General features: G+C 37.7%; 437 protein-coding genes, 7 pseudogenes, 1 riboswitch and 2 other annotated features (2 of these 447 cut by a window edge). Of the genes and pseudogenes, 362 read left to right on the forward strand and 82 right to left on the reverse strand.

From position 1 onward, the window contains the following. The 3 genes from JTI58_RS12340 to JTI58_RS12350 all read left to right on the forward strand — a co-directional run. On the forward strand, nt 1-552 hold the 3' portion of the coding sequence (locus JTI58_RS12340) for a metallophosphoesterase (protein ID WP_205441215.1). 6 nt of this gene lie to the left of the window's left edge; 552 of the gene's 558 nt are visible here — the last part of the coding sequence; its start codon lies off the left edge, out of view; it ends in the stop codon at nt 550-552. Nucleotides 553-635: 83 nt separating this feature from the next. After that, entirely contained in the window at nt 636-1,361 is a 726-nt protein-coding gene (locus tag JTI58_RS12345; protein ID WP_205441216.1) for a hypothetical protein, read from the forward strand. Then, nucleotides 1,354-1,908, forward strand: coding sequence for a hypothetical protein (locus JTI58_RS12350; protein WP_205441217.1), 555 nt, complete (start codon nt 1,354-1,356; stop codon nt 1,906-1,908). The genes JTI58_RS12345 and JTI58_RS12350 overlap by 8 nt, the downstream gene beginning before the upstream one ends. Before the next feature lie 138 nt (nt 1,909-2,046). On the opposite strand, the gene JTI58_RS12355 is transcribed toward JTI58_RS12350, so the two are convergent. Both JTI58_RS12355 and JTI58_RS12360 read right to left on the reverse strand, forming a co-directional pair. Beyond that, entirely contained in the window at nt 2,047-3,102 is a 1,056-nt protein-coding gene (locus JTI58_RS12355) for an LCP family protein (RefSeq protein WP_205441218.1), read from the reverse strand. A gap of 147 nt (nt 3,103-3,249) precedes the next feature. Beyond that, nucleotides 3,250-3,885, reverse strand: a complete 636-nt coding sequence (locus JTI58_RS12360) for a YigZ family protein (protein WP_205441220.1) — start codon at nt 3,883-3,885, stop codon at nt 3,250-3,252. Between the two features lie 165 nt (nt 3,886-4,050). On the opposite strand from JTI58_RS12360, the gene JTI58_RS12365 reads away from it, so the two are divergent. The 7 genes from JTI58_RS12365 to JTI58_RS12395 all read left to right on the forward strand — a co-directional run bounded on the left by JTI58_RS12365 (nt 4,051) and on the right by JTI58_RS12395 (nt 10,359). Then, on the forward strand, nt 4,051-5,199 hold the full coding sequence (locus tag JTI58_RS12365; protein WP_205441222.1) for a sensor histidine kinase: 1,149 nt from the start codon (nt 4,051-4,053) through the stop codon (nt 5,197-5,199). Between the two features lie 35 nt (nt 5,200-5,234). Beyond that, nucleotides 5,235-5,909 carry a response regulator transcription factor gene (locus JTI58_RS12370; protein WP_004227590.1) on the forward strand — a complete coding sequence of 225 codons (675 nt, stop codon included), beginning with the start codon at nt 5,235-5,237 and terminating at the stop codon, nt 5,907-5,909. Between the two features lie 285 nt (nt 5,910-6,194). Continuing rightward, nucleotides 6,195-6,740: a DUF3225 domain-containing protein gene (locus tag JTI58_RS12375; protein ID WP_205441224.1), complete on the forward strand. Its 546-nt coding sequence runs from the start codon at nt 6,195-6,197 to the stop codon at nt 6,738-6,740. 260 nt (nt 6,741-7,000) lie between these two features. After that, nucleotides 7,001-7,843 carry a DegV family protein gene (locus JTI58_RS12380; protein WP_205441226.1) on the forward strand — a complete coding sequence of 281 codons (843 nt, stop codon included), beginning with the start codon at nt 7,001-7,003 and terminating at the stop codon, nt 7,841-7,843. A gap of 45 nt (nt 7,844-7,888) precedes the next feature. Beyond that, a complete protein-coding gene (locus JTI58_RS12385) occupies nt 7,889-9,274 on the forward strand; it encodes an ATP-dependent helicase ComFA (protein WP_205441235.1) in 1,386 nt (461 codons plus the stop codon). After that, on the forward strand, nt 9,271-9,861 hold the full coding sequence (locus tag JTI58_RS12390) for a ComF family protein (protein ID WP_205441237.1): 591 nt from the start codon (nt 9,271-9,273) through the stop codon (nt 9,859-9,861). The genes JTI58_RS12385 and JTI58_RS12390 overlap by 4 nt, the downstream gene beginning before the upstream one ends. Nucleotides 9,862-9,939: 78 nt before the next feature. Beyond that, nucleotides 9,940-10,359 carry a TIGR03826 family flagellar region protein gene (locus JTI58_RS12395; RefSeq protein WP_205441239.1) on the forward strand — a complete coding sequence of 140 codons (420 nt, stop codon included), beginning with the start codon at nt 9,940-9,942 and terminating at the stop codon, nt 10,357-10,359. Nucleotides 10,360-10,599: 240 nt separating this feature from the next. Here the strand turns inward: JTI58_RS12395 and JTI58_RS12400 are convergent. Then, nucleotides 10,600-10,980, reverse strand: a pseudogene (locus JTI58_RS12400) (transposase); the annotation flags it as partial. A 189-nt stretch (nt 10,981-11,169) separates the two neighbouring features. On the opposite strand from JTI58_RS12400, the gene flgM reads away from it, so the two are divergent. From flgM to JTI58_RS24875, 18 genes and pseudogenes are all read left to right on the forward strand, one after another. Next, nucleotides 11,170-11,430: a flagellar biosynthesis anti-sigma factor FlgM gene (flgM, locus tag JTI58_RS12405; RefSeq protein ID WP_205441250.1), complete on the forward strand. Its 261-nt coding sequence runs from the start codon at nt 11,170-11,172 to the stop codon at nt 11,428-11,430. 27 nt (nt 11,431-11,457) lie between these two features. Further along, complete coding sequence (locus JTI58_RS12410; protein WP_205441253.1) at nt 11,458-11,958, forward strand: flagellar protein FlgN; 501 nt, start codon at nt 11,458-11,460, stop codon at nt 11,956-11,958. A gap of 65 nt (nt 11,959-12,023) precedes the next feature. After that, a complete protein-coding gene (gene flgK / locus JTI58_RS12415) occupies nt 12,024-13,571 on the forward strand; it encodes a flagellar hook-associated protein FlgK (RefSeq protein WP_205441255.1) in 1,548 nt (515 codons plus the stop codon). Between the two features lie 13 nt (nt 13,572-13,584). Next, a complete protein-coding gene (gene flgL, locus JTI58_RS12420) occupies nt 13,585-14,508 on the forward strand; it encodes a flagellar hook-associated protein FlgL (protein WP_205441257.1) in 924 nt (307 codons plus the stop codon). A 416-nt stretch (nt 14,509-14,924) separates the two neighbouring features. After that, nucleotides 14,925-15,020: pseudogene (locus JTI58_RS25225) on the forward strand (helix-turn-helix domain-containing protein); the annotation flags it as partial. A 63-nt stretch (nt 15,021-15,083) separates the two neighbouring features. Beyond that, nucleotides 15,084-15,239, forward strand: a complete 156-nt coding sequence (locus JTI58_RS12430; protein ID WP_205441259.1) for a hypothetical protein — start codon at nt 15,084-15,086, stop codon at nt 15,237-15,239. Beyond that, nucleotides 15,236-16,078: an IS3 family transposase gene (locus JTI58_RS12435; protein ID WP_243455999.1), complete on the forward strand. Its 843-nt coding sequence runs from the start codon at nt 15,236-15,238 to the stop codon at nt 16,076-16,078. Before JTI58_RS12430 ends, JTI58_RS12435 begins: the two co-directional genes overlap by 4 nt. Before the next feature lie 354 nt (nt 16,079-16,432). Next, nucleotides 16,433-17,770 carry an IS4 family transposase gene (locus tag JTI58_RS12440; RefSeq protein ID WP_205441261.1) on the forward strand — a complete coding sequence of 446 codons (1,338 nt, stop codon included), beginning with the start codon at nt 16,433-16,435 and terminating at the stop codon, nt 17,768-17,770. Between the two features lie 401 nt (nt 17,771-18,171). After that, nucleotides 18,172-18,738, forward strand: a complete 567-nt coding sequence (locus tag JTI58_RS12445; RefSeq protein WP_205441264.1) for a DUF6470 family protein — start codon at nt 18,172-18,174, stop codon at nt 18,736-18,738. An 11-nt stretch (nt 18,739-18,749) separates the two neighbouring features. Next, a complete protein-coding gene (gene fliW, locus JTI58_RS12450) occupies nt 18,750-19,187 on the forward strand; it encodes a flagellar assembly protein FliW (protein WP_205441266.1) in 438 nt (145 codons plus the stop codon). Nucleotides 19,188-19,191: 4 nt separating this feature from the next. Next, entirely contained in the window at nt 19,192-19,401 is a 210-nt protein-coding gene (gene csrA, locus JTI58_RS12455) for a carbon storage regulator CsrA (RefSeq protein WP_205441269.1), read from the forward strand. An 81-nt stretch (nt 19,402-19,482) separates the two neighbouring features. Beyond that, a complete protein-coding gene (locus tag JTI58_RS12460; RefSeq protein ID WP_205441272.1) occupies nt 19,483-19,683 on the forward strand; it encodes a hypothetical protein in 201 nt (66 codons plus the stop codon). A 175-nt stretch (nt 19,684-19,858) separates the two neighbouring features. Then, nucleotides 19,859-19,990, forward strand: a pseudogene (locus tag JTI58_RS25230) (helix-turn-helix domain-containing protein); the annotation flags it as partial. A gap of 115 nt (nt 19,991-20,105) precedes the next feature. Beyond that, the gene (locus tag JTI58_RS12470) at nt 20,106-20,381 is read left to right on the forward strand and encodes a DDE-type integrase/transposase/recombinase (RefSeq protein ID WP_205441278.1); all 276 of its coding nucleotides are present in this window, start codon (nt 20,106-20,108) and stop codon (nt 20,379-20,381) included. Between the two features lie 386 nt (nt 20,382-20,767). Continuing rightward, on the forward strand, nt 20,768-22,492 hold the full coding sequence (locus JTI58_RS25080; RefSeq protein WP_279381273.1) for a flagellin N-terminal helical domain-containing protein: 1,725 nt from the start codon (nt 20,768-20,770) through the stop codon (nt 22,490-22,492). Between the two features lie 174 nt (nt 22,493-22,666). Further along, the gene (gene fliB, locus JTI58_RS12485; RefSeq protein WP_205441281.1) at nt 22,667-23,911 is read left to right on the forward strand and encodes a flagellin lysine-N-methylase; all 1,245 of its coding nucleotides are present in this window, start codon (nt 22,667-22,669) and stop codon (nt 23,909-23,911) included. A gap of 12 nt (nt 23,912-23,923) precedes the next feature. Next, on the forward strand, nt 23,924-24,310 hold the full coding sequence (locus tag JTI58_RS12490; protein WP_205441283.1) for a DUF8042 domain-containing protein: 387 nt from the start codon (nt 23,924-23,926) through the stop codon (nt 24,308-24,310). A 150-nt stretch (nt 24,311-24,460) separates the two neighbouring features. Next, a pseudogene (locus JTI58_RS24875) lies at nt 24,461-24,601 on the forward strand (putative motility protein); the annotation flags it as partial. Between the two features lie 125 nt (nt 24,602-24,726). Here the strand turns inward: JTI58_RS24875 and JTI58_RS12500 are convergent. Together JTI58_RS12500 and JTI58_RS12505 are read right to left on the reverse strand one after the other, a co-directional pair. After that, nucleotides 24,727-26,287: pseudogene (locus JTI58_RS12500) on the reverse strand (IS1182 family transposase); the annotation flags it as partial. A 166-nt stretch (nt 26,288-26,453) separates the two neighbouring features. Next, nucleotides 26,454-27,677 (reverse strand): IS110 family RNA-guided transposase, encoded by a 1,224-nt coding sequence (locus tag JTI58_RS12505; RefSeq protein ID WP_205441285.1) that lies wholly within the window; start codon nt 27,675-27,677, stop codon nt 26,454-26,456. Nucleotides 27,678-28,281: 604 nt separating this feature from the next. Between JTI58_RS12505 and JTI58_RS12510 the strand changes: the two genes are divergently transcribed. From JTI58_RS12510 to prfB, 9 genes are all read left to right on the forward strand, one after another. Next, nucleotides 28,282-28,662 (forward strand): flagellar protein FlaG, encoded by a 381-nt coding sequence (locus JTI58_RS12510; protein WP_243456003.1) that lies wholly within the window; start codon nt 28,282-28,284, stop codon nt 28,660-28,662. 25 nt (nt 28,663-28,687) lie between these two features. Beyond that, nucleotides 28,688-30,718 (forward strand): flagellar filament capping protein FliD, encoded by a 2,031-nt coding sequence (gene fliD / locus JTI58_RS12515; protein WP_205441288.1) that lies wholly within the window; start codon nt 28,688-28,690, stop codon nt 30,716-30,718. A 19-nt stretch (nt 30,719-30,737) separates the two neighbouring features. After that, entirely contained in the window at nt 30,738-31,103 is a 366-nt protein-coding gene (locus tag JTI58_RS12520; RefSeq protein ID WP_243456005.1) for a flagellar protein FliT, read from the forward strand. A gap of 29 nt (nt 31,104-31,132) precedes the next feature. Further along, nucleotides 31,133-31,546 (forward strand): flagellar export chaperone FliS, encoded by a 414-nt coding sequence (gene fliS, locus JTI58_RS12525; protein ID WP_205441290.1) that lies wholly within the window; start codon nt 31,133-31,135, stop codon nt 31,544-31,546. A gap of 195 nt (nt 31,547-31,741) precedes the next feature. Continuing rightward, nucleotides 31,742-32,125 carry a PilZ domain-containing protein gene (locus JTI58_RS12530; protein ID WP_205441292.1) on the forward strand — a complete coding sequence of 128 codons (384 nt, stop codon included), beginning with the start codon at nt 31,742-31,744 and terminating at the stop codon, nt 32,123-32,125. Between the two features lie 100 nt (nt 32,126-32,225). After that, complete coding sequence (gene hpf / locus JTI58_RS12535) at nt 32,226-32,777, forward strand: ribosome hibernation-promoting factor, HPF/YfiA family (RefSeq protein ID WP_004227537.1); 552 nt, start codon at nt 32,226-32,228, stop codon at nt 32,775-32,777. Nucleotides 32,778-32,920: 143 nt separating this feature from the next. After that, the gene (gene secA, locus JTI58_RS12540; RefSeq protein WP_205441303.1) at nt 32,921-35,431 is read left to right on the forward strand and encodes a preprotein translocase subunit SecA; all 2,511 of its coding nucleotides are present in this window, start codon (nt 32,921-32,923) and stop codon (nt 35,429-35,431) included. A gap of 376 nt (nt 35,432-35,807) precedes the next feature. Beyond that, nucleotides 35,808-36,350: a competence protein ComK gene (locus JTI58_RS12545; RefSeq protein ID WP_205441305.1), complete on the forward strand. Its 543-nt coding sequence runs from the start codon at nt 35,808-35,810 to the stop codon at nt 36,348-36,350. Between the two features lie 122 nt (nt 36,351-36,472). Then, nucleotides 36,473-37,577 (forward strand): peptide chain release factor 2 gene (gene prfB, locus JTI58_RS12550; RefSeq protein ID WP_431844386.1). Its coding sequence is split into 2 segments (ribosomal slippage): nt 36,473-36,547 and nt 36,549-37,577, totalling 1,104 coding nucleotides; the frame shifts between segments, so codons are not numbered across the junction. Nucleotides 37,578-37,621: 44 nt separating this feature from the next. On the opposite strand, the gene JTI58_RS12555 is transcribed toward prfB, so the two are convergent. Next, the gene (locus JTI58_RS12555; protein ID WP_205441307.1) at nt 37,622-38,131 is read right to left on the reverse strand and encodes a competence protein ComK; all 510 of its coding nucleotides are present in this window, start codon (nt 38,129-38,131) and stop codon (nt 37,622-37,624) included. 227 nt (nt 38,132-38,358) lie between these two features. Here JTI58_RS12555 and JTI58_RS12560 point away from each other — a divergent pair, with 227 nt between their 5' ends. The 8 genes from JTI58_RS12560 to JTI58_RS12595 all read left to right on the forward strand — a co-directional run bounded on the left by JTI58_RS12560 (nt 38,359) and on the right by JTI58_RS12595 (nt 48,957). Further along, nucleotides 38,359-38,607 carry an IDEAL domain-containing protein gene (locus tag JTI58_RS12560; protein ID WP_205441309.1) on the forward strand — a complete coding sequence of 83 codons (249 nt, stop codon included), beginning with the start codon at nt 38,359-38,361 and terminating at the stop codon, nt 38,605-38,607. Between the two features lie 607 nt (nt 38,608-39,214). Continuing rightward, nucleotides 39,215-41,194, forward strand: a complete 1,980-nt coding sequence (gene uvrB / locus JTI58_RS12565) for an excinuclease ABC subunit UvrB (protein WP_205441311.1) — start codon at nt 39,215-39,217, stop codon at nt 41,192-41,194. A gap of 7 nt (nt 41,195-41,201) precedes the next feature. After that, nucleotides 41,202-44,069 (forward strand): excinuclease ABC subunit UvrA, encoded by a 2,868-nt coding sequence (uvrA, locus tag JTI58_RS12570; RefSeq protein WP_205441313.1) that lies wholly within the window; start codon nt 41,202-41,204, stop codon nt 44,067-44,069. A 53-nt stretch (nt 44,070-44,122) separates the two neighbouring features. Next, nucleotides 44,123-44,455 (forward strand): hypothetical protein, encoded by a 333-nt coding sequence (locus tag JTI58_RS12575; RefSeq protein WP_205441315.1) that lies wholly within the window; start codon nt 44,123-44,125, stop codon nt 44,453-44,455. Nucleotides 44,456-44,596: 141 nt separating this feature from the next. Beyond that, on the forward strand, nt 44,597-45,784 hold the full coding sequence (locus JTI58_RS12580; RefSeq protein ID WP_205441317.1) for a DUF4097 family beta strand repeat-containing protein: 1,188 nt from the start codon (nt 44,597-44,599) through the stop codon (nt 45,782-45,784). Between the two features lie 247 nt (nt 45,785-46,031). Further along, nucleotides 46,032-46,718 carry a cell division ATP-binding protein FtsE gene (gene ftsE, locus JTI58_RS12585; RefSeq protein WP_205441319.1) on the forward strand — a complete coding sequence of 229 codons (687 nt, stop codon included), beginning with the start codon at nt 46,032-46,034 and terminating at the stop codon, nt 46,716-46,718. After that, the gene (ftsX, locus tag JTI58_RS12590) at nt 46,708-47,592 is read left to right on the forward strand and encodes a permease-like cell division protein FtsX (protein WP_205441322.1); all 885 of its coding nucleotides are present in this window, start codon (nt 46,708-46,710) and stop codon (nt 47,590-47,592) included. The genes ftsE and ftsX overlap by 11 nt, the downstream gene beginning before the upstream one ends. 54 nt (nt 47,593-47,646) lie before the next feature. Next, on the forward strand, nt 47,647-48,957 hold the full coding sequence (locus JTI58_RS12595; RefSeq protein ID WP_205441324.1) for a murein hydrolase activator EnvC family protein: 1,311 nt from the start codon (nt 47,647-47,649) through the stop codon (nt 48,955-48,957). Nucleotides 48,958-48,983: 26 nt separating this feature from the next. Here the strand turns inward: JTI58_RS12595 and JTI58_RS12600 are convergent, their stop codons facing one another. After that, nucleotides 48,984-49,409 carry a hypothetical protein gene (locus JTI58_RS12600; RefSeq protein WP_243456007.1) on the reverse strand — a complete coding sequence of 142 codons (426 nt, stop codon included), beginning with the start codon at nt 49,407-49,409 and terminating at the stop codon, nt 48,984-48,986. 204 nt (nt 49,410-49,613) lie between these two features. Here JTI58_RS12600 and JTI58_RS12605 point away from each other — a divergent pair, with 204 nt between their 5' ends. The 6 genes from JTI58_RS12605 to JTI58_RS12630 all read left to right on the forward strand — a co-directional run bounded on the left by JTI58_RS12605 (nt 49,614) and on the right by JTI58_RS12630 (nt 54,208). Continuing rightward, the gene (locus JTI58_RS12605; RefSeq protein ID WP_205441326.1) at nt 49,614-50,246 is read left to right on the forward strand and encodes a hypothetical protein; all 633 of its coding nucleotides are present in this window, start codon (nt 49,614-49,616) and stop codon (nt 50,244-50,246) included. After that, nucleotides 50,243-50,830, forward strand: coding sequence for a redoxin domain-containing protein (locus tag JTI58_RS12610; protein ID WP_205441328.1), 588 nt, complete (start codon nt 50,243-50,245; stop codon nt 50,828-50,830). Before JTI58_RS12605 ends, JTI58_RS12610 begins: the two co-directional genes overlap by 4 nt. Before the next feature lie 67 nt (nt 50,831-50,897). After that, complete coding sequence (locus JTI58_RS12615) at nt 50,898-51,206, forward strand: hypothetical protein (RefSeq protein ID WP_205441329.1); 309 nt, start codon at nt 50,898-50,900, stop codon at nt 51,204-51,206. Between the two features lie 34 nt (nt 51,207-51,240). Then, nucleotides 51,241-52,683, forward strand: a complete 1,443-nt coding sequence (locus JTI58_RS12620; protein WP_205441331.1) for a S41 family peptidase — start codon at nt 51,241-51,243, stop codon at nt 52,681-52,683. Nucleotides 52,684-52,805: 122 nt separating this feature from the next. Beyond that, nucleotides 52,806-53,987 (forward strand): PDZ domain-containing protein, encoded by a 1,182-nt coding sequence (locus JTI58_RS12625; protein WP_205441332.1) that lies wholly within the window; start codon nt 52,806-52,808, stop codon nt 53,985-53,987. Further along, nucleotides 53,987-54,208: a DUF2198 family protein gene (locus JTI58_RS12630; RefSeq protein WP_016991517.1), complete on the forward strand. Its 222-nt coding sequence runs from the start codon at nt 53,987-53,989 to the stop codon at nt 54,206-54,208. Before JTI58_RS12625 ends, JTI58_RS12630 begins: the two co-directional genes overlap by 1 nt. 33 nt (nt 54,209-54,241) lie before the next feature. Here JTI58_RS12630 and JTI58_RS12635 read toward each other — a convergent pair whose 3' ends face one another. Together JTI58_RS12635 and JTI58_RS12640 are read right to left on the reverse strand one after the other, a co-directional pair. Continuing rightward, on the reverse strand, nt 54,242-54,568 hold the full coding sequence (locus tag JTI58_RS12635; RefSeq protein ID WP_205441334.1) for an AzlD domain-containing protein: 327 nt from the start codon (nt 54,566-54,568) through the stop codon (nt 54,242-54,244). Beyond that, complete coding sequence (locus tag JTI58_RS12640) at nt 54,565-55,299, reverse strand: AzlC family ABC transporter permease (RefSeq protein WP_205441336.1); 735 nt, start codon at nt 55,297-55,299, stop codon at nt 54,565-54,567. The genes JTI58_RS12635 and JTI58_RS12640 overlap by 4 nt, the downstream gene beginning before the upstream one ends. Before the next feature lie 124 nt (nt 55,300-55,423). Between JTI58_RS12640 and JTI58_RS12645 the strand changes: the two genes are divergently transcribed. Both JTI58_RS12645 and JTI58_RS12650 read left to right on the forward strand, forming a co-directional pair. Next, nucleotides 55,424-55,975 carry a helix-turn-helix domain-containing protein gene (locus JTI58_RS12645; protein WP_048392043.1) on the forward strand — a complete coding sequence of 184 codons (552 nt, stop codon included), beginning with the start codon at nt 55,424-55,426 and terminating at the stop codon, nt 55,973-55,975. 11 nt (nt 55,976-55,986) lie between these two features. Then, nucleotides 55,987-56,625 (forward strand): TVP38/TMEM64 family protein, encoded by a 639-nt coding sequence (locus tag JTI58_RS12650; RefSeq protein WP_081977475.1) that lies wholly within the window; start codon nt 55,987-55,989, stop codon nt 56,623-56,625. Between the two features lie 92 nt (nt 56,626-56,717). On the opposite strand, the gene JTI58_RS12655 is transcribed toward JTI58_RS12650, so the two are convergent. Further along, the gene (locus tag JTI58_RS12655; protein WP_205441338.1) at nt 56,718-57,710 is read right to left on the reverse strand and encodes a hypothetical protein; all 993 of its coding nucleotides are present in this window, start codon (nt 57,708-57,710) and stop codon (nt 56,718-56,720) included. 156 nt (nt 57,711-57,866) lie between these two features. On the opposite strand from JTI58_RS12655, the gene addB reads away from it, so the two are divergent. The 6 genes from addB (at nt 57,867) to JTI58_RS12685 (ending at nt 69,589) form a co-directional block, all read left to right on the forward strand. Then, complete coding sequence (addB, locus tag JTI58_RS12660) at nt 57,867-61,376, forward strand: helicase-exonuclease AddAB subunit AddB (RefSeq protein WP_205441340.1); 3,510 nt, start codon at nt 57,867-57,869, stop codon at nt 61,374-61,376. A 1-nt stretch (nt 61,377) separates the two neighbouring features. Further along, a complete protein-coding gene (gene addA, locus JTI58_RS12665) occupies nt 61,378-65,094 on the forward strand; it encodes a helicase-exonuclease AddAB subunit AddA (protein ID WP_205441342.1) in 3,717 nt (1,238 codons plus the stop codon). A gap of 75 nt (nt 65,095-65,169) precedes the next feature. Next, a complete protein-coding gene (locus JTI58_RS12670; protein WP_205441344.1) occupies nt 65,170-66,336 on the forward strand; it encodes a DUF418 domain-containing protein in 1,167 nt (388 codons plus the stop codon). A 124-nt stretch (nt 66,337-66,460) separates the two neighbouring features. After that, a complete protein-coding gene (locus JTI58_RS12675; protein WP_205441346.1) occupies nt 66,461-67,363 on the forward strand; it encodes a fumarylacetoacetate hydrolase family protein in 903 nt (300 codons plus the stop codon). A 201-nt stretch (nt 67,364-67,564) separates the two neighbouring features. Next, nucleotides 67,565-67,933, forward strand: a complete 369-nt coding sequence (locus JTI58_RS12680) for a YisL family protein (RefSeq protein WP_205441348.1) — start codon at nt 67,565-67,567, stop codon at nt 67,931-67,933. A gap of 186 nt (nt 67,934-68,119) precedes the next feature. Next, nucleotides 68,120-69,589, forward strand: a complete 1,470-nt coding sequence (locus JTI58_RS12685; RefSeq protein WP_205441350.1) for an alpha-amylase family glycosyl hydrolase — start codon at nt 68,120-68,122, stop codon at nt 69,587-69,589. Nucleotides 69,590-69,637: 48 nt separating this feature from the next. Here the strand turns inward: JTI58_RS12685 and JTI58_RS12690 are convergent, their stop codons facing one another. Further along, nucleotides 69,638-70,495 carry a DegV family protein gene (locus JTI58_RS12690; protein ID WP_205441352.1) on the reverse strand — a complete coding sequence of 286 codons (858 nt, stop codon included), beginning with the start codon at nt 70,493-70,495 and terminating at the stop codon, nt 69,638-69,640. Nucleotides 70,496-70,633: 138 nt separating this feature from the next. Then, a complete protein-coding gene (locus JTI58_RS12695; protein WP_205441354.1) occupies nt 70,634-71,443 on the reverse strand; it encodes a Cof-type HAD-IIB family hydrolase in 810 nt (269 codons plus the stop codon). 121 nt (nt 71,444-71,564) lie between these two features. On the opposite strand from JTI58_RS12695, the gene JTI58_RS12700 reads away from it, so the two are divergent. Together JTI58_RS12700 and JTI58_RS12705 are read left to right on the forward strand one after the other, a co-directional pair. Further along, complete coding sequence (locus JTI58_RS12700) at nt 71,565-72,329, forward strand: prolyl oligopeptidase family serine peptidase (RefSeq protein WP_205441356.1); 765 nt, start codon at nt 71,565-71,567, stop codon at nt 72,327-72,329. A gap of 53 nt (nt 72,330-72,382) precedes the next feature. After that, nucleotides 72,383-72,691 (forward strand): metal-sulfur cluster assembly factor, encoded by a 309-nt coding sequence (locus tag JTI58_RS12705; RefSeq protein WP_036120908.1) that lies wholly within the window; start codon nt 72,383-72,385, stop codon nt 72,689-72,691. Between the two features lie 58 nt (nt 72,692-72,749). On the opposite strand, the gene JTI58_RS12710 is transcribed toward JTI58_RS12705, so the two are convergent. After that, nucleotides 72,750-73,436, reverse strand: coding sequence for a Crp/Fnr family transcriptional regulator (locus JTI58_RS12710; RefSeq protein ID WP_205441358.1), 687 nt, complete (start codon nt 73,434-73,436; stop codon nt 72,750-72,752). Nucleotides 73,437-73,704: 268 nt separating this feature from the next. Here JTI58_RS12710 and JTI58_RS12715 point away from each other — a divergent pair, with 268 nt between their 5' ends. Further along, nucleotides 73,705-75,831, forward strand: coding sequence for an ATP-dependent Clp protease ATP-binding subunit (locus JTI58_RS12715; protein ID WP_205441360.1), 2,127 nt, complete (start codon nt 73,705-73,707; stop codon nt 75,829-75,831). A gap of 49 nt (nt 75,832-75,880) precedes the next feature. Here JTI58_RS12715 and JTI58_RS12720 read toward each other — a convergent pair whose 3' ends face one another. Continuing rightward, entirely contained in the window at nt 75,881-76,075 is a 195-nt protein-coding gene (locus JTI58_RS12720) for a YjzD family protein (RefSeq protein WP_004227469.1), read from the reverse strand. 284 nt (nt 76,076-76,359) lie between these two features. Between JTI58_RS12720 and JTI58_RS12725 the strand changes: the two genes are divergently transcribed. From JTI58_RS12725 to JTI58_RS12740, 4 genes are all read left to right on the forward strand, one after another. Further along, nucleotides 76,360-76,929 carry a hypothetical protein gene (locus JTI58_RS12725; protein ID WP_205441362.1) on the forward strand — a complete coding sequence of 190 codons (570 nt, stop codon included), beginning with the start codon at nt 76,360-76,362 and terminating at the stop codon, nt 76,927-76,929. Nucleotides 76,930-77,086: 157 nt separating this feature from the next. Next, nucleotides 77,087-78,025: a beta-ketoacyl-ACP synthase III gene (locus JTI58_RS12730; RefSeq protein ID WP_205441364.1), complete on the forward strand. Its 939-nt coding sequence runs from the start codon at nt 77,087-77,089 to the stop codon at nt 78,023-78,025. 30 nt (nt 78,026-78,055) lie between these two features. Beyond that, on the forward strand, nt 78,056-79,297 hold the full coding sequence (fabF, locus tag JTI58_RS12735; RefSeq protein WP_205441366.1) for a beta-ketoacyl-ACP synthase II: 1,242 nt from the start codon (nt 78,056-78,058) through the stop codon (nt 79,295-79,297). Nucleotides 79,298-79,402: 105 nt separating this feature from the next. Beyond that, nucleotides 79,403-79,624: a YuzI family membrane protein gene (locus JTI58_RS12740; protein WP_016994330.1), complete on the forward strand. Its 222-nt coding sequence runs from the start codon at nt 79,403-79,405 to the stop codon at nt 79,622-79,624. Nucleotides 79,625-79,626: 2 nt separating this feature from the next. Here the strand turns inward: JTI58_RS12740 and trpS are convergent, their stop codons facing one another. Beyond that, on the reverse strand, nt 79,627-80,616 hold the full coding sequence (gene trpS / locus JTI58_RS12745; RefSeq protein WP_205441368.1) for a tryptophan--tRNA ligase: 990 nt from the start codon (nt 80,614-80,616) through the stop codon (nt 79,627-79,629). Nucleotides 80,617-80,733: 117 nt separating this feature from the next. Beyond that, nucleotides 80,734-80,955: a binding site (T-box leader), on the reverse strand. Between the two features lie 490 nt (nt 80,956-81,445). Here trpS and spxA point away from each other — a divergent pair. From spxA to pepF, 4 genes are all read left to right on the forward strand, one after another. Beyond that, nucleotides 81,446-81,841 carry a transcriptional regulator SpxA gene (spxA, locus tag JTI58_RS12750; RefSeq protein ID WP_025116803.1) on the forward strand — a complete coding sequence of 132 codons (396 nt, stop codon included), beginning with the start codon at nt 81,446-81,448 and terminating at the stop codon, nt 81,839-81,841. Nucleotides 81,842-82,275: 434 nt separating this feature from the next. After that, nucleotides 82,276-82,944: an adaptor protein MecA gene (gene mecA, locus JTI58_RS12755; RefSeq protein WP_004227456.1), complete on the forward strand. Its 669-nt coding sequence runs from the start codon at nt 82,276-82,278 to the stop codon at nt 82,942-82,944. Between the two features lie 195 nt (nt 82,945-83,139). Then, nucleotides 83,140-84,261 (forward strand): competence protein CoiA, encoded by a 1,122-nt coding sequence (locus tag JTI58_RS12760; protein WP_205441370.1) that lies wholly within the window; start codon nt 83,140-83,142, stop codon nt 84,259-84,261. 51 nt (nt 84,262-84,312) lie between these two features. Then, nucleotides 84,313-86,130: an oligoendopeptidase F gene (gene pepF / locus JTI58_RS12765; protein ID WP_205441372.1), complete on the forward strand. Its 1,818-nt coding sequence runs from the start codon at nt 84,313-84,315 to the stop codon at nt 86,128-86,130. 748 nt (nt 86,131-86,878) lie between these two features. On the opposite strand, the gene JTI58_RS12770 is transcribed toward pepF, so the two are convergent. The 4 genes from JTI58_RS12770 to JTI58_RS12785 all read right to left on the reverse strand — a co-directional run bounded on the left by JTI58_RS12770 (nt 86,879) and on the right by JTI58_RS12785 (nt 89,695). Beyond that, the gene (locus tag JTI58_RS12770; protein WP_205441374.1) at nt 86,879-87,688 is read right to left on the reverse strand and encodes a DsbA family protein; all 810 of its coding nucleotides are present in this window, start codon (nt 87,686-87,688) and stop codon (nt 86,879-86,881) included. After that, nucleotides 87,681-88,088 carry a globin domain-containing protein gene (locus tag JTI58_RS12775; RefSeq protein ID WP_004227447.1) on the reverse strand — a complete coding sequence of 136 codons (408 nt, stop codon included), beginning with the start codon at nt 88,086-88,088 and terminating at the stop codon, nt 87,681-87,683. The genes JTI58_RS12770 and JTI58_RS12775 overlap by 8 nt, the downstream gene beginning before the upstream one ends. A 220-nt stretch (nt 88,089-88,308) precedes the next feature. Then, on the reverse strand, nt 88,309-89,079 hold the full coding sequence (locus JTI58_RS12780) for a lytic transglycosylase domain-containing protein (protein ID WP_205441376.1): 771 nt from the start codon (nt 89,077-89,079) through the stop codon (nt 88,309-88,311). 28 nt (nt 89,080-89,107) lie between these two features. Beyond that, nucleotides 89,108-89,695: a CYTH domain-containing protein gene (locus tag JTI58_RS12785; RefSeq protein WP_205441377.1), complete on the reverse strand. Its 588-nt coding sequence runs from the start codon at nt 89,693-89,695 to the stop codon at nt 89,108-89,110. A 126-nt stretch (nt 89,696-89,821) separates the two neighbouring features. On the opposite strand from JTI58_RS12785, the gene JTI58_RS12790 reads away from it, so the two are divergent. The 6 genes from JTI58_RS12790 (at nt 89,822) to JTI58_RS12815 (ending at nt 94,904) form a co-directional block, all read left to right on the forward strand. Beyond that, nucleotides 89,822-90,205, forward strand: coding sequence for a UPF0738 family protein (locus tag JTI58_RS12790; protein ID WP_205441398.1), 384 nt, complete (start codon nt 89,822-89,824; stop codon nt 90,203-90,205). A gap of 56 nt (nt 90,206-90,261) precedes the next feature. After that, a complete protein-coding gene (locus JTI58_RS12795; RefSeq protein ID WP_205441400.1) occupies nt 90,262-90,933 on the forward strand; it encodes a GTP diphosphokinase in 672 nt (223 codons plus the stop codon). Continuing rightward, nucleotides 90,930-91,724, forward strand: a complete 795-nt coding sequence (locus tag JTI58_RS12800) for an NAD kinase (protein WP_205441402.1) — start codon at nt 90,930-90,932, stop codon at nt 91,722-91,724. The genes JTI58_RS12795 and JTI58_RS12800 overlap by 4 nt, the downstream gene beginning before the upstream one ends. Then, a complete protein-coding gene (locus tag JTI58_RS12805) occupies nt 91,699-92,634 on the forward strand; it encodes an RluA family pseudouridine synthase (RefSeq protein ID WP_205441404.1) in 936 nt (311 codons plus the stop codon). Before JTI58_RS12800 ends, JTI58_RS12805 begins: the two co-directional genes overlap by 26 nt. Before the next feature lie 438 nt (nt 92,635-93,072). After that, the gene (mgtE, locus tag JTI58_RS12810) at nt 93,073-94,449 is read left to right on the forward strand and encodes a magnesium transporter (protein ID WP_205441406.1); all 1,377 of its coding nucleotides are present in this window, start codon (nt 93,073-93,075) and stop codon (nt 94,447-94,449) included. A 53-nt stretch (nt 94,450-94,502) separates the two neighbouring features. After that, nucleotides 94,503-94,904 (forward strand): hypothetical protein, encoded by a 402-nt coding sequence (locus JTI58_RS12815; RefSeq protein WP_243456009.1) that lies wholly within the window; start codon nt 94,503-94,505, stop codon nt 94,902-94,904. On the opposite strand, the gene JTI58_RS12820 is transcribed toward JTI58_RS12815, so the two are convergent. Further along, the gene (locus tag JTI58_RS12820; protein ID WP_205447568.1) at nt 94,899-95,153 is read right to left on the reverse strand and encodes a hypothetical protein; all 255 of its coding nucleotides are present in this window, start codon (nt 95,151-95,153) and stop codon (nt 94,899-94,901) included. The two genes, JTI58_RS12815 and JTI58_RS12820, sit on opposite strands and share 6 nt — an antisense overlap. A 130-nt stretch (nt 95,154-95,283) precedes the next feature. Here JTI58_RS12820 and JTI58_RS25235 point away from each other — a divergent pair. After that, nucleotides 95,284-96,587 (forward strand): IS3 family transposase gene (locus JTI58_RS25235; protein WP_431844410.1). Its coding sequence is split into 2 segments (ribosomal slippage): nt 95,284-95,709 and nt 95,712-96,587, totalling 1,302 coding nucleotides; the frame shifts between segments, so codons are not numbered across the junction. Nucleotides 96,588-97,028: 441 nt separating this feature from the next. Here the strand turns inward: JTI58_RS25235 and JTI58_RS12835 are convergent. Further along, complete coding sequence (locus tag JTI58_RS12835) at nt 97,029-97,553, reverse strand: CotY/CotZ family spore coat protein (protein ID WP_004230953.1); 525 nt, start codon at nt 97,551-97,553, stop codon at nt 97,029-97,031. A gap of 133 nt (nt 97,554-97,686) precedes the next feature. On the opposite strand from JTI58_RS12835, the gene JTI58_RS12840 reads away from it, so the two are divergent. From JTI58_RS12840 to JTI58_RS12865, 6 genes are all read left to right on the forward strand, one after another. Further along, nucleotides 97,687-98,091: a YhcN/YlaJ family sporulation lipoprotein gene (locus tag JTI58_RS12840; protein WP_243456013.1), complete on the forward strand. Its 405-nt coding sequence runs from the start codon at nt 97,687-97,689 to the stop codon at nt 98,089-98,091. Then, nucleotides 98,092-98,547, forward strand: a complete 456-nt coding sequence (gene spoVAC, locus JTI58_RS12845; protein ID WP_205441410.1) for a stage V sporulation protein AC — start codon at nt 98,092-98,094, stop codon at nt 98,545-98,547. Further along, a complete protein-coding gene (locus JTI58_RS12850) occupies nt 98,541-99,536 on the forward strand; it encodes a stage V sporulation protein AD (RefSeq protein ID WP_205441412.1) in 996 nt (331 codons plus the stop codon). Before spoVAC ends, JTI58_RS12850 begins: the two co-directional genes overlap by 7 nt. Nucleotides 99,537-99,552: 16 nt before the next feature. Continuing rightward, nucleotides 99,553-99,912, forward strand: coding sequence for a stage V sporulation protein AE (spoVAE, locus tag JTI58_RS12855; RefSeq protein WP_205447265.1), 360 nt, complete (start codon nt 99,553-99,555; stop codon nt 99,910-99,912). Nucleotides 99,913-99,977: 65 nt separating this feature from the next. Further along, nucleotides 99,978-100,151, forward strand: a complete 174-nt coding sequence (locus JTI58_RS12860; protein ID WP_205441421.1) for a YjcZ family sporulation protein — start codon at nt 99,978-99,980, stop codon at nt 100,149-100,151. A 131-nt stretch (nt 100,152-100,282) separates the two neighbouring features. After that, nucleotides 100,283-100,531, forward strand: a complete 249-nt coding sequence (locus tag JTI58_RS12865) for a stage VI sporulation protein F (RefSeq protein WP_141904781.1) — start codon at nt 100,283-100,285, stop codon at nt 100,529-100,531. A gap of 120 nt (nt 100,532-100,651) precedes the next feature. On the opposite strand, the gene JTI58_RS12870 is transcribed toward JTI58_RS12865, so the two are convergent. From JTI58_RS12870 to JTI58_RS12880, 3 genes are all read right to left on the reverse strand, one after another. Beyond that, the gene (locus JTI58_RS12870; RefSeq protein ID WP_205441423.1) at nt 100,652-101,080 is read right to left on the reverse strand and encodes a GNAT family N-acetyltransferase; all 429 of its coding nucleotides are present in this window, start codon (nt 101,078-101,080) and stop codon (nt 100,652-100,654) included. Between the two features lie 3 nt (nt 101,081-101,083). Further along, nucleotides 101,084-101,599 carry a YjcG family protein gene (locus tag JTI58_RS12875; protein WP_205441425.1) on the reverse strand — a complete coding sequence of 172 codons (516 nt, stop codon included), beginning with the start codon at nt 101,597-101,599 and terminating at the stop codon, nt 101,084-101,086. A gap of 83 nt (nt 101,600-101,682) precedes the next feature. Continuing rightward, nucleotides 101,683-102,402: an alpha/beta hydrolase gene (locus JTI58_RS12880; protein WP_205441427.1), complete on the reverse strand. Its 720-nt coding sequence runs from the start codon at nt 102,400-102,402 to the stop codon at nt 101,683-101,685. A 113-nt stretch (nt 102,403-102,515) separates the two neighbouring features. Between JTI58_RS12880 and JTI58_RS12885 the strand changes: the two genes are divergently transcribed. Beyond that, a complete protein-coding gene (locus JTI58_RS12885; RefSeq protein WP_054549790.1) occupies nt 102,516-103,097 on the forward strand; it encodes a phosphatidylglycerophosphatase A family protein in 582 nt (193 codons plus the stop codon). A gap of 650 nt (nt 103,098-103,747) precedes the next feature. On the opposite strand, the gene JTI58_RS12890 is transcribed toward JTI58_RS12885, so the two are convergent. From JTI58_RS12890 to JTI58_RS12900, 3 genes are read right to left on the reverse strand one after another with little or no spacing between them, the layout of a single operon-like run. Then, the gene (locus JTI58_RS12890; protein ID WP_205441429.1) at nt 103,748-105,559 is read right to left on the reverse strand and encodes an ABC transporter substrate-binding protein; all 1,812 of its coding nucleotides are present in this window, start codon (nt 105,557-105,559) and stop codon (nt 103,748-103,750) included. Between the two features lie 12 nt (nt 105,560-105,571). Further along, nucleotides 105,572-107,068: an ABC transporter permease gene (locus JTI58_RS12895; protein ID WP_205441431.1), complete on the reverse strand. Its 1,497-nt coding sequence runs from the start codon at nt 107,066-107,068 to the stop codon at nt 105,572-105,574. A gap of 13 nt (nt 107,069-107,081) precedes the next feature. After that, nucleotides 107,082-108,512: an ABC transporter permease gene (locus JTI58_RS12900; RefSeq protein ID WP_205441433.1), complete on the reverse strand. Its 1,431-nt coding sequence runs from the start codon at nt 108,510-108,512 to the stop codon at nt 107,082-107,084. Between the two features lie 121 nt (nt 108,513-108,633). Here JTI58_RS12900 and JTI58_RS12905 point away from each other — a divergent pair, with 121 nt between their 5' ends. Together JTI58_RS12905 and JTI58_RS12910 are read left to right on the forward strand one after the other, a co-directional pair. Beyond that, nucleotides 108,634-110,373: an ABC transporter ATP-binding protein gene (locus JTI58_RS12905; protein ID WP_205441435.1), complete on the forward strand. Its 1,740-nt coding sequence runs from the start codon at nt 108,634-108,636 to the stop codon at nt 110,371-110,373. A gap of 133 nt (nt 110,374-110,506) precedes the next feature. Then, complete coding sequence (locus JTI58_RS12910) at nt 110,507-111,127, forward strand: thermonuclease family protein (protein WP_205441437.1); 621 nt, start codon at nt 110,507-110,509, stop codon at nt 111,125-111,127. Between the two features lie 39 nt (nt 111,128-111,166). Here JTI58_RS12910 and JTI58_RS12915 read toward each other — a convergent pair whose 3' ends face one another. Then, the gene (locus tag JTI58_RS12915) at nt 111,167-111,322 is read right to left on the reverse strand and encodes a hypothetical protein (RefSeq protein WP_205441439.1); all 156 of its coding nucleotides are present in this window, start codon (nt 111,320-111,322) and stop codon (nt 111,167-111,169) included. 860 nt (nt 111,323-112,182) lie between these two features. Here JTI58_RS12915 and JTI58_RS12920 point away from each other — a divergent pair. The 7 genes and pseudogenes from JTI58_RS12920 to JTI58_RS12950 all read left to right on the forward strand — a co-directional run. Further along, nucleotides 112,183-112,713, forward strand: coding sequence for a hypothetical protein (locus JTI58_RS12920; RefSeq protein ID WP_205441441.1), 531 nt, complete (start codon nt 112,183-112,185; stop codon nt 112,711-112,713). A 22-nt stretch (nt 112,714-112,735) separates the two neighbouring features. Continuing rightward, on the forward strand, nt 112,736-113,224 hold the full coding sequence (locus JTI58_RS12925; protein ID WP_431844387.1) for a hypothetical protein: 489 nt from the start codon (nt 112,736-112,738) through the stop codon (nt 113,222-113,224). A 590-nt stretch (nt 113,225-113,814) separates the two neighbouring features. Continuing rightward, entirely contained in the window at nt 113,815-114,498 is a 684-nt protein-coding gene (locus tag JTI58_RS12930) for a response regulator transcription factor (protein WP_205441445.1), read from the forward strand. A 376-nt stretch (nt 114,499-114,874) separates the two neighbouring features. After that, nucleotides 114,875-115,903, forward strand: a complete 1,029-nt coding sequence (locus tag JTI58_RS12935) for a siderophore ABC transporter substrate-binding protein (protein WP_205441447.1) — start codon at nt 114,875-114,877, stop codon at nt 115,901-115,903. Between the two features lie 18 nt (nt 115,904-115,921). Beyond that, nucleotides 115,922-116,938: an ABC transporter permease gene (locus tag JTI58_RS12940; RefSeq protein WP_205441449.1), complete on the forward strand. Its 1,017-nt coding sequence runs from the start codon at nt 115,922-115,924 to the stop codon at nt 116,936-116,938. Next, entirely contained in the window at nt 116,935-117,999 is a 1,065-nt protein-coding gene (locus JTI58_RS12945; protein ID WP_205441451.1) for an iron chelate uptake ABC transporter family permease subunit, read from the forward strand. Before JTI58_RS12940 ends, JTI58_RS12945 begins: the two co-directional genes overlap by 4 nt. Then, nucleotides 117,996-118,565: pseudogene (locus JTI58_RS12950) on the forward strand (ATP-binding cassette domain-containing protein); the annotation flags it as partial. The gene JTI58_RS12945 and the pseudogene JTI58_RS12950, both read left to right, overlap by 4 nt. 291 nt (nt 118,566-118,856) lie before the next feature. Here JTI58_RS12950 and JTI58_RS12955 read toward each other — a convergent pair. Beyond that, nucleotides 118,857-119,723 carry a glycine betaine ABC transporter substrate-binding protein gene (locus tag JTI58_RS12955; protein ID WP_205441453.1) on the reverse strand — a complete coding sequence of 289 codons (867 nt, stop codon included), beginning with the start codon at nt 119,721-119,723 and terminating at the stop codon, nt 118,857-118,859. Between the two features lie 226 nt (nt 119,724-119,949). Between JTI58_RS12955 and JTI58_RS12960 the strand changes: the two genes are divergently transcribed. The 15 genes from JTI58_RS12960 (at nt 119,950) to ssuE (ending at nt 136,235) form a co-directional block, all read left to right on the forward strand. Further along, complete coding sequence (locus tag JTI58_RS12960; RefSeq protein ID WP_205441455.1) at nt 119,950-120,522, forward strand: manganese efflux pump; 573 nt, start codon at nt 119,950-119,952, stop codon at nt 120,520-120,522. Between the two features lie 369 nt (nt 120,523-120,891). After that, nucleotides 120,892-121,503: a heme uptake protein IsdC gene (isdC, locus tag JTI58_RS12965; RefSeq protein ID WP_243456015.1), complete on the forward strand. Its 612-nt coding sequence runs from the start codon at nt 120,892-120,894 to the stop codon at nt 121,501-121,503. After that, nucleotides 121,504-122,943: an NEAT domain-containing protein gene (locus JTI58_RS12970; protein WP_205441472.1), complete on the forward strand. Its 1,440-nt coding sequence runs from the start codon at nt 121,504-121,506 to the stop codon at nt 122,941-122,943. Between the two features lie 82 nt (nt 122,944-123,025). Next, a complete protein-coding gene (locus JTI58_RS12975) occupies nt 123,026-124,294 on the forward strand; it encodes an NEAT domain-containing protein (RefSeq protein ID WP_243456017.1) in 1,269 nt (422 codons plus the stop codon). 26 nt (nt 124,295-124,320) lie between these two features. Then, nucleotides 124,321-125,229 carry a heme ABC transporter substrate-binding protein IsdE gene (gene isdE / locus JTI58_RS12980; RefSeq protein WP_205441480.1) on the forward strand — a complete coding sequence of 303 codons (909 nt, stop codon included), beginning with the start codon at nt 124,321-124,323 and terminating at the stop codon, nt 125,227-125,229. Between the two features lie 96 nt (nt 125,230-125,325). Then, entirely contained in the window at nt 125,326-126,291 is a 966-nt protein-coding gene (locus JTI58_RS12985) for a FecCD family ABC transporter permease (protein WP_205441482.1), read from the forward strand. 5 nt (nt 126,292-126,296) lie between these two features. Further along, the gene (locus tag JTI58_RS12990) at nt 126,297-127,067 is read left to right on the forward strand and encodes an ABC transporter ATP-binding protein (RefSeq protein ID WP_205441484.1); all 771 of its coding nucleotides are present in this window, start codon (nt 126,297-126,299) and stop codon (nt 127,065-127,067) included. A 12-nt stretch (nt 127,068-127,079) separates the two neighbouring features. Then, nucleotides 127,080-127,862 carry a class B sortase gene (srtB, locus tag JTI58_RS12995; protein ID WP_205441486.1) on the forward strand — a complete coding sequence of 261 codons (783 nt, stop codon included), beginning with the start codon at nt 127,080-127,082 and terminating at the stop codon, nt 127,860-127,862. A 270-nt stretch (nt 127,863-128,132) separates the two neighbouring features. Continuing rightward, the gene (locus JTI58_RS13000; protein WP_205441488.1) at nt 128,133-128,660 is read left to right on the forward strand and encodes a YceI family protein; all 528 of its coding nucleotides are present in this window, start codon (nt 128,133-128,135) and stop codon (nt 128,658-128,660) included. A 186-nt stretch (nt 128,661-128,846) separates the two neighbouring features. Continuing rightward, nucleotides 128,847-129,788 (forward strand): NAD-dependent epimerase/dehydratase family protein, encoded by a 942-nt coding sequence (locus JTI58_RS13005; protein WP_205441490.1) that lies wholly within the window; start codon nt 128,847-128,849, stop codon nt 129,786-129,788. A gap of 103 nt (nt 129,789-129,891) precedes the next feature. Then, nucleotides 129,892-131,169 (forward strand): AAA family ATPase, encoded by a 1,278-nt coding sequence (locus tag JTI58_RS13010; protein ID WP_243456018.1) that lies wholly within the window; start codon nt 129,892-129,894, stop codon nt 131,167-131,169. After that, a complete protein-coding gene (locus JTI58_RS13015; protein ID WP_205441494.1) occupies nt 131,166-131,741 on the forward strand; it encodes an RloB family protein in 576 nt (191 codons plus the stop codon). Before JTI58_RS13010 ends, JTI58_RS13015 begins: the two co-directional genes overlap by 4 nt. A gap of 125 nt (nt 131,742-131,866) precedes the next feature. Beyond that, nucleotides 131,867-133,948, forward strand: coding sequence for a catalase (locus JTI58_RS13020; protein WP_205441496.1), 2,082 nt, complete (start codon nt 131,867-131,869; stop codon nt 133,946-133,948). Nucleotides 133,949-134,197: 249 nt separating this feature from the next. Beyond that, entirely contained in the window at nt 134,198-135,535 is a 1,338-nt protein-coding gene (gene lpdA / locus JTI58_RS13025; protein ID WP_205441498.1) for a dihydrolipoyl dehydrogenase, read from the forward strand. Between the two features lie 166 nt (nt 135,536-135,701). Then, nucleotides 135,702-136,235 carry an NADPH-dependent FMN reductase gene (gene ssuE, locus JTI58_RS13030; protein WP_205441500.1) on the forward strand — a complete coding sequence of 178 codons (534 nt, stop codon included), beginning with the start codon at nt 135,702-135,704 and terminating at the stop codon, nt 136,233-136,235. Nucleotides 136,236-136,280: 45 nt separating this feature from the next. Here ssuE and JTI58_RS13035 read toward each other — a convergent pair whose 3' ends face one another. Then, nucleotides 136,281-136,436: a hypothetical protein gene (locus JTI58_RS13035; protein WP_205441502.1), complete on the reverse strand. Its 156-nt coding sequence runs from the start codon at nt 136,434-136,436 to the stop codon at nt 136,281-136,283. A gap of 209 nt (nt 136,437-136,645) precedes the next feature. On the opposite strand from JTI58_RS13035, the gene JTI58_RS13040 reads away from it, so the two are divergent. The 7 genes from JTI58_RS13040 (at nt 136,646) to JTI58_RS13070 (ending at nt 148,443) form a co-directional block, all read left to right on the forward strand. Then, the gene (locus JTI58_RS13040; RefSeq protein WP_205441504.1) at nt 136,646-138,034 is read left to right on the forward strand and encodes an aldehyde dehydrogenase; all 1,389 of its coding nucleotides are present in this window, start codon (nt 136,646-136,648) and stop codon (nt 138,032-138,034) included. 317 nt (nt 138,035-138,351) lie between these two features. Further along, nucleotides 138,352-139,818 carry a UDP-N-acetylmuramoyl-L-alanyl-D-glutamate--2,6-diaminopimelate ligase gene (locus tag JTI58_RS13045; protein ID WP_205441506.1) on the forward strand — a complete coding sequence of 489 codons (1,467 nt, stop codon included), beginning with the start codon at nt 138,352-138,354 and terminating at the stop codon, nt 139,816-139,818. A 135-nt stretch (nt 139,819-139,953) separates the two neighbouring features. After that, nucleotides 139,954-141,531, forward strand: coding sequence for a peptide chain release factor 3 (locus tag JTI58_RS13050; protein WP_205441508.1), 1,578 nt, complete (start codon nt 139,954-139,956; stop codon nt 141,529-141,531). A 204-nt stretch (nt 141,532-141,735) separates the two neighbouring features. After that, the gene (locus tag JTI58_RS13055) at nt 141,736-144,789 is read left to right on the forward strand and encodes an efflux RND transporter permease subunit (protein WP_205441510.1); all 3,054 of its coding nucleotides are present in this window, start codon (nt 141,736-141,738) and stop codon (nt 144,787-144,789) included. Between the two features lie 19 nt (nt 144,790-144,808). Beyond that, entirely contained in the window at nt 144,809-145,894 is a 1,086-nt protein-coding gene (locus tag JTI58_RS13060) for an SDR family oxidoreductase (protein WP_205441512.1), read from the forward strand. 326 nt (nt 145,895-146,220) lie between these two features. Next, nucleotides 146,221-146,976, forward strand: coding sequence for a TerC family protein (locus JTI58_RS13065; protein ID WP_205441514.1), 756 nt, complete (start codon nt 146,221-146,223; stop codon nt 146,974-146,976). 111 nt (nt 146,977-147,087) lie between these two features. Beyond that, nucleotides 147,088-148,443 carry a TrkH family potassium uptake protein gene (locus JTI58_RS13070; protein WP_205441516.1) on the forward strand — a complete coding sequence of 452 codons (1,356 nt, stop codon included), beginning with the start codon at nt 147,088-147,090 and terminating at the stop codon, nt 148,441-148,443. Nucleotides 148,444-148,783: 340 nt separating this feature from the next. Here JTI58_RS13070 and JTI58_RS13075 read toward each other — a convergent pair whose 3' ends face one another. Beyond that, nucleotides 148,784-150,523 (reverse strand): B12-binding domain-containing radical SAM protein, encoded by a 1,740-nt coding sequence (locus JTI58_RS13075; RefSeq protein ID WP_205441518.1) that lies wholly within the window; start codon nt 150,521-150,523, stop codon nt 148,784-148,786. 310 nt (nt 150,524-150,833) lie between these two features. On the opposite strand from JTI58_RS13075, the gene JTI58_RS13080 reads away from it, so the two are divergent. Both JTI58_RS13080 and JTI58_RS13085 read left to right on the forward strand, forming a co-directional pair. Beyond that, a complete protein-coding gene (locus JTI58_RS13080) occupies nt 150,834-152,201 on the forward strand; it encodes an ATP-binding protein (protein ID WP_243456019.1) in 1,368 nt (455 codons plus the stop codon). A gap of 122 nt (nt 152,202-152,323) precedes the next feature. Next, entirely contained in the window at nt 152,324-152,770 is a 447-nt protein-coding gene (locus JTI58_RS13085; protein ID WP_205441522.1) for a MarR family winged helix-turn-helix transcriptional regulator, read from the forward strand. Between the two features lie 83 nt (nt 152,771-152,853). Here the strand turns inward: JTI58_RS13085 and JTI58_RS13090 are convergent, their stop codons facing one another. The 3 genes from JTI58_RS13090 to JTI58_RS13100 all read right to left on the reverse strand — a co-directional run bounded on the left by JTI58_RS13090 (nt 152,854) and on the right by JTI58_RS13100 (nt 154,493). Next, on the reverse strand, nt 152,854-153,546 hold the full coding sequence (locus JTI58_RS13090; protein WP_205441524.1) for a DUF8580 domain-containing lipoprotein: 693 nt from the start codon (nt 153,544-153,546) through the stop codon (nt 152,854-152,856). Nucleotides 153,547-153,607: 61 nt separating this feature from the next. Then, a complete protein-coding gene (locus JTI58_RS13095; RefSeq protein WP_205441534.1) occupies nt 153,608-154,225 on the reverse strand; it encodes a CPBP family intramembrane glutamic endopeptidase in 618 nt (205 codons plus the stop codon). 79 nt (nt 154,226-154,304) lie between these two features. Next, nucleotides 154,305-154,493 carry a YkvS family protein gene (locus JTI58_RS13100; protein WP_004224583.1) on the reverse strand — a complete coding sequence of 63 codons (189 nt, stop codon included), beginning with the start codon at nt 154,491-154,493 and terminating at the stop codon, nt 154,305-154,307. A 123-nt stretch (nt 154,494-154,616) separates the two neighbouring features. Between JTI58_RS13100 and JTI58_RS13105 the strand changes: the two genes are divergently transcribed. The 3 genes from JTI58_RS13105 (at nt 154,617) to JTI58_RS13115 (ending at nt 156,239) form a co-directional block, all read left to right on the forward strand. Beyond that, nucleotides 154,617-154,805: a hypothetical protein gene (locus tag JTI58_RS13105; protein ID WP_205441536.1), complete on the forward strand. Its 189-nt coding sequence runs from the start codon at nt 154,617-154,619 to the stop codon at nt 154,803-154,805. Between the two features lie 92 nt (nt 154,806-154,897). After that, nucleotides 154,898-155,074, forward strand: coding sequence for an aspartyl-phosphate phosphatase Spo0E family protein (locus JTI58_RS13110; protein WP_004224595.1), 177 nt, complete (start codon nt 154,898-154,900; stop codon nt 155,072-155,074). Nucleotides 155,075-155,372: 298 nt separating this feature from the next. After that, nucleotides 155,373-156,239: an NAD(P)-dependent oxidoreductase gene (locus JTI58_RS13115; protein WP_205441538.1), complete on the forward strand. Its 867-nt coding sequence runs from the start codon at nt 155,373-155,375 to the stop codon at nt 156,237-156,239. A gap of 68 nt (nt 156,240-156,307) precedes the next feature. Here JTI58_RS13115 and JTI58_RS13120 read toward each other — a convergent pair whose 3' ends face one another. Beyond that, a complete protein-coding gene (locus JTI58_RS13120; RefSeq protein WP_205441540.1) occupies nt 156,308-156,700 on the reverse strand; it encodes a DoxX family protein in 393 nt (130 codons plus the stop codon). A 163-nt stretch (nt 156,701-156,863) separates the two neighbouring features. On the opposite strand from JTI58_RS13120, the gene JTI58_RS13125 reads away from it, so the two are divergent. The 6 genes from JTI58_RS13125 to JTI58_RS13150 all read left to right on the forward strand — a co-directional run bounded on the left by JTI58_RS13125 (nt 156,864) and on the right by JTI58_RS13150 (nt 166,005). After that, nucleotides 156,864-157,184: a winged helix-turn-helix transcriptional regulator gene (locus JTI58_RS13125; protein WP_205441542.1), complete on the forward strand. Its 321-nt coding sequence runs from the start codon at nt 156,864-156,866 to the stop codon at nt 157,182-157,184. 628 nt (nt 157,185-157,812) lie between these two features. Continuing rightward, the gene (locus tag JTI58_RS13130; RefSeq protein ID WP_205441544.1) at nt 157,813-159,135 is read left to right on the forward strand and encodes an MFS transporter; all 1,323 of its coding nucleotides are present in this window, start codon (nt 157,813-157,815) and stop codon (nt 159,133-159,135) included. A gap of 65 nt (nt 159,136-159,200) precedes the next feature. Further along, entirely contained in the window at nt 159,201-160,103 is a 903-nt protein-coding gene (locus JTI58_RS13135) for a chemotaxis protein (protein ID WP_205441546.1), read from the forward strand. Nucleotides 160,104-160,268: 165 nt separating this feature from the next. Further along, nucleotides 160,269-161,816, forward strand: coding sequence for a Ppx/GppA phosphatase family protein (locus tag JTI58_RS13140; RefSeq protein ID WP_205441547.1), 1,548 nt, complete (start codon nt 160,269-160,271; stop codon nt 161,814-161,816). Then, nucleotides 161,813-163,969 carry an RNA degradosome polyphosphate kinase gene (locus tag JTI58_RS13145; protein ID WP_205441549.1) on the forward strand — a complete coding sequence of 719 codons (2,157 nt, stop codon included), beginning with the start codon at nt 161,813-161,815 and terminating at the stop codon, nt 163,967-163,969. Before JTI58_RS13140 ends, JTI58_RS13145 begins: the two co-directional genes overlap by 4 nt. 29 nt (nt 163,970-163,998) lie before the next feature. Then, complete coding sequence (locus tag JTI58_RS13150; RefSeq protein WP_205441551.1) at nt 163,999-166,005, forward strand: GGDEF and EAL domain-containing protein; 2,007 nt, start codon at nt 163,999-164,001, stop codon at nt 166,003-166,005. Nucleotides 166,006-166,051: 46 nt separating this feature from the next. On the opposite strand, the gene JTI58_RS13155 is transcribed toward JTI58_RS13150, so the two are convergent. Then, complete coding sequence (locus JTI58_RS13155; RefSeq protein WP_205447273.1) at nt 166,052-166,663, reverse strand: TetR/AcrR family transcriptional regulator; 612 nt, start codon at nt 166,661-166,663, stop codon at nt 166,052-166,054. Between the two features lie 236 nt (nt 166,664-166,899). On the opposite strand from JTI58_RS13155, the gene JTI58_RS13160 reads away from it, so the two are divergent. The 16 genes from JTI58_RS13160 to JTI58_RS13235 all read left to right on the forward strand — a co-directional run bounded on the left by JTI58_RS13160 (nt 166,900) and on the right by JTI58_RS13235 (nt 186,605). Beyond that, nucleotides 166,900-167,793 carry an NAD(P)-dependent oxidoreductase gene (locus JTI58_RS13160; RefSeq protein ID WP_205441553.1) on the forward strand — a complete coding sequence of 298 codons (894 nt, stop codon included), beginning with the start codon at nt 166,900-166,902 and terminating at the stop codon, nt 167,791-167,793. Nucleotides 167,794-167,808: 15 nt separating this feature from the next. Next, on the forward strand, nt 167,809-169,329 hold the full coding sequence (locus JTI58_RS13165; protein WP_205441555.1) for a CoA-acylating methylmalonate-semialdehyde dehydrogenase: 1,521 nt from the start codon (nt 167,809-167,811) through the stop codon (nt 169,327-169,329). Nucleotides 169,330-169,389: 60 nt separating this feature from the next. Continuing rightward, complete coding sequence (locus tag JTI58_RS13170) at nt 169,390-170,151, forward strand: 3-hydroxybutyrate dehydrogenase (RefSeq protein WP_205441557.1); 762 nt, start codon at nt 169,390-169,392, stop codon at nt 170,149-170,151. A gap of 15 nt (nt 170,152-170,166) precedes the next feature. After that, nucleotides 170,167-171,351 carry an iron-containing alcohol dehydrogenase gene (locus tag JTI58_RS13175; protein WP_205441559.1) on the forward strand — a complete coding sequence of 395 codons (1,185 nt, stop codon included), beginning with the start codon at nt 170,167-170,169 and terminating at the stop codon, nt 171,349-171,351. Nucleotides 171,352-172,011: 660 nt separating this feature from the next. Next, on the forward strand, nt 172,012-172,779 hold the full coding sequence (fadH, locus tag JTI58_RS13180; RefSeq protein ID WP_205441561.1) for a 2,4-dienoyl-CoA reductase: 768 nt from the start codon (nt 172,012-172,014) through the stop codon (nt 172,777-172,779). A gap of 63 nt (nt 172,780-172,842) precedes the next feature. Beyond that, nucleotides 172,843-173,082, forward strand: coding sequence for a hypothetical protein (locus JTI58_RS13185; RefSeq protein WP_048391979.1), 240 nt, complete (start codon nt 172,843-172,845; stop codon nt 173,080-173,082). Between the two features lie 197 nt (nt 173,083-173,279). Beyond that, entirely contained in the window at nt 173,280-173,720 is a 441-nt protein-coding gene (cbpB, locus tag JTI58_RS13190) for a cyclic-di-AMP-binding protein CbpB (protein ID WP_205441563.1), read from the forward strand. A 68-nt stretch (nt 173,721-173,788) separates the two neighbouring features. Next, the gene (locus JTI58_RS13195; protein ID WP_205447275.1) at nt 173,789-174,676 is read left to right on the forward strand and encodes a transcriptional regulator CcpC; all 888 of its coding nucleotides are present in this window, start codon (nt 173,789-173,791) and stop codon (nt 174,674-174,676) included. A 161-nt stretch (nt 174,677-174,837) separates the two neighbouring features. Next, on the forward strand, nt 174,838-177,231 hold the full coding sequence (locus JTI58_RS13200) for a DUF8725 domain-containing protein (protein ID WP_205441565.1): 2,394 nt from the start codon (nt 174,838-174,840) through the stop codon (nt 177,229-177,231). Further along, nucleotides 177,231-178,166: an ABC transporter ATP-binding protein gene (locus JTI58_RS13205; RefSeq protein ID WP_205441567.1), complete on the forward strand. Its 936-nt coding sequence runs from the start codon at nt 177,231-177,233 to the stop codon at nt 178,164-178,166. Before JTI58_RS13200 ends, JTI58_RS13205 begins: the two co-directional genes overlap by 1 nt. Then, nucleotides 178,163-179,008: an ABC transporter permease gene (locus JTI58_RS13210; protein ID WP_205441569.1), complete on the forward strand. Its 846-nt coding sequence runs from the start codon at nt 178,163-178,165 to the stop codon at nt 179,006-179,008. The genes JTI58_RS13205 and JTI58_RS13210 overlap by 4 nt, the downstream gene beginning before the upstream one ends. Nucleotides 179,009-179,020: 12 nt before the next feature. Beyond that, nucleotides 179,021-180,388 (forward strand): DUF8809 domain-containing protein, encoded by a 1,368-nt coding sequence (locus JTI58_RS13215; RefSeq protein WP_205441571.1) that lies wholly within the window; start codon nt 179,021-179,023, stop codon nt 180,386-180,388. A gap of 11 nt (nt 180,389-180,399) precedes the next feature. Further along, nucleotides 180,400-181,395: an AAA family ATPase gene (locus tag JTI58_RS13220; protein ID WP_205441573.1), complete on the forward strand. Its 996-nt coding sequence runs from the start codon at nt 180,400-180,402 to the stop codon at nt 181,393-181,395. Continuing rightward, entirely contained in the window at nt 181,392-182,267 is an 876-nt protein-coding gene (locus tag JTI58_RS13225; protein ID WP_205441575.1) for a DUF58 domain-containing protein, read from the forward strand. The genes JTI58_RS13220 and JTI58_RS13225 overlap by 4 nt, the downstream gene beginning before the upstream one ends. A gap of 11 nt (nt 182,268-182,278) precedes the next feature. After that, nucleotides 182,279-184,024 (forward strand): vWA domain-containing protein, encoded by a 1,746-nt coding sequence (locus JTI58_RS13230; RefSeq protein WP_205441577.1) that lies wholly within the window; start codon nt 182,279-182,281, stop codon nt 184,022-184,024. After that, nucleotides 184,008-186,605, forward strand: coding sequence for a VWA domain-containing protein (locus JTI58_RS13235; protein WP_205441579.1), 2,598 nt, complete (start codon nt 184,008-184,010; stop codon nt 186,603-186,605). Before JTI58_RS13230 ends, JTI58_RS13235 begins: the two co-directional genes overlap by 17 nt. A gap of 527 nt (nt 186,606-187,132) precedes the next feature. Here the strand turns inward: JTI58_RS13235 and thiW are convergent. From thiW to JTI58_RS13270, 7 genes are all read right to left on the reverse strand, one after another. Then, nucleotides 187,133-187,633, reverse strand: coding sequence for an energy coupling factor transporter S component ThiW (thiW, locus tag JTI58_RS13240; protein WP_205441587.1), 501 nt, complete (start codon nt 187,631-187,633; stop codon nt 187,133-187,135). Between the two features lie 93 nt (nt 187,634-187,726). After that, a riboswitch (TPP riboswitch) is annotated at nt 187,727-187,834 on the reverse strand. A gap of 66 nt (nt 187,835-187,900) precedes the next feature. Next, entirely contained in the window at nt 187,901-189,097 is a 1,197-nt protein-coding gene (locus JTI58_RS13245; RefSeq protein WP_205441589.1) for an MFS transporter, read from the reverse strand. A gap of 607 nt (nt 189,098-189,704) precedes the next feature. Beyond that, complete coding sequence (locus JTI58_RS13250) at nt 189,705-190,778, reverse strand: ABC transporter substrate-binding protein (protein ID WP_205441591.1); 1,074 nt, start codon at nt 190,776-190,778, stop codon at nt 189,705-189,707. Continuing rightward, on the reverse strand, nt 190,775-191,572 hold the full coding sequence (locus JTI58_RS13255) for an ABC transporter permease (RefSeq protein WP_205441593.1): 798 nt from the start codon (nt 191,570-191,572) through the stop codon (nt 190,775-190,777). Before JTI58_RS13255 ends, JTI58_RS13250 begins: the two co-directional genes overlap by 4 nt. Continuing rightward, entirely contained in the window at nt 191,569-192,378 is an 810-nt protein-coding gene (locus JTI58_RS13260; RefSeq protein ID WP_205441595.1) for an ABC transporter permease, read from the reverse strand. The genes JTI58_RS13255 and JTI58_RS13260 overlap by 4 nt, the downstream gene beginning before the upstream one ends. Next, entirely contained in the window at nt 192,368-193,474 is a 1,107-nt protein-coding gene (locus JTI58_RS13265; RefSeq protein WP_205441597.1) for an ABC transporter ATP-binding protein, read from the reverse strand. Before JTI58_RS13265 ends, JTI58_RS13260 begins: the two co-directional genes overlap by 11 nt. A 17-nt stretch (nt 193,475-193,491) precedes the next feature. Then, nucleotides 193,492-194,034, reverse strand: coding sequence for a helix-turn-helix domain-containing protein (locus JTI58_RS13270; protein ID WP_004224674.1), 543 nt, complete (start codon nt 194,032-194,034; stop codon nt 193,492-193,494). Nucleotides 194,035-194,440: 406 nt separating this feature from the next. Between JTI58_RS13270 and JTI58_RS13275 the strand changes: the two genes are divergently transcribed. The 8 genes from JTI58_RS13275 (at nt 194,441) to JTI58_RS13310 (ending at nt 200,607) form a co-directional block, all read left to right on the forward strand. Continuing rightward, the gene (locus tag JTI58_RS13275) at nt 194,441-194,983 is read left to right on the forward strand and encodes a peroxiredoxin (protein WP_004224676.1); all 543 of its coding nucleotides are present in this window, start codon (nt 194,441-194,443) and stop codon (nt 194,981-194,983) included. A 149-nt stretch (nt 194,984-195,132) separates the two neighbouring features. Next, the gene (locus tag JTI58_RS13280) at nt 195,133-195,588 is read left to right on the forward strand and encodes a TlpA family protein disulfide reductase (RefSeq protein WP_205441599.1); all 456 of its coding nucleotides are present in this window, start codon (nt 195,133-195,135) and stop codon (nt 195,586-195,588) included. A 141-nt stretch (nt 195,589-195,729) separates the two neighbouring features. Next, nucleotides 195,730-196,392 (forward strand): potassium channel family protein, encoded by a 663-nt coding sequence (locus JTI58_RS13285; protein ID WP_004224679.1) that lies wholly within the window; start codon nt 195,730-195,732, stop codon nt 196,390-196,392. 6 nt (nt 196,393-196,398) lie between these two features. Next, on the forward strand, nt 196,399-196,878 hold the full coding sequence (locus tag JTI58_RS13290; protein ID WP_205441601.1) for a hypothetical protein: 480 nt from the start codon (nt 196,399-196,401) through the stop codon (nt 196,876-196,878). Between the two features lie 132 nt (nt 196,879-197,010). Continuing rightward, a complete protein-coding gene (locus JTI58_RS13295) occupies nt 197,011-198,114 on the forward strand; it encodes a GNAT family N-acetyltransferase (RefSeq protein ID WP_205441603.1) in 1,104 nt (367 codons plus the stop codon). A 16-nt stretch (nt 198,115-198,130) separates the two neighbouring features. Next, nucleotides 198,131-199,096: a S66 family peptidase gene (locus tag JTI58_RS13300; RefSeq protein ID WP_205441604.1), complete on the forward strand. Its 966-nt coding sequence runs from the start codon at nt 198,131-198,133 to the stop codon at nt 199,094-199,096. Nucleotides 199,097-199,114: 18 nt separating this feature from the next. Further along, the gene (locus JTI58_RS13305; RefSeq protein ID WP_205441605.1) at nt 199,115-199,627 is read left to right on the forward strand and encodes a GNAT family N-acetyltransferase; all 513 of its coding nucleotides are present in this window, start codon (nt 199,115-199,117) and stop codon (nt 199,625-199,627) included. Further along, on the forward strand, nt 199,624-200,607 hold the full coding sequence (locus JTI58_RS13310; protein WP_205441607.1) for a S66 family peptidase: 984 nt from the start codon (nt 199,624-199,626) through the stop codon (nt 200,605-200,607). Before JTI58_RS13305 ends, JTI58_RS13310 begins: the two co-directional genes overlap by 4 nt. A 33-nt stretch (nt 200,608-200,640) precedes the next feature. Here the strand turns inward: JTI58_RS13310 and JTI58_RS13315 are convergent, their stop codons facing one another. The 3 genes from JTI58_RS13315 to JTI58_RS13325 all read right to left on the reverse strand — a co-directional run bounded on the left by JTI58_RS13315 (nt 200,641) and on the right by JTI58_RS13325 (nt 202,868). Then, on the reverse strand, nt 200,641-201,183 hold the full coding sequence (locus JTI58_RS13315; RefSeq protein ID WP_205441610.1) for a GNAT family N-acetyltransferase: 543 nt from the start codon (nt 201,181-201,183) through the stop codon (nt 200,641-200,643). A gap of 118 nt (nt 201,184-201,301) precedes the next feature. Continuing rightward, nucleotides 201,302-201,505 (reverse strand): hypothetical protein, encoded by a 204-nt coding sequence (locus JTI58_RS13320; RefSeq protein WP_205441612.1) that lies wholly within the window; start codon nt 201,503-201,505, stop codon nt 201,302-201,304. Between the two features lie 100 nt (nt 201,506-201,605). Next, entirely contained in the window at nt 201,606-202,868 is a 1,263-nt protein-coding gene (locus JTI58_RS13325; RefSeq protein ID WP_205441614.1) for a dicarboxylate/amino acid:cation symporter, read from the reverse strand. Nucleotides 202,869-203,270: 402 nt separating this feature from the next. Here JTI58_RS13325 and JTI58_RS13330 point away from each other — a divergent pair, with 402 nt between their 5' ends. Together JTI58_RS13330 and JTI58_RS13335 are read left to right on the forward strand one after the other, a co-directional pair. After that, nucleotides 203,271-204,872 (forward strand): ATP-binding protein, encoded by a 1,602-nt coding sequence (locus tag JTI58_RS13330; protein WP_205441616.1) that lies wholly within the window; start codon nt 203,271-203,273, stop codon nt 204,870-204,872. After that, complete coding sequence (locus JTI58_RS13335; RefSeq protein WP_205441618.1) at nt 204,873-205,580, forward strand: response regulator; 708 nt, start codon at nt 204,873-204,875, stop codon at nt 205,578-205,580. A gap of 584 nt (nt 205,581-206,164) precedes the next feature. Here JTI58_RS13335 and JTI58_RS25240 read toward each other — a convergent pair. Together JTI58_RS25240 and JTI58_RS13350 are read right to left on the reverse strand one after the other, a co-directional pair. Further along, nucleotides 206,165-207,468 (reverse strand): IS3 family transposase gene (locus tag JTI58_RS25240; protein WP_431844410.1). Its coding sequence is split into 2 segments (ribosomal slippage): nt 206,165-207,040 and nt 207,043-207,468, totalling 1,302 coding nucleotides; the frame shifts between segments, so codons are not numbered across the junction. 419 nt (nt 207,469-207,887) lie between these two features. Further along, nucleotides 207,888-209,141, reverse strand: coding sequence for an MFS transporter (locus JTI58_RS13350; protein ID WP_205441620.1), 1,254 nt, complete (start codon nt 209,139-209,141; stop codon nt 207,888-207,890). A 433-nt stretch (nt 209,142-209,574) separates the two neighbouring features. On the opposite strand from JTI58_RS13350, the gene JTI58_RS13355 reads away from it, so the two are divergent. Continuing rightward, nucleotides 209,575-211,143 (forward strand): glycoside hydrolase family 10-like protein, encoded by a 1,569-nt coding sequence (locus JTI58_RS13355; protein WP_205441628.1) that lies wholly within the window; start codon nt 209,575-209,577, stop codon nt 211,141-211,143. Between the two features lie 45 nt (nt 211,144-211,188). Here the strand turns inward: JTI58_RS13355 and JTI58_RS13360 are convergent, their stop codons facing one another. Next, nucleotides 211,189-214,278, reverse strand: coding sequence for an efflux RND transporter permease subunit (locus JTI58_RS13360; protein ID WP_205441632.1), 3,090 nt, complete (start codon nt 214,276-214,278; stop codon nt 211,189-211,191). Between the two features lie 99 nt (nt 214,279-214,377). Here JTI58_RS13360 and JTI58_RS13365 point away from each other — a divergent pair, with 99 nt between their 5' ends. Continuing rightward, the gene (locus JTI58_RS13365; RefSeq protein WP_205441634.1) at nt 214,378-215,211 is read left to right on the forward strand and encodes a TetR/AcrR family transcriptional regulator; all 834 of its coding nucleotides are present in this window, start codon (nt 214,378-214,380) and stop codon (nt 215,209-215,211) included. 47 nt (nt 215,212-215,258) lie between these two features. Here the strand turns inward: JTI58_RS13365 and JTI58_RS13370 are convergent, their stop codons facing one another. From JTI58_RS13370 to JTI58_RS13380, 3 genes are all read right to left on the reverse strand, one after another. Further along, nucleotides 215,259-216,047: a protein kinase domain-containing protein gene (locus tag JTI58_RS13370; RefSeq protein ID WP_205441640.1), complete on the reverse strand. Its 789-nt coding sequence runs from the start codon at nt 216,045-216,047 to the stop codon at nt 215,259-215,261. Nucleotides 216,048-216,335: 288 nt separating this feature from the next. Then, a complete protein-coding gene (rnjA, locus tag JTI58_RS13375; protein WP_205441642.1) occupies nt 216,336-218,003 on the reverse strand; it encodes a ribonuclease J1 in 1,668 nt (555 codons plus the stop codon). Between the two features lie 5 nt (nt 218,004-218,008). After that, nucleotides 218,009-218,218: a DNA-dependent RNA polymerase subunit epsilon gene (locus tag JTI58_RS13380; RefSeq protein WP_205441644.1), complete on the reverse strand. Its 210-nt coding sequence runs from the start codon at nt 218,216-218,218 to the stop codon at nt 218,009-218,011. A 436-nt stretch (nt 218,219-218,654) separates the two neighbouring features. On the opposite strand from JTI58_RS13380, the gene JTI58_RS13385 reads away from it, so the two are divergent. Then, nucleotides 218,655-219,425, forward strand: a complete 771-nt coding sequence (locus JTI58_RS13385) for a Cof-type HAD-IIB family hydrolase (RefSeq protein ID WP_205441646.1) — start codon at nt 218,655-218,657, stop codon at nt 219,423-219,425. 320 nt (nt 219,426-219,745) lie between these two features. On the opposite strand, the gene JTI58_RS13390 is transcribed toward JTI58_RS13385, so the two are convergent. Further along, complete coding sequence (locus JTI58_RS13390; RefSeq protein WP_243456020.1) at nt 219,746-220,513, reverse strand: DeoR/GlpR family DNA-binding transcription regulator; 768 nt, start codon at nt 220,511-220,513, stop codon at nt 219,746-219,748. A gap of 145 nt (nt 220,514-220,658) precedes the next feature. Between JTI58_RS13390 and JTI58_RS13395 the strand changes: the two genes are divergently transcribed. Genes JTI58_RS13395 through phnX form a run of 5 tightly spaced genes read left to right on the forward strand, consistent with a single transcriptional unit; the run spans nt 220,659 to nt 225,934 of the window. Next, nucleotides 220,659-221,411 carry an ABC transporter ATP-binding protein gene (locus tag JTI58_RS13395; protein WP_205441648.1) on the forward strand — a complete coding sequence of 251 codons (753 nt, stop codon included), beginning with the start codon at nt 220,659-220,661 and terminating at the stop codon, nt 221,409-221,411. Continuing rightward, nucleotides 221,404-223,035 (forward strand): ABC transporter permease family protein, encoded by a 1,632-nt coding sequence (locus tag JTI58_RS13400; protein ID WP_205441650.1) that lies wholly within the window; start codon nt 221,404-221,406, stop codon nt 223,033-223,035. The genes JTI58_RS13395 and JTI58_RS13400 overlap by 8 nt, the downstream gene beginning before the upstream one ends. Then, nucleotides 223,032-224,018: an extracellular solute-binding protein gene (locus tag JTI58_RS13405; protein WP_205441652.1), complete on the forward strand. Its 987-nt coding sequence runs from the start codon at nt 223,032-223,034 to the stop codon at nt 224,016-224,018. The genes JTI58_RS13400 and JTI58_RS13405 overlap by 4 nt, the downstream gene beginning before the upstream one ends. 13 nt (nt 224,019-224,031) lie before the next feature. Next, nucleotides 224,032-225,132 carry a 2-aminoethylphosphonate--pyruvate transaminase gene (gene phnW, locus JTI58_RS13410; protein WP_205441654.1) on the forward strand — a complete coding sequence of 367 codons (1,101 nt, stop codon included), beginning with the start codon at nt 224,032-224,034 and terminating at the stop codon, nt 225,130-225,132. After that, a complete protein-coding gene (phnX, locus tag JTI58_RS13415) occupies nt 225,122-225,934 on the forward strand; it encodes a phosphonoacetaldehyde hydrolase (RefSeq protein WP_205441656.1) in 813 nt (270 codons plus the stop codon). The genes phnW and phnX overlap by 11 nt, the downstream gene beginning before the upstream one ends. Nucleotides 225,935-225,975: 41 nt before the next feature. Here phnX and def (JTI58_RS13420) read toward each other — a convergent pair whose 3' ends face one another. Next, nucleotides 225,976-226,533, reverse strand: coding sequence for a peptide deformylase (gene def, locus JTI58_RS13420; RefSeq protein WP_205441657.1), 558 nt, complete (start codon nt 226,531-226,533; stop codon nt 225,976-225,978). A gap of 393 nt (nt 226,534-226,926) precedes the next feature. Between def (JTI58_RS13420) and pdhA the strand changes: the two genes are divergently transcribed. From pdhA to JTI58_RS13495, 15 genes are all read left to right on the forward strand, one after another. Then, a complete protein-coding gene (pdhA, locus tag JTI58_RS13425; RefSeq protein ID WP_205441659.1) occupies nt 226,927-228,042 on the forward strand; it encodes a pyruvate dehydrogenase (acetyl-transferring) E1 component subunit alpha in 1,116 nt (371 codons plus the stop codon). Nucleotides 228,043-228,045: 3 nt separating this feature from the next. After that, a complete protein-coding gene (locus JTI58_RS13430) occupies nt 228,046-229,023 on the forward strand; it encodes an alpha-ketoacid dehydrogenase subunit beta (RefSeq protein ID WP_205441661.1) in 978 nt (325 codons plus the stop codon). 47 nt (nt 229,024-229,070) lie between these two features. Next, on the forward strand, nt 229,071-230,408 hold the full coding sequence (locus JTI58_RS13435; RefSeq protein WP_205441663.1) for a dihydrolipoamide acetyltransferase family protein: 1,338 nt from the start codon (nt 229,071-229,073) through the stop codon (nt 230,406-230,408). Between the two features lie 5 nt (nt 230,409-230,413). Beyond that, nucleotides 230,414-231,829, forward strand: a complete 1,416-nt coding sequence (lpdA, locus tag JTI58_RS13440; protein WP_004224738.1) for a dihydrolipoyl dehydrogenase — start codon at nt 230,414-230,416, stop codon at nt 231,827-231,829. A gap of 214 nt (nt 231,830-232,043) precedes the next feature. After that, nucleotides 232,044-232,931 (forward strand): LysR family transcriptional regulator, encoded by an 888-nt coding sequence (locus JTI58_RS13445; RefSeq protein ID WP_205441665.1) that lies wholly within the window; start codon nt 232,044-232,046, stop codon nt 232,929-232,931. Nucleotides 232,932-233,358: 427 nt separating this feature from the next. Beyond that, nucleotides 233,359-233,985, forward strand: coding sequence for a phosphate starvation-inducible protein PhoH (locus JTI58_RS13450; RefSeq protein ID WP_205441667.1), 627 nt, complete (start codon nt 233,359-233,361; stop codon nt 233,983-233,985). Then, nucleotides 233,985-234,593, forward strand: a complete 609-nt coding sequence (locus JTI58_RS13455) for a hypothetical protein (RefSeq protein WP_205441669.1) — start codon at nt 233,985-233,987, stop codon at nt 234,591-234,593. The genes JTI58_RS13450 and JTI58_RS13455 overlap by 1 nt, the downstream gene beginning before the upstream one ends. 190 nt (nt 234,594-234,783) lie before the next feature. Next, nucleotides 234,784-235,416, forward strand: coding sequence for a hypothetical protein (locus JTI58_RS13460; protein WP_205441671.1), 633 nt, complete (start codon nt 234,784-234,786; stop codon nt 235,414-235,416). Then, a complete protein-coding gene (locus JTI58_RS13465; RefSeq protein ID WP_205441673.1) occupies nt 235,413-236,015 on the forward strand; it encodes a hypothetical protein in 603 nt (200 codons plus the stop codon). Before JTI58_RS13460 ends, JTI58_RS13465 begins: the two co-directional genes overlap by 4 nt. Further along, entirely contained in the window at nt 235,988-237,160 is a 1,173-nt protein-coding gene (locus tag JTI58_RS13470) for an ABC transporter substrate-binding protein (RefSeq protein WP_205441675.1), read from the forward strand. Before JTI58_RS13465 ends, JTI58_RS13470 begins: the two co-directional genes overlap by 28 nt. Nucleotides 237,161-237,174: 14 nt before the next feature. Beyond that, complete coding sequence (locus JTI58_RS13475; protein ID WP_205441677.1) at nt 237,175-238,176, forward strand: FecCD family ABC transporter permease; 1,002 nt, start codon at nt 237,175-237,177, stop codon at nt 238,174-238,176. After that, nucleotides 238,173-238,985 (forward strand): ABC transporter ATP-binding protein, encoded by an 813-nt coding sequence (locus JTI58_RS13480; protein ID WP_205441679.1) that lies wholly within the window; start codon nt 238,173-238,175, stop codon nt 238,983-238,985. Before JTI58_RS13475 ends, JTI58_RS13480 begins: the two co-directional genes overlap by 4 nt. Before the next feature lie 758 nt (nt 238,986-239,743). Beyond that, nucleotides 239,744-240,526 carry an SDR family NAD(P)-dependent oxidoreductase gene (locus JTI58_RS13485; protein WP_205441681.1) on the forward strand — a complete coding sequence of 261 codons (783 nt, stop codon included), beginning with the start codon at nt 239,744-239,746 and terminating at the stop codon, nt 240,524-240,526. Between the two features lie 196 nt (nt 240,527-240,722). Then, entirely contained in the window at nt 240,723-241,169 is a 447-nt protein-coding gene (locus JTI58_RS13490) for a CidA/LrgA family protein (protein ID WP_243456025.1), read from the forward strand. After that, nucleotides 241,162-241,839: an LrgB family protein gene (locus tag JTI58_RS13495; protein WP_205441691.1), complete on the forward strand. Its 678-nt coding sequence runs from the start codon at nt 241,162-241,164 to the stop codon at nt 241,837-241,839. Before JTI58_RS13490 ends, JTI58_RS13495 begins: the two co-directional genes overlap by 8 nt. Before the next feature lie 602 nt (nt 241,840-242,441). On the opposite strand, the gene JTI58_RS13500 is transcribed toward JTI58_RS13495, so the two are convergent. Together JTI58_RS13500 and JTI58_RS13505 are read right to left on the reverse strand one after the other, a co-directional pair. Beyond that, nucleotides 242,442-243,038, reverse strand: coding sequence for a class I SAM-dependent methyltransferase (locus JTI58_RS13500; protein WP_205441693.1), 597 nt, complete (start codon nt 243,036-243,038; stop codon nt 242,442-242,444). Nucleotides 243,039-243,289: 251 nt separating this feature from the next. Next, nucleotides 243,290-244,759 carry an aminotransferase class I/II-fold pyridoxal phosphate-dependent enzyme gene (locus tag JTI58_RS13505; RefSeq protein WP_205441695.1) on the reverse strand — a complete coding sequence of 490 codons (1,470 nt, stop codon included), beginning with the start codon at nt 244,757-244,759 and terminating at the stop codon, nt 243,290-243,292. 145 nt (nt 244,760-244,904) lie between these two features. On the opposite strand from JTI58_RS13505, the gene JTI58_RS13510 reads away from it, so the two are divergent. Continuing rightward, on the forward strand, nt 244,905-245,864 hold the full coding sequence (locus JTI58_RS13510; protein WP_205441697.1) for an NAD(P)H-dependent flavin oxidoreductase: 960 nt from the start codon (nt 244,905-244,907) through the stop codon (nt 245,862-245,864). Nucleotides 245,865-245,884: 20 nt separating this feature from the next. Beyond that, complete coding sequence (locus JTI58_RS13515) at nt 245,885-246,172, forward strand: UPF0223 family protein (RefSeq protein ID WP_205441699.1); 288 nt, start codon at nt 245,885-245,887, stop codon at nt 246,170-246,172. A 124-nt stretch (nt 246,173-246,296) separates the two neighbouring features. Here JTI58_RS13515 and JTI58_RS13520 read toward each other — a convergent pair whose 3' ends face one another. Beyond that, complete coding sequence (locus JTI58_RS13520) at nt 246,297-246,923, reverse strand: YktB family protein (RefSeq protein ID WP_205441701.1); 627 nt, start codon at nt 246,921-246,923, stop codon at nt 246,297-246,299. Nucleotides 246,924-247,048: 125 nt separating this feature from the next. On the opposite strand from JTI58_RS13520, the gene JTI58_RS13525 reads away from it, so the two are divergent. Both JTI58_RS13525 and JTI58_RS13530 read left to right on the forward strand, forming a co-directional pair. After that, nucleotides 247,049-247,246, forward strand: a complete 198-nt coding sequence (locus JTI58_RS13525) for a hypothetical protein (protein WP_205441703.1) — start codon at nt 247,049-247,051, stop codon at nt 247,244-247,246. Between the two features lie 214 nt (nt 247,247-247,460). Beyond that, the gene (locus tag JTI58_RS13530) at nt 247,461-248,255 is read left to right on the forward strand and encodes an inositol monophosphatase family protein (protein WP_205441705.1); all 795 of its coding nucleotides are present in this window, start codon (nt 247,461-247,463) and stop codon (nt 248,253-248,255) included. Nucleotides 248,256-248,297: 42 nt separating this feature from the next. On the opposite strand, the gene JTI58_RS13535 is transcribed toward JTI58_RS13530, so the two are convergent. Further along, on the reverse strand, nt 248,298-248,483 hold the full coding sequence (locus JTI58_RS13535; RefSeq protein ID WP_205441707.1) for a DUF5325 family protein: 186 nt from the start codon (nt 248,481-248,483) through the stop codon (nt 248,298-248,300). Between the two features lie 138 nt (nt 248,484-248,621). Here JTI58_RS13535 and typA point away from each other — a divergent pair, with 138 nt between their 5' ends. The 5 genes from typA (at nt 248,622) to JTI58_RS13560 (ending at nt 253,727) form a co-directional block, all read left to right on the forward strand. Further along, nucleotides 248,622-250,466: a translational GTPase TypA gene (typA, locus tag JTI58_RS13540; RefSeq protein ID WP_205441715.1), complete on the forward strand. Its 1,845-nt coding sequence runs from the start codon at nt 248,622-248,624 to the stop codon at nt 250,464-250,466. A 30-nt stretch (nt 250,467-250,496) separates the two neighbouring features. Beyond that, on the forward strand, nt 250,497-250,895 hold the full coding sequence (locus tag JTI58_RS13545; protein ID WP_036125369.1) for a YlaH-like family protein: 399 nt from the start codon (nt 250,497-250,499) through the stop codon (nt 250,893-250,895). 283 nt (nt 250,896-251,178) lie between these two features. Beyond that, nucleotides 251,179-252,171, forward strand: a complete 993-nt coding sequence (locus JTI58_RS13550; RefSeq protein ID WP_205441717.1) for an ABC transporter substrate-binding protein — start codon at nt 251,179-251,181, stop codon at nt 252,169-252,171. A gap of 1 nt (nt 252,172) precedes the next feature. After that, on the forward strand, nt 252,173-252,940 hold the full coding sequence (locus JTI58_RS13555; protein ID WP_205441719.1) for an ABC transporter ATP-binding protein: 768 nt from the start codon (nt 252,173-252,175) through the stop codon (nt 252,938-252,940). Continuing rightward, nucleotides 252,933-253,727: an ABC transporter permease gene (locus tag JTI58_RS13560; protein WP_205441721.1), complete on the forward strand. Its 795-nt coding sequence runs from the start codon at nt 252,933-252,935 to the stop codon at nt 253,725-253,727. Before JTI58_RS13555 ends, JTI58_RS13560 begins: the two co-directional genes overlap by 8 nt. An 87-nt stretch (nt 253,728-253,814) precedes the next feature. Here the strand turns inward: JTI58_RS13560 and JTI58_RS13565 are convergent, their stop codons facing one another. Genes JTI58_RS13565 through JTI58_RS13575 form a run of 3 tightly spaced genes read right to left on the reverse strand, consistent with a single transcriptional unit; the run spans nt 253,815 to nt 256,597 of the window. Continuing rightward, nucleotides 253,815-255,335 carry an ABC transporter ATP-binding protein gene (locus JTI58_RS13565; protein ID WP_243456027.1) on the reverse strand — a complete coding sequence of 507 codons (1,521 nt, stop codon included), beginning with the start codon at nt 255,333-255,335 and terminating at the stop codon, nt 253,815-253,817. Further along, on the reverse strand, nt 255,308-255,976 hold the full coding sequence (locus JTI58_RS13570; protein WP_205441723.1) for an energy-coupling factor transporter transmembrane component T: 669 nt from the start codon (nt 255,974-255,976) through the stop codon (nt 255,308-255,310). Before JTI58_RS13570 ends, JTI58_RS13565 begins: the two co-directional genes overlap by 28 nt. A gap of 12 nt (nt 255,977-255,988) precedes the next feature. Next, a complete protein-coding gene (locus JTI58_RS13575) occupies nt 255,989-256,597 on the reverse strand; it encodes an MptD family putative ECF transporter S component (RefSeq protein WP_205441725.1) in 609 nt (202 codons plus the stop codon). Between the two features lie 178 nt (nt 256,598-256,775). On the opposite strand from JTI58_RS13575, the gene JTI58_RS13580 reads away from it, so the two are divergent. From JTI58_RS13580 to JTI58_RS13590, 3 genes are all read left to right on the forward strand, one after another. Continuing rightward, nucleotides 256,776-257,753 (forward strand): helix-turn-helix domain-containing protein, encoded by a 978-nt coding sequence (locus tag JTI58_RS13580; protein ID WP_205441732.1) that lies wholly within the window; start codon nt 256,776-256,778, stop codon nt 257,751-257,753. 153 nt (nt 257,754-257,906) lie between these two features. Further along, nucleotides 257,907-259,652: an ABC transporter ATP-binding protein gene (locus JTI58_RS13585; RefSeq protein ID WP_205441734.1), complete on the forward strand. Its 1,746-nt coding sequence runs from the start codon at nt 257,907-257,909 to the stop codon at nt 259,650-259,652. After that, nucleotides 259,645-261,372 (forward strand): ABC transporter ATP-binding protein, encoded by a 1,728-nt coding sequence (locus JTI58_RS13590; protein ID WP_205441736.1) that lies wholly within the window; start codon nt 259,645-259,647, stop codon nt 261,370-261,372. Before JTI58_RS13585 ends, JTI58_RS13590 begins: the two co-directional genes overlap by 8 nt. Nucleotides 261,373-261,493: 121 nt before the next feature. Here the strand turns inward: JTI58_RS13590 and JTI58_RS13595 are convergent, their stop codons facing one another. From JTI58_RS13595 to JTI58_RS13605, 3 genes are all read right to left on the reverse strand, one after another. Beyond that, nucleotides 261,494-261,784 carry a hypothetical protein gene (locus JTI58_RS13595; RefSeq protein ID WP_243456029.1) on the reverse strand — a complete coding sequence of 97 codons (291 nt, stop codon included), beginning with the start codon at nt 261,782-261,784 and terminating at the stop codon, nt 261,494-261,496. A 342-nt stretch (nt 261,785-262,126) separates the two neighbouring features. Continuing rightward, nucleotides 262,127-262,330: a YlaI family protein gene (locus JTI58_RS13600; RefSeq protein WP_048394712.1), complete on the reverse strand. Its 204-nt coding sequence runs from the start codon at nt 262,328-262,330 to the stop codon at nt 262,127-262,129. Nucleotides 262,331-262,341: 11 nt separating this feature from the next. After that, a complete protein-coding gene (locus tag JTI58_RS13605) occupies nt 262,342-262,842 on the reverse strand; it encodes a peptidyl-prolyl cis-trans isomerase (RefSeq protein ID WP_205441738.1) in 501 nt (166 codons plus the stop codon). Between the two features lie 182 nt (nt 262,843-263,024). Between JTI58_RS13605 and JTI58_RS13610 the strand changes: the two genes are divergently transcribed. The 5 genes from JTI58_RS13610 to JTI58_RS13630 all read left to right on the forward strand — a co-directional run bounded on the left by JTI58_RS13610 (nt 263,025) and on the right by JTI58_RS13630 (nt 268,931). Further along, nucleotides 263,025-263,306, forward strand: coding sequence for an Fpa/YlaN family protein (locus tag JTI58_RS13610; RefSeq protein WP_036125355.1), 282 nt, complete (start codon nt 263,025-263,027; stop codon nt 263,304-263,306). Nucleotides 263,307-263,366: 60 nt separating this feature from the next. Next, nucleotides 263,367-264,548, forward strand: a complete 1,182-nt coding sequence (locus JTI58_RS13615) for an FtsW/RodA/SpoVE family cell cycle protein (RefSeq protein WP_205441740.1) — start codon at nt 263,367-263,369, stop codon at nt 264,546-264,548. A 12-nt stretch (nt 264,549-264,560) separates the two neighbouring features. Beyond that, nucleotides 264,561-267,995, forward strand: coding sequence for a pyruvate carboxylase (gene pyc, locus JTI58_RS13620; protein ID WP_205441742.1), 3,435 nt, complete (start codon nt 264,561-264,563; stop codon nt 267,993-267,995). 134 nt (nt 267,996-268,129) lie between these two features. Continuing rightward, on the forward strand, nt 268,130-268,750 hold the full coding sequence (locus JTI58_RS13625; protein WP_205441744.1) for a TetR family transcriptional regulator: 621 nt from the start codon (nt 268,130-268,132) through the stop codon (nt 268,748-268,750). Beyond that, the gene (locus JTI58_RS13630) at nt 268,743-268,931 is read left to right on the forward strand and encodes a hypothetical protein (protein WP_205441746.1); all 189 of its coding nucleotides are present in this window, start codon (nt 268,743-268,745) and stop codon (nt 268,929-268,931) included. Before JTI58_RS13625 ends, JTI58_RS13630 begins: the two co-directional genes overlap by 8 nt. 51 nt (nt 268,932-268,982) lie before the next feature. Here the strand turns inward: JTI58_RS13630 and JTI58_RS13635 are convergent, their stop codons facing one another. Beyond that, the gene (locus tag JTI58_RS13635; protein ID WP_205441748.1) at nt 268,983-269,906 is read right to left on the reverse strand and encodes a COX15/CtaA family protein; all 924 of its coding nucleotides are present in this window, start codon (nt 269,904-269,906) and stop codon (nt 268,983-268,985) included. Nucleotides 269,907-270,242: 336 nt separating this feature from the next. On the opposite strand from JTI58_RS13635, the gene cyoE reads away from it, so the two are divergent. The 7 genes from cyoE to JTI58_RS13670 all read left to right on the forward strand — a co-directional run bounded on the left by cyoE (nt 270,243) and on the right by JTI58_RS13670 (nt 276,848). After that, a complete protein-coding gene (gene cyoE / locus JTI58_RS13640; protein WP_205441750.1) occupies nt 270,243-271,160 on the forward strand; it encodes a heme o synthase in 918 nt (305 codons plus the stop codon). A 99-nt stretch (nt 271,161-271,259) separates the two neighbouring features. Then, on the forward strand, nt 271,260-272,348 hold the full coding sequence (coxB, locus tag JTI58_RS13645; protein ID WP_131521646.1) for a cytochrome c oxidase subunit II: 1,089 nt from the start codon (nt 271,260-271,262) through the stop codon (nt 272,346-272,348). A gap of 40 nt (nt 272,349-272,388) precedes the next feature. Then, entirely contained in the window at nt 272,389-274,272 is a 1,884-nt protein-coding gene (gene ctaD / locus JTI58_RS13650) for a cytochrome c oxidase subunit I (protein ID WP_205441752.1), read from the forward strand. After that, complete coding sequence (locus JTI58_RS13655) at nt 274,272-274,898, forward strand: cytochrome c oxidase subunit 3 (protein WP_004224788.1); 627 nt, start codon at nt 274,272-274,274, stop codon at nt 274,896-274,898. Before ctaD ends, JTI58_RS13655 begins: the two co-directional genes overlap by 1 nt. Next, on the forward strand, nt 274,898-275,242 hold the full coding sequence (locus tag JTI58_RS13660; protein WP_205441754.1) for a cytochrome C oxidase subunit IV family protein: 345 nt from the start codon (nt 274,898-274,900) through the stop codon (nt 275,240-275,242). Before JTI58_RS13655 ends, JTI58_RS13660 begins: the two co-directional genes overlap by 1 nt. A 180-nt stretch (nt 275,243-275,422) precedes the next feature. Further along, the gene (ctaG, locus tag JTI58_RS13665; RefSeq protein WP_205441756.1) at nt 275,423-276,346 is read left to right on the forward strand and encodes a cytochrome c oxidase assembly factor CtaG; all 924 of its coding nucleotides are present in this window, start codon (nt 275,423-275,425) and stop codon (nt 276,344-276,346) included. Between the two features lie 40 nt (nt 276,347-276,386). After that, a complete protein-coding gene (locus JTI58_RS13670; RefSeq protein ID WP_205441758.1) occupies nt 276,387-276,848 on the forward strand; it encodes a DUF420 domain-containing protein in 462 nt (153 codons plus the stop codon). Between the two features lie 14 nt (nt 276,849-276,862). On the opposite strand, the gene ytvI is transcribed toward JTI58_RS13670, so the two are convergent. After that, nucleotides 276,863-277,924: a sporulation integral membrane protein YtvI gene (gene ytvI / locus JTI58_RS13675; RefSeq protein ID WP_205441760.1), complete on the reverse strand. Its 1,062-nt coding sequence runs from the start codon at nt 277,922-277,924 to the stop codon at nt 276,863-276,865. Nucleotides 277,925-278,070: 146 nt separating this feature from the next. After that, nucleotides 278,071-278,472, reverse strand: coding sequence for a YugN family protein (locus tag JTI58_RS13680; RefSeq protein WP_205441762.1), 402 nt, complete (start codon nt 278,470-278,472; stop codon nt 278,071-278,073). Nucleotides 278,473-278,619: 147 nt separating this feature from the next. Here JTI58_RS13680 and JTI58_RS13685 point away from each other — a divergent pair, with 147 nt between their 5' ends. Both JTI58_RS13685 and JTI58_RS13690 read left to right on the forward strand, forming a co-directional pair. Continuing rightward, a complete protein-coding gene (locus tag JTI58_RS13685) occupies nt 278,620-279,804 on the forward strand; it encodes a CAP domain-containing protein (RefSeq protein ID WP_205441764.1) in 1,185 nt (394 codons plus the stop codon). Between the two features lie 151 nt (nt 279,805-279,955). Next, the gene (locus tag JTI58_RS13690; protein ID WP_205441766.1) at nt 279,956-281,428 is read left to right on the forward strand and encodes a UDP-N-acetylmuramoyl-L-alanyl-D-glutamate--2,6-diaminopimelate ligase; all 1,473 of its coding nucleotides are present in this window, start codon (nt 279,956-279,958) and stop codon (nt 281,426-281,428) included. On the opposite strand, the gene JTI58_RS13695 is transcribed toward JTI58_RS13690, so the two are convergent. Beyond that, nucleotides 281,409-281,909 carry a PaaI family thioesterase gene (locus JTI58_RS13695; RefSeq protein WP_205441768.1) on the reverse strand — a complete coding sequence of 167 codons (501 nt, stop codon included), beginning with the start codon at nt 281,907-281,909 and terminating at the stop codon, nt 281,409-281,411. The two genes, JTI58_RS13690 and JTI58_RS13695, sit on opposite strands and share 20 nt — an antisense overlap. Nucleotides 281,910-281,996: 87 nt before the next feature. Here JTI58_RS13695 and JTI58_RS13700 point away from each other — a divergent pair, with 87 nt between their 5' ends. Then, nucleotides 281,997-282,443, forward strand: coding sequence for a YlbF/YmcA family competence regulator (locus JTI58_RS13700; protein WP_205441776.1), 447 nt, complete (start codon nt 281,997-281,999; stop codon nt 282,441-282,443). A 107-nt stretch (nt 282,444-282,550) separates the two neighbouring features. After that, nucleotides 282,551-283,603 (forward strand): tartrate dehydrogenase, encoded by a 1,053-nt coding sequence (locus JTI58_RS13705; RefSeq protein ID WP_205441778.1) that lies wholly within the window; start codon nt 282,551-282,553, stop codon nt 283,601-283,603. Between the two features lie 659 nt (nt 283,604-284,262). On the opposite strand, the gene JTI58_RS13710 is transcribed toward JTI58_RS13705, so the two are convergent. Then, on the reverse strand, nt 284,263-285,174 hold the full coding sequence (locus JTI58_RS13710) for a glycerophosphodiester phosphodiesterase family protein (RefSeq protein ID WP_205441780.1): 912 nt from the start codon (nt 285,172-285,174) through the stop codon (nt 284,263-284,265). Between the two features lie 404 nt (nt 285,175-285,578). On the opposite strand from JTI58_RS13710, the gene JTI58_RS13715 reads away from it, so the two are divergent. Then, entirely contained in the window at nt 285,579-285,851 is a 273-nt protein-coding gene (locus JTI58_RS13715) for a YlbG family protein (RefSeq protein ID WP_004224806.1), read from the forward strand. A 2-nt stretch (nt 285,852-285,853) separates the two neighbouring features. On the opposite strand, the gene JTI58_RS13720 is transcribed toward JTI58_RS13715, so the two are convergent. Beyond that, complete coding sequence (locus tag JTI58_RS13720; RefSeq protein WP_036077099.1) at nt 285,854-286,243, reverse strand: DUF7147 family protein; 390 nt, start codon at nt 286,241-286,243, stop codon at nt 285,854-285,856. 56 nt (nt 286,244-286,299) lie between these two features. Between JTI58_RS13720 and JTI58_RS13725 the strand changes: the two genes are divergently transcribed. From JTI58_RS13725 to coaD, 3 genes are all read left to right on the forward strand, one after another. Next, entirely contained in the window at nt 286,300-287,721 is a 1,422-nt protein-coding gene (locus JTI58_RS13725) for an RNA polymerase II (RefSeq protein ID WP_205441782.1), read from the forward strand. Nucleotides 287,722-287,792: 71 nt separating this feature from the next. After that, complete coding sequence (gene rsmD, locus JTI58_RS13730; protein ID WP_205441790.1) at nt 287,793-288,359, forward strand: 16S rRNA (guanine(966)-N(2))-methyltransferase RsmD; 567 nt, start codon at nt 287,793-287,795, stop codon at nt 288,357-288,359. Nucleotide 288,360: 1 nt separating this feature from the next. Then, nucleotides 288,361-288,852 carry a pantetheine-phosphate adenylyltransferase gene (gene coaD, locus JTI58_RS13735; protein WP_004224812.1) on the forward strand — a complete coding sequence of 164 codons (492 nt, stop codon included), beginning with the start codon at nt 288,361-288,363 and terminating at the stop codon, nt 288,850-288,852. A 58-nt stretch (nt 288,853-288,910) separates the two neighbouring features. On the opposite strand, the gene JTI58_RS13740 is transcribed toward coaD, so the two are convergent. Continuing rightward, complete coding sequence (locus tag JTI58_RS13740; protein ID WP_243456032.1) at nt 288,911-289,810, reverse strand: hypothetical protein; 900 nt, start codon at nt 289,808-289,810, stop codon at nt 288,911-288,913. Between the two features lie 118 nt (nt 289,811-289,928). Here JTI58_RS13740 and JTI58_RS13745 point away from each other — a divergent pair, with 118 nt between their 5' ends. Further along, nucleotides 289,929-290,975, forward strand: coding sequence for a SepM family pheromone-processing serine protease (locus JTI58_RS13745; protein ID WP_205441792.1), 1,047 nt, complete (start codon nt 289,929-289,931; stop codon nt 290,973-290,975). A gap of 44 nt (nt 290,976-291,019) precedes the next feature. Here the strand turns inward: JTI58_RS13745 and JTI58_RS13750 are convergent, their stop codons facing one another. Further along, entirely contained in the window at nt 291,020-292,231 is a 1,212-nt protein-coding gene (locus JTI58_RS13750; RefSeq protein ID WP_205441794.1) for a nucleotidyltransferase, read from the reverse strand. A gap of 166 nt (nt 292,232-292,397) precedes the next feature. Here JTI58_RS13750 and JTI58_RS13755 point away from each other — a divergent pair, with 166 nt between their 5' ends. From JTI58_RS13755 to ileS, 31 genes are all read left to right on the forward strand, one after another. Continuing rightward, a complete protein-coding gene (locus tag JTI58_RS13755; protein ID WP_205441796.1) occupies nt 292,398-292,931 on the forward strand; it encodes a YceD family protein in 534 nt (177 codons plus the stop codon). Between the two features lie 24 nt (nt 292,932-292,955). Continuing rightward, the gene (gene rpmF / locus JTI58_RS13760; protein WP_004224819.1) at nt 292,956-293,129 is read left to right on the forward strand and encodes a 50S ribosomal protein L32; all 174 of its coding nucleotides are present in this window, start codon (nt 292,956-292,958) and stop codon (nt 293,127-293,129) included. A 163-nt stretch (nt 293,130-293,292) separates the two neighbouring features. Beyond that, complete coding sequence (locus JTI58_RS13765; RefSeq protein WP_205441798.1) at nt 293,293-294,060, forward strand: enoyl-CoA hydratase/isomerase family protein; 768 nt, start codon at nt 293,293-293,295, stop codon at nt 294,058-294,060. Nucleotides 294,061-294,170: 110 nt separating this feature from the next. Next, nucleotides 294,171-294,548 (forward strand): transcriptional regulator, encoded by a 378-nt coding sequence (locus JTI58_RS13770; protein WP_016992546.1) that lies wholly within the window; start codon nt 294,171-294,173, stop codon nt 294,546-294,548. Nucleotides 294,549-294,947: 399 nt separating this feature from the next. After that, nucleotides 294,948-295,844, forward strand: coding sequence for a ketopantoate reductase family protein (locus tag JTI58_RS13775; protein ID WP_205441800.1), 897 nt, complete (start codon nt 294,948-294,950; stop codon nt 295,842-295,844). A 2-nt stretch (nt 295,845-295,846) separates the two neighbouring features. Next, entirely contained in the window at nt 295,847-296,242 is a 396-nt protein-coding gene (locus JTI58_RS13780) for a DUF3397 domain-containing protein (protein ID WP_205441803.1), read from the forward strand. A gap of 444 nt (nt 296,243-296,686) precedes the next feature. After that, nucleotides 296,687-298,303: a bacillithiol biosynthesis cysteine-adding enzyme BshC gene (gene bshC, locus JTI58_RS13785; protein WP_205441805.1), complete on the forward strand. Its 1,617-nt coding sequence runs from the start codon at nt 296,687-296,689 to the stop codon at nt 298,301-298,303. Nucleotides 298,304-298,557: 254 nt separating this feature from the next. Further along, a complete protein-coding gene (mraZ, locus tag JTI58_RS13790) occupies nt 298,558-298,989 on the forward strand; it encodes a division/cell wall cluster transcriptional repressor MraZ (RefSeq protein WP_004224832.1) in 432 nt (143 codons plus the stop codon). A 61-nt stretch (nt 298,990-299,050) separates the two neighbouring features. Further along, the gene (gene rsmH, locus JTI58_RS13795) at nt 299,051-300,001 is read left to right on the forward strand and encodes a 16S rRNA (cytosine(1402)-N(4))-methyltransferase RsmH (protein ID WP_205441813.1); all 951 of its coding nucleotides are present in this window, start codon (nt 299,051-299,053) and stop codon (nt 299,999-300,001) included. Further along, nucleotides 300,002-300,373: a cell division protein FtsL gene (ftsL, locus tag JTI58_RS13800; protein WP_205441822.1), complete on the forward strand. Its 372-nt coding sequence runs from the start codon at nt 300,002-300,004 to the stop codon at nt 300,371-300,373. It begins immediately after the preceding gene. After that, nucleotides 300,370-302,598: a penicillin-binding protein gene (locus JTI58_RS13805; protein WP_205441824.1), complete on the forward strand. Its 2,229-nt coding sequence runs from the start codon at nt 300,370-300,372 to the stop codon at nt 302,596-302,598. Before ftsL ends, JTI58_RS13805 begins: the two co-directional genes overlap by 4 nt. A gap of 57 nt (nt 302,599-302,655) precedes the next feature. Next, the gene (locus tag JTI58_RS13810) at nt 302,656-304,572 is read left to right on the forward strand and encodes a stage V sporulation protein D (protein WP_205441826.1); all 1,917 of its coding nucleotides are present in this window, start codon (nt 302,656-302,658) and stop codon (nt 304,570-304,572) included. A 125-nt stretch (nt 304,573-304,697) separates the two neighbouring features. Then, entirely contained in the window at nt 304,698-305,669 is a 972-nt protein-coding gene (gene mraY, locus JTI58_RS13815) for a phospho-N-acetylmuramoyl-pentapeptide-transferase (protein ID WP_205441828.1), read from the forward strand. Further along, nucleotides 305,669-307,018 (forward strand): UDP-N-acetylmuramoyl-L-alanine--D-glutamate ligase, encoded by a 1,350-nt coding sequence (gene murD, locus JTI58_RS13820; protein ID WP_205441830.1) that lies wholly within the window; start codon nt 305,669-305,671, stop codon nt 307,016-307,018. Before mraY ends, murD begins: the two co-directional genes overlap by 1 nt. Before the next feature lie 40 nt (nt 307,019-307,058). Beyond that, complete coding sequence (gene ftsW / locus JTI58_RS13825) at nt 307,059-308,138, forward strand: putative lipid II flippase FtsW (protein ID WP_205441832.1); 1,080 nt, start codon at nt 307,059-307,061, stop codon at nt 308,136-308,138. A gap of 21 nt (nt 308,139-308,159) precedes the next feature. Then, entirely contained in the window at nt 308,160-308,993 is an 834-nt protein-coding gene (locus tag JTI58_RS13830) for a cell division protein FtsQ/DivIB (protein WP_205441834.1), read from the forward strand. Continuing rightward, a complete protein-coding gene (locus JTI58_RS13835) occupies nt 308,971-309,699 on the forward strand; it encodes a DUF881 domain-containing protein (protein WP_205441836.1) in 729 nt (242 codons plus the stop codon). The genes JTI58_RS13830 and JTI58_RS13835 overlap by 23 nt, the downstream gene beginning before the upstream one ends. A 125-nt stretch (nt 309,700-309,824) precedes the next feature. After that, nucleotides 309,825-310,544: a DUF881 domain-containing protein gene (locus JTI58_RS13840; RefSeq protein WP_243456034.1), complete on the forward strand. Its 720-nt coding sequence runs from the start codon at nt 309,825-309,827 to the stop codon at nt 310,542-310,544. Between the two features lie 3 nt (nt 310,545-310,547). Next, nucleotides 310,548-310,919, forward strand: a complete 372-nt coding sequence (locus JTI58_RS13845; protein WP_004224852.1) for a small basic family protein — start codon at nt 310,548-310,550, stop codon at nt 310,917-310,919. Between the two features lie 95 nt (nt 310,920-311,014). Next, nucleotides 311,015-312,298, forward strand: coding sequence for a cell division protein FtsA (gene ftsA, locus JTI58_RS13850; protein WP_205441838.1), 1,284 nt, complete (start codon nt 311,015-311,017; stop codon nt 312,296-312,298). Nucleotides 312,299-312,351: 53 nt separating this feature from the next. Continuing rightward, complete coding sequence (ftsZ, locus tag JTI58_RS13855; protein WP_205441840.1) at nt 312,352-313,509, forward strand: cell division protein FtsZ; 1,158 nt, start codon at nt 312,352-312,354, stop codon at nt 313,507-313,509. 182 nt (nt 313,510-313,691) lie between these two features. Then, nucleotides 313,692-314,525: a sigma-E processing peptidase SpoIIGA gene (locus JTI58_RS13860; RefSeq protein ID WP_205441842.1), complete on the forward strand. Its 834-nt coding sequence runs from the start codon at nt 313,692-313,694 to the stop codon at nt 314,523-314,525. A gap of 13 nt (nt 314,526-314,538) precedes the next feature. Next, the gene (gene sigE, locus JTI58_RS13865) at nt 314,539-315,246 is read left to right on the forward strand and encodes an RNA polymerase sporulation sigma factor SigE (RefSeq protein ID WP_009373518.1); all 708 of its coding nucleotides are present in this window, start codon (nt 314,539-314,541) and stop codon (nt 315,244-315,246) included. Nucleotides 315,247-315,360: 114 nt separating this feature from the next. Next, nucleotides 315,361-316,134 (forward strand): RNA polymerase sporulation sigma factor SigG, encoded by a 774-nt coding sequence (gene sigG / locus JTI58_RS13870; protein ID WP_004227313.1) that lies wholly within the window; start codon nt 315,361-315,363, stop codon nt 316,132-316,134. Between the two features lie 128 nt (nt 316,135-316,262). Continuing rightward, complete coding sequence (locus JTI58_RS13875; RefSeq protein WP_225340754.1) at nt 316,263-316,505, forward strand: PRC-barrel domain-containing protein; 243 nt, start codon at nt 316,263-316,265, stop codon at nt 316,503-316,505. Nucleotides 316,506-316,624: 119 nt separating this feature from the next. Further along, nucleotides 316,625-317,329: a YggS family pyridoxal phosphate-dependent enzyme gene (locus tag JTI58_RS13880; protein ID WP_342442654.1), complete on the forward strand. Its 705-nt coding sequence runs from the start codon at nt 316,625-316,627 to the stop codon at nt 317,327-317,329. Continuing rightward, nucleotides 317,313-317,810, forward strand: coding sequence for a cell division protein SepF (locus JTI58_RS13885; protein ID WP_205441846.1), 498 nt, complete (start codon nt 317,313-317,315; stop codon nt 317,808-317,810). Before JTI58_RS13880 ends, JTI58_RS13885 begins: the two co-directional genes overlap by 17 nt. Nucleotides 317,811-317,830: 20 nt before the next feature. After that, nucleotides 317,831-318,112 carry a YggT family protein gene (locus JTI58_RS13890; RefSeq protein ID WP_205441848.1) on the forward strand — a complete coding sequence of 94 codons (282 nt, stop codon included), beginning with the start codon at nt 317,831-317,833 and terminating at the stop codon, nt 318,110-318,112. 199 nt (nt 318,113-318,311) lie between these two features. After that, entirely contained in the window at nt 318,312-319,100 is a 789-nt protein-coding gene (locus tag JTI58_RS13895; protein WP_205441850.1) for a YlmH family RNA-binding protein, read from the forward strand. A 95-nt stretch (nt 319,101-319,195) separates the two neighbouring features. Next, complete coding sequence (locus JTI58_RS13900; protein WP_131521621.1) at nt 319,196-319,720, forward strand: DivIVA domain-containing protein; 525 nt, start codon at nt 319,196-319,198, stop codon at nt 319,718-319,720. Between the two features lie 96 nt (nt 319,721-319,816). Further along, nucleotides 319,817-320,041: a binding site (T-box leader), on the forward strand. Between the two features lie 112 nt (nt 320,042-320,153). Continuing rightward, the gene (gene ileS / locus JTI58_RS13905) at nt 320,154-322,922 is read left to right on the forward strand and encodes an isoleucine--tRNA ligase (protein ID WP_205441859.1); all 2,769 of its coding nucleotides are present in this window, start codon (nt 320,154-320,156) and stop codon (nt 322,920-322,922) included. A gap of 101 nt (nt 322,923-323,023) precedes the next feature. Here ileS and JTI58_RS13910 read toward each other — a convergent pair whose 3' ends face one another. Beyond that, nucleotides 323,024-324,229: a helix-turn-helix domain-containing protein gene (locus JTI58_RS13910; protein WP_205441861.1), complete on the reverse strand. Its 1,206-nt coding sequence runs from the start codon at nt 324,227-324,229 to the stop codon at nt 323,024-323,026. 202 nt (nt 324,230-324,431) lie between these two features. Here JTI58_RS13910 and JTI58_RS13915 point away from each other — a divergent pair, with 202 nt between their 5' ends. From JTI58_RS13915 to opp4C, 19 genes are all read left to right on the forward strand, one after another. Then, nucleotides 324,432-324,767: a DUF485 domain-containing protein gene (locus tag JTI58_RS13915; RefSeq protein ID WP_205441863.1), complete on the forward strand. Its 336-nt coding sequence runs from the start codon at nt 324,432-324,434 to the stop codon at nt 324,765-324,767. A 24-nt stretch (nt 324,768-324,791) separates the two neighbouring features. Continuing rightward, nucleotides 324,792-326,360 (forward strand): sodium/solute symporter, encoded by a 1,569-nt coding sequence (locus JTI58_RS13920; RefSeq protein WP_205441865.1) that lies wholly within the window; start codon nt 324,792-324,794, stop codon nt 326,358-326,360. Between the two features lie 166 nt (nt 326,361-326,526). Then, complete coding sequence (gene lspA / locus JTI58_RS13925; protein ID WP_004227346.1) at nt 326,527-327,006, forward strand: signal peptidase II; 480 nt, start codon at nt 326,527-326,529, stop codon at nt 327,004-327,006. After that, on the forward strand, nt 327,003-327,914 hold the full coding sequence (locus JTI58_RS13930; RefSeq protein ID WP_205441867.1) for an RluA family pseudouridine synthase: 912 nt from the start codon (nt 327,003-327,005) through the stop codon (nt 327,912-327,914). The genes lspA and JTI58_RS13930 overlap by 4 nt, the downstream gene beginning before the upstream one ends. 240 nt (nt 327,915-328,154) lie before the next feature. Beyond that, nucleotides 328,155-328,703 (forward strand): bifunctional pyr operon transcriptional regulator/uracil phosphoribosyltransferase PyrR, encoded by a 549-nt coding sequence (pyrR, locus tag JTI58_RS13935; protein WP_205441869.1) that lies wholly within the window; start codon nt 328,155-328,157, stop codon nt 328,701-328,703. A 14-nt stretch (nt 328,704-328,717) separates the two neighbouring features. Then, the gene (locus JTI58_RS13940) at nt 328,718-330,028 is read left to right on the forward strand and encodes a uracil-xanthine permease family protein (RefSeq protein WP_205441871.1); all 1,311 of its coding nucleotides are present in this window, start codon (nt 328,718-328,720) and stop codon (nt 330,026-330,028) included. 313 nt (nt 330,029-330,341) lie between these two features. Continuing rightward, nucleotides 330,342-331,220, forward strand: coding sequence for an aspartate carbamoyltransferase catalytic subunit (locus JTI58_RS13945; protein WP_205441873.1), 879 nt, complete (start codon nt 330,342-330,344; stop codon nt 331,218-331,220). A gap of 1 nt (nt 331,221) precedes the next feature. Beyond that, complete coding sequence (locus tag JTI58_RS13950) at nt 331,222-332,499, forward strand: dihydroorotase (protein WP_205441875.1); 1,278 nt, start codon at nt 331,222-331,224, stop codon at nt 332,497-332,499. Beyond that, entirely contained in the window at nt 332,499-333,599 is a 1,101-nt protein-coding gene (gene carA / locus JTI58_RS13955) for a glutamine-hydrolyzing carbamoyl-phosphate synthase small subunit (RefSeq protein ID WP_205441877.1), read from the forward strand. Before JTI58_RS13950 ends, carA begins: the two co-directional genes overlap by 1 nt. Beyond that, the gene (gene carB / locus JTI58_RS13960; RefSeq protein WP_205441878.1) at nt 333,592-336,789 is read left to right on the forward strand and encodes a carbamoyl-phosphate synthase large subunit; all 3,198 of its coding nucleotides are present in this window, start codon (nt 333,592-333,594) and stop codon (nt 336,787-336,789) included. The genes carA and carB overlap by 8 nt, the downstream gene beginning before the upstream one ends. 1 nt (nt 336,790) lies before the next feature. Further along, complete coding sequence (locus JTI58_RS13965) at nt 336,791-337,564, forward strand: dihydroorotate dehydrogenase electron transfer subunit (protein WP_205441879.1); 774 nt, start codon at nt 336,791-336,793, stop codon at nt 337,562-337,564. Next, nucleotides 337,561-338,472 (forward strand): dihydroorotate dehydrogenase, encoded by a 912-nt coding sequence (locus tag JTI58_RS13970; RefSeq protein ID WP_131521611.1) that lies wholly within the window; start codon nt 337,561-337,563, stop codon nt 338,470-338,472. Before JTI58_RS13965 ends, JTI58_RS13970 begins: the two co-directional genes overlap by 4 nt. Further along, nucleotides 338,472-339,176 carry an orotidine-5'-phosphate decarboxylase gene (gene pyrF / locus JTI58_RS13975; RefSeq protein WP_205441880.1) on the forward strand — a complete coding sequence of 235 codons (705 nt, stop codon included), beginning with the start codon at nt 338,472-338,474 and terminating at the stop codon, nt 339,174-339,176. The genes JTI58_RS13970 and pyrF overlap by 1 nt, the downstream gene beginning before the upstream one ends. 3 nt (nt 339,177-339,179) lie before the next feature. Continuing rightward, a complete protein-coding gene (gene pyrE / locus JTI58_RS13980; protein WP_016994265.1) occupies nt 339,180-339,809 on the forward strand; it encodes an orotate phosphoribosyltransferase in 630 nt (209 codons plus the stop codon). 880 nt (nt 339,810-340,689) lie between these two features. Continuing rightward, on the forward strand, nt 340,690-341,685 hold the full coding sequence (locus JTI58_RS13985) for an ABC transporter ATP-binding protein (protein WP_205441881.1): 996 nt from the start codon (nt 340,690-340,692) through the stop codon (nt 341,683-341,685). A 4-nt stretch (nt 341,686-341,689) separates the two neighbouring features. Then, entirely contained in the window at nt 341,690-342,679 is a 990-nt protein-coding gene (locus JTI58_RS13990; protein WP_205441882.1) for an ABC transporter ATP-binding protein, read from the forward strand. A 57-nt stretch (nt 342,680-342,736) separates the two neighbouring features. Beyond that, complete coding sequence (gene opp4A, locus JTI58_RS13995) at nt 342,737-344,470, forward strand: oligopeptide ABC transporter substrate-binding protein (protein WP_205441883.1); 1,734 nt, start codon at nt 342,737-342,739, stop codon at nt 344,468-344,470. An 81-nt stretch (nt 344,471-344,551) separates the two neighbouring features. Continuing rightward, a complete protein-coding gene (opp4B, locus tag JTI58_RS14000; protein WP_205441884.1) occupies nt 344,552-345,517 on the forward strand; it encodes an oligopeptide ABC transporter permease in 966 nt (321 codons plus the stop codon). Nucleotides 345,518-345,529: 12 nt separating this feature from the next. Beyond that, complete coding sequence (gene opp4C / locus JTI58_RS14005) at nt 345,530-346,438, forward strand: oligopeptide ABC transporter permease (protein ID WP_205441885.1); 909 nt, start codon at nt 345,530-345,532, stop codon at nt 346,436-346,438. A gap of 557 nt (nt 346,439-346,995) precedes the next feature. On the opposite strand, the gene JTI58_RS14010 is transcribed toward opp4C, so the two are convergent. From JTI58_RS14010 to JTI58_RS14040, 7 genes are all read right to left on the reverse strand, one after another. Further along, nucleotides 346,996-347,922 (reverse strand): ABC transporter ATP-binding protein, encoded by a 927-nt coding sequence (locus JTI58_RS14010; RefSeq protein ID WP_205441886.1) that lies wholly within the window; start codon nt 347,920-347,922, stop codon nt 346,996-346,998. Continuing rightward, nucleotides 347,915-348,970: an ABC transporter ATP-binding protein gene (locus JTI58_RS14015; RefSeq protein WP_205441888.1), complete on the reverse strand. Its 1,056-nt coding sequence runs from the start codon at nt 348,968-348,970 to the stop codon at nt 347,915-347,917. Before JTI58_RS14015 ends, JTI58_RS14010 begins: the two co-directional genes overlap by 8 nt. A 13-nt stretch (nt 348,971-348,983) precedes the next feature. Next, on the reverse strand, nt 348,984-349,904 hold the full coding sequence (locus JTI58_RS14020; protein ID WP_243456036.1) for an ABC transporter permease: 921 nt from the start codon (nt 349,902-349,904) through the stop codon (nt 348,984-348,986). Next, on the reverse strand, nt 349,904-350,833 hold the full coding sequence (locus JTI58_RS14025; RefSeq protein WP_205441889.1) for an ABC transporter permease: 930 nt from the start codon (nt 350,831-350,833) through the stop codon (nt 349,904-349,906). The genes JTI58_RS14020 and JTI58_RS14025 overlap by 1 nt, the downstream gene beginning before the upstream one ends. A 132-nt stretch (nt 350,834-350,965) precedes the next feature. Then, nucleotides 350,966-352,633 carry a peptide ABC transporter substrate-binding protein gene (locus JTI58_RS14030; protein WP_205441890.1) on the reverse strand — a complete coding sequence of 556 codons (1,668 nt, stop codon included), beginning with the start codon at nt 352,631-352,633 and terminating at the stop codon, nt 350,966-350,968. Nucleotides 352,634-353,543: 910 nt separating this feature from the next. Further along, nucleotides 353,544-355,229 carry a methyl-accepting chemotaxis protein gene (locus JTI58_RS14035; protein ID WP_205441891.1) on the reverse strand — a complete coding sequence of 562 codons (1,686 nt, stop codon included), beginning with the start codon at nt 355,227-355,229 and terminating at the stop codon, nt 353,544-353,546. Between the two features lie 253 nt (nt 355,230-355,482). Further along, nucleotides 355,483-357,180 (reverse strand): Rqc2 family fibronectin-binding protein, encoded by a 1,698-nt coding sequence (locus JTI58_RS14040; protein WP_205447287.1) that lies wholly within the window; start codon nt 357,178-357,180, stop codon nt 355,483-355,485. Between the two features lie 261 nt (nt 357,181-357,441). Between JTI58_RS14040 and JTI58_RS14045 the strand changes: the two genes are divergently transcribed. From JTI58_RS14045 to spoVM, 15 genes are all read left to right on the forward strand, one after another. After that, nucleotides 357,442-358,317 carry a YicC/YloC family endoribonuclease gene (locus tag JTI58_RS14045; protein ID WP_205441892.1) on the forward strand — a complete coding sequence of 292 codons (876 nt, stop codon included), beginning with the start codon at nt 357,442-357,444 and terminating at the stop codon, nt 358,315-358,317. 43 nt (nt 358,318-358,360) lie between these two features. Then, a complete protein-coding gene (gene gmk, locus JTI58_RS14050) occupies nt 358,361-358,978 on the forward strand; it encodes a guanylate kinase (RefSeq protein WP_205441893.1) in 618 nt (205 codons plus the stop codon). Between the two features lie 4 nt (nt 358,979-358,982). Further along, a complete protein-coding gene (gene rpoZ / locus JTI58_RS14055) occupies nt 358,983-359,210 on the forward strand; it encodes a DNA-directed RNA polymerase subunit omega (RefSeq protein ID WP_205441894.1) in 228 nt (75 codons plus the stop codon). 130 nt (nt 359,211-359,340) lie between these two features. Further along, a complete protein-coding gene (coaBC, locus tag JTI58_RS14060) occupies nt 359,341-360,345 on the forward strand; it encodes a bifunctional phosphopantothenoylcysteine decarboxylase/phosphopantothenate--cysteine ligase CoaBC (protein WP_205441895.1) in 1,005 nt (334 codons plus the stop codon). Continuing rightward, nucleotides 360,342-362,753: a primosomal protein N' gene (priA, locus tag JTI58_RS14065; protein ID WP_205441896.1), complete on the forward strand. Its 2,412-nt coding sequence runs from the start codon at nt 360,342-360,344 to the stop codon at nt 362,751-362,753. The genes coaBC and priA overlap by 4 nt, the downstream gene beginning before the upstream one ends. A gap of 91 nt (nt 362,754-362,844) precedes the next feature. After that, a complete protein-coding gene (gene def, locus JTI58_RS14070; protein WP_205441897.1) occupies nt 362,845-363,339 on the forward strand; it encodes a peptide deformylase in 495 nt (164 codons plus the stop codon). 1 nt (nt 363,340) lies between these two features. Further along, nucleotides 363,341-364,282 (forward strand): methionyl-tRNA formyltransferase, encoded by a 942-nt coding sequence (gene fmt / locus JTI58_RS14075; protein ID WP_205441898.1) that lies wholly within the window; start codon nt 363,341-363,343, stop codon nt 364,280-364,282. Beyond that, a complete protein-coding gene (rsmB, locus tag JTI58_RS14080; RefSeq protein ID WP_205441899.1) occupies nt 364,279-365,640 on the forward strand; it encodes a 16S rRNA (cytosine(967)-C(5))-methyltransferase RsmB in 1,362 nt (453 codons plus the stop codon). Before fmt ends, rsmB begins: the two co-directional genes overlap by 4 nt. Further along, nucleotides 365,640-366,782, forward strand: a complete 1,143-nt coding sequence (gene rlmN, locus JTI58_RS14085) for a dual-specificity RNA methyltransferase RlmN (RefSeq protein WP_243456039.1) — start codon at nt 365,640-365,642, stop codon at nt 366,780-366,782. Before rsmB ends, rlmN begins: the two co-directional genes overlap by 1 nt. Nucleotides 366,783-366,788: 6 nt before the next feature. Continuing rightward, complete coding sequence (locus tag JTI58_RS14090; RefSeq protein WP_205441900.1) at nt 366,789-367,538, forward strand: Stp1/IreP family PP2C-type Ser/Thr phosphatase; 750 nt, start codon at nt 366,789-366,791, stop codon at nt 367,536-367,538. A gap of 2 nt (nt 367,539-367,540) precedes the next feature. Further along, complete coding sequence (gene pknB, locus JTI58_RS14095; protein WP_205441901.1) at nt 367,541-369,529, forward strand: Stk1 family PASTA domain-containing Ser/Thr kinase; 1,989 nt, start codon at nt 367,541-367,543, stop codon at nt 369,527-369,529. Between the two features lie 11 nt (nt 369,530-369,540). Continuing rightward, nucleotides 369,541-370,425 carry a ribosome small subunit-dependent GTPase A gene (gene rsgA / locus JTI58_RS14100; RefSeq protein ID WP_205441902.1) on the forward strand — a complete coding sequence of 295 codons (885 nt, stop codon included), beginning with the start codon at nt 369,541-369,543 and terminating at the stop codon, nt 370,423-370,425. A 2-nt stretch (nt 370,426-370,427) separates the two neighbouring features. Further along, entirely contained in the window at nt 370,428-371,096 is a 669-nt protein-coding gene (gene rpe / locus JTI58_RS14105) for a ribulose-phosphate 3-epimerase (RefSeq protein ID WP_205447291.1), read from the forward strand. Beyond that, nucleotides 371,093-371,746 carry a thiamine diphosphokinase gene (locus tag JTI58_RS14110; protein ID WP_205441903.1) on the forward strand — a complete coding sequence of 218 codons (654 nt, stop codon included), beginning with the start codon at nt 371,093-371,095 and terminating at the stop codon, nt 371,744-371,746. Before rpe ends, JTI58_RS14110 begins: the two co-directional genes overlap by 4 nt. 18 nt (nt 371,747-371,764) lie before the next feature. After that, nucleotides 371,765-371,866, forward strand: a complete 102-nt coding sequence (gene spoVM, locus JTI58_RS14115; RefSeq protein WP_099805045.1) for a stage V sporulation protein SpoVM — start codon at nt 371,765-371,767, stop codon at nt 371,864-371,866. A 93-nt stretch (nt 371,867-371,959) separates the two neighbouring features. Here spoVM and rpmB read toward each other — a convergent pair whose 3' ends face one another. Both rpmB and JTI58_RS14125 read right to left on the reverse strand, forming a co-directional pair. Continuing rightward, complete coding sequence (gene rpmB / locus JTI58_RS14120) at nt 371,960-372,148, reverse strand: 50S ribosomal protein L28 (protein WP_004227417.1); 189 nt, start codon at nt 372,146-372,148, stop codon at nt 371,960-371,962. A gap of 187 nt (nt 372,149-372,335) precedes the next feature. Beyond that, nucleotides 372,336-373,079 carry an IclR family transcriptional regulator gene (locus JTI58_RS14125; protein ID WP_205441904.1) on the reverse strand — a complete coding sequence of 248 codons (744 nt, stop codon included), beginning with the start codon at nt 373,077-373,079 and terminating at the stop codon, nt 372,336-372,338. A 309-nt stretch (nt 373,080-373,388) separates the two neighbouring features. On the opposite strand from JTI58_RS14125, the gene JTI58_RS14130 reads away from it, so the two are divergent. The 89 genes and pseudogenes from JTI58_RS14130 to pyrH all read left to right on the forward strand — a co-directional run. Next, the gene (locus JTI58_RS14130; RefSeq protein ID WP_205441905.1) at nt 373,389-374,261 is read left to right on the forward strand and encodes a dimethylarginine dimethylaminohydrolase family protein; all 873 of its coding nucleotides are present in this window, start codon (nt 373,389-373,391) and stop codon (nt 374,259-374,261) included. Between the two features lie 14 nt (nt 374,262-374,275). Continuing rightward, nucleotides 374,276-375,037 carry a dimethylarginine dimethylaminohydrolase family protein gene (locus JTI58_RS14135; protein WP_205441906.1) on the forward strand — a complete coding sequence of 254 codons (762 nt, stop codon included), beginning with the start codon at nt 374,276-374,278 and terminating at the stop codon, nt 375,035-375,037. Between the two features lie 109 nt (nt 375,038-375,146). Then, complete coding sequence (locus JTI58_RS14140) at nt 375,147-376,574, forward strand: amino acid permease (protein ID WP_205441907.1); 1,428 nt, start codon at nt 375,147-375,149, stop codon at nt 376,572-376,574. Between the two features lie 38 nt (nt 376,575-376,612). Next, the gene (locus tag JTI58_RS14145; protein ID WP_205441908.1) at nt 376,613-378,217 is read left to right on the forward strand and encodes a M20/M25/M40 family metallo-hydrolase; all 1,605 of its coding nucleotides are present in this window, start codon (nt 376,613-376,615) and stop codon (nt 378,215-378,217) included. Between the two features lie 168 nt (nt 378,218-378,385). Next, entirely contained in the window at nt 378,386-379,594 is a 1,209-nt protein-coding gene (locus JTI58_RS14150) for a GGDEF domain-containing protein (protein ID WP_243456040.1), read from the forward strand. Between the two features lie 108 nt (nt 379,595-379,702). Continuing rightward, a complete protein-coding gene (locus JTI58_RS14155; RefSeq protein WP_004269431.1) occupies nt 379,703-380,062 on the forward strand; it encodes an Asp23/Gls24 family envelope stress response protein in 360 nt (119 codons plus the stop codon). An 18-nt stretch (nt 380,063-380,080) separates the two neighbouring features. Continuing rightward, the gene (locus tag JTI58_RS14160; protein ID WP_205441909.1) at nt 380,081-381,730 is read left to right on the forward strand and encodes a DAK2 domain-containing protein; all 1,650 of its coding nucleotides are present in this window, start codon (nt 380,081-380,083) and stop codon (nt 381,728-381,730) included. A gap of 351 nt (nt 381,731-382,081) precedes the next feature. Then, nucleotides 382,082-382,744 carry an L-serine ammonia-lyase, iron-sulfur-dependent subunit beta gene (sdaAB, locus tag JTI58_RS14165; RefSeq protein WP_205441910.1) on the forward strand — a complete coding sequence of 221 codons (663 nt, stop codon included), beginning with the start codon at nt 382,082-382,084 and terminating at the stop codon, nt 382,742-382,744. 14 nt (nt 382,745-382,758) lie between these two features. Beyond that, nucleotides 382,759-383,667 carry an L-serine ammonia-lyase, iron-sulfur-dependent, subunit alpha gene (gene sdaAA / locus JTI58_RS14170; RefSeq protein WP_205441911.1) on the forward strand — a complete coding sequence of 303 codons (909 nt, stop codon included), beginning with the start codon at nt 382,759-382,761 and terminating at the stop codon, nt 383,665-383,667. Between the two features lie 153 nt (nt 383,668-383,820). After that, nucleotides 383,821-384,681 carry a LysR family transcriptional regulator gene (locus tag JTI58_RS14175; protein WP_205441912.1) on the forward strand — a complete coding sequence of 287 codons (861 nt, stop codon included), beginning with the start codon at nt 383,821-383,823 and terminating at the stop codon, nt 384,679-384,681. A 284-nt stretch (nt 384,682-384,965) separates the two neighbouring features. Beyond that, nucleotides 384,966-386,369 carry a YfcC family protein gene (locus JTI58_RS14180; RefSeq protein WP_205441913.1) on the forward strand — a complete coding sequence of 468 codons (1,404 nt, stop codon included), beginning with the start codon at nt 384,966-384,968 and terminating at the stop codon, nt 386,367-386,369. 13 nt (nt 386,370-386,382) lie between these two features. Then, on the forward strand, nt 386,383-387,534 hold the full coding sequence (locus tag JTI58_RS14185) for a M20 metallopeptidase family protein (RefSeq protein WP_205441914.1): 1,152 nt from the start codon (nt 386,383-386,385) through the stop codon (nt 387,532-387,534). A gap of 33 nt (nt 387,535-387,567) precedes the next feature. After that, entirely contained in the window at nt 387,568-388,671 is a 1,104-nt protein-coding gene (locus JTI58_RS14190; protein WP_205441915.1) for a mandelate racemase/muconate lactonizing enzyme family protein, read from the forward strand. A gap of 135 nt (nt 388,672-388,806) precedes the next feature. Next, complete coding sequence (gene recG, locus JTI58_RS14195) at nt 388,807-390,852, forward strand: ATP-dependent DNA helicase RecG (protein WP_205441916.1); 2,046 nt, start codon at nt 388,807-388,809, stop codon at nt 390,850-390,852. 132 nt (nt 390,853-390,984) lie between these two features. Continuing rightward, nucleotides 390,985-391,557, forward strand: coding sequence for a transcription factor FapR (gene fapR / locus JTI58_RS14200; protein ID WP_205441917.1), 573 nt, complete (start codon nt 390,985-390,987; stop codon nt 391,555-391,557). A 2-nt stretch (nt 391,558-391,559) separates the two neighbouring features. Further along, entirely contained in the window at nt 391,560-392,552 is a 993-nt protein-coding gene (gene plsX / locus JTI58_RS14205; RefSeq protein WP_205441918.1) for a phosphate acyltransferase PlsX, read from the forward strand. 18 nt (nt 392,553-392,570) lie between these two features. After that, nucleotides 392,571-393,524, forward strand: coding sequence for an ACP S-malonyltransferase (gene fabD / locus JTI58_RS14210; protein WP_205441919.1), 954 nt, complete (start codon nt 392,571-392,573; stop codon nt 393,522-393,524). Next, the gene (gene fabG / locus JTI58_RS14215; protein ID WP_205441920.1) at nt 393,517-394,263 is read left to right on the forward strand and encodes a 3-oxoacyl-[acyl-carrier-protein] reductase; all 747 of its coding nucleotides are present in this window, start codon (nt 393,517-393,519) and stop codon (nt 394,261-394,263) included. The genes fabD and fabG overlap by 8 nt, the downstream gene beginning before the upstream one ends. A 58-nt stretch (nt 394,264-394,321) precedes the next feature. After that, nucleotides 394,322-394,558: an acyl carrier protein gene (gene acpP, locus JTI58_RS14220; protein WP_009371143.1), complete on the forward strand. Its 237-nt coding sequence runs from the start codon at nt 394,322-394,324 to the stop codon at nt 394,556-394,558. Nucleotides 394,559-394,948: 390 nt separating this feature from the next. Continuing rightward, the gene (rnc, locus tag JTI58_RS14225) at nt 394,949-395,713 is read left to right on the forward strand and encodes a ribonuclease III (RefSeq protein WP_012293239.1); all 765 of its coding nucleotides are present in this window, start codon (nt 394,949-394,951) and stop codon (nt 395,711-395,713) included. A gap of 3 nt (nt 395,714-395,716) precedes the next feature. Beyond that, complete coding sequence (gene smc / locus JTI58_RS14230) at nt 395,717-399,298, forward strand: chromosome segregation protein SMC (protein WP_205441922.1); 3,582 nt, start codon at nt 395,717-395,719, stop codon at nt 399,296-399,298. Then, a complete protein-coding gene (gene ftsY / locus JTI58_RS14235) occupies nt 399,295-400,566 on the forward strand; it encodes a signal recognition particle-docking protein FtsY (protein ID WP_205441923.1) in 1,272 nt (423 codons plus the stop codon). The genes smc and ftsY overlap by 4 nt, the downstream gene beginning before the upstream one ends. A 304-nt stretch (nt 400,567-400,870) precedes the next feature. Continuing rightward, entirely contained in the window at nt 400,871-401,206 is a 336-nt protein-coding gene (locus JTI58_RS14240; RefSeq protein WP_205441924.1) for a putative DNA-binding protein, read from the forward strand. A gap of 12 nt (nt 401,207-401,218) precedes the next feature. Continuing rightward, nucleotides 401,219-402,577 (forward strand): signal recognition particle protein, encoded by a 1,359-nt coding sequence (gene ffh / locus JTI58_RS14245; protein WP_205441925.1) that lies wholly within the window; start codon nt 401,219-401,221, stop codon nt 402,575-402,577. Nucleotides 402,578-402,671: 94 nt separating this feature from the next. Continuing rightward, entirely contained in the window at nt 402,672-402,944 is a 273-nt protein-coding gene (rpsP, locus tag JTI58_RS14250; protein ID WP_004269411.1) for a 30S ribosomal protein S16, read from the forward strand. Nucleotides 402,945-402,959: 15 nt separating this feature from the next. Further along, entirely contained in the window at nt 402,960-403,193 is a 234-nt protein-coding gene (locus JTI58_RS14255; RefSeq protein ID WP_004269410.1) for a KH domain-containing protein, read from the forward strand. Nucleotides 403,194-403,566: 373 nt separating this feature from the next. Then, nucleotides 403,567-404,082, forward strand: coding sequence for a ribosome maturation factor RimM (gene rimM, locus JTI58_RS14260; RefSeq protein WP_205441926.1), 516 nt, complete (start codon nt 403,567-403,569; stop codon nt 404,080-404,082). Beyond that, nucleotides 404,082-404,819: a tRNA (guanosine(37)-N1)-methyltransferase TrmD gene (gene trmD / locus JTI58_RS14265; protein WP_205447313.1), complete on the forward strand. Its 738-nt coding sequence runs from the start codon at nt 404,082-404,084 to the stop codon at nt 404,817-404,819. The genes rimM and trmD overlap by 1 nt, the downstream gene beginning before the upstream one ends. 116 nt (nt 404,820-404,935) lie before the next feature. After that, entirely contained in the window at nt 404,936-405,280 is a 345-nt protein-coding gene (rplS, locus tag JTI58_RS14270; RefSeq protein ID WP_205441927.1) for a 50S ribosomal protein L19, read from the forward strand. Between the two features lie 105 nt (nt 405,281-405,385). Then, nucleotides 405,386-405,955 carry a signal peptidase I gene (gene lepB, locus JTI58_RS14275; RefSeq protein WP_036080510.1) on the forward strand — a complete coding sequence of 190 codons (570 nt, stop codon included), beginning with the start codon at nt 405,386-405,388 and terminating at the stop codon, nt 405,953-405,955. A gap of 57 nt (nt 405,956-406,012) precedes the next feature. Then, nucleotides 406,013-406,888, forward strand: a complete 876-nt coding sequence (gene ylqF / locus JTI58_RS14280; RefSeq protein WP_205441928.1) for a ribosome biogenesis GTPase YlqF — start codon at nt 406,013-406,015, stop codon at nt 406,886-406,888. A gap of 164 nt (nt 406,889-407,052) precedes the next feature. Further along, the gene (locus JTI58_RS14285; RefSeq protein ID WP_205441930.1) at nt 407,053-407,814 is read left to right on the forward strand and encodes a ribonuclease HII; all 762 of its coding nucleotides are present in this window, start codon (nt 407,053-407,055) and stop codon (nt 407,812-407,814) included. A gap of 56 nt (nt 407,815-407,870) precedes the next feature. Then, entirely contained in the window at nt 407,871-409,760 is a 1,890-nt protein-coding gene (locus JTI58_RS14290) for a hypothetical protein (RefSeq protein WP_205441931.1), read from the forward strand. Beyond that, a complete protein-coding gene (locus JTI58_RS14295; protein WP_205441932.1) occupies nt 409,757-410,059 on the forward strand; it encodes an EscU/YscU/HrcU family type III secretion system export apparatus switch protein in 303 nt (100 codons plus the stop codon). Before JTI58_RS14290 ends, JTI58_RS14295 begins: the two co-directional genes overlap by 4 nt. Before the next feature lie 162 nt (nt 410,060-410,221). Beyond that, nucleotides 410,222-411,382, forward strand: a complete 1,161-nt coding sequence (gene sucC, locus JTI58_RS14300) for an ADP-forming succinate--CoA ligase subunit beta (RefSeq protein ID WP_205441933.1) — start codon at nt 410,222-410,224, stop codon at nt 411,380-411,382. Nucleotides 411,383-411,399: 17 nt separating this feature from the next. Beyond that, nucleotides 411,400-412,302 (forward strand): succinate--CoA ligase subunit alpha, encoded by a 903-nt coding sequence (gene sucD / locus JTI58_RS14305; RefSeq protein WP_004229280.1) that lies wholly within the window; start codon nt 411,400-411,402, stop codon nt 412,300-412,302. A gap of 198 nt (nt 412,303-412,500) precedes the next feature. After that, complete coding sequence (gene dprA, locus JTI58_RS14310; protein WP_205441934.1) at nt 412,501-413,397, forward strand: DNA-processing protein DprA; 897 nt, start codon at nt 412,501-412,503, stop codon at nt 413,395-413,397. 92 nt (nt 413,398-413,489) lie between these two features. After that, a complete protein-coding gene (topA, locus tag JTI58_RS14315; protein WP_205441935.1) occupies nt 413,490-415,568 on the forward strand; it encodes a type I DNA topoisomerase in 2,079 nt (692 codons plus the stop codon). 19 nt (nt 415,569-415,587) lie between these two features. Then, the gene (gene trmFO, locus JTI58_RS14320; protein ID WP_016994086.1) at nt 415,588-416,901 is read left to right on the forward strand and encodes an FADH(2)-oxidizing methylenetetrahydrofolate--tRNA-(uracil(54)-C(5))-methyltransferase TrmFO; all 1,314 of its coding nucleotides are present in this window, start codon (nt 415,588-415,590) and stop codon (nt 416,899-416,901) included. Between the two features lie 287 nt (nt 416,902-417,188). Further along, on the forward strand, nt 417,189-418,088 hold the full coding sequence (gene xerC, locus JTI58_RS14325; protein WP_205441936.1) for a tyrosine recombinase XerC: 900 nt from the start codon (nt 417,189-417,191) through the stop codon (nt 418,086-418,088). A 21-nt stretch (nt 418,089-418,109) separates the two neighbouring features. Then, the gene (gene hslV / locus JTI58_RS14330; RefSeq protein WP_004229270.1) at nt 418,110-418,655 is read left to right on the forward strand and encodes an ATP-dependent protease subunit HslV; all 546 of its coding nucleotides are present in this window, start codon (nt 418,110-418,112) and stop codon (nt 418,653-418,655) included. Beyond that, complete coding sequence (gene hslU / locus JTI58_RS14335; protein WP_205441937.1) at nt 418,655-420,055, forward strand: ATP-dependent protease ATPase subunit HslU; 1,401 nt, start codon at nt 418,655-418,657, stop codon at nt 420,053-420,055. Before hslV ends, hslU begins: the two co-directional genes overlap by 1 nt. Before the next feature lie 87 nt (nt 420,056-420,142). Further along, entirely contained in the window at nt 420,143-420,922 is a 780-nt protein-coding gene (codY, locus tag JTI58_RS14340; protein ID WP_205441938.1) for a GTP-sensing pleiotropic transcriptional regulator CodY, read from the forward strand. A gap of 1,165 nt (nt 420,923-422,087) precedes the next feature. Then, complete coding sequence (gene flgB, locus JTI58_RS14345) at nt 422,088-422,480, forward strand: flagellar basal body rod protein FlgB (RefSeq protein WP_205441939.1); 393 nt, start codon at nt 422,088-422,090, stop codon at nt 422,478-422,480. A 3-nt stretch (nt 422,481-422,483) separates the two neighbouring features. Next, entirely contained in the window at nt 422,484-422,945 is a 462-nt protein-coding gene (gene flgC, locus JTI58_RS14350; RefSeq protein ID WP_205441941.1) for a flagellar basal body rod protein FlgC, read from the forward strand. Nucleotides 422,946-422,971: 26 nt separating this feature from the next. After that, the gene (gene fliE / locus JTI58_RS14355) at nt 422,972-423,277 is read left to right on the forward strand and encodes a flagellar hook-basal body complex protein FliE (RefSeq protein ID WP_205441942.1); all 306 of its coding nucleotides are present in this window, start codon (nt 422,972-422,974) and stop codon (nt 423,275-423,277) included. A gap of 121 nt (nt 423,278-423,398) precedes the next feature. Continuing rightward, nucleotides 423,399-424,994 carry a flagellar basal-body MS-ring/collar protein FliF gene (fliF, locus tag JTI58_RS14360; protein WP_205441943.1) on the forward strand — a complete coding sequence of 532 codons (1,596 nt, stop codon included), beginning with the start codon at nt 423,399-423,401 and terminating at the stop codon, nt 424,992-424,994. Nucleotides 424,995-425,009: 15 nt separating this feature from the next. Further along, a complete protein-coding gene (fliG, locus tag JTI58_RS14365) occupies nt 425,010-426,023 on the forward strand; it encodes a flagellar motor switch protein FliG (RefSeq protein WP_008180783.1) in 1,014 nt (337 codons plus the stop codon). Beyond that, nucleotides 426,016-426,804 (forward strand): flagellar assembly protein FliH, encoded by a 789-nt coding sequence (gene fliH / locus JTI58_RS14370; RefSeq protein ID WP_205441944.1) that lies wholly within the window; start codon nt 426,016-426,018, stop codon nt 426,802-426,804. The genes fliG and fliH overlap by 8 nt, the downstream gene beginning before the upstream one ends. Nucleotides 426,805-426,809: 5 nt before the next feature. Beyond that, on the forward strand, nt 426,810-428,135 hold the full coding sequence (gene fliI / locus JTI58_RS14375; RefSeq protein WP_205441945.1) for a flagellar protein export ATPase FliI: 1,326 nt from the start codon (nt 426,810-426,812) through the stop codon (nt 428,133-428,135). Continuing rightward, nucleotides 428,136-428,585 carry a flagellar export protein FliJ gene (gene fliJ, locus JTI58_RS14380; RefSeq protein WP_205441946.1) on the forward strand — a complete coding sequence of 150 codons (450 nt, stop codon included), beginning with the start codon at nt 428,136-428,138 and terminating at the stop codon, nt 428,583-428,585. 4 nt (nt 428,586-428,589) lie between these two features. Beyond that, on the forward strand, nt 428,590-428,907 hold the full coding sequence (locus tag JTI58_RS24880) for a hypothetical protein (RefSeq protein ID WP_243456042.1): 318 nt from the start codon (nt 428,590-428,592) through the stop codon (nt 428,905-428,907). Between the two features lie 26 nt (nt 428,908-428,933). Continuing rightward, nucleotides 428,934-429,197: a MotE family protein gene (locus JTI58_RS24885; protein WP_243456044.1), complete on the forward strand. Its 264-nt coding sequence runs from the start codon at nt 428,934-428,936 to the stop codon at nt 429,195-429,197. Between the two features lie 26 nt (nt 429,198-429,223). Then, entirely contained in the window at nt 429,224-430,504 is a 1,281-nt protein-coding gene (locus JTI58_RS14390; RefSeq protein ID WP_205441947.1) for a flagellar hook-length control protein FliK, read from the forward strand. A 2-nt stretch (nt 430,505-430,506) separates the two neighbouring features. Beyond that, nucleotides 430,507-431,199: a flagellar hook assembly protein FlgD gene (gene flgD / locus JTI58_RS14395; RefSeq protein ID WP_205441948.1), complete on the forward strand. Its 693-nt coding sequence runs from the start codon at nt 430,507-430,509 to the stop codon at nt 431,197-431,199. Nucleotides 431,200-431,214: 15 nt separating this feature from the next. Further along, nucleotides 431,215-431,583 (forward strand): TIGR02530 family flagellar biosynthesis protein, encoded by a 369-nt coding sequence (locus JTI58_RS14400; RefSeq protein WP_205441949.1) that lies wholly within the window; start codon nt 431,215-431,217, stop codon nt 431,581-431,583. 86 nt (nt 431,584-431,669) lie between these two features. Further along, nucleotides 431,670-432,632 (forward strand): flagellar basal body rod protein FlgG, encoded by a 963-nt coding sequence (gene flgG / locus JTI58_RS14405; protein ID WP_205441950.1) that lies wholly within the window; start codon nt 431,670-431,672, stop codon nt 432,630-432,632. Between the two features lie 93 nt (nt 432,633-432,725). Beyond that, nucleotides 432,726-432,947, forward strand: coding sequence for a flagellar FlbD family protein (locus JTI58_RS14410; protein ID WP_205441951.1), 222 nt, complete (start codon nt 432,726-432,728; stop codon nt 432,945-432,947). Then, nucleotides 432,937-433,365 (forward strand): flagellar basal body-associated protein FliL, encoded by a 429-nt coding sequence (fliL, locus tag JTI58_RS14415; protein ID WP_004269291.1) that lies wholly within the window; start codon nt 432,937-432,939, stop codon nt 433,363-433,365. The genes JTI58_RS14410 and fliL overlap by 11 nt, the downstream gene beginning before the upstream one ends. A 31-nt stretch (nt 433,366-433,396) precedes the next feature. Beyond that, nucleotides 433,397-434,392, forward strand: a complete 996-nt coding sequence (gene fliM, locus JTI58_RS14420; protein ID WP_004269290.1) for a flagellar motor switch protein FliM — start codon at nt 433,397-433,399, stop codon at nt 434,390-434,392. Beyond that, nucleotides 434,385-435,608 carry a flagellar motor switch phosphatase FliY gene (fliY, locus tag JTI58_RS14425; RefSeq protein WP_205441952.1) on the forward strand — a complete coding sequence of 408 codons (1,224 nt, stop codon included), beginning with the start codon at nt 434,385-434,387 and terminating at the stop codon, nt 435,606-435,608. The genes fliM and fliY overlap by 8 nt, the downstream gene beginning before the upstream one ends. Before the next feature lie 21 nt (nt 435,609-435,629). Next, nucleotides 435,630-435,992 (forward strand): response regulator, encoded by a 363-nt coding sequence (locus JTI58_RS14430; protein ID WP_004269288.1) that lies wholly within the window; start codon nt 435,630-435,632, stop codon nt 435,990-435,992. A 4-nt stretch (nt 435,993-435,996) separates the two neighbouring features. Next, complete coding sequence (locus JTI58_RS14435; protein ID WP_205441953.1) at nt 435,997-436,680, forward strand: flagellar biosynthetic protein FliO; 684 nt, start codon at nt 435,997-435,999, stop codon at nt 436,678-436,680. Beyond that, the gene (gene fliP / locus JTI58_RS14440) at nt 436,677-437,342 is read left to right on the forward strand and encodes a flagellar type III secretion system pore protein FliP (RefSeq protein ID WP_205441955.1); all 666 of its coding nucleotides are present in this window, start codon (nt 436,677-436,679) and stop codon (nt 437,340-437,342) included. The genes JTI58_RS14435 and fliP overlap by 4 nt, the downstream gene beginning before the upstream one ends. A gap of 13 nt (nt 437,343-437,355) precedes the next feature. Continuing rightward, complete coding sequence (fliQ, locus tag JTI58_RS14445) at nt 437,356-437,625, forward strand: flagellar biosynthesis protein FliQ (protein WP_004269285.1); 270 nt, start codon at nt 437,356-437,358, stop codon at nt 437,623-437,625. Nucleotides 437,626-437,629: 4 nt separating this feature from the next. Then, nucleotides 437,630-438,403, forward strand: a complete 774-nt coding sequence (gene fliR, locus JTI58_RS14450; RefSeq protein WP_048391595.1) for a flagellar biosynthetic protein FliR — start codon at nt 437,630-437,632, stop codon at nt 438,401-438,403. Nucleotide 438,404: 1 nt separating this feature from the next. After that, the gene (gene flhB / locus JTI58_RS14455; protein ID WP_205441956.1) at nt 438,405-439,493 is read left to right on the forward strand and encodes a flagellar biosynthesis protein FlhB; all 1,089 of its coding nucleotides are present in this window, start codon (nt 438,405-438,407) and stop codon (nt 439,491-439,493) included. Nucleotides 439,494-439,516: 23 nt separating this feature from the next. Then, nucleotides 439,517-441,547 (forward strand): flagellar biosynthesis protein FlhA, encoded by a 2,031-nt coding sequence (gene flhA / locus JTI58_RS14460; protein WP_205441957.1) that lies wholly within the window; start codon nt 439,517-439,519, stop codon nt 441,545-441,547. Further along, nucleotides 441,547-442,740: a flagellar biosynthesis GTPase FlhF gene (flhF, locus tag JTI58_RS14465; protein WP_205441958.1), complete on the forward strand. Its 1,194-nt coding sequence runs from the start codon at nt 441,547-441,549 to the stop codon at nt 442,738-442,740. The genes flhA and flhF overlap by 1 nt, the downstream gene beginning before the upstream one ends. Further along, entirely contained in the window at nt 442,737-443,612 is an 876-nt protein-coding gene (locus tag JTI58_RS14470) for a MinD/ParA family protein (RefSeq protein ID WP_205441959.1), read from the forward strand. Before flhF ends, JTI58_RS14470 begins: the two co-directional genes overlap by 4 nt. Next, a complete protein-coding gene (locus JTI58_RS14475; RefSeq protein WP_205441960.1) occupies nt 443,613-444,767 on the forward strand; it encodes a protein-glutamate methylesterase/protein-glutamine glutaminase in 1,155 nt (384 codons plus the stop codon). It abuts the gene before it with no gap. Nucleotides 444,768-444,782: 15 nt separating this feature from the next. After that, the gene (locus tag JTI58_RS14480; RefSeq protein WP_205441961.1) at nt 444,783-446,855 is read left to right on the forward strand and encodes a chemotaxis protein CheA; all 2,073 of its coding nucleotides are present in this window, start codon (nt 444,783-444,785) and stop codon (nt 446,853-446,855) included. 27 nt (nt 446,856-446,882) lie between these two features. Then, on the forward strand, nt 446,883-447,329 hold the full coding sequence (locus tag JTI58_RS14485) for a chemotaxis protein CheW (protein WP_205441962.1): 447 nt from the start codon (nt 446,883-446,885) through the stop codon (nt 447,327-447,329). Nucleotides 447,330-447,338: 9 nt separating this feature from the next. Further along, nucleotides 447,339-447,971 carry a chemotaxis protein CheC gene (locus JTI58_RS14490; protein ID WP_205441964.1) on the forward strand — a complete coding sequence of 211 codons (633 nt, stop codon included), beginning with the start codon at nt 447,339-447,341 and terminating at the stop codon, nt 447,969-447,971. After that, nucleotides 447,971-448,477 (forward strand): chemotaxis protein CheD, encoded by a 507-nt coding sequence (locus tag JTI58_RS14495; RefSeq protein ID WP_393949184.1) that lies wholly within the window; start codon nt 447,971-447,973, stop codon nt 448,475-448,477. The genes JTI58_RS14490 and JTI58_RS14495 overlap by 1 nt, the downstream gene beginning before the upstream one ends. Continuing rightward, nucleotides 448,477-448,848 carry a hypothetical protein gene (locus tag JTI58_RS14500; RefSeq protein ID WP_205441965.1) on the forward strand — a complete coding sequence of 124 codons (372 nt, stop codon included), beginning with the start codon at nt 448,477-448,479 and terminating at the stop codon, nt 448,846-448,848. The genes JTI58_RS14495 and JTI58_RS14500 overlap by 1 nt, the downstream gene beginning before the upstream one ends. 267 nt (nt 448,849-449,115) lie before the next feature. Next, nucleotides 449,116-450,342, forward strand: a complete 1,227-nt coding sequence (locus JTI58_RS14505; protein ID WP_205441966.1) for an amidohydrolase — start codon at nt 449,116-449,118, stop codon at nt 450,340-450,342. A gap of 181 nt (nt 450,343-450,523) precedes the next feature. Continuing rightward, complete coding sequence (locus tag JTI58_RS14510) at nt 450,524-451,933, forward strand: YfcC family protein (RefSeq protein WP_205441967.1); 1,410 nt, start codon at nt 450,524-450,526, stop codon at nt 451,931-451,933. A gap of 47 nt (nt 451,934-451,980) precedes the next feature. Continuing rightward, nucleotides 451,981-452,382, forward strand: a complete 402-nt coding sequence (locus tag JTI58_RS14515) for a nucleoside deaminase (RefSeq protein ID WP_205441968.1) — start codon at nt 451,981-451,983, stop codon at nt 452,380-452,382. A gap of 22 nt (nt 452,383-452,404) precedes the next feature. Further along, nucleotides 452,405-453,628: an amidohydrolase gene (locus JTI58_RS14520; RefSeq protein WP_205441969.1), complete on the forward strand. Its 1,224-nt coding sequence runs from the start codon at nt 452,405-452,407 to the stop codon at nt 453,626-453,628. 28 nt (nt 453,629-453,656) lie between these two features. Beyond that, nucleotides 453,657-454,877, forward strand: a complete 1,221-nt coding sequence (locus tag JTI58_RS14525; RefSeq protein WP_205441970.1) for an amidohydrolase — start codon at nt 453,657-453,659, stop codon at nt 454,875-454,877. A gap of 131 nt (nt 454,878-455,008) precedes the next feature. After that, on the forward strand, nt 455,009-456,244 hold the full coding sequence (locus tag JTI58_RS14530) for an amidohydrolase (RefSeq protein WP_205441971.1): 1,236 nt from the start codon (nt 455,009-455,011) through the stop codon (nt 456,242-456,244). 69 nt (nt 456,245-456,313) lie between these two features. Then, a pseudogene (locus tag JTI58_RS14540) lies at nt 456,314-457,104 on the forward strand (sodium:solute symporter family protein); the annotation flags it as partial. A gap of 317 nt (nt 457,105-457,421) precedes the next feature. Next, the gene (locus tag JTI58_RS14545) at nt 457,422-458,192 is read left to right on the forward strand and encodes a FliA/WhiG family RNA polymerase sigma factor (protein WP_205441974.1); all 771 of its coding nucleotides are present in this window, start codon (nt 457,422-457,424) and stop codon (nt 458,190-458,192) included. 23 nt (nt 458,193-458,215) lie between these two features. Next, nucleotides 458,216-458,518: an RNA polymerase subunit sigma gene (locus tag JTI58_RS14550; protein ID WP_205441975.1), complete on the forward strand. Its 303-nt coding sequence runs from the start codon at nt 458,216-458,218 to the stop codon at nt 458,516-458,518. 9 nt (nt 458,519-458,527) lie between these two features. Next, on the forward strand, nt 458,528-459,106 hold the full coding sequence (locus JTI58_RS14555) for a hypothetical protein (protein ID WP_205441976.1): 579 nt from the start codon (nt 458,528-458,530) through the stop codon (nt 459,104-459,106). Between the two features lie 156 nt (nt 459,107-459,262). After that, on the forward strand, nt 459,263-459,982 hold the full coding sequence (gene rpsB / locus JTI58_RS14560; RefSeq protein WP_008180715.1) for a 30S ribosomal protein S2: 720 nt from the start codon (nt 459,263-459,265) through the stop codon (nt 459,980-459,982). A 101-nt stretch (nt 459,983-460,083) separates the two neighbouring features. After that, a complete protein-coding gene (gene tsf / locus JTI58_RS14565; RefSeq protein ID WP_016994555.1) occupies nt 460,084-460,971 on the forward strand; it encodes a translation elongation factor Ts in 888 nt (295 codons plus the stop codon). A 216-nt stretch (nt 460,972-461,187) separates the two neighbouring features. After that, a protein-coding gene (gene pyrH, locus JTI58_RS14570; protein ID WP_205441977.1) for a UMP kinase crosses the window boundary here: on the forward strand, nt 461,188-461,373 show its start. The gene runs 540 nt beyond the window's last position; 186 of the gene's 726 nt are visible here — the first part of the coding sequence; its start codon is at nt 461,188-461,190; the stop codon falls past the right edge of the window.

The raw sequence follows: 461,373 nt of genomic DNA on the forward strand, positions 1-461,373 counted from the left end.
TTCACAAGTGACACACATTTCAATCATAAAAAAATACTGCTTTTTGAGTCACGTCCTTTTACTTCTATTGAAGAAATGAATGAAGCATTAATTAGTATTTGGCATTCTACCATTCAACCTAAAGACACAATATTTCATCTGGGTGATTTTAGCTTTGGAAATGTAGAAGAAACAATGGCTATCTTGCAACGTTTAAATGGAAAAATCCATCTAATTCAAGGCAATCATGATATCGATAAAAAATGGCAAAAAATACTTGGAGAAAATTTAATTGAGTGCTTTCATCCAATTGGCACACAGCCCACATATAATAAGCATCGTATGTGGCTAACACATTACCCGATGTGTATTGGCTTGCGCCCTCGTAAGTGGAGTATATCGGGTCATATTCATAGTACAGATAATCAGGATCTTAACCAGCTTAATGTAGGTATTGATGCAAGACTATGGAGACATAAACCATTCGGACAACCAATTTCAATGGATGAGCTTTGGAAGGTCATAGAGGAGAGGACACCATTAATAGAAGAAATATATAGATTAGTAAAGTAAGGAAGAACTCTGTTTTTATTTACTAGTTTCTCATCTATTATTCAGTGAAATAACTATTATCATAAAAAATCAGAGGTGATACAATGAAATCATTTGTTATAAATAGGAAATTTAGTTTATTTAATGATGGTACTAATCATATCAGTCAACACTATTTCTCTTTATTTATAGACAGTACGCGAATGAAAATGCCAGTAAAAGCAATGTCTCACTTATTCTATACTTTTGTTGCTTATGAAGAGGAATATGAGCCTCACCATTTGTTTGAAGAAGCATTCGTAGATCTTGAAATGGCGTTAATAGAACTGCAACAATTAATAAAGGATATTCATTTAACAACAGCATCTGATACTGTTTTCGAACTCGGCATGCTATATGAATTTATTGAATCTTTTATTCAAAAACACAACACATTATATCCAAAAAAGAATAACAAAGTGTTGGAGCATATCCATTCTAGTCTGATCATTGATTTAATTGAGCTCTTTTCACGATTATCCGACTTATCAATTTCCACTGAACCATTCTATAAAGGTATTCAAGCATTATGTCACGCTGTAAAGCAAAAATCTGAGATATACAAGGAAATAGCATATAACAGAATGGAAATACGTTTTCCATGTTGGTTAGAGGTTGAGCAAATGATTATTTACCACCATTTAGCGGAAAATTTGTGGCTATCACTTAATAGGTTATCATTAAATCCTATTAGTAGTGATTTTAAAGGGGATCTTCAATTTTATTACGATGATATTTTAGGTCATAATTTCCATTGGATGTTTCAGAGGGAGATGGGGAATTTTGAATAATATATATGAATTGGTTAGCGAAAAAACGCTAGAATTACGTCTTTTTTGTGATGAGCAAGGAATCTCTTTCCCAATCTATGAATCAGCATTTGAATTATTATCAAAGGATGCATCAATGCATTCTCTTTTAAAAATCAGTGAAAGACTTAAGTACCATTCAATATCCTCTCTAAAACAAAAAGAACTACAACAACTGTATCATTGGTTTTCGGATTTACATGACATCAACAAAGAAAATCCAGTTATCTTAAAAAGCTATTTTATTTATATAAAACAAATATATTTATTAATCATAGAAGCTCAAACATTGTACTACCAACGGTTAACTAATATAACATCCAAAATATCCTTTTATCAAGAGTCCCTTCTATTAAAAAGTGCATCTCGGCTTCAAACATTAGAGGCGATGAAACGTATGGAGCTTTTTTTCTGTGATATTTTGCAACCATCAATTAAATCTGATCAATTGAAATTATACACTCTTATTGATTATGCAAAAATAGGCGTCAATTTATCATCGGAAAGTGGTGGTCTGATAAAGAGGTGAAGCATTTAATTTTTCGTCAAAGCTTTCAGCAAGGTATTGAAAACCTATAATGGTTCATTTAATTCAGTTATGCACATATTGATGAAAAAGACCATAGACAAGATTACTTGTCTATGGTCTAAAAGTCTTTACATTTATCTATTCAATAACTGAATTGTCATCACTACTAGCAGCACTATCTGTTCCTGTATTGCCACTTGTTAGGCTCGATGATTGCTCGTTTAGGCCAAGATGGTTTTTGAAAATCTCTTTTGTTTCTTCAACAGAATCTTGATTTAACTGGTAATAATAAATACCAGTAGATGTATCATCCGTGCCATCTAATGTTAAGGAATCGATACGTGGTGCACCTTTTGATAAATAAGATAAGAAGGACTTCATTTCAGTGAATGTCATATCTGTTTTCATATTATCACCAAGAGCTTTAATGACATCATCATATTTCGTAACGGACTTAACAGAAGCGACTTTTTTAATAATCGCAGAAAGAATTTCTTGTTGACGTTTACCACGCTCAATATCATTATCTTGTTTACGTGTTCTTGCAAGTGCAAGTGCCTCACTACCATTTAAATGCTGTAAGCCTGGCTGTAAGTTAATTGTAAACTTATCAAATTCATCTAATTCATGTAAAGCATATGGTACTTCAGCTTCAATACCACCTAAAGCATCGACTACATCAATAAAGGCATTGAAATTCATACGTACATAGTAATTGATAGGAATATCAAATAGTTCCTCTACTGTTTCAATCGTAGTAAGTGTTCCACCCATAGCATGAGCATGAGTAATTTTATCTTTATAACCTACTTTAGGAATATAAACGTATGAATCACGAGGAATACTTAGCATTTTAATTGTATGGGTTTTATTATTTAATGTAGCTAAAACGAGTGCATCGGAGCGTGAATGGTCTGAACCTTGCCCACGATTATCACTATCATCAACCCCTACAAATAAAATAGATACATTATCTTGTACAGGCTCTACTTTCTCTACACGTTGCGTAGAAACCTCTCGACCTTCTAACTCCTCATATGCTGAGTCTGCAGCATGCTCTACCTGTTTTGTAAGGTAAACAGCATAAGCCGTTACACAAATCACCAAGCTGGCAACAAGGAGTAGTGTAACTTTTATAATTAAGGAAGCTTTAGAAGATCTCTTTTTATTTGGACTAACAGATCTTTTTTTCATAATAGATATATTCTCCTCTAATTATTGGGAATAATAATGCGATGAAGCTAAATTTTATTCAATTTTAACTCAGTAGTTGTGTGGATAATAAAATAGCTTAACAAAAAAATTATACTATGCATATTTAGTTTCGACAATTAAAACTATTTAATTGACAATAAATTCTACAAATTGAGCATCTTCGAAAGTGGTGGAAGCCTGTCCATTAGTCATTTCTGTTATCCAACTTCGGAACTGTTCCTCTTCCTCTTTTGGCACAGAAACAATGATTTCAACACCCTCCAAATAGCGTATTTCCTCTAAAGTATATAATGAACTTCTTATTTCATTTTCGACTTTTCCTAGCCATGTATAGTCAATTGCTACTTTCATGAAATGATGCAGTTTACGTTCAACTACCTGTGCAGCAATCAATCCCTCTGTAGTTGCTTTTCCGTAAGCACGAATGAGACCACCACCACCGAGCTTAATGCCTCCAAAATAGCGAGTCACAACAACGACCGTATCTTTTAACCCTTGTTTTTTTAAGACCTCTAACATAGGGACGCCTGCTGTACCGCTAGGTTCCCCATCATCATTTGCCTTTTGAATATGATCATGCTCGCCAATAATATAAGCAGAGCAGTTATGTGTTGCATTATGATGCAATTTTTTTATACCATCTATAAAAGAAATTGCATCCTCTTCCGTTTCTGCACGTTCTATATAAGTAAGAAAGCGAGATTTGGAAATGACGATTTCGCTTTCACCATATCCTTTTACAGTTAAATAGTTTTCTCTCATTCGTATCAATCTCCTTTTAACTAGAGTTCTATTCTATAATTTTCATGAAGAAAAAGCATTAAATTTTAGCATGGTAATGCTATAATAGGTGTAGACTAGGGAATATGTGATTTTAGTCTATTAAATTAGTAAGTAATCATAAGACATTAGACTGGGGAGTATACTATGTTTTCAAATGATACCTTCGATTTAAAGTCGCTTGATGACATTTTCAATCGAATGTTAGATACAATCATGAGCTCAAAGGATGATATCTTTATTATAAGTGAACAAAGCCGCAGAAGCTTTGAAGATATGCAAAAAGAGCTAGAAATTGTTCGAAAACAAATATCAATCGTAATTGATGATGGCGATGCATTGGAAAAAAGTACGCAGCTTGCTAAGCAACGACTTGTATTAGTGAGTAAAGCTTTTGATAATTATACCGAAGAACAAGTTAGAGAAGCATATGAAACTGCACATGATTTTCAAGTAAAGCTCTCCGTTATTAGAACACAAGAAAAACAGCTACGGGATAAAAGAGATGATCTAGAGAGAAGATTAAGAGGATTACTCGATACGATTGAACGTGCTGATCATATTGTCAATCAGGTAAATGTCGTTTTGAATTACTTAACTTCAGATTTAAAAAATGTTGGTTTAGCCCTTGAACAAGCAAAAATGAAGCAAGATTTTGGGATACGTATTATTGCAGCTCAAGAAGAAGAGCGGAAGCGTTTATCGAGGGAGATTCACGATGGACCTGCTCAAATGCTTGCAAATGTACTTATGCGCACTGATTTAATAGATAGAACGTATCGTGAAAAAGGTATTGAAAAGGCATTGGCTGAAATTGCCGATTTAAAGAAAACGGTACGCAATGCTTTATCTGAGGTGCGACGTATTATTTATGATCTACGACCAATGGCACTTGATGATTTGGGAATTATTCCGACATTAAAGAAGTATTTATCGACAGTAACTGAATATAATCCAGGTGTTGAAATTCATTTCCAATCGAGAAGTACAGAAAAACGTATACCTTCAAATTATGAAGTATCCATTTTCCGATTAGTGCAAGAATGTGTAACAAATGCCATGAAGCATGGAAAGTGTAAAGACATTTGGGTGAAGCTTGAATGGTTAAAAGATGCCGTCAATATTGTTGTAAAAGATGATGGTATAGGCTTTGACCCACAAGTAGTGAAGGACCATTCCTTTGGGATTTTAGGAATGAAAGAACGTATTGAAATTTTAAATGGTACTATCACCATTACTAGTGAAATCAATCGAGGTACGACGGTATTATTTAAAATACCATTAGAAGTAAAATGATGTAACTGTTGCAGAAATTTAGGGGGTAAAGACAAATGACAAAGATTATTATTGTAGACGATCACCAGCTATTCCGCGAAGGAGTAAAACGCATTTTAGATTTTGAAGATACGTTTGATGTAGTAGCAGAAGGTGACGATGGCACAGATGTGGTTACGTTATATGCTGAAAACGAACCAGATGTAGTACTTATGGATATTAACATGCCAGGTAAAAATGGCGTAGAAGCAACGGCAGAGTTAATTACTGAATTTCCAGATGCTAAAGTGATTATGCTGTCCATACATGATGATGAAACATATGTTACACATGCATTAAAATCAGGTGCTCTTGGCTATATGTTAAAAGAAATGGATGCAGATGAAATCGTTGAGGCGATTAAAGTTGTTGCAAACGGTGGATCTTACTTACATCCAAAAGTAACAAAAAATTTAGTGGCAGAGTTCAAAAGACTTTCAGAACACGAAAATAAAGGTAACTTCCACCAAACGGAAATTCGTCGTCCATTCCATTTGCTAACGAAACGTGAATGTGAAGTATTACAGCTATTAACAGATGGCCAGTCAAACCGTACAATCGGCGAGACACTGTTTATCTCTGAAAAAACGGTTAAAAACCACGTATCAAGTATTCTACAAAAAATGAATGTGAATGACCGTACACAAGCCGTTGTAACAGCTATCAAAAATGGCTGGGTTGAAGTACGATAATTGCTAAAACTGTTTTTAAAAGCTACTTTCTATTGAAGTAGTTTTTAAAACAGTTTTTTATTGTTTTTTGGTAATAATTTGTATTGAGCTTACTTGATGAAGAACAGGTTATTCACAATTTTGTAACATTACTATTCGTACGTATAAACATGATAACTAGCAGATCATGCAACATTTTACAGCCTAATGCGTCATAAGGAAGATGTAGCACCTAAATGTTGAAAATGCACAACAAAATTCCTACGAAAGCATTTATATGCTACAATATGCGCGGGAGGTTTTTTGATGTTAAAGAAAAGTTTTCTAGCAGTTCTAATCTTATTAGTGTTAACTGCCTGTGGTAATAAAGATGAGAAGATGAGTGATGAAGAACGAGATAAAGTAATAGAGGATGGTACAGTTGGCTTTGAAATGATGGGTGGAAACGTAGAAAAGGCTGATAATGTACCAGCGGGAGATGAAAAAGCGATTTTAGCATCTTTTGATGAGTATATTGCTGCATTAAATGCTGAAGAAATTGATCGTTATATGAATACTATCTCGAAAAATCCAAAGGGTTTTAAATACGATGAAGAAAAAACATATGCAACAGAAGTATTTGAACAATTTGATATTAAGCGTGAAGTAGAAAATGTAACAATTGCCAAGTATGAATCAAAAGAGGCGCAAGTATTTGCCAACATGAAAATGCACTCACTTCAGCTTGAGACAAATGTCGAACATGAAAGTGCAGGACGTCAGGTAACAGTCTTTGTCAAAGAGGACAACGATTGGAAAGTGACAAGTGTCTTTTATATTGGTGACGACTCACAGTCAAGTACAGGAAATTAACAGAAGCTATCTTCATTCAACATAAGAATTGAGTGAAGATATGCCTATTATACATAGACAATGAATGTGAAATGGAAGCTAGCTTACTAGCATAACTCTAGAAGGACGAGAACGTGAATCCCACGTTCGTCATTCATTTCACATTCATTTCTTTTTGCTTTCCGTAGTTTGTGCGAAACCGAAGCGACAGTACAAACGAACAACAATTGCACCAAGAAGAAATAGATTGTAAACTAAGAATCATAGGAGAGTGGACATGGATGAGGACGGCAATCGTAACAGATAGTACTGCATATATTACAGCTGAGGAACGTGCACGCTTAAACATTCACATGATACCTTTAAGTGTCAATATCTCAGGTCAATTATTTGCAGAAGAAGTAGATATCACAGCATCTGAATTTTATGATAAGGTGCGTGGTAACAAAGAATTTCCCAAAACAACGCAGCCTCCAATCGGAGAATTTGCCGCTCTTTTTGATGAGCTAGCAAAGGATTATGATGAGGTAATTTCCATCCATTTATCGAGTGGTATTAGTGGAACATACCAAGGTGCAGTGCAGGCAGGTGAAATGGTGGAAGGTATTGATGTTTATGCCTTCGACAGTGAAATATCCTGTGCTGTTCAAGGCTTTTATGTTTTAAGAGCAGCTGAAATGGCGAAAGAGGGTCATTCAGCAAAAGACATACTTGCAGCATTAGCGGACATGCAGCAGTATATCCGAGCTTACTTCATTGTAGACGACTTAGCACATTTACAGCGTGGTGGGCGTTTATCTTCTGCGGCAGCATTAATCGGTGGTTTATTACAAGTAAAGCCTGTTTTACATTTTGTGGACAAGGTAATTGTACCTTTCGAGAAAATCCGTACACGTAAAAAGGCATTGAAACGTGCTGAGGAATTGCTAGCAGAGGATGCCAAAAAGTATGAAGCAATGGACGCTGTTGTCATTCACGGGAATTGCCCTGCCGAAGCGCAAGAATGGCTAGAGCAATTAGCCGCAACATACCCGAACGTAAACTTTAAATTAAGCTATTTCGGTCCTGTTATCGGTACTCATTTAGGTGAAGGATCGATGGGCTTAGGATGGACAAAAAAATAACGAAATGTAAGGAAGTCTCTACAACAAAAGTAGAGGCTTTTTTCTATGAAAGGAGAAAATGTAATGAGATATAGAGGTTGGTTGTTGCCACCAGCATTACGTGATTTTCATGAAGGACGTATTTGGTTAAAAGATCATTCACCATTTTCAGCAGAAGATATTGATAAAGCGATACAGCGAAAATACGTCAGTATAATAGAAGGAATTCAAATGAAGTCCGTTATGAAATGCAATCGTTGCCACAATACAGACCCGCAATTATTCACAAAATTCGATTGCTCAAAATGTCGACGAAAATGTGTGTATTGCCGACACTGTATAAAGATGGGTAGAGTAAGTAGCTGTACACAATTAATCATTTGGACTGGCCCCAAGTCGATAAAGATTAATAAGCACGCATTAAAATGGTCGGGTCAATACACCGAACTACAGCAACAGGCAGCTAATGAAACCTTAGCAAGTGTGAAAGCAAAACGATCGCATTTAATTCATGCTGTATGCGGTGCAGGCAAAACAGAGCTACTTTTTCCTACTGTCTATGATGCATTAAAGCGAGGGCTACGCGTTTGTATAGCTACACCACGTACAGATGTAGTGTTAGAACTGTATCCACGCTTTCAACAGGCTTTTCCTGAAACAATCATTCATGCTTTATACGGTGGAGCACTTTACCAAAATGGCTATGCGCAGTTTGTTATAGCAACGACCCATCAGCTCTACCGATTTGATAAGGCATTTGATGTCATGATTGTAGATGAGGCAGATGCTTTTCCTTATACATTTGATGAAACCCTACAAAAAGCAGTAGGAAAGGCTAAAAAGGAAAATGCTCCTCTCGTATTTGTGACAGCAACCCCATCATCATCCTTACTCCATACCTACCAGCAAGAAAGTTACTCTTTTATTCCAAAACGCTATCATAATCATCCTTTACCAGTTCCACAAGATCGTGCTTTATGGGGCTATGATAAATGCTTCAAGCGAGGTAAAATCCCCAACAGGTTGAAAAAATGGGTAGAAGAACGCTTACACCACAAGGAGCCCTTTTTATTATTTTTCCCAACAATTGCCTTAATGGATAGTGCAACACCTCTTTTACAAGAGTTAAATGAAAACATATTAGCTGTGCATGCTGCAGATCCAGAGCGGAAGGAAAAAGTGCTAAAGCTACGAAATAAAGAAGTTCCAGGCTTACTAACAACAACCATATTAGAAAGAGGCATTACAATTAGCAATGTACAGGTGGCCGTTATAGGGGCAGAGTCATTGATTTTTACTGCCAGTGCCCTCATTCAGATTGCAGGTCGAGTTGGACGAAATGTTCAATTTCCTGATGGTGAAGTCCTTTTCTTTCATCATGGTAATACGGCAGAAATGGATGAGGCATGTGCGAAAATTCAATTTTATAATAAGAAGGGCTTCTCTGAATGAATAAAATGGAATCCCGTTGTTTAATGTGTACACAGCCATTAAAAATAACTATTTCCTGGAAAATGATTTTAACTAAGCAATTCTCACCGACTCTATGTGAAAGATGTGTCGCTCGTTTTGCACCTTCACAATCTGCTACATCCCTCTATCAATATAATGAGGCGATGAAGGATTACTTACACCAGTTAAAATTTCTTCAAGATGTAGCGCTTGCAAAGGTTTTTCGACAGGAGCTTTATAATCGTCTCACCAAAGAAAAGGCGATTATTTTACCCATTCCAATGCACCCTCTTAAACAACAGGAACGTACCTTCTCACATACTGATGAACTATTAAAGGCAGCTCATATTCCTTTTATTCAATTATTAGAAAAGACAACGACAGAAACACAAAGCTCAAAAAATAGAGAGCAGCGTCTACATGTAGCTCCACTTTTTCGCTTAAAGGAGGGTGCTCAAGTCGAACATAAAAATTATCTTCTTTTTGACGATATAAAAACCACAGGGACGACTCTACAGCATGCTACAACTATTTTAATGCGTGCAGGCGCTAAAAATGTCCAATACTTCACATTAATTGAAGGATGAAAATGCCAATACATTATGTATAATAGTTAATGAGACAGCATTCGTAGATAAATTTGCTAGAAAGAGGAGGAAAGGCCAATGGCAGAGGTTCGTAATTGTCCAAAATGTAATGAATTTTTTAATTATACAGGAGTCCGAGAAGTGTGTCATAAGTGTGCACAATCAGAGGAGGAGCTTTATCAAATCGTTTATCGTTTCTTACGTAAACGTGAAAACCGTGCGGCAACAGTAGAACGTATTGTGGAAGCAACGGGAGCAGATAAAGATTTACTGTTTAAATGGGTCCGTAAAGGTCGTTTACAGCCAGCGATGTTTCCTAACCTTGGCTACCCATGTGATAACTGTGGCCACTTAACTTCAAAGGGTAAACTATGTACAAAATGTCAAGACGAGTTAAAATCGGACCTTCGTACATTTGAAGCAGCAAAGGAATTCCGCGAAAGTGTGCAACAGCGAGATCAAGCGACTTATCATGTAGATCGGGATAAGTCAAAGTAGCAATTCCAACAGATGCTAGGACAAAACTAGCTTATATTAGTGAGAAGAGGTAGGGACATAACTAAATTGTTCCTTCACAAAGCAGAATAATCTCTAAAATAACAAAACACGATAAATATAAGAACCGAACTATTCCGAAACACTTCATGAGCGTTTCATTGGATAGTTCGGTTTTTTTGTTTGTCGAAACATCCGTATCTCAACCTCTTTTCTATTTTTAACGTTGTCTCTTAATAGTCCTTAGCTACTGGCTGTGAACTTTCTTAAATTCACGGCCAGTAATGCGAGCCCCATTTCGCTTGCTATCCTCGATTTTCCTCTTACAGAAAATCGAGTGAAACCCAAATTAGCCTTCAAGAATCCAAAAAACTGGTTCCACGTCGATTTTGCGTTTTCGATAAATAGCATTCGTTTTCTCCTCTGAAAGCTTGGCTCTAACATATTCTTTTGCTGTTCCCATTTTTCATTCAACATGATTTTCCGATTGGTGCCTTCTTTTGCTTTTGTACAAGATGAACGGAATGGACATCCTGAACAGTCTTCACACTCGTAGATGTTGAACGTACGTTGGAAGCCTGTACGATCATTCCATACAGATTGATACTTCAATTCTAGACGTTTCTGATGAGGGCATGCTTATAGCCCTTTAATTTAAAAATAATAGACAAAGTCGAAAAAATCGACTTTGTCTATAGTCTGGGATGACTCTAAAATTTTTTTTGGAGTCATCTTTTTTTATGTAAAACCTTCACATTTTGTAAGACAATCCGAAATAATAATAAGTTAAGCTTTTTAGATAGGAGGGGAATTATGAAAATTACATCTTATGGTGTCAATGCTGTGAACGCCTATAAAAATCAAACTCGTAACGTTAAATCCACGGAAAATAAAACATCCTTTGCCGATAAAATTGAAATTTCAAAGGCAGCGCAGGAAATGCAAGGTTTTTCCACATACGGTTCAGAGCGTGCTGACCGAATGCAACAGCTCAAGGCAGATATCGATTCCGGCGCTTACAAAGTCAATGCGCGTCAAGTTGCAAAAGATATGTTGAAATATTATCGTTTCTAGAGAATAGCAGAAAGGGTGTTAAGCAAGATGTCTATAGAAGTGATTTTTTCTACATTAACCAAGCTAGAACGAATGCATAAAAGTTTACTCGAACTAGCCTTTAAAAAAACAGAAATCATTAAAGTGGGTGACATACAAGCACTCGACCAAATGCTAAAGGATGAGCAGGCACATGTAGCGGCTATTGATAAGCTCGAGCAACAGCGTCAAATACAGGTAACGGAGTACCTGGGAGCGAAAGGGTTCGCTCCTACTGACAAAATGACTGTCGCCGATGTCATTGAGGCTGCTGAACAAGAGTCTGAAAAAGAAACCCTTTCAGTCGTTCGCAATCGTCTATTACTCGTTATTGATAACTTACGTAAACAAAATGATTTAAATCAAAAATTAGTATTCCAGTCACTACAATTTGTGAATCTCACATTAGATGCGCTACGTCCACGCCCAGAGCAATTTAATTACTCTGGCAATGAGGTACGTGGCACCAATACCGTTACAAAAAAATCATATTTCGATTCTCAAGCATAGATTTTTGCACTTGTGCAGAAAGCGGATGCTTGATTTACTTGATCGAGGAAAAGGAAGGAAAAAGAATGCGCTCTACATTTATGGGCTTAGAGACAAGCCGAAGCGGTTTATTCACACAGCAATCAGCTTTATATACAACGGGACATAATATTTCAAATGCCAATACACTAGGCTACTCCCGCCAGCGTGTCAACATGCAAGCAACACCCGGTTTTCCAACGGCAGGATTAAACACACCTTATTTTCCAGGACATATGGGGACAGGGGTAGAAGCACATTCGGTTCAGCGTATACGTGATGAATTCGTCGACCGTCAATTCCGCCAAGAAACAAATAAACTCGGTTACTGGCAATCGACAACCAAATCGATTTCGCAAATGGAAGATATTATGTCCGAGCCATCCGAGTTTGGGATTAATCAAGCGTTTACTGAATTTTGGAAGTCAATGGAAGACGTAATAGCTGACCCTAAGGATACGGCAGCGCGTCAAGTTATGATTTCAAAAGGGCAGTCGTTAGCAGAGTCATTCAACTATATGGATACACAGTTAAAGTTAATTCAAGGAAATATAGGAAATGAAATCAATGTCGTAACAGGCGAAGCGAACAGCCTATTAAAACAAATTGCCGATTTAAACAGGCAAATTCAATCAATCGAGCCGAATGGCTATATGCCGAACGATTTATATGATGCACGTGACATTTTATTAGATCGATTAAATGAAATTATTCCTGTATCCATTTCGTATGAGAAATCGGGCGGTAATGCCTTGGCAATTGCTGAAGGAAGCATGACAGTTATTTTTAGACCAACCAATGGAAGTGCAGCGATTGAACTTGTAAAAGGGAAGGACTACACGACACTACAAACGCTAGATACAGCAGATCAAGCAATAAATGGAGAAGTCGATGAACCTAATACAAATGGCTATTTTGGATTTAAAGAGATTAGTGTAGTTGGTATTGATGGCACTACTTCTCCAATTAATTATAATCAGTTAGAACCAAGTAAAGGGAAACTTCTATCGTTGATCGATGCTTACGGTCATAGTAATGGAAAAGGGATTTATCCTGAGATGCTAACACAACTGGACTTATTAGCAAATGAGTTTGCAACAGTGTTTAATACTCAGCATAAATTAGGGGCTGATTTAAACGGTGATATGGGTGAAGACTTCTTTGTTATCAACAATACGACTAGTACAGCAATTACGGCACGCAATATTTCAGTTGGCATTAAGGAGCCTAAAAAATTGGCAGTTTCAGATACACCAGGTGAAGAAAGTAACAACAAAAACATGCTAACTCTTTCTGCATTACAATCTGCAGTCCAAGGAAATTTGCAAGGTGGTACATTCCAAACGTTTTACAAATCACTTATCGGTGATCTTGGCGTTAAAGGACAGCAGGCGAAGACATTAGAATTTAACACAACGACAATCCATTTACAAATCGAGAACAATCGTGCGGCTCATAACTCGGTATCATTAGACGAAGAGATGACCAATATGATTACATTCCAGCAGGCGTATAATGCTAATGCACGAATGATCACATTAATTGATGAAACTTTAGACAAAATCATCAACGGGATGGGCCGCGTAGGATTATAGGGAGGTTTTTAATATGCGTGTTACACAATCGATGTTATCGAATAATATGCTTCGAAATTTAAATACAAACTACAATAAAATGTCAACATATCAAGATCAGCTTAACTCTGGTAAAATGATTAACCGCCCATCAGACGATCCAGTAGTAGCGGTAAAAGGAATGGGCTACCGTATTGATTTAGATAAGATAGAGCAATACCAAAGAAATATACGCCAAGCACATACTTGGTTAGACTCAACAGATAAAGCGTTAGATCAAGTAGGTAATGTACTTAATCGTGTAAAGTCGTTAATTGTAAAAGCTGCTAACGATACGAATACAACTGCTGATCGCCAAAAGATTAATCAAGAAATTACACAAATTAAGCAGCATATTCAAGATTTAGCCAACACAAAGGTTGCGGAAAATTATATTTTCTCAGGAACGAATACAAGTAGTCCACTATTTAAAACGGATGGGACAATCCAAACGCCTACAGATTTAACGGGATTAGAAAAACCGATTGAAGTGAATGTATTTGATGGAATTAAGGTGCAAATTAATACAGGTGGCGTTGACCTGTTTGGGAATATTGACAACTTCATGACCGAGCTTCAAGATTTATTGAATTCAGACACATCAGGGGAGAAAATTGGCCAGGCGTTAGGGGCTAGCTTTACAAATGGAGCAAGTCCCACTATTCCAGGGCTTGATGCGCTAACAGAAGCCCTATTAGTAAAACGTGCAGAAATCGGAGCAAAGCAAAACCGTGTTGAGTTAATGGAAGAGCGTCTATCATTGCAAGAAATAAACATATCCAAACAAATGTCTTTAAACGAAGATACTGACTATGCAAAAACAATTACAAAAATGGTAACCGCAGAATCAATCCATCAAGCCTCCCTATCTGTAGGTGCGAAAATAATTCAGCAAACTTTAGTTGACTTCATCCGTTAGGATGAAGTCAACTAAAGTTCTATGCTGTTGAAAAAAGATGATGTCAACGGCAGAAAAAGCAACTTTGCAAGGTGAGAGGTTGATTTCCGTTCCGCCAGCGTCCTTTCCAATGGGTGTCCGATGAGCCGCTTCACTCACTGCGTTCGCTCCAGGGTCTCCTCTGTGACGCTATGAACTGCACCTAAAATATTGGACTTAAAATTCTACTGTAGGGGGTGCAGTTAGTGATTTCTGATGAACAAAAGTTAGCCGCAGTTCTAGCTTACTTTGAAGGAAAAGAAAGTACGTATCAGATTGCCAATCGATTACAGAGGGATTGACAGTACATTCGATTATGGATTGAATTATATCGCTATCATGGCATCGAAGGAATTATTCGTCCTCAAGGGTTCACGAATTACGAAGATTCTTTTAAAATAAAAGTAATTCAACACCTGATAGAGACGGGCGATTCGCTCCTTCAGACTGCTGCGAAGTTTAATATTCCTTCTCGTGAAACCATTCGGAGATGGAAAAAACAATGGATGTCAAAGGCTGGAGAGGTGCTCTATCAAATAGAAAAGGAGCACCAATCAATGCCAAAAAAACAACCACCTTCGTCCGATTTAAATGAAAAAACAACGGAAGAGTTAAAAGCGGAAATTGAGTATTTACGGATGGAAAACGCCTATTTAAAAAAGTTGAAAGCCTTAGTTCAAGAAAAGGAAGCCTTCAAACCGAAGAAAAAGTGAGAGCTGTGTATGAGCTAAGGCTGGAATTTCCACTTCAAGCTCTATTAAAAGTAGCGAAACTTAAGAAAAGTACGTATTATTATCATCTTCAAAAATGGGTAAAACCAGATAAATATCAGGCGATTAAAGAACGAATCCAGACACTTTTTCATCACCATAAGGGGCGTTATGGCTATCGTCGTATTTGTCTTGCCCTCCGAAAAGAAGGGATTTTCATCAACCATAAAACGGTCCAACGATTGATGAAAGAATTGGGCTTAAAAGGGACGATACGCCCTAAAAAATATCGTTCGTATAAAGGAACGGTGGGCTATGTCGCAGAGAATGTCTTCCAACGTGATTTTGAAGCCACTGCACCCAATCAGAAATGGGTAACCGATGTCACAGAGTTTAAAATAAATGGTCAAAAAATCTACGTATCGGCTGTATTAGATTTATTCAATCGAGAGATCGTTGGATATGGGGTATCAAAATCACCTAATTTTGAGTTAGTTCAACAGTCTTTTAAAAAGGCGTTTACGTATACAAAGTTATCGAAAAAGAGTGGCTTAATCATGCATTCTGATCAAGGATGGTTATATCAAATACCACGTTTTAAAGCGTTATTGGCAACGCACGAAATCAAGCAAAGTATGCCACGGAAAGGAAATTGTTTAGATAATGCCGTGATAGAAAGCTTTTTTGGTATTCTGAAATCAGAATTTCTGTACACAACTACGTTTAGAAACTACGGAGAATTCAAAAAAGCGTTGGTAGACTATATCCACTACTACAATCATGAACGGATAAAAATAAAACTCAACGGAAAAAGTCCCGTTGAGTATCGAAAAGCTTCGTAAAAAAGTTTATATTTTTGGGGTCAGATCAGACGCTGGCTCCACTCCAATCAACCATGCTGCAAAGTGTCTTTACTTTTTTTCAAAGTAGCATAGCGATCAAATCGCCCATTAACTGTATTCTTAGAGGGGATGAGCTCTTATTTTCAATGTGGAGAAGTGAAGCGTGACAAAACCTCTTCATAAAGAGTAGTGAACACCTTCCCTTTATTTGAACACCTTTGCTAAAAAGTCAGTGGGTTGGAGTGGAAGGCTACTTGACCATAGCCGTGTCCTTAGTGATTTCCTTTATTCGTGGGTTCATATTTCTCTTATCAAGGTATAGATAAGTACACTTGATAAAGGAGGTCCAGCAAAATGAAACCAGAAAATATTCAATTACTTGCGCCACTTTTTCAGATACTTGGGAAAAATGAAGTAAAAGAGGTGGGTAGATTATCGGGTTTTATTCAACGCGAGCGTTCGTTTAGTGCGGCACAATTTTTACACTTTCTGTTTTTGAAAAAGAGTGAGATTGTCAGTGATTCGCTTGAAACGCTTTGTACGGACTTGGCGGAGCAGGATATATTTATGACGAAATCGGCTCTTAATAAACGCTTTGATGAACGGGCTGTTACTTTTTTGGAAACCATTTTTGGACGATTATTCAAAACGCAGCTTCAACTCGCCTTCCCCAAGCTAACGGGATACACATTTACTCGAATACGTATTTTAGATAGCACAACGATCAAATTGCCAGATGCCTATCAGGGAAATTTTCAGGGTGTCCATTGTTCGTCTGTTAAAGTGCAAGTGGAGTTTGATTATTTAACCCAACAGCTACTTTATTTTGATTTAATGAACGGACGTGATGCCGATAATCCAGCAGGAATGACGCGATTACCTTTGATTCAGGAGAGAGAACTGGTTCTACAGGATTTAGGCTATTTTCAATTCGATTTTTTTAAAAAGGTGCACGCAAAAGGTGCTTTCTATATCACAAAAACGAAAAAAGATACGCAATTGTTTGTCGAAGTAAGTCATCCACCTCGTCATCCAAATGGGAAATTGATTGAAAGTCGCCGTTACAAACAAATTCATTTAGAAGAAATCGCATTAGATATGGTACGTGGCGAATACAAAGAGTGGTCCCAATTATTTGTAGGACGACACGAAAAAATGCCTGCACGTTGTATTCTCTATCGCCTCTCAGAGGAACAGAAAAAAGAGCTACACAAGCGGGAAAAAAGAAGACGTCAAAAGAAACAAGGGCAAGTCCATAAAAATGAAGTAGAACAAATACCTGGAGTGGTCATCTATTTAACAAATGTATCAGAGGATATGCCAGCAAGTGAAATTCATGAACTTTACCGATTACGCTGGCAAATCGAGCTCTTATTTAAAACATGGAAATCAGATTTAGAAGTCGATAAGGTGAAGAAGGTGAAGATTGAACGATGGTTATGTCATTTCTATCTTCAAAGTATTGTGCTTTTATTGACTGAAATGATCATGGGAATGATGAGAAATGATCTATGGGTGACAAGAAAACGGAGGATTAGTGAAAGAAAGACGGTCCGGTTGATTGCGAAACAAATAAATCGACTTTTAAAAAGTATGTGGCATTCGAAAAAACAGCTATATGTCTATTTCGATACGCTCACCCGAAACGTTTCGTCATTTTGCCTAAAGTGTAAAAAACGCAAAACTTCTTAAAAGTCGATGTAAACCCAATATTTGGATGGATAATTTGTATAGTTTATTTAGTGAGGCCATTTTTCCCTCACTCCTTGTGTAATACCCATTTTAAACAGAAGATAAACACACGAAAATCTGGCATAGGATGTCTGATGTTTTCTTAAGGACACGGCTATGGCTACTTGACTCCCGTGGGATCGCGAGACAGGCCTCTCAACGGAGCGATAGCGGAGGTCGCCCATAGGAAAGCAAGTAGCCTGCAACGGAAATCCATTTTCACCTTTCAATTGACTGTTTTGTTTTTCAACACTAAAGTTCTGTAATGAAAGCGAAGCGACAGTCACAAGGGTTTTAATAGAAAAGTTATTTCATCCGTTAATAACTACTAACATCAGGTCCTAGAAAGGGGAGGGATTTGCGTGCAAGTACCACGTATGGAGATGACACGTCAAGGTATCCAACTCCACATGAAAACGATTCCTGCTGAGCAGCGAATAGAGCAAAAGCCTGCTGATTTACAAATCGAACAACCAGCAGCCGTTCTAGAAATAAAAACGACTAGACCCACATTAAATATGGACAGAAGTAAATTTTTGGGGGATTTGGGGTTTAAAGAAATGGGCGTAGTCATAGCGGAATATGCGGATAAAGGACGTAAAGATTTACTTAGTGGGATTGCGCGTCGTGCTCAAGAAGGAAGGAAGTTGATGTTAAGTGCGGGAAAAGGACAGGGAGCACAGCCCATTCAGTCCATTGCAAAAGAAAACTACGGACCGAAACGACCTGGCCCATATAATATTAAATTTATCCCTTCTTATCAATCGATTAAAATACAATACAAACCTAGTAGTGTAGACATCCAGGTACAACCTCAAAAACCAAAAATTGATGTGATGATTCAAAAACCAATTCATGAATACACAAAAGGCAAAACACAAATCGATGTTTTACAATATCCATCAATAACGATTAATTGGACTATTTAAAGGAGAATTTGATGAAAATACAAACAGCTTACTGGAATGAACTTGAAATTAATGAAGCAGACATGATCTACTTTCAGCATGGGCTACCAGGATTTGAAGAAGAACGACAATTTGCCATGTTGCCCATCTCTGACGAAAGTATTTTTCAAGTGCTACAATCCGTCAAAACAAAGGAACTGGCATTCATTGTGACGAGTCCGTTTATCGCAGTGAAGGACTATAGCTTTGACTTAGAGGAAGCCACAATCGAAGCTTTACAAATTCAAGAGGTTCATGAAGTGGCTGTTCTAGGCATCGTGACTTTAAAGGATACATTAACGACTTCTACCATTAACTTAACAGCACCGATTGTTTTGAATACAACAAACAAACAAGCAAAACAGATTATTTTAGATAATAATGCATTTATGATTCGTCACCCATTAAACATCCCGAAAGAAGAGGGGTGAAGCTATGCTCGTACTATCAAGAAAAGTAGGGGAAACAGTATGGATTGGTGATGATATTGAAATCGTCATCACAGAGATAAAAGGTGACTACGTTAAAGTAGGTGTACGTGCCCCTAGAACAATCGATATTATTCGAGGAGAGCTACGTCATGATGTAAGTGAAGCAAACGTGGAAGCAGTCGCAAAGTCGATTGATTTTTTTAAGAATAAATAATGGAGAACCGTTAAACTGAAATGCTCCCCCATTAGGTAGACAGATTAAAAAGTAAAATCTGTTTATCGATGGGGAGCTTTTATGTCTAATCAGAGATTTGCAACAGAGACAAAATTATTAGCGATTCAATATGTAGAGGAAAGTCTTTATACAAAAGAAGAAGTTTGTCGAATGTTTTCCGTTAATCTAAGTAGTTTAAGTGTTTGGCATACTAAATTTATTGTTGGTGGAGCTGAAGCACTTAATTCTACGCTAAAGAGGCCGAAGAGAAGGCTGTGGTAGATTATATATACATCCAGTAACTATACGATGTTAGAGGCGCTCTAAAAGTATGGGATTAGCGAATTATCGGTATCAAAAAGTTGTTGAAAATCTATATTAGTCATAGTGAAATAAAATATTTGGGTAAAGGAATGAGCCAAACTATGACGAAAGGAAGAAAAAAACTGTAGAAGAGCGCATTGAAATCGTGAAAGCTTGCCTAACGAACCGAAAAAATCACCAACAAGCGGCAGCTCAATATGAGGTGTCCTACCAGCAGGTGTATCAATGGGGACGTAAGTTTAAGTTGGACGGAGAGTATGTGTAAAAAAATGGATTAGCACGCAAATTTACTGCGGAAAAACCAAATTAAAAATGGTGTACAGATGTAATGGAATTTAAAAATGGTCCATATAAAAAAGCCAATTTAAGTGTGGCTAGATTTGTTTGATCAGTCAATTGTGTGCTATGTTTTAGGGCATTCGAATAACAATGGACTCGTATTAAATACCATCAAACCTGCAATTCGAAGGTTAGCTGAAGATGAATGTCCGATTTTACAGAGTGATCGTTTTTTTCAATATACCTCGAAACAGTTTAAGCAAATCATACAAGAAGCAAAAATAGTACATAGCATGTCGAGAGTAGGTCGCTGCAGCGATAACGGACCGAATGAAGCATGTTGGGGCACATTAAAAGTAGTGAAGTATTATTTATAGAAGTTTGAAGTTTGCGACGTATGAGGCACTAAAACACGCTCTTGATACCTATATCAAATTCAATAACAATAATCGTTCAAGAAACACTACACGGCTTGGATCCTTTAGAATACAGGAATCAAGCCGTTTAAAGCATTTTATTATTTCCACTGTCTACTTGACAGGGAGCAGTTTAAGCTACAGCAAGTTCTTTTTTGTTCACAGAATAACAATATTTTAGAATTCCTAAAAAATATTTTATAAAATGTCTTAAACAATTTGAACTTCAAACGATAATAATAGTGTAAGCAAGTGATACTAGCCCGGCCGGATAGCATCTCTTCTTCTAAATACATTGATCGCTCACAAGGACGTGAGCGAAAAAACATTCCAAGGAGGAACGTATTATGAGAATTAACACGAATATCGCAGCTTTAAACACACACCGCCAATTAACGAATGCAGCTAATGCCCAATCAAAATCAATGGAGAAATTATCTTCGGGCTTCGCAATTAACCGTGCTGCAGATGACGCAGCAGGTCTTTCAATTTCTGAAAAGATGCGTGCTCAAATTCGTGGTCTTGAACAAGCTGGAATTAACGCGCAAGATGGTATTTCTTTAATTCAAACAGCGGATGGCGCGCTAGGTGAAACACAAGAAATTTTAAAACGTATGCGTCAGTTAGCAACTAAATCGGCAGATGGAACAAAAACTGAGGATGACCGTCAAGCTTATCACAAAGAATTAGAGCAATTAAAAACTGAAATCGACCGAATTTCTGAATCGACAGAATTTAACACGAAAAAACTTTTAAACGGAGATTTAAGCAAAGACGGCTCTCTTAAAGTTGGCGGCAATGTTGTCGGTGTAGCGACTGTCGTTGGTGGTGAAAACCCTGTTACTGCTACTAAGTACCAAGTAAATGGTGGTACTACTGATTCTGGTACAGGACAAATAAAGATTGAAGGAGCTCAGACGTCTGCACTGAATGATGTCAAGCTTAGCTTCAAGCTAGGAGCCGATACGCAAGATCCTACAGCTTACTACGATGCAGACAAGAAAGAGCTTGTTATTACATTATCTGCTAAAATGGACTCTAATACCGATGCTAAACTACAAACAGCTATTGGTACAGCAATAAAATCTTCTGGTTTAGTTGAAAAGGCAAGTGATGGTAAGTATTATTACAAATCAACAGGCGATGAATTCCAAGATGATGGCTCAGACTTTAAATTTACTGGATTTGACACTAAAGTCACTGCAGCTACAGATAAAATTATTAAACAAGAACAAATTGATGAATTAAATAAATCATTAACATACCTAAATGGAGCAGCTGCTGTAACGGGAGCAGCAGGCTTCGCAGAAAAGTTCCAAATTGGTGATAAGCCTGGTGACACACTTACAATTGCATTTACGCAAATGAAAAATAAAGACGGAGATACTGTTAACGATTTATTAAATGGTTATACGTTTAAGTTTGTAGCTGGCAACCAATCTTACATCCAAACAGCTGTAGATGATCACGATAAAACGATTACAGTTGCCCTTTCTTCTGAAAAAACATTGAATACAGCTGATGATATTAAAAATGCATTAAAAGGCTTAGTTGTAAATGGTGTAGCATTAGATGATTCAAATATGACATTTACAGTAACTGGTACAGGTGACTTAGCTGCAGGTAAAGGCTTCGATGGAAGCAAATTCGCGAATCAAGGAAAAATTGATAATGACGGATTAACATTACAAATCGGCGCCAATAATGCTTCAGAACAACGCCTTAAGTTAAATATTGAAGACATGAGTGCAAAAGCTTTAGAAGTGAATAAAATTTCAGTTGCTACACAAAAAGGAGGAGCTGATGCGATTTCTGTAATCGATAAAGCATTAGCTGCTGTTTCAAGCCAACGTGCTACATTCGGGGCTGTACAAAACCGCTTAACTCACACAATTAAAAACTTAGAAACGACTGGTGAAAACTTATCGGCAGCGGAATCTCGTATTCGCGAAGTAGATATGGCGAAAGAAATGATGGAACAAACGAAAAATTCGATCCTTTCTCAAGCAGCACAAGCAATGTTAGCTCAAGCTAATCAGCAGCCACAAGGCGTATTACAATTATTACGTTAATTTTAAAAACACAAGGGACTCTAGCAATGCTAGGGTTCCTTTTTCATTCATTCAGAAGATCATTTACATACACCATTAAAATTATTATTACCTATCTAATTTTTTGCTGCAAACTGTAATCAATCATAAGGATTGACCGATAATAAAGGTAACTTAATTGAAGGAGTGAATGATATGTCAACCAATCAAAAGAAACAACGAATGCTTGTACCGCAATATATGCAACATTTTTCTTGCATTGGCTCTGCCTGTGAGGATTCTTGTTGTATAGGGTGGAACGTTAATATAGACGAAGATACATATAAAAAATACAAAAGGTCGCGGAACGAAGAATTAAAGCCGTTATTTGAAGAAAATATAAAAAGACAGCGTTCTCGTACAACAAAAGACTCGTTTGCAAGAATAAAAATGGATAATAGCGGTAGATGTAGCTTCTTGTCGGAGGAAAATTTATGTAAAATACAATTGAACTTAGGAGAAGAATATTTATCGAATACTTGTACGATTTATCCGCGCATTCCGAAACGCGTAAATAATGTAATCGAGAAATCTGCTACGATGTCATGCCCGGAAGCGGCGAGATTAGCTTTATTAAATCCAGAGGGAATAGAATTTGACGAAATAGAAGAGCCGATGAATTCTCGCCAACTATTGATGCGAACGATCGATACGCAAGCATTACACGTTAGCAATAAGGTGGAAAAATATTTTTGGGAGTTACGTATATTTACGATCCAATTGTTACAAAATCGTGCGTACACATTAGATGAAAGAATCATTATTTTAGGACTTTTTTATCAAGAAATTCAAAAGCTTGTTGATGAAAAAAATATCCACGACATTCCAAGTAGTATTGCAAAATATATGAATTTAACGGCAGATAATACCTTGAAAAAGTGGATTGATGATATTCCGTCACAATTAGCGATTCAAATTAAGCTATGTAAGGAGCTCGTTGACTTCAGGTTCAATTACACTATTTCAGGTGCGCGTTATTTAGAGTGTTTAACTGAGGTGCTTAATGGTCTTCATTTTACTGAAGAAAATTCAATAGAAAATATAGAAATTCAATATCGCAAAGCAATGACGGGTTATTATAAGCCGTTTATGCAAGAGCATGAATACATTTTAGAAAACTATTTAGTAAATAATGTGTTCAAAAATTTATTCCCGCTTGAACAAAAAACGGTTTTTGAAGATTATGTAATGCTTGTTGTGCATTATGCGTTAATTAAGTTGCATTTAATCGGAATGTCGGGCTTTCATGAAGGGTTGACAACTGATTTAGTTATTAAATTAATCCAATCTTTTTCAAAAACAATAGAGCATAATAATATGTATTTAAACAGAATATTAAGTATTTTAAAAGCAAATGAAGTTACATCAATGTCTTATATGGCAATTCTGATAAAAAACTAGTGAGGGTGGAAGATGACAAATTTAAAAATAGAAGATATCCAATTAGTGCGGGAGTATTTAGCACTGTTAGAAACAGTTGAGGAAGGTTTAGCGTACGTTGTTGCTAGCTATTCTGATCTTATGAAAACCGAGAGCGATACAGTTTTAATGGATGTTTTACTTGCATTTTCAAGCATTATTCAAACGAATCAAGTCTTTGAGTCAATTTTTGAACAAGAAGGGGCCATTGTTAATTTGGTGCGTGATTTTAGTAATGTAACGAATTCCGCGTTCCAATTAGAAGAAAATTTATTGGATCGAAATATTAAATTTAGAATAGCAAAAGATAATATTACGCCATTGTTTAATGCTTGGAAAAAAGAGGCACAAGTCGTTTTAGGACCACTAGTTGCGCAATAAAGTTTGAATAGATGCATAGAAAATGCAAATATAAAGCCCGAATTTTCCGAAATAATGAATTGTAGGATTAAACAATCGAAGGAGTTTACGAGAGATATTGCGAAAATATCAATGATGTTGAGTCAAAGTCAAGTGTAGCAGGAGGCATCATTAGCAGTAATGAGTAGGGCAATGGGTGCAGCGCAGCAACAAGGAAATACAGTAGTACAGTTGATGGATAGAGCCAATGTGCAGCAATTGCAATATGCAGCGCAACCACATCTTGGTGGAAATATTGACATAAGTGTATAAGTGAATAAAATAATTGTGTGAAATGTAGAGGCTGGGACATAACTAGCTTCAATTAGTGAGAAATCCAAATTTGAATTCATTCAAATTTGGATTTCTCTATTTTTTATGTTGTCTCCATACCTAATGGCTGTGAATTTTCTTAAATTCACAGCCATTAATGCCAGACCTATTTCATTTTTAACCTTCGATTTTCCTCGAACAGAAAATCGAGTGAAACGCAAATTAGCTTTCAAGAATCCAAAAACTGGTTCCACATCAATTTTGCGTTGACGATAAATGGTACTCGTTTTTTCTTCTGAAAGCTTTGTTCTTACATATTCTTTTTGCTGTTCCCACTTCTCATTCACTATTAACTTACGATTATTTCCTTCTTTTGCTTTTGTACATAATGAACGGAATGGGCATTCGGAACAGTCTTCACATTCGTATACCTTAAACTCGCGCGTGAAATCATATTGATCCGTTCTCGTGGTACGATATTTAAATACAAGCTGTTGTTGGTTTGGACATGTGTATTGATCATTTTCTTCATCATAATCCCAGTATGCTGTATTGAATTCGTTTTGTTTATACTTTTTCTTTTGTTCTTTTAAATACAAGTTATACGTAATTAAGGCTTCTCGTTTACGATTCGAAAGGATATCATCATAATTTTGTTCGCTACCATATCCAGCATCTGCAACAACGTGTTTTGGTAGCTCAAAATAATGTTGTTCGATTTCATCTAAAAACGGGATTAAGGTACGTGTATCCGTTGGGTTCGAATAGATACTGTAGGCAAGCACATATTGACCTTCTGTTGCGACTTGGATGTTATAACCTGCTTTCAATTGACCATTTTTCATATAGTCATCCTTCATTCGCATAAATGTGGCATCTGAGTCCGTCTTGGAATAACTATTTCGCATGCCAAAGATTTCAAAGTCTTTTTGATATTTTAGTTTACGTACAATATAGTCGATTAATTGTTTGCGTGCTTGCTTTGGGAATTTCCGTTCGGCTCTTAAAGCTTTTCGCGCAGCTACATCCGATGAATCCTCTATTTTTTGATCATACGCGGAAATCACTTCGTCTACTTTTTCTACCATCTGGGCGAGCTCTTCTACTGCTAATTCTTCTACATTTTCTCGTTCAATTTCTGGTATGATTTCTTTTTCGAGTAGCTCATCGTATAACTGGTTTGATTTTTCAATTAATCCGTTATGATATTTCTCGATGGATTTTTTCCACACGAAAGTAAATTTGTTCGCATTGGCTTCGATCTTTGTTCCATCAATAAAAATAGCTTCCTGATCAATTAATTCTTCTTGGAGCCAACTGGCAACGGAATTGGACGAAACATTGGCGGATCAACTCTTTCATTTCTGGTTGAACACGAAAACGGTTGATCGTGCGGTAGCTTGGTTCATACCCTTGAGCTAGCCACATCATCCGAAGACTATCTTTTAATAGGGCTTCAATTTTACGCCCTGAGAAGACAGATTGTGTATAAGCACATAAGATAATTTTAAGCATCATGCGTGGATGGTAGGCAGGACAGCCTTCATTTCGAAGGAATGATTCAAACGCTTCAGGCGAGATACTTTCAACTAAATGGTGGACATGGAAGGCAATATCATTTTTTTGTAATGTTACTTCTAAATCTAAAGGCAAAACTAATGGATTCATGTTATAATTTTTAAACATACGGATCCTTCTTTCTGTATAATTTTGTTGTGGTGACTTAATTTTATCAGAAGTGATTCTTATTTTTTTATGAAAAAATTTCACACTCATTTTTAGATACGCCAAAAAGACCTGACGATTTTTATTTTTTTCGAAAGGTCATTATGATATAGTTCTATGTAGGTGATTACGATTTCTGAGCTGGTAGTGCGGACTCATAATCGTAAAGAATGCCACGCGTCAGTAACTGAAATGTCACTTTCAGAAACTTATTGATGCAGGCGATGATCGCAACCTTATGAGGCTTCCTCTGAGGTTGCTTTTTTAATTTGTAGTAATAGTCCACAAAATGATTCGGTTTTCCTTTAGCCATAAGCATGGCGCACACCATAAAATATAAAATCTTTCGTAAATGTTTGTTTCCTCGTTTATTAATCCTGTCTCGATATTGCGTATTTCCAGACTGGTACCGCATAATATCAATGCCTGCGTATGCGTTCAGTTGTTTCGCATTTTGAAAGCGGTGGATGTCACCAATCTCTCCAATTAATCGGCACGCCGTTGAATCGCCAATTCCAGGAATCGATCGAAATACTAGATATTCTTTTCGTCCTTCCGACAATTCCACCATCTGTTTCACAAGAGTATCTTTCTTCTCTTGTAAATCCGCAATGCGAGCTGCGTAATCTCGTGCTTGATCACAACGAATATCTGTTGGTTTAATCACGGGGTAACTATTTTCAGCTGCTTCTAATAATGTAATAGCTTTAGCCTCCGCACGCATTAGCGAGAGGTTTTTTCGCGTATTGGCCTTTAAACGATTTTTAATCATCGTTTTTGAATGGGCTTGTAAAAGTGCGGGGTGTGGATAGAGTTGTACAATATTTAAAAATAGTGCTGAACTCGGTGTAATCAGCTTTTCTAATTCTGGAAAACTCAGCTGTAAAATGGCATGCATTCTACTTTTGAGTAAAATGATTTCTTCATCAATTTCATCGTAGTAACGAGTCAGTGCACGCATCTGTTCATAATAATCGTCTTGTATGTACGTTATTTCGCGTTCCATTTTAAAATGAGTCTTCGCAAGTTCATGGGCATCACTAATATCGGTTTTATGACGACGCATCGTTGCCATCTGTAAATTCGCTTCAAGTGGATTCATGCGGCAGTATGCGTAGCCGTAATCTTTGAAAAATGCTTCGATAGGTTTTGAATAGGTACCTGTTGCTTCAAATACGATAGCTGGTGCTTGTCCATCTTGTTTGGACATCTCTACTATTCGTTCGTTTAATCGCTCAAAATCACCGCGTGTATGAAGTAGCACACCTTCGAATTCACATTGGCGGTGACCATCATAAATCGCAACAATACTTTTTCCTTTACTGACATCTAACGCAATGACATGTTTCATCTCATTCTTCTCCTTTTGACCAACCATAGAAGCCTTCACAGTACCTTATTGATTCCACTTTCTTATACACGATCTCTTAGGACCCAACATACTAAACTGATTTCTCTAAGGGTATGAAGTTAGCCGGTTTTATATACGGACTCACAAATGGTCCCAGAGGCTGGTCGACTTTTCTTCACTTCTACAATAAAAAATAGTAGCACAAACCATGGCCTTGGTTTGTACTACTAATGTTAGTATGTTTTTTAGGAAGGGGAAGATCTTTTGACGAGTGGGGAAGAGGAGCGGGCATTTTTAGAAGCGCAGTTACAATGGGTATGGGAACGTGATACGTTATTTGCACAAGTAGAAGTAAAAGTTATATAAGATGAGAGCAATTGCTGAAAAAATACAGACAAAAGAATGACCACCATATGAACAAAGAACGATTCAAGAACAGTTTGACCAATTGAAAGTCGAAGTGGCGTATACGGAGAAGCTATTGCAGATTCGGCATAACTAAGGTACAAATAATAATTTTTTGCTAACAGGCAATGAAACGTAAAATTAGCGAATTAATGACCGATATAAACAATAATAAGGATATGACGAGGGAGGAGTATAGATGCGTATCGATGGAAGTAGTGTATCAATGACACAATTAACAAATAGACCAGTAGAAGTGCAAGTAGCGAAAGTATCAGAGGAAAGAATAGCTATAAAGGAAGAGGCGAAAGCACAAATTCAAAAAGAACAAGAACAACAACAAGAACAAGAAGTACCAGTTAACAATCTAGAAAAAGCAGTCGATTCATTAAATGAGATTTTCAAAATTAATAACAGTGAGTTGAGATTTAAACTCCATGAAGGCTTAGGGAAATATTATGCAACGCTAGTTGACTCAGAAACAGAGGAAGTCGTTCGTGAGATTCCTGCGAAGAAAATTTTAGATGTTTTTTATGAAATGCAAAAATTATTGGGATTATTTGTAGATAAGAAAATTTAACGAGTAAACGTTTGGAGGAGATTGTATGGCAGCAATGCGAATTGGTGGATTAGCATCTGGTATGGATATTGATGGAATGGTAGAAAAGCTAATGGTGGCTCAACGTGTGCCGATGGATAAGTTAGAGCAGCAAAAACAAAAATACGAATGGCAACGTGATGCATACCGTGAAATGAATAAGAAATTAACAACTTTTGATAATTATATTGCTGATAACTTTATTTTAAAAAGCTTAAATGCTAAAGCAGCAACAAGTTCAAATGTAGACTTAGTTGGCGTAAAAGCGACAAGTGCTGCGGTAGGTTCGTTGTCTATTGAAAGTGTGTCTCATTTAGCAACAGCCGCACGTGGAATTGGTGATAAACAAGTGAGTGCTGTAGGTAGTACGAAATTAAGTACGCTAGGCATCACAGGTAATTCGATTTCTTTGAAGTCAATTCAAGCAGATGGTGAGTTAGCGGAGAAGGCTACCGAGATTAAAATTGATTCGACTATGACGATTAATGAATTTGTAAGTAAAATTAATAGCAGTGCTGCAGGTGTTTCAGCAATATTTGAAAACGGTCGTTTGTCGATTACCGCGAAAAATACAGGTGATAATAAATCAGGTGCGGAAGTACAAGTGACAGACGGTGCAGACGTATTTGGCAAATTAGGATTTACTTCGCTTTTAGGAAAAACATCGGGTGATTTAGCGACGGGTGGTACGAATGCACTTTTTGAAGTAAATGGGATTGCGACAGAACGTACTACAAATAACTTTACGCTGAATGGTTTTAATGTAACTTTAAACAAAAAATTCAATGAAGATAAAGCACATAGCAGATTGTTAGAAGAGGAAACAAAAAAGCGTGATAATGCTTTAAATGCCTTGAATACTACATTGAATAATTTAGAAACAACGTATTTTGGAGCAATTAGCGGTGGGGATTTAAATACCCGGATGCAAAATTTAACAAAAGAGCTTGATGATAATATTCAAATATATCAAAATTCTAAAGATATGGCTAGTACAAACTTGACTGACAAGCGTTCGCTTATAGTAGGAGGATCAACAGCAGGGGAATTATTTGATAACTTATCCACCGAGAATCAACAACTACTGTCAGATACAAGTGACTTTAATAGTTTAACAGCGGAACAACAAGCGATTTTTGGTGGTAGTGCAGAAGCGTTTACGTCGTTAAAGGATGTACAATCTGCACAAACGACGTTTAATGACGAAAGTACCAAACTAGCAAATGCACAGGCAGCAAAGTCGAATTTACAAATGAACAAGCAAACGTATGATGTAGCCGAATCATCAGTGAGTGACTTAAATGCAAGTGCACCAACTCCTTCTGTAACAACTGCGCCAGTTACAATGTCGGCTACAACAAATGTAGATGAAATAGTAGACCGTATTAAAGATTTTGTGAATACGTATAATGGTTTAATTAAAGATTTGAATACTAAACGAACAGAGGAAGTATATCGTGATTTCAAACCATTGACTACTCTTCAAAAGCAAGCAATGAAAGAAAATGAAATTAAGCTATGGGAAGAAAAGGCGAAAAGCGGGATGTTAAGAGGCGATTCAATCATTCAAAGTGGCTTATCTGCCTTGCGTGAGTTACAGTATCATAAAGATTCTAGTATCATAAACCCAAAATATAATTCATTGCAGAATATCGGTATTTCTTCTTCGAGCGACTGGACTGCGGGTGGAGCATTAGAAATTAATGAAGCGGAATTACGAGAGGCATTACAAGAAGATCCAGATGCAGTTGTTCAATTGTTGACGGGAGAAGGTGCGTCAGAAGGCTACTTGCGTAAAATTCGTAAGGAATTGGACACAATGGAAAAGAATATCGATGAACAAGCAGGTCGCGCGACGATGACTGAAGCGCAATATGAATTAGGTAAAAATTTAAAAGATGTGAATCAACGCTTGACTGATTGGCAAACGAAATTACAATCAATTGAGAGTCGTTATTGGCAGCAATTCGGTGTGATGGAAGCGATGATTAATAAAGCAAATAGTCAATCTTCAATGCTAATGAGTACGTTTTCGTAATTAGCCCGGGAGTGAATGTATGATGAAAGAATTAGAACAACAGTTGTTACAGTTGTCAGCAAAGATATTTCAACTACTGAGCCATGTGCCGATCGGTGAAGAGAGAAGTACGTATATGGAAAAAGTCGATGCGGAGTTAGATGAGCGAGGTAAAGTCATTGCAAAAATGCATGAAGAAAGTGTTCTTTTAAGTAAAGATAACAGCTCTCATAGGGTGCTACTAGAATTAGATCAAGGCATTCAAGAGCGATTGAAGCTTGTGATGGCCAGTTTAAAAAAAGATATGAAAAATATGCAGTCCTCGAAGAAGAACGAAGAACATTATATTAATCCTTATTCTTCGGTTCGTGTGATGGATGGTAAGTATTACGACCAAAAAAAATGAAAATGCATAAATAGAGGAGAGTTTTACTAATGGCTATTAACAATGCAGCTGCTTTTAATACGTATAAACAAAATAGTGTAACGACTGCTTCCCCTAGTGACTTAACTTTAATGTTATATAATGGTTCTTTAAAGTTTTTAGGGAAAGCAAAAGTGGCGATTGAAGAAGGTTCAATTGAAGAGAAAAATACGAATCTTCAAAAATCACAAGCTATTATTGCAGAATTAATGTCAACATTAAATATGGATATTGAAGTTTCAAAAAATATGTTAGCCCTCTATGAATATATGAAAAGTCGTTTAGTAGAGGCCAATATTCAAAATGATATTGCGATTATCCAGGAAGTAGAAGGATTTGTGACGGAATTTCGCGATACGTGGAAGGAAGTTATTCGCATTAATCGACAACAGCAATTTGGTCAGGGAAACAGCGGACAAATTTAGACACAATTAGAGACCATCATCAAAAGATGGTCTCTTTTCTTTGTGACAGAGTAATTATCTAGAAATTATTGATAAATAGTCATAAATTAGGCTATTGATCGGTAAAATATGTTACTTATTCCCTGTGGCTGTTAGTTGGGCATCATGGCATAATCAAAGCAATAAACATGTTTAAAAGAGTACTGGGGTGGGAATATGATTTTTAAGCGTCAAGAAGGTTTCCGATTTAAATTTGAGGAGCCAATTCAAATAACTTTTGCTATTTATGAGAATGGAAAGGTCAATCATGGACAAACGGCTATGGCTGATTTGTTGGATATTAGTCCACGTGGGTTAAAGATGTTTACAGAAGTAGATTTAGGTATAAACCCTCCACCATTAGATATCCATTTTGTGCTGGATACACAAGAAGTTCGCGCTTATGGAGAAGTGATTTGGAGTCGTCCATTTGGGAACGGCAAGCAATACGGCATCTATTTCAATAATCAAGGACCCGTGGAAGATTTGATTGTTGAAGAACTAAAGCTTCGACGCAAAAAGGAAGCAGCTGAAGCGAAAAAACAAAATAATAATTTATAAAATTTATAAAAATTTTTTGTAAAAAAAAGAATGATTTTAGAGGAATTTCACACACTTGTGTAGAAATAGATAGTATAGCAGTTATAAAGGAGGAGTTTACATGTTAAACTTTAACATTCGTGGTGAAAATATTGAGGTAACTCCAGCTATTCGAGAGTATGTTGAGAACAAAATCGATAAAGTTGAACGCTATTTTAACGAAGATGTTAATGCCAACGCTAATGTCAATTTAAAGGTTTACAATGACAAACAAACTAAAGTGGAAGTTACTATTCCAATGAAGAACCTAACTCTTCGTGCTGAAGAGCGTCATAATGATATGTATGCTGCTGTTGATCTAATTGTTGATAAATTAGAGCGTCAGATTCGCAAGCATAAAACAAAAGTAAACCGTAAATTCCGCGAGCGTGAAGGTGCAGGCCTTTATTTTGCTACTACTCAAGCAGCCGCTGATGCAGTATCAGAGGAAGAAGAATATTCAATTGTTCGTACAAAGCAATTTGATTTAAAACCTATGGATCAAGAAGAGGCAGTTCTACAAATGAATATGCTTGGACATGATTTCTATGTCTTTACAGATGCTGAATCGAACGGCACAAATATTGTGTATAAACGTAAAGATGGAAAATATGGCTTAATTGAAACAACTTAAAACTTCATGATGACAAAGGCTCTCGCGATGGCGAGGGTCTTTTTTTGTATGACAATCATATGTAGCCGGGGTGACAGTTTGCATGAAACTGTTACACAATGGTAAAATGAAAGTTGAATCTATATAGGAAGTGAAAAACATTCATGGCAAACCTATTAAATAAATTATTTGATTTCAATAAACGTGAGCTAAAAAAATTAGAAAAAATCGCTGACCAAGTTGAGGGATTCGCTTCTCAAATGGAACAGCTTTCAGATGATCAATTACAAGCGAAAACAGATGAATTTAAAAAACGCTATGCTGATGGCGAACATTTAGAGTCGATTCGTGGCGAAGCTTTTGCTGTTTGTCGAGAAGCGGCAAAACGTGTATTAGAGATGTACCCATTCCGCGTTCAAATCATGGGGGCTGCTGCTCTTGATGAGGGGAATATCGCAGAGATGAAGACCGGGGAAGGTAAAACATTAACAGCGACAATGGCTGTTTATTTGAATGCCATCACTGGTAAAGGTGTACATGTTGTAACGGTCAACGAATACCTAGCGAGTCGTGATGCTGCTGAAATGGGACAACTTTATAATTTCTTAGGCTTATCTGTTGGGCTTAATTTAAATAGCCTCTCAAAAGATGAAAAACGTACTGCTTATGAGGCTGATATTACGTATAGTACAAACAATGAGCTAGGCTTTGACTACTTACGTGATAATATGGTGCTGTATAAAGAAGAACGTGTACAACGTCCATTGCATTATGCGGTGATCGATGAGGTCGACTCAATCTTAATTGATGAAGCGCGTACGCCATTAATTATTTCGGGTCAAGCTGGGAAATCAGCACAGCTTTATAAACAGTCCAATGCATTTGTACGTATGTTAAATGCAGAGACAGATTATACGTATGAAGAATCAACAAAAGGTGTTACGTTAACAGATGCAGGTGTAGAGAAGGCAGAAAAAGCATTCGGCATCGATAATCTATTTGATTTGACACATGTTCGTTTAAACCATGCCATTAATCAATCATTAAAAGCACATGTGAGTATGCATAATGATGTAGATTATGTTGTGCAGGAAGGCGAGATCGTTATCGTTGACGGTTTTACAGGTCGTTTGATGAAAGGGCGTCGTTACTCTGACGGTTTACACCAGGCAATTGAAGCCAAGGAAGGCGTAGAGATTCAAAATGAATCGATGACAATGGCAACAATTACCTTCCAAAACTATTTCCGTATGTATCAAAAGTTAGCAGGGATGACAGGTACAGCGAAAACAGAGGAAGAGGAATTCCGTAATATTTATAATATGAACGTTGTGGCTATTCCTACGAATAAACCGATTGCTCGTGATGACCGTGCTGACTTAATTTTTGCCACTATGGAAGGAAAATATAAAGCGGTAGCTGCAGATATTGCAGAGCGACATCAAGCGGGTCAACCAGTACTTGTAGGTACAGTTGCCATTGAAACGTCTGAAATTATTTCAAGATTATTGGATAAGTATAAAATTCCACATAATGTATTAAATGCGAAAAACCATGAACGTGAAGCTGAAATCATTGCCAATGCTGGTTCAAAGGGTGCTGTGACAATTGCAACAAACATGGCTGGTCGTGGTACAGATATTAAACCTGGTGAAGGCGTACTCGAAATTGGTGGTTTAGCGGTAATCGGTACAGAGCGACATGAATCCCGTCGTATTGACAATCAGCTTCGTGGACGTTCTGGTCGTCAAGGGAATCCTGGGGTTACACAATTCTATCTATCCCTAGAGGATGATTTAATGCGTCGTTTTGGCTCTGATAATATGAAGTCTATGATGATGCGCTTAGGTATGGATGACTCCCAGCCATTGCAATCTAAAGTGGTGTCGAGAGCTGTAGAATCAGCGCAGAAACGTGTCGAAGGTAATAACTTTGATGCGCGTAAACGATTATTACAATATGACGATGTATTACGTCAGCAACGTGAAATTATTTATAAAGAGCGTTATGATGTGCTGGAAACAGAAAATATGCGTGTGCTTGTTGAGTCTATGATTCAAGAAACAATTGATAATATTGTTAGCTTGTATACTCAAGGTGAACAGAAAGATTGGAACTTAAAGGCAATTGAAGACTTTGTAGCAGCCAATCTTTTAGAGGAAGGTCAACTTAAAGTATCTGATTTCCAAGGCAAGTCTGTTGAAGATATTAATCAGTTGATTTCTGATGCAGTTCATATTCGTTATGATGAAAAAGAGGTAGAACTGACACCAGAGCGTATGCGTGAGTTTGAAAAGGTCATTTTATTACGATCAATCGATACAAAATGGATTGATCATATTGATGCAATGGATCAACTACGTCAAGGTATCCATCTTCGTGCATATGGTCAAAACGATCCGCTTCGTGAATATCAACAAGAAGGCTTTGCGATGTTTGAGGATATGGTAGCCTCTATTCGTGAGGATGTAGCAAAATATGCGATGAAAGCAGAAATCCGCAATAATCTTGAGCGTGAAGAGGTGGCGAAGGGGCAGGCTGTTAATCCGAAAGAAGAAGGTGGCTCTGCTCCGAAAAAGCAACCAGTTCGTAAGGCTGAAAACATTGGCCGTAATGATTTATGTCCATGTGGAAGCGGTAAGAAATTTAAAAACTGTCATGGTACGGCTCAATAATATCTAGATGAAAAAATCATTTTAACTACGTGTTAAAATGATTTTTTCTTTTTAAAATAACTCAAAATTGAAGAAATTTTAGCATTAAAAAGTCAGAATTTATAGACAATTGAAAAATATGGGTATACAATAGCTGTAATAATAGGCATATAGTACAAGTTTTTTTATCCTATTATTATCCTAAATTATTAATTATAAGACCAAGACTTAAGGAGGATCGGGATTTTCAAGAAGGTTTCTTGGAGAAATGGGTAGGTGTGTTGAAAAAAATTTCAAGCAATCTTACTCGTTGAAAATATCGGGAATGTACGGATATTGGTATATTCCTTTTTATTATGACTGGAAGCAACATAAAATGTATAAAGGGGGACTATAGATGCATAAAAAAGATATTATGAATAGTGAAACAATGATGTATATGCCTGTGTATGATTCCTTTGGAAATTTATGTACGCAGGTGTATGAGAAAAATAATGAGTATATATCTACGCTACCACCCACGAAATTATTGGACTTTAATCTGCGTTATTTTGGTTCTAGTTTAAGAGGAGCATTCGATGGTTCGAAAATGATTCTAGGCAAGCTTAATAAAAATCCTATAGTGGTGGATGAACGATGTAATATTCTATGGTTCCCTAGTAGATCTCCTCTACATCCCGAATGTATTTGGTTCGCTGTCCATCATATTGATGAATATAACGCTGTGGATAAAAAGAGGACAAAGGTCACTTTTATGAATGGCAAGGAATTTATTGTGGATGTCAGTGTTAATGCGTTAGAGTCTCGAATTCAAAGAGCTTTTTTATTAAAATATAGACTAGAGAAACGAACAAAATATTTACTTGTTCAGTATGATCGTGTGAAAGTATTTCAACGTCTTGCCAAGAATATGGTGGAGGACGAGACGCAAGATAGTTGACTTAATACCATAAAACATCTGCTAGATAGTATGTTTTCCTTTGTAAAAACGTTATAATAAAAAGATACGGGGCTTTGTGAATGAAGTGTTAGCTCCATGACTAACGTTCGGAGGATTTAACGATGATTGAATTAGCAGATGTACGCAATGTGTTAGACACTACAGCCAAAAAATTGGTGGACTTTAGGGGGTCTCTTTGACTTAGAAAACAAAGAGGCACGTATTCAGGAGCTAGATGAAATGATGCTAGAGCCAGGCTTTTGGGATGATCAGCAAGGTGCACAGGTGATTATCAATGAAGGCAATAGCCTAAAAGCCATTGCCAATGAATATAAAGATTTAGTGGAAACGCATGAAAATTTAGATATGACACTGGAGCTTTTACGTGAAGAATCAGACGAAGAATTGCAGGAAGAGCTAGGCAAAGAACTAGCCGAATTCCAACAAAAAATAGCTGATTTTGAGCTGCAACTGCTGTTAAGTGGTCCATATGATCAAAACAATGCCATTTTAGAGCTGCATCCTGGAGCTGGTGGTACGGAATCACAGGATTGGGGTTCAATGCTTTTACGTATGTATACGCGATGGGCGGAAAAGCGCGGATTTAAAGTGGAAACGGTAGACTATCTGCCTGGAGATGAAGCTGGGATTAAATCTGTAACATTGTCGATTAAAGGTCACAATGCTTTTGGTTATTTACAAGCAGAAAAGGGTGTCCATCGTCTAGTACGTATTTCTCCATTTGATTCGTCTGGCCGCCGTCATACGTCTTTCGTTTCCTGCGATGTTATGCCAGAGTTCGACGACAATATTGAAATCGATATTCGTACAGAGGATTTAAAAATTGATACGTATCGTGCAACAGGTGCGGGTGGTCAGCATATTAATACGACAGATTCTGCCGTTCGTATTACGCATATCCCTACTGGTACGGTCGTACAATGTCAAGCTGAGCGTTCCCAGATTAAAAACCGTGAAAAAGCGATGACGATGTTAAAAGGGAAGCTATATCAACTAGAGCTTGATAAACAGCAGGCACAGCTAGATGAAATACGTGGTGAACAAAAAGAAATAGGCTGGGGCTCTCAAATTCGTTCGTATGTTTTCCACCCATACTCGATGGTAAAGGATCATCGTACAAATGAAGAGACAGGTAATGTGGGCGCAGTGATGGATGGCGATTTAGATCCATTTATTAATGCTTATTTACGTTCAAAAATAAATTAATACACAGATTCCCCAAGAGTGAGATGCTCTTGGGGAATTTTTTGTTAAAAGGGCGGATGATAGGGTGCATCTTGGCTAAGCTGTTTTCGTTCATTCATGTAATATTTATAAAGCATAGATGCGTTAAGAAATTGTTTACTAATGGATGCATATCGAATAGGTAGTTCAATTTGTTTATTATTTTTTAACGTTACAGTACACCCCATTTCACTAGGTGTAATATTGATAATTGCATGAAGCCCAATCCATATATTGTGAATGGAGCTTGGTGAATAAGTTGGTAAAAAAATACAGGGATAACCGTAATCAAAGGCCACGACGACTGGTAACTTGTGTTGATTGCCGAAGAAACGCTTAGCCGATTGTTTTGCGGCTTCATAGGTGGAGCCTAATGAGATACAGGATTTTCGAAGGACATGCATCGGTTTGCGCGTAACAATCAGCTCATTATGCTTATCAATCACATGCGTGAATACTTTGGAATCATGCTGAATGGGTTGCAGTAAATAAGTGTTGAATGAAATTAAGTAGCCATTTACAAAATTAGTTGTCATATAGGGAGTGCCTCCTTTTTTCTAGTAATAACGGTAGTGTAGAACAGAAAATGACTTTCATAAATTAGATGAAAAAGTTGAAAATCGTTCAGAAAAGCACGAAATGCTTAGAGAATTTGCTCTAAATGTCACGTGATTTAGAGCTAATCCAAGATATTTTCGATTCGTAAGCATTGCTTTTTAATTTCAATTTTCATATAATTTAGAAAAGGATCGAGGTGAGATCGTTGGATAAATATTATTCGTATACAGATTTTCTAAAAGCCGTTGGTCAGTCAAAAAAAGTTGATGAGGCAGAGAAATTATTAAACGAGATTTATTTAGATTTATTTTTAAATCGTATCCAGCGTATGCATCGGCAAGAGCAGCTCATGGTTCTGATAGATAGAGCACTCGATGAAAAAGATGAAAACGCATTTTATCAATACGCATCCGAACTAATTTCCTTACAGCAAACAGAAGATGAATCATATTGACGAACCCGCTCTCCACATCTATTGGAGAGCGGGATTTTTTTGACTTTGAAAATAGTTGTGGGGGATGTGAAGAGTGTTTGTTTTCATTCGAACAGTTTGAGACTCTGCTCATAAAAAAGTGAGAGTCGCTCCGAAAGTGAAGGTTCCCGCTCCAAAAAGAGAGAGAGCCGCTCTAAAGGTATGTGCCCCGCTCCAAAAAGAGAGAGAGTCGCTCCAAAGGCATGGATCCCCGCTCATAAAAAGGAATGAGTCGCTCCGAAAGAGACGGATCCCGCTCATAAAGGTGAGATAACCGCTCTAAAAGTGACGCCCCCCGCTCGTAACTGCACGATAACCGCTCCAAAAGCACAGGACTCCGCTCCTAAAAGAGTGAAAGCCGCTCCAAAAGTAATAACCGTCACTCCTAAATAAGGAACCTCATGAAGCTTGAAAACCTGTTAAAACGGCTATTATAAGAGTGACAAGTTAAATTGGCCGTATGGTTATTCATTACAAATTTTAGAGATGAAAAAAATTTTTACAAACATTCGTTCGTTAAATGTTCGAAATTTTAATATTGCTATGCTAAAATATATGTACAAATTGGAAGGAAAGGACGGGGGCATGAGTGCTAACATTTGATTTACAAGCGCCATATCAGCCTAATGGGGATCAGCCACAGGCCATTGCGGAATTAGTGGAGGGTGTGAATGCAGGCAAACGTCATCAAACATTACTTGGTGCTACGGGAACAGGTAAAACGTTTACCATTTCTAATGTCATCCAGCAGGTTAAAAAACCAACACTAATCATGGCACACAATAAAACATTAGCTGGCCAGTTATATAGTGAATTTAAAGAGTTCTTCCCAAATAACGCCGTTGAATACTTTGTCAGCTACTATGATTACTACCAACCAGAAGCTTATGTACCGCAGACAGATACCTATATAGAAAAAGATTCTAGCATTAACGATGAAATTGATAAGCTGCGTCACTCTGCTACTTCTGCATTATTTGAGCGTGAGGATGTCATTATTATTGCATCTGTGTCCTGCATTTATGGTTTAGGTTCCCCTGAAGAATATCGAGAAATGGTTGTTTCCATTCGCACAGGTATGGAAATAGAACGTAATCAGCTACTGCGTAAGCTTGTAGACGTTCAGTATGAGCGAAATGATATTAGTTTTACACGCGGAACATTTCGGGTACGTGGAGATGTAGTAGAAATCTTCCCAGCCTCTCGTGATGAGCATTGTATTCGCGTGGAATTTTTCGGTGATGAAATTGATCGCATTCGTGAGGTAGATGCACTTACGGGAGAAATTTTATCGGATCGAGAACATGTTGCTATTTTCCCAGCATCCCACTTCGTTACACGAGAAGAAAAAATGCGTAAAGCAATTGAAAACATTGAAAAAGAATTAGAGGAACGACTTGCCTTATTACGATCAGAAGATAAATTACTAGAGGCACAGCGTTTAGAACAACGTACACGTTATGATTTAGAAATGATGCGTGAAATGGGCTTTTGCTCAGGGATTGAAAACTATTCACGTCATTTAACATTGCGTGGAGCAGGTGCCACTCCCTATACATTGCTAGATTATTTCCCAGATGACTTTTTGCTTGTAGTCGATGAAAGTCACGTCACACTGCCTCAGGTTCGTGGCATGTACAATGGTGACCAAGCACGTAAAGGTGTACTCGTAGAACATGGTTTCCGTTTGCCATCAGCACTTGATAACCGTCCACTACGTTTTGAAGAATACGAAAAAAGAGTGCATCAAGCCATTTATGTATCAGCCACACCAGGTCCTTATGAGCTGGAGCACACACCCGAAATGGTTGAGCAAATTATTCGACCTACTGGATTATTGGATCCGTTAATTGAGGTGCGACCTATTGAAGGGCAAATCGATAATTTAATTGATGAAATTCAAGATCGGATTGCACAAAATGAACGGGTTTTAGTGACAACGTTAACGAAGAAAATGTCCGAGGATTTATCGGCCTACTTGAAGGAAATGGGCTTAAAAGTCGAATACTTACATTCTGAAATTAAAACACTAGAACGTATAGAGATTATCCGTGAACTACGAAAAGGAACGTATGACGTACTAATTGGTATTAATCTATTGCGTGAAGGTCTTGATATTCCTGAGGTGTCCCTTGTTGCGATTTTAGATGCTGATAAAGAAGGTTTTTTACGTTCAGAGCGTTCATTGATTCAAACGATTGGTCGTGCTGCTCGTAATGCGAATGGTCATGTCATTATGTATGCAGATCATGTAACAGACTCGATGAAAAAGGCGATTGATGAAACGAAACGTCGCCGTGCGTTACAAATGGCTTATAACGAGGAGCATGGCATAACACCACAAACGATCATTAAGAAAATCCCAGATGTGATTCGTGCAACACAAGTAGCAGAAGAAGAGGAATCCTATGTAACAAAGGCAACAAAAGGCAAAAAGCTCACAAAGGCGGAAAGAGAACAGCTCTTGGCTTCCCTAGAAGTAGAAATGAAGGAAGCAGCAAAAGCGCTTGATTTTGAACGTGCGGCTGAGTTGCGAGATACAATATTTGAATTGAAGGTAGAAGGGTGAATGACTTGTGAAAAATACTGAAATTGTCGTGCAAGGCGCACGTGCTCATAATTTAAAAAATATCAATGTCACAATTCCACGTGACCAATTAGTTGTATTAACAGGTTTATCAGGCTCAGGAAAGTCTTCTCTAGCATTTGACACAATTTACGCGGAGGGCCAACGTCGTTACGTTGAGTCCCTTTCCGCCTATGCCCGCCAATTTCTTGGGCAAATGGATAAGCCAGATGTTGATGCCATAGAAGGTTTATCGCCTGCTATTTCCATTGACCAAAAAACGACAAGTCGTAACCCACGATCTACTGTAGGTACGGTAACGGAGATCTATGACTACTTACGTTTACTTTATGCACGCATTGGTAAACCGATTTGTCCAAATCATGGCATAGAAATCACTTCCCAAACGATTGAGCAAATGGTGGATCGTTTATTAACTTATCCAGAGAGAACAAAAATGCAACTTCTTGCACCAATGGTTTCTGGACGTAAGGGAACCCATGTTAAATTGCTAGAAGATTTAAAAAAACAAGGTTTTGTTCGTGTCCGAATTGATGGGGAATTACGTGATTTAGATGATGCTATCGAACTTGATAAAAATAAAAAGCATTCAATCGAAGTAGTGGTGGACCGTGTTGTCATGAAGGAAGGGATTGCTGCTCGTCTGAGTGATTCTTTAGAAACGGCTTTACGTTTGGCAGATGGACGTGTACTTGTCGATGTGATGGAACATGAAGAGTTACTATTTAGTGAGCATCATGCCTGCCCATTATGTGGATTTTCTATAGGTGAGTTAGAGCCTCGTATGTTTTCATTTAATAGTCCATTCGGTGCTTGTCCAAGCTGTGATGGCTTAGGTTCAACGCAAGAGGTGGATTTAGATTTAGTGGTGCCTGATTGGGATCGTTCCTTATTAGAGCATGCCATTGCACCGTGGGAACCAACTAGCTCTCAGTATTACCCACAATTACTGAAAGCTGTATGTGATCATTATGATATCCCAATGGATGTGCCTGTGAAGGATTTGCCAAAGGAAAAGATGGATAAGGTTTTATATGGCTCTGGGAAAGACAAAATACATTTCCATTATGAAAATGAATTTGGTAATGTGCGAGATCAAATGATTGAATTTGAAGGTGTTGTGCGCAATGTTGAGCGACGTTTTAAAGAGACAACATCCGATTATGTTCGTGAGCAAATGGAAAAATACATGGCACAGCAAGCTTGTCCTTCATGTAAAGGTTATCGTTTAAAGCCTGAAACGTTAGCAGTGAAAGTAGCCGATAAGCATATTGGTGAGATTACACAATATTCGATTCAGGAAGCGGACACATTCTTCAAAGAGCTTGATCTCACTGAAAAGGATATGCAAATAGCACGATTGGTTTTACGAGAAATTGAAGAACGATTGGGCTTCCTTGTTAATGTTGGTTTAGACTATTTAACATTGAGTCGTGCAGCAGGTACATTATCTGGTGGGGAAGCGCAACGTATTCGTCTTGCTACGCAAATTGGTTCACGATTAACGGGGGTCCTTTATATTTTAGATGAGCCTTCGATTGGTTTGCATCAACGGGATAATGATCGTCTGATTAGCACGTTACAAAATATGCGTGATATTGGGAATACGTTGATTGTCGTAGAGCACGATGAAGATACAATGCTTGCTGCCGATTATCTTATCGATGTAGGACCTGGAGCAGGTGTCCATGGCGGTCAAATTGTGGCAGCCGGTACACCACAGGAAGTTATGAATAATGAAAAATCCTTAACAGGACAATATTTAAGCGGTAGAAAGTTTATTCCATTGCCAATTGAAAGACGCCAACCAAATGGGCGAAAGCTCTCCATTAAAGGTGCTAAGGAAAATAATTTACGTAATGTCAAAGTAGATGTTCCACTTGGCTTATTTGTTGCAGTGACAGGGGTGTCTGGCTCAGGGAAATCTACATTGATTAATGAAATTTTATATAAATCATTGGCACAGAAGCTGAATCGTTCAAAGGTCAAGCCTGGCGAGCATAAAGAAGTGAGGGGCATTGATGAGCTTGAAAAAGTAATCGATATTGACCAATCACCAATTGGGCGTACACCTCGTTCAAACCCAGCAACATATACAGGTGTTTTTGATGATATTCGTGATGTTTTTGCGGCAACAAATGAAGCCAAGGTACGAGGCTATAAAAAAGGACGCTTTAGCTTTAATGTCAAGGGTGGTCGCTGTGAAGCATGTCGTGGGGATGGCATTATTAAGATTGAAATGCATTTCCTTCCAGATGTTTATGTACCATGTGAAGTATGTCACGGCAAACGTTATAACCGTGAAACACTTGAAGTGAAGTATAAAGATAAGAGTATTGCTGATATTCTCGATATGACGATTGAAAATGCAGTAGTGTTCTTTGAAAATATTCCAAAGATTCAACGTAAACTACAAACGATTGTCGATGTGGGCTTGGGCTATATGAAATTAGGACAACCAGCAACAACCTTATCGGGCGGTGAGGCGCAGCGTGTAAAACTAGCCTCTGAATTACATCGACGTTCCACAGGTAAATCGTTCTATATTTTGGATGAACCAACGACAGGATTACATGCCGATGATATTGCTCGATTACTTGTCGTGTTACAGCGTCTTGTTGAAAACGGTGATTCGGTATTAGTTATTGAGCATAACTTAGATGTGATTAAAACAGCTGATTATATCATCGACTTAGGTCCAGAAGGTGGAGACAAAGGTGGCACGATCGTTGCAACTGGTACACCTGAAGAGGTAGTAGAAGTTGCTGGCTCCTACACAGGAAAATACTTAAAACCAATTCTGGAACGAGATCGTATGAGAATGGATGCATTGCTAGCAGAAGCTTCTAAATCTTAATGGATTTACATTCGAATGGGAATGATTGATCTGGATTGAAAGGTGATCTTCAAGTGGAGAAAGCCGCTCAATCCAGATTGAAAGATGATCCAAAATGCGAGGAATCCGCTCAAACAGGGGTCAGAAGTGATCTAAAAAGTGAGGTTCCCGCTCAAACAGAGGCCGGAAGTGATCTAAAAGGAGAAGAACACGCTCAAACAGAGTTCAGAAGTGATCTAAAAAGTGAGGTTCCCGCTCAAACAGAGGCCGGAAGTGATCCAAAAGGAGAAGAACCCGCTCAAACAGAGGCCGGAAGTGATCTAAAAGGAGAAGAACACGCTCAAACAGAGTTCAGAAGTGATCCAAAAAGTGAGGACCCCGTTTTATTCAAAGAAAAACCGATCTAATAAACAAGTGACATAATTTGTAATAGGTAAAATACCAATGATTTTGTATTGAAAAGACCCAATTTATTCAATTTTGCAGTGAAACTTTTCACATGATGAATCGTATAAATAGTATAACGAACTGAGGGAGGCTATTTATTTATGCAAAATGAACGTCAACGAATTTTAGAACTTGTAGAAAAAGGAACAATTTCGGCACAAGAGGCGATTACATTATTAGAAGCATTAGAGCAACCTGGCAAGTCTACTCAACATGTTATGAATGATGTGTCGAAAGAGACGCAATCCTTTTCAACTGAAAAAGAGTCACTATTTGAAGAAAAACAAAAAGATGGTGACAAGAAAAAAGATGATTTTATGAAATACTTCCAAGATGAAATGCAAGATTTTCGTAAGGATTTAACGCAAATCGGTTCTCTTTTTATGGATATGATGAATACAGCTGTTAAAAAAGTGAAGGAATTTGATGTAGCTTCTCCATTTGGAGATAAAATTGAGTTTACACATACAGAAGAAGTTGCTGCAGCCGATGTAGACAATATTATCGTTGAATTACCAAATGGTAACTTCTCATTGGAATCTGGTGAAGGCGACACTATTCAAGTGATCTGCAAGGTGAAGGCACCTTTGATGAACGATAGTGAAGAAGAAACACGCAATCACTTTTTAGAGCAATTTGTTGTGAAAGAGGAAGCGCAATCTCTTCGTATTTTGAGCCAATTAAAGCTTGTTCAAGTCAATGTGAAGGTGTTAGTACCTAAGGATAAACTTGAAAAATTATCTGTTCGTCTAATGAACGGTAGTGTTTCATTACAGGATACAGCATTTGAAGAATTAAAAGTAAAAACGTTAAACGGCGCTATTAAAGGAACGAAGTTTAATTTTGGAAAAGCGGAAGTGGATTCTTCTAATGGTTCCATTGAATTAACGAATGTTCGAGGTAAGGATTTAGAGGCTGAAACATTGAATGGACGTGTTTATTTGGATGGTGCTCTGGATGAAGTTGAAGCTAAGTCAGTCAATGGACATGTAGTCGTAACAACATGCTCAACAAACTCCTCTAAAATTAAAGCTCAGACAGTTGCTGGAGCCGTGGAATTATATGTCCCGCGAACAATTTCATTGAGCGGCAAAGTGGTAACAAATTTTGGCAAAGTGGATGTAGGTATTCAGGATGTTTCCAAAATGGAGTCACAAGATCAATTCTTATCCAAAGTAGTCCGCTTTGACAAAGAAGTAGAAAATGCGAATCGCCTATTTATCGAAGGTGAATCGAAAACAGGTGCCGTTTTAGTGCGTTACACAACAACGGATGAACAACAAATTTAACAGGAGAAGCATTCAAGCTAATTTAGGCTTGAGTGCTTTGTTCTTATCAAACAGGATTCGACCTTGCATATATAGGCGAATCTTGTTTTTATTTTTGTCATTTTCTTAAGGATAATGGCAAGGAAAGAACGAAATAGAAGGAACTGCCACGGATTGAAATGAAACTGTAATAAAAAAACAGAAATAGAGTGCTATAATAGTAAAAGAAATACCTCTTACATAGATGAGAGTTTTAGGTGGTTTAATCATGATAGAAATGAAAAATGTGACAAAGAAATACCCAAACGGTGTTGTTGCGACAAATGGTATTTCCGTTAATATAAAGCAAGGCGAATTTGTGTATGTAGTCGGTCCAAGTGGGGCAGGTAAATCTACTTTTATTAAATTGATGTACCGTGAAGAAAAGGCAACATCAGGACAAATCATTGTCAATGGTATTGATTTAGCAACTTTAAAAAATAAGAAGGTCCCTTTTTTGCGTCGTCAACTTGGCGTAGTTTTCCAAGATTTCAAATTACTACCTCGTTTGAACGTTTATGAGAACGTAGCGTTTGCGCTTGAAGTAATTGAGGAAAAGCCAGATGAAATTCGACGTCGGGTTATGGAAGTGTTAGAACTAGTTGGATTAAAGCATAAAGCAAGAATGTTTCCAAATGAGCTTTCAGGCGGAGAGCAGCAACGGGTATCGATTGCTCGTTCCATCGTCAATGTTCCCAAAGTGGTGATTGCTGACGAACCTACAGGGAACCTTGATCCTGAAACATCATGGGAAATCATGAATTTGTTTGAGGAAATTAATGCACGTGGGACAACCATTGTAATGGCGACCCACAACCGTGAAATTGTGAATACGATTCGTCGTCGTGTAATCGCAATTGAAGGCGGCTTAATTGTCCGTGATGAACACGGAGGTGATTACGGCTATGAAATTTAGTACAGTAAAGCGCCACTTCCGTGAAAGTATTAAATCACTTGGTCGAAATAGCTGGATGACCATTGCGTCTGTCAGTGCCGTAACCGTTACGCTCATACTAGTAGGCGTTTTTGCGCTTATTATGATGAATTTAAATAAAGTAGCAACGGATTTAGAAAATGATGTCGAAATTAAAGTGTTAATTGATGAGACAGCAGATGAAGCTGCGGAAAAAGCACTCATCGAAAAAGTCAAAAAATTGCCTGGTGTCTCCGAGATGACTTATTCCACTAAGGAAGACGAGTTATCCAAGCTAGTAAAAGACTTCGGTGATGATTTTAAACTATTTGAACAAAGTAACCCTTTACGTAATGTAATTTATGTAAAAGCTGCTGATCCACAGCAAACAGCAAAAGTTGCGAAAGCCATTGATAAATATGAGTATACATATGACGTGATGTATGGCGAAGGAAAAGTTGAAAAACTATTTAACTTCTTAAATATTAGTCGTAATGTAGGAATCGTACTTATTTTAGGGTTATTATTTACAGCGATTTTCTTAATTTCGAATACTATTCGTATAACGATTATTGCTCGTCGTGATGAAATAGAAATTATGAAACTTGTAGGGGCTACGAATTCATTCGTGCGTATCCCATTCTTATTAGAAGGTATGTGGCTCGGAATTTTAGGTTCAATTATTCCGATTGCGGTTGTCACAACCCTTTACCACAATATATATAAAATTATTGCACCACGTTTACAAGGTGAGCTTATTCAATTACTAGATTTTTCTCCACTTGTGTATCAGGTAAGCGGTCTTCTGTTACTTATTGGTGTACTTATTGGTATTTGGGGAAGCTTCATGTCAGTTCGTAAGTTTTTAAAAATTTAGTCACAACGGATATTTGTGAAAAAGAAAAAGAATAGTCGAAGGGGAGTTCAATCGGTGAAAAGTAAGGCGAAAAAAACATTGAAAACACTTGCAGCAGCGTCTGCTCTAATTCTTTTTATCCAAACTCCATCAGCATATGCAATAAGTTTATCGGATTTAAAAGAAGAAAAGAAACAAGTTGAAACAAAGAAGAATCAGTTAAATTCATCTATTAGCAATAAATCAAATGCCATTACAGCTAATCAAGAAAAGCAACAAAAAATCTTAGATCAAATTCAAGCATTGAACGCTGAAATCGACAAAACCAATAGTAATATTAAAAAGGTACAAGCAGATATTCGGGCAACAAATGAGGAAATTAAAAAGTTAGAAGCGTCTATCGAAGAGCTTTTGCATAAAATTGAAGAGCGCGATTTATTGTTACAAGAACGCGCACGTGCAATTCAAGCAGGAGGCTCTGTTAGTTATTTAGATGTATTGCTAGGCTCTAATAGTTTTGTAGACTTTATTGATCGTTTCTCTGCAGTTAATGCATTATTGGAAGCAGATCGACAAATTATCCAAGATCAAAAAGATGATAAACAAAAATTAGAAGAGCAAAAGCAAATTATCGAAGAAAAACGTAAAAACTTGGAAGACAAAAAAGCTGAGCTTGAACGATTAAAAGCATCATTAGATAGCCAAAAAGCTGAGAAAAATAAACTAGTCGACCAATTAGAAAAAGAGCAAGAAAAACTGAAATCAGAAAAGGTATTACTTGAAAAAGAGTACTCAGAAGCTTTGGAAGTAAGTCAGGAATTACAAGATCAAATTATTGCTGAACAAAATCGTTTGGCTGAAATTGCGCGTCAGCAAGAGGCGAAACGTAAAGCAGCCGCAGCGGCGGCCGCGGCTGCAGCTGCTGCCAACAATGGTGGCGGATCATCTGGTGGTACAGTCCATGCGCCTCAATCAAATGGGACTTGGATTAAACCGACGAATGGTCGCTTAACATCACCATATGGTTGGCGAAATCTTGGAGCAGGCCCTGAATTCCATTATGGTGTTGACCTTGCAAATGCAACAGGAACACCAATATGGGCAGCAGCAGATGGCGTTGTTTCTTACGCTGCACCACTTAGCTCGTATGGTAATGTTGTCATTCTGACGCATTCTATCGATGGACAAATTTATACAACTGTTTATGCACATTTAAGTGCGTTTAATGTTAGTGTAGGACAAGAAGTATCACAAGGTGATCAAATAGCAGCGATGGGTAGTACAGGTCGCTCTACTGGCCCACACTTACACTTTGAAGTGCATATTGGTGCTTGGAAAGGACAAGCAGTCGGCAGCGTTAATCCACTGAAATATATTCCATTGTAAACATAAAGGCTATACACTAATGTTTTCTAGTGTATAGCCTTTAATATTTCATCTAGTGTTTCACCATTCACCAGCTTATAGGTTTGCCCATCAATAGCCAATAAGCCATTCTGGAAGAACAGTATTTTTAATGTATTGTCATAATAAGTAATATCCAATTGATAGACAACATCAGCTTGTTTGTTATTTAATAAGGTTCTTTTTACTTCCCAAGTGCTTAAGGCTAAACGCATATCATCTAATCGTGGATCGTCACGATTGATAATGGCTAAGGTTTTATTGGTACCATTGTCCACTTCCCATATCGCCATTTTATTTAATATTTCTTCAAGATCTTTATTAGGTAAAAAATCATGTAGCAAATCCTTCGTTCGATATTCTGTATACAGCATCAGTATACTAATGCCGAGAAAAATAGCGGCGATCCATAGTATAAGTCGCTTTGAAAGCATAATTCCTCCCCCTTTTTATCATTTTACGAAATATTCCAATAAAAGTTTCATTGCTACTATAAGATTCTGTTTGATGTTATGATGATTCTATACATAGTGGGGTATTTTAATTGTTGTTATTTCTGAAGATTTTCTTAAAACAGTGTGAAATATTCTAATTTTAAAAAGGTTCTATGCTATGCTTTCGGAGGAGGTTTCATTGGGGTGATCAATACAGAGTGGTACTCGATCCGTACATTAACTTTACCAGCTACCGCAGTCGCTTTACTTATTACCTTTTTTATTGTATGGCTTATCTTGCGCCTACAATTTTCTAAAAAGTGGTCTGAGCTATATAGTGATGCCATTTTTACGTTTATCATTGTTTGGAAGCTGAGCTTGCTTGTAACTGATTTCAAGACTGTTGTAAGCAATCCAATTACGGTGCTTTATTTTAATGGCGGAACAATTGGTGTTTATCTTGGCGTCATCGTAGCATCCTTGCAAATATGGAGAAGGAGAAATAGGCTACAGCTTGAGGGAGAAGATATGACAGCCTGTAGCTGGGCCATTATTTTAACGCAATCCATTTATCAAATGCTTGTTGTGCTACTCAATGACAATAACACAACGAGTGAAGTTATAACATTAGTTGTGCTAAGTGTAGTCACGCTCGTCATATTATGGAAATTAGCAGCGATGAAACAAGCTTTATTCCTCTATACAGTTAGCTATTTAATAGTGGCTATCTTACAGCCACTTGGTATATGGCAAACAGCTGTGGCTATTAGTGTAATACTACTTTGTTTGGGATTAACCATTCAGCATGAACGAATCAATGTGGGAGGTAAAGAATGAAAAAAAATATTGGGCTACTGATTGTTGTGCTATTAGTGGTTGCGATGATTGGTACATATGTAAAACAACAAATTGACGAAGAACGTGCCATTGAAAAATCAGCTCTTGGTAAGGATATGGAGGAGCTAGAGACGGGCTTAAGAAAAGGAGATATCCCGCCTGATTTTACCTTAACAAGCTTAGACGGGGAAGATATCACATTAAGTGATTTGCGTGGAAAAAAAGTTGTACTAAATTTCTGGGCTACATGGTGCCCACCTTGTAAGGCTGAGATGCCGCATATGCAAAGCTTCTACGATGAATATGCTAAAGAAAAAAACGTTGAAATCATAGCGGTCAATTTAACAGATGCCGAACGTGATGTGACCGCCGATGCTAAAGTGGACACTGTGATGACATTTAGAGATAGCTTTGAGCTAACATTCCCCATCTTATTGGACCCAGACAATGAGGCTGGCTTAAATTATCAAGTCATCACGATTCCAACCACTTATTTTATTGATTCCAACGGCTATATCCAACGTGCAATCAGAGGACCAATGGACGTGGATATGTTAAATGATTATGTAGATGCACTAGATTGATTCATAAAAAATCTGCTCGTTTTCTATAGTAGAAACGAGCAGATTTTTTTATTTTCCATGAGCTAAGGTGGATACCCGCGGAAGCAAGGTGGATACCCGCGGAAGCAAGGTGGATACCCGCGGAAGCAAGGTGGATACCCGCGGAAGCAAGGTGAATACCCGCGAAGCCAAGGTGAATACCCGCGAAGCCAAGGTGAATACCCGCGGAGCAAGGATGAATACCTGCGAAGCCAAGGTGAATACTCGCGAAGTCAAGGTGAATATCCGCGGAACTAAAGTGAATACCCTCGAATCAACAACAACAACATGCGTGAGTAATATGCAATATTCTCTCTTCATAAATTTGAAAGGTAATTTTGTATGTTTGAAAAAATAGAGTCATACAGTAAAAGAGACGGAGGAGGGAAGATTTGCGCAAATTAACAGCCGGTGTCGGAGTCCTACTTAGTAGTTTGGTGGTGGGCAGTGGTATTTACTTTGATTGGTTTAATATTGGCGATAAAAAGGAGCCTGTTACGGAGGTTGATACTATTGGTGAGGCTATGACAATCATTGAAGAAAAATCAGTATATAGTACAAAGAAGGATGCATTGGTGGAGGGGGCTCTTCGTGGTATGGCTGATGCCATTAAAGATCCTTATAGCACGTATTACTCCAAGGAAGAGGCTGAGCAACATCGGCAAATGTTGGCTGAGGAACGAGTAGGCATAGGTATTGAACTAACGGAAAATAAAGGGAAGTTTATCGTTGTGTCACCTGTTCGTTCATCACCAGCAGAGAAAGCAGGCATGCGTTCACTCGATGAAATTGTACAAGTTGACGGGGTACGAATAGATGGAAAAACGATGAGTGAATTAATGCATTTAATTCAAGGTGAAAAGGGAACGAAAGTAACCATTGTTGTCTATCGTCCAAGTGAAGATAAGCATATTAAGATGACGATGGAGCGCGCAGCAATTTCTAATAAAACGGTTACTAGTGAGGTTGTGAAGGTAGAGGATACAGACATTGGCTATGTGGTAATCTCATTATTCGGTGAAAAAACGGCCAATGAATGGGTAGCAGAAACGAGTAAATTGCTTCGTAAAGATGTGGAAGGAATTGTGATCGATGTACGGGATAATCCAGGTGGTTATTTACATAGCGTCGCAGCGCTACTGAGCACAGTATTGGACAATGGCAAAGTATTTGCATATATGCAAAATGCGGAAGGTGCTATGGAACCATTAAAAACACAAACAAAAGGCTTCGATGAAAAATATATAGAAACGATGAATAAAATTCCCATTGTGGTGTTACAAAATCAAGGTAGTGCATCTGCTAGTGAAGTATTAAGCGGTGCTTTAAAAGGCTGGGGACGCGCTTCACTTGTTGGGGTTAAAAGCTTTGGAAAAGGGACTGTACAAGAATCTTGGGAGCTTTCCAACGGTGGTGAACTTAAATTATCAACCAATAAATGGCTAACACCAAAACGCGAATGGATTCATGGGCAGGGCATTGAAGCAAGTTTAATGATTGAACAAAATGAATTATTTGCTTTTCAACTTCATCCACTAACAGGTAAGTTTAAAGTGGGTGATATGAGTGAGGAGATTTCCTATTCACAAAATGCCTTACAGAAACTAGGCTATCAAATAGATCGTTTAGATGGCTATTTGGATGAAACAACCGCAGAGGCTGTGAACCTTTATCGCAAACAGAAAAAATTAAAGCTAGCAGAAGATGAATTTTATATGGATACAACTTTCTTTAATAGTTTAAATGAAACGTTAAAAGATTTTAAAGCCGATCGTCAAAATGACCAGCAATTCCAAATGGCCACTAGTTTTTTACTGCACACCATTGAACAATAAAACTGGCTGAAAGAACAAAAATACCATAATATAAAGCTTTCTATGAGTTTGTACTACGCAAGCGTGTAGTCGTTTGATACAATAAATTCATAGTATTCAAGATAGAAATGGCGGGTGTTCGTATGGTTAGTGAGATTTTGATAGAAATTGTAACAGCGATTGGCCGCTTTTTACTTAACCCATTACTGTATATAGTCATAATATTTGCTATTATGTTAGGTTATCGTCGTGTAAAACAGGAGCGTAAATATTTTAATAGACGAATTATTTGGGGCTGGACAGAGTTAATCGGCCAATGGAAAGATGGGTGGCTCTATGCACTAATTATTTCTCTTATCGGTATTGGAGCAGGGCTTACTGTACCAAAAGAATTTTTAATCATTTTAACAACAGTTTCTATAGTAGCACTTGTCTTATATGTCATGAACGCAATGTCACCTATTGTGACAATGGGTATTGCCACACTGGCCATATGGGGAATGTCCTACTACAATTGGACCTTTTCTTGGTGGAAAATTTCATTAGCTGGTGTCAATTTAGAGGATGGCGCCATTGTTACAATTACCATTCTTGCGGGCCTTTGTGTCATTGCAGAAGGACTATTAATTCGACGTGTGGCGATGAAGGTTACAACACCTTGCATTGAGAAAACGAAGCGGGGTATGCAGGCAATTGTCTATCGTTCAAGAAATGTATGGGTATTACCTATTTTCTTTGTCATTCCAGGTGATGCTATTTCAGCTATATTCCCATACTGGCCTCAGTTTACGATAGGTCATAGTAGCTTTGCACTCGTGTTATTTCCTCTTGTCATTGGCTTTGCAAAGCTGACTAGAAAGGAATTACCAGCATTAACGTATGCTAAAATTGGGCGACCTGTCTTTTTACTAGGACAGCTTATTTTAGTAGGAGGACTGGCTGCATATTTTGAACCATTGATTGGTTTCATCACACTTGCTGTTGGTGCAATTATCCGTATCATCATTGCTATTTACTTTGCACAGCAGGACAAAACAGATCATTATGCAGTTGCGCCAAGTACGAAAGGTGCTATTATCGCAGCGGTTCTTCCTGATTCACCTGCAGAGAAAATGGGTTTACTGGCAGGGGAATGTATACGCAAAGTAAATGGTGTGTCCATTTTTACAGAAAATGAATTATATGAGGCTCTGCAATTAAATGCAGCTCATTGTCGTTTAGAGGTTTTAGACCGAAACAATGAATTACGTTTAACGCAGCATGTGATTTATAGCAATGATCATTACCGTATTGGGTTATTACTTGCGGAGCCGAGGGAAGTATAATGGACGTTTTTGGGAAAATGATGTTAGCGTTATTTATACCAGCCATACTGGTGTTATTATTCACTAGAATTACGTATAATCGCTATGTTGCATTGTTATTAGCCATTGCACTAATCGCCGCCTCTGTATATGCAGGCTATACATCCCCACCTATTATTTTTGTAATCGACGCGTTTTCATTAACGGTAGGCTTTTGGTTAGCAAGTAAAATGAATAAATAAGAATGGTCAGTCCAAGCAATGGGACTGACCTTTTTACATGAAAAATCGTACTGCTGCCATAATGATTACGCCTGCAACTACTGTAATGGATAAACTTTTTGTGACAAGGGCAATAATTAGAGTGGGAACAAATGTAACAAAGACTGGCCAATCAAGCGTTACTATTTTGCCACTTTCAGTATCTATTAAATTTTCAATGACAAGAGCACTTAATATACAAACAGGAATAAAACTAAGCCATTTGAGTACAACATCAGGGAGTGTTACACTGCGTACAAAGATAAATGGAATGACACGCGGTAGCCATGTTACAAGTGCACAGCCGATTATAAGCCAGACCATATAAGAAGTTGTCGTCATTTATCTGTCACCACCCCAATTGTTGCGACAATCACGGTTGCCAATAGCACAGCCACATGGGAAGGGACTATATAAGAAAGACCGTACATAATAACCGCCATATAGCCGATTAACTTGATATAATGCATGATTTTACTTTTGCCAACACTGCTCAATTGCAAAACTAAAAGTGCAACAAACATGGCAATTAAGGCAAAATCTAAACCCCATTTTTCAGGATTTGCTACCCACTGTCCTAAAAAGGCACCCGTAACACAAGAAATAATCCAGAAGATGTAGGCTGTTAAATTTAACCCATCCATCCATTTACCGTATAATTTACCTGTTTGCATTTGCTTTGTTACAGCTACACCAAAGGTTTCATCCGTTAATAATGTTCCGAAGCCAACATTTCTAAGCATAGAGTAGCGTGTAAAATGAGGTGCTAGTGTTAAACTCATTAATAAATGGCGTAGATTCACCACAAAAATGGTTACAATGATAGCAGAGGCAGGACTACTTGTTAAAAGCAGTGCACAAAAAATAAATTGTGCAGAGCCTGCGTAAATCAGTATCGTTAATAGTGCGATTTCAAGGACAGACAACCCTGAAGCGGAACCTACAACCCCAAATGCAAGTCCTATACTAATATAACCGAGTAATGTAGGTACGCAATCTTTCACGCCTTGTAAAAAACTGTCGTTGGAAGAGCTTGTTGTATCATCATGATGAAGCTCTGTTGTACTTGTCATAAATAGGTCATCCTTTCTTGATAATTTCCATGTATACTATTGATGGAATTGTTTGATAGTTCTTGATGTTTATTAAAGTATACATATGTCTGATAAAATAAACAATAGAAAATGGTGAGTAAAAATGGAACAAATGAGTCGAAATTTAGCATTTCAATTAAAGAAAATTAGACAGCAACGTCATTTAAGTCTCGATGATGTGGCCAAAGCGACTGGCGTCAGTAAAGCACAGCTTGCACAAATTGAAAAAGGTGAGGCCAATCCGACTGTTTCAACAATTTGGAAAATCGCTGCTGGTATGCGTATGTCGTTCTCTTCATTATTACAGCCGCCAACTGCTCATTACATGCGTTATAGCAGTAAAGATGTACCACATGTCGATGAAGATGAGGGACGCTATCGTGTCTACTCCATTATTCCCTATAATCCAGAGCGAGGCTGGGAGTTTTATAAGGTTGAAATGGAGCCAGGAGCAGTGAGTAGGAGTGAAGCCCATACAGAAGGGGTAGAGGAAACTGTAATGGTCATCAAAGGACAAGCAGTGATTTCTGCTGGAGACATGCATGAATTACTGGATGAAGGGGATACACTAGTATTCTCAGGGCATCAGCCCCATGAATATCGCAATACTTCAGAAGGGCTAACAATTTTTCATTTAATTTTACAGTATAAATAGAGGTGTCGAAGTTGAGTGAATGGTTTACTGTAGAAAATATTGAACAGGTTGCGGCACAGTATCGAACATTTGGCCCAATCATTGGTTTACTGCTACCATTTTTAGAGGCATTTTTGCCATTCCTACCTTTAGTCGTATTCGTTGTGGCGAATGCAAGTGCATTTGGCTTATGGTTAGGATTTTTATTATCTTGGTTAGGCTCTGTAGCTGGCTCCTATGCGGTTTTCTTACTTGTACGACATTTTGGCAAGCATCCAAGGCTACAATTTTTAACAGGTAGTAAAAAAGTACAGAAGCTTATTAAATGGGTGGATATGAATGGCATCAGCCCTCTTTTTGTCCTCCTCTGTTTCCCTTTTACACCATCTGTTATTGTCAATATTGTAGCGGGGTTGTCACATATCCATAAAAAGTTTTATTTAATCGTTTTACTGGCAGGAAAGTTTGTCATGATTTTAGGCATGAGTGTATTGGGCTATGATTTAAAATCGCTCTTGACAAGCCCAGTCAGATTAATAATTGCAGCTGTTGCCATTGTTATTTTGTGGTGGGTCGGTAAGTTGATAGAGAAGCGTTTGAATGCCCGGGTAGAAAGAGATTTAAAGCAAGCGCGAAATTTGACGAAAAAGCAGGATCACCATGCCAGTTAAGTAAATTATCTGTAGCCTCTTTCATTACCTGAAGAGGCTGCTTTTTTGTGTAACCTTTTTATAGGTAGGTGAAGGTTGATAGATAGTATTTACTAGTTTTTTTCGATAGAATTTAAGATAGATGATTTATGTTGTTTTAGAGGGCTGGGGGACTGCTCCAAAATAGGTGAGAAGTGATCAATAGTATGGAGAAGCTGCTCTAAAATAGGTGAGAAGTGATCAATTGTATAGAGAAGCCGCTCCAAATTAAGCGAGAAGTGATCAATAGTATGGAGAAGCCGCTCCAAAATAAGCGAGAAGTGATCAATGAGGTGAAGGAGCCGCTCCAAAATAAGTGAGAAGTGATCAATGAGATGGAGAAGCCGCTCTAAAATAGGTGAGAAGTGATCAATGAGTTGGAGAAACCGCTCCAAAATCAATGAGAAGTGATCAATTGTATAGAGAAACCGCTCCAAATTAAGCGAGAAGTGATCAATTTGATGAAGTAGCTGCTCCAAAATAGGTGAGAAGTGATCAATGGTATAGAGAAGCCGCTCCAAAATAGGAGAGAAGTGATCAATAGTATGGAGAAGCCGCTCCAAAATAGGTGAGAAGTGCTCAATAGTATAGAGAAGCCGCTCCAAATTAAGCGAGAAGTGATCAATTTGATGAAGTAGCCACTCTAAAATAGGTGAGAAGTGATCAATGAGATGGAGAAGCCGCTCTAAAATAGGTGAGAAGTGATCAATGAGTTGGAGAAACCGCTCCAAAATCAATGAGAAGTGATCAATTGTATAGAGAAACCGCTCCAAATTAAGCGAGAAGTGATCAATTTGATGAAGTAGCTGCTCCAAAATAGGTGAGAAGTGCTCAATTGTATAGAGAAACCGCTCCAAACTAGGTGAGAAGTGCTCAATTGTATAGAGAAACCGCTCCAAAATCAATGAGAAGTGATCAATAGTATAGAGAAGCCGCTCCAAATTAAGCGAGAAGTGATCAATTTGATGAAGTAGCCGCTCCAAAATAGATGAGAAGTGCTCAATTGTATAGAGAAGCCGCTCCAAAATAGGAGAGAAGTGATCAATAGTATAGAGAAGCCGCTCCAAATTGAGCGAGAAGTGCTCAATGAGATGGAGAAGCCGCTCCAAAACAGATAAGAAGAAATCAATCCATTAAAAAAACCGCTCAAATAAGAGTACAAAATAATTAATTCATCAAAAGAGTCACCCGAAAACAGCAAGTTAATGAGGAGGGGAAAGCATATGGCATTGCGTATTGTTTCAGGACGTTCGGGAACAGGGAAATCGGCATTTATTCATCAGGAAATTGTTGAGCAGCTTAAGACAGATCCATTGGGGCATCCGATTTTCATTATTGTGCCTGACCAGATGTCTTATTCTACGGAATATGAGCTGACGAATAAGCATGGTTTACAGGGCTTGATTCGAGCACAGGTGATGACGTTTAAACGTTTAGCATGGTTGGTGTTACAGGAAACAGGTGGTATTGCTCGTAAAGAAGTGAATGGCTATGGTTATCGAATGCTTATTCGTAAACTTTTGGAGGAACAAAAAAGTGAGTTTTCCTTATTTCGACAAGCAGCAGGAAAACGTGGCTTTACGGAGGAGATTGAAACCCTTTTAAAAGAATTTAGTCGCTATAGCGTCAATAGCTCAGTCTTGGCAGAGGTAACGGAATCTTTGAAGGCGATCGATGCACCTAATACCTTGCAGGCGAAAGCGAATGATTTACATGTCGTTTTACAGGCATTAGAGGAACGACTGGGTACGACATATGTTGACAGCGAGGGCTATTATCCGATTTTAACGGAGCAATTGAAGTATGCTGAAACGATGAAGCAAGCGACCATTTATATTGATGGATTCACTGCTTTCACTGTGCGAGAGTTAGAACTGGTTCGTGAGTTGTTAAAGGTAACACAGCAAGTAACCGTTGTTCTTCCGTTTGATCATATAGATGAGGCCTTTGATGAACAAGCTCTATTCCATGAAGCAGCTTTAACGAATCAACGACTTCATGATATCGCAAAAGAAGAGGGCATTGATGTTGAATTACCCTACCATTTTTATAATACTAAAAGATTTCATTCTGAAGATTTACAGCATGTGGAGGCAAAGTTTGCTGATTTGGAGCCTCAAACGAAAAAAACTTCTGGAGATGTAATCGTGCTTGAAGCATCAAATCGTCGAGCAGAGGTACATGCGATTGCCCGGGAAATAACAAAACTGACAAGGGAAGACGGTTTTCGCTATCAGGATATCGTACTTTTGTATAGACAAGCAGATCTCTATGATCCACTTATTACAAGTATTTTCCAACAATATGAAATTCCTATTTTTACAAATACAAAAAAGACGATGTTACATCATCCATTAATAGAGCTAAGTCGCTCAGCCTTGGAGGTTATGACCTCGAACTGGAAATATGAACCTGTTTTTCGTAGTGTGAAAACAGATTTGTTTTTCCCTTTACAAGCGGAGCTAACGATTTGGCGTGAGCGAGCAGATCGATTAGAAAATTATTGCTTGGCACAAGGCATCTATGGTGAACGATGGTTTGAGGAGGCACGTTGGTTTTATAAAAAATATCGAGGTCTAGAATTCCATTCGCGTGTACAAACAGACGAAGAGCGTGCAATGCAGGCAGAAATCGAGGCCATTCGAGATGAAATTCGCCAACCTCTAAAACTTTTACAAGACAAGCTTGATAGCGCGAAGAATGGCAGAGATATGGCGACTGCTTTATTTGAGCTAATAGAGTCATTACAGGTATATGATAAACTGCAAGCAATGAAAGATCGTGAGCTAGAGCGGGGTGACGCATTAGCAGCAAGTGAACATGAACAAGCTTGGAATGAATGGGTTGCTGTTCTTGATCAATTCGTTTATATGTTTGGTGAGCAGGAGATGACTGTAGAGGAAGCAGCCAAAATTCTTGATGAAGGTTTTGATACATTAGAATTTTCAAGAATTCCGCCAACCCTTGATGAGGTAATGGTGGCTACTGTTGATTTAGCCCGTTTATCCAATATCAAAGTTGCCTTTGTAATAGGGATGAATGATGGTGTTTATCCAACTCGTATGGAGTATGAAGGCTTGTTGTCAGATATCGAGCGTGAATGGTTTAGTCAAATTGGCTATGAGCTTGCCCCTACCTCTACTAATCGTTTATTACAGGAAAATTTCTTGTTCTATCGCGCTATTACAACGCCATCTAACAAATTGTATATGACGTACCCTACGGCGGATGAGGAAGGCAAGGCACTGCTATCCTCACTTTATATTAAGAAAATAATAGGGAATGACAAAAAGACGGGTTTATTAAGTGATGTTTCCATAGAACGAGTGGTAATCGATCCGATTGAATTACTAGACGGAGATGTTTTGCCATATTTACGCCATCCACGTACCGCATTAGCACATCTGATGGTGCAGATACGTCAAGCTGAACATAGCCGTGAACTAGCTCCAGAATGGCTAGCTTTACAAAGATTTTATAAACAAGATCCATATTGGGCGCTCATTTTCGACCGTGTCCTTTATCCAATTACCCATAAAAATGAGGCTGAACCACTTGAAACCTATATTACACAGGAATTATATGGTCAGAAGCTAACATCCAGTGTGTCGCGAATTGAGAAATACTTCAGATGTCCTTTTTCTCATTTCACTACATACGGTCTACGTCTAGAAGAACGTGCTGAGTATCGTCTAGAAACCTTTGCAATGGGTGACTTATTCCATGAGGCGTTAAAGTGGATTACAGAGGAAACACATCGTCAGCAATTATCATGGATTCGTTTAACAACAAAGCAAATTAAACAATTAGCACGTCAAGCAGTAGAACAAATTGTACCAGTCTTTTCCCATCAAATCCTATTATCTAGTGCCCGTTATCGCTATATTCAGCGTAAGCTTATTCGAATTGTCGAGCGCACAATGACGGCATTGACACGGCATGCTAATGTATCTCACTTCAAACCAATTGCGATTGAGGCATCATTTGGTCCTGGACAACATGAACAGCTACCACCACTAGAGATTGATTTGACTGGTGGCAAGAAAATGTTTATGCGTGGGCGTATTGATAGAGTGGATAGTGCAACGATAGATGACCGCTCTTATTTGCGGATTGTTGACTATAAATCCTCAGCTCGTGACCTTGATTTAAATGAGGTTTATTACGGATTATCCTTACAGGTCCTAACGTATTTAGATGTGGCAATGGAAAATAGCTCTTACTGGCTATCAGGTGAGGCAGAGCCAGCAGGGGTACTGTATGTCCATGTCCATAATCCGATGCTAAAGCTGGATAAGGATTTGACGGACAGTGAAATAGAAGAGGATCGTTTAAAGCAGTATAAAATGAAAGGTTTACTGTCTGAAAACGCTGAGGCGATATTATCGATGGACGAACAATTGGAGGAAAGTAGCGGGCATTCAAAAATCATTCCTGTCTATATGAAAAAAGATGGAACACCTTCTGAATCACAATCCCGCATAGTTCCTGTCAATGATATGAAAAAGTTACAGCATTTCGTTCGTCGTAAACATCAGGAGGCAGGGAATGGTATCTTATCTGGTGATACCGCCATTAGCCCCTATAAATTGAAAGCCAAAACGGCATGTGATTATTGTCAATTTGCTGCAGTTTGCCAATTTGATCCATCTGATGGTAAACAAAGCTATCGTCAATTGATGCAAGCAAAGCCGAATGATATTGTTGATAAAATTCGGAAGGAGGTAGAATAGCATGGTACAAACAATTCCTATTAAGCCAGCAGATGTCACATGGACAGACGATCAGTGGAAGGCGATTTATGCTAGCGGTCAAGATACACTTGTATCGGCTGCGGCAGGGTCTGGGAAAACAGCAGTCCTGATTAATCGTATGATTGAAAAAGTCATTGCTACTGAAAATCCCATCAATGTAGATGAACTATTGGTAGTGACCTTTACGAATGCTTCAGCCGCTGAAATGCGCCATCGTATGTCTGAGGCATTAGAAAAGGCGATAGCAGAAAATCCAACATCTAATCATTTAAGACGGCAGCTTAGTCTTGTGAATAAAGCACAAATTTCCACCCTGCATTCCTTCTGTTTAGCCATTGTTAAGCAATACGCATACTTACTTGAGATAGATCCAGGCTTTCGTATTGCCAATGAAGCAGAAATAGCATTATTGAGAGATGATGTTTTAGCAGAAGTTCTAGAAGATGCCTACGATTCTGAGGATGAGGCTCGCGTACAGGCTATTTATCGTCTTGTTGATAGCTTTACCTCAGATCGTGATGATCAAGCCATCGAAACGCTGATTAGTAAACTTTATGATACTTCTCGTGTACATGCAGAACCTCAAAAATGGCTATGGAGCCTTCCACAAGCATATGATTTAGCTGATGAAGTGACGATTGATGATTTAGAGCTATCTCAATACGTCAAATTGACCGTACGCCATAGTCTGGAAGAGGCGTTTGTATTAATTTCAGAAATGCGGGCGATTACATTACAGTCAGACGGACCTGCCCCCTATGCTGAAACGGCAGAAATTGATTTTGCTATGATTCAGGAAGGGATTCGCATTAGTCAAAGCGGTACATGGCAGGAGCTATTTGATTATTTTGCAACGGTCAAATGGTCTACATTAAAACGAGTATCAAAGGATGCATTAGTAGATGTAGAGCTACAAGAGCTGGCGAAGAAAAAACGAGAAGCAGCCAAAAAAATGATGAATAAAATCAAAGAGGCGTTTTTTGTTCGTACGCCTGCACGCCTACTTGAGGAAATAAGATTAATGGCACCGACGATTGCTACGTTAGTGGAATTGACCACTACTTTTAGTGAACAATTCCGACTAGCCAAGCTAGAACGTGGAATCATTGACTTTTCAGATTTGGAGCATTATGCACTTCAAATTTTAACGGTAGAGGTAGATGGCGAGCTTCAGCCGTCACCAGTTGCACTAGATATGAAAAAACGCTTTAAAGAAGTACTGGTGGACGAATACCAGGATACCAATATGCTACAGGAAACCATCTTACAACTTGTCAAAACAGGTGAAGAACAGGATGGCAACCTTTTTATGGTTGGGGACGTAAAACAAAGTATTTACCGTTTCCGATTAGCTGAACCAAAGCTCTTTATGCGAAAATATAGTGAGTATGTGGAGACACCTGAGGTAACGGGGATGCGAATTGATTTAAATGCTAACTTCCGTAGTCGAAAAGAAGTGTTGAATGCGACAAACTACGTTTTTGCACAAATTATGGGCGAGCGTGTTGGTGAAATTCTTTATGACGACAATGCATCATTAAAGCCCGCTGCGCCTTATGATGATAAAGAAATACCTGTTGAGCTAGTCGTAATGCATCCACCACCGGAAGAGGAAACAACAGAAGAACTGGAAGAAATAAACAACGAGGCTGCTGAGCTAGAGGAATTAAAAAAATCACAATATGAGGCACGCTTTATTATCGATCGTATCCGTCAGATGATGGAAGATGGAACAACTGTTTATGATACGAAAATAAAAACAGAGCGACCATTAAAGTATAGTGATATTGTGATTTTAATGCGTTCGATGACATGGTCGACAGATTTAGTGGAGGAATTTAAGCTGGCAGGGATTCCACTCTATGCAGAATCGTCTAAAGGCTATTTTGATGCACTCGAAGTAATGATAATGTTAAATGTTCTGAAGGTAGTCGATAATCCCTATCAGGATATCCCATTAGCTTCTGTACTGCGCGCACCATTTGTTGGTTTAACGGAAAATGAGCTGGCGAAAATCCGTTTAGCCGATCAAAAGGTACCTTTTTATGATGCTTTACGACAATTTATTCGCAGTGAAGGACATGGTGTGCAAACCACTACATTTGAGAAGCTGCAACGCTTTATGCTAGCCTTTGAAAATTGGCGAGATTTAGCACGTCGTGGATCATTGTCAGATTTAATTTGGAAAATTTATCTAGATACACATTATTATGAAATGGTTGGGGCAATGCCGAATGGCAAACAGCGTCAGGCAAATTTACGCGTTTTACATGATCGTGCGTTAATGTATGAAAAAACGGCATTTCGTGGACTATTCCGTTTTTTACGTTTTATTGATCGTATGCGTACGCGTGGTGATGATTTAGGCACTGCCAAATCAATTGGCGAAAAGGACGATGTGGTGCGCCTGGTGACAATTCACTCTTCCAAGGGATTAGAATATCCAGTCGTCTTTGTTGCAGGAATGGGACGTCCGTTTAATAAAATGGATTTTCATCAACCTTATTTATTCGATCAAGATTTTGGACTAGCTGTTAAGGCCATTGATCCCGAAAATCGTATCACCTATACATCGTTACCGTTTTTAGCATTGAAGGAGAAAAAAGAATTAGAGATGCGCGCAGAAGAAATGCGTGTCTTATATGTTGCGATGACTCGTGCGAAAGAGCGTTTGATTTTAGTAGGCTCAGTGAAGAACTGGGAGAAAACACGCGACAACTGGCAGGACGCACAAAGTTTGCCGTTGGATGCACCGCTTCAAGACTATTTACGTGCTAGAGCTAATAGCTATTTGGACTGGATAGGCCCAGCAGTGGCAAGGCATGCGGACTTTGCAGCAGTAGCAACCAATTCTTATAAGAAATTAGAGGATCCATCACATTGGTGGGTTCAAGCCATCGATACAAAGCATTACTCGTATGAGTTACAGGCGATGGGCGACGAAGTACAGCAAGCGCTTGCGATGCCAGAGGATGAGGACTTGCTGGCTGAAATCACGACCCGCTTTCAAGCACAGTATGCCTATCAAAAATCAACAAGAAAGCGCTCTAAAACATCTGTTAGTGAAATAAAGCGATTAGAAAATCTACAGCGTCAGGAGGAACCCGAATTTTATTTTGCCTCTCCTACCAAGCAAAAGGCTTCATCCATTGCACCTCGACCAGCTTTTTTACAGGAACAACAGTTAACAGGTGCTGAAATTGGTACCGCTGTGCACACAGTGATGCAGCATGTCCCTCAGTTTGGTTTTGGTCATATCAATGATGTAAAGGGCTTTGTAGAGGATTTAGTCGCAAGGCAGCTTTTAACAGAGGCAGAGGGTATGGTGGTTCCACAAGCGAAGATTTATCATTTCTTTGAGACAGAAATAGGGCAACGCTTTCAACGGGCGAGTCAAATACGTAGGGAAATGCCATTTACCATTAGTAGAATCGATGAAGATGGCGATGCTCAAATTGTGCAAGGGATTATTGACTGCTTATTTGAGGATGAATACGGTAATTGGGTCTTGTTGGATTATAAAACGGATCGTATACAATCTCATTTTGCGCAGGAGCCTGCCCTGTCAAAAGAAATACTAGGTCGTTATGCCGTACAGCTTCGTGTTTATAGTGAAGCCATTGAATCCATTTTACACATCAAGGTGAGCGATAAAGTATTATATTTATTCGATAATGAACAGATCATACAGGCATAAAGAGCTTGTTATGGGAAAAGTAGGGCTTATTTGTCCTGCTTTCACCATAGCTACTAGTCAAGAGGAGGCTATTTTGTGGAATTAAAACCGACAATGTTGCAGGAACGAATGGCAACATTAGATATTTTACGAGGTATTAGTTTAGTAGGTATCTTACTTGTAAATATGTATACCTTTTATTTGCCAATGCCGCATATTGATTTGGCATCATGGTTTACAACCCCATCGGATATTGTGTGGCAGAAAAATATAGATATTTATGTGCAAGGTAGCTTTTACCCGCTCTTTGCCATGCTATTTGGTTATGGACTGGCTATGCAGTGGCAGAAGGCTCAGAGTCGTGAACAAAACTTTTATACGCTAGGGCTTCGTAGACTGTCCATCCTTTTTGCCTTTGGTTTTGTCCATGCTGTGCTAATTTGGTGGGGCGACATATTAATGATGTATGCATTTTGTGGCGTTTTTTTAGTGCTTTTACTACGTTTGAGTCCTATCTGGCTATTAGCTAGTGCTTTGATCATTAATGGCTTGATGCAAGTTTTTATGCTCTTTGTGGTAGGGATTGTTAATTTTAATACAAAAGTAGATGACTACTTAGATATCGTATCAGTAGAGAAGGCCATCACGGCTTATGGGACAGGAGACTGGGTAGATGCCTTTATGCAACGCTTAACAGATTTATCGACGCAGGCAGGCATCGAGATGTGGTTTGTCGCACTGTTCACCATTTTACCGTATATGTTAATAGGTGCCGCTGCCTCTAAATGGCGTTTAGTAGAACGAGCTAAAGAATTGAAGTGGTTATGGCTGACATTAGCAATTGCCGGATTGGTCATCGGAATTGGTATGAAAAGCTTATCTATTATGTTTACAAGAACTTATTTACTAGATTATTTAAAGGTATACATAGGGGGTCCAATGCTATCGGTGGGCTATATCGGGGTTATTGTGTTACTTTGCTTAATGCCAATTGTGCCAAAGCTACTTAGTCCTTTTGCTAAAATTGGGCGCATGTCATTAACGATGTATATCCTTCAATCGATTATAGGCACTTGTTTATTCTATCAATTTGGTTTTGGCTGGTATGGCAAAGTAAGTGTGGAAACTGGGGTATTAATTGCTATTGGCATAATTGTTGTACAAATGATCATAGCAGAAATTTGGCTATCTAAGTGGAAACAAGGGCCGTTAGAGGCAATATGGCGTAAATTAACCTATAAGCAAAAGGTGGAAGTACGTTAATATATTCCTCCTCACATGCATATTTTATTAAGATATAACAACTTATAAAAATGTTGTCGCAAAAATGAGGTAATTTCTATCATATTGTTGTATTATGTAGAAAAAAGAAGGAGCTCTTTCAATCATGAAAATTTTATCATTCAAATTAGGTGGACATGTAAGCTTTGGACCAAAAGTAAAAAAAGAAGAAGCGGTATGGGACGTACTCGCTATTCAAAATGAACTTCAAGTTCTCCCTTCTTTTTCAAGTTCAATCGTGGATGGCATTGCTTTAGGCTTTGATTTTGTGGAACAGATTCGTAAATTAGTAGAAGCAGCAGAAAAATCAGGTAATGCTAGTAGTTTTAAACGTGAATTTACAGAGATCGAATGGCTTTCACCAATTCCACGTACACCTAAAAATATTATGTGTATTGGTAAAAACTATGATGAACATGCGAAGGAAATGGGTGCAGAAGCAGCACCAACGGATTTAATGGTATTTACAAAATCACCAACTGCAATTGCCGCTGATGGACAAACAATTTCTATTCATGCTGATCTTTCTTCAAAAATGGATTATGAAGGTGAGCTAGCTATCGTTATTGGGAAACGTGGCAAAAACATTCCTAAAAATTTAGCATTTGATTATGTATTTGGCTACACAATTGCCAATGATGTAACAGCTCGTGATTTACAAGAGAATCATAAACAATTCTTCTTGGGTAAAAGCTTAGACGGTACTTGCCCTCTTGGACCATACCTTGTGACAAAGGATGAAATTCCAAATCCACAAGACTTAACAGTTGTTACAAAGGTTAATGATGAAGTACGTCAAAACGGCTCTACGAAAGATATGATGTTCACTGTTGAAACACTAGTATCCATCCTATCAAAGCATGTGACATTAGAGCCAGGAGATGTTATTTTAACAGGTACGCCAGCAGGAGTTGGCAAAGGTATGAACCCGCCACAATTCTTAAAAGCTGGAGATACAGTAAAAGTATCCATTCAAGGAATCGGTACATTAGTCAACCATTTTGAATAATGATGATATCAATCCGCGGGAGTCCATACTCCGCGGATTTTTTACTTCTTTAAGGGAAGGTAACAGAAGTTAAAGCTGTTAGATCTAACGATGTAGAATCTTAATTGATGTAAATTATGTGAACACTATTGTAATATTTGAAACCCTTTCCATCGCATGGTAGGATAGAGTTTGATAGAAAAAGAATGAGGTGGGACAAACATGAGTTTTTTAACTAGCCAAACGCATTTGCATATTACTACGTGGGTAGTGGCTATTGTTATCTTTTTAATTGCGGCACTAATGGGCAAGCAATCAAAAGGCTTACATATGACATTACGTCTGTTTTATGTATTAATAATCATCACAGGTGGAGCATTATTTATCGAGGCAATGGACTATGGTCAAGGTATGCTTTACGGTTTTAAATTCTTAGGTGGCATACTTGTAATTGGTATGATGGAAATGGTATTAGTGCGCCAAAAGAAAAATAAACCAACAGGTATGTTTTGGATTTTATTTGCAGTATTCTTATTAATCACTTTGTTCCTAGGATTTAAACTACCAATGGGTCAAGATTTCTTAGCATAATGATTTAAAAGTCGTGAAGTAGTAGTTGCTTCACGGCTTTTATTTTGTAACCGAAAATGAAGACGTAATTGACACCTTTTTGCCGTAATTCATTTCGCATTTTCGCAAAATCTTTGGAAAAGATAGCGACGTGACTGAGTTATTTGGTAAAATGACGATGATTGGTTTGAAAGAGAGGGAATAACAGTGAAATTTAAGAAGTGGATAAGTGCAACGGCTGCATCACTTTTATTAGCAACTTCATTCGTAACTACTATACCAGTAGCCCATGCGGATGAATCAGCGACTAGAACGATAGCAGAAGAGAGCATCTATGATTTACTCGTTGACCGTTTCTTTAATGGCTCGGGCACAAACGATTTTGATACAAATACGCAGGACCCTTCGAAATTTGCGGGAGGCGATTTTACAGGTTTACAGGATAAACTGAAATTTATCGGTGAGATGGGCTATACGATTGTTTCCATTGGACCTATTTTTTCTACAGAGAAATACGATGGTTCAATGCCAACAAGCTATACTACAATCGAACGTCATTTTGGAACAACGGAAGAATTCCAAAGTATTGTAGAGGCCTATAAAGCTAAAAATATGTCTATTATGGTTGATTTTCCACTTACAAATGTGAGTCCAAATCATGAGTGGGCAAAGGATGCTTCAAAAGCAGATTGGGTTGCATCTACGAATAATGGACAAGTACAGTGGGATTTAGCGAATAAAGATGTGCAAGAGGCACTTATTCAAGCAGTAACTGAATTTGTTTCTACATATGACATCGGTGGTATTCGTTTAACAAATATTGCAGGGGCTGATACAGCGTTTATCAATGCAATGATAGCCGCATTAAAAGAGACAAAATCGTCCCTTTATGTCATTGCTAATGAAGAAAGTGATGCTGACTTTGATGCAACTTTCTCACCTGTAACGGCAGATATCTATCGTAATATGTTTAAAAACGTGGATATGGATTCCTCTAAATTAATGGAACCTTTTACAGGAGAAAAACCGACACAAATTATGGTGGATTCGCTTGAAACTCATCGTTTTACATTCGACTCTGCTAATGAAAATATGTTCCCACCTACACGCTTAAAAATGGCGATGGGTGCATTATTTATGCTACCAGGAATTCCTGTCGTACAATATGGTACCGAAATTGCTATGAATGGGGAAGCCAAACCAGATACACACCAGTTTTACAACTTTAAAACAGATGAAGAACTGATTGATTATATTAAAAATGTTCAATCTTTACGTAATCAATCAGCTACTTTGCGTAATGGTGATTTTGAAGTCATTACAAATGAAAATGGCCTTCTTGTCTTTACACGTACTTCTGATGAAGAAAAGTGGGTAATCATGGTTAATAATACTGGTAAAACACAACGCGTCGACTTAACGCCTGAACAACTTGGTGAAGGGAAAATGTTGAACGGGATTTTACATGAGGAAAAAGTTCGTATAAATGAAAAAGAAGTTTATCCTGTTATTTTAGATCGAGAAATGGTCGAGATTTATCAGGTTCGCAATGATGAAGGCTTAAACACGCCCTATATGGTGGCTTTAGGCTTAGTATGGTTGATCTTTATTGGTTTTGTAGTCATCATCATTAAACGAGGAAAAGTTCGCCGTCAGGAGCAAGACGTCCAACAATAATAGCACAACGAAAAAAGCATGCTAGGAGCCATCCTAGCATGCTTTTTATTAGCCTTCAAAGCTTTTATTTGTGAAGAAAATCGCAATAGTCCCTGGTCCTACATGTGAACCAATTGCGGAGCCAATCATAGTAATTTGCACAGCTTGAGGTGAAAAACGCTCCTGGATAGAGGCTTTTGCTTCATTTGCAAAGGCAGCATCATCACTATGGCTAATACCTATGATTTTATTTGTAAAGCTGCCGCCACGCTCCTGCATTAAATCTAACATACGATTAAGTGCCTTTTTTCGACCGCGCGACTTTTCAATCGGTACAAGTTTGCCATCTTCTACATTTAAAATAGGCTTAATACTAAGAAGGCCGCCTAAAAATGCACTGGCTTTTGATACTCGACCACCTTTTGCAAGGTAATCTAAGTCTTCTACTGTAAATAAATGCTCGACCTGAGGTGCAAGGGTATTTATTTTAGAGGCCATATCTTCTAAGGATACTCCTATATTTCGCAGTCGTACAGCTTCTTCCACGACAAGGCCATGTCCTAGTGATGCGCATTTTGAGTCGATAATGGCTAGTTTTAAGGAAGGATACTGCTCAAGTACCTGATTGCGAATCATTTGAGCAGTACTATATGTGCCTGATAATTCTGATGAAAACGCGATATAAATACCTTCTTCATCATTTTTGGCTAGCTCCTCAAAATGCTTCAAAAAGAGCTCAGGTGACACTTGTGATGTTTTTGGCTGAGCACCTTTGCGTATTGCATCATAGATCTCTTTGGAATCAATTGCAATCACATCTTCATATTCTTTGTTGTTCAATTGCACTCGTAAAGGGAGTAGCACGACATCATTTTCTTCATAGTAAGATTTTGGTAGATCACATCCACTATCCGTAAAAATCTTCATTCTCTTGTCCCCCTAATTTCAACTTACTTTTAAAGCTTTTTAACTTTCTTCAGTAGATACTCACTATAAATGGAAGGGGTACCACTGAATAAAGTTAAACTGGTAAAAATGGAATGTTAACTTGAACTTACTACTTAACTATGATAATTTCAAGCGATCGATGAGTATTTTTGCAATTCCATCATCATTATTCGTTGCAGTTATTTCATTTGCAATGTTTTTAAGACTTGAGATACCGTTCCCCATCGCTACACCAAGTCCAGCATATTCAATCATTTCTAAATCATTGTCTTCATCGCCAAACGCGATAATGCGCTCACGTGGGATACCTAAATCTTTTGCCACATGCGCTATGCCAACAGCTTTATTTAAACCTCGACGCACAATTTCAATAATATGAAGAGGTGCGCCCCAGCGACGATGCTCGATGACTTCAGCATGCACTGCCTGTAAATGATCACGTATAATAACCGAATTGGCTTCATTTGCCTGAATCAGCAAACTTGTGGGATTTTCCAAGAGATGTGTGTATAAATCACCAAGTGTAATTCTTGGATTCCCCATATTAAAAATATTTAAAATACGATCGTCTTCTGTGTGGACATAAATATCATCTTTTACCTCAGCGATAATATTTTCGTATTCATAACTGTTAATAGAATCAACAACATCATGTACGACACTTAAATCAATTGGTGTGTGCATATGTTGCCAAGAGACATTTTTAGGATGATGCACATATGCGCCATTAAAATTAACAATGGGTGTAGTGAGCCCAAGTTCATGATAATAAAGATCGCTTGCACGGTATGGACGTCCCGTCGCAATCATCACTTGATGCCCTTGTTCCTTAGCCTGCAATAATGTTTTTTTTGTTTTTGCAGAAATTTGTTGTTGATCTGTTAATAAAGTTCCATCTAAGTCTAATACGATTAAATGCGGTTTCATAGCTCGTTGCCCCTTTCCTATAGTTTGAATAGTATCTCTTTGTCTTACATTCGTCAAAATTTTGTCACAGTGAAAAAAGTTTGCTAACATAAAGATGAGATAATAGTTGGGAGTGACAATAATGTTTGTAGAAAAAGAAGTGTGGGGAAATATTCCTTTATTACATATACATACAGACAAGATGAATGAAGAAACCCCGGTAGTCATTTTTTTGCATGGCTTTATGAGTGCAAAAGAACATAACTTACACTATGCATACCAATTGGTGCATAAAGGGGTGCGTGTCCTATTGCCAGATGCAAAATTTCATGGTGAGCGTAGCGAAGGCCTAACGGAAATGCAAATGAATTTAAATTTTTGGGACATTGTTTTAAATTCTATTCATGAAGTACAACAATTATATGATGAATTAAAGAATAAAAAATTATTAGCTAGTCATAATATTGGCATAGCAGGTACCTCAATGGGTGGCATCGTGACATCAGGCTGTCTGAAGCTTTATGATTGGATACAAACAGCTGCAATATGTATGGGCGCACCTAGTTTTATTAAATTGGGTGAATATCAATTACAACAATTTGCTAAAAGCGGAGTAAACTGGCCTATGTCAGAGGAAGACGTAGAAAAAATTAATGATGTCCTTGCTAAATATGATGTCAGTCTAACACCAGAAAAATTCGCGGGTCGCCCTGTATTCTTTTGGCATGGTGAATTAGATAAAACAGTTCCTTTCAACGAAACGTATAAATTTTATGAAACATTACGGGAATACTATCAAGCAAACCCTGAATATTTAAAGTTCATGGTGAACAAAAGAGCTGGACATGCCGTACCGCGTGACGGTATGCTAGCAGCAACAGAATGGCTTGCACAGCATTTGGCATAACAGGATGCATCTGCTATGATAAGGTTAACACTATGATGGAAGGAGAAATACGAATGGATCAAGATATGAAAGACAGCATGTTTGGTGCTTTAGAAAATGTAATTGACCCTGAGCTTGGCATTGATATCGTTAACTTAGGTTTAGTATATGATGTGGATTTAGATGATGAAGGTGTCGCAACTGTTACAATGACCTTGACATCGATGGGCTGTCCACTTGGACCAGTCATTGTGGATCAAGTAAATACAGCATTAGGTGAACTTCCTGAAGTGAAAAGTACAAATGTGAATATTGTATGGAATCCACCTTGGTCAAAAGATAAAATGTCACGCTATGCAAAAATGGCATTAGGTGTACGTTAAAATGTAATATTAAACCCTGCTTATTCAAAAATAAGCAGGGTTTTTGCTTGTAACGAAATTAATCGATACGGCATATTTGTAATGGACAATTTTCACAGGCAATTTCATTTTTTAAAAATTGTAAATCATGAATGGTAATAAATCCTTTATCAAAAGTGATAATCTCATGTTTTTTTAAATCATTCAGCATGCGATTGATCATTTCACGACTTGTTGCACACAAATTCGCAATTTCTGTATTGGTTAGCTGAAAATCAATAAAAATCGAGCCATTTTCTAAAGGTTTACCATACGTATTGGAAAGTCGAATGAGCGTTGAAAATAGAGCACCTTTTTTACCGTTTAACACTAAATCACGCAAACGACTTTGATGCTTTAAGTTTTCTGTTTGCAACCACTTCATATATTCCACCATAATTGTCGGCTGCTCTTCTAGTAAATGCTCCAAAGATTTACGACTCAAAACATACAGCGTAGAGGGTTCTAAAACTTTGGCAGTCATCGAATTATAGACGAGATTACAAAATAATGAACCTTCTCCTATTATACTGTCAGGACCACAAATACGAATGGTTAATTCCTTGCCAGTTTCGGATTCTTGGCTAATCGAAATAACACCTGATTGGATGTAATAAATTTCTTTTGCCCGTTCTCCCTCTAGAAAAATTTTATTTCCTTTATTCACTTTGATAAAAACACCATGCTTTTGAAAAAGATCCTTAATTTTTTCAAACATATTATCCATTAAAACCATATCTCCAACACATCGCTTTCTTTTTGTAATAAATGGCGATTATTACAAAAGGATAGTGGATTTCGATACTAAAACATAGAAACATATCATTATTATAACGTAGATTTCCATAATAAGTGAAAAAAATTTAGTGCAATTTCTTTGCTAAGCATTGTCGAGTGATGTAAAATAAAGTTAGTCAAAAAAGGTCAAACTTTTTCAAATGAATAAGATAGGGTATATAAATAATGAGAAACATGAAAGTAAAGGAGTGCTAGCTATGCAATTTCAACAAACAGACAATAAAAAACCATTAGAGCAATTTGGACGTAATTTAATTGAAGAAGTGAAAAATGGCAAGATGGACCCTGTTATCGGGCGTGATGAAGAAATCCGGAATGTCATTCGTATTTTAACACGGAAAACGAAAAATAATCCTGTATTAATCGGTGAACCAGGAGTTGGTAAAACAGCGATTGTTGAAGGTTTAGCACAGCGTATTGTAAAAGGTGATGTACCAGAAGGCTTGAAAGAATGTGTGCTATATGAACTGGATATGAGTGCGCTAATCGCTGGTGCAAGCTATCGTGGGCAATTTGAAGAACGCTTAAAAGGTGTGCTAAAAGAAGTAAAAGATTCAGAAGGACAAATTATTCTATTTATTGATGAAATTCATACGATCGTAGGCGCAGGAAAAACAGATGGCGCTATGGACGCAGGAAATATGCTAAAGCCAATGCTAGCACGTGGTGAATTACACTGTATTGGTGCTACTACTTTAGATGAATATCGTATGTACATTGAAAAAGATCCCGCGTTAGAACGCCGATTCCAGCAAGTACTAGTGCGTGAGCCTTCTATAGAGGATACAGTATCCATTTTACGTGGCTTAAAAGAACGCTTTGAGTTGCATCATGCCGTACGTATTCATGACAGAGCCATTGTTGCGGCAGCAGAACTATCCAATCGATATATTACAGAGCGATTTTTACCCGATAAAGCGATTGATTTAATTGATGAGGCTTGTGCAATGATACGTACGGAAATTGATTCCATGCCACAGGAGTTAGACGCAGTCACTCGTCGTATTATGCAGCTAGAAATTGAAGAACAGGCATTACGTAAGGAGAAAGACGAGGCAAGTAAAAAACGTCTAGAGCAATTACGTGAGGAATTAACAAAGTTAAAAAAATCCTCTGAGGGCATGCGACAACAATGGGAAGCAGAAAAAGAAAAGCTTCACGATATCCAGAAAAAACGGGAAACATTGGATAAATATCGTCGTGATTTAGATGAGGCGGAAAGTAAATATGATTTAAATAAAGCTGCTGAATTACGTCATGGTAAAATTCCGACACTTGAAAAAGACATTCAGGCACTTGAAAAGGAATTAGAGAACGGTGCAGAATCTCGCATTTTACGTGAAGAGGTAACAGCAGATGAAATCGCTGCGATCGTTTCACGTTGGACAGGAATTCCTGTTACAAAATTAGTGGAGGGTGAGCGTGAAAAACTCTTACGTTTAAAGGATACATTACATGAACGTGTGGTTGGGCAAGATACAGCTGTTCAATTAGTGACAGAAGCTGTATGGCGTGCACGTGCAGGCATCAAAGATCCACACCGACCTATTGGTAGCTTTTTATTCTTAGGCCCAACTGGTGTAGGTAAAACAGAACTTGCCAAGGCACTTGCTGCACAGTTATTTGATTCAGAGGATCACTTTATTCGTATTGATATGAGTGAATACATGGAGAAACATAGTGTGTCCCGTCTTGTTGGTGCTCCTCCAGGTTATGTAGGCTATGAGGAAGGTGGACAACTAACAGAAGCCGTTCGCCGAAATCCTTATTCTGTGGTGCTACTAGATGAGATTGAAAAAGCTCATCCTGATGTGGCGAATATTTTATTGCAAATATTAGATGATGGACGCATTACAGATAGTCAGGGACGTATGGTGAATTTTACAAATACAGTGGTCATTTTAACTTCGAATATTGGTTCTAGTTATTTAATGGAAGCAAAAGAAAATGATGCTACTGTAGAAGACTTAGTCATGACAGCTCTAAGACAACATTTTAAACCAGAGCTATTAAACCGAATGGATGATATCATCTTCTTCCATGCTTTATCTACTAAACATTTTACAGCGATTGCTTGGAAGTATGTGGAGCAATTGATTCAACGTGTGGCAGAGCAAGAAATTACTTTATCTGTCGAGCAAGAAGTCATTGATTGGGTAGTACAGCAAGGCGCAGATGCCCAATTTGGAGCAAGACCACTAAAACGCTTTGTACAGCGACATATCGAAACAGCCGTTGCTAAAGAACTCTTACGCGGAGAAGTTTTACCAGAGGAGACATTGTATGTAAAAATGCGCGATGGCCAATGTGTTGTGGAGAAATAACAGAAAAAACCTGTTCGGCATGAAGCTGAACAGGTTTTTTCTAGCTGAATTAATGATGGTCTGCAGCTTCTGGTGTAGGGTCGTTTGGAATGATTGCTCCAATAATAAAGATAAGGATGGAGAATACAACCGAAACGATTGCCCCTGTTTTGAAATCAAATGGTACACCAAGTACAGAGCTGACTACGTAGTTTAACATAGAAACTAGTAGGAATGACCATATGAATGTTACGATATATTGCATTAATTTCACCTCAACCGAACTTTTTTCATCATAAGGTTTTACTCATATTCATTATCATATCATAACATAAATCAAAAAAAAATGAACCATTTATGTGAAACATGGCGATTTTGTCACAACAAATATGTGTTTTTGTATTTTATGTTTGGTGGTGTTAAAGTATTTAGGAATGGTTCTGAAATAGGGGAATGCGCTCCTAAGCTGGTGAAAAGGGCTCAGAAATAGTGGAAATCCGCTCCTAAACGGATAGAAAGCGCTCAAAAACAGGATGCCCCCGCTCAAAGATGGATGGAAAGCGCTCTAAAAAGGGAGAACCCCGCTCAAAGGTGGATGGAAAGCGCTCTAAAAAGGGAGAACCCCGCTCAAAGGTGGATGGAAAGCGCTCTAAAAAGGGAGAACCCCGCTCAAAGGTGGATGGAAAGCGCTCCAAAAAAGAAGGCCCCCGCTCAAAGGTGGATGGAAAGCGCTCTAAAAAGGGAGAACCCCGCTCAAAGGTGGATGGAAAGCGCTCTAAAAAGGGAGAACCCCGCTCAAAGGTGGATGGAAAGCGCTCCAAAAAAGAAGGCCCCCGCTCAAAGATGGATGAAAAGCGCTCTAAAAAAGAAGGGCCCCGCTCAAAAATGGAGAGAAAGCGCTCTAAAAAGGGAGAACCCCGCTCAAAGGTGGAGAGAAAGCGCTCTAAAAAGGGAGAACCCCGCTCAAAGATGGATGGAAAGCGCTCCAAAAAGGGAGAACCCCGCTCAAAGGTGGAGAGAAACCGCTCCAAAATAGGTGAACCCCGCTCTAGGTTCACTAAAAGCGCTCCAAAAACTAAAGAAACTGCTCAACAAAGGATAATAAACCCTCTAAAATAAAAGAACCCCATTTCATCAAATTCCTTCACCTCTATAATGAAACAACACCACGCTCATACACATAAAATTTAAATCATCTTGCGTCTTTCCTTTTGTATGCGTTATAATTATGACCAGTTACTAATAATTGATAGTAAGAAAGCTGAGGGGTTGCTATATGAACGCTGGTATTATAGGAATAGGCAAATATGTTCCTGAGAAGGTCGTTACAAATTTTGATTTGGAAAAAATAATGGATACTTCGGATGAATGGATTCGTACTCGAACAGGCATTGAAGAACGTCATTTTGCGGCAGATGATCAGGAAACTTCAGATTTAGCAGTAGCTGCTGCAAAAGAAGCTATTGCAAATGCGGGGATTACGCCTGAGGAAATTGGTTTAATTCTTGTAGCAACTGTCACACAGGATCAAAATTTTCCAAGTGTAGCATGTATGGTTCAGGAACAACTCGGAGCAGTGAATGCTGCAGCGATGGATCAAGCAGCAGCATGTGCAGGATTTATATATAGCTTAGTGACAGCAAAGCATTTTGTTGAGGCAAATGCTTATAAATATGTCTTAGTAGTAGGTGTAGAAAAGCTGTCGAAAGTCGTTGATTGGGAAGATCGTAATACAGCTGTATTATTTGGCGATGGTGCTAGTGCAGCTATCGTTGGGCCAGTATCTGAAGGTAGAGGTATTTTATCATTCGAACTTGGTGCAGACGGTACAGGCGGAAAGAATCTTTACTTATCGAAGCAAGACACAATTGCGATGAATGGTCGTGAAGTGTTTAAGTTTGCTGTGCGTCAAATGGGTGAATCGGCTGTTAATGTATTAGAAAAAGCGGGATTAACAAAAGAAGATGTTGATTTTTTAGTGCCGCATCAGGCAAATATACGAATTATGGAATCTGCTCGTGAACGATTAGAGCTACCACCAGAAAAAATGTCAAAAACGATTCATAAATACGGAAATACTTCAGCAGCATCTATTGGGATTTCCTTGGTAGATGAGCTCGAAGCAGGTAAGATTAAAGAGGATGATTTATTAGTCCTTGTAGGTTTTGGTGGCGGCTTAACATGGGGTGCCGTAGCCATGAGATGGGGAAAATAAGTAGGAAAAATGCTTGAGGGGAGTAAGACAATGAGTAAACGACGAGTAGTAATTACAGGAATTGGCGCAGTTACACCACTAGGAAATAGCATCGAAGAAACATGGGCAAACATTAAAGCTGGTAAATCTGGCATAGGTGAGCTGACACGTTTAAATAAAGATCTTTTTGCAGCAAAAATCGCAGCAGAAGTGAAGGACTTCGATATTGAAAAATATATTGATCGTAAAGAAGCACGTAAAATGGATCGTTTCACACAATACGCATTAGCTGCTTCCATTATGGCTATGGAAGATGCACAGCTAACAATTGATGAAGAGCTAGCTCCACGTGCAGGTGTATGGATTGGCTCTGGTATCGGTGGAATGGAAACATATGAACAACAATTTTTAACATTCCAAGAGCGTGGTGCAAGACGTGTTAGTCCATTCTTTATTCCAATGATGATTCCTGATATGGCTTCGGGCCAAGTTTCTATTCACTTTGGTGCAAAGGGAATTAACTCTTGCTCTGTAACGGCATGTGCTTCGGGTACAAACTCTATAGGGGATGCCTTTAAAGTAATTGAACGTGGGGATGCAGATGTAATGATTTCGGGTGGTGCTGAATCACCAATCGTAACAATGGCTGTGGCAGGCTTCTGTGCCAATACAGCTTTATCATTAAATCAAGACCCACAAGCAGCATGTCGCCCATTCGATAAAAACCGCGATGGCTTTATTATCGGAGAAGGTGCAGGTATCGTTATTTTAGAAGAATATGAACATGCAAAAGCTCGTGGTGCCAAAATCTATGCTGAAGTTTTAGGTTATGGTGCAACAGGTGATGCACATCACATTACGGCTCCAGCTCCAGAGGGTGAAGGTGCAGCACGTGCGATGACGCAAGCGTTAACAGATGGTGGCGTAGAGCCATCACAAGTTGATTATATTAATGCTCATGGTACGAGTACGCCATACAATGATTTATTTGAAACACAAGCTGTTAAAACTGCTTTTGGTGAGCATGCGTATAAGCTTGCAATGAGCTCTACAAAATCGATGACGGGTCACTTATTAGGAGCAGCTGGTGGTGTGGAAGCGATTTTCACAGCATTAGCCCTTAAAGAAGGGATTTTACCTCCTACAATCAATTTAAAAGATTCTGATCCTGAATGTGATTTAGATTATGTTCCAAACGAAGCAAGAGAGGCAAGTATTCAATACGCAATGAGTAATTCTCTTGGTTTTGGTGGTCACAACGCAAGTCTTCTATTCAAAAAATATGAAGCCTAATATGTAAACATAAAAAACGTCAGCCGAATTTAAATGGCTGACGTCTTTTTTTATAGTTTTGTGAATAAATGATAAGTAAGAAGAAATAGAAAGGATGCCACTACGATGTTTCGTCTCTTTTTATTTTTAGTAAGTTATGGCTTAATGATCCTCTCAGTAGGGAATCTCATATTGTATTTAAATTACCGCACACTAGGTTATTCATGGAAGGTTGTTTTCAAGTTTATTTTTCAAACAACAGAATTTTATATGGCGGTAGGAGCCTGTATTATCATCTGTGCAGTTGTGCTTGATCTAGGCTTTGATCGATCCTCAGACAAGCCGTAAGTTTAGCGACGTGCGCGACCAAGACCCATGGCATCTTCCATACGTTTTAATGTAGCACTAGCAATCGCATTCGCCTTTTCAGCACCTTCATCTAGAATGACATCTAATTCGGATGATTCTACTAGATGATAGAATTTTTCTTGAATAGGTGTTAGGTGTTCAATCACTGCTGTTGCTACACCTTGCTTGAATCCACCATATCCAATTCCCTCATATTTTTTGACTAAATCTTCAATCGCTATACCTGAAATAGCCGATTCGATTGTCAATAAATTTGAAACGCCTGGTTTATTTTCCACATCAAATGCAACGATACCGTCAGAGTCTGTAACGGCTGATTTAATTTTTTTCTCAATTTCTTTCGCCGTATCTAATAAACGGATTGTCGCTTTCGTATTTGGATCTGATTTACTCATTTTCTTTGTTGGCTCTTGTAAGGATTTAATACGAGCGCCTGCTTTTGGTAGTTGAATTTCTGGAATCGTTAAAACATCACCAAAGCGTTTGTTAAAGCGTTCTGCTAGGTCACGAGTCAGTTCGATATGCTGCTTCTGATCATCGCCGACAGGAACAATATTTGTGTTATAAAGTAGTATGTCTGCAGCCATTAAAGGTGGGTATGTTAAAAGAGCAGCAGATACGCTTTCTTTACCGTGTGATTTTTCTTTAAATTGTGTCATGCGTTCTAGCTCTCCGATAGACGCAACACATTGTAACATCCATCCTGCCTGAGCATGCGCTGGCACCTCTGATTGGATGAATAACGTAGATTTTTTAGGGTCAATGCCCGTAGCAATATAGGTAGCAGCTAGCTTACGAATACTTTCTCGTAATTCTTTAGGGTCCTGTGCAACAGTTATGGCATGTTGATCAACGATACAATAAACCGCATTTCCTTCATCTTGTAGTGCAGGGAATTGCTTGAATGCTCCTAAATAGTTCCCTAAAGTTACGATACCTGTAGGCTGTACGCCAGAAAAAATAGTTGTCATTAAAATTTCCTCCTCGAATTCAAATTCTGTGACAATTGTCAGCAGCGTTACCTTCATCTTTCAATCTGTTTGATGAAGACAAAAAAACATCATGCGTCCTCATTAGATTTTTTCTAATGAAGGGACGAATGATGTTTGAATCCGCGGTACCACCCAGCTTGCCTAAAAAGGCCACTCAGCTTCGTAACGTGAAGGGACGAGCTTTGCTATTAGCTTTAAGAAGCGTTCACAAAGCTAACTCGGAAGTCCATTCCACATGCCTCCACGATCTGTTTGCAGCAACCACAGACTCTCTATACGTGAATTAGCATATGTACTACTCTTCGTCAGCGTTTTTCTCAATTTAAATTGTTCAAATTGATTTGATTGCAAAGAATTATATTATAAAGATTTCTTTATGTAAAGTCAGACTTTTGACGGTGTTTTTTTTCGAGAAAAAATTATATGCTTTTTTTGTTATGTAATTTTGTTATAAATATAAATTTTTTTATTAAAATATTGTTGAGGTGTACACGTCGAATTGACAATTTTCTCGTTTATTTTTCTTAAATGAGAACAAGTAAGATAGATGTTTGGATGTTTAAAATGCTTGAAAAGTGGGAATGGTAGTAGTAGCACATAAGTTTGAAGAAAATACACTACATTAAAAAGCTGTATAAATAGACAGAATATTTAGGGATAGGTTCAGACTTTTTTTATTGGAACTATATTCAAATACAGCGGAGTACTGTATAATGGTACTGTGTATTTTACATTACATTAATTCTAATTTAACACACTGGTTCTGGTTTATAGATAATGATTCGAAATGAAAGGATGTGTCAGAATGATCGTAACCCTATTTACATCACCAAGTTGTACCTCTTGTCGTAAAGCGAAAGCTTGGTTAGAGGAGCACGAAATTCCATATACAGAACGTAATATATTTTCTGAACCGCTCAGCATTAGTGAAATAAAAAAAATTTTACGTATGACAGAAGACGGAACTGATGAAATTATTTCTACTCGTTCAAAAATATTCCAAAAATTAAATGTGGATGTTGAAAGTTTACCATTACAACGTTTATATGAATTAATTCAGGAATATCCTGGCTTATTACGTAGACCAATCATTTTAGATGAAAAACGTCTACAGGTTGGCTACAATGAAGATGAAATTCGTCGTTTCTTACCTCGAAAAGTTCGAGCATATCAATTACAAGAAGCGCAACGAATGGTGAATTAAACCTTTCTATTCTGAATAATATATGTAATAGATGTTACAGATGTGGAATGCATGTTGTGACATCTTTTTTTTATGTTTTACTTCTGTAAAACCTTCTATATGAAGTATAATAATTAATAGGGAAAAGTCATATATTTCCGTAAAAGTATGTTAAACTTGATTTAAGTTAAATAGTTTACTACAATTTCAATAATTCAAATATCTTCTGTGAAACGGTGTATATCCTTTTCATTTTATGACAGAACAGCATACAATAGAGTTAGAGACAACTGTGAATACAAAAATTCATGTTTACGGTTACTCGATGGTTTTACTGTAGTGTGGTCAAAGGTTGAAAAACAAATGCAGTATGAAGGTTAAAAACAAAGAATAAAAGCATACTAATGAAACAAAACTGTTTTTCGACATATGACAGTGAAGGGAGATGAGGTCTAGTGGACATCGAACGTGTAAATGAAAATACACTCAAGCTCTTTATTACGTACAATGATATAGAGGATCGCGGCTATAGTCGTGAAGAAATTTGGTACAATCGAGCAAAGGGTGAGCAACTTTTTTGGGATATGATTGATGAAGTAAACACGGAGGATTATTTTGATGTAGAGGGTCCGATTTGGATTCATATCAATGCATCTGAAGTTGGCTTAGAAATCATTGTCACACGTGCACATATTTTAAAAGACGGTGAAACATTAGATGGTCATTCGAATTTTGATGAACACAAAGATATGTTTGCACCATTCGATGAAGTTGGAGAGGATCTTCTTAGCCAACTAACTCAATTTGGTGACATGGATGAGTCAGAATTATTTATGGATACAGACATTTATGTTTATAAATTTAAAGATATTGATGAGTTAATCCCTGTCGCAAAACGAATGACAGACGAATTAGTGGATTCCTCATTATTCAAATATGAAAATTGGTACTATCTAGTTGTTGATTTCGGAAACGCAGATGAGGATTTAAATCGTCATGATAGAAATGCAGTTATCAAGGAATTTTTAACACCATCTAATTTTACAATTCATCGTCTAGAGGAGTACGGTGAAAAAATTATGGAATTCAATTGCTTTGAAACAGTTCGAAAATACTTTGCATAAGCAATGAATCACCTAATTATTTTAGACTGTAGTGAAACTCGTAAAAGAATCGAGTTTTGCTACAGTCCTTTTTTATGCGTTCAACATCATGGATTTTTGAATAAGGTCGCATTTTTAAAATTTCAAGAAAAAACGGCTTTATTTTTGTTCGTGCAACCCAATTCTATTATAGTTGGCTAAAAAGGAGCTGATTATATGCTTATTGCCTATAACAATCAACAGCAGCTATTTCTCCCATATCAATATACGAGGAAAGCTTTACAGCGATATAGGCGGCAGATGAAATTTTTTTGTCCTCAATGTTTGGAACAAGTTCAATTGAAAATAGGTAACTATAATATTCCCCACTTTGCCCACTTCACTAAAAATCAATGTTCACAGCTATTCGCAGAAGGTGAATCTAAACTACATTTACAAGGTAAAATGCAATTATATGAGTGGTTCAAAAAAAATGGACATCAGGTGGAACTAGAGCCATTTTTAAAGCAGCTTTCTCAGCGCCCTGATTTGCTCGTTACAATCGATGAGGGGCATTTCGCAGTTGAATTTCAATGTAGCACAATCTCTCATGAAAAATGGCATCAACGAACAATGGGCTATGAAAAAAACGATATACAAGCAATTTGGCTTTTTCAAACTCCTCAAAGCAAAGAAGCAATCAACGGCATCAGAAAAATTAGAATCTCCCCATTGCTGCAAAAAGCATTTATAACAACGACAACAGATTTGCCTTATTTACTGACGTACAACGCGGTGACAGCCCATTTTATTTATTGGACGAATCTTCTTCATGTTCACGGGCATACTTTCATAGGCAAAGTACAAAAAATTCCGGTCAATCAACAGCATTTTCCTTTTTATATACCAAAGCGTATTACCAAAGAAGAATTTCAAAGCTATTGGCAGCTCTATAAACAGACTTGTAGGCAATTTGCGTATAGTCGTCTTTTACATAATAAGAAGGGGGCACAAGATCCATTTTTACGCAATTGCTATGAATTAAATCTTTCTCTTACTGCTATGCCGCCATACATTGGTATTCCAGTGCAAGAAGGAGCGTCTATCTCTTTATTCACGAGTGAATGGCAAACGATGCTGTTGTATTTTAGTAAACAATTAGGGTGTCAACCATTTGAATTAACCAAGCATCAGATTAAAAATTTTTTATGTCAGCATCAGCTAGAAATAACCGAACAAGCAGTAAGAGCTATTCAAAATTATGGACAACTTCTTCAGCGAATGAATCATGAAGATGGTTCACTAGATAATTGTGAGCAAGTCTATGTACATTTATTTGCAATTGCCACAATATACTGAGAAAATATGAGAGTAAAAGGAAAAAAGCACATATAAAGGGGGCTGGCATACATGGCTAGTAACAGTAATCAGGTTTTGGTTAGAAAAGAAGTACCAGAAGAATTAACATGGCGTTTAGAGGATATCTTCGCAACAGATGCAGCTTGGGAAGAGGAATTGAAGGAGGTTGCAGAGCTTGCTAAACAAGCACCTAGCTATGCAGGTACTTTAAATAATGGGGCAGAGGCATTATTAGCAGCTTTGCAGTATCATGATCATATATATGAACGTGCAATGAAGCTCTACACATATGCTCATATGCGCTATGATCAAGATACGACAAATAGCTTTTATCAAGATATGAACAGCCGTATTCAAACATTGGCAACGAGTATCTCAGCTGGCCTTTCCTATTTAACGCCAGAAATTTTATCATTAAGTGAAGAAACGATTGAAGGCTACTTAACAGAAAATCAAGACCTACAACTATATAAGCAATCATTAAAAGAAATTACGATGGCACGTCCACATGTATTACCAGCCGAACAGGAGGCATTGCTAGCGCAAATGTCTGAGGTAACAGGTACAGCTTCGAATACATTCAGCATGTTAAACAATGCGGATATGGTTTTCCCTCATGTGAAAAATGAAGAGGGGGAAGAGGTACAACTTACGCATGGTAACTATATCAAGTTTTTAGAGAGCAAGGATCGCTCAGTACGTGAAGGCGCATTTAAAGCTATGTACGAAACATATGGCAAGTTTAAAAATACGTTCTCGGCAACGCTAACAGGTAACGTGAAGAAGCATAATGTGAGTGCACGTATTCGTCATTATGAATCTGCACGACACGCAGCCATGTCTAATAATTTTATTCCAGAAAATGTCTATGATCAACTGGTGGAAACAATTCATAAGCATTTACCAGCTATGCAACGTTATATTTCGTTGCGTAAGAAATTATTAGGTGTAGACGAATTGCATATGTGGGATTTATTTGCGCCACTTGTTAAAGAGGTGGAAATGAAGGTCACTTATGATGAAGCGAAAGATATTTTAGTAAAAGCTTTAGCTCCATTAGGGGAAGAATATCAAAACATCGTCCAAAATGGACTGGATAACCGTTGGGTCGATGTTTTAGAGAATAAAGGGAAGCGTAGCGGAGCCTATTCATCAGGCGCCTATGGTACGAATCCGTATATTTTAATGAATTGGCAAGACAACGTGAACAATCTATTTACTTTAGCACATGAATTTGGCCATAGTGTTCATAGTTATTATTCACGCAACAACCAGCCATTTGTTTATGGAGATTATTCTATTTTTGTGGCAGAGGTTGCTTCTACATGCAATGAAGAGTTATTAAATGACTATTTACTGAAAACAATTGATGACCCTCAACAAAAAATATACTTATTAAATCATTGGTTAGATGGTTTCAGAAGTACTGTATTCAGACAAACCATGTTTGCAGAGTTCGAACATCTTATTCATCAAATGGATAAGAATGGTGAGTCATTAACAGCAGATCGTTTAACAGAGGTTTATTATGAATTAAACAAAAAGTACTTCGGTGATGATATGGTGGTAGATGAGGAAATTGGCTTAGAATGGGCTCGTATTCCACACTTCTACTATAATTACTATGTTTATCAGTATGCGACTGGTAAATCAGCCGCTACAGCATTGAGTAAACAAATTTTAGAGGAGGGTGCACCAGCTGTAGAACGTTATATTAATAACTTCTTAAAAGCAGGATGCTCTGATTTCCCTATTGAAGTATTAAAGGCAGCAGGCGTTGATATGAACGTAGCTAAGCCAATTGAAGATGCTTGTAAAGTATTTGAAGAGCGTTTAAATGAATTAGAAAAATTATTGTTGAATAATTAATTAAAAGGGCTGGAGAAATATTCCTACAGCCCTTTTTCTGTTAGCGTGCGAGTGATTTGAAATGAAAGAATAATGATTTTTTTTGATTTCTAAATAGTTTAAAAGTGTGCATCTTGGAAAAATACTGTTTGTAATCGCTTTCTATTTGACAAATTTGTGAATCTAGTATTGGTTTCATTGCTAAATATATTATTCCATGATAGAGTAATTCTTGTGAAATAAATCACAAAACAAACATACACCCCTTTGTTTGAACGTGAACATTTCTCCCATCCCCTTTGTGAAAAAGAAGCGTCTCTATCGGTCGAGGATAGAGGCGCTTCTTTGTATTTTGCGTTATCTTGAAAAACAAAACCATCCCTAGAATTTTTGTGAAAGGTAAAAATGGAAGTCCATTGCAGGCTACTTGCTTTCCTGTCAGCGAGCGCCGAAAACGTTAACTTTTTAGCGATTTCCAAATAAGGAGAAGGCGTATACTACTCATTTTGGAGAGGTGTTGTCACTCATCGCTTCTCCACTGTTAGTATGAAGGAAAAGGAAATGACACTTTTTCAGCATGGTAGATAGCGTCACAGAGGAGACGCATTGAGTGAAGCAGCTCATCGGACGTCTCCTGGAAGGACGCTGGCGGAACGGAAATCAACCCTTCACCTTGTCAAAAGGTCTTTTACTGCTATTGACATGATCTTTTTTCAACAACATGAAAGGGACTCCATCATGATGATTGGAGTCCCTTTGGTTTATTGTATTATTTAAGACGCCATAACGTAGCGTGAGTAGTTTGGATTCGTTCGAGCTTTTGTTGCAGCATGCGTTTCTTTAGTTCACGCTCTGCTGCTTGCTCTGTTAATGAATAGATAAAAGCTATTTCGTTTGTAGAAAGAGTATGGAATTTAGAAAATAAGTCCTCTATTGATGGTAATGGCTGACGGACAAGCTGTTCGTTCAGCATTTCTTGTAAAATATGTTCATAAACTTCATAGGAATAGCTACCACTAACTTTTAGTCCCTCATCTTCAATACATTCATTGAAAAATACGATACTTGGTACTTCTTCCACTTCCATTTCGCGTTTAATATATAAATCGCATTGGAAAGCACGTGCTGCCTCCTTTGAACCAAAGTCAACAGTAAACTCATTCATATCGAGTTGAACATCCTCAGCTATTTTTAAAAGCGTTGCATAGGAGTTTACATCTTGATGACTTAATAATACATATTCTTGTAGTTTTGATAAATAACGTGCACCTGCACGTTTCCCCTGTAATTCAGCTGCTTTAATAGCGATAGAAGGTAAAACAGGGTGATTAATATCAAGTTCGATTCCTGAGATACAACCTTTGACACGTTTACTTAAGCAGTTTAAAGAAGTAAGTTCTGTGCTTAAAACAAAGCGCCATGTGAAGTAATGGTTGTATTCAAGTTGTAATTTACGAAGAGTTGCTTGCATACTGAAAGCTTCAGGGCAAAGTGGATCTACGAAAATATACAATTCAATTGGCTTGTTTGCAGTAGAAATCGTTGGCGTTGGCTCTTGCAACATTTGAATATTATTCACGTAACAATTCCCCCTCATCGTCATTTGGCGTATTAACCATGTGATGAGCTGTTAATACTAAACGTTGATAATAAGTTTCACGGAACTTCCCTTCCAAACCTACCTCATCCATTGCTTCTGACATACACTCTAGCCAAGCTTGAGCGCGGTCAGGTGTAATAGGAAAATTCATGTGACGTGCACGCATCATCGGATGTCCATGTTCTTCAGTAAAAAGATTTGGTCCACCTAAATACTGTGTTTGAAATTGAATTTGTTTACGGGCTGTCTCTGTTAAATCCTTTGGAAAGATTGGAATAAGATCAGGATGCTGAGCAACTCTTTTATAGAACGCATGAATGAGTTCTGACAGTTTTTCAGCTCCCAGCTCCTCATAAGGAACAGTGTATTTTCTACTCATAAGTTATATGCTCCTTTAATTCTTTATATCGTAAAGTACCACTTTGTATACTTCATCCTCATCAAAATGTGAAATTCTTGTGACTACCTTCATTCTATCAACGTCTTTTCGTTAACACAAACAAAGAGCTCTTTCGAATTGCTGTTCGCTACAAAAGCACAAATTTCACCACAATGGGTGAAATTTGTTGGAAAAAGCATAGATAACAGGAAAGATGCGATTACACTGTAAAGTAATTCATCACTTTTTTGACATAATTCTGTGTTTCTTTAAAAGGAGGGATACCTCCATATTTTGTAACACGAGATGCGCCAGCATTGTAGGCAGCTAATGCTAGAGTAGGGTCATTATTAAATTTATCTAGCATTTGACGCAAATATTTTGCTCCAGCCATAATATTCTGCTCTGGATCAAAAGCGTTCGTCACACCTAAATATTGTGCTGTTGTGGGCATGAGTTGCATTAAGCCTTGCGCTCCCGCATGGCTCACTACGGTTGGATTAAAATTAGATTCTTGCTTGATAACAGCTGCAATAAGCTTTGCGGGTATCTGATAAGTAGCAGCTGCTTTTTCAATAATGGCTGTATATTCATTTGCACCTGCTAGTGAGTTGGCATAAGCTGTAGAACCTATTACATCGTCCGAAACATAGGAATCAAGCTTTGTATTAGCATATGTGTTTGCTAATGCTTGTTTGACTGATTCAGGTATAAACACAGCATTAGAGCCTTTGTAAAGTAAGGATTCTAATGTACCTTGTTCCGAAGTAGCCAGTTGATTGACGAAATTTGAAGTATTTGATGTGCCTGAAGCAAGCAAGCTTGCTAATTTGGCATTACTTGCTGTCGAAGTTTCTCCTAATAATTCGTTAATCATGTCAGAAAAAATAGAATCATTGTCTGTCAAATTGTTTGTTGATGAACCTTCACTAGATCCAAGTGTTTGCAATGCCTGAATTTCAAGTAAAGATTTTAATGATTGAATATCCAAGGAGTCAGACACCTTCCTTTTTATACTTTTATAAATTTTGTGCTTTTAGTGCTTTCATAAAACGGGCAATTTTTTTATCAGTAGCCTGCTTTTCAATACCATATTGCTGTAAAAATTCGTCGAAAATTTTATTTCCTTTTATTGCATCTTTTGCTTCATATTCTACCTCATAATCGTCGCACTGCAAATAGAAAGAATGATCAAAAACAAGAAGCCCCTCTTTGTATGGAATTTCGACACGATCTGTAGTGAGTGAACCAAATACATGCAATTGTTCTAAAGGAATCCGGTGGAGAGCTAATCTTTTAGCTACCTCTTGAGCATAAAATCCTTTGCCATCTAACATTTGCTGCGCCTGTATTGCTGTTATTTCATCCGTTGTTTCAAGGTGTGCATGCTCGGCATTTTTTTCTTTGAGCGTACATTCGTAATAATCATCAATTTGTCTAATACGAAGACCACTTTGTAGTTTGCGAATGGCTTGATTAGGTGTGTCGAAATAATGATTTGTTTGACGGTGAATAGCATTTTGGCTAATGTGGAAGTCTTGTAATAATTGCTCGTATTGTTGTTTTGTTAATAGATTTTTAAATTCAATTTCAATTTCTTGTGTCATTTATCGTCACCTATTTATTTTTTATTTTTCATCCGTTGTTTCGCTTGATTTAATATTTACACACTGCAACTATTTACCCTGTGTGCTAAAATAAGAGGAAGAGTACAACGAAAAGGGGAACCGCACGTGCGTAAAATTTATACAATAGAAACATCGAACTTTGAACAAGATCAACTTCATTTTAGTTTAAACGACAATGAAGTAAATTTACAGTTAAAACCTGCTGGACAACTCATTGCAGATTCAGATGATTTTGCATTTATTTATTTACTTGATGCAGGTGACGACTATCATTACTTGCGTTTTCCACCGAGTAGTTGGGAAAATCTTGTACATATTTTACAAAAAGGGAAAAATCCATTACTACGAATTGGTGAAGAAGCGATTGAGCTGACAAATTTCTACGAGGAATTGGAAATGCTCGTGTATAATATTGAAGGAAATTACAATTATGGGGCAGAATTTGTCCAAGCAGTGGAGCAGCACTTCAAGGCAATTCTCGCTGAATAGAAAGACAAAACGAACAGACGGTGGTGTTCGATACCGAATGTCGGGAGGTTTTTACAATGGGACAATGGGAAATATTTTTAAGTCCTTATAAACAAGCAGTAGATGAATTAAAAGTAAAATTAAAAGGCATGCGTTCGCAATTTGGTATTGTTAATGCCAATTCACCAATTGAATTTGTCACAGGACGTGTTAAGCCTTTAGCAAGTATATATGATAAAACGTTAGAAAAAGGATTAGCTTTTGAGCCTTCTAAACAACTTGGTGATGAACTTGGCGATATTGCTGGCCTTCGGATTATGTGTCAATTTGTTGATGATATCGCAACGGTAACAGAGCTTATTCGTCAGCGAAAAGATATGCGCGTAGTGGAAGAACGCGATTATATTACACATAATAAGCCTAGTGGTTATCGCTCCTACCATATGATCGTGGAGTATCCTGTTGAAACGATTCAAGGAAAAAAAGTAGTATTGGCGGAAATACAAATCCGAACACTGGCCATGAATTTCTGGGCATCAATAGAGCATTCTTTAAATTATAAATATAAGGGCATGTTCCCAGAGGAAATTAAGAATCGCTTGCAAAGTGCTGCAGAGGCAGCATTTCGGTTGGATGAGGAAATGTCATCCATTCGTAGTGAGATTCAAGAGGCACAGGCCTACTTTAGCGAATATAAAGAAGCATCGAATCCTAATTTACTAACAGAGAAGGAGCGTGACGCACAATGAAATTTTCGATTCAATCACGTAGAGATGCACAATCCAACGAGCTGATGGAACTTGCTAAAACCTATTTACAGGATTTTGGCTTAACATATGATGAAGAGACGCCAGAAATCGTTGTTTCGATTGGAGGAGATGGCACGCTTTTGCATGCCTTTCATCGCTACTCTCATTTATTAGACCAGGTAGCCTTTGTTGGTATTCATACGGGCCATCTAGGGTTTTATGCGGATTGGAAACCATCTGAATTAGAAAAACTAGTTTTGTCCATTGCTAAAAAGGATTTTAATGTTGTGGAATATCCACTGCTAGAAGTAAAGGTGGAGCATCATAATGCCGAATCAAATACGTATCTGGCTTTAAATGAAGCAACAGTCAAATCGCCAGATGTTACACTTGTGATGGATGTTGAATTAAATGGCAATCAGTTTGAACGTTTCCGTGGAGATGGACTTTGTGTATCCACTCCTTCTGGGAGTACGGCTTACAATAAAGCACTTGGTGGAGCCATCATACATCCCACATTAGCGGCACTCCAAGTCACTGAAATTGCCTCAATTAATAACCGTGTTTTCAGGACAGTAGGATCACCATTAATCTTGCCAGCACACCACCATTGTGTGTTACGTCCTGTAAATGAACAGAATTTTAATATGACTGTTGATCACTTGCAAATTACGCAAGGTGATGTCAAAGCCATAGCGTTTAATGTAGCAAATGAAAGAGTACGTTTTGCCCGTTTCCGACCATTCCCATTTTGGGAGCGAGTGCATGAATCGTTTGTCGCAAATGAATAACATGGATACAAGCTTTACATTGCAATTTATGGCTAAGAAAGATGGCCAATTATTACGAGAAGCTCTACAAGAGTGGCGTATTTCTAAGCGAGCCCTAACCGCTATTAAGTTCGATGGTGGCATGTTGACTGTGAATGGTGTCGAACGTAATGTGAGGCATATCCTGCAAGCTGGAGATTGTGTGAAAGTGACGTTTCCTCCTGAAGTAAAAAGTGATGGTCTTGCTGTCGAGCATGGCGATTTGACCATTGTCTACGAGGACGATGCCATTTTAGTGCTCAATAAGCCAGCACACCAAAGTACGATTCCCTCACGTGAGCATCCGACCAACAGCATTGCTAATTTAGTTTGTGGCTATTTTCAGCAGCAAGGATTGGCCTCTACGGCTCATATTGTTACAAGGCTAGACCGAGATACATCAGGCTTGCTTTGTATTGCTAAGCATGCTCATATTCATCATTTAACAGGTCTAGCTCAGCGTAATAGGGAAATTTCAAGACAATATGAAGCGATTGTCCATGGACATGTCGAACACAATTTTCAATCGATTATAGCTCCAATTGGACGTAAAGAAGCCAGTATTATTGAAAGAGAAGTACGAGAAGATGGCCAATATGCGCATACAGATGTAACGGTTCTAAAGCACTTTATAGTTGATGCTGAACCAATGTCACACGTACGACTTCAATTGCATACAGGGCGTACACATCAAATTCGTGTGCACATGTCGCATCTTGGGCATCCACTTGTTGGTGATGACCTTTATGGTGGTAGCCGTCATCAGATTGATCGACAAGCACTACATTGTGTATCATTGAGTATGGAACATCCTTTAACGAGTGTGCCATTACACTTTACATGTATGCTAAATGATGACATGCAAAGGTTACTGAAGGAAGCTTATGCATAAATTTTTGATAGAAGGAGATGTTCGCACAAACGAGCATCTCCTTATCATTTTTTGATGTAGATTGAGCTGGTGACTTTCTTCACGAGGGAGATCGTTAACAGTTGTCACATGTCGTATGATTTGAGGTCGAGAGCTAGGGGAAAATTGGACGTATTGTTTATCTGTGCGTCAGCGATAATTATCTTGAGGCGAAAGGATATAGTAAGTAGATTATTTTTACACCTAATTCATAACAAAGTGACAAAGGTAAGGTATAGTAAAATAGAAATCGTTATGTTTTTAGGCGTATTATTGAAATTTATAAAATTCTGCCCAGTTACTCATGAATATAACTTAAAAAAGGGTTTGCAGAAAAGGTACAATACACTCTATTATATAGAAGGTAGATTTACGGCATTGCCCGTAAAATGATTGAAAGCTCGGAAGGAGGGGACAAGCATGATAGAGGAAAGAAATGAAAAGGATGATGTGCAATTTGATGAGGCACATCTACGAGAAATGCTAGAAGCACATGATATTGACGCATTCCGTGATGAGTTTTTAGAACTTCATCCATATGATCAGGCAACGTTTTACGAAAAGGTGGAACCTGATATAAGGAAGATCATCTATTCGTTCTTGTCTCCGACAGAAATGGCTGATATTTTTGAGGCAATCGATATCGAAGATGATGAGTATAAAGCATATCTAGCTGAAATGGATCCATCGTACGGTGCAGAAATGCTTTCTCATATGTACGCAGATGATGCGGCAGATGTCTTAAATGAACTAGATACGGCACAGCGCGAAAGCTATTTGGAAATGATGGATGAAGAAGCGGCTGAAGATATTAATGAGCTACTAAGCTATGATGAATATACAGCTGGTTCTATCATGACAACTGAATACGTCGCTATACCAGAAAATTCAACAGTACGTTCAGCAATGGCCATTTTGCGTAAAGAGGCACCCGATGCAGAAACTGTTTATTATATTTTTGTAGTGGATGAAGAGCATCGTCTGACGGGTGTCATATCATTACGAGATTTGATTATTGCAGACGAGGATACACTTATTCGTTCCATTATGAATGAACGTGTCGTGATGGTACATGTGGGTGATGACCAAGAAGAAGTCGCACAAATTATGAAGGATTATAATTTCTTAGCGACACCTGTTATTGATGATAAAGGGGAATTACTTGGTATTATCACGGTTGACGATATTATTGATGTAATTGATGAAGAGGCTTCTGAGGATTACTCTAAATTAGCCGGTATTTCGGATATGGATAAATTTGATGTAACACCATTCCAAGCAGCAAGAAAACGTTTGCCTTGGCTAGTGGTTCTACTGTTTTTAGGTATGTTAACAGCTAACCTAATGGGCCAATTTGAGGATACTTTAGATAAGGTTGCCTTACTTGCAGTCTTTATTCCCTTAATTTCAGGAACGTCAGGAAATAGTGGAACACAGGCATTAGCCGTGGCGATTCGAGGGATTGCAACAGGAGACGTAGAGGAACATAGTAAATTCAAGTTACTCTTACGTGAAGCAGGTACTGGCTTAATGTCAGGCGTTGTTTGTGGATTAATTGTGATTGGGATCGTTTATTTTTGGAAACATGAACTTGTCCTAGGTATGTTAGTAGGAGCAGCACTTTGTGGTTCCATTTTAGTGGCGACTTTAGCAGGTTCATTTATACCATTGTTAATGCATCGACTAAAAATAGACCCTGCTGTTGCATCAGGACCTTTTATTACAACTTTAAATGATATTACAAGTATTTTAATTTACTTGGGCTTAGCGACAGTTTTTTTAAGCCAAATAGGCTAAGAACCAATTTGCTTACTTTCGCATATTGTATGGAAAAAAGGGAAGTGAGTAAAGTGGATCAAGAACCACGCTTGTTTATAAAGTCACCATCATATTTTTTGAATATTTCTAAGGTGTTACATGAACTTGATTTGGATGAAAGTACATCTGTATATGTAAAGGACAATATGTTCGATGAGCAAACGGCTGAAGAAAAAAATGATACAGTAGATGATGTACAAATAGATCCGTATTTACTGAAACAGCTCCAATTTTTAGAAAAGCCATTTCGTCAGAGAGCCTATCAGCCATTATTAGTTTGTTTAAAGGATGGTAGAAAATTAACTGGTACTGCTTCAGATGTACAGAGTGATTCTTTAATGCTTACATCATTAGAATTAAAAATACAGGAAATCATTCATTTTGAAGATATACAGCAAATACTTTGGCGTGGAAGAAAATTGCCAACATTATAAAAAAGGTGTACAGCAGGGGATGCTGTACACCTTTTCATGTTGCTGAAAAAAGAAAATGGCACTAGCACACCTTCGCCTAATTTGGAAATCCATTTCTCCTTTCACAAAAATTCTATGAATGGTTTTGTTTTCCGATACCATAAAAAAGATGATGTCAACGGCAGAAAAAGCAACTTTACAAGGTGAGGGGTTGATTTCCGTTCCGCCAGCGTCCTTTCCAGGGGGCGTCCGATGAGCCGCTTCACTCACTTCCGTTCGCTCCAGGGTCTCCTCTGTGACGCTATGAACTGCACCCAAAATATTGGACTTGAAAAATTTAATATAGGGGGTGCAGTTAGTGATTTCTGATGAACAAAAGTTAGCCGCAGTTCTAGCTTACATTGAAGAAAAGGAAAGTACGTATCAGATTGCCAATAGATTAAAGAGGGATCGACAGTACATTCGATTATGGATTGAATTATATCGATATCATGGCGTTGAAGGAATTATTCGTCCTCAAGGGTTCACGAATTACGAAGATTCTTTTAAAATAAAAGTAATTCAACACCTGATAGAGACGGGCGATTCGCTCCTTCAGACTGCTGCCAAGTTTAATATTCCTTCTCGTGAAACCATTCGGAGATGGAAAAAACAATGGATGTCTAAGGCTGGAGAGGCGCTCTATCAAATAGAAAAGGAGCACCAATCAATGCCAAAAAAACAACCACCTTCGTCCGATTTAAATGAAAAAACAACGGAAGAGTTAAAAGCGGAAATTGAGTATTTACGGATGGAAAATGCCTATTTAAAAAAGTTGAAAGCCTTAGTTCAAGAAAAGGATGCCTTCACATCCAAGAAAAAGTGAGAGCTGTGTATGAGCTAAGGCTGGAATTTCCACTTCAAGCTCTATTAAAAGTCGCGAAACTTAAGAAAAGTACGTATTATTATCATCTTCAAAAATGGGTAAAACCAGATAAATATCAGGCGATTAAAGAACGAATCCAGACACTTTTTCATCACCATAAGGGGCGTTATGGCTATCGTCGTATTTGTCTTGCCCTCCGAAATGAAGGGATTTTCATCAACCATAAAACGGTCCAACGATTGATGAAAGAATTGGGCTTAAAAGGGACAGTACGCCCTAAAAAATACCGTTCGTATAAAGGAACGGTGGGCTATGTCGCAGAGAATGTCTTTCAACGTGATTTTGAAGCCACTGTACCCAATCAGAAATGGGTAACCGATGTCACAGAGTTTAAAATAAATGGTCAAAAAATCTACGTATCGGCTGTATTAGATTTATTCAATCGAGAGATCGTTGGATATGAGGTATCAAAATCACCTAATTTTGAGTTAGTTCAACAGTCTTTTAAAAAGGCGTTTACGTATACAAAGTTATCGAAAAAGAGTGGCTTAATCATTCATTCTGATCAAGGATGGTTATATCAAATACCACGTTTTAAAGCGTTATTGGCAACGCACGAAATCAAGCAAAGTATGTCACGGAAAGGAAATTGTTTAGATAATGCCGTGATAGAAAGCTTTTTTGGTATTCTGAAATCAGAATTTCTGTACACAACTACGTTTAGAAACTACGGAGAATTCAAAAAAGCGTTGGTAGACTATATCCACTACTACAATCATGAACGGATAAAAATAAAACTCAACGGAAAAAGTCCCGTTGAGTATCGAAAAGCTTCGTAAAAAAGTTTATATTTTTGGGGTCAGATCACTAAATCCCCTAGGAGTGACGCTGGCTCCACTCCAATCAACCATTCTGCAAAGTGTCTTTACTTTTTTTCATAGTAGAGTAGCGATCAAATAGCACATTATCTGTATTTTTAATGAGTGACAACACCTCTTAATAAAGAGTAGTGAACAACTTCACTTTATTGAAAAACTTTTCTAAAAAGGTAACACTTTTGTAGGTTGGAGTGGAAGGCTACTTGAATCACGTGGGATAGCGAGACAGGCGAGCCACTGCACGAAGCGGCTCGACGCTCACCCACAGGAAAGCAAGTAGCCTGCAACGGAAATTCATTTCTACCTTTCAATTGACAATTTTGTTTTTCAACACTAAGAAAAAAGTGTACAGCAGAGGATGCCGTACACTTTTTTTATGTGTGTGTGTCAAAGGTGAAAGAATTAGTCACAAATCCCTAAGTCAACATCAGCGATACATTGTACAGCACAGAAGCAAGATAAGTCTACAGTAATACAGCTATCAGTTGAGCTCCAGTCATCTACTTTACAGATTTTCTTCATGTTTATACAACAACCGTCTTTGCTTAGTAAGTCTACTGTACTTTCACTAGAGTCAAATGTACATAATGGCTCTAAAACACGTAAAGTAGCACAGCATTCATCAAACATATCTTCTACGCGGAAGAATACGGATGTACAAATGCAAGGATCTGCTGTTGGAGAGTTAAAGAATGCTTTGAAAGGAGTACCATCTTTCGTAATTAACATGAATACACGTGTATCTGCTTGAGAGCGTGCAGGACTAACAATCCCACCTAGTGGCTCTAAGAAACAGTTAGCTGTACATGGAGAACACTCATCTCGCACCGCTTGATTTTGAATATCTAAAATAGCGCGAACTACGTCACAAACGCAGCCTGCTGAATGGATTGGTCCAATAGGATTTGTTGGCTTACCACAACCCATATTGTCACCCCCTTTCCTTGTTACTACTTCTACAATATGTACTTTTGAAAACTGGACTCGGGCTTTTGTGTATATCTTTGAATGAATAGTTTTTTTATGTGTGGAGAAACTGTAAAGAAAAGGAGGGTAAAACTTGAGGCTACTAGGAATGACGTTACCGCTCTTAGTTGTTTTATCGCTGTTAAATGGTTGTGCTGAAAAGGAAAAATTTATTGTCTATGGGTCGCCGCAAAATGAAAGTGAAGTCGAAGCCCTTATAAAAGAAGAAGACTATGTTGATCGTTCGACGGTTATCCAATATGACGATAGTATGCTTGTTGCAGTACAAATTGAACCATGGAAAAAGTGGAAAAAGACTAAGCTAGAGAAAAAGTTGCAAAAAAAATTTGAAGAGAAATATCCAAACAAGGATGTGTTTGTCTCCGCTGATTATAAAATTTTTTATGAAGCCAATAAAATAAAAAAGGATCAAGTGGAAGATAATAAATTGAGCGATAAAATTACAGAACTAATAGAGCTTGCAAAGGAGGAGACATAAATGGAAAAAGAGCAATATCAACAGTTAGAGCAAAATGTTACACCCAAGCCCCCTTATTTAAAAAATATAGCAAAAGCCTTTTTCGTTGGCGGTTTTATTTGTGCAATTGGTCAAGCTGTGTCTCTTTTTTATATTATTTTCTTCAATTTTACGGAGGCAACAGCAGGAAATCCAACTGTTGCAACGATGGTATTCTTTGCCATGATTTTAACAGGTCTTGGTCTTTATAAAAGAATTGGTCAATTTGCTGGAGCAGGATCGGCAGTACCAGTAACAGGCTTTGGGAATGCCGTTATTTCGGCGGCTATCGAGCATCGTTCAGAAGGGTTAGTATTGGGAGTCGGCGGAAATTTATTTAAATTAGCAGGGTCGGTTGTTTTATTTGGTGTAGTGTCCGCGTTTTTTGTAGCGCTTATTAAATACATCCTTGTGACGATAGGAGTGGTTTCATGGTAATTGTATTTCAATCGAAGCCCTCTCTTTTAGCAGGTGGAGTGGTAGCAGGTCCTTTAGAGAATCGGAGTGTTTTTAGTCAATATTTTGACTCTGTTTATGATGATGAACGTTGGCAAATGAAAACAAATGAACAGGGGCATCGCAAAATGATCGAAGAAGCCTGTGAATTTGCTATGAAAAAATTGGGCGTACAAAAAGGTGATATCGCCTATTTGATGGGTGGGGACTTAGTCAATCAAATGACACCGACTAATTTTGCCGCTAGAGATTTAGAAATCCCCTTTATTGGACTATTTTCGGCTTGTGCCACATCAGTATCTTCAGTCATTATTGCATGCCTGTTAACAGAGTTAGGTGCTGCTAATTTTTCATTAGCAGGTGCCTCCAGTCAACATAATGCAATTGAACGTCAATTTCGTTATCCCATCAATTATGGAGCGCAAAAACCACAAACAGCTCAATGGACTGTAACCGCTGCTGGATATGCACTAATTGGGAAGCATCGCGAGGAGTATCCTTCAATAGAAGCGGCAACAATTGGCAAGTCCGTTGATTATGGTATGGATGATCCTTTCCATATGGGTGCAGCGATGGCACCAGCTGCCTTTCAAACGATTCAATCTCATTTACAACAAAGAAACCAAAAAATTTATCATTACGATTTAATTTTAACAGGTGATTTGGGACAGCTTGGGTTAAAGCTATTGAAAGGAATGCTTGTTGAAAATGGCGTGAAAAATGAAGAGCTCACGTTATTGCGTGATGCAGGTGCCGAATTTTATGGACAGGATGAAGCATTCCAGTCGGGTGCAAGTGGAGCAGGCTGTTCAGCAGCTGTTTTTTTTAGTTATGTTATTCAACAAATGCGTGCAGGGAGCTATAAGCGTGTATTACTAGTAGCAACAGGGGCGTTATTATCTCCTCTGTCCTATCAGCAAGGCGAGACAATTCCATGTACGGCACATGCAATAGAAATTACGATGAAATGAGGCAAAAAACATGGTTATGACATTTGTATTTGCATTTATTGTTGGAGGCATTATTTGCGTCATAGGCCAATTATTAATGGATGTTGGCAATTTAACACCAGGGCATACACTAAGTACGTTAGTTGTCCTCGGTGCCATATTAGATGGTATGGGTTTATATGAGCCACTAATTAATTTTGCTGGAGCAGGAGCTACAGTACCCATTACATCCTTCGGGAATTCATTAACCCATGGTGCCCTAGCAGAGGCAGAGAAGCATGGACTTGTTGGCGTATTAACAGGCATGTTCGAAGTAACAAGCTCAGGAATCAGCGCTGCTATCGTGTTTGGCTTTATTGGTGCATTAATATTTAGACCAAAAGGAAATATTGACTAGACGAATACCCCTCCCATTTTTACGACCGAAACATATTATAGGTTGTAGAAGGGAGGGGTGCTTTTATGGGATACCAAGGCTGGGGCTCACAACCGTATGGAACTAACGTTGGTGGGTGGAACAATAGCTATTGCGGAGGATACTCTGGAGGCAACAACAACTATGGTTATGGTTCTACATTTGTTCTAATTGTTGTACTATTCATTCTATTAATTATTGTTGGCGCTACTTACATCTAATTTGATGAACATAATAAAGGCTTTAGCTTTTATTTAGGAAATGCTAAATAAAAGCTAAAGCCTCCACCATTTGCGAAATGTTTCGTGCAAGATGCAAGGTCATATTGAGTTTTAATGATAGGAGGGAAAACATGCATCGCTCGTTTTTTAATTCGATTGAGAAAAAAACAGGTGTATCGATGGATGAAATCTTCGCATTAGCCAATGCCATTCAACATGCGGATTTTACCAGTGAAAAACAAGTAAGAAAAATTGTACGACGTGTTGCTAAAATATCTAACAGATCGATTACGCAAGAGTTAGAAGATAAATTAGTACAATCTATTATTCAAGATGGCGCATCACTAGATTTAGATAAAATCACTAGAATGATGAAGTAGCGCATGGCATATCTACTTGGCAATGCTGCTTGTTACGATAGAGTAGATAAATGGTGGCAAGCGAATTCGTCTCTTAAAAAAGGGGTGTTACGACATTGTAAATATCGTAACACCCTTTCATTAAATGTTTTTCTCCATAGCACGGTGTGGAATACCTGCATCCATAAACTCAGGTGAGGTAACTGTAAAGCCTAGCTTTTCGTAGAAGGGAATAGCATAGCTTTGTGCATGAAGTTTTAAGGTTTTTTTATTGATAGAAATGGCATGCTTCTCCATTTCCCTCATGATTAAAGCGCCCAATTTTTTGCCACGTTGAGATTGTAAAATACAAACACGTTCAATTTTAGCTGTTTTGTTGTCAATACTGCGTAAACGTGCTGCTCCTACAGGCTCATCGTTATCATACATAATGAAATGTGTTGCAGTTGCATCCTCAGCATCACATTCTAGATGAAGCGGAACACCTTGCTCTTCAACAAACACTTTTTTGCGAATAGCAAAGGCATCATCGTGTTCTTGCTTTGTTTCAACAATTTTTACGTTATACAACAATCACTCAGCTCCAGATAAACGGAATGTTTCGTATGTTGTCCATGAACCATCTTCTAGTTGATATAAAAGATGAATGCGATCAATTGTATCTTTTTCATCAACGCCTGTCATACGTAATTGTCCAAAGATATCGTCATGCTCAGAGGCTGACATTTTTTGAGCGATTGTAATATGAGGAACAAATACATGTTTCATTTCCCCTTTAGGGATGCTGTCTTGAAGTGCATGTTGGAATGCCGCTAATTGTTCTGTTGGTTCAATGCGGAAGTAAATCGCATTTGTTGTAGGGAAAAACGAACTTATGCGAGATGCATGAATGTTTAAAGGTGCATATTTAGCAGCAAGTTCATCTAATTGCTTGACGATGGTTTGAATCTCTTCTTCAGACGCATCGAAGCTGTCCTTTAATGTCATATGCGGTGTAATCTTCGCATAATGAGGATCGTATCGTTTGCGATAAGTGTTCGCTAAATCTTGCAATTTTTTTGATGGAAATGCCACAATACCGTACTTCATAGTCCATTACCTCCCGAAAATAAACAATTTTTCTAATTAAGTATAACAGAAATTTCAGTTTTCGTAATTTGAATCGCCTAATATTAATTGAAATTTTCGATTAATGCACGTCGAAGATCTGGTTTCCAATATTTCCATGTATGATTGCCATCGAACTCGTCATAAAATGTAGTAAACCCTTTACTGATCATGAGATCATGCAATTGACGATTAGGTGTTAAAAAATCTTTGATGGTTTTATCCATTGTCACAACCTGATCTTCGCCTTTGCCGACAATATGGTAGATAGAAATGGACCCTGGATCTTTAAAATTTTCAACAGCCTTTAACACATCAGCGTCAACGTATGGTGATTGTAGAATGACTTTGCCAAAGATGCTTGGGTACTTTAAAGCAGCCATTAAGGAAGCTGTAGCAGCCATAGAGTCACCAATCACTCCACGACTCATACCCATTTGGTAAGTGGCATACTCACGATCTAAATACGGTACTAGCTCATGTGCTAAAAAGCGAAGATAGGATTCATGTTGCTCACCGCTCGGAATATATTTATGTCGTCGATCTTTTATGTCTTTGTAAGGAACAAATGCAATAATTAAATTTTCGATTTCATAGTCATCAATCAGTTCATCAGCTAGCTTTGTAATACCGCCAAGTTGGAAGTAGTCTTTACCGTCTGATGCGATTAAAATATTGTATTTATATAGTGGAGAATAATTTGCAGGAACATAAATATAGAGCTGTAATTCCTCCTGTAATGACTCACTGTAAAATGTTAAATCCTGTACTGTTCCCTTATCCAATGATGACACTCCTTCTTATGTTTGTAACAAAATTGTACCATATTACGTAAGTAAAGGTATAATAGGTTGGGCTAGCATTATACTAGCAATAAAAATCGAAATGAGGGTTAATTATGCATAATAAAAGTATTCGTGTGCACTCTGACGAAGTAGCAAAGGCAGCTCAAGCCGCATTAATTCGTAGAGGTGTAGCGATAGAGGATATCGCGCAAATTGTTTACGAAATGCAAAAAACCTATAATGAAGGTTTAACACTGGAGCATTGTGTTCATTCTGTTGAACGTGTATTACGTAAGCGAGAAGTACAACATGCTTTATTAGTAGGAATTGAATTAGATGAATTAGCAGAGAAGAAATTATTATCTTCACCACTACAGCAAATTATCGAATCAGATGAAGGTTTATTTGGTGTAGACGAAACAATCGCACTAGGATCTGTTTTTACATATGGCAGCATTGCCGTTACCACTTTTGGTCACTTAGACAAGCAAAAAATAGGGATTATCAAAAAACTAGATACAGAACCTGGACATCATGTCAACACGTTCTTAGATGATTTGGTTGGTAGTATAGCAGCTTCAGCGGCTTCACGAATTGCACATCGTATGCGTGATTTAGAAGAGGAAGGCGAAACATTTGCTGATATCGAACCTGAAGAGCTAGGACCAAAACCAAAATCACATAATGAAATATAAAATGAGTTTCTACTATTAAAAATGAGCCTTCTCAAATTTTGAGAAGGCTCTCATAGTGTTGAAAAACAAAACAATCAATAGAATTTTTGTGAAAAGTGAAAATGAATTTCCGTTACAGGCTACTTGCTTTCCTGTGGGCGAGCGCCGAGCCGCTTCCTCTGCTACCGCTCCGTGCAGGGGCTCGCCTGTCTCGCTATCCCACGGGAGTCAAGTAGCCTTCCACTCCAATCCAAAAAACGTAATCTTTTTAGCAAAGGTTTTCACATAAAGTGGAGGTGTTCACTACTCTTTAGGAGGAGGTGTTGTCACGCGTCACTTCTCCACATTGAAAATAAGAGCCTATCCTCTCTCTAAGAATACAGATAATGGGCTATTTAATCGCTATGCTGCTATGAAAAAAGTAAAGACACTTTTGCAGAATGGTTGATTGGAGTGGAGCCAGCGTCACTCCTAGGGGATGTAGCGTCACAGAGGAGACCCTGGAGCGAACGGAAGTGAGTGAAGCGGCTCATCGGACGCCCCCTGGAAAGGACGCTGGCGGAACGGAAATCAACCCCTCGCCTTGCCAAAAGGTCTTTTTCTGCTAGTGACATGATCTTTTTTCAACAACATGTGAGCCTTCTCAAATTTTGAGAAGGCTCTAATTTGTACTACTTATTATCGTTATATGCTTTTACAAATTCTTTTACCTTGTCGCTATCTGCTTCAAGTTTTAAACCAGTATCAATTAATGGAGAGACTGTGGATACAGCTGGTTTTTTATTTCCTTGGTAATAGCTAATGAATTCGTCTTGGTTAATAGAGTATAGAATTGCTTTACGTAAATCTGCTGAATCAGAAACTGCACGGCCAGATGTATTCATTTGTAGGTAGGAAACAGCATTACTATCTGCCGTATTTAATGTTAATTTAGCATCTGATTTTACAATATCCAGTTTCGTTTCTGATACTGTTTGAAGAACATGAATTTCACCATTACGTAATGCAGATAGGGCACTATCAACATCAGAGATGAAACGGACATTGATTTTAGCAATTTTTGGCTCGTATTCGCTGCCAGCACGATATGCAGGGTTTTTCACAAACTGTGCTTCATAATCATTTTTCTTCACTAAAATGTAAGGACCACTTGCATATAGCTGGTTATTGAATGTTGCTGAACCCTCTGTTACAGTAGCTTGATCACCATAGGCAATGTCCTTGTCAGGGTTATAGTTAGCCACATCATACGTATTAATACTTGTTACTTGTTTTTCAGACACGATACCACCAGATTGGTGTGCTAAATAATTTAATACTTGTGGGAAAGGTGTAGGTGTTGTAATTTTAACAACTTGGTATGCACCTGCCGCATTATTAACAGTACCTTTTTCTTTTGCTAACTGAGCTACAGAAGCAGGTAGGCTTTGAGATAATGCATCTAAAACGGATTGCTCAGAGCCAGATACTTTTTTATCTTTTAATTCAGCTAAATCAGAAACGATTTCCACTGTTTCAATATTTTCATGAATGCTATAAGTACGGTGATCTGGTACTGAGTTAGCATCTTTTGCACGATTTAATGAGAAGACTACATCTTCAGCTGACACTAATTCCCCCGTATCAACAGCAGCACCATCTTTCACAGCTGCAAAGTGGATATCATCTCGTAAAATGAAGTAATATTCTTGATTACCTTCAGCCATTACATGGTTATAAGATAATGAACCATCTGAAACAACTTCATCTGTGTCTGTTAAGTTAACAAGACGAACATACATATTTGTGTTTAATGTGTTGATTGAACCATCATTCCCTTTAATCGGGTCAAGTGAAGTAAGAGAATTGATTGTTTGGTGTAAAATTAAAGGTTCTGTTGCATTTTTAGATGTATCATTAAATTCGATTTTTTCCCAAACTTGTGCACGAGATTTTGGTAAAAGAACTGTTTTAGGGTTTACTAGTTCAGAGTAGATCCCTTGATACTTATTGGAAATATATAAAGGCGCAATATAAGCCTGATCAAATACTAATAATTGCTCTAAATCTTTATACTTGGCTGCTGCTTCTTCACCAGTCAATGTGCTCGCTTCATCAATTAATGCATCTAATTTTGAATCTGCCACCACACTGTAGTCACCGCCAGTTTTAAATAAACCACGAACAGCATAGTCAGGGTTCCCTGTAACTGTCGTCCAGCTTGAAAGAGCAAGGTCATAGTTACCTGCTTCTTTTTGAGCAGAGAAAGAACCGTAATCTGGTTGAATATTTAGCTTTACGTCAAAACCATTTTTTACTAATTGGTCACGTACAATATTCATATCTTCTTCAGAAGCTGCCATTCCTAATACTTCAATGGCAATCTTGCCATTGCTCTTGTCACTATCTTTTGAATCTTTACTGCCTTCTACGTCAGTTTTTGTTTGTACACAGCCAGCCAAAGCTAGTACTGCAACGAATAAAAATACAAGTAATTTCTTCATAGTTACCTCCGATTAATTTGTTTTTGGATCTAAAGCATCTCGTAAACCGTCTCCTAAGAAGTTAAAGGAGAGGACAAGAAGCATAATACAAAGACCTGGGAAAATAGCGACATATGAATGTGTCTCCAGGTACGTACTACCAACTTTTAAAATATTGCCCCATTCGGGAATATGCGGCTCAATACCTAGCCCTAAAAAACTTAAACTACTTGTTGAAATAACAGCTCCGCCAATCGTTAATGTTGCTTTCACAATCATTGGTGCTAAAGAATTGGGGACAATGTGCTTGAAAATAATAGCAGCATCAGATGCACCTAAAGCTCTAGCCGATTCTACAAATTCATAATTGGCAAGCTGCATAACATTTGCCCGCATTGTACGAGCATAGGTTGGAATTGCCCCAACACTAAGTGCAATAATGAGATTCACCGTATTAGCACCAAAAGCGGCGATAATAGCAATGGCTAACAATATCCCAGGAATAGCATATAAAATATCGAGACTCCGCATGATGATATTGTCAGTGGATTTACCATAATAGCCTGAAAATGCTCCTAATGCTCCACCAATAACTGCGGGGATAATCGTTGAGAAAAATCCGACGATTAACGATATTTGTGCCCCAAATACAATACGAGAAAATAAATCTCGGCCATAATTATCTGTACCTAGTGGATATTCTAATGTCGGTGTTTGTAGCAATGCTCCATAGTTATTTTCCGTAGCGAAGTCATAGTCAAAAGTCCAAGAGCTTGTAACGGACAACGAAAACATGAAAATAATAAAGAATAAGCCGAACACAGCCATCGTATTGCGTAAAATCTTTTCCCATATTTTTTGCCACTTCTCAATAGAAGATGGATTAGCCTTTCGAGCCTTTTGAATAAGGCTATATCCTAGTAAAGTCGCAAATAGATTACCAGTGAAAGTGGCCAATAGCAGGACAATACCTGGAATGAGCATCCATTTTGGTGCCTCAGTTGCTGTGACATATTTTGTACATAAAACGGCCATCACGATATAAAGAAGCGAGAGTACCAAGAAAACGCCCATTGCCAGTAAAAAGGTATCTGTCACATATGGCTTAAATAAATTCAACGCTGCAATACCTAAGATGAATAGTTGTGTGATAAAGGCATAGGCAGCAAAAGTATATTCTGCAGTCTTACTTTTTGACACAAGCATAAATGCAAAGGATGTCGAAAAAATATTGCCTGACAGTATCGTTACTAAAAGGGGATAGCCAAACATTCGAGTGCTTTTTTGAATGTCACCATGTTTTGCTAAATCCTTTTTAATTCGTAAATTGACGAAGGCAACATATGCCGTGGTAAAGGCATAAATAACAAAAAAGAGCAGAACCACAGGTCGCCAGCTATTGCTGGAAAAATTATAGCTATAGGCTAGAAATAGTAAAGAAAACAGTAAGGAAAAGACAAAAGTAAAATGAGAATTGACATATTCCTGTGTAATCTTCAAAAGTAGTTTGACATGTAAGATGTTTTTCACAGGTGATCCTCCTTTAAGACTTCTTCATTTTCGAGCGAATGCGTGGATCAAAAAAGGCATACATGATATCAATGAATAAATTGACAATCGAGATGGTGATGGCGATATAAACAACGCCGCCAAGAATGGCTGGAATATCAGGGATAAATTGCTTATCGACGATATAGCTGCCAATCCCACTAATGTTGAATACCTTTTCTGTTACAGATGCGCCTCCCAACATACCCCCAAAAAGAAGTCCAATCACCGTAATAATCGGAATCATGGCATTGCGAATGGCATGTTTTGAAATGACTTTGAATTCATTTAAGCCCTTTGCTTTTGCTGTAATAATGTAGTCCTCATGAATCACCTCAAGCATACTCGACCTTGTCATCCTAGCAATGGATGCTGTAATGGATGTTCCCAAGACGATAATGGGCATAATGAGCGATAACCAATTATGAGGATTATAGGTGGCTGGAAACCATTGTAGCTTTAGAGCAAATGTCAAAATAAAAATTAAACCTTGCCAAAAGCTTGGAATGGATAAGCCGATTAAAGCAATGAACATAAATGTATAATCCAAATATGAATTTGGACGAACAGCTGAAATAATACCGACTGGAATAGCTATGGCGATAGCCATTAACAATGACAACACGGCTATTTCAAGTGTGACAGGGAATTTTGTAGCAATGCTGTGTGTTATATCTTCTTTACCTGCAAAGGATGTGCCTAAGTCAAAAGTAAATAGGCCAGATAATGCGTTCCATAGCTGCGATAAATAAGGTTGATCCAAACCATGAATGCGATTAAAGTTTGCTATTTGCTCAGGTGTTGCTTCAACTCCGAGTAAGTTTCTTGCAGGATCAAATGGTGATAAATATAAAATGGTAAACACTAATGTAGCCACACCAACAATCACAATGAAGCTTTGTAAAATACGTTCAATGATAAATTGCAGAAATGGATTCGCAAATAAGATCAGTACTACATAAAATAAAACAGCTGGTAGAAAGGTAAGGGCTACAAAACGTTTGTTTGTTAGTTGCTGATTAAAAAATTGGTCATAGGATAGTTGTTGTATGCCCTCTTTTTGTAAATCTTGATCCACTAGCTGTTGTAGTTTTCTTTGAGCTAATTGCTTGGCTGTTGCCTGAATTTGTGACTCCAATACAGCATCTTTAAAAAATGTAGCTTTTGCTATTTCTTGTTGCTCAAATTCTTTTTGCCAGCGAGCAACCAGCCCATGCTCTAGATAGTATTGACTACGCAATGCAAAAGCCTGATCATAAGTGTTAGAATGTTTTCTTTTCCGATAGATAAAGTATGTAAAAGGGTGAACTAAAATACTTAAAAGAAAAAGAATGAGATGATAAGGCTTTTGATGCATTAGTTTTTGATAAACCGTAGAAAAGAAAATAAATTTCTCAGGTTTTAAATGATTTTTTGAAGTAACCATGCATTTCCTCCAAACGTAAATAAAATATTCAGCATTATATTGTATAATTCCTATCAGTATTGTAAAGTATGGATTATACTTGTAAGTAAGTCAATCACAAATTTTAAAAAGGATGGGTCGAATGAATGAAAAGCTTTTAGAAATCAATAATCTTCGCGTGTCCTTTATCACAGGGGAGACAGAATTCGAAGCTGTTAAGGACGTTAGCTTCCATCTAAATAAAGGTGAAACACTCGGAATTGTAGGAGAGTCTGGTAGCGGGAAAAGTGTAACGGCTCGTTCCATTATGCGTTTATTACCATCTCCACCTTCATTTCTGAAATCTGGTACTATTGTGTTTAAAGGGCAAGAACTCACTGAATTTAGTGAAAAACAAATGGAAGGGATTCGTGGACAAGATATTAGTATGATTTTTCAAGATCCAATGACATCCACAAACCCTACTATTCGAATAGGAGATCAAGTGGCTGAAAGTTTAATCAAGCATCAGTCAATGTCAAAAACCGAAGCCTATCAACAAACAATAGAGTTATTAAAACTGGTTGGTATTGGAGATGCAGAAGAACGGTATCGACAATATCCCCATGAATTTTCAGGTGGTATGCGTCAACGTGTGATGATCGCTATGGCACTTGCTTGTAATCCATCACTGCTTATTGCGGATGAGCCAACAACAGCACTGGATGTTACTATTCAAGCTCAAATTCTAAAATTGATGCGCGACATGCAAAAGAAAATGGGGACGTCTATTATTTTAATTACACATGATTTAGGCGTTGTTGCAGGTATGTGTGATCGCATCATTGTGATGAAAGAAGGAGAAATAGTTGAACAGGGCACAACGGAAGAAATTTTTGCAAATGCCCAGCATCCGTACACCCAGAAATTATTGAATGCGTTACCAAAGCTGCATGAGAAAAAGCAACCAAAAGAGATTGCTACTATTCAGCCAGGTATCGATCGACATAAGCCTTTAATCGAAGTAACCCATCTGTCGAAAGAATTTCCATTAGGCCGTGGTCAAACGCTGAAAGCTGTGAATGATTTATCATTTTATATATATCCTGGTGAAACATTAGGCTTGGTTGGTGAATCTGGTTCAGGTAAATCGACTACAGGTCGGACGATTCTCCAGCTTCATCAGCCTACAAATGGCGAGGTTCTATATCAAGGAATACCTGTAACAAGACTAACGAAAAAACAGCTAAAGGCAATGCGTCGTCATATGCAAATTATTTTCCAAGACCCTTATTCATCGTTAAATCCTCGCAAAAAAATCTTAGATATTATTGGAGAGGCTCTTGATATTCATGGTCTGGTGAAGACACATGAAGAGAGACGACAACGAGTAGAAGAATTGCTTGAACTTGTCGGTTTGAAGAAAGAACATGCGATGCGTTATCCTCATGAATTTTCAGGTGGTCAACGTCAGCGAATTGGGATTGCTAGAGCATTAGCAGTCGAGCCAAACTTTATTGTTTGTGATGAACCCTTATCAGCACTGGATGTTTCTATTCAAAAGCAGATTGTTGATTTATTAAAGGAATTACAGCAAAAACTTGGTTTGACTTATTTATTTATTGCCCATGATCTATCCATGGTGAAGCATATCAGTGATCGTGTTGCGGTCATGTATGGTGGGAAAATTGTTGAATTGGCAGAAAGTGAAGAGCTATATGCTAATCCACAGCATCCTTATACACGTGCATTATTACGCTCCATTCCTATTCCAGATCCTGCAATAGAGAAGCAGAAATATAGCGATGCTGAACATGCAGAAGATGTAAAAGTACGTTATGAGGTAGAAAATAGTCAGCTAGTAGAGGTTTCTCCTAATCATTGGGTAGCTGTGACAATGTGATAGCTTGAATGTAGTAGCTTGATATTTTACAATAGAAACATCGTGAAACTTTTTGTCTTCCTGATGATGAGTTACACAACTTATACGAGTCGTAGGTATAAGAAAAGATGATGAGTTGTGAGGGGCCTACTACATGAAAATGCAAGATATAAAAACATTAATAACAAGTGGTACGATTATTCTGGCTGTAGCATTGTATATGATATTTGGCAGATCTCCTGCGGAAGATCAAGATACAAAATCAGTTACAGATCAGCAAGGTACTATATCCATTGAACAAGTGGAAGAAAAAACAGGAAATAAACGCTTTGAGATAGACTATATTAAAGCATATGATGGGGATACGATTCAGGCGACAATTAATGATGAGAAACGAAAAATTCGTCTGTTAATGGTGGATACACCTGAAATGAATTACAACAAAGGTGGCGCCCAGCCATATGCTGAACAAGCAAAAGAGTACACGATCAATTTATTGGAAAAGGCTCAAAAAATTGAAGCGGTCTATGATGTTGGGCCAGAAACAGACAATTATGATCGCTTATTAGCTTATGTTTTTGTAGATGATGTGTTATTGCAGGAATCTTTATTAGAGGAAGGTCTTGCAGTTGTACGTTATATTCATAAGCCAAACAACACATTTGAAGATGCCTTTAGAGCTATTCAGCAAAAAGCACAGGATGCAAAATTAAATATTTGGTCACAGGATGATTACTTCCAAAAAGATGGATTCCATCCGGAAGTAGTTCAATAATCTAAAAAGCCTGCTTGTTAAAAGACAATTTCAAAAAGGCTAGGAAGCTGCTGTCTGTATCTTACAGGTAGCAGCTTTTTTTAATTCCTTTATTTCTTGTTTTACCTCTTCTAACATTTCGTATTCTTTGATGTTTACTTTGTCTTTAAAATGCCCAAAGTGATCATTGTTCCAATAGACTCCTCGACACGACATTGATTGGCAAGTCCCATTTTGGTGATAGTGGCGTTACAACTTTTGTACAGTATTAAAGGTGATGTCAAGATGGGGTTGAAGCAGTAAGTATATAGCCATTGACCAAGTACAGAAAGAGAGCTACACTAAATGTCACAAAAATAGTTGATCATTGAATTACTATAAAATCAGCCAAGAGTTACGATGAAGAATCAATTATTTTAAAAATAACCTTTGATTTGGAAATGTTAATATGAACTAGAAATAGTTCAACCTACTCCTCTTTAGCTATACAAAACTTATTTTTAGCATAATAAGATGTTTGTTCAGTTATTCGTTGTCTCCCCACACAAATAGGTTTATTAATTATTCTTTCATTCCTTAATGATGCTTCAAAATACATCGGTTTTTCCTAGCTTCTTTAGTAATGTAACAAGTTTACCCTTCACAGGATTTTCACATAAAATAAAGTTATACTTCTCCATAGAACATTCAAATGAAAATGATTATCAATAACATATAGAAGGAGATGAATTTATTTTTGATTTACATGATATCGTAATCGTTTTAACTTTACAATCTATTAAGGTTGCTTAACCTAAAGATATGCAGAAGTAACACTTGAAGCAAAAAATATTATTTTACTTAAAACGAAATCCATGAGGTATTAATCCTCGTGGATTTTTTTCCAAAGCATTGATTATAAGAATGTCCAATTTTAGTTTTTTAACTAAATTGCATGTCAATTAGTAGAGTTTCTTCTATTTGAAAGTTTTGTAAAGATAAAGTCAAATAAGTTATTTATAAATTGAACGTGTAACATCTGTTCGTTATAATTTTGGTAAAGAACAAATGTTCTATTATTTTTAGGGGGATTGATTATGGGTGGTATAAAATGGCTGTATATTTCAAAAGAGAATAAAATTTATAAGGTTCCTAACCCTAAAAATGGGAGATTCAAAGAAATAAAGGAGCTTTCAGAACAGGACGTCTTAAAGGTTATGTTGTATTACAGAACAAAAAATAGAAAACCAGACAAACTAGTAATGGTTGAATTTGATCGAATTACTCTTGATTCAAAAGGGGTCTATGAGGTGACTGATGAAAGGCAACGAAGGATGCTACAAAATGCTTTTCAGTTTCTATATAATACGCCTCAAGAATTGGTAGATACAAAATCACCATTCGAGTTGCCTCTAGCGCCAACCGTACCATCCGATATTGAAAAAAAAGCTATATATGAATATTTAAATAAGAATTTGCCAAACTTAGGAAATGATGCTCCAGCAATCGTAGAAAATGCAATAAGTTCACTAAAAAAAATACATGAGAAAAAAATCAACTTAATTAAAGAAGCTAATAAATTAAGAAAAAGTAATTTAAAATTGTACTTTGAATCAAAAAAGGTTTAATGAAATTACGAATGGTTTAGGAGTGATAGATTTGGATTACAAAATCATTGTAGAAGAAAAATTCGGGAAGCCTTTAAAGGATGTTATGTATGAAGTTTGTGTAGAAAAAGAATTGGAGAAGTGGGATGGTGCTAAGTTACTAGGTGTTCCAGTAAAAACTTTTGTAGCATGGCGCTCAAGATTTCGTTACGGACCAATGCAAATTCAAGCAGATCAAGCTAAAAAAATGAGAAATCAAACAACTAAAAAGTATAAAGACGAATTAAATGATATTAATTTACAGCGACCATTTGAGCATGAAGGGAATACCCTTAAGGCGTTTAAAGAACTGATTGAAAGAAGTTTAGAGTTAGAAAAATATAAACGAACTATTGAAACAGTAGGAACAGTTCCAGTAATAGAGACTATCTGGAAAATTGGAATGTTAGAGTCCGTTCTTGATGCAATAATCCAGTTTGAAAGTGGTAAATTATATGATCAATATATGTTTGAAGCAAGATATTTAAAGTGATTTATATTAGAATATATTTATATTAAAAACCCACTCATTTTGATTAGGCTATTTTCAAAACGGCGGGTTTTTTAATTTAAAACTTAATGTGTTTGCAATAATTATAAGTTTTCTCTATTTGATGTTAATACTTCTACTAAAGTAAATTTCTCTATCATCCCTTATTTAAAAGTAACCCCACCTTTAATGGTTAGTTTAGCACAAAGTATTTCCTATGCATAATGTATACGAATTTCGTTTATGTACGCTGCAGGAGAAACCCATACTTCCTTAAACCTTCTACAATACGAATGTGGAGTCAATTTTTCTATCTAAGCTAAGGTATTTCTGTAAATTCTCCCATTAAAGTGATTCTTCATATATTCTTTGCTTGTTCAAGGCCATTACTTGTTGAGGTAACATCGATTTTTCCTAAATTTTCATAAGTATCAATTTAATTCCGAAGTTTAGTATTTTACATATTTATTGTAAATTTTTTAAAAATTTATTCAGATAAGTTGTTATAATAGTTTTTGAGAAATTTAAGATTGATAAATCCAATATTTTTTTGTAATAGATTATTTATGTAATGAAGTAGAGGTGAATCATAAGTGAAGCAGGTGTTGGTAATTAAGAATGAAAGGTCTTTGGCAAAAAAAATTGTAAGCGGGCTAAAGCAAGAAGGCTATTTCATTTTAACACTTCACAATGAAAATAAAGGTTTAAATATAGTATATGAGCAAGATTGGGATATTATCGTATTGGATTGGGATTCGTTAAGTATATCTGGACCCGAAATTTGCAGACAAATACGGGCTGTTAAAACGACACCGATCATTATTGTCACCGATAATGTGTCTAGCAAGGATTGCATAGCCGGATTGCAAGCAGGAGCAGATGATTATATAAGAAAACCGTTTGTAAAAGAAGAATTAGTAGCAAGGATAAAAGTTATTCTAAGAAGAGGGGACGTTATCCAGACAAACGAGACTGATTTCTATCGGTTTAAGGATCTCTTTGTTGATGCATCATGCAATATTGTGGCAAAAGGTGGCGAAAATCTCCCGCTTACTAAGCGCGAGTATGATTTACTAGTATTTTTAATCAAAAATAAAAATAAAAATAAAATATTGAGCCGTGAAGTGCTATTGAATCAGGTTTGGGGATATGACTTAGCTGTCAATCCAAATGTAGTGGATTTATATATTGGGTATTTAAGAAAAAAGCTAAAATGCGAGAAGAAAGATCGATATATTCAAACAATCCATGGCAGAGGTTATTCAATGATTGAATAGTAACAAGAAGATAATAGGTATCATGCAGTTTGTCACAGTAAGCAATATTAAACATAATCGAAAAAACGAGTAAAACAGTTTCAACCGTTTTGCTCTTTTTTTTGTTCTATTAAATCGAGTAAGCAAACAGTTTTTAGAAGGTATTGAAGAGGCGGAAACATATTTTCCTTTTTTGTATCCAATTTATGCTTGATGTAACTTTATTTATTAATTTATATCCTTCACAAGATTTTCACATAATTAATCACTATACTATTCCACAGGACGAACAAATGAAAATGATTATCAATAGCGATTAGGATGGCAAGCAATTACTATCCAACTCAATCTATAGACTTCATCATTTTCAAAAAATTACACTATAAGGAGTATATGTATGAAGAAATCTATGTTTTTAAAATTTGTTGGTATTTTGGCAGTTTTGACTTTGATACTAGTAGCTTGTTCAGATTCAAGTAATAAAACGAACGAAGAGTCAACGCCTAAAGATAACGGAAGTGAAGAGGTTGCTAAGCCTACGACGGTTGAAATCACTGATGCCCATGGAACTGTTACTGTTCCTGTAAACCCAAAGAATGTAGTTGCTTTGGATAATAGAACTTTTGAAACGTTAGCTGATTGGAATATTGAACTAGTAGCTGTTCCAAAGGATGTAATGCCTGCAGATTCACCATATGTAAAGGACGATTCAGTTCAAAATATTGGAAATCACCGCGAACCTAATCTTGAAATTATCGCAGCCGCAAACCCTGAACTTGTAATCATCGGTCAAAGATTTGCTGGTTTTTATGAAGATATCAAAAAATTAGTGCCAAATGCAGCTGTTATTGATCTGAATGTTGATGTTTCTGAGGAAGCTGCAACGCCTGGTGAAAACTTAGTAAATGGACTTAAAAATTCTACAATTGCTTTAGGACAAATTTTTGATAAAAATGAAGAAGCGAAACAAGTAGTAGCTGATTTTGATAAAGTGATTGAAAATGCTAAATCTGCTTATAATGGAACAGATAAAGTGATGAGTGTTATCGTCGCTGGTGGGGATATTGGTTTTGCAGCTCCTCATTCTGGACGTGTTTGGGGTCCAATGTATGAAATTTTCGGCTGGGTACCTGCATTAGAAGTTGCTGATTCTACTTCTGATCATAAAGGTGATGAAGTTTCAGTTGAAGCTATTGCACAAAGTAATCCAGATTGGTTGTTCGTATTAGACCGTGATGCAGCAACATCTGATGCAGCTACTTCGGCTCCTGCTAAGGATGTTATTACTAACGCACCTGCTCTTCAAAAAACAACGGCTGTTTCTAAAGAACAGATTATTTATGCACCAGCAGATACTTACACGAATGAATCAATTCAGACTTATATAGAGTTATTTGAAAATCTTGCAAATACTTTAGCTAAGTAGTGTAGAGGGGTATGAATAGTGCCAAAAAATATAATTTCTAGGGTTGAGAATTTTTCTCAACCCCAGTTTTATAACCACAATAAAATATGTACAAAACCTTTTATATTAGCGATTATAGTTGTTATTATTTTAGGCATTATATCACTGTTTACTGGAGTTTATGATATACGTGGACAAGAGGATGGAATGGAGATGTTTTTCATAACTCGTGTTCCTAGAACAGCTGCATTGATGCTTACAGGAGCTGCAATGTCAATGGCGGGACTCGTCATGCAACTGATTACACAGAATCGCTTTGTTGAACCTACTACAACGGGGACTATTGAATGGTCAGGATTAGGACTGCTCCTAGTTTATTTATTATTTCCTTCCCCAACTTTAGTTCAAAGAATGACTGGTGCAATCATTTTTTCTTTTATAGGAACGATGATTTTCTTTTTATTTTTAAGAAGAGTTAAACTACGTTCGTCTTTAATTGTTCCAATTATTGGATTAATGCTTGGAGCAGTCATTTCTGCAGTGTCCACTTTTATGGGACTTCTTTTTCAAATGACGCAGAGCATTGAAACTTGGTTTGTAGGTTCTTTTGCGGCCGTTCAGGTGGGAAGATATGAATATTTATGGCTAATTGTGATCGTTACTTTGCTTATTTTTATTTATGCAAATAGATTAACCTTAGCTGGACTAGGTGAAGATGTCGCAACAAGCCTTGGCGTTAATTACAATAGGATTGTTCTTTTGGGGACAGCCCTTATTTCTTTTGCTGTTGGAATTGTTGCAGCTGTTAGTGGAAACTTACCTTTCTTGGGGTTAATTGTTCCAAACATTGTGTCAATGTTTAGAGGCGATGATCTTAGAAGTAATTTACCTTGGGTATGTTTAATTGGAATGGGGACTATAACCGCCTGTGACATCATTTCCCGTACAATTATTATGCCTTTTGAAGTACCTGTTTCTTTAATACTTGGAACAGTAGGATCGGTCGTATTTATAACGATTTTATTGAGACAAAGAAAACCGAGGAGGCTACGATGACCACATTCGAATATAGAAATAAAGATAATGTCGAAATCGATGCTAGCCTTCAGAATGAAAATAGATCAGCTAGGGCTTTTCGTACTAAGAAGGAGGAAAGACGCTATTGGATTATACTGATAACATTGATTGCTTTAGGCATCCTTTCTTCATATGGACTTTTAGTGTATAACAATCCGGTTCCAATAGATTTGCCTTCATTTATTCCTGTTGTAATGAGACGAATAGTAGCCCTTGTCGCCATGATTATTGCTGCAGTTTGTCAGAGCCTGTCGACTGTTGCTTTTCAATCGATTACAAATAATAGGATTATAACGCCTTCGCTGTTAGGCTTCGAATCACTTTATTCAACAATTCATACTAGTACAATCTTTTTCTTTGGTGCTAGTGCATTAATAAATTTTAGTGGTATTGGATCATTTTTATTTCAGGTTGTTGTTATGGTCTTGATGAGTTTGATTTTGTATGGATGGTTGCTTTCCGGTAAATATGAAAATTTACAATTGATGCTTTTAGTTGGCATTATTATAGGGACTGGGCTAAATTCTGTGTCAACTTTCATGAGAAGACTACTTGCGCCTTCAGAGTTTGATATTTTACAGGCGAGATTGTTTGGTTCTGTTAATAATGCGGATTCTGCCTATTTTCCTATCGTCATTCCTATGGTAATCATTGTAGCGATATTACTTCTTGCTCATTCTAAGAATTTGAATATATTATCATTAGGCAAGGATGTTGCTACTACTTTTGGAGTTAAATACCAACCTAGTGTCATTTATACACTTGTATTAGTTGCCATTTTAATGTCCATTTCAACGGCTTTGATTGGACCACTTACTTTCTATGGCTTTTTAGTAGCCACTCTAAGCTATCAGGCAGCATCGACTTATGATCATCGATATATTTTTCCAATGGCTCTTGCTATAGGCTTTTTGATCATAACGAGTGCATACTTTTTGATGTATCATGTATTCCATGCTCAAGGTGTAGTTTCAGTTATTATTGAATTATTTGGTGGAATCATATTTTTAACTGTGATTTTAAGGAAGAGGGCTTTATGATAAAAATTGATAATGTTAAAAAGTTCTATACTGATAAGGTGAAAATTGGACCTTTGGATATTGAAATACCAAAAGCTGGTTTTACTTCATTAATTGGACCAAATGGTGCCGGAAAGTCTACGACACTTTTGATGATTGGAAGACTTTTGGATATGGAAGAAGGTCAAATTCAGGTAGCAAATATGAATATTTCTGAATCCAAATCAAAAGACTTAGCAAAAATTTTAACTATATTGCGACAAGAAAATCATTTTGTCACTAGGCTTACGATTAGACAACTAGTTGGATTTGGACGCTTTCCTTATTCAAAGGGAAGATTAACTAAAGAGGATGAGATGATTATTTCTAAATATATCGATTTCTTTGATTTAACGGATTTAGAGAATCGATATTTAGATGAGCTTTCTGGTGGCCAAAGACAAAGGGCATATGTAGCGATGGTTTTATGCCAAGAAAACGAATATGTACTTTTAGACGAGCCTTTGAACAACCTTGATGTTGCTCGTTCTGTTCAAATGATGGAGCATTTGAGACGTGCGGCTAATGAATTTGGAAGAACCATTGTGGGGGACTGCTACGAAAAAAAAGTCTATTTATATGTTGACAAAATAACTGATAATGATTATCATTATCATATAAAGGATATTCCTCGACTACAATACAGTGTAGAGAGGATGAACTTTAGCTACTTTTCTCCAGAAGTTTGCTAGTTCATGATTACGCTCCTGAAACCCCCCTCATTTTTTGGGAACGTTAAAAATTTCAGATGGTTCATTCTATAATAGAATGTAGCTGTCTACATTATGAAATCCATTTACTAGACATTAGTAAATGGATTTTTTTTAGTCATTATGCTTTTAATCTTTCGTCCATTCGGCTACTTTATCTTGATTGTTATCAATCCATTTTTTAGCAGCCTCCGTGGCACTCATACCTTCCATAATATCAAACATCACACTTTCTATGTCTTCAGCAGTCCAGTGGAAACGATCAAGGACACGATAGGCTTCAGGGGCATCCTCTTTCAAGCCATTACGGGCAAAAGTGCCAATATATTCTTCCGTCCCATATAAACCTTTCGGGTCATCTAAATACTTTAAATCATAGGCGTTAAAGATCCAGTGTGGTGACCAGCCTGTGATGATGATTTCTTCATTATTGGAGATGGCTTGGCTAAGGGCTGCGGTCATTGCACCGGCAGACGAGGTCAATACATGCCAACCTTCCAGATTTTTATATTCCTTATAGGCATTTTCTGTCGTAGCCATCATATTAGCTCCTGGTTCAATTCCTGTAATTGTTTGATTAGCTTGGTTTGCTAAATCTTCAATAGAATCGACATCCATATAACTTGGAACGACTAAACCAATCTTAGCACCAGTTAGATTTTCACCTAAATTCTCTATTTTATCTTTGTATTTCTCTACTTGTGGGGCATGTGTTTGCGGTAACCAGGCAGATACCATACCGTCAACCTCTCCGTTTGCAAGTGCCTCCCACATGATCCCATTGTCTAAAGGTGTCAATGTTACCTTATATCCTAAATCCTCTAATACTTGTCCTACTACATGTGTAGAAGCAACCTCAGTATCCCATTCAACATAGGCTAAATTGATTTCATTTCTATTATTATTCTGCGTACCCTCACTTGCTGAACCACATGCAGATAAAACTAGTAGGCAGGCTAAAGCGAAACCAATTTTCCATAATCTTAAATATCTCATAAATTTCCCCTCTCCATCAACTCTTGAATTATTGTGAAAATTAAAAAATAAATAAGTAACAACTTTATTTTAAAAACAAGTTGTTACTTTTGTCAAATGAATGCTGTGCAAATCATTACGGGAATCATGGGATTGGCCGTGCAGTCTATATCGGGCTGCCCATAAATTTTTCTATTGATGACATATGATAGGTGAAAATGGAGACTGGGGTGCGAGGAGGCTTAGTATGCATTGGATTACAATTATTCTAATAGGGATCGCTGCGAATTTAGATAACTTGGGGATCGGCTTAGCTTATGGTGTCAAACAAGTTAAAATTCCAATTTTATCGAATGCCGTGATTGCTGTTATGTCAATGATTGTCACATATGTCGCAGTAACAGCAGGTAGCACAGTTGTTGAGTATATTTCACCGCATACTGCCAATTTATTAGGAAGTTTACTATTGTGTGTCATTGGTGTATGGACGTTAATGTCCAATAATTTTTCTAATAAACGGATAGCTGGCAATCCTGAATTATTTGATGAAGATAAAAATTTAGTGATTTCAACGCGTGAGGCAATGGCACTTGGTTTCGTATTATCAGCGAACTGTTTAGCAGGAGGTATTGCAATAGGTGCAAATGGCATCTCTGCCCTTTGGACGGTCATTTCCATCGGCGTGTTTTCGTTTATCACAGTTGGGGTGGGAAGTAGATGTGGCTCTTTACTATCAAAAACGTATATTGGCAAGCACTCTACAGCAATATCAGGATGGCTACTAATTATGATTGGTATTTTTGAGGTTTTTGCAAAATAACATCTAAAACGTATAAAATGGTCGATCACCATATTTTACAGATTATAGACAATATCTATGCTGCTAACAAAATCTTTAATTACGAGAATGGGTAACCATTAGTAAGTATTGAAAAAATATTTCTTGTGCATTAAATGAATACATCACCCTTAGAATGTAACCATATTTTGGTTATATTCTTTTTATTAGGAGGAAAATTTGACATATTGAGGACTAATTTGGTTTAACAGTTGACATACACTGGTATCAGCGATTATTCTTGGGAGTAGAATCGTAATTGAGAATAATTTTCGTTTAGGTGGAAGTGCTTTCATACGAATATTTTTTCAATTATGATGTTTTACTATGACTAAAGGAGGCGTGCAACACATGAAGAAAATGCTCATGTTGATCATGCTTGTTAGTATTGTCGTTGTTAACTTAGGGCTGACACAAGCATCTGCTCAACTGGCTGATGGCACACATTCGATAAAGTATCAGGTCAATAAACCTGATAGTAACTCTGCATCTATTGCAAACGACTATTTTGTAAAACCGGCAAACGTAACGGTGAAAAATGGCACAGCTACTGTGCAAATTACCCTAAAAAACAGTGCATGGATTACAAAATTTCAACCGCCTGGTGGCGCAACTGTTGTCAGTGAAGATAAAGCAGCAGACACACGTACTGTACAATTCACGGTTAAAGATTTATCCCAACCAGTAGTAACATCTATGAAAATTGATATTGATGATATTAATTATCACCATGAATATAGCGTGTCGCTTGTATTTGATGCCGTATCGACTGCTAGCTCTACAGCTTCGACTCAACAAACAACGTCAAATGAATCCAAAGCGTCCACAGCTTCTACTACAGAAAGTCAAGTGCCGAATCCACAAACAGGTGATGCAACACCTTACCTATTAATTGTAGCTTTAGTGGGGTCAGCATTTTTACTTTATAGAAAAAAACTACAAACAAAAACGGAGGGTCAATAAATGGCTAAAAAACGTCAATCTCGCGCAACTAAAATAGTACTAGCTTCATTGCTAGCTGCATCTCTTTCAGTTCCATCCTTTGCATCTGCAGCAGAGGTAGTAACAACAAATACAGAAGTAAAAGCAGAAGCAACGAAAGCTGACAAAACGGCATCAGTTATCAATTTCAAAATCTTCAAACCTGGTACAACAGAAGATCAGCCTGCTATTAGTTCTCATCTAGTACCACAGGGTTCAATCGTTGAAAAAGACGGGAAATTTGAAGCAACTTTAACGGTTACAGCAAAATCGGCACCAATGATTGCGGGTCTACAAACAAAGCAGGGCGATAAATATGTAGATGCAACTGAAGTGAAAAATAGCGACGGCACAATTACATACAGTTTCCCTGTGGTTGTTGATGAAGTTAAATCAGCAAAAATCCATGTAGTCGTTCCTTCTGCAAATATGGACAAATGGTATGAATTTGATTTAAAAGCAGTGAAAGAAGATGTTAAAGAAGAAGTAAAAGAAGAAGTTAAAGTGAACGAAGTAGCTGTCACTGTTTATAAAAATGGTACAACAGAAGAATCGATCATGAAACAATATATTGCACCAAAAGTAGGCATTTCTGCTAAAGACGGTAAAAACATCGTGACAATGACATTCCCTCAAGGGCAATATGTAAAAGGTTTCACTGTAGAGGGGAAAGAAGCAACTTTAGTGAAACAAGACGATGCTACAAATGCACGCACATACTCATTTGAAGTAGCAGATTTAAAGAAACTTGTGAATGCTCAATTACACATCGTTGTTGATGAGCCAGCACAAGGTGTGAAATATGATTCAAATCATACAGTACAATTTAGCTTTGCTGTCGAAGGTGCAGTAAAACCAGTTGTAAATCCATTTAAAGATATTAGTAAAGATGCAAATAAAGAAGCAATCTTATCACTTTACAGTTTAGGAATTGTTAAAGGTCAAGACTACTTCAAACCAAACGACAATATTACACGTTCTCAATTTGCTTTAATGGTGGCACGTGCATTGAACGTAACTTCTACAAAAGATGCTGGGTTTAAAGATACAGGTAAACTTAGCGCTGAAGCAGTACAAGCAATTAATGCATTAGCTGAAGCAGGAATTGTTAAAAAAGCAACGAACTTTAATCCGAATGATACATTAACTCGTCAACAAGCGGCTGTAATGATCTATCGTACAGTAACACATGTAGCAGGTAAAGAAATGAACTTTGGTGACCCAAGTCTTACTTACTATGCTGATGGAGCAAAAGTGAAAGATGAAGAAGCGAAAAAGGCCTTTGCACTTCTGTATGCAGGTAAAGTCATGACTGGTTCACCTACTGCAGATGGTAAAACTGTTATCGATGCGAATAGCCCATTAAAACGTTCACATATGGCGAAAATTTTAAATGGCTCATTGCAATACTTGAATAAATAATGATCTTAACAGCAACTTCCTTTCTCACATTTATGGGGAAGGAAGTTCCTGTGCTTTTAAAGAAATGGGAGGCTAGCATGCAATGACACAAAAGAGAAGTAACCTTTGCCTAGTGGTTATTTTTTCAATTATATTGTTCTTTTTTTCTCCGTCCCTTTTTCTACAAGCAAAAGCTGAGGATTCTGCTATCGCAGATGGTAGTTATCAAGTTGAACTAAGTTTTTCTCCTATCGAAGGCTTTGAAGGAAGCCTTTTTAAAGATGTAGCAATGCTCTCAGTTAAGAATGAGCACTATCAATTAACAATGGCTCTTGAAGAGCTAAGTCCTATCAGCGATATACATATCGAACAGCTAGGCCATGAGCTTTCTTTCACATTGGATAAAATAGAAAATTTAGTTCAGTTTGATGTTTTAGCGTTACAACAACCAATTATCATCAATGGCAGTATAGAACTTGCAACAGAAGAACAATATGCCTCGTTTTCCCAAGAGCTTCACCTAAACATGCAGACATTATTACCAAATATTTCGCAAGGTGAGGACGATAAAGAAGTAGTGGAGGAAATAGATGCAGAGGAAATAACGGGTCAGGAATGGGCTTTAAATTATGTTTTAATGGTAGATGGTAAACAAGAACCTTCTATTATGAATAGTTATGTAAAGCCTGTGGCAAAAGTGATTGAAAAAGATGGTAGATACTATGCGCTAATGACGATTTTACAATCAGCTTGGGTCACAGGGCTAAAGGTAGATTATAAAGGGGAGCAAGTTGAACCTAAACAGCTTTCACTTCTAGATAATGTACGGATTGTAGAATTTGAGGTTGAAGATTTAGCACAAGCATTACGAATGTGGGTAAAGATCGATATTCCTGACATTTCTTATCACCATCAATATTTTGTTCAGTTAGTATTTGATGAAACACAAGTTGCAAAGGTTTTAGATAAGCCCTCTAAAGTAACAGCTTCTAAAGCCGTTGTCAGTGATAAAGCGGCGGATCGAGTAGTGAAAGAGCAAGTAAAAAAAACATCTATACAAGCCAATATTGTGGAGGAAAAAAACTCTGCTAAATCAGAAGAACCAACTTCCCAGACGATGCTCGTTGTGCCACTGGATGAAAAATTAGCATTTGATCGGACACTTGATGAGTCAGTGGATAAAGGGGAAGAAGATGAACCAGAGGAAGACATAAAAGATGAAGCTACTACTGAAAAGGTAATGAATACTTCTATGACACCCCAGCAGATTGAACCGTTAAATATAGTGAAAATTATATTGCTTATCGTTATTTGCCTAGTATCAGGCTGGCTACTCATTCGACGTCTTAAAAAACAAAAAATGACAGAGTGAAGCAAAAATAAGTGGGAGATGACACAATGAAAAAGGATTGGAAAATTGGGCTACTGTTGTTGACATTACTATCTCTGCTTCTTGCAGCTTGTAGTGGCAGTGACAAGCCAGCAGTGAAGGAGAAAACGGTTGCTGAAGAAGAACAAGGAACAGAAGAGAGTGAGCAACGTATTATTGCTGGAACAGTTGTGGTGGCAGATATTCTAGATAAGCTGGATTTGGATGCGATCGCTGTACCAGAAACGGAAAAGCAATTAGCAAAACGTTTTGAGGGTCTGCCTACTATCGGCAATGCAATGGAGCCTGATATGGAAATTGTGAAATCATTAAATCCGACAGAAGTATTATCTGTATCGACATTAGAGTACGATTTGCAGGATAAGTTTAAACAATTGAACATCCCTGTCGACTTTTTAAATTTTCAAAGTGTGGATGCCATGTTAACGGAAATCACAACACTTGGTGAACGCTATAATCGTGTAACACAAGCTGAGGGCCTAGTACAGGATCTACAGAAAAATATTGAAGCGGTACAAAGTGTTGCGGCAAATAAAGAAGGCCCTCGTGTTTTAATCTTACTTGGTATTCCAGGGAGTTATTTAGTGGCAACTGAAAATTCCTACGCAGGTGATCTTGTTAAGCGAGCAGGGGGAATCAATGTAATGGAAGGTCAGGACGCTGAATATTTATCTTCCAATACAGAGTATCTACATAACAGTAATCCTGATATTATTTTACGTTTATCACATGGTATGCCAGATGAAGTTGTGAAAATGTTCGATGAGGAATTTAAAACAAATGATATTTGGAAACATTTTGATGCAGTGAAAAACGGAAAAGTCTATGATTTAGAGGAAGAATTATTCGGGACGACAGCCTCCTTACAAGTACCACAAGCTTTAGGACAACTGATGGAAATCTTCTATCGTAAATAGTAATTAGAATTGTCGCTCGTATGATCAGTATTATACTTATCATAGAGCGTTTTTCTTATCTTTATAGAATTTAAACATAGAAAAAGGAAGTCCAATATGACAAAAAGAATCGTCAGTTTTTTAATTGTAATTGTTTTATTACTTGTGACAGTCGTTTATTCAGCCACAACAGGCAGCATTAAAATGGGCTTTTTTGAATTTATAGGAGCATTATTTGAAGAAGGAAATAGTCAAATGGAGGCAATTCGAGATTTACGTTTCCCACGCATCATTGTAGCATTATTTGCAGGTGCGGCACTTTCAGTATCTGGGGTGCTTTTACAGTCCGTGATGCGTAATCCATTGGCTGATGCTGGGGTAATCGGAATATCTTCTGGTGCAGCATTTGTACAGCTTTCTATCATTGCCTTTTTCCCTACATTATTTTTTATGACACCCGTCTTAGCATTTATGGGTGGTGCATTGGCTTGTTCGCTTGTATTTGTGCTCTCCTGGAAATCTGGCCTGAGTCCGCTTAAACTAATTTTAGTGGGTATTGCCATTAACGCTATGTTTACAGGATTAACAGAGGCACTTATTAGCTTGGGTGGTTCTCTAAATACATCAGCATCCAGTGTGATTGGCTCTAATTTAACGATGCGTACATGGAAAGATGTCTCTACAATTGTGACATATGGGACAATCGGATTGATTGGTGCATTTGCTTTATATAGCTGGTGTAATTTGCTAGTACTGCAAGACAAAACAGTTAAAAGTTTAGGGTTTCAAGTAGCTCGTGCGCGGTTACTCATTGCAGCTGTCGCTGTTTTATTAGCAGCTGTATCAGTTGTGGTGGCAGGCGTCATTTCGTTTGTGGGTCTCCTAGTACCTCACATTGCTCGAAGATTGGTTGGGCATGATCATGTCGTGCTCATTCCATTCACAGCATTAGCAGGTGCACTATTAATTTTACTGGCAGATACGATTGGCCGTACAATTGTTGCACCTATTGAAATTCCAGCCTCCACAATTATGGCAATAATCGGTGGCCCATTCTTAATATTCCTATTACGAAAAGAGTGACGAACATGAATATACAAGACATCATTGTTTCGCATGATAATACACGTAACCATTTAAATGGTGTTTCAACAACAATTGTCAAAGGTAAAATTACGACTATCATTGGTCCGAATGGCTGTGGGAAATCAACATTATTAAGTGTCATTTCTCGCCTTCATTCACCTAAAGCAGGGACTGTATCGTTAGAAAATAAAGATTTACTGCACTATAAGCCAAAGGAATTTGCTAAAAAACTGGCCATCGTGTATCAGCAAAATGATATACCAAAAGATTTAACAATAGAAAAATTAGTAGGATTCGGTCGTTTGCCTCATCAAACAATGCTGAAAAAAAATCACGATGAAGACACGAAAGCAATTGAATGGGCACTTGCCTGTACAAATTTACAACATAAAGGCACAACCAATTTAGAGGCATTATCTGGTGGGGAAAGGCAGCGTGTATGGATTGCGATGGCGTTAGCACAACAATCAGAAATATTGTGTTTAGATGAACCTACAACCTATTTGGATATTTACTATCAAATTGAATTGTTAGAACTGGTGAAAACATTAAACGAGCAGCATGGTTTAACGATTATTATGGTGCTTCATGATATTAACCAAGCCATTCGCTATAGTGACCATATTATTTTGATGAAGGAAGGTCAAATTTTCGCAGAGGGTGCTCCACGTGATGTGATTACAAAAGAAGTGATTAAAGAAGTCTATGGAGTTGACGCGATATTTAATGAAGATAAACAGCTTGGCTATTATATGATGCCAATGGGGATATAAGATGGTGATCGGATGAAAAAAAAGGCATCAAAGTTGTTAACACTTGTATATTTAGCAATATTTTTATTTTCGGCTTTTTCACTTGCTAAGTACCTCTATACGTATTATGAAACATCAAAATCGTTAAAGGAAGTACAAGCCATTTATCAAGCCACATTGACAGCTATTAAAGAACAGCCAGCAGATCATATGACGGAAAATCAAACGACAGATGATGTATCCACGTTACCTATAAGACCACAGTTTCATGATTTATTAGCGATCAATTCTCATATTGTTGGGTGGATTTCAGTGGATGGGACAAAACTTAATAATCCAATATTACAAGCTGATAACAATGACTTTTATTTAAATCATAACTATAAAGATCAGGAGAGTCGGGCCGGGAGTGTGTTCATGGATTATCGAAATAATATACTGGATATGGACAAAAACACGGTTTTGTATGGACATGCTATGAAGAATAATACAATGTTTGGTAGTCTTAAAAATTACTTAAAGCAAGACTATGCAGATGAACATCCAATCCTATACCTTGATACCTTATATGAGGGCTATGATATTGAGGTTTTTGCTGCATATGAGACAACGATTGATTTCTATTATATTGAGACGGACTTTACTGGCAGGGAGGCTTATCAACAATTTTTGGAGGAAATACAGGAGCGGTCTGCTATTCAGATGGATGTTGATATAAGTCCAGACGATAAAATCCTTACTTTATCTACATGTAAGGATGCTGTCATGAGTGATGATCATCGCTTTGTCGTGCAAGGCAAATTAGTAAAACGTTGAGGGAAAGAATAGAAAGGGATGTACCGATGACTCGGACATCCTTTTTATGTATAAAAAATTTACTTTTAATTACTTGACGTAACTAAATTATTAATATATAGTAAGTTACAGAAAGTAATTAAAAACTTTTTATAAGCTAAGATGTAAACAAATAAGTAACTACAAATGTTTACCCTAACCAATTTTGGGTAACATAAAAACTGTAGTTGCTTCATATTTTAAAATATATCTCGAAATCGAGATAAAATCAACCAATTGGAGGAATTTATAATGGCAAAATGGAACATTGATTTAGGACACTCAGCAATTAACTTTCAAGTAAAGCACATGATGGTATCAAAAGTTAAAGGTGTATTTGACAGTTACTCAGCAGATATTGAAGCAGCAGATCTTGCAGATTTAACAACTGCTACTATTAGTTTTACAATTGATCCAGCGAGCATTAATACACGTAGTGAAGACCGCGATAATCATTTAAAAGCAGCAGATTTCTTTGATGCAGAAAAATATCCAACGATTACGTTTAAATCTACAAACATTGCTAAAAAAGCAGGCGATGAATATGCAGTAACTGGTGATTTAACAATTAAAGACGTTACAAAATCAGTAACGTTTGATACAGAATTTAATGGAAAAGGCACAAATCCATGGGGTCAAGAAGTATACGGCTTTGAAGCTGAAACAACAATTAATCGTGAAGATTTTGGCCTAACTTGGAACGCAGCATTAGAAACTGGTGGCGTTCTTGTTGGGAAAGATATTAAAGTAACGGTTGAATTAGAAATTAATCCAGCTTAAAAATAGATAGCTAGGGCATGTTTGAAGTAATCTTCAAGCATGCTTTTTATATAGCCCAAGATAGAAACTTGTTAATGAAGCAATCTTGTAAAAAGAATTTGTGAAAAATTACCAACAAATAAGTTTCTTGCATATTTTTAGTAATTACTGCATATAAATCATCATATTGTTTTTGGGGGCGATAGGATGAATGTATTAGTGACAGGTGGCTATGGTTTTATTGGCAGTGCAGTAGGTAGGCGTTTTTTTGAAGAAGGTGCAACGGTTTATATTATTGATAATTTAAGTACGGGGCATTTACGGAATGTTGACTTTGAGCATAAATCCTATCTGTTAAATGTTGAGGATGAGGTTTGCGAGCATCTTTTTAAGGAAATAAACTTTGATGTGGTCGTCCATTGTGCAGCGCAAACGAGCGTGCAACAGTCTATCCAGGAGCCAGTAAAGGATATTTTGACCAATATAGTTGGGCTCAGCCAAATGCTTTTTTTATCATCCAAGTATAAGGTACAGCACTTTGTCTTTGCCTCCTCAGCAGCTGTTTATGGAGATAGTCACTATCCTCCATTAGAAGAATCAGATGTCTGTGAACCAATATCTATGTACGGATTAAATAAGAGCATTGGCGAAACCTACTGTGAGAAATGGCAAAAAGATTATCGTTTGCCTGTTCTCATTTATAGATTTGCCAATGTTTTCGGTCCAAGACAGCAAATGCAAGGTGAAGCAGCTGTGATTCCAAGTATGTTAAAAAGCAGTATGGCAGGTAAACCTTTTACGATTTATGGTGATGGTGAACAAACGCGTGATTTCATTTATGTTGATGATATTGCAGATGCTATTTACGCAGGTGTATCTGCACGTTTACAAGGTACGTATAATGTATCCACCAATGAGGCTTGGTCTATTCACCAAGTCATCTTACTGCTCCAACATTTAAATCATCCACTTGAAATTCAATATGCCCCAGCACGAGAAGGAGATATTGAACACTCGTTTTTAAATAATGACAAATTAGCCAATGCCATTGGTTGGAAGCCCAAAACTTCATTTGCAGAAGGAATCGAACGTACATTGCATGCGCTACAAAATGAAAAGTTAGCAGAAATTCAACAAAATAGTGGATAAAGGCAATAAAGTATGTGGGCATATTACATTGCGTAATATGTCTTTTTCTATGTCTATAGTATAATAATTCATTAAAGAAATGGTTGCGGACGGAGGCATACATATGCTTGTAGATTTTAGAGTGAAAAATTGTTTGAGTTATAAAGATGATACGTTATTTTCAATGGTTGCGGGAAGTCGCCTACGAAAATGGAAGGATACCCACACAATCCAGTTTGATACACTTCGTCTTGTAAAAAGTGCATTTATTTTTGGCCCAAATGGAAGTGGGAAATCCAATCTTTTTACGGCTATTAAAGTATTGCGTTCCTTGCTTTTTAATTTTGAAAACTTAAATAATGTAAAGCAATTACGTTTACCCTATCAACCATTTAAGTTAGGAAGACAGCAAGACAAACCAACAGAGTTTATGATATCGCTTTTTTTAGACGGAGCTTTGTATGATTATGAAATACAGTATAATGCTTCTCAAGTTCTTTATGAACGTCTTGTGAAAACGAATAGGTCAATGAAGGAAGAACTGTTTGTCAGACAATGGGACGGTACAGAATATTCTTATGAAACAGCCCAAACAACAGCGCAGGAATTGACAAAGTACACACGAAACAATACAGCCTTTTTATCCGTATTGCATGTTTTTAATGATCCTGATGCATTAAAGATATTCGATTGGTTTTTACATAAAATTCTGTTTCTAGATGAAGCAAATCGGTTATCAAGTCATCCCCTTATTCGTAAACTTGAAGAGGAGCCCTTTAAAAAAGAAGTGATCAAACTTCTTAAAATTGCAGATCTTTCCATTCAAGATGTTACGGCTAGACGTGTGGAACGCAGAGAGAAAAATACAATTGGCTATGAGTTTGATACGCCTGAGGTGATTCAAGAAGTAGATATTGATCTACATTACTTATCATTTGATGAAGCAGGTAAACCGATAGGGACAGAAACAATTAATTGGACAATGGATTCTAAGGGCACAGTACGAATGCTACATTTAGCATGTGTGATGGTGGATGCTTATAATAAAGGAAAAACCATTTTTATAGACGAATTCGACACAGCATTCCATGTATCGATTTGTGAGTTTTTAATGGCTATTATGAATAGCAAACGCAATAGCCGTAATCAATTTGTCGTGACGAGTCATGAAATAGAATTACTTGATCAGCCACTACGATCCGATCAAATTTGGTTTGTGAATAAAAGCTTTAAAAATGAATCGGAACTATACTCCTTATTTGATTTTGCAGATTTACAAAAGAAACGTGGGGATCTTTCTTATGCGAAACGGTATATGAAAGGGGAATTTGGTGCAACGCCTGTCATTAATGAGTATTTATCCGAACAATATTTAGAAGAAGCGGAGGTATCTGAGCAGTGAGAGTACGTCATCAAGGGAGCCGAACACTGCGTAAAACCATCTTAATTTATTGTGAAGGTGAAACTGAACGCATTTATTTTGAACAAATGCGTATTTTAAAGCGATCTAAAATGGTTAGTGTCAAAATAAAAAATGTTAAACGATCAGCAATCAAGCTTGCCCAACATGCTTATCGAGATTCCAGCTATCAATACTTTGATGAGGTGTGGATTGTTTTTGATAAGGATGATCTAACCGATAAGCAATTAGAGGAAGTCAATCAATTTTGCGAGGAAAAAAATATTCATATTGCCTATACAAATGAAGCATTTGAATTGTGGTTACTGTTGCATTTTGAGGAAGTCGACAGTACAGAAAAATATCCCCGTGCTGTCTTAAATGACAAAATGGAACAGCACCTTGGTGTGAGTCGTTATTTCCGTCATAAGGCTGATGAAGCCATCATAGCCCCCATTGCATTACGACATGAGGTAGCGATTAAAAATTGCACAGACATGATGGCTCTCCGAGAAACAGAGAGCCGTGACAACCCATACTGTAACATACATGAAATGATACGATACATATTTTAAGATTGAGCAGGTTTTCTATGATCAAATAGAAGCCTGTTTTTATCTTTACATAATGCTTTGTCGAAATGAATGCATGTTTCTTTTTCAAAAACATATAGTGTATATGGAGCGAAATCAGTACATGTATGAAAGGGGATTGCGTGGATAACTCAAAGTCAAATCAATCCAATAATGTAGAAGGAAACGCAAAGGATCATCAACTTGAGCCGTTTCGTGTCGAGAATGAGGGCACGAAAATGACAACGAATCAGGGACTAAGGGTGTCCAATGATGAAGATTCGTTAAAGGCAGGTGTTCGTGGGCCGACAATTATGGAGGATTTTCATCTTAGAGAAAAAATTACCCATTTTGATCATGAGCGTATTCCAGAGCGTGTTGTACATGCCAGAGGTTTTGCAGCACATGGCGAGTTTGAATTATATGAATCCATGGCAGAGTATACGAAAGCGAAATTTTTGCAGGATCCGAAAAAGAAAATACCTGTGTTTGTCAGATTTTCGACAGTGGTAGGGAGCTTAGGGTCAATGGACACAGCTCGTGATGTACGTGGGTTTGCAACGAAGTTTTATACGGATGAGGGAAATTATGATTTAGTCGGTAATAATATACCTGTTTTTTTTATTCAGGATGCCATTAAGTTTCCCGATTTAATTCATGCTGTAAAGCCTGAGCCACACAATGATATGCCACAAGCTGCCTCCGCACACGATACTTTTTGGGATTTTGTAGCCAGTAATCAGGAAATTGCACATATGGTAATGTGGGTGATGTCTGACCGTGCCATTCCACGAAGCTTTCGTATGATGGAAGGCTTTGGCGTGCATACGTTCCGCTTCGTCAATGACAAGGGGAGATCAAGATTTGTTAAATTCCATTGGAAGCCTGTGTTAGGTGTGCATTCTCTTGTTTGGGATGAAGCCCAGATAATTGCTGGGAAGGACCCAGATTTTCAGCGACGAGATTTATGGGAAGCGATCGAAATTGGAGATTATCCAGAGTTTGAGTTAGGTATACAAATACTAGAACCTGAGGATGAATTTAAATTTGATTTTGATATTTTAGATGCGACAAAGCTTTGGCCAGAGGAACTAGTGCCAGTGAAGAAGATTGGAAAGATGACCTTAAATCGCAATGTGGATAATGTCTTTGCTGAAACAGAGCAAGTTGCGTTCCATCCAGGTAATGTTGTGCCAGGCATCGATTTTACCAATGATCCACTGCTACAAGGTCGACTCTTTTCTTATTTAGATACACAGTTGATTCGATTAGGGGGACCAAATTTTGCAGAGATTCCTATTAATCGTCCGATTTGCCCTGTGCATAACAATCAACGTAATGGCTTTAGTCGACAGACGATTAATTTAGGTAGGGTAAGCTATCATAAAAATTCACTAGCCAATAATACACCAGCCACTTCTACTGCAAGAGAAGGAGGATATGTTCATTATGAAGAAAAGGTTGAGGGGCGAATCACAAGAGCGCGTAGTAAATCCTTCGATGATCATTTTTCACAAGCAAGGCTCTTTTGGAATAGCATGTCCCCACCTGAAAAACAACATATTATTGATGCCTTTAGCTTCGAAGTAGGAAAAGTGAAGAGTAAATCAGTTCGTCAGCAAGTAGTGGATATGTTTGTCCATGTAGATAAAGCAATGGCTACAACAGTGGCAGACAATGTTGGTGTAAATCGTCCTAGCGGAGAGCAGTCCAAGGTAACAGCCTCTTCACCTGCACTGAGCCAAGCCAATACCATTAAACTACCTTATACACTGAAAGTAGGTGTCTTAATTGGTGATGGCTTTGATGCAAATGAAGTCGGGGAAGTATTGAAATATTTAACAAGACAAGGTGTACGCTACAGCATCATCTCTGATCGACTAGGTGTTGTGACAGGGAATAATGGTGTGCAATTAACGGCTACTGACACATTTATTACAACCGATGCTGTATTATTCGACTCGTTATATGTTGTTGGGGTAAAAGCAAGTAATCAGGCGAAATTCAATACTTATATCGTCAATTATATAAATGAAGCATATCGTCACTTTAAGCCCATAGGATTTGCTGCAACTGGCACAACCTTCTTCAATATGTCGAATGCCAATGTAGGACCAGGCATCGTGTTAGCGACAGGTAACAAAGATTTCCCGAAAAAGTTTGTAGCTGCCATTGCCCAGCAACGATTTTGGCAACGAAATATTTATTAAACAGAGCAATGAGTGTTGAATACTCGCGAAAGAGAAGCGAATACCCGTGAAGAGCAGTCGAATACCCGCGAAAGAGAAGCAAATACTCGCGGAGAGCAGTCGAATACCCGCGGAGAGCAATCAAATACCCGTGAAAGAGAAGCAAATACTATGTAAGTCAAAAGCCTTTCATTGAATGAGAGGCTTTTACTATGTCTGTCATTGCATTCAAAATTTGCAAATGATATGGTGGTACATGAGGTGAAAATTATGGAAAATTTTGATATTGCTATTATTGGAGCGGGACCAGGTGGCTATGTAGCAGCCATACATGCAGCAAAGAATGGCAAAACAGTTGCGCTAATTGAACGAGATAAATTGGGAGGAGCCTGCTATAATGTTGGCTGCATACCATCAAAGATTTTATTGGAGCATAGTAAACTTGTGCAGGAAATAAAACGGGGGAATAGCTGGGGAATAGAAGTGCCCAAAGTGGAAATTAATTTTCCTCGATTAATGCAGCGGAAAGATACGATTATTCATGAACTATTAACAAACATTGAGCGTTATATTGTCAGCAATCATGTTACTTTATATCGTGGTGAAGCTTCAGTCGCAAAGGATTTAACAATTACAATCGAGAACGAGACAATAACGGCTACAGATATTATTTTAGCCACAGGCAGTAAACCCTTTGTCCCACCATTTGAAGGGTTAGAGACATCTACCTACTATACGACAGACACATTTTTTGATATAGAAGAGCTTCCAGAACAGTTAACAATTATTGGGGGAGGGGTAATTGCAGTTGAAATGGCCTTTAGTTTAGCACCCCTCGGTACTAAGGTAACAGTGCTTAATCATAGCGAGGATATTTTACAAACGGAAGAGGCTGAAGCAAGACCGCTGATTCGAGAAAAAATGAAGAAGCTTGGTATTGAGCTTGTGACAGATTTCCAATTTGAAAAATTTGAAGGCAATACCATTCATACATCTAAAGGCTCTTATACATATGAAAACCTTTTATTTGCAACTGGACGTCGTCCGAATACAGAAATTGCAGAGCAATTAGGATTAACTTTTGATGGTCGGTTAATCGCAGTCAATAAGCATTTTGAGACAAGCCTGCCGAATATTTATGCGATTGGTGACTTAGTGGGTGGTTATCAACTTGCGCATTCTGCCAGTGCGGAGGGAATTTACGTTGTTGATTATATTGTGGGCAACCAGCCAATACCAATTGATCAATCGTGCATCCCTCGATGTGTTTATACACATCCTGAAATTGCCACATTTGGTTTATTAGAAGAGCAGGTCAAAACGCCATATACTGTAATAAAAATGCCACTGCAGACTAATCCAAAGGCATTAATGGAGGGGAATACAGAAGGCTTTGTGAAGCTAATTTCATCCAAGGATAATGGTCAAATTTTAGGTGCTTGTGTAGTAGCGGATGGTGCAACAGAAATGCTTAATGCGCTATTAGCAACAAAAAATGCTGGTGGTACCGCTCAATCACTTGCACAAATGATTTTTCCACATCCGACAGTGTCGGAGCATATTGGTGATGTGGCAAAAGCTGTTTTTGGGAAAGCCATTCACCAATGATAAAAAGCTGTTGACATTCAAGAAATTTATGTTAAATTAATTTTATAAGAATACTAGGTATTTAAGTTAACTAGACATCTAGAGGCTTCTATTTTACAAAACGGTTATCCGTCGAATTGTAGAATAGGGGCCTTTTTTAATAACAATGATAAAGGGAGTGGGTAAGATGACAAAAGCAGTCATTATTAATGGAAGTAATTCAAAAAATTCAAGAGTTACGGCTATTCATGAAAAGGTGGAAAATCATTTCATTACACAAGGAATAGAGGTTCACTCAAATTATGTACATGAACTACCAGCTACTGATTTATTAACGGCGAATTTTTCAAGTAAGGAAATACAATCTGAAAATGAACAGATTAAGGAAGCAGATCTTATTGTCATCCTTACACCTATTTACAAAGCATCCTATACAGGTATTTTGAAGACTTACTTGGATTTGCTACCGCAAAAAGCCTTGCTTGATAAGGCTATACTACCTATAGCTGTAGGAGGGTCAATCAGCCATTTATTGGCATTGGAATATGCACTAAAGCCAGTTTTAGCTGTACTAGGAGCCACATCCATTACTAATTCTGTTTACATTGTGGATAAACAAATCATTCGTTTGGGAGAGGGTGGCTTTGCAATTGAGGAAGAGGCCATCAGCAGACTTGAAGCACAGTTAGAACAATTGCAGCAAGTATTCATTGTTAATTAAAATAATAAAAGCGCATTTATAGGGCATCCTATAATGCGCTATTTTTTAATTTCCTTCTGGATTTTCTTCATTCTCCACAGGTATTGTAGAGAGATATAAGAAAGCTTCATCTTGCAATAGCATTATTTTTTCTTCACAAATTCCATGCGATAATGGTCCAGAAAAAATGGACTCCCACCATGTTCCTGTTGTTGTTGTCATTCATCTACGCCCCCATTTCGGTTTTAATATGTAGTTGTATATTTCCCGAGATGAAAAAACTAAAACATTTCATTTTCACATATGCCATTTCACCCCCTCGATGTAGAAAGAGGATTTTTGCCTCTCGATGTTGTATCGTATAGACAAAGATAGTTTGTTTCAAAATGAAAAAACTATGTATGCCATTTTAAAAAAGGGGTGCTTTATTGATGAATTTTACGTCACAAGATGTGGAAAATATGATTACAGCGCAACGTCAATTTTATTTTTCACGCGCAACAAAAAGTGTGAAATTTAGAAAAGAGCAATTAAAGAAATTAAAAACTTCAATTTTGAAATATGAGAAAGAAATATTGAATGCGCTTCACTTAGACCTTCGTAAAAGCGAATTTGAAGCATATGCGACAGAAATTGGCATTGTATTAGATAGTATTTCATATATGGTAAAGCATGTGGAAGAATGGATGGAACCAGAAGCAGTCAAAACGCCGATACAATATCAAATGGGCAAGAGCTTCATTGTACGTGAGCCGTATGGAGTTACATTAATAATTGGGCCTTTTAATTATCCATTCCAACTTGTAATGGAGCCTCTAATTGGTGCCATTGTTGGAGGCAACACAGCAATCGTCAAACCGTCAGAAACATCTGTACACACAGCATCCATTGTGAAAAAAATCATTGAGGAAACGTTTCCCTCTTCCTACGTACGTGTTGTTGAAGGTGAAAAGGAAGAGGTTACGGCACTTATTCATGCTTCCTTCGACTACATCTTTTTTACAGGTAGTGTAGCCGTTGGTAAAGTAGTAGCAAAAGCTGCTGCAGAACGTTTGACACCAGTTGCTTTAGAGCTTGGTGGTAAAAGTCCAGCGATTGTCGATCAAACAGCAAATCTAGAAGTAGCGGCAAAGCGTATTGTATGGGGTAAATTTACAAATACTGGACAAACATGTGTGGCCCCCGATTATTTACTTGTCCACAAAGATGTTTATGACCGATTTATGAAAATTTTAAAAGAAACGATTCGTTCGTTTTACGGCAAAAATCCTTTGAAAAGCCCTGATTACGGTCGTATTGTGAATTTGAAACAATTCGATCGTTTACAGCAAATAATCGTGGAAGAACGTGATGCCATTACATATGGTGGACGAATGGATCGAGATGATTTATATATTGAACCTACAATCGTCGAATATGTAAAATGGACAAGTCCTTCGATGCAGGAAGAACTGTTCGGTCCTATCTTACCTGTTATGATGTATAATGATTTGCCACTTGCCATTCATCAAATTCGCCAATTACCGAAGCCTTTAGCGGCATATTTCTTCTCAGAACATGAAAAAGCAATGCAATACTTTTTAGAAGAATTACCATTTGGTGGAGGCTGTATTAATGATACCATCACACATGTTGGGAATTTACATTTACCATTCGGTGGTGTAGGTCCATCTGGCGTGAAAGCATACCATGGCAAAGCGAGCTTTGAAAACTTTACACACCCCAAATCTATTTTAAAGAAATCTTCCAAACTGGAGACAAATGTGCTGTTCCCACCATATAAACAAAAAGTGAAAATTGTGCGTTCAATTATGAAATAGCCAAACAATGGGGGTATCTTATGATGCCTCCATTTTAAGAATAAGTCTCATATGCATAGAAGATTGTTCTCTAAATAAACCTTTCTCGTTATGTCGAAAAATGCCGATTGGTGATTATAAATAAAAATTTGAAGAAAACATGATTTTTTGTTCAAATGAAAGCGTTTTCGTTGAAAAAACACAACAGAGGCATTTTATTTATCATGAAATAAGTAGTAAAATAAGTTCAATAGAATGTGGGGGAATTCATATTGTCGTTTTTTGTCGATTGTTAAGGGTGATGATATGAGTGTAGAGATTGATTGGAGGACTATGAAATGTATGCAGAGGAATTGTTAAGCGCATTACCTTTGAAAAAAATAATTGGCGTGCTGCCAGATCAGGTTAGCGATATCGTAGTAGATTCAAGAAGTGTGCAACCAAATAGCATGTTTGTTTGTATCAAAGGTTATACAGTAGATGGGCATGATTATGCGCAAAAGGCTGTAGATGGCGGCGCAACAATTGTTGTAACGGAGCGTGAATTACCGCTAGGAGAAACGATTGCACAAGTGATTGTGCAAGATACAGATCGCGCAGTAGGTTTACTAGCTGCAAAGTTCTTTGATTATCCTTCTAAGGACATAACGATGATTGGTGTAACTGGAACGAATGGTAAAACATCCGTAACAGGAATTATCCAAAATATAATGCATGGTATGGGCGAAAAATCGGCCTTATCCGGCACAATTGGCTTTAATTTAAATGGTATTTTATATGAATCAGCCAATACAACGAGTGATGCGTTATCGACACAACAAATGATTTTCCGAGCAAAAATGGAAGGCTGTCGTTTAATGACAATGGAAGTTTCATCACATGGGTTAGCACTTGGGCGTTTAGCAGGTGTTGATTATGATATCGCTATTTTTACGAATCTAACGCATGATCACCTTGATTTCCATGGTACGATGGAGGAATACGGCCATGCAAAAGGCTTATTATTCTCCCAACTTGGACAAGATTTAGAAAAAAATAAATTTGTTGTGTTGAATGCTGACGATGCTTGGTCAGAGCGGTATGCCGCCATGACACCATTTCCAGTGTGGACATATGGTTTAAAAAATGAAAAGGCTGATTTCCGTGCCATTAACTGTGAGTATCACGATTATATGACATCTTTTGACGTGGAAATGCCCGAAGGAATTTATCGCGTAAAAATGAATTTACTTGGGGAATTTAACATTTATAATGTATTGGCAGCCATGATTGCGTTTTATGGTCGTGGCTATTCAATGGAGTCTATTATTGAGCAAATTGAGCAACTACCACCAGTTAAAGGTCGTATGGAGAAAGTATGTTCAGATCTACCTGTACAAATTTTTATTGATTATGCGCATACGCCAGATGCTATTGAAAAGGCGATTGAAGCTGCACAACCTTATAAAAAGGGCAAGCTTATTTTCTTAGTTGGAACAGGGGGTAATCGAGATAAATCGAAGCGTCCTGCCATGGCTGAGAAAGCGTCAGCTGCGGAATATGTCATTTTGACAACAGATGACCCACGCTATGAAGACTATGCTAGTATTACAGGCGACCTTGCCAAAGGTATGCTTCATGACAATTATGCTTGTATTGGGGATCGTGCAGAAGCAGTGCGCCATGCTATTGAAATTGCTGAACCTGGTGACATGATTATTTTTGCTGGTAAAGGGCATGAGGATTATCAAATTATCGAAAATACAAAATTCCCACATAGTGATGCAGAAATTGCGATAGAAGCTGGCCGATTAAAATTCGTATGATGAAAGCTAAGTGATTAGGAAACCCTTTTAGTTGTAACTAGAGGGTTTTCTTTTTGGAGATTTCATGTAAAAAGGTTGTACGAAAGGCAAGTCTTCTTTTATTATTATTAAGTATGAAAAAAGGAGAATGACGAGATGAATTCAAATTTAGAAAAAGATATACTATCGCGTCGTACTTTTGCCATTATCAGTCACCCTGATGCTGGGAAAACGACGATTACAGAAAAGCTTTTACTTTTTGGTGGTGCCATTCGTGATGCAGGTACAGTCAAAGGGAAAAAAACAGGTAAGTTTGCAACATCAGACTGGATGGAGATCGAAAAACAACGTGGGATTTCGGTTACTTCATCCGTCATGCAATTCGATTATAGCGGCTCTCGTGTGAATATTTTGGATACCCCTGGTCACCAAGATTTCTCAGAAGACACATATCGTACATTAATGGCTGTAGATAGTGCTGTCATGGTAGTGGATGCTGCCAAAGGGATCGAGGCTCAGACTTTAAAGCTATTTAAGGTTTGTAAAATGCGTGGCATTCCTATTTTTACATTTATTAATAAGTTAGACCGTCAAGGGAAAGAACCACTTGAGTTGATTGAAGAGCTTGAAGAGGTACTAGGTATCAACGCATATCCAATGAACTGGCCAATCGGTATGGGTAAAGAGTTCCTTGGTATTTATGATCGTTATAATAAACGCATTGAACAATTCCGTACAGATGAAGCTGAACGTTTCTTACCAATAGATGACAATGGAGAGCTTGCTGTGGAGCATCCAATGAAAGTGACTTCTTATTATTCACAAGCAATGGACGATATTCTCCTTCTAGATGAAGCTGGGAATGCGTATTCTGAGGAAAAAATTCGTCGTGGGGAATTAACACCTGTATTCTTTGGTTCAGCATTAACGAACTTTGGTGTTCAAACCTTCCTTGAAACATACTTACAATTTGCACCGACACCTCAGCCTAGAATTACTGAAGATGAGCAGTTCATTGATCCTGTGGAGCATAATGAGTTTTCAGGTTTTATTTTCAAAATTCAGGCCAATATGAATCCTGCCCACCGTGACCGTATTGCCTTTGTACGTATTGTTTCTGGTAAATTTGAGCGTGGAATGAATATGACATTATCTCGTACTGGGAAATCCTTTAAAGTTACGCAATCTACACAGTTCCTTGCAGATGATCGTGAAACAGTAGATGAAGCAGTTGCTGGAGATATTATTGGTTTATATGATACAGGAACATACCAAATTGGAGACACTGTTGTAGGTGGCAAGAAAACATTCCAATTTGAAAAATTACCACAGTTTACACCAGAATTATTCGTACGTGTAACAGCGAAGAACGTTATGAAATCAAAGCAATTCCATAAAGGGATTTTACAATTAGTACAAGAGGGTGCCATTCAATACTATAAAACGCTGCATACAGAAGAAGTTATCCTTGGAGCAGTTGGTCAATTACAATTTGAAGTATTTGAGCATCGTATGAAAAATGAATACAATGTGGAAGTAAGAATGGAGCCAATTGGTTCCAAAATCGCACGTTGGATTGAAAATGAAGAGGATGTTAAAGAGTCTATGTCCTCAGGTCGCTCCATGCTCGTGAAAGACCGTTTTGACAATCTTGTTTTCCTATTTGAAAATGAGTTTGCTATGCGATGGTTTGCCGATAAAAACGAAAACATTAAACTTTATAGCCTTCTATAATCATGAAACACGAATCGACAATTTTGCGATTCGTGTTTTTTTGCAAGGAAAATTGACACTGTTTGTAGAATATATACATTATTAGGAAATGTAAGTTTCTTTTAAGGATATTATTTCGCTAAAGGGAGCCTAGCTTATTTATAAAATAATCTCCTTTTCGGCTATCATAGAAAGGAAGAGGTAGAAAAAGGAGTTTGTTTATATATGAATATTAGTCATTTTTCCATTAAAAGACCTGTCTTTACGATTGTTACTATGCTTTTTGTCATCATACTAGGTGGTGTCTCTTTATTAAAAATACCGATTACATTAATTCCAGAGTTAAATCCTCCTATTGGTGTGGTTGTCACCTCATATCCTGGGGCAAACCCGACGGAGGTAAATGAGAAGATAACGAAGCCATTAGAGGCTACACTTGCCACCTTACCTGGCATCAAGAAAATCCAATCAACCTCACAAGAAGGCTCCAATTTAATTGTGCTTGAGTTCAACTGGTCCACTAATATGGAAGTGGTCCAACTCGATATTTTACAGCGAATTGATATGACCCCACTGCCTCATGATGCTGGCAAGCCTAGTTTTCTAAAATTCGATCCGTCTCAATTTCCCATTATTCAGCTGTCTTTACGTGCGGAAAATAATCAAGTAGATGTACGTTTATTAGCTGAGCACTTAGAGAAAGAGCTGCTACGAACAGAGGGTGTTGCCAGTGTGAATGTTTCTGGCAAATTGATTGAAGAGATCCAAATAACATTAGACGAAGCAAAGTTAGTTGAAAAAGGCTTGACACAAACAGATGTGATGCAAATAGTTCAAGCGAATAATGTGTCGCTACCTGGTGAGCCTGTTTCAACAGATGATGGCAAAATGCTATCAACACGTATTGTGAGTACATTATCATCACCTGAAAGCATAGCCGATTTAATTGTTTCGGTGAACCCTTTAACGGGCGAATTGCTAACCGTTGGTGATCTTGCAACCGTCGAGAGGACAGAACAACAATCTCTTACAACAACACGTGCTAATGAGCATCCAGCAGTCCTTATGTCTGTTTTACAGGAATCTGGTGCAAATACGGCAGAGGTTTCGAAGGAGTTTCAGAAGGCCTTAGAGGCATTACTAAAAAAAGAACAGTATAAAGGAATCACAGCAGATATTCTTGTTGATCAAGGTAATTATGTAGATTTAGCAATTAGCAACATCGGCTCTTCCTTACTATTAGGTGGATTATTTGCGATGTTCATCCTATTTGTTTTTTTACGTAGTGTAAAGAGTCCGATCATCATTGGTGTTGCCATTCCTTATTCGGTTATTGTGACATTTGTGTTGATGTTTTTTGCGAATTTTTCCCTCAATATTATGACATTAGGAGCTTTAGCACTTGGGATTGGTATGCTTGTGGATAATGCCATAGTCGTTATTGAGAATATAGAAAGACACTTAGGATTAGAAAAGGACCCCATTACTGCAGCAAAGGAAGGAACAAAGGAAGTAGCCCTTGCGATTACAGCCTCCACTTTAACAACAATAGCAGTATTCATTCCTGTCATGTTCATCGAAGGATTGATTGGTCAAATTTTTACAGAGTTCGCCTTAACAATCTCGTTCAGCTTAATTGCATCTCTAGTAGTGGCGTTGACGGTCGTGCCGATGCTAGCAAGTCGACTTTTAAAAATGAAAAACAGTAATTTTTATGTAGAACGCAGTAAGTCCAAATTTTATCGGCATTACAAAAATTCAATTGTCTGGGTATTAAAGCATCGAATGCTCATACTAATTTTCACAGTAGTTTGCTTTAGTCTATCTTTATTTGGGCTGACTCGAATAGGTACTGAGTTTTTACCGCCTACCGATGAGGGATTCACTTCTATAAGTGTCAATCTTGAAAAAGGTGTTGCTGTATCGGAAACAGAAAAGATTGTTAAGCAAATTGAGGAACGTTTGAAACAGGAAAAAGATGTGGATGTTTATGTTAGTTTAATTGGCGGTACACAACAATCTCAGGCACGTGGACAAACTAGCGCCAACCAAGCTGAAATGTATGTAAAACTTGTGCCATTAGCAGAAAGGCAACGTTCCATTTTCGAATTTGTGGAAGAGCTAGAACAAGATATACAGGGAGAGCTTGGAGAGCAAGCAGAAATTACTTTTAATGTATCAACAGCTACAGGCTCGTCACCACACACCTTAACACTCCGCTTAACAGACTCCGATGAACAAAGGCTACAGCAGACTGTTAAGAAAGTGCAGCAGGAACTTCTAGCGATTCAGCAAGTCACAAATGTCTCTACAGATTTAGATAATACTGTTCAAGAGATTCAAATTGAGGTTAATCGAGAAAAAGCAAAAGACTACGGTTTTGTTCCAGCACAAATCGCTCAAACTGTGAATCAAATGACAAAAGGTCAATTAACGTCCCAATTAATTACTGAGGACGGCGCAGTATTACCCGTTTATACAGGCTATGGACAGACATTTAATACTAGTATAGATGCGCTAAAAGCTATGCAGCTTCGTTCGCCAGCAGGCTTATTTGTTAAATTAGAGGAAGTCGCTACTGTATCTATACAAGAGGGTCCCGTATCCATTCGTCGTTCCGATCAAGCAGCAGCAGTGGCCTTTTTTGTAGATTATGAAACAAAGGAATCGTTGGGAGGAATTTCTGCAAAAGTAGATAAAGCCTTAGAACATGTCAATTTGCCACCTACCACTCAAGTTGTGTTCAGTGGGGATCGAGAGCTTTATGATAGTGCAATCGATGATATGCTATTAGCAGTGATGCTAGCAATCGTACTTGTTTATATTGTGATGGCGGCTCAATTTGAGTCATTTAAATATCCATTTGTTATCATGTTTACTGTCCCATTAATGATCATTGGTGTGGCGATCGCTATGTTCGCAACACATACTTTAATTGGTGTGACCTCTGTTATTGGTATTTTAGTGCTTGTTGGAATTGTCGTGAATAACGGCATCGTACTTGTCGATTATATTAATCAGCAAAAGGCAATGGGTATGCCAGCTTATGAGGCAATTTTACTCGCTAGCCAAGATCGTCTACGTCCAATTTTAATGACAGCGTTAACGACTATTTTAGGGCTATTACCACTCGCACTTGGCATTGGAGAAGGAACAGAGATGAACCAACCAATGGGAATTGCTGTAATCGGAGGGCTTGTGACTTCAACATTACTAACGCTGTATATTGTACCGATTATCTACAGTTTAATGGATAAAGAAACAAGAAAGATGCGCTAGATTCAAGGGGGAAAGAAAGATGAAGGTTCATTTTTTTACTGGTTTTCCTGGTTTCATTTCGAGTCAACTAATTCGAGCATTATTCCAAAAGAAACAGACGCAACAAGTGATTGCAATCGTGTTGACAGGTGAAATCATCAAGGCACAAAAGGAAAAAAACAAACTGATAGAGGAGTTTCCTGACTGTTCGATTCGTATCGTGGAGGGCGATATTACACTACCAAATCTGGGATTAGACAATCAAACCCTCAAAGAAATTGTACCGCAAATCGAAGTGCTTTGGCATTTAGCCGCAATCTATGATTTAGCTGTGCCACGTGATATTGCGTGGAAAGTAAATGTTCATGGGACAACAATGGTGAATGATTTTGCCCGCACCTTACCAAATTTACAACGCTATATGTATTTTAGTACTGCCTATGTGGCTGGTATACGAGAGGGACTACTGCGTGAAAATGAATTGATCCGACCTAAAGCATTTAAAAACCACTATGAGGAAACAAAGTATGAGGCTGAGCTTCGAGTAGAGGATTTAAAATCAGAATTGCCACTGACGATTATTAGACCTGGAATTGTGCGGGGGCATTCCGAAACGGGTGAAACCATTAAATTTGATGGTCCCTATTTCTTTTTAAACTTAGTGGAACGTTTAAAGAGTTTACCTTTTATTCCGTATATTGGTCAATCTACATCGACGATTAATGTAGTGCCAGTCGACTATATTTTAAATGCCTCTACTTTTCTGGTAAACGAGCAGGGTGCAGAAGGGAAGACACTTCATTTAACTGATCCAAATCCTCACCCTGTACAGGAAGTATACCGTACAATGGTGAAACTAGTTACGAACTCTTATCCAAAAGGACGTTTACCATTTATATTGGCGAAACTATCATTACAGCTTCCGTTTATTCGAAAAAAATTAGGTGTCGAACAAGAAACATTAGATTATTTAACATGGAATGCCACATTTGATACGACTGAAGCACATCATATTTTACAAAAGGGCGGTATTACATGCCCCGATTTTATACAGACGATGCCAAGAATGATTGAGTTTTATTTAGCACATAAAGAAGATAAGAGCTATCAAATTCAGATTAAGTAAAGAAAAAACATATAGATATTTTTGTCAGCTGTAAATGATAGTGCTATAATATTTGAAAGAAGATACCTTCGACAATTTGTCAAAGGGGAGTAGCTAACAGGCAATTAACTTTACCTGGTTTCACATTCGTCAAGACATGGTACTTACCATCGGGTGTGATAGTGAATGGCTCTATACGTATGACGTGTAGATTAATGTACCTTAAAGAAATAGGGTATGAATTTACTTAGCGAGACCTTTGCCTGAATTAGGGCAGGGGTTTTTTTCTTTTTGTAATTGGATGAAATGGTCATAGTGGGTATATAGAGCTTAGAGGAGGCACTAGAATGGAAGCAATTTTATTACAATATGGCTGGGTATTAATTGTCCTAGTTGTATTAGAGGGATTACTTGCAGCTGATAACGCGGTAGTAATGGCTGTTATGGTCAAGCATTTACCACAAGAGCAGCAAAAAAAGGCGTTATTTTATGGACTATTTGGGGCACTGATTTTCCGATTCTCCGCGCTGTTTGTTATTACGGTATTGGTAAATTATTGGCAAATACAAGCGGTCGGTGCTGCTTATCTATTGTTTATGTCTGCGAAAAATATATATGATTTGCGTAAACATAAGGATGAAGAAGAAGAACAAACTGAAAAAGCTGGAAAAAAGGGTTCTGGTTTCTGGTTAACCGTCCTAAAGGTAGAAGCGGCAGATATTGCTTTTGCTATTGATTCGATGCTTGCAGCCGTTGCAATTGCTGTAACTTTGCCACACTTAGGCGGATTTGATATTGGCGGTATCAATGGCGGGCAGTTTATTGTGATGCTCCTTGGTGGATTTATCGGCGTTATTATGATGCGTTTTGCAGCACAATGGTTTGTAAAAATATTAAATGATTATCCTTCACTTGAAACAGCGGCATTTCTAATCGTTGGCTGGGTAGGTGTGAAGCTGGTTGTCTTAACATTGGCTCATGAAAAGGTAGGGATATTACCTAAGGAATTTCCACATTCCACTGCATGGGAGTTAACCTTCTGGATTGTCCTAGTAGGTATTGCATTTGCAGGCTATTTAGTCGGTGTTCGAAATAAAAAATAAGTACATGAACGTTAGGGGAATAGTTATCACTATTCCTCTTTCTTTTTTTATGTATTTTTTCTATACTATAATCTATCTAGTTGGGCATCATATGTGGGAGGAGTTGTTAAAGTGCCTTGGAAAAAATCATCAAATAAACTAGTCACACCATTTCAGGTACTTGTTTCTTATTATTTTATAGCGATAGCGATTTCCTTCCTGTTATTACGGCTTCCAGGCGTTCATCAAGAAGGTGTAAAAGTTTCTTTTTTAGATAGTTTGTTTACGGCAGTCAGTGCAGTAAGTGTCACGGGGTTAACGACGATTAATATTTCGGAAACTTATACGACCTTTGGGCTTATAATGATTCTTGTTATTTTACAGTTAGGCGCCATTGGTATTATGTCACTTGGTACCTTTGTGTGGTTGCTAGTTGGGAAAAAAATTGGCATGCGTGAGCGCCAGTTAATCATGATAGATCATAACCAGTACAGTGTCTCTGGTGTTGTTAAATTAATCCGCGAAATTTTAAAAATTTTATTTGGCATTGAATTAGCAGGTACGATTATTTTAACGCTACATTTTACCAATTACTTTGATACATTAGAAGAAGCCTTTTTACATGGAATTTTTGCTTCTATTTCTGCTACAACAAATGGTGGTTTCGATATTACGGGAATGAGCTTACTGCCATTCCATGATGATTATTTTGTACAAATGGTTACCATGGTACTGATCGTATTAGGAGCTATCGGCTTTCCAGTATTAATTGAATTGAAGACTTTCTTACTTAATCGACGCGAGAATTTTCGTTTTAGTTTGTTTACTAAAATTACTACTTCAACATACGCCATTTTATTTATAGTTGGTGCGCTTGTCATTTTACTCCTTGAATCTTTCCATTCTTTTAAGGAAATGTCTTGGCATGAAGCACTATTTTCAGCGATGTTCCATTCCGTATCAACAAGATCAGCTGGATTGACAACTTATGATGTCACGACATTTAGCGAAGCAACCGATATATTTATGAGCTTCCTGATGTTCATCGGTTCTTCACCAAGTTCAGTTGGTGGAGGGATTCGTACCACAACTTTTGCCTTGGCCATTTTATTCTTAATTACCTTTGCTAGGGGAAGAGAGGATATTCAAGTATTTGGTCGAGAAATTCATTTAATTGATGTTTTCCGGTCATTTGTCGTTATTTTATTAGCCTTTTTCATGGTGTTAGTTGCAACCCTTATCTTGCTTATAACAGAGCCACAAGCATCCCTTATTCAGATTATTTTTGAAATCACATCAGCGTTCGGTACATGTGGGATGTCGTTAGGAATAACATCCGATTTATCAGTGATTGGTAAAATCATTATCATTATTTTAATGTTTATTGGTCGAGTTGGATTAATTTCATTCCTTTACACACTTGGGGGTGGAGGAAGAGGTAAAAAATCAGGCTTCCACTATCCAAAAGAAAGAGTAATTATAGGGTAAATCTTAAGGAGTATATGATGCTTAATAGGTAATCATCCCATCGTATACTCCATAAAAAGTATAAAAACATGAAGTTGTCATAAAATATTCAAAAAATTTAAAATTATTTTTCCTGATTGAACAATTCATTTTTTGGGTATTTTTACAAAGTTTTAACAGTTTTTGTTTAAGTAATTTAGCCTATATTGATAAGGCTAGCTATGAATACTTAACTAACGGAACGAATGATATGGAGAAAGAACAAATTTTACAGTCTTTATTGTTACTTTGAGGATTTAAGAATGTTTTAAGTAAGAAAAAAAGCTAGTCCTGATAATTATTACAGGACTAGCTTTTCTTATTATTTAGAGTAGATTGTTGCAAAATAGGGCGCTTGACCATGACGGAAATAGGTTAACAGATAGCCATTTTTTGGTACAATTTTGCCATTTATGAAATCTTGATAGTCAAGAGAGTGGGGGATGATCAAGGTATGCTTAAACAACTCTTTTTCAGATAACTTAAAGTTAGCAAATTCCTCACCAGCGATAGCTGGATTTTCTCGTAAGGCATGATAAAGGGCCTTTTGTTGGTCTTCTGTTGGACGTTCATTCCACCATAGCTTCCGTGGTTGGAACTGCTGAGCCATTAAATAATCAAGCTGCATTAAACTCTGGACAATGTTTAAATTCACATCTTCAATAGTTTCTAAAAACATTAATAAACGGCGGAATAAATCTTCCAGCTGATGGCCAATACGAGACCAGCCTTTTGTTTCCCAATACGTCCCAAAATTCTGGAAGAAATCAAATGGTGTATCAAAGACCTCTGTCACTAAGTATTCAATCGTATGATCCATACGGTGATCATTCCAATACTTCTCAAGAACATCCTCAGCATGTTTAATGCGAACGATATCATCAAATGTTAGAACATTATTTGAAAAGATTTCGTAAGGAGATAGATCCACATAGGTATAGCCAAACTTTTCAGCTTCTAAACGAAGACCAGTACCGCGTAAAAGCTTTAAAAATCCAAGCTGCAATTCCTCTGGCCGCATTGCAAAAACATCATTAAATGTTTGACGGAAGCTTGCATAATCTTCCTCTGGCAATCCAGCAATTAAATCTAAATGTTGATCTATTTTTCCGCCATCTTTCACCATTGTTACTGTTCGCTTTAGTTTTTCAAAGTTTTGACGACGTTTCACAAGAGTATTTGTTAAATCGTTCGTCGATTGAACACCTATTTCGAAACGGAACAAACCTTTTGGTGCATTGTCATTTAAGAATTGAATTACTTCAGGACGCATAATATCGGCCGTGATTTCAAATTGGAACACAACGCCAGGTTTGTGTTCATCAATTAAAAATTGGAACATTTCCATAGCATAGCTACGGCTGATATTGAAGGTACGATCCACGAATTTAATTGTTCGAGCTCCGTTATCCATTAAGAAACGAATATCCTCTTTTATTTTTTCACGGTTGAAGTATCGGACGCCCACTTCAATAGAAGATAAACAAAATTGGCAGCTAAATGGGCAGCCTCGACTTGTTTCAATATATTGAATTCGTTTACCTAGATAGGGAAGATCCTCCTCGAAACGAAAAGGACTTGGTAATTCACGCAAATCAATTTTAGGTGGCATAGCGTGAATCTTGACTTTCTCGCCCTCTAAATAACAAATACCAGGAACATCTTCCAGTAATATGTCACCATTAAAGTAGCGCAGTAATTGTTTAAATGAAGTTTCTCCTTCACCCATCACAATGAAGTCTACCTCAGGTATTCGACGTAACCAATGGTGAGAATCATAAGAAACCTCAGGCCCTCCGAGCAAAATTTTAACATTTGGACAGACCGTTTTTAACATTTTAATAACGTGAATCGTTTCTTCGATGTTCCAAATATAGCAACTAAATCCAACAATATCAGGTTTTTTTTGGAATAAATCTGATACAATATTAAAAGCAGGATCTTTAATAGTATACTCTGCTATAATTGGGTTAAACTCCGGTAAAGCTGCGCCTTTTAAATAGCGCAATGCTAAATTTGTGTGAATATACTTTGCATTTAAAGTAGTTAAAATAGTATTCATGCAATAATCTTCCTTTCAACATCCTATTGTAGCAGTCAAGTATCTGACATACAATATAATTCTTTTTACCTATTTATTTTGTGAACGGTTCGTGAAATAATTTAAAATACTTAAATTTACTAAATTTTGTAATAATAGAATCGTGCGGTCATAAAGTATAGTAAAGACTCAAAATTCGATTTAGAGGTTTTTTACTCTTTTGAAAGGTTCGGTGAGAAAGTTGAAGCAAAATGATATTAATCAATGTTTTGGAAATCTTATGAAAAGTACTTCGTCACCAACACTTATACTCAATAAAGCAGGGAAAATTTTGAACGTCAATGAGGCTGCTATCAAACTTTTTAATCTTAATTTAACGTATATTGGCTATTTAGCTATGGACGAGCCATCTAATTTTAAATGGACTAAGTTCGTCAAACAGTTACAAAATGATTTACGTTCAGAAGAAATTTTCAATATTCGCACAGTTGGAAATGACTACGAAATGTTATCTTTCAAATGTTTTTACGATCCCAATACAGAAGAAATCGTTGCGCAAATTTCAACATTAAATGATGATGTTGCTCATAAATTATATGTTAGTCAAGCACATGAGAGAGCGCAATCTTTTAATGCCTATGATTACTTACCTTATGCTGTCATTGTTAGTGACGCTAGCGGTATTATTCTTGGGCTTAATAAATATGCAGAAATGTTTCTGAAAGTTGAAAATTCGCAGCTCCTTCATAAAGCGCATCAACATATATTCGATTCATTTACATTGAAAAAAGGACAAATTACATCCTACCTATCTAAACTAATGGGTGAAAAACATGCAAGCATTCATGTAGTCGATGAAACACAAGTGAGCAGAACTTGCTATTATGAAATTTCCAGTATTTTTGATGAATACAATAATATTATTGTCACTGTTATTAATGATGAAACAGAGAAAAAGCAACTTCAGCATAAAGTCGAGCATCAGCAAGCATTAAATGTTGTTGGACAGATGGCTGCGAGTATTGCGCATGAAATTCGTAACCCATTAACTTCTTTAAAAGGTTTTACGGAATTACTAAAGTTGAATGCTGATGATGAATCACGCATGTATCTCTCTGTTATTGACAGTGAGCTTCAACGGATGGAACAAATCTTATCCGAACTTTTAGTATTGTCCAAGCCAACAACGATGAAAGTGGAATTATTAGAACTGGATCATATTGTAAAGCAAGTCATTGAGTTTATGCTACCAGATGCACTTATGAAAAATATTATGATTCAGTATATTTCTACTTCTAATCAAGTATATATTGGCGGCAGCGAGAATCGATTAAAGCAAGTGCTGATGAACCTGATCAAAAATGCAATGGAATCCATGAATAATGGCGGTACGATTACCGTCGAAATGGCAACGATTGACTGTGCGATTGTCGAACTTATGATAAAAGATGAAGGTGTTGGCATGGACAGCAAGACACTTCAAAACCTATTCCAGCCTTTTTACACGACAAAATCAACAGGGACAGGACTGGGCCTTGCTTTCGTGAAAAAGGTGATTGAAGAGCATGAAGGTGTAATAGGCGTTAGTAGCGAATTACAGAAGGGGACATGCTTCCATCTGCAATTTCCAATTTACACATTTAATCAGATGGATACAATGGAAGTATCCACAAAAGATTCTGCTTATTTAGTAACATAAAGAGAGTAAAAATGGTTGCATAATGAGCAACAAAACCTTCTAAATCGTATATTGCTTTTGACAATGCTTTTCTAATGTCGCTATAATGTCATGTATAAAGAGCGAAGTGAGAGGAAAAGAATATGCCGTCAGAAGATCTAAAACAATCTTTAAAATTATATATTGTATTATCACGTGCACTAAAATCAATTAATGAGACAACACATCAATTATTTCAGGATAATGGTTTAAACCCAACTGAATTTGCTGTTCTAGAGCTTCTCTATCATAAAGGAAGACAGCCATTACAGCAAATTGGCAATAAAATTTTGTTAGCCAGTGGGTCTATTACGTATGTCATTGACAAGCTGGAGAAGAGAGGTTACTTATTACGAGTATCTTGTCCTGCTGATCGTCGTGTTACGTATGCAGAAATCACCCCAGAAGGTGAAGCATTTATGGGAGAGCTGTTCCCAAAACACGAACAGCATTTGCATGAATTAATGAGTGTGCTATCACCAGAAGAAAAAGAACAAGCTATTACGTTGTTGAAGAAAATAGGCCTTTCTATAAAGGATTTATCTTATTAAAAAAGTTGTCTCATTGATTTGAGACAACTTTTTTTGTAGAAAGGGAAGGACGATAGACCATGTCTATCGTCCTTAGCATTTTATTATTTTTTAGATATAGTTGCTGCCATATTAAGCATAGCATCTGTTAAATCTTGTTCATCATTATCATGAATTGTTAATTTTGTAATAAGACCATCTTTTTCAAGAACAACCCCAATTACTTTCTCAGTATCGTAGTCTACAACATAACCCTCGATATTTTGAACATCTTTGAATGCAGCTAATTCATCAGCAGTTAATGCTACTGTATCACCCACAGCATTCATATAATCTTGCATAGTTGTTTTTACTTCTTCAAAGCTCGATTGTGAAGCTTCAATCGTCTCAATACGCATAAACACTTCATCATCATTATTTGACACTAACATGTCTTTACCAGGCTCTTCTTGTGTCAGTGTAAAACCAGGAAGCTGTTGTAGTTTATAGCTTTGATTAACGCTTGCTGATTCAGTTGCCTTTTCTGTTTTATCTACACCATTTTGGACGTATTTCACATCCTGTTGTGGCTGTTTAGAAGTATCCTCTGTATTTGTATCATTTGATGCAGGAGTATCTTCTTCTTCCTCATTTGATTCACCTGCTTTATCATCTCCAGATGGTTTTTGATCGGCACCAGTATTAGATGGCTCATTTTGTTGAGCATCTGAATCCCCTGTTTTATCAGATGTATTACAACCTACAACTAATACGGCTGCTAGTAATAATGCAAGAATAGAAACTAATTTTTTTTGCATAAAAAACCCTCCTTTTCTAAATTAAACGTCAGTAAAGATAAAATGTTTCCAAATTTTAATGTTATGATGTTAAAGGCAACACTAAAAATAATAATAGTACAAAAACGACATGAGCTACAATAACAAGTGGCATACTTTTACGCCATTCATATAAAAAGCCCCAAATAATGCTTGTTACAAGTGCGGCAATGACACCAAGCATGAATCCGCTTAGGGCAATTGATATAGCACATAATACTGCAGTAACTATGACAGCCAACGTTGGGCGCATAAAGCGTTTTAACTGCTGTTGGATATAACCACGCCAAAATAATTCTTCACCTATGGCAACGATAAATACGAGTAAAACATAGTGCCAAATATTTTGTGGTCCATAGCTTGCTAAAAATTTTTGAACGGATTGTACTAAGTTATTATTAATATATGGAGCGAGCCAGTAACCGAAGCGAATAATACCATATGTGATGGTACCGTATCCAATACCAAAGAGTAAAAATTGCCATGTAGGTAATTGATCTTCAATGGAGCCAGCTAAGATGGCAATGGCAATACATACTAGTAGAGTGAATGCATACATGTACCAAAATACCGCTTGGTTAGCAAAGGTAAAAGCAAGCATGCCATAAACGAATAATAAAGAAAGGAGAAATAGTATTGTTTGTTTCGAATTTGTTAGCATATTCGACCTCCATACCTTAATCTTATCAAAAAAATAGTCCCTTATCATCTATTAAGACAAAAAGGGACTATTCAGACTATTAAGCTTCATTAGTATATAAAATTTTATAACGTTTATGATTGACGACCGTTTTCTCTTCAATTTCTAGGGAATCAAAATTCTCCATATATGTTAAATTAACAATCACCGAATTTTCATTTACCTTTTCTACAATACCTTGGAGACCATTTTTAAACTCGATAATATTTCCAACTTCAGCTATTTTCACAGACAGTCAGCTCCTTCATCGACTAATAATATACAGTTTGCATGAAAAATTGGTAAACGTAAAGCTTTTTTTAAATAATTCATAATTTATTACACAAATAATGAAAAGAGAGGAATAAAGTAAATGGAAAAATACGAAAATATGCTTAAACAATTACAAAATGGGGAAAGAGAAAGTATTGAAATTCAAAAGGAAGAATTTTACGAATTTCGCGAAATACTTGTAAGGCATCCATTATTTAAACATTTCAGAGGTGAGGCCAAGCAAAATGGACGGATTATCTATACTTATACTGAAATTCCAAGAAGTTAATTTGTCGAACATTGTCGTAAGTTAATGCTGTAAGAAATGAAATATAAATGTATAATAATGGTATGATTATTTGTGTGTGGAGGGTTGTATGAATGGTCAATCTACTCTTGAAACAAATGGAACAAACTCGTGAGATGATGATTCGCTCAGGTGTAGAAAACGGGTTGCAAAATGCAAAAACCATTCAACTGAGTCGCAGATTAGATCAGTTAATGAATACTTATTATAGACAGATGGCATTTGAAGAAGAAAAAGACCAAGAAGACTAAAAAGATTGTTCCAGTATTCAGGGTAAAAACATTTTAACATATATGTTTAAAATGCATTTCAATGGGGAATAACTTACTATGAACACAGCAACATTCTCATTTCCCCCTTTAGAGCAGTGATCCCCCAATCACTTGCTCTCTTTTTTTTGCTTATTCGGTATATATGCCTTACATATAAATTTTAGTACAAGTTGTGGGAAGAGTTTGAATTATTTCATTCATTCACCTAAACTGAAAAGATATAGAGTTGAACTCTCACTGAGAGTGCATACATTCTAAAACAAAGGAGCATGTACATATGACAAAGAAACGTATTGCATTTATTGGAACTGGTGTAATGGGTGCTAGTATCATTAAGCATTTATTAAAAAATGGTCATGAAGTAACCGTCTATACGCGTACGAAAGAAAAAGCAGAGCCTCTTGTTGCTTTAGGGGCGTCATGGGCAAGCTCGCCTGCGGAAGCATTTAGAAATCATGAAATTGCCTTTACAATGGTAGGCTATCCTTCAGATGTAGAGGAAGTATATTTTGGGGAAAATGGCCTTTTCCAAACAGCTGAACAAGGCAACATTGTCATTGATATGACAACTTCAGAGCCATCCTTAGCAATTAAAATTTATAAGCATGCTCAATCGATCGGTGTTGAGGCTTTAGATGCCCCTGTTTCTGGTGGCGATATTGGTGCACAAAATGGTACTTTGTCTATCATGATTGGTGGCGATCAGGATACATATGACAAGGTATTGCCAATTATGAAGCAATTTGGAGGAAATATAGTTTATCAAGGTGAAGCAGGTGCAGGGCAGCATACAAAAATGTGCAATCAAATTGTCATTGCTTCTGGTATGATTGGGGTGTGTGAATCATTAGCTTATGGACTAAAAGCAGGATTGGATTTACCTACCGTATTACAATCGATATCGTCAGGTGCAGCAGGGTCATGGTCTTTAAGTAATTTGGCCCCACGCATGATGAAAGAAGATTTTACACCAGGCTTTTATATTAAACATTTTGTAAAGGATATGAAAATAGCTTTAGATGAGTCAAACAGAATGGGCATTACATTACCTGGACTAGCGTTAGCCTATGAAATGTATGAGAAATTAATCGCAGAAGGCTATGGTGATAATGGTACACAAGCACTCTTAAAGTATTATAAATAGTTAGCGATTCAATTATGGATAGAAACCTGAAGCCCCCTTATAAATGGGAGACTTCGGGTTTTTTTTATTTACTCTTTACCAAAAAGTTGAGAATCTAAGGAGAAGCTAGATGCTCCTGCTAAAGCAAAGTAAAGAGCGATGGCTCCTAAAGCTAAATCTAATTCATAACCAGCCAATCCATCAGCTCCGATAAAGCCGATACTAAGCTTTGCTGTAAAGATAGCCACGATCATTGTAATGGTTAGTAAAGCACCAAAAATTCTTGTTGCTAAACCTAAAATAATAGCAATTCCACCGACTAATTCAATAATCGCCACGATATACGCCATAAATCCTGGTATACCTAGACTATCAAAGAAGTCAGCTGTATAACTGATACCGCCTTGGAATTTTTGAAAACCATGCACGGCAAAAATAATGCCTAGAACGACACGTAAAATAGTTGAACCAATATTTTGCATAATAGAGTAACTCCTTTTCTTTTTCTTTTACTTACAATTCGTAACTTAGTTTATTTTTAAAAATAACTTTTGTCAAGTAACTTAATGTTTTTTTAGAACAGGTTTTTTTAAAAAAAGTGATATACTGTTAAATAGGAACTAATTACAAAAGGGGGTTAGTCATTTGGATCAAAAAAATATTTGTCCACGTTTTGAAAAAGCACTCATGATATTAAATCATCGGTGGAATACCCTACTTATTTATCAGCTACTGGATGGTCCACAAAGGTATTCAACCATTAAAAATCAGCTGAATATTAGTAGTCGTGTATTAACAGAACGTTTAAAGGAGTTAGAGACTGAGCAAATTGTGCTACGTACAGTAATTCCATCTACGCCAGTCGTCATTGAGTATGAACTTACGGAAAAAGGTTATGCTATTGCACCTGTGCTAAAAGCGATTGAACAATGGTCCTCTGAATGGGTGACGATAGAGATAGAATGAGAAAAAGGTATTCAAGCGAGGGGCTTGAATACCTTTTTATCGTGTTGAAAAATAAATAATCATTAGAATTTTTGTGAAAGGTGAAAATGGATTTCCGTTGCAAGCTACTGTTCCATACAAGGGCTCGTCTATCTCGCTATCCCACGGGAGTCAAGTAGCCTTCCGCTTCACCCCCCCAAATGTAATCTTTTTAGCAAAGGTTTTCAAATAATGTGAAGGTGTTCACTCCTCTTTATGGAGGGGGCACTACACATTGAAATAAGAGCCTATCCTCTCTTTAATCATACAAATAATGGGCTATTTAGTTTAAGAGAAGACACTTTTACAGAATGGTTGATTGGAGCGAACGCAAGTGAGTGAAGCGGCTCATCGGACGCCCCCTGGCGGAACGGAAATCAACCACCTTGTCAAAAGGTCAAAAAGGTATGCAAGCGAGGAGCTTGAATACCTTTTTTGATTTACTCGGAAAACGATTGGAAACGAGTGTTCAAGTATCGACCATTTGGCAGTTATTTTTCAGTGAAATTACTGTTATATTGTAAATAATATTAATTTTCTTTAAAAAAAGGTATTTTTTATTACAGAGAGAAATTAATTGATTATTATAGAGAATGGAGGGGAGGGTTTTATGAAGAAGAGTACAGCAATAGACGTACAACATCGAAGTCAATTAGCCATTTATTTATCTTTGCCGATACTTTCATGGGCATTTTATGATTTTGCGAATACAATTTTTTCTTCAAATATAAATACAATATTTTTCCCGTTTTACATGGATGAGGTTTTAGGAACGAATGAAGTCATGCAACAAGTTGCGAGCACCTTTATATCCTATGCAAATGCCATTGCAAGCTTGTTACTCGTTATCTTTTCACCACTTTTCGGTGTTTGGATTGATAACACAGGTTATAAAAAGAGATTTATTGTATGGTTTGCATCCATATCTATTCTGTTTACGTTTATGATGGGCATATTTGCGAATGTACAAACCAATGTCAATTACTCTGGTGTGCCTCTTAGTTTGTTTTTGGTAGTTGCAAGTTTTGTTATAGCAAAATTTTTCTTTAATTCAAGTTTAGTATTTTACGATTCCATGATGGGAGATTTAGGGACAAAAGAAGAGATGCCGCTTATCTCAGGGTATGGTGTTGCCATCGGGTATCTTGGTACACTTTTTGGATTACTTGTTTATTTGTATGTTGGTAATAGCGATTTTCATCGAGCATTTATTCCAACGGCCATCCTGTATTTACTCTTTTCATTGCCATTATTCTTAATTAATAAAGATACACCGATTCCAAAATCACAGCGGAAATCCTTAAAGTTTTTAGATGGTTATAAAGAAATCATTCGAACATTTAAAGAGATGAAGCAATATAAAGCAATCTTTACCTTTATGATTGCTTATTTCTTTTTAAATGATGCCATTGCTACAACGATTGCCATGATGGCTGTTTATGCGACAACAATTGTTGGCTTTAGTTCTGGGCAATTTATCGTTCTTTACTTGGTATCTACGGTGTCCACAATAATTGGTTCCCTTGCATTTGGTTATATTACGAAATCAATAGGAGCTAAACGTGCTATAACGATTGTTTCGCTTATTATGATTGTTGCGTTGGTATTTGCTGTTTTTGCTACAGCACAATGGATGTTCTGGCTTGCTGGTAGTCTATTTGGTATATCTCTTGGATCAATGTGGGTAACATCTAGGACATATATTATTGAATTATCACCAAACGAGAAACGTGGACAATTTTTTGGCTTATTTGCCTTTTCAGGTAAAGTGTCATCCATTATCGGTCCAGCAGTATATGGAACCGTTACATTGTGGATGAAGGATTATGGTACTCTTGCTAGCCGCGTAGCTTTATCAACATTGATTGTTATGACTGTAGTTGGTCTATTGGTACATCTAAAAGTTAATGATAAAAATGGAAATAGCAAGTAGGAGAAATGTATTGCCTATGATACAATTGAATTATAAACAGATGTAGAGAAAGGAGCGGGGTTGCATTGGAACATAAAGGAATATTATTAGAAAGTGGCACAAATGAGCTAGAGATCGTTGAATTTGAAGTAGCAAACAATAAATTCGGTATCAACGTGATTAAAGTAAAAGAAATTATTCAACCGATCCCAGTAACATTTATCCCACACGCGCACCCGCATGTAGAAGGAATCATTCAATTACGAGGTGAGGTATTACCTGTTGTAGATATGCTACGAGTATTAGGGATTCAAGGTGCTGAGCGTAATCCACAACAAAAATATATTGTGGCAGAATTTAATAAACAACGTGTCGTTTTCCATGTAGATAATGTAACACAAATCCATCGTATTTCTTGGAATCAAATCGAAAAACCTTCGGATATGTATCAAGGAGGAACATCACAAGTAATTGGTGTGATTAAACAGAATGAACAAATGATTCTATTACTAGATTTCGAAAGAATTATGGTGGACATCAATCCTGCTTCAGGTATTAGTGTAGAATCTGTTAAAAAGCTCGGCAAACGTGAGCGATCTGGAAAGCGAATTTTAATTGCAGAAGATTCACCGTTATTACGTAAATTACTATTCGACACGATGAGTGAAGCTGGTTATGACAACGTTGAATTCTTTGAAAATGGTCGCGATGCTTATGAATACTTAGAGGGAATTGCAAATAGTGGTAGTGATATAGCTGAGCATATTCAATTGGTGGTAACTGATATTGAAATGCCGCAAATGGACGGCCACCATTTAACACGAAAAATCAAAGAGCATCCCGATCTTCAAAAGCTTCCTGTCATCATTTTCTCAAGTCTAATTACGGATGATCTTCGTCACAAAGGTGATCAAGTAGGGGCAGAGGATCAAATAAGTAAGCCAGAAATTGCAGAGCTCATTTTACGTGTTGACCAACTTATTCTGTAAACACCATGGCTTACATGATACTTCACAATTTTAATAATGGGTATCCTGCAAGTATAAATAAATGAAAGTATAGTCGGATGCCTTAATTAAGAGGGTCCGACTTTTTTGTATATGTCCAAATATTATGAACAAAATAAATTGTAGATGCTTGAAGGATGTGATTATTTGAATGAATTAAAAACAGCTATTATTGATATCGGCTCCAATACTATTCGATTAGTATTATATCAATATGATAATGATGAGGGACTTCGAGAGCTTGGAAATATTAAAACGGTAGCACGTTTGCGTACATATATACAGCCCTCAGGAGAGATGTCTGAAGAAGGTATTCAAGTGTTATCAGAAACTTTATTAACATTTAAAGCCATGCTTGAGGATTTTGAAGTAACAGATGTGAAAGCTGCTGCGACTGCTGCTATCCGACAAGCCACTAATCGAGATAAAATTATTGAGGAAATGAAAGAACGAACTGGTATCCAAATTGAGCTTTTATCAGAAGAGAAAGAAGCCTATTTTGGCTACGTTGCTGTTGCCTATTCCATGGGGACGAAATCGGCCGTGACGATTGATATCGGTGGTGGTAGTACCGAAATTACGCTGTTTGAAAATAAAGAAATTCAGCAATCACATAGTTTTCCTTTTGGGACAGTTTCTTTAAAGCAACGTTTTGTAAAAGGTGACATTATCAATAGTAGTGAAAAAAAGGAGCTTATTGCCTTTGTAAAAGAGCAATTCCAAACACTCCCTTGGATCCAGAATGTTGCTTTACCTATTATCGCCATTGGTGGTAGTGCGCGGAATATAGCGCAAATACATCAACAAAAGCATGATTATCCTATTGCCAGTGTTCATGGTTACGAAATGAAAAAGGGAAGTTTGGATGATTTAAGCTTATTTTTAGGGCAATTAAGCTTTCAAGAATTGAAACAATTGGATGGGCTGTCATCTGATCGTGCAGATATCATTGTACCTGCATTAGAGGTATTTAGAGTGTTGATGGAGGTAGTTGGTAGTGAGTTATTTCAACTGACAAAGCGAGGTTTACGTGAAGGTCTCATTATTCAACGGATTTTGCAAACAGATGCACAGGCATTTGATAAATACAATGTGTTTGAAGGAAATGCTAGAAGATTAGCACGTCAATATGGTCGGAGTGAAATGGAAGTTGATTACTTAATGCATTTGGCAGATCAATTGTATCGTGAATGTTGTCATTTAGGGTGCTTGCATTATAACCCAGAAGATTTACATTTATTAACAAAGGCTGCAAAGGTTTTTAATATAGGAGAGTATATTGAACTGAGCTCTTCAAGCCAACATACCTTTTACTTAATTGCGAATCAATCCATTGATGGTTTAAATCATTTAGAAAAAGTAAAACTAGCACTTCTTGCCTCCTATAAAAATAAAGATTATTTCGAACGATTTGCTGCTCCATTTGCAACATGGATGAGTCGAGAGGAATATCGCAAAATACGAGATTTCGGAGCGTTATTAAAATTTGTCTATGCATTAAATGTTTCAAAGCGCAATATCGTACATGCTATTGAGATGCACACGGAAGAAGATCATGTTCAGCTTGATATTTATGTAAAAAAGAATGCTGAGGCTGAAAAGTATCAAGCCAATCGACATAGGAAGCATTTAGAACGTGCATTAAAAATCCCAATGAAAATCAATTTTATTGAAGAAGGGTGGAACAATGGATGACAACTGAAGTAACGAAAAACGAGCTACATGAGGAAGAGTTTTCCGAAAACTACAATTTATTGTTAGAGGAAATTGCAAAGCCTCAATACTACAATAATCGCGAATTAAGCTGGCTTGCCTTTAATGAGCGAGTGTTAGAGGAAGCAGAGGATATTAATAATCCTCTGCTAGAGCGTTTAAAATTTTTAGCTATATTTAGTTCAAATTTAGATGAATTTTTTATGGTGCGTGTTGCAGGATTACAGGACCAAGTACGCGCTGGTTTTCATAAGCCCGAAAATAAATCTGGATTAACACCGAAAGAACAGCTGGCTAAAATCGCAGAGCGTACACAAGCATTAGTTCGTCGACAAACTGAGGTATATCGACATTTAATCTACGATTTACTGCCACAACATAATGTACATATTGCGGACATGAAAGATTTAAATAGCACGCAAAAATCATTTATCAATGAAATGTTTACAGAAACTATCTTCCCAGTTTTAACACCTGTGGCAGTGGATGCATATCGTCCTTTCCCAACCTTGCTTGGTAAAACCTTAAATTTACTAGTACTGATAGAGCAGGATGAGACAGATCTTGAAAGTCGTGAAAAAGTGGCGATTGTCCAGGTTCCATCTGTTTTAGATCGCTATATAAAAGTACCATCCGAAGAAGGAAAAACAGTTGTTGTTTTATTGGAGGATGTAATAGTAGCTCATATTGAAAAACTATTTTATGGCTATAGTGTAAAATCAGCGCAAGCCTTCCGTTTAACAAGAAATGCGGATTTAACTATCCATGAAGAGGGTGCTCGAGATCTTTTAGTGGAGATCGAGAAAGAGCTGAAAAAGCGAAAATGGGGAGTAGGTAGCCGTTTAGAAGTTCGAGTTGGAGAAATGAACGAGGAAGTGCTGCAATACTTATTAGATGAATTTGAAATAGAAGAATCCGATGTATTCCATATTGATGGACCGTTGGATTTAACGTTTATGTTCTCTTTTGTCAAAGGTATTTCTGTAGGACGTGAGCACTTAGAATATGAAAGCTTTATCCCACAGCCACCTTTAGATTTACAGTCAGACGAAAATATTTTTGAAAAAGCACTTCAACAAGATATATTTTTCCATCATCCATATGAATCGTTTGCCCCTATTGTTGATTTTATTTCTGAGTCAGCTGTCAACCCGAATGTGTTAGCAATAAAACAAACATTATATCGAGTAAGTGGGAATTCGCCGATTATTCAAGCGTTAAAGCTTGCCGCTGAAAACGGTAAACAAGTAACAGTATTAGTTGAGCTAAAGGCCCGTTTCGATGAAGAAAATAATGTACACTGGGCAAAACAATTAGAACAAGCGGGTTGTCTTGTGATTTATGGTATGAATAACCTAAAAACACACTCCAAAATCACCCTAGTCGTTAGTCGTCGCCATGGCAAAATTGAACGTTTTGTCCATCTGGGTACAGGAAATTATAATGATGCTACTGCAAAAATCTATACGGATATGGGCATAATAACTACAGATAAAGAGTTTGGCATTGATGCGACAAATTTCTTTAACTACTTAAGTGGCTATACAGAAAAGCCTACCTTTAATCATTTAGTCGTGGCACCATTTGATATACGAGATGAGTTTATTCGTTTAATGGATGAGGAAATTGCCTGTCATAAAAAATATGGTAATGGTTTTATTCGTGCAAAAATGAATTCACTAACCGACAAGGATTTAATGATGAAGCTTTATAAGGCTTCGATTGCAGGTGTAAAGGTGGAGCTTATTATTCGTGGTATATGCTGTATTAGGCCAGGTATCCCAGGTATTAGTGAAAACATTACCGTAACAAGTATTGTTGGTCGTTTCCTTGAACATTCTCGTATTTATTGGTTCCATCATAATGGGGAAAACAAAGTCTATTTATCCTCCGCAGATATGATGACACGCAATATGATTAAACGTGTAGAGATTTTATTCCCTGTATATGCAAGTGAAGCAAAAACTCGTATTATTGACATAATGAATGCACAATTAATGGATACTGCCAAAGCACGTATTCAAGACTCTAATGGTAAGTATCATTACAAAGAGTTTGATCGCAGCGAAGATCCATTAAATAGCCAGGAAATTTTCTTGAAGGATGCATTAAAGCCTACGCTAGATGAAGAATAGAGCAAACACGCTACTTAGTGAGGGATAGAATGAAAAAATGTAGAGAAAGTGTAGCGCCATTTGCAGATTATCAACAGCTCATACAACTGAATCCATTTGATGCAGTCGCTTGTTTGAGAAAAGTTGATACGACAGCGTTTGAGGTCGTTGAATTTAATGAAAAGCTATCGTCATTGATTGAGCTGGAGGATATAACAGCCAAAAACGCGGAGAACTTTTTTACAAAGCAATGCTGGCTGCAATTGTCGGAACTTCTAAATCAAGAATTCAATAAACAGCATGTCCTAAAATTAGGTACTGGTCTTCAAGAGAAAACATTCGTGCTTCATGCACAGCACTTTTCTGAATCAATGGTTGCCATTATTATTCGAGCAACACCATTTGAAGAGAAGCCCTATTTACAATTCATTGAACAACATGTAAGTCCAGTGTTAACGGCAGATTTACAAGGTCGAATCATTCATCAAAATATTGCTGCTACTGCTCTACTATCGAGAGAGCAGCACAGTCTAATTGGACTTGATATTTTTTCATTATTAGAAAGTAAATATCTTAATGAATTCAAATTATTATTTACTAAAACAATTGAAGGTTCAGCGTTTGGCATGCCTAAATGTTTATTAAAGGGTCAATTGCTTAGTAAAGAGCCCTTTTATTTAAGAACGCATCCAACGTATTATAATGGTAAAGTTGTAGGTGTACACTTATTTGTTAAAGATGCTAATTCATTTATGAATGATCACGAAGCATTCTATTACCTAGCGCTGATGGACGAATTAACAGGTATTTGGAATCGAAAAGCTTTTAAGGAACATTGGCTACAACATTTAAATGATAAAAAACAGGAGCATAAGCAAGCAGCCCTTATTTTAGTTGACATTGACCGTTTTAAAAAGTTTAATGAATCCCTTGGTGAGAGCAAGGGAGACGAGTTGATGCGTATGTTTAGTCACAGGTTACGGGAGCTTTGCTACTCAAAATGTTCGCTATACCGATATAATAGTGATGAATTTATATTTGTACTAAAAGATGCAACTATCCAAAAAATTGAGCGAACTGCTAACTTGATCATGGACGTATTAAAACAGCCTTTTATGATAGATGGGCAGGAATATTTTATTAGCGTGTCGATTGGGATTTCACTTAGTCCAGCAGATGGTAAAGATATCGAGACACTTGTACGGAAAGCAGATAAAGCTTTATTTTCTGTTAAAGAACATGGTCGCTCGCATTACCGCTACTACCGTGAAGATATGACAGCCATTTTTCCAAATGAAGCATTAATGGAGGCACATTTACGTCGAGCAATCGAATTTAATGAGCTTAGTCTCCATTTACAACCGCAAATGGATTTAGCAAATAATAGCATCAATAGCTTTGAAGCATTACTGCGTTGGAATAATCGTAAATTTGGTTTTGTATCACCTGCTCAATTTATTCCTATTGCAGAAGCCTCAGGTTTAATTATTGAAATCGGTGATTGGATTATTGATGAGGTATGTCGTTACCAAAGAGAATGGCAATCGAAGGGATACCGTCCTGTACGTGTTGCAGTCAATATATCTCCAAAACAGTTTAGAAAAGAAAACTTTGCGCGAAAAATTAAAACAGCTTTAAAAAAATATGATGTTCCACCTGAATTATTAGAAGTAGAAATTACCGAAAGTTCTATGACAAACGTTCATGAAACATTTTCGATACTTACAGAACTGAAGCAATTAGGTGTTTATGTGTCTGTGGATGACTTTGGTACAGGCTATTCCTCCTTAAGTTATCTCAAGCGTTATCCAATTGATATTATTAAAATTGATCAGTCATTTATTGCAGATATAGCAAAGGATGACAAAAATGAAGCCATCATAAAGGCCATTATTTCAATGTCTCATAATTTAGGATTAGAGGTCATTGCAGAGGGTATTGAAGAACCAATACAAGTCGATTTTCTTAAACGTCATCGTTGTCAAAAAGGGCAAGGCTATTTGTATAATAAACCATTACCCGTTGAAACCATTGTACAACAATATTTTGTCAGCTAGAAAACAGGTAGCACTTTCATCGCAAAATAGATGAAGTGCTACTTTTTTATTTGTCGTTTTTAAGACCATTTAAGACAATTGCCGTAAATTGGGCCATCTCAGAGGCGAGGTCAAAATCTTCACTATGTATTAACCAATCATAAACATTGGCACGCATACAACGCTGAATAATTGATTGTATGGTAGTGGCAGATACATCTTGTCTAAATTCGCCTTGTTGAATGCCTTCCTCGATATATGTGTTCATTATTTGAAAAATCTTACGTTGGGGATTAATTAAATAATGATCCTGTTCTACTTGGTTTGTCATGGCAGCGGTATATACAGTACGTAATAAATCCTTTCCCACCACATTTGTTAAATACTTCATTTGCTCTTGATACACTAATAGTATTTTTTCACTTGCTGATAATGTACCATCAATCTTTTTTTCAACCGTACTATAAAAATGATCAAGTTCCATAAATTTTTCTAAAATAACATCATATTTAGATGGGAAATGTGTATAAAATGTACCCTTTGAAACATTGCAAGCCTTCGTAATTTGTTCAACAGATACATGTTCATAACCATATTTATTAAATAAATCCAAAGAGGTTTTCAATAATTTTTCACGTGTTTCCAATGCCTTTTTCTGTCTGCTTGTGAGTGCTTCCATTGTCACCTATTACCTCCTATATTAAGTATTGTGAAATATTTTCCATAAAAAACATTCTGAAAATATCGAATTTTTAATTGACGAGATGGATTTCTATTGATTATGATTTAATTGACCGAAGTCAGTGACCGTGGTCATTAAAATATCTTGTTATTAATGTTACTTTAAAAAATGAAAGTTGGCTAGTGCATCATCAAGCTTTTCTGTTGTATTTTCAAGAATTGGGGGAGGTCACAATGAAGGAAAAATTAGGTTTTATCGGCTTAGGGAATATGGGTTTACCAATGTCTATTAACTTATTAAGAGCAGATTATGAGGTGTATGGCTTCGATACAAATACAAAGGCAATGGAACAATTCGTAGCAGCAGGTGGTATCGGTCTTGAGACAGCTATGGATATTGCGAAACAATGTGATATTATTATGACCAGTTTGCCTACCCCTCACGTTGTAGAATTGGTTTTTCAGTCCGAGCAAGGAATTTTACAACATGCAAAGAAGGGAAGTCTACTGATTGATTTTAGTACTGTTAATCCCGAATTGAATGATACGTTACATTCAGAAGCTAAAGCTTTGGGATTACGTTATTTGGGAGCACCTGTCAGTGGGGGTGTAATTGGGGCTGTCAATGCGACATTAACCATTATGGTTGGTGGTGACACAGATGATTATAAAAGTGCTGCTAAAATATTCGAAATAGTCGGGAAAAACGTTTATCACTTGGGCACATCTTCAAGTGTAGGAACGCGAATTAAATTACTCAATAACTTAATGATTGGCTTTTACACAGAGGCGGTCGCTGAAACAATTGTACTTGGCGAAAAAATGGGTATTCAGGCAGACACCCTATATGAAGTCTTAAGTAATAGCTATGGGCAAAGCCGTATTTATGAACGCAATTATGTGGAATATATGAAAAATGATAATTATGAGCCAGGCTTTTCGACAAATCTACTATTAAAAGATTTGAAGTTAGCTAAGGAAATGGCAGATGAAGCTGGCGTATCTCTGCGAATCGGTGAAAAATTGGTGGATCTTTACAGTGAAATTGCTCAGCAGGGCTATGGCGAAAATGATATGTCTGCTGCTTATTTAAGCTTAAAAGAAAAATGTAAGCTAGAACAATTTTAAGAGGAGGAAATGGATATGACAACAGCGCAAGAGGTTAAAACATTAACACATTTTATTGGCGGTAAATTGGTTGAAGGGAAAAGTGGCCGGTTTGGATCGGTATTTAATCCAACAACAGGTGAAGTCATTGCTAAGGTTCCCCTTGCAACGGTAGAAGAAACACGAGATGCAATCGAGCAAGCTCAAGCAGCATTTCCAACTTGGCGTGATACATCAGTGGCTAAGCGTGCAGAAATTGTGCTAAAGTTCCGTAACCTTGTTACTGAAAATATGGAGGAGCTATTACAAATCATTTGTACTGAAAGCGGTAAAACGATTGAAGATGCCAAAGGTGAAATTACGCGAGGACTTGAATCTGTTGACTTAGCCATCGGTGCGCCTCACTTAATGAAAGGAGAATACTCTGTTAATGTTGGAGGTCAAATAAATGCCTATTCTGCAAAATATCCATTAGGGGTTGTGACGGCAATTTCTCCATTTAATTTCCCAATCATGGTGCCTCTAGCACAAACGAGTATGGCCATTGCTGTAGGAAATGCGGTTGTTTTAAAGGCATCAGAGCGTGTGCCAATGACTGCATTGTATGTTAGTGAGCTATGGAAGAAAGCTGGGTTGCCTGATGGCATTTGGACAGTGATCAATGGTGATAAAGATGCGGTCAACGAACTTTTAGAAAACCCAACTGTGCAAGCGATTTCATTCGTTGGATCAACTCCAGTAGCAAAGTATATTTATGAAACAGGGTCAAAATATGGAAAGCGTGTAACAGCACTTGGTGGTGGTAAAAATAATATGGTCGTGATGCCAGATGCTGATCTTGAACAGGTAGCTAATGCCTTTATTGGAGCAGCTTATGGGGCAGCATCCCAGCGTTGTATGGCGATATCTACCATTATGCCTGTAGGAAAAGATACTGCAGACCGTCTAGTGGAGATCCTGAAGGAAAAGATCGCTAATCTAAAGGTAGGCCCATATACAAACCCTGATTCAGATTTTGGCCCTGTTATTTCTCAACAATCAAAAGAAGCAATACTTGCTGCAATTGATCGAGGAGAAACAGAAGGAGCTTCAGTAGTATGCGATGGACGAGAACTTGACATTGTCAAAGAGTCTAAAGGATTTTATGTAGGACCTACATTATTAGATCATGTAAAGCCAGGCATGGAAGTTTATGAGCAAGAAATATTTGGCCCAGCTCGTAATGTTGTTCGTGTTGATTCATTGGAGGAAGCTATTGCACTTATAAATAAGCATGAGCTAGGTAATGGTGTCACAATCTTTACCAATGATGGGCTAGCAGCTCGAAAATTTACAACAGAAATTGATGTTGGCATGGTAGGTGTCAATGTACCAATTCCTATTCCAGTTGGCTATCATAACTTCGCTGGCTTTAAAGGCTCTCGTTTTGGCGAGGGGCATATGTTTGGCCCAGATCAAGCACGATTCTTTACAAAAACAAAGACAATTTCAGAGCGATGGATGGCAGGCAATGCATCCACAGCATCAACATTTGCATTCCCTAGCAATAACGACTAATAAAACCAAGAGCTGTAGAGACATACAGCTCTTTTTCTAAAAAAGAGGGAGGGATGTAGTATGCAAGGAAAAACGGTTTTTATTACAGGGGCAGCTCGTGGTATCGGCCTTGCCATGGCACAAGCATTTGCTGAGCAAGGAGCTAATGTAGTGATTACGGATAAAAATGAACAGCTTTTAGAGGAAGCTGTCTCACAAAACCCCTCTTTAACTTCCTTTATATGTGATGTGACAGAAGAACAAGCCATACGAGAAGCCATTGATTTTACTATTAAAAAATTCTCAACATTAGATATTTTAATCAATAATGCAGGATTTCAACATGTATCGCTTATTGAGGATTTTAAGACAGAAATTTTTGAGGCTATGCAAAAAGTAATGGTGGTTGCCCCATTTGTGGCGATGAAGTATGCGTTACCACATATGAAGAAAAATCAATTTGGTCGTATTATCAATATGGCATCCATCAATGGCATCATTGGCTTTGCTGGTAAGGCTGGTTACAATGCAGCAAAGCATGGTGTAATTGGACTTACCAAGGTAACCGCACTTGAGGTGGCCACGGATGGAATCACGGTTAATGCCATCTGTCCGGGGTATGTTGATACGGAATTAGTACGTAATCAGTTTATGGATTTAGCAAAAACACGAGGTATTCAAGTGGAGGAAGTACTTGAACAAGTGTTATATCCACTTGTACCGCAAAAACGTTTACTTGATGTCTCGGAAATTACAGGGCTTGCATTATATTTAGCAAGTGATGTAGCAAAGGGGTTAACCGGTCAAGCCATTCTATTAGATGGTGGCTATACAGCTCAATAGCTTAGGAGGGAAAATATGATTCAAACAAAAACCATCTTTACCGTTCATTCACCAGGAACGATTGTGTATGGTCGTGATTCATTTGAAGAAGTAGGAGAGTATGCAAAAAAACTAGGCTCCAAGGCATTAATTATTAGTGACCCAATCATGGACGGCTTAGGCTTTGTCAAGCAATGCTATACGCTGTTAAAGACCCAAGGGATGGAAGTCGTTTCATATTTAGGGGTGACAACAGAGCCGGTTGATACGTATGTAGCAGAGGGCTTGCAGCTTTTGCAGAAAGAAAACTGTGATGTCATTATATCTGTTGGTGGTGGTAGCTGTATTGATACGGCAAAGGCGATTGCAGTAGTGGCTACAAACGGCGGCTACATAGGAGATTATATGAAAATGGCAAAGGTTGCAGCTTATCCGCCAATTCCACACATTGCGATACCAACGACAGCGGGTACAGGCTCTGAAGCAACAGATGCAACTGTTATTACCAATACAAAAAGTGATGTAAAAATGATGATTAAGCAACCAGCTTTTATGCCAACTATTGCGATTGTGGATCCTATTTTAACGATTACTTCACCTCCTGCAATTACCGCAGCAACGGGAATAGATGCATTGAGCCATGCCATTGAGAGCTATTTATCGCGCTTAGCTCACCCCTATTCGAATGTGCTGGCCTTATCTGCCATGGAATTAATCGTTAATAACATGATAAAGGTTTATGAACATGGGGATGATGTTGATGCGAGGGAAGCCATGTCATTAGGTTCGATGCAGGCAGGGCTGTCATTTTCAAATGCTTCTGTTGCCCTCGTACATGGAATGTCGCGTCCGATTGGTGCACTTTTCCACGTACCACATGGCATCTCCAATGCGATGCTTTTACCAGCTGTACTAGACTATTCAAAAGAAGCTTGTATAGATCGATTAGCAGATTTAGGACAGTTTTTTAATAAAACAAAAGAAAGTTTATCACAAGAAGAGCTTGCTCAGCTTGCCATTACGTCCATTAAAGAAATGTGTAAGCATATGAAGATAGGCAATTTAAAGCAATGGGGAATAGGGGAGCATGCTTATTATCAGGCCATACCTAAAATGGCTGAGGATGCTCTTGCAAGTGGTAGCCCTGGGAATAATCCGAAGATACCAACCAAAGCAGAATTAATGGAGCTATACAAAATGGCCTATACGTATGAGTTTTAATAATATAAGAGAGCTATTCAAACTAATGAATGGCTCTCTCTATGTTGTTGGAAAAAGATCATGTCACTAGTAGAAAAAGGCCTTTTGGCAAGGCGAGGGGTTGATTTCCGTTCCGCCAGCGTCTTTTCCAGGGGGCGTCCGATGAGCCGCTTCACTCACTTACGCTCGCTCCAGGGTCTTCTCTGTGACGCTAAATCCCTAGGAATGATGCTAGCTCCACTCCAATCAACCATTCTGCAAAAGTGTCTATTCCTCTTTCATACTAGCAGTAGGGAACAAAATAGCCCATTATTTGTATGATTAGAGAGGGGATAGACTCTTATTTTCAATGTGAAGAATGATTAGTCACAACAACTATCAATAAAATGAGTAGTGGACACTTTCAATTTATATGTGTGGATTAATGCGGAAGGCTGCTTGACGCTCGCCCACAGGAAAGCAAGTAGCCTGCAACGGAAATCCATTTTCACCTTTCACAAAAATTCTATTGATGGTTTTGTTTTTTAACACTATGTAGGGAGCTGTTCAAACTAATGAATAGCTCTCTTATATTTTTTTAGAAAATAAACTAGCAATCTATAGAATTAATATGACATATTCGAGAATATATAGTAAAATTTTAGTGAATCATCATTCATTTTTAACAAAGGGGGAAATGGAATGTTGCAAGGGAAGACTATTCTTATTACGGGTGGATCAAGTGGCATGGGGCTGTATATGGCTAAGCAATTCGTCACTGAGGGAGCTAATGTTGTCATAACGGGACGTAACGAAGAACGATTAGCAGAGGCAAAGAAATTTATAGCGGAGGCTGGTCCCTCTATCGAGACATTCCAAATGGATGTACGCGTACCTGAGCATGCTGAAGCTATGCTCGCATTTGCTGTAGAAAAATTTGGTCAAGTGGATGGGCTTGTGAATAATGCTGCAGGTAACTTTATTGTACGTGCAGAAGATTTATCACCGAATGGCTGGAAGGCTGTCGTGGATATTGTATTAAATGGTACATTCTACTGTTCTTCAGTAGTCGGCAAGTATTGGATTGAGCAAAAAATCAAGGGGTCTATATTAAATATGGTGGCGACTTATGCTTGGAATGCAGGCGCTGGTGTGATCCATTCTGCTGCGGCCAAAGCGGGGGTACTATCATTGACAAGAACGCTAGCTGTCGAGTGGGGAAAACAGTATGGAATTCGCGTTAATGCGATTGCACCAGGTCCAATCGAGCGTACTGGTGGAGCCGATAAGCTTTGGGAATCACAAGCAGCGGCAGCTCGTACACTAGATTCTGTTCCGCTAGGTCGTATAGGAACACCGGAAGAAATTGCTGATTTAGCTACGTTTATGATGTCTAACAAAGCAAGTTATATGAATGGAGAATGTGTGACATTGGATGGTGGGCAGTGGCTCAATCAATATCCATTCTAAAAATGTTTGCATAACAGAGAGCTGGGTTGACGCATACTAAGGGTAAAGAAAGGAGTTTTGCCAATGGGTATGTGGTTAATACCAGCAATTATTGCCATTGTGATCATTTCTGCTATTTCGTTTGTCTATACGCTAAAAATAGCCAAAATGACTTCTGAACGGAAATCTGAAAATGATACCCCGATTTCAGAAACAGTTGAAGAGTATGCAACGATGTTGAACCCAATTGTTTGGGTCTATGCAATTTTTTTGCTTTTTTTAGGAATCATGATTTTTTATTACTGGAGTAAGGCTGGCTATTAGATAGGAACCATCTTCATTCAGTCATGAAAAGCTTGACTGAATGAAGATATACTAAGTTTTTGCTGTATGGGCTAAAATAATTCATTGTTCATGAAAAACTCTTCTCGGCCTGGTCATGGTCATACATAGAAAAGTTGTGATATGATGAAAGGGAAGGACTGTTCTACACAGTGAGGACAGAAAAGGAGAAGAAGTTCATGATTTCAACTAACAGCAAAGACTTATTAGCAATGCCAATTAGTGAGTTTATCATTTCCTCTGAAAAAGTTGCGCATGTACAAATTGGAAATAGTGCGGAACATGCACTCCTTGTACTAACACGTACAGGGTACTCGTCCATACCTGTATTAGATTTGAAATATCGACTTCAAGGTTTACTAAGCATGAAAATGATTACCGAATCGATTCTTGGACTTGAGCATATAGAATATGAAAAGCTACCTGATATTAAGGTTGACACTATTATGGAAAAAGAGATCGCTGTATTAAAGCTGACGGATACTTTCCAGCGTGCTTTGGATTTAGTCATTAACCACGCTTTTTTATGTGTAGTGGACGAAGATGGTACATTTGCAGGGATATTAACAAGACGTGTTATTTTGAAGCAATTGAAAAAATATATTTATCAAAAAGAGTAGTAGCTTAAGAGGGAACTCAGATGAAAATCATGAGGCCCTCTTTGCTTGTATTGGAGGTTTATTGTTTGATGGCAACAGAGGCAGAAATTTTAAAAATTTTAGCTGAAGAACGTAATATGCGGAAAGCAGCAGAACGTCTATTTTTATCCCAACCAGCCCTTTCACAACGATTGCAAACGATTGAAAAAGACTGGGGTGCACAGTTATTTATTCGCTCACAGAAAGGTCTTACAGCAACACCCGCTGGCGAACAGGTGATAGCCTATGCAAAGGAAATGCTGGCTAAAAAGGAAGAGATTTTTGAAACCATACAATCCTTAACAACAAAAGTAAATGGGACATTGAAAATTGCCTGTGCATCGATCGTTGGTCAAAACTGGCTACCAAAAATCTTGAAGGATTTTGTAGCAAAATATCCTGAGGCTAAAATATCCCTGATGACGGGCTGGAGTTCTGAAATTGTGAAAGCACTTTATGAGGGCGAGGCACATGTAGGTATTGTAAGAGGCCAGGTTGACTGGAAAGGAGAAAAGATCCACCTTTTCAGAGATACTCTATATTTAGTGGACAAAGAGGTTAAAACAATTGAAGATGTGTTAAAGACAGACCGTCCATTTATTCAATATAAGAGTGATTCCAACTATTATCAAGAAATTCAACAATGGTGGCAGCAGCATTTTGCTTCAAATCCTAGAAAACAAATTTTAGTGGATCAAATTGAAATTTGTAAGCAAATGGCTTTAAATGGTATCGGTTATGCGATCTTACCTTCTATTACGTTAAATGACCACGACGGCATTCATAAAATACCTCTGACAAATAATGAAAAGGAATTTGGACTTACACGTGATACTTGGCTAATTGGCTACGAATCCTCCTTTGAATTGAGACAGGTAGAGGCTTTTGTTGAAGTGGTGCAGGATCATGCACGGTGTTTGTTTGATTATACTAAATAGAAAATCAGGCAGCTCCAGGTTGTTTTGGAGTTGCCTTTTTGCATTGTAGAATTCTTAAGAGTTTATGAATATTCATGAAGATATCATAAGAAATGGAACAAAATGCAATCTAAATCGTATAATTATGTAACCATCTATTTACATAAAAAGGGGTTGAGCTTTTGAAAAAGACAAAATGGACGGCACTGACCTTACTAGTTATGCTTGTAATGAGCTTTATCTTGCCTACAACACAGGCGAGCGCTGCTGCTACGCTAGAGGTCAAAGCAACAGCAGGTATTTCAGGAAAAGCGAAATATCAATCAGTAGTGCCACTACAAGTTACAGTGAAAAATAATGGAGCTGACTTTTCTGGAGATATGGCGATCAATTCAGCCAACTCTTATGAGGCTGCTTCAGCACTCGTCGTTCCAATTGATATAGCAGCAGGAGAGGAAAAGACATTTACTTTCTATCTAAATGGTTTAGCTGACTATAGTTATTCGGACACAGATTTATTTGCCTTTTATGAGGGAAACATTGAAAAAGGAAAAAAGATTGCCTATAAAGGAACAAAGCGTCTGCAATCAAATTTTTTAGATCCCTCATCAACATTCATTTATACATTAACAGATAAAAGTGATCGACTTTCAGCGCTATTACGTTTATCAACATTTGTAGCTCAAAGCAATGTGGAAGTATTCAATATCAATCAATTAAAAGATTATACACTTCCAGAAGATTCACAAGGACTTGCTATGGCCAATGTTATTGTTGTAGATGAAGTGGCGATTGCTGATTTAACACAGAAACAACAAGAAGCATTACTTAAATGGGTACAAGATGGTGGTACCTTACTTCTAGGTGCTGCTGACCAAATCGATGCAACTGCAGGTATTTTTAAAGAATATTTACCTTTGTCATTATCACAAGAAATGACTTCGATTTCTGCAGAAGCTTTAACTAAACTGTCAGGAGGCGGCATTTTTACTCAGCCGATTTCGATTTACTCAGCTACTAGTAGTGAAGGAAGTTTACCTGTATTAACAGAAAATAATGCAGTGTTAGCAGCAAAGAAAAAAGTGGGTAGCGGGGAAGTTATTCAAACAACCTTCTCTTTAGGTGATCAACCACTCGCTTCTATGGATGGCTATGCAGCACTTTTAGCTAAAGTGATCAATATTCAAAGTATTTCACAGCAAGGAATGATGAGACAGGGGCAATCTCCTCTCGATCAAATCTCTTATGAACTTCGTAACATTAACGAATTATTTCCATCATTCGAAGTATCTGTGAGCTATATGCTAATTGTCATTATTCTTTATATTTTAATTATCGGGCCAATGCTTTATTTTGTCTTGAAAAAAGCGGACAAGCGTGAGCATGCATGGTGGATTATTCCATCCATCTCTGTTGTCCTTTCCATTGTTCTCTTTATTGTCGGAGCGAAGGATCGTATTGTTCAGCCACAAGTGCAACAATCTGCATTCTATAAAGTAAATGAAGATAGTAGTGTAAATGGCTATTATGTAGAGTCCATTCTAACGAATCGCAGTGGGGATTTTGTAGTCAATGCTGATCAAAATACAACTGCCGTTGCATTAAGAAATTACAATAATTTCACAGGCACGATGGGGCCATTACATGAATCTTCCTATATAAAAGAAAACGCTAGCGGTTCAACGCTAACATTACGTGATTTAAGCTACTGGTCTGTGCAATCCTTTGGTGGAAAAACATCAGCACAAAATATTGGCAAGATGGATATAGATATAACGCTGAAAAATGAAAAACTAACAGGAACAGTTAAAAATAATTTCCCGTTCGCATTAAAAGATGTCACATTAATCTCAGGTGTGAAAGAAGTAAAACTGGGTGATATTGAAGCAAACGGAACATTACAGGTCAATAAGGAACTGAAAACAACGGTTCTTCAAAAACCATCTATCTTCAATAATTATAATTATAGTTACCCATCGAAAAAGGATGAGGTAGACCCAATGCGTATTGAACGAATGAAAACATTAGCATTGCCGCTTGTAGAAAATGATAAACAGCCAATACTTACTGCTTGGACAGATCAAGCTATTGTAGGGGTTGAATTAGAAACAAGTGCCAATATGTCACCGATTACGATGCTTGTTCAGCCATTTAAAGGAAAAGTAGAGCTATCTGGCCCATTTACAATGAAGCGCAACAACTTCTCGTATACAGTAGAGCCACTATCAGCAAATGGGTATTATGAAAAGATCGAGGAAGAATTGAACAAATGGTACCTATCTGAAGGGTTATACGAAGTAACGATGGCCATGCCAGATCAATTTATGGATGTTATTAAATCATTTAATGAGCTGACAATTTCTAATAAGGATGTCGCACGTATGCAGCTTTCCATTTGGAATAATGAAACGAATGTATATGAGCCATTGGTTGATACAAAGCAAGTGTTTACTGATAAAATTTCAACTTACTTTAATCAAGAAGGAGAGCTTCGCATTGAATTAAAGTATGGTCCCGATCCATCAGGGGAACAAACGAAGTTACCAGACATAGAGCTGAAAGGAGTGGCAAAATAATGATTGAAATTCGTGATTTAACGAAACGGTATGGCTCCTTTACAGCACTAGATCATTTAAACTTATCTTTAGAAGAAGGCGTTGTATTTGGATTTGTTGGCGCCAATGGAGCAGGTAAATCAACAACCTTCTCTATTTTAGCTACACTATTGTCACCGACTTCAGGTGATGCTCTAATAAATGGCAAAAGTGTAGTAAAGGAACCAAAAGAAGTTCGTAAGCAAATTGGTTATATGCCCGATTTCTTTGGTGTATATGATCAGTTAAAAGTAGATGAATATTTAGATTTTTATGGAGCGAGCTACGGTATCCAATTAGCAGAGCGTCAAGTGTTAATTCCACAACTATTAGAACTAGTGAATTTAACAAATAAACGCTACGAATATGTTGATTTATTATCACGTGGTATGAAGCAACGTTTATGTTTAGCCCGTGCACTTATCCATGATCCAAAGGTTTTAATTCTAGATGAGCCAGCATCAGGACTAGATCCACGTGCTCGTGTGGAAATGCGAGATATTTTACGGAATTTAAAGTCCATGGGAAAAACAATTTTAATCTCGTCGCATATTTTGCCAGAACTTGCTGAGATGTGTGATGAAATCGGTGTTATTGATAATGGTAAATTAATTGCGCATGGCAATGTAGCTGCGATTCAGGCTCAGCTACAGGGAGAAAAGCGTATTGTATTGAAAGTGACAGATCAACTGGATGCAGTACGTGCATTTTTAGAGGAAGATCCTCAAATTTCATCTCTTGATGTCATCGACAATCGTTTAGAAATAGCCTTTAATTATCGAGGAACAGATGTAGAGCAGGTGGCATTGCTGAAAAAGGCGATGCTTGCCGATTTACCGATTTATGCTTTAAGTGAAGAAGAGAAGGATTTAGAGGATGTCTTTATGGCGATTACGAAGGGAGCGGACAATCAATGATGGAAAGATTTTATAATCCAGTACTTGTAAAAGAATTGAAGTTACGCTTCCGTTCTTTTAAAAGCTTTTCCGGTTTAATGTTTTATTTAGCAGTACTGTGTATTTTCATTGCAGGGTTTTTATTGCTTACAACTGAATTTACTGGCAAAGGCTTCTTTAGACCAGAGACAAGCTTTATGATGTTTGCTGTGCTAACCATTTTACAAATGGCATTAGTTCTTTTCATTACACCAAGTTTGACTGCAGGTGCCATTAGTAGTGAGCGCGAAAAGCAAACATTAAATATTTTATTAACAACGACACAAAGTTCTACACAAATTGTTGTTGGAAAATTACTATCTTCTGTAGCATTTCTAGTATTGATGCTGGTAGCGGGATTGCCACTATATAGCTTAGTGTTTCTATTCGGTGGTGTGTCGCCTTCACAGCTTATTTCTATATTTTTATTTTATTTAGTCACTGTAGTAGCCATTGGTAGCATAGGCGTGATGTTCTCCACAATTACAAAAAGAACCATTGTTGCCATGATTGCCACATATGGCTCAATCATTTTCTTGGGTGGTATTACAGCATTCTTCTTCTTTTTAACAATGGCCTTTCATCAAATGGGTAACACCATTGGAACAGGTACCTCCTTTATGACCTATTTCTGGGCGTCTATTAATCCAGGTGCTTTGATGCTGACACTTATTTCTCCGGAAATGGGAGATGCGCTTAGCGAACTTTCAGGCGTGAAATTACCTGTTTGGATTACCTATTTAATAGCGTATATCTTGATTATCGTTTTATGCCTAACAATCGCCATTAAAAAATTACGTGCCAACATGAAAAGTAATCGATGAGGAGGAATAGTTATGGAGCGTCGTAAGCAATTACGAAAATATATTCAGCGTGCAAAATCGAGATTAACTCTTGAAAGAAGCATTCCCATTGCACAGTACGGTTTGTTTTTGGCATTGCTTTCGAGTGCTTCTCTCATACTTATTTCTCGACTATTTGTTTGGCCCTATTATCGCCAAATAGCGTTAGGAGTTTTCATTACTGTTATTGTTGCAACCTTTGCTTATATATGGTGGAAACGAGTCAACGAGAAAGAGGCTTTGCACACACTCGATCATTATTTTTCACATAATGAATTAGTGACAGCGTTATCATTTAAAGATGATCAGGATCCTCTTGTTCAATCACTATTATCGAAAGCTATGCAAAATGCTGAAAAAGCTTTTACAGATTTCAAGGCTCGAAAGAAAAATCTATTTCGTCCTCAGGCATTTATTGGATTATTTATCACAACAGTTGTACTAGCCATTCTTTATATGTTCCCAGCAGCTACGCAAATCGAAGCAATAGAGGTTGAAAAGGAGCAGGCTGTAATTGAAGATATGAAAAAGGAAGTTGCTGAACTAGAGAAAAAGGCTGAAACAAAAGAAGTAAAGGAGCAATTGCAAGAACTTCAAAATACTTTAAAAGAGGCTGAAACAGCAGAAGAAGCTTTACGGGAAGTTGTGAAGAAGCAAAAGGAATTAGCTCTAAAGGAGCAGCATTTAAAAGACAAGCAAACGGCTAGCCAAGATGGAGCTGCCGAGGGACAAGGCTTGTCGAAGGAAGAAATTGAGCAGCTAGAAGAGCTTGCCCAAATGCAGCAAGGGCTCACAGAAAATGCAAATGCCATACAAACCGCTATGAGTAAACTTGGTAAACCAGCGAGTAACTCCTTACAAAATGCGATTGCCAGTGCCAATAATGCAAACAGTCACAATCAAAACAATCAACAGTCATCTGGTAATGCCCAGCCAAGCAATCAACAAGGTCAGTCTAGTCAGAATAATGCTCAAAACGGTTCTCAACAACAAAATGGTAATAGCCAAGGACAGGGCCAAGGCCAAGGACAAGGGCAAGGGCAAGGGCAAGGTCAGGGTCAGGGACAAGGGCAAGGTGGTCAAGGAGCAGGAAGTGGCCAAGGCAGTCGGAATTTGTTAACGACACCGAATCGAATTGGTGGGTCTAGTGAGACATCTGTAGATGGTGGTGCATTAGGAGATGGTTCTCATGTATCCGAGCAACAAGGAAATGGCCCGATAACAAAGGGTTCTATTCGACCTTATGAGGAAGTAATTGGCTCTTATAAAGACAGCTATTTAGAGAGTTCAGAGCGTTTGCAATTACCGAAGGATTTACAAAATGTCGTGCAATCTTATTTCACGTCAATTGAGTCGCAGTAGGAGGAAAAAAAATGGCCTTTACGGAGCAACAGTATGTAGATATGAGCACGAAATTACAACAAGTTAAAGAAGAGATTCATCGCTTCATTGTCGGACAGGAAGAAGCAATTGATTATACCTTATATGCAGTATTAGCGGATGGTCATGCATTGTTAGAAGGTTTACCTGGTTTAGGAAAAACGATGTTAATTCGGACGATTTCAGAGGTACTGGATCTGTCGTTTTCACGTATTCAATTTACACCAGATCTTATGCCAGCAGATATAACAGGAACGAGCATGATTGAACGTACACCCGATGGGAAGCAGCAATTTACGTTTCAACCTGGGCCAATCTTTAGCCAAATGGTATTGGCTGATGAGATAAATCGTGCAACACCGAAAACACAAAGTGCCTTGTTGGAAGCAATGGGAGAAAAAACGGTAACGATATTAGGGGATACGAAAAAAATGGCGAAACCATTTTTCGTGTTGGCAACACAAAACCCAATCGAGATGGAAGGAACATACCCGTTACCAGAAGCACAAATGGACCGTTTCCTTTGTAAAATTCTTGTACCCTATCCTGAAAAAAGTGAACTAATGGAAATTATGAAGCGAACGACAGGTGCTCAGGAAATTGGTTTACAGAAGCAGATGGATACGGAGGCTCTTATTGAAGCTCAGCAAATGGTGAAAGAAGTGATGGTTGCTGATGAAATGCTGGAGTATGCAACGGATTTAGTGGTGGCTACGCATCCTGAAAGAGCTGATGCACTTGATGAGGTTAAACAATATGCAATGTATGGCAGTGGCCCACGTGGCTTGCAGAGCTTAATCAAATTAGCAAAGGCGAGAGCTCTAATGAATGGACGTTTCCATGTTTCTGTAGCGGATATTAAGTCTGTTGCAAAGCCCGTTTTACGTCATCGGATGCTGTTGAATTATGAAGGGGAGGCTTCAGGAAAAACAGCAGATGATGTGATTGATGTTATTTTAGAAAAGGTTCAGCAAGGTGTTGGCAAGTGACAGCCAAATACTTATTGCCCGAAGACTGGTTAGCAAAAATCAGTCGCTTTCAAGTAGCGACGGCCTCCAAACTACGTGGGCAACATAAGGGCTCGCATCGTTCACAACGCTTCGGGGCATCCCTTGATTTCTCGGATTTTCGAGAATACCATTTAGGAGATGATGTACGCCAAGTAGATTGGAACGTCTTTGCTCGTACAGATAAATACTTTATTAAAAGGTTTTTAGACGAGCAAGAGATGCGTGTACATATTTTACTAGATGCTACCAAATCAATGGGGGATCATGCTAAGTGGCTATTTGCTCGTCAACTCGTAGCCTCCCTCGGTTTAATGGTATTAGGTCGAGATGACCGTTTATCCTTTTCTATTGTTCAGGATGAAGTGAAACCACCCTTTAGACGGAAAGGTGCCATGTATCGCCGAGCTTTTTTACAGGTAGTAACAGATATAGAGGAAGCTAATTACTCTAATCGTTTTGCCCAGAGTGCACTAAAAGCTTTGCCTAAAGATAGTACCGTATTATTCATCGTAACAGATGGATTAGAGCCAATTGAGGAATGGGAACAGCTATTGAAAAGGCTACCACGCTATGCTGGGGATGTTCGCATTTTGCAAATTGTGACGCAAGAAGAGCTGTCACCAAATTATTCGGGTGATGTACGCCTGCTTGACCGTGAAACAGGTAATGATGTGAATGTGACGATGTCCTCTAAAGTACTAGAGACCTATCATGCAAGACGCTTATTACATGAAGACGAATTTGATGCCATTTGCCGTCGCTTTGGTGTTCGAAAATTACAATTGAAAGTGGAAGATGGATTGCAACATGCAATTTTCCAGCAATTATTAAAAGCACATTGGATTAGGTGAGGTGAGCCGTATTGGGCTTTAGTCAAATTATATTTAGCTGGACGGCCATCATCCCGGTCATTGTCCTACTCTATTATTTCTTTCGAAAAAAATATACAGAGCAAACTGTTTCTTCGACACTTTTTTGGTCGGAGATTATGCAGGAAATGCGTGTATCGCCTTATTTAAAGCATTTACAAAAAAATGCCCTACTATATTTACAGCTACTAGCGTTGCTACTACTTGTATTGGCACTGATGAATCCATATGTAAAGAAATCAACCATTGTGGGTGCACAAACCATATTTATTGTAGATACTTCAGCTACAATGTTGGCAGGCAAGAGTCAATCAACCTTCGACACACATAAACAGGAAATGCTGACCTTGATGGATGAGCTGAATGGTCGACCTGTTACATTGATTACAACTGGTGCCGCTCCAAAAGCTGTTTTACAGCAAGAAACAAACATGAATGAAATAAAAAAAGCTATTCAAGATTTACAAGTAGCCTATGAAACAGCTGAAATGAATAAGGCACTGGATGTGGCACAGGCATTTGTGGGTGATACACCAACTTCTATCTATGTTTTTACAGATACACTTGATAAAAAACAATTACCGATGGACAAGGGTTCTGTGAAATGGCTAGTAAGAGGTGCTGCAAAAGACTTAACAAATATCGCTATTACACGCTTTGCTGCTACGACAGATGGACAAGTTACGCTGGCACTTGTACAACTCCATAATGATACAAATACAGAGCAAAAGGTAACACTAGCATTGCAAAATGCAGAGGGCGAGGAGCTGGTAGCAGAAAGTGTCGTTGTGCCTCCAAATGAAGCCATTACGAAAACATTCAAAGATTTGCCTTTAGCAAAATCGATGACAGCTACTATTGATGCAAAAGATGATTATGCTGTAGACAATCAACAAACCGTTTTACTACAAACAACTACTTCTAAAATTGCTGTTGATCAAGGTATGCATCAATTGATACAAAAAGGTTTTCAAACGGTCAGTAATGGGGTAAAAATCGTTCCATCATTACAAGTAGCTGACAATCAGGATGCTACAGTAATCACAAACCAAACAGCCTTATTAGAAAAGATGGACAAACCCCTTGTATTATTTGGTCGTGACGATGCAGAAAAAGTAGAAGCAAATGGCTTGGTAAGCACTAGAAGTGATGCATTGTTTGCTTTTAGCGAACTAAAGGATGTTTATGTTAGTGCTGTTTATCCTGGCTTTGCGGACTATGAAACGATTGCTTCTGTTGGAGAAGAGCCGTTCATCCAACGCTCCCCTAAAGGAGATATCGTTGTTTTAGCGGATATTGCCGATACAGATTGGCCATTACATCCATCATTCCCGCTATTTCTATGGAGTACTGAGCAGCAGCTAACAGAAACAGTTGGTTCACTTGGGATTTTTTCACCGAATGAACAGCGTGCAGTAGCTTTAGCGCAAGGAGAGTGGAATGTTTATTCGCAAGAAGACGAGTTTCTCTCGACTATTACGAAGGGCATGCTAACTGCACCAAAACAACCAGGCATTTATATGGTACGTTCAAATAATGAAGAAAAACAATTGATTGTGCAATTGCAAGCCCAAGAACGCGTTATTGAACAAGGAACAAGCTTTACATTAGGTGATATCTCAGATAATGGGAAAGAAGAAGTATCGATGACCTCTTTCGTACCTTGGCTAATTGTGATTATTTTATTATTACTTGTTTCAGAGTGGGAGGTGCAACGACGTCGTGGATTTACGAATTGATATGCCATTAGTATTGTTGCTACTCCTTCCATTGTTCTTGTATTTTGGATGGACTTATTTTCGTGAACAGCAGCGACTCAAAAAAAGTCATATTGTTGTACTTGCTATTCGCATAGTAGCAGTAAGCTGTTTAGTTTTTGCACTTGCAGGTCCATATCTATTATTACCAATAAAAGAAGAACAAATCGTCTATTTAGTAGACCGTTCTGCTTCCATGAATGGTACAGAAGATGAAATGGTTCAGTTTATACAGGAGAGCCTACAATCAAAAAAAGAACCGCAGCTTGCAGGCATTTATTCATTTTCCTCCACTTTACAAACAGAAGCCATTTTGTCTAAAACTTTAAAGGAAGTACCAAAACTTACAGAAATTAAAGCAACCGATCAAACAAATATTGAACAAAGTCTCCAGCTTGCAGCAGGTATTATCGATCCGAAAAAAGCAACTCGTCTTGTGCTATTAACAGATGGTAATGAGACAAAAGGCGATGCTTTAGAATTTGCCATGAAGCTGAAAGGCTCCAATATTAGTGTGGATGTTAGACCTTTTAGTCAACCAGTTGTCAATGATGTGTCACTAAAAAGCTTTGTATCCCCTCAGGTTGCTTATGTGGGAGAGCAGCAACAATTAGTGACGGAAATTCATGCAACGACTGCAGGCCAAGGAGAGCTGTTATTATATGAAAATGATAAGCTTATTCATCGAGAGGCAGTTGAGCTGACTGAAGGCACGAATGTGTTTACCTATAAACATGCAGCGACAGCTGAAGGACTTGTAAAATATGAGGCAGTTGTTCAAGTTGGTCAGGATGCTATTTTTGAAAACAATAAGTTAACTAGTGTCACAATGGTACAAAGTGAACCACATTTACTAATCGTTAATGGTTATGAAACAGCTTCACCTATCGCAGCAGCACTTGGCAGTCAATCTATTGCCTATGATGTTGTCAATCCTCAAAGTCTACCAAATGAACTGTCCAGCTATTTGCAGTATAATGCTATTATTTTCGACAATGTGCCAGGTCATTTAGTCGGTGAGGCAAAAATGAGTGTTATTGAGCAAGCAGTCAAAAACTTTGGTGTTGGTTTTACCATGGTTGGAGGAGAAAATAGTTTTGGTCTAGGCGGCTATTTTAAAACACCGATTGAAACCTTATTGCCAGTGGAAATGGAAATTAAGGGCAAAGAACAATTACCTTCCTTAGGGTTAGTGATTGTACTTGACCGTTCTGGTAGTATGCAAGGCTCGAAGCTAGAGCTTGCTAAAGAAGCAGCAGCACGTTCTGTTGAGATGTTGCGAGATGAGGATACATTAGGATTTATTGCCTTTGATGATCGTCCTTGGGAGATTATAGAGACAGGACCTCTTAGCAGTAAAGAAGAGGCAGTGGATACTATTTTATCCGTAACACCTGGTGGTGGAACAGAAATCTACAGTTCATTAGCTAAAGCCTATGAAAATCTAGCTGATTTAAAACTGCAACGTAAGCATATTATTCTCTTAACAGATGGGCAATCACAGTCAGGAAATTACGAGGATCTAATTGCTGAAGGAAAAGAAAACGGTATAACTTTATCGACAGTAGCGATTGGACAAGATGCCGATGCGAACTTATTAGAAGCGCTTAGTGACATGGGCAGTGGCCGTTTCTATGATGTCATAGATGAGCAAACGATTCCTTCTATTTTATCTCGTGAAACAGCTATGATTTCTCGCACTTACATTGAGGATAATCCATTTTATCCAGCGATTTATAATGCAGCAGGATGGAATTCACTGTTTACCAATGGTGTCCCACAAATGAATGCTTACATTGGCACAACGGCAAAACAAGGGACTACTGTTGTGGCAGAAAGCGAGAAGGAAGATCCTGTGTTAGCGCAGTGGCAATATGGTCTCGGTAAAACTTTTGCCTTTACATCTGATTCAACGGGTAAATGGACAGGAGATTGGGCAAGATGGCAGGATTGGGGAACATTCTGGCAAACACTTATTTCACAAATGCTACCAAGCTATAATGATGTGGCCTATGATGTAAGATTGGAAGCAGATGGTTCCTTTATGATTACCGACCCTACAAATGAAGCTGCATTTTTAGATATTGTAGCAGTTAATGAAGCTGGGGAAGAGCTAGAAACACAACTTGAAACCATTTCGGCCTCCCAAGTTCGAGCTGTAGTACAAGCCGAACCTGGATTAATATTCTTCCGTGTAGCAGATGAAAAGCAGGCCATTTATCAAGCAGGACTAAGTGTTCCTTATAGTGCCGAATACGAACTACTTCCTGTTAATGATCAACTGATAGAAGAGTTAACGCAACAAACAGGAGGCGCGGTTTTAAAGGAACCACAAGATGTATTCCGAGACTTTACAACAAAAGGAGCGGATCGACAAAATATTGCTACATGGCTTCTCTTAGCAAGTATGCTTTTATTCTTTATGGATATTACCATAAGACGTTTTGGTTGGAACTTCCTAACGAATGCGAAGAAGAAAGAACCGCTGGTTGAGGAAAAACCTATACAGGCAGAAGACACAAATGTGGCACAGTTATTAAAAGGTATGAAAAAACGATCTTAATATAGTGGAAGCAGTGCAAAATCTAATTGTTTTGCACTGCTTTTTTGTATTGTTTGAGGAAAGAGATGTATCTATTTTGAAAAAGTGGATAGAGATGATCTAAAAAGTGGGACCTTTGCTCATAAAGAGATAGAAAGCGCTCTAAGTTGAGTCGCAGCCGCTCCTAAGGAGGTGGAAGGCGCTCTAAGTTGAGTCGCAGCCGCTCATAAAGAGAAGAAAAGCGCTCTAAATTGAGTCACAGCCGCTCGTAAGGAGAAGAAAAGCGCTCTAAGTTGAGCCGCAGCCGCTCGTAAGGAGAAGAAAAGCGCTCTAAATTGAGTCACAGCCGCTCGTAAGGAGAAGAAAAGCGCTCTAAGTTGAGCCGCAGCCGCTCCTAAGGAGATGGAAGGCGCTCTAAATTGAGTCACAGCCGCTCGTAAGGAGATAAAAAACGCTCCAACCAAGGTCGTCGCCGCTCATAGAAGGAAGAAAAGCGCTCCAATCTTGGCCACCCCCATCTCAATGAATGCTTATTATCCAAACCCCCTTCAATAAAGAGAAGAATTAAACCTCTTTACTAGCTCCGTTTTACGCAAGCTGCTAGCAACCATAACACCTAGAATGGCGCCGATTGTACTTGATGTTAAAAAGGCAGGTAGGAAGAAGAATGCTGCTACAGATGTTCCCATGAATAATTTTGCATAAGGTACGGCAATAAGTGAAGCAAGAATGCCAGTTCCCACAACTTCTCCAATGCCAGCTAACCACATTTTATTGCTATATTTATAGGCAAGGGCCGCACAGGACGCGCCAATGACACTACCAGGGATAGCTAATAGAGAGCCTGTTCCGGTAAGGATTCGAATGACGGCAGTGACAAAGGCAACTATTACTGTTGGTACGGGTCCAAATATAATGGCTCCTATCACATTAATAGCATGCTGAACGGGGTAAGCACGTGCGATTCCTGTTGGGATAGATACGAAAGTAGAGCCTGCAACAGCAATAGCTACTAATAAAGCCATGACTGTTAATTTACGAATTGACATAAAGTTCACTCCTTTTGATAAAGTTCGTGAGGAAAAATAAAAAGGCCGCCCCTTTAAACAATAGGAAGCGGCCTTGCGTGTATATAGTGACAACAGCAAGTAGCGCCACTTCCCTCCGCTAGTGTGAACTAGATCAGGTTCAAAGGGTCCGTATATTACCATATACGTCTCAGCCTTTTAAAGACTCCCCTAGTGGTTAAAATCATTCAATTTCGTTGACCAACATTAATGTAACATACTGCTAAAAATAGTCAATGATTTTTCAGACTATTTTGTATCGGGATGCATTAAATGAGGTGCTTTTTTCAATGTCCAGATGAGCGCAAGGAAGAAGCAAGCTAATAATATGATCGATCCGAAAATATATGGGCTATTCATATTCCAGTCAAATAATAAACCAGCCAAAGCGGGTCCAATCATATTACCAAGACTCATATAGGCATTATTCAAGCCCGCAGCGAATCCTTGTTCTTTCTCTGCAAGCTTTGAGATAAGTGTATTAACAGCTGGACGAATTAATGTCGTTGCTGTAGAGAAAATCGTTGCTACAACTAATATAAGGGCAAAGCCAGACACAAATAATATGAAGAAAATAGCAACAGATGCAATAAATAAATTGACAAGCACTACCTTCATTTCACCAAAGCGATTGAATAGTGGTGTAATAATAAACATTTGTACAACTACCCCAAAAGCACCACCGACAACTAATATAATTGCTATGTCCACAGGTGTGTAATTAAACTTTTCTGTCACAAATAATGACAATGTCGTTTGGAAGTTTGCAATTCCGAATGAGAACACCAGCATAATGATAAGCATTACAAAATAAGGCATATGTATGGAACGAGCCATTTGCTTCGCCAGATTGTCTAGCTTTTGCTTCTTTTGTGCAGTGTTTGGTTTGGTAGATGGTAATAAAAAGTAAGATAAAATAGAAGCTAGGATGGCTGCAGCTCCAGCAGTGTAAAATGGAAAATGTAAGCTAACCTTTGCTAAGAAACCACCGATTCCTGGCCCTATCATAAAACCAAGAGACATGGCAGCACCCAACATCCCCATCCCTTTCCCGCGTTCTTCATAGGTTGTGACGTCAGCGACAAAAGCCATAATAGGAGGTGCGACAAAAGCGGAACCTAGGCCACCTAAAAAGCGTGCTAAAAAGAGCATCCATACATCTGTAGCAAGGCCAAAACCGATTTGTGCAAGACCTGTCACGATGAGACCGAAAATAATTAAATTTTTTCGACCGTACTGATCGGAAAGGTTCCCAGCAATAGGAGAAAATACGAATTGAGCTAAGGCGAAGGTTGCTATTAGCATACCTAGAACTTGTCCTGCTGCACCAAATATTTTTAAATACTCCGGCATGACAGGAATAATAATGCCAATACTCCCCATTGCGATAAACATATTAAACATTAAAATATACAAAGCCGCCTTATTGGACTTCTGCTGGGTCATCGAATGAACCCCCTTTTTTTGTAATCAAATATAGTACAGTCTATCATAAAGAATTATTGCTTGGCTAATAGTTAAGATTGTAGAACTGGTTCTATATTTAGAATGGTTTTCCACAAAAGTTTTCGTTTAGGCACCTATGAATTGCTAAACAATCCATTTTTGTAATAAAATGGATTGAAATGAAGCTGTAGAATGGGAGATGGAAAATTTGCAGCTCCAAAGTTGCAACAACAATGAATGGACTTCGCTTATGTAGAGATAATTAAAAAAAATTGTGAGTTAGTCTGTAATGACATAAAGGTTGGCTATAAATCCTAGCGATGATATAGCGGCATCAGAAATACTGAGTGAAGGTTATGTAATATAAAAAGTACACTTTCATGGCTTGTTTTTCGATAAAGCAATATAAAATTGTGCATGATAGATGACAATATCTAGCTGCAAAGCTATTCCATAACAAATGATGTAGGAATCCTCGAAATCCAGATAAATTATTTTCTAAATATAATAATGCGAATAATCCATTGTAAAGGTTCTTATTTAATAGAAAGTTAGATAAGCAGAAAAAAACTAGCGAATGGGTGTGAAAACCAATTCGCTAGTTTAATTATCGAATACTCATTTTAAATTCTAAAAATAATTCATTGTATTTCCCTAAGTAATCTGGTCCTAAGTTTTTGTAGACCTCTAATGTATCGCGTTGTTCTTCAGAAGGATAGTAGCGTTCGTCAGAAACAACTTCTTCATCCATTAAGTCCATAGCTGCAATATTAGGTGTTGAGTAGCCTACAAAATCGGCATTTTGAGCACCAGATTCAGCACTTAGCATAAAATTGATAAAGGCATGGGCACCATCGATATTTTTCGATGTTTTTGGGATGACCATGTTATCAAACCATAAGTTTGAGCCTTCCTCAGGTACTGCAAAGTCTAGCTCTTCATTTTCATACATCATGTCTGCTGCTTGCCCAGACCAAGTAAGGGCTACAGTTGCCTCATTATTGATCATTAATGGCGTAATTTCATCTCCAATGATAGCTTTCACATTTGGTGCGAGTGTGATTAATTTATCAGTAGCTTCACGTAGTTCTTGATCATCTAGTGAATTCAGAGAATGTCCAAGACTGTTTAAGCCCATTCCAATGACTTCACGAGCACCATCCACTAAAAACACTTTTCGTTTTAAGGAAGGGTCCCATAAATCGTCCCAAGAAGAGAAGTCTAAGTCTCCAACAAGGCTTGGATTGTAGACTATACCTACAGTTCCCCAAAAATAAGGGACAGAATATTTATTGTTATCATCGAATGGTAAATCTAAAAAGTAAGGATCAATATTTTTAAAATTAGGGATCTTCGTTTTATCTAAAGGAATCAATAAATTTTCTTCCTTCATTTTTTCAATCATATACTCAGAAGGCACAGCAATATCGTAAGCTGTTCCACCTTGCTGAATCTTTGTCATCATGGCTTCATTGGAATCGAATGTTTCATAGATGACATGAATGCCTGTTTCTTTTTCAAATGCTTTTAACAAATCAGGATCAATATATTCTCCCCAGTTAAAGATGGTTAACGTGTCTTTTCCACTTTTACCGCCGCCTGCACTTAAGGCGTCAGCCGCATAGAATAAAAGGGCTGAAACGACAAGGATGGCGATGGTAGCTTGAATTAATGACTTCATCGTTGCCCCTCCATTCTTTTACTCGTACGACTTGTAATGAAATAATAACCAACAACAACTAAAACCGTAACAAAGAATACTAATCCAGAAATCGCATTCACCGTTAGAGAAATTCCTGCTCGGGCCATTGAATAGATTTCTACGGATAAGGTACTGAAGCCATTACCTGTTACGAAGAACGTCACGGCAAAATCATCTAATGAATACGTAAGGGCAAGGAAGAAGCCTGCAAAAATGCCTGGCTGAATATAAGGTAGGATGACACGCATCATAACGTCCTTTTTCGTTGCCCCTAAATCTAATGCTGCATCGATTAATGAGTTATTCATTTCTAATAGTTTGGGTAAAACCATTAGTACAACAATCGGTACACTAAATGCGACATGGGCTAATAACACAGATGCAAAGCCCAGTTTAATGCCAACCATTGTAAATAAAATTAAGAAGCTTGCCCCGATGATAACGTCTGGACTGACAATTAAGACATTGTTTAAGGATAGTAAAGTATTACGCATTTTTGAATCCTTAACCGTCACAATACCAATTGCTCCTAGCGTACCAATAATAGTAGAAATGAGAGCAGAAAGTAATGCCACGATGACCGTATTTATTAAGATAACAAGAAGACGTGAATCTTCGAAAACGGCTTGATAATGCTCTAAAGTAAAGGATTCAAAATGATTCATGGAACCGCCACTATTGAACGAGTAAAAGATTAAATAGAGGATTGGTGCATAGAGAACGATAAAGACAATTGTTAAATAAACTTTGGCTGATGCAGATAGTTTGTTCATCGTACGCGACCTCCTTTATCCTTTTGTCCCGTAATTAGCATAATAATCACCATGAATAAAATTAAGAATACAGCAATAGTGGAACCCATACCCCAGTTTTGTGTCACAAGGAATTGCTGTTCAATCGCTGTACCTAGAGTAATGACACGGTTCCCCGCAATTAAGCGAGTAATCATGAACAGGGATAGTGCTGGGATAAAGACAACTTGAATACCAGACTTAACGCCATCCATTGTCAAGGGTAAAACAACGCGACGGAAGGTTGTAAAAGCCGAAGCACCTAAATCACGTGCTGCATAAATGAGCGTTGGGTTTAATCGATCTAAAGAGTTGAAAATCGGTAAAATCATAAATGGAATAAAAATATAGACCGATACAAAGACAAAGCTAATATCAGTAAAGAGCATTTGCTTTGGATCGAAGCCAAATACTTCGATAAATGCATTAATTGGGCCGTATAGCCCAAAGATGCCGATAAAGGCATATGTTTTTAATAAAAGATTAATCCATGAAGGAATAATAATAAGCAGAAGCCAAAGTTGTTTATGTTTTGTCTTCGTTAAGAAATAGGCAGTTGGATATGAAATTAATAATGTAAAGAATGTAATTAAAAATGCATACCAAAACGAGCTCAAGGTCATTTTTAAGTAAACAGAAGAAAAGAATCCTTTATAGTTATCGAGCGTAAAGTTGCCATGTAAATCAAGTAGGGAATAATAAACAACGAGTGCTATCGGCGCGATAACGAAAAAGGCAATCCATAACACATATGGAAATAACGCTGATTTCGATGTTTTAGTTTGCATCTTCATCGTCTCCATACGATTCTAGTCGTTTATCAAACTCTTCCTCTGTTTCGTTTAAGCGCATTACATGAATCGCCTCAGGATCAAAGTCTAAGCCAATTTCAGTCCCTACTTCTGCTTTCTTTAATGAATGGACTAACCACTCATTACCATCTTTATCGTATGTTGATAATTCATAATGTACGCCTCGGAATAATTGTGTATCCACTTTTACCACAAGTTTTCCTTTATCAACCGTTGTCATTTCTAAATCTTCTGGTCGAATGACAATGTCTATTTTTTCATTTAGCTTCATCCCTTGGTCGACACATTCGAAAACTTTGCCAGCAAATTCAACCTTGAAATCCTCAATCATTACACCAGGTACAATATTGGATTCACCTATAAAGTCAGCAACGAAGCGGTTAATCGGTTCATCATAAATATCCACCGGTGTACCTGATTGCTGAATTTGTCCTTCACTTAAGACAAAAATTTCGTCACTCATCGCAAGTGCTTCTTCTTGATCATGTGTAACAAAGACAAAAGTTTTGCCAAGACGTTGCTGTAGTTCACGAAGCTCATATTGCATTTCTGTACGTAGCTTTAAGTCTAAAGCTGAAAGTGGCTCATCCAGTAAAATTACTTCAGGATCATTGACAATGGCACGTGCAATCGCCACACGTTGTCGTTGTCCACCAGACATTTCAGATATTTCGCGGTTACCATATCCTGCCAAATTGACAAACTTTAAGGCTTCAGCTACACGCTCTTTTATGTCCTTTTCAGGGAGCTTCTTAATGCGTAGGCCAAATGCGACATTTTCAAAAACATTTAAATGAGGGAACAGCGCATAATCCTGAAAGACAGTATTAACCTGACGTTCATTGGCAGGAACTGCATTAATCTTTTTATCATGGAAAAATACATCTCCTGTTGTAGGTTCCGTAAATCCTGCAATAATTCGTAAAATGGTTGTTTTACCACAACCTGATGGACCAAGGAGTGTGTAAAATTTCCCTTTTTCAAGCTCCAAATTGATATTTTTTAAAACGACGGTACCGTCACTATATGACTTTGAAACATTTTCAAAGCGGATAATTGAATTTGTTGTCATGGATGCGCCTCCTTAAGCTATAAATAAGAATCTGTTGCGACAAGTAAAATTTTTGTTTCATCATCATGTGCATTAAAAATCTGATGATGGTCTGTCGCGTCATAATAAAGTGCATTGCCTTCACTTGCGATATACTGTTCATTCCCTAAAACGAGACGAATACGTCCTTTAACCACATAAATAAATGTTTCAGAGAGCGAAGGCTCAAACTGTTTGAACTCGCCATCTGCGGCAAAGGTTAAGAAAATGGGTTCCATCTCTTTTTCATTCGAAGTAGGAATTAGCCATTGAATTTCATATTTTTTTTCTTCATCCGTATAGGTAGATTGATCTTCCTCTGTATAAACAACCTTCTGTTCAGGTGATTCATCATCAAAAAAGTCTTTAGGTCTCGACCCTAAAACTTCTAATATTGAAAATAATGTTTCAATAGAAGGTGAGTTTAGATCACGTTCTAATTGGGAAATATAACCTTTACTTAAATCTGTACGTTCTCCAAGTTCCTCTTGGGTAAGACCTTTTTTTAAACGAAGCGCTTTAATTTTTGCTCCTATTTGCATCTTTTCCCTCCTAAGAGAAGTTTAGCAATGATAAACTTTCGAAATATGAAGTTTACTTTAACGAAACTTTTAGTTTACTAAAACCATTACAATTATACATAATAATAAAAAATTTGCAATCGTTTTTCGTGAAAAAAATAGCTATAAAATGTTAAAAAAAGAAGTATAAATTTAATTGAGAAAAAAATTGTATAGTGTAGAAAATTATTGTTAAAAATAGCTGATAGAAAGACAGTAGCGATAATTCCATTGATGGATTTGACGAATTTTTGTCAATCGATTTCAATCATCCAAACGGGCGGAGTTTACTTGTTTGAAAAACTACGGTTACTCTGCTATCGTAGAAGACGAGTTCGCTAGTGCGAATGGAATATATAAACTACATATTTATTCGGAGGGATTTATTATGGCAGAACGCATGGTAGGTAAACAAGCACCTGACTTTACAATGGAAGCAGTACTTTCAGACAAATCATTTGGTAAAGTATCATTAGAAGATATTAAAGCACAAGATAAATGGACAGTTCTTTTCTTCTATCCAATGGACTTTACATTCGTATGTCCAACTGAAATCACTGCAATGAGCGATCGTTATGACGAGTTCGAAGACTTAGATGCAGAAGTAATCGGTGTTTCTACTGACACGATCCATACACACTTAGCATGGATTAATACAGACCGCACGCAAAATGGTCTTGGTGAATTAAAATACCCATTAGCTGCTGATACTAACCATCAAGTATCTAAAGAATATGGTGTTTTAATTGAAGAAGAAGGTATCGCATTACGTGGTTTATTCATCATCAACCCAGAAGGCGAATTAAAATACCAAACAGTATTTGATAACAACATCGGCCGTGATGTTGATGAAACACTACGTGTACTTCAAGCACTACAAACGGGTGGTCTTTGCCCAGCTAACTGGCGTCCAGGCCAAGCAACTCTATAATTTAAATAGAGTCCAGTCATTATGCAACAAATTAACAGTCCCCACGACAAGCTTGTGGGGACTTTTAACTGAATTTTTCTTTTTGGAAAGATTTTTTAGACCGTTAGCTAAATATCTGAAGACAAACTATCTATTAGAGGAGGATTTTTATGAAACTTCGTGAACAAATGCCTGAATTAGTAGGCGCAACGACTTGGTTAAATGGTGAAGTATCAAAAGCGGAATTAGTAGGCAAAAAACCAACTTTAATTCACTTCTGGTCAGTAAGCTGCCATTTATGTAAAGAAGCAATGCCAGACGTAAACAATTTCCGCGATCAATATAAAGATGAATTAAACGTTGTAGCAGTACATATGCCACGTTCTGAGGCAGATACTGATTTAGATACAATAAAAGCAGTAGCAGCAGAGCATGATATTGTGCAACCAATCTTTGTAGACAGTGAAATGAAACTAACAGATGCTTTTGAAAACCAATATGTACCAGCGTATTTTGTGTTCGATAAAGATGGTCAGCTGCGTCATATGCAAGCTGGTGGTAGTGGTATGAAAATGCTAGAAAAACGTGTAAACCGCGTGCTAGATGAGATGCGTAACGCTGAATAATAACGATATGTTGAAGACGGGGATCTAAGTCCTCGTCTTTTTTGTTGTCCAACATTGACGAATAGGCTCTTGTTTTGACAATACATATCGCAGAGAATACGCTACAATGGTGGTATAGTAGTTTTCGGAGGGATTTTTATGATGAAAAAAGAGTTTGCAGTCATAGGGCTTGGACGTTTTGGAGGAAGTATTGTTCGTGAATTAATGAGTCAGGGCGCACAAGTAATGGCGATTGACCATTCTTCAGAGCGTGTAGATGAGTTTGCTTCCATTGCTACACAAGCTGTTATTGCAGATTCAACCGATGAGTCGGTACTGAATTCATTAGGCATTCGTAATTTTGAGCACGTAATTGTAGCAATTGGGGAAGATATTCAAGCAAGTATATTAACAACCATCATTTTAAAGGAAATTGGTGTTGAGCAAATTACGGTAAAGGCTCAAAACGATTACCATGAAAAGGTTTTACGTAAAATTGGCGCAGATTTTGTCGTCCATCCTGAGCGAGATATGGGGATTCGTATTGCCAATAATATGTTATCAAATACTGTACTAGATTATTTAGAGCTATCAGATGAGCACTCCATTATGGAATTAAAGGCCAATGATGCGATTGCAGGATACTCCATTATGGATTTGGATATTCGCGCTAAATATGGCATCAACATTGTAGGAATCAAGCGTGGAGCTGACATTATTGTATCTCCACAGGCAAGTGACAAGATTTTACTAGGAGATATTATGCTTGTTATAGGCGCTGATGTGGATATAAATCGTTTTGTTAAAAAGGCATTGAATGGGTAAGAGCAAATGACAAAACGCAGATGGAGACTTGTTATATTTGCTGGTATATTATTAATTGGTGGATTTATCATGCAAAACAGAGAAAAAAGTGAAGATGAGGCAATCTCTCTTGTTCTAGATCATGCCACAGAAATTGACGACATTGAATTATTCCAAGGAGACCAATCACTATTTCGTGCTACAGGCGATGAAGCACAAGATTTTATTGAGAAATATCCATTAAGTCATGTAAGGAAGCTTTCCAAAAAGGAAAGGACTATTTTTGAAGAAAAGCCAGCTTATCATATTGTTTATAAAATGAAGGATAAGCCTATTTATGAGGTGGAAATTTTAAAAGTGGCCATTAGTTCTGAACTCGACGAAGAGTTGCAGCAAATGGTTTTTCCTATAGGTGATGCACAATATTTGATCTATTGGACAAAAGAGAAAAAGGCACTTGAACAATCAATCAATACGCAACGTTTACTTGAACAATACGTACAATAATATAGGTAGTGATTCAGCAATTCATGCTGGTCACTACTTTTTTATTCTATTATTAAGAAAAATTGGAAAAATTATTTGATTTCATTCAGAGAGTTAGATTAAACTTTGACATAAAGAAGGGGGCTAGATGTAATGAAAATCATGTCAACTAACTGTGTAATCGAACGAATACAACCAGAGCATTTCACAGATATACATATACTCTACTCTAATAAACAAGTTCGAACTTTTCTCGGGGGTGTTCCATCAAACAACTATATAGAAGCATCTTTTAAAGGCATGCTAGAAGCACCATTCCCTAATACATATTTATATATCACTTTAAAGACGACAGGTGAATTTATAGGTCTTGTCTCGATCGATGAATACCATGATAAGGATCTATATGAGCTTTCCTATCAATTTTTACCTCAGTTTTGGGGGAGGGGGTTAGCTTTTGAAGTGCTTACACAGGTAATTGAGGAGGGGTTGAATTATCTGAATATAGCATCTATTGTGGCAGAAACACAAACGGCTAACAAGGCATCTTGTTGCTTACTTGAAAAATTAGGCATGAAGAAAATTCAGACGTTGGAAAGATTTGGACATGAACAAGCTGTATATGAATTAAGAAAAAATAATGAACGGACAAGACAAATCTTTGCCCTATCAGGCGGAGGATTTTCTCAGCAAAACCCGTCAATTATCGACGAATACATTTTACGTCAAGTTCAAATAAATGAACGAGTTAAAATTTGCTTTATTCCCACCGCAAGTAAGGATGCACAAGGGTATATCGAGAAGTTTTATGCAGCATTCCAACATTGTGAAGCAACGCATATTTTGCAAAAGGATATGCTTGATAAAAATATTCGAGAAAAAGTACTAGCGCAGCATATTATCTATGTGGGTGGGGGGAATACAGGTTATCTTCTTGAAAAGTGGCGAGAATATGGTTTTGATGAATTGTTAAAGGAAGCTTATCAAAAAGGGGTTATATTAGCTGGTATCAGTGCTGGGGCCATGTGTTGGTTTGATAAATGCTATAGTGAAAACACAAATAATGATTTTGAGGAATGGAAGGGCTTGGGAATATTAGCAGGTACTTATTGTCCTCATTATGATAATCAAGAGAGAAAGTGGGCATTTGATCGCTGGTCAGGAAATCATCCCACATTACCAGCATATACACTCATTGATGCAGAGTCGCTCCATTTTAGGAATGAAAAATTAGTAGCTAAAATTCAAACCTATTAGAAGGGACATAGAAAATATGAGAATACCAGCAAAATTAACATTGGGTGATGAGATACGTGTTATTGCTCCAAGTAGAAGTGCCCAAATTTTAAAAGTAGAGATGGTTGAACAAACGAAGACCATACTGGAGAGATTAGGGTTTCGCATATCGTTTGGTCACCACATTTTTGAGTGTGATTTGCAGCAATCTTCATCCATCATGCATCGTGTTACGGATATACATGAAGCTTTTCGAGATCCACAGGTGAAAGCAATACTGACGGTGCTTGGTGGATACAACTGTAATGAGGTTTTACCTTATTTAGATTATCAAATGATTGCTGAAAATCCGAAGATACTTTGTGGGTTTAGTGATATCACGGCCTTAGCTATAGCTATTACTAAAAAATGCAATTTTATCACTTATTCAGGGCCACACTTTTCTAGCTTTCGTATGGCGCAAGCACAACAATATCAGCTGTCCTATTTTCAAAAATGTTTAATGGAGAAGAATCCATTTCCCCTAGTAGCATCTAGCGTTTGGAGTGATGATGCATGGTATATAGATCAGGACAATCGTCATTTTGAAGCAGCCGGCTGGAAGGTCTATTCGGAAGGGGAAGTGAGTGCGCAGCTTTATGGTGGTAATTTATGCACATTAAATTTATTGCAAGGAACAGCTTACATGCCTGATTTATCGAATTGTATTTTATTTTTAGAGGATGATGAGCTTGTGAATCCTGCTATTTTTGCACGTGATCTCACGTCATTATTGCAAGCAACGACTCCAATTAAAGGATTGGCAATAGGTCGATTTCAACGAGCTTCCGCTATGACAGAAGAACAATTACATTTTATTTTAGACAAGCATCCACTATTAAAAACTATCCCTGTATTATATGATGTGGATTTTGGTCATACACAGCCGATTTTTACATTCCCTATCGGTGGGAATATCCAAATGAATACAAAAGAAATGTGGATTCAGGTGACGAAATTTTAGAAGGAGAGTGTGCTCAACATGATTATACGAGAAGCAACCCGACATGACAGTGAACAAATTATAGCTGTTATGACAAATGCAGAGGCATCGAATTTTATGTTATTTGGACCAGGTGAGCGCAATTTAACACCTAAGCCATTTGGGGAGTATATAGACAAGCTACATCATAGTCAACACTCGGCTTTGTTCGTAGCTGAAATAGATGAACAGGTTGTGGCGTACTTAATTGTACAGGGCAATGAGCCGACAAGAATTACTCACCGTGCTTATCTTGTCATAGGCATACATAGTGACTATAGGGGAAGAAAGATTGGAACGGCTTTATTTCATCAAGTAGAAAATTGGGCAATGGATAATGGTGTACATCGTCTAGAACTAACCGTTATGGAAAATAATGAGTCGGGTGTTGCTTTGTATAAGAAAATGGGCTTTGATATTGAGGGAATGAAGCGGGATTCGCTGTATGATGGACAATATATCAATGAATATTACATGTCAAAACTATTGATTGGAAGAGGAACTAGCGTATGACTTCAAAAATAAACATCGGCATCTATTCACCATCCTCACCAGCAACGGTGACGGCTTTGGAACGTTATGAACGTGCTAAAACGTTTCTGGAGGAGAAACATTTTCAAATCGTGACAGGTTCTCTTACTGGCAAATCAGATTATTATCGTTCAGGTTCTCCAAAGGAAAGAGCAGAAGAATTGAATGCGTTACTACGCAATCCGAATGTGGATATGATTATGTCTACCATCGGGGGCACCAATGCCAATAGCATGCTACCTTATATTGATTATGAGGCTTTTCGTCAACACCCAAAAATTGTAGTAGGTTATTCGGATGCAACGGTCATTCTACTGGCACTTTATGCAAAGACGGGTATATCAACTTTTTATGGCCCAGCCCTCGTACCTTCCTTTGGCGAGTTTGAACCTTTAGTAAATGATACCTTCAAATTTTTTGAGCATTATTTCTTGAAGCCGCAAGCATTACCATATGAAATTCCAATGCCTCCTTATTGGTCAGATGAACCTGTTAATTGGCTAGAGAAGACAGTCGATAAGCAGCTCAAAAAAAATGAATGGTTAGCGATTCAGCAAGGGGTTGCTGAAGGGAGGTTAATTGGTGGGAATGCTAATGCCATGTATGGTTTTATTGGTACGCCTTATTTCCCTGAAGTTTTGGAAGGTGACATTTTATTAGTGGAGGACTGCTTAAAAAATGCTGCTGTTGTTGAAAAGAATTTTGCTATGCTGAAATTGCATGGTGTCATTAACAAAGTTAGTGGGATTATTTTGGGGAAACATGAATGCTATGATGATTTAGGAACGGGGCGACAACCCTACGATATTCTACTTGAACAGTTGGATGGAATAGAAATTCCTATATTAGCAGAGGTGGATATTTGTCATACACACCCTATGCATCCAATAGCGATAGGCAAACGAGTAAAGCTAGATGCAACAGCTAAAAAGATATATTGTGTAGAAAAATGGTTGTCATGATAAAGCCTTGCATACGGAGCAAGGCTTTGTTTGCTAGAGGTTCCTATAATCATCATCAGTTATAGCGTACATTTTCACATTTTGGTATTGACCCTTAACAAACATACTTTTGCGTAATAACCCTTCAAACTGCATACCTGATTTCTCCATAACCTTTTGGGAGCCAATGTTTTCTTCAAAGCATCGTGCTTGGATACGTACTAAATCTAATTCATTAAAACCGAAGTCAATGAGTTTTTTCGTTGCTTCTGTTGTGAAGCCTTTGTTCCAATAATCCTCAGAAAGCACATAACCGATTTCCGCGTATTTATGAGTGTCATTCATCGTAACAAAATCGATTGTTCCAATAATTATTCCTGCATATTCAATACCCCATAACATCAGATTACCTTGCTGATAACCATCAAAAATTAATGCCATAAAAGCTTTTGTATCCTCTAAGCTTGTATGTGCTTGCCATGTCACATAACGCACGACATTTTCACGGGAAGAGTAGTCATACATTGCTTCTAAATCCTGAGGTGTAATAGGTCTTAATAGTAACCTCTCCGTTTTCATAATTGGTATATTACTCATGATTTACCCCCTTTAACAAATAGTATATAAAAAGCCGACCTATTATAATAATGGATTAGGTCGACTTTTGATGTTTATTCATTTTGAAGCACGATAATTTAAAATTCAACTTTTACATTTATCGATAGCGCTTATCTGTTGCGGAAGAATCCTTTGTTTTGGATTTATGTTGTTCATCTTTCACTTTTTCATTCAATTCTTCGACAGGTATTGGATCAACTGTTTTCATGTCCTCATGTTTATCAAAAATGCTTTCTTTATCTGTATCCAATACATCAGGGTTGTTCGTATTACGTGTTTTCGCCTGTTTTTTATTAGTCATACACTATCACCTCTTACTATTAACTTTCACTTTTTTACTAGAGTGTAAACATTTTGGGTGATAGAGGAAACGGCGATGGCTATCATCACAACCATTTTTCTTAGGAAGAAATAGTGGTCTTTCCTTGAAGTGCACGTTCTTCCATCGTTACATCAAACTCTTTTTCAGATTTTGACACTACAACACAAGCTACACCATTACCAATTAAATTTGTTACAGCACGAGCCTCAGACATAAAGCGATCAACACCGATTAAAAGCGCTATTCCTTCCACTGGTATCATTGGGAAGGCAGCCAAAGTTGCTGCTAATGTGATAAATCCTGAGCCTGTTACGCCTGCTGCACCTTTAGAAGTAATCATTAAAATTCCGAGTAGTGTAATGATTTGAATCCAAGTTAGTTCCATTCCATATGCTTGTGCAATAAACAAGGCAGCCATTGATAGGTAGATGGAAGTCCCATCTAGATTAAAGGAGTACCCAGTAGGAACAACTAAACCTACAACCTGCTTAGAGCAACCATAATTTTCAAGCTTTCGCATCATAGATGGTAGAGCTGATTCAGAAGAGGATGTCCCAATGACTAAGAAAATTTCATCTTTGATGTAAGCGATAAATTTAAAGATGTTGAATTCAAAGAACTTTGCAATGGTACCTAAAATAAAGACAACAAATAAAAACATTGTAATATATACGGCAGCCATTAATAGACCTAGATTACCTAAAGATTTTAAACCAAAATTACCAATTGTATAGGCCATTGCACCAAAAGCCCCGATTGGTGATATTTTCATCACCATACTTACGATCTTGAAGAATATCTCTGCTACTTGCTCAAAGAATGTGATGACTGGTTTTGCAGGTGCACCGATTGAAGCTGCTGCTAAGCCAAATAAAACAGCAGAGAATAGAACTGGTAATAGTTGCCCAGTTGCCAATGCACCAACTACATTTTCTGGAATAATACTAGAAATGAATGCACCCAAGCCCTGCTCAGATTCAGCCGCAGCAGTTGTGTATTTCGAAATATCAGCATCAGATGCACCTGAAGTATCCAAGCCTGTACCAGGACTTACGATTAAAGCAACAGCAATTCCGATTGCTAAGGCAATTGTGGAAACGATTTCGAAGTAAAGTAATGCCTTCCCTCCGATTTTCCCGACCTTTTTCATATCTCCCATACTGCCAATTCCAATAACTACTGTTAGGAAAATAATTGGGGCAATTAACATTTTAATTAATTTAATGAATAGGTCTGCTAAGATTTTTAAGCTGGCACCAAACTCAGGGAAAATGGCTCCGACAATTATCCCAAGGATGATAGCCACTATAACCTGAACAGTCAAATTTTTCAGTAATTTCATTTTTTGCTACCTCTTTTCTAAATTTTCTCTTTGATATCGCTTTCAATAGAATCATCATAGCGAATACTTCTTAAAAAAAGAGATTTAGAAAATAAGAAACATAACGTTCATTAAGTACATTTACGTATCCTTACATATAAATATAGTAATATCAATAACTATTTCTGTTATGGTACGCTATAGTTAATTAATTATTGTTATAATACAAAAACATAGAGTGATAAAAAAGTTCTTTTTAAATTGTCAATTTGTAATATTGTTCATTAAATTCAATATTTTCTGCTACTTATATAGACTAAAGGTGTTGTCAAAAGATTTTTTTGCAGATAATCTTAAAAACATATAATCGATATGTATGCCACTGATTATGAGAATGCAAATTTGAAAGGAAGGAATTTTTTAATGATGAAAATGCCTGTGAACGGCAAAATACTGTTAGTGACATTTTTAATCATTGCACTCTCCTTTTTACTAGGTGGTATTTTTTTACTGGGTAACCTATTATCTGAACAGGAAAAAGACTTTGGTCAGCGGGCAATGCTTGTGGCAAGAACTGTATCAAATGTACCAGAGCTTAGTGTACATTTGGAAAATGACAACATAAAAGAAGCTGCAAAAAATATTAATAAAATTGTAGATGGCATTAGAGTGATTCATAAGGCCGAGTATATTGTTGTGATGAATATGGAACGTATTAAACTATCACACCCAGTAAGTAAGGAATTAGGAAAGCGCAGTGAGTCGCAGGATTTAAACGCAGCGTTTAGTGAACATTATTATGTATCGAAGGCACGTGGAGAATCCGGTGTTATGATACGCGCTTTCGTGCCAATTATAAATGATAAAAGGGAACAAGTGGGCATTGTAGTAGTTGGCTATTCATTACCAGATTTTCTGGAAATGTTACAAAGTTATGAGCGTGAAATTATGATAACGATTGTTATATCGCTGATTTTCAGTATTTTCGGTGCATATACACTCGGACGACATATAAAAAAACAAATGTTTGGGCTTGAACCTCATGAAATTGCAAAAATGTATGTGGAAAGAACAGAAACCTTTAATGCTATGCATGAGGGAATAATAGCCGTTGATAAGGAAATGAATATCACCATTTTTAATGAAAAAGCGGCCGATATTTTAGGGGTTACTAGGGAAATAGAGGACTGTATTGGACAAAAGATTTATGATGTTTTGCCTGATACCCGTCTGCCTGAAATTGTTGAAACAGCAACACCTGTTTATGATCAAGAGCTTTACATTAATCATCATAGTATTTTAAGTAATCGTGTACCCATTATTGTGAATGGAGAGCTAGTCGGAGCAGTTGCTATGTTTAAAGATTTAACAGCTGTGAAAAAGCTTGCGGAGGAAGTAACGGGTGTAAAGGCCTTTGTTCAAGCATTACGTGTGCAAACCCATGAGCATAAAAATAAGATTCATACGATTGCAGGACTACTGCAATTGGGACATACAAAGCAAGCACTTGAATATGTTACAGTGACTACTGAAAATGAAGCCTCATTGACGAAGTTTTTAAATGAACGCTTTCATAATGAAAATATTTCAGGTTTGTTATTAAGTAAAGTAAGCTATGGCAAAGAGCTGGGGATCGAGGTTGAAATTGATCGAAAAAGTCATTTTAAACGCTTTCCACCTCTATTAGATCATCATGATTTTGTTGTATTATTCGGCAATTTAATTGAAAATGCTTTTGAGGCTTTAAATGTCCTTTCTAAGGAAGATAAATATGTAGCCATCTCTGTAGACGAGCATGATGGAGTCTTAGCGATAGCGGTTTCCGATAATGGGATTGGCATGTCCAAAGAGGTGCAGGATCGTATGTTTGAAAATGGATTTTCGTCAAAGGCTAGTGAAAATCGGGGCATTGGTTTGCATTTAGTATATGAAATTGTAAGAAAGGGCAATGGAGATATTGAAGTTGTGAGTGAATTTATGAAAGGAACAAGTTTCTTAATTTTATTTGAGTTAGGAGAAGTATAGATGGATGTAATAAATGTCTTATTAATTGAAGATGATCCAATGGTACGAGAAGTGAACAGGCAATTTATTGAGCAAATCAAAGGATTTTCATTAGTCGGCTATGCTAGCAATGGTATTGAGGGGATTCAAAAAATTAAACAATTAAATCCAGAGCTTGTTTTTATGGACATTTTTATGCCAGAGCAAGATGGCATTATTACGTTAGGGAAAATCCGAGAGGAGCATCTTCATGTTGATGTGATTGCGGTAACAGCTGCGAATGATATGCCCACTGTGCAGCGAATTTTACACTTAGGTGTTTATGATTATATTATGAAACCTTTTACGTTTGAGCGGATTGAGCAGACTTTAAAAAATTACCAAAGCTATAGAAAGAAAATAAGCGGTATGCAAGATTTAACTCAACATGATGTCGATCATTTAATGCAACAACGTCTTCTCGAGCAAGTTGTAGTATCAACAACAGGAATGGATGCCATTCTTATAGAAGAGCTCCCAAAAGGGTTTAATCGAGCTACCTTAGATAAGGTACTTGCATATATAAAGACAAGTGGCGAGGCAGTATCAGCAGAGGAGGTATCAACTTATATAGGGACAGCACGTGTTACAGCTAGACGCTATCTAGACTTTTTAGAAAAGCAGAATCTATTAAAAGTAGATATACAATATGGAAACGTAGGACGTCCTATTCATCGTTATTATATTTAATGATAATAGATTTTAGTTCAATTAGATTGAAAGCCCGTACTTTAGTTTTATTGAAAACGTATGAAGTTATGGTGAAAAATGTACGGAGGAATTCTAGAAGCCCTAGTTCCTAATACATATCATTAAATTCCTTTAAAGGAATAAAAACTGCAAATTATAATATGCAGTTTTTCATAGTGTTGAAAAACAAAACAATCAATAGAATTTTTGTGAAAAGTGAAAATGGATTTCCGTTGCAGGCTACTTGCTTTCCTGTGGGCGAGCGCCGAATCGCTTCCTCCGCTACCGCTCCATGCAGGGCTTCGCCTGTCTCGCTATCCCACGGGAGTCAAGTAGCCCTCCACTTCAACCCACTGACTTTTTAGCAAAGGTGTTCACTACTCTTTATGAAGAGGTGTTGTCACGCTTCACTTCTCCACATTGAAAATAAGAGCTCATCCCCTCTAAGAATACAGTTAATGGGCGATTTGATCGCTATGCTACTATGAAAAAAAGTAAAGACACTTTGCAGAATGATTGATTGGAGTGGAGCCAGCGTCACTCCTAGGGGATTTAGTGATCTGACCCCAAAAATATAAACTTTTTTACGAAGCTTTTCGATACTCAACGGGACTTTTTCCGTTGAGTTTTATTTTTATCCGTTCATGATTGTAGTAGTGGATATAGTCTACCAACGCTTTTTTGAATTCTCCGTAGTTTCTAAACGTAGTTGTGTACAGAAATTCTGATTTCAGAATACCAAAAAAGCTTTCTATCACGGCATTATCTAAACAATTTCCTTTCCGTGACATACTTTGCTTGATTTCGTGCGTTGCCAATAACGCTTTAAAACGTGGTATTTGATATAACCATCCTTGATCAGAATGAATGATTAAGCCACTCTTTTTCGATAACTTTGTATACGTAAACGCCTTTTTAAAAGACTGTTGAACTAACTCAAAATTAGGTGATTTTGATACCTCATATCCAACGATCTCTCGATTGAATAAATCTAATACAGCCGATACGTAGATTTTTTGACCATTTATTTTAAACTCTGTGACATCGGTTACCCATTTCTGATTGGGTACAGTGGCTTCAAAATCACGTTGAAAGACATTCTCTGCGACATAGCCCACCGTTCCTTTATACGAACGGTATTTTTTAGGGCGTACTGTCCCTTTTAAGCCCAATTCTTTCATCAATCGTTGGACCGTTTTATGGTTGATGAAAATCCCTTCATTTCGGAGGGCAAGACAAATACGACGATAGCCATAACGCCCCTTATGGTGATGAAAAAGTGTCTGGATTCGTTCTTTAATCGCCTGATATTTATCTGGTTTTACCCATTTTTGAAGATGATAATAATACGTACTTTTCTTAAGTTTCGCGACTTTTAATAGAGCTTGAAGTGGAAATTCCAGCCTTAGCTCATACACAGCTCTCACTTTTTCTTGGATGTGAAGGCATCCTTTTCTTGAACTAAGGCTTTCAACTTTTTTAAATAGGCATTTTCCATCCGTAAATACTCAATTTCCGCTTTTAACTCTTCCGTTGTTTTTTCATTTAAATCGGACGAAGGTGGTTGTTTTTTTGGCATTGATTGGTGCTCCTTTTCTATTTGATAGAGCGCCTCTCCAGCCTTAGACATCCATTGTTTTTTCCATCTCCGAATGGTTTCACGAGAAGGAATATTAAACTTGGCAGCAGTCTGAAGGAGCGAATCGCCCGTCTCTATCAGGTGTTGAATTACTTTTATTTTAAAAGAATCTTCGTAATTCGTGAACCCTTGAGGACGAATAATTCCTTCAACGCCATGATATCGATATAATTCAATCCATAATCGAATGTACTGTCGATCCCTCTTTAATCTATTGGCAATCTGATACGTACTTTCCTTTTCTTCAATGTAAGCTAGAACTGCGGCTAACTTTTGTTCATCAGAAATCACTAACTGCACCCCCTATATTAAATTTTTCAAGTCCAATATTTTGGGTGCAGTTCATAGCGTCACAGAGGAGACCCTGGAGCGAACGCTAGTGAGTGAAGCGGCTCATCGGACGCCCCCTGGAAAGGACGCTGGCGGAACGGAAATCAATCCCTCACCTTGCTAAAAGGTCTTTTTCTGCTAGTGACATGATCTTTTTTCAACAACATGTAAAAACTGCAAATTATAATATGCAGATCTTTGGATGGATAAAGACGAAAAAGCCCTACATATTAGTAGAGCTTTTTTAGCGTCGAGAAAATCTGTATGCGTTTAAGATTGTTTATAAGCTAAGTTTTAATTGTTTTTTTATCATCAACAATTATCTCAAAACGAAATCTTCACTTTTTTTCTAGCGTGTCAACATCCATATGCTTGAGAGTAGGTTTGCCAGCTTTTAATAGGACTTTACTGCCCAGAAGGAAAAATCCTTGGATGAAGAGTAATAATCCTGTACCGATGAGTAGCCACTCAATAGCAATAATATCAGCTATTGGACCGAAAATTAGCATTCCTAACGGCATCATAGAGGTAGATATCATACTAAGAATGCCAAATACTCTTCCCATATAATCACTTTCAACTTTTTCTTGTAATAACACCGTAGCGGGTGTATTAAAGATTGGCATGGCTATACCAGTAATGGCCATGATCACAAGATACAGCCAAAAAACAGGGATGATTCCGAGAGCCATTGTACAAAGACCAAATAATAAAGCAGATAATGTCATCGTATGCACTTTATTTTTAAAGCCACCCCATGTTGCGATTGCGATCCCACCGATTAACATACCAATGGCAAAGGCCATTTCGATGGCAGTTAAACGCCATACATCATTACCAAAGCTACGTGTAACTTGTAAAGGTGTTAAAAAGGCAGCAGGTGCAGCAAGCAGCATGAAAAAGGCAAAGAACAAGAACAATTGTTTTAAGAAAGCATGCTCTTTAATGTAGATGAAGCCTTGTTTCATATCACTAAAATAGCCTGTTGTTTGTGGCTGCGTTGCTTTTGCATGTGCAGGAATATGCAGAAATAATAAGAAGATAGCGATGGCAATAGCCGCTGTTGTCACATCAATAAAGAAAATGGATTCAATGGAAGCCATTGTTAATAATGCACCACTTGCCATAGGTGCAAGAATCATAATAAAAGCTTGAATGCTACTATTTACGCCATTGACCTTCATTAAGTGCTCTTCAGGCACAAATTGCGGTAAAATAGCGCCCACAGCTGGTGTTTGAATACCCGCGCCAACTGCACGTACGGCTGAGATAACAAATAGTAGCCAAAGCTCATCATAGCCGATTAAAAATAAAATCGCTAAAATTAGCGTGGATAAGGCAATCATGCCGTCTGCCAAAATAATAAGCCATTTGCGATTATAGCGATCTGCCCAGACACCAGCAATAGGTGCTAAGAAGAAGGTTGGTAGAAAGCCGCAAATAATCGCAATGGTCATCATGCTGCCTGATTGCGTTGTAAGCGTAATATACCATGTAATGGCATATTGCACTAGTGCAGAGCCAAAAAGTGAAATCGTTTGACTACTTAAAAAAAGTATCGTATTACGTTTCCAATGTTCCAAATTCGTCATCCCTTTCTAACAGTAGTGCCTGTGTGGAAAGTTAAAAGACAACAAAAAAAGAGGGGAGTAGAAGTCCCCTCTTTTCCAGTATTCCTAAAACAGACTAGACCTAATTCCATTTCCCTTGCACAGCAGGCAAAGTGTACACATATTTAATTAGTAATGTGAAATCGTAGTCTAATTGAAGCTGTCATTGGAATACCCTCCGTTCTATATAAGTTGTGTTGATTGTAGCATAAAGTCCTTCTATGCGTAAAGAATGAATTAAACAAAAACTAGGTCAAATTTAAAAATATGGAAATTATAAAATGAATCTATTAAACTTGGCATAAAAGTGAAATGTATGATTTGCTTTATTTCATCAGGTGAACTTGCTACGAAGACGTGCATATAGCGAGCACTTATCATATACTAAAATAGAAAAATAGCAAATGGAGGAAATATGAGAAAGAATAATAGTAAATGGAAACTTTTAACTTTAGTCGCGATGATTTTTGTATTATGCCTATCGACAATCCCTGTAAATACAGCGAAGGCGAGCACGACACAGCCGAAAAGGGAAATGCGGGCTGTCTGGATTTCAACCGTTCTCAATCTTGATATGAAAGCAGGTATGACAAAGGAGCAGTACACGGCTTGGACACGCCAAACATTGGATCAACTAAAAGCCAATAAATTCAATACTGTTATTTATCAAGTAAGACCAACAAATGATGCAATGTATGCGTCTGATTTAGCGCCATGGTCATCTTACATAACAGGTAAAAAACAAGGCACAAATCCTGGTTACGATCCTCTTGCGATAATGATAGACGAAACGCATAAACGGGGTATGGAGCTGCATGCATGGATGAATCCTTATCGTGTAACAATGTCTGGACAAAAATTGACAGACCTTGCTGCCGACAATGTCGCTAGAACACATCCAAACTGGGTTATCAAATATGGCAAGCAATATTATTTAAATCCCGGTTTACCCGAAGTACAAGACTATTTAGTTGAAGTAGTAAGAGAGTTAGTTGCCAATTATGATATTGATGCAGTTCATATGGATGATTATTTTTATCCATACAAAATTGCTAATGAAGTTTTTCCAGATCAAGCAGCTTTTAAAAAATATGGTGCTTCCTTTAAAAAGGTGGAGGATTGGCGACGAGATAATGTCAATCAGCTTGTAGAAAATCTTTATACGGCCATTAAAGACACAAAGCCATATGTTCAATTCGGTATTTCACCATTTGGTGTATGGCGCAATAAATCGCTTGATAAAACAGGAAGCGATACACGGGCTGGTGTCAATAATTACGATGATTTATATGCAGACGTTAGAACATGGATTCAAAATGGCACAATTGATTACATTACACCACAAATTTATTGGTCAAGAACATTATCTATTGCGAAATATGGGACGCTGCTGGATTGGTGGAGCCATGAAGTGCAAACATACGCAACAACGCACCCTGTGCATCTATACATTGGGCTTGCTGATTACAAGGTGGGCAATGACAGTGATGCAGCATGGAAAAATAAAATGGAATTACCAAATCAAATACTAGCGAATCGTTCGGAAAAGGTTGCGGCTGAGGGGCAAATGCATTTCTCCTTAAGAAGTTTTCAAAACAATAAACTAGGCTATGCAACGATTGTTAGCCAACAACTATACAATTACACAGCACTGACACCAGAAACAACTTGGGATGATGACATAGTGCCGAACGTGCCGACTTTTGTGCAAGTGACAAAGGAAGCGGCAGGACGCAAGATTGAGATTATAGACGAAAATGAAACACAACCACGCAAGTATGTCATTTATCGTTTTACAGGAAACAAAGAAGGCTCTTATGATGACCCTCGAAATATAGTGGATGTTGTTTATAATATGGATGGCCTCACTAAATTTGTGGACAAGTCAGCTCTTGCTAAGCATAGCTATACATACGGCATTACGGCTGTATCTGCTACAGGTGTGGAAAGCAAGGAAGTTTTTGTAGTGAAAGAAGATCAATAAAAAAACAGCTACTCATGCAATGACTGCATGAGTGGCTGTTTTTTATTAATTTTCTTCAGTATCTTTACGGTTTTTCTTTAACATTTTAGATAGCATTTCATAAACAATTGGTACAACAACTAGTGTTAATAGGGTAGAAGATAACAAACCGCCAATTACAGTGATGGCTAAGTCTTTAGAAATTAATCCACTACCACCAGTTCCAAGTGCCATTGGAATCATAGCACCGATTGTTGCGATGGCTGTCATTAGGATAGGACGTAAACGTGTTGCTCCTGCTTCGAGGATCGCCTCACGCATGGCAAGACCATCATGTTCCATATGAATGATACGGTCAACTAATACGATGGCATTGGTTACGACGATACCAATTAACATCAATAGACCCATCATAACAGATACAGAAATGGTTTGACCTGTAACGAATAAACCAATGAATGCACCAATTACAGCAAATGGTAGTGAGAAAAGAATAGCGAACGGAGCTAAACCTTCTCCGAATGTTACCACTAGAATGAAGTAAACAATGGCAATGGCCGCTAACATCGCAATACCAAGCTTCGTGAATGTTTCTTGCATATCTGCAGCAACACCAGCAACGCCAAGCGTTACACCTTTTTGTAAATCTAATTTATCAATTTTCTTATCAGCAGCAGTAGTGGCTTTTGAAATATCGTCACCGATAATCGTACCAGATACTGTTGCGAAATATTCACCTTTTGAACGAGATAATGAGTTAAGTGTCGTACCTTCCTCAACATCTACTAATTCTCCGATTGTCATTGTTGTGCCTAATGCTGTTTTAATTTCAGTAGCTAAGACATCATCAAGTGAAGTCGCAGCTGCTTTAGCATCACGTTGAACAATTACATCAATATCTTTACCATCGTTTTTCACGGTCGTTAACACTTCTTGTGATGTATTCGAATTTAATGCCATCACGATTTGAGCTGTTGTTAACCCATATTGAAGGACATTTTTTTGTTCAACTTTTAACACATGCTCTACATATGGATCTTCATTATCAGATTTAATATCTTCTAAGCCATCCACTTCTTTTAGAGCACCCTCTACTTGTTTTACAGAATCTCGAAGTTTATCTAAGTCATCACTATAAAGTGTATAGCTGACTTCGTTTGATGACATAGACATAGAAGTGAAGTTTTGAGACTTCCATTCTCCTGACTGACCGATGTTAAATACATAGTCCTCAACCTCTTCACGAGCTTTAGGGAAGTCTTCCATATCCGGATCAAAGATAAGGTACATTAAGGCACCACCAGCACCTCCACCCATCATCATTGCTGATGGATCTACATTCTTCGCATCTGTAATGGAAACTTGTAAAATATTAACATCTTTACGTTTCATTAATTCTTTTTCTACTTTTTCAACATTCGCTGCTGTTTCGTCAGCAAGCTCTCCCGTTGCAGGCGTATACGTTAAGTACATAACTTTTTCTTCTTGTGAGCCCATGAAACTAAAACCAATAAGTGGTGTTAATGCAAGAGAACCAACAAGTAAAAGAATTGCAATGACAGATGTAATAATTTTGTGATTTAATACTTTTTCTAAGACACCTTTGTACCAAGTAGCAAGTTTACCAACCTCTTTATGTTGGCTTTCTGTCTTCTCACCGTATAATTTTTTACGGAATAAGAAGTGAGATAAAGCAGGTACGATTGTGATGGCAACTAATAACGAAGCACCTAATGCAAATGTCATTGTAAGGGCAAATGGCATGAATAATTCGCCTACCATACCACCTACGAAAATAAGTGGGGCGAATACAGCTACCGTTACTAATGTTGAAGAAAGAATTGGTTTAAACATTTCAATCGTTGCTTCACGAATTAGGGCACGACCTGTAAGTTTTTCTTGTTTTAAGTGAATTCGTCGGTAAATATTTTCGACAACTACAATGGAGTCATCGATAACACGCCCAATTGCGACAGTAATCGCGCCGAGGGTCATGATATTTAATGTGATATCCATCCAGTTTAAAAGCAGTAATGCCATGAAGACAGAAACTGGGATAGAAATAATTGAGATAATAGTTGATTTGAAATCACGTAAGAATAGTAAAATGATTAATACGGCAATTGCGCCACCAAATACTGCTTTTTCGATCATTGTAAATACGGAATCTTCGATTGGGGCACCTTGGTCAAGAGAGATCTCTACGTTTAAGCCATCTAATCGTTTTTCCTCATCCTTCATGAGGTCTTTTACTGCATTGACAACTGTTACCGTATTGGCATCTTGGCCTTTAACGATTTGAATAGCAATGGCATCTTGACCATTTGTACGTGAAACAGATTGTACTTTACCTTCTACTTCAATTTTTGCAATATCACCTAGACGAACGAAAGGTGAAGGATTTGTAGCTGAAGGTGTAACTGGGATTAATAAATCTTTCAGTTCATCAACGGATTGTACTTTACCGTCTACTGAAACGGCTTGCTCGCCAACAGTAAATTGATATAAACCAAGTGACAGTGACATATCACTTGCCTGAATCATCTGTTTAACAGTATCTTCCGTTAAACCAAGTGCTGCCATTTTTTCTTCATCATATTTAAATGATACTTGTTCAATATGCTGACCTGTGATGGTAGCTGAAGCAACACCATCAATTTTTTCGATTTTAGGAAGTAAAACGTCTTCAACTGTTGCAGTTAAATCCACAATATCTTCCTTAGAGCTACTTACAGATAATGCGACTACAGGCATCATGTTCATGCTGATTGCCATAATAGTAGGCTCTTGAGCACCTTCAGGTAGTTTAATATTATCTAAAGCTGCCTCTAATTGTCGTTTTTTCTCATCCATATCAATTCCATAGTCGTATTCCACTTGAACTTGTGCTACGTTGGAAGAGGATGTTGAGTAAACTGCCTTGACATCTTCTAAACTTTCTATCGATTTTTCAAATGGGATGGAAAGATCATTCATGACTTGTTCAGGCGTTGCGCCAGGATATACACCCATGACAATTAAGTATGGGATCGAAATATCGGGTATCGATTCCATTTTCATTCTTGTACCCGAATAAATACCAGAGACAGTGATGATAATTGTTAATAACCACACTGCCAATTTGTTTTTTAATACGAAATTAACTAAACCTTTCACCTTCACACCTACCCTTTATTGACTATCTAAATTCAATTATTTATACTAATGACTAATCGGTCATTTGTCAACGAAATGCATTAGGAGAGAGTTAAAAATATGTTAAAAAAGCAATTAATTATGGAGAAAGCGTTAGAGCTGTTTTCTGAACAGGGTTTTGAAGCTACGTCAGTACAACAAATTACGGAACGCTGTGGTATTTCTAAAGGTGCATTTTATTTATCCTTCAAAACGAAAGATGAGCTTGTTATTTCAATGGTGGATTACTATTTACAGCAGTTCATCACAGATATTGACCAAGTAGTCAGAGGAGCGTATAACAAAGAAACCGTTTTGGTTGAATTTTATAAAAGCATCTTTCAAGCATTCAAAGATCATTCTGCATCCGCTCGTGTATTTTTTAACGAAAAGGTCTTTCTAACGAAAAAAGAGTTATTTCATAAAATAACAGCCTATGAAGCAGAAATGTCGAAATCAATTCTCTATATGCTTGAGCAACTTTATCAGGATAAATTACAAGAAACGAAATATGATGTGATGTATTGTATAAAAGGGTTCATGAAGAGTTATGCTGAGCTTTTTATTTTTTCAGATATGCCTCTTGATTTAGAGCAATTAGCTAAATCTTTAGCAGAAAAAACAGATATTATCGCACATCATACAACCATTCCTTTTATTACAGCAGATCTTGTGCCATTTATTGCAAAGCCTTGTGAACAAGATGTATCAAAAGATGCTTTACTACAATTATTGAAGCAAAATATAGATCTTACCGGGGATTCTATAGAAAAAGAATCCCTTGAGCTGTTAAAGCAAGAAATAGAAAATCCTACTTACAGTAGAGCGATCATTAAAGGGCTAATTGAAAATCTACGTCTAGACCCAGCGTATCATTGGATTGCATATGTAACTGCAAAATACTTTAATATTTGAACTGCAGGATAGAATTGTTCACTTTTGGAGGTGAACAATTCTATTTTTTAATGTTTTCTATTTATTAATGGTGGCATAGATTGCAAAGCTTCTAACGCACTAGCAAAAGGTTCTTGAATCCATAATAATCGTTCAAGAAAATCTTGGACTTCGATTGGTAACTTCAATTCCTGCTGCCAGGCTTTTTCTTTTTTATTGCTTGGCTTGTAGTCTGAGTATAGTAAAAATAACAAAAAATGACCGACAAAATAAAGATCACTAATATGATTTTCTGCACGTTTAGGATTTTTGATCGTAGAGATATCGATTTGCTTTTGATAAGTGGTAGCAAGACCAAAGTCAATAATATGCAATTGTTGATGTACAAACAGTATATTAGGGATACGTAAATCGCGATGTACAATACCATCATTGTGTAACTGTACAATTTGTTCTAATAGTTGCTTTGTAATAACAAGTGATTGAGCGATTGTAAACTTGGCACCGTCTTGAAAAATAAGCTGCTCAAATGTATGCCCATTGACATAGTCCATGATAAAAAATGGGCTATCTTGAATCGTTCCTGTTGAATGGATGGTCGGAACGTAGGGTAGTGATATTTGTTGGAGTATGTGTATTTCTTGTTGAAATTTATGAATGGTTTTCTGGTGGTGACGATGTTTGGGACGCAAGCATTTTAAAACGAATAGCTTTTCTGACGAGCGTTCTTCAATTAAATACGTACGACCATATGAGCCATAGCCAAGAAATTTTTTAAAAGAGAATGCGGGATGCTCGGCAATGTAAAGTTCCACAGCCTGATCAAAGCTTTTTTCGGATAGTCGTTTCCACCACATTAGCTACTAAAGAAACTCATAGAGCTGAAAAAACTGCGTGAGCTTTTACGAGAGCTACGCTTATAATGCTTGTGACCATAATAATTATGTTTTTTTGAATATCTGCTACGGCTACTTGATGAAGAATAATGGCGTTTGGATTTACTATTGAATAAGGAATGAAGAATTTTATCTAGCATAAAAACGCTCCTTTTTGATGTTGTTATTACTATATACGCAAAAATAAAAAGGAGGTTTCAAAAATAAAAAAGAAACTATGTAAAATTTACATAGTTTCTTTCTACGAGGTTAAACCTCCATAATAATCGGTAAAATCATTGGTCGACGTTTTGTTTTTTCGAATAGATAAGGTCCCAAAACGTCTGTAATTTCATTTTTCAATTCTGTCCATTGAGGTGTTTTACTTTGGATTGTTTCATTCAGATGACGGTTCAGCATTTTTTGTGCCTCGTTTATCATCGTGCCTGATTCACGCATATAGACAAATCCACGCGAGATGATGTCAGGACCAGAAACAATTTTTTGTTTTTCCATATCCACGCTGACAACTACAATCACTAAACCTTCTTCAGAAAGGATGCGGCGATCACGCAACACGATATTACCGATATCGCCAATACCATTGCCATCAATGTAAACATCTCCTGAAGGAATACGGCCAGCTACATGTGCTTCATTAGCACTTAATGCTAGTACATCACCATTTTCCATAACAAATGTATTGTCTAATGCAACATCACAATCTTCTGCTAGATGTGTATGCATTTTTAACATACGGTATTCTCCATGGATAGGCATAAAGAATTTGGGTTTCATTAAACGAAGCATCAGTTTTTGTTCTTCTTGAGATCCATGACCAGATGTATGGATATTGTTTAATGCGCCATGAATGACTTCTGCACCTGCACGGAACAATAAGTTAATGATTTTATTAACACTTACAGTATTACCTGGTACTGGTGAAGAAGAAAAGATAACTGTATCGCCAGGCTGTATTTGAATCTGACGATGCGTACCATTGGCAATTCGTGATAAGGCGGCCATTGGTTCACCCTGAGAGCCTGTACATAAAATCATGACTTCGTTTGCAGGTAGTCGATTGATACTTTGAGCATCAATAAATGTATCCTTTGGAGCGGTAATATAACCAAGCTCACGACCAATTGTAATAGCATTGTCCATTGAGCGACCAAAGACAGCAATTTTTCTTCCATATTTTATGGCTGCGTCAGTGGCTTGCTGTAAACGGTGAATATTTGACGCAAATGTAGCAAAAATAATACGGCTATCCACTTTGCGGAAAATTTCATCGATACTTTTTCCAACTGTGCGTTCTGACATTGTGAAATTAGGCTTCTCAGCGTTTGTACTATCTGATAGAAGGCAAAGCACGCCATCTCGTCCAATTTCAGCCATCTTTGTTAGGTTGGCTGGTTCGCCCACTGGTGTAAAGTCAAATTTAAAGTCACCTGTGTGAACGATATTACCAGGTGGTGTTTTCACAACAATTCCATATGCATCAGGAATACTGTGTGTTGTTCTAAAGAAGCTAACAGATGTTTTTCTAAATTTAATAACATCCTCTTCTTTAATTTCGATTAGTTTTGTTGTACGTAGCAAGCCATGTTCTTCTAATTTATTACGTAATAAGCCAAGTGCGAGCTTACCGCCATAGACAGGGATATTTACTTGTCGTAAAAGGTATGGAATACCTCCGATATGATCCTCATGCCCATGGGTAATAAACAGTCCTTTAATTTTGTCGACATTACGCACTAAGTACGTGTAATCAGGAATAACATAGTCAATGCCGAGTAAGTCGTCTTCTGGAAATTTAATACCGGCGTCAATTAAAATGATTTCATCTTGAAATTGAACGCCATAAGTGTTTTTGCCGATTTCGCCCAGTCCGCCGAGCGCGAAAACAGCTGCTTGGTCATTTTTAACAAACTTCATGTTTGTTAAATTTCCTCCAAGACGAAGTTCGGGCTTGCTTGTTCGTACTCTAAATAGTTACCTTCAAGCAGTTGAACGAACTCGATGTTGTAGTTACGGTCTTTTAGCTTTTCACGTACTTCACGTTCTGAAGCAGCTTCAAGGTATAGACTTTTAGTATTTTCGCGAACTGGAATCTCATTTGCATTTTCTTGATAATAAACTTTGTAAATCATAGTTTGCTCTCCTTTAATTGCGTACAATTTTCTTGCACCTTTGACTACTACCACACACGTGCTACAAGAAAACAACGAATTTCTTTTATTGAAGAAATGTACGTTTGTAATACTTGTATCTCAATACTTCAGATGTGCACTATGTTATAAAATTGTATAGAAAGTAGTGAGACAGTGGTTGCGTATAGCCAAATAAATGCATTTCCTTTATATTATCACGCAGTTCCTCTAAAATAAAGAAAAGCCCTTCAAATAATGAAGGGCAAATGTTAGGCAATTGATTTTTTTCCGAGTACGCCACGAAGTTGCTTCAACAATTTTCGTTTGAGTTTCTTCAGCATGGCACATCACTCCTTAGGATCATTATAATAAAAATTATTGTCTATGTAAAGTCATTTAACTTGAAAGGATAATATTTATGGAAAGGGTTAATAGAATGAAAAAAATTTTATTTTTTGATGTCGATGGTACTCTCTATAACAGTGAAAAAAAATTACCTATATCTGCAAAAGAGGCGCTTTTGACAGCACGACGTAATGGTTATGAATTGGCAATTGCTACTGGTCGAGCACCATTTATGATTGAGTCACTACTAGAAGAATTAGAGATCGATACGTATGTTACTTTCAACGGACAGTATGTTGTCTATAAAGGTGAGGTTGTCTATACAAATGGGATTGCAAAGGAAGAGCTAGCTAATATCATTGCCTTTGGTGAGGCCCGCAATGAACCAGTGGTGTTTTTAGATGATAAACGTATGATTGCCTCAGTTGGCGAGCATCATATGGTAGCTGAAAGCTTAGACACTCTTAAATATCCATATCCAGAATTAGACTCATCTTATTATATGCAGAACGATGTATATCAAACACTTATTTTTATGGAAGAAAAAGATGAACCTTTATATAATGAAACATTTCCGAATGTTCAATTTGTACGTTGGCATCGTTATTCTTGTGATATTTTGCCTAAAGGAGGTTCGAAGGCTGCTGGTATTGAAAAGGTGCTTGAAAAAATGGGCATCACTTTACAAGATGCCTTTGCTTTTGGAGATGGCATAAATGACATTGAGATGCTGCAGGCTGTAGGGACAAGTGTTGCCATGGGGAATGGGCATGAGCGAGTGAAGGCAGTCGCTCATCATATTGCTGACCATGTAGATGAGGATGGTCTCTCAAAAATAATGCGCAAGCTATCGATTATTTAAAATAAAGAAGCAACTAGTTGCCAACTTCGCGACTAGTTGCTCATTTTTTTGAAAAACAAAGTAATCATTAGTGTGAAAGGTGAAAAAGACTTTCATTCCAATAAGTCTTAACTTAAAGTTGTTTACTACTCATTTTAGTATACGTTGTTGTCATTAATCTGTTAAAAATAAATGCATATCCTAAAATTTGAAATAAAGGGCTATTTATTCACTACTGCTCGATATTTCTCCCGTATAGTTGATTGGAGTGTCGCTGGCGGAACGGAAATCAACCCTCGCCTTGCCAAATATACTCTATCTGTTCTTAACATCAGCGCTTTTTAATCCTCGACTGTGTTGACCACTTTTATTGGAACGCCATTATCTGCAAAATGTTGAATCGTTTTTTTAGGTAGTGCGTCATCTGTGATAATGACATCTATGTCATTCACTGGACAAACCTGAATCGCTACATCTTTATTAAATTTTGAGGAATCTGTAGCGACATAGACTGTTTGAGAGATGGATATTATTTGCTTTCTGGTAATCGCTTCATCCAAGCTAAAATCAGATATACCTTTCTCAATTGAGACGCCACTAGCACAAATAAATGCTTTGTTGATATTAAGGTGTTCAAAGCGAAATAAGAATTCATTCGACGTCACTGATTTTTCAGAATGACGAACTTTACCGCCAAGCAGTATAACCTCGATATTAGAGCCAATTAGATCGAATGCCACAGGTAGTGAGTTTGTTACTACTGTTAGTTTTTCCTTGTCCAATAAAAATGGTGTCATTTGATAGGTAGTTGTTCCACTATCAATGAAAATACATTCCCCATCTTGAACGAGCGAAGCACATGCTTTGGCAATGGCAATCTTCTCTGCTAACTGCTCGTGAAGTCGTTGATCAATTAATCCCTCAACTGGCTCAATATATTTAACGCCTCCATAAAACTTTTCAATTTTTTTGTTTTGCATCAACTGTTGGACATCACGACGGATCGTTTCCATCGAAACGTTAAACTCTTTCGTGAGAGTTACTAATTTTACTACCTTATGTTGACGTACAAACTGCAAAATTTGATGTTGCCTTTCTATCATATACATTTCATCACCTCTACTAGATATTTACTCAAAGTAATCATAACTTTGTCAACAGTTGGTCAGAATTTACTCAACATTTACACAAAAAAGCATTTTCCTTTACAAATGGTCTCTATACTAAAGCTAAGAACTGAGAGAGGTGACCAAATTGTTAGAGCTTAAAAATATCTCAAAAAGCTATAAAAATAAGAAAGTTTTAGTAGATATCAACGTAACCATCGAATCAGGTGAGATCATTTCGTTACTAGGGCCAAGTGGTTGCGGTAAAACTACTTTGCTGAATATCATTTTAGGACTCGCGGATCCAACGGCTGGTCAGCTTATCTACAATGGACAAGATATATCAAAGCAATCGATGCAAGAAAGAGGATTTAATATCGTATTTCAGGATTTTGCGTTATTTCCTCATTTAAACGCATACGACAATATCATTTATGGATTAAAAAATAAAAACTTGCAAATGTCCAAAGAGGAGATACAAGAATACATTGATTTTTTAGAGCTAGCTCCACATTTGCATAAAAAAATTCATGAATTGTCTGGTGGGCAAAAACAGCGTGTTTCCATTGCAAGAACACTTGTGATGCAACCTAAAATTCTATTATTAGATGAACCATTAAGTGCACTGGATGGCGTCATTAAGGAATCGATAAAGGAGCGCATTAAATCCATCGCCCGTGAATTTGATTTGACGACTATTATTGTGACACATGATCCAGAAGAAGCCCTCACCTTATCAGATAAAGTCATGATTATTAATGAAGGTACAGTTGCTCAATTTGGCACACCTCATGAAATCGTAACAGCGCCAAAAAATCAATTTATAGAGGACTTCATATTAAGGCAGCTTCATATTAAGCGACATAACATCTATCAATTGTTTGGAGAAACATATGCTTAAAACGAATAAAATGATGAAATTAATTTTTCTGCCGATTCTACTATTTTTTCTATTCTTTTTAATTGTGCCTTTGCTTTATATGTTTTGGCAGTCATTCAAAATAGGAAATGTCGTGACTGTTCAAAATTATATAGAGGCTTTACAAAATATCGAAATTCGTGAAGCTTTCATTAATAGCTTTAAAGTTTCCTTTGTAGCATCGGTAGTGACAACTATTTTAGCTTTTTTATTGGCGTATGCTGTTCATTTTACAACGATGCACCGCCATACAAAAAAGGTAGTGCAAATTGGAATTACGTTGCCTATGCTACTGCCAACCATCACCTATGGATTTGTATTGATTTATACATTTGGTAATCAAGGAATTCTAACAAAATTAGTGGGGCAGCCTCTTTTTACAATCTATGGGTATAACGGTTTGGTGCTCGGTTACGTATTATACACATTGCCAGTTGCTTTTATTTTAATGCAAAATTCCATGCAATATATCGATAAACGATTTTTACTAGTGTCCATGTTAATGCATGATCATCCACTGCGTCGTTTTTATCATACCGTATTCCGTCCTATGTTAGGGACTGTTGGTGGGGCATTTATTTTAACATTTATTTTAAGCTTCACAGACTTTGGGATACCTGCATCAGTTGGTGGAAATTACAGAGTGATTGCCACTGAGCTTTACCAAGCCATGCTAGGCTCCATTGTCCATTTTGAGCGTGGGGCAGTGATCTCTGTGTTGATGCTAGTACCTGCTGTACTTGGGGTTGTCATGCTAACGATTTTAGAGCGCTTCAATTTTCAATATAAACAAGTTGGGCAAAGTGAACTTGTAAAGCATCGCTTACGTGACGCGCTCTTTACGACTTATTCAATTGTCTGTGTCACAGTTGTATGTATTATTTTTTCAACCATGTTTATTGTGCCTTTTACCAAAGGTTATCCGTATGACTTTAGCTTTACATTAGAGCATGTTCAAAATGTACTTGCGGAGAAAGATTTAACGAAGGTTTACATCAATTCTCTCATCGTAGCGCTATTAACAGCCGTACTTGGTGTGGGCATAACATTTATGTCAGCGCTTCTTAATGCAAGGACACCATTAAAAGGAAGAAAGAGCTTAGATATAGCATCTATGATCACAAATACAGTACCAGGAATGGTGCTTGGACTATCCTACTTGTTTTTCTTTAATGGAAGTTCATTAAAAGGTACATTTTTTATCATTATCGCATGTAATATTGTCCATTTTTTTACAACACCTTATTTAATGGCGAAAAATTCATTGCAGAAGATGGATCCTACCTGGGAAGTGACAGCTGAGCTGTTAAAGGATTCGTGGTTAAAAACCGTGGTACGAATCATTTTACCGAATGTTAGGCAAACGATTTATCAAATGTTCAGCTATTATTTTTTAAATGCGATGGTCACGGTCAGTGGTGTTATTTTCCTTGTCAGCACAAAGACAATGCTTGTATCGACACGGATAAAAGAGCTTCAGCATTTCGCAAAGTACACCGATATTTTTGTACTATCGATATTTATTTTATGTACAAACCTCATTGTGAAATTAGGTTGTGATTATATAACAGCACATAAAGAAAAAGTGGAGGAGATTTCAAAATGAAGAAGTCAACAGGCATGATGTTAGGGACAGTTAGTGCAGCAGCAGTCGTATTAGCTGCATGTGGAGGGGCAGCAGCGGATTCCAAAGAGCAAGTCATCATTTATTCAAATGCTGATGATGAAGCTATTGAAGTGATGGAATCTACATTGGATGACAAGGGCTATCAAGGTAAGTATTTAATCCAATCATTCGGTACTTCTGAGTTAGGTGGCAAAATGATGGCAGAAGGGACAGATATTGAAGCAGATGTTGTGACAATGGCTTCCTATTTTATAGAAAGTGCTCAAACCTCTAAAGCCATGTTTGTAGATATTTCTTCTGACTTAAAGCCGATGGATGGAGGAGTTACGTATGCACTGCCGATTTTAGGTAATGTTGGCTCTATCTTTATCAATACAGAGGTATTACAACAAAAAGGTCTATCTATACCAAAATCAATTAAGGATTTAACAGACCCTGCTTATAAGGACTTAGTGTCATTCCCAAATATTATGGATTCCTCAACAGGATGGCTTCTAGTACAAGCTATTATAAAGGAATATGGTGAAGAGGAAGGGAAAAAGGTTTTAGCAGATTTAATTAAAAATGCTGGGCCACATATTGAAAGTTCAGGTTCTGGTCCTATTAAAAAAGTGAAAACAGGAGAAGTTGCAGCAGGCTTTGGTTTACGTATCCAAGCTATTGATGCAAAAAATGAAGGGTTGCCGATTGATTATATTGACCCGACAGAAGGAAATTTCACTTTAACGGAATCTGTAGCAGTTGTAGATAAAGAAGGTGATGAAGCGTTAGCTAAAGAAATTGCAAAGGTCATCGCAACGGAGGCTCGCAATGGTCTATTAGAGCAATATCCTGTAGCTCTATACGAAGGAGAACAAGTAAAAGACGAGCACGTTCCAGCCTATTTGAAAAAATGGGATACAACCTTAACCGTAGATTTATTAGAAAAACACCAAGCCTTCTTTAAAGAAGCGCAGCGATAAGGAGCTATAGCAGATGAGTAACTATAAATTATTGACACCAGGGCCATTGACAACAACGAAAGCGGTTAAATTAGAAATGTTAAAAGACCGTTGTACATGGGATGATGATTATAAAAATGTGACACAAGTGATTCGTAAGCAGCTCTTAAAATTAGGACAAGTCGATGAGTCTGAGTACACAGCGGTGCTTATGCAAGGAAGCGGAAGCTTTGTCGTAGAATCAGTTCTAACAACAGCGATTGGTGAAAATGATAAAGTACTAATACTAACAAATGGAGCTTATGGCGAAAGAATTGCTGAAATGGCCAAAGTATTAAAGTTACAGCATATTGTTTATCATGTTCCTTATGATGAACAGCCATCATCGTTAGAGGTTCAGGCCTTCCTTGAAAAAGATGCAAGTATTACACATGTAGCCGTAGTACATTGTGAGACGACTACTGGTATTTTAAATCCAATTAAAGAAATTGGAGAAGTTGTTCATTCGTTCAACAAAACGTTTATTGTGGATGCCATGAGTAGCTTTGGAGGTGTACCAATGGATTTATCAGGCTTGCATATTGATTTTTGCATAAGTAGTGCCAATAAATGCATTCAAGGCGTTCCAGGATTTGGGTTTGTTATTGCGAATACGAGAGCACTAGAAAAATGTAAGGGACAAGCTCGAAGTGTTGCACTAGATTTGTATAGTCAATGGGAAGTGATGAAGCAAGATGGGAAATGGCGTTTCACATCACCTACACATGTAGTGGCGGCTTTCGCGAAGGCGCTTGAAGAGTTGATTGAAGAAGGCGGCATTCATGCCCGCTATAAGCGCTATGCGTATAATAATCATATACTTCGCTCTCGCTTGTCAGTGCTGGGATTTAAAGCGTATATTTCGGAAGAGCTGCAATCGCCAATTATCACAACATTTTTATTCCCGCATAAAGAGTTTTCTTTTGAGCATTTTTATCAAGAAATGAAAAAGGCAGGTTTCGTTATCTATCCAGGTAAGCTGACGGATGTCGATACATTCCGTATTGGCAATATTGGTGATATTCATGAGGATGATATGCTTACGTTATGTGAAGTTATTGAAAATTATATGGTGGTGAAAAACAATGAAAATTGAGACGGTTATTTTGGACTGGGCAGGAACAGCAGTTGACTTTGGTTGTTTTGCCCCTGTAAATGTTTTTTTAACGATTTTTGAAGATGCTGGTGTCACCGTTACACTCGAAGAGGCTCGAAAACCAATGGGTATGCTGAAAATTGATCATATCCGCACCATGCTAGAAATGCCAAGAATTAAAGAAGAATGGCATAGGGTACATGGACAATCCTTTACGGAAGAAGATGTACATGTATTGTATAATCATTTCGAAACAAAATTAATGGAGTCTTTAGCGACCTACACAGATCCTATCCAGCATGTGACAACAACGGTACAGCAATTAAGAGAAGCGGGTATTCGAATTGGCTCTACAACCGGCTATACAAATACGATGATGGAAGTAGTAACGAAGCATGCAGCTGACAAGGGCTATCAACCAGATTTTCTTGTAACACCTACACAGGTAGGCGATAAAGGGCGACCATATCCATATATGATTTTCAAAAATATGGAGGCATTAGAATCGCAAGCAACGAAGCAAGTTGTGAAGGTTGGGGATACTACCTCTGATATAAAGGAAGCGTTGAATGCAGGTGTTTGGGCTGTTGGCGTTATTATCGGAAGCTCAGAAATGGGACTATCTGAAGAAGAATTCAATACCCTGTCTTCAGAAGAACAGCAACAAGTAATAGCGAACACGAAACGTATTTTTGAAGAAACTGGCGCTCATTATACAATTGAAACAATGGCAGAGCTGCCAGCGTTAATTGAAACGATCAATGCGCGTTTAAATGTGGAAAAACAATTAGAATACAAATAAAAACAAGCCTCGGCAGATAGTAGTAACTGCCGAGGCTTGTTTTAGTCGCGCTCATAGGGAATAGAATCAGGTATATCAGCAAATGGATTTTTTTCATTGATACGGTCATAAAACATCACGCCGTTCAAATGATCTAACTCATGCTGAAAGGCAATAGCTGGTAGTCCTTTGAGACGCATTTTTTTCTCTTCACCATCAATTGTTTTAAATTTTACTGTGATGCGCGCATGACGCGGCACATACCCAGGAATATTACGATCAACAGAAAGACATCCTTCACCTGCTGATAGGTAGGTGTTTTCAACAGAGTGGCTAACAATCTTTGGATTAATGGCTACAAAGCTTAATTGTTCACCAGCCTCATCTTTTAAATGAAGGGCAAACATGCGCTGTAAGCTATTTACCTGATTAGCAGCCAAGCCAATGCCACTACGCAAATTATATTTTTCTGCCATTTCAGGATCTTGGCTGTTGATTAAATATTGCAGCATATCCTGAGCAAGCTTTCTTGTTTCATCAGTTAAAGGGAATTTAACTTCCTCTGCTTTTGTGCGTAAAGTCGGATGACCTTCGCGGATAATATCATCCATTAAAATCATATAGTAATCTTCCTTTCAACTTTGTAGTGCTTACTAATAATTATACATCACGTCTTCATACAATCCCATGAAAAAAGACCTTATTTGAATATACTCAAAAAATTTTTCTAATGCTATTAGATTTTCCAGAATGGGGTATTCTACTAGGGGAAAACCTGTTGGAAAACGTAAGAGTCGTATGGTGTGAGTAAGGTGTTGTAATACAGATTTTGAATATTAGTAATACAGTATAGGACAGCGATGTTTGATTGTTATTCTAGAAAAAATCTTTGTATAGAGCAGTAATAGATGATTGACCGACAGTATTTTATTCAGTATACTGAGTGTCAAGAATAAGTTGTACTAGTTAAAAAGGTGATTTATTTTAATACAGCTGAAAGGGAGATGTGACAAATGAGCAAGAAAAACAATAATATTTTTGATGCTAAACAAACGCTAACTGAAATCGAAGATAAGTTTGAAATGTTTCAAATTTTGAATGAAGAAGGCGAAATTATAAATAAAGAGGCAGATCCACAATTATCAGATGAGGAACTAGTTGAACTAATGACACGTATGGTTTATACACGTATTTTAGATCAACGTTCAATCTCACTTAACCGTCAAGGTCGTTTAGGCTTCTATGCGCCGACTGCTGGTCAAGAAGCTTCACAACTTGCTTCTCACTTTGCATTAGAACAAGAAGATTGGATTTTACCAGGTTACCGTGATGTACCACAAATTGTATGGCATGGCTTACCTCTTGAAAAAGCATTTTTATTCTCACGTGGTCACTTTATGGGGAATCAGGTTCCTGAAGGTGTAAACGTTTTAGCTCCACAAATTATTATCGGCGCGCAATATATTCAAGCTGCTGGGGTAGCACTTGGAATTAAAAAACGTGGGAAAAAAGCTGTTGCAGTAACTTATACAGGTGACGGTGGTTCTTCTCAAGGAGACTTCTATGAAGGCATTAACTTTGCAGGTGCATTTAAATCTCCAGCAATCTTCATCGTACAAAATAACCAATATGCAATCTCAACACCTCGTGAATTACAAACAGCTGCTAAAACAATTGCACAAAAAGGTGTAGCAGCAGGCTTACCAAGTATTTTAGTAGATGGAATGGATGCGCTTGCAGTTTATGTAGCAACTCGTGATGCTCGTGAGCGCGCGGTTAATGGTGAAGGCCCAACATTAATTGAAACAATGTGTTACCGTTATGGTCCTCATACAATGGCTGGGGATGACCCAACTCGTTACCGTACTTCTGATACAGATAATGAATGGGCTCAAAAAGATCCTCTAGTTCGCTTCCGTAAATACCTAGAAGCAAAAGGTTTATGGGATGAGAAGAAAGAAGAAGCAGTAATTGAGCGAGCAAAAGAAGAAATTAAAGAAGCAATCAAAAAAGCAGATGCTGCTCCAAAACAAAAAGTAACAGAGTTAATGGAAAATATGTATAAAGGCGAAATGCCATCTAATCTAAAAGAACAGTATGAAATCTATAAAGAGAAGGAGTCGAAATAACCTATGGCACAAATGACGATGATTCAAGCAATTACAGATGCACTTCGCACAGAATTAAAGAATGATGAAAACGTTCTTGTATTCGGGGAAGATGTAGGTGTCAACGGTGGGGTATTCCGCGCGACAGAAGGCCTACAAAAAGAATTTGGGGTTGACCGCGTTTTTGATACACCATTAGCAGAATCAGGTATTGGTGGCTTAGCAGTCGGTCTTTCTCTTCAAGGATTCCGTCCAGTTCCTGAAATTCAATTCTTCGGTTTCGTTTATGAAGTAATGGATTCAATCAGTGGCCAATTAGCACGTATGAGCTACCGTAGTGGTGGCGTATACAATGCACCAGTAACAATCCGTTCACCATTTGGTGGTGGTGTGCATACGCCTGAAATGCACTCAGATAGCTTAGAAAGCTTAATGACAGCACAACCAGGATTAACAGTTGTTGTTCCATCAACACCATATGATGCAAAAGGTTTACTTATTTCTTCTATTCGTAATGACAACCCAGTTATTTTCTTAGAACATTTAAAATTATACCGTTCATTCCGTGAAGAAGTGCCTGAAGAAGCATACGAAATTCCACTAGGAAAAGCGGATGTAAAACGTGAAGGTACTGATTTAACAATCGTTGCTTACGGTTTAATGGTTCATGAAAGCTTAAAGGCTGCAGAAGAACTAGAAAAAGAAGGACATTCTGTAGAAGTAATTGACTTACGTACAATTCAACCAATCGATGTGGAAACAATTATCGCATCAGTTGAAAAAACAGGTCGTGTAATCGTTGTCCAAGAAGCTCAAAAACAAGCAGGTATCGCTGCAAACGTAGTAGCAGAAATTACAGAGCGCGCAATTTTAAGCTTAGAGGCTCCTGTTCTTCGTGTGGCTGCACCAGATACTGTGTACCCATTCCCACAAGCTGAAGGTGTTTGGTTACCAAACTACAAAGATGTAATGGAAACAGCGAAAAAAGTTTTAACATTCTAATAAAGCTTCTAAACTTGAACAACAGTAACTAGAAAGGATGGGTACACATGGCATTTGAATTCAGATTACCGGATATTGGCGAGGGTATTCACGAAGGCGAGATTGTGAAATGGTTCGTTAAAGCTGGAGATACAGTAAAAGAAGACGATATTCTTTGTGAAGTACAAAATGATAAAGCGGTAGTAGAAATCCCTTCACCAGTTGAAGGAACAGTAGAGGAAGTTTTAGTAGGAGAAGGAACAGTTGCCGTCGTTGGCGATGTCTTAATCCGATTGGATGCGCCTGGCTATGAAGACTTAAAGCTAAAAGGTGACGATCATGCTGAAGCGAAAACAGAGGCACAAGTTCAAGCAACTGCTGAATCTGGTCAGAACGTAGAGAAAGCTCCTGCTAAAGAGGAAAAGGCACCAGAAAAAGCTCCAGAAAAAGTGGAGACAGTGGTTGATGAAACAAAACGCGTAATCGCAATGCCTTCTGTACGTAAATTTGCCCGTGATAACGATGTGAATATCCGTGAAGTGAAGGGTACAGGTAAAAACGGTCGAATCTTAAAAGAAGATATTGAAAACTTCTTAAAAGGTGGCGGCACTGTAGAGGTAGAAACTACAAATGTCGAAACATCAGAAGAAACAGTTCAACAAGAAACGTCTACACCAGCAGCACCAGTAGTTCTTGAAGGGGATTTCCCAGAGACTCGTGAGAAAATGTCAGGTATTCGAAAAGCGATTGCTAAAGCAATGGTACACTCGAAACAAACAGCTCCACATGTTACACTAATGGATGAAGTCGATGTAACGGCTCTTGTAGCACATCGTAAAAAATTCAAAGATATCGCTGCTGAAAAAGGTGTTAAATTAACATACTTACCATATGTAGTGAAAGCACTTATTTCAACTTTACGCGAGTTCCCAGAATTTAACCGCTCTTTAGATGATGCAACACAAGAAATTATCCAAAAGCATTACTACAATATCGGTATTGCAGCAGATACGGAAAGAGGCTTACTAGTACCAGTTATTAAGCATGCAGATCGTAAATCTGTATTTGCAGTGTCTAATGAAATCAATGAGTTAGCGACGAAAGCCCGTGAAGGCAGACTAGCGCCACATGAAATGAAAGGTGCTTCTATGTCCATTACGAATATTGGCTCTGCAGGAGGACAATGGTTCACACCAGTTATTAATCATCCTGAAGTAGCAATTCTAGGTATTGGTCGAATTTCAGAAAAACCTGTAATAAAAAATGGTGAAATTGTAGCCGCACCTGTGTTAGCATTATCATTGAGCTTTGATCATCGTATGATCGATGGAGCCACTGCGCAAAATGCTTTAAATCACTTAAAGCGTTTGTTAAGTGAGCCAGAATTATTATTAATGGAGGCGTAACAAAAATGGTAGTAGGAGATTTCCCAATCGAAACAGATACTCTTGTCATTGGTTCAGGTCCTGGAGGATATGTAGCAGCAATTCGTGCAGCTCAAACTGGCCAAAAAGTAACAATCGTTGAAAAAAATGTACTTGGTGGTGTGTGCTTAAACGTAGGTTGTATTCCATCAAAAGCATTAATTTCAGTAGGTCACCGTTTTGAGCAAGCTAAACATTCAGATGACATGGGAATCATCGCTTCTGATGTGAAATTAGACTTCTCAAAAGCACAAGCATTTAAAGACAGCGTTGTTAAAAAATTAACTGGCGGTGTTGAAGGCTTACTTAAAGGCAACAAAGTTGAAATTGTACAAGGTGAAGCTTATTTCGTTGACGCTCATTCAGTGCGTATCATCAATGGTGAATCTGCTCAAACTTACACATTTAACAATGTCATTATTGCAACAGGTTCTCGTCCAGTTGAAATTCCAACATTCAAATTCACTGATCGCGTACTAAATTCTACTGGTGCACTTTCTTTACAAGAAGTTCCTGGTAAATTAGTTGTTATCGGTGGAGGTTATATTGGTACAGAGCTAGGATCAGCTTACGCAAACCTTGGCTCTCAAGTAACAATTATTGAAGGCGGAAAAGATATTTTAGCTGGCTTCGAAAAACAAATGACGCAAATCGTGAAAAAAGGCCTTAAAAAGAAAGGCGTTGAAATTGAAGTTAACGCATCTGCAAAAGGCGTTGAAGAAACTGAAAACGGCGTAGTCGTAACTTATGAAGTTGGCGGAGAAGAGAAAAAAGTTGAAGCTGATTATGTATTAGTTACTGTAGGTCGTCGTCCAAATACAGATGAAATGGGCCTTGCTGAAATCGGAGTTGAATTCGGTGAACGTGGTCTAATCAATGTTGACAAACAATGTCGTACAAATATTCCAAACATCTATGCAATTGGTGATATTGTTGCAGGTCCTCAGCTTGCACATAAAGCATCTTACGAAGGTAAAGTTGCTGCTGAAGCGATTGCTGGTGAAAAATCAGTTGTTGATTATCTTGCTGTACCTGCTGTATGCTTCACAGATCCAGAAATGGCGACAGTTGGTTACAACGAAGAACAAGCGAAAGCAGAAGGCATTGAATACACTGCAGCGAAGTTCCCATTCGCAGCAAACGGTCGTGCTCTTGCATTAAACCAATCAGAAGGTTTCGTGAAGCTTGTTGCTCGTAAAGAAGATGGTTTATTAATTGGTGCTCAAATCGTAGGTGCTGGTGCATCTGATATGATCGCTGAAATGGGCTTAGCGATTGAAGGCGGCATGACTGCTGAAGATATCGCTTTAACAATTCATGCTCACCCAACATTAGGTGAAATTACAATGGAAACTGCTGAAGTATTACTTGGCAACCCAATCCACATTGTAGCGAAAAAATAATATGAATAAAGGAGTGTAGAAAAAGCGGATGTTCATTCGCTTATCTACACTCCTTTTTTACTAGCAATTGTTTTATTAAATGCAGATTGTCGTTGAATAAAAGGTAATAACTTGAAGATGTTGCCCCCTAAAGATATTACATTTTACTTTATGCATAAAAGATAGTATTATAATTGATAATAATTATCAATTATATATAAAGGAATGGGTTACGATGAATGAGCGCTATCGAACATTTATTTTATTAGCACAACACAAATCATTTACTGAAACAGCAAAGCATATGTTTTGTTCCCAACCGACAGTTTCTCAGCACATTCAGCAATTGGAAAATGAATTAGGCTGCCAGCTAATCTCAAGGAAACAACGGCAAATTAAATTAACTACACAAGGCGAAATTGTGTTGGCTTATGCGCAAAAAATGCAGGAAATGGATCAACAATTGCGAAGAGCAGTAAAGCAGACACAACAGGAAAATATCAAATTATATATAAGTCACTATATTGCCGATAGCTTTTTTGACGAGCTATTTGATAAAAATAATAGCACATATAAACAATATCCCTATGAAATTAATAGCTATTGCTATGAAGATTTAAAAAGTAGTTTAGTAGAAAACCATGCTAAATTTGCCGTGATGCCGATTTATGATGCTGATACGATTGTTCACGAGTCATTTGATATAGATATTTTATTTGAGGAAGAATTAGTATTAGTGATGACAAATGATCATCCTTTAGCAAGTCGTCAAATCATTTATACAAGAGATTTGAAAAACCTATCGATGCTATTGTCTCAAAGTTCTTATTTGAATCAGCATATTAAACAAGCTTTACATCAGAAGGAAGTACCTGTTTATTATATACAGATGACTAATTTTGAAATTATTAAAAAGGCTGTACAGCAGGGTATGGGCGTATCTTTTTTACCTTATAAATCAATAGAGGATAGCTTAGATAAATTAACGTTTAAATATGTGAAAGGTCTATCTATTAAACGAAAAAATGGTATTGTATTTAACCGTAACCAAATTTTAAATGAGCAAGAACAAGCATTTTGTGAACGTTTAAAGAAGAAATTGAAGATGGAGTCTGTCAGGTAAGTTAAACTTATAAAGGTAGTTAAATCCTTTATGGTGTTTCTTCTATTATATTCATTTTTACCATTATATTCATTAAAATAAAATATTTGCTAAATTAATCCAAGCAATATACGAAGCTTTTATTTACTGTTTCGCCATTGTTTGGTTTTTTTATCTTAATTGAGCCTCTATGTCAGTAATATGGTAGCACTTGGAGGAATTTATATCGCTTTTCTGCGATGAATTCCAAGGATCATTTCTGGTAGAATATCATCCTTAATTTGTAGGTTTATAGCATTCTATAAGAAAATGTAATAGTACAATTGGAGATTTTTATAATTTGAGAAAAACTGATAAGCGGTCAGAGAAAATTAAAATACTACACCTTACATGATATTGATAATCGTTATCAGTGATGATATAGTTCGAAATGCAAGGAGGTATGAAGATGTCAAAAGATTATATTGTAGTTCATCCATGTAATATTTTTTCTCAAGGCAAAGCAGATGAAAATTTTGAAATAGTAGATATGTATGATTTACCGAATATTGAGCTATCTTCTTATAAATGTATGGTGATTTTAGGATTTGTTGATCAAGAATTTTTGCAAGAAAAGAAACAAATTATCGCTGATTTTTTGGCAAATAATAAGATTGTATGCTTCTTCGGTAACTTAGTCACAGATTGGTTACCAGGACAGCAGGCTTTTATCGCAAAGGAGATTCGAAATCATTGGGATTATGACATCTCTATTGCGAAACAACACGGAATTTTTGCAGGTGTAAGGGAAGAAGATATGACAATAAATAAAGGTGTGAAAGGGTTTTTTGCTCGTGGACATCATCCAGCACCAGCAGAGGCAGAGATATTATTAACTTTGCCAGACGGTGAGCCTGTGACATTTATTGATCGAAGCTCAACAAATGGGACCATTTTTATGCATGCAGGTAATAATCTCTTTAATATTGGAGGCATGACACCGTCAATATCAAAAACGACCAATCGTATTCCTACACAGCTAATGCAATGGATACAGGATGAATACAAGTATTTAGCGGAAAGGAGTGTCAAGTAGTGCGTAAAATAGCTGTTATGTATAGTGGTAGTTCACAACATTGGCGTACATATAAGACATCTGAATTCGCTCAGTATATCGATCAATTGATTCCAGTGCGTCAGTTAGAGGAAGAAAATTTAGACGCTTTTGATGTATTAATCATCCCTTCTCAAACACATACAGGATTATTAGATAAAAACATTCAAAAGATCTATGATTTTGCGAATACAGGGAAAGTAGTGGTCACATTTGGCCCGCAGCATCGAGATTGGTTGCCGATGCATAACTGGGAATTAAGACCAACTAATTTTTGGTGGTGGCTAGAACCTAATGCTGATAGTGGCTTGCGTTTAGTAGAGGCAACGAATGATTTATTTAAGAGTTATCTTACATTGGAGGATGCAACTTGGCATCAACATGGTGTGTACTGGCCAAGTGAGAGCTGCGAAGTATTAGTATCGACAGATGATGGTGGTGCCGTTTTATATATTGATCGAGTGAACACAAATGGGGTTTGGGTCAATACAACATTGGATCCAGATTATCATTTTGGCTCTTATTTTATGCCGGCAACGGAACGGTTCTTACAGGGATTTTTACCTTGGCTAAAGAAAGGGCAGATATAAGGAACGCTAAATGCGCAAAATGATTACTAATAGCTCTATTTGAGACGCAAGCAGTATGTTGGTTCAAGGCTTTGACAGGAAAGATTGCCGTACATAGTGTAGAAAAAACAAACTTGTGGATATTGGACTAAATTTGAAATTTCTCGTCTTTGATAAGGAAATTTTTTGATAAAAGAAAGTAGGAGAACTAGTGGAACCTATTGCTTATGTTGGCATTGATATTCAATTTACTCGATTAACAGATGAGGATCGTGAGCGTGGCTTAGTATTTTTATATTTATATGATTTACCCTCTGTTGATTTAACAGCCTATGCAGGAATAATTATCACAAATCATGTAGAAGAACAATTTCTACTAGAACATAAAACGATTTTAGATGAATATTTGCTACACGGTGGTGTGATCTTTTCACTGACAGAAATATCCTTGCCATGGTTAGCAAATGTAGCTAATTGGAAGCGCTCTCCTATTCCATTGAAAGATCGTGAAATTATGATTGAGCAATCTAATTGTTCTTTATTTAAAGGGATAGAGCCCTATGATATTAATTATCGAAAAGGTGTACGGGGCTTCTTTTCTCGTGGTTATTTTGAAAAAGTACCCGCACATGCGGAAGTGTTAATTACAGATCAAAGCGGTGTACCAATACTTTATGTTGACCGACATTCAACAAATGGCACCATTTTTGCAGGAGCAGGCACCGATATTTACAAGGTTTTTATTAATGAAGAAAATACATCGAAAAAGCTTAGTATGCAAATGCTAGATTGTATTCGTGAGGAAGCTAACCGCAATTATGCAAGTGGAGGTATGGGCGAATGATAGGGATTGTGACGAATGGCTTACCATTTCAAAATCGTTTTTTTGCAGAGCAAGAATTTCATTATTTATATGATGAAGTGCTACATATTCGCCACTTGCATCAATATGATTTAACAAAGTATGACACACTTATTCTATCTTGTCGCTTAGATATCCGTTCTTTAAAACGGTATCAGTCACAATTACTGAAATTTATTAATGCTGGCAAAAGACTGATTATTTTTGGTGAAATATTGGATTGCTGGTTTCCGACAATTGATTGGGAAGATTCTGAAGTCAATTTTAGTTGGTGGGTGAGAGATGGCGGTGATTTACCGATGAAAATGCAAAATAATGTGCATCCACTTTTCAAATACGTCACATTACATGATATGAAATGGCATTATCACGGTTCTTTTTTACCGCCACAAGGAGCGCAATCGTTATTAGATATTCCAAATGGACGATCGTTATTTTATGTGGATAATGTGAGCTTTAATGGAGAACTAGTTGTCACTACACTTGATCCGATGTTTCATATCGGATTAGGTTTTATTGATCAATCAAAGCCGTTTTTACATGGGATTGCAAAATGGTTAAGAGAGGAAGAAAAACATTGAAAAAGTATGGACTTGTCGCTGCTGCAGCACTAACAATGTTGCTGGCAGCTTGTAATAATGACAAAGAAGAGACGCAAAATAAAACTGAGCCTGAGGTGGAGGAACAATCATCAGAGTTGCAAACGACTAAGGAAGAAAAGCTTGTAGTTGACCAATTAGGACGTGAAGTAACAGTACCAAACTCGATTGAGCGTGTTGTAACGGGAGGCATTCTTCCATACTTCTCTACTTGGTATGTAGCAACAAATTCTACAAAGGAAATTGTTGGTATGCATCCAAATTCGTATAATGCAGCAAAACATTCGATGCTAGGTAAAATGTCTCCAGATGTTTTAAAGGCTGATACGTCATTTATTCAGAATGGTGAAGTCAATGTAGAAGAATTAATGAAAGTAAATCCACAATTATATATTGAGATTGCAACAGATGAGAAATCGATTAATAAAGTAACTGAAGCAGGCATTCCAGTAGTGGCACTCAAGGCAATTGATGCGGCTGCGGCAGAGCCATTAGCTACATTTAATAGTTGGTTAGAAGTAACAAGCCAAATAACTGGTACAACAGAACGTGCCAATCGCTTCCTAGAGGAAGGGAAAAAAGTACAAGCTCAATTAGATGAAAAATTAAAAGCAATCGAAGAAAAAGACAAGCCTCGTGCAATGATGTTGTTTAGGCATAATGAAAAGTCGATTACAATTGGAGGGAAAAACTTCTTTGGTAACCAATGGCTCAATGCGACTGGAGCAATTGATGTAGCTGAAAATGATATACAAGGGCAAAAAGAAGTGAATATGGAGCAAATTTATGCTTGGAATCCTGATATTATTTTTATTACCAATTTTACAGAAACACAACCAGCTGATCTACTTGAAAACAAGGTAGATGGACAGGATTGGAGTCAGGTAAAGGCAGTACAGGAGGGTAAAGTTTATAAGATACCATTAGGGATTTATCGCTGGTTCCCACCTAGTGGTGACGCCCCATTAATGTTAAAGTGGTTAGCGCAAAAAAATCATCCTACATTATTTGATTATAAAATAGAGGACGAAATTAAAGCATATTACAAAGATTTTTATGAATTTGATGTGACAGATGAAGATATTCAAGCTATTTTAAATCCATCATCAGAAGCAGCTAAATATTAAGGAATGATTGGTAAATGCAAAACTGGAAAAAGATTATTATATGGTTCCTACCCCTGGTAATTGCCATCATTTCCCTTGGTGTAGGACGCTTTGAAGTTGGCATCGAGCAGATATTAAAAATTCTTGCTTCACAGATTTTCCCTATAGAACCGACATGGACAGAGATGGAAGAAACGGTTATTATCAATATTCGCTTGCCACGTATTCTTCTCGCATTGTTAATTGGTGGAGGTTTGGCTATTGCAGGTGCTAGCTTTCAAGGAATGTTTGGTAATCCCCTAGTATCACCAGATATTTTAGGTGTTTCTGCGGGAGCTGGCTTTGGTGCTTCTCTTGGAATATTATTGTTTGGGCAAAATTTTGCTACACAGATAATGGCATTGCTTTTTGGATTAGGTGCCATTGGCTTTACATTTTTAATTGCCGGCGCACGCAAAAATGCCCCTATATTTATGTTTGTCTTAGCGGGTGTTATTACATCGGCACTGTTTAATGCGCTTATTTCGTTAACTAAATTTGTAGCTGATCCAGAAGAAAAGCTACCTGCCATTACCTATTGGCTGATGGGAAGCTTAGGAACAGTTACTTATAAAGATTTATATATAGGCGGACCATTGATTATTATCGGTATGTTAATACTTTATTTCCTAAGGTGGCGATTAAATATTTTAACCCTCCCAGAGGATGAGGCAAAATCAATGGGAATTTCCGTAGTTCCTTTAAAATGGATGATTATCTTCGGTGCTACATTGATTACTGCGGTATCTGTTGCGGTTGCAGGAATTGTAGGCTGGGTTGGTTTAATTATCCCACATGTTGCTCGTATGCTTGTGGGGAATAATAATCAGCATGTGCTACCAATGTCGATTGCTATAGGAAGTATGTATTTGTTAGTAATTGATAATTTAGCACGTTCTATAACAGCAACAGAAATACCTTTATCCATTTTAACAGCGATTATAGGCGCACCATTCTTTGCTTATTTACTGCGTAAATCTGGAGGTGGATGGGCGTGATAATTGAAGTGAAAAATGGCAATTTTTATTATAAAAAGCGTCATAAGAAATCTCAAAATCTTTATATGAACAATATTAATTTTACACTGGAACCAGGACAGATTATGGCTATTCTTGGTCCTAATGGTGCTGGAAAGACAACAATGCTTAAATGTATTACAGGATTACTAGAGTGGAAGCAGGGAGAAACCTATATAGATGGCAAGCCATTGTCTACTGTCAAGCGTAAGGAGCTTTGGCAACGTATTGGCTATGTACCGCAAGCTCATAAAATGGTATTTGGTTTTACAATAGAAGAGCTTGTTGTAATGGGACGAGCCCCTTTTATTAGTACATTAGCCCAACCATCAAAAAAAGATTTAGAAGCGGCACATTTGGCACTAGATACAATTGGTATTGTCCATTTAGCCAAAAAATCATGTAATGAGGTAAGTGGTGGGGAGTTACAATTAGCTTTAATAGCACGTACATTGGTTGCCGATCCAGAAATACTTATTTTAGATGAACCCGAGTCCCATTTGGATATTCAAAAACAAATTATTATTTTACAAACAATTAAGCAATTAGCAAGAGAGCGTGGCATTTCTTGTATTATTAACACGCATTATCCTAATCATGCCTTTTATTTAGCTGATCGGGTTCTAATGACGGCAAAGGATAAGGATGTTGTATATGGTACTGTACATGAAATAATGACGGAGGAGAGAATGCAGTCGTTTTTTGGTATAGAGCTAAAAAAAATACTATATGAGGAAGAGAATTATGTAGTAGAAACGATGGTGCCACGTGCATTAGGTGCAGAAAAATAAGAACGAAAATGATAGTCAGCATGTAGTTGTTTTCTAACTACATGCTTTTTAGTGTTGAAAAACAAAATAGTCAATTGAAAGGTAGAAATGGATTTCCGTTGCAGGCTACTTGCTCGCCTGTCTCGCTATCTCATGGGAGTCAAGTAGCCCTCAACTCCAACCCACTTTTTAGCAAATGTTTTCAAATAAAGTGAAGGTGTTCACTACTCTTTATGAAGAGGTGTTGTCACGCATTACTTCTCCACATTGAAAATAAAAATCCTATCCCCCTAAGAATACAAATAATGGTGATTTGATTGCTATACTAGTATGAAAAAAGTAAAGACATTTTGCAGAATGGTTGATTGGAGTGGAGCCAGCGTTACTCCTAGGGGATTTAGCGTCACAGATTAGACCCTGGAGCGAACGTAGGTGAGTGAAGCGGCTCATCGGACGCCCCCTGGAAAGGACGCTGGCGGAACGGAAATCAACCTCACATCTTGCAAAGTTGCTTTTTCTACCGTTGACATCATCTTTTTTCAGCATGTAGTGGTATTCTAACTACATGCTTTTTAGCTATTTTACTGTATTTGCTTGATGCGTGAGTCAGCTACAGAAAAGGTTACAAAGAAAATGGTAAGCAATTATTGATGGGAAAGATTTGGTAGTGGTATTGGCTTCAAATATTATTTCTATCATTTACAAGCTCCTTTGATTATTCTGAATAATCGATAAATGCTATAATGATAGCATTGTAGAAAGTAAGGGAGGATTTCATAATGGAGCTTAATTTAACAGGGAAAGTAGCAATTATAACAGGATCGAGTAAAGGAATTGGCTATTACACGGCCATGCAGCTTGTCAAAGAGGGGGCACAGGTTGTTCTATGCGCACGTGGGGAAAAACAGCTGCAAGTGGCTGCTGGATGTATAAAAAATGAAACAGGCGTAGATGTTTTAATTGTTCCAACTGATATTACAAAAGAAAAAGATTGTAAGTATCTAATTGAGCGTACTATCGAACATTATGGACGTGTTGATATACTTATTAATAATGCGGGTACAGCTTCAGCAAATCCCTTTGAATCGGTGAGTAGTGAGCTGTGGCAAGCAGATTTAGATTTAAAGGTATTTGGAGCTATTCATTGTTCAAAATATGCTGCGCCATATATGCGTAAGGCTGGGGGCGGTGCAATTGTTAATGTGACAGCCGTGATGGCTAAAACTCCACCTGCAAGCTCACTTCCTACTACTGTGAGTCGTGCTGCGGGGCTTGCCTTGACAAAAGCGATGAGCAAGGATTTAGGGAAGGATAATATTCGAGTAAACTCTGTATGTATAGGACTTATTCGTAGTGATCAAATCGAAAAGAAATGGAAAAAGGAAGAACCAAATTTATCGTGGGAAGAATATTCTCGTAAAGTGGGGCAAGCTATTCCACTTGGTCGTGTAGGTGATACGCAAGAAGCCGCAAACGTTATCACTTTTTTAGTATCTGATGCGGCAAGTTATGTTACAGGAACTGCTGTTAATATTGATGGTGGCTCTGGTCACGCATTATAAAGAGGCTAATATTTTTGAAGAAAAGAAATTTTAATGATTGCCAATTAAAATATGATAAGACAATCTCTATATGTATCTTATTGATTATGAAGAAAGCCTTGCGCTTTCTTCTTTTCTATTGTTTTTCTAAAATTATAATAGACAGAAAATTCCTACAGATGTAGAATGAACGATATAGGGGGTGAAAAGTGGCGAAATGTTGAACGAAAATTTTGCTGCATTGTTGTTACGAGTTATTCGAATTATTGTTCAAATTGGCATACTTACTATTTTCTATTATATGGGGGTAGGCATTGTTTCTTATTTGCACATTCCTCTTCCTGGAAGCGTCATTGGATTACTGTTATTAGCACTTTCACTCAATTTTAAACTAATTAAGGTCGAATATATACAAGATGGAGCGGGCTTTTTAATTGGCATCTTAACGTTGTTTTTCATTCCAGCAACTGTAGGTGTTATTGATTACCCAGAACTCATGACAATCACTGGTCTGCTTATTATTTTAGCAGTTATTGTTAGTACGTTAATCTCTATCTATGTTACAGGATTGCTGACACAACTCATTGAAAAAAGAGAAATAGCGAAAAAAGAAAGCTCGAAAACTACGGTGGAAGAAGGAAAGGGGGAGTTAACTGTTGATTGAAGTACTTGTTGTTCTTAGCACCATTATCCTATTCATTTTATTTACAAAGCTCTATCAACGATTTCCTCATCCTATCATGATTCCTTTGGTCACCACTACGATTGTCAGTGCAGTGATCTTACTTGTTTTTGATATTCCATATACAACTTATATGGAAGGTGGAGAATGGCTTCAGAAAATGCTTGGGCCAGCTGTTGTGGCACTTGCATATCCTCTCTATAATCAACGAGCCATTATTATGAAATATAAGTATTCTATTTTATCAGGGCTTTTAATCGGCATGATAACAGGCTTGGTAACCATTTTTGTGTTACTAAAATGGATTGGTGTAACATCTAGCTGGATGCTGACGGCCTTACCTAAATCGTTAACAACGCCTGTTGGGATGCAAGTGAGCGAAACGATTGGTGGCATTCCCCCTTTAACAGCTGTTTTTGTCATGATTGCGGGGTTTGTAGGGGCCATTATCGGACCATTAGTCATTAAGTATGGCAAAATCGACTCTGCTGTTAGTAGAGGTGTGGCAGTAGGTAGTTCTTCACATGGCGTAGGTCTTGTAAAATTAAGAGAATATGGGGAACAGGAATTATCAGTTGGTTCCTTATCGATGGGCTTAACGGCTATTATCGGAGCATTCTTCTGTCCTTTATTTGTATATTTATTTTTATAATACAATTGTCGCTTCGTGTAAAAAGGAGTTGTTGAAAAAAGATGATGTCAACGGCAGAAAAAGCAACTTTGCAAGGTGAGGGGTTGATTTCCGTTCCGCCAGCGTCCTTTCCAGGGGGCGTCCGATGAACCGCTTCACTCACTTCCGTTCGCTCCAGGGTCTCCTCTGTGACGCTCAATCCCCTAGGAGTAACGCTGGCTCCACTCCAATCAACCATTCTGCAAAGTGTCTTTACTTTTTTTCATAGTAGCATAGCAATTAAATCGCCCATTATTTGTATTCTTAGAGGGGATAGGCTCTTATTTTCAATGTGGAGAAGTGATGCGTGACAACACCTCTTCATAAAGAGTAGTGAACACCTTCACTTTATTTGAAAACCTTTGCTAAAAAGTCAGTGGGTTGAAGTGGAAGGCTACTTGACTCCCGTGGGATAGCGAGACAGGCAAAACTCTAAACGGAGCGGTAGCGGAGGAAGCGATTCGGCGCTCGCCCACAGGAAAGCAAGTAGCCTGCAACGGAAATCCATTTCTACCTTTCAATTGACAGTTTTGTTTTTCAACAATAAAAAGGAGTTGTCTCAAAAACTATTTGAGACAACTCCTTTAGCTTTTTTCAATAACCAATTGAATGGTATGGGCTAGTCCTGTGTGTAGCGTTCCTTCATGTCGAATCTGTTCACCTGTAAAAAAATGGATTATTTTATGTGTTTGACACCATTCCAGGACATTTAAAGGGTTATATAAAAAATCAAGCTGCTGTGGACCACCTGAGGCATACGGGAGTTGATAAATGGAATATAACTCCATCATGATTCGTCCTCCTGGTTTGACTGAATCGATAATTTTTTGTATAACAGTTCGTTGTTGCATGACTGGAAAATGTCCAAATACCATAATAGCTGCATCATATTTATTCACAGGAAGCTCATCCAGCAGTAAATCGGCTAGCACAGTTTGAACTGTAACATCGTGTTTCAATGCTAATTGTTCAGTTTTTTGAAGACCACTTTGTGCATAATCATAGGCAGTGACAGTATGTCCCTCTGAGGCTAAAAAAGCAGCATTACGTCCTTCACCCTCTGCATAAGCAGCGATAGTAGGGTAATCCTTCAAATAATATACATAATCTTGAATAAAGGCATTTGGATGTTCTCCATAGACATATTCTGTACTTTGAAAACGTTGATCCCATGTATTCATTTAGCTCACTCCCTTTTCTTTATTGTAGATAATAGTAGAGATATTGTAAAAGCAACTAATCGTTGTGAAAATGAAAAAAATTCTCACATAATATTCAATTACTATCTATTATGTAATGGAGAGAATAACCACAATTCACTCAGAACGAAAAGGTTTTTAGTGAGTATAATTTCCATATTCAGATCTACTCACTTCTATGTTTTATAAATGAAAAAGCTAGCCCTTTTTATTGAAGAGCTAGCTTGGATTTTTTAGAAAATTGGCTTACGTTCTTTGATAACACGAATTGTTTTTAATGTTGTATCTTCTGGTCCTTGAACTGGTAAACCTGCTTCAATATTCATTTGAATATAATGAATATTTTCTTGTGTAATTATTTCCCCGGGAATAAAAATAGGAATTCCAGGAGGATATACCATAATAAATTCTGCACAAATACAGTTATCTGCTTCTGCAAGAGGCACGACTTCTGTATCTGCATAAAAAGCATCACGTGGTGACATGGCAAGTGCTGGAATTTCTGGTACATTCACTACAGCCTCTGTTATAGCTGCTTCAGAATCAAATGCTTTTGACATACGAGTTAGTGCATTCACTAAAAGATTAATTTCCTTTTTTGTATCTCCTAAAGTCACTAAACATAAGATATTATAAAGGTCTGACAATTCTACTTCAATATTTGCATTATGACGCAACCATTCCTCAGCTCGATGACCAGAAATACCTAAATCTTTCACACTAATAAGAAGTTTTAATGGATCCATATCATAGGTCGCAGATGAGTGTAATTTTTCTTTACCTGCACATTTTAAATGCGGTATTTGATTGATGCGTTTACGAGCATCCTTTGCTAAACGCAGTGCATCGTCGATTAAATCGTATCCATGAATGGCTAGCTGACGTCGAGCTGTGTCAAGCGAAGCAAGTAATGGATAGGATGTCGATGTAGTTGTTAACATAGAAAATACAGCTTGTACACGTTTTGCAGAAACAAGACCTTCACGTACATTTAAAATAGACGTTTGTGTCATGGAGCCACCAAGCTTGTGTACGCTTGTTGCTGCCATGTCAGCACCTGCTTCCATAGCTGAATATGGTAAGTCATCATGGAATTTTATGTGTACACCGTGTGCTTCATCTACTACTACCGGAATATTACGGTCATGAGCAATCTCAACAATACGTTTTAAATCAGCAGTAAAGCCAAAATATGTCGGATTAATCACAAGTACTGCCTTTGTATCTGGATAAGCATTCAACGCTTTTTCAACAGCTTCTGGAGATATGCCATGCGAAATCCCATATTCGCTGTCGACTTCAGGATGAATAAAAATTGGAATGGCACCAGCGAATACGATCGCTGACATAATAGATTTATGAACATTCCGTGGCACTAGAATTTTATCACCTGGACCGACGACGGTCAGAATCATCGTCATGATGGCGCCACTAGTACCTTGAACGGAAAAGAATGTATGATCAGCACCAAAGGCTTCAGCTGCTAGGTTTTGGGCTTCTTTTATAGCACCCTTTGGTGAATGTAAATCGTCTAGTGGAGCAATATTAATTAAATCAATTGATAAAACGTTGTCGCCGACGAATTCTCGGAAAGCAGGATCCATTCCTTGCCCTTTCTTATGGCCTGGAATATGGAACTGAATGGGATGTCTGTTCCGATGTTTTAGTAATACGTCGAACAATGGAGTCTCTAATTGTGACAACGCAGGTACCACCTCACTTTATAATATCTAAGAAAACAAATGAATTATAGCACCTAACGACACGAAAAAATAGGCTTTTCCTAAAAAATAAAAGGATTTTTTTCAGGATATCGAGAAAATAGTATTGAACGAAAGGGGAGGTACTATGAATTGGAATACACGGGTGACGGATCTTTTACAGGTTAAATACCCAATTATTCAAGGAGGATTGGCTTATTTAGCCTACGCTGATTTAGCAGCAGCTGTGTCGAATGCTGGTGGTCTAGGTCAAATAACGGCCATGAGTTTACGAGATCCCGATTTGTTACGAGCAGAGATCCATAAAGTACGAACATTGACTGATAAACCATTTGGTGTGAATTTTGCGATTGGTATGCATGGTACAGGCTATGAGGATATGGTGCGTGTTGCTGTCGAAGAAAAAGTTCCTGTTGTAACAATGACGGGAGGAAATCCAGCACCTATATTTGATTTGCTGGCAGACACGGACATAAAAAAATTAGTCCTTGTAGCTGCTCGTAGACAAGCTCAAAAGGCTGAGCAGCTAGGAGCAGATGCTGTGATGGTTGTGGGTCAAGAGGGCGGCGGTCATTTGGGACGTGATGATGTAGGTACAATGGTACTTGTTCCTCAAGTAGCTGATAGTGTGAAAATTCCTGTCATTGCTTCTGGAGGAATTGGCGATGGTCGGGGCTGGATGGCGGCTCACGCGCTGGGAGCTGAAGGCATTGAAATGGGCACTCGTTTTATAGCAACACGAGAATGTGTCGATGCTTCAGAGGCTTATAAAGAGGCGCTACTTGCAAGCACGGAGGCCGATACAACTATTATTAAGCGTTCTATTGGTGCACCAGCTCGAGCTTTACGCAATGAATTTACGGCTAAGATTTTAGAAATTGAAGAAAAAACACCAACATATGAGGCGTTGAAAGAATATATAGGTGGTTCAGCCAACAAGCGTTTTATTTATGACGGTGATAAGAATCAGGGCTTTGGCTGGGCTGGGCAGGTAACAGGAATGATTCACGATATCCCAACCGTTGAAGACCTCATCAAGCGAATGGTTGCAGAAGCTGAAAGTATACGGTTAAAATGGGGGCAATAACGTAAAGGTGGTTTTGTCGAATGGAATATTCTTATCCGTTTTCAACTGATTGGTCCACAGAGGAGATTGTGGATGTTGTTCAATTCTTCGAGGGGATTGAGAAAGCTTATGAAAAGGGCATCAAGCGTGAAGTCATGCTGGCTAAATATCGACGCTTTAAAGAGATTGTGCCTTCCCAAGCACAGGAAAAGTCAATATTTCGTGAATTTGAAGAGGCAAGTGGATATATTAGCTATCCTGTCGTAAAGCAAACAAAGGAAGCCGAAGATGGGATGATCATAAAAGTTGCCCCTAGAAACGGTCGATAAAAAAGTGGATGTGAGGTCAACTCACATCCACTTTTTATTTTTTTGTGTTAAAAAACGACATTTTGCATAAACTACATCAATAAAAAACTTTATAAGGTGAACTTAACCACATTTTTTAGTGGGGCTATTTTCCAACAATAACGTTGTAAAGAGGAAGTAAGCTGTTAAATGTGTCTTCTGTTAATTGTTGTAATTCACTTGCTGTTAGTTTTGTTGCTTGCTCTTTTTGAATGTGACGGCCAATTAAGAACTCACCCTTTTTGACATCTCGTAAGCGGATAAGCAGGTCTTCAAGCTTGTCTTCTTTTGCATCTCCGAGAGAAATGGCCTCTGGGGACATATGGTCTCCTGACACAATAAAATCATCTGGAAGCTGCTCAATTAAAGGTTTATGAGCTAGTAAACGCTCAGCCATAACATTTTTTTGTGGCGCTTCATAAATAATAGCTAAAACGATGAATAAATGTGTGTGCCATAGACCAATCTGAAAGTGAGGCAATGATTTATAACCTCTTTTATAGGGAGCGAAGGCAACCCAGCTATCTTTTGGCGGGTTAACAGTTCTTCGAGCATGTTTAGCAACATGTGGGAAGAATTCTTCACCTAAATGGCTGGAGAAATATGCAGAAAAATCTTCTCCTAGCTGATTAAATTTTGGACGTACATCCACATTTAAAGCATCCATTCTTTGTTCTAAACCGTCTATTGTAAAAACCTTAAAATCTTTGTTTGTCCACTTTATTTTTGGCAATTTTATTTTACTCCTTTCGTTTTATAAGGTTTATTTTACGCTGAATTTGGGAAAAAATCTTATAACAAGAACTTTATCAAATTAGAAAAGTTTTTGTGAAAAAATTAAAAAAAGGAAGTGTTTTTATGAAACCGATCGTAAAAATTATACGTAAAGTTGACATTGAAAAGCAATATGAGCATATTTTACAATTAGAATTAGATTATGAATTAGCTTCACTCTTTGCAGCAATGAATGAAAAAAATGACACTGAAATTGAAAAAAGTAAAAAACGTCTGGCAGAAATTCAGATGGAACTTGAAAGTTTTCACGCCTATGCGTAATCAAAATCTAATACCCATTTAAAAAATCACTTGCTGAATATTCCGACAGCAGGTGATTTTTATTGTGACAAAGGGTAAAATAGAAATTATATCATAAGGTAGTACTAGGTTTTATATAGCAAAAAAGTTATGAAGTAGTGGGAAAAGGTATCATGGACATACGGGAGCGAGAAATATAGAAGGCCTTTTCTTATATTCGAAGGGTGGGTTATTAGTGGATTTACAACAAATTGATGAATTTGCAAAAGATATCATTTTTGAAGCTGGGAGACGTATTCGAGAGGCTTTTTCGTATAATCTAGTTATTGAGACAAAATCAGGTGCAAATGACCTTGTTACCAATATTGATCGAGAGACTGAATTATTTTTTATTGAGCAAATTAAAGCTTTTGATCCAACCCACAAAATCTTAGGGGAAGAAGGAATGGGCGAGCAGGTTAAATCGCTTGATGGTGTAGTTTGGATTATTGATCCGATTGATGGCACGATGAATTTCGTCAAACAGCATCGTCATTTTATGATTTCGATAGGTATTTTTGTAAATGGCGTAGGAAAGTTAGGTTACATATTTGATGTCATGCGAGAGGATTTGTTTAATGCCATCGAAGGTCAAGGAGCATGGTATAATGATTCACCATTGCGTAAACTACAGTCTGTTACAATGGAGGAGTCTGTTATTGGGATTAATGCACATTGGGTAGCACCTAATCGACATATTCACCATGAAAAGGTGATAGATATGGTTCGTAAAGTTCGAGGTACACGGTCCTACGGCTCAGCAGCAATGGAAATTGCATTTGTGGTTAGTGGTAAATTAGATGCCTATGTCTCTATGCGTTTAGCACCATGGGATATTGCAGGGGGTACCATCATTGCTCAGGAAGTTGGAGCAGTTGCTACAAATTTACATGGTGAGGGCTTTGATTTCCTTCATCAGGATACGTTTATTATCGCCAATCCGGCTATTCATAAAGAATTATTAGAAAAATATATAGTGCCGTATGAATAAAAAGGAGCCGTCTATTTACTAGACAGCTCCTTTTTATGTTGCTTAAAGTAATCCTTGCGCACGTAGTTTACGCTTCATTTTAAAGGCTGTCATGAAAATGACACAAGTAGCCACAATACCAGCTATTGCACCAAATACACTACTAGCTGCAACAGAGTAACCGATAGCACACATTGCTAATACAGCAGCTAATGCGTAGATGGCCATTACAATTTTTGCACGATTCATAGCCTAGCCTCCTATATAAAAAATTTGTCGATCAAATATATTTTTTAGAATGATGGAAATTCTAATAAGGACATTTCTATCCTTCTTGTGCTATAATATCACAGTTAAACATTCGAAAAAAGAATATGGAGTGGAATAATGACAAACTTACGTCAAGATCTTCGCAATATCGCAATTATCGCCCACGTTGACCATGGTAAAACTACCTTAGTCGACCAATTACTAAAACAATCAGGTACATTCCGTTCAAACGAACGTGTTGAAGAACGTGCAATGGACTCTAATGATATTGAACGCGAACGTGGTATTACGATTTTAGCTAAAAATACAGCAGTAAACTATGAGGGAACTCGTATCAACATCCTTGATACGCCTGGACACGCTGACTTCGGTGGTGAGGTAGAACGTATTTTAAAAATGGTAGACGGCGTTTTACTAGTTGTCGATGCGTATGAAGGTTGTATGCCTCAAACACGTTTCGTATTGAAAAAAGCATTGGAACAACGTCTAACACCAATCGTTGTTGTTAATAAAGTAGACAAAGATTCAGCTCGTCCACTAGAAGTAGTAGATGAAGTGCTTGAATTATTTATCGAGCTAGGTGCAGATGATGATCAATTAGACTTCCCTGTAGTTTATGCTTCAGGTGTAAATGGTACAGCTTCTTTGGATGCGGATCCGTCTAAACAAGAAGAAAATATGAAATGTCTATTCGAAAAAATTATCGAAGCTATTCCAGCACCAGTTGATAACTCAGAAGACCCATTACAATTCCAAGTAGCTCTACTTGACTATAATGACTTCGTTGGACGTATCGGAATTGGTCGTGTATTCCGTGGAACAATTTCTGTAGGTCAACAAGTTGCCCTAATGAAATTAGACGGTACAGTGAAAAACTTCCGTGTAACGAAAATCTTTGGTTTCTTCGGTTTAAAACGTGAAGAAGTAGAGACAGCAAAAGCTGGTGATTTAATCGCCGTTTCAGGTATGGAAGATATCAACGTTGGTGAAACAGTTTGTCCTGTTGAGCACCAAGAAGCGCTTACACCATTACGTATCGATGAGCCAACTTTACAAATGACGTTTTTAGTAAACAATTCTCCATTCGCAGGTCGTGAAGGGAAATGGGTTACTTCTCGTAAAGTAGAAGAGCGTTTACGTGCGCAATTACAAACGGACGTATCTTTACGTGTTGAAGATACGGATTCTCCAGATGCTTGGACAGTTTCAGGTCGTGGTGAGCTTCACCTATCAATTCTTATCGAAAATATGCGTCGTGAAGGTTTCGAATTACAAGTATCTAAACCGCAAGTAATCGTGCGTGAAATCGACGGTGTAAAATGTGAACCATTCGAACGCGTTCAAATCGATGTTCCAGAAGAAAATGTTGGTTCAATTATTGAATCGATTGGTACACGTAAAGGTGAAATGCTTGATATGGTGAACAACGGCAGTGGTCAAGTTCGTTTAACGTTCTTAGTACCAGCGCGTGGTTTGATCGGTTATACGACTGAATTCATGTCTATGACAAAAGGTTTCGGTATCATCAATCATACGTTTGATTGCTACCAACCATTACTACCAGGTAAAATTGGTGGACGTCACCAAGGTGTACTAGTTTCAATGGAAACTGGTAAATCAACAACTTATGGGATGATGCAAATTGAAGACCGTGGTACACTGTTCTTAGAGCCAGGTACAGATATTTACGAAGGTATGATCGTTGGAGAAAATACTCGTGACGCTGATATCACTGTAAACATCACAAAAATGAAACAAAAAACAAACATCCGTTCAGCAAATAAAGACCAAACGAATGTTATTAAAAAACCACGTATTTTATCTTTAGAAGAAGCGCTTGAATACCTAGGTGATGATGAGTACTTAGAAATCACACCGGAATCTATTCGTCTGCGTAAAAAAATTCTTGATAAAAATGAACGTGAGAAAGCAGCGAAAAAATTACGTAACGCAGAACAATAATTTTCCGCTGACATGAAAGGAAGAGGAGTCTTGGATATTAAGTCCGCTTTATTGGGTGAACTAAATGTTATTCAAGTTGCTGCACAGACAAGTTCCGATGAAACAACAAGAGTTTATGGAAGAATGGCGGGTATAACTAGATTTTTATACGAAAATTTACCAAGCTATGAAATTGCAGGCTATGTTGTATTTCTTCTTGTATTTGCACTTTCTGCCATTGTCTATAAGTTAGGCTTTGCCAAGAAATTAAAACTATCTCAAAACATTATTATTTATGCGTTCCTATTTTTAGGTTGTATCATGCTTACGTTTTTCGCCCTATTCTTGCCAATGATCGAAGGTTTGATCGTAGCGGCCTTAATTTTAATCGTTTATAAAACAAGATTATGGCGTGAAAAAAGGGAAGAGCAACAAGCCACTAATCAGTAACAATTACGTACTTTGTAATAAGAACTTTTTATCGTGTGATAAACAGTCTTAGCGATTTTTAAGCTAAGGCTGTTTTTTTGTATGTATATCTTCTCCTCAAAATTTGTACGCCTGCTAAAAAAACACTACAAGCATCCATTTTTTCCGTTAGAGGGGAGAGTCTTCTACTTTTTTAGCACCAAAATATTACTGCTTCAAAATAAATTGATAGGCACCGAAATCTCCTTATGTGAATAAGTTAATGTCGATAGGCTTATTTTCATCATATCAAGGAGGAAAGGGAATGCGTTGGCTTACAAAAGGTTTATTATTAGGTGTCATTGCTTTGTTACTCCTTTCTTTGACGGCATGTAATAAAGCAGAGCTAGAAAAAGTCAAAGTAGGAGAAGTAACTCGTTCAATTTTCTATGCGCCTCAATATGTAGCGCTTGAGAAGGGATTCTTCGAGGAGGAGGGTCTTTCTGTTGAGCTACAAACGATTGCAGGTGGCGATAAAACGATGACGGCGTTACTGTCAGATGGAATTGATATAGCTTTAGTTGGGTCGGAGACGTCTATTTATGTCACATTACAAGGTGCTAATGATCCCATTCAAAATTTTGCACAGTTAACACAAACGGACGGTACCTTTTTAGTGGCAAGAGATAAGATGGATAATTTTTCGTGGGATCAATTGAAGGGCTCAACATTTTTGGGGCAACGTAAAGGTGGTATGCCACAAATGGCAGGTGAATTCGTGTTGAAAAAACATGGCATTGATCCTGTAAATGATTTAACGCTCATTCAAAATATTGATTTTGCTAACATTGCTACAGCTTTTGCATCAGGTACTGGTGACTATGTACAATTGTTTGAACCTACTGCAAGTGTCTTCGAGAAAGAAGGAAAAGGTTATATTGTAGCTTCGTTTGGAACAGAGTCTGGTAATCTCCCTTACACATCCTTTATGTCCAAAAGTAGTTATTTAAAGGATGAAGCTACATCTGTTCAAGCTTTTACAAATGCATTACAACGAGCACAGGATTTTGTACAAAATGAGAGTGCTGCTGAAGTAGCAAAGATTATTCAACCGTATTTTGAAAATGTAGATATAACGATAATTGAAACAGTCATTGAGCGGTATAAAGCACAAGGTTCTTATGCCACTGACCCAATCCTTGATGAAGGGGAGTGGGATAACTTGCAAACAATTATGGAGGAAGCAGGTGAACTTCCTCAACGAGTGGAGTATGAAAAACTTGTAAACACAACCTTTGCCAAAAAGGCTGCTGAGTAATATGGAATTTTTACAGCTGGAGAATATTCACCATAGTTATTTTTCAAGCACACAGGCAAAGGAAGTATTACGTGATATCAGTTTAGCCATTCATGAAGGAGAATTTGTTTCGTTTATTGGGCCGAGTGGCTGCGGTAAAACCACATTATTATCAATCATTGCAGGATTATTTCCTGCAACTGAAGGCAATGTCTATATAGATGGTGAAAAGCTATCAGCAAGTAATCAATCTAGTATTGGCTATATGCTTCAGCAGGATTATTTATTTCCTTGGAAGACCATTGAAGAAAACGTCACAATTGGCTTAAAAATAATGGAGCGTAGCCATAAAACACATAAAGTAACTGCCAATGCGTTGTTACAGGAAGTAGGATTACCTCATGTGGGGAACAATTATCCTCGAGAATTATCTGGAGGTATGAGACAACGTGTAGCACTTGCGCGTACCTTAGCTGTAAATCCTAAAATTTTACTATTAGATGAACCGTTTTCCGCGTTAGATTATCAATCGAAATTAAAGCTTGAGGATTTAGTGGTGGAAACTTTAAAAGCTTATAAAAAGACCGCTATTCTTGTGACACATGATATTGGCGAGGCAATCGCGATGAGTCAGCGTGTATTTTTATTTTCAGCAAACCCAGGGACAGTGCACAAGGTGTTTGAAATACCTAAAGCCCTTAGTGATCTATCACCTTTTGATGTAAGACAGCATCCAGCCTATTCAGATATTTTCCAAACTATTTGGAAGGAGCTGGAGAGCCTTGGATAACACATTATTTAAACAATATCAGCAATTGTTAAAAAAAGAAAAACGCTTCGTTCGATTATATCAGCTTATTATTCTCCTTATTTTCTTTGGGGGATGGGAGCTACTTTCAAGACTAGAATGGATTGATCGTTTAATTTTTAGCTCACCAACTCATGTATGGCATACATTTATTGAAAAAGTCAGTGATGGGTCTTTAACATTGCATGTTAGTGTTACATTAATGGAGACCGTGATTGGCTTTATAGCTGGGACTTTATTAGGAACTTTGATAGCTGTTGTCTTGTGGTGGTCTCCACTCCTATCAAAAATACTCGATCCATATTTAGTGATTTTAAACGCGATGCCAAAAGTTGCACTTGGTCCGATTTTGATTGTTGCGCTCGGTCCAGGTTATTTTTCCATCATAGCCATGGGTGCCTTAATTTCCATCATTATTACAACCATAGTAGTATATACAGCATTTAAAGGTGTCGATCCAAATTATAGTAAAGTGTTACAAACATTTGGGGCAACAAGATGGCAAATCTTTCGTGAGGTCATTTTGCCAGCCTCATTTCCTACAATCATTTCAACCTTGAAAGTGAATGTTGGCTTATCATGGGTAGGGGTTATTGTAGGAGAATTTTTAGTAGCTTCAAAAGGACTCGGTTATTTAATTATCTACGGCTTCCAAGTATTTAATTTTAACCTTGTCCTTATGTCACTTCTAATCATTGCCTTTTTTGCAACCATTATGTATCAAGTGGTGGAGCTGATTGAAAAGATAATCATAAAGAATAAGGCATAAGGTGAAGTGGCTCCTAAATTGAAAAAATGAAAGCGAGGTTTATCTCAGCATTGTGAGATTCCTCGCTTTTATCGTTATGGAAAATTGCTATTGCATGATATGTACAATATCTTCAAAAGATAAGTTCTCTGTTGCAATGTCATCCGTAATTTTTCCAGATTGTAATTTAATAATTCGATCACATGCTCCTGCAACAAGTTCATAATCATGGGTAATAACAAGAATATGGCAGTTTCTTTCCTTAAGTTGCTGAATAATCTCGATTACACGCTGTAGATTAAAACCATCTAATCCTGATGTTGGCTCATCCAAGATGAAAATAGATGCGTGTTGCATTAAGCCAATTGCCAACACAAGGCGTTGTTTTTCACCGCCTGAAAGTGTTGCAGGATGTTGGTCCTTTAAGTGCCATAGTTTTAATGATTTTAGCAAATCTTCGGCATATTCTAAAGTTTCTTCTCTTAATGGTTTATTTAATAATAGCTCGTTCCATACACTGTCAGTAAATAATTGATAAACTGTATCTTGCATAACTAGCCAAACATCCTCTAAACGCTTCTTTGCATTTTTTACATCACCGTGGATACGGATTTCTCCTTTTTTTTCTTTAATAAGTCCAGCTATAGTACGAGCAAGTGTTGTTTTACCTGCCCCGTTCTGACCTATTAGAGCACATACCTCACCACTTTGTAAATGTAATTGTAGGTAATCCAAAGCCTGAATCTTATTATAGCTAACGCATAAATTCATACTTGTTATGACAGGCTCTTTACCCCTAGAAGGTATAGTTTTTTTATATCCATTTGTAAGTGAGGGAGAACGTAAACCAAATTGCTGCAATTGTTGAGCAGATAATGCTAGTAATTGCTCTGGTCTATATTCCCGCTGAATTTGACCATCTTCCATATAAATAATACGATCCGCTAAAGTCATCAGGTAGTACAGACGATGTTCAGCTACAATGATGGTTTTTCCACTTTTTTTTAGGCGGAGTAGTTCATTTTGTAGGATATTAGTTGCCTGTAAATCAAGATTAGCAGAGGGTTCATCCATTACATAAATTAGTGGCTCTATCGCTGTTGCTGCAGCTATGGCTACCTTTTGCTTTTGTCCACTTGAAAGTGAATGCAATGATTGATGTTTTATCGTGTTTAAAGTCATCTGCTCACAGACATCTTCAACTCGTCTAGCAATAGTTTGTTGGTGTATCCCATGATTTTCAAGCTCAAATGCAATCTCATTATAAACATTAGCTGTAAAAAATTGTGCTTTAGGATCTTGAAAGACACTTCCCACCCATTGGCTTAAATGCCACATTGGTAGATCTAAAAGAGATGTATGGTTAATTGTAACCTGCCCATGTAATTGACCATCATAAAAATGTGGTATTAAGCCATTAATAATACGGCTTAATGTTGTTTTTCCTGACCCAGAAGGACCGGTTAAAACGATAAATTCACCTTCATTAATGGTTAAAGATATATTTTTTAGCAAGGGGTTTTCCGAATTATATTGAAAGTTAACATTTGTTAAGGCAATCACTTGTAATTTCTTTTCGTAATGGTTCTTTTGTTTCGTTATTAAATAAATGGAATTAGTATCATGCATAATAGTAGTAGCATGGCAAGGTAATCATAGTAACCAAATTGTATAGCGTACACGCTGCTTTTTTTTGTTGGTGCATCAATTCCCCTTGTAGTAGCTGCAGCACTTAAATCATCTGCTAATTTAATTGTTCTCATGAGTAAAGGGACGATTGTATATTCAAATAATTGCTTTGGCTTTATCCAATTTTTTATCTGCTTATAGGAAATACCTCTGATTTTGGCATGTTCATTGATAATTTTTGATTCCATCCGTAATATAGGAAAAAAGCGTAAAGCAACAGTAAATGTTAGAAGTATGCTATTAGGTATAGCTAACTTTTGTAGACTGGCTAGTAATTTTCCAACAGGTATCGTGCTTAAAGATGAAGCAATGATAAGTGCTGGTAATAATTTGATTGAGATAAATAGTAAAAAGCTAAAGACATTAAAAATAGATTGCGGATTTAATTGGATTAAGTAATAAAATATGCCGATTAAGCCTCCCATGAAAAGCCAAGTAAAAAAATGTGTGTATAAGCCCTGTAATAATAAGGTTATTAATGCAAGTAAAATAAGTAATATCGTACTTTCTACAGTGATAAATAGAGCAGTGATACTGCAAAGTAATAACATGAAAAATTGTATACGAGCATCAAACTTCATATGCAATTACCATTAGGACTGATAGCTAATATAGCCGGCCTTTACAAAATGCTTGCTTAAAATACCTTTTGCAATCATACAGCCTAACCAGGATAAGAAAAAGGAAGCGGCAAGCCCAGATGCCATCCAAAGTGGAGAATAAGCATATTCAAGAATACGATCAATGAAGGATTTTGTATATTTCATACTTTCGAAAAACTCAGTTCCTAGTACATAAATCATAACAAAGGCGCCAGAGCCAAATAAAATACCGTAAATTCCATAAGCAACAGCCTGCCTTTTAACTTGACGATATTGTGTACCATCGCCACTTAACAGAGTCAATTCACCAACAATACCTGCAACTATAAAGAATGGTAGCATCAGTGGTGCGCCCATCAACGTATAGATAAAGCCTGTAACCGTAGCCATAAGTAATAGAGTACCTTTTTTGCCTACTCGAATTGCCATCAATAAATACACAATACTTGAAAAGAATAAACAAATACCTGACATGTAAGGATAGATGTAAAGCATGATCGGACTTAAAATAATACTAATTACATTATGAATAATGTAAATTAAAATAGTATACAAACCAATTGTAATCAAATCTTTTGCCTGCCATTTGGACGTCTTCATACCTAATAACCTCTCTTCTAAATTATTTTTCTAAATGATAATATTTCTCAATTAAGCAAGCTACCCCATTACATAAGAAAATTGCTCCAAAAGAAAAAATATATATTCATTTTTAAAGTTGGCAGTATGCAGATTCCTTTTATATAATTGAGAGTGATTATCATTTAGGAGGTACGAAATGTGTGAAAATATTCTATCTAAGTGTTACGCTCATTCAACTAACGTCAAGCATATATGTCATACTTGGCTAGGTACACAATATGTCATACAACAGCCCAGTGGTAGTGGATTGTTACAGCGTTGTATGGTAGAGCCAGGAATTGAAATATCTATTTTTCGAGATTGTACGTATAAAGTAGAAGCAGGTAAAGTTCCTTATCATCAATGTCACTTAATTGAAATTACTTCTTTGGTAGAGGGGCTAGGGAAAGTGCGCTGTAGGAATAGTGATGAATGGATGGTTTTTAGCCCACATGATTTACTATTTTTTAATTTTTCAAAACCACTGCCATATTATGATTTTATTTGTGAGAATTTAACAGGTATTTCAGTTTGTATGGATGTAGAAGTGATGCGTAAATCTCTATGTAGTGATAATGGAAATATATTAGAGGAATGGAGAAATTTTGTTCAGACCATTTTTTCAGAAAATGGTCATATTTATAAACAAGAAAGTACACCCATTCATCAAATGTTAACGAAACAATTATTAGGGAATTTTGAAGAGAATATGTTAAATCAATTATTAATAAAGACCAAAACATTGGAATTTTTAACACATAGTATTAATCAAAATTCTAGTAGTGTATGTACAAATACATTGGCTTGCTGTCACGATTCAAGAATTCATCAAATAAAGGAACAAATTGACAAGGACTATTGTAAATCTCTTCAAGTAAAAGCTTTAGCTCAGACATATCATATAGCTTTAGCTGATTTACAAGTGGGCTTTAAAAATATCGTTGGTTGCACAGTATACCGTTATATTCAAAAAAGAAGAATGGCAAAGGCTGCAGAACTATTACAAGACACAACTATACCTATATTGGCTATTGCATTAGAGGTTGGTTATGATAATCCGAGCAAGTTTACGACCATTTTTAAACGTACTTATTTAGAGACGCCATTACAGTATCGAAAAAAATTTAAAAAATAACACATGTCTTTGAACAAAACGAAAGCTGTCCATTTTAACTTGTTGTTAAATGGGCAGCTTTTTGGATTGTTTTTTTATTTTTTAGAGTGGTAATCGAAAACCATTATCAATTAGACTATGCATAATACTTTTACATTGGAGGCGCATAACTGTATGCAGAAGAAATCTAATCTCACTTTTCTTTGGCGAGAGGCTAAAGAGGAGCATGGGAAATTATATTTAGCAGCACTATTTAGTGTCCTGAGTACATTACTAACATATGCACCTTTTTTAGTGGGCTATTTTATTTTAAATGAGTTATTACAGCCTGAACCTAATTATGAGCACATTAAAGTATGGTCAATATGGACTGCAGTGATTGTTGTTGTGCGCTTTGTTCTTTTAGGAGTATCAGGAACGTTTTCACATATTGCGGCTTTTAGCGTGCTGTATCAGTTACGGATTAAAACAATCAATCATCTAGCAACATTGCCTTTAGGCTATTTTTCTAAGAAAAATTCAGGCGAATTAAAGAAATCTATCAATGAGGATATTGAAAAAATAGAAAACTCATTGGCCCATCAATTGCCGGATTTTGCAGCCGCCATAATGGCACCGCTTGTTATTTTTATTTATTTAATGACGATTGACTGGAAGTTGAGCTTAATCCTTTTAATACCATTAGGGTTAAGTTTTTTACTACAAATAATAATGTTTAAAAACTTTGATAGTCGTATGCAAAATTATCATACTCATTTAGAAAATATGAATGCCTCTTTTGTTGAATATATTCGAGGAATGGCTGTTTTTAAAGCCTTTAATATTGCTGGCTCCTCCTTTAAAAAGTTGCGAACAGCGATTGAAGAATACCAATTGATGTGGGCATCTATCAATCGTGAGCAATCTCCTTACTATGCTTTGTTTGTTGTTTTAACAGAATCTGCTTTAGTGTTTATTATTCCTGTTGGAGGCATACGAGTTTTACATGGGACGCTTGAACCTAGTGCCTTTTTGTTAATTGTTGTAATGAGTATGACTTTTTTATCTTCGCTCAAGCAATTGCTTGATTTTGGAGGCACATTAGCGATGACATTGGAGGGGGTATCTCGTATTCAGGATATTTGGCTTGTACCTTCTCAGCCACAGGGAGCAATCAATATACAGTCGAAAGAAGTACGTTCATTATCCTTTCAAAATGTATCATTTAAGTATGATACAAAGTATGTACTAAAAGATATTTCACTCCAGCTTAAAAAGGGACAAAAAATTGCCTTTGTTGGTCCATCAGGTGCAGGTAAAACGACTGCAGCTGAACTGGCAGCTAGATTTTTTGACGCAGAAGAGGGCGAGATTTGTATTAATGGTCAGCCAATACAAACGATTGCTCAACACAACTTAATGAATTTAATATCCTTTGTTTTTCAAGATACCTTTTTATCTGAGGATACAATTTATGAGAATATCATTATGGGGCAAAACTATTCTATAGAGCAAGTAGAGCACGTATGCCGTAATGCAGAAATTCATGATTTTATCGTTTCTTTACCAAACGGCTATCAGACGAAGCTTGGTGAGGCAGGTATAAAAGTTAGTGGAGGACAAAAACAGAGAATTGCGATTGCTAGAGCCCTATTGAAGGACGCTCCTATTGTTATTTTAGATGAAGCAACCTCACATTCAGATATAGAGAACGAAAGGAAAATACAAAGAGCCCTTGATCATTTATTAAAAGATAAAATGACCATTATTATAGCCCATCGTTTACATACGATTAAAGAAGCAGATATTATTTATGTGTTTGATGAGGGAGAGATTATTGAGTATGGTGCACATGCCCAATTAATGAACAAGCAAGGTAGATATTATCAGATGTGGCAAAGTTATACTAAGTATGAGAAGGGGGTATCACTCAATGTTTAGCAACTTACAGCTCATCTTTAAAGGACAATTGAAGCGCATGTATCTTCCTATTGGATTATCTATTTTAGATACATTTGGCACCGCTACTATGTATGGAGCACTGTATTATGTCATTGTAAATATTGTTCAAGGAAGTTTTACCTCTGATGTCTTGAAACTTGCATTCATGATGCTGATAGGCAGCTTTGTCATCCGTGTTGTATTCATTGGTTTTTCTCAATATTTGTATCAGTTAAGAGGTTCCATACTTATTCGTGATGCACGTATCAACGTATCCAACCATTTAAAATCCTTACCTCTAGGTTATTTCTCAAAACAAAGCATTGGCAAACTGATTAATATTTGTACAGGAAATATGAGTGATATCGAACGGGTTATTACGCACTTAATAGGCGATATTTTAAAAATTACAATGATCACTACTTATATTTTAAGTGTATCATTTTTCATTAATCCTCAACTTGCTATGGCACAGCTGATTATGGTGCTGTTATCGATTCCGCTGCTCCTCTTAGCTGGTCACTTAGGGCGTAAAAATGGGGAACATAAAAAAGATATTGTGGCTGAAGTGTTGTCGCGAGTAATGGAATATATTGATGGTATTAAAGTATTTCGAGCTCATAATCAAACAGGCGAGGCTTTTAAACGTTTGCATGATGCTTTAAAAAAGTATCGTGATGTTAGTATTAAAGTCGAATTGCAGCTTGTACCCGTTAATTTTTTATTTTTTATAATTATTGACTGTATCGTACCACTTGTTTTCCTAGTAGGCTCCTACAGTCTATTAGGAGGGACAATTGACGCTCAAGCGATGGTTCTTTTCATCATTATTTCGTTAGGTATATCCGCAATGTTTAAACCGTTTAGTCAGTTTTACACTGAAATAAAAATGTTGTCCGTAGCTGTTAATTATGTTGCATCTGTATATAAAAAAGAGATGCCTACTTATGAATTGGAAAATCCCACATTTACAGATTTTGATATAGTTTTTGAAAATGTAAAGTTTTCCTATGAAGAAGGGCAAGCGGTTTTAAAGGATATTAGTTTTACGATACCTGCAAAATCTACTGTCGCTTTAATTGGTACTTCTGGTTCTGGTAAAAGCACTATATTAAATGTACTAGCTCGCTTTTGGGATATTGATGCAGGGAAAATTATGATTGGTGGAGAAACGATTTCTCGCATAGCACCTGATTATTTGCTACAAAATATGAGTATTATGTTCCAACATCCATTTTTATTGAACGATTCCATTTACAATAATGTTTTAATTGGTAATTCACAGGCTACACGTAGGGAAGTGGAAATAGCCTGTCAACGAGCTAATTGCCATGATTTCATTATGGCAATGGAACAAGGTTATGAAACAATCGTTGGTGAAGGAGGCTCAACTTTATCTGGAGGCGAAAAACAACGAATCTCTCTAGCAAGAGCGTTTTTAAAAGATGCACCCATTATTTTGTTGGATGAGGCAACGGCATCGCTTGATCCCGATAATGAAATGGAGATAAAGGAGGTCATTGATGAATTAATGCAAGGAAAGACGGTAGTCGTTATTGCACACAAATTAAACACGATTCAAAATGCAGATAAAATTTTATTGTTAAAGGATGGACAGATTGCTGAGCAAGGAACACATGATGAGTTAATTAAATTAGAAGGAGGCTATGCTCAGCTTTATCATGAGCAGCTAGAGGCGAAAGGATGGAAAATTTCTTGATTTATCGTTAAGAATAGTTCATCCTCCAGGTAACACTCATGGTAAGACAGTAGGGGATATCAGCGAAAATAAGTTAACCTGACCTCTTAACTACAAATTAATACTGTTCCTAGTATATATCCTAATCAAGCAAAAAATCATTCCGAGAATACTCATATCTCGGAATGATTTCATGTTGTTGCAAAAAGATGATGTCAACGGCAGAAAAAGCTACTTTGCAAGGTGAGGGGTTGATTTCCGTTCCGCCAGCGTCCTTTCCAGGGGGCGTCCGATGAGCCGCTTCACTCACTTCCGTTCGCTCCAGGGTCTCCTCTGTGACGCTAAATCCCCAAGGAGTGACGCTGGCTCCACTCCAATCAACCATTCTGCAAAGTGTCTTTACTTTTTTCATAGTAGCGATCAAATCACCCATTATCTGTATTCTTAGAGGGGATAAGCTCTTATTTTCAGTGTGGAGAAGTGATGCGTGACATCACCTCTTCATAAAGAGTAGTGAGCACCTTCACTTTATTTGAAAACCTTTGCTAAAAAGTTAGTGGGTTGAAGTGGAAGGCTACTTGACTCCCGTGGGATAGCGAGACACTAAACGGAGCGGTAGCAGAGGAAGCGGCTCGGCGCTCGCTCACAGGAAAGCAAGTAGCCAGCAACGGAAATCCATTTCTACCTTTCAATTGACTGTTTTGTTTTTCAACACTAAAAAATCATTCCGAGAATATTCATATCTCGGAATGATTTTGTTATTAGCATGATTTATTTAAAATTCTTTATCCATCTGGGGTGAAGTACGATAAAAACGGAAATTGCCTGTTTCCATTCGTGCAACCGTATTTTCAGAAATGCGATCATGACAAATATCGCACATATAGGTATGAATTGGTCGATTACGCAATTTTTTTGCTAAAGGTAAATTATCATCTAAATTATGAATCGTATCGCAAATAACGCATTTAACGCGCATTGCATTCCCTCCTATTCAGCACGAATGGCTGATACGTTTTTAATAGGATTGTCAATATTTGAACCGTCTCTTAGTAATACATGGATTGGCCCATCTTCTAAAAGGGGCTTGCCATCTTGGCTATATTTTAAAATAAGTGTATAAGCTTCTTCAATTGTGAATGGATATTCTTGACCATCTTTGCAAGTTAAGACGATTTTTGTCGCTTCTTGTTTAATTTCAGCATTCTTCAAGAAATGACTTAATTCGATACCAAAAGTACCTGTTTCCATTCCTTTACGGTCAAATTTCCGCTCAGATTTTAATGTAGGTGGGAATGTTGCCCCTTCCATAATTTCACGTGACCAGTGAGCTCCTACTTCACGCATATACTTGATGTCGGCATCTTCCTCAATATCTTGAGTAATGAAGTAAGTGTTTAAATCTAATTTACGATCATCGAAAATCCACACAGTAGGATCTAATGTTAGTTGGTATGTGACTGCACCTGTGATAGGAATTATTGTTTCCATAATAGAAATCCTCCTCAAATCTTGTATATCCATGACATAGTATAACGCTAATACCTAGAGATAATAAAGAAATATAATTCCAATTCTCTATTTTCCAACGAAGACACTTGCATTTTTATCGACTAAAAGATAAACTTTATTAAGATAGAATCGAAGAAATATCAGATAATGGGGGCGTCCTCATGGATACGAAATCACAAACTTCTTTTCAAGAGAAGGCTTTGGAGCTATTAGTTGCTGATGCAGATAAGATTGCTCGCCTTATTCGAGTACAAATGGATCATTTAACAATGCCACAATGCCCTTTATATGAGGAAGTATTAGATACACAAATGTTCGGCCTGTCACGTGAAATTGACTTTGCTGTGAAGCTTGGATTGATTGAACGTGATAAGGGCAAAGAAATTCTCGATTCACTCGAGAAGGAACTTTCTGTACTACACGACGCGTATACAGACAAATAAAAAGAAAAACTCAAACGCTTCTTTGCGCTTTGAGTTTTTTTACTAGAACGAGGTTTTCCAATGAGACAATACTTAAAACGTTATGCACAAAATTTTGATTACCCCTTATTTTTTACGGTCCTATTATTAAGTTTATTTGGGTTAATAATGATTTACAGTTCAAGTATGATGGTTGCTATTGCACAGAAAAAACAAGCACCTGATTTTTTTTATCAAAAGCAAGTGACCAATTTAATGGTGGCTTTTCTCGGTTTTATAGTGGCGGCCTTTTTTCCATACAAACATTATGCGAATAAGAACATTATGTTATTGCTAACGGTCGTATTGGCGGTGTTATTCACATGGTTAAAATTGTTTGGTCATGGGGCAGATGAAGTAGGCTCTCAAAGTTGGATTGCTATTCCAGGATTAGGTAATTTTCAGCCTTCAGAGTATGCGAAACTATTTATAATTTTATATTTTGCAGCTGCTTTTTATCGAAAAGCGCAAAAGTATACATTTGAAAAGCTACAACCTACTGAAATTTTTTACCCAATTTTTCTATGGATTTTAGTGGTTGCTGGGGTAGCCTTTGAAACAGACTTAGGAGCAGTAATTATTCTATGCGGAATTGCCGTTTCAGTTGTAGCTTCAAGTGGTATTCCGTTTAAAACATTTTGGAAATTTTTTGGTGTGTTAGGTGCATTTGGTACAGCTATTCTTGGTATTCTTTGGTTATTTAAAGGAGAGCTACTAACAGGAAATCGAAAAGGACGGATATTGTCTTACTTAAATCCGTTTGAGTATGAGGATGGTAGTGGTCACCAAGTGGTGAATAGTTATTATGCCATTGGCGGTGGCGGCTTAGAAGGACGTGGCCTTGGTCAATCCATTCAAAAATTAGGATACTTACCTGAACCACAAACAGATTTTATTATGGCAATCATAATGGAAGAGCTAGGGATTTGGGGCGTTTTAATTGTCTTATGTGGTCTAGGATTTATTGTATATAAAGGTTTTTCTATTGCATTACGAACAAAAGATCCATTGGCACGCATGATTGCGGCCGGCATTGCGAGCTGGATAGGCTGGCAATCGTTTATTAATCTTGGGGGTGTAACCGGGTTAATCCCGTTAACCGGTGTAACGTTACCTTTTATAAGCTATGGCGGTACATCTATAATCATTCTATCTTTAGCGATGGGGATATTAATCAATGTTTCTATGTTTGAAAAGGTAGAGAGGAAAAAAACACAATCATAAAGGGGGATACCTATGGAATCAATCAACAAAATTCTCGTAGCCAATCGAGGAGAAATTGCAATTCGTATTTTCCGTGCTTGTACGGAGCTGAATATCCAAACTGTTGCCATCTATTCAAGAGAGGATAGTGGTGCTTTTCATCGCTTTAAAGCAGATGAAGCTTATTTAGTGGGAGCGGGCAAGAAACCAATTGATGCATATTTAGATATTGAAGGTATTATTGCCATCGCAAAAGATGCAGATGTTGATGCGATTCATCCAGGGTATGGTTTTTTATCTGAAAACGTGGAATTTGCACGTCGCTGTGAGGAAGAGGGCATTGTCTTTATCGGGCCAACTTCTCAGCATTTAGATATGTTTGGAGATAAAGTCAAAGCACGTTCACAAGCCATTGCGGCTGAGATTCCTGTTATACCAGGTACAGACGGCCCTGTAGCCAATCTAGCAGAGGTAGAGACGTTTGCTAGCAATTATGGCTATCCAGTTATGATTAAGGCGGCACTTGGCGGTGGCGGTCGTGGGATGCGTCTTGTCCATACGCCAGAGGATCTTGCTTCTTCTTATGAAAGAGCAAAATCAGAAGCAAAGGCTGCTTTTGGTTCTGATGAAGTGTATGTAGAGAAGGCCATCATAAAACCAAAACATATTGAAGTACAGATTATTGGTGATCAACACGGCAATATTGTGCATTTATATGAGCGTGATTGCTCGATCCAGCGTCGTCACCAAAAAGTGGTGGAAATTGCGCCATCTCATTCGATTTCGGAGGAGTTAAGAAATCGTATTTGTGATGCTGCTGTGAAATTAATGAAGAATGTCTCGTACATAAATGCAGGGACAGTGGAATTTTTAGTCGCAGGAGACGATTTTTATTTCATCGAGGTAAATCCTCGCATTCAAGTAGAACATACGATTACAGAAATGATTACAGGTGTAGATATCGTCCATGCCCAAATTAAGGTAGCGGCAGGCTATGGACTACACAGTGAAGAAATTCATATGCCAAAGCAAGAAGATATGCCAATGATTGGCTATGCCATTCAGGCTCGTGTGACAACAGAAGACCCTGCAAATGACTTTATGCCAGATACAGGAAAATTAATGGTTTATCGTTCTAGTGGCGGTTTTGGAGTACGTTTAGATGCCGGGAATGGATTCCAAGGTGCTGTCGTAACACCTTATTATGATTCTCTATTAGTTAAAATTTCGACATCGGGCATGAACTTTAAAGAAGCTGCTGCGAAAATGGATCGTAATTTGAAAGAATTCCGTATTCGTGGTGTCAAAACGAATATCCCATTTTTAAACAATGTCGTTACGCATGAGAAATTTATATCAGGTGCCTTTGATACAAGCTTTATTGATACAACACCAGAGCTTTTCGAGTTCCCTGTTCGTCAAGACCGTGGGACAAAGCTATTAAGCTATATCGGAAACGTGACATTAAATGGCTTCCCAGGAGTAGAAAAGAAGTCAAAGCCCATTTTTGTTCAGCCGAACCAACCTAAAATCGATCCTTTAATTGTACCACCAGCAGGTACGAAGCAGATTTTAGATACACAAGGGGCAGATGGCTTGGTGCAGTGGATTTTAGCACAGGACGATGTACTACTAACAGATACAACATTCCGTGATGCGCATCAATCATTACTCGCTACACGTGTTCGTTCGCAAGATATGTACCAAATTGCCGATGCGACAGCACGTATGATGCATCAATTATTCTCGCTGGAAATGTGGGGCGGGGCAACATTTGACGTAGCCTATCGTTTCCTGAAAGAGGATCCGTGGGAGCGCCTAGCGAAACTGCGTGAACAAGTGCCAAATGTGTTATTCCAGATGTTACTACGTGGAGCTAATGCTGTTGGTTATACAAACTATCCTGACAATCTAATTCGTGAATTTATAGCGGAATCAGCTTCATCAGGTATTGATGTATTCCGTATTTTCGATAGCTTAAACTGGATTAAAGGTATGGAAGTAGCGATTGATGCGGTGCGTCAATCAGGAAAAATTGCCGAAGCAGCAATCTGTTATACAGGTGACATTTTGGATGATAGTCGTGCGAAATATTCTGTGCAATATTATAAGGATATGGCGAAGGAGCTAGAGGTAGCAGGTGCACATATTCTAGCTATTAAAGATATGGCTGGTTTACTGAAGCCAGAAGCGGCCTATCGTTTAATTTCCGAGTTAAAAGAGACGACAAGTCTGCCAATTCACTTGCATACGCATGACACAAGTGGCAATGGAATTTACTTATATGCCAAAGCGATTGAAGCTGGTGTAGATATTATCGATACAGCACTTGGGTCTATGGCGGGCTTAACATCTCAGCCAAGTGCAAACTCCTTGTACTATGCGATGAAGGGCAGTAAACGTGAGGTACGTGCGGATATCGATTCTATGGAGAAATTATCGTACTACTGGGAAGATGTTCGTAAATACTATAAAGATTTCGAAAGTGGCATGATCAGCCCACATTCAGAAATTTATGTGCATGAGATGCCTGGTGGACAATATAGTAACTTACAGCAGCAAGCAAAAGCAGTAGGTCTTGGTGATCGTTGGGAAGAAGTGAAGCGTATGTATTCCCGTGTAAATTTACTGTTTGGTGATATTGTCAAAGTGACACCATCTTCCAAGGTGGTAGGTGATATGGCTTTATTCATGGTACAAAATGATCTAGACGAAAATACGGTCTTAACAAGAGGGCAAACGATTGACTTCCCAGATTCAGTCATTGAATTTTTCCAAGGCTATCTTGGGCAGCCACATGGCGGGTTCCCAGAGGCATTACAACAAGTGGTGCTAAAAGATCGCGAAGCAATTAGCGTTCGTCCAGGAGAATTATTAGAGCCTATTCAGTTTGATCAATTAGAGGCTGTGCTAGAGACGAAATTAAATCGTCCTGTAACGAAAAAGGATGTACTGGCTTATGCTCTCTATCCAAAAGTCTTTGAGGAGTATGCAAAAACGGCAGAATCCTTCGGCAATATTTCGGTTCTCGACACACCAACATTCTTATATGGCTTAAAGCTTGGAGAAATTATTGAAGTCGAAATCGAAAAAGGGAAAACATTGATTATTAAACTCGTATCAATCGGGGAACCGCAACACAATGGAACACGTGTCCTGTACTTTGAGCTCAATGGACAATCGCGTGAATTGGTGATTCAAGACATGACTGTTGAGGTAGATGGCAATCTAGCATTAAAAGCCGATCCAAGCAATCCAAATCAAATCGGTGCTACAATGCCAGGTACTGTGTTGAAAGTCGTTGTTTCTAAAGGTAGTCCAGTTAAACGTGGCGATCACCTATTAATTACAGAAGCGATGAAAATGGAAACAACTGTTCAAGCACCAAAAGACGGCATTGTAAAAGAGGTATATGCAAGTGCAGGAGATGCGATTTCAACAGGGGATTTACTGATTGAAATTGAATAAATAGTCGTGAAAAGAGGTTATTAGATACTTTTATTAGTATCTACATAACCTTTTTTTATTGTGTTTAAGTGATAAATTATATAAGATTTGATTAGTTAATCAAAAAAATGTTCAATCAATCAATTGGAGGTTCTATGGATCGTAATAAAAATACCTTTATTCAGGAAGCAAGAAAGCAGCAAATTATTGAAGCTACGATAACGACCCTTGATGAAATTGGTTATGTGAAGGCGAGTTTAGCACAAATCGCTAAACGTGCTTCTATTAGCACAGCATTAATTTCTTATCATTTTGTAGATCGACAAGATTTAATCAATCAAAGTCTGCAAGCGCTAATTGATCAATCAACAACTTTTATTTTGACAAAAACATATACTGCCAATAATCCTGTTACACAATTAGCAAACTTCATAGAGGCAAGTATTGCTTATCAAGCGACACACCCGAAGGAAAATGCAGCATTATTAGAAATTGTCTTCAATGCTCGGACGACAGAAGATATCCCTTACTATAAACTGCCAGATGAAGAAGAAGATCCGTTATTGATGGCATTATGTAATATTTTAGAAGAGGGTAAAAAACAGGGGACATTTAGTGTCAGCTCTATCAATGTAATGGCAAAAGTTATTCAAGGAGCTATTGGTGAATACATGCTAATAGGGGGACCGCTTGCTATTGCAGCAGAGGATTATAGTTACGAAGTAACAAATATTATATGGACAGCAATGAAAGTAGAGGGGGCAAAAAATGCTTAAAGCACTATTTAACTGGATGTTTGTCATTGGTTTAATTCTATTAGGAGGCCGTCTTGTAACGATAATTTGTCGATATTTCGACATTCCCTTTACAACATTTTTTAAAGATTATGCACTAGTATCCATGATTATTTTAATTGTAGGAATTATAGGGACAGAGGCTATGAAGAAACAAAAATAATCATAGAAAAAAGATTCGACACATCATTGGTGGCGAATCTTTTTTAATGGGCTATTTCTTTTTTTCATTATAATTACTTCGAGCAACTAGCATGATCATGTAACATAATAAACCGAATAAAAGGGAAATAAATAATGAATGCAGTAAAGCGACCGTTAAATTCAGTTTAGTTAGGACTACTAACATACCAGCAATCACTTGTAAAACTACTATAGTAAAGGCAATTACCCATCCATAGTAAATAACACGTTGGTTTTTATACTCTTTCACAGCGTGCCAAGTTATGTATGCAATCCAAATGAAAATAATAAGAACAGCTAATCGATGTCCCATTTGCACCCATTCGTACATGTTATTCGGCGGTGCGAAAGGTGTTTCATTATAGCAAAATGGCCAATCAGGACAAATTAAGCTCGAATCTGTATGACGAACTAACGCCCCTGTATAAACGACTAAATAAGAATAAATTGTGACAGCAATTGTATGCCAACGTAACTTTTTACCAATAAATACGTTATCAGCATCAAATTTCCGATCGACTTCAAATACAATCATAGAAAGAAGAAGAACCGCAGCAAAGGAAATAAGAGATATCCCAAAATGAAGTGCTAGGATGAAATCACCTTGCCCCCATAATACTTGAGCTGCTCCAATAAGAGCTTGCGCGATTAAGAAAAACATTGCTAAGAAACCTAATAGCTTTACTTCACGAATATGTCCGAGTTTACGCCATGTCCAAATGGTTAACACAAGAATTGAAATAGATACGACTCCAGTTACAAGACGATGTGAGAATTCAATAAGGACTTCTGGTGTAATCTCCTTTGGAATAAGAGATCCATTACAATCAGGCCAGTTTCGACCACAGCCTAGGCCACTATCTGTTTTTGTAACGAGAGCCCCACCTAATAATATAAGGAGCATCCCTACTGTAGCGGCAACAGCAAACCATTTCAAATACCTGTTGTGTTGCATAAAATGAGTCACCTACTTTATCTATCAACATTACAAGAACGTAATGTTTCTGCTACTAGATAATATCGAAAATACGTATAAAAAACAACTTGTAAAGAGAAGGGACTACTAGATGTCGATTCCATTTCACAAATTGTTCATAATTTCGTGCTTTAACCTTCACAATTCATTTTAGAAAATGTTTTACTATAGATATGTTGTTTTTAATTATATTTCTAGACAAAACTAATTTTTACAACTTCATCTAAATTTCACTTAATGTCTAGAAATCAATCGCAAATTTCGCTATAGTTATTGTTAGCGGAATATGCTTACAAAAATGAAAGGAGAGGTATTATGTCAAACGGTCGTACACTGGCGGCTACTAGAAATACTGGTCCAGAAACAACATCTGTTGTAAAAGATTTCTTAGCACTAATAAAAATTGGAATCGTTAACTCGAATCTTGTCACAACGTTTACAGGGATGTGGCTGGCTTTTCAGTTTACTGGTAGACATTTCTTGCAAGAGCTTGATGTCATATTTTACACCATGCTGGGTGCGGCATTAATCATTGGTGGCTCAGGTGCAATGAATAACTTCATTGATCAGGATATAGATCCTATCATGAAAAGAACAAAAGCAAGACCGACAGTGACAGGCAGATTTAAGCCAAACTTTGTGTTGACCATTGCCCTCTCATTTTTAATTGTAGGTGAAATTTTGTTATTTGCGGCATCGTTTGCAGCCGGCATGTGGGGACTAGTAGGAATATTTGCTTATGTCGTTCTGTATTCAATGTGGTCAAAGAGGAAGCATGTTAGTAACACGGTTGTAGGTAGTATTTCGGGGGCTATTCCTCCTGTTATTGGATTCGCAGCGGTTGAGCCTGCGTTAGGTCCAGGAGCACTAGCTTTATTCCTTATTATGTTTGCATGGCAACCACCACATTTTTATGCGCTTGCTATGAAACGGACTGAGGAATATCGTGCGGCTAAAATACCAATGCTACCTGTTATAAAGGGATTTAAACGTACAAAGTACTCAATGTTATTCTGGATTCTTTTATTATTACCGTTACCTTTCCTTTTAACAGAGCTTGGAATTGGCTTTTTAACTCTTGCTACTGCATTGAACTTGGGTTGGTTAATACTAGCTCTGAAAGGCTTTACAACAAAAGATGATATGAAATGGGCAAATAAAATGTTTATTTATTCGTTGAATCATATGACCATACTATTTGTATCCATCATAATATTTGCGGTGTTTAGCTAAAGTTAGGGATTCTTTCTTTTTATAAGAATTCATATAGACAGAACTGATGTCCTAGGTACACATGAAAATACAACAAAGAAAGAGGGGTTTAATTAAGCTATGATGAAAGGGCTTAAAAAATGGCGTCTTTTTTCACTTCTAGCAGTGATGATGGTTTTCCTTTCAGGTTGTGGTGAAGATTATCTTTCTACACTAAAACCATCTGGAGAAGTAGGTAAACAACAATTGAATTTATTACTGTTAACTACTGTAATTATGACGCTAGTAGTAGTAATAGTATCCGTTATTTATTTACTTGCATTCTTAAAATACCGTCGCTCACGCGTTGGTGAAAATGTTATCCCTAAGCAAGTAGAGGGTAGTCATACTTTAGAAGTGATTTGGACAGTTATTCCGATTATTTTATTATTAATTATCGCTGTACCAGTTGTTACAACTACTTATAAATTTGCAGATGTAGCTGCAATGGATGAAGTAGATGAAGAAGGGAACAAAACAGCCCTAACGATCAATGTAACGGCAAAATTATACTGGTGGGAATTCGAATATCCTAACCAAGGTATCGTAACGGCTCAAGAGCTAGTGGTACCAACAGGTGAAAAAGTTTACTTTAATTTAAAAGCTGCCGATGTTAAGCACTCATTCTGGATTCCTGCTGTAGGCGGTAAAATGGATACAAACGTAGAAAACTTAAACAAATTCTACTTAGTATTCGATAAAGAATCAAAAGATCTTAAAGATGGCGTATTTTATGGAAAATGTGCTGAATTATGTGGTCCTTCACATGCATTAATGGACTTTAAAGTAAAAACATTAAGCCCAGATGCATTTGACGCATGGGTTGATGCAATGAAAGCGACAGAAGGACAAACAGCTGACAAAGCTTCAACTGATCTTGGTGAAGCAACTTTTGCTAACAGCTGCTTAGGCTGCCATGCTATCTCTGGTTCTGGAGCAGGTGGTACACCAGGTCCAAACTTAACTACGTTTGGTGACCGTAACCGTGTTGCTGGTTTCTTAGAGCATAATGAAGAAAGCTTAAAAGCTTGGATTAAAAACCCTGAGGAATTTAAACCAGGTAACTTAATGATGAATGCTGAAGGCACTGCGCCTATCTACGGTGATTTATCTGATGAAGAAATTGAAGCTCTTGCAACTTACATCATGGGCTTATCAGTAGAAAAATAATTTTCGTTCTATGTAACAAATTTTGAGGGAGGTAAAAGTTGTGAGCTCATACACACAGAAAAAGGGCTTTGGAGCAGCTGTCTGGGATTACATCACTACTGTTGACCATAAAAAGTTAGCAGTGATGTATTTATTAGCCGGTACATTGTTCTTCGCTATCGCTGGTTTTGAAGCATTATTAATGCGTATTCAATTAATGAAACCAAATAATGATTTCATATCAGCTGGTTTTTTCAATGAATTATTAACGATGCACGGAACAACAATGTTATTCCTAGCTGCTACGCCACTACTATTCGCATTTATGAACATGCTTGTACCATTACAAATTGGTGCGCGTGACGTTGCATTCCCGTTCCTTAACTCATTAGGGTTCTGGTTATTCTTCCTAGGTGCAGTATTCCTTCACCTGTCATTCTTTATGGGTGGCGCTCCTGATGCGGGCTGGACTTCTTATGCATCATTATCTTTATACTCTCCAGGACATGGTATTGATTTCTATGTTCTTGGTTTACAAATTTCAGGGGCAGGTACTTTAATTTCAGGTCTTAACTTTATCGTTACGATTATTACAATGCGTGCTCCAGGTATGACATTTATGCGTATGCCATTATTCACTTGGACTGCTCTTGTATCAAGTGCATTAATTTTATTCGCATTCCCTCCATTAACAATTGGTTTATTAATGATGTTATTTGACCGTATGTTCGGTGGTAACTTCTTTGACCATACAATGGGTGGTAACACAGTAATTTGGGAGCACTTATTCTGGATCTTCGGACACCCAGAGGTTTATATCTTAGTATTACCGGCATTCGGTTTATTCTCTGAGATTATTCCAGCGTTCTCTCGTAAGCGTCTATTTGGATACTCTTCAATGGTATTCGCTACAATTTTAATTGGTTTCTTAGGGTTCATGGTTTGGGCTCACCATATGTTTACAGTTGGTCTTGGGCCAACAGCAAACGCAATCTTCGCTGTTGCAACAATGGCAATTGCGGTTCCAACAGGTATGAAAGTATTCAACTGGATCCTAACTATTTGGGGCGGATCAATTAAAGTTACGACACCAATGCTTTATGCACTTGGTTTCATCCCGTCATTCGTTGCGGGTGGTGTTACAGGGGTAATGCAAGCATCTGCACCTCTTGACTACCAATTACATGATTCTTACTTTATCGTTGCTCACTTCCACTACGTAATCGTTGGTGGTATCGTTACAGCATTATTCGGTTCAGCGCACTTCTACTGGCCAATTTTCTTCAACCGTATGTTAAACGAAACGCTTGGTAAGATTACTTTCTGGGTATTCTTTATCGGATTCCATTTAACATTCTTCCTTCAACATTTCTTAGGTTTGATGGGTATGCCACGTCGTGTATTCACTTACATGGATGGTCAAGGTTGGGATCAATTCAACTATATCTCTACAATCGGTGCATTAATGATGGGTGTAGGGGTTATCTTAATGGTAATCAACTGCTTAATGTCTATTAAGGGCAAACCAGCAGGTCGCGACCCATGGGGTGATGGACGTACTTTAGAATGGTCAATTCCACAACCAATTCCATTCTACAATTTCCGTCAAACACCACTTGTTCGTGGTTTAGATCCATGGTGGATTGAAAAACAAGAAGGTAATAAAGAAGTTACATTTGCTGAGCCACTAGGTGATATCCATATGCCAAATAACTCAGCGATTCCATTCGTTATTTCATTAGGTATGTTTATTGCAGCATTCGGTGCACTTTACAATCCAGATGCAGATAAACCATGGTCAATCTATGTATTAATCATTGGTTTAGCGATTACATTTGGTGCGATGATTGCTCGTTCTGTTAAAGACGATCATGGCTTCCATTTACACAAAGAAGAAATTATTGAAATTGAAGAACATCTTTACGGCAAAGGAGGAAATAAATAATGGATTTCAATACTAAATTTACTCCTCATACTTGGCCAGATCATCCTGAACAAGCTACGATGGAAGGTAAAAATAAAGTCGTTGGTTTCTGGATTTTCCTTGCCTGTGAAGTTGTACTTTTCGCAAGTTTATTCGCTACTTATTTAGCGCTTAAGAACAAAGGGCCAGCTGGCATGGAGTTCACAACTCAAGGTTTATTTGAATTACCATTAGCATTTGCTATGACGATGTTATTATTAACATCATCACTAACATCTGTTTATGCAATTTACCATATGCGTAACTTTAACTTTAAAGGCATGCAAACTTGGTTAGCGATTACATTAGCTTTAGGTCTTGGATTCTTAGCACTTGAAATCTATGAGTTCAACCACTATGTGCACCTTGGTTTTACATTTAACCAATCTGCATTCGCAACAGCGTTCTATTCTTTAGTTGGTACACACGGTTTCCACGTAACTTTAGGACTTGTATGGATTGGAACTTTAATGATCCGTAATGCTAAACGTGGATTAAACCTGTACAATGCACCTAAATTCTTCGTAGCTGCTTTATATTGGCACTTTATTGACGTAGTTTGGGTATTTATCTTTACAGTAGTTTACTTGATGGGAGTGATCGGATAATGTCTTCACACGATACACCTATAGTTGCTAAGACACAAGCACAGTATGAGTATGATCGTCATCATAATGCCGTTCATATGCGTAAACAAGTAATCAACTTTGCGATTATGATTTTCTTTACTTTTATCGCATTCGCAGTAGTTGCAGCTGATTTTTCTAAATACTTAATTATGCCATTCGTATTATTGTTGGCTGGCGTTCAAGTTGTACTTCAACTTTATTCTTTCATGCACTTAGAAGACAAAAAAACTCACTTTGGTGGCGTTATTGGTTTCTTCATGTGGATGGGAATTTTAATCGCATTTACATTCTTCTTAGCATTTTTAACAATCATTTGGTGGTAATCACCGAAAAAGCACGTTCGTTATTTTGTACGAACGTGCTTTTCTTATGTTTTAAAGGTATTTAGGTATCAAATGAAGCAAACAATGTTAAACTTAACATTTGTTCACCTTTCGTTCATTGCAGTATAGCTGTAAGCGTTTTATAATAGGAGTACTGAAGTTTAAAGGAGTGCGTTCTATATGCCACTTAGTATATTTGGTTTTCAAGCATTGTGGAGCCCATATTTAATAGGGGTTCTTGTTTTTATAACAATCATCTATTTTTTAGTCACAACAAAGTGGCGTAAAGATTTTAAAGTAAGTGAACCTTTGAAAAAAAGTGAAGCTATTTATTTTGTGTTAGCTATGATTACCATTTATATTATCAAAGGATCCCCTATTGATTTAATGGCTCATATTATGTTTACCATGCACATGGTGCAAATGGCTATTTTGTTATTGCTAGTACCTATTTTCTTAATTAAAGGAATCCCTTGGTGGGTTTGGAAGGTGGCTATTGAGGCACCGGTTGTTAGAACATTGTTTAAAGTGTTAACATTACCAGTCGTTGCAGTCTTTGTATTTATCGGTCTATTTTCTTTCTATCATTTACCTTCCATATTGGATTACATTAAATTAAATGAAACATTACATGGTACCTATACATTTGTATTATTTCTTTCTGCAGTGTTTATGTACTGGCCTTTAATTCAAAATATGCCAGATAGTGCTCAAATGAAGCCTTTGCATAAATTAGCCTATATTATTGCCAATGCCGTTTTAATTACACCTGCTTGTGGATTAATCATCTTTGCCCCAAATGCAATGTATGAGACATATACAAACGGTGATGCATGGTTAAAGGCAATGGAGCTTTGTGTACCAGCCTCTACGTTGTCAGGCCTATCTTTATCTGGACCAGAGCTATTTACAGACATGAAACCTGTTGCAGATCAGCAATTAGGAGGCGTGTTAATGAAAATCTTACAAGAACTTATTTTTGGTGTACTAATTGGTATAATTTTCACAAGATGGTATCGTTCTGAGCAAAAAGATCCAGATAAAATCACTGCTGATGCTTTAGCTGCCCATCAAAAAAAGTGGGAAAGTCAACAGCAACATTAATTGAAGAATAGAAATTAACTTTGTATAAGGGGTTTTGACAATGGAATTGCAAATTTTGCCTACTATTAGTACATCGTTTATCGTTATTAGTGCTGTACTAGTAGCGATAGGATGGGGCTTAATTATAAAAAGAAATGTAGAGGGGCATAAGAAAGTAATGCTTGCTGCAGGGGTTGCGGCACTTATTTTCTTTATTATCTATGCATCCCGTACCATCTTTATTGGAAATACGGCTTTTGGCGGTGGAGAAGATTTAAAACCATATTATACGTTCTTCTTGATTTTCCATATTATTTTGGCGACATCTGGAGCCGTGTTTGGTATCGTTAGTATTATTTCAGGTTTAAAAACAAACCTAAAATTACACAGACGAATTGGGCCAATTACAAGTATTATTTGGTTCTTCGTTGCCATAACAGGCGTACTCGTTTATTTATTATTGTATATTTTATTTGAACCAGGTGAAACAACATCTGTTATTAAAGCCATTTTAGGGTTTTAAAAAAATCTCCCTCCTTATTTTTGTACAGGAGGGAGATTTTTTATAGTTGGTTGGAATAGTGAGAGCACTACGACAACAAGTAATGGACCAATTAATATTCCAAGAAATCCAAAGATTTTAAAACCAATAAACATGGCAATAAAGGTATTCAAGGAAGAAAGACCAATTTTATCGCCAATAATTTTTGGTTCAATCATTCGTCGGACTAGAAATTGCCCAATGGTTAATAAGATTAAGACAACTGCATATAAATAATCGCCTGCAAAGACTTGATAGATCGCCCATGGGACTAATAATATAAATGAATCAAGAAAAGGGATAAAGTCTAAAACAACCAGTAGTATTGCTAGCAGTATAGGAAAAGGTGTTTTTAAAAAATAAAATGCAGCGAATGATAAAGCAAAGATACCTATCCCTACAAGGAATTGAGCTTTTAGAAATCCAAATAAGGCTAGCTTAACACGTTGACCAATAAAGATAATTTTTTGATGGTAATGAAAAGGAACGGGCGTTAATAATTTACGATTAATTGTTGGTAATTCTAAAAGTAACATGTACAACACAATCCAATAAACAAAAATATCAAATAGACGTGTGGGAATATATGTTAGTAATGTTGACCAAACATTGACGTTTGTTAAGGATAGGGAAAATTTTTCGATGGAAGCTAAAGCTTTTGCAATCATGGATTGAATTTGTGAAACGAGCTCTACGGGTAAATGATAGGTGTAATTGCTGAGCTTCGATTGCATTTGAATCCATAGAGCAGATAATTGATTAAGATAATCAGGTATATCAATGATAAAGGAAGAAAATTGTTTCCAGCTTATATAAAGGAGAAGTGAACATAATAATAAAGATATACTTAGAAAAAATAGAAAAAAGAAAAAGACAACGATTTTCCGTTTTTTTCGAAACCGTTTGCTCATTCGAACAATAATCGGTTCTAAAAGTAAGGCGGTTAAGTAGGCAAGTAAAATTGGTAACGATATGGAGATGGACCAAAGAATAAGTATACCCATTGCGATAACAATAATGGGATGACGAAAAAAAGGACGATTAAAAAATGACAACATTTTTCTCACCTACATCATGTAATAGATATAGGTAGTATGAGAAGAAAAAATTTTTTTACTCAAAATAAAAAAGACTGGACCACCAGTCTTTTCACAACAATGAAGCTATTTACGCTATACTTGCAGTCACTTTAATGTACGAAAGATTAGCGTGCGTTAACAGGTTCAAAGTTATTTTTATTTGTAGGTTCGATAGAGAATTGATCTAATTCTAATTTAACCTTTTTTAAGATTTCTTCACATTTTTTTACAAGGTGTGCTGGATAAACTTCGTCATCGCCATATTCAACACCGTGTGGATAATAGTATTTACCAAGGACTGGTTTCATTAATGTAAGGATGGCATCGTGTGCACCAACATCACCAGAAATAGCATATGCGAATACGCGTAGGTAATAACGACCTTCACGAGTATCGAATCGTTTATCGAATGTCATACGCTCGTAATCCCAGCCGCCATCACATTCTAAACCATGTTTTTTCATAATGCTGACAATTAGCTCTTGATCAGCTGTTAAATTTTCAAGGTTAGTATTTTCAAAATACATGTATAGTCCTCCTTTAGGTTCTCGTACAAAGTATACGCTCATTTTTATAATAGAGCATATTCGACATTGTTGCAATGACAACATTGTGTCAACCCAATTACAATTGATATAATAACTTACAATAATGGTGATGAAAAGGAGTGCTGTATGAAAGCTTTATTCCGCATTTTAATGGTTGGTGGTGCAATCGCGTTAATTGGCTTTATGTTTTTTAATACCCCGAAGGAAAACGAGCCATTAGAAGGGCCAAATACCAATTCTAATATTATTCCTCAAACTCAGCTAAAGCAGCAACCTGCAATAGGAGCAATGACACGTCCACAAACGGGTATATCTACATTGATAGGAAAAGGCACACAAACTGTTTTAGAAAAATATGGGGAGCCGGCAAGAAAAGAGCCATCCTCATTTGGTTATCAATGGTGGGTCTACAATGAAGATGTTTCAACTTTTTTTATGATTGGTATTAATAATAATATTGTGACACAAATTTACATAGCAGGACAAGAAATTGATGCATTTCCTTTTAAAGTGGGGCAAAAACGTGATGAAATATATAGAATGACAATCATTGACTATGAGGTGGCTGCCACAGTAGGCGAAAATATTTTCATTTTCTCGATGAGTGAAGAAGATATGCAAACAAGGCTGCTTGTCCAATTTGATGGTCTTTACGCACAGCTTTATATAGATAGGGAGACAAGTGAGTTACAGGGGATACGCTATACAGACAGTGAAACACTTGTCCTTCATCAGCCATATGAAATGAGTTATCAAGGAGAGCTTGTTAGACGTACCCCACCTTCCTCATTTTTACAGCAAGAAATTGATGTGGCCAACGCTAAACAGCTAGATGATTTGTTAAATGTTACAAGAGTCCATCATGATTTACTTCCTTTAGAAATGGATGAATCATTGGAGGAAGCGGCAAGAATGCATAGTGAAGATATGAAGGTACAAAATTTTTTAGCACATGAATCGCCGACCTATGGCGATCTAAAAAAACGATTACAAGCACAAAATATCGATTATAGTGAAGCGAATGAAAACCTGGCCACTGCCTATTTTGATGCGATTGAAGCTATGCATGGCTGGACAAATTCTCCTGAACACAGAAAAGTACTTTTGAATGATAAATACACCCGCGTTGGTTCTGGTGCATTTGTAGATTATTATACGCAAATTTATCTTGAGCCCACTCCACAAGAATTGGATAGTAAAGAGCAAGATAACGAAGAACGGAAAAATGAAGAACAAGATAACGAAGAACGGAAAAATGAAAAACAAGATAGTGAAGATTCTACAGAGAAATCAGATCAAACCTCACCATAACAGAAGAATATTCATATGAAGACAAGCTTTCAACAATCGGGCTTGTTTTCATTTTTTTTGTGCAGTTTCTCCAGCTCTTAGGCTTCTACATTTTTCGTCACACCGTTACAAACGCCGTCATATGATAGAGAACTGAGAGGGGGAATGAGGTTTGCAATTAGCAGAGCTATTAAAAGACTGGCCATGTAGCGTGACGGGGGGATCTATACGGACAGAAATTACTGGTGTAGAGGACTATGCACAGGCAGTACAACCTGGTGATATCTTTATTGTACGAAAAGGTAAAAAAACATCGGGAAGTCGGTTTGTCAAAGAAGCATTGGCAAGAGGAGCTGCTGCTATCGTTTCAGAAGAAAGCATCTCTTTGCCAATTATCGATAAAGAAATTCCTTTTGTATGGGTTCCTAATACAGCATTATTTTTATCGTATGCAAGTGCAAAGCTTGCTGCTTTTCCAGCAGAAGCTTTAACTGTTATTGCCATTACAGGTACAAATGGAAAGACTACAGTGAGCCATTTTGTCAGTCAGCTTCTAAATGCTCTACATAAACAAGCAGCAGTTATCGGAACGGTTGGCTTTTTTATCAATGGCGAAAAACAACAAACGGCTTATGAGCAATTAACAACATTGCAAGCTAAAGAATTACACCCCATTCTAAAGCAGTGTGTGCGAAAAGGTGTTACACATGTTGTGCTAGAAGCTTCTTCAATGGGGTTGCAGCAGCATAGACTCGATCATTGTGACATTGATTGTGGTGTATTTTTAAATTTATCAGAAGATCATTTAGAAGATCATGGTGGGTTAGAAGCTTATAAACGTGCTAAGAAACGATTAGCGGATTTATCAAAAAAGCTAGTATTAAATGGAGATGATAACTTTTGCCGTTCTGTAGGCATCTATGATAAGAAAAAATCTTGCTCATTTGGTTTTGATAATCACAATGATTTACATATCCAAATCGTCAGTGAATCAGTTGGAAAAACCGTCCTTTGTCTACAGACTACAGCGAGTGAGCATATTGTGGAAATTCCTTTTGTCGGAAAATATCATGTACAAAATGCTGTGGCTGCCTTAATGGCCGTATGGCGCTCAGGTGTCCCTATGGAAGATATAGTTGGACATCTGTGGACATTAAGGCTACCAGAGGGCAGGCTAGAGAAGATTGAAAATCCATTAGGGATTGATGTATATGTAGATTATGCCCATACAGCAGAAGCTTTACAAGCGGTATTACAAACCTTTGATCGTTCCAAAACAATTTACCTTGTCTTCAGTTGTGGTGGAAATCGTGATAAGGCGAAACGTTTTGCTATGGGAGCAGTAGCAAGTAAATACGCTGATGTTATTTATTTAACAACAGACAATCCACGTGATGAAGATCCAATTGTAATTAATGAAAGTATTATTGCTGGTTTTACAGAGCAACAATATTATGAAATATACTTAGATCGGAAGCTTGCTATCCATCAAGCGTTAGCAAAGGCAGAAAAGGGCGACATTGTTCTTGTTGCCGGAAAAGGGCATGAACAAACTCAGCAAATAAAAAACCAAAAATTCCCTTTTTCCGATCAACAATGCATTAAAGACTATTTTGCAAGTCTAATTATGGACGACGCTGAATAACAAAGAAAGATCCTGTAGCAATGGCAAGCTTGCGACCAGTCTCATCTTCGATATCACATTCCATGACAAGTGTTTGGCGGCCCTTATGAACAAAACGACCACGTGCAATCAATTCTTTATTCGTTGTGGTAGCGATATACGATATATTCATATTCGTAGTAACTACATTATATCCCTCAGGCACAGAGCGTGAAGCAAGCCCTCCCATAGCGGCATCAGCAATCGTTGCAATAATACCCCCATGTGGCACCTTTATCGTATTGTGAATAACAGGTGTAATAGGGATACGTACCTCGCTGACCTCAGGCTCAAACTTTCCTACCATATGTAAAGTAGCATTAATATAACGACGGTGAATGCCTTGCTGTTTCTCCCGTAGTCCATTTAAAAGATGTAATAAAACATCTTCATCTTCCTCGGTACTGTCTTGTAAAATCTCGGCAACTAACTGTTCAATCTGACCTTTAGATGTTGTCATCATTTGGAAAACCTCTTTCATTAAAATTATCAATAATGTAAAATTACCATAAAATCTGTTATGATGGGAAAGAGATTGGGGGAATTAATAATGATGATGACCTCTGACTGGGTAATCATTTTGGATGAGGCGGAAGCGCTTTGTGAGATGATTCTTTCCTCAGAACCTGCGATGGCGCTACAACAAGCGTATGAAGCAGTATATAGTGATGCACAAATTGTTGAAGCTATATATGCATTTAATCGCATGAAAGAGCAGTACGAAGATGTACAACGTTTCGGAAAATATCATCCGGACTACCATACAATTATGAAGTCGATTCGCCAACAGAAAAGGGCCCTCGACTTAAATGAAAAAGTTTCAGCCTTGAAAACTGCTGAAAACGATTTTCAGGATTTACTTGATGAGATTAGCCTATTAATAGGAAAAACAGTCTCTGAAGCGGTAAAAGTTCCTTTAAGTAATCCATTCTTTGCATCTGGTTCATCTTGCGGAGGTGGATGCGGCTCGGGCGGTTCATGCTCTTGCTCAGCATAAATAGGATGTGTATATAACATATCTCTTCTAGACTGTAGACAACTCGAAGGCAACAACTGAGTTAGTTTACAGTCTTTTTTATAATTGAATTGAAGGAGGAAGCATAAATGAAAACATATCGAATTGCTGTGATTCCAGGGGATGGAATAGGAAAAGAGGTTGTACCAGCTGCAATAAAAGTTCTTGATCAAGCAGCGTTATTAGATGGTCGCTTTCAATTTGAATGGACAACTTTTCCCTGGGGCTGTGACTACTATTTAGAGACAGGTAAAATGATGCCTGATAATGGCATTGAGCTGTTAAAACAGTTTGATCAAATTTTTTTAGGGGCAGTGGGAATGTCTGATTTGGTTCCAGATCATGTATCATTATGGGGCCTTCTCATTAAAATTCGACGCGAGCTACAGCAAGCTATTAATGTACGACCTGCGAAGCTATTACAAGGGTTACCATCACCTTTACGACAACCAAATGGCTTTGACTTTATTGTTGTAAGGGAAAATTCTGAAGGGGAGTATGCTGAAAGCGGAGGAAGAATACATAGTGGTCAAGATGAGGTGGCAATCCAAAATGCCGTTTTTACAAGAAAGGGTACAGAACGGGCGATGCGCTATGCATTTGAACTAGCCAAAACACGTCGTGGACATGTAACAAGTGCTACAAAATCAAATGGGATTACATATAGCATGCCTTTTTGGGATGAAGTGTTTGCTCAAGTAGGAAAAGAATATGAAGAGGTAGGTCAAGCATCTAATCATATTGATGCACTAGCGGCATTTTTAGTGATGAAGCCAGAAAACTTTGATGTTATCGTAGCATCCAATTTATTTGGGGATATTTTAACAGAACTAGGCGGTGCCATTATGGGAAGCATCGGTATTGCACCTGCAGCAAATTTAAACATTGAAGGGCATTATCCATCGATGTTTGAGCCAGTCCATGGTTCTGCACCAGATATAGCTGGTCAAGGAATTGCCAATCCCATAGGGCAAATTTGGACAGGGAAGATGATGCTTGATTTCCTTGGTTATCAAGATGTGGGAACAAGTATATTAGATGCTATTGAGCAAACATTAGCGCAGGGTATAAAAACGCCTGATTTGGGTGGAACTGCCACACTACAAGAAGTAACTGATGCAATCATAGATTATTTAACATAATGTTTATTGAAATGGGAAGTAATAATGGATCTAACATTTACATGAAAGGGAAGGCACACTTCACGAGTGTCCTTCCCTTTCATGCTGTTGAAAAAAGATGATGTCAACGGCAGAAAAAGCAACTTTGCAAGGTGAGGGGGTTGATTTCCGTTCCTCCAGCGTCCTTTCCAGGGGGCGTCCGAGGAGCCGCTTCACTCACTTCCGTTCGCTCCAGGATCTCCTCTGTGACGCTAAATCCCCTAGGAGTGACGCTGGCTCCACTCCAATCAACCATTCTGCAAAATGTCTTTACTTTTTTCATAATCAAATCGCCTATTATCTGTATTCTTAGAGGGGATAAGCTCTTATTTTCAATGTGGAGAAGTGATGCGTAACAACACCTCTTCATAAAGAGTAGTGAGCACCTTCACTTTATTTGAAAACCTGTGCTAAAAAGTTAGTGGGTTGAAGTGGGAGGCTACTTGACTCCCGTGGGATAGCGAGACAGGCAAAATTCTAAACGGAGCGGTAGCGGAGGAAGCGATTCGGCGCTCGCCCACAGGAAAGCAAGTAGCCTGCAACGGAAATCCATTTCTACCTTTCAATTGCCTGTTTTGTTTTTCAACACTAAGAAAGGGAAGGCGCACTTAACGAGTGTCCTTCCCTTTTTTGTCCGCATCTTATTTAGACTCTTGAGCTTGTAATAACTCAACAGCAATATCAGGACGGTCTGTAATAACGCCCTTTGCCCCATTATTGAGTAACTTTTTCATCGTATCTATATCATTGATTGTCCAATAGTGGACAGGAATATTGAGGTTATTTAAAAACTGAATAAATTTTGGAGAATCTAATGCAATAACCCCTGACTTCGGAGGGATTTGGAAAACATCCACTTTAGGATGATATAAATGTCCAAACTGACTTGAGAAGGAAGCAAATGCTTTTCTTACATCTGATTCACCTGCACCAAGTGCTACTTGATTTTGAGCATATAAATTAAAGCGATCTATTTGCTCACCATAAAAGCTTGTCACAACGACACGATGTTCAGCTTGAAGTTCTTCAATTAAGCGCCAAAGTTTAGAAGGCATTAGACTTCCTTCATAAGTGTCTGGAGCATCTTTGATATCAATGTTGATTAACATGTTTGGATAGGTTTCAAGCAACTCTCGTAATGTCACGACATTTAATTTGTCCTCACGATATGGGAAGTTTCCATCCAAATCTTCAAATTGGTAGCCATGATTTAAGGCATTGATTTCTGCCAATGTCATATCTGCAATGAGTCCATAGCCATCCGTTGTACGTTCAACTGTGTCGTCATGGAAAACAATAATTTCCTCATCTTTCGTTAGGCGAATGTCGATTTCAAAGCCGTCAACACCTAGCTGTGCTGCTTTTTCAAATGCAACCATTGTATGTTCAGGTGCTAAAAGAGCTCCGCCACGATGTGCAAGAATTACGGGGCGTTCGAATTGTAATGCTTGCTTACCTTCGCGTTGCTGTGGTTTTGAAATAGCTTTACTACCTGCCCAAGCTGCTGCACTTGCTGCTGCAATTGCAAGCGCAATTTTTGTTTTCTTACCCATATTCGTCCTCCTTAACAATTATCCTCATATAAAAAAGTAATAGTGAATTCATTGTTTAATCAATAGTAGTAAGTACAGGGCCTACTATTAAAATTAGTTGCTAGTATAAGTGAATGATGATTTTTTTTATGCCGATTCTTGCCATCCTATTGAAAAACAATCATTATGGAGGTTCAAATGTGTTGTAAGGGTTCTTTTGAGGCATGATCATCTTTCAGCATTCATCTGTTCCTGTAATGATGCTACAATTGAATTTATCTAAAACAACTGATTCAACTTCACGATGTTCAACGTCGTATGCTTTTCCATTATAACGGAAAATTGAGCGTTCTGTCAGCTAAACTCTGTTGCTATCATTTTCTGGTCTATGGTATTCTTTTATGTAAGAAATGAGGGAATCCAATATGAACGAACGACAAGGGCTAATCGTTTACGTCCATCAATTAAAACATGCGAAGTCACTTCGGAAATATGGTCATGTTCTTTATATTTCTAGAAGGCAAAAATACGTAGTGCTTTACTGCGATCGTGAGGACATTGACATGATGACAACAAAACTACAACGCCTTCCATTTGTAAAAGACGTTGTGGCGTCTTATCGTCCATTTGTAAAAACTGAATATGAAAATGCAAAACCAGATAAAGCAAAGGAATATGACTATAAGGTAGGTCTATAAACTCATGTTAATGCAGGTATATAGTTATTTAGTCTTAATATACCGATTAAGTATTGATAAAATAGTTTTGATTCCGAAAATATAGATGAGTGCTTTATTTCTACAACTACTGCTTTTCGACCGAGTTGTTCTATTTGTGCTTCAAACATTTTTTGTCGCTGTGTTGGCTGTTCTTCATTGTATGGGATGCCTTCTCGACAAATATAAATAGGCATGAACTTACTTTCGCCGACTGGTTTAAGGGCGACAGCTAAAGAAATCACCTTCTTGTCTTCTTTTGTAGATGTTAGTAAAAAGGCTTGATGAAAACGTTCCTGGTTGGTTTTAATAATTTCGAGTAGCTCGTAAACATCACCATAGCCTTCTCCTAATTCTATAAATTGTTGTGGCATAATAATTGCACATCCTTTCCAATACTCATAGTATCATGCTGCGGGAGGTCAAGCACATGAAATTTGCATTAAGCTTTTTTACTATTTTAGCACTAATCATTACAGGAACGATATTTTTCCAATATCATGCTTATTCATCTGATTTAGAAACGGGCATAGGGGATTTTCATTATTCTCAGGAAATAGAAATTGTCTATCGAGAAAATAGCTTAGATATTCGTCAACATTTTAAAAACCTACCAAATCAAAAGGTGAAAATTAAATGGCCTGAAAAAGCAACAAACGCTAGTTGCTTTATTGAAAATGAAAAAAGCTGTGATCGTTTATCAGATGAAGTCTCTTATTTTGCAAAAGGGGAGACAAAATCACAATCTGTGTCATACATAATTCCAATTGAGGGCGGCTTGAAAAATAAGATGCTCCTTCAAAATGTTTTTGCTACACTAATAAATGGTGAAGCGTCTTATTCAATTGTTTCGATTTCTACAGACAGCAAAGTGAAAGGACAATGGGTTACAGGTTTGCCTTTAGTAGGTCAACAACAACTTGTACTTGTCAATTACACAATGTTTAGAGGAAACGGTACAGTTCAAGATTTATATTGGCAAGCTGGAGAACTTAAAGCGCAAGAGCAGACACCTGTGTTATCTATTTATGCGCAGCAGGAAGTCCCTAATGATTTTCTAAAGTCATTAGAAAATTTACAGCTTCTAAGTGATGAGCATGTTGCAATTATTCAAGAAAAAAGTCCAGTAGCAGTTCATGATGAAAGATTGTTATTTTTACCAACACTTACTACACAAGCTGTAGAGCAGGAAGTAATTTTATCACAAATTAAATCACAATATAATTTTGTAGATTCTCCAGAATGGTTGCCTGAGGTTGTGGCATCCTATTTAGTAAACGATCCAATTGGTGGAGAAAAAACAAAGAAAATCATCAAAACATTAAATGATTATATGACGGATAGTCAACAACAAGCTTGGCAGGAAACATTGAAAAAGCTTGGAGATGAATCGATTTCTCCGGATACACTGGATAAGTATTTATCACAGGTATTAGATGCCAAGACATCTTATTTTGCATTAAATGCTGCTCAGCAAAATGGAACCTATCCGCTTTTATTTGAGGATCCACGTGATGTATATGTGGATGATATGTTGAAGGAAGATGTTCATGTTATTCTATATGAGGGACAGGTGTTGTATACGGCAGATACATTATTGCCTTATCTTGGCTACTCAGCTGAGGAAGGGAAGAATGGCTATTATGTAAATAGCGAGCATCGTACATTCCGTTTCCCTAAAGAGCCTGGATTCTATGTATTCAACCAACGTAGGTATCCAACTATCTCTGAACCAATCATTAAGATTGCAGATCATTATTATGTAGAAGAAGCTTGGTTACAGCGATTATTCCTCGTTGAACTACAAAAAAAGGATGAGCGTATTCAAGTATTAACACAAGAACAACAATAACTTTTGCAGCGGAGGGCCACCCTTTCGCTGCAAAATACTTTATATAGACGAAAGTACGGTGAGATGCTGATATGAGAGTTGTAGCAGGAGAGCGCAAAGGAATGCCGCTTAAAGCAATAGCAGGAAATACGACAAGGCCTACAACTGACAAAGTAAAGGAATCCATTTTTAATATAATTGGGCCGTTTTTTGATGGAGGTGTGGCGCTAGATCTGTTTGCTGGAAGCGGTGGCTTGGGTATTGAATCATTAAGCAGAGGGGCAGAGCGTGCTATTTTTATTGAGAAAGATCCTAAAGCATTCCAGGTGCTACAAGAAAATATAAAAAAATGCCGTTATGAAGAATATACAGAGCTTTTTCGTATAGATGCAAAGCGCGCTGTGAAAGCGCTATTAAAGCGTGACATTACGTTTAAACTCATTTTTTTAGATCCACCTTACCATCAGCAGGAGTATTATGACCTCGTACAGATTTTGGTTGATAACAGTAAAATACAACAAGATGGTATTATTTTATGTGAACATGCAAAAGAGGTACAATTGCCTCGAAATTTTGGGGAGTTTGTTTTAACAAGGCAAGAAACATATGGCGGAACAATTATTTCTGTTTATCGCTGTGCAGAGGAAGAGGGAGAATAAGTTGTCTGAAAAAATTGCTGTAGTTCCTGGAAGTTTTGACCCTGTCACATTCGGCCACTTAGATATAATTAAACGTGCGGCGGATGTGTTTGATATCGTATATGTAGCAGTATTAAACAATTCAGCAAAGAATCCGTTGTTTTCTGTAGAGGAACGTATGGCTTTGATGGCTGAAGTGACGAAAACCTTACCTAATGTCCGTATAGAGAGTTCTTCAGGTCTATTGATTGATTATGCCAAGGAAAAAAAGGCGAAGGCAATTGTTCGTGGCTTACGAGCAGTTTCAGATTTTGAATATGAGATGCAAATTACCTCTATGAACCGTTTCCTAGATGAAACGATTGAAACTTTTTTCATCATGACGAAAAATCAATATTCATTCCTAAGTTCTAGTATAGTAAAAGAGGTTGCGAAATACGGTAGTGATGTTAACGAGCTAGTCCCTACTTGTGTCGTGAAGGCTTTAAAAGAAAAATATGGTTTTACACAATAGTTATGCAGAGGATGTCAAATGAACAATGACATCCTCTTTTTGATCTTTAGTGCTATTGTTATTTCAGAAAAAATAGAGCATAAATAGTCGGTACAATGATTATGCTAAGAAGGCGGAATTTTATATAAGGTCTTACAGAAAGTTTTGCAGATTTGGCGATAACAAAAATTTGTAAGTGAATACTTATACTTTGCATCGTTAACAAAATCACAACGAGTAAATGGATATAAGGAAGATCTGGAAATGCTGTAACCGTCATTTTAAGACCGTTCGTTACCTCTAGAACAGCTGCTATCGAAAGCTCAATCGTATAGGGAAGCTTGGGTATCAGCTGATCTAAGCCTTGTTGTACAATGGTCTGAATCGTTGTGAAAAAGATGATGGTTGTACCAACTAGCAGAATTGTTGGAGCCGTTTCTTTAATGCTTTCTGAAAATGGAGCACTATAGAGTGGTGTGTTGTGTACGGAGATATTAGGTGGCTCAGTTTTACGAAATAAAAAGTAGCCAGTTACTAGGCAACAAATATTAAACGTATGTAGTAAACATAAAAACAACCATCCAAACGTATTACTGTGTAGTAAATCAAGGCTTACAAAACCTAATACAAAAAGTGGACTTGGTGCATGACAAACAGCTAGCAAAAAATTTGCCTCTTTCGGGTGTAATTGACCACTATTTTTCAAATAAACAATGGTGGTTGCGCCAGTTGGATAGCCTCCAAGGGCACTAATAATGTAGGCTTGTACGTATAAAGAAGCCCTTTTTGTTTTGGTACGCATAGGGGCTGTTAAACGCAGAAGCCATTGTGTTAACACAAGATAAGGCAATAAATACGGAAACAGTGCTTCCATGAAAAGATTTAAGCCTAAATCAGTACCACTATGAGCGGTTTGTGGGAATAACAAGAGTAAGAGAATTAGAATTACGCAGAGCACTATTTGAATTGTAGCAAACATGTTATCAACTCGTTTCAACTTTTTGTCATTCACATAGGCAAATGCTAAAATCAATATATGTGAGAAAGGCAAAAACATGAACGTATGGTTTTGCAAGCGTCCTAGGAGGTGTTTTCAAGTGAAGAAAAAAATTAGTATTTATGCAGTGTTAATAGTCGTGATTTGTTTTATGATGTTATACCGACTAGACGCGTATATTATGAAACCTGGAAGTGCATATGATGTCAGCAAATTTGTTACTGTTGATAGCAAAGAGGCAGATAGCGTGGGGTCTTTAAGTTTAATGACAGTCGCTATGCAACAAGCCACACCGTTTTCGTATTTGTGGGCGAAAGTTCAAAAATATCAAAAGCTAATGGATATTGAACAAGTACGAAATCCTTTAGAGGATGATGAGGAATATAATATTCGACAGTTAAAGTTAATGTCTGATTCACAATTTAATGCGAAATATGTAGCCTTCCAAAGAGCGGGGCTAGAGACAAAGGTTCTTTTTAATGGTGTATTCATATTAAATGTATTAGACGGAGGAGCTTCAGATGGTATCTTGAAAGCTGGTGATGAAATTGTCGAGGTTGATGGTCAAAAAATAACTAGCCAACAAATGCTTGTGGATCTATTAAAACCTAAGCAGCTTGGAGATAAGGTAACCATTCAATTTATACGCAATGAAGAACAACATCAGGAGACTATTACATTACAGGAAATTCCTAATGCGCAAGAACATAGAGCGGGTTTAGGTATTTCCTATACTGAAAGCAAATCGATTGAAACTAATCCGAAAGTGACGATGAAAACAGAGGATATTGGAGGACCTTCTGCTGGTCTGATGTTTACACTTGAGATATTAGACCAACTTCTTGATGAAGATTTAACAAAAGGCTATGCAATTGCTGGTACAGGTGAAATGCTAATAGATGGATCAGTTGGCAGAATTGGTGGGATAGATTATAAGGTTATAGCCGCCGATCGTGACGGTATGGAGATCTTTTTTGCACCAGACGATGAAATCTCTCAAGAAATGAAAGCGAAGTATCCAGAGCTAGAATCGAATTATGCGACGGCTGTTAAAACGGCAAAAGAGATTAAAACAAAAATGAAAATCGTTCCAGTAAAAACGGTTGACGACGCTATCAATTATTTAGAGCGACTACAACCAAAATAAAATAAAGGGATGCTAGAGCGTTTTTAGCATCCCTTTTGTTGTCTTTAGCAACGAATAGGTGGTGTTTGATAATCCTTCGGCAGCGTCAGATTCTTTGTTCCTTGCTCGATACTTAAATTATAAAGCTCTGCTGCATGGATATCGATGGCTAACATCGCATCACTAGTAGACGCAACTCGACTGATTAAGGGTAATTCTATATTCTTTTTTTGCTGACCTAAGTAAGCTTGTCCCGTCGAGCTCATACCCAACAATCGAATAAAGGAGGGCGCTTTAAAACTTTGAAGCTGCTCTTTTGTAAACCCAGTATAGATATGTGTTACCATACGCTGAAGGCGGGTCCATGTATAACGTTTAGATTTTATTTTTTCCATAAAGCTATTAAAGGTTGAGCTTGTTTTTGCTGCTTTCACAATTGCATTTTCGATCCCCTCTGTTACTTCTGCATAACGAGTAAGTTCTGAGGGGGTGTGTCTTATAATAGTGAACTGTAATAAAGGCCAAAAAGTTTCCCAGTTAGCAAATTGGTTATACTTTGTATGCCAGTCTGTTAAAAAATCAAAAGTAGCTTTAGGAACAACATTTTCTATACTTTGTAAAGAACTTGTAGAAGCAAGGGCTTTACGTATGCCAGTGGCACTTGCAATCGATGCATCTTCCTTTAATGCATCATGGTATCCTGCTGCAACGCGAGGAATTGTTAGCGGTTTGATGCTACTGTTAAGGGCCCTCGCAGCTTCAAGATAATGAAAGCCCAATATATTATTTGGTTGTGCAAGATCGATGTATGGAGCAGGGAACTTCTGAGAAAGCTGTTCATAGGCATAATGTAGGCTTTTTGGATAGCTTGCACCTGTTTTAAGACTGTCTTTAATGAACAAGTCATATTCTGCACGGTGGCTGTCAATCAGCTCAAACGTGTTCAGAAAGGGCTGAATAGAGCCGTCTTCACTTCCAAAGGCAAAAGCGTCACAGCCTACTGCACTTAATAAAGAAATGGCTCCTTTTGCGAAATCTGTGGCAGGTGCTGTACTATAGACATAAGGTAGCTCAATAACAATATCTACACCACCAGCAAGCGCCATTTTAGTGCGTGTCCATTTATCTACCATGGCAGGTTCTCCACGTTGTAAAAATGTGCCGCTCATAACAGCGATAACAAGATCTGCCTGCGCTACTTTTTTAGCCTGCTCTAAATGATAAGCATGTCCGTTGTGAAAAGGATTATATTCAACAACAATTCCAACTGCTTGCATGCTTTTCCCCCTTATAATTAATGTTTTATTTGAATCTGTTAGGAGTAAATACACTTCTCATAGTATATAATTATAGGTGGGTTTTAAAGTGGTGACAAGAAATTATCTTGACATCTATTTTTACACATTATATAATCAACAGTGTTGTCTCGAGGTGATTAAACGAATGAAATGGTCAATTCATCAATTATCTAAATACCGCCAAAACGGGATGCCAATCGATGCCTTTGTCCAGCTGGACGAAGTGATGGAGCGAAACCAGGATATTCGAGCAATTTCGCCCGTTCATGTAAAAGGGCTATGTACTTTTGGTGCATCGCAAATGACATGTCAGTTAACTGTGACAGCAACGTTAACACTACCATGTGCACGCACATGGGAGGATGTTGAGTTTCCAATTGAAGTTGAGACAGTTGAAATTTTTAGCTGGATTGACGAAGATAAAAGAGGAGACGATGACGGAGACATTCACTATATTGACGGTGAAGTCATCGACATGAAACCAGTTCTTGAGGAATTAGTTTTACTTGAGGTACCAATGCAAGTGTTCAAAGAGGATTCTGAAGGACAAGTGCATGGTGGTAAAAACTGGTCTTATGCAACAGATGAAGACGTAGAGCTACACAAAAAAGCTGACGAACAAAAAGTGGATCCAAGACTAGCTTCTTTAGCTAAGTATTTTGATCAAACAGACGAATAGACGATCTGTAAGGAGGTGCCATCAATGGCTGTACCATTTAGAAGAACTTCTAAAACTGCAAAAAGAAAGCGTCGTACGCATTTCAAATTATCTGTACCTGGTATGGTAACTTGCCCTAACTGTGGTGAGGCTAAACTATCACACCGTGTTTGCAAAGCTTGCGGACAATACAAAGGTAAAGAAGTAGTAAGCAAATAATACAGTGTTTGCTCACTTAAAAGGCTAGTAGAGAGACCATGGCTCTTTACTAGCCTTTTTGTTAGCTAAAAAAGACGGAATATTTCGTCGATTATGAAGTTCTTTACAATAGTGAAATAATTGTGTGATACAATTTATTCATTGCGACAAAGGGGGTAGAAGTATGTCTTATACGATTGATAATCATGATGGCATTATGACATTTACCATTAACCGTGAAGAGAAGCGGAATGCTGTCAATGACGAAGTGATGAATGGTCTTCAAGAAGTCATTACATATATTCGTGAGCATGAAGATGTGCGTTTTTTAGTAGTGACAGGTGCTGGCGATAAATCGTTTTGCTCGGGAGGGGATTTATCTGAGTTTCATTCATTGGAAACAGAGGATGAGGCATTTGGTATGTTAAGTAAGATGGGGAAAATATTATATGATCTTGCCACGCTTCCTGTACCAACTATAGCACTTATAAATGGTACTGCTGTTGGAGGAGGTTGTGAGATTGCAACGGCTTGTGATTTTCGTTTAGTCGCTAGCCATGCAAAATGTGGTTTTATTCAAGGAACACTAGCCATTACAAGTGGTTGGGGTGGCGGTACATACTTATTTGAACGAGGTTTACGTCATGATCGTGCAATGAAGATGCTAGTGGATGCAAAGCCGTACCCTGCACACTTATTATACGAGATAGGATGGGCTATGCGTGTTTTTGAAGGCTCAAAAGAAGAAGCCTTGAATGATTTTATTGAACATATGCGAGAAATCCATCCTTCTGTTCATAAAGCATATAAGGATATTGAGCTTCGAAAGTGGCGTGAGCGCAATATGTATGGGCGTGTGATGGAGGAAGTTCGTACCTGTGCAAAGTTGTGGGAAAGTGAAGCACACCATCAAGCGGTTAATAATTTCTTGACAAAGAAGAACAATAAGTAATGTATAAAGACAGTGATGAGAGGAAAACGTCATCACTGTCTTTTTTCATGCGATGATTCTATTTTGCTCGCTTTTGCATATAGTAGTAAAAAATGCGAGGGTGATAGATTATGGAATTGAAAAAAAGAAAAGATCAATGGACGAAGGAAGATGATGAAAGACTAGCAGAAATCGTATTGCATAATGTGCAGAATGGCAAAACACAGCTAGAGGCATTTGAAATGGCGGCCATAGAACTAGGTCGTACAAAACAAGCTTGTGGTTTCCGCTGGAATAAAACTTTGCGTGGGCAATATAGTCAGTCACTATTAGCTGTGCGAAATCAGCCTCAACAATCTATGCGAAGTCACTTGAAATTAGCGTTGACAAGTTTTGACGAATTAACCGAGGCTTATCAAACACTTGAAATGAAGCACCGTGAATTGCAAAATGAACATGATAAGTTAGTGAAATGGCTTCAACAAGGTTATTCATTAATGAAAGATTAACGTTATAAGTATGTGGCTTTTGGAACATGAATGACATTGCTTTTCTTTCCTGGAGATAAAACCCTTTCTGTATATCGTCAATAATCGGTCTATCCTGTATAATAAAAGAACCTGCGTAGAAGGTGCCTTAGATGTATTCTGAGGCACCTTATTCTTGTAGTTTTATCTTGATTCAGCGAATGTCTATTATTCAGAGTTGAAGCGTCAGATGGGGTTTTAAAGTCTGTTGAATAGGAAACACCCCAACAAATGCGCCACGTTCTGTGATGGTGTGAACAATATCGTGTTGCGCCAAAGTATTCGGTGAATGTCACAGCTTGTTTCGAGCGTGCTTGAAGCAAGCTAGATGTAATGACGTCGAAGTAATAATGAGCAGTAAAGATGGAAAGGGTGTAGACAATGAAAGTAGCGATAATTGGTGCAGGAGCAGTTGGTCAATTAACAGCAAGTTTTTTAGCAGAGTTTGGTGTGTCGGTGACGTTGGTTGCGAGAAGGCAGGAACAAGTAAATGAACTAAATGCCAAGAAGTTAACACGTATCAACGTTGATGGAACTAAAACTGTGCAAAGGGTTATTGCTACTACAGATTTGGCTAATTTACCAACGCACGATTTACTAGTGATTGCTGTTAAATACGGACATTTGCAAAAACTATACAAACCATTAGCTTCATTTCCAAATGATACGCCATTACTTTTTATGCAAAATGGCTTAGCGCATTTTGAGGAGGCACTAACCTTACCGCAAAAAAATATTGCCTTTGGTTCGGTGACCTTTGGTGCTCAATTGTTGGACCAATTAACGGTTCAGCATAGAGGAATAGGTCAATGTAAAATAGCGATAGAACGAGGAGAGCAGCAGGTCTTTCAAAAGCTACTACAATTACAGAATTCCCTATTTCCTATTGAATTGGCTAGTAATGCAGAGCAGATGCTTTTTGAAAAAGCGGTGCTTAATAGCTTAATAAATCCATTAACGGCTGTATTGCAAGTGAAGAACGGGGAGTTAGTGACTAATCAACAAGCGTTTTTACTTATGGAAAATATTTATCGAGAGCTTACAGAAGCTTTTGGAGATATTGAACACACCATATCTTTTAGTGATGTGATAGACTTATGTAGGAAAACGGCCAACAACACTTCATCTATGCTAGCGGATCGTCTACAGGGTCGAAAAAGTGAAATCGAAACAATTGTTGGTGTCATTCTGAATAAAGCTTTAGCAAACGGTCATAATTTACCTACTTTGCGTACTTTATATCACCAAGTACTTGCAATAGAGGAGAGCGGTGAATAACGTTGAAAGACCTTTTACATATAGTTATTAGTATCATTATTTTTTGTCCAATTGTTCTTTTTGTCATTGTTTATCTGGTTAGCAGAAAAGTTAAAATTCGTGGCACACATGCTTTTGGAGCAGCTTCTGATGTCACGACATTGTGCTTGTTTTTTTCTGTTCCGTTAGCTATTGGTGTGCTTTGGCGTGTAAATGTAGGGGCGCTTTTGGTGATACTTGCAATAATGATGGCCATGATTTTTACATATATTGATTGGCGGACTAAAAAGGAATTAGAAGTGAAGCCATTATTAAAGAAAATTTGGCGCTTTTTATTTTTAATACTTAGTACAGCGTATCTAGTAATTTGTATTGTGGGTGTCATTCAATCCATTGTGGAATATTTACAGGTTGTCTAAGCATTTTCTTTTCATGTTGAAGCTTTAAGCGTTAAAATAATAGCATTAAAATAGTTATAAAAATCATTCTATAGGAATGAGAATATTGATTGAATTCATAAACCTTAGTACTAGAAGCATAGTTCAGTGACATGGACGAAGTGCAAAGGCGGTCTCGAATTATTTATCTTGACCCAACACAGGTTTTTGTACCGAAAGCGAAAGCGGGTACAGAAAAATCCTTCTTGAGGGAGAGGGATGGCTTATTTCAACAAGTATTCAAATGCTTGCTGAAACATCGTCAAAAAGTGTTTGATGCCCCGAAGCCGCTAATGATGTCGCGGATTTTTCGAGCTATCTGAAAGTCGAGGCGACATTAAAAGCAACGTGTGCATAGTATGAATGAAATTCAATGTCTCGTTATGAGTAAGGAAATGATTTAGTGAGTAGAGGAGTTTATGTTAAATGAAACTGGAGTCAATCCAAGTACCTATAAAAAATCATGTGCTAGCAGATTACTGGTCGCCAAATACTGCCATTCATCAATTTTTTGAGTATGATTACAATGATCAAGCTTTTGAGAAAAGAGCGGAGCATTTAGCGCGATATACCCGTGACCAAAAAGAGTTAACAGCAATCATCCGTCAATTTATGGAGCCACTCGGGTTATCCCAAAAAACGAATGAGCATTTAGAACAATTAGAGCAAGGAGCTATGGTAATAGTCGGTGGACAACAAGCAGGTATCTTAACTGGCCCTCTTTACTCCGTTCATAAAGCTATTTCAGTTATTGCATTAGCGAAAGAGCAAAGCGCAAAGCTTCAACAGCCTGTTATCCCTGTTTTTTGGATAGCTGGAGAAGACCATGACTTAGAAGAAATTAATCATACCTATACAGTGCATGGGGAATTGCTAAAAAAGCGAACTTATGGTGAACGCTCTAGACGTAAAACGATGGCTTCTGCAACAGCCTTAAACAAAGAGTCAATGACGCAATTAATTAATACGATTATTCGAGATATTGGGGAAACAGAGTATACAGAAGCGCTGATTAAGCAATTAGTTGACGCGTTGAACGGTAGTGAAACATTTACGGATTTCTTTGCCTGTCTAATGCATCAATTATTCAAAGAGGAAGGCTTATTATTGATCGATGCCGCCAACTTTCAATTCCGTCAATTTGAAAGCAAATATTTTGCACAAATCATTCAATCCAATGAAGAAATTGCTAGAGTCGTAACGGAAAAGGAAGAGGAGCTTGAGCGTGCTGGCTATGGTAAGCCTATTTTGGCAACATATGAAGCCGCTAATTTATTTTATGTAGAGGATGGGGAGAGACATCTTTTAGAAAGAAAAAATGATCTGTTTGTTAATTTAGCGGCTAACCTCAAATTTACACAAGAAGAGCTGTTAGAAATAGCGCTTAATCATCCTGAACGTTTAAGTAATAATGTAGTAACTCGTCCATTGATGCAGGAGATGACATTGCCAGTATTAGCGTTTGTTGGCGGACCAGGAGAGTTAGCTTATTGGGCAACACTGAAAAATGCATTTTCAGCTTTAGACTTACAAATGCCCATTTTTGCTCCACGCCTTCATATCACCATTGTCACTCGTCATGTAGAGCAATTATTACGTGAGCATCAACTAACTGTTACTGACGTATGGGAAGGAAAAGCGTTGCAAATGAAAGAACGCTTTATTGCAGATGTACAGGACATTGAAGCCAAACGTCAAATTCAAGCTATGCAGCAGTTGTTAACAGAAAAATATGAGGAGTTAGCCTCCTATTTAGAGAAACAGCATTTGCATTTAGATAAAATTCTTGAGAAAAATCAAGAAAATCATGCAAAGCAATTTGATTACCTGCAGCAAAAAATTGAACAAACTGTATTGAGTAAGCATGAAACGACTATTCGTAAATTTATGACACTGCAAAATGAATTGTATCCGAATGATGGTTTCCAAGAGAGAACCTTTAATCCATACCAATATTTCAATGAGTTTGGACCTATGTTAATTGCTGAAATGCTGAAGCAAAATTATAGCATCGGTAAACACCACTATTTACTTTATTTATAAAATCAATAAATAGATACTTTATACCTAAGTGGTAATTTGATATCATGTGAATTTGATGAATTATGTCGAGATAAATAGTATTTAAAGAGCTATCCTACTAAGGGTGGCTCTTTTTTTGTATCATTTAGCTTATATCAAAAAAATCCCTAAAGGTCTAATTGCACATTAAGAGATAAAATGTCAAGTTTTTTTTAAAAAAAGTGGAGGAAAGTGGGGGGATGTGGTACATTATTTAATAAAGTGGGGTGAGTAGTATGTTCATGGGAGAATATCAACACTCCGTTGATGCGAAAGGGCGATTAATCGTACCGGCAAAATTTCGTGAAGCTTTAGGCGAAACGTTTGTTGTCACAAGAGGTCTCGATAACTGTCTATTTGGCTATCCTATGAATGAATGGCGAAAACTCGAAGAGAAATTAAAAGGTTTACCGATGACCAAAAAGGATACACGAGCATTTGCAAGGTTTTTCTTTTCTGGAGCAACAGAGGTAGAAATAGACAAGCAGGGGCGTATCAATATCCCAGCTACTCTTATGCAACATGCACATCTAGTGAAAGAATGTGTGGTGTTAGGAGTTTCAAATCGAATTGAGATTTGGGCTAAGGATGCTTGGGAAGCTTACTTTAGTGAGTCTGAACAATCTTTTAATGAAATTGCAGAAAATATGATTGGCTTTGATTTTTAACTTTTATAGGCATTACAACGTGATAGTTGAATGAGGTTAAGGCCTGAGAGGAGCGAGTGGTATGTTCGATCATACAACCGTGTTATTAAAAGAAACTGTTGATGGGTTGAACATAGATCCTGATGGTGTATATGTGGACTGTACATTAGGCGGTGCAGGACATAGTGAATATCTAGTACAACAATTATCAGATAAAGGCCGTTTAATTTGTTTTGATCAAGATATGACGGCTATTGAAAATGCGAAAATTCGATTAGCACCTTATATTGAGCGTGTTACATTTATCCATTCGAATTTCCGTTACTTAAAGGAAGAGCTATTAGCTCATGGTATTGAGCAGGTTGATGGCATTTTATATGACTTAGGCGTATCTTCTCCACAATTAGATACACCTGAAAGAGGCTTTAGCTATCACCATGATGCACCACTTGATATGCGTATGGATCAAACCGCAACACTGACAGCATCAGAGGTAGTTAATCAATGGGCATACGAAGATCTAGTTCGTATATTTTTCCGTTATGGCGAAGAAAAGTTTTCCAAACAAGTAGCGCGTAAAATTGAAGAGGCTCGTAAAATAGCACCGATTGAAACAACAGGTCAACTTGTAGAATTAATTAAAGAGGGTATTCCAGCAGCGGCACGCCGAAAAGGTGGACATCCGGCAAAGCGCATTTTCCAAGCAATAAGAATTGCTGTCAACGATGAGCTAGGCGCAGCAGAGGATTCATTAGTCGATGCGATTGATATGATTAACGTAGGGGGGCGCATTAGTGTCATTACGTTCCATTCATTGGAGGACCGCCTATGCAAGACAATCTTTAAGGAAGCGTCATCATTACCGGAATTACCACCAAATTTACCTGTAATTCCTGATGACATGAAGCCAACTTTAAAGCTTATTACACGAAAGCCCATTATTCCTTCTGAGGAAGAATTGGCAGTTAATAATCGTGCGCGTTCAGCGAAGCTTAGAGTGGTGGAAAAAATTAACGACAAAGGGCGTGAGTAAATGGCAGCAGTTCGTGTAAGGCAACAGCACCAACATCAACAAGTGCAACAACCGATAACACCACCAAGTCCACAACCCACTATCATACGTCGTAAAAAAACGAACCAAAAGTTTGAAAAGACAATGCTAATTGTTTTAGTTGGTATTATTGCTGTATTAGGAATACTCGTGTTAAATAAACAAGCAGCGATTCAAACAACAAGTATAGACATTCAAAAAATCGAATCAGAAGCAGAAGAGATTGCGAAACAGAATGTTGACTTAACGGTTCGTGTAAGTGAACTTTCTACATACGAAAACATATGGAAAAAAGCCAAAGAACTCGGTTTAACTCAAAATGAGAAAAATGTAAAGGTAGTGCCGGGAGAATGAAAAAAAAGAGATTTCGATTCCAATGGGGAGCCTTTCTATTATTAATTTTTTATGGAGGGCTCTTTTTTCTATTATTTACAAGAATGGTGACATTACAGGCTACAGGTGAAGTAGAAGGACAAGAGCTTGCAGCGAGAGCAGCAGCTAAGTATGGAAAAGAAAGTGTGATTACAGCCAATCGTGGGAAGATTTATGATCAAAATGGACAAGTGATTGCGGAGGATACATTAAGTTATCGCATGATTGCCATTGTAAGTGAAAAGGCTACAACAGATCCTAAGAATCCACGACATGTAGTGGATTCCGAGAAAACGGCAAAAGTTCTAGCAAAATATATTCCAGCGATAAAGGAAAAGGAAGACGAGATTGTTAAAAAACTGAACAATCGATATAGAAGTGATGGTGAACCTTTATATCAAGTTGAGTTTGGTAGCGCAGGTCGTGGCATTAGTCACGAGGTCATGAGTAAAATAAAGGAAGAAAAATTACCAGGAATTCTATTTGTGAGTGACTTAAAACGTTATTATCCAAATGGTGTATTTGCCTCTCATTTAATTGGCTATGCTCTGAAAAAAGATAATAAAGATGGCACAGTCACTACAAAGGGAGAAATGGGCCTAGAATATACGTATGATAAAGAACTTACAGGCGTTAATGGCAAAGTGGAATATGAGACAGATGCTTTCCGCTATTTACTTCCGAACAGTGAGAAAATGATTACACCTGCTAAAAATGGGGATGACATTTATTTAACGCTCGATAAAACAATCCAAAGCTTTTTAGAGGAAGCAATGACAAAGGTAGAACAGGAATATAATCCTGAGTCTATGACCGCAGTTGTAGCAGATCCAAAAACCGGGAAAATTTTAGCGATGTCACAGCGTCCTACATTTAACCCAGAAACACGTGATAGTCAAAATATGAAGTGGCTGAATGAGGTAATTGAGGAAACAATTGAGCCTGGTTCAACGATGAAGACATTCACGCTTGCCTCTGCTATTGATACAAATACATGGGCTCCAAATGAAAAATACCAATCGGGTTCTTATACAGTACATGACCGAACAATTCGAGACCATAACCAGGTTGGATGGGGACTAATCCCTTATTTACAGGGGTTCCAGCGTTCATCGAATACAGCCATGGCCCACCTATTAAAATTGATTGGCGATGATGTCTTTGTTGAATATTTAGACCGCTTTGGCTTTGGCCACAAAACAGGAATTGATTTACCGAACGAAGCAGCAGGTACTATTTTATCGAAGTATCCTATTCAACGAGTGACAACAACATATGGACAAGGGTCAACCGTAACACCTATCCAAATGATCCAAGCCATGACTGCCATTGCGAATGATGGTAAGATGATGCAGCCATATGTTATCGACCGTATCGTTGATTCCTCAACAGGAAAAGTTATTCAAAATCATGAGCCGGTAGAAAAAGGACAGCCAATAAAAGCTGATACAGCGAAACAAGTGCGAGAAATCCTTGCTTCTACATTAACCTCTGAATATGGTACTGCGAAGGATTTTGTACTAGAGGATTACGAGGTTGCAGGAAAGACGGGGACAGCCCAAATACCAAGAGCAGATGGTACTTATTCTTGGGGTGCTAACCAATTCCTATATTCATTTTTAGGAATGGCGCCTGTTGATGATCCACAGTTAATCATGTATGTCTCAGTAAAAAAACCTAAGCTAAACAATGAGCTTGGATCTGTACCAGTATCAAAAGTCTTTAATCCAGTTATGTTAAATAGTTTAAAGCACCTTAATATCAATCCAGATGACGTGCAGCATGTTAATAAAGTCAGCATTCAAGATTATACAGGTCAAAGTGCTGAAGCGGTTGAAGTAGAATTAGGAAATGATGGATTACAACCAATCGTTGTTGGCAGTGGTGGTAAAATTATTGAACAATATCCGACGAACAGTCAAAAGCTCGTAAAAGGTAGTTTGGTATTTTTAAAGACTGATGGCGAAATAACATTGCCAGACTTTACGAATTGGTCGTTACGTAATTTACTAGTCTTCAAATCCATGACTGGACTAGAGATGGAAATATTCGGTGAAGGCTTTGTAGCCAGTCAAAGTGTTTCAGCTGGAACCGTCATTACTGATAGTTCACCGATTGTTGTCAAGCTCAAAACACCTGCTGAAAGCTTTGTACAAGATGTTGAAGCTGCCTCTGAGGGTGAAGTTGAAGAAGTAGAGGATGAATAACACTGAATAGAAGTCCACTTTATTTCATACGTTGTAAAAAACAAGGTGTGATGTCGAATGAAGTGGATTTCTATCCATTCTAAAAAGCGTTTACGTATTTTATATGTGTTGTTTATGTGTGTAGCAGTGGCGATCGTTGTTAGGTTGTTCTTTTTGCAAGTATTAGATCAAAAAGATTTGACTACCAAGGCAGAGGAGAATTGGGACAGAGAAATTCCATTTGCGAATGAACGAGGGCATATAACAGATCGAGATGGAGAGAGTATTGTAACCAATAAGCTAGCACCCACTTTATATTTTATGCCCTCACAAAGTAATGATATTGAAGGGGCTGCTGAAAAAATTGCGCAAGTTCTAGAAGTGGATAAAGAGAAGCTATTAGAAAAAATGCAAAAAAAAGCTTACTTAGTGAAGCTAGCGCCTGAAGGCAAAAATATTTCTTATGAAAAAGCGGTAGAATTACAGGGTATGCAAATTGAAGGGCTATATAGTGGTGTTGATTATTCTAGGGATTATCCTTACGGCACGCTATTATCTCGATTTTTAGGTTTTACGGGCTATGATGCCCAAGGATTAGCTGGAATTGAATATGAATATGATAAATTCCTGCAGGCTAATTCTTCTGCTATCCGTCTCTTTACAGATGCAAAAGGTAATAACTTACCTAATGTTTCAAGTGCTTGGAAAGCAGGAGAGGATGGTGCAACGATCGAGCTAACAATTGACGTCGATGTACAACAAGTCGTGGAGCGTGAAATATCGCAAGCTATGAAGCGCTATGAAGCTGACCAAGCATTGGCTATCGCTATGGATCCAAACACTGGCGAAATCTTGGCATTAGCCTCTTATCCGACTTTCCATCCAGCTGAATATCAATTAGTAGAGCCAGCCATCTACAATCGAAATTTACCCGTATGGATGACGTATGAGCCAGGTTCTACCTTTAAAATTATTACCCTGAGTGCCGCGTTGGAAGAAAACTTAGTGGATTTGGAGCATGAAACTTTTTATGACCCAGGTTATACAATGGTGGCGGGAGCAAAGCTTCGTTGTTGGAAACGTGAAGGACATGGTCATGAAACATTTTTAGAGGTAGTTGAAAACTCTTGTAACCCAGGATTTATAGAATTAGGTCAGCGTCTAGGCAATGAGCGACTACTACAATATATTAAAGATTTTGGTTTTGGAAAAAAGACAGGTTCTAATATAGCTGGTGAAGCATCTGGGATTTTATTTTCTAGGGAAGCCTTTGGTCCTGTTGAGCAAGCCACCACTTCATTTGGGCAAGGGGTAGCCGTGACACCTATTCAGCAAGTTCAAGCTGTTGCTGCTGCCATTAATGGAGGCAAGCTTTATACGCCATATGTTGTGAAAAAGGTATTTAATCCAAATACAGGGGAAGTTATACATGAAACGGAACCAGTTGTGAAAAATCAGGTGATTCGTGAGGAGACCTCTGCTAAGGTTCGCGGTGCATTGGAATCGGTAGTGGCGAATGGTTCAGGGCGACAAGCCTTTCGCGACGGACTGCGAATTGGTGGTAAGACTGGAACAGCACAGAAAGTTGAAAATGGCCGTTATAAAAGTGGTGAATACATCGTATCTTTTATAGGGTTTGCACCAGCAGACAATCCACAAATTGTTGTCTATGTAGCTGTTGACAATCCGAAAAAGACAACACAGTTTGGTGGCGTTGTAGCAGCACCTATAGTGGGGCAAATTATTGAAGATGTTGCACCTTTTGTAGGTATTGAAAAATCGAAGGAACAACTTGAAAAGGATTATCGTTATGGTGATCCAATTACTGTGAAGGTACCGAATTTTATTGGTCAAACGAAGGATGATATTGCCAAGCAATTTTACCCATTCCGCATTGAATGGCATGGAGAAGGGACTAAAATTGGTAATCAGTTACCTGAAGTGGATAGTGTTATCAAACAAGATGGTACCATTCATTTATATTTGGAGAACTAAAATAACTTTACCTTTAAAAAATGGGAAAGAACCACTATTATTATGAAGGGTAGTAATAAATAAATGAAAGTTAATGCTTTTTTCTTAAAGAAGAAAGTGAAACAAGATTTAAAGGAGATTTTTCAATGAAACTCGCAACAACACTTACCATTTTAGCTCTTGCTTTTATAGTAACAGTTATCCTGGCACCAATTAGTATTCCACTTCTTCGTCGTCTAAAATTTGGGCAAAGTATTCGAGAAGAGGGGCCAAAATCACATATGAAAAAAGCTGGTACACCAACAATGGGAGGCATTATTTTCTTAATATCCATCCTCCTAACAACTGTTGGTGTAGGTAGCTTTTTAGATTTATTAACGACACAGACCGTAGTACTTTTATTAGTATTAGCAGGATTCGGCTTAATAGGTTTATTGGATGATGGTTTAAAGGTTGTCTTTAAAAGAAATTTAGGTTTAACCTCTCTTCAAAAATTGATTGGTCAAATTGTTATTGCAATTCTTGCGTATTTCCTTCTAGAAGTAGGGTCATTTGATAAAACACTAGCCATTCCATTTACGGAGTGGACAATTGATCTTGGCGTATTCTATGTAGCCTTTTTAATTTTCTGGTTAGTAGGCTTCTCCAATGCAGTAAATTTGACGGATGGACTAGACGGGCTAGTGGCGGGTACTGCTTCCATTGCCTTTGCAGCATTTGGTGTTATTGCGCTATTCCAAAGTCAGGCAGATATTGCACTATTTTCGTTTGCTGTAACAGGTGCTTTATTAGGCTTTTTATTATTTAATGCCAATCCTGCAAAGGTATTCATGGGGGATACGGGGTCATTAGCATTAGGTGGAGCATTAGCTATGGTATCTGTCTTAGTAAAAGAAGAGTTCTTGCTTTTACTAGTCGGCTTAGTGTTTGTTATCGAAACACTTTCCGTTATTTTGCAGGTAGGTAGCTTTAAGCTTCGAAAAAAGCGTATTTTTAAAATGAGCCCTATTCATCATCATTTTGAATTATCAGGTTGGTCAGAGTGGAAAGTAGTGCTTGTCTTCTGGTCAACTGCCTTAGCAGTAGCATTAATTGCAGTCTTATCGGAGGCGTTCTAATGAAAAACTATACAGATTTACAACATAAAAAAGTGCTTGTGTTAGGTCTAGCCAAAAGTGGTGTGGCCGCTGCTGAAATTTTACACGAGCTTGGCGCATTTGTAACAGTTAATGATTCGAAACCATTTGATGAAAGTCCTGATGCACAAGGATTATTACAGAAGGGGATTACAGTAATTTGTGGTCGCCATCCTGAAGATTTACTTGATGAAGGCTTTGAATTAGTGGTTAAAAATCCAGGAATACCTTATAGCAATCGAATTGTGGCAGATGCTCTTAGTCGAGAGATTCCAGTCTGGACAGAGATTGAGCTAGCTTATTTAATTAGCGATGCACCATTTATTGGTATAACAGGTTCGAATGGTAAAACAACGACGACAACTTTAATATTCGACATGTTAAATAACGGCAGTAAAAATCCATTAATTGCTGGAAATATAGGGACAGTAGCTTGTGGTGTTGCAAAAGAAGCTAATAAAGATGACATCATTGTAACAGAATTGTCTTCATTCCAATTGATGGGGATTAAAACGTTTAAGCCTAAAATTGCTATTTTGACAAACCTTTATGATGCACATCTAGATTATCACGGAACATTTAATAATTATGCTGAAGCGAAGTTTGGTGTTACTCGAAATCAAGATGACAGTGACTATTTTATTTATAATGCTGACCAACCGATAGTGGTTGGATACGCAGCACAATCTAATGCACAAAAAATTCCATTCAGTTCAAAGGGACGTACTACAAACGGCATTAGTGCAGATGATACAACAATTTATTGGCAAGGCGAACCATATATGGATCGTGCCAACATTGCCCTACCTGGTAAGCATAATTTAGAAAACATCTTAGCAGCCGTAGCAGCTTGTATTTTATTTGGCTGTGACAAAGAGAAGATGGAAGAGGTTTTAGCGACATTTGGTGGAGTGAGACACCGTACACAATTTGTACGTGAGTGGGATGGTCGAAAGATTTACAATGACTCCAAGGCAACCAATTGTTTAGCAACAAAGAGTGCTTTAGATGCTTTCCAAGCACCTGTCATTTTACTCGCAGGTGGCTTAGATCGTGGACATTCTTTTGAAGAACTTCGCCCTTGTATGAATCATGTAAAGGGTGTTGTTGCATTTGGAGAAACTGGCTTACGCTTTGTCGAATTTGCAAAATCGTGTGGTGTTCAACAAACCGTCATTGCACAAAATGTAGAAGACGCTGTTCACTATGCAGCACCGATGTCTGCAGAAGGAGATGTTATTTTACTATCTCCAGCATGCGCAAGCTGGGACCAATATGACAGCTTTGAAATACGTGGAGATGTTTTTATTGATGCTGTAATGAAGCTGTAATGAGCCTGTAACTATTTTAGAATATACTTGACTTGGAAGGATGGCATTACTGAGAGGTAAAGAAAGCTACTTATTGCTCGTCACAACTTTGATGCTATCAATAATCGGCATTATTTTCGTCTATTCTGCAGGTACCTATTGGAGTGCCGTTCATTATAGTGGAAAAATGCCGTTTTATATGAAGCAAAGCATATACTTTGTTGTAGCCATTGTCGTATTTTTAATCACGATTCGATTAAATATTTTGAGAGAGCAGTCCTTTTGGAAAATGGCCTATATATTTTCGTTAATTTTACTCGTTCTTGTACTGATTCCTGGTATAGGACTTGTGCGAAATGGTTCCCAAAGCTGGATTGGTGTAGGTCCATTAACAATTCAGCCAGCAGAACTAACGAAAATTACCGTCATTGTGTACTTGAGCCACATATTAGCACAACATAAAACAGGCAAGCCAGTTGTTAACTGGCGACATGGGTTCATCCTGTTATTACCTGTAGTTCTCATCATGTTGCAGCCGGATTTTGGCTCAGTATTTATTCTTGTTGTATCTGTGTTTTTATTATTTTTTGTCGCTGGTTATCCTCTAAAACTATACGCCATGATTATGCTAGCAGGGGTTGCTGGGTTGGTAGGTCTCATTGCGACAGCACCATATCGTCTAAAGCGTATAGAAGCATTTCTTGATCCATGGGCTGATCCCTTGGTTAGTGGGTTCCAAGCGGTGCAATCTTTAATGGCAATCGGTCCAGCAGGGATTTTTGGACATGGCTTTGGACAAAGCCGACAAAAGTTTTTGTATTTACCAGAGCCTCAAAATGATTTTATTTACGCCATTATTTTAGAAGAAGTCGGATTGATTGGTGGCCTCTTTATTTTAGCGCTTTTTGTACTAACGATCTATGCAGGCTATAGATTTGCTGTACAGGCTAAAAACCGAACGTCCTATTATGCGATTATCGGGCTTGTCACAATGCTCATGGTGCAAGCTTTTCTAAATATAGCCGTAGTAATAGGTTTAGTGCCAGTAACGGGTGTCACATTACCATTTATTAGCTACGGTGGAACATCTTTAGTAACAATGTGGTTAATAATAGGTATTATTTATCAATTAGCGAAATAAATATAAAGGAGGAGTACTTTTTTGGAGAAAGTAATTGATATAGAAGATCGTATACCTACGCTAAAAAAGCGACGAAAAAAGCGTACAAACCGGAAATTTATAGTGCTAATATTACTTTTCTTTATTGTGTTAGCAGTACTCCTTTATTTTCAATCTCCATACAGTAACATCAATAAGATCACAGTCAATGGCGCAAAGCTAGCGAATGACCAGTATTATGTGGAGGCAAGTACTCTTGCACCAGGTAAATCAATGTGGAGTTTCAAAGTGGAAGATATTGAGCAGATTTTATTAAAGGATAAATGGGTTAAAGAAGCACATGTTAAACGTAACTGGTTACAAGGCGTAACGATTGATGTTAAAGAATGGAAAAAAGTTGCATACTTAGCTGGGGACGGCACTTATTATCCTTTGCTAGAAAACGGCAAACGCTTTGAACAAACAGGAAATGATACGCCCATTGATGCACCTGTTTTTATCGGGATAACCGGTGAAAAGACCATTAATAAGCTTGTTGAACAGCTAGCACAACTAAAGCCAGAAGTATTAGCTTTAATTTCCCAGGTTAACACGAATAGTAATGAGGCGAATCCCAATGCAGTCAAGCTTTATATGAATGATGGCTATGAAGTTCGTGCTGTTATTCAGACACTAGCGCAAAAGTTAAATTACTACCCCTCTATTGTCGCTCAAATTGCCAACTTAGAAAAAGGTGTGATTGATTTAGAGGTCGGTTCATACTATCGTCCTTTTAACGAGGAATACAACAAGATTAGTATTGACATGGAAGCGAATGCAGATGGGGAATTGGTTAACCAGGAAGTGACGGACAATGAACAACAAGAAGAAGAATAGCAAAGGGAGTTTTTTTACTAGAAAACAATTTGAATTACTAATTGTTTGTGTAACAACAGGATTTATCATCGGCTATTCATACAACCAGGCGAAAGACAATCGAGAAGCAGGTACTATTGATTCTGAGCTTTTTGAGCAAGAAGATTCTTATCGTGAGGAGCTAATCACACAACAAGAGCGCAATAAAGAACTCACTGAAGAACTAAATAATTTACAAGAACAGATTCGAAAGTATGAAAAATCCTTTGCTTCAAACGAGAAAGACTATAAGAAGCTTGTTGAGCAAGCAGAAGATTTACGGCTATTGCTTGGTGAACTAAAGAGTGAGGGGAAAGGAATACGTATCACCCTCCAGGATGGGGACTATGATCCAAAATCCTTGAATCCAAATGACTATATTGTCCATGAAAGTCATGTTTTTAAATTGTTAAATGAACTGAAAATTTCAGGTGCACAAGCTATCGCCATAAATGGACAACGTGTGATGGCTAGTTCTTATATCCGCTGTAATGGACCTGTGATAACCATTGATGGCACACAACATCCAGCTCCGTTTGTGATAGAAGCAGTTGGCGATTCAGAAACATTAATGGCTTCTTTAAATTTAAACGGAGGTGTAGTGGATCAGTTATTAAATGACAATATTGTGGTGTCATTAGAAGAAAATCAAAAGCTTTCAATGCCAAAAGTAAAAGTAGAAAGTTAAGGACAAGCTCTATAATTCAAGTTTAAAGTCTAATTTAGCCTCCAGTTACATAGTCGATTGTAGATATATATTACAATTTAAAATCGTATTCTGAGGGGCATACGATACGTCTAGGAGGGGCTATTTTGAAAAGAAATATGTACACCCGAATAACGATCGTGCTATTTATTATCGGTTTGATGATAGCGGTACAATACAATACCATACAAAAACCAGCTGAGCGAGATACACGAGATATTTGGGCAATAAGAGAGGAATTAGCACAAGAAAAGCAAAGACATTCCGCATTACTGGCAGAAATTCGCTCACTTCATGAAGTAGTGGATCGCTATGAGCAATCTGAAAAAGTAAATCAGCAAGCAGCCTTAAATGAAACATTAAATCGTTTAAAGTTGCAAGCAGGATTAACAGAAGTTATTGGACCAGGTGTCGTACTTCGTGTTGAACCTGCACCTGAACTGATTGAAATGGGCTATGAAATTAAAGAAATTTCACCCGATTTGTTAACTCAATTATTAAATACCCTTTTTAAGAACGATGCTACTAGTGTCGCAATCGATGGTAATCGTGTAGTACAAACGACTGCCATACGGGATATAAATGGTAAGACAACAGTAAACAGTATACCACTGTCTTCACCTTCTTTTGAGCTATTTGTTGGGACAAGCAATTATAAAGCAGCACAAAAAATGTATAATTCATTGCAGGCCTCAACATTTATAGACTCATTTTATTTAGACAATTTTAATTTAGTAATTGAAGAACCAAATGAACAGTTACTAATTCCAGCATTTGATCAGCCGTTGACAAATGATTATTTAGCAGAGGTAAAAAAAGGAGATTAATATATGTGGCTACCATTTTTAGGTTTGATATTTGGACTTGCCCTTGGCTTGTTAACAAATATACAAATCCCCTCTATGTATGAAAATTATCTGTCAATAGCTGTTTTAGCAGCTTTAGATACATTATTTGGAGGTATTCGTGCTCAATTACAGCAAGTTTACGATGATAAAGTTTTTGTATCAGGATTCTTTTTTAATATAGTTCTAGCAGCAGGATTAGCTTTTATAGGAGTGAATTTGGGGATAGATTTGTATTTAGCAGCCATTTTCGCTTTTGGAGTACGTTTATTCCAAAATATAGCAATAATTAGGCGGATATTACTAACTCGGTTAGATGAGAAACGTCACAAGCGAAAAAAAACTTCCATAGAATGAGAGAAAAATTGACCAAAATACTCGATTTGCTTAGACATTATGCCAAATTTACAATAGAATGAAAACAAGAGCATTTTTCAAGGAGGTGCAGCGAATTGAATCATCAAGATTTATACATTTCCCTTGATATTGGGTCCTCCTCTGTCAAGGTATTAATAGGTGAAATGAGTGACGGGCAATTACATGTAATTGGCGTCGGAAATGTAAAGTCGAATGGCGTTCGAAAAGGTGCAATTGTTGATATTGATGCAACAGTACAATCTATTCGAAAAGCAATAGAACAGGCTGAACGTATGACAGGTTATCAAATCCATGAAGTCGTTTTAGGCGTTCCAGCTAACCAGACGATGTTACAGCTAGTTAAAGGTGTTGTCGCTGTAAATAGTGAAAATAGAGAAATTACAGATGATGATTTAGACAGAGTGGTAGAATCTGCACAAGTCATGTCAATACCTCCTGAACGTGAATTAGTTAACATCATTCCAAGACAGTTTATTGTAGACAACCTTGATGAAATAAAAGATCCTCGTGGTATGATTGGCATCCGTCTAGAAATGGATGCAACAATGATAACAACATCCAAAACGCTTTTACACAATGTTCTTCGCTGTGTCGAGCGAGCGGGTTTAAGTATACGAGAAATATATTTGCAACCATTAGCATCAGGCTACTTTGCATTAACAGAAGATGAAAAAAACCAAGGAACTGCCTTTATTGACTTAGGTGGCGGATCTACAACAATCACAGTATTTGAAGAGGGATTATTAACGCATACGGGTGTCATACCAGTTGGTGGTGATCATATAACGAAAGATATTTCAATCGTTTTAAAAACACCAACAGAACAAGCAGAACAAATTAAACACCAGTTTGGACATGCCTTCTATGATGACGCTTCTGATGACGAGCTCTTTGAAGTGCCTGTCGTAGGTACAGATTCTACTGATCAGTACAGCCAACGCTATATATCGGAGATTATCGGTGCTAGATTAGAAGAATTACTAGAGTTAGTTATTGATGAATTAGCACGTTTAGGTGTTAGAGATTTACCAGGTGGAGTTGTTTTAACTGGTGGTGTTGCAAAGCTTGAGGGGATTGCCCAATTAGCACGTCAAATTCTACAAACGCGTGTTAGAATCTATACACCCGATTATATCGGTGTTAGAGAGCCTTCATTTGCGACGGCAGTTGGACTTATTCGTTACGCCTATTTAGAAGATGATTTTTACGGTAAAAGTACGAATACGCAGCCTGTTGAATATGCAGTTGTAGGGGCTCAACCAGCTATAAGCAAAAAGCAAGAGTATTCTGCACCTTCAGAACCAAAAGAAAGCGTAATTGGGAGAGCAAAAAAGTTATTTGATAAGTTTTTTGATTAACTAGAATGCGTAATGAATGATACAGAGTCGAGTTACCGTGGGAGGAAAAAGATATGTTAGAATTTGATACAAGTGTTGATGAACTTGCAGTAATAAAGGTCATAGGTGTTGGTGGCGGCGGTAACAACGCTGTCAATCGAATGATAGAACATGGTGTACAAGGTGTTGACTTTATCGCGGTTAACACGGATGCACAGGCATTAAATTTATCCAAAGCGGAAGTGAGGCTACAAATTGGGGCTAAATTAACGCGTGGATTAGGTGCAGGTGCAAATCCTGAAGTAGGAAAAAAAGCTGCAGAAGAGAGCAGAGAGCAGCTAGAAGAGGTTTTACGAGGTGCAGATATGGTATTCGTGACTGCTGGTATGGGCGGTGGAACGGGTACTGGTGCAGCGCCAGTGATTGCACAAATTGCTCGTGAATTGGGAGCTCTTACAGTAGGTGTTGTAACACGTCCATTCACTTTTGAAGGTCGTAAGCGTCAAACACAAGCAATCGGTGGAATTGGCGGTATGAAAGAATCAGTGGACACATTGATTGTGATACCAAACGACAAGCTATTACAAATAGTTGATAAATCAACGCCAATGTTAGAAGCCTTTAGAGAAGCCGATAATGTTTTACGTCAAGGTGTACAAGGTATTTCAGATTTAATTGCTACACCTGGTCTTATTAACTTAGACTTTGCAGACGTGAAAACGATTATGTCTAACAAAGGTTCAGCCTTAATGGGAATTGGTATCGCAACAGGCGAAAACCGAGCTTCTGAAGCGGCGAAGAAAGCTATCTCAAGTCCATTGCTTGAATCATCCATTGATGGCGCTAAAGGTGTTCTTATGAACATCACAGGTGGTTCAAATCTTAGCTTATTTGAAGTACAAGAAGCGGCAGATATCGTAGCTTCAGCGTCAGATGAAGAGGTAAATATGATTTTCGGTTCTGTCATTAATGAAAATCTTAAAGATGAAATCATTGTTACGGTCATTGCGACAGGCTTCACAGAGGAAGCTTTACAGCAACAACGCCCTACAGCAAAACCGACACTTAACATGAACAGACAATCTGCTCCACAGCAACAAGCACCAATTCGTGAACAACGACAAGAAATGCATGTTCAACATGAGCAGCCACGTCAAAATCAGCAAAATTATGCACAGGATGACATGCTTGAGGTTCCTGCATTTTTACGTAACCGCAAAAATCGTGGTTAACTAACTTCTAAAAAGCTCGTATTTTACATATGTAAAATACGAGCTTTTTATATTGGCTGTCATGATGTTCAAATGTGTAAGGAAACCATGTTTTTTGTCAAAACATTTTTAGGAAATGATGCGATTGTTTGACAATATTTGTGGGAGTAACGTGCTAACTTTGTAAGTAGGAGGCGGCTGTTATGTATGGAGAATGGCTGGTGCTCATTAATACGCTTTTTAATCTAGCGATACTCACGTTTACGGCAAGAGTAACAGGAGTCCTTGTAAAAAATTTAAGATTATTAATGAGTTCTATTTGTAGTAGTTTTGTAGCTGTCATTGGCGGTCAAATGCTGTGGACGACAATTCTTAGTTTTATATTGTTAATTGGTATAGCGTTTCACTTCAAGATTCGAAGTTTTCAGAAGCAAGGACCGATTGTGTTAACAGCAACGATCGTTATTGGCGGATTGTTAACAGCTCTACAACCTTTTTTAAAAAATCTTTCTGCCACCCATTTCATTATGATTTGCTTTTTGCTTGCCGTTTTAAATCTTGTTGCATTTTATAAGCAATGGGGTTTTGTAAAGTTAGAACGCTTAAGTGGTCAATTTGTATTTGATACAACTTTAACAATCTTTGGGGCAAAGATACCACTTTCTGCCTTTGTAGACACAGGAAATCAAGCCATTGAGCCATTATCAGGAAAACCGGTTCATTTCGTTTCCTATACTGCTTTGAGGCCACATTTACCTTCAGCGTTCCGGGAATCATTAATGGAATGGCAAGAAACAGATCCGTACAATGTATCTATGTTTTCAGAAGATTATCAGCGTTATATACGATTTATTCATGTCAATACCGTACAACAGCAAACCGTTGTCCTTGGTTTTCGCTTTGATGAGTGGCATATAAAGGGGGAGCCATCGCAAGTGAAAATGAATGAATATATCGTTTTAACCAAAAAAGCTAAAAATTTTCCACATAGCACAGCAGCAATTTTACATTTTTCAGCGCTTTCAAATAACTCATAGAGGGGGAGAACTATTGCTTCTTAGGCTACTTGCTAGCTTGAAAAAATTATGGAGTAAGTTTCGGAGTCGTGAAACGTACTATATAGGGGGAAATGATTCATTGCCAGTGCCATTAAGTCGAGAAGAAGAAGTTACAGTCATTGCATCCTTTATGAACGGTGATTTACGAGCTAGAGACACACTAATTGAACGTAATTTACGTCTTGTTGTTTATATTGCTAGACGTTTTGATAATACGGGAACGCCAATCGAAGATTTAATTAGCATTGGCTCCATTGGCTTAATAAAGGCGATTGAGACGTTCAATACGGATAAAAATATTAAGCTAGCAACATACGCATCACGCTGCATTGAAAATGAAATTTTAATGCATTTACGAAAAACAAGTCGTATGAAGGGTGAAGTTTCCTTAGATGAGCCACTAAACTCTGATGCAGATGGAAATGAATTATTACTGTCAGATATTTTAGGAACAGAAGAGCATATTATTCTAGACAATGTGGAGAAGAAAATTGAACGTCAGCACATGTTCCATGCTATTAATTTACTAGGTGCGCGTGAACGATATATTATGGAATGTCGCTTTGGTCTCAATGGAAAAGTTGAAATGACACAAAAAGAAGTGGCAGATCATTTAGGCATATCGCAATCATATATTTCCCGTTTAGAAAAGAAAATTATTCAAGATTTACGTGAAAATTTAAATCAGCCAATTTCGTAGAAAGGGAAAATTAACCTACCTAAAATTGGTCGCAGCTTTTTTGCATATTCTTGTTTCTCTCGGACAAACTGATGTCACGGTTTAGTCAGAGAATAACATCCGGAGGAATCGAATATGCGAACAAAAGTAGATCTTTGCGGCTTAGATACATCGACTTTGCCAATTCTAAAGCACGAGGAAATGAAGGAACTCTTCATCCGGTTACAAGCTGGAGAAACTGAGATTAGAGAAGAGCTTGTCATGTGCAATTTAAGGTTAGTGCTTAGTATTGTCGGTAGATTTGCCTATAGAGGTGAACAGGCAGATGATTTATTTCAAGTGGGCTGTATTGGCCTCATGAAAGCCATTGATCATTTTGATTTAAAGCATAATGTACGATTTTCGACATATGCTGTACCAATGATTATTGGTGAAATTCGTCGCCATCTGCGTGATCATCATGCATTGCGTGTATCTCGTTCTCTAAGAGATATAGCTTATAAGGCAATGCAGGCAAAAGAGCAATGGATAACCGATAATTTGCGTGAACCAACGATTGAAGAAATTGCTGAGATGATTGACATGAAAAAGGAAGATGTTTTATTTGCTTTAGATGCCATTCAAGATCCAGTTTCATTACAAGAGCCCATTTATTCAGATGGCGGAGATGCTGTTTATATGATGGACCAATTACGAGATGATGATGTATCTGAGGATCAATGGGTTGCCTATGTGTCGGTAAAGGAAAGCTTGCAAAAGCTAGATGAACGTCAGCAAATGATCGTTGCCAAACGATTTTATTATGGAGAGACCCAAACTGAAATTGCCAAAGAACTTGGGATTTCTCAAGCACAAATTTCACGTCTTGAAAAAAATGCAATTGAAACAATGCAAAAAGATTACAAATAAAAAAATGCGCATCGTATTATTCGGTGCGCATTTTATCTTCATTCAATCAACAAGTGATACATAAATATAAAGTAACAGCAAAGTTTGATGGTAGAAATGAATGTACGAAAGTAAACAATAGAGGAGGTATGTCATTGCGTTTTTCGATGTTACAACAAAAAGAAGTCATTGAAGCAGGAAATGGACGATTTATAGGCTTTGTGATAGATGCCGAAGTATCAAAAGAAACGGGCTATGTGACAGCATTTTTGATTGCAGAGCCTCGCAAATATCTTGGTTTTTTTAAAGGCGAAGAGTCTGTGAGAAAAGTCTATATGAAGGATGTGCTTGTCGTTGGCAAGGATGTCATTTTAGTCAAAGCACTTTCCTAAAACATATGGTCAATAAAATTGTGAGGATTGTATGCTGACATAGGTCAGGCTATTCATTGATAAATCAAGCATTGCTTGTTACAATAAAAGAAACTATTGTTGTAAAGTTGGGAAAAACAGTGACAAAAATCTTAACAAATTTAAACAAACTAAATGATTTAATAACAGCAGCAGAAAAAAAAGGGAATCGTGAGGGCGATAAAGTCCAAATAATTGCGGTGACGAAGGAAGTTTCTGTTGAAAGAACGCAAGAAGCAATTGAAGCAGGACTCACTCATTTAGGTGAAAATAGACCAGAAGGTTTACATCGTAAAATTACTGAGATTCATGCTGATGTACACTGGCATTATATTGGGTCGCTTCAAACACGTAAAGTAAAACAAGTGATTAACAGCATTGATTATTTACACTCCTTAGATCGTTTGAGTTTGGCAGAAGAAATTGAAAAAAGAGCAGATCAACCTGTTAAATGTTTTGTACAAGTAAATGTTTCTGGCGAAGATTCAAAACATGGTTTAACTATCGAAGAAGTTTTGCCTTTTGTAGAAGCCTTAAAAGGTTTTACAAAGATTCAAGTTGTAGGTTTAATGACAATGGCACCAAACACCGAAAACGAAGCAATCATTCGCTCTGTTTTCAAGCAATTAAAACAATGTCAACAGCAAATAGCCGAGCAAGGATTCGCACACGCACCTTGTACCGAGTTATCAATGGGCATGTCTAATGACTTTGAAATTGCGGTAGAGGAAGGGGCTACTTTTGTTCGAGTCGGAACGGCTCTTGTTGGAAATGAAAGAGGGGAACAGGATGAGCATGAAAAATAAGATTAAAAACTTCTTTTACCTTGAAGAAGAATTAGAAGAAGAAATCACGCAAGCTCCTATTCAGCAACAACAACCCATACAACAACAGCAACCGATTCATTCAGTAAAGCCTAAAAAAATGATGAAAGAACGTAAAGCACCTATTCATGAAATTGTGCCACAAAGTTCAGCAACTCCTAATAACATTGTCAGTTTGCAGGCAGCTATGAGTTCTAAGGGAGCAAAAGTTGTTTTAATAGAACCCAGAGTTTATGCAGAAGCACAGGATATCGCAGAGCATTTAAAAAATAAGCGTGCAACAATCGTTAATTTACAACGTATTGAACGAGAGCAAGGTAAACGCATTATTGATTTTTTAAGTGGCACAGTCTATGCTCTTGCTGGGGATATTCAACGTATCGGTAAGGATATTTTCCTGTGTACGCCAGATAATGTAGAAGTGACTGGTGAAATTACAAACTTTATTTTAGACGATAATTAATAGCGAGGATTGTAGTTTATATGACTTTTCTTTTAATACTTAGTTATGTATCATTAGCATTTAAGATTTATTCATTTATGCTAATTGCATATATCTTAATGTCTTGGGTGCCTGCCGCTCAAAATTCAGCCATTGGTCGAATGCTTGAAAAAGTATGTGAGCCATATTTAGGGATTTTTAGGAAGTTTATTCCGCCGCTTGGTATGATTGATATTTCTCCAATTGTGGCCATCTTTATGCTGAATTTTATAGAAAGAGGGCTTTATATAGTCATTCAGAAAATATATTTTATGTTCGCTTAGAAGTAAATCCTCACGTTTTAGTGGGGATTTTTTATTTATTTTGATGCAACACGAAGTATCAAGTAAAAAAGAATTACTCCGCTACTAAAGCGACTAATAAAAAATTTTTAAAACAATGATGTCCAAACGTCATTAATTGGGAATACTAAGTTTCCAACTAACAAAGCAAAACGGAACTAGTGAAAGAGGAGACAACAAGATGGAACACTTAATCCAGCATTTTCGAAAAGAAGAACAACCCTTTATTGAACAGGTAATAAGTTGGCAACGTGAGGTGGAAGATCGTTATGCGCCTAAGCTGACAGATTTTCTTGATCCAAGACAACGTTTTATTGTGACCTCTATTATCGGGCAGGATGATACGCTGAAAACGGCATGCACAGGTTTATTTGATGGAGCAGAAAGGCAGCGTATGCTCATTTTTCCTACTTACTATGAAGCGACAGAAGAAGACTTTCAGTTGGTGGCATTTACGATTCAATATCCTGTGAAATTTGTTCAATTACGACATCCTGATGTTTTAGGTGCATTGCTATCATTAGGTTTAAACCGTGGTAAATTTGGCGATATTCGAGTTAATGATTACCAGGTGCAATTCATTGTAGCTCAGGAGGTAGCAGAATATGTTCGTTTACATTTAACGGGTATTGGTAAAGTAAAGGTGCATATTGAGTCTTTAAAAGAACCGGATTCCCTTATTGTAAATGAGGAAGAATGGTTGGAGGAATCTCATACGGTATCTTCGATGCGTTTAGATGTAATTATTGCGACTGTCTTAAATGTATCACGCCAAAAAGCTCAAGCTTTCATTACTGGGAAAAAAGTACGTGTTAATTGGACAGAACGAGACACAGTTGCTTTTGAATTACAAGAGGGAGATATTTTATCGATACGAGGAAGTGGTCGTGTGAAAATTATTATGACTGAAGGCCGAACAAAAAAAGATAAAATCCGTCTACAAGTCGGTCGATTGGCCCAAAAAAGCTGAAAGTGAAGTAAATTTCATTAATTTTTACTGCTAAGTTGTCGGAACAATTGTATAATAGGAATTACGAATGTACATGTAAAGGAGAGAAGGATTGTATGCCATTATCACCTATTGATATACATAATAAGGAGTTTACAAAAGCCTTCAGAGGCTATGCTGAAGATGAAGTAAATGAATTTTTAGATCAGATTATTAAAGACTATGAAATTCTGCTTCGTGAAAAAAAAGAAGTTGATAAACAATTAGAGATGGCCTTAGAACAAGCGAGACATTTTAACTCCTTAGAAGAAACTTTGCAGAAGTCTATTGTCGTTGCACAAGAAGCGGCTGATGAAGTGCGAAGAAACTCTCAAAAAGAGGCGAAGCTCATTGTAAAAGAAGCTGAAAAAAATGCTGATCGAATTGTCAATGAAGCTTTGACGAAGGCTCGTAAGGTGACGATTGAAATTGATGAGCTTAAAAAGCAATCTAAGGTATTCCGTAATCGTTTCAAGATGCTTGTAGAAGCACAGCTTGATTTACTTAATGCAGATGACTGGGATCATTTGCTGCAATATGATATTGATTTAACAGAAATTCAAGCATCTGTTGAGGAAGCACAGGATTCTGAAGATATTTAACTTTTCTTTTTAATTGTTGCAATTGACAAATGAAACTTGACGCGATTGTTTGAATTTCATATACTTTGTAATAGTAATTATTTTGAACAGATATGCATAAAAGCAGAGACGAAGACAGTATTTGTTAGGCGTTGTTAAGCGATTTGGGGACAGTGAGAGCCCAAACATACAACTAGCATTGAACATCACTTCTGAGCTAAATAACTGAAAAAAGTAGGTTATTTCGTGATGCACGACGTTAAATGTGCTTTTAAGAGGTAGTGCAATTTTTTTGTGCTACAAGTAGGGTGGTACCGCGAGTAGAAGCTTCTCGTCCCTTAGTGGGATTGAGGGCTTTTTTTGTTTGTTCCCGAATCGTTTTAGATAAGTTTGCCAATAACTGTCGTATGAGAAGAATGTCTACCTGTTTATGTAAAATAAAGGAGGAATTTTAATGGTTGAATACAAAGATACTTTATTAATGCCAAAAACAGATTTCCCAATGCGTGGAAACTTACCGGCAAATGAGCCAAAAATGCAAGAAAAATGGAATGCTATGGATATTAACAAATTACAAATGGAGCGTACGGAAGATCGCCCAGAATTTGTTCTACATGATGGCCCACCATATGCCAATGGTGATATCCACATCGGCCATGCTTTAAATAAAGTATTGAAGGATATGATTACACGTCATCGTTCTATGACTGGCTACCATGTAAATTATATTCCAGGTTGGGATACACATGGTTTACCAATTGAGCAAGCATTGACGAACAAAGGTGTAAAGCGTAAAGAAATGTCAGTTGCAGCATTCCGCCAACTTTGTGAAGAGTATGCTTATGAGCAAATTGACAATCAACGTACACAATTCCGTCGATTAGGCATTCGTGGGGATTGGGAAAATCCTTATATTACGTTGAAGCCTGAGTTTGAAGCACGTCAAATTGAGGTATTTGGTAAAATGGCCGAAAAAGGTTATATCTATAAAGGATTAAAACCAGTTTATTGGTCACCATCTTCTGAATCTGCTCTAGCGGAAGCTGAAATTGAATATAAGGACATCAAATCACCATCCATTTATGTAAGCTTTGCTATTAAGGATGCAAAAGGTGTTGTACCAGCAGACGCAAAATTTATTATTTGGACAACAACACCTTGGACATTACCAGCAAACTTAGGGATTTCTTTGAATCCTGAATTTGTCTATGTCGTAGTTGCGGTGGCTAATAAAAAATTCATCATTGCCAAAGAATTATTAGAGCCAGTGGCAAATACGCTTGGATGGGAAGACTATGAGGTTGTACAGGAAGTTAAAGGTGAGGCACTAGATCGTATTGTAGCACAGCATCCATTCTATGATCGTGAATCTCTTATTATGGTAGGTGAACACGTAACAGCTGAAGCGGGTACTGGTTGTGTTCATACAGCACCAGGACACGGGGAAGACGATTATCATATTGGTAAACAGTATGGTTTAGGTATTCTTAGCCCTCTTGATAATAGTGGCTGTTATACAGATGAAGCACCAGGCTTTGAAGGCGTGTTTTATAATGATGCGAATAAACTAGTAACAGAAAAACTAAAAGAAGTAGAAGCGTTAGAAAAGCTTGATTTCTTTACGCACTCATACCCACATGACTGGCGTACGAAAAAGCCTGTTATTTATCGTGCGACACCTCAATGGTTTGCATCCGTTGAAGCATTCCGTGGAGAGTTATTAGAGGCTGTAAAAGCAACAGCATTTACACCAGCTTGGGGAGAAACGCGTCTTTATAATATGATTCGTGATCGTGGAGACTGGGTAATTTCACGTCAACGTGCTTGGGGTGTGCCGATTCCGATTTTCTATGCTGAAAATGGTGAACCAATTATTACACCTGAAACAATTAGTCATGTCTCAGCATTATTCCGTGAGCATGGATCAAATATTTGGTTCCAAAAAACAGCAAAAGAATTATTGCCAGAAGGCTTTACACATCCAGGAAGCCCGAACGGTGAATTCACAAAAGAAAATGATATTATGGACGTATGGTTCGACTCAGGTTCATCACACCAAGGTGTACTCGTAGAACGTGGCATGAAATATCCAGCTGATCTCTATTTAGAGGGCTCTGACCAACACCGTGGTTGGTTTAATTCATCTCTTATTACATCTGTAGCGATTAACGGCTATGCACCATATAAAGGACTTTTAACACATGGTTTCGTTCTTGATGGTGAAGGACGTAAAATGAGTAAATCATTAGGGAATGTAATTATCCCACAAAAAGTAATGGATCAGTATGGCGCAGACATTCTTCGTTTATGGGTTGCTTCTGTTGACTATACAGCAGATGTGCGCATTTCTATGGATATGTTAAAGCAAGTATCTGAAGTGTATCGTAAAATTCGTAATACATTCCGTTTCTTACACGGTAATATTGCTGATTTCGATCCTAAGAAAGATCGTGTAGCTTATGCAGAGCTTCGTGAAATGGATCAATATGTGTATATGCGCTTACAAGATGTCTTAAAAACTGTACGTGCTGCATATGATCGCTATGATTTTGCTGCTGTCTATCATGTAGTCAATAATTTTGTTGCTGTAGAGTTATCTTCATTCTATCTGGATATTGCAAAAGACGTTGTCTATATTGAGGGTCATGACAATAAAGATCGTCGTGCGATGCAAACAGTTATTTATGATACATTAATGACATTGGTTAAAATCATGACACCAGTTATCCCACATACAACAGATGAAATGTGGTCTTACCTAAATGCTCAAGGTATTGTAGAAGAGGCTTCTGTTCAATTAACGGACTTCCCAGAGGTAGATGTTCAAGCGAATTTTGACAGCCTACGCACAAAATGGGAAAAAATTATTGATGTACGCGATGATATTTTAAAAGCATTAGAGGAAGCACGTAATGCGAAAACAATTGGTAAATCACTTGAAGCAAAAGTGACTGTCTATGCAAAAGAGGACATTGTCGCATTATTGAACGATGCCAACATTGACTTTGCACAACTTTCCATCGTTTCAGCTTTCGAGGTAGCTGCCATAGAAGAAGCGCCTGCTGAAGCTTTAGCACTTGAGCATGTTTCCATTGTTGTTGAGAAGGCGACAGGTGAGAAATGTGAGCGTTGCTGGTCAATTTCTGAAACAGTTGGTGCAAATGAGGCACAACCTACAGTATGCGCTCGCTGTGCAGAAGTTGTAGAAAAATATTACGTGTAATCTATGCAAAATAAGAATCTGCATTCTCATGTAGATGATAAGCAAGTCTCCTTGATGGGGGCTTGCTTTTTTTCATGAGGTTTTTGCAGATTCTTTCTAAATTATTTAAATAAAATTTCTGTCGTATTGCGGTAGTCTGTTGGAGAGATTCCTACATATTTTTTAAAGGTTAAACTATAGTAATTTGGTGTATTAAAGCCACAGGTGGAGGAGATTTTTTCTACGGTGTAGTCGTACTTGCGTAAAAAAGGTAAGGTTTTGATAATGCGCGTATAAGCAACATAGTCAACGAAATTGCGACCCGTTTCTTTTTTAAATAGTCTACTAAAATGAGTTGGGCTAAAGCTAATATATTTTGCAACATCACGTATGGTCAGCTGTTCGTCATAATGTTCTTCAATATACTGAATAGCTTTTTGAAGCTGCTCATGCTTTGTTAAATCTTCGTAATACCTGATGTGAATGTTATGGATAGGTGGTTTTCTACGTGCTTTTCTAGCCTGACTATAGGATTCCTTCACATGCATAGCATCCTGAAATACACCACCAATCCCCATAAATAGATGAATAGAGTGGTCCTTTTTTAGTGTCTCGATCACCTCTAATAGACAGGCTTCACCCTCTGCCCAATGTTTAAAAGAGTTGTACTCAGACGGAATTCGCATAAGAAGTAGTAAATAGCGTTCAAAATGTAAAAAGGATAATGGGGCCTTGTCAGCAAAGTATTGGCGAAAAACGGTTGTAATACTACTACTCGCATCATGTGGGATAGCCCTCTTATCATCTCCATCAATATAGCCCTGAATTAAAAATACAATATTAGGAATACAGCTTGTCGATAAAAATGATGCGGATTGTATAATTTCTTGTTCATCGTCAATTTCTCCACGGATCAGACGTTTTAAAAATGCTTCCCTGAACGGAGAGGTATGTTGTTGGGATACTTGTTGTGATAGCTCAAGCATTGTGAGTGTACTTGCTTTTTTTTCCTGATAGGATGTGTACAGTTTTTTTACGATTCGTAAAAATTTTGATTTTTGTAATGGTTTTATGAGAAGTGCAGGTAAAACTAATTCAATTGCTATACCAGTCGAGTAGGTGAGGTGTTCTGTAACAAACGGGACAATTATACTATTAGGATAGTTTCTTTTTAAGCGATTAATTTTTACCCAATCAAATAACCGGTTTACTTCATAGACAATAATGACCTCATCTTCTGGCTTAGGCATTTTACATTCCTCTAAAGCGTTTGGTAAAACCTCTTTTAACCATTCACTCATTTGCTGCTTGTCAAATGAGCTTTCCATATACCATACCACCTTTAAAATGCTACCAGCCTCCTACGAATAAAAAGATAAAAATATTTTAACTTAAAATAGCAATTTTTTGTACTAATACAGCAAAATTTTATATCTATATTGAAGTTGAAATAGAATAGAATAATTGTAGTGAATAATAATTTGAAATTTCAGACAATTATTTACTGATACGAAAAGGGGGAGTTGGCTTATGGCGGAAGTAGGCAGTCATGATTATGACTATGTAGAAGCAGGAACAGTTGATGTGAAAGATCTACCACCTTTAGATGCAACAACAAACAAAATTATGAAAGATGAATTTAAAACAGGTTTAGGTTTATCGATATTTTACTTTATTGTGATTTTTAGTATCCCTATTATGAATTGGTTTGCGCCAGCATTTGCATTCAAGAGGATCTGGGGTGGTATGACAGTCACATGGTTTGTGACAACAATTGTGATGATGGCTATGGCATTTATTATTGCATATGTTCACACTGCTATGTACGAGAAACGACTAAAAAAATACGATATAGCAAATAAGTAGTTGGAATAAAGGGGGAAATGTTGAATGATGGAAGCTCTATTAGAACCAAAGATGTTAATGACCATTGCTTTGATGGGAACGATTGTATACATTACGTATTTAACAAAAAGAAATGCAACCGCATCGGATTTCTTTGTAGGTGGCAGAAGCTTCGGATGGTTTACAAATGGTTCTGCCATTGGTGGGGATTACTTAAGTGCAGCAACATTCCTGGGCATCGCAGGTTTAACATTTCAACTTGGATATGATGGTGCTTATTATGCTTTTTGCTTCTCCATTGGGTTAACATTATTAGCGATTTTTGTGGCGGGTCCTTTAAGACGCTTTGGTGCATTTACCGTTGCAGATTTTTTAGGCTATCGTTTTCACAGTAAACGAGCACGGCTTGTAGCGGTGGCGGTGGTTTTAGCTATTTCCGGCTTTTATGCAGCTCCCCAACTATTAGGTGCTGCACAAATTTTAAGTATGTTTTTTGGTACTTCTTATGAATTTGGCATTATTTTTACTTGTGTTGTTATGATTTTTTATGTAGGAATTGGTGGTATGAAAGGGACAACCATCAACCAAGCATTAGAGTTATGGATTCGTCTTGGTGCGTTTATCGTGATGTTAATTGCAGCGGTTTATGGTGGTTTACATTACGATAAAATTTTAGCAGCCATCCATTCATTTAGTGGTCCAATCACAGGCACTTCACCGTATGCCTTAGATGGCAATGATATAAACTTTGATGGTGCTGCTTGGACAGGCACGGGCTTCTATTTCCCAACATTCTGGCAAACAATTAGTATGACAATTGGGCTAGCGCTAGGAACAATTGGACTTCCTCATATCTTATTACGATTTTATACAAATCCGAGTGCTAAAGCAGCCCGTAAATCTGCACTCATGGCCATTGGGATTGCAAGTGCGTTCTTCCTATTAGCTGTTTATTTAGGTGTTGTAGGTCGATCTATTTTCATTTCTGGAACAGCTAGTGAGGAAGTTATGCGCGATTTAGTGCTAGGTGGAAATAATATGGTGATTCCTACTACAGCCCTTGCACTAGGTGGCAAATGGCTACTTGGATTAGTCATAGCAGGAGCATTTGCAGCTATTTTCTCCAATCTTTCAGGACTGTTTATTACAAGCTCAGGCGCACTAGCTCATGATTTATATGCCAACATCATGAAAAAGGATATTACACAAAAACAACGTGTTATTGCAGGGAAAGTGGCCATTGTATTATTAGGTATTTTATATGGAGCATTGGGATTACTTGTAAAGGATGCATCCATTGGCCATTTAGTGGCGCTCGCCTTTACTGTCGCAGCAAGTACATTCACGCCAATATTTATATTAGGTATTTGGTGGAGAGGCATGACAGAAAAGGGAGCTATTGCAGGATTACTAATTGGACTTGGCGTATCTATGTGGATGATCTTTTTACCAGGAACGTTACCAAGCTTCTTACAGTTTAAAATTCCAGGTATTGTGACGGTGCCTGTGGGCTTCTTATCTGTTATTATCGTGTCATTACTAGATCGTAAAGTTCCTGCTGATGTCAATGACTTCATGAAGCGAGTGCATTCAAAGGAATCTGAAACCGTATAACCCAATAACTTATAGCTATTTCTATTGCTTAAACGTAATAGGAATAGCTTTTTTATATTCCCGCAAAGAGATTGGATATCCGCCATATTTTGATATGATATTAGTTATTGTGAATGGTGCTGTTATGGTAGAATAGGTAAGATGTTGAGTGAACGGAGGAATGTCTGTGTATAAATATTATGGATTAGCTGCTTTTGTCGTTTTATTGGACCAATGGACAAAATGGCTAATTGTGAAAAATATGGAATATGCTGAACGCATTGCTGTATGGGACCCATGGTTTGGTATTTTGTCTCATCGAAATAGAGGGGCAGCCTGGGGAATGCTAGAGGGGCAAATGTGGTTGTTTAGTATTGTGACAGTTGCTGTTATCTGTGCGATTGTCTATTTCTATCATAAAGAAGCAAAAGGAAAGCCTGTTTTTCAAGTGGGCTTAATGCTCTTGCTTGGTGGTGCAGTAGGAAACTTTATTGACCGTCTATTTAGAGGAGAAGTGGTCGATTTTGTAGATGTTTTAATTCCAATTATTAATTATGATTTCCCTATTTTTAATGTCGCAGATGCTGCATTAACAATAGCAGTTGTCGTGCTGATGATTGGCTTAATTATGGAAGATAAAAAAGAGAAGAAACAGGTGAAACAATGACGCAAGTAACATATACAATCGAAGAACAGCAACAAGGAGAGCGCATTGATAAGGCACTTTCAAGCTTACAATCAGAGTGGTCCCGCACGCAAGTTGGGAACTGGATTAGTGAGGGAGTCATCAAAGTAAATGGTGATGCTGTGAAAGCAAAATATAAGGTTAAAGCTGGTGACGTCATTGCTATCGATGTACCAGAAGTTGAAGAATTGGATGTAGTCGCAGAAAACCTAGATTTAGATATCGTGTATGAGGATGCTGATGTCCTTGTTGTGAACAAACCTAAGGGTATGGTGGTACATCCAGCACCGGGCCATATGGGAGGTACACTGGTAAATGGATTAATGTATCATTGTCAAGATTTATCAGGGATTAATGGTGTGCTACGACCTGGTATCGTTCATCGTATCGATAAAGATACATCAGGCTTATTAATGGTTGCTAAAAACGATACGGCCCATGAATCATTAGTCAATCAGTTAGTTAATAAAACGGTTACTCGTAAATATATTGCCCTTGTCCACGGGCATATTGCACATGATAAGGGAACAATTGATGCGCCAATTGGACGTGACCAAAAAGATCGACAAAAACAGGCAGTCGTTGATAAGGGTAAACATGCTGTTACACACTTCCAAGTGATTGAACGTTTTGGTGACTATACGCTTGTGGAATGTCGTTTAGAAACAGGACGTACACACCAAATTCGTGTGCATATGAATTATATTGGTTTCCCACTTGTTGGAGATCCAAAATATGGTCCGAAAAAGACAATCGACTTTGGTGGACAAGTTTTACATGCAGCGACTTTAGGATTCGATCATCCTTCATCTGGAGAATATTTGGAGTTTGAAACACCACTTCCTGCTGATTATGAACAATTATTAAATGATTTAAGAAATAGGCATTGACGTATACGAAAAGAAAGTCTATACTAACGACAGTGAATGAACAACATAACTAAATATTCACCTTTAATAGCAGTCCAGAGAGGCTGAGAAGGGACATGTGATAGTGTTGTGAAAATTTGTGCTGCAAATTTTTCCAACATGCTTTTTCGACACGTATACAACCCTCTCAGGCTATTCGCCTCGAGAGGTTTTTTTATGGACACATGGCCGACAATAGATTGAAGAGAGGAGGATACGAATATGGCACAAAATGAATTATTAGATGGCCCATCAATGACACGAGCATTAACACGTATTGCCCATGAAATTATAGAACGTAATAAAGGAATCGATGAATGTATTTTAGTTGGCATTAAAACACGAGGTGCCTTTCTAGCCAGACGTTTGGCACAGCGAATTGAAAAAATTGAAGGTAAACCGATTCGTACAGGGGAACTTGATATTACACTTTACCGAGATGATTTAACAACAAAACATGAAAATGAACAAGCACATGTAGAACAAGTTGATATCGAGTATCAAGTGAAAAATCAAAAGATCATCTTAGTGGATGATGTACTTTATACAGGACGAACAGTACGTGCAGCGCTAGATGCAGTGATGGATCTAGGAAGACCAGGACAAATTCAACTAGCCGTTCTAGTGGATAGAGGACATCGAGAGCTACCAATTAGAGCAGACTATGTAGGGAAAAACGTTCCAACTTCTGGCTCTGAGCGCATCGTAGTCAATTTACAAGAAGTAGACGGAGAAGATTGCGTCATTATTTACAAAGAAGACGAACAATAAAGTGAGGAAACAGTATGTCAAATGCAGTTTTAGATATTAAGGATAAACCGACCCCGCTTCAGCTAGTGACATTAAGTTTCCAGCATATGTTTGCGATGTTTGGATCAACGATTTTAGTGCCGCAGTTAGTAGGCCTAAGCCCAGCGATTGCCCTCTTAACGAGCGGAATTGCTACATTATTCTTCCTACTAATTACGAAATTTCAGGTACCAGCTTATTTAGGATCCTCCTTTGCCTTTATTGCACCAATCTTACTTGCTGCTGGTGGACTAAATGAAAACGGCTCAAGTGTAAACCCAGGCAATGCCATGATTGGTGCAATGGCAGTCGGCATTACGTACGGAATTGTATCCTTAATCATTTGGAAAAGTGGTTATAAGTGGATCATGAAAATTTTGCCGCCAATCGTGGTAGGACCAGTAATCATGGTTATTGGACTTGGACTATCTGGTACGGCTGTGAATATGGCGATGAATGTCAATGGGGAGTATAGCTTTTTACACTTCTCAGCAGCTTTAGTTACAGTCTTTACAGCTATCATCTTTACGATTTTCTTTAAAGGAATTTTAAGTACTATGCCAATTTTGATTGGCTTAATTGTAGGGTACATTTACTCCATGATGATCGACATAGTAGACTATACACCAATTGCCAAAGCAAAATTCTTCGCCATGCCTGATTTCTTAATACCAGGTGTGCATTATGAATTTGAAATAACAACAAAAATCCTTCTTATCATGGTACCAATCGTGATCGTAACAATTTCTGAACATATTGGTCATCAACTGGTATTAGGAAAAGTAGTAAATCGAGATTATATTAAAGAACCGGGTTTACACCGTTCCCTACTAGGTGACGGGCTCGGAACATTTGTCAGTGCTTTAATCGGCGGTCCTCCGAAAACAACGTACGGTGAAAATATTGGTGTACTAGCCATTACTCGAGTATACAGTATCTACGTTATTGCAGGTGCAGCAGTGGTTGCCATCTTACTATCATTCTTCGGGAAAGCAATGGCAGTAATCGCAACGATTCCAACCGCAGTACTAGGTGGCGTTTCCATCCTACTCTTCGGAATTATCGCAGCAAGTGGCTTACGTATGCTAGTAGATAATCATATTGATTTTGGTAACAGTCGTAACCTAGTGATTGCTTCAGTGATTTTAGTCATTGGCATTGGCGGTGCCAAGTTTGTTATCTCAGAATCATTGAGTGTTGAAGGAATGGCGTTAGCAGCGATTATCGGTGTGCTATTAAATGCGATTCTGCCAGGTAAAAAGGAAGCTGATGTACCCGTACCATACAATCAAAATAAAGATTCATAGAAGTACCTTTTAATGAATTGTCCAGAGAGGCAAAAAAAGGGAAGTTGTGGACAGGCTGAAGTAGGATGTATGTCTTGCTGTAGTTTGTCACGCCTCCTCATGCCTCGTTGATGACATCAACGGGGCCTTTTTTATCTTCAATCATCACCTTAAGAAAGAGGATGATTGAAGATAAAGCCTCTGGCGGTTGTCACGGATTTTGAATTGTGCAAGCCCAATTCAAAATCCGGACGCAATTACGCCAAGGCGAAATTGACTTAAAGAACGTCATACATAAGACGTTCACGACTCACAACCTAATGGAGGTCACATGATGAAGAACTTATTATCGATGGAACATTTAACAACAGAAGAGATTAACCAAATCCTAGATCTTGCGCAAGCATTTGAAAATGGTGAAACATCATCGTTATCTCGCACACACAAAGTGGCCAATTTATTCTTTGAACCAAGTACTCGTACAAAAACAAGCTTTGAAATGGCAGAATACAAAATTGGCTGTCATGTTATCCCTTTCGATGCAGGGTTTTCGAGTGTTACGAAAGGGGAAACGATGTACGATACTGTCAAAACGTTAGAAATGATTGGTTTAGATGCCGTCATCATTCGAGCGTCAGAAGATGAGTATTACAATGAGCTACTGGACGGTATTAATGTAGCCGTTATTAATGCAGGGGACGGTGCTGGGCAACACCCTTCACAATCCTTATTGGATCTTTATACCATCAAAAAAGAGTTTGGCTATTTTGAAGGGTTAAATGTCACAATTGCTGGAGATATTTCTCATAGTCGAGTAGCGAAATCAAATGCAACAGCATTACAAAATTTAGGGGCAAATGTTCATTTCCTTTGTCCAGAAGAATGGTCTGGCGGTTTTGAAGCGCATCATTCATGGGAAAATTTAATCGAAATAAGTGATGTCATTATGTTACTTCGTGTGCAACATGAACGTCATAAAGTGAATAAAAGCTTCTCGAAAGAGGGTTACCATCAGGAGTTTGGTTTAACGATTGAACGAGAAAAGCAAATGAAAGAATCAGCCATTATCATGCATCCAGCACCCGTAAATCGTGATGTCGAGATTGCTTCTGAGTTAGTAGAGTGTGATCGCTCTCGAATTTTTGAACAGGTGCGGAATGGTGTTTACACACGGATGGCTATTATGGAAACCATTTTAAAGGGGAGAGAATAACATGACAAAGGTACTTCAAAATGTACAAATGCTAAATGAACAAGGTGAACTGGAGACAGTCAATATTGCAATGGCAGACGGAAAGATTACGGCAATTGGTCAAGATGTGACTGTAGCAGGTGCAGAGCTGATTGAAGGAAATGATTTGATTGTGGCACCAGGCTTTATCGATGTTCATACACATTTACGAGAGCCAGGATTTGAGCATAAGGAAACCATTGCAACAGGTTCGGCATCAGCAGCAAAAGGTGGCTTTACAACAATTTGTGCAATGCCTAATACAAAGCCAGTACCTGATTCGGTTGAAAACATGCAGCTCATTAATGGGCTCATTGAGGACAGCTCTGTTATTCGAGTACTCCCATATGGTTCCCTAACAAAGGATATATCGGGTGAGGTTCGAACAAATATCGAAGAATTAAAAGCACATGGAGCAGTAGCATTTTCAGATGATGGTGTTGGCATTCAGCTGGCCTCTACGATGTATGAGCAAATGAAAGATGCTGCCAAGCACGATATGGTCGTTGTGGCACATTGTGAGGACAACTCTTTAATCTATGATGGCGTGATGCATGAAGGAAAGCGTAATAAAGAGCTTGGCCTTCCAGGAATACCTTCCATTTGTGAATCCGTACAAATTGCACGGGATGTACTACTTGCAGAAGCAGCTGGCGCTCGTTACCATGTTTGTCACGTATCGACGAAGGAATCTGTGCGTGCGGTAAGGGATGCAAAGGCAGCAGGAATTCGTGTCACAGCAGAGGTTTGTCCACATCACTTATTACTAGAAGAAATGGATATTCCATCTGATGATGCTAATTGGAAAATGAATCCACCATTACGTGGAGCTGATGATAAAGATTCTCTACATGCAGCACTACTTGATGGCACAATCGACTGCATCGCAACAGATCATGCGCCACATACTGTAGAAGAAAAATGCTGCGGAATGGTTGGCGCACCATTTGGAATTGTAGGTTTCGAAACAGCTTTCCCACTACTTTATACACAATTTGTAGAAACAGGAAAGTGGACGTTAAAACAATTAATTGATTGGATGACAGTGAGAGCAGCTGAGATTTTTGATCTGCCATATGGCACATTAGAAGTAGGCGCTTCAGCTGATATGATTTTAATTGATATTCAAAAAGAACAAACGATTGATGCAGAAGGCTTTGTATCAAAAGGTCGTAATACACCATTCAACGGCTGGGTGGCAAAGGGTTGGCCAGTACTAACGATTTTTGAAGGCAATATCGTATATCAGGAGGCAGAGTAATGAAAAAACGTTTACTAGTTTTAGAAGATGGCACAGTATTTACAGGTACAGCATTTGGTAGCGAGCGCGCTTCACAAGGTGAGGTTGTATTCACAACAGGGATGACAGGTTATCAGGAAACGATTTCAGATCCTTCATTCTATGGACAAATTGTCACATTAACTTATCCTTTAGTTGGTAATTACGGAATTAACCGTGATGACTTTGAATCGATTACACCAGCCATTCGTGGATTCGTTGTACGTGAACTGGCTAAAAACCCTTCAAATTTCCGCTGTGATTTAACATTAGCTGACTATTTGACATCAAAGGATATCCCAGGAATTGAGGGAATTGATACACGAAAATTAACACGTATTATTCGCAGTAAAGGATCAGTAAAAGCGATATTGACAGCTGCTGATGAAGAAGTAAATGTGGATGAAATTGTGGCACAATTACAAGCGACGCCAGCCATTACGCACCATGTTCGTGAAGTATCACCAAAAGCTGCCTATCCATCTCCAGGGCGTGGTAAACGAGTTGTCTTAATTGATTATGGAATGAAGCATGGTATTCTACGTGAATTAAACAAACGTGATTGTGATGTGCTAGTAGTTCCTTACAATACGCCAGCTGAGGAGATTTTAGCTTGGCATCCAGATGGCATCATGCTATCGAATGGACCAGGAAATCCTGAAGATGTTCAAGAAGGCATTGAAACGGTACGTAACTTAATTGGAAAAGTGCCAATGTTCGGTATCTGTTTAGGTCACCAAATCTTTTCTTTAGCGAGTGGAGCGAAAGCCTTTAAATTACCATTTGGACACCGTGGTGGTAACCATCCAGTAAAAGATTTACGCACAGGTCGTACAGATTTAACATCACAAAACCATGGCTATGCCATCGACATCGAATCCTTAAAAGATACTGATTTAGAATTAACACATATCGCGTTAAATGACGGAACATGTGAAGGTGTGCGTCATAAGAAATATCCAATTTTCACAGTGCAATATCATCCAGAAGCATCACCAGGACCAGAAGATTCAAACCACTTATTTGATGAATTCATCGAAATGATGGAAGTAGAAGCAGGGAAGGGGAAACAACATGCCTAAACGTACAGATATTGAAACTATTTTAGTAATCGGCTCAGGCCCAATTGTTATCGGACAAGCAGCAGAATTTGACTATGCAGGAACACAAGCTTGTCTTTCATTAAAAGAAGAGGGCTACCGCGTTATTTTAATCAACTCAAACCCTGCTACAATCATGACGGATACAGAAATTGCTGACAAAGTCTATATTGAGCCAATTACTCTTGATTTTGTATCTCGTATATTACGTAAAGAACGCCCAGACGCGATCTTACCAACACTTGGTGGTCAAACGGGTCTAAATATGGCAATCGAATTAGACAAATCAGGTATTCTAGATGAGCTTGGGATTGAAATTCTTGGTACAAAATTAGATGCAATCCATAAAGCGGAGGACCGTGATTTATTCCGTAATTTAATGTATGAGCTAGGAGCTCCAGTTCCTGAGTCTGATATTATTCATAACTTAGATGAAGCGAAAAGATTTGTGGCGAAAATTGGATACCCTGTCATTGTTCGACCTGCCTTTACACTTGGCGGTACAGGGGGCGGTATTTGCTACAACGATCAAGACTTAGAAGAGATTGTAACATCTGGTTTAAAATATTCACCTGTGACGCAATGTCTATTAGAAAAATCGATCGCTGGCTATAAAGAGATTGAATACGAAGTAATGCGTGATGCGGTTGACAATGCGATTGTCGTATGTAACATGGAAAACGTTGACCCAGTAGGGATTCATACTGGTGACTCAATCGTTGTAGCACCAACGCAAACACTGTCGGATCGAGAAAACCAAATGCTACGTAATATATCATTAGATATTATTCGTGCACTTAAAATTGAAGGTGGCTGTAACGTACAGCTAGCACTTGATCCATATAGCTTTAATTACTATGTGATCGAAGTAAATCCACGTGTCTCTCGTTCATCTGCATTAGCATCAAAAGCAACAGGCTATCCAATTGCTAAGCTAGCAGCTAAAATTGCAGTAGGCTTAACGTTAGATGAAATTAAAAACCCTGTAACAGGATCAACATATGCTTGCTTTGAGCCTGCACTGGACTATATCGTAGCTAAAATTCCTCGCTGGCCATTCGATAAATTCGAATCTGCTAAACGTAATCTTGGTACGCAAATGAAAGCTACTGGTGAAGTAATGGCGTTAGGTCGTACTTTTGAGGAAGCTATGCTAAAAGCGGTTCGTTCTCTTGAGACAGGTCAAGTACACTTAGAGTTAAAACATGCTGAGGAAAATTCAGATTCTTGGATTGAAAAACGTATCCGCAAAGCTGGGGATGAGCGTCTATTCTTCATCGGTGAAGCTTTACGCCGAGGTGTAACAATTGAGCAAATTCATGAATGGTCAGCAATCGATCTATTCTTCTTAAATAAATTTAAAAATATCGTGGATATGGAACAAACGCTTGCTGATAATAAGAATGACAAAGAAGTACTACGAACAGCTAAACGTTTAGGCTTTGCAGATAAGAAAATTGCTGAGCTTTGGGAAACTACAGCAGAAGATCTTTACGCTTATCGTAAAGAGCATGGCATTATTCCAGTCTATAAAATGGTCGATACATGTGCAGCAGAATTTGAATCAGAAACACCATATTTCTATGGGACATATGAAGATGAAAATGAATCGATTAAGTCAGAAAAACCTTCTGTTGTGGTACTTGGTTCAGGTCCAATCCGCATCGGCCAAGGGGTAGAATTCGACTATGCCACTGTACACTCAGTATGGGCGATTCAAGAAGCGGGCTATGAAGCCATCATTATCAACTCAAATCCAGAAACAGTGTCAACAGACTTCTCGATTTCTGATAAATTATACTTCGAGCCATTAACAATTGAGGATGTAATGCATATTATCGACTTAGAACAACCAATTGGAGTTGTTGTTCAATTTGGTGGTCAAACGGCTATCAACCTTGCTGATAAATTAGCTGCAAATGGCGTAAAAATCCTAGGCACATCTTTAGAGGATATTGACCGTGCAGAAAATCGAGATAAATTTGAGCAGGCTCTACGTGAATTAGATATTCCACAACCTCAGGGAGAAACAGCAGTTTCTACAGAGGAAGCTCTTGTCATTGGTGAGCGTCTAGGCTTCCCAGTACTTGTTCGCCCTTCTTATGTACTTGGCGGACGTGCAATGGAAATTGTTTATAACCAAGAAGAATTACAGCACTATATGGAAAACGCGGTAGAGGCATCTCCAGATCATCCAGTATTAGTAGACCGTTACTTAACAGGACAGGAAATTGAAGTAGATGCTATCTGTGACGGTGAAAATGTGTTAATTCCAGGAATTATGGAGCATATCGAGCGTGCAGGAGTTCACTCTGGTGACTCGATCTCTGTTTACCCACCGCAAAAATTAACACAAGTACAAAAAGATACATTAGTTGACTATACAACTCGTCTTGCGAAGGGGCTAGGCATCATCGGCTTAATGAATATCCAATATGTGATTTCACAAAACGAAGTATTTGTCATCGAGGTGAATCCACGTTCATCACGTACAGTACCGTTCCTAAGTAAAATTACAAATATCCCAATGGCTAATATTGCAACAAAAGCAATCCTAGGCAAATCCATTGTAGAGCAAGGCTATCCAACAGGCTTAGCAGCTGAGCAAAAAGGCGTATTTGTTAAAGTACCAGTGTTCTCATTCGCTAAATTACGTCGTGTAGACATTACATTAGGACCTGAAATGAAATCTACTGGTGAGGTAATGGGGAAAGATGCAACATTAGAAAAAGCTCTTTATAAAGGCTTAGTTGCAGCAGGTATGGAAATTCGAACTGAAGGTACAGTATTATTCACTGTATCTGATAAAGATAAAGAAGAAGCAATCGCATTAGCAAAACGTTTCTCAACAGTAGGGTATCGCATTGTAGCTACTGAAGGTACAGCAAAAGCATTTGAAGCAGCAGGCGTACGCACAGATGTTGTCGGCAAGATTGGCGCGAAAGGACAAACATTGATTGACCTTATCCAAAATGGGGAAGCTCAGCTTGTTGTCAACACATTAACAAAAGGGAAGCAACCAGCTCGTGACGGCTTCCGAATTCGTCGTGAATCTGTAGAAAACGGCGTACCTTGTCTAACATCTTTAGATACGGCAGAAGCAATGGTACGTGTCATCGAATCCATGACATTTACAGCAGAAGAAATGCCAAAAGCGGAGGTAGTACACTAATATGATACGTCAAGAGAAAATGACGGTCGTCTCTCAAAAGCAAATTGCGACAAACATTTTCGAACTGACACTTCATGGTGAACTGGTTCAGGAGATGACTCCTGGCCAGTTTGTCCATGTAAAGGTGTCAGATTCACTGGAGCCGCTTTTACGTCGACCAATTAGTATTGCAAATATTGATAAAGACAACAACGAGTTCACAATGATCTATCGTGCTGAGGGGCGTGGTACGAAAGTGCTGGCGACGAATCGAGAAGGTCAGCAGGTCAACGTGCTTGGGCCAATTGGGAATGGTTTCCCAGTAGATGCAGTACAAGAGGGAGGTACAGCACTACTAGTTGGTGGTGGTATTGGTGTACCACCATTACATGAGCTAGCCAAACAATTGAATGCTCGTGGTGTGAAAACAATCCATGTTTTAGGCTTCCAAACAGAGGATGTCTGCTTTTATGAGGATGAATTTAGTGCACTTGGTGAAACGCATTATGTGACGGTGGACGGCTCGAAAGGTACAAAAGGCTTTGTGACAACTGTCTTAGAGTCGCATGCACCAGCGTTTGATGTTTTTTATTCCTGTGGTCCATTACCAATGTTAAGAGCATTAGAAGGCTTTTATCCTGAAAAAGAAGGCTATTTATCATTTGAAGAGCGTATGGGCTGTGGTATTGGAGCTTGCTTTGCATGCGTATGTAAAACAACTGATCAAGTTGAAAAAGACTATGTTAAAGTATGTTCTGATGGTCCAGTTTTCCCGAAAGGAACGGTGGCACTATGAGTCGTTTAACAATTCAAATACCAGGCTTAGATTTAAAAAACCCTATTATGCCAGCTTCAGGTTGCTTTGGCTTTGGTCGTGAATATGCACAGCTTTATGATTTGTCAAAACTAGGTGCTATCATGATTAAGGCAACAACGGTCGAAACTCGTGCAGGTAACCCAACGCCACGTGTTGCCGAAACAGCTGCGGGGATGTTAAATGCCATTGGTCTACAAAATCCAGGCATTGAAAAAGTGATGAATGAGGAATTAAAATTTTTAGAGGATTATGATGTACCTATCATCGCGAATGTCGCTGGAACAGAGACGGCAGACTATGTGGAAGTAGCACGCCGTATTTCAGCAGCACCGAATGTCAAAGCATTGGAGCTAAATATTTCTTGTCCAAACGTGAAATGTGGTGGTATTCAATTTGGAACAGATCCTGCTACAGCACGCGAGCTTGTCAAGGCTGTCAAGGCTGTGTCAGAAGTGCCAGTCTATGTGAAGCTATCACCAAACGTTACGAACATCGTTGATATTGCCTTAGCTGTTGAAGCAGGTGGAGCAGATGGGATTACGATGATTAATACATTGGTTGGTATGCGTTTAGATGAGCGTACAGGCAAGCCAGTCATTGCTAATGGCACAGGTGGACTGTCTGGGCCAGCTGTAAAACCTGTAGCAATACGAATGGTTTATGAGGTGTACAAGGCTGTCAATATTCCGATAATTGGTATGGGCGGTGTAACGGAAGCACAGGATGTCATTGATTTTATGTCCGCAGGTGCTTCAGCTGTAGCAGTAGGAACTGCTAACTTTGTTGACCATTTCGTCTGTCCAAACATCATTGAAGAGTTACCAGCAAAGCTGGATGCATTAGGTGTAGAACATATAACAGAGATTATTGGAAGGAGCCATCGTTGATGAATACGAAACCTATACTAGCTCTAGATTTTCCAGGAGAAAAAGAAGTATTCGATTTTCTTAAAAAGTTCAATGAGCCTCTTTTCGTGAAAATTGGTATGGAATTATATATGCAAGAAGGACCTGATATCGTTCGTAAAGTAAAGGATTTAGGTCATGATATTTTCCTTGATTTAAAATTACATGATATCCCAAATACAGTAGGCTCTGCTATGAAGGGTCTAGCAAAATTGGGCGTAGATTTAGTCAATGTCCATGCTGCAGGCGGACGTCCTATGATGGAAGCCGCTCTAGAAGGACTTGAAGCGGGAACACCTGCAGGCAAAGAACGTCCTGCACTAATAGCTGTTACACAATTAACATCCACAACAGAAGAACAAATGCAAGCAGAGCAAAAAATTGCTCTTTCTTTGCAAGCGTCTGTTCTGCACTATGCAGGTCTGACAAAGCAAGCTGGCTTACAAGGTGTTGTTTGCTCTGTGCATGAGGCAAAGGCGATTGCAGAGGCGTGTGGAGATGAGTTTCTACGTGTAACACCTGGAATTCGACTAGCAGGTGGTGCTGCACACGATCAAAAACGTATTGCAACACCTGATGGGGCAAAACGTGATGGTTCATCACTCATCGTTGTGGGACGTGCTGTAACTGGTGCACAGGATCCAGTAGCAGCGTATAAAATCGTAAGTGAATTATGGGAGGCATAAATTATGACATTACAAAATGAAATTGCACACGCTATGTTAAAAGTAGGAGCTGTAGAATTAAATCCAACAGAGCTATTTACATGGGCATCTGGTATTAAATCACCTATATACTGTGACACACGTTTAACAATTTCCGATCCAGTTATTCGTAAACAATTAGCAAATGGTTTAGCTTCTGTCATCAAAGAGAACTTCGGTGCGACAGAAATTGTAGCAGGAACAGCTACAGCAGGTATTCCACATGCAGCATGGGTAAGTGATATTTTAGAATTACCAATGGTTTATGTACGCTCTAAAGCGAAGGAGCATGGCCGTGGCAATCAAATTGAAGGAAAATACGCAGCAGGACAAAAAGTAGTGGTTGTGGAGGATATCGTCTCTACAGGTGGATCTTCCATTACAGCAGTAGAAGCATTGCGTGCAGCTGGCTGTGAAGTATTAGGAGTAGTTTGTGTCTACACATATAACCTTCCACGCGCTGAGCAAGCGTTTGATGAGGCTGGCATTCAATATGTATCGTTAACAAATTTTGATTATCTAATTGAAGCAGCAAATGAATCAGGTGCTATCAAAGAAGAAGATATTCCATTCTTAAAAGAGTGGCATGGCAAGTTAAAAGCTGGAGAGCTATAATCAGTAATCTTGCAAAAGTAGTAGTAAAACATAGAGTTACTGGAATATAAAAGAGAGTAAATGCATAGAAACAACTATCGATATTTTTGTTGATAGTTGTTTTTTTGTGTTTATTCGACGTGATTAGAAGGAAATTAACGATGTTAACTTTGAAGAGAAGTATGGCATATAGATTAAAGGAATTGTAAAAATAATTTGTTTTTTTAATGTAATATAATACACTTCATTCATTTAGTACTTTAGTAAATAAAATTATTCATTAATAATAATTCGGAAAATTTAGTATCATTCTATGAACTAGATAAACTATTAAAATCCTTTTATAATCATGTTTTCCAAATAAAAGTAAATTTCGGCGTAGAATGAATGGATCAATTAAGTGGGTTATCGTTATTTTAATAAAATAAAAAAATGATACTTTAGGCAAATAAAGTTAAAAATGAACAAATATTCAGTGTGATGAATTTTAAAGTATCTAATTTGAAATGCCATAGTTGTATGGCTTGATTTATTTGGAATATTATAAGAATTGTAAAAATTCACTTGATTAAATGTATTATTTCCAGATAAAATAGCATTACGCCTAATTGTCAGAATATTATATACTGATCCAGTTACTTTTACATTTGGAAAAAAGGGTCAATTTTATGTGATGGAGACTTCTCTTTAAAATTTGATATTTTTTTTAGCTAATATAATTTTGAAATAAGTTTAACATCGTTTGATTTCATTTTTCGGAATATTGAATCTTACAAAGAAATACAAAAGCTAATTTCTTTTTACATCTTTTACTTTAAGAATACATTTTAGACATATGTTTCTGTTGCTTACATAAAGGATGTAGTGATTTTTAGTAAAAAAATTAAAGGTGTGATATTAAATGAGCTTAATGTTAGAAGTGAAAAACCTTAAAACTGGTTTTGATATAGATGGGGAGATTTATCATGCTGTTGATGATGTTTCTTTTTCAGTCAAATCTGGTCAAATTATTGGGGTAGTCGGTGAATCTGGATGTGGAAAAAGTGTCATGTCACTTTCGGTTATGCAGCTTCTTCCAAAAGGGATTGGCAAAATTACAGGCGGAGAAATTAGGTTTGAAGGCAAAAACATAGAAAATTATTCTAGTGATGACATGAATAAGATTAGAGGAAAAGATATCAGTATGATTTTCCAAGAACCCATGACATCTTTAAATCCCGTTTTTACAATAGGTTCACAAATACAAGAGATTATCTTAAATCACTCTAAAATGTCAAAGGCAGAAGCTAAAAGTAAAGCAATTGACTTATTAAAACAAGTCGGTATACCGAGAGCTGATCAAATTGTAGATGAGTATCCACACCAATTATCTGGTGGTATGAGACAAAGGGTTATGATTGCCATTGCCATTGCTTGTCAACCTAAACTATTAATTGCAGATGAGCCAACTACGGCACTTGACGTGACAGTACAAGCTCAAATCTTAGATTTATTAAAGACAATTCAAGCAAAGAATGATATGTCCATTGTGCTTATTACACATGATTTAGGTGTCGTAGCCGAAATGTGTGATGAAGTAATCATTATGTACGCAGGAAAAATTGTAGAACGAACAAATGTAGATAATTTGTTCCACAACCCTCAGCACCCTTATACAAAGCTATTAATGGCTTCTATACCAAGAATCGATGATGAAGTTGAAAAATTAACGACCATTCAAGGGATTGTACCTTCGTTAAAAAATATGCCTCAAATAGGTTGCCGGTTTGTGGATAGATGTCCTTCGGCTATGCCTGATTGTAGAAATGTTACGCCGCAACTTTCCTTTATAGATCAGGGACATGAGGTATCGTGTTTACTTTATGAGAGTTGTGATACTAGAAAGGGTGTGAGCTGACAGCATGAATGAAACAATCGTAAAACAAGAAAAGGAAAACTTATTAGAAATTATAGATTTGAAGACATATTACCCAATTAAAGGTGGTTTTTTAAGGCATACTGTCGGTCATGTAAAAGCAGTGGATAACATTTCTTTTACCATTAAAAATGGTGAGACATTAGGGCTAGTGGGGGAATCCGGTTGTGGAAAATCTACAACTGGACGTACAATTTTAAGATTATTAGACTCAACAGATGGAAAAATTATCTTTGGCGGTAAAGATATTACAAACCTGAGAGGGAGATCTTTAAGGGATATACGAAAAGATATTCAAATGGTATTTCAGGATCCCTACGCCTCATTAAATCCGATGCAAATGGTTGGGAGTATTGTTGCAGAGCCCATTATGAATTTCAGCAACAAATCATTGAAATCATTAAAAGGCGAGGTAATGGAACTATTAAGAAAAGTAGGCTTACCTGAAGATGCCTATTATAAATATGCGCATGAGTTCTCAGGTGGTCAGCGTCAGCGTATTGGCATTGCTCGGGCACTTGCACTTAGACCAAAGCTCATTATAGCAGACGAGCCTGTTTCAGCCTTAGATGTATCTGTACAATCACAAGTTCTTAATCTATTAAAAGAACTTCAGGATGAGTTTGATTTAACTTTCTTGTTTATCGCGCATGATTTAAGTGTGGTCAAGCATATGAGCGATCGAATCGGTGTGATGTATCTAGGAAATATTGTAGAGATAGCCGATAAGGAACATATTTATGATGAGCCGTTGCATCCTTATACACAAGCTTTAATCTCTGCAATACCAGTGCCAGATCCGAGAAAGAAAAATAGTCGTATTGTTTTAGAGGGAGATATACCAAGTCCTGCTAATCCACCAACAGGCTGTCCATTCCATCCAAGATGTCCAAAGGCAATGGCAGAATGTTCATTAACGAAGCCTGCTTTAAAGGAGGTGAAGTCAGGGCATAGTGTTGCTTGCCATTTATATTAAAAACTAAAAACGGAAAATAGTTAGTTATTGACAAAATAAAATTACGGGGGGAAAAAAATGAAAAAATCAGCATTATGGTCATTTATGCTCTTACTAGTTATGGCATTATTTTTAGCCGCATGTAATACTGACTCGACAACAACAGAGAAGGAAAATGAAAAGGATACAAGCGGGGATACAACGACAACAACGGATGAACCTTCTACAGAGGGTGGCATCGTAACATTTGGTACAGATACGGCACCTGAGGGCGTATATGATCCAGCTTTTTCAGGTAGTATTGTAGACAGCTATATTCAAGGCTTCACGATGGAAGGAATCTATGATGTAAATGATAATCTAGAATATGTTCCTAACTTAGCTACATGGGAAATTAGTGAAGATAAATTAACGTATACTTTTACATTCCAAAAAGGTGTAAAATGGCATAATGGTGAGGAATTAACAGTTGATGACTGGGTGTTTGCATTAGAGACTCTAGCTGATCCTGATTATGCTGGACCTCGTTTTAATTATGCAGAAGGAATTAAAGGGGCAAAAGCTAAAAAAGAAGGTAAAGCTGATAAAATTGAAGGTATTGAAGTTGTTGATCCATATACAGTAAAGATCACTTTTGAACAAGTGAAAATTAATAATTTAGAACAACTCTGGTCAAACCCAATGCCGAAGAAGCACTATGAAGGTATTGCGGTAAAAGATTTAGAGGAATCTAAACAGGTTCGTGAAAACCCTGTAGGCTTAGGGCCATTTAAAGTGAAAAAAGTTGTAGATGGAGAGTATTCTGAATTAGAGCGTTTTGATGATTACTGGAAGGGCAAACCACAGCTTGATGGCGTTATTGTAAAAGTAATCGACCCATCATTAGCAACTGGTGCGTTCCAAAACGGAGAAATTGACATTATGGATATTAGACCACAATCCGTAAAAGAGTTAGAAGCATTAGGCAATGTACGTATTGAAGAAACTAATGGTGTGGGCTATTCATACATCGGACTTCGTTTTGGCCACCGTGATAAAGCGGCGTTAAAAAATGTGGCAGATTTTGATAAATTTAATGCAAAAGAATTACGTCAAGCATTATTATATGCAATTAACCGTCCAGCAATGATCGATGCTTTCTTAGAAGGAAAAGCAACAGTTGCCAATACTGTGATTCCAACTACTTTCTGGACTGCTGCGCCAGAGGCAGAATTAAATCAATATGAATTCAACCTAGAGAAAGCTAAAGAGCTATTAGCATCTGCTGGCTATGTAGATAAAGATGGCGATGGTTTCGTAGAAGATCCGAAAGGTCAGCCATTTAAAATTTCATTTGGTCACTATGCAGGTTCAGCAGCATTTGAAGGTCGTGCCCAAGCAATTGTTCAATCTTGGAATGATATTGGTGTAAAAACAGAATTAGCTACAGGTAGTTTAATTGAGTTTAACTTATATAATGATATGAAAGACAATGATGATGCAGCATTAGAAGCGTTCTTCGGTGCGTGGAGTATGGGTTCTGATCCAGATCCATCAGGATTATGGGGGAATAACGCAGAGTGGAACTATGGTCGTTGGGTAGATCCGAAAAACCAAGAATTATTAGATAAAGGCTTAAGTGAAGAAGCGTTTGACAAAGACAAACGTATGGCAACATATGTTGAATGGCAAAAATACTTCAACGAAGAATTACCTGCACTTCCTTTATGGGAAAACCTAGATTTATATGGTATAAATAATCGTTTACAAGGTGTTCATGTCAACGCTGTTGGCTTCCAAACGGATGTTTATAAATGGCATATTAAAGAATAAGCTATCGTGTAATTTAATTCTGCTAACTAAGTCCTTGTAAAGAGGGCTTAGTTAGTAAATTTATAGATAAGGAGATGTTACATGCTTCAATATACACTTCGACGACTACTTGGCATGATCCCATTGTTACTCCTTATTTCGTTAGTGGTATTCTTTTTAGCAAAAATGATGCCAGGAGATGCATTTGCGGGTGAAATTGATCCTTCTAATACGAATCCACAATACATCGAAGAAATGAGAGAAAAATTAGGCTATAACGATCCTATTATCCAGCAATATGGCAGATGGATTGTTAATTTTATACAAGGGGATTTTGGTAAATCAACTGTTTATAAAAAACCAGCGGTAGAGATTATTGCACAGCGCATACCTAATACCATATTTTTAGCTCTAACATCGTTAATTTTCACCTACATATTTGCATTTATTATGGGCATGTATGCTGGTAGAAAACCTTATACACTTGGGGACAATTTGATTGCAACTTACAATTACCTAGCTTTAGCCATTCCGTCATTTGTAGCGGGAATTGTAGCCATTTACTTTTTCTCGTTCAAGTTAGGTTGGTTCCCATTTAACGGTTCGGTGGGCGTTGGGTTAGAGCCAGGAAATTTTGAGTACTATCTAAGTAGATTCCACCATGTTTTACTACCTGCGCTTATATTAGGATTGATGGGAACAGCATCCTATACACAATTTTTGCGAAATGACATTATTGAAAATAGTAGAAAAGACTTTGTAAGAACTGCGAGAGCAAAGGGAACAAAAGAATCGAAAATTTACAACAAACATATTTTACGAAATTCTATTATTCCTCTTATTACGTTCCTTGGTTTTGATATCGCCACATTAATCAGTGGTGCGGTAATAACAGAAACTATCTTTACGTATCCTGGAATAGGTGCTCTCTTCCTAGAATCTGTGGGAAGAAGGGATTATGCAGTCATGATGTCGATCACAATGTTACTTTCGTTTTTAACACTTTTTGGGAATTTAGTAGCGGATTTATTATATGGTGTAGTAGATCCACGTATTAGATTGGATTAAGGAGGGGGAAATATGACATTGGTAACGGATCAAAAAGTATTAACGCCAAAATCGCCAAGGAAAAGCCCCTCGCCATGGGTAATTGCGAGACGAAAGTTCTTTAAAAATAAACTGGCCTTGATTAGTCTTGTATTTCTACTAACAGTTATTATCTTATCGTTTCTAGCTCCATATATCACAACCAAAGATATTGTCCGAGTTGATTTTATGCAAATAAGTAAACCACCATCTAGTGAAAATTGGCTAGGAACAGATACAAATGGACGAGATGTGTTTACAAGAATGCTTTATGCTGGTAGATCCTCCTTAACTGTAGGATTAAGCTGTATGTTCTTTATTGTTATAATTGGAACTACAGTCGGTGCCATTTCGGGGTACTTTGGCGGAAAAGTAGATCAAATACTAATGAGATTTACAGATTTTATCTTAATGTTTCCGTTTATGATTTTTGTCATTGTTTTAAACCAAATTCTAATTGGAAAAGTATCTGGTCTATGGACTTTGATTTTTGTTATCTCACTGTTAATGTGGGGATCTGTTGCAAGGATTGTACGAAGTAGGGTGCTTGCTGAAAAGGAAAATGAGTATATATTAGCAGCTCAATCAATAGGCTGTAAATCCTCAAAGATTATTATCAAGCATTTACTACCTAATGTTGCTTCGACGATTATTGTACAAGCAACATTGCTGATGGCCGTAACAATCGTCGCTGAATCTGGTTTAAGCTTTTTAGGATTGGGTGTACCAGCAGATACGCCTAGTTGGGGGAATATGCTATCCGAAGCTAGAAACTCAGAGGTATTAAAGGAGAAGCTTTGGATGTGGGTACCTCCTGCGACAGCTATTACGCTAGTAATTTTGTCGATTAACTTTATTGGAGAAGGATTAAAAGATGCGTTAAATCCAAAATCAAGAAGGTAATCATAAATTGAATATTAAATAAGTGACAAGAAAATAGGGCACCTTTAAATGTAAAAATCATTGCATTTAAAGGTGCCGAATTTTATAAAGGATGATAGTTTAATGCATAGTAGTCCTTACAGACCCAGAAATATTGTTTTTGAGAGCGAATAAACAGCATATAGCTTGTCTTTTATCAATTATGGTCTAATCACACAAGGCTTTGGACTATGACATGGACCTGGATAGGCAGATGCAGTGGTTGAACCAATACTAATTAATAATATTGTAAAACAACACGTAGCAAGAAGAAGTTTCATACTTTTTTTCATTTGAATACACCCCTTTATTCATATTAACTATATCTTAATATATTCCCTGATTTTTTAAAATATAATTTACAAAAATGGTATTTATTAACTACTTATTTCATGTAAAATAAAGGAGAAGGGAATTATAGTTCATTGAAAGACAGTGAAATTATTTAGGTTTACACTAATGGGGATATGGGTAATAAAGAAATAAACTAAAAAAAACTCCCATCACAGTAGTTAAACTGTCGACAGGAGTTATAATTTTTATCGATTAGCAATCCAAGTTTTTACTAGATCAGCAGTACCGTAAACATAATGCTGATCACCTACTTCATGGTAAGATGCACTTTCGTCAACCTCTGTATGCTTGTACTGAATACGTTGACGGCGCTTCTCTGACATTGGATCAGGAAGTGGGATAGCTGATAGTAAAGATTTTGTATATGGATGAACAGGGTGATTGTAGATATCATCTGCTTTACCGATTTCCATGATTTTACCGCGGTACATTACAGCAATACGGTCACTGATGTATTTTACCATAGATAAGTCATGGGCAATGAAAAGATATGTTAAGCCACGTTCTTTTTGTAGTTGTTTTAGTAAGTTAACAACTTGTGCTTGGATGGATACGTCAAGTGCAGAGATTGGCTCATCGGCAATGATAAACTTAGGATCTAAGCTTAGTGCACGGGCAATCCCAATACGTTGACGTTGACCACCAGAGAATTCGTGTGCGTAACGATTCGCGTGCTCTTTGTTTAAACCAACAGCTTCAAGTAATTCTTGGATTTTCGCACGACGTTCTTTTTTATCCTTGTAAAGGCCATGGATATCAAAGGCTTCACCAATGATCTCGCCAGCTGTCATACGAGGGTTTAAAGAAGCGTAAGGATCTTGGAAAATCATTTGCATTTGACGGTTAAATTTCTTTAACTCATTTTTAGATTTTTTTCCATGGACATTTTCACCATCGAAAACAATCTCGCCACCTGTAATATCATATAATCGAATGATTGAACGACCAGTAGTTGACTTACCACAACCTGATTCACCCACAAGACCAAGTGTTTCACCTTCGTAAACGTCGAAGCTGATACCATCTACAGCTTTGATAGGATTACTTGGCGAACCAAAATGCTGCTGTAAATTTTTGATTTCAAGAATTTTTTTCGCACCAGTTTTAGTCATTTTCTTGTGCCTCCTTTGCTAAATACCCTTCAATACGTTTAGCAACCGCATCTGGAAGAGGAATCTTTGGTGCATCAGGATGCAACAACCAAGTTTTTGCAAAATGTGTTTCACTTACTTGGAACATTGGTGGCTCTTGTTCATAATCAATCGCCATAGCATACTCGTTACGAGCTGCAAATGCATCACCCTTAGGTGGATTCGTAAGATCTGGTGGTGAGCCTGGAATCGTACGTAATAGCTCATCAGTATCATTATCTAAATCTGGCATTGAACCAAGTAGACCCCATGTGTAAGGATGCTTTGGATTATAGAAAATATCATTCACAGTACCATATTCTACGATTTGGCCAGCGTACATTACTGCTACACGGTCAGCGATATTCGCTACTACACCTAAATCGTGTGTAATGAAAATGATAGATGTTTTCGAGTTTTTCTGAATTTCTTTCATTAATTCTAAAATTTGCGCTTGAATTGTTACGTCTAGAGCTGTTGTCGGCTCATCGGCAATTAATAGCTTAGGATCAGCTGCAAGGGCAATGGCAATTACAACACGTTGACGCATACCACCTGAAAATTCATGTGGGTATTGGTTATAACGTTTCTCAGGGAAGGGAATACCTACCTGTGTTAAAAGCTCAATGGCACGTTTTTTGGCATCGTTTTTAGAAACCTTTTTGTGTTGCAAAATTACTTCAGTTATTTGACGTCCGACCTTCATTGTTGGATTCAAACTTGTCATTGGATCTTGGAAAATCATTGCAATTTCATTTCCGCGTACTTTAGACATTTCTTTATCAGTTAATGGAACTAAATCACGGCCATTGAATAAAATTTGTCCTGACTCATAAATACCAGGTGGCTGGGGAATTAGTTTCATTAACGCATTACTCGTAACACTTTTACCAGAACCAGATTCACCTACTATAGCGAGTGTTTCACCCTCCTTTAAATCAAAGTTAACACCACGTACAGCATGTACAAGTCCTGCATAAGTTTTAAAGTTAATTTTTAAATCTTTTACTTCTAGAATTGTTTTACTCATTTCGGCCACCTCCTTATTTACGTAGTTTTGGATCTAGAGCATCACGTAAGCCGTCACCAACTGCGTTAAACGCAAAGATTGTTAGTGAGATAAATACCGCAGGGAAAATCAAGCGCCATGGAGCATTGGCAATGGCTTTATTACCATCAGAGGCCATTGTACCCCAAGAAGCTGTTGGAGCAGGAACCCCAAGACCAAGGTAACTTAGGAATGATTCAGTGAAAATAGCAGATGGAATTGTTAAAGTCATCGTTACTAAGATTGCACCAAGAGCATTCGGAACTAAGTGTTTAATAATTAAATGACTTGTACTAGCACCTAATGTACGAGCAGCAAGAACATATTCTTGATTTTTGATAGATAATACTTCACCACGAACGATACGTGCCATGTTAATCCATCCAGTGATGGATAGGGCAACAATCATAGGAATTAAACCAGGTTGCATAACAACTAAAAGTACAATTACAACTAAAAGGTAAGGTACAGCTGTTAAAACGTCAGCAATACGCATCATGATGTTATCAACGCGACCGCCTGCTAAGCCTGAAATACTTCCCCAAATAACACCGATAATTAAGTCAATAATCGCTGCTGCAATTCCGATAAATAGGGAAATACGAGCTCCTTCCCATATACGAACGAAGATATCACGACCAAGGTCATCCGTCCCAAACCAAAATTGTGCAGATGGTGGTGAGTTGTAAACACCTAGCTGATCACTTGCTTTATATTGAGAAAACATTGGTACGAATGTAGCCATTAAAATAACAATGATTAAAATAATTACCCCAATGATGGCTAATTTGTTATGAGAGAAACGGAGAAATACTTCTTTCCAAAAGGAGACTGATTTGTCAGCTAATTTTTCCGTTGCTTCATGATTACCACCAACAATTTTAAACTTATCTTTTTCAATTTGTTGCTGTGTCATTATTTTTTCGCTCCTTTCAGTTTAATACGCGGATCAATCACACTATATAGAATATCAACGATTAATACCGCAAATAAAAGGATGATGGAAAAGAACACTGTCGTACCCATAATGACTGTATAGTCACGGTTTGTAATACTTTGGACGAAGTGTTTACCAAGTCCAGGAATAGCGAAAATTTGCTCAACAATGAAACTACCTGTTACAACACCAGCTGTTAATGGACCAAGATAAGTTACGACTGGTAGAAGGGCATTTCGTAATGTATGTCGGAATACAATTGTCCATCTTCCAATACCTTTAGCGCGAGCCATTTTAACATAATCACTATTGTTTTGCTCAAGCATACTTGAACGTGTTAATTTTGCGATAAAGCCCATATGAGTTAAAGCGATTGCAAGGGCAGGCAGTATACTATACTGAAAGCCTTTCCATCCACTAATAGGGAACCAGCCTAGTTTAAAGGCTAAGAAATACTGCATTAAACCCGCTAAGATAAATGAAGGTACTGATATAAATAGCACCGCAAAGGACGTTGCCAAATAATCCGGGAACTTATTATGATATAGCGCGGAAACTACGCCAATTAAAATACCGAATCCAATTGCTAATAGCATAGCTTCAATCCCTAATGTTAAAGAAACAGGGAAACTTTCAGAAATCATATCATTTGTAGAACGCGCTTTATATTTCATTGACTCACCGAAATTGAAAGTGGCCGTATCGATTAAATAATCTTTATATTGAATATACCAAGGGTTATTTAATCCATACGTTTCGTTTAACTTCTCCTCAATTTGAGGTGGGAAATTACGTTCACTCGCGAAAGGACTACCAGGAGCGAGACGCATTAAGAAAAACGTAACCGTTACGATGACGAAAAGCGCGAGAAGTATATACATCAGCCTTTTCAAAATATATTTAATCACATAAAACTCCTCCTTCTATTTGTCAATTTTCAGACAAATATATGCCTTCGTATTTTAAAAAGAGCTGACTCGCGCCGAAGTGGCTACGAGGCAGCTCTTCGCTGTAGAGCTAAATAAGCGAATTATTGTTGATTATTTCTCTACTTTAACCTCTTTAAGAGAGATGTTACCAAGGATGTCTGCCTTCATGTCTTTCACATAATCTTGTATTACAGAAAGGTTCGTGTAGTAGTAAATTGGAACAACTGGGAACTCAGAAACAGCAATTGATTCAGCTTGTTTTAAAAGCTCAAGGCGCTTCGCTGGATCTGCTTCTGTATTAGATTGATCTAATAATTTTTTGTATTCTGCATTTTCCCAACCTGTATCATTGTTACCGTTTGCAGCAGTGTCATACATTTCTAAGAATGTATAAGCATCGTTGTAGTCACCAACCCAGCCCATACGGCCAACTTGGTAATCTAATTGGTTAAGTTTTTCTAAATAAACTTGCCATTCAGAGTTATCTAGACTTACAGTGATACCAAGGTTTTTAGTCCAGCCCTCTTGAACGTATTGTGCGATAGCAGCGTGTGCTTCACTTGTGTTGTAAGAAAGGTTAATTTTTACATCTGCTGGGTTTGTAATACCAAGTTCTTTCATACCTGCTTCAAGTGCTGCTTTAGCACCTTCGATATCGTTATCTTTGTAGTAACCACGGTCTTCTTCAAAGCCGTGAACAGCAGTAGGAACCATACCTAATGCAGGTTTTTGCTCACCTTTAGTAATGTTGTCAATTAAACCTTGACGATCAAGTGCTAATGCTAACGCTTTACGGATGTTAGCGTTTCCAGTGATTTTATCTTTTGTATTTAGCTTGTACCAGTAAACAGAAGCTTGGTCATTGATATTTAATGTACCATCAGCTTTAAATCCATCGATAGCATCAAGTGCTACAGTTTGGAAAGGTGCTCCAAGGTAATCAATTTCGCCACCTTTGAACATTGTTACTGCTGTTGCTTCAGATTCAACCATACCGATATTAACTGTGTCTAAAGCCACTTTATCAGCATCCCAGTATTCTGGGTTTTTCTTTAATACGATTGTATCGTTGTGTCTCCACTCATCTAATACGAATGGTCCGTTTGTTACAAAGTTTTCACCAGCATCTGTATACCACTCATCATTACCTTCAACTACTTTTTGGTTTAATGGTGCATATGTTTTGAATGCTGTTAATTCTAAGAAGTAAGGTGTTGGGTTTTCTAAAGTTACTACTAATGTTTTCTCATCTTCAGCTTTAACGCCTACATCATCAGCAGAACCTTCACCATTGTTGTATGCTGCAGCACCTTTAATTGAGTAAAGGATTGAAGCATATTCAGAAAGATTGTCTGGGTTTAATGCCCATTTCCAAGCGTATTCGAAGTCACTAGCTACTACTGGATCTCCGTTTGACCATTTTGCATCACGTAATTTGAACGTGTAAGTTTTTAGGTCTTCGCTAACTTCCCAGCTCTCAGCCGCAGCTGCAACTGGACGAGCGTCTGCATCAAGTGTTGTTAATCCTTCAAAAGTATTTGTAAGAATAACACCAGAAGTTGTATCTGTTGCTAATGCAGGATGAAGTGATGGTGGCTCAGAAGCTACTACTACGTTTAATTCGCCACCTGATGAAGTTGTTTCTTCTGTAGAACCAGAATCTTTTCCTTCGTCTTTTGGTTTGCTAGACGAATCTCCTCCACCAAAGCCACATGCAGCAAGTACTAAAGAAAATACTGCAAGAACTGTTAGTAATAAAAACTTTTTGTTTTTATTCATGTGAATCCCCCTTATACAATTTTTAAGCCTTTTGTGAAGCTCCTATTTAATATACCAAAAAAATCATTGTGTACAAAATAAAAAAGATTCGAATTTATATAGTATTATCTGACATTTAGGAGAATAATAAATTTTTCCGATTTATCACGCTAAAGAGACGAAGTGCATATATATTAAAAATTTGATATTTACATATTCTGAATATCAAAAATAAAGTAAAAATAAAAAAATGATTTACTATACGGAAAATTCCTATTTTTTTGATAATATTATCGATATTTGAAAAATGAATCAAAAGTCATGGATGTAATACCTTGAGGAATTTGTATAGATTTGTAGAAAATCTATGTAAAACTCAGTGAATTAGTTTCTTTTACAGGTAATTTCTTGTAAATTATGATCGCGAAACATGATTATTTTTATCTATTAATGATATATAAGAAACTTGTTTTGTATTTTTCTAGGATTATCCAATTGTGGGGAAGGAAAAGAAAAAAATGAGCATTTGTATGAAAAAAGGTACCCATACTAAGAAAAAAATGGATTTAGCGACAAGCTAGTTTACGAGATTAAGTTTTTTTGAAATAATTTTAGAACGAATGGTGTATACATGCATATATGCAACTCTATTCTGTTTTATTCATCAATCAAATTTTAAAAGTATTGCTTTATTATAACCAATATTTTTCCAGGTTGAGCCCTATTAATAATATTGTTTTTTTGAGGATGTCATTTGTCTTACTGTAGAGGATTGATTATGCAAATAATTACTAAAAATCTGTTTATTAACCTAATGAAAACGTTATCAATAGCTGTTTTAAAAGATATTCTTCCGTATTTTAAATGGTGACATATGAAAAAAGCACAAAAAACAGTGCATTCACGTATATAAAATGCACTGTTTTTTTATTTAAAGTTTAAATTGATTGATTTGATTCTGTAAATCTAAGGACTTTTCGCTTAGATCTGCTGCAACTTGGTTTACTTGTTGCACTGTTATAGACTGCTCTCTAGTTGCTGAAGCTACAATTTTTGTATTATCCGCGCTAGTTGAAGCACCATGAGCAATTTCTGCAACAGAGGCGGCAACTTGTTCTGCGCTAGCTGAAATTTCTTCAGAGGTAGCTGATATATCTTCTATTTGATCTGTCATCGTATTAATCGCTTTGACAATTCCTTCAAAGGCTTGTCCTGCATGTCCGATGATTTTTACGCCCTCTGTAACAGAGTGAAGGCCATCAAAAACAGCTTTTTCAACATTGTGTGTATCTTGTTGTATATCCAACGTTAAGGCAACGATTTGGTTGGCTGATTGTTTGGATTCCTCAGCTAACTTACGGACCTCGTCTGCTACAACCGCAAATCCTTTACCATGCTCACCAGCTCTAGCTGCTTCAATAGCTGCATTGAGTGCCAATAAATTCGTTTGATCGGTTATGGCTGTAATGACAGCTGTGATTTGACTAATTTCATCTGATTGCTTACTCAATTTTTGGACAAGGTTATTAATCATTTGTGTTGACTCATGGATCACATTCATTTGTTGCTGAGCTTCTTCTACTGTCACATTACCATTTGTCGCTAATTCAGAAGTTGTTATAGCATTCTGATGCAGTTGTTGAGTTGCTTCTGCTATACGTTGTACACCTACAGCTGTTTCATCCATTGCGTGTGCACTTTCGTTAGCTGCACTTGTAGCTGCTACTGCAGCGTCAGCTGTTTCATTAATCCGAATTGTTATTTCGTCAGCAGTGGCAGTAATTTCTTCAGTTGAGGCAGAAAGTTCCTCTACAGAAGCTGTTAAGTGCTCTGCATTGTCCTGTATATGCGTTAATAAATTTTTCAGATTTCCCTTCATGGCATTAAAAGCTGCTGAAAGCTGACCAATTTCATCTTTTGAATGATGGGTAATATCTGGATGAATTAATTCACCATTAGCTACATGGTTTGCTGCCAGAACGACAGATTTTAAAGGGCGTGAGATTGTCCGTTGTATATAGAAAATAAGGAAAATACCTAGAGCGATACCAATGATGATCGCAATTATGGAAATAATTTGAGAATTAAACACGGCCTGTTTAGATTCTTTTGTCACAATGTCTAGTTGTTCCTTTTGATAGCTTCCAATTTTATCGGATACATCTTGTATACCTTTATTCGCTTGTTGCACGTCGCCATTCACCTTTTGCAAAGCACCTTCTAGATTACCAGCTTCAAATAGAGCTATTGCTTCAGTTGCTGCCTTGTTAAAAGTATCATTATGAATTTTTAATTCCTGTGCATATGTTTCCATTTCAGCTGAATTCGATTTTTCTATGATTTCTTCTACATGTGTGTCGAGCATATTTGCATATTTTGAGAAACTCTCTTTGTTAGCAGGTTTGTCTTCGATGATGATGGCACGAATGAAAAGACCTTGCATGGCCATTTCAAATTGAATATCATCTGCTAATTCTACAAGGGCAACATGTCCTTCTAAAGCATTTTCAATCTTTTTTTCAATGTTTGAAAATAACAGGAACATAATAAACAATGAAATGATTAGTGTGAGAATAATTGCAAAGAAACCAAAGCTTAATTTTTTACCTACAGACATAGAGATACGCCCTTTCCTAAATGCTCTACAAAAATTTTTATACTTTAATTTAGCGTTTCAGAGTAGTAGAAGTCAATATTCGTTGAAGGAAACAGTGCAGATTATTCATATGTTTTTATAATGTTATTATAATAAGGAAGATTGTCTGTAAAAATCAATCAAGATAAGGCTGTTTTCATCGTTTTATAGTACGGATTACGTGTTCTCGCTATAAAAAAGAAGAAACCGATACAATTTGTATCGATTTCTTCCTTTATGACTGTTTCTTTAACTGTAAAATGACTGCCTCATCAGGGTCAATATACAGTGTCTTTTGTTCAAAATAGATGACGAAACCAGGTTTGGCTCCATTTGGCTTTTTGACCTGTCGTATTTCGGTATAATCCACAGGCACAGAAGAGGATTCTCTGGCCTTAGAAAAATAGGCGGCTAGTGTGGCAGCTTCTCGCAATGTCGTTTCATCTGGCTCACTTGAATGAATGACAACATGAGATCCAGGGATATCCTTTGTGTGTAACCAAATATCAGTCCGTTTTGCTAGTTTAAATGTCAGCATGTCATTTTGCTTATTGTTTTTTCCAACAGAAATTGTAACACCTGTGGAAGAAACATAGCGTTCTGGTTCAGGTTTCACTTGCTTTTTCTTTTTCTTCGCATGACGTAGTTTTAAGTAACCTTGCTCTGCTAGCTCTTCACGAATTTCCTCAATATCACCAGGAGAAGCCTGTTGAACTTGCTGTGCTAGCATTTCGAAGTAGGCAATTTCTTCTGTCGTTTTTTCTAGCTGCTCTTGAACCATAACCAAGGCATTCTTTGCTTTTGTATATTTTGTGTAATAGCTTTGGGCATTTTCAATCGGTGTTTTACGTTCGCTTACGGGAATCGTTAGCTCTTCGCCAGTTTCACTATAGTAATTTGTAACGGTTACTTCCTTGACTCCTTTTTCAAAGACATAAATATTCGCCATTAATAGCTCACCGTATAGCTGGAATTGATCGAGCTTGGATGCACGCTCATAGTCTTTGGTTAGCTTTTTTGTTTTTAAAGCTAGTTTATCAATTTCATTTTGTAGCCAACGCTCTAAATCTCCAGCTTGTTGTTTCACACGATCTCGCTCTGCACGTGCAAAGAATACACGATCAAGAAGCTCATGGACATTGGGATAAATTGTTATATCCCCTCCGTGCAAGTGCGTTAACTCGATTGGGGAGAAGTACGTTTTATGATTGAAGAGTACGTACATAGGTTTCAACCCACCGTTCGCGAAGGAGGTCATAAAATCCTTGAAGCATGCTAGCGTATTTGATGTTGTCTTCATTCGATACAATAATTCTTCCGCGTGAAGAGGTGAAAAACCAGCTAACTGTTGTACTACCTCTTTTGAGGTTTTTGCTTCAGCGAAAAATGTTGTTAGCTCTTCATCTGTTGCAGTTAAAGGATTCCACTTATTTTGTACGGGTGGCGCAATATAAGGTTGACCTGGTAACACGGTACGGAAGCTATTGACTGAAGGAGGTAGATGTTTTAAACTGTCAATAATTTTCCCCTGCTCTTGATCAATCAACAGTAGATTACTATGTCTACCCATAATTTCAGCATGTATTTCCCTTACAATCGGATCACCAATTTCATTTTTACTTTCAATTTCTACTATTATAATGCGATCAAAATCACGCTGTTTTATAGAAGCAATAAAACCGCCCTCGATATGTTTCCGCAAAAGCATACAAAACATTGGGGGCTCAGCTGGATTTTCAATCGTATGCTCAGTTATGTGAACGCGTGCATAAGAAGAGTGGATAGAAAACAGTAATTTATGATTTTTTCCGTTTGCACGGACATGTAATATAACTTCTTGTGCATTGGGTTGATGTATTTTTGTAATCCGACCAGTGACCAGCTGTTGTAGGTCGGCAGTTATTGAATAAGTAAATAAGCCATCAAATGCCATATGAATTCCTCTTTCCAACGATAGCAAGCATCTTGGTACTTTCCTATTTTTTTCTTGTTGCATTTGCATTCACTCTTTTCAAGCTTCTGCTAATACACGTTTTGTATGTTTATCATAGCATTTTTTAGGTGAATATTAAAATATAGCTTCAGTTGTGGTAGAATTAGCTTTTACTTTATCCAAATTTTTTTGGAGAGTCGTCATAATCGACAAAGCTTATGTTATAATAATTCCAGTATGCAAAGAAAGGTGTGACGAACCTTGGTGCGTAGTATGACTGGTTTTGGCAGAGGTGTCACAACAACTAGAGACTTTCAATTAACCGTGGAAATGCGCTCGGTCAACCATCGATTTTTAGAAATTAACGCAAAATTTCCGAAAGAATGGCTTGAAGCAGAAATTTTTGCAAAGAAACTAATTTCTCAAGCTTTGTCACGCGGCAAAATTGATGTGATGGTATATGTGAAGGACTTAGAGAACGTAGAGCAATCTATTGAGATTAATTGGTCATTAATTGAAGCGTATCGTAAGGCAAAAGAGCAGTTAGCAAGTAAAGTACCACTTGAAGAAAAATGGACGATGCAAGAGCTTTTATCGTTAGAGCAGGCACTTGTACAGCAAAAACCACAGCTTACACCAGAGGATTTGCTCAGTGCTGTTGAACAAGCGATTTCACAAGCGATTGAACAGCTCATACAAATGCGTGAGCGTGAAGGGCAAGAATTGCAAGAAGTTGTTGTACAATATAAAGAACAGTTGATAGAGCAAGTAAATCAGATTCGCTTGTGTTCCTCTCTTGCTGTTGAAAAATATCGTACACGATTAATAGAGCGAATTACTGAAATTGCAAATGGCACTTTGCTAGAAGATCGTTTACTAGCGGAAGTAGCGATTTTTGCAGAACGAGTAGACATCTCCGAAGAATTAGACAGATTAGATAGTCACTTCAACCAACTGGAGGAAACATTACTTGAAACGATTTCCGTTGGACGTAAATTAGACTTTTTAATGCAGGAAATACATCGCGAGATCAATACGATTGGTTCGAAAAATCAATCTACAGAAGCAGCAGTAGCTGTTGTTCAGGCGAAAACAATTTTAGAAAAGATGCGTGAGCAAGTGCAAAACATCGAATAACTTGCACGTGTCTGTTATAAATTAAGGGAGATATAGAGAATAAATGATAAAAGAACGTGGATTATTAATTGTTCTGTCTGGCCCATCTGGTGTAGGTAAAGGGACAGTGCGAAAAGAATTATTTTCTCAGCCGAATACGAATTATGAGTATTCCATCTCGATGACAACACGAAATCCTCGCGAAGGTGAAGTAGATGGTGTAGACTATTTTTTCAAGACACGTGATGAATTTGAAGCGTTAATTGAACAAGGCGGCTTATTAGAGCACGCTGAATTTGTCGGTAACTATTATGGAACACCACTAGCTTATGTAAATGAAACACTAGATGCAGGTCGTGATGTATTTTTAGAAATCGAAGTGCAGGGTGCGGCACAAATTCGTAAAAAAGCACCAGATGCCTTATTTATTTTCTTAGCCCCTCCAAGTTTAACGGAATTAAAAGATCGTTTAGTTGGACGTGGGACAGAAACTGAAGATATCATTGCCAAACGCATTGCTACTGCAAGTGAAGAACTTGAAATGATGAGCTTGTATGATTATGTTGTGGAGAATGATGAAGTGACGAATGCCTGTGATCGTATAAATGCGATTATAAAAGCCGAGCATTGTCGTAGAGAACGTGTTGAAAAAAGATATTTGTCAATGTTGAGAGGAGAATAAAACAATGTTATACCCATCAGTAGACGCCTTAAAAAAAGAAATCGATTCAAAATATTCATTAGTGAGCCTTGCTTCTAAACGTGCTCGCCAAATGCAAGAAGAGCAAGACACAGAACGCTTACACAAATATGTTTCCTATAAATATGTAGGGAAAGCACTTGAAGAAGTAGCGGCAGGTGTACTTACGAAAGTATCACAGGATGAGTCAGCTGTGTACGAGGACGAAATCTAACATCATGTAAAGTGCTTTGCTTTACATGCATGCTAGTCTAGTTAGCAGTAGATTTTGATTATACAGAATGCCGAAAGCTCCCAGGGAATCCTTCTTTGGGAGCTTATCATTTGAAAGGACGACACCTAGCATGAATAAAAATATTTTACTATGTGTTTCAGGCGGAATTGCCGTATATAAGGCTGTTGCGCTCGTTAGCAAGCTTTCACAGGCAGGGGCCAACGTAAAAGTCATCATGACGGCCTCTGCTAGACAGTTTGTGAATCCATTAAGTTTTCAAGTGATGTCCAAAAATGATGTTTATTTTGACACATTTGATGAAAAAAATTCAAGTGTGATTGCTCATATAGACTTAGCAGACTGGGCCGATTTAATTTTAGTGGCGCCCGCTACGGCAAATATGATTGGCAAAATGGCCAATGGTATCGCAGATGATATGGTTACAACAACCCTGCTTGCTACGACAGCACCTGTATGGATTGCACCGGCTATGAATGTACACATGTACGATCATCCAGCAGTAAAACGTAATTTGGATAGGCTATCAGCTGATGGTTACAAATTTATTGAGCCTTCAGAGGGGTTTTTAGCATGTGGCTATGTCGGGAAGGGACGTCTAGAGGAGCCTGAAAAAATTTCTGCACTTGTTCAAGATTTTTTTTCAGGAAAAACAAAACCATTAACAGGTAAAACAGTATTAGTGACAGCAGGTGCCCTGCATATACCGTTGGATGAGCAGCATATGATCTGCCCACAGGCAAATGGATCTATAGGACGAGCTTTAGCGCATGAGGCAAGGTTGCTTGGCGCACATGTAATTGAAATAGAAAATAGCAATTTGTTTGATGTTATTCAACAACTTGAAGCCTATAAAATCCAATATCCCCAAGCATTATTGATCCATGCAGCAAATGTGCCGACGATCGAGGAAGCGCCGATCATTTCTGTAGAAGGAATAAAAGCGATCACTTTTGGACAAAGAGTGCAAGGCACACCAATGCTTAACATATTTTCTGAGAGATGGATTGATTTTAGTGAAAAAGCGCAGCTAAACGGACAATTTTTGGCTACAATTAACCCACAGCTTTTTGCTCAAACAGTATGGGCTTATATTATAAAAGGTGAGGAGCAATGAGCTTTTTGATAGCAGAGGTCATTGTAGATGTCTCTACTTACCATGTAGACCGTCCATTTGACTATCAAGTACCCGTAGAATGGATTAATGTCATAGAATTAGGATGTCGTGTTAAAGTACCATTTGGTCCAAGAAATGTCTTAGGTTTTATCGTTGGATTAAAAAAAGAAACGGATGTCCCGCTGAATAAACTAAAAGCAATCACTCAAATTTTAGATATGGAGCCAGTCCTGACAGAAGAGATGCTGCAAATGGCGAAGTGGTTGAAGAACGATACGATTTGTTATGAAATAGATGCCTTGCAAGTGATGTTACCATCTGCACTTCGGGCCAAGTATGAAAAAATGGTTAAGCTACAGCAGGGTCAACAACTGCCACTAGAGGTACAGGCTATATTCGGTAAGCGTCAACAAGCTAATTTTAAAGAATTTGAACGAGCTGGTTTACTTCCTTTATTAAAAGAATTGGTTGCAGACAATATTGTTACCATTGAAAATGTTGTAAAGCAACAAGGGAATGTCAAGGAAATTCGGATGGTTCAAATTACAAAAGACCTGCAACTTGTTGAACAGGCTTTGGAACTGTCATCTAGGGCAGTTAAACAACGTCTATTACTGCAATGGATGTGTCAACATCTAGGAGAAATAGCAACACCTCAGCAAATTTGTGAGGAAACCGGTGTCTCCTTATCGGTATTAGAGGCAGTGATTGACAAAGGAGCTGCTCATTTTATACAAGAAGAAGTGTTTCGTGATCCGTTTACAAAGGATGTATCACGTACAGATGCTTTACCGTTAACAGATGAGCAGCAAGTTGCGCTACAAGCTATTTCTACAGCTATGGAGCAACAGCAAGCGCAAACCTTTTTGTTACACGGTGTAACAGGGAGCGGTAAGACGGAGGTTTATTTACAAGCCATCCAACAGGTGCTAGATGATGGGAAAGAAGCTATTATGCTCGTACCTGAAATCTCTTTGACACCTCAAATGACTGAGCGATTCCGCAGCCGCTTTGGGGAGATGGTTGCTGTTATGCATAGTGGTTTATCTGTTGGTGAGAAATATGATGAGTGGCGCAGAATCCAACAAGGCAAAGTGAAAGTAGTGGTTGGTGCTCGTTCCGCTATTTTTGCTCCCTTTAGAAATATTGGCCTTATTATTTTGGATGAAGAACACGAATCAACATATAAACAAGAAGATTCTCCACGTTACCATGCAAGGGATGTCGCCATTTGGCGTAGTGCGTTTTACAAATGTCCTATAATTTTAGGCAGTGCAACACCAGCGTTAGAGTCATTTGCAAGAGCCAAAAAGGGAGTGTATACGCTACTCTCATTAAAATACCGCGCTTTACATCAGGCTTTGCCGACTGTTTTTATAGCAGATATGCGTGAAGAGCTGAGACAAGGTAATCGTTCGATGTTTTCTCAATCACTAATTGAAGCGATCCGTTTAAGACTTGAGAAAAATGAGCAAATGGTGCTGTTTTTAAATCGTCGTGGCTATTCATCATTTGTACTCTGTCGAGATTGTGGGACAGTCGTCCAATGTCCAAATTGTGATATTTCCTTAACCTATCATCGAACAACTGAAAAATTGAAATGTCATTATTGTGGTTACGAGGAACATGTCCCTCAAACATGTCCGCAATGTCAAAGTGATCATATTCGTTATTTTGGTACAGGTACACAAAAAGTGGAAGAAGAGCTGTATAAGTTGTTCCCAGAGGCAAGAGTGTTACGTATGGATGTAGATACTACAAAGCATAAAGGGGCACATGAAGAGATATTGGAGACATTTGGAGCGGGTCAAGCAGATATTTTACTTGGGACTCAAATGATTGCAAAAGGTCTTGATTTTCCTAATATTACGCTAGTCGGTGTACTGAGTGCCGACACATCCTTACATTTACCTGATTATCGGGCAGCAGAGCGTACATTTCAGCTATTAACACAGGTAAGTGGAAGGGCTGGGCGACATGATAAACCAGGGGAAGTCATCATCCAGACGTATACACCGGAGCATTATGCAATTGAATTGGCTAAAACGCAGGATTATGAACCATTTTATGAACGAGAGATGTTTTTACGACGACGTTCCAACTATCCACCCTATTATTTTGTAGCTCTTATTCAAGTATCTCATGAAGATGTTATGATGGCTGCTGAATATGCAGGTCGAGTGGCGGATTGGTTGCGAGGAAACTTATCGAATCAAGTAGCCATTATAGGACCAACAACTGCGAGTATTGCTCGTCTCCAAAATAGATATCGTTATCAATGTTTGATAAAATATAAAATTGAACCAAATCTAATTCCCGTGTTACAACGCCTACTTGCCATGTATAGAGCAGAGTGGATTAAACAAGGAATATTAATGACGGTAGATTTAGATCCGTCTACTATATAGTTAGCGTGAAATAATAGCATGATCATTTAAAAATTGTAAAAGAAACAATCAGTTAGTGCACTAGCTTTAAAGCAGAAATGAGGAAATAATAATGGCCATAAAAAAAGTAATCGAAAACCCAGCAAAAGTACTATCAACACCGTGTGCTGAAGTGACAGAAATTAATGATGAAATTATTACATTACTTGATGATTTATATGACACAATGGTGGAATATGATGGCGTAGGTATTGCTGCACCGCAAATAGATGTAGGGTTACGGGTAGCAATTGTTGAACTAGGTGAAGAACGTGATATTTTAGAAATGATTAATCCAACTGTCGTTGAAACGGATGGAGCAGAAGTAGATATTGAAGGATGCTTGAGCTTTCCAGGGTTATATGGAGAAGTGGAACGTCCTAGTTATGTCAAAATTGAAGCATGTGATCGTGAAGGACGTGTTTATGAATTAGAGGCAGGTGGCTTTGATGCCCGTGCAATTTTACATGAACTGGATCATTTAGATGGTGTGCTTTTTGATTCAAAAATCAAGCGTATTGTCACAGCAGAAGAACTAGAAGAAATGTACGCAGAAGAGGAGGAATAAAATGACATCTATCGTTTTTATGGGGACACCTGACTTCTCCGCACCTATTTTGCGTATGCTACATGATGAAGGTTATGCTATTAAAGCAGTTGTGACCCAACCAGATCGTCCGGTTGGGCGTAAGCGAGTACTAACACCGCCGCCTGTGAAGGCAACAGCTTTGGAACTTGGCTTACCTATTATTCAACCCGAAAAATTGTGTGGCTCTGAGGAGTTACAGCAAATTCTTGCTTTACAGCCCGATTTAGTGATAACAGCAGCATTTGGACAAATACTACCAAAAGAGCTATTGGATGCACCAGCTCTTGGCTGTATTAATGTCCATGCCTCACTATTACCAAAATATCGTGGAGGTGCTCCGATTCACCAAGCCATCATGGATGGTGAAAAAGAAACCGGGGTAACAATCATGTATATGGCAGAAAAGCTTGATGCGGGAGATATTATCTCTCAAAAAGCAATTCCTATTGAGGAAGATGATCATACTGGTGGACTTTTTGATAAGCTAAGCGTAGTGGGGTGTGACTTACTTAAGGAAACACTTCCTTCTATTATAAATGGTACAAATAACCGTACAGTTCAAGATGAGGCTCAAGTTACCTTTGCAAGTAATATTTCGAGGGAGCAGGAACGTATCGATTGGACAAACGATGCTGCTACTTTATACAATCAAGTGCGCGGTCTTCATCCGTGGCCTGTTGCTTATACGACTTTTGAGGATGGTCATTTTAAAATTTGGTGGGCAACTATTGGCAAAAGTAAGCATGAGGCTAATCCAGGTACAGTGGTGGCAATCGAAAAAGATCATTTTGTGGTAGCAGCTGGCAATGGGACAACTTTAGCATTATATGATGTGCAACCAGCTGGTAAAAAGCGCATGACCGCAGAGGAATATTTACGTGGGACAGGTTCTAAATTACAGATTGGGGACCAATTTCAATGAGTAAAAAAAGTGTAGTGATTTGGGATGGCAATGTACGAGATGCCGCATTATCAATTCTCTTAGCAGTTGATAAAAATCAGGCCTATAGCAACTTACTGCTAAATGAAACAATTAAACGACATAAAATTGAAGCAAAAGATCGTGCTTTATTAACTGAAATAACGTATGGTACTTTACAGCATAAAATGACGCTTGATTATTATTTAGAGCCGTTTATTCGCGGTTCAATCGATCATTGGGTGCGCTGGTTATTAAGAATATCGTTGTATCAAATCCATTATTTAACACGTATCCCTCCACACGCTGCAGTAAACGAGGCAGTAGAAATTGCCAAGCGTCGAGGACATCGTGGGATTGCTTCGACGGTCAATGGCGTATTAAGATCGGTGTTACGCAGTGGAGTCCCTTCAACAGATGACATAGCAGATTCAATTGAGCGTCTTTCTATTGAAACAAGTCATCCAGTTTGGCTAGTACAACGATTTGTTGATAACTACGGTCTGGAAGTAGCGACTGAAATGTTGCATGAAAATAATAGACCACCTGTGCAGACAGTGCGTGTTAATACAACAAAAGCAACTGTTGAGCAAGCTATTGCCGAGTTAGAGGCAGAAGGATTAACTGCTAAGCAAAGCGATGTTATACCAGAGTGCTTACACATTACAAACGGTCAACCAGCTCGTACAAAAGCCTTCAAAGAAGGTATGATTACTATTCAGGATGAAAGTTCAATGATACCTGCTAACGTGCTAAATCCATCTCCAGGTATGCGTGTCTTGGATATGTGCGCGGCACCTGGTGGAAAAACAACACATATAGCCGAAATAATGAAAAATGAAGGTTCCATTTTAGCAACAGACCTTCATCCACATAAATTAGATTTAATCGACCATAATACAGAGCGTCTAGGGCTTGATATTGTTGAAACAGCCCCAATCGATGGACGGAAAGCACCGGAATTTTTACAAGCAGCGTCTTTTGATGCTATTTTAGTCGATGCACCGTGTAGTGGATTAGGGGTTATGCGACGTAAGCCAGATATTAAATATACAAAGCGAGAAGAAGATTTAGAAAGTCTTCAAAAAATCCAGTTAGCTTTACTCGATGCAGCTACGAAAGTATTGAAAATAGATGGTAAGCTTGTATATAGTACGTGTACAGTCGACATAGAGGAAAACGAAGGCACAGTGAAAGCCTTTTTAACAGCACATCCAGAAATGGAAGCTATACAACTAGAATCTTTACCAACAAAATTAGCGGAAAAGCAAGCTAATGGCATGCTTCAAGTCTTTCCACAAGACTTTGGCAGTGACGGTTTCTTTGTCGCCGCCTTTCGTAAAAAAGGAGAATCCAACTAATGGTGGATCAAGAGAAATTTAATGAACGTATTAACGATTTAGTTGAAGAAGCGGAAGAAAAGCCCGTTCGACGTGAAAAAAAAGAAAAACCAAATTTAAAAGAATCCATTTATTCTTTACAGCCTCATCAATTAGAAGAATGGTTAAAGGAAAATGGCGAAAAGCCTTTCCGTGCTGCTCAAATTTTTGACTGGTTGTATAATAAACGTGTAAAGACATTTGAAGAAATGTCAAACCTTTCAAAGGGATTACGCGAAAAGCTAACTGCAAATTTTGCATTATCCACACTATCAACCATTATTAAACAAGAATCTAAAGATGGTACCATTAAATTTTTATTTCAATTACAGGATGGTTATTCAATAGAAACTGTATTAATGCGCCATGAGTATGGAAATTCTGTTTGTGTAACTACACAAGTTGGCTGTCGAATTGGCTGTACGTTTTGTGCTTCTACTTTAGGTGGTTTGAAGCGACATTTATTGGCAGGAGAAATTGTGGAGCAAGTTGTCAAAGTGCAGCAAACATTAGATGAATTGGGCGAGCGAGTATCACATATTGTCATTATGGGTATTGGCGAACCTTTCGATAATTATGATGCAATGATGAACTTCTTAAAAGTGATCAACCATGAAAAAGGTTTAAATATCGGTGCACGTCATATTACAGTATCAACATCTGGTATTGTTCCGAAAATTTATCAATTTGCAGATGAACAATTACAAATTAACTTTGCTGTTTCGCTGCATGCACCAAATCAGGAAGCACGTCAAAAGCTCATGCCAATTGCTCGTGCTTATAAATTGGAAGAATTAATGGAAGCTGTGCGATACTATACTAAAAAAACAGGTCGACGAGTGAGTTTTGAGTATGGATTAATGTCTGGCGAAAATGACTCAGTAGAAATTGCTGAAGAGTTATCTGCATTAATTAAAGGAATTAAATGTCATGTCAACTTAATCCCTGTAAACTATGTACCAGAACGTGATTATGTTCGTACGTCTCGTAGTCAAATTTTTGCTTTTGAAAAAACATTAAAGAAAAATGGTATTAACGTAACGATCCGCCGAGAGCAAGGTTCAGATATCGCTGCTGCGTGTGGTCAATTACGTGCACAAGAGAGATCTGAAGAAACGAGGTGACCAGTATTGGAATACACAGTCGAAAGTGATATTGGTTTAAAACGATCCATTAATGAGGACCGTGCTGCATTCTTTAAACGTCCAGATGGGCTTGCACTAGCACTTGTAGCAGACGGCATGGGTGGTCATAATGCTGGTGATGTAGCAAGTGATATGGCAATCAAACAGATGGAATCCTTTTTTTTACAGGCAGACACACATCATTTTGTATCCACAACATCAAAAAAAGAATGGTTATTACAAACAGTTAAGCAATTGAATAAAACTATATATGACTATTCTTTATCACATGAAGACTGTAAAGGAATGGGCACGACGTTTATTGCGGTGTTAATCGAAGAACAACATTGCTTCATTGCACATGTTGGAGATAGTCGTGTGTATTATTTCTTTGAAGATGGTGCACAACAAATAACAAGAGATCATTCATATGTGAACGTCTTGGTTGAAAATGGTGAGATAAGCGAAGAAGAAGCTTTGACACATCCAAAGAAAAATTTCATCTTAAAGGCAGTTGGAACAGAGGAAACAATTGAACCAGACTTTTATGAAGTAGATTTAGCATCAGAATCGTATTTACTCATTTGTTCAGACGGATTAAGCAATAAACTAACTGTTTATGAAATGGCATCTATTATTACGTATCCAGATTCCATTGGGGAGAAGGGACGTAAACTTGTAGAATTAGCAAATGCCAGCGGGGGAGAAGACAACATCTCCCTCGTGCTACTAACAAAAAAGGATGAGGAGGTGTAAGAATGCTTGTAGGTAAAAGAATTAGTGACCGTTATAAAATTATAGAACTCATTGGTGGCGGAGGTATGTCCAATGTTTATTTAGCACATGATATGATCTTAAATCGTGATGTAGCCATTAAAATATTACGCTATGATTTTTCCAATGAGGATGAATTACATCGACGTTTTCAACGTGAGGCACTGTCTGCTACAAGTCTTACACATCCGAATATTGTTAGTGTTTATGATGTAGGTGACGATGGAGATCTACATTATATTGTGATGGAATATGTTCAAGGAAAAACATTAAAGCAGTACATACAAGAATTTGCACCGATTTCTCCTGCGAGAAGTGTGCATATTATGAAGCAATTAACATCTGCCATTGCCAATGCCCATGAAAACCATATTATCCACCGTGATATTAAACCGCAAAATATTTTAATGGATGCAGAAGGCAATGTGAAAATTACGGATTTTGGTATTGCCATGACGTTAAGTGCTACATCGTTTACTCAAACAAACTCTGTGCTTGGTACGGTGCATTATTTATCGCCAGAGCAAGCTCGTGGTGGTACGGCTACAAACAAATCGGATATTTATGCACTCGGTATTGTGTTGTATGAATTATTAACAGGTGAACTTCCATTTTCTGGTGAATCGGCTGTTTCAATTGCACTTAAGCATTTACAAGCAGAAACGCCTTCTGTCCGTGCTTTTGATGCAACGATTCCTCAGAGCTTGGAAAATGTAGTACTAAAGGCTACTGCCAAAGATGCGTCCCATCGTTATACTACAGTGGAAGAAATGTATGAAGATTTGGAAACCGTTCTATCACCATCTAGAATCAACAATCCCAAATTTGTCATACCTGTGGATAATGATGTGACGAAGGCTATTCCCATCATTAAAGAGCAGATGCATAAAAAAGACGAAGATTTAACCAAAACAAGAGTGATTGAACCGATTATGGAAGCTAAAGCTCCATCTCAACCACAGCCTAAAAAGCCTGTAGAAAAACCAGTTCCCGTTAAGGCAAAGAAGAAAAATTGGCCAAAGTATGTTGCAGGACTATTTATTGCAGCGATTGTCATTTTCTTATTCTTTATATTTGCAAAAGATTTATTTAGCCCGAAAAAAGTGGCTATACCGGATGTAGTAAACTTAACAATAGAGGAAGCGACAAAAAAATTAGAAGCAGATGGATTTGTTGTTGGTGAAGAGCATCAGGAGCGAAATCATGAGGAAATTGAAAAGGGAAAGGTCATTGAAACGGACCCAGCAAAGAATTCATTACGTGAAAAAGGCTCAGAGGTAGACTTAATCGTTAGTTTAGGTGTAGAGATGACGACTGTAGATAATTATGTGGGTCAGAATTATAGTCAGGTGGAAGCTTTATTGAAAGGTAAGTATAAAGATGTAATAAAAGAGGATGTTCCTTCGCGTGAACCAGAAGGCAGGATTATTGAGCAAAGTATTCCAGCGGATACAGAAGTAGTAGCAAAAGAGGAAACCATCACGTTTAAAGTAAGCCAAGGAGTTAGGATGGTAAGGGTTGAAAACGTTGTAAATTATACGAAAGCTGATATGGATGACTATGTGAATAGAGTGGGGCTTAATTGGCGTATATCTCGTGAAGAATATCATGAGTCGATCCCAGCTGGCAGTGTAATTTCGCAATTGACAAAAGCGGGTACTATGGTAGAAGAAGGTTCTATGCTATCGGTTGTAATAAGTAAAGGACCAGCGAAACAACCTGATAAACTACGTCTCATACCTGTAGAAATTGAGTATAAACCTACAGAAGAGGGAATAGCTCAAAACATTCGAATTGAAATTCAAGATAAAAATCATACATTGTCTGAACCTGTTGAAGTATTTGAAATTTTAAGTGATACGCCATACAACATTCAGCTTACAATTGAAGATGGCAAAGATGCGAGTTATAGAATAATCCGTGACTCAGAAATAATTTTAGAAGGCAAAGTTAATTATAATGATGTCGATTAAGGAGGAATTGGATGGCGCAAGGCCAAATAAGAAAAGCATTAAGCGGTTATTATTATGTATTTGATGGACATCAACTGATTCAATGTCGAGGACGTGGAGTATTTCGTAATCGTGGCGAATCGCCACTTGTCGGCGATATTGTAGAGTATACAATGGAAACAGAAGGTTCTGATGGGACTATACAAAAGATTTTAGAGCGTCAAAATGAGTTGGTGCGTCCACCAATTGCTAATATTGATCAAGGCATTTTGGTATTTTCCGTAAAAGAGCCCAATTTCAATACCATTTTACTGGATCGCTTTTTAGTTGTGTTAGAATCATTCCATGTACACCCTATTATTTGTTTAACAAAAATGGATCTGCTAGAAAATGACGAACGTGCGGAATTACAAAATTATATAGCAGATTATGAAAGCATGGGCTATACAGTTTTGCAAACATATAAAGATGAAGAAGAATTAGTTGAACGATTACGTCCTATTTTAAAGGAAAAAACCACTGTTCTAGCTGGCCAATCAGGCGTTGGGAAATCAACCTTGCTCAATACACTCATTCCAGAGTTGAACTTAAAAACTGATATTATATCCCAAAGCTTAGGACGAGGAAAACATACCACTCGTCATGTCGAATTGATAGAGGTCTGTGATGGTTTATTGGCAGATACGCCTGGATTTAGTTCCTTTGATTTTGACGAAATTGATAAAGAAGAATTAGGTGTATGTTTTCCTGAAATGGCTAGAGTAGCGGATAATTGTAAATTCAGAGGATGCTTACACTTGAAAGAGCCCAAATGTGCAGTAAAGGCAGCAGTAGAATCAGGAGAAATTCGGGACTACCGCTACAAGCATTATGAACAATTTATGCAAGAAATTATGGATCGAAAGCCGAGGTATTAATGATGATACAAATAGCACCATCAATTTTAGCAGCGAATTTTGCAAAGTTAGGTGAAGAAGTAAAGGTAGTAGAACAAGCAGGTGCACAACTTATTCATATTGATGTAATGGATGGTCACTTTGTACCGAATATTTCATTTGGCTCCATCGTATTAGATGCTATCCGTCCATTAACAAAATTACCATTAGATGTGCATTTAATGATAGAAAATCCAGATCAATATATTGAACAGTTCGCAAAAGCTGGAGCAGACTATATTACAGTACATGTAGAAGCATGCCGTCATCTACATCGAACAATTCAATTAATCCGTTCTTATGGTGTAAAAGCTGGTGTTGTATTAAATCCACATACACCTATAGAGTCTATACAACACGTTTTAGAAGATATCGATATGGTATTATTAATGACTGTAAATCCAGGGTTTGGTGGACAAAAGTTTATCCATTCTGTTGTGCCTAAAATAGAAGCATTATCAGCAATTATTAAAGAGAGAGGCTTAGCTATTGCCATTGAAATTGATGGTGGTATTACTGCTGAAACAATTGTTCCATGTGCACAGGCTGGAGCGACTATTTTTGTAGCAGGATCAGCCATCTATAGTAAAGAGGATCGAACAGCTGCCCTTCAAGAGATTTTATTGGCTGGCGAGGCAGCGATTAAAGAATGACGACAGTCGTTGTTTGTGCAGGTGGTCCAAAAAATGAGCTTTGTTCATTTTCGTCATTTCAGCAACAACAGGATGTTGTGTTTATCGGGGCAGATCGTGGCGCTTTATATTTAATTGAGCAGGGAATTACTCCTCATGCCATTGTTGGTGATTTTGATTCTTTAACAGATGAAGAATATCGACAAGTGATGGCACAAACCAATGATCAACAACGTTTTCAAGAAGAGAAAAATGAAACAGACACGGACTTAGCTTTGCTCAAAGCCTATACGTATGAACCGCAAGAAATTGTTTTGACAGGTGTGACAGGTGGGCGTTTAGATCATTATGAGGCAGCCGTTCGTTCCATTTATCGATTACAAAAGGAGCATCCTCAAATTGAGCTAAAGATTATCAATCACTCAAATATGTTGCAATTTTTACTACCAGGTACACATACTATTTATGCGGATGATCGATACCGATACTTGTCTTTTTTCGCTCACGAGGAGCCTATTCAAGATGTAACATTACGACAAGTAAAATATGAAACAACGAATGAGGAAATTTCTTTAGGAACATCTCGATTTACAAGTAATGAAATAATAGGAACTTCAGGGTCTATATCTTTCTCGCAAGGCATATGTTTAATGATAAGAAGCATAGATTAGCGTAAGGGGGAGAGAGTCCTGAAAGTATATACGTTCCAATTGCCGAAATTCGTGAGTAGTATCACGCGTACGTGTATTAACCTATTTAAAAAAGATAAGAAAGTAAAAAAATCCGACTAATGTTAGTCGGATTTTTTTACTTTCTTATAGAATACTAATCAAAGAAAAAAATCGATTGCGCTCAATGCGAAATCGATTTTTTAGAAGCAGCGATTAAACGCGCTCGATTTTACCTGATTTTAATGCACGAGCAGAAACCCATACACGTTTTGGTTTACCGTCAACTAAGATACGAACTTTTTGAAGGTTAGCACCCCAAGTACGTTTGTTAGCGTTCATAGCGTGGGAACGGTTGTTACCAGTACGAGCTTTACGTCCAGTGATTACACATTGTTTTGGCATGTTGTATTCCCTCCTTACTGTTGATGCTGAAAGATTATTATTTCAGTTCGGTATTTCACATACCATAATAATTTAACATACGATGGCGTTCAGTGCAACAGTTTTCACATAACCTTTCAAGAAAAAAACCTTTACAGACATAAAACAGTGATGAAAAAGTAGGGAAATTTTTACGGTAGCCATTCTACTATCCTTTTCCTCGATAACCAAGTTTCGTCGATACGCGTCTACCAGTATCAACTAAACGCTCAATTAATGTAATAATATGATCTTGAGAGACATTAAAGCTCACAAATCCAATACTGACTGCACCTATCACTTCACCAAAACCATCTAAAACAGAGACAGCAATGGAGGATGTACCTGCAGTTCGTTCTCCATGACTTATTGCATAGCCTTGTTGTCGAATTTGTTGAAGCTGCTCCTCTAATTCGGCCATTTCATCTTTAGCTACTAGTTGTTCTAAAATTTCCTTTGATTGTGCCTTTGACATGGAGGCAAGTATGGCTTTATTGGCTGCACCGATATGCATGGGTATACGAATCCCCAACTGATCATAAATACGAATCGGATTTGCTGCACTGTCTATCCGTTCTATAATAATCGTATCTAATCCAGCTGGTTTACTTAAATAGACGCTTTCTTCAACCTCTCTTGCTAATCGCTCTAATTCAGGTCTGATTTTGCTAATATAATCCATCGTATCATACACCTGTAAGCCAAGCTCCATCCATATGGTTCCAAGCCGATAATGTTTGGTCTGCTCATCTTGCTCAATCATCCCTTGTTTAATCATGGCTTTTAAAATTCTATGTAAAGTACTTAGCGGTAAATCGCATTTAGTAGAAAGCTCTGAAATGGACAAGCTACTGTCGTTTGCATCAGTAGCTAAAACCTTCGCAATCGTCATTGCCCGTTCTAATAATTGCATTTGTCCCACCTCCCTTCTTCCTATTTTATTTTTATTCTCCATCTACGTCTAGTTCCAATATCCTCGAACGAATTAGTAGTCTAAACAAAAGCTGTATTTTTATTTAAGACAAGTACAAAAGGGTTCTTTAAGTGTATTTGCATAAATACTAATATAACTTTTTCTCCGAGAGTGAATGCAATATAGATTAAAAGAAAAATAAAAGTTTTCTAAATATATTGACAGTATAGCATAAAACGAATATATTCTTCATATAAACTTTCCTCTTAACGGAAACGTTTTCCACTACACGGAAATGAGGTGAAAGGAATGCATTATTGTTCATCAATGTATGCACCTTTGAAACACGTTATAGTAAAAGATCCAAAAGATGCTTTCCGAAGTCAGAAACATCTTAGTGATGAATGGAAAACATTTAACTACTTATCTGAGCCTAATTATGAAGAAGCTCTAAGTGAATATGCTGAATTTATTGGGATTCTTGAAAAGTATGTTGAGACTATTGATTATTTGCCAATAGCAGATGAAGTAGGATTAGATTCGCTCTACGCACATGATCCAGTTAAATTCACACCAAATGGTGCCATTATACTGAAGTCTGGCAAAAAATTAAGACAACCAGAAGCGGCAGTATACAAGGACTTTTTACAGGAAAAAGGTATTCCAGTCATTGGTGAACTTACAGGAGAGGCGGTTTCAGACGGTGGAGATATTGTTTGGCTAGATGATCGAACGCTCGTAGTGGGGAGAGGTTATCGTACAAACGATGAAGCCATTCGTCAGTTAAAGGAAATGACAGCCGATATGGTAGATGAATTTATAGTTGTACAGCTACCACATGATCTAGGTGAAGCTGAGTGTTTACATTTAATGTCTTTCATAAGTATGGTAGACCGAGATTTAGCTGTTGTGCATTCGCGCCTAATGCCAGTATTTTTCAGACAACTGCTAATTGAGCGTGGCATCCAGCTAGTAGAAGTCCCGAAGGATGAATATGATGCGCTAGGCTGTAATGTGTTAGCGCTTGCACCAAGAGTATGTGTGATTCCTCAAGGCAATAAAGAAACAAAGCAACAGCTACTTGATGCTGGAGCAACTGTGTATGAATATAAAGGCGATGAAATTACTGTTAAAGGAACTGGTGGGCCAACATGTTTAACTTGCCCAGTAGTAAGAGGATAAAGGAGAAGATGAATATGTTCAAAAATGTAATTGTCAAAAATCCAGGAAATAGTTTTGTAAACGGTTTAACAACTAGTGATTTAGGGAAGCCCATTTTAGAAAAATTGTTTGAACAGCACGAAAACTATGTAGAGGCTTTAAAAAAATGTGGTGTTGAGGTCACTCAATTACCAGCGAATGAAGCATTTCCAGATTCAACATTTGTAGAGGATACAGCCGTATTAACACCTGAGTTTGCTATTATATCGAATCCTGGAGCAGTAGCTCGTAACCGTGAAATTGAAGAAATTGAACCAGCTGTAAAGCAATTCTATGAAAAAATTTACTATATTAAAGGTTCTGGAACACTTGATGGTGGAGATGTATTACAGGCAGAGAAAAAGTTTTACGTAGGGATTTCAGATCGCACAAATGAAGAAGGAGCGCAGCAATTTAAAGAAATTGTTGAGCAAGAGGGCTATGAGGCAACTATTATCCCATTAAAAGAGTTCTTCCATCTAAAAACAGGAATTGCCTATGTTGGGGAAAATCGCATGGTGCTAGCTGGTGAGTTTGTCGACCACCCTGCATTTGAATCTTACGATAAAATCATAATTCCTAAAGAAGATGAATATTCAGCTAACTGTATTCAAGTAAATGATTATATTATTATTCCAGCTGGCTATCCAGAAACAAATCGTAAACTACTGGATCTAGGCTATCAAACAATTGAACTTGATATGTCTGAATTCAGAAAACATGATGGTGGCTTAAGCTGTTTATCATTACGTTTTTAAGTAATTCTAACAATACCCAATCAATTTAAAAGAGAAAATTGATTGGGTACTTTCATTCTATAAATATCAGAAAATTTAATATTTTACATTATATAGGAAGTAGGGATGGATGTTGAATAAAGGGGATCAGCTTCACACTAATCAATTAAAACGTTCGATGAAAAGCCGTCACTTGTTAATGCTTTCACTTGGAGGTGTTATTGGAACAGGTTTATTTTTAAATGTAGGCTATACCATTAATCAGGCAGGCCCAGGAGGCGCGCTTATTGGCTACTTGTTTGGTGGCTTAATTTTGTTTATGGTCATGAACTGTCTTGGAGAATTGGCTGTTTACATGCCTGTTACAGGCTCCTTCCAAACATACGCAACACGTTTTATTAGTCCTTCAGCTGGTTTTTCATTAGGTTGGATGTATTTTGTCGGTTCTGCTGCCACAGCTGGTGTTGAATTTACGGCTGCAGGCATTTTAATGCAGCATTGGTTTCCAAGTGTACCAATTTGGATATGGTGTGCTGTGTTCATGGTTCTTTTATTTGTCTTAAATGCTTTAACAACGAAGGGCTTTGCTGAAGCGGAATTCTGGTTTGCTAGTATAAAAGTTGTTGCAGTGATTGCATTTATCATTATTGGTGGTGCGGCAATCTTTGGTTTAATTCCATTAGCAGATCGTCCAACTCCACATCTCACAAATTTAGCACCTTCTGGCTTATTCCCAGCAGGTATTACGATTATTTTTGTCACAATGATGAATGTTATTTTTTCTTATCAGGGATCAGAGCTGGTTGGAATTGCAGCAGGGGAGACCGAGAACCCTGAAAAAAATATTCCAAGAGCGATTCGTACAATTCTTTTCAGAATCATCGTTTTCTATATTGCTTCCATTATTGTATTGTCAGCAATATTCCCAGCATCAGAGCTTGGTCTTATGGAGAGTCCATTTGTCACGTTAATGAATTTAGCTGGTGTGCCTTATGCAGCTGGCATCATGAACTTTGTTATTTTGACGGCTATTTTATCAGTCGGTAATTCATGCTTATACGCATCAACACGTTTATTATTTTCTATGTCACAAGAGGGGATGGCGCCCAAGTTATTTGGTCGATTAACGAAAAATAAAGTACCATTAAATGCGCTTATTTTTACAATGGTATTCTCGCTCTTATCATTGTTAACAAGTGTAATGGAAGCTGATGCTGTATTTGTATTACTAATGTCGGTAGCTGGAATATCTGTCACAATTTCATGGATGGGAATTTGTGCTTCTCAATTAATGTTCCGCTATCGCTATGTCAAGTCTGGAGGAAATGTGGCTGATCTAAAATTTAAGACACCATTATTTCCACTGATTCCAGTATTTTGTATAATCTTCTGTGTATTTATTTTAGCATTTTTAGCGTTTGATCCAACACAAAGGATTGGTTTACTGTACGGGATTGGCTTCTTTATTGCCTGTATGATCTTTTATCAATTGAAATTAAAAAAAGTGGCAACTGCTGCTACAGATAGCAAAAATGAAGAAACACTAGAAGTTCGTTAATAGAATCTCTAACGAATGGGAGTTAAAGGAGAATTTTTATGAATACTTTTATGTGGGATACACCCGAAAAACTACGTGCCCTCTTATGTGAACTTGTGAGCTGGGAAAGCAGAACATTAACGAAGGGTGAAAATGAATTTGCCTTTCGCTTAAAAGATAAATTGTTAACGCTTCCATATTTTGATAAACACCCGGAATTGATTGAATTACACGATGCAGGACTTGGCAGAAACGCGGTTACAGCCTTCTATAAGCATCCAACGGCAACGGAAACGGTTGTATTAATTAGCCACTTTGATACCGTACATACGGAGGAATATGGTGAACTAGAGCCGTTAGCCTTTTATCCGGAAGAACTAACGAAAAAGCTACTGGAGCCTAAATACCTAAAAGACTTACCAGAGGCAGCTCGCATTGATTTGGAGTCAGGGAATTATTTATTTGGTCGCGGCACAATGGATATGAAAATGGGTCTTGCCTTACACATGCAGTTAATTGAAAAGGCTAGCTTTGAGCAATGGCCGATTAATTTGATTTTAACGACGGTTCCTGATGAGGAAGTCAACTCTGCTGGTATGAGAGCCGCTGTTGTGGAACTGGTGAGACTGCGTGAACAGCATGGTCTATCCTATCAATTATTTTTAAATAGTGAGCCTTCGTTTTCACAAGGGCCATCGGATACGAATGAATATATTTATTCAGGTACAATTGGTAAAATCATGCCTGCTGCCTTGTTCTATGGAAAAGAGACACATGTTGGTGAACCATTAAAAGGGATGACGGCTACCTTTATCGCCTCCTATATGACACAGCATATGGAGTGGAACCCGCTTTTCCGTGAAACAGATTTAGGTGAAAGCACGCCACTACCCGTCTCTCTACAATTAAAAGATTTAAAAATGGAGTATTCTACACAAACACCATATCGTGCGGCGGCACTTTACAATGTCTTCTTGTTAAAACGGACAGCGGCTGAAGTGATGGCTATTTTTGAGGAAGTTGCGTTACAGGCAATGGCTGCTTGCAATGCGCACTATCAGGACATTTGTACACGAGAAAATGTGCAGGGGGTGGGCAAAGTAAGGGTCTTACGCTACGAGGCATTATTGGAGCACGCCATCGATAAATTAGGGGCTGAAGAAGTACAAGCGATTAAGCAGCAGATTCTGCAACATAGTGCATGGGATGATCGTGAAAAGTCCATTCGCATTGTGGATCAGCTCATGATTCGCTGCCAGGAACTAGCACCCGCAACAGTCCTGTTATATGCACCACCCTACTACCCTGCGATTAATTCATCCAATCATCCACTAGTGAAACAGTCGATTGAATTAATGAAGCAAACAGCTCAAACATTTGATATTGAGGTGGAGCAGATCCACTACTTTAACGGCATTTGTGATTTAAGCTATGTGAACTATTCAGATGCATCCAATGAGTGGCTAGCATTTGAGCGGAACACACCAGTATGGGGCGACACGTATCATATTCCATTTAAAGAAATGGAGGCATTACAAGGTCCTGTATTAAATGTCGGTCCATTTGGTAAGGATGCCCATCAAAAAACAGAACGATTGCATGTGGATAGTGCTTTTAAAGAAATGCCTGTTATGATCGATACGCTTATTAAAAGTCTATTTTAGCCAAATAAATGTTTTGATATTTAATTGAATACAATGTAAAAAGTTGATGCTATAAAGGTATCAACTTTTTTATTTACCAGAAAAATTTAGATTGACTTGTATTTTTCATTATCATGACGATACATATAGGACATTATAATTATTTGAAAGTGGACATGAGGAGCGAGCATGATGGAAAATCAAGAAAAAATAGCTTTTTCTATTCGTGAAGAAATGGTTCAGTCGAATTTAAAAGGGATGAGAATGGTTGCTTGGACACTCATGTATGTATCAGCCATTATTTCGATTATTCATTATGGAGAGGTTTTCTTTATTAAGGCAGAAAGAGCTATGGTCCCCTTCTATATTGCTATTCATATCGCCATGTTTTATATAGATGTAGCAGTGTTATTGTTTATCCGAGAAAAGCGAATTCATATTACGCCTTTAACTATACAGAAGTATGAACGATTGGTTGTTGTTTATATTTACACAATAATGCTATTGATTACTGCTATATCGGTATTGGATGTTTACTTTTTCCGCCATGCAGCATTGTATGAGGTGATTTTGATCATCATTTGTACAGTATTCGCATTACCTTTACGTAAAATTGTCTGGATTATTTTGCTTTCTGCATCAGCGATTATTGCGAGTGTGTATATGAGTGCTGGAATATCGAGTGAGAATATAAAAATCATATTACCGATGTCACTATTAATACCTATTGGTGTAATGATTCAATATCAGACCTATAAGGTTCGTAAACAAATCCATACCCAGCATATTTTATTGAATGAGGAAATGACCAAAACGAAACGACTATCAGAATTGTTGGCTACTAAAAATAATGAATTAGCAGAGCAAGCATTAAAAGATTCTTTAACGAATCTACCTAATCGACGTGCATTTAATCAAAAATTGAATAAAATAGGACATCAACTTCATCAAACACAATCTTTCTCAGTCATAATGATTGATATTGATTGCTTTAAAAAATTTAATGATTATTATGGACATTTACAGGGAGATGATGCAATTGTCAAAGTCGCATCCCTGTTGGATGAAATTGCAGGGAAGTATAATGCATTCGTTGCCCGTTGGGGAGGCGAGGAATTTGTGATGATAAGTCAGCATACTCACAAGTTTGCTGAACCTGTTTGTGAAGAAATTTTAGAAGAAGTTCGAGAACTTAATATTCCGCATATACAATCTACTATTGCTCAACATGTTACGGTCAGTATTGGAATGTGCCATGCTAAAATCACAAAATATGAGCAATTACAATCATGTTGTGAATTAGCTGACCAAGCGCTGTATTTAGCTAAGCAAAACGGACGAAACAACTATTATCGTAAAATGGCAATTTTTGATGAAGAAGCAAATGCGTCTATTTGAAGTCAGAAAACGTTGCTACGAAGCCTTTCAATACCCCCTTAGGTTGCTTAAATTATAACGAAAGTGTTACAATATAGTTTAGTCAAAAAGAGCCAAGGGGGCATTTCTATGTCAATTGAATTAAACAATGAATTCGGCCAAATTGATATTTCAACAGATGTACTTGCACAAATTGCTGGTGGAGCTGCTGTAGAATGCTACGGTATTGTTGGCATGGCATCTAAACATCAAATTCGTGATGGTCTAACTGATATTTTACGTAAAGAAAACTTCGCAAAAGGTGTTGTAATTCGACAACAGGACGACGATTTACATATAGATATGTACATTATTGTTAGTTACGGGACAAAAATTTCGGAAGTTGCTTATCAAGTACAATCGAAAGTGAAATATACAGTAGATAAAACATTAGGTATGAGCGTAAAATCTGTCAATATCTTTGTACAGGGCGTTCGTGTAGCGAATTAAGAGGAGGAACTAAATCGAATGCAGTCTTTAGACGGTATAAAGTTTGCTGAAATGGTACAAATGGGTGCGCATCACCTTTACCAAAATGCAAATTATGTAGATTCATTAAATGTTTTCCCCGTTCCAGATGGTGATACAGGTACAAATATGAACTTATCGATGACATCTGGTGCTAAGGAAACAGAGCATGCTGCTTCAGAGCATATTGGTAAAACAGCACAGGCATTATCAAAAGGCTTGTTAATGGGTGCGCGTGGGAATTCAGGCGTTATTCTATCTCAATTATTCCGTGGTTTTGGGAAGTTTATTGAAAAAGAGTCAACAATTGATGCAAAGGGCTTTGCAGGAGCCTTCCAAGCAGGTGTTGATACGGCATATAAAGCTGTTATGAAGCCAGTAGAAGGAACGATATTAACAGTGGCACGTGAAGCTGCAAAAAAAGGTGTAGAAGTAGCAGAAACTGAAAACGATATCATTGCCGTAATGGAAGCTTTTACAGCAGAGGCAAAGGCATCGTTGGATCGCACACCTGACCTGCTGCCTGTTTTAAAAGAGGTCGGTGTGGTAGATAGTGGTGGTCAGGGCTTACTATTTGTGTATGAAGGGTTTTTAGCTTCCTTGAAGGGTGAGGCTCTCCCTGAGAAAAATGATGCGACGCTCGATGATTTAATCAATGCAGAACATCATAGAGCGCAAGATTTCATGAACACTGCCGATATTGAATTTGGCTACTGCACAGAAATAATGGTACGCTTAGAGGAAGGAAAAGAACCTTTTGATGAGGAACAATTCCGTAATGAATTAAATCCTTTGGGGGATTCTTTACTTGTGATTTCGGATGAGGAAATTGCGAAAGTTCATATCCATTCCGAGCAACCAGGTTCTGTTCTATCGATTGGACAAAAATACGGTAGTCTTATAAAAATTAAAGTGGATAATATGCGTGAGCAGCATTCAGCAATCGTTGGTGAAGAACATAAAGCGCCAACGCCTGCCAAAAAAGTAGAAAAACATCCATATGCTATTGTCACGATTGCTATGGGTGAGGGTGTGGCAGAATTATTGCGCTCTATCGGTGCTTCCTATGTCATTGAAGGCGGGCAAACAATGAATCCTTCAACTGAAGATATCGTGAAAGCTGTACAAGAAATTGGGGCAGAGAAAGTATTAATCTTACCGAATAATAAAAATATAGTAATGGCAGCGGAGCAAGCAGTTGAACTATTAGAAATCGATGCAGCAGTTGTCCCTACTAAGACGATTCCTCAAGGAATGGCAGCAATTTTAGCGTTTAATCCAGAGGCGGCTGTTGATGCAAATAAAAAGACCATGTCAGAAGCATTCGCGAACGTGAAGACAGGTCAAGTTACCTATGCAGTGCGTGATACATCTATTGATGGTGTTGAAATCCGTAAAGATGATTATATGGCATTGGCAGAAGGAAAAATTGTTCTTTCTACACCAGCACTAAAGGATGCAGCTGAAAAAGTAATCATGGATTTAGTCGATGAAGATGCTGAGATTGTTACTGTGATCTATGGTGAAGATACAACTGAACAAGCTGCTTCAGAGTTGGTAGCCTTCATTGAAGAGAACTATCCAGATGTAGAAGTTGAATTATTTGATGGAAAACAAGGGTTATATCCATATATTATTTCAGTAGAATAATTACATGCTACTTTGCAATTCCGTAAAGAAAGCAGTGCACAAAACGTGTACTGCTTTTGTTTATGCTACAAAGAGAATGATGGGTTAAATTTATTAAAAACGTACTAAATATGAAGAATTCAATGTACGTACCCACAGGATATAAAATTTGGAAATATTGGAATGTCAACGCTTTAGTAGTTGTGTATATATGGTGCGGACAAAAAATAAGCATATATATTTACTATAAATTATAGTAGTGGTAATTTTCTGAAAGTTGATAAATTAAATGCTTTACTTTTATAGTAACTATCAAGCATGATATAAATAAAAATAAATATTATTATACGAATAGAATAGAGGGGTGTTTGTATGAAGTTTACTTCAGTATTTGATATTATTGGACCAGTCATGATTGGGCCTTCCTCCTCTCATACGGCAGGTGCAGCTCGTATCGGGCGTGTTGCAAGGGATTTATTTGGTAGACAACCTAAATGGGCAAAAATTCATTTATATGGATCATTTGCAGAAACGTATAGAGGGCATGGTACAGATGTTGCGATTGTGGGGGGCTTATTAAATTACGATACATTTGATGATCGTATTAAAACAGCATTTGAAGATGCCAAAAAAGCAGGATTAGAATATGAATTTATTCCTGAAACAGCTAATACGGAGCATCCAAATACGGCTCGACTTGTCATTGGGGACGATGAAGGGGAAATGTCAGTAGTCGGTATTTCGATTGGTGGCGGAAAAATTGAAGTCAGTGAAGTCAATGGCTTTAAGTTGCGTTTAACTGGTGGCATGCCAGCTATTCTTGTTGTACATGACGATCGTGCTGGCTGTATTGCCAATGTAGCCAATTGCTTAGCGATGCATGAAGTCAACATTGGGCATATGGAGGTGTCACGTATCGAACGTGGTTTAACTGCTCTAATGGTGATTGAAATTGACCAAAACATTGAGGATAAGGTGCTGCAGCAAATATCCTTAATTCCACATATTACAAAGGTTTCTAAAATTAATAACTAAGGGGGTGTCCCGTAATGGACGTTTTATTTCATAATGTTCGTGAGCTTGTTGAACGAGCAGAGCAAGAAGGAAAATTAATATCAGAAATTATGATCGAACAGGAAATATTGATAACTGGCAGAACTCGCGAAGAAATCATCCAGCAAATGGATCGAAATCTAACAGTGATGGAAGAAGCAATTGAACGCGGATTACAAGGTGTGCAATCAGTAACAGGTTTAACTGGTGGGGATGCCGTATTGCTTCAAAATTATATTAAACAAGGAAAGTCACTAGCAGGTGATTTATTATTAGATGCAGTAAGTAAAGCGGTTGCAACAAATGAAGTAAATGCTGCAATGGGCACAATATGTGCAACGCCAACAGCAGGTTCGGCAGGTGTTGTACCAGGAACGCTTTTTGCTGTAAAAAACAAACTAAATCCAACTCGTGAGCAAATGATTCGTTATTTATTTACGTCAGGAGCATTTGGATTTGTGGTAGCAAATAATGCTTCCATTTCTGGGGCTGCTGGCGGTTGTCAGGCAGAGGTTGGTTCAGCCGCAGGTATGGCTGCTGCTGCTATTGTTGAAATGGCTGGAGGTACACCACAGCAATGTTCAGAAGCCTTTGCCATTACACTAAAAAATATGCTAGGACTTGTCTGTGACCCAGTAGCAGGTTTAGTTGAAGTACCATGTGTCAAACGTAATGCTATGGGTGCATCTAACTCCCTTGTAGCGGCGGATATGGCGCTTGCAGGTGTAACGAGTCGTATTCCATGTGATGAAGTAATTGGCGCAATGTATCGCATTGGACAATCTATGAGTCCAAATCTTAAAGAGACCGCACGAGGTGGTCTAGCGGCAACACCAACAGGAAAGGCTATTAGTAAAGCTATTCTTGAAAACGGTGGCTTACAAAGCATTAAAGCACTTCAATAAAAATGAAGAAACATGCTATCTGAATAGGTAGCATGTTTTTATGTTGGTTGATAACTTAATGGAAAGAAAAACCCTCTAACGTACATCGTCGTTTTATGTATAATTAAATTTTAATAAGTGAAATCTTAATTGATAGCAGGGGCGTGAATAGAGATGGATTTGCGTAATTTGAAAACGTTTCATGTTGTTTCAACTTACCTCAACTTTACAAAAGCGGCTCAAATTTTAAATTATAGCCAGCCTACAATTAGCCAACAGATTAAAGCGTTAGAGGAAGAGTTAGGACATATCTTAATTAATCGAATGGGCAAAAAAATGTTTCTTTCTCAAGTAGGAAAAATAGTAAAGGAACATACTGATCGATTATTTGGGATTATGGAAGAAATGGAACAGGATTTGAAGAATTTCGAAAAACCCTTTGGCCATTTGACAATCGCTGCGCCAGAATTTTATTGTGGCTATTATTTATCACATATTATTGGCTCGTATTTAAAACTGTACCCTCATGTAAACTTAAAACTTCTTTGTGCCAATAGTAAAGAAACAGCTAAACTTGTGAGTTCAAATCAAGCAGATATAGGTTTTGTAGCTGGCTATCCTAGTTACGCTGGTGTAGAGGGGATATTATTGGAGGAAGAGGATTTAGTGTTGGTTGGAAATCCGCTTATTGTAAAAGACCGTGCTGTGCAGGAAATATTCGATCATTATCCCTTTATAACCTATGGTATGGATGACTCTATTGTCAGTTGCCTTCAAGAAATTCAGTGTAAGCCCCAAACAATAGTGGAATTTGGAAGCGAGGAAGCAATTAAACGAGCGGTAATGGAGCAAGTAGGTCTAGCCTTGCTGAGTGATATTATTATTCAAAAAGAGGTAAGCAAAGGAAGTCTTCAAGTTCTTTACCGATTTCCTAAAAAGTTACCTACTTATTTAATCTTTCCTCAAAATGCTAAAACATTTAGTAATGTAAGTACTTTTATTGATTTAGTCAAAGATACATGGAAAACAATTTAAAAGGTTTGTATATGAAAAGAATGTTGCTTCCTGGTGAAATCGCAGGAATGAACGTTCTTTTTTATTTGTAATTTTTTTGATGTATTCCGATGAATTATATGTAAATTTATCAATAGTAACTATTCGAAATAGTAATTTTTTATTTATTTTTTTATCAATTACAATGAATAAGACGGAAATTTCAAAAAAAGGGGATGGCTTTTTATGATGGAGAGATACGATATGCATTGATAGTGCTAATAAAAATTTGTTTTGATCACTGATTCAACTAAGGAGGATGGCGGATGAGTAAATTTATAGCTAATAAAGAAATAGAGCAACAAAAAGGAATTAATGTTTATGTGTTAATCTTTTGCCTTATTGTCGTATCATCCATTTTAACGTATTTTATTCCAGCTGGTTCATTTCAACGGGAAGAAGTTAATGGACGTCAAGTGATTCAACCTGGGACATTTAGTTTTACAGAAATGAACCCTATTGGATTTTTAGATATTTTTAGCAGTGTTCATTCTGGCATGATGCAAGGGGCAAGTATTATTTTCTTTGTATTGATTGTGGGAGGTACCTTTGGGATACTATCAGCCACAGGGGCGTTGGAATCCTTTATCGCTATGCTATCCGTAAAAATGGCTAAACGTGAAATGTTAATAATACCAGTATTGATGTTGTTTTTCGCCTGTGCTGGGTCATTAATGGGGATGTCTGATGAAACGATTGTGTATGTAGGGATTCTTGCACCGCTTGCTGTTGCCCTAGGTTTTGATGCAATTACGGGTTTTGCTATTGTTATTCTAGGTGCATCTGTCGGATTTTCGGCAGCTGTTATGAATCCGTTTACAGTAGGAATAGCGCAAGAGATTGCGGGCTTGCCATTATTTTCAGGAATTGCTTTTCGAATTGTAATTTTTATTGTCTTATACACAGTAGCAACAATATATGTATATCGCTATGCAAGAAAAGTGAAGAATAATCCCGAAATAGGGTTTTATGGGAATTTCCGCAATGAGGATGGTGGTTTCGTACAGGGGAATTCGAAAATGGAAATAAGACATAAGCTTGTTATGGCTACATTTCTATTGAATTTTATCGTGTTGATGTACGGGGTTGTAAAACTAGGTTGGTACATTACTGAAATAGCTGGTTTATTTTTATTGTTTGGTATTTTGATGGGGCTTATTGGCAAACTATCACCTTCGCATATTGCTAATTCATTTATGAAGGGTGCTGGGGATTTAATTGGTGGTGCGCTGATCATTGGATTAGCCCAGTCTATTTTAGTGATTTTCAATAACTCAGGATTAATTGATACAATCCTCTTTTACACGTCTGCATTGCTTGATTCAGTTCCACCTGTACTAAATGCAGTAGGGATGTTTATCTTCCAGTTATTTTTAAACTTTTTAGTACCATCAGGAAGTGGACAGGCTGCCTTAACAATGCCGATTATGGCACCTTTATCAGATATGATTGGCGTTACAAGACAGACAGCTGTACTTGCCTATCAATTTGGAGATGGTATGTCGAATATTATTTTCCCTACAGTAGGTTTTTTAATGGCGGGATTATCAATTGCGGGTATTCCTTGGGGTAAATGGATAAAATGGATTTTTCCGTTTATGCTTATTCAAGTAACAGTTGCTGTAATATCGCTCATTATTGCGCAAATCATACAATATGGACCTTTCTAAAGGAGTTTTAACAATGGAAATAATGAATATAAAAAAATTAGCAGAAAAGGCAATAGAGGATCGTCGTCATCTGCACCAATACCCAGAGCTTTCTGGTCAAGAATACGAAACAAGTGAGTTTATTCGCCAAAGACTAGAGGCGTTAGATATAGAAATTCTAGATTACGAACCTCCAGGTGTAGTGGCATTTATAAAAGGGACAAAGGGAACAAAGACCATTGCATTACGTGCCGATATAGATGCATTACCTATAGAAGAAGAGGGAGACAAGCCATACATTTCTCACAAGCAAGGTATTGCTCATATGTGTGGCCATGATGGTCATACTGCGATTTTATTAGCAGTTGCAACATGGATAAGCTTAAATAGGGAGAAAATCGAACCGAATATCAAGCTTATATTTCAATCGGCAGAGGAAATCACCCCAAGTGGAGCTGGTTTATTAATTCAAAAAGGTGTGTTGGAAGATGTAGATGCTATTTTTGGCATTCACCTATGGCAAGGTTTAGAGAAAGGTAAGATTGGTTTAACACATGGACCAATGATGGCTTCTATTGATGATTTTGAAATTATAATTCAAGGGTATGGTGGGCATGGATCGATGCCACATGAAACAATTGATCCTATTTATATAGCGAGCCATTTAATGCAAGCTTTTCAAAGTATCATAAGTAGAAATGTCAATCCTATCGATGCCGGTGTCATTACAGTAGGTAATATACAAGCGGGGACTACCTATAATATTATTCCTGATACGGCAAAATTAATTGGAACGATCAGAGCGTTGACACCGAACACTATAAAAATCATTAAAACGAAAATGGTAAGTTTAACAGAGGGAATTTGTCGAGCATTTGGAGCAGAGGGAAAAATCGATTTTATTTTAGGAACACCTCCGCTCATCAATGATCCGACACAATCACGAATTATTGAATCGATTGTACGGGAACAATTTGGAGATACTGCATTTAAGGTAGTTGAACCAGTCATGGGTGGAGAAGATTTTTCTTATTATTTACAACATAAGCCTGGAGCATTTGTTTTTGTAGGTATGGGTGGTGAAAAAAGCCAATATCCACATCATCATCCACGATTTGATGTAGATGAAGATGTTTTCCCTGACGCAATTCAACTATTTATAAACATTATCTTGCAACATAAATAATCAGACTAATTATACGGAAAGGAGCTATACATCGTGATAAAAAAGATTGAAGTGTTTGCAGCACGTTTACAATTAAAGGAACCATTCATTATTTCGTATGTTCATTTAGATGATATGCCAACTATTCTTACCAGAATAGAGACGGATGAGGGGGTAGTTGGCTGGGGCGAAGCTGTGCCTGATCAAAATGTGACTGGTGAAACTTGGGAGAGTACGTATCACGTTATTAAACATGAATTAGCCCCATTATTGATTAATGAAGATCCATTTGCAGTAGAGCGTATTCATAAAAAGTTTAATGAAAAAATTGATGGAGTCCCTTCAGCAAAAGCAGCATTGGACATTGCACTCTATGATTTGATGGGGAAAATGACTGGTCAACCTGTTTATCAATTAATTGGCGGAAAAGCACATGAGGAATTACAGGTGCCAAGAGTGATTAGTATTAAAAGTCCAGAAGAAATGGCTAAAGATGCAAGTGAATTTGTAAAATCGGGTTTCCGTAATATTAAAATTAAGGTTGGTACAAATGCTGAAATAGATATTGCTCGTATTCGTGCGGTAAGAGAAGCAATAGGGGATGAGGTGCAACTGCGGGTAGATGCCAATCAAGGTTGGAATAGAATGGAGACATTAAAAGTAATAAGAGAAACTACAGCTTGTCATGTAGACTGGTACGAGCAACCTGTAAAAGCACATGATTTAAGAGCGTTAAAAGAAATCAGAGCCCTTTCTCCTTGTAGTATTATGGTAGATGAGGGTGTTCATAATATTTATGATTTAGTCGATGTCATAGAAATGCGTGCTGCGGATATGCTAAATATAAAATTAATGAAATCAGGTGGAATCTATCCAGCTCTAGCTCTAGCAAGTCTGGCAGAGGCTGCAGAGATGCCTTGTCAAGTAGGCTCTATGGTGGAATCAGCAATCGGAACAATGGCTGGGGCACACCTAGCGATTAGTAAGTCGATTATCCATACAAACGAGATGGTTGGGCCATTAATGTTTGTAAAAGATGTGGCAAATGTTACATACTATAAAGACATCCTACAGTTAAGCCATAAAGCTGGATTAGGAATAGAAGTTGATGAGCAATATGTGAAAGAAATTACATGCTTCTCCTGTGAAATTAAATAATCAAAAATTTAACCCTATCAATCATTGGTAGGGTTTTTGCTTATGTGTAGGGTTAGGGAAATAATTTATGGTACATTAGATAGAGAGAGGGTATAACACTACATAAACAATCAATGAAGGGAGTTGTGGGAGAAGATGACTGAATTATATGGACCCGTCAATGAATTAAAAGGCGTCGGGAAAGAAACAGCAGCACATCTTGAATCACTAGGAATCAATACAATAGCTGATTTATTATGGACGTTCCCACATCGACATGAAGATTTTCGTTTAAAAGATTTAGCGCAAACACCACATAACGAACGTGTGACGGTTGAATGTAAGGTGGAGCGTGAGCCTACAGTTTTGTTTTTAGGTCGCAATAAATCAAGACTTCAAGTAACCGTTTTAGCAGGACGTCATTTAGTGAAAGTCGTATTTTTTAATCAGGGCTATTTAAAGCAAAAGCTTGTACCTGGAGCCATTATTACGGTGACTGGAAAATGGGATCGTGGTAGACAAGTAATCAACGGCACTTCTGTCACATTTGGTCCTAAAACGGATCAAGTAGACTTTGAGCCTGTCTATAGTCTGAAAGGTTTGATCCCACAAAAAAGATTTCGAAAATATATGCGACAAGTGTTAGATGACTGTGGTGCAGTGTTGCCAGATACCATTCCACATTATTTACTAGAGTCGTATAAGCTCGTTTCAATAAGAGAGGGCTTGGAGGGTATTCATTTTCCACTGGATGCCGGACATGCTAAACAGGCAAGAAGACGCTTTGCCTATGAGGAGCTATTGAACTTCCAATTGCGTATTCAAGCTTTACGGAAAATAAGGAAGGATAGTGAACACGGTACAGTCATTCAGTTTGATGTGCATAAGTTACGAGACTTTATTGCTTCTTTGCCCTATGAATTGACGAATGCCCAAAAACGCGTGGTGAATGAAATTTGTAAAGATTTGAAGGAACCGCATCGAATGAATCGCTTGCTACAGGGGGATGTAGGTTCAGGGAAAACAGTCGTAGCGGCAATAGGGCTATATGCGGCCGTAACAGCAGGTTTTCAAGGAGCCTTAATGGCACCAACTGAAATATTAGCAGAACAGCACTTGGAGAACTTGAAAGAATGGTTCCAGCCCTTTGGCATTCGTGTTGCACTGTTATCTGGGTCCACTAAAACAAAGGAGCGACGTGTGATATTAGCTGATTTGGCAAATGGGGATCTTGATATTGTCATTGGCACACATGCACTCATCCAGCCAGATGTTGTTTTTCATAAATTAGGCTTTGTCATCACGGATGAACAGCACCGCTTTGGTGTGGAGCAACGTCGTGTTTTGCGAGATAAAGGGGAGAATCCAGATGTGCTCTTTATGACAGCTACCCCGATACCAAGAACACTGGCTATTACGGCATTTGGGGAAATGGATGTATCGATGATTGATGAAATGCCAGCAGGGCGCAAGCAGATTGAAACGCATTGGATGAAGAAAGAACAAATCGGCTCTGTTTTGTCCAAGCTAGAATTAGAGTTAGCGGCTGGAAGACAAGCCTATGCGATTTGCCCGCTTATTGAGGAATCCGATAAGCTTGATGTTCAAAATGCAGTGGAAATTTATGAGCAGCTAGCGACTTATTTTAAAGATCGTTATCAGGTCGGTTTAATGCATGGGCGTTTATCAGCCGATGAAAAAGATGCTGTTATGCGGGCTTTTAGTGAAGGAACCATTCAGGTTTTAGTTTCTACAACCGTTGTGGAGGTAGGTGTGAATGTGCCGAATGCTACCTTTATGATTGTCTATGATGCTGAACGTTTTGGCTTAGCGCAGTTGCATCAGCTTCGAGGGCGTGTTGGGCGTGGAGAGCATCAATCCTACTGTATTTTACTTGCTGATCCTAAGTCTGATGAGGGGAAAGAGCGTATGCAATCGATGACGGAAACGAATGATGGTTTCCGTTTAGCTGAAAAAGATTTGGAATTAAGGGGACCAGGGGACTTTTTTGGTAGAAAGCAAAGTGGTTTACCTGATTTTCAAGTAGCTGATTTAGTACATGATTATCGTATACTGGAGACCGCTAGAAAAGATGCCACAGAGATGCTTGAAACAAAGGCGTTTTGGCAGGATGACGACTATCAATACTTGCGTAAAATGCTAGAGGATTCTGGTGTTTTACAAGGGGAACGCTTCGATTAGTGTTGGAAGCTTATTAGCATAGAAAGAATGTAAGTACTTGATTTCAAAACAAGTCTTGCATTCTTTTTTTATACTCTATATACTGATATTAGTACCAAGTGCTAATAACAACTCAAAAGGTGGCGAATGAAGTTGAGACGAACGAAAAAAGAGCGACAGCGACTACTATCTGAAACGATAGCTGAAAATCCATTCGTCACAGATGAACAGCTAGCAACACAGTTTCAGGTAAGTGTCCAAACAATTCGTTTAGACCGTATGGAGTTATCCATACCAGAATTACGAGAGCGAATTAAAGACGTTGCTTCAAAAAACTATGAAAATGAAGTAAAATCTCTACCGATTGATGAGGTCATCGGGGAAATTGTAGATATTGAATTAGATCATCGAGCACTCTCGATTTTTGATGTACAAGAAGAGCATGTTTTTCAGCGCAATGGCATTGCACGTGGCCATCATTTGTTTGCGCAAGCAAATTCATTAGCGGTTGCAGTAATTGATGACGAACTAGCATTAACCGTACATTCCAATATAACGTTTGTGAAACCTGTACGAGCTGGAAATCGTGTTATTACAAAAGCGATTGTTATCGGACGAGATGAACAAAAACATCGTACAAAAGTCGAGGTAACATCTACCGTTAATGGTGAAACCGTTTTTGTTGGTGAGTTTGATATGTACCGCACGAAAGGTAAAGGTGAGTAACAATGAAATTAGCGCTTGATGGAATGGGTGGAGACAATGCACCAAAATCAGTTGTTGAAGGTGCACTTTTAGCATTAGAGCAAATTCCAAACTTAGAAATTCAATTATATGGTCAGCAAGATAAGCTGGAACCATTTTTAAAACAACATGATCGATTAAAGGTTATACATTGTGAGGAAGTAGTAGAAGGAACTGATGATCCTGCCCGCGCTGTTCGTAGAAAAAAAGATTCTTCAATGGCACGTATGATGGATGCAGTAGAAGAAGGTAGAGCAGATGCTTGCCTTTCTGCTGGGAACACAGGTGCCCTTATGGCAGGAGGCTTATTTAAAGTAGGTCGCATTGAGGGAATAGCTCGACCAGCATTAGCTACAACGCTACCAACATTAGATGGTAAAGGCTTTTTAATGCTTGATTTAGGAGCAAACGCAGATGCTCGACCAGAGCATTTAGTGCAATATGCGATTATGGGTGATATTTATGCTAAAAAGGTTGGAGGATTACAAAAACCACGAATTGGCTTATTAAATATCGGCACTGAGGATAAAAAAGGAAATGAACTAACGAAAGCAGCCTTCGAATTATTGAAGGAAGCGGATTTGAATTTTATTGGTAATGTTGAAGCGCGTGATTTACTTGAAGGAGTAGCTGATGTTGTTGTAACGGATGGCTTTACAGGCAATATGGTGTTGAAGTCTATTGAAGGGACGGCCGGCGCTTTATTTTCCATGTTGAAAGAGGCCTTTATGTCTTCAACGAAAACAAAAATTTCGGCAGCACTCATGAAAAATAATTTACGTGACTTGAAAAATAAAATGGACTATACAGAGTATGGTGGCGCAGGATTGTTTGGCTTACAAGCACCTGTTATTAAGGCACATGGATCATCTAACGCGAAAGCGATTTTCAGTGCCATTCGACAAGCCAATACGATGGTAGAGCATACCGTTATTTCGACGATTACTGAGACAGTACGTCACATAGAAATTGATTAAGCAAAGGGGATTATTCAAATGACGAAAATAGCATTTATTTTTCCAGGACAGGGTTCGCAAGTAGTTGGAATGGGTCAAGAGTTTGTTGAAAATGCTACAGAAAGTAAAGCGTTTTATGATCGTGCAGATCAAGCTCTTCAATTTGAATTATCTAAATTAATGTTAGAAGGTCCAGCAGAAGAGTTAACATTGACATATCATGCACAGCCAGCGCTTCTTACTACTGGTGTAATGGTGGCCGAAAAGTTGCGCGCAGCAGGTATTCAACCACACTACGCAGCGGGTCATTCACTTGGAGAATATAGTGCATTGGTTTTAGCAGGCGTTATGTCATTTGATGATGCCGTGTCGATCGTGCATAAACGAGGTCTTTATATGAATGAAGCTGTACCAGCAGGACAAGGTGCGATGGCGGCAATTCTAGGAATGGAACTAGAGGCATTGAACGAGGTAACAAAGCAGGTGTCAGCTGCAGGCGACTCTGTTCAGGTGGCCAATGTGAATTGTCCAGGACAAATTGTTATTTCAGGCACTAAAGAAGGAGTAGATAAAGCAAGTATCGCCGCTAAAGAAGCTGGTGCAAAACGAGCAATCCCTTTAGTTGTAAGTGGTCCTTTCCACTCTGATTTAATGCAACCATCCTCAGAGAAACTGCAAGCAGCATTGGCAGAGATTTCTTTATCCGCACCTGAAATACCTGTGATTGGTAATGTAATGGCGAAGGAATTACAAGATGTAGCTGCGATTCAACAGGAGCTAGTTGAACAGGTCTATAGTGCTGTGCAATGGGAAGCATCTATGCGTGAAATGATTGCACAGGGTGTTGATGTCTTTATCGAATGTGGACCTGGCAAAGTATTAAGCGGTCTCTTGAAAAAAATTGATCGCTCTGTTGCAGCTTATTGTGTTTATGATGAAGCTTCATTACAAGCAGTTTTAGAAGCATCGAAGGAGTGGTCAATCAATGCGTAAATTAGAAGGAAAAGTAGCTGTTGTAACAGGAGCTTCAAGAGGAATTGGACGTGCTATTGCTTTAAAGCTTGCTGATGAAGGTGCGAAGGTTGTTGTGAACTATAGTGGCTCACAGGCAAAAGCGGAAGAAGTAGTGGCGATGATTCAAGAAAACGGTGGCGAAGCAATTGCTGTGCAAGCTAGCGTTTCAAAGACAGAAGAAGTTACAGCTTTAATGGATGCTGCTGTTAAAACATTTGGTTCTCTTGATATTTTAGTTAATAATGCTGGTATTACAAGAGATAACTTGATCATGCGTATGAAAGAGGACGAATGGGACGATGTATTAGACACGAACCTTAAAGGTGTTTTCCTTTGTACTAAAGCGGTAACACGTCAAATGATGAAGCAACGTGCAGGTCGTATTATTAATATATCTTCTATCGTTGGTGTAGCGGGTAATGCTGGTCAAGCCAACTATGTTGCGGCTAAAGCAGGTGTTATTGGACTAACGAAAACGACGGCAAAGGAATTAGCTTCTCGTCATATTTTAGTCAATGCCATTGCACCAGGTTTTATTGAAACAGAAATGACAGAACAATTGCCAGAGGATATCAAACAAGGTATGCTTACACAGATTCCTCTTGCGAAACTTGGTCAGCCAGAGGATATTGCAAAAGCAGTAGCTTTCCTTGCATCGGATGACGCTAATTATATGACAGGGCAAACGCTTCATATTGATGGCGGCATGGTCATGTAATTTCAATTAGGCATATACGCTGATTTTTTGTATAATCATTTGAGGGGAGGTGAATCATTTGTCTACAGTATTAGAACGCGTAACAAAAGTAATCGTGGACCGTTTAGGTGTGGAAGAAAGCGAAGTAACGCTTGAAGCTTCTTTCCGTGATGATTTAGGTGCTGACTCATTAGACGTAGTTGAGCTTGTAATGGAGCTTGAAGACGAATTCGATATGGAAATTTCTGATGAAGATGCTGAAAAAATCTCAACAGTAGGTACTGCAATCTCATACATCGAAAGTAAATTAAACTAATTTCGTTAAAACTTTATTTAGTGAAAATAGATCACCTCTATAGGTGTAATGGTCATCGTAATCATACAATGGTTTTTATGGTAGCTTGAATAAAGTAGAAATTACTTTTTCTGCTTTTACTTGAAAGAAGAAGCAGATTCAATGAATGAAGATGTATTTAAAGGGGACGAAATGGATCGGTTTTCGATCTATTAACGTCCCTTTTTTCATGTTGAAAATTAATTACGCTTTGACTTCAAAATTCTCTCTCAAGGGAGATGCATGCTGAATCAAGATAAATTTTCGGAAAAATTTCCAAAACATTGTGTTTAAGCCGAAATACTTTTGCATAAACGCCTTGAAAAAGGTACACTAAAACGGTAGAAACTATTAGGAAGGCAGATTTGTTCAATGGCTATGAAAAGAAAAGGAACTATGCAGAAATCTGGCGTACTTCCTGAAAAAGTACGCAATCAATTTGAGCTGTTACAGCATGAATTAAATATCACATTTATTAATAAAAATTTATTGTACCAAGCATTCACGCATTCATCTTATGTGAATGAGCATCGCCGTAAACTATTTACGGATAATGAGCGTCTTGAATTTTTAGGAGACGCAGTACTTGAACTGTCTGTTTCTAAATATCTTTTTGAGAAATACCCGAATATGAGCGAGGGTGAGTTAACAAAGTTAAGAGCTTCCATTGTTTGTGAGCCATCACTAGTTATTTTTGCTAATGAGCTAGGCTTTGGACGCTTTGTTTTACTTGGAAAAGGTGAGGAATTAACAGGTGGTCGGGAACGTCCAGCGCTACTTGCAGATGTATTTGAATCATTTGTAGGTGCACTCTATTTAGATCAAGATTTACAAACGGTCGTGTCCTTTTTAGAACGGATCGTGTTCCCAAAAGTAGAAGTCGGTGCTTTTTCGCATGTGATGGATTTTAAAAGTCAATTGCAAGAAATGGTACAGCAAACCAATAATGGACTTCTTCATTATGAGATTATCGATGAAAAAGGCCCAGCACATAATCGTACCTTTGTATCAAGCGTATTATTAAATGGACAAGAGCTTGGTATTGGTCGTGGAAAATCAAAAAAAGAAGCCGAGCAGCAAGCTGCACAATGTGCTATGCGAATGATGCGTGAAGAAGCTGCAAAAGAGGAGGCTTAATAGATGTTCCTAAAACGACTAGAAGTGATTGGCTTTAAATCTTTTGCGGAACGCATTGGAATTGATTTTGTACCTGGTGTTACAGCCGTTGTTGGACCAAATGGCAGTGGAAAAAGTAATGTCACAGATGCGATTCGTTGGGTACTTGGGGAGCAATCGGCAAAGTCGTTACGTGGAGCAAAGATGGAAGATGTTATTTTCGCTGGGAGTGACTCTCGTAAGCCACTCAACTTTGCAGAAGTAACACTTATATTAGATAATACTGACGAGCAACTTGCTTTTTCTTATACAGAAGTCAGTGTAACAAGACGCGTATACCGTTCAGGTGATAGTGAATATTTATTAAATAACCAACAGTGTCGCCTGAAGGATATTACGGACTTGTTTATGGATTCAGGACTTGGAAAAGAGGCATTTTCAATCATCTCTCAAGGACGTGTTGATGAAATTTTAAATAGCCGACCTGATGACCGTCGTTCTATTTTTGAAGAGGCAGCTGGCGTTTTAAAGTATAAAATAAGAAAGAAAAAAGCAGAGCATAAGCTTGTTGAGACAGATGAAAATTTGTATCGTGTATTAGACATTCTCCATGAATTAGACAACCGATTAGAGCCGCTTGAAATGCAGGCATCTAGTGCAAGAGACTATGTACAAATGTCTACCGAGCTAAAGGATTTTGATATTGCCATTCTTGTGCATGATTTTAAAAATTGTGCACAATCTTTGCATGCGCTAAAAGAGGAGTTTGCTGAGCTTTCAGCAACGGAGCTAAAACAAGCTCAAAAAATTACAACGATTGATAAACAGACTACCAATATCCGTAAGCTATTAAAAGATCTGGATGATTATTTGGATGTTTCGCAAGCTGAACTTGTCAATGCCACTATGGAGGTAGAACGTTGGGATGGTCGTAAGGCATTGATGGCTGAAAAACGCCAGAATGCATCCAATCAACTTCTGCAGCTGAATACGACATTACAAGAGGCTAAAGCAGAGGTAGAATTACTGCTTGTTCAAGAACAGGAGAAAAAAGAAGTGTTCTCCGAGAAACAACAAGCCGTTTCAGTGTTAAAACAGAGCATCAAACAGTTAGAACAATCATTAAATCGTTCTGTGACGGAAATCGAGGAAGAAATCGAAGAGCATAAAAATCGATATATTGATTCATTAAATGAAGAAGCAACAGTCAAGAATGAATTGAAAAATATCGACCAGCAATTAGCTCAACAAAAGGCAATGGCAGCAAAAATGTCCGATCAAACAGATGAAATTGGACAGGAGCTTATGCAAATTATTGCTGAAAAGGAAAAGTTAGTGGCTGAATATGCCTTAACAACCAATGATTTGCAGAAAAAACTAGAGCAACATGAAGCCTTACAAATACAGTTAAAAAATGTCAATATATCCTTTACTGAAAAACAGGATATGCTGTACAAAGCCTACCAGCACCAACAGCAACTAAAGGCTAGAAAAGATACGTTAGCTGAGCTCGAAGCTGATTTTTCTGGGTTCTTCCAAGGTGTTAAAGAAGTCTTACTTGCTCGTGATAAAGGCGAATTACAAGGTATTGAGGGTGCTGTAGCTGAGTTAATTCAAGTTGAAGGAAAGTATTCACAAGCGATCGAAACAGCTTTAGGTGCTGCCTCTCAACATATTGTCACAACCAATGAACGTCATGCACAACAGGCCATTCATTGGTTAAAACAAAAACGGGCTGGACGCGCTACTTTTTTACCAAAAACAGTCATGAAATCACGCAAAATTAATCTAGGGACTATTCAAATAGCAACTGAGCATCCTGCTTTTATTCAAATGGCAGATGCGCTTGTTACTTTTAACGAAGATAATCGAACAATTGTTGAAAACCTTTTAGGAAATGTCATCGTGGCAGCAAATTTAGAAGGTGCAAGTCAAATTGCTCGTTTATGTGGTTTCCGATACCGAGTTGTCACACTTGATGGAGATATTGTCAATGCAGGTGGTTCATTAACAGGTGGTGCATTGAAACAGCAATCCTCACTCTTCACAAGAAAGGCCGAGTTAGATGATTTAATCCTTAAGCTAGAATCATTACAAGCTTCCATTTATAGTGCCGAACAGGCTGTTGCAGCAGAAAAAGAGAAGCTTGCGATACTGCGAGATCAAGTAGAGCAACTAAAGCTTGAAGGAGAGCAACTACGAAAAGATGAAATGCAACAATCTAGCCGTATTCGTGAGCTAGAAATGGTAGAAAAAAGCTTATCGGCCAGAGTAACCTTTGCTTCAACTGAAACACAGGATGTAAAAACACGTGAGGAAGCATTGTTGACACAAAAACAAGTGGCAGTGGAGCGATTAAATACCCTTGCTATAGAGCTTGTCGAAATCAATGAAACTGTAGAACAATTAAGTAAGGTAAAGTTACAAGGTGAGACAGAGAAAGATGTATTACGAGAACGACTTGCCGAAAAACGTTCACAGTTAGCAGTTATGCAGGAACAAATGTCACAAGTTCAAATTACTACTGCTGAACTAGCGCTACAATTAAACAAAGCACAACAAAAAGTCAAAAATATTTCTCAGGAAATAGTGTGGCTTCAATCTGATGAATCGACAAATCATTTAAGTGATGAAGAGGTCGAGGAACAGGTTGTTACATGGAAAGCAAGTAGAGATGCCTTACAAGAAACTATTTCTGATAAGAAAGAGCAGAAAATAGGTCAGCAACAAGAACTAGCTACATTAGAAGAGCAACTGAAGGAACTGCAACGTATTCATAAAGGATACCTTGAGGCAATACGTGCAAATGAGTTAAAACGAAATCGTGTAGAATTTGAAATGGATAATTTTATAGAACAACTCGAAGAAAATTATCAGTTAACATTCGAAGAGGCCGAAGAAGAAGCTTTAGCCATCGAAGATGAAGAGTTTGTGCGAAGACGTGTAAAATTATTAAAAAGATCCATTGAAGAGCTAGGACCTGTTAATTTAGGTGCAATTGAGGAATATGATAGAGTGCTAGAACGTCATACTTTCTTAACTGAACAACGAGAGGACTTGCTTGCTGCGCAGGAAACATTGCATGAAGCAATCAAAGAAATGGATGAAGAAATGACGTTGCGCTTTAGTGAAACGTTCTATGCTATTAGAGAGCAATTTAAACGTGTTTTCCGTGAACTATTTGGTGGGGGGCAAGCTGATTTAGTTTTAATTGACCCGCAAAATTTATTGGAAACAGGTATTGAAATTGTGGCACAGCCTCCAGGAAAAAAATTACAAAATTTAAGTTTACTTTCTGGTGGTGAGCGCGCACTTACGGCCATTGCTTTATTATTCTCCATTCTAAATATTCGACCTGTACCATTTTGTATTCTTGATGAAGTAGAGGCGGCTTTAGATGAGGCGAATGTTGTGCGTTATAGCCAATATTTGAAAAAGTTTAGTCGCAACACACAATTCATTGTTATTACCCATCGTAAAGGAACGATGGAGGGAGCCGATGTCTTGTATGGTATAACAATGCAGGAATCAGGTGTGTCGAAACTTGTATCAGTAAAACTAGAAGATGAACCCGTACTTGCGGAGCAAAGGAGCGAACAAGCATGAGTTTTTTTAAACGTTTAAAAGATAAATTAATGGGTAATCCTGCAGAGGAAGAAAAACTAGAGGCAGCTGACAAAGAGCAGGATTCTGATCAAATAGAGCTAGAGGAATCAAACGAACCTGCTGCCATTGAGACTGTGGATCTAAAAGTGCCTGAACAAGGTGAGGATTCACCAGAAATGGAGATTGTGAAAGAAGCCGAAGTGGAAGCAGAACCAGAATCCTCACCTGAGATAGAAGAAGAACAGTCAGAAGTACAGGAGCTAGCTGTAGTAGAGGACGAACCACTGGAAGAGAAAAAGCCTTCTGCTTGGTCAATAACACAAAAGTTCAAGGCTGGTCTTGAAAAAACACGTAATTCCTTTACTTCAAAAGTGAATGACCTTGTTGCACGTTATCGTAAAGTGGATGAGGATTTCTTTGAAGAATTAGAGGATTTACTATTACAGGCTGATGTTGGATTTGAAACAGTCATGGAACTCATGGATAAACTTCGCTATGAAGTTCAGCGTAAAAATATCAAAGATACAAATGGTATTCAAGCAGTGATTTCTGAGAAGCTTGTAGAAATTTATGAGCAAGGTGAAGAAGATTTAATTGAACTAAATATGCAGCCAGATGGTGAACTGACTGTTATTTTATTTGTTGGCGTAAATGGCGTTGGGAAAACAACGACGATAGGTAAGTTAGCGCATCGCTTAAGATCTCAAGGGAAAACAGTTGTGTTAGCTGCAGGTGATACGTTCCGTGCGGGTGCCATTGATCAATTACAAGTGTGGGGAGACCGAGTTGGTTGTGAGGTCATTAAACAATCAGAGGGCTCTGACCCAGCGGCAGTCATGTATGATGCGATTCGTGCAGCAAAAAACAGAAAAGCGGATGTGTTAATTTGTGATACAGCTGGACGTTTGCAGAACAAAGTGAACCTAATGAATGAGCTTGAAAAGGTTCATCGTGTTATTTCACGTGAAATTCCAAATGCTCCACATGAAGTATTATTGGCATTAGATGCAACAACTGGCCAAAATGCGCTTGTTCAAGCACAAACATTTAAAGAAGCGACGAATGTAACAGGTATTGTTTTAACAAAGCTTGACGGTACAGCTAAAGGTGGTATTGTCCTTGCGATTCGCAACAAGTTACACATTCCTGTAAAATTTGTGGGTCTTGGTGAGAAAATGGATGATTTACAGCCATTTGATGCAGAACGATATGTTTATGGATTATTTGCCGAGGGTTTAGATAAGGAATTACAAAATAATGAAGAGTAACAGCTAACAGTAGCTGAATAATTTTATCTTGATTGGCATTCATCTCCCTCCTCTTTTGAGGAAGATGGATGCTTAGTTTGCTTCAGTTTTTGAACAAAATTGGATAAAATGACACTGACACGTAATGGATAAAAACGCTCGACTGTGCATAGGCGAATGGACTTGTTTAAAAGAGTAATACTAGCTAAAGGCAAGAAATGCCTGATAGCAGCAATTTAGGCTTTTAGACAAGGAGATTACCTTGACACAGACGGGCGCTTTTCGTTATGATACAAATGACTAATAGCGGGAGGAGAAACATTCGATGCTACTTGAAAAAACAACACGCATGAACTTTCTCTTCGACTTTTATCAAGCATTATTAACTGATAAGCAAAGAAGTTATATGGAGCTATACTATTTGGATGATAACTCCCTAGGAGAAATTGCCGAATCGTATGGTGTTTCACGCCAAGCTGTTTACGATAATATTCGTCGAACAGAAGCGATGCTTGAGGAATATGAAGAAAAATTATGTTTACTTGAAAAATTTAAACAACGTACCCAAATGCTGTCACAGCTAACAATGGGGATTACAGAAAAAAGTATGACAGCTGAAGAGCAGTTAGCACTTATTGAACAGCTGAAAGAATGGGATTAGGAGGCGAAAGCAATGGCTTTTGAAGGATTAGCGGAACGACTCCAAGGAACGATCCAAAAGATTAAAGGCAAAGGGAAAGTATCAGAGCAAGACGTTAAAGAAATGATGCGAGAAGTCCGATTTGCTTTAATCGAGGCGGATGTTAACTTAAAAGTAGTCAAAGAATTCGTAAAAAAGGTAAGTGAACGTGCTGTCGGTGTTGATGTTATGCAAAGTTTAACACCAGGTCAGCAAGTTATTAAAATTGTACAGGACGAATTAACAGAATTAATGGGGGGCGAACAAAGTCCCATTAAGTTTAATACAAAGCCACCCACTGTCATTATGATGGTTGGTTTACAAGGTGCGGGTAAAACGACAACTACAGGTAAATTGGCAAATGTTCTACGAAAAAAATATAATCGTAAACCATTACTAGTTGCTGCAGACGTTTATCGTCCAGCAGCTGTCCAACAATTACAGACATTAGGAAAACAGTTATCACTACCTGTTTTTGCGTTAGGAACCGAAGTATCTCCAGTAGAAATTGCACGCCAGGCAATTGAATTAGCAAAGGAAGAGCATCATGATGTAGTAATCATCGATACAGCTGGTCGTCTTCATATCGATGAAGACCTAATGCAAGAGTTAAAGGATATTCGTGCATTAAAAGAGCCAGATGAAGTCTTCCTCGTTGTCGATGCCATGACGGGTCAAGATGCAGTCAATGTAGCAGAAAGCTTTAATGAAGCAATCGGTATAACTGGAGTTGTTTTAACAAAACTTGACGGTGATACACGTGGTGGTGCTGCATTATCTATCCGTTCTGTGACGCAAAAACCAATTAAATTTGTCGGGATGGGCGAAAAAATGGATGCGCTCGAGCCATTCCATCCAGAGCGTATGGCATCTCGTATTTTAGGTATGGGCGATGTTCTGTCACTTATCGAGAAAGCACAGGCAAATGTAGATGAAGCTAAAGCGAAAGAATTAGAAGAAAAGTTCAAATCTCAAACATTCACTTTTGATGATTTTGTCGAGCAATTACAGCAAGTCAAGAAAATGGGCCCTCTTGATGAAATTTTAAAAATGCTCCCAGGTGCTAACAAAATCAAAGGCTTAGATAATGTAAAAGTTGATGATAAGCAAATGGGGCGTGTAGAGGCCATTATTTACTCGATGACGCCTGCTGAAAAGACCAACCCAGAAATCATGAATGGTAGCCGTAAAAAGCGTATTGCGAAAGGCTCTGGGACATCTATTCAAGAGGTGAATCGTCTCATTAAGCAATTCGATGAAATGAAAAAAATGATGAAGCAAATGACTGGAATGGCAAGTGGTAAAGGAAAGAAAAAAATGAAATTACCAGGCTTTGATTCGTTGTTTAAATAATAATTTTTAGGTGTTAAGAAAAAACACTTTACAAACAACCTAAACATTGATAATATACTATCTTGTGTGAAACTTATTCGGAGGTGCTATTAAAATGGCAGTTAAAATTCGCTTAAAACGTATGGGAGCTAAAAAATCTCCTTTCTATCGTATCGTAGTTGCAGACGCTCGTTCACCACGTGACGGTCGTCAAATCGAAACAGTTGGTACTTACAACCCACTAACTCAACCAGCTACTGTAAACATTGATGAAGAGAAAGCTCTTAAATGGTTAGCTGACGGTGCAAAACCATCAGATACAGTACGTAACCTGTTCTCAGAACAAGGTATCATGGAAAAATTCCATAACCAAAAATTCAGTAAATAATCGGGGGCGACGTCTTTGAAGCAGCTGATTGAAGCAATCGTTTTACCGTTAGTCGATTATCCAGAAGAAGTTCGTATTGAGACGGATGAAAATGCAAATCGAATTGTTTATAAACTTTTTGTTCATCCAGAGGATAGAGGGAAAGTCATAGGCAAGCAAGGGCGAGTAGCAAAAGCGATTCGTACAATTGTTTATTCAGCGGCAGGTAGTCACCATCAAAAGAAGACCTACGTCGATATATTGGATTAATAGAAAAGATTTTCACGCTCTTGCAACAAGTACTAGTGAGTCCTGATAGGTGTGTTTACATGTCGCTTAGGAGTTCGAAGTGGGCTTTTAGCATGAAGTGTAAAATCTGGTCGAAGAAGGAGGGAGCTTGTAGGTTCCTTCCTTTTTTTATCTTTTTTTAACATCAGCATATCGCTATGATTTCTGTTGAAGTGGGAAATAAACCTTTAATAAGGAGTATAGCTAAAGGATATTGCTTATATTATTATTGACAAGACAAATGAGTCTTAACTAAAACTACATTCTTCCAAAGCACATCTGCAAGAACGGGACCTTTGTTGGATGAGCAAGGTGCATTGTGGAGATAAGCATGTTTTTACGAGGTGAAAGTAAAATGGAATGGTTTAATGTAGGTCGAATTGTCAATACGCACGGTATCCGTGGTGAGGTACGTGTATTATCGACAACAGACTTTGAAGAAGAGCGTTTTGCAGTAGGAAATAAGCTTGCTGCCTTTAAAAAAGACGATAAGAAGCCAACATGGGTAACGATTGACTCTGTGCGTCGTCATAAAAACTTTATTTTATTAACTTTTGAAGGCATGAACAATATCAACCTAGTTGAGCCGTTTAAAGAAGGCATGCTGAAAGTGACAAAAGATCAAATGACAGATGATCTACTTGAAGAAAATGAGTTCTTTTTCCATGAAATAATCGGCTGCACAGTTATTTCTGAAGAGGGCGAAACAATCGGAGTTGTAGCAGATATCCTGCAAACAGGGGCAAACGACGTATGGGTAGTGAAAGGCTCGAAGAAAGAACACTATATCCCTTATATAGAAGATATCGTGAAAGATATTGATGTTACGGATAAAAAAATCGTCATCCATGTTATGGGAGGCTTATTATGATGAATATTCATGTATTAAGCCTGTTCCCCGATATGTTTTCAGGCGTTTTCGGTGCATCTATTTTAAAGAAAGCACAAGAAAAGGGTGCTGTAAATTTAGAGGTAACAGATATTCGTACATTTTCAGGGAACAAGCATAATCAAGTTGACGACTATCCATATGGTGGTGGTGCAGGTATGGTATTAAAGCCTGAACCGATGTTTAGTGCGGTAGAGGCCATCACTGCAGGCAAACAGCCACGGATCATATTAATGTGTCCTCAAGGGGAACGCTTTACCCAAAAAAAAGCAGAAGAGCTAGCCCAGGAAACAGAGTTAGTGTTCTTATGTGGTCATTATGAAGGCTATGATGAGCGTATACGTCAGCACCTTGTAACAGATGAAATTTCCATTGGCGATTTCGTGTTAACAGGTGGGGAATTAGGCGCTATGACTGTTATTGATAGTGTAGTTAGATTGTTACCTGGTGTCTTAGGGCAAGAGGATTCGCATATACAGGATTCTTTTTCAACGGGTCTACTGGAGCATCCACACTATACACGACCTGCGGAGTTCCGTGGCATGAAGGTACCTGATGTATTATTATCGGGGAATCATGCTAAAATCGACCAATGGAGAGAGGAACAATCGCTGAAAAGAACTTTTGAGCGCCGTCCCGACTTATTGGAGCAATATCCATTAACAGACAAGCAAAAATTGTATTTAGAAAAACTAAAAAACAATCATCTAGATGCTTGATTGCCGACTCTATTTATGATAACATCTAATCTGTACTTCTATGTGAAGTACTGAATTACGGTGTTCCGCTGTGGCATAGATTGCGTGCAAGAGCATCTGTCTAAGGAGAGAAAACAATGTCAAACATTATTACAGAAATTACAAAATCTCAGCTTCGCTCTGATCTACCAACTTTCCGTCCTGGTGATACTGTTAAGGTACACGTGAAAGTAGTAGAGGGTACTCGTGAACGTATCCAACTTTTCGAAGGTGTAGTAATTAAACGTCGTGGTGGCGGAATTAGCGAAACTTTCACAGTTCGTAAAATTTCTTACGGTGTAGGTGTTGAACGTACATTCCCTGTACACACACCAAAAATCGCTAACTTAGAAGTTGTACGTCGTGGTAAAGTACGTCGTGCTAAACTTTACTACCTACGTAACCTACGTGGTAAAGCTGCTCGTATTAAAGAAATTCGATAATTATGACTTAAAAGTGAGGGGCTTGTGTTCAAGCCTCTTTTCTTTTTGCTTGTCATCTTTATTCACTATCATCTAAAATGGTGTTAGACAAGGGGGCAATTCTCAATGGAAAAACAAGTGAAAGAAAAAAATGAATTATGGGAATGGACAAAAGCACTATTAATTGCATTTGCGATTGCTGCAGTTATTCGATATTTTTTATTTACACCCATTGCAGTTGATGGAGAGTCCATGATGCCAACCCTTGAAGATGGCGACCGAATGATTGTGAATAAAATTGGTTATAAAATAGGTGAACCAAAACGTTTTGACATCGTTGTATTCCATGCACCTGAACAAAAAAATTACATAAAGCGTGTAATTGGCTTGCCAGGAGATACATTGGAGTATAAGGATGATCAATTGTATATAAATGGAGAGCCAATTGATGAACCCTATTTAGATGCCTATAAAGCGCAAATTACTGAGGGGACCTTAACAGAAGATTTCACCTTAAATGACATCGATGTTTCCTTGGATAGCAATACCATTCCTGAGGGATATATCTTTGTTATGGGGGATAATCGTCGATATAGTAAAGACAGTCGACATATTGGCCTTGTTGACCAAAAAGAAATTATTGGTAACACCAGTCTGATTTTCTGGCCATTTAGTGACATAAAAATTGTAAAGTAATGCATAAAAGGGAGAGCATAATCACTCCCTTTTTCTTTTAGTTTAGGAGGTATAGCTGTGACGATACAATGGTTTCCCGGGCATATGGCTAAAGCCCGACGTGAAGTAACTGAAAAATTAAAGCTTGTTGACATTATATTTGAATTAATAGATGCACGTTTACCGCTATCCTCACGTAATCCGATGATCGACGAAGTCATTAACCAAAAGCCTCGTCTTTTGATTTTAAATAAAGCGGATATGGCAGATGAGCAAGAAACACGGAAATGGGTAGAGTATTTTGCAAAGCGTGGTCATAAAGCAGTAGCCATTAACTCACTTGAGGGCAAGGGCTTACAGCAAGTAACGAAAGCGGCGCAAGAAATTTTAAAAGAAAAATTTGATCGCATGAAAGCAAGAGGAATGAAACCTAGAGCTATTCGTGCCATGATTGTGGGAATTCCAAACGTAGGGAAATCTACATTGATTAATCGATTAGCGAAAAAAAATATCGCTAAAACGGGGAATACCCCAGGTGTGACAAAAGCACAGCAATGGATCAAAGTTGGTAAAGAGCTTGAACTATTGGATACACCCGGTATTTTATGGCCAAAGTTTGAGGATCAAGAAGTAGGCTTTAAATTAGCTTTAACTGGTGCTATTAAGGACACGATTACAAATATGGAAGACCTAGCTGTCTATGGCTTACGCTTCTTATCTGTCCATTACCCAAAGCGAATGGAGGAGCGTTATGGTTTGGAATTTATCCATGAGGAGCTAGTGGACACTTTTGACCATATAGGCAAGCTGCGCCGTGTATTCGGTCCTGGTGGAGAGATTGATTATGATCAAGTAGCTCAACTAATTGTTCGAGATATCCGCGGATTACAATTAGGTAAACTAACCTTTGATTTTGTGGATGAGCAATTAGAAAAAGAAACTGAACAAGTATAAATATTTGAAACTGTCACACGTTCTTTTGTGACAGTTTTTCTTTTAGGAATGCATTTTTTTACCGATAATGACTATAGAGAGGAAATAGTTTTCTAGTTAAAGAGACTACATAAAGAACTGAACATGATATAGTTTGAATGAATAGAAGTAAGAAGGAGTACACAATGAAAACCATTAAGGAAATTACAACTGCATTGAAAGATGCCGAGGAATGGCAAGATTGGATGAAAGACATTGCAGCGGATGAAAGAGCTGGCGTACAAAAGGCATGGCTTACTTGGCAAAAGAGACAAGATAAAAAACGTCAATTGCTGCAAGAGCATCAAAAAAAAGTCGCATTCGATTTAAGCTATGGGGGAACAGATGCATTTATTGCAGGTGTAGATGAAGCAGGAAGGGGACCACTAGCGGGACCAGTCGTGACGGCAGCTGTAATTTTACCGACAAATTGTGAGGCACTTGTTGGTTTGAATGACTCAAAGCAATTATCGAAGGATAAACGAAACGATTTTGCCACATTAATTAAAGAGCATGCCATAAGCTATTTCATTCATTTTCAGCCTGCCCAGCAAATTGATGAACTGAATATATATGAGGCAACGAAACAATCTATGAAAGCAAGTGTGGAATCATTATCGAAGAAGCCTGATGTTGTTTTAGTGGATGCCATGACATTACCTATTTCGATCCCTCAGGATTCCATTATAAAAGGGGACGCCAAGAGCCTAGCGATAGCAGCTGCATCCATTTTGGCTAAAACGGCACGAGATGAGTATATGGAGCAATTAGATGAAGAATTTCCGATGTATGGCTTTAGGCAACATGCGGGGTATGGGACAAAGCAACATTTAAAAGCGTTAGAAGAATTTGGACCGTCTATTCACCATCGTAAATCGTTTGAACCAATAAAATCTATGTTTCAATAAAGCTAAAAAACGGTAGACAATTACACGTAGGAGTAATTGATGAAAGGAGTATGTAGATGACAGCCACATCATTTAATCCGATTCAACTGCAACAAAATGCAATCACTTCGATAAATCAACCACTTGCTTTAAAACAAGGACAAGTATTTCACGGAACAATCAAGCAATTATATCCAGATCAAATGGCAGAAATACAAGTAGGTAATCAAAAATTTATAGCTAAACTTGAAGTGCCGTTAAAAGCTGGAGATGCCCATTTCTTTCAGGTAACAGGAACAAATCCACAAACGGAATTGAAAATAGTGACTGGACCGATGGCGCAGGCAGCTACCCCAAGTCAGCAAATTAATCAGTTATTAGAATCCATGAATTTGCCTAAATCAGCAGAGATGCAGCAATTATTAGGACATTTTATGAAGGCACAGTTACCTATTTCAAAAGACCAAATGCTACAAGCTGAAATGTGGTTAAAGGCATTACCAGAGGGTATATCCAAAGTGGATGCTCTACAAACTATACAAAAAATGATCGAGCTTAAAATGCCTATGACAAACGATGTGTTTCAAGCATTGATTAGTGGTCAAAAGACTTCTGGTATGACCGCTATCATGGACAACTTTGCCCAGCTTTTAGCAAAGGATACAACCCTATCTGAGTCATTTAGGCAAAATTTAATGCAACAAATACAAGCGATTGCCAAGCCCTTTGAAGTAGAAACAGGTAGTGCGGTGCTTGCTAGGGTTCTACAAAGTTTAACGAATAGTGCTGCGACAACGAGCGAAAAAATGCAAGCTTTATCGATTCTAAAAGAGTCGGGGATCCTTCCCCAGCAGGCTACATTGCAAAACTGGTCAAATATGAATGAAGCTAAAGCCTTTCAACCAATGCAGCAAGCTGGTCAAGTTATTCAAACTATACTTGCTACAAAGCCTGAAGATGCTAGGCAACTGGTGGAACAGCTTAAATCATGGACAAACAGTCAAAATTTATTAACCAATGAGCAAAAACAGCAAATCAATCAACTGGTGGATCGTTTTAATCAGTTACCAGTAACGAAACAAACGCTAGAGGTTTTTGCTAAACAAATGCAGGATCAGTTATTAAAAGCATTTGCCCAAAATACAACTGATCGTTTATTTACACAGGATGCCCATGCACTTTCGGTGAAAGATCATTTGTTATCCCTATTTAGGCAAGAGGCAAATTCTCCTTCACAGAATGAAGCGCTCATGCGCAATCTTGTAAAAAATAGTATTGATTCTTCGCAGCCATTTATACAGCAAGTTGTGACACAAGCAGATGCACTAGTGCAAAATTCAATGGATAGTAAAGCGATGGAACATGCTCTTAAAACGGTGTTGAAAAATTTAGGAATTAGCTATGAGGCAACATTGGGAAACAAATCGGCTGATTTACACATGATTGCACATCAGCTAAAGCCACAGCTCCATACATTATTGCAGGAAACTAATACAACACCTCAATTGAAGGAAGCGGCAGAGATGCTCATGACGCGTATGAATGGTATGCAGCTATCTTCAGGGGAAAATGGTCATCAACATCAGCTTATCATGCAAGTCCCACTTGAATTTTTTGGCAAGAAAATGGATGCAACATTACAGTGGAATGGACGCATGAAAGATAATGGCAAAATTGATGCCAATTATGCACGTGTATTATTTTATTTACAGATGGCATCCATGCAAGAAACAGTGATTGATATGCAGGTTCAAAATAGAGTCGTCACAGTAACGGTCTTTAATGAAAATTCGGAAATTCAATCACTTGCCGAGCCGTTAAAGGCTGCCTTGAAAGTTGGGTTGGCAGAAAAAAATTATCAACTATCAGGAGTGTTTATTAAACAATTTGACAAAGGGCAAACGGAAAAAGTAAGTCCTGTAGTAGAACAGCGAGAGGAGCAGAGTGGGGTGGATATCCGCGTATGAGCGAAGAAAAACTTACCCGGAAAGAGGCAATTGCACTTACGTATAAGCTTGGTCAATTTGATAGTCCCACTGTTGTAGCAAAGGGAAAAGGGAAGATTGCAGAAAATATTTTAGCTCGCGCAAATAAGCATAATGTGCCGATTTATGAGGATCCTAACCTTGTGCAGTTGCTTGGTCAATTAGATTTAAATGAGTCTATTCCTGAAGAATTATATCAGGCAGTAGCAGAAGTTTTTGCATTTATTTATCGTTTGGATCAGCAACATGCGCAAAAATATAGAAAAAATGAATTATTCTGATTATTTTTACAAGCTGTTTTAGTACACAAAATAGAAAAAAGCGTCATAATAAGAGAGAAAATTCGAACTAAAGACAAAGTGTAGACTTTATCAGAATCTTTCGTTAGAATAGTCTATGTTAGTAAAACAATTCTATGCAAATGTTTGATGGGAGGATGTATTATGAATATCCATGAATATCAAGGGAAAGAGATTCTGAGAAAATATGGTGTAGCTGTACCAAACGGAAAAGTTGCTTTTTCCCCTGATGAAGCAGTAAAAGTAGCGAAGGAACTTGGCTCAAACGTAACAGTAGTCAAGGCGCAAATTCATGCAGGTGGACGCGGTAAAGCTGGCGGTGTAAAAATCGCTAAAAACCTTGACGAGGTGCGCACATACGCAAAAGAGTTATTAGGAAAAATTTTAGTGACTCATCAAACAGGTCCAGAAGGAAAAGAAGTAAAACGTTTGTATATTGAAGAGGGTTCTGATATCCAAAAAGAATACTACTTAAGTCTAGTATTAGACCGTGCCACATCTCGTGTTACAGTGATGGGATCTGAAGAAGGCGGTATGGATATTGAAGAAGTAGCGGAAACAAATCCGGAAAAAATCTTCAAAGAAGTAGTAGATCCTGTAGTTGGATTAACAAGCTTCCAAGCACGTCGTATGGCGTTTAATATGAATATTCCAGCAAACCTTGTAGGGAAAGCTGTTAAATTAATGTTAGGCTTATATCAAGCATTTATCGACAAAGATGCATCAATCGTAGAAATTAATCCACTTGTTGTAACTGGACAAGGCGATGTAGTGGCACTAGATGCTAAATTCAATTTTGATGCCAATGCATTATATCGACATAAGGATATTGTCGAATTACGCGATTTTGACGAGGAAGATGCAAAAGAAATCGAAGCATCAAAATATGACTTAAGCTATATTTCATTAGATGGAAACATTGGCTGTATGGTTAATGGTGCTGGTCTTGCTATGGCAACAATGGATACAATTAGTTATTATGGCGGAAGCCCTGCTAACTTCCTAGATGTAGGGGGCGGTGCAACAGCTGAAAAAGTAACAGAGGCTTTCAAAATTATCCTTTCTGATTCAAACGTAAAAGGCATTTTCGTAAACATCTTTGGTGGAATTATGAAGTGTAACATTATCGCTGAGGGTGTTGTAACGGCTGCTAAAGAAATTGGTTTAGCTGTGCCATTAGTTGTACGTTTAGAAGGTACAAATGTAGAACTTGGAAAAGAAATTTTAAATGCATCTGGTTTAAACATCGTTGCAGCGGATTCAATGGCTGACGGTGCACAAAAAATTGTGGGACTAGTAGGCTAAGGAAGGCAGGGAGAACAATGGCTGTATTTATTAACAAAGATACGAAGGTAATTGTACAAGGGATTACGGGCGAAACAGCTCTTTTCCATACGAAGCAAATGCTTGAGTATGGTACTAAAATCGTAGCAGGTGTAACACCAGGTAAAGGTGGACTTGAAATCGAGGGAGTTCCTGTTTTCAATACAGTAGCAGAAGCTGTAGCTGCAACAGGTGCTACAACTTCAGTTATCTATGTACCTGCACCATTTGCGGCAGATGCAATTTTAGAAGCTGTTGATGCTGAATTAGAATTAACAATCTGTATCACAGAGCATATTCCTGTCCTTGATATGGTTAAGGTTAAACGTTATATGGAAGGTAAAAACACTCGCCTAGTAGGTCCGAACTGTCCAGGTGTTATTACAGCTGATGAATGTAAAATTGGTATCATGCCTGGTTATATTCATACAAAAGGCCATGTAGGAGTTGTTTCTCGTTCTGGTACATTAACATATGAAGCAGTACATCAATTAACACAAGCTGGAATTGGTCAAACAACTGCAGTAGGTATTGGTGGAGACCCTGTCAACGGTACAAACTTCATTGATGTGCTTGAAGCCTTTAATAATGATCCAGAAACTTACGCAGTCGTTATGATTGGTGAAATCGGTGGTACAGCTGAGGAAGAAGCAGCTGCATGGATTAAAGCAAATATGACAAAACCTGTTGTAGGCTTTATTGGTGGACAAACTGCACCTCCAGGAAAACGTATGGGTCACGCTGGTGCTATCATTTCTGGTGGTAAAGGAACAGCAGCGGAGAAAATTAAAGCAATGAACGAAGCTGGTATCGAAGTTGCAGAAACACCTTCTGTAATTGGTGAAACATTGATTAAAGTAATTAAAGAAAAAGGGCTATACGAAAAGTGTAAAACCCATTAAAATGGAAGATGTAGCCATTGCGGCTACATCTTTTTCATTATTTATACACTGTTTATCATACTTCATTCAATAATTACCTACTTACTTCTGAAGAAATCAACAATTTTGTGGCAGATGTTATAAATAATAATGAAATGTTGTGTTGAAAATTATCATGCGGTCATTTAATTTCTTCTATTATAAAAGGAGGTTTATTGAATGATCCTAGCAGTAGATACGCAGAGATTACTAGCCTTACATTATGTATACCCATTACCACTTCAGAAACTTCAGCAATTGTTGTCCCCGGTGAATATTTTTAGCTCTTTTGAAGACATTCATTATGACGAAATCGCAAAAGTTTTACAAATATCGGCACATAAAGCATGTCAACTTTCTCAGCGTTTTCGACAAATTATGACAACACCACTTGAAGAGGCCTATGCACGGGCTAATATTTTCCCCATCCCGTTTTATCATCCCTATTTCCCGGCGCAATTATTTGAAATATCGAGTCCACCTACTGTATTGTATGTGAAAGGTCAATATTCCCTGTTAACAAACAAAAAACAGATAGCTATTATAGGCTCTAGGAAGGCGACAGCGTATTCAAAAAGAGCGATAGACGTAATTGTCCCGCCTCTTGTTCAACGTGATTATACGGTTGTTAGTGGGCTTGCAAGAGGTGCAGATACAATGGCACATAGGGCGACAATCGATATGGGTGGTCATACAATTGCTGTGCTTGGACATGGTTTTAATTATCTCTATCCAGCAGAAAACCGCGTTCTTGCTAAACAAATGGCAGAGCACCAGTTATTAGTGACAGAATATCCCCCTTATATGAAGCCTGAAAAATGGCATTTCCCAATGCGTAACCGAATCATTAGTGGATTATCTAGAGCTTTAGTTGTGACAGAAGCGGCATTAAAAAGTGGCACGCTCATTACAACAGAGCTTGCATTAGAGCAAGGAAAAGATGTATTTGTGGTGCCGGGACCTATTGATGCTACCCAATCTAAGGGGACAAATCAATTGCTTTTAGAAGGAGCAATTCCAATAGTGAATGGTCATCAAATCATTGAAACATTGGACCTCTTTTCTAACAAAAATTGAAAAAAAGTTGCATTATCTTAAAATCTGTTATACATTTTGCAACAGGTAACTTAAAAAAATTAGTAATAGACCTCGCTAAGGGGGAGACATAGATGGCGGATTATTTAGTGATTGTAGAATCACCAGCAAAAGCAAAAACAATTGAACGGTATTTAGGAAAGAAATATAAAGTGAAAGCATCGGTTGGACACGTACGAGATCTTCCACGTAGTCAGATGGGTGTTAGCGCTGAAAATAACTTCGAGCCTAAATATATTACGATACGTGGTAAAGGACCTGTTTTACAGGAATTAAAATCTGCGGCTAAAAAAGTAAAGAAAGTTTATCTAGCAGCCGATCCAGACCGCGAGGGAGAAGCAATTGCTTGGCACCTTGCGACTGCATTAAATATTGATATTCACTCAGATTGCCGTGTTGTATTTAATGAAATTACTAAAGATGCAATTATAGAGTCCTTTAAAAATCCACGTCCAATTAACATGGATTTAGTAGATGCGCAGCAAACAAGACGTATATTGGATCGACTTGTTGGCTATAACATTAGCCCGATTCTATGGAAAAAGGTGAAAAAAGGTTTATCAGCAGGTCGGGTACAATCTGTAGCGCTACGCATGATCATTGATCGTGAAAATGAAATTAAAAACTTCCAACCAGAAGAATACTGGACAATTGAAGGAACGTTTGAAAAAGGCAAAAAATCATTTGATGCCCTTTACTATGGAAATGGTAAAGAAAAAATAAAATTAACAAATGAAGCACAAGTAAAAGCAATCTTAAAAGATGTTAAAGGAACAAACTTTGATGTTGTTAATGTAACGAAAAAGGAACGTAAACGTAATGCAGCACCAGCCTTTACAACATCATCTTTACAGCAAGAAGCTGCACGAAAACTAAATTTCCGAGCTAAGAAAACCATGATGCTAGCTCAGCAATTATATGAAGGTATTGATATTGGAAAAAAAGAGGGAACAGTCGGGTTAATCACTTATATGCGTACCGATTCCACACGTATTTCTGATACGGCAAAAGCTGAAGCGGTGACGTACATTGAGGGGAAATATGGAAAAGAGTACATTGCAACAGAAATAAAACAAACAAAAAAGGCTTCAAATGCACAGGATGCTCATGAAGCGATTCGTCCAACTAGTACGATGCGGACACCCGAGGAATTAAAGGCGGTACTTAGTCGAGATCAATTACGTTTATATCGCTTAATTTGGGAGCGCTTTATTGCGAGCCAAATGGCACCAGCAGTCCTTGATACAGTAGCTGTAGATCTTCAAAATGGTGATGTTTTATTCCGTGCGAACGGCTCACAGGTTAAATTTGCAGGCTTTATGAAATTATATATCGAGGGTACTGATGATCAAACGGAAGAGACGACAAAACTTTTACCTGAGATGGAAATTGGTGACCAAGTAAAATCGCTTGAAATTGAGCCTAAACAACATTTTACACAGCCACCACCACGCTATTCAGAGGCGCGACTTGTTAAAACAATGGAAGAACTAGGAATTGGGCGCCCGTCCACATATGCACCTACCCTCGATACAATTCAGCGCCGTGGCTATGTTGTATTAGATGCTAAACGCTTTATGCCAACAGAGCTAGGTGAAATCGTACACCAACTCGTACTAGAATTTTTCCCAGATATCATAAACATCGAATTCACAGCACAAATGGAACAAGATTTAGATGATATTGAAGAAGGTAGTCGTCAATGGAAAAGTATTGTAGAAGAGTTTTATACAGACTTTGAAGTTCATGTAAAACATGCGGATGAAGCTATGGAAAAGGTTGTCATTAAAGATGAGCCTGCAGGAGAAGACTGTGAACTTTGCGGATCTCCAATGGTCTTTAAGCTCGGACGATATGGCAAATTTATGGCTTGCTCTAATTTCCCGGATTGTAGAAATACAAAAGCAATTATGAAACCTATTGGTGTGAAATGTCCTTCCTGTGAAACGGGCGAAATTGTGGAGCGAAAAAGTAAAACAAAGCGTCTATTCTACGGTTGCAATCAGTATCCTGAATGTGAATTTGTATCATGGGACAAACCAATTAGTAGACCATGTCCAAAATGTAGTGCATTATTAGTAGAGAAAAAGATAAAAAAAGGTGTGCAAATTCAATGTACGAAGTGTGACTATGAAGAAGCACCAACTCAATGATAGGAAGATGGTAAGAAACATGACTGAACAAGTAGTAAATGTAATAGGAGCAGGACTAGCAGGTAGTGAAGCAGCTTGGCAAATTGCAAAGCGTGGTATAAAAGTTAAACTTTATGAAATGCGTCCAGTAAAGCAGACTCCAGCGCATCATACTGATAAATTTGCGGAACTTGTTTGTTCTAACTCATTGCGTGCAAATGGGTTAACGAATGCTGTAGGCGTTATTAAAGAAGAAATGCGTATGTTAGATTCTGTTATATTAAAGGCAGCAGACCAATGTTCAGTACCTGCTGGAGGTGCATTAGCAGTAGACCGTCATGAATTCGCAGGGTATGTAACGGAGACTGTGAAAAACCATCCACTTGTGGAGGTTATTCATGAGGAAGTCACAGAAATTCCAGAGGGTATTACAGTTATTGCAACAGGACCATTAACTTCGAAAGCTTTAGCTGAAAAAATTCAAGGTTTAACGGGTTTAGATTATTTATACTTTTACGATGCAGCAGCACCCATTATCGAAAAAGATAGTATAGATATGAATAAAGTTTATTTAAAATCTCGTTATGATAAAGGGGAAGCGGCTTATTTAAACTGTCCTATGACAAAAGAAGAATTCGATCGTTTCCGCCAAGCATTAATCGAAGCTGAAGTTGTACCATTGAAAGAATTCGAAAAAGAAATTTACTTTGAAGGTTGTATGCCAATTGAAGTCATGGCAGCTCGTGGAGAGAAAACCATGTTATTTGGTCCGATGAAGCCAGTTGGTCTTGAAGATCCAAAAACAGGAAAACGTCCATATGCAGTTGTTCAACTTCGTCAAGACGATGCTGCTGGTACCCTTTACAACATTGTAGGTTTCCAAACCCATTTAAAATGGGGGCCGCAAAAGGAAGTGCTACAGCTAATTCCAGGGTTAGAGAATGTAGAAATTGTACGCTATGGCGTAATGCATAGAAACACCTTCATTAATTCGCCGAAAGTTTTAGAAAAAACATATCAACTTCGTGAGCAAAAGAATATTTTCTTTGCAGGTCAGATGACTGGAGTAGAAGGCTATGTTGAATCAGCAGGCAGTGGATTAATTGCAGGAATTAATGCAGCTCGTTTAGCATTAGGACAAGAGCCAATTATTTTCCCATTCGAAACGGCATTAGGAAGCATGGCGCGTTATATAACAGAAGCACAGTCGAAAAACTTCCAGCCAATGAATGTAAATTTTGGTATTTTCCCAGACTTACCACCTGGTCGTCGTTCCAAACCAGAACGTGCGGAAATGCATGCAACACGCGCAATAAGCACAATTCGAAATTTTGTGAATTCACAAACAATTTAATTGCCAAAAGCCTCTAAAAGTTGATATACTCTTAGAGGCTTTTTCTTTTTGTAGACAAAATGCTTAATTAGACGTATTTTATTATTTTGTATGGACATTTTCTCAAAATATAACTATTTACACTTGCTATATTATGAAGATAGGTTTAGTGTCAATATGTATGTTTATTAATGATGAGAAAAACGATACAAACTTGTAAGAGATGACAAAGAAATGTATATCCGTTATATTACAAGTGACAGTCATTTGAGAAAATTATTAATAAATTATTGGTGGTGAATCTTTCCATGTTAGTTTCGTCCCAAGATGCACTCGAACAGTTCATGCTTTACATCCAAGTTGAAAAGAACTTCTCTGTTCATACAGTGCGAGAATATGAATCAGACCTGCTAGATTTTTTAACCTTTTTACAAACGGAGGGAATCCATGATTTAGCAAGTGTTGAATATATACATGCACGTCTTTATGTAACAAAGTTGTACGAAGAAAAAAGGGCAAGAGCTTCTATTTCTAGGAAAATTTCCTCAATCCGCTCCTTTTTTCGCTTTCTAAATAGACAGTACGGATTAGATGACGGAGCATTTCGTTCGCTTTATCATCCGAAAAAAGAATCACGTTTACCCAGTTTTTTCTACGAAGAAGAATTGAAACAGTTATTTGATGCGAATACTGGTGATGATTTGAAATCATTGAGAAATATAGCTATATTAGAGCTGTTATATGCAACAGGTATTCGTGTGAGTGAACTGACTTCAATTCAAGTAGAGGATGTGGATTTTCATTATTCGATCATACGAGTAATGGGCAAAGGTCGAAAAGAACGAATCATTCCATTTGGTCAATTTGCGAGTTTAGCAATGCAGGACTACATAGAGCAAGCTCGTCCACGATTGATGAAAAAAACGAATCATCAGCAGTTGTTTGTCAATATGCGTGGTGGGGAACTTACTCCTAGAGGGGTACGTCATATTTTAAACGAAATGATTGACAAGGCCTCACTCCATACGAAAATTTACCCACACATGCTTCGCCATACTTTTGCCACTCATTTGTTGAATAATGGCGCAGATTTGCGAACGGTGCAGGAGTTATTAGGTCACTCACATTTATCTTCTACACAAGTTTACACACATGTAACAAAAGAGCATCTTCGTCAAACATATATGAATGCTCATCCAAGGGCATAATAGAGCTAAGGAGGAAGGCAGATGGGACAAATTCATGCAACAACGATATTTGCGGTTCATCATAACGGAGGCTGTGCCATGGCTGGTGATGGTCAAGTAACATTGGGAAATGCAGTTGTGATGAAGGGTACAGCAAGGAAGGTCAGACGTCTGTTTAATGGGCAGGTCCTTGCTGGTTTTGCAGGTTCAGTTGCTGATGCCTTTACACTTTTTGAGATGTTTGAAGGCAAATTAAATGAGTATAACGGTAATTTACAGCGTGCAGCCGTTGAGGTAGCAAAGCAATGGCGTGGTGATAAAATGCTTCGCCAGCTAGAAGCGATGCTATTAGTAATGGATAAAACGACCTTACTACTCGTTTCGGGTACAGGAGAAGTGATTGAACCCGATGACGGCATTTTGGCTATTGGCTCTGGTGGAAATTATGCATTATCCGCAGGTAGAGCATTAAAAAAATATGCAGGTGAAACGATGACTGCTCGTGAAATTGCTGAAGCGGCATTAGAAACAGCTGCTGAAATTTGTGTATTTACGAATCATAATATTATCGTGGAGGCGCTGAACTAATGACGCAAAAAAATTTAACGCCAAGACAAATTACTGAGCATTTAGATCGTAACATTGTTGGGCAGAATGAAGCTAAGCGAGCAGTAGCTATTGCGTTACGAAACCGCTATCGTCGTTCATTGTTAAACGAAGATATGAAGGCTGAAGTTATTCCGAAAAATATTTTGATGATTGGGCCAACTGGTGTCGGTAAAACAGAAATAGCGAGAAGGATTGCAAAGCTTACAAATGCTCCTTTTGTAAAAGTTGAAGCAACAAAGTTTACTGAGGTAGGTTATGTCGGTAGAGATGTTGAATCAATGGTACGTGACTTGGTAGAAGCTTCACACCGTCTAGTTAAAGAAGAAATGATGGAGTCTGTCAAGGAACAAGCAGAAGAATTAGCAAATGAAGCAATCGTGAAACTTTTGGTGCCTTCTTTACGTAAAAAACAGGCGATGCAAAATCCGTTTGAAATGCTATTCGGTGGGAAAGAGCAACCAACAAATGACGATTCATCAGCAGATGATGGGGAAGTTCGCTCGAAGCGTGCACAAATTGCGATTGATTTACGCAATGGTAAGTTAGAAAATGAGTGGGTTACTGTAGAGGTAACAGAACAAAATCCATCCATTTTTGATGCGTTACAAGGAACTGGGATGGATATGTCTGCGAATAGCGGTATGCAGGATATGCTATCTAGTTTAATGCCTAAAAAACAGAAAAAACGCCGTGTGCAAGTAAAAGACGCACGTCGTATTTTAACAATAGAAGAAGCAAATAAGCTGATAGATGCAGATGAAGTAGCACAGGAAGCCATTAATAGGGCTGAGCAATCGGGTATCATTTTTATTGACGAAATCGATAAAATTGCTAGTAAAGAAGGAAATACTTCGGCGAATGTTTCCCGTGAAGGAGTTCAACGTGACATTTTACCAATTGTAGAAGGCTCTACTGTCACTACGAAGTATGGTGCAGTAAAAACGGATTATATGCTGTTTGTTGCTGCCGGTGCATTTCATATGTCGAAACCATCGGATCTAATTCCTGAATTACAAGGCCGTTTCCCAATTCGTGTAGAGCTAGAAAAATTAACAAAGCAGGATTTTGTACGTATTTTACAAGAACCAGATCAATCACTAATTTTGCAATATAAAGCACTATTAGAGACAGAAGGTGTAGAAGTTCATTTCACGACAGATGCAATTGAACGAATTGCTGAAATTGCAACCGAAGTGAATCAGGAAACAGACAATATCGGAGCCCGTCGTTTACACACGATATTAGAACGTTTACTGGAAGAACTATCGTTTGAGGCATCTGAAATTGCACCAGCAAGTATCCCAATCAATGCTGCGTATGTTGATCAAAAACTTGCGGGTATAGTAAAAAACAAAGATTTGTCACAGTTTATACTGTAAGATAAAGCTGATTAGTATCATTCAATAGTAAAAACCTTTAGAATATTTAGTAAATACTCTTCGGATTATTTATAGGAGGAACATATAATGAATTTATTAGGAAAAACACGTAAAATTAACTCGATGCTTCAAGCTTCTGCTGGTAAGCCGGTGAACTTTAAAGAAATGGCCGATACATTAGGCGATATTATTGATAGCAATGTCTATATTTTGAGTCGTAAAGGTAAATTATTAGGTATTTCAATTCACCAACAAATTGAAAATGAGCGTATGAAAAAAATGTTCGAAGAGAGACAGTTCCCAGAAGAATACACACATAGCTTATTTACGATCTCTGAAACTTCATCAAATTTAGATATTAATAATGAACATACTGCTTTCCCAGTTGAAAACAAAGATTTATTCCAAAACGCCTTAACAACAATTGTGCCAATCGTTGGTGGTGGTGAACGTTTAGGAACGTTAATCCTTGCTCGTTTATCTTCACAATTTGAAGATGATGATCTAATTTTAGCTGAGTATGGTGCAACAGTAGTTGGTATGGAAATTTTACGTGAAAAATCTGAAGAAATTGAAGAAGAAGCTCGTAGCAAGGCGGTCGTACAAATGGCTATTAATTCACTTTCATACAGTGAGCTAGAGGCAATTGAGCATATTTTCGAAGAACTTGATGGGAATGAAGGTTTATTAGTTGCTTCTAAGATTGCTGATCGTGTGGGTATTACACGTTCAGTAATCGTAAACGCATTACGTAAGCTTGAATCAGCAGGTGTCATTGAATCTCGCTCTTTAGGTATGAAAGGTACTTATATTAAAGTACTAAACGATAAATTCTTAAATGCTTTAGCAGAAATTAAAATGAAATAATTGCTTCTTTAAGAAGCTAACGAAAGCGTCTATGGAACATATAGACGCTTTTTTGTTGTTGATAAAAGATAATTTCACTAGTAGAAGGCAGGGTAAGGGGTTGATTTCCGTTCCGATCGCGTCCGATATGCCGCTTCACTCACTGCGTTCGCCCCAAGGTTTCATCTCCCCTAGGAGTGACGCGTACTCCACGCCAATCAACCATGCTGCAAAAGTGTCTGTTCATTATCTTTCACACTAGCCGTAGGGAAATTTCGCCAATTATATCTGTTTTTTAAGAAAGAATAGGCTTTTATTTTAAATGTGGAGAGGTGACTAGTCATAACGATCATCCATAAAATGAGTAGTGAACACCTTATTTTATTTATGCAAAAAGATAACTCATTTGTGGATTGGAGTGGAAAGCTACTTGATTTCTACGTGTAATAGCGAGATAGGAATGACCTTGCACAGAGCGGTAGCCATACTGGTTTTGCGACGAAAGCTTAGCCACACTTGCACAGGAAGGTTGGCTCTGGGCGACAGCAAAGCGGCAGTGGAAGCAGGTGGATTGGAACGGAAAGCCTTTTTCACTTGTCATAAAAAAATTTTTATTGTTGTGTTTTTCAAAAAATATGAAAGTGTCTATGGTACATATAGACGTTTTTTGTTTATTTTCGAATTTTTATGGCTCTTATTTTTTAGAGAATTAATACAAAAACAATGAAGTTTGATGGATTTTATTGCTTTTAGCCTAATAATGTTCGATAATTTGTCACTACAATTAGCATATAAAAATGCCTTTTATGTTACTTTGGAAGAATGGCCAATAAACGTATAGTAACTATTTTAAAAATACTCTAATATTGATTGAACTAGTAAAAAGGGACCTTTATTGATGAGGATTAAAAAAGGCGATAAACCTCATAAAAAGGCATATTTAACAATAAAATCGTAAACACTGTCGAAATGGTGTAAAATAACTAGATGTGTAATGACCTTTACTTGAACTTAGAGGCACAAGGGATAAGGAAGTTTTGTCATGGTTGAGGTTGAGAAAAAATAGGGCGTATAGACTATTAAAAAGTGACAAAAGACAATAGACACTAGGTATCATCTTAATTACAATTGTATTATTGGATAAATTAACAAGTACATAGATTGAAATAAAATGAGGTGAACAGTTTTGAATTTATTTGGAGGAACTATTAGTAGCCTGGAAAATGGACTTTCCTATGCCACTTTAAATCATAAAACGATCGCAAATAATATTGCGAATGTCGATACACCTAATTATAAGGCGAAAAATGTTAGTTTTAAGGATATGCTGGAAGAACAGAAGAGTATAGCCATTTCTGCATATCGTACTGATAATAGACATTATGATTTCACGTTTCGACGAGCTACACCTGGTGTCAATATCGTTGAGAACTTGCGATATAGAAACAATGGGAATGCTGTAGATATGGATGCTGAGCAAGCAAAATTAGCAGAGAATCAAATTTATTATAATGCTTTAATCGATCGTGTTAATGGGAAATTAAACACATTGAATACCGTTATTAAAGGAGGTAAGTAATAGATGTCTATATTTCATGGGATGAATACCACTGCCTCTGCTTTAACGGCGCAACGTTTACGCATGGATGTTATTTCTTCTAATATGGCTAACATGGATACAACTCGCGCACGTCAAGTGAATGGGGAATGGGAACCATATCGACGCAAGTCTGTTACGCTGTCAGCACAAGAAGGACAATTTTCAAATTTTTTGAACATAGCACTAGGAAAAAATGCAAAAAGTGGTGTTGGTAATGGTGTAAAAGTTACTCGAATTTCAGAAGATCAAGAAACACCTTTCAAACTTGTTTATGACCCAACTCATCCAGATGCTAATGCAGATGGTTACGTAAATATGCCAAATGTTGATCCATTGAAAGAAATGGTAGATTTAATGTCGGCTACTCGTTCTTATGAGGCAAATATAACTGTTTTTAATGCGAATAAATCCATGCTTACAAAGGCTTTAGAGATTGGTAAATAAAATTAAGTAGAAAGGAAGATACATACATGGCCATTTCGTCCATTTCGCTAATGACACCCACTCAGGTTGTAAATAACCCAAACAAACTTAATGCAACACCTTATGAAGCACAACAAAGCTTCGCGAACTCTTTAAAAGAAGCAATAGCAAAAGTAAATGATCAACAAATAACTTCTGATAAGTATACTCAGAAGCTAATTAAAGGTGAAGATGTGGAGTTGCATGAAGTGATGATTGCTTCGCAAAAGGCGAGCATTACACTAAACGCAACAATTGAAGTTCGCAATAAGGTGATTGAAGCTTACCAAGAAATAATGCGAATGAGTGTTTAATTTATTGTCAAGACAAGGCAACCCCTTTTCAATATAGATTAATAACCACGATTTAGAGTGGGCTCATTATGTTCGCAAATTATTGATGGCTAGGTTATTCACTATAACCGGAGGATTCATAATGAATGAACGATTGACGAAAATAAAAAACGACACCAGTCAATTTTGGACAAGTCGAAGTAAAAAGCAAAAAATAGTTATGATTGGCTCCGTGGTAGTTGTAATCGCACTAGCAGCAATTGTGACATTTTTCGCTTCCAAAACTACATATGTTCCACTTTATAAAGATTTATCAACACGGGAAATTGGACAAGTAAAGGAAGCACTAGATTCCCAAGGTGTGACCTATCAAATTGCTCCAGGTGGAACATCTATTTTAGTGCCAGAAGAACAAGTTGACTCCTTGTTAGTGCAATTAGCTTCTGAGGGATATCCGCAAACAGGTTCAATCGATTACTCATTTGCGAATAGTTCAGGATTTGGTATGACTGATAATGAATTTAACCTATTAAAAAAAGCAGCTACTGAAACTGAAATTGCTAAACTTTTCAAAAATTTGGAAGGTGTAAAAGATGCAAAAGTAATGATTACTGTTCCTGAGGAAGGGGTATTCGTAACGGATGTTAAAGGAGAAGCAACGGCATCTATCGTTTTAAATACAGACCCTGGCTATAAATTTACAGAGCAGCAAATTACAACGATGTACAATTTGGTGTCAAAAAGTATTCCGAATTTAAAGACTGAAAATATTGTGATCTCTAATCAATTCTCAGAGTACTTTGATTTGAATGCTGCTACAGCTGATGGAACTTCCACAACGACAGCAGAAGGTCAATTACAAATGAAGAAATTAGTGGAACGAGATCTACAACGTCAAGTGCAAAATATGCTAGGAACGTTGATGGGACAAGATAAGGTAATGGTTTCTGTCACAACAGATATTGATTTCAAGAAAGAAAATCGTGAAGAAAATCTTGTGACACCTGTTGATGAAGAAAATATGGAAGGTATTGCCATTAGTGCGCAGCGAATTACAGAGCAATATTCTGGCACAGGAGCAGCAGCTGCTGCCGGAACACCTGAAGCTGAAACAACCACTGATAACTTCACAACTTATAATGAAGGTGCAGCAGGAAATGGAGATTATGAACGTACGGAAGAGACGATAAATAATGATGTGAACCGTATACGTAAGGATATCCAAGAAGCACCTTATAAAATTCAAGATATTGGGATTCAAGTAATTGTTGAACCACCGACAGCAACTGACGCAGCGTCATTACCAGACGGTGTTCGTGAAGATATTGAGAAAATTTTAAGTACAATTGTACGTACAACAATTTCCAAAGACGTGGCAGCAGAACTTACACAAGAGCAAATTGATGAAAAAGTGGCGGTATCTGTACAACCATTATACGGTAAGGTGACAGAGGTAGCTGATGAAAAACCAATTATTCCATGGTGGGTTTGGGTTATCGGCGGTATCTTGTTAGCTGTGATCGTATTGCTAGCATTCTTCATTATCCGTTCACGTAAGCGTGCGAAGGAAGAAGAAGAGCTAAGTATCCTAGAAGAACAAGAAGAATTAATGGTTGATGATATTAATGAAGAAATTGAAACGGAAGCTACAATGCGTCGTAAGCAGCTTGAAAAAATGGCCAAAGATAAGCCAGATGATTTTGCAAAGTTACTGCGCAGTTGGATTGCTGAAGACTAACTAGGAGGTTCGGCTGTGTCCAAGAAAGATAAGGAATTAACCGGAAAACAAAAGGCCGCTCTCTTGTTAATTTCATTAGGGCCTGAGGTTTCAGCTTCTGTCTATAAGCATTTAACAGAGGAAGAAATTGAACGTTTAACATTAGAAATTTCAAGTGTTAAAAAAGTGGAATCAAATGTAAAAGAAGAGATTATTGAAGAATTCCACAATATTGCACTAGCGCAGGACTATATCACACAAGGTGGTATTGGCTATGCAAAAACAGTATTAGAAAAAGCACTTGGTGTAGAACAAGCACAAACGATTATTAATCGATTAACATCTTCTTTACAAGTACGTCCGTTTGATTTTGCACGCAGAGCTGATCCAGCGCAAATTTTCAACTTTATCCAAAATGAGCATCCTCAAACAATTGCCCTGATACTCTCTTATTTAGAGGCAGGGCAAGCGGGTGTTATTTTATCTTCTTTACCACAGGAAGTACAAGCTGACATTGCTAAACGTATAGCGGTCATGGAATCAACTTCACCAGAAGTGATAAGCGAAATTGAATCTGTGTTAGAGCGTAAATTATCGTCAACTGTTACGCAGGATTATACAGAAACGGGTGGTATCGATGCAGTCGTTGAAGTTTTAAATGGAGTAGATCGCCAAACAGAAAAAACAATTCTCGATGCACTCGAAATCCAAGATCCAGAACTTGCAGAGGAAATCAAAAAACGTATGTTTGTGTTCGAAGATATTGTTACACTCGACAATCGTTCCATTCAGCGTGTTATTCGTGATTGTGAAAACGAAGACTTACTGCTTTCAATGAAGGTATCAAGTGAAGAGGTAAAAGATATTATATTCCGCAATATGTCACAACGTATGGCTGAAACATTTAAAGAAGAAATGGAAATTATGGGACCTGTACGATTACGTGACGTAGAGGAGGCACAATCTCGAATTGTTGCCGTTATTCGTCGTCTAGAGGATGCTGGCGAGATTATTATAGCTCGCGGTGGAGGAGATGACGTCATTGTCTAGAATCATCCGTTCTATTTATACACAGTCCGATAGCGATAATGTCAAGGAAATACAGATCCGTGATATGTTTGAACCGATGGAGGAATACCAGGAAGAAATCCCACCTCAACATCAATTAACGATGGATGAAGTAATGGCAGAGCGAGATCGTTTACTTGCTGAAGCGAGAGCTGCTTTGCAGGCAGAACGAGAGATGTTTGAACAGGAAAAGCATTTGCACTTTCAAGAGATTGAACATTTAAAGCTAAGCTGGGAGGAAGAGAGACCCAATCGTGTTCAAGAAGCTTATGATGAGGGATTTGGGCAAGGCTATGAAGACGGCGTGAATAAGGCCACTGAAGCAATGGCTCAGTCACTTCAAACTGCGAATGAAATCATGATGCTAGCGAAAGAAAATGCTCAAAAATACATTGATGATCAAGAAGCGGTGATTTTAGAGTTAGGCTTAACTGCTGCAGAACGAATTATTGGTACCTCATTAGAACAGGATAACGAACTATTTGTATCAATCGTACGCAGAGGGCTGAAAGAAGCGAGAGAAATGAAAGAAATTAAAATTTATGTCTCTCCAGCTTATTATGCTTTAATTACGGCCAATCGAGATGAATTAGCAGAAATGTTCCCAATAGACGTACCATTTATGATTTTTGTTAATGAGGATTTGGATAATGAAACAGATTGCTATATTGAAACAAATCATGGTCGAATTATGGTTAGTATCGATGAGCAATTAAATGCACTCAGATTAAAGTTACATGAAATATTAGAGAGTAAGGAATGATCTTGATGAAAGTGGCTCAATTAATTGAACATATTCCTCATATACCTACTTTTAAAAAGTTTGGTAGAGTTACTAGAGTTGTTGGCTTGATGATTGAGTCGCAAGGTCCAGATAGTTCCATAGGTGATGTCTGTAAAATTCATGTGGAAACTGTAAATAATGGTCATCAGATTATTTTAGCAGAGGTTGTTGGTTTTAAAGATGAAATAGTCGTCTTAATGCCTTTTACCTCCTTACGCGAAATATCGATCGGCTGCCTTGTCGAAGGGACGGGTGCTCCATTGGAAGTAAAAGTGGGCCCTGAGTTAATTGGTAAAGTATTGGATTCTATGGGGAATCCAATTGATGGTACTTTATTGCCTAAGGGACTAATGACAGTTCCCACTGAACAAGATCCACCAAACCCACTGACTCGTCCACCGATTAATGAAAGGCTTGAAGTCGGAGTGAAGGCTATTGACGGCATGCTAACAGTTGGTAATGGACAACGTGTTGGTATTTTCGCTGGTTCTGGGGTAGGTAAAAGTACATTACTTGGTATGATCGCAAGAAATACTCAAGCAGATTTGAATGTCATTGCGTTAATAGGGGAGCGTGGTCGTGAGGTTCGAGAATTCATCGAACGTGATTTAGGCGCTGAAGGTCTAAGTCGGTCCATTGTTGTTGCAGCTACTTCAGATCAACCTGCATTAATGCGGATTAAAGGGGCATTTACAGCCACAGCAATCGCCGAATATTTTAGAAATCGAGGCTTAAATGTCATGCTAATGATGGATTCCGTTACACGTGTGGCGATGGCACAACGTGAAATTGGACTTGCCACGGGTGAACCACCTGCACAAAAAGGATATACGCCTTCTGTTTTTGCGATATTACCTAAATTACTAGAACGAACAGGCACCAATGAAAAGGGGTCTATAACAGCATTTTATACCGTTTTAGTAGATGGGGACGATATGAATGAGCCCATTGCGGATACTGTGCGAGGGATATTAGATGGTCATATTGTATTGGATCGAAATCTTGCCAACAAAGGGCAATATCCAGCCATCAATGTCTTGAAAAGTGTGAGTCGCTTGATGAACCATGTTGCAGAGCCAACTCATAAAAAAGCTGCTGAACGATTAAGAGAACTCTATTATACATATGACAAATCTGAGGATTTGATCAATATTGGGGCTTATAAAAGAGGGACTTCTAAAGAAATTGATGAAGCAATTTATTATGAACCGCTTATTACTGCTTATCTTAAACAGGGTTACTTAGATAAAGTGACATTAGAAGAAAGTGTCAATGAGTTAATAACATTATCGAACGGTGGTGCGAAATAGATGGTCAGTTATGTGTATCGTTTTGAAAAAGTGTTAACTATTCGCGAACAGGAAAAAAACGAAACCGAAATGGCTTATAAAGAATCTGTCCGTTCTTTTGAAGAAATAGCAACGAAATTATATGAATTGCTAAAAAAGAAAGAAGATTTAATTGGGTTTCAACAGGAGCGTTTAATGATCGGCTCATCGATAGATGAAATCCATCATTATAGTCGTTTTATTGACAGTCTCGAAAAAACAATTGCAGATGTGCAACAGAAAGTGATTCAAGCTCGTGCAAAGATGAATTGGCACGAAGAAAAACTATTAGAAAAAAACTTGGAAGTACGTAAATTTGAAAAAATGAGAGAAAAGGATTTTAAACATTTCCAACAAGAGCAAGATCGTATAGAAAGCCTTTTTTTAGATGAGATTTCATTACAAACGTATAACAAGAAAGAAATCAGGTGATTTCATGGCAAAGAAAGACAATCGATTAGCAACAGAATTAGTAGAAGAGCAACCAAAGAAAAAATCTGGGGGCTTTCTAAAGTTTTTTACTTGGATTGTACTGCCGATTATGTTTGTAGTAGCGGTTTTGCTTGTTGTGGCAACATTAATGAATACAAATGTCTTTGATTTAGGAAAAAAGGCAATTGGTAATTTACCTTTTATGCCGTCAGAAGAACAACAAGCGAAGGATGCTGTCGTTAATAATGACTCTAAAATAGTGAGTTTACAGGCAGAGATACAAGAAAAGGAAGCAGAAATTACACAGCTTCAAAAAAATTAGATTCAACAATAACGGATAAAGAGAAGTTGCTGACAGAAAAAGAACAACTTCAATTTGAAATTGAAAAATTGAATCGTGAACAAGATGATGTAAAGCGTGATTTTAATGATATTTTATCAACGTTTGATAAGATGTCACCGAAAGCTGCAGCACCTGTACTGGTCAATATGAGTGATACGGAAGCGTTGCGAATTATAACGAATTTAAAGCCGGATAAGCTAGCAGCCATTTTAGAGAAAATGGATGCAAAAGACGCAGCAAAATATACCGAGCTTATGGCTAAACAATAGGGTAATTGAAAGGAGGTGAAAGATTAATGGATGCAGCGATGATGCAAATGATCAATAAATCAGCGCCTACTAAAACTGCAGCAACAAAATCAGCAGCAGTTGGTACCGCTGAAGAAAAATTAGGTGGCACACAAAAGAAAGAAAGTTTATCAAATTTCGGTTCTGTTTTTGGGCAAGTTTTATCTTCTTCATCTCAATTAACCCAAGCATCACAGACGACTTCCACAAATGAGCTAGCAGATTTACAAGCGGTTTTAAATGCTGATTCAATGGAGGAAGTACTAGACTTATTGGGGATTTCCCACGATGATGGTTTACTAGTACTTCAGCTAGGAGAAGACGGTAAGGCAGTGGCAATGGATGAAATGCTACATTTAGAAAATATACTAAATGCATTAGGTATTGATGAAGAGCAGCTTCAAAAAATAATCCAACAGCTTCTAGGGGAAGAAAAGGAAGCGAGTGACGTTTGGGAGCTATTATCATTAGTAGATGCCCAAGCGCCGGTACTACAGGCAAATATAAGCACAGCGTTACAAGGTGAAGGTCAAGTGACACCAAAAGAGGCGTCACAACTTCTTCAAGTGTTGAAATTAGTGCAATTAGTAGGCCAAAAAACAGACTTAACTGCATCGCAAGAAAACCTGTTAACGACGGTTAAGAGCCTATTAACGTCATTGCAAACGCAAGTAGGTACGATGCAGGAAATAACAACTAAAACAACTAAAACAACTGTGACATTGCCATTACAAGGCTTCCAGCAAGTTGTTCAGCAAGTCCAAGTGACGAAGCAAAGTGAAACAAGTACGACTGATATAGTTACACCACAAACGGTACAAACCAAACCAGACACATTCCATGTAACATTACCAACGGCTAAGCCTGCGCAATCAGAAGCTTTATTAAAGGAAATGCAAGCCATCATCAATCGAGCACAGATCTCTAATGCACAAGGGATTACACGTTTAACCATAAAATTATATCCAGAAAACCTAGGGACGGTTCGTATTGAACTTGTACAAAATGATGGTGTTCTAACAGCCCGTTTACTGGCTTCCACAACCCATGGACGTGAATTGCTTGATAGTCAAGCACACCAGCTAAAACAGGCATTTGCTCAGCAAAATATTCAAGTAGACCGCCTTGATATTGCACAATCACTACAAGATGCCGATCGACAACAACGTGATCAAAGTTTCTTCAATAATTTCTTTAAACAACAGCAAGACGAAGAACAGGATCAAAAAAGTGATGATGAAGATGAAGGAATGTCCTTTAGTGACTATTTAATAAGTGAGGAGGTGTAATAATGGCAGATGCAACAACGAAAGTGACAAATAATTCGATAACAGATGATCTTTACTACTCGAATTATCAGAAGCCAATGAAGCAAACAGGTAATAGTGAACTTGGTAAGGATGCTTTTTTACAATTGTTAATTACACAATTACAGCACCAGGATCCAACAAATCCAATGGATGATCGAGAATTTATTTCTCAAATGGCGCAATTTTCTTCTTTAGAGCAAATGCAAAATATGACAAAGGCCATGGAATCTTTATTAGCATCACAGCAACAATCACAGATGATGAATTATGCAACCTTTATTGGCAAAGAAGTGAAATGGCATGAAATAACAGAAGAAAAAGATGCTAAAGGAAACCCTGTTGTAAATGAAGGAACAGGTGTGATCGAATCACTTAAATTTGTAGACGGTAGTGTTGTCTTCAAATTAGCTGACGGGAAAGAAATAGCTCCTGGTAATATTTCAGGAATTTTAGGTGGATCTGGGCAAACAAGTTCAAATGGCAATAATAACGTACCAGAATCTCCATTAGTACAGGCTAGCCAATTAATTGGAAAAAATGTAACGTATAATGATGGCGACCAAGAACTAAAAGGGCGAATCGTCTCTGTTTCCAATAAAGATGGGGTCATTAATTACGTATTAGATAATGATAAAAGACTAACAGATAAAGATTTTACGGTTATTAGCGAATAAAGGTGGAGAAAAGTGATGGATAAGTTTTCAATTCATCGTGTACCCTTGCATCCATCTATTCGTACAACACAACCTAAGCCAATCAATACGCAACCATCATTTAAAGCACATTTACAGGAAGCTTCTAAACAAGAGCTAAAGGTGAGTAAGCATGCGAATGAACGTATTATAGAGCGCAAAATTAATATCTCTGAACAAGAATGGCAGGTTGTATCGGATAAGGTATTTGAAGCACACTCAAAAGGTGTCAAACAGCCATTAGTCTTGATGGATCAAGCAGCTTTAATTGTCAGTGCTAAAAACGCTACTGTCATTACAGCAATGGATCGCACGGAAGCAAAACAGCAGTTATTTACAAATATTGATGGCACGATTGTGCTTTAAAGGCTGGACCTTCTTACGTAAGGAAGCCTTGGTGATGCTGATTGATAGAAGCTCACCTATATAAAACGAAGGGAGAACGAAAACATATGTTACGTTCTATGTATTCAGGTATTTCAGGTCTTAAAAACTTCCAAACAAAGCTAGATGTGATTGGTAACAATATCGCCAACGTGAACACTTATGGCTTTAAAAAAGGGCGAGTAATTTTCAAAGATTTAATGTCTCAAACACAGGCAGGTGCCTCTGGTCCAGGTATAAACTCGGGTGGTATAAATACTAAACAAGTAGGATTGGGTGCTGAAATGGCAGCCATCGATACTATTCACGGTGCCGGTTCACGCCAAACTACTGGGCGTATTCTAGATTTATCAATAGAAGGAGAAGGCTTCTTTATGGTGGCAGAAGCACCAGGTACAAATGAAGAAGAAGCCACAGCATTTAATAATATAAAGTATACACGTGCGGGTAACTTTTATATGGATCAAAATGGATATATCGTTAATGCAGATGGTTATTATTTAGTTGGTGCAGCAGCAGCAGATGGGGATTATCCATCATATGCAGACTTAGGTGCAGGTGAAAGTTATTCCATTGTTGACCCAGATGCTGATGAAGCTGAAAATTTATTAACATTGGGTGAAGATGGTCCTGAATTTACGTTCGATGAAGCAGCTACACCAATTAAAATTCCAACAACTGCTCAAAGTATGAGTATTAATACAGATGGAACAGTCTCTTTTGTTGATGAAGATGGTACTTTACGTTGGGCGGGTCAAATTGTTACTGCTAAATTCCCAAATGCTGGGGGTCTAGAGAAAGTGGGCTCTAACTATTACCAAATAACAGCAAACTCTGGTCAACCATTTGCGAGTGTTGGGGGAGAAGCAGGATTAGGGAAAGTCATCTCAAGTTCACTTGAAATGTCCAACGTAGACCTATCAGAGGAATTTACTGAGATGATTGTGGCGCAACGTGGTTTCCAAGCAAACACACGTATCATCACGACATCTGATGAAATTCTACAAGAACTAGTAAACTTAAAACGATAATAATATAGTCCTTTCATAACGGACGTTTTAACAAACATATTTTCATATGAGGGAGGGTCGGGCCGGCTCTCATGCTAGACCCGGCCCTAATTCATGATTGAACTAACACGTCTAAATGGCAAAGCATTTACATTAAATGCTTTATACATAGAAACAGTCGAATCATTTCCAGATACGACTATTACTTTAACAACTGGAACAAAATTAATTGTTTTAGAGAGTGAAGAAGAGGTGCGACAAAAGGTAACTGCCTTTTATAACAATATACAAGTACTATCCAACCCGCATCTACGAGGTGAAGAAGATGAAGAATAATAAAATGCTAACGATGATTATTATTTTACTAGTAGCAGTCATTCTGATTGGGGTTATTTTGTTTGTATTGCTTACCCAATTTAATAAACCAACAGGGGCTGTTGAGCCGTCCATTGATGAGATTGTAGAGGCAACAGTGGAGATACCAGAGATCACGACAAATCTTGCAGATAAAAGAGTTGTGCGCTTGTCATTGAAAATTCAAACGACAAGTAAAGATGCTGCTGCAGAATTAACAAAGCGCGTTTTCCAAGTGCAAAACATCGCCATTCAAGAGCTTTCTGAAATGGAGCAAAAGGATTTAGAAGGTAAGCAAGGAAAACAAATTTTCCAAAAATCATTGAAAACAAGATTAAATGAATTGATGCAAGAGGGAGAAGTTCAGGAAGTATATTTTACCTCCTTCATTACTCAATAAAACAGAAACTGCTTGAATTGGAGGTGGGCAAATGGCAGGAGATGTGTTATCTCAATCCGAGATAGATGCGCTGCTTTCCGCTATATCGACAGGGGAGATGTCAGCGGATGACATAAAAAAAGAGGACGAGGGACGTAAGGTTAAAGTTTATGATTTTAAGCGAGCACTTCGATTCTCAAAAGATCAAATCCGAAGTTTGACCCGAATACATGAAAATTTTGCACGACTATTGACAACCTTTTTCTCTGCACAGCTTAGAAGCTATGTGCAAATTACGGTTGCCTCAGTAGACCAAATACCATTTGAAGAGTTTGTCCGTTCCATTCCGAATATGACACTCATTAATGTATTTGAAGTGCCACCATTAGATGGTAATATATTGATGGAAATCAATCCGAATATTGCCTATTCAATGCTAGATCGCCTAATGGGCGGTAGTGGGGCAAGTCATAGCAATGTAGATAACCTAACGGAAATTGAAACTAAAATTATGACAAACCTTTTTGAACGCTCATTCGACAATTTACGTGAAGCATGGGAAAATGTTGCGGAAATCGATCCCATATTAGTGGAACTTGAAGTTAATCCACAATTTTTACAAATGATTTCACCCAATGAAACGGTTGTCGTAATCTCGTTAAATACGATTATCGGTGAGACAAGCGGTATGATTAATATTTGTATTCCACATGTTGTGTTGGAGCCAATTGTGCCAAATCTTTCGGTTCGCTATTGGATGCAAACTAATACGAAAGAGATGTCACCAGAGCAAACAAAAATGCTTGAAACACGTGTGAAACAAGCCCAATTACCACTCTCAGTTGAATTAGGTTTGACGGACATCACCATTGAAGATTTCCTAACAATGCAGGTTGGGGATGTTATACAGTTAGATCAAAAAATTGAAGCACCATTACTACTGAAAGTAGGAACATTGCCGAAATTCACTGTTCAACCAGGTAAGAAAGGCAAAAAATTAGCAATCCAGATTATCGACCCTTTGAAAGGAGGAGACGAAGATGAGTGATGAAATGCTCTCCCAAGAAGAAATTGAAGCGCTATTAAGGGGCGAGACGTTGGGAGATAAAAACAACGACACTGATGCTTCAACAAATGAAGAAATAAATGAGATACGAGTAGAGGATTACCTTGATTCGTTTGCACAAGATGCATTAGGAGAGGTAGGCAATATATCCTTTGGTAGCTCTGCCACAGCTCTTTCAGCGTTACTGGGTCAAAAAGTAGATATTACTACACCAAGTATTTCGATGATTAATCGCAATAAATTAGAAGAGGAATTTCCTCATCCATATGTAGCTGTACAAGTTGAATATACAATTGGTTTGACAGGTATGAATTTACTTGTTATTAAACAATCTGATGCAGCAATTATCGCAGATTTAATGTTAGGTGGCGATGGATTAAATCCGAAGCCGGACTTAGGTGAGATTCAGCTAAGTGCTGTTCAAGAGGCTATGAATCAAATGATGGGCTCAGCTGCTACATCTATGTCGACGGTTTTCAACAAAAAAGTAGATATTTCTCCACCGACAATTGATTTAATGAACATCTCACAAGATGAAGGTCGAGAAAATATTCCAGAAGACGATTTGCTGGTGAAAGTTTCATTTAGATTAAGAATTGGTAATTTAATTGATTCGAATTTAATGCAATTATTACCGCTTAAATTCAGTCAAAATATTGTAAAATCTTTATTAGGTGAAACAGGAGTGTTTGAGGAACCTGTGGCTGCAACGATTGCACCTGAGGCTCCACCAGTTACACCACCGCCTGTTCAACAGCATGTGCCTGTAGCACCACCACCTGAACAACCAGTATATCAGCAGCAGTCAGCACCAATGCAGCAACCGATTTATCAGGAGCCACAACAATTTGCACAACCAGCGAGACCTGCACAGCCTGTAAATGTGCAACAAGCACAGTTTGCTAGCTTCGATACAAATGTAATCTCTCAATCTGAAGCTAGAAATTTAAATATGCTACTTGATATTCCATTGCAAGTTACTGTAGAGTTAGGACGTACGAAGCGTTCTGTTAAAGAGATTTTAGAACTATCAAGTGGTTCAATTATTGAACTGGATAAATTAGCAGGGGAACCTGTTGATATTTTAGTCAATAGCCGTTTAATTGCTAAAGGTGAAGTCGTTGTCATTGACGAAAACTTTGGTGTCCGTATTACAGATGTTTTAAGTCAAGCAGAGCGTTTAAATAATTTAAGATAGTTTCAATTGGAGGAGTTAACCATGTCTAAAAGAATTTTGATTGTAGACGACGCTGCATTTATGCGCATGATGATCAAGGATATTTTATCAAAAAATGGATTTGAAGTTGTTGGAGAGGCAGCAGATGGTTTACAAGCTGTCGAAAAGTACAATGAACTAAAACCAGATTTAGTAACAATGGATATCACAATGCCTGAGATGGATGGTATTGCAGCTCTTAAAGCAATTAAGGGAACAGATCCAAGTGCAACTGTAATCATGTGTTCAGCGATGGGGCAACAAGCGATGGTAATCGATGCAATTCAAGCTGGTGCGAAAGATTTTATCGTTAAACCTTTCCAAGCAGATCGTGTAATTGAAGCGATTCAAAAAGCGCTAGGATGATTGCATGAAAATGTTAAAATCATTTCGTTTAACGATGATTTTCGCATTTCTTGTATCCTTCCTGTTTTTGTACCCGACACCAACTTCTGTCTATGCAGATGCTGATACGAATAGTGTCACGGATTGCATTAAAGATCCAGAAGCTTGTAATGGAGATACGACTGATCCAGCTGCTAAACAAGAAACAACTGTAACAGCAGCTGGAGACATATCTGCATGGGAATACATAAAAATGGTTTTGGCGCTTATTTTTGTTGTAGCTTTATTTTATGGATTGATGAAGTTTTTAAATAAACGTAATTTAAACTTCCAACGTAATCAAATGGTACAAAATTTAGGCGGTTTATCGTTAGGTGCGCAAAAGTCAGTTCAGCTTTTACAGGTAGGTAAAACATTGTATTTAGTTGGTGTCGGAGAAGACGTTCAACTTTTACGAGAAATTACAGATCCTGAAGAAGTTGAAGCCCTTTTAGCCCTATATAATGATAGGCAAGAACTTGCAGCAACATCACCGTATATTGCAGAAGTATTTTCTAAGTTTAAGAAAAAAGATAGCGTGAATGTACAAAATGAGCAACAAAAGCAAGATTCATTCGGCAATTTATTTGAAAAAAAGCTATCCGAAATAAAACAGGAGCGTAGTGACGAGATAGAGAGATGGAAGCAGAAGGAGAAGGATGGTAAATGAATGATTTAATCAATATTTTTTCCAACAGCGATCCAACGAACGTCTCGACATCTGTAAAGCTCTTACTTTTACTAACTGTTTTATCACTTGCACCAAGTATTTTAATTTTAATGACATCCTTTGCTCGTATAGTCATTGTCTTATCCTTTGTGCGTACAGCATTGGCAACACAGCAAATGCCACCAAATCAAGTGATCATTGGTCTGGCACTATTTTTAACGTTTTTTATCATGGCACCAACCTTTCAGGAGGTCAATAAAGAGGCGCTACAGCCATTGTTTGCTGAAGAAATTGGTTTAGAAGAAGCCTATGACCGTGCTAGTGTGCCATTTAAAGAGTTTATGAGTAAGCATACTAGGCAAAAAGATCTTGATTTGTTTTTAACGTATAACCAAGCAGAAAAACCAGCATCAGTGGAGGAAATTCCGCTGACTATGCTTGTCCCTGCTTTTGCTTTAAGTGAAATTAAAACTGCATTTCAAATTGGTTTTATGATTTTTATTCCATTCCTAGTAATCGATATGATTGTTGCGAGTACATTAATGTCGATGGGGATGATGATGTTACCACCAGTAATGATTTCATTGCCATTTAAAATTTTATTATTTGTACTGGTTGATGGCTGGTATCTCGTTATGAAATCGTTACTACAAAGTTTTTAGGGGATGATACAGTATGACAGGTGAGTTGGTTATTTCCATTGCAGAGCGTGCTATAATGATTATCCTTCTAACAAGCGGTCCGCTACTATTAGTTGCTTTAATCTCTGGTTTAGCGGTAAGTATCTTTCAAGCCACAACTTCGATACAAGAGCAAACTTTAGCATTTGTACCAAAAATTATTGCTGTCTTAGTGGCCATCGTATTCTTCGGCCCTTGGATGCTATCTCAAGTTACAAGCTATGCGAGAGACATATTTGAGAATTTAACGCGTTATATAGGGTGAGTACATGAATGAATTAATTCCGCATCTAACGGTTTTCTTATTAGTACTTGTACGTGTCTCAGCCTTTTTTGCTACGGTTCCTTTTTTTTCATATAGAACCATTCCACCACAAGTCAAAATTACTCTCGCACTGGTTTTAGCTTGGATGATGTACTATACAATTGATGTTGAGCCATTTGCATTCAATGATGATTACATATTATTAGTGGTGAAAGAAGCACTAGTTGGACTATTACTCGGTCTAATGGGCTATATCATCATGTCCGCAATTCAAATTGCAGGAAGCTTTATCGATTTTCAAATGGGTTTTGCCATTGCCAATATAATTGACCCGCAAACAGGTGCTCAAAGTCCATTAATTGGTCAGTTTTTTAATATGCTAGCACTGCTTTTATTGTTAGCGATTGATGGCCATCATATGATTCTTAATGGAATCTACTACAGCTATCAATTTTTCCCGATGGATCAATTCCCTAGTTTTATGAACGAAAACTTTCCGCAGTTTATCATCACAACATTTACAGCCGTTTTCGCCATAGCATTCCAGATGGCTGCTCCTGTTGTAGCGACCTTATTTTTGGTCGACTTAGCTTTAGGGATCACTGCAAAAACAGTACCGCAACTGAATATATTTGTTGTCGGTTTTCCTATTAAAATTGGTGTTAGTTTTTTAGTGTTATTTACAATGATGGCCGTTATGATTCAAGTTATTCAAAAGCTTATTACGATTATGATTTATGGGATGCGTGATTTAATGGCCATTTTAGGTGGTGGATAATATGAGACTACTACTGAATTTAGAACTACAATTTTTTGCGGGTGAAAAAACAGAAAAGGCAACCCCTAAGAAACGACAGGATGCTCGAAAAAAGGGGCAAGTTGTCAAGAGTCAAGATATCTCTAGTGCCATTGTGATGTTAATGGTATTTATCTTTTTATTTTTCTTTGCAGGCTCTTTGCGCGACGAGCTACTATCCTTTTTCAGGCAAACCTTTATTCATAACATACGCATCGAAGCACTGACTATTGATAGTGTGATGCGCTTATTTACAGAAACATTGATTCAAATGGCTTTTATCATTGTGCCAATTATGGCAATTGCATTTGTCGGAGCACTTGCAGGTAATTTTTTGCAGTTTGGCTTTCTCTTTACGTTAGAGCCAATGAAGTTTGATTTGAAAAAGATGGACCCTATTAAAGGGCTAAAAAAAATATTTTCTGTTAAAGCCATTGTGGAGTTATTAAAGTCTGTTTTAAAGATTGGTTTTATCGGAAGTGTCACAACAATTATTATTTGGTCAAACTTACCGGAAGTTTTGGCCTTATCTTTTAAAAGTCCATGGATGACGCTCATTACGGTAGGGAAGCTTGTTGGCATTATGGGCATAGCGGCTTCTTTAGTATTACTTTGTGTATCCATTTTAGACTGGATGTATCAAAAACATGAGTACGAAAAAAATCTTAAAATGTCTAAGCAAGATATTAAAGATGAATATAAAAATAGTGAGGGTGACCCTCTGATCAAATCAAAAATCAAACAACGTCAACGTGAAATGGCGATGAGACGGATGATGTCAGAGGTTCCGAGTGCGGATGTAGTTATTACCAACCCTACTCACTATGCAATTGCCCTCAAATATAATGAGGACAGTATGGATGCTCCTCGTGTTATTGCGAAAGGGACAGACTTTATTGCTCAAAAAATTAAACTGATTGCCAAAGAGCATGATGTAATTATGGTTGAAAATAGACCTTTAGCACGTGCCATGTATGATCAGGTAGAAATAGGCGATCAGGTACCAGAGGAATTTTTCAAAGCAGTAGCAGAGATACTCGCTTATGTTTACCGTATTAAGCGAAAAATTTAAGGCTTTTTGTAGGAGGGACACAAATGAAAGTTCGCGATATTGGGGTTTTAGGTGCGGTTATTTTAATCGTAGCGATGCTCATCATCCCTCTTCCTCCGTGGATGTTAAGTTTTTTAATTGTCATTAATATTACATTAGGATTAATTGTACTGCTAACAGCAATGAGTATGAAAGAAGCATTGGATTTTTCCATTTTTCCTTCGGTGATTTTATTATTAACCTTGTTCCGATTAGGATTAAGTGTTTCCACAACCCGTGCAATCTTAGCAAATGGAGATGCAGGTTCGGTCGTTGAAACCTTTGGAGATTTCGTAGTTGGCGGAAATATACTTGTTGGTTTAGTCGTCTTCTTAATTTTAGTGTTAATTCAGTTTATTGTAATTACAAAAGGTGCGGAACGAGTAGCTGAAGTAGCGGCACGTTTCACACTGGATGCGATGCCAGGTAAACAAATGAGTATTGATGCTGACTTAAATGCAGGGATTATTTCCGAAAAAGAAGCGCGTGAACGACGTGAAAAAGTAGCGGGAGAAGCGGACTTTTACGGAGCAATGGATGGTGCCACAAAATTTGTAAAGGGAGATGCCATTGCATCCATGGTAATGGTTATTATCAACCTATTATTTGGTATCATCATTGGTGTCGTACAAATGGGGCTTCCCTTTGCAGAAGCGGCAACTCATTTTTCGAAACTAACAGTAGGGGATGGTATTGTATCCCAAATTCCTGCGTTGCTTATTTCAACTGCTACAGGGATTGTCGTAACGCGTGCTTCTTCTAAAGGAAGTCTTGGTCAGGACATTACAGGACAATTATTTGCCCAAGCTAAGCTTCTCTATGTAGCTGGTGGTACCATTGTATTACTAGGGCTGTTCACCCCAATACCAAACTGGGTAACACTGCCAATAGGTCTTTCACTAATTGCGGGAGCTTATATGATGGAGCGTAAGAAACCAGAGGATGAAGAAGAATTACAGGAAATTGAGGAAGAAGTGGCTACTGACGGCATGAAGAGCCCAGAGAATGTTGTGAATTTATTAAATGTGGACCCTATCGAATTCGAATTTGGTTACGGATTAATTCCCTTAGTAGATGCCGCTCAAGGTGGGGACTTATTAGACCGTGTTATCATGATACGTCGACAGCTAGCATTAGAGTTGGGAATCGTTATCCCAGTTGTACGTATTCGTGACAATATTCAGCTTCAACCAAATGAATATCGAATTAAAATAAAGGGAAATGAAATGGCACGAGGCGAACTTTTACTAGATCATTATTTAGCGATGAGTCCTGGCGACGATGATTCCATTGAAGGTATTGACACTGTCGAGCCATCATTTGGATTACCAGCTAAATGGATAACAGAGCAAGTAAAAGAGGATGCTGAAATGTACGGTTACACAGTTGTGGACCCACCGAGTGTGGTTTCAACACACTTAACAGAAATTATTCGAGCAAATGCTCATGAGTTATTAGGGCGACAAGAGACTAAGCAGTTAATCGATCACTTACGCGAATCACATCCAATCTTAGTAGAAGAATTGACACCTACACCTTTATCTACTGGAGAAATCCAAAAGGTATTGGGTAAGCTTCTTCGAGAAAATGTGTCTGTACGTAACTTACCAATTATTTTTGAGACACTAGCAGACTATGCAAAATTAACGAGTGATACAGATATCTTAACTGAATATGTGCGTCAATCATTGGCTCGTCAAATTACAGCGCAGTATGTTGGGGATAGTTCGGTATTAAAGGTGATTACGGTTTCAGGTAAAGTAGAAAAAATGATTGCTGATAGTATCCAGCAAACGGATCATGGAAATTATTTAGCTATGGACCCTCAAGATTCCCAAACAGTATTAGAAACTATTGCAGCTGAAGTAGAGCGTGTTTCCTTTATGGAGCAATCAGCTATTATTTTATGCTCTCCAGCAGTTCGGATGTATTTACGACAACTAACGGAGCGTTATTTCCCGCAAATTCCGGTTCTATCCTATAATGAACTGGATGCTTCAGTTGAAATTCAAAGTGTTGGGGTGGTGAATGTTTAATGAAAATGAAAAAGTATTATGCATCATCCATACCAGAGGCGATGAAGCAAGTCCGAGCAGAATTAGGTGAGGACGCAGTCATTTTAAATTCAAAAGTAGTCATCACAAAGAAATTTTTTGGCATGATAAAAAAGAAAAGTTTTGAAGTAGTTGCAGGTATTGATGCAATAGAGCCACGTCAAGTGGCTTCTGTACCAACACCTGCTGTACTACCTGTAGTAAAAAAAGAAAATGCAAGGTTACAAGAGATTACAAATGCTATTCAAGCAAAAATACATCAGGAACCACCCCATGATGTAGCAGTACATGAGGACACTAGCATTTCAGAAGAATTGAGAAAAGAAATTGCTGATTTAAAATCATTAATGCAATCGATGCATAAAAAGACTACCCAAGCTCAATATCCCGATGAACTCTTACCCTTCATTGAATACTTAAGACAGCAAGAGCTAAGTGAAGAGCTCATCACAACGATAGGTGATGAGCTTTTTATGCATTTCAAAGAAGCGTCAGAAATAAATTTCTCGCAGTGTAAATTAATAACAAAAAATTTACTCCGTAAGAAGCTAGAAGTACTTCCAGTTGGAGGATTGTCCTACGAAAGAAAATATATAAATATATTAGGACCAACAGGTGTTGGCAAGACCACAACCATTGCCAAAATGGCTGCTAGAGCTGTGTTAGAAAAGAAGAAAAAGATTGGCTTTATTACGACAGATACTTATCGGATTGCGGCAATAGAGCAGCTCAAAACATATGCTGGTCTTTTACAAGCTCCTGTTGAAATTGCTTACAATGCAACAGATTTTGAACAAGCAATCCGAAGATTATCACATTTAGATTTGGTTTTTATTGATACAGCTGGTCGTAATTATAAAGAAGTCAAATATGTTGATGATCTCCAACGTCTCATAAAATTCGATGATCATGCAGAATCTTATTTAGTCCTTGCAATGACAACGAAAGAAAGGGATATGGAGAATATTGTTGATCAATTCAAACAATTACCAATTGAAAAATTCATTTTTACAAAAATTGATGAAACAAATTCTATTGGCACAATGATCAATTTAATGATTAAATATAATAAAGGACTTGCTTACTATACGAATGGTCAAGAAGTACCAGAAGATATTGAAGAAGCTGATTTAGAAGCAGTGCTTAATTTGTTTTTTCAAGGTGAAGAAAAATGAGAGACCAAGCTGAAGCATTACGCTTAAAAATGATGAGACGGCAAGGCGAACTAGGTAGAGCAATTGCAGTTGTAAGTGGCAAAGGTGGAGTAGGTAAAAGTAACTTCACTATGAATTTTGCCATGACTTTGGCCCAAAAGGGGAAAAGAGTTGTCATTGTAGATATGGATATTGGGATGGGGAATATCAATATTCTAATTGGGAAAAATGCTTCTTATAGTTTAAAAGATTACTTAGAAGGAAATAAGTTACTAGATGAGGTAATATTTGAAGGGCCTTACGATTTAAGGTATATTTCAGGTGGGTCAGGTATGACAAGTGTGCTTGATTGGTCACATAGTATGTTTGAACGACTTATACAAGCATTTGAAGAGCTTCAAAAAAACTATGATTATATTTTATTTGATATGGGGGCTGGTGCGACAAATTGGTCGTTAGATTTACTCACATCCATTGATGAAATTATCGTCATTTCAACAGCGGAGCCTACTTCTATTACAGATGCGTACTCCATGATGAAGTATATTCATGTTCGAGATCCAGATAAGCAGTTTTATATTCTTTGTAACCGTGCTTTCAGTAAAGAAGAAGGAATAGAAACGAATGAACGTTTAAAGTTAACAATGAAACGTTTTTTAGACAAAGAAACAATCATTCTAGGTTCATTACCTGAAGACCCTATTGTGCGTAAGGCAGTGCGCGAGCAAGTACCATTCTCACTTGCTTATCCAGACGCATTAATATCAAAAACATTACAACTTATAGTAGTTCGTTTTATGGAGCAGCGTGCAGAGGAAATACACGCGCATGATCAAACTGCGAAAAAATTTTTAACGAAACTTAGAAGTATTTTCTCGAAAGGGCGTGATTAATTGGACTTTTTACATAAAAGCAAGCTTTTAGTTGTGGATGATTCTGCTTTTATGAGAAAGCTAATTAGTGACTTTTTTGTTGGCAACTCGAAGGTGGAAGTAGTTGGAACAGCTCGAAATGGAAAAGATGCGATCAAAAAGATACAATCGTTGAAGCCAAACGTTGTGACAATGGATATTGAGATGCCTGAAATGAATGGGCTCGACGCTTTAAAAGAAATTATGATACAATGTCCGGTTCCTGTAGTAATGCTCTCAAGTACCACTCAACGTGGGACAGAAAATGCAATTGCAGCAATTGAAGGCGGTGCAGTCGATTTTGTCGCCAAGCCTAGCGGGACCATCTCCCTTGATTTACATAAAATTCAAAATGAACTTGTGCACAAAGTGGAACAAGCTGCAATGGTGCCAATTTCCAAATTGAAAAAACCTTCTGGTAGTAAAAGACAACAAGAAAAAGTGACAAGGGTGAGTACCGTAATAAAGGAACCACAACAGCATGGACGACCAAATACATCTACAAATGTTGTTTCTACTAAGGTAGTCGCAACAAAACCAATGGTAGAATGGAGTAAAGTAGGAAAGAAGATTGTGCTAATTGGCACATCAACAGGAGGACCTCGAGCACTTCAGGAGGTTGTTACTAAAATTCCTAAGTCTATTCAAGCTCCTATATTAATTGTTCAGCATATGCCTGCTGGATTTACTAAATCGCTTGCGACTCGACTTGATCAGCTAAGTGAAATTTCTGTAAAAGAGGCTGAACAGGGCGATATTTTGCAAAATGGAGTGGCTTATATTGCACCAGGTGGCTATCATTTAAAGCTTAGAAAAGTAGGGACGACTTTTGGCATAGTTCTTGATAATCAAGAAGCACCAAGATCTGGCCATCGACCTTCTGTAGATGTAATGTTCGAAGATGTTAGTCAATATAAAGATTTTGATAAAGTAGCAGTGATTATGACAGGTATGGGCCATGATGGCTCTAATGGATTAAAAGCATTGAAAAATACTGGCAATGTCATTGCTATTGCAGAATCAGCAGAAACTTGCATTGTCTATGGTATGCCAAAAGCAGCAGTAGAAACGCAACTTGTTGATGAAGTTGCAGATGTAGATGATATTGCACAAACAATAATGAAATATTTGCCTTAAAAGGGGTGTCCTCTTATGGAAGTCAATCAATATTTAGAGATGTTTATTGAAGAAAGTAAAGAGCATTTACAAGCATGTAGTGAACACTTATTAGAGTTAGAAAAAAATCCAGATGATTTGGCAATTGTTGGGGAAATATTCCGCTCTGCACATACATTAAAAGGTATGTCTGCCACAATGGGCTTTGAAGATTTAGCAGATTTAACACACAAAATGGAGAATGTTTTAGATGCTATCCGTAATGAGAAGATTCATGTAACACCTGAAATTTTAGATGTCGTATTTGAATCTGTTGATCATTTAGAAGAAATGGTAATGGATATTGCCAACGGCGGAGATGGTAAGCGTGATGTTTCTTCAACTGTTGCGCAGCTGAAGCGCATAGAATTAGGTGAGGAAGCCCTACTAGAGGTGGTAGCAACAGTTGCTGCACCAGTTGTTGAAAGTGTATTAGAATATGATTCATTTGAACAAACAGTCATTACACAATCGGCTGAACAAGGCTTCAATGCTTTTGAAATTTCAGTAACATTACGCGAGGATTGCCTTCTAAAGGCAGCACGTGTATTTATGGTGTTTGAGATTTTAGAAAAAGATGGGGATGTCATTAAATCAAGTCCAACTGTTGAAAAGCTTGAGGACGAACAGTTTGATCAACAGTTTTATGTTGCATTTGTCACAAAAACAACAGCAGAGGATATGCAGAAAAAGCTAATGAAAGTTTCTGAAGTTGATGAAGTTATTGTGACAACAATCGACCAAAGGAAATTTAGTGAAAAAGAATTCGAAGCTCACCAAGAAGTAGCAGCAACTGCAACAGCAGTGGTTGAGGTAGAGGCAATACCTACTGCTACACCTGCTGCTAAAGCTGAGCCTGTTGCCAAACCGGTCAAAGAAGCTGCACCTGCAAAGGCTGACAAAAATCATGCACCTGTAGGTAATAAAACAATTCGTGTAAATATAGAACGTCTGGATATTTTAATGAACTTGTTTGAGGAGCTTGTCATTGATCGTGGCCGACTGCAATCAATCTCTACTGAAGTAAATCATGGCGAGCTAAATGAAACAGTAGAGCGAATGAGTCGTGTGATGGGTGATTTGCAAACGATTATTTTAACGATGCGCATGGTACCAGTAGAAACAGTTTTCAATCGTTTCCCGAAAATGATTCGTCAGCTATCGCGTGATTTAAATAAGAAAATCAACCTCGAAATCATTGGTGCTGAAACAGAATTAGATCGTACAGTCATCGATGAGATTGGAGATCCGCTTGTTCACTTAATCCGTAACTCTGTGGATCATGGCATTGAAAATCCAACTGCTCGTCGTGCAAAAGGTAAGCCTGAAGAAGGAACAGTTGTATTGCGTGCGTATCATAGCGGTAACTACGTCTTTATTGAAATTGAAGATGATGGTGCGGGCATAAATCGAGAAAAAGTATTAGCGAAAGCTATTTCAAAAGGTATTGTTACGCAAGAACAGTCTTATTCAATGTCTGATAAACAAATTAATGAGCTTATTTTAGCTTCGGGCTTCTCAACGGCAGATGTCATTTCTGATGTATCTGGTCGTGGAGTAGGTTTAGATGTTGTAAAAACAACGATTGAATCACTAGGTGGCAATATTTCAATTGAATCAACTCAAGATGTTGGATCCATCTTCTCAATTCAATTACCACTGACATTATCGATCATTTCAGTTATGCTTGTGGAGATTGAAAAGGAAATTTATGCAATTCCACTATCTTCTATTATTGAAACATCTATTATCCGTTCATCAGAGATTATGAATGCACATAATCAAAAAGTAATCGACTTCCGTGGCAAGGTTGTGCCATTGGTATTCTTAGAAGAAATCTTTGAGGTACCTCGTCAAGAGCCGCAAGATGAAGAATTCCACTCAGTAGTGATTGTCCGTAAGGGTGAAAAACTTGCTGGTTTAGTAGTGGATTCATTCATTGGCCAACAAGAAATTGTCTTGAAGTCATTAGGAAATTACTTAACAAATATCTTTGCCATTTCAGGAGCAACAATCTTAGGTAATGGTAAAGTAGCCTTAATTGTAGATTGCAACGCACTAATTAAATAAGGTGAATGAATAAGAGAGGTGTAAAGTATGACAAATGCAGTGGAGCAAGAAAGTATTAAAGTAATTGTTTTTCAATTAGCAGATAAAGAATATGCAATTCCTGTGTCTCATGTACAAGGAATCGAGAAGTTAATGCATATCACACGTGTACCGAAAACAGCGAATTATGTAAAAGGTGTAATCAATCTACGAGGTGTTGTCACGCCGATTGTTGATTTACGTGAACGTTTTGAATTACCAATCTCTGAACATGAAGAAACAACACGTATTATCATTATTTCATTAGAAGATATGGAAGTAGGCTTTGTAGTAGATTCTGCTAACGACGTTATTGATATTCCTGCAAGTGCTATTGAACCGCAACCAGAAGTTGTTGGCTCACTTGAAGAAGAATTTATTTCAGGCGTTGCTAAAGTAGAAAAGCGATTATTAATCTTATTACATTTAGAAAAAGTATTAAATCCACTAAAGTAGGGATCGATAATGACATTTAATCAAAAAATAACATCGCTACATTTAGATGTATTAAAGGAAATTGGAAACATTGGTGCTGCGCATGCCGCGACAGCACTTTCCAATTTACTTGGGAAAAAAATAGATATGCGTGTTCCAAAGGTAGAAATGGTGTCCTTTAACGATATGATGGAGTTGGCTGGCGGATCAGAAAACGTCGTTGTTGGCATTTACCTTCGTATTGAAGGTGATGCAGAGGGGAGTATGTTCTTTATTTTACCTATCGAACAAGCAAACCGCTTTATACGTCGACTCATTTTCGATGACTCATTTGACTTTGAAAAACGACCTGTTTCAGAGTTAGGTTTATCAGCTATGCAAGAAATGGGAAATATTTTATCGGGCTCCTATTTATCTGCCCTATCAGATTTTACTAACTTGAAAATTTACCCGACTGTGCCAGGTCTAAGTGTTGATATGTTTGGAGCTATAATAAGTATTGGTTTAATAGAATTATCTCATGTCAGTGATAATGTTATTGTTATAAATACATCCATTTTTGAAGAAGGTGTGGAAGACCTTGAAACGGTGAGAGGCCATTTCTTCCTACTACCAGATCCTGACTCATTTGATGCGATTTTTAAAGCATTAGGGGTTTCATGATGATGTTAAGCAATAGTAGTGGACAAGTGATTAAAGTGGGAATTGCACAAATGGATGTAGTAAAGCTACCTAACACGATTCGAACTTCGGGTCTTGGTTCATGTGTTGGTGTTATTTTGTATGATGAGTCAAAAAAAATTGCTGGTTTAATCCATGTGATGTTACCAGATTCAAGCTTAGGAAGAGCTGAGTCAATCAATGTCGCAAAATTTGCAGATTCAGGTATTGCTGCAATGGTTGATTTATTAAAGTTAGAAGGCGTTCAAAAATTTAAACTCAAAGCAAAAATTGCAGGGGGTGCGCAGATGTTTCAATTTACTTCTGACAAAGATACAATGCGTATCGGTCCCCGCAATGTAGAAGCTGTCAAAAATGAATTAAAGAGACATGGAATCCCTTTAGTGGCCGAGGATACGGGTGGAAATAGTGGTAGAACGATTGAATTTAATCCTGCAACGTCGATATTACATATTCGAACAGTTAACCAGGGAGTGAGCGAAATCTAATGTTTGGTTCTATATTTTACAACCTATGGGGAGCATTAATTGCCTTTTCTATTTATTTTTTTAGTACATTTCAAGAATCATATACGCCCCTGCGAATCCTGATTGGCTCATTTATTGTAGCAATCATCGTATTTTTTGTAATGTTTATTGTACGTTTTTTAATTGCTTACATCTTGTTTACACCAGAGGTAGATGAGGAAGCAGTTGAAGATGATTTAGATGAAAAGGAACTTGATTCAACAGAAGGCGTAACACAAGAAGCGCCAACAGCTAATTCCACGGTTGAATTTCAAGATGAGAATTCTGAGGAAATTGCACAAGTCGTACGAACGATGATGAATCGAGAAGAAGACCAACGAGTGAATGCGTAAAAGAGAGAGTCGTGAATAGCGACTCTTTTTTTATTTGGCTTTGAAGTTTATAGTATATGAAAAACTTAAGTAAAATTAATTTTTTTTATATTATTCATATATACACTCTTCATGTTAGCATATTTGTACAAAGGAAAAGCCTTTAATCAGAAAACCGCAAATTATATAAAAAATGTAGTTTATCATAACAAATGCCTTGTCCTGGAAGTCAATCAAAAGAATAGGGTGAAAAACAGCTAAAAACAAGTCACATATGGAGGAATGGTGATGCAGCAAGAGTATTGGTTAATGAATGTGCTTCTTGAAAAAAGCTATGAAAAGGACAGAGGTGTCATTGTAGGTACGACAACCGAGCTTTGTCACCTTCATATTAAAGAAGGGATCATAGTGAATATCTTATCAGCAGATCAACCAGTAGACAGCAATATCGAAAAAATTGACGGAAAAATGAAATTACTCATGCCGAGTTTTATTGAAAAACATGTTCATCTCGATAAAACATTTCTAGGTGGACCTTGGGTTGCTGTAAAACAGGAAGAATCCATTATTGATCAATGCAAGCTCGAACATAATAGATTAATAGCATTGACAATGACTACTGAAGAAAGGGCAATAGTTTTATTAGATAAACTACTACAGAATGGGTCTACTCATGTTCGAACACATGTAGATATTTACCCTGAAGTAGGACTTGAAAATATTGTAGAAGTTATGCAAGCATTGACTCATTTTTCTGGGAGGCTTTCCTATGAGGTAGTTGCTTTTCCACAGCACGGTTTAGTCAGAAAGAAGGCTAAGAGCATGGTTCGAGATGCATTGTGTCTTGGGGCAGGCATTGTCGGTGGTGTTGATCCTGCATCGGTCGATGGCAATATTGAAGAGTCCTTATTCCAAATGATGGATCTAGCTGTTGAAGCAAATGCGGAAATAGATCTTCATCTACATGATAGTGACTACTTAGGTATTTATACAATGAAACGGTTAGCAGCACTTACAATGGATGCTGGCTGGCAAGGACGTGTAAATATTAGTCATGCTTTTGCATTAGGACAAATTCCATTAACTGAAGCTGAAGAAATGGCAGACCTCTTAGTGGAAGCAAGTATTTCCATAACGACAGCTTTACAACATAATGTTACCTTGCCACCTGTTCCACTGCTGAAGGAAAAAGGGGTACGAGTTGCAGTGGGAAGTGACAATATTTACGATGCTTGGAGACCATTTGGTAATGGAGATTTGCTTGAGCGCGTTGGCCGCTTAACAAATAGATTCCACTTGTTAGATGAATATTCTTTAGATCAATCACTTGGTTATATCACGAATGGTATCACATTATTAGACAAGGAAGGCAATAGAATGTGGCCCATTCAAGGTAGTGAGGCCAATATGGTATTAGTGGAAGCTGGCTGTGTAGCAGAAGCAATCGCTCGACGTGTAAAACGAATAGCTGTTTTTTTTCAAGGAAAGCTTGTTGCAGGAACGATACATGGTTAAACGTGTTATCACTTAAAAAGACTAAATTTTCTGCAAATGAAATTGCGATCACTGTTTATTCTATTAATTAATCTTAATAAAATCTATTCATTAGGAAAAACCAGATTTATCGTGGTTGTACATTTTGATAGATTTTTTCAACTAAGAGAAAGTTTAGCTGCAAAGGGGAGAAAGTGGAGTTATGACTACAGTTCAGTCAAATGATCTTCAAAACAAAAAAAAGAAAAAAAGAGAAATAAATGTTTTTGTACTTATTTTATCAATGCTAGTGATTGCCGCTATTATTACTTACATTGTACCAACTGGTGAATATACCCGGTCAGATGTGGATGGCAGAAATGTAGTAGTGCCTGATACGTATCAGACGATTGAATCTTCACCAATTAGTTTGATGGGGCTCATTACATCTATTCATACAGGAATGGTAGATTCAGCACCTATTATTTTCTTTGTACTGATTATTGGTGGAACATTGGGGGTATTATCAGCAACTGGAGCAGTTGAAGCGTTAATTGCCACAGCTTCGAGAAAGTTCGCCAAAAAAGAAAAATGGTTGATTCCAATTATTATGCTGTTTTTTGCCTTAGCAGGAACACTAATAGGGATGGCTGAAGAAACATTGGCCTATATTGGGATTTTGGTGCCTATTGCCATCGCACTTGGATTTGATGCTATTACAGGGGCAGCTATTGTATTGGTTGGGGCATCTGTTGGTTTTATGACAGCCGTGTTAAATCCATTTACTGTAGGGATTGCACAGGGGATTGCTCAATTACCGCCATTTTCAGGGATTGGCTATCGTATTGTGTTGTTTGTTATTACGTATTTGGTTTCTGTTTGGTATATTCAGCGCTATGCTTTAAAAATAAAACGTGATCCTTCAAAAGGATTTTTCCCAATTGGCAAGTACGACAAATTAGACGATACAGCCAATGTTCAACTTAATACTACACATAAGATTGTCCTCGGTTGTTTCTTACTAAATTTTGTTGTGCTTATTTTCGGTGTGATTAAGTTCAGTTGGTATATTACAGAAATTGCTGGTATTTTTACGTTGCTAGCTATCGTCATTGCTTTTGCAGGGAAAATTTCTGCAAACAAAGCAGTGAATGCATTTATGCAGGGTGCAGGTGGTATTTTGTCAGGGGCATTAATCATCGGTGTTGCGAGAGCAATTGTTGTCGTGTTAACTGATGGTCATGTCATTGATACATTATTATTTCATGCATCATCCTTAATTCATCATTTCCCACCTGTATTGAGTGCTGTAGGAATGTATTTTTTACAGTTTATTCTTCACTTTTTTGTTCCTTCAGGAAGTGGTCAAGCAGCATTAACGATGCCTATTATGGCACCACTTGCTGATCTTGTAGGGGTGACACGTCAGACAGCTGTACTTAGCTTTTCAATGGGGGACGCCATTGGCAATATCATCTTCCCAACAAATGGCCCACTTATGGCAGCACTTGCATTAGCTGGTATCCCATGGGTGCGTTGGTTGAAATGGATTTGGCCACTGGTTGCCATTCACATTCTCATCGGTTTGACTGCAGTCATCGTCGCACATTTTATCAATTACGGCCCGTTTTAATGTATGACAAGGTAATAGAAATTTGCTATTTCTAGGAGGGAAACGATATGAAATCACATGACTTTATGAAACAAGCACTTGACTTAGCTAAGGAAAATGAAAGAACAAAACATGGTGCTCCTTTTGGTGCAATTGTGGTGAAAAATGGACAGATGATTGGCTCTGGTGTAAATGAGGTTGCAATCACCAATGATTTGACGAATCATGCAGAGATTCAAGCAATCCGTCAAGCTTGTCATGCACTGAAAACGACCAATTTAGAAGGTTGCGAAATGTATGCAAGCACAGAACCATGTCCTATGTGTTTGAGTGCCATTTATTATTCTAAAATTTCTACAGTTTATTATTTTAATGCTAGTAATCCTAGTCAAAATTATGTCTACCATCAACTATCTTTACCCCATCAAGAGAGGGCCATTCAGATGGTTCATCTAGCTATTAATCTTTAATAAAATTCGGGAGGTTCAATTAATGATACCAACAGCGTATTGGCTAACAAATGTACGATTAGAAACGGGTTATCATTACGATAATGGGGCCGTTATAGAAACAAAAACGGCTCTTTTTAATATACAAGTCGAAAATGGTAAAATAACACAAATTATAAGTGTAGATCAGCCTTTAGAAACAGATTTACCTAAGCGAGATGCACATAGTTATTTAATGCTCCCTTCTTTTAGAGATATGCATATTCATATTGATAAAACCTATTTTGGTGGACCATGGAAGGCTCCTTCGATTCCAACAGAAGGTCTAATCACAAGATTAAAAGAGGAAGAGATTCTACTGCCTAGCTTATTGCCTGTTGCAGAGGAAAGAGCAAAAAATATACTTGATTTGCTGTTACATGCGGGTTCAACACATGTTCGTACGCATTGTAATATTGATCCGTTTATTGGGTTGAAAAATTTAGAAGCAGTCTTAAGAGCTAAAGAGGCTTACAAAGATAAAGTTGCTTTAGAGATTGTTGCTTTCCCGCAACATGGGCTATTACGTAGTGATTCCATTTCTTTAGTAAGGGAAGCTTTGCGAAGTGGAGCGTCTCTAGTAGGTGGTGTAGACCCAGCAACGATCGATGAAAATATTGAAAAATCTTTACAAACGGTGATGGAATTAGCGGTGGAAGCTAATGCAAATGTTGATTTGCATATCCATGATCCTGGCCATCTTGGTATTTTTACCTTTAAACGATTAGCCGCATTAACAGAGGAGGCGGGTTGGCAAGGTCGAGTGACAATTAGTCATGCGATGGCCCTTGCTGATGTTTCTACTAATGAAGCAAGTGAAGTTGCAGCGTTACTAGCACATCATGGTATTGACATTACCTCGTCTGTTCCATTGGATCATACCATTCCTATTCCTCTATTAGATCAAAAAGGTGTTCAAATCTCTTTAGGTGATGATAGTATTACGGATCACTGGTCACCGTTTGGTATAGGTGACAGCTTAGAAAAAGTGGGTACGCTAGCTGAACGCTTTGGTTTAAGTGATGAACGTTCACTTAGTCAAAGTCTAAAGTATATTACTGGAGGCGTAACACCTTTAAGCAATGAAGGACAGCTCCTTTGGCCGAATATTGGAGATGCAGCGAATGTCGTGTTTGTTGAAGCAACTTGTTCAGCAGAAGCAGTAGCAAGGAGAGCAAGAAGAGTGGCAGTGCTCTTTAAAGGAAAAATAGTTGCGGGCGAGCTTTAATTATTGAAGAGGAAAGGATAAATCTGAAATGAACTCTACTTTTTGGTTAACAAATGTACGTCTTGAAACGGATTATCATTTTGAAAACGACACGATTACCAAAACGAATACGGCTTGTTTTCATCTATTCATTAAAGGTGGAAAAATTGCAGAAATAGTTTCTGCTAATAGCCTATTAAATGATGATTACCCAAAAAAAGATATGAAACAGCTATTAGCATTGCCTTCTTTTATAGAAAAACATTGTCATTTGGATAAAACTCTCTTGAGTGACCAATGGCGGGCAGTTACACCTGTGAACAATATTTTCGAACGTTGTGAAATTGAAAAAGAGGTACTTCCAGCCTTGCATACAACTACACAGCAACGCGCTGAGGAATTACTTAGTCGTTATGTGCAGTTAGGCGTTACACATGTACGTACGCATGTGGATTTATATCCTGAGGTAGGTTTGAAAAATTTAGAGGAGGTTCAAAAAGCTTTACAAACTTTTGAAGGGAAGTTGTCTTATGAAATCGTTGCCTTTCCGCAACATGGTCTATTACGAACAAAGGCAACCAATTTAATAAGGGAAGCTTTACGTTGTGGGGCAGGATTTGTCGGAGGTGTCGATCCAGCTACAGTGGATGGTGATATTGAGGCTTCCCTACAACAAATGGTGGAACTCGCTGTTGAAGGAAACGCAGGAATTGACTTGCATTTGCATGACCCAGACCAATTGGGTACTTTCACCATGAAGAGATTAGCCCAATTAACAAAAGAAGCTGGTTTACAAGGCAAAGTAGCCATTAGCCATGCCTTTGGGCTTGGAGATGTTTCACACGCTGAGGCAGAAGAAATGGCGGACATCTTATGTGATGCAGGAATTACGATTGTGACGAGTGTACCCCTACGTAGAAAGTACCCACCTGTTGGTTTATTACACAGTAAAGGAGTACCCGTTGCAATTGGGTGTGACAATATCTTTGATGTTTGGTCCCCATTTGGTAACGGAGATTTATTAGAACGAGCTGGTCGTTTGGCAAAAAGCTCAGGTTGGGGGGATGAACGCTCATTAGCCCAAACTCTTCAATTTATTACAGGGGGAAAAACCCCACTCAATCAAGCGGGTGAGCAAACATGGCCAAAAGTGGGAGATAGTGCAAATATGGTGTTCGTGGAGGCTTCTTGCTCTGCTGAAACGATTGCTCGAAGATCTCAACGCAAGGCAACTCTATTCAATGGAAACTTTGTCTATAGTTCGATTTAAAGCAAAAGCTTATTGATAAGGGATGGTATTATTAGCTTCTATTAGAAACCATCCCTATCTAAATTGATAATTTTTTTGAATTTAATTTTCTCGATATTTTAATAATTGATAGAGGAAAGGTGAAGCGGATTATGCAGGGCTCGACATTTTGGATTACAAATGCGTTATTAGAAAGTGGTTTTCACTATGAGAATAATGTAGCCATTGAGACCATCACGGAAAAGGTTCATATTTTAATAGATAATGGCTTTATTACAGCTATTGTTGCTGCTAGTACACCATTAAGCGATCAATTACCTAAAAAAGATGCAAGAAACTTATTAATTCTTCCCTCATTTATAGAAAAACATTGTCATTTAGATAAAACATTGATTGGAGACTCTTGGAGATCCTGTCGTCAAGTAGCCAACCGAATCGAGCGCTGCAACTTTGAAAAAAATTTGCTGCCTACTTTAGCAACAACAACTAAAGAAAGAGCAGAGGCGCTTTTACAAGTATTAGTAAATGCTGGATCAACGCATATTCGTACCCATGTTGATATTTATCCTGAAGCAGGACTTCATTATTTAGAAGCTGTACAGCAAGCATTGACAACATTTGATGGAAGATTATCACATGAGATTGTAGCCTTTCCACAGCATGGTTTACTACGTACAAACTCAAAAGATTTAGTGAGAGCAGCTTTACGTGAAGGGGCTAATTTGGTAGGTGGAGTCGACCCTGCTGTTATAGATGGTGATATTGAGGCATCTTTACAGCAAATGATGGATATTGCTGTGGAAGCAAATGTTGGTATTGATCTACATTTACACGATCCAAGTCATCTTGGAATTTTTACGATGAGACGTTTAGCAGCACTTACAGAAGATGCAGGCTGGCAGGGAAGAGTAACCATTAGCCATGCCTACGGGTTAGGGGAGGTTTCTTTAGCTGAGGCAGAAGATGTAGCTGACATGCTAGTAGCATCGAATATATCGCTTATTACGAGTGTGCCTATTCATGGCCCTATACCTCCAATTGATTTATTGAGAAAAAAGGGAGTGCCCATTGCTATAGGGTGTGATAATATTTTTGATTCTTGGTCTCCTTTTGGAAATGGCGATATTCTTGACCGAGCAAGCCGTATGGCAGAGCGATTTAACTGGATTGACGAGCAATCATTAGCTCAAACACTAGGCTTTATTACGAATGGTAAAACACCTTTAGATCAGATGGGGAAACGAATCTGGCCAAACATTGGTGATGAAGCAAGCATGGTATTTGTAGAAGCAAGTTGTTCAGCTGAAGCAATAGCTAGAAGATCTAGACGCCCCGCTGTTATGTATAAGGGAAACGTAGTTGCAGGTGAACTGAATGCAGGTGAGTAGGACAATCATTGTCGATTGTAAATTTGAAAGGAGAACATACTTTGAAACTTATCAAACTATTAGCATCATTCCATACCTAGTGAAGGGTTAAGTCCGACATGGTTTATTTCTACAGTATTACTAACCTCGCTTGGGTTTTATATGTACCCACATGCATTGGGTGCGATATATGCAGGTAAAAGTGAAAAAGCATTCCGCAAAAATACAATTATTATGCCATTATATCAATTGATATTGCTCTTTGTATTTTTTGTTGGATTTGCTGCGATTCTTCAAATTTCGACTTTGCAAGGTGATGAAGTTGACTTATCGCTATTACGTTTATCTAAAATGGCTTTCGATCCATGGGTCATGGTGTCATTGGAGCTGCTGGCGTACTACCAGCATTAGTTCCAGGCTCAATGCTGTTACTGTCTGTCGCTACATTACTAGCAAAAAATGTTTATGGTGTATTTGTACCAACTGCTACAGAAAAACAAATTGTTCAGTTAGCCAAGTTTTTAGTACCTTTCGTTGCATTAATCGCACTGTTCTTCACATTTCAAAGTGGAACAATTGTTGCATTATTATTAATGGGGGCAAGTATGGTGACACAACTGTTTCCGTCTCTGATGTTTAGTCTGATGAAAAATAATTTTGTGACAAGGCAAGGGGCCTTTGCAGGTATCATAATGGGTGAAGCAACCGTAGCCTATATTACGCTGTCAAAAATGACCATTGCCACTTCGTTTCCGTTGCTTCCACATTGGATGAAAGATGTCAATGTAGGGTTCATCGCTCTTTTGCTCAATGTTATGGTTATGTTGCTCGTCAGTAGGGCTACTCAAAAATCATATAAAAAGAATCCAGTAGCTTTATAAACTATAAGCTTTATCATACAAAACTGTATCCAAGTGTCATTACACAATGAGGGTACAGTTTTTCTATGTCTTTAAAAAACAAAGGAATATATTAGAGACTAAGAGAAACAAATGAAATTATAGTCGATTCTTGTTATAATATAGGAAAGATGGCAACTGCTTATCGGGCTTTTAACTATTCAGGGCTCACGTCTAGATTAGCTTAAATGTGGATTTTTTTAAATAACCGAGAAATCCTGTTAAATGATAAATTTTAAGAGCGCAAGTAGTCGTTGGCAAAAGGGCGTGAAAAAGCGTTTTTTAGAGAGGTGGATTTCATGACACAACCAATTCTGAACGATGAGCAAAAACTATGGAATCGCTGGATACATGAGCGTGATCCAGATGCTGGTGATTTACTTATAAAAAAATACATTTCTTTAGTATCTTATCATGTCCAACGTATTGGTGCAGGTTTGCCAAAAAGCGTATCACGTGACGATTTAACGAGTTTAGGGATGGTAGGGCTTTTTGATGCACTAAATAAATTTGACATTAACAGAGATTTAAAATTTGATACATATGCTTCGTTTAGAGTAAGAGGAGCCATCATAGATGGTTTACGAAAAGAAGACTGGTTACCGCGGTCAGCACGCGAAAAAGCCAAAAAATTAGATGCTCAAATTGAACAGCTAGAGCAAAAATATATGCGTCATGTAACACCTGAGGAACTTGCGGAGCATATGAAGTTACCTGTTGAAGATGTTTATCAGACGGTGCAGGAGCATTTTTTTTCCAATGTTCTTTCTATTAATGAACAACAAGATCAAGAAGAAACAGATGGCAAGTCATTTGTCATCCGAGATGATACAACAAAAACACCTGAGCAAGCTATCATTAAATCAGAGTTATTAGATGATTTAGCTGAAAATATTCAGAAACTCAATGAAAAAGAACAGCTTGTACTAAGTTTATTTTACACAGAGGAATTAACTTTGACTGAAATTGGTGAAATGCTTGAACTATCAACATCACGCATTTCACAAATTCATTCAAAAGCGCTATTAAAGCTACGAAAGCTATTATCGAGTGAAATGATTAATGCGTAAATATCCTTGAGGGAGAGATTCCAATGAGTTTAAAAGGTGTTGAGTTACAGATTGCTATTCCAAAAACATTTGAAGCAGGAAAAATGGCAGATCAGGCACAGCAACAAGTATTAGCCCAACAAGCACATGCAAATGAAGCATTAAAAAAAGAAGTTGAGCGTCAACAAAAAATTGTCAATACATCTGAAGGTATGGATGAAATTAGTGAGGATGAAGATGCAGGCGGTGAATATTTAACAGGTATTCATAAAAAGAAAAAAAAGGATCAACAAGAAAAACAGGCACAACATCCGTTTAAAGGGAATTTCGTGGATTTTAGTGGATAGGAGTTTACAATGACAACCATTCTAATAGCGGTGCTATTCTTTTTACAGCTCATTTCATTTTACTTTCTTATCATTTTAAACACAAAGTTAGCAAAGTTTAAAGATTTGGAAAAGAAGCAAGAACGATTAATGAGGGAAATGGACGACACCATTAGTGTGTATTTAGCTGAAATGAAAGATGAAAATGACCGTCTTATTAAAGAGTTACAAAATGTCTCACAGTCTGAAATAGCGGCTAGTAGCATGCAGCAAACCGAGCAATATGTGGCAACTCAGGAGCAGTCGCCTTTACCAGTAGTACATGAGGTAAAAAGTGATAGTTCTCTAGCCTTAGATAAAGATGCTCGTATCTATGTACCTAAAAATATTGTCGCAAATGCTTATTCACGTCAGCAACAAACAGGTTCAAAAATGGTGCAATCAGCCCCACCTCTAAAAGTGGAGGAGCAAAAAGAACCAGAAAAATTGCTGACAGTGGAACAGCAGGTTCTAGAATTAGCAAAGCAGGGAAAATCACCAGAGGAAATAGCGAAACAACTGCAAAAGGGCAAAACAGAAATCGAGCTTTTACTGAAATTCCATCACTAAATTGTTGCGAATGGTTCAAAGCTATGGTATAGTTGCAAATGGTGTTATTAATACACACGCATTTTGATGTAGTAAGTGGTGCTCTAAGCTTAGGGTAGCTTGTTGCAGATGATAAATGCGGAGGATAAAAACCAAACATATTAGGAGGAAATTCACATGTCAGTAATTTCTATGAAACAATTACTTGAAGCTGGTGTACATTTCGGTCACCAAACTCGTCGTTGGAACCCAAAAATGAAGAAATATATCTTCGTTGAACGTAACGGGATCTACATCATCGACTTACAAAAAACTGTTAAAAAATTAGAGGAAGCTTATGACTTCATGCGTCAAGTTGGTCAAGACGGTGGTAAAGTTCTTTTCGTTGGTACGAAAAAACAAGCACAAGAAGCGATCAAAGATGAAGCTGAACGTTCAGGCAACTACTACATCAACCAACGTTGGTTAGGTGGTACTCTTACAAACTTCGGTACAATTCAAAAACGTGTTGCACGTATGAAACAAATCGAAAAAATGGAAGAAGAAGGAACTTTCGAAGTTCTTCCTAAAAAAGAAGTAATCCAACTTAAAAAAGAACACGAACGTCTAATCAAATTCTTAGGCGGTATCCGTGATATGCACGATCTTCCAGACGTAATGTTCGTGGTTGACCCACGTAAAGAACGTATTGCGGTTGCAGAAGCTCGTAAATTAAACATCCCTCTAGTAGGTATTGTTGATACGAACTGTGATCCAGATGAAATCGACTACGTAATCCCTGCTAATGATGATGCTATTCGCGCTGTTAAACTTTTAACTGCTAAAATGGCTGACGCTTTAATCGAGTCAAAACAAGGTGAAGAAGAAGCTCCAGCTGTAGAAGTTGCTGCTGAGTAATTCACGTTTACAAAAAGGTGATAAGTGGCTCAGAACCCTTATCACCTTTTTTAGAACCTATCATTAAATTATGTTCAACCAATTTGAGGAGGAAACACTAAATGGCAAACATTACTGCACAATTAGTAAAAGAATTACGTGAAAAAACTGGCGCTGGTATGATGGATTGTAAAAAAGCGTTAGTACAAACAGATGGCGACTTAGAAGCAGCTATCGACTTCCTACGCGAAAAAGGTCTTTCTTCAGCTGCTAAAAAAGCTGACCGTATCGCTGCGGAAGGTACAACTTACATTTTAGAACAAGGTAACGAAGCAATCATCCTTGAAGTAAACGCTGAAACTGACTTTGTTGCGAAAAACGACAAATTCCAAGTATTAGTTGCATCTTTAGCAGAGCAATTACTTGCTGCTAAACCTGCATCAGTTGAAGCTGCTTTAGAGCTTGCAAATGCTGAAGGCGTGAAAATTGTAGATCAAATCTCTACTGCTATTGCAACAATTGGTGAAAAAATTACACTTCGTCGTTTCGAAATTAAAACAAAATCTGATGCAGATGCATTCGGTTCTTACTTACACATGGGTGGCCGTATTGGTGTATTAGTAACTTTAGAAGGTTCTACTGATGCAGCAGCTGCTAAAGATGTTGCTATGCACATTGCAGCAATCAACCCAACTTATGTTTCTCGTGATGAAGTTTCTGCTGAAGAAGTTGAACGTGAGCGTAAAGTATTAACTGAACAAGCTCTTAACGAAGGTAAACCAGAAAACATCGTTGCAAAAATGGTTGAAGGTCGTCTTGGTAAATATTTCGAAGATGTTTGCTTACTTGATCAAACTTTCGTTAAAAACTCAGATCAAAAAGTACGTGATTTTGTAGCTTCAACTGGTGGTTCTGTAAACGGCTTTGTACGTTACGCTGTTGGTGAAGGTATCGAAAAACGTGAAGATAACTTTGCAGAAGAAGTAATGAGCCAAGTTAAAGGTAACTAATTTAGCTTGCATTTGATTCTAATCAAATAATATCTAGATTATCTAGACAAAAAAATGGGGAACACAACATAGCGTGTTCCCTATTTTTCCGAAGTGAATGAAAAATTGAAGATAATTTTCTATTCTGCCTTATTCACAACTAGCAATTATTGTTAGATATACTATAATGGAAAAGGGAATAGGGATGTTTTAAATAAAGTCTTACGGAGGTTTACAATGAGTGTACCGCAATATAAACGAGTAGTTATTAAACTAAGTGGTGAAGCGTTAGCTGGAGAAGCGGGCTTCGGTTTATCACCAAAAATAATCAAGTCTGTTGCAGAAGAAGTGAAAGAAGTAGTAGATCTTGATGTAGAAGTTGCTGTTGTTGTAGGTGGCGGTAATATATGGCGTGGGAAAATA

The sequence above is a fragment of the Lysinibacillus fusiformis genome (assembly GCF_016925635.1).
Lineage (GTDB): Bacteria > Bacillota > Bacilli > Bacillales_A > Planococcaceae > Lysinibacillus > Lysinibacillus fusiformis_F.

What these genes read in the sequence shown, in the direction of transcription:
- JTI58_RS12345 (WP_205441216.1), top strand. Translation starts at nt 636, where the DNA reads ATGAAATCATTTGTTATAAATAGGAAATTTAGTTTATTTAATGATGGT.
- JTI58_RS12355 (WP_205441218.1), bottom strand. Translation starts at nt 3,102, where the DNA reads ATGAAAAAAAGATCTGTTAGTCCAAATAAAAAGAGATCTTCTAAAGCT.
- JTI58_RS12360 (WP_205441220.1), bottom strand. Translation starts at nt 3,885, where the DNA reads ATGAGAGAAAACTATTTAACTGTAAAAGGATATGGTGAAAGCGAAATC.
- JTI58_RS12365 (WP_205441222.1), top strand. Translation starts at nt 4,051, where the DNA reads ATGTTTTCAAATGATACCTTCGATTTAAAGTCGCTTGATGACATTTTC.
- JTI58_RS12370 (WP_004227590.1), top strand. Translation starts at nt 5,235, where the DNA reads ATGACAAAGATTATTATTGTAGACGATCACCAGCTATTCCGCGAAGGA.
- JTI58_RS12375 (WP_205441224.1), top strand. Translation starts at nt 6,195, where the DNA reads ATGTTAAAGAAAAGTTTTCTAGCAGTTCTAATCTTATTAGTGTTAACT.
- JTI58_RS12380 (WP_205441226.1), top strand. Translation starts at nt 7,001, where the DNA reads ATGAGGACGGCAATCGTAACAGATAGTACTGCATATATTACAGCTGAG.
- JTI58_RS12385 (WP_205441235.1), top strand. Translation starts at nt 7,889, where the DNA reads ATGAAAGGAGAAAATGTAATGAGATATAGAGGTTGGTTGTTGCCACCA.
- JTI58_RS12390 (WP_205441237.1), top strand. Translation starts at nt 9,271, where the DNA reads ATGAATAAAATGGAATCCCGTTGTTTAATGTGTACACAGCCATTAAAA.
- JTI58_RS12395 (WP_205441239.1), top strand. Translation starts at nt 9,940, where the DNA reads ATGGCAGAGGTTCGTAATTGTCCAAAATGTAATGAATTTTTTAATTAT.
- flgM (WP_205441250.1), top strand. Translation starts at nt 11,170, where the DNA reads ATGAAAATTACATCTTATGGTGTCAATGCTGTGAACGCCTATAAAAAT.
- JTI58_RS12410 (WP_205441253.1), top strand. Translation starts at nt 11,458, where the DNA reads ATGTCTATAGAAGTGATTTTTTCTACATTAACCAAGCTAGAACGAATG.
- flgK (WP_205441255.1), top strand. Translation starts at nt 12,024, where the DNA reads ATGCGCTCTACATTTATGGGCTTAGAGACAAGCCGAAGCGGTTTATTC.
- flgL (WP_205441257.1), top strand. Translation starts at nt 13,585, where the DNA reads ATGCGTGTTACACAATCGATGTTATCGAATAATATGCTTCGAAATTTA.
- JTI58_RS12430 (WP_205441259.1), top strand. Translation starts at nt 15,084, where the DNA reads ATGCCAAAAAAACAACCACCTTCGTCCGATTTAAATGAAAAAACAACG.
- JTI58_RS12440 (WP_205441261.1), top strand. Translation starts at nt 16,433, where the DNA reads ATGAAACCAGAAAATATTCAATTACTTGCGCCACTTTTTCAGATACTT.
- fliW (WP_205441266.1), top strand. Translation starts at nt 18,750, where the DNA reads ATGAAAATACAAACAGCTTACTGGAATGAACTTGAAATTAATGAAGCA.
- csrA (WP_205441269.1), top strand. Translation starts at nt 19,192, where the DNA reads ATGCTCGTACTATCAAGAAAAGTAGGGGAAACAGTATGGATTGGTGAT.
- JTI58_RS12460 (WP_205441272.1), top strand. Translation starts at nt 19,483, where the DNA reads ATGTCTAATCAGAGATTTGCAACAGAGACAAAATTATTAGCGATTCAA.
- JTI58_RS25080 (WP_279381273.1), top strand. Translation starts at nt 20,768, where the DNA reads ATGAGAATTAACACGAATATCGCAGCTTTAAACACACACCGCCAATTA.
- fliB (WP_205441281.1), top strand. Translation starts at nt 22,667, where the DNA reads ATGTCAACCAATCAAAAGAAACAACGAATGCTTGTACCGCAATATATG.
- JTI58_RS12490 (WP_205441283.1), top strand. Translation starts at nt 23,924, where the DNA reads ATGACAAATTTAAAAATAGAAGATATCCAATTAGTGCGGGAGTATTTA.
- JTI58_RS12505 (WP_205441285.1), bottom strand. Translation starts at nt 27,677, where the DNA reads ATGAAACATGTCATTGCGTTAGATGTCAGTAAAGGAAAAAGTATTGTT.
- JTI58_RS12510 (WP_243456003.1), top strand. Translation starts at nt 28,282, where the DNA reads ATGCGTATCGATGGAAGTAGTGTATCAATGACACAATTAACAAATAGA.
- fliD (WP_205441288.1), top strand. Translation starts at nt 28,688, where the DNA reads ATGGCAGCAATGCGAATTGGTGGATTAGCATCTGGTATGGATATTGAT.
- JTI58_RS12520 (WP_243456005.1), top strand. Translation starts at nt 30,738, where the DNA reads ATGATGAAAGAATTAGAACAACAGTTGTTACAGTTGTCAGCAAAGATA.
- fliS (WP_205441290.1), top strand. Translation starts at nt 31,133, where the DNA reads ATGGCTATTAACAATGCAGCTGCTTTTAATACGTATAAACAAAATAGT.
- JTI58_RS12530 (WP_205441292.1), top strand. Translation starts at nt 31,742, where the DNA reads ATGATTTTTAAGCGTCAAGAAGGTTTCCGATTTAAATTTGAGGAGCCA.
- hpf (WP_004227537.1), top strand. Translation starts at nt 32,226, where the DNA reads ATGTTAAACTTTAACATTCGTGGTGAAAATATTGAGGTAACTCCAGCT.
- secA (WP_205441303.1), top strand. Translation starts at nt 32,921, where the DNA reads ATGGCAAACCTATTAAATAAATTATTTGATTTCAATAAACGTGAGCTA.
- JTI58_RS12545 (WP_205441305.1), top strand. Translation starts at nt 35,808, where the DNA reads ATGCATAAAAAAGATATTATGAATAGTGAAACAATGATGTATATGCCT.
- JTI58_RS12555 (WP_205441307.1), bottom strand. Translation starts at nt 38,131, where the DNA reads ATGACAACTAATTTTGTAAATGGCTACTTAATTTCATTCAACACTTAT.
- JTI58_RS12580 (WP_205441317.1), top strand. Translation starts at nt 44,597, where the DNA reads ATGCAAAATGAACGTCAACGAATTTTAGAACTTGTAGAAAAAGGAACA.
- ftsE (WP_205441319.1), top strand. Translation starts at nt 46,032, where the DNA reads ATGATAGAAATGAAAAATGTGACAAAGAAATACCCAAACGGTGTTGTT.
- ftsX (WP_205441322.1), top strand. Translation starts at nt 46,708, where the DNA reads ATGAAATTTAGTACAGTAAAGCGCCACTTCCGTGAAAGTATTAAATCA.
- JTI58_RS12600 (WP_243456007.1), bottom strand. Translation starts at nt 49,409, where the DNA reads ATGCTTTCAAAGCGACTTATACTATGGATCGCCGCTATTTTTCTCGGC.
- JTI58_RS12610 (WP_205441328.1), top strand. Translation starts at nt 50,243, where the DNA reads ATGAAAAAAAATATTGGGCTACTGATTGTTGTGCTATTAGTGGTTGCG.
- JTI58_RS12625 (WP_205441332.1), top strand. Translation starts at nt 52,806, where the DNA reads ATGGTTAGTGAGATTTTGATAGAAATTGTAACAGCGATTGGCCGCTTT.
- JTI58_RS12630 (WP_016991517.1), top strand. Translation starts at nt 53,987, where the DNA reads ATGGACGTTTTTGGGAAAATGATGTTAGCGTTATTTATACCAGCCATA.
- JTI58_RS12635 (WP_205441334.1), bottom strand. Translation starts at nt 54,568, where the DNA reads ATGACGACAACTTCTTATATGGTCTGGCTTATAATCGGCTGTGCACTT.
- JTI58_RS12640 (WP_205441336.1), bottom strand. Translation starts at nt 55,299, where the DNA reads ATGACAAGTACAACAGAGCTTCATCATGATGATACAACAAGCTCTTCC.
- JTI58_RS12645 (WP_048392043.1), top strand. Translation starts at nt 55,424, where the DNA reads ATGGAACAAATGAGTCGAAATTTAGCATTTCAATTAAAGAAAATTAGA.
- addB (WP_205441340.1), top strand. Translation starts at nt 57,867, where the DNA reads ATGGCATTGCGTATTGTTTCAGGACGTTCGGGAACAGGGAAATCGGCA.
- addA (WP_205441342.1), top strand. Translation starts at nt 61,378, where the DNA reads ATGGTACAAACAATTCCTATTAAGCCAGCAGATGTCACATGGACAGAC.
- JTI58_RS12675 (WP_205441346.1), top strand. Translation starts at nt 66,461, where the DNA reads ATGAAAATTTTATCATTCAAATTAGGTGGACATGTAAGCTTTGGACCA.
- JTI58_RS12680 (WP_205441348.1), top strand. Translation starts at nt 67,565, where the DNA reads ATGAGTTTTTTAACTAGCCAAACGCATTTGCATATTACTACGTGGGTA.
- JTI58_RS12690 (WP_205441352.1), bottom strand. Translation starts at nt 70,495, where the DNA reads ATGAAGATTTTTACGGATAGTGGATGTGATCTACCAAAATCTTACTAT.
- JTI58_RS12695 (WP_205441354.1), bottom strand. Translation starts at nt 71,443, where the DNA reads ATGAAACCGCATTTAATCGTATTAGACTTAGATGGAACTTTATTAACA.
- JTI58_RS12700 (WP_205441356.1), top strand. Translation starts at nt 71,565, where the DNA reads ATGTTTGTAGAAAAAGAAGTGTGGGGAAATATTCCTTTATTACATATA.
- JTI58_RS12705 (WP_036120908.1), top strand. Translation starts at nt 72,383, where the DNA reads ATGGATCAAGATATGAAAGACAGCATGTTTGGTGCTTTAGAAAATGTA.
- JTI58_RS12710 (WP_205441358.1), bottom strand. Translation starts at nt 73,436, where the DNA reads ATGGATAATATGTTTGAAAAAATTAAGGATCTTTTTCAAAAGCATGGT.
- JTI58_RS12715 (WP_205441360.1), top strand. Translation starts at nt 73,705, where the DNA reads ATGCAATTTCAACAAACAGACAATAAAAAACCATTAGAGCAATTTGGA.
- JTI58_RS12720 (WP_004227469.1), bottom strand. Translation starts at nt 76,075, where the DNA reads ATGCAATATATCGTAACATTCATATGGTCATTCCTACTAGTTTCTATG.
- JTI58_RS12725 (WP_205441362.1), top strand. Translation starts at nt 76,360, where the DNA reads ATGGATGGAAAGCGCTCTAAAAAGGGAGAACCCCGCTCAAAGGTGGAT.
- JTI58_RS12730 (WP_205441364.1), top strand. Translation starts at nt 77,087, where the DNA reads ATGAACGCTGGTATTATAGGAATAGGCAAATATGTTCCTGAGAAGGTC.
- fabF (WP_205441366.1), top strand. Translation starts at nt 78,056, where the DNA reads ATGAGTAAACGACGAGTAGTAATTACAGGAATTGGCGCAGTTACACCA.
- JTI58_RS12740 (WP_016994330.1), top strand. Translation starts at nt 79,403, where the DNA reads ATGTTTCGTCTCTTTTTATTTTTAGTAAGTTATGGCTTAATGATCCTC.
- trpS (WP_205441368.1), bottom strand. Translation starts at nt 80,616, where the DNA reads ATGACAACTATTTTTTCTGGCGTACAGCCTACAGGTATCGTAACTTTA.
- JTI58_RS12760 (WP_205441370.1), top strand. Translation starts at nt 83,140, where the DNA reads ATGCTTATTGCCTATAACAATCAACAGCAGCTATTTCTCCCATATCAA.
- pepF (WP_205441372.1), top strand. Translation starts at nt 84,313, where the DNA reads ATGGCTAGTAACAGTAATCAGGTTTTGGTTAGAAAAGAAGTACCAGAA.
- JTI58_RS12775 (WP_004227447.1), bottom strand. Translation starts at nt 88,088, where the DNA reads ATGAGTAGAAAATACACTGTTCCTTATGAGGAGCTGGGAGCTGAAAAA.
- JTI58_RS12785 (WP_205441377.1), bottom strand. Translation starts at nt 89,695, where the DNA reads ATGACACAAGAAATTGAAATTGAATTTAAAAATCTATTAACAAAACAA.
- JTI58_RS12795 (WP_205441400.1), top strand. Translation starts at nt 90,262, where the DNA reads ATGGGACAATGGGAAATATTTTTAAGTCCTTATAAACAAGCAGTAGAT.
- JTI58_RS12800 (WP_205441402.1), top strand. Translation starts at nt 90,930, where the DNA reads ATGAAATTTTCGATTCAATCACGTAGAGATGCACAATCCAACGAGCTG.
- JTI58_RS12805 (WP_205441404.1), top strand. Translation starts at nt 91,699, where the DNA reads ATGAATCGTTTGTCGCAAATGAATAACATGGATACAAGCTTTACATTG.
- mgtE (WP_205441406.1), top strand. Translation starts at nt 93,073, where the DNA reads ATGATAGAGGAAAGAAATGAAAAGGATGATGTGCAATTTGATGAGGCA.
- JTI58_RS12835 (WP_004230953.1), bottom strand. Translation starts at nt 97,553, where the DNA reads ATGGGTTGTGGTAAGCCAACAAATCCTATTGGACCAATCCATTCAGCA.
- spoVAC (WP_205441410.1), top strand. Translation starts at nt 98,092, where the DNA reads ATGGAAAAAGAGCAATATCAACAGTTAGAGCAAAATGTTACACCCAAG.
- JTI58_RS12850 (WP_205441412.1), top strand. Translation starts at nt 98,541, where the DNA reads ATGGTAATTGTATTTCAATCGAAGCCCTCTCTTTTAGCAGGTGGAGTG.
- spoVAE (WP_205447265.1), top strand. Translation starts at nt 99,553, where the DNA reads ATGACATTTGTATTTGCATTTATTGTTGGAGGCATTATTTGCGTCATA.
- JTI58_RS12860 (WP_205441421.1), top strand. Translation starts at nt 99,978, where the DNA reads ATGGGATACCAAGGCTGGGGCTCACAACCGTATGGAACTAACGTTGGT.
- JTI58_RS12865 (WP_141904781.1), top strand. Translation starts at nt 100,283, where the DNA reads ATGCATCGCTCGTTTTTTAATTCGATTGAGAAAAAAACAGGTGTATCG.
- JTI58_RS12875 (WP_205441425.1), bottom strand. Translation starts at nt 101,599, where the DNA reads ATGAAGTACGGTATTGTGGCATTTCCATCAAAAAAATTGCAAGATTTA.
- JTI58_RS12885 (WP_054549790.1), top strand. Translation starts at nt 102,516, where the DNA reads ATGCATAATAAAAGTATTCGTGTGCACTCTGACGAAGTAGCAAAGGCA.
- JTI58_RS12890 (WP_205441429.1), bottom strand. Translation starts at nt 105,559, where the DNA reads ATGAAGAAATTACTTGTATTTTTATTCGTTGCAGTACTAGCTTTGGCT.
- JTI58_RS12900 (WP_205441433.1), bottom strand. Translation starts at nt 108,512, where the DNA reads ATGGTTACTTCAAAAAATCATTTAAAACCTGAGAAATTTATTTTCTTT.
- JTI58_RS12905 (WP_205441435.1), top strand. Translation starts at nt 108,634, where the DNA reads ATGAATGAAAAGCTTTTAGAAATCAATAATCTTCGCGTGTCCTTTATC.
- JTI58_RS12910 (WP_205441437.1), top strand. Translation starts at nt 110,507, where the DNA reads ATGAAAATGCAAGATATAAAAACATTAATAACAAGTGGTACGATTATT.
- JTI58_RS12915 (WP_205441439.1), bottom strand. Translation starts at nt 111,322, where the DNA reads ATGTCGTGTCGAGGAGTCTATTGGAACAATGATCACTTTGGGCATTTT.
- JTI58_RS12920 (WP_205441441.1), top strand. Translation starts at nt 112,183, where the DNA reads ATGGGTGGTATAAAATGGCTGTATATTTCAAAAGAGAATAAAATTTAT.
- JTI58_RS12935 (WP_205441447.1), top strand. Translation starts at nt 114,875, where the DNA reads ATGAAGAAATCTATGTTTTTAAAATTTGTTGGTATTTTGGCAGTTTTG.
- JTI58_RS12945 (WP_205441451.1), top strand. Translation starts at nt 116,935, where the DNA reads ATGACCACATTCGAATATAGAAATAAAGATAATGTCGAAATCGATGCT.
- JTI58_RS12955 (WP_205441453.1), bottom strand. Translation starts at nt 119,723, where the DNA reads ATGAGATATTTAAGATTATGGAAAATTGGTTTCGCTTTAGCCTGCCTA.
- JTI58_RS12960 (WP_205441455.1), top strand. Translation starts at nt 119,950, where the DNA reads ATGCATTGGATTACAATTATTCTAATAGGGATCGCTGCGAATTTAGAT.
- isdC (WP_243456015.1), top strand. Translation starts at nt 120,892, where the DNA reads ATGAAGAAAATGCTCATGTTGATCATGCTTGTTAGTATTGTCGTTGTT.
- JTI58_RS12970 (WP_205441472.1), top strand. Translation starts at nt 121,504, where the DNA reads ATGGCTAAAAAACGTCAATCTCGCGCAACTAAAATAGTACTAGCTTCA.
- JTI58_RS12975 (WP_243456017.1), top strand. Translation starts at nt 123,026, where the DNA reads ATGACACAAAAGAGAAGTAACCTTTGCCTAGTGGTTATTTTTTCAATT.
- isdE (WP_205441480.1), top strand. Translation starts at nt 124,321, where the DNA reads ATGAAAAAGGATTGGAAAATTGGGCTACTGTTGTTGACATTACTATCT.
- JTI58_RS12985 (WP_205441482.1), top strand. Translation starts at nt 125,326, where the DNA reads ATGACAAAAAGAATCGTCAGTTTTTTAATTGTAATTGTTTTATTACTT.
- JTI58_RS12990 (WP_205441484.1), top strand. Translation starts at nt 126,297, where the DNA reads ATGAATATACAAGACATCATTGTTTCGCATGATAATACACGTAACCAT.
- srtB (WP_205441486.1), top strand. Translation starts at nt 127,080, where the DNA reads ATGAAAAAAAAGGCATCAAAGTTGTTAACACTTGTATATTTAGCAATA.
- JTI58_RS13000 (WP_205441488.1), top strand. Translation starts at nt 128,133, where the DNA reads ATGGCAAAATGGAACATTGATTTAGGACACTCAGCAATTAACTTTCAA.
- JTI58_RS13005 (WP_205441490.1), top strand. Translation starts at nt 128,847, where the DNA reads ATGAATGTATTAGTGACAGGTGGCTATGGTTTTATTGGCAGTGCAGTA.
- JTI58_RS13010 (WP_243456018.1), top strand. Translation starts at nt 129,892, where the DNA reads ATGCTTGTAGATTTTAGAGTGAAAAATTGTTTGAGTTATAAAGATGAT.
- JTI58_RS13020 (WP_205441496.1), top strand. Translation starts at nt 131,867, where the DNA reads ATGAAAGGGGATTGCGTGGATAACTCAAAGTCAAATCAATCCAATAAT.
- lpdA (WP_205441498.1), top strand. Translation starts at nt 134,198, where the DNA reads ATGGAAAATTTTGATATTGCTATTATTGGAGCGGGACCAGGTGGCTAT.
- ssuE (WP_205441500.1), top strand. Translation starts at nt 135,702, where the DNA reads ATGACAAAAGCAGTCATTATTAATGGAAGTAATTCAAAAAATTCAAGA.
- JTI58_RS13035 (WP_205441502.1), bottom strand. Translation starts at nt 136,436, where the DNA reads ATGACAACAACAACAGGAACATGGTGGGAGTCCATTTTTTCTGGACCA.
- JTI58_RS13040 (WP_205441504.1), top strand. Translation starts at nt 136,646, where the DNA reads ATGAATTTTACGTCACAAGATGTGGAAAATATGATTACAGCGCAACGT.
- JTI58_RS13045 (WP_205441506.1), top strand. Translation starts at nt 138,352, where the DNA reads ATGTATGCAGAGGAATTGTTAAGCGCATTACCTTTGAAAAAAATAATT.
- JTI58_RS13050 (WP_205441508.1), top strand. Translation starts at nt 139,954, where the DNA reads ATGAATTCAAATTTAGAAAAAGATATACTATCGCGTCGTACTTTTGCC.
- JTI58_RS13055 (WP_205441510.1), top strand. Translation starts at nt 141,736, where the DNA reads ATGAATATTAGTCATTTTTCCATTAAAAGACCTGTCTTTACGATTGTT.
- JTI58_RS13060 (WP_205441512.1), top strand. Translation starts at nt 144,809, where the DNA reads ATGAAGGTTCATTTTTTTACTGGTTTTCCTGGTTTCATTTCGAGTCAA.
- JTI58_RS13065 (WP_205441514.1), top strand. Translation starts at nt 146,221, where the DNA reads ATGGAAGCAATTTTATTACAATATGGCTGGGTATTAATTGTCCTAGTT.
- JTI58_RS13075 (WP_205441518.1), bottom strand. Translation starts at nt 150,523, where the DNA reads ATGAATACTATTTTAACTACTTTAAATGCAAAGTATATTCACACAAAT.
- JTI58_RS13085 (WP_205441522.1), top strand. Translation starts at nt 152,324, where the DNA reads ATGCCGTCAGAAGATCTAAAACAATCTTTAAAATTATATATTGTATTA.
- JTI58_RS13090 (WP_205441524.1), bottom strand. Translation starts at nt 153,546, where the DNA reads ATGCAAAAAAAATTAGTTTCTATTCTTGCATTATTACTAGCAGCCGTA.
- JTI58_RS13095 (WP_205441534.1), bottom strand. Translation starts at nt 154,225, where the DNA reads ATGCTAACAAATTCGAAACAAACAATACTATTTCTCCTTTCTTTATTA.
- JTI58_RS13105 (WP_205441536.1), top strand. Translation starts at nt 154,617, where the DNA reads ATGGAAAAATACGAAAATATGCTTAAACAATTACAAAATGGGGAAAGA.
- JTI58_RS13110 (WP_004224595.1), top strand. Translation starts at nt 154,898, where the DNA reads ATGGTCAATCTACTCTTGAAACAAATGGAACAAACTCGTGAGATGATG.
- JTI58_RS13115 (WP_205441538.1), top strand. Translation starts at nt 155,373, where the DNA reads ATGACAAAGAAACGTATTGCATTTATTGGAACTGGTGTAATGGGTGCT.
- JTI58_RS13120 (WP_205441540.1), bottom strand. Translation starts at nt 156,700, where the DNA reads ATGCAAAATATTGGTTCAACTATTTTACGTGTCGTTCTAGGCATTATT.
- JTI58_RS13130 (WP_205441544.1), top strand. Translation starts at nt 157,813, where the DNA reads ATGAAGAAGAGTACAGCAATAGACGTACAACATCGAAGTCAATTAGCC.
- JTI58_RS13145 (WP_205441549.1), top strand. Translation starts at nt 161,813, where the DNA reads ATGACAACTGAAGTAACGAAAAACGAGCTACATGAGGAAGAGTTTTCC.
- JTI58_RS13150 (WP_205441551.1), top strand. Translation starts at nt 163,999, where the DNA reads ATGAAAAAATGTAGAGAAAGTGTAGCGCCATTTGCAGATTATCAACAG.
- JTI58_RS13155 (WP_205447273.1), bottom strand. Translation starts at nt 166,663, where the DNA reads ATGGAAGCACTCACAAGCAGACAGAAAAAGGCATTGGAAACACGTGAA.
- JTI58_RS13160 (WP_205441553.1), top strand. Translation starts at nt 166,900, where the DNA reads ATGAAGGAAAAATTAGGTTTTATCGGCTTAGGGAATATGGGTTTACCA.
- JTI58_RS13165 (WP_205441555.1), top strand. Translation starts at nt 167,809, where the DNA reads ATGACAACAGCGCAAGAGGTTAAAACATTAACACATTTTATTGGCGGT.
- JTI58_RS13170 (WP_205441557.1), top strand. Translation starts at nt 169,390, where the DNA reads ATGCAAGGAAAAACGGTTTTTATTACAGGGGCAGCTCGTGGTATCGGC.
- JTI58_RS13175 (WP_205441559.1), top strand. Translation starts at nt 170,167, where the DNA reads ATGATTCAAACAAAAACCATCTTTACCGTTCATTCACCAGGAACGATT.
- fadH (WP_205441561.1), top strand. Translation starts at nt 172,012, where the DNA reads ATGTTGCAAGGGAAGACTATTCTTATTACGGGTGGATCAAGTGGCATG.
- JTI58_RS13185 (WP_048391979.1), top strand. Translation starts at nt 172,843, where the DNA reads ATGGGTATGTGGTTAATACCAGCAATTATTGCCATTGTGATCATTTCT.
- cbpB (WP_205441563.1), top strand. Translation starts at nt 173,280, where the DNA reads ATGATTTCAACTAACAGCAAAGACTTATTAGCAATGCCAATTAGTGAG.
- JTI58_RS13195 (WP_205447275.1), top strand. Translation starts at nt 173,789, where the DNA reads ATGGCAACAGAGGCAGAAATTTTAAAAATTTTAGCTGAAGAACGTAAT.
- JTI58_RS13205 (WP_205441567.1), top strand. Translation starts at nt 177,231, where the DNA reads ATGATTGAAATTCGTGATTTAACGAAACGGTATGGCTCCTTTACAGCA.
- JTI58_RS13210 (WP_205441569.1), top strand. Translation starts at nt 178,163, where the DNA reads ATGATGGAAAGATTTTATAATCCAGTACTTGTAAAAGAATTGAAGTTA.
- JTI58_RS13215 (WP_205441571.1), top strand. Translation starts at nt 179,021, where the DNA reads ATGGAGCGTCGTAAGCAATTACGAAAATATATTCAGCGTGCAAAATCG.
- JTI58_RS13220 (WP_205441573.1), top strand. Translation starts at nt 180,400, where the DNA reads ATGGCCTTTACGGAGCAACAGTATGTAGATATGAGCACGAAATTACAA.
- thiW (WP_205441587.1), bottom strand. Translation starts at nt 187,633, where the DNA reads ATGTCAATTCGTAAATTAACAGTCATGGCTTTATTAGTAGCTATTGCT.
- JTI58_RS13245 (WP_205441589.1), bottom strand. Translation starts at nt 189,097, where the DNA reads ATGACCCAGCAGAAGTCCAATAAGGCGGCTTTGTATATTTTAATGTTT.
- JTI58_RS13250 (WP_205441591.1), bottom strand. Translation starts at nt 190,778, where the DNA reads ATGAAGTCATTAATTCAAGCTACCATCGCCATCCTTGTCGTTTCAGCC.
- JTI58_RS13255 (WP_205441593.1), bottom strand. Translation starts at nt 191,572, where the DNA reads ATGAACAAACTATCTGCATCAGCCAAAGTTTATTTAACAATTGTCTTT.
- JTI58_RS13260 (WP_205441595.1), bottom strand. Translation starts at nt 192,378, where the DNA reads ATGCAAACTAAAACATCGAAATCAGCGTTATTTCCATATGTGTTATGG.
- JTI58_RS13265 (WP_205441597.1), bottom strand. Translation starts at nt 193,474, where the DNA reads ATGACAACAAATTCAATTATCCGCTTTGAAAATGTTTCAAAGTCATAT.
- JTI58_RS13270 (WP_004224674.1), bottom strand. Translation starts at nt 194,034, where the DNA reads ATGCAAATAGGAGCAAAAATTAAAGCGCTTCGTTTAAAAAAAGGTCTT.
- JTI58_RS13275 (WP_004224676.1), top strand. Translation starts at nt 194,441, where the DNA reads ATGGCAGAACGCATGGTAGGTAAACAAGCACCTGACTTTACAATGGAA.
- JTI58_RS13280 (WP_205441599.1), top strand. Translation starts at nt 195,133, where the DNA reads ATGAAACTTCGTGAACAAATGCCTGAATTAGTAGGCGCAACGACTTGG.
- JTI58_RS13285 (WP_004224679.1), top strand. Translation starts at nt 195,730, where the DNA reads ATGAAAAAAGAGTTTGCAGTCATAGGGCTTGGACGTTTTGGAGGAAGT.
- JTI58_RS13290 (WP_205441601.1), top strand. Translation starts at nt 196,399, where the DNA reads ATGACAAAACGCAGATGGAGACTTGTTATATTTGCTGGTATATTATTA.
- JTI58_RS13295 (WP_205441603.1), top strand. Translation starts at nt 197,011, where the DNA reads ATGAAAATCATGTCAACTAACTGTGTAATCGAACGAATACAACCAGAG.
- JTI58_RS13300 (WP_205441604.1), top strand. Translation starts at nt 198,131, where the DNA reads ATGAGAATACCAGCAAAATTAACATTGGGTGATGAGATACGTGTTATT.
- JTI58_RS13305 (WP_205441605.1), top strand. Translation starts at nt 199,115, where the DNA reads ATGATTATACGAGAAGCAACCCGACATGACAGTGAACAAATTATAGCT.
- JTI58_RS13310 (WP_205441607.1), top strand. Translation starts at nt 199,624, where the DNA reads ATGACTTCAAAAATAAACATCGGCATCTATTCACCATCCTCACCAGCA.
- JTI58_RS13315 (WP_205441610.1), bottom strand. Translation starts at nt 201,183, where the DNA reads ATGAGTAATATACCAATTATGAAAACGGAGAGGTTACTATTAAGACCT.
- JTI58_RS13320 (WP_205441612.1), bottom strand. Translation starts at nt 201,505, where the DNA reads ATGACTAATAAAAAACAGGCGAAAACACGTAATACGAACAACCCTGAT.
- JTI58_RS13325 (WP_205441614.1), bottom strand. Translation starts at nt 202,868, where the DNA reads ATGAAATTACTGAAAAATTTGACTGTTCAGGTTATAGTGGCTATCATC.
- JTI58_RS13330 (WP_205441616.1), top strand. Translation starts at nt 203,271, where the DNA reads ATGATGAAAATGCCTGTGAACGGCAAAATACTGTTAGTGACATTTTTA.
- JTI58_RS13335 (WP_205441618.1), top strand. Translation starts at nt 204,873, where the DNA reads ATGGATGTAATAAATGTCTTATTAATTGAAGATGATCCAATGGTACGA.
- JTI58_RS13350 (WP_205441620.1), bottom strand. Translation starts at nt 209,141, where the DNA reads ATGACGAATTTGGAACATTGGAAACGTAATACGATACTTTTTTTAAGT.
- JTI58_RS13355 (WP_205441628.1), top strand. Translation starts at nt 209,575, where the DNA reads ATGAGAAAGAATAATAGTAAATGGAAACTTTTAACTTTAGTCGCGATG.
- JTI58_RS13365 (WP_205441634.1), top strand. Translation starts at nt 214,378, where the DNA reads ATGTTAAAAAAGCAATTAATTATGGAGAAAGCGTTAGAGCTGTTTTCT.
- JTI58_RS13370 (WP_205441640.1), bottom strand. Translation starts at nt 216,047, where the DNA reads ATGTGGTGGAAACGACTATCCGAAAAAAGCTTTGATCAGGCTGTGGAA.
- rnjA (WP_205441642.1), bottom strand. Translation starts at nt 218,003, where the DNA reads ATGAAGTTTGTTAAAAATGACCAAGCAGCTGTTTTCGCGCTCGGCGGA.
- JTI58_RS13380 (WP_205441644.1), bottom strand. Translation starts at nt 218,218, where the DNA reads ATGATTTACAAAGTTTATTATCAAGAAAATGCAAATGAGATTCCAGTT.
- JTI58_RS13385 (WP_205441646.1), top strand. Translation starts at nt 218,655, where the DNA reads ATGAAAAAAATTTTATTTTTTGATGTCGATGGTACTCTCTATAACAGT.
- JTI58_RS13390 (WP_243456020.1), bottom strand. Translation starts at nt 220,513, where the DNA reads ATGTATATGATAGAAAGGCAACATCAAATTTTGCAGTTTGTACGTCAA.
- JTI58_RS13400 (WP_205441650.1), top strand. Translation starts at nt 221,404, where the DNA reads ATGCTTAAAACGAATAAAATGATGAAATTAATTTTTCTGCCGATTCTA.
- JTI58_RS13405 (WP_205441652.1), top strand. Translation starts at nt 223,032, where the DNA reads ATGAAGAAGTCAACAGGCATGATGTTAGGGACAGTTAGTGCAGCAGCA.
- phnW (WP_205441654.1), top strand. Translation starts at nt 224,032, where the DNA reads ATGAGTAACTATAAATTATTGACACCAGGGCCATTGACAACAACGAAA.
- phnX (WP_205441656.1), top strand. Translation starts at nt 225,122, where the DNA reads ATGAAAATTGAGACGGTTATTTTGGACTGGGCAGGAACAGCAGTTGAC.
- def (WP_205441657.1), bottom strand. Translation starts at nt 226,533, where the DNA reads ATGATTTTAATGGATGATATTATCCGCGAAGGTCATCCGACTTTACGC.
- pdhA (WP_205441659.1), top strand. Translation starts at nt 226,927, where the DNA reads ATGAGCAAGAAAAACAATAATATTTTTGATGCTAAACAAACGCTAACT.
- JTI58_RS13430 (WP_205441661.1), top strand. Translation starts at nt 228,046, where the DNA reads ATGGCACAAATGACGATGATTCAAGCAATTACAGATGCACTTCGCACA.
- JTI58_RS13435 (WP_205441663.1), top strand. Translation starts at nt 229,071, where the DNA reads ATGGCATTTGAATTCAGATTACCGGATATTGGCGAGGGTATTCACGAA.
- lpdA (WP_004224738.1), top strand. Translation starts at nt 230,414, where the DNA reads ATGGTAGTAGGAGATTTCCCAATCGAAACAGATACTCTTGTCATTGGT.
- JTI58_RS13445 (WP_205441665.1), top strand. Translation starts at nt 232,044, where the DNA reads ATGAATGAGCGCTATCGAACATTTATTTTATTAGCACAACACAAATCA.
- JTI58_RS13450 (WP_205441667.1), top strand. Translation starts at nt 233,359, where the DNA reads ATGTCAAAAGATTATATTGTAGTTCATCCATGTAATATTTTTTCTCAA.
- JTI58_RS13465 (WP_205441673.1), top strand. Translation starts at nt 235,413, where the DNA reads ATGATAGGGATTGTGACGAATGGCTTACCATTTCAAAATCGTTTTTTT.
- JTI58_RS13470 (WP_205441675.1), top strand. Translation starts at nt 235,988, where the DNA reads ATGGTTAAGAGAGGAAGAAAAACATTGAAAAAGTATGGACTTGTCGCT.
- JTI58_RS13475 (WP_205441677.1), top strand. Translation starts at nt 237,175, where the DNA reads ATGCAAAACTGGAAAAAGATTATTATATGGTTCCTACCCCTGGTAATT.
- JTI58_RS13485 (WP_205441681.1), top strand. Translation starts at nt 239,744, where the DNA reads ATGGAGCTTAATTTAACAGGGAAAGTAGCAATTATAACAGGATCGAGT.
- JTI58_RS13490 (WP_243456025.1), top strand. Translation starts at nt 240,723, where the DNA reads ATGTTGAACGAAAATTTTGCTGCATTGTTGTTACGAGTTATTCGAATT.
- JTI58_RS13500 (WP_205441693.1), bottom strand. Translation starts at nt 243,038, where the DNA reads ATGAATACATGGGATCAACGTTTTCAAAGTACAGAATATGTCTATGGA.
- JTI58_RS13510 (WP_205441697.1), top strand. Translation starts at nt 244,905, where the DNA reads ATGAATTGGAATACACGGGTGACGGATCTTTTACAGGTTAAATACCCA.
- JTI58_RS13515 (WP_205441699.1), top strand. Translation starts at nt 245,885, where the DNA reads ATGGAATATTCTTATCCGTTTTCAACTGATTGGTCCACAGAGGAGATT.
- JTI58_RS13525 (WP_205441703.1), top strand. Translation starts at nt 247,049, where the DNA reads ATGAAACCGATCGTAAAAATTATACGTAAAGTTGACATTGAAAAGCAA.
- JTI58_RS13535 (WP_205441707.1), bottom strand. Translation starts at nt 248,483, where the DNA reads ATGAATCGTGCAAAAATTGTAATGGCCATCTACGCATTAGCTGCTGTA.
- typA (WP_205441715.1), top strand. Translation starts at nt 248,622, where the DNA reads ATGACAAACTTACGTCAAGATCTTCGCAATATCGCAATTATCGCCCAC.
- JTI58_RS13550 (WP_205441717.1), top strand. Translation starts at nt 251,179, where the DNA reads ATGCGTTGGCTTACAAAAGGTTTATTATTAGGTGTCATTGCTTTGTTA.
- JTI58_RS13555 (WP_205441719.1), top strand. Translation starts at nt 252,173, where the DNA reads ATGGAATTTTTACAGCTGGAGAATATTCACCATAGTTATTTTTCAAGC.
- JTI58_RS13565 (WP_243456027.1), bottom strand. Translation starts at nt 255,335, where the DNA reads ATGCATGATACTAATTCCATTTATTTAATAACGAAACAAAAGAACCAT.
- JTI58_RS13570 (WP_205441723.1), bottom strand. Translation starts at nt 255,976, where the DNA reads ATGAAGTTTGATGCTCGTATACAATTTTTCATGTTATTACTTTGCAGT.
- JTI58_RS13575 (WP_205441725.1), bottom strand. Translation starts at nt 256,597, where the DNA reads ATGAAGACGTCCAAATGGCAGGCAAAAGATTTGATTACAATTGGTTTG.
- JTI58_RS13580 (WP_205441732.1), top strand. Translation starts at nt 256,776, where the DNA reads ATGTGTGAAAATATTCTATCTAAGTGTTACGCTCATTCAACTAACGTC.
- JTI58_RS13585 (WP_205441734.1), top strand. Translation starts at nt 257,907, where the DNA reads ATGCAGAAGAAATCTAATCTCACTTTTCTTTGGCGAGAGGCTAAAGAG.
- JTI58_RS13590 (WP_205441736.1), top strand. Translation starts at nt 259,645, where the DNA reads ATGTTTAGCAACTTACAGCTCATCTTTAAAGGACAATTGAAGCGCATG.
- JTI58_RS13595 (WP_243456029.1), bottom strand. Translation starts at nt 261,784, where the DNA reads ATGGGTGATTTGATCGCTACTATGAAAAAAGTAAAGACACTTTGCAGA.
- JTI58_RS13600 (WP_048394712.1), bottom strand. Translation starts at nt 262,330, where the DNA reads ATGCGCGTTAAATGCGTTATTTGCGATACGATTCATAATTTAGATGAT.
- JTI58_RS13605 (WP_205441738.1), bottom strand. Translation starts at nt 262,842, where the DNA reads ATGGAAACAATAATTCCTATCACAGGTGCAGTCACATACCAACTAACA.
- JTI58_RS13610 (WP_036125355.1), top strand. Translation starts at nt 263,025, where the DNA reads ATGGATACGAAATCACAAACTTCTTTTCAAGAGAAGGCTTTGGAGCTA.
- JTI58_RS13615 (WP_205441740.1), top strand. Translation starts at nt 263,367, where the DNA reads ATGAGACAATACTTAAAACGTTATGCACAAAATTTTGATTACCCCTTA.
- pyc (WP_205441742.1), top strand. Translation starts at nt 264,561, where the DNA reads ATGGAATCAATCAACAAAATTCTCGTAGCCAATCGAGGAGAAATTGCA.
- JTI58_RS13625 (WP_205441744.1), top strand. Translation starts at nt 268,130, where the DNA reads ATGGATCGTAATAAAAATACCTTTATTCAGGAAGCAAGAAAGCAGCAA.
- JTI58_RS13630 (WP_205441746.1), top strand. Translation starts at nt 268,743, where the DNA reads ATGCTTAAAGCACTATTTAACTGGATGTTTGTCATTGGTTTAATTCTA.
- JTI58_RS13635 (WP_205441748.1), bottom strand. Translation starts at nt 269,906, where the DNA reads ATGCAACACAACAGGTATTTGAAATGGTTTGCTGTTGCCGCTACAGTA.
- cyoE (WP_205441750.1), top strand. Translation starts at nt 270,243, where the DNA reads ATGTCAAACGGTCGTACACTGGCGGCTACTAGAAATACTGGTCCAGAA.
- coxB (WP_131521646.1), top strand. Translation starts at nt 271,260, where the DNA reads ATGATGAAAGGGCTTAAAAAATGGCGTCTTTTTTCACTTCTAGCAGTG.
- JTI58_RS13655 (WP_004224788.1), top strand. Translation starts at nt 274,272, where the DNA reads ATGGATTTCAATACTAAATTTACTCCTCATACTTGGCCAGATCATCCT.
- JTI58_RS13660 (WP_205441754.1), top strand. Translation starts at nt 274,898, where the DNA reads ATGTCTTCACACGATACACCTATAGTTGCTAAGACACAAGCACAGTAT.
- ctaG (WP_205441756.1), top strand. Translation starts at nt 275,423, where the DNA reads ATGCCACTTAGTATATTTGGTTTTCAAGCATTGTGGAGCCCATATTTA.
- JTI58_RS13670 (WP_205441758.1), top strand. Translation starts at nt 276,387, where the DNA reads ATGGAATTGCAAATTTTGCCTACTATTAGTACATCGTTTATCGTTATT.
- ytvI (WP_205441760.1), bottom strand. Translation starts at nt 277,924, where the DNA reads ATGTTGTCATTTTTTAATCGTCCTTTTTTTCGTCATCCCATTATTGTT.
- JTI58_RS13680 (WP_205441762.1), bottom strand. Translation starts at nt 278,472, where the DNA reads ATGTATTTTGAAAATACTAACCTTGAAAATTTAACAGCTGATCAAGAG.
- JTI58_RS13685 (WP_205441764.1), top strand. Translation starts at nt 278,620, where the DNA reads ATGAAAGCTTTATTCCGCATTTTAATGGTTGGTGGTGCAATCGCGTTA.
- JTI58_RS13695 (WP_205441768.1), bottom strand. Translation starts at nt 281,909, where the DNA reads ATGATGACAACATCTAAAGGTCAGATTGAACAGTTAGTTGCCGAGATT.
- JTI58_RS13700 (WP_205441776.1), top strand. Translation starts at nt 281,997, where the DNA reads ATGATGATGACCTCTGACTGGGTAATCATTTTGGATGAGGCGGAAGCG.
- JTI58_RS13705 (WP_205441778.1), top strand. Translation starts at nt 282,551, where the DNA reads ATGAAAACATATCGAATTGCTGTGATTCCAGGGGATGGAATAGGAAAA.
- JTI58_RS13710 (WP_205441780.1), bottom strand. Translation starts at nt 285,174, where the DNA reads ATGGGTAAGAAAACAAAAATTGCGCTTGCAATTGCAGCAGCAAGTGCA.
- JTI58_RS13715 (WP_004224806.1), top strand. Translation starts at nt 285,579, where the DNA reads ATGAACGAACGACAAGGGCTAATCGTTTACGTCCATCAATTAAAACAT.
- JTI58_RS13720 (WP_036077099.1), bottom strand. Translation starts at nt 286,243, where the DNA reads ATGCCACAACAATTTATAGAATTAGGAGAAGGCTATGGTGATGTTTAC.
- JTI58_RS13725 (WP_205441782.1), top strand. Translation starts at nt 286,300, where the DNA reads ATGAAATTTGCATTAAGCTTTTTTACTATTTTAGCACTAATCATTACA.
- rsmD (WP_205441790.1), top strand. Translation starts at nt 287,793, where the DNA reads ATGAGAGTTGTAGCAGGAGAGCGCAAAGGAATGCCGCTTAAAGCAATA.
- JTI58_RS13740 (WP_243456032.1), bottom strand. Translation starts at nt 289,810, where the DNA reads ATGTTTGCTACAATTCAAATAGTGCTCTGCGTAATTCTAATTCTCTTA.
- JTI58_RS13750 (WP_205441794.1), bottom strand. Translation starts at nt 292,231, where the DNA reads ATGCAAGCAGTTGGAATTGTTGTTGAATATAATCCTTTTCACAACGGA.
- JTI58_RS13755 (WP_205441796.1), top strand. Translation starts at nt 292,398, where the DNA reads ATGAAATGGTCAATTCATCAATTATCTAAATACCGCCAAAACGGGATG.
- rpmF (WP_004224819.1), top strand. Translation starts at nt 292,956, where the DNA reads ATGGCTGTACCATTTAGAAGAACTTCTAAAACTGCAAAAAGAAAGCGT.
- JTI58_RS13765 (WP_205441798.1), top strand. Translation starts at nt 293,293, where the DNA reads ATGTCTTATACGATTGATAATCATGATGGCATTATGACATTTACCATT.
- JTI58_RS13770 (WP_016992546.1), top strand. Translation starts at nt 294,171, where the DNA reads ATGGAATTGAAAAAAAGAAAAGATCAATGGACGAAGGAAGATGATGAA.
- JTI58_RS13775 (WP_205441800.1), top strand. Translation starts at nt 294,948, where the DNA reads ATGAAAGTAGCGATAATTGGTGCAGGAGCAGTTGGTCAATTAACAGCA.
- bshC (WP_205441805.1), top strand. Translation starts at nt 296,687, where the DNA reads ATGAAACTGGAGTCAATCCAAGTACCTATAAAAAATCATGTGCTAGCA.
- mraZ (WP_004224832.1), top strand. Translation starts at nt 298,558, where the DNA reads ATGTTCATGGGAGAATATCAACACTCCGTTGATGCGAAAGGGCGATTA.
- rsmH (WP_205441813.1), top strand. Translation starts at nt 299,051, where the DNA reads ATGTTCGATCATACAACCGTGTTATTAAAAGAAACTGTTGATGGGTTG.
- ftsL (WP_205441822.1), top strand. Translation starts at nt 300,002, where the DNA reads ATGGCAGCAGTTCGTGTAAGGCAACAGCACCAACATCAACAAGTGCAA.
- JTI58_RS13805 (WP_205441824.1), top strand. Translation starts at nt 300,370, where the DNA reads ATGAAAAAAAAGAGATTTCGATTCCAATGGGGAGCCTTTCTATTATTA.
- JTI58_RS13810 (WP_205441826.1), top strand. Translation starts at nt 302,656, where the DNA reads ATGAAGTGGATTTCTATCCATTCTAAAAAGCGTTTACGTATTTTATAT.
- mraY (WP_205441828.1), top strand. Translation starts at nt 304,698, where the DNA reads ATGAAACTCGCAACAACACTTACCATTTTAGCTCTTGCTTTTATAGTA.
- murD (WP_205441830.1), top strand. Translation starts at nt 305,669, where the DNA reads ATGAAAAACTATACAGATTTACAACATAAAAAAGTGCTTGTGTTAGGT.
- ftsW (WP_205441832.1), top strand. Translation starts at nt 307,059, where the DNA reads ATGGCATTACTGAGAGGTAAAGAAAGCTACTTATTGCTCGTCACAACT.
- JTI58_RS13835 (WP_205441836.1), top strand. Translation starts at nt 308,971, where the DNA reads ATGAACAACAAGAAGAAGAATAGCAAAGGGAGTTTTTTTACTAGAAAA.
- JTI58_RS13845 (WP_004224852.1), top strand. Translation starts at nt 310,548, where the DNA reads ATGTGGCTACCATTTTTAGGTTTGATATTTGGACTTGCCCTTGGCTTG.
- ftsZ (WP_205441840.1), top strand. Translation starts at nt 312,352, where the DNA reads ATGTTAGAATTTGATACAAGTGTTGATGAACTTGCAGTAATAAAGGTC.
- JTI58_RS13860 (WP_205441842.1), top strand. Translation starts at nt 313,692, where the DNA reads ATGTATGGAGAATGGCTGGTGCTCATTAATACGCTTTTTAATCTAGCG.
- sigG (WP_004227313.1), top strand. Translation starts at nt 315,361, where the DNA reads ATGCGAACAAAAGTAGATCTTTGCGGCTTAGATACATCGACTTTGCCA.
- JTI58_RS13875 (WP_225340754.1), top strand. Translation starts at nt 316,263, where the DNA reads ATGTCATTGCGTTTTTCGATGTTACAACAAAAAGAAGTCATTGAAGCA.
- JTI58_RS13885 (WP_205441846.1), top strand. Translation starts at nt 317,313, where the DNA reads ATGAGCATGAAAAATAAGATTAAAAACTTCTTTTACCTTGAAGAAGAA.
- JTI58_RS13890 (WP_205441848.1), top strand. Translation starts at nt 317,831, where the DNA reads ATGACTTTTCTTTTAATACTTAGTTATGTATCATTAGCATTTAAGATT.
- JTI58_RS13895 (WP_205441850.1), top strand. Translation starts at nt 318,312, where the DNA reads ATGGAACACTTAATCCAGCATTTTCGAAAAGAAGAACAACCCTTTATT.
- JTI58_RS13900 (WP_131521621.1), top strand. Translation starts at nt 319,196, where the DNA reads ATGCCATTATCACCTATTGATATACATAATAAGGAGTTTACAAAAGCC.
- ileS (WP_205441859.1), top strand. Translation starts at nt 320,154, where the DNA reads ATGGTTGAATACAAAGATACTTTATTAATGCCAAAAACAGATTTCCCA.
- JTI58_RS13910 (WP_205441861.1), bottom strand. Translation starts at nt 324,229, where the DNA reads ATGGAAAGCTCATTTGACAAGCAGCAAATGAGTGAATGGTTAAAAGAG.
- JTI58_RS13915 (WP_205441863.1), top strand. Translation starts at nt 324,432, where the DNA reads ATGGCGGAAGTAGGCAGTCATGATTATGACTATGTAGAAGCAGGAACA.
- JTI58_RS13920 (WP_205441865.1), top strand. Translation starts at nt 324,792, where the DNA reads ATGATGGAAGCTCTATTAGAACCAAAGATGTTAATGACCATTGCTTTG.
- JTI58_RS13930 (WP_205441867.1), top strand. Translation starts at nt 327,003, where the DNA reads ATGACGCAAGTAACATATACAATCGAAGAACAGCAACAAGGAGAGCGC.
- pyrR (WP_205441869.1), top strand. Translation starts at nt 328,155, where the DNA reads ATGGCACAAAATGAATTATTAGATGGCCCATCAATGACACGAGCATTA.
- JTI58_RS13940 (WP_205441871.1), top strand. Translation starts at nt 328,718, where the DNA reads ATGTCAAATGCAGTTTTAGATATTAAGGATAAACCGACCCCGCTTCAG.
- JTI58_RS13945 (WP_205441873.1), top strand. Translation starts at nt 330,342, where the DNA reads ATGAAGAACTTATTATCGATGGAACATTTAACAACAGAAGAGATTAAC.
- JTI58_RS13950 (WP_205441875.1), top strand. Translation starts at nt 331,222, where the DNA reads ATGACAAAGGTACTTCAAAATGTACAAATGCTAAATGAACAAGGTGAA.
- carA (WP_205441877.1), top strand. Translation starts at nt 332,499, where the DNA reads ATGAAAAAACGTTTACTAGTTTTAGAAGATGGCACAGTATTTACAGGT.
- carB (WP_205441878.1), top strand. Translation starts at nt 333,592, where the DNA reads ATGCCTAAACGTACAGATATTGAAACTATTTTAGTAATCGGCTCAGGC.
- JTI58_RS13965 (WP_205441879.1), top strand. Translation starts at nt 336,791, where the DNA reads ATGATACGTCAAGAGAAAATGACGGTCGTCTCTCAAAAGCAAATTGCG.
- JTI58_RS13970 (WP_131521611.1), top strand. Translation starts at nt 337,561, where the DNA reads ATGAGTCGTTTAACAATTCAAATACCAGGCTTAGATTTAAAAAACCCT.
- pyrF (WP_205441880.1), top strand. Translation starts at nt 338,472, where the DNA reads ATGAATACGAAACCTATACTAGCTCTAGATTTTCCAGGAGAAAAAGAA.
- pyrE (WP_016994265.1), top strand. Translation starts at nt 339,180, where the DNA reads ATGACATTACAAAATGAAATTGCACACGCTATGTTAAAAGTAGGAGCT.
- JTI58_RS13985 (WP_205441881.1), top strand. Translation starts at nt 340,690, where the DNA reads ATGAGCTTAATGTTAGAAGTGAAAAACCTTAAAACTGGTTTTGATATA.
- JTI58_RS13990 (WP_205441882.1), top strand. Translation starts at nt 341,690, where the DNA reads ATGAATGAAACAATCGTAAAACAAGAAAAGGAAAACTTATTAGAAATT.
- opp4A (WP_205441883.1), top strand. Translation starts at nt 342,737, where the DNA reads ATGAAAAAATCAGCATTATGGTCATTTATGCTCTTACTAGTTATGGCA.
- opp4B (WP_205441884.1), top strand. Translation starts at nt 344,552, where the DNA reads ATGCTTCAATATACACTTCGACGACTACTTGGCATGATCCCATTGTTA.
- opp4C (WP_205441885.1), top strand. Translation starts at nt 345,530, where the DNA reads ATGACATTGGTAACGGATCAAAAAGTATTAACGCCAAAATCGCCAAGG.
- JTI58_RS14010 (WP_205441886.1), bottom strand. Translation starts at nt 347,922, where the DNA reads ATGACTAAAACTGGTGCGAAAAAAATTCTTGAAATCAAAAATTTACAG.
- JTI58_RS14015 (WP_205441888.1), bottom strand. Translation starts at nt 348,970, where the DNA reads ATGAGTAAAACAATTCTAGAAGTAAAAGATTTAAAAATTAACTTTAAA.
- JTI58_RS14020 (WP_243456036.1), bottom strand. Translation starts at nt 349,904, where the DNA reads ATGACACAGCAACAAATTGAAAAAGATAAGTTTAAAATTGTTGGTGGT.
- JTI58_RS14030 (WP_205441890.1), bottom strand. Translation starts at nt 352,633, where the DNA reads ATGAATAAAAACAAAAAGTTTTTATTACTAACAGTTCTTGCAGTATTT.
- JTI58_RS14035 (WP_205441891.1), bottom strand. Translation starts at nt 355,229, where the DNA reads ATGTCTGTAGGTAAAAAATTAAGCTTTGGTTTCTTTGCAATTATTCTC.
- JTI58_RS14040 (WP_205447287.1), bottom strand. Translation starts at nt 357,180, where the DNA reads ATGGCATTTGATGGCTTATTTACTTATTCAATAACTGCCGACCTACAA.
- gmk (WP_205441893.1), top strand. Translation starts at nt 358,361, where the DNA reads ATGATAAAAGAACGTGGATTATTAATTGTTCTGTCTGGCCCATCTGGT.
- rpoZ (WP_205441894.1), top strand. Translation starts at nt 358,983, where the DNA reads ATGTTATACCCATCAGTAGACGCCTTAAAAAAAGAAATCGATTCAAAA.
- coaBC (WP_205441895.1), top strand. Translation starts at nt 359,341, where the DNA reads ATGAATAAAAATATTTTACTATGTGTTTCAGGCGGAATTGCCGTATAT.
- priA (WP_205441896.1), top strand. Translation starts at nt 360,342, where the DNA reads ATGAGCTTTTTGATAGCAGAGGTCATTGTAGATGTCTCTACTTACCAT.
- def (WP_205441897.1), top strand. Translation starts at nt 362,845, where the DNA reads ATGGCCATAAAAAAAGTAATCGAAAACCCAGCAAAAGTACTATCAACA.
- fmt (WP_205441898.1), top strand. Translation starts at nt 363,341, where the DNA reads ATGACATCTATCGTTTTTATGGGGACACCTGACTTCTCCGCACCTATT.
- rsmB (WP_205441899.1), top strand. Translation starts at nt 364,279, where the DNA reads ATGAGTAAAAAAAGTGTAGTGATTTGGGATGGCAATGTACGAGATGCC.
- rlmN (WP_243456039.1), top strand. Translation starts at nt 365,640, where the DNA reads ATGGTGGATCAAGAGAAATTTAATGAACGTATTAACGATTTAGTTGAA.
- pknB (WP_205441901.1), top strand. Translation starts at nt 367,541, where the DNA reads ATGCTTGTAGGTAAAAGAATTAGTGACCGTTATAAAATTATAGAACTC.
- rsgA (WP_205441902.1), top strand. Translation starts at nt 369,541, where the DNA reads ATGGCGCAAGGCCAAATAAGAAAAGCATTAAGCGGTTATTATTATGTA.
- rpe (WP_205447291.1), top strand. Translation starts at nt 370,428, where the DNA reads ATGATACAAATAGCACCATCAATTTTAGCAGCGAATTTTGCAAAGTTA.
- JTI58_RS14110 (WP_205441903.1), top strand. Translation starts at nt 371,093, where the DNA reads ATGACGACAGTCGTTGTTTGTGCAGGTGGTCCAAAAAATGAGCTTTGT.
- rpmB (WP_004227417.1), bottom strand. Translation starts at nt 372,148, where the DNA reads ATGCCAAAACAATGTGTAATCACTGGACGTAAAGCTCGTACTGGTAAC.
- JTI58_RS14125 (WP_205441904.1), bottom strand. Translation starts at nt 373,079, where the DNA reads ATGCAATTATTAGAACGGGCAATGACGATTGCGAAGGTTTTAGCTACT.
- JTI58_RS14130 (WP_205441905.1), top strand. Translation starts at nt 373,389, where the DNA reads ATGCATTATTGTTCATCAATGTATGCACCTTTGAAACACGTTATAGTA.
- JTI58_RS14135 (WP_205441906.1), top strand. Translation starts at nt 374,276, where the DNA reads ATGTTCAAAAATGTAATTGTCAAAAATCCAGGAAATAGTTTTGTAAAC.
- JTI58_RS14140 (WP_205441907.1), top strand. Translation starts at nt 375,147, where the DNA reads ATGTTGAATAAAGGGGATCAGCTTCACACTAATCAATTAAAACGTTCG.
- JTI58_RS14145 (WP_205441908.1), top strand. Translation starts at nt 376,613, where the DNA reads ATGAATACTTTTATGTGGGATACACCCGAAAAACTACGTGCCCTCTTA.
- JTI58_RS14150 (WP_243456040.1), top strand. Translation starts at nt 378,386, where the DNA reads ATGATGGAAAATCAAGAAAAAATAGCTTTTTCTATTCGTGAAGAAATG.
- JTI58_RS14155 (WP_004269431.1), top strand. Translation starts at nt 379,703, where the DNA reads ATGTCAATTGAATTAAACAATGAATTCGGCCAAATTGATATTTCAACA.
- JTI58_RS14160 (WP_205441909.1), top strand. Translation starts at nt 380,081, where the DNA reads ATGCAGTCTTTAGACGGTATAAAGTTTGCTGAAATGGTACAAATGGGT.
- sdaAB (WP_205441910.1), top strand. Translation starts at nt 382,082, where the DNA reads ATGAAGTTTACTTCAGTATTTGATATTATTGGACCAGTCATGATTGGG.
- sdaAA (WP_205441911.1), top strand. Translation starts at nt 382,759, where the DNA reads ATGGACGTTTTATTTCATAATGTTCGTGAGCTTGTTGAACGAGCAGAG.
- JTI58_RS14175 (WP_205441912.1), top strand. Translation starts at nt 383,821, where the DNA reads ATGGATTTGCGTAATTTGAAAACGTTTCATGTTGTTTCAACTTACCTC.
- JTI58_RS14180 (WP_205441913.1), top strand. Translation starts at nt 384,966, where the DNA reads ATGAGTAAATTTATAGCTAATAAAGAAATAGAGCAACAAAAAGGAATT.
- JTI58_RS14185 (WP_205441914.1), top strand. Translation starts at nt 386,383, where the DNA reads ATGGAAATAATGAATATAAAAAAATTAGCAGAAAAGGCAATAGAGGAT.
- recG (WP_205441916.1), top strand. Translation starts at nt 388,807, where the DNA reads ATGACTGAATTATATGGACCCGTCAATGAATTAAAAGGCGTCGGGAAA.
- plsX (WP_205441918.1), top strand. Translation starts at nt 391,560, where the DNA reads ATGAAATTAGCGCTTGATGGAATGGGTGGAGACAATGCACCAAAATCA.
- fabD (WP_205441919.1), top strand. Translation starts at nt 392,571, where the DNA reads ATGACGAAAATAGCATTTATTTTTCCAGGACAGGGTTCGCAAGTAGTT.
- fabG (WP_205441920.1), top strand. Translation starts at nt 393,517, where the DNA reads ATGCGTAAATTAGAAGGAAAAGTAGCTGTTGTAACAGGAGCTTCAAGA.
- rnc (WP_012293239.1), top strand. Translation starts at nt 394,949, where the DNA reads ATGGCTATGAAAAGAAAAGGAACTATGCAGAAATCTGGCGTACTTCCT.
- smc (WP_205441922.1), top strand. Translation starts at nt 395,717, where the DNA reads ATGTTCCTAAAACGACTAGAAGTGATTGGCTTTAAATCTTTTGCGGAA.
- ftsY (WP_205441923.1), top strand. Translation starts at nt 399,295, where the DNA reads ATGAGTTTTTTTAAACGTTTAAAAGATAAATTAATGGGTAATCCTGCA.
- JTI58_RS14240 (WP_205441924.1), top strand. Translation starts at nt 400,871, where the DNA reads ATGCTACTTGAAAAAACAACACGCATGAACTTTCTCTTCGACTTTTAT.
- ffh (WP_205441925.1), top strand. Translation starts at nt 401,219, where the DNA reads ATGGCTTTTGAAGGATTAGCGGAACGACTCCAAGGAACGATCCAAAAG.
- rpsP (WP_004269411.1), top strand. Translation starts at nt 402,672, where the DNA reads ATGGCAGTTAAAATTCGCTTAAAACGTATGGGAGCTAAAAAATCTCCT.
- rimM (WP_205441926.1), top strand. Translation starts at nt 403,567, where the DNA reads ATGGAATGGTTTAATGTAGGTCGAATTGTCAATACGCACGGTATCCGT.
- trmD (WP_205447313.1), top strand. Translation starts at nt 404,082, where the DNA reads ATGAATATTCATGTATTAAGCCTGTTCCCCGATATGTTTTCAGGCGTT.
- rplS (WP_205441927.1), top strand. Translation starts at nt 404,936, where the DNA reads ATGTCAAACATTATTACAGAAATTACAAAATCTCAGCTTCGCTCTGAT.
- lepB (WP_036080510.1), top strand. Translation starts at nt 405,386, where the DNA reads ATGGAAAAACAAGTGAAAGAAAAAAATGAATTATGGGAATGGACAAAA.
- JTI58_RS14285 (WP_205441930.1), top strand. Translation starts at nt 407,053, where the DNA reads ATGAAAACCATTAAGGAAATTACAACTGCATTGAAAGATGCCGAGGAA.
- JTI58_RS14290 (WP_205441931.1), top strand. Translation starts at nt 407,871, where the DNA reads ATGACAGCCACATCATTTAATCCGATTCAACTGCAACAAAATGCAATC.
- JTI58_RS14295 (WP_205441932.1), top strand. Translation starts at nt 409,757, where the DNA reads ATGAGCGAAGAAAAACTTACCCGGAAAGAGGCAATTGCACTTACGTAT.
- sucC (WP_205441933.1), top strand. Translation starts at nt 410,222, where the DNA reads ATGAATATCCATGAATATCAAGGGAAAGAGATTCTGAGAAAATATGGT.
- sucD (WP_004229280.1), top strand. Translation starts at nt 411,400, where the DNA reads ATGGCTGTATTTATTAACAAAGATACGAAGGTAATTGTACAAGGGATT.
- dprA (WP_205441934.1), top strand. Translation starts at nt 412,501, where the DNA reads ATGATCCTAGCAGTAGATACGCAGAGATTACTAGCCTTACATTATGTA.
- topA (WP_205441935.1), top strand. Translation starts at nt 413,490, where the DNA reads ATGGCGGATTATTTAGTGATTGTAGAATCACCAGCAAAAGCAAAAACA.
- trmFO (WP_016994086.1), top strand. Translation starts at nt 415,588, where the DNA reads ATGACTGAACAAGTAGTAAATGTAATAGGAGCAGGACTAGCAGGTAGT.
- xerC (WP_205441936.1), top strand. Translation starts at nt 417,189, where the DNA reads ATGTTAGTTTCGTCCCAAGATGCACTCGAACAGTTCATGCTTTACATC.
- hslV (WP_004229270.1), top strand. Translation starts at nt 418,110, where the DNA reads ATGGGACAAATTCATGCAACAACGATATTTGCGGTTCATCATAACGGA.
- hslU (WP_205441937.1), top strand. Translation starts at nt 418,655, where the DNA reads ATGACGCAAAAAAATTTAACGCCAAGACAAATTACTGAGCATTTAGAT.
- codY (WP_205441938.1), top strand. Translation starts at nt 420,143, where the DNA reads ATGAATTTATTAGGAAAAACACGTAAAATTAACTCGATGCTTCAAGCT.
- flgC (WP_205441941.1), top strand. Translation starts at nt 422,484, where the DNA reads ATGTCTATATTTCATGGGATGAATACCACTGCCTCTGCTTTAACGGCG.
- fliE (WP_205441942.1), top strand. Translation starts at nt 422,972, where the DNA reads ATGGCCATTTCGTCCATTTCGCTAATGACACCCACTCAGGTTGTAAAT.
- fliF (WP_205441943.1), top strand. Translation starts at nt 423,399, where the DNA reads ATGAATGAACGATTGACGAAAATAAAAAACGACACCAGTCAATTTTGG.
- fliI (WP_205441945.1), top strand. Translation starts at nt 426,810, where the DNA reads ATGAAAGTGGCTCAATTAATTGAACATATTCCTCATATACCTACTTTT.
- fliJ (WP_205441946.1), top strand. Translation starts at nt 428,136, where the DNA reads ATGGTCAGTTATGTGTATCGTTTTGAAAAAGTGTTAACTATTCGCGAA.
- JTI58_RS24880 (WP_243456042.1), top strand. Translation starts at nt 428,590, where the DNA reads ATGGCAAAGAAAGACAATCGATTAGCAACAGAATTAGTAGAAGAGCAA.
- JTI58_RS14390 (WP_205441947.1), top strand. Translation starts at nt 429,224, where the DNA reads ATGGATGCAGCGATGATGCAAATGATCAATAAATCAGCGCCTACTAAA.
- flgD (WP_205441948.1), top strand. Translation starts at nt 430,507, where the DNA reads ATGGCAGATGCAACAACGAAAGTGACAAATAATTCGATAACAGATGAT.
- JTI58_RS14400 (WP_205441949.1), top strand. Translation starts at nt 431,215, where the DNA reads ATGGATAAGTTTTCAATTCATCGTGTACCCTTGCATCCATCTATTCGT.
- flgG (WP_205441950.1), top strand. Translation starts at nt 431,670, where the DNA reads ATGTTACGTTCTATGTATTCAGGTATTTCAGGTCTTAAAAACTTCCAA.
- JTI58_RS14410 (WP_205441951.1), top strand. Translation starts at nt 432,726, where the DNA reads ATGATTGAACTAACACGTCTAAATGGCAAAGCATTTACATTAAATGCT.
- fliL (WP_004269291.1), top strand. Translation starts at nt 432,937, where the DNA reads ATGAAGAATAATAAAATGCTAACGATGATTATTATTTTACTAGTAGCA.
- fliM (WP_004269290.1), top strand. Translation starts at nt 433,397, where the DNA reads ATGGCAGGAGATGTGTTATCTCAATCCGAGATAGATGCGCTGCTTTCC.
- fliY (WP_205441952.1), top strand. Translation starts at nt 434,385, where the DNA reads ATGAGTGATGAAATGCTCTCCCAAGAAGAAATTGAAGCGCTATTAAGG.
- JTI58_RS14430 (WP_004269288.1), top strand. Translation starts at nt 435,630, where the DNA reads ATGTCTAAAAGAATTTTGATTGTAGACGACGCTGCATTTATGCGCATG.
- JTI58_RS14435 (WP_205441953.1), top strand. Translation starts at nt 435,997, where the DNA reads ATGAAAATGTTAAAATCATTTCGTTTAACGATGATTTTCGCATTTCTT.
- fliP (WP_205441955.1), top strand. Translation starts at nt 436,677, where the DNA reads ATGAATGATTTAATCAATATTTTTTCCAACAGCGATCCAACGAACGTC.
- fliQ (WP_004269285.1), top strand. Translation starts at nt 437,356, where the DNA reads ATGACAGGTGAGTTGGTTATTTCCATTGCAGAGCGTGCTATAATGATT.
- fliR (WP_048391595.1), top strand. Translation starts at nt 437,630, where the DNA reads ATGAATGAATTAATTCCGCATCTAACGGTTTTCTTATTAGTACTTGTA.
- flhB (WP_205441956.1), top strand. Translation starts at nt 438,405, where the DNA reads ATGAGACTACTACTGAATTTAGAACTACAATTTTTTGCGGGTGAAAAA.
- flhA (WP_205441957.1), top strand. Translation starts at nt 439,517, where the DNA reads ATGAAAGTTCGCGATATTGGGGTTTTAGGTGCGGTTATTTTAATCGTA.
- flhF (WP_205441958.1), top strand. Translation starts at nt 441,547, where the DNA reads ATGAAAATGAAAAAGTATTATGCATCATCCATACCAGAGGCGATGAAG.
- JTI58_RS14470 (WP_205441959.1), top strand. Translation starts at nt 442,737, where the DNA reads ATGAGAGACCAAGCTGAAGCATTACGCTTAAAAATGATGAGACGGCAA.
- JTI58_RS14480 (WP_205441961.1), top strand. Translation starts at nt 444,783, where the DNA reads ATGGAAGTCAATCAATATTTAGAGATGTTTATTGAAGAAAGTAAAGAG.
- JTI58_RS14485 (WP_205441962.1), top strand. Translation starts at nt 446,883, where the DNA reads ATGACAAATGCAGTGGAGCAAGAAAGTATTAAAGTAATTGTTTTTCAA.
- JTI58_RS14490 (WP_205441964.1), top strand. Translation starts at nt 447,339, where the DNA reads ATGACATTTAATCAAAAAATAACATCGCTACATTTAGATGTATTAAAG.
- JTI58_RS14495 (WP_393949184.1), top strand. Translation starts at nt 447,971, where the DNA reads ATGATGTTAAGCAATAGTAGTGGACAAGTGATTAAAGTGGGAATTGCA.
- JTI58_RS14500 (WP_205441965.1), top strand. Translation starts at nt 448,477, where the DNA reads ATGTTTGGTTCTATATTTTACAACCTATGGGGAGCATTAATTGCCTTT.
- JTI58_RS14505 (WP_205441966.1), top strand. Translation starts at nt 449,116, where the DNA reads ATGCAGCAAGAGTATTGGTTAATGAATGTGCTTCTTGAAAAAAGCTAT.
- JTI58_RS14510 (WP_205441967.1), top strand. Translation starts at nt 450,524, where the DNA reads ATGACTACAGTTCAGTCAAATGATCTTCAAAACAAAAAAAAGAAAAAA.
- JTI58_RS14515 (WP_205441968.1), top strand. Translation starts at nt 451,981, where the DNA reads ATGAAATCACATGACTTTATGAAACAAGCACTTGACTTAGCTAAGGAA.
- JTI58_RS14520 (WP_205441969.1), top strand. Translation starts at nt 452,405, where the DNA reads ATGATACCAACAGCGTATTGGCTAACAAATGTACGATTAGAAACGGGT.
- JTI58_RS14525 (WP_205441970.1), top strand. Translation starts at nt 453,657, where the DNA reads ATGAACTCTACTTTTTGGTTAACAAATGTACGTCTTGAAACGGATTAT.
- JTI58_RS14530 (WP_205441971.1), top strand. Translation starts at nt 455,009, where the DNA reads ATGCAGGGCTCGACATTTTGGATTACAAATGCGTTATTAGAAAGTGGT.
- JTI58_RS14545 (WP_205441974.1), top strand. Translation starts at nt 457,422, where the DNA reads ATGACACAACCAATTCTGAACGATGAGCAAAAACTATGGAATCGCTGG.
- JTI58_RS14550 (WP_205441975.1), top strand. Translation starts at nt 458,216, where the DNA reads ATGAGTTTAAAAGGTGTTGAGTTACAGATTGCTATTCCAAAAACATTT.
- JTI58_RS14555 (WP_205441976.1), top strand. Translation starts at nt 458,528, where the DNA reads ATGACAACCATTCTAATAGCGGTGCTATTCTTTTTACAGCTCATTTCA.
- rpsB (WP_008180715.1), top strand. Translation starts at nt 459,263, where the DNA reads ATGTCAGTAATTTCTATGAAACAATTACTTGAAGCTGGTGTACATTTC.
- tsf (WP_016994555.1), top strand. Translation starts at nt 460,084, where the DNA reads ATGGCAAACATTACTGCACAATTAGTAAAAGAATTACGTGAAAAAACT.